Source organism: Sphingomonas trueperi (assembly GCF_040545965.1).
Classification (GTDB): Bacteria; Pseudomonadota; Alphaproteobacteria; order Sphingomonadales; family Sphingomonadaceae; genus Sphingomonas; species Sphingomonas trueperi_C.
This window is the reverse complement of the sequence record NZ_JBEPMV010000002.1, coordinates 170,703-620,766: the sequence shown is the minus strand read 5'-3', so window position 1 is coordinate 620,766 and position 450,064 is coordinate 170,703. Positions and strand designations below refer to the sequence as shown.

Below are 450,064 nucleotides of genomic sequence, written 5' to 3'. Positions count from 1 at the left end.
CTGGACTGCTGCAGCCGGCGGCTCTGCTCTTCGAGCTGGTCGTTGGTGCGGGAAATGGCCTGGCGCAAGTTGCGCTCGTGCTGGACCAGCCCGCCCGTGCCGAGTCCGGCCTCCCGCATGCGGTCGCGAAGCCGCTGCAGCTCCGCGTTCTCGCTCTCGTGCTGGGCCTTCAGCGCCGCCGCTGCGCGCTTGGCGGCGTCGAAGTCGCGGGCGAGCTTGCGGGAGGGATTGTCGGCCGCCTGCATCTGGCGCGCCAGCTCGGCCACGCGGCTGCGCGCGAGGCCAAGCTGCTGCTCGGTCCCGCGCAGGTCGTTCTTCAGCGTGCGGAAGGAGGCCAGATCGGCCTGGGCGCGATTGAGCTTGGCGAGCTGGTCGCGGGTTTCCTGCAGCGAGCGCGCGGCGCGGCCCGAGCCGCTGGCGATATCGCGCAGTGGCCGGGACACCTTGTCGCCGGCTTCGAGCAGCATGCGGATGCGCAGATTGCGGTCCATCGTGTCAGTCCTCGATGCCGTTCATGGCCTTGAGCCGTTCGATCGCGCGGGCGTGCCAGCCCATCAGCTCGGCCACGCCCATTTCGTCCATGACGGGCGGCGGCCAGTGAAAGACCGCCGCCACGTCCGCCATCACGTCTTCTATGCTTCGTGGGAGACCGGCTTTGCGGCCTTCGGCAGCAAAAAATCGATCACCTCGGTTCCGAACTGCAGCATGTCGTTGGGCGCCATCGCGGCGGCGAAGGGCTTGTGGATGGTGGGGCTGGTGATGCGCGGCGCCAGCGTCTCTAGCGACGCCACGTCGAGGTTGATCAGGCTGTTGAGCGCAAGGCCGCGCAGCTCGCCCGAGCCGGGCTTGCGGACGGTGATAACAGTGCCGGCGGCAAGCTGGACGGTGCCGTTGATGGTGATGTCGTCGTCGAGCGTGAAGGTGCTGGTAGCTGCCACGGAAGGGCCTTTCAATCAGGGGGGGAGGGGGTGGGGGCGTCAGTCGAGCGCGGCGGTGATGGCGGCGAGGCGATCGACACCGCCCACGCGGCAGACGCCGTTCAGCACGTCGATCTCGACCAGCTCTTCGCCGTTCCAATCGAGCCGGAAATAGGCGCACTGGAACTTGCACTTGAACTCGCCGCCCTCGCCGGGCTTCATCTCGCCGAGGTCCATTTCCTCGTAGCGGCCGCGCACCGTCACTTCGCCGGTGTCGACGTTGCCGGTGCCTTCGTCCTGCCAGGCGCCAGCGAAGCGCAGATAGGTGCCGGCGATGCCCGGCAGCGCGAACTGGCGCAGGATCGACAGCTCGGGGCCGCCGAGGGTGAATTCCAGCTCCATCGCCTCGGCGCCTTGGTCGAGCTTGACGGTGCCGTCCATGCCGGCGCCGCGATAGTCTTCCAGCTTGCGGGTGAGCTTGGGCAGGGTGACCGAGGTCACGATGCCGCGAAACGAGTTGCCCTCCGAATAGAGGTTCATGTCCTTGAGCTTGCGGGGCAGGGCCATGGAGGTGCCTTTCGATCAGATGAGGGGAGGGGTGCGATCAGGCGGCGACGCCGGCAGCGAAATCGGCGAAATAGGTGTCGGTGATGCGCTGCTGCAGGGCGAGGTTTTCGAGCGGCGGCACCGGCGTGAAGTCGTAGGGGATGGCCAGCTTGCCGCTTGCCAGCGTGTCGGGCGTGTTCTGCTGGGCATCGTACCAGGCGCGGCCACCGATGATCTGGCCCGCCAGCTTCATCTGGCGCAGCGTGCCGTTGATCGTCTCCACGATGTCCTTGGCCAGGCTGGGCCGCAGCGGCTTGTCGATGGCCCACAACATGCCTTCGGCGATCGTGTCGCGGATCACCTGGGCGGTGCGCACCGCACTCTCGAAGGCAAAGAGCGGCTCGTCCGAGCAGGTGCGCGAGCCCCACACGCGAAAGCCGTTGCTGGTGCGGACGAGGGCGCAGACTTCAGCGGCATTGAGCAGGTTCGCCTCGCAGCCCGGATCCTGAATATCGAACTGGATATCCTTGGTGATGCCGGTCACGCCCGCGACCGCGACATTGCTGATCGTCTTGTGCCAGCCCTGCTCCTGATCGATGCGGGCGCGAAGGCCCAGCACGCGCGCGACGCCGTAGCTCACCACCGCTTCGCCGGTGGTGGCGTCCGCCGCGTAGAAGTCAGGGTAGACGAGCATCAGCTCGCGCGCCGAGAAGGCGCCGCGATAGGCGATTGCGGCGCTGACGTCGCCGCCGATCGCCGCGGCATAGGCCATGCCGCGCAGCTTGCCCGCGACGATCGCCAGCGCTTCGGTGACGGCTTGGACATCAAGGCCAGGCGCGCCGATGATGCGCGGCTTCACCCCGAGCTGCGCCTCGGCGGCCAGCAGCGCCTGCATGCCGGTCTTCTGGCCCTGCGCGGTGATGGTGCCGATAGCGTTGGCGGTCTTCTCGGCGGCGTTGGCACCGTCGGCGATGCGGACGAGCACGATCGGGCAGCGAACCTGATCGGAGATCGCGCGCAGCGCACCCGCCAGCGTCCCCGTGGCACCGGCCTTGCCGATCGCCGCCTCGGCATCGGTGATCAGCACCGGCTTGTTGAGCGGGAAGGCGTCGGCATCCGCGCCGGGGGCCGTGGCGACCAGCCCGACCACTGCCGTTGCAACGGTGGTGAGCGGGCGACTGCCGGTGTTCACTTCGGTGATATTGACGCCGTGCTGATAGGCCATGGCTTGGGGCTCCTAAGCGGTGACAGTGAGGCCGCTGCGCGTGGCGAGCGGTGCGGTGATGCGGGTGCGAGCGGCGGCGCCGGGCAGGTCGGTGCGAACGCCGTCAACGATGACGATCGCGCGGCCAGGCTCCGGCTGCTCGAGCGCGACGCGGGTCACGCGAATGCGTGGCTCCCAGCGCTTGAGGGCCAATGCCGTGGCGGCGAAGATCCGGATGCGGAGCGCGGGGTTGGCGGGCTGGTCGATCAGCTCAGGAATGAGCGAGCCGAAATCGCGGCGTCCGACGCGGGTGCCGATCGGCGTCGAGAGAATGCGCCCGATCGACTGCGCCAGGTGCGCGTCGCCTTCGAGCGGCTTGCCGGTGGCGGCATCCATCCCCCTCATTGCGGCGCCCCGGAGACACCGTTGCCGGGCTGTACCTGCAGGTGCTTGTGGCCCTTGAGGCTCTTGCTCCCACCGACAACGTCGTCGGTGCTGGTGATCTTGCCCGTCGCGTCGAGCTTGCCGTTGAGCTGGACATCGGCGTTGAGGGTGAGGCCGCCGGGGGCGGTGATCTCGGCCGCGCCACTCTCGCCGAGCGTGATGGCGAGCTTGTGCGCCTCCGCGTCGTAGGAAAGCCGCGTCCCATCCGGGAAGTCGACGAGGAAGGTGCCGTCGCTGGTGGGGGCCGGGTGCGCCTCGCTGTAGAGCGCGCCAAGGATGATGCCGGCCTCGATGTCGCCCTCGGGGCAGAACAGCATCACCTGCTCGCCCAGGCTGGGGGGCGACCAGATCCGGACGGCACCGGCGCGGGGAGCAGCAAAGGGAATGTCGCCGGTGAGCAGCTCGCCCACGCGCACGCGCACCGTGCCCTCGGCAAGATCGAGGCTGTCGATCGTGCCGAGGCGCATCAGGTTGCCGATCAGCCGGCGTGGATCGTTGAGGTCGCTCACGGTGCAGGACTGTGCCGCCGGCATTGCGAACGCGCGCGGGTTGGAGCTTGTGAAACATGGTATTCACAAGTCAGCGCTGTCGCGACGTGAGCTACGATGACGTGCTAACGCTCTGACCGTCGGGAAATCACCTGTTTAGTTATAAGGCTGCGGGCAATGTTCTGATCCGATGAAGCCTTATATAGGGTCGAGGATCATTAGGAATTTTTGAACACTCAATGAGCGAAGAAGACAGAATGAAGCCCGCAAAACCCATCCTATATCAGCGATATAGCCGTCTCCAGGCTCGCAATCTCCTAGCACCCAATGAGCCGTTCACCTCAGGTGCGGGTCAGTGGGGCTTGCAAGGTATTTTGCCTATTCCAGGGGCGCCGGGTAGCTTCGCATTCTTCGTCAGTTTGGGTCAGAGCACCGGCAGTCATACATTTGATGAGGGCATCAGCACTGAGGGAATTCTGCGTTGGCAGTCTCAGCCGAAGCAACATCTTCTCGATAAAACTATTCTTTCTTTGATATCACACGACGAGGCAGTGAGTGATATTCATTTCTTTTTAAGAACTTCAAGTCGTAGAAATGGCGTTTCCGAAGACTACACATATTTGGGGCCGCTGAGATATATATCGCATGACGCTGAGCGAGAGTATCCGGTGTATTTTGCGTGGGAAGTTATCAACTGGCCAATTCCAGATAACGTATTGACAAAGATGCGACTGGTTCTCGATAAGGAGGAGGGTCGCCTAGACGTCGCCGAAGTCACTCGACCGGCGCCGGGTCTGACGGCCATAGCGGCGCCAGTTGGTCGGTCGTGGGGAGAAACAACCCGTACTTTCCAAGCTCGCAAATTTCGACGCAAAACCGAGCAGGAGTCCAGGGCGCTAGGCTTGGCTGGTGAGCTCCTCGTAGTTGATCATGAACGGCGAATTTTGGCGCAGGCGGGGCGTCCAGACCTGGCAGCAAAAGTGGATCACATATCCGTCAATGCGGGTGACGGTGCTGGATATGACATTAGGTCCTTCAACTTAGATGGTAGTGACCGTTTCATAGAGGTTAAGACTACAACTGGTGTCGCTGGAACTCCATTTTATATTTCCGCTAACGAAGTTGATTTTAGCGAATTGGTAAAAGAATCTTTTTTCATATACAGGGTTTGTGAGTTTGATCAGAAGAGCAATTCCGGGAAGTTTTACCTCATAAATGGAATAATTTCGGACTCACATTGTCTTAAGCCTGTCTTATATCGAGCGGTTGCGAAGCCTGATTGTTAAAATGTTAAATTTAATAGAGCCTTTGTGATTTTGTATTCTAGAAGGGTTGAAGCTATTCTAACGGCGAACTTGTAATGGCGCCGGCCGCAATTTTTACCGCGACTCCCCGCGCGACATCGTCGATGCGGGCCTGGGTAGCGGCCGAGTCATACTTACTCTTGGCCGTGCGGCAGATGTTGACGTCGCGGGTATGGGTGACGCCTTCATGCTCGAAGGTCACCGAGGCCGTGCCGGCGATTGCGTCTACGCTGTTGATCGTCGTCTTCATGAGATTGCCTTTCCTGTTCAGATGCCGACTGCGCGCCAGTCGAAGCCGTCGATTTGGTTGATGGAGGTGGAAGCGGCAGTGTATTGGACCATCATCGTTGCGCCGAACTGATCGCGCGCGATGCGCTGGACGAAGACATCGAAGCGGCCGTTGCCGGAGCTATTCACCCCAACTGCCGAGACGTTGACCGAGTTGGGGTCGCTGAATGGCACGGGGAATTGGATACCGACCGCGCCTTCGCTGAACGGTCCATAGACGGTGCCCCATTGCTCGATCACCCCATTGGGGCGGCGCTCCCAATAGCCTTTCTCGTTCGCACCGAAGCGCGAGCCGTCGTTCAACAGCGCGAATTCGGAGGCCTGGCGGCCGTCGAGCAGATCAGCGTCCAGGCCGGAGCCGGCGCCATCGTTGCTGACACGCCAGACGTCGGCAATGTGGTTGTCGAAGACGACGTTGCCCATGTCGCTCGCATCGATCGTGACTTTGACGCGCGAACCCGACCAACCGATCTGCACGACGTTGGGGAGCTGGCCGATGCCGGTACCCTGCCGAACGGGCCAGAAGCCGAGGCGGCCGATGATATCGGCATAGTACGCGCCGTCATGGCCATCGAGCAGATCGGCGTCGAGCCCGGAGCCCGAGCCATCATTCCCGCTATGCCAGATCGTGTAGGCGACGTTTCCTAAGCTCCAGCCGCCAACCTTTAAGCGATTGTCCGTATCGATGCCGACATAGGTGGCGAAACTGCCTGGCCGATGGAACGCCATCATGGCCGCGCCGACGCCGTTCCCGCGCACTTCTATCTCGCCGGCACCGCCCCCTGCGATGCCGCTATTGCCGGCAGCGTTCGCATTGAAGATCACCTGGCCCGTTGCGGTGTCGCCGCCTCGATTGAGCGGCGTGTATCCCAAATGGCCGAGGATGTCGGCGTACCAGGCGCCGTCGTGGCCATCCAGCAGATCGGCATCCAGGCCGGAGCCGGCGCCGTCGTTATTCGAGTGCCAGGCGCGGCCTCCTTGAACGCGCAGCTCGCCCGTCCCACGAGACATCAGGAACGGCGTGTCGATGAAGTTTCCAGCATCATCGAAGCGGTTGATGTAGAAGTCGCTGCCGAAATTGCCGCCAATTTCTTCTGCGCTGTTCATGCCGATGTCCCAACGCGCGCGGCCGAAGCGACTGCAGCGCGTGTAGGCGAGGTTGGTAGACGCAGCGTCGTAAATGAGGGAGAGATCGCGGCTATGGGAAATCGCAAGATTCCCGGTGAAGCGGTCGCCCGCGCGGTCTGCCGGCGCGTATCCCAATCGAGCAGGAATGTTCGTGTAGTAGCTACCCTGCTGCCCATCGAGCAGATCCGCGTCGAGACCGGAGCCGGCACCATCGTTGCTCGCGCGCCAAATGTCGCTGCCCCAGCTCGCGAGGCGAGTGGACAGCGCGAAGCTCAGTCCCTTCGGGGTGACAGTGCGACGATCGTCGGTACCGGCGCTCGTCTCGGCGTCGGTGGCCAGCTCGGCAACGCCTGCGGTGTCGGTGGTGGCGGGCGGGTTGAGGAAGTCGGCGTTGCCGAAGGTGATGCTGGTCGCCGCAATGTCTGCGAAGCGCACGTCGAGGGCGAGGAGCAGCATCGCCTGGGGAGACTTCTCGACCAGCACGTCGGCCTGCCCATAGGCGGCGAACAGCGTCCCATCCGACAGGTAGAGCGCGATCGACCGCACCGCGTACAGCGCGTTCGACTCGTCGCGCACGGTGACGTGGATCGTGTCAGCCGCGACCGCGTCCCCCGCGATCGTGGTGATCCGCTTGATCTCGCCGGGCAGGGTGGTGGTGGCAGCACTCGGCGTCGTGGCGGTTGCCGACACGCCGACCGACGCAATGCGCACCGCGTTCGTGCCATCCTTGGCGGCATTGACGATCGCGGCGCGGCCAGCGTTGGTGACGGTGAGGGTGAAGGACATTGGCGGGGCTCCGATCAGGCGGCAAGCGCCAGGCGGGTGAAAACGAGGGGCCGAGCGGCGGCGATCACGCCGGTCGCACCGTTAAAGCGAAGCCCCTGGGTGAAGGTGAAGTGCGAGCGTACCGGCTTGGTGCGGCGCACCTCATTGATCACAGCATCGGCAAAGGCGGCGGTAGCGGGCGCGCCGTCGCCGCCGCTCAGCTCGACGGCCATGGTAAAGGTGTGGGGCTCACCCGGCGGGTCGAGCTGCCACCACTCACGCAGCGCTACGGCGCCGCCGAAGGACTCGACGACGGCGCGCACCGAAGACGCGGTGCCTTTGTGGCGCTGGATCTCGATCGCGCGGCGCACGCGGGCGCGCTTCACTTCCTCCGGCCAATCGCTCGACCAGGCGTCGATGGAAACCGCCCAGGCCAGGTAGGGAAGCAGCGGGAGCGGGCAGGTGTCCGGATTGATCAGGTCGCGCAGCGGTACCGGCAACGCGCCCACACGCGCAGTCGCCGCCTCGATCGCGCGCTCGAGCGCGGTCACGTTCGGGGGCAGCAGGCTCCCGGTCATTCGCCGATGCCCCCATAAGCGACGTTGATCGCGGTGCAGAAGGCGGCTTGGGTGCGGTTTACGACGATGTCGGCCGCCGGCTCGGCAAGCACGGCATTTTGCACGCCCTCGGCATGAAGGGCAGCGAATATGCCCGAGCGCGTCACGTCGAGCCCCAGGCGGTGCTGGCGGTCGCGATATTCCTCGACGCGGCGCTGCGCCTCGGCGAGCACGATGGACCCATCGGGGCCGCTGTACGTCGTGAGGGTGGCGGTGATCTGGTAGGGGATGATCGTCGCGGACTGCACCATCACCGCGTCGGTGAGCGGGCGCACCGTCTCCGACGAAACGTGCGCCGCAATCTTGGCGAGCAGCTCGGGGGAGGCGGTGCCGTCGCCCAGGCGCGACAGGATGGTGACCAGCACTTCTCCCGGTGCCGGGCTGGTCGCGCTGGCGTCGAGCACGTCGCCGTCGGCCGAGCGGGCGTGGTAGATATAGGCGCCCTCGGGGCCTGCTACCGAGAAGCCCTCCGGCGCCAGCACCAGGCGGGCGCGAAGCGAGGTGTCATCTTCATAGGCGGGCGGCACGTTGTTGGCAGGATCGCCGGGGTCCAGCTCAAGCCGGGTGACGTTCATCAGCGCCGCGAGGTGATCCAGATCGGAGCCGGTGGCGAAGGCCGGCATCACCGCCTTCGCCGCGTCGTTGATCACACCGCGAAGGAGCAACTCGCGATAGGCGGAAATCTGCAGGATCATCACCGCCGGATCGGACTCGACGGTCGCGTCGAAATCCGGCTTCAGCTCCAGCAGCGCAGCGAGCATCTCGCCATAGATCTGCTCGAAGCTAAGCGGCTCGATCACCTTCGGCGCCGGCAGGCGCGAGAGATCGACTGCGGTGAACGTGACGGAGGTATCGGCCATGCCGCCCATGTCGCGGGCGCGTGGCTGTCCCGGCTAGCGTGGCGGCTTGTGAAAGACCCGTTTCACAACCTCAGGCGTTGAGATGCCGCAGCATCAGGTCGAGCATTGCACCGGCTTCCGCGTCGGTGACGCCGAGGAGCGCACGCCGCGCGTAGCGTACCGGCTTCGCCTTGGCGGCGGGCCGGTCCATCAGTCCATCTTGCGACACGCTGGCGATCTCCGAGGCGCGGCCGGCGAACCCGATCCATGCCTCGCGGTCGGTCGCGCCTGCGCGGAGGTTGCGCCCATTGCGGAGCTTGCGGAACATGGCGGCGCGCCGAATGCTGCCCTTGCGCCGATACTTCCCCGCGCCCTTGTTCTGCTCCTCGGGCTCTAGGGGTAGCCAGCGGTCGACCTTGTCCCAGAAGAAGCTGCGCACGCCGCCGGCCTCGACGTCGAAGCCGGTGAGCAGGTTGCCCTCGTGGGCCCAGCTCTTCATGAGCACCAGGCGTGGCTCGGCAGCGCCCTTGGGATAGAGGAACTTCACCGCATAGTTGCCGGGGCGCGGCGCGGGCTTGGCCTTGCGTGGCGCATAGGCGCTGCCATCGGGGTTCTGCTGGCGGCCGATGCGCGCGGATTGCGAGCGCTGCAGATCCTTCGCCATGGCGCGAAGAATGCGGCGGCGCTCCGGTGGCGCGGTCGCGCGCAGCAGCGCGCCCGCGATCCGCTCCAGCTCGGCCAGGTCGCCGCTCATTCGACGAGCCGCGGTTCGGCCAGATGCACGGCGTTGAAGCCGCCCTGCGCCAGCGCTTCCACGGACACCGCCTCGGTCAGCTCGATCCACAGCGACACGTCGGCCGCGTCGGCGTCGAGGAGTTCGGACTCGAAGCGGAAGGGTTCTTGCTGGCCCGCTTCGAGCAGCTCGGGCTGCGCGTCCGCAATCCAGGCGAGAATCGGCACCATCAGCCCGTCAATCGATCCGGCATAGTCCTGGGCGACGATGTTGAGCGTGTCGCGATATTCGAAGGCCAGCCCGCCAGGCCGCGCGGCGACGCGGCCCTTGTCGACGAACAGGCTGAGCTTCGACGGATCGGCGCCGAGCTGCGGCACATGGGCCAGCAGCACCTGGCGGAGGGCATTGGGTTTCTCCATCGCGACGCCCCTAGTTGCTCACCCGCGCCAGGCCGCAGCGACTGACCTGAACCACCGCCAGAGCGGGCTGGTCGAAGCCGGAGGCGTTGGCGAGGCTGACGTTGACCTGAATCACCGAACCGGGCGCGGTAATGAAGCCAGGGCCTCCGTTCGCCGGGTCCATGTTCGGGTCGGCAAGGTCGATCATCTGCCCGTTAAGCGGTGCCGTAGCGCCGCCGGCATCATAGCCATAGGCGCTCAGCAGGTAGCCGAGCAGGTCGTTCGTGTTGCCGCCCTGCGGGATGTTGTTGAGCCCCGACTGCTGCGCCTTGGCATCGGGGGTCCCCCCGTTCCGCACATACCCAACCAGCTCGGCACCGGAGAACAGCTTGCTGCCGGCGAGCGGCACCACTCGGCCCACCGGGCGCAGCTTGTCGGTGAGCGCAATCTCAGACCCGCTGCCCGCGATCGAGCTCTGATACAGGCTGACATTGTAGCCGGTCACCGCGACCATCGACGTGCCCGAGGGCTTGGCCGCGCCGGAGCTGACTTGATAGGTCGCACCGGCCGTGTTCGCAGTCCCGCTCAGCAGTGCCTGAATGAAGTACGAGCTGGTGCCGGCGTACAGCGTCGCGCCGATGACGATCGAGCCGGCACCCTGGCTGGTGTCCATCGATTCGATCGTCAGCGTCGTGCCGGAGATCGAGCCCGTGAACTTCGCCGACCGCATGGTCCCTGCCAGCGTGATCGTCGTCATCGGATAGCCATCCGGATCGGTGCCGGTCTTGTCGACCGTCACCGTGATGTCGGCGCCCATCACGGCGCTGCTTCCCGACAAGGTCCAACCCTGCGGCACGGAGCTGGCCGGCGGCGGCGAGGCGAAGCCGGCGGCGATGACGCTGCCGGCGCCGCCAGGGGTGAGTAGCGGGTTGGTGTGAACGAAGCCGGGGTGCACCCCGATCGTATCGGTCGCGATCGTCGCCCCGTTGCTCACCGGCAGCGGGACGCGCGATGGCAAGCCCGAGTAAGTGCTGCCGAAGGCCGCATTCAGACGCTGGTGAATCGCCCGCGCGACCTGCTGCGAACCCCAGGCGGTGAAGTGCCGGTCATCGCGGTAGAAGCCTTGCTTGTTGAGATAGGTGGTCGGGCCCGAGGCGGGATCAGCAATGAGGGCGTTCGTATCGACGACGATCACATTCGGGGTCGCATTGGCGTGGCCCGATGCATAGTCGAAGGTCTTCTGCCAGGCCGCGAAGTCCATCACCGACTGGCTGGAGCCGCCTACCACCGCGCCCGCCTGATTGACGCCGAAGGGCGGCTCGTTGAGGATCACGATCAGCTTCTGCGGCGCGTTGGCGCGCAGGTACGTGATATAGCTCTGGAACCGGGTGCGCGCGCCGCTGTCGAGATCGTTGTCCGCGCCGCCATGCATGATCATCACAATGCCCGCCGGGTGCGCGGCAGCATAGTCGATGCCCTTGTTGGTCGAATCGCTGCCTCGGTACCAGGTGGGCGGGGTGCTCTGCGTCGCGGCGGCCGAGGTGTTGGACGAGGTATAGGTAGCGGGGCGGCGCGGGATCAGCGATCCGTTGAAGGTGTTGGAGGCAGAAATGCCGAAGTTTGGGTAACGGCCGAGGCGCAGGCGATTATTGGAGGCCTGCGGCACCAGTGATGCCCAGGACAGCATCGATTGACTGGCCTTGTAGCCGCTGCTGCCCAGGCCAGCACCAAGGCCATTCTCGACCCGGCTGTCGCCGAAGGCGATATAGTCCCAGTTCGGCGGCACCACCGGCGATACCGTCGAGGCGTCGTCGTTGCTGATCGTGCCGGTGCTGGTGACCGTATTCAGCCCCGAGGCGGTGACGGTGAGCAGGAAGGTTTCGTCAGGCTCGACGGCAGTGTCTCCGGTCACGAGCACCGTGATCGTCTTGGAAGTTTCACCTGCCGCGAAGGTGCCGCTGCCGCTCGGTAAGGCTCCACCGAAGTCCGCGGCGCTCGCCGGGTTGCTACCGTTGCCCGTCACCGCCCAGGCGAATGGATAGGCGGCCGTCGAGCCGTCGCGGTTGAGCGTGAGCGTCCAGGTGAACGCGGTGGTGCCCGAGTTGCCTTCGGCCTTGGTGACCGCGCTGGAAAGGCTCAGCGACGGCTGCGGGGTGGGCTGGGGGCTCGGCGTGGGCGTTGGCGCAGCTGCCAGTGCGACGGCGCTCAGCAGCGCGCTCAGGCCCGTTGCCGAAGTGCCGGTCAGGAACACCCGCTTGAAGCGCACTGCGATCGTCTGCCCCGTGGCGATCGAAATCGTGCGGTCCTTGCCGGCGGCCGTCCGCAGCTTCACCGTGCCGGCGTTCCCGCCGCACGCGATTGCGGAGGCTTCCTGCTCAAGGTCGACGGTATCGCTCGGCGTGACCGGCACGGCATCGGTCGCGGGCGCGAGCGCCTGCAGGGCGGAGAGCATCTGCGATTGCAGTTCGGCGGTTGCGGCTTTGGCCATTTCAACGGGTCTCCGGTTCGGGCTTGCAGGTTCCAGGGGCGATCCACTCCACCAGGCGGCGGAAGCGGACGCGCTGGTCGCGATCGTGGAGCACCAGGCCGCGCAGGGCGGCTCGTAGCGGTGCCGGGATTGTGGCGACCTGATCGGTCGGGAAGGCGGGCGGCGCCTCGGGGCAGACGAGCAGGTCGGCGGGCGGCGTATCCTTTACCGGCACGGCGACGACGTCCACCGGGCGGTGCTCAGTCGTGCGGCTGCAGCCCGCCAAGGCGGTTGAGAGCAGCAAACCAGTTGCCATCGACGCGGTCATCGTCGCGAACCTGCGCATCGGCTTTCTCCATGGTGTTGATGGCGGCGGCCCGGTCTTCGGACTCGGCCTGGGCGGTGGTGCGGTCGCGGGTGGCCTTTGCCTGCTGTTCGGCTGCAGCGGCGGCGAGCACGCGCGCGGTGCCGGCAAGGGTGGCGGCGCGGAAGGCGGCGAGATCCTGCACCGCCTCGGCGCACGCGCCGCCGCGCGGCAGCTTCACCTTGTGGCGCTTGCCGGCGGCGTCCGCGCGCTCGACGGTGGTCGCATCGGGCGAGGCACCGGCGTAGGCGCAGGTGGCCTTGGCCCAGCTTGACCAAGCGTCGCGGTCCGCTCGGGCGCGGCGATCGTCAACGTACAGGGCGGCGATCGCGAGGCCGAGGGCGATAAGGACGAGCCAGCTATTGCCCGCCCAGGCGTGGAGCGCCTTGAAGGCGCCGACGATCAGCTTGATCATGCGGTTCCCTTTTCCATCATGAGGGCCAGGCGCTCGGCGCGGGCGCCGACCTGGCGCGCCCAGAGCGACGCGCGCATGCCGGCGGCGGTGCCTGCGAAGTCGCCGCGCTGCATCTTCGCAAGCGTGTTCTTGAAGCCGAGCAGGCGCGCGATGCCCATGTTGAAGCACATGTTGAGCAGCACCCGCTGGCGCACGTCGCTGAGGGTGCGCCACCAGGGCAGCTTGGCGTCGAGCTGGCGTTCGCGGGCGTCGATGTCGTTCGCGAGCAGCGCGCGCGACTGCGTGCGGGTGATCCCGTTCGCGCAGACGCTTGCCACGGTGATCCCAAGCGCAGCGGTTTCCGCCTTGGAGATGCCGACGTCGTCGAGGTTGCGGCCAACGCCGATCGTCCGCTTGTTCGCGGTGCAGCGATACACCCTGAACTTCTCGTTTTCGTCGCGTATCAGCTCGGCTTCCAGCGCGACGCGATCATAGCTCACTGCTCGCCTCCTTTGCCGAGGAAGCGGTCGCGCAAGGTGGCGGGGATCGTGCCGGCGACGTCGGCCGCCGCTGCGATGAACCGCGGCGTCGCCTCAAAGGCGATCATGCCGATCGTGAAGGCGATGCCCTGCAGCACGAAGGGATCGAGCGACCAGATCGCGCCGATCGCGCGGCCGGCGAACCACGAAACGACGATGCCCACCGCAAGCTGCGTGAAACGCTCGCGCCAGGTGAGACCCTTGCGCCAGGCGAGCGCCACCGTGGCGCCGATCGCGCCGGGGGCGATACCCGACAGGAAGGCGAGAAATGCATCGAGCAAGGCCAGGATCTTCTGTTCCATGGTCAACTCCAGAGCTGGACCGTCTCGCGCACCGGCGGTGCCTGGGCGGCGATCGGGGGGAGGGTGACCGGCGTGCCGATCGGAAGGATTGGGCCGCGATCGGCCAGGCCCGGGTTGGCCGCGAGCACGGCATCGAGCGCCTCAGGGCCGAGGCCGCGCTCGCGCCACAGCAGCTCGTCCAGCGTGTCGCCCTGTCGCGCGGTGAGCTTGTCCGTCATCAGAGCAGCTCGACGCTGGTGCGGGTGCGGCCGAGGATCCGGCGCACGGCCTGCAGCGCGTCTCGGCGCAGCTCGCCGATCGAGTCGTCCAGCTCGTCCACCTTGCGCTGGCCAGCGCCGGTCAGGTCGACGTCGCGCTGCCGTTCGATCAGCAGCGCCTTGGCGCAGGCGCCCACGGCGAGCTGGTACAGCACGACGTTGCGGCTCAAGCCGTCGACGGTGGAGCTGGGCACCTCAGCGAAGCTAACGGCGGCCTGCTCGGCGCGCCAATCCTCGAGCTGGTCGTTCGTCCAGATGATCGCTTCGCGCACTGCGTCGCGCAGGCGTTCCGCCGGCATCTCGGCGGGGATCCGGCGCGCCTTGCGCAGGTCGGCAACGTCGACGTCGGGAAACCAACCGTCGTTGACGATCGGCGCGCCATCGGGCGCAGCGGGCGGTGGCGTGAGGATGGGGGAGCAGGCGAAGGTGCTCATGCCAGCACCATGGCGGCGATCCGCACCATGGAGGAGATGACGCCTGCCAGCGCGACGGCGGCAATCGTCGCGCTGCCGAGGCGGACTCGCCAGCGCTCCGCGAAGGTGGCATCGACTGCCGCCAGCACGAACCCGCCCGCGCAGAGCGCGAGAGCGGCGAAGTTCAAGAGAGCGGCGGCGGACATCGGATCGCGGTTCCTTCGGCGTCCCCGGCAAACGGGGGTGGGGACCGGGTCCGCGACGGCCCTCAGCCCGAAGGCCCTCCCGTCGCGCGCGATCCGCCCCCGAGCGCCGGGGGCGAGCTGGTCAGGCGCCCTGCTGGGGCGCGGGTTCGGTGGTGGCCGGAGTGCCTGCGTCGAGCAGCTTCTCCAGCTTCTTGATGTTGCCCTTCACGCCCGCGCGTTCGTCGAGCTGGTGCGCGCGGCGCAGCGCACCGAGCGCCTTGCCGAAGGCCGGACGCTGATCGTCAGCCGGGAGCAGCGCCTCGGCCGCTAGCGCGGTCTCCTGGCCGATCGCCTTGTAGAGCTTGGCGCGGATCTGATCGTGCATGTCAGCGTCGGCGGTGAGGATCTCGACATCGGTGAGGATGCCCAGGTCGAAGCGCTGGCCAGCACCTTGCGCCTTGATCGCGGCGGTGGCGATCTCCTCAGTGACCAGCGCGGGCGTCGTGCGCTGATAGCGCGCCGGCATCGGCAGATCGTGTAGCAGCATATATTCGGCCAGCTCGACCGCGCCGCGATATTCGCCGACGTCGATCAGCCAAACCATGATGGTGGGGATCACCTCGTCCGCGACCGTCTTGCCGGCCTCGGCTGCCGCCGCCAAGCGCGCCATCACCCACTCGCGATAGGCGGGCAGCATCTCGCGTTTGGCCTCGATCTTCTTCTCGATCGACTGGATGGCCTTGAGCCTGCGCATGTCGTGCACCAGGCGCAGCATGATCTGGGCATCGGGGCCCTCGCCGAGCGATGGGTCCAGAGCGGCGGGTTCTTCGATCGCCGCCCGCGCCGCGTGCTGCAGCGTGTGCAGGCGCGCGGGGCTGGCGGAGACGATGGGGGAGGCGAGCAGGGGTTCCTGCCCGCCCTCGCCCTCCTGCGCGGCAACGACGGTGCTGGTGTGATCGGGCTTGGCCGAGGCGGCGAAGCGGTCACGATGCTGGCGAGCTGGGCTCATGGTGCGTTCCGGTGCTGGGTGGATTGAGGGCGGGCAGACTTGACGCAGAGCCTCAGCTCTTCGGGCCAAGCTTGATGTTCTCGACCAGGGCGGCCTTGCCGTATTCCTCGACGACGAAGGCGTCGTTCACGCTCTCGTAGTTGGCGATCTGGTCGTAGGCCGATTCCTCGACGATGTTGCGGCGCGCGGAGCCCGTCTGCTGGTAGTAGGACAGGTTGCTGAGGCTGGTGACCATCAGCGCGTTGGCCGGGAAGTTCGGCACCTGCATGGTCGGCTTGCCGCCGAGCTGGCGGCTCGACAGGATCACGTCGCGCGCGAGGATCTCGGTGGCGGTGTTGCCGGCCTCGCTGACGATCTTGAAATACTTCTCGTGAACGAGGTCGCTGCCGACAATCACCACCAGGTCGGTCGCGCCGCGGAACTGCTCGTGCAGGAGATTGTGGATCACGTCGAAGACGAGCGCGTCGAGGTTCTCATAGTCGGCGCTGCCGGTGTCCGAGACGTACACCTTCGCCTGATCGAGGCCGCCATGGGACAGCACGCGATTGGGCGCGTAGGTCCGCATCTTGTAGAGCCATCCATAGTTGACGTCCTGCAGCAGCGGATAGGTGACGCGGTCGGTCTGCGCCTTGGCGTCCACGCCGTTGAAGCCGATGGTGATGATGTCCTGCGCCTTCTGCACCAGCACGGCATCGCGGCAGAGCTGCTGGAATTCTGGGCGGTGCGACCAGGCATCGAGCAGCGCATACGGCCACGCATAGTCGTAGTCGGTCTTCTTGCAGGTGTACTGGTCGATCGCGTCGCTGCCGAACGGGCTGGTGGGGCGGCGGCGGTTGCCGGGGACCGACAGGTCGGTGCGGCCTGCGAGCGTGCGGGTGACGCCGACACCAACACGGTCACCGATCTGCGCCACCACCGGCACGACGTTGATGCGCGACAGGAAGTCGCTGGTGGTCTGGAGCTTCGCCAGCAGCTTCTGCTCGATCGCAGGCGCGACGGCGAACTTCTTGATCTCGGTCGAGCCGTTCGCGAAGAAATGGCCGTCCAGGTTGTTCAGCTTGGCGAGCTGGCCAAGGTACGAATTGAACAGCACGCGGGTGTGGTTCTGCATGGAAATTGCTCCGGGGTGCGGGGAGGGGCGCGGACGTGGGGAGGCGGTGAGCGGCGATCAGCAGTCGGTAAGGTGCTGGCCTGCGCCGCCGCTGGCGGGCGGGCGGCTGAACCCGGCGGGCGTGGTTTCGAGCTGGCCCTTCATGGTCGCCACCTCGGCGCGAACTTCGCTGACCGCATCGAGCGCCGGCTTCACTGCCGCCGCGACTGCATCGCCCATCGCCTTGGTGAACGCGGCGAAGTCCATGTTGTCGTTCGCGGGCGTGGGCGCGGGCGAGGGGGCCGGTGCCGGCGGGGGCGTGCCGGGCTCGCTGGCCGTGCGCTTGAACATGTCGGCGAGCTTCGAGAAGCCGGCGACAATCGCATCAGTGACACCCGCCGCGCCCTGCTCGAATTCGATCGCGACAGCCTGATCCGAGGCGCTGAAAATGGTGCCCGGCGCGGTGCGCGAGAACTGCAGCTTCTGGGTGCCGATCGAGGCGGGGGTATCGGTGAAAGCCAGGCCGACCAGACCGACCTTGCCGGTGCCGGCATAGTCCGGGGTCAGCTCGACGGACGGATAGGGCTTCTGGCCAGCGGCCGAGAGCTTCACCAAGTTGTCGTTGGCGTCGACCTGAACATAGAGCGTGCGGCGCTTCTCGGACTTACCGTCGATGGTGAATTCGTCGTCCTGCGCCTTCACGGCTGCAACGTCGCCGTAGCCGTTGAACGGCGGTTCCGGGCTGTAGCCGGCGATATGCTCGATGTTGATGCGCGGCGAATAGGTGTCGCGGTTGAAGGTCGCGACCACATCGTCAATCATCTCGTCGGTGATGGTGCGGCCGTCGCTGATCGTCTGGCCGGCGACGAAGGCGCGGAAGAACTTGGAGAGTTTGGCCATGGCGGTGCTGGTCCCTGCGTGATCGAGCCGAGGCGGCGTTTGACCAGGCGAACAGGGACCGGATCGGGGCATCTTCTCAAGCGAGCCGACTTGTGAAAGGGCGGTTCTACAAGGTGGGGCGCTCAATTGCCGGGGGCGAGCGTGGCTAGGTTCGCGGCACCATGCACCCCGCCGACGAACCCCTCCCAGCATCGACGATGCCAATCCCCGTGGACGCGCGGCGGAAGGCGCGCAGCCTGTACTGGCGCTATTGGACGATTACGCAAATCGCCGAAGAGCTGTGCCTTTCGCGCGGGACGGTGGAGTCCTGGCGCCAGCGCGATCGGTGGGACGATGCGCCGGCGCTCACCAAGATCGAAGACGCGATCGAGGCCCGCATCGTCGGGCTGGTCGACAAGGACAAGAAGACTCCCGGCGATTTCAAGGAAATCGACCTGCTCATGCGCGCGGTCACCACCGCCGCGCGCGTGCGGCGCTATGAGGCGCCGGGCGGGCACGAAGGCGACCTGAACGAGAAGGTCGGCAACCGCAACGCGGGCGAGAAGAAGAAGGCGAAGACCAACTACTTCACCCGTGAGCAGGTGGAAGAGCTGGAGCGCATCTTCCACGAGGAGCTGTTCGGCTATCAGCAGGATTGGTGGGACGCGCGCGACCAGCGCACCCGCATGATCCTGAAATCCCGCCAGATCGGCGCCACCTGGTATTTCGCCCGCGAGGCGCTGCTCGACGCCCTACGCGGGCGGGGCAACATGATCTTCCTTTCCGCGTCCAAGGCGCAGGCCCATATCTTCCGCGGCTACATCATCCAGTTCGCGGCGCGGGCGGGGGTGAAGCTGCAGGGCGATCCGATCGTGCTCGACGCGGAGACGCTGCCCGAGGGCGAGGATCTGCCGCAGCTGATCTTCCTGGGCACCAATGCCCGCACTGCGCAGGGCTATCACGGCAATTTCTATTTCGACGAGTTCTTCTGGACCTATGGCTTCGAGGAGCTGAACAAGGTCGCCAGCGGCATGGCGATGCACAAGAAGTGGCGGAAAACCTACTTCTCGACGCCGTCCACCGTCGCCCACCAGGCGCACCCCTATTGGACGGGCGAGCGCCGCAACCGCCGGGTGAAGAAGGAAAACCGCGTCACCATCGACACCGGGCACGGCCGCTTGAAGGCGGGCGCGGTGTGCGAGGACAATATCTGGCGCCAGATCGTGACGATCGAGGACGCCGAGGCGCGCGGCTGCGACCTGTTCGATCTGGACGAGCTGCGCATCGAATATGCCCCGGACGAATTCGCGAACCTGCTCATGTGCCAGTTCGTCGACGACAGCCTCTCGGCGTTCAAGTTCAACGAGCTGCAGCGCGCGACCGTCGACAGCGTCGTCGATTGGCTCGACGTGCAGCCGCTCAGCCGGCGGCCTGTCGGCACGCGCGCGGTGTGGGCCGGCTATGATCCGCAGGAGAGCGAGAACGGCGACAATGCCGCGCTGGTGATCGCGCTGCCGCCGGAGGGGCCGGGCGGCAAGTTCCGGCTGCTGGAGAAGTACCAGCTGCGCGGGCTCGACTATCAGGCACAGGCCGAGTTCATCCGCCAGCGGCTCGCCCGCTACAACTGCACCTATCTGGGCATCGACGCCACCGGCATCGGCTCGGCCGTCTACCAGCTGCTCAGCGGTACCGTGCGCGGCTGCACCAAGATCGAATATTCGCTCGAGTCCAAGGCGCAGATGGTGATGAAGGCGCAGCACAGCTTCGCGCGCGGCCGCATCGAATTCGATGCGAGCTGGATCGACGTGCAGTCGAGCTTCCTCAGCATCAAGAAGGCGCTCACCGGCTCGGGCAAGGCGATCACTTTCAAGACGAGCCGGGGCGACGAGAGCATCGGCCACGGCGATCTGGCCTGGGCGGTCATGCACATCCTCATCAACGAACCACTGGACGGCAGCGCGCGGCCGCAGACGCGCTTGGAGATTATCGATGGCGAAGCGGACTCGGGCGCGGACGATGTCCCGGCAGGAAACGGCGGCGGTGTCGTCTGGGGCTTTGGTGCCAGCGGACCGGTCGAGCAGCTCGGGTGGCCTGGCGTTCAGCTTCGGCGATCCGGAGCCGGTGCTCAACCGCCGCGAGCTGCTCGACATGGCGGAGTGCTGGCACAACGGCCGCTGGTACGAACCGCCGGTGTCGCTCGACGGCCTGGCGCGCGCGTTCCGGGTCTCGCCGCACCACAGCAGCGCCATCATGCTCAAGCGCAACCTGCTGGTCGCGTCCTTTGCGGCGTCCTCGCTGCTTAGCACCGCGGCCTTTGAGGCGCTGGCGCAGGACTTCCTCGTCTTCGGCAACGGTTATCTGGAGGAACGCCGCAACGTCCTGGGCGGGGTGCTGCGCTATGAGCACGCCATCGCCAAGTACACCCGGCGCGGCGTGGAGGCAGGGCGGTTCTTCTATGTGCCCGGCGACCGCGACGAGGTGGAGTTCGCCCCCGGCAGCGTCCAGCAGGTCTGCCAGCCCGACGTGAACCAGGAGATCTACGGCGTGCCGGAGTATCTGAGCGCGCTGCAGTCGGCGCTGCTCAACGAGGCGGCAACGCTGTTCCGCCGCCGCTATTACCTGAACGGCAGCCACGCGGGCTATATCCTCTACGCCACCGGCGAGATCGACGAGAAGGACACCACCGCGCTCAAGACGGCGCTGAAGGCGTCGCGGGGACCGGGCAACTTCCGCAACCTGTTCGTCCACGCACCGAACGCGAAGGAGGGAAGCCTCAAGATCCTGCCGATCGCCGAGGTGGGCGCGAAGGACGAGTTTCTCGGTATCAAGAACGCGACGCGCGACGACGTGCTCGCCGCGCATCGCGTGCCGCCCCAGCTGCTCGGCATCGTGCCGGCGCAGGGCTCCAGCGGGTTCGGTAACCCGCTCCAGGCGGTCGACATGTTCTTCGAGCTGGAGATCGCGCCCCTGCAGGTGCGGCTGCTGCAGTTCAACGAGCTTGTCGGGCGCCAGGTGATCCGGTTCCGCGAGCGCAGGCCGATGGGCAACGCTGCCTAGCCGAAGCAACGATCACACTTGAAAGGACCAGCTGGCAGGTTAACCGCGGCCGCCCCTACTTAGCCAGTCTGCGTGCGCAGCTTGTGTGCCTAAGCTGGGCCCATCATCACTGGACTCAATTGCCTTTGCTGCGTTTTCAGCCTTGATCACGGCCTGGCGAAATTCGCCTCCCTTATCGTATTCCGCCTTAAACAATTCGCCAGCCTTGTGCGCAGCGGCCTTGGTGGCAAAGCGGCGCGACTTCGTCCCGTTGCCATCCATATCAAAAAACCAAGGGCCCGGATCTGAGCCAATCACCTCACCGACTGCCATTTTCGTCTCCTTTGAACGGTATATCAGCACTGCAGGGGTGAAACACAACCCAATCTGGGCGGCTACTTTGATGGGTGATCCAAGCTTGAGGTTTGACTGACATGCTCGCTGAGGTCCGCGCTTCGTCCACGGTGTTTTGATTGGTGCTGAACAGGCGGTAAGCTGCTGACCGTCTTTTGGCGGCGCCTATTTCCTACACATTGGGTGCCGTGCCACCGTGGCTCCCCCAGATCCCGCCGGCCAGGTTGCGGCCGGCGGTTCCCCTGCGCCGCCGGTCGGCGGCGTCAATCCAGAAGAGGCAAAGCTTCCCCCGATGTTGAGTGCCGTTACCCCCGTCTCCCCCGCCGCCGGCTATATTGGCGGCAAGCGCAATCTCGCCGGTCGCATCGTTCGCATTATCGAGCAGGTTGATCACCAGCTCTATGCCGAGCCCTTCGTTGGCATGGGCGGCATTTTCCTGCGCCGCCGGCAGCGGCCGAAGGCCGAGGTGATCAACGACGTCAGCGGCGACGTCGCGATCTTCTTCCGTGTGCTGCAGGAACACTATCCATATCTGCTGGACATGCTGCGGTTTCGCGTCGCCAGCCGCGCTGAATTCGAGCGGCTCCGCGCGCTGCCCGGCGAGCGCCTCACCGATCTACAGCGCGCGGTGCGGTTCCTGTATCTCCAGCGACTCGCTTTTGGCGGGAAGGTGAACGGCCGCACGTTTGGCGTCGACGCCACCCAGGGCGCGCGGTTCAACGTCACAAAGCTAGAGCCGGTGCTCGCCGACATTCACGATCGCCTGGCGGGCGTCGTGATCGAGCAGTTGAACTATGCCGCGTTCATCGAGCGCTATGATCGTGCCGGCACACTGTTCTATCTCGATCCGCCCTATTGGGGATGCGAGACCGACTATGGCCAGGACGTCTTCGGCCGCGAGGACTTCGAGCAGCTCGCCACCCAGCTCGGCGGGATCAAGGGCAAGTTCCTGCTCTCGCTGAACGATACCCCCGGCGTGCGCGAGGTGTTCGGCGCCTTCGCCATGATGCCCATCGAAACGACGTACTCGGTCAGCAAGGGAAGTGCGTCCAAAGCGGGTGAGCTGCTAATTGCGAACTTCGCGATCAATGCCGACAAGTCGGCATGCATATCCGCCGATCGACGCTGAGAAAGGTTGAATACGCGGCGGTAGCTGCCCTGATGCTGTTGCAGGCGGGGATAGCTGCCGCCGACGTGATAAGGCTGCTCTAACCCGAGCTATCGCCGCAGCCCGCGGACCAAGCGTTCCCATTGCTCCTCGCTGTTCGGGAAACGATTTGGCGCCGTGGGTTCTTGCGCACAGGGCTGGGCTCGCGCGCTCGCCGGCCGCCCGCCGCACTGTAGACAATACAGATGGTCCCGCAGCATGTGCAGGGACGTCGACCAGCAGTGGCATCGATACCACCGTTCCAGGCGTCGCGCGTCGATCACCGCGCTGTGCCCGCATCCGCACTTCACCAGCACGTTGAAGCCTCGGCGCGTGATATCGCCGAGCGTCTCGTAGCGATGGTTCGCGCTCATGACGGGGCACCAGCGGCGCCGGGTTGCGGACAGAACATAACTAGAACACTATTAGGCGATGCGTTCCCGAGTCGACAACCCACACGATCGTTCATCCCGCAGCCCTGGCCGGTGCCGGATCTGCTCGGCCAACGATCGCGAGGCACTGATTGAGGATCTTGCCCGTGCGCTGTGGGACAGCCGGCGCAGCGGCACGCTGGACGACGTCCCGCTCGACCAGGCAGGCTCGCACTGGCAGCGCGTTTTCCACGAGTTCGCGACGTCCGCGATCGACCTCCTCGACCCCGAGAATGGCTGAGGGGGCAGGGGGGAGCCCCCCGCTGCGACCCTCAAAAGCGCGCTTTTCCCCCCGCCTCGCCCGCCCCCTTTTCGTGTCCCTTTTGATGCACTGAGCAGCCCCTGAGGGCCGCCCTGAGGGAAAACGGCCGCGCCCGTGATGCATTTTGATGCACCTCCGGGCTGCTTTCGAGCACCTCTCGAAACTTCGAAAATCGACCGGAGCGCCTCAGCGGAAGGGTATAGCACGCGGGAAAAGCGTGACCGGGCAGACTGGCTATACCCGAAGTGGGTCAACTAGTTGATATCCAACAGTTTGGATGGTCGCAGTGACGGAGCGACTGGAGCAAACCGGATATCCCTAACTGAGATTACATGATTGAAAAAAAAGGAATTTATTTTCGATAGGAATCACTGTGTTTAGTCGTGATCCGGTTTGGTCCCGGTTTGTATTTTGGTTTGGTCGTAAGTCGTTGAAATCGCTTGGTGGTCATGCCGGTCACACTTTTCCCGCGAGCCATACTCTAGCTGCTGAGGCTGTAAGAGCATATTGTCGCAGACGCTTTTCAACGTTTAACCTGTTCAATCCCGCAAGAACGGAATGCAGTAGATGCGGTCGACTCTCGGTTGAACAGAGATTGCAAAACTTGAAAATGCTGGAACTGGGGATAGAGAATATGGCAATGATGCCAGCAGGCGAGCGAGTGAAGGATTATTTCAGCCATGTTGATATGGGCTTTCTAAACCGGCGATTGGCAATAACAGCCCTTGGTCCGGCTCGCGAAAACTACATGGCTCATTCCAAGATGGGAAACGATCACTTCACCACATTGCACAATGATCACCTTCTAGTAACCCTGCTAATCGACGTATTTACTGATATAAAAGCGCCATCTTTAGCAGAAGCTCTTGCAGCACCCAAGAGTCGACAAGTCTTCATGGGCTTAGCTCGCTTTGCACCTTGCCCAGAAGTGTACAATGCAGACCGAGTAAGCCATGAGGTGCAGTTGGATTTCAGCACCGAAAAGCCTGTCTACATCGCTTACCATACGAGCCACATCGTTAGTGACACGGGCCGGATGATATTATCGGAGGGTGGGCATCCTGAAGCTGTGCTGGGCCTGCTGCACGACCGTGGCGAGAGGTTTGAGATTGAACCCATTGTCATTGGAGCGCCGTGGCTCGATCACGTTCGCAACGAGAGTAGTAGCTTGGAACTGATGTTTCATGGCTACGAATATGGTGAGATTCTCCCGGAAGACATTCAAGAGTTCTCGGCAATGGAAACCGTAGAGGTGTCGAGCGCTGACGAATGGATGGCCGCAATGCGGACAATTCCAGAGGAGTTCGTCAAGAAAGCGTTCGCAAAGCTATTGAGGGAGCCAGTAAAAGCTGACTGGGGAGGCGAAGAAAATGACCACTTTTCTGCCAATATCACTGTCGGAGGCCGTCGAAAAACGGCGGCCTTTCTGTTGAAAGGTCCAACGAATTTTCGCGAGATGACGCCGAGTATGTGTGGGAAAAACGCGGATCAGATCTATCGTCTTTCCAATAGCGGAGCTGATGTATCTATTGTTCAGCATTCGCACCTAGTTGGCAGCGCAGTTCGTGCGACTCTGCGCGCGTTCATCGTTCAGCCTGGCGATAGAGCACGGAAATTCTGCGTGATGGACGGGCAGGTCACCTATCGTATCCTAAAGGCGTATGGACTTCTTCCGGTTGCCACATGAGTGGTGCGCGGGCTGAAGGTAGGATGCTGCTCCGAAAATGCCGCGCTACAGTCACGCCTTCTCGGCGTGACGCCGCTTTGCCCGCCAGACGGCTTGGTATCGCGCTGGTATCGCAAATGCATTATGTTCGTCGCCTGTTCTGCGCGAGAGGGAGGCTGGCGTCACGGAAATCTGCGCTTTGGCGAAGTGTAGAGTGCAATCGCACTGCAGCGGTTTCCCACGCCGCCCCCGCCAATGACGGTAAGCGGACGATCGCCTGTCCGGCCGGCGCGCCAAGTCACGTCGGCGCTTCAAGCGGCCCGCACTGAGCCGTCGGAGTGGAGTAGCGTCTAGCCCTCGAAGTATGTGATGCTGGTGGGCTGAGCCGAGATTGGCAAGTTCCAAACCTTGCTCTTGTTATCGTGTACAATCACGAAAGGATGGCCAGGGTAGATCGCGATCACCGTGTCGCCGTAGGACGCAGGGACATCGATAAAACGCTTCTCACGTCCGCGTCCCGTCTCGATAGTTTTGGACCCCTTGATTTGCTCCCCGACTTGGGCGGTCAAATGCTCGCCCCCATGATCCCAAGTGATAGCAAGCACGCGCTCGTTCTTATCGTGCTTCGGGATGCCGCCGAACACCTTTGGTAGATTCTTGTAGGTATCTTCCCAGTCATTCTGATCAATGAACGGCATGAAGAATGCTGCCATCTTCCGTCTCCTCTTCGCATTTTCTGACGAGAAACTACGCAATCCTCACGGTGACAGCGCGGCCTACAGTGGGCGACGTCTGCGTTCGCTCTCCCTTTCAGGCAAGAGTATAATACAGCGCGAAGCCTCGCGTGGTCGTCAGCGACCACTATCCGCAGGCGATCGACCTGCATGCAACCTGCGAGATTCGGTCCGGGAACAATTCGGGGCACCCAAGTCATCGATATGCGGCACTTATCCTCTATGTTCCGCAAAGGCGGAGCTGAACAAGCGATCAAATTGCGTAAGTGCGCGGCTTTCGGGTTGCCCGGCGGTAAGCTCAGTTGGTAGAGCATCTAGTTCGCAGCGAGATTTCCTTTGCCTGCAGGAGGCGGCAAGATAGGCTCGCGGTCCGCTCCCGCGCCAAAAAAAAGCAAGCGCGCGAAAAAAAATGGAGCGCAGCGCGTCAAGAATCGGAACGATCGAGTGCAGGGCGCTGATCAAACCGATGGCTACGTCAGTTTGCATATAATGACGCAGCATTAAAGCGAGAGCTTTCCCCAGATAGCGCCGCGCGCTAGACCGACATGAGTAAAGTAAATACCCCGCGCGAGCCGGTCGGAGTCCTCGTCGTCGCCCGTGTAGTTTGCTACCGCATACTTTTCCATTCTCATGGCGGCATCCTTTCCAAGAGCGAGGCGATTTCTTAGAGAACCAACGTCGTTTATGCCTATTCCTTTGATTTCCAGCAACAAATCGTTGTATTCTTCATCATCCACTTTGTTCTTGTCAGGAAAAAACTCTTCTAACACTTTCGACAAAATGTCTACATTCAAAGAGCTACTTTCAGAAAGATGTTGCGTTTCATTTATGACATAATTGGCTCGGTCCGAGAGAACTCTGGAGAATTCTAAGTCTACCATTTCTAGTATGGCGGAAACTCTGCTGATAGCACGACGAAGTTGAATTGGGACGCTCTCTTCTCTCTTGTACTGCAATTTGTGAGAAGCCGCTGCCCACATGTGCTGAGGCAAGGTGCGAACCTGAATTTCTGCTACAGTTTTGTCTAAGCCTAAATTACTCGGAAGTGATAGCCAATTATCAGGAAGTTTCACCACATAGTGGTTTGATCGGTATCCAAAATGATTATCCCCGAGCCGACTTAGAACGTCTTCATGATCCACAACGTCGAGATGTTGCTTAATGAGCTTATCGAGTTTATCAACATCTTCTTGAAAAAGAGTTATGATTCGCATACCTGCCAAATCGGAGATTGACGATATACTATGGCTGTCAGTTTGTTTTCTCCGAAATTTTTCTAAGACGGACGAAAGATCTTTGACGCGTGTTTCGATGGGGACGCCTAGCGATATTTCATTTTGATCGACAATAGTTTCAAACTGCTCTTTTAGGGACTTTAATAATCTTGCGGCATTCGGAGCCTCAACGGCATAGGAGGCTCGCAGAGCTTCCTGACGATCGGGATCTAAAGACGCGCGTGGAGAATCAACCATTCAACAAGTTTGCCAGTTCGGTCGCGAATGTCGAGAGCAAGGGGCAAAGCTGGCGAGCTGTAATCTCGCGCGTGGATCCTTTGCCTCCGCGTCCGCCTAGACGCGAATCAGTTTTGCAGGCGCTTGTTAAGCGGTTGCTTCGCAATCACATTTTAGGATCATGTTTTGCATTGAGGAGCCCGAAAACCCAGCCGTACGGCCAGCTTGGGGAGCTTCCGCCCTGCGACCCGGTTTAGTCTCGAACTACACGCGTCGCGCATAACGATTTGAGCGGCGGACGCTTCACGCTTCACGCTTCACGCTTCACGCTCCAAGCTTTCCGAGGCTTGTCGGCGGAGGCCAACCCTCGCCGGGCTTCCCCGCCGGGGAGCCCTCGAGGCGGCGCGAGCCGCCTCGTCCCTCTGACGCGGCTAGACGACGAAGGTGCCTGATCCTGGCTCGATGATCATGTGTCTGCAAATCAGCGCGTGCCCGACAGGGCACTCCCTGCCTATTTATCCTTTGGCTCCCGGATTCTCGCCCTTTAGGAAATTCGCGTTGTCGACAGCTTGCGCTAGGTTGCGCAGGGCGCTGCCCAGCTCGCCGCCCACGTCGATCGAAGCGTCGAACGCCTCCACCGCTGTAACGGACGCGAGCATCGCCGCGGTGTCTGCCGCGTGATCCTCTCTGCGCCACAACGCATCTTGGGGGGGCGGGGCGTTGCCCAGGATCTGGCGCACCATCTTCGCCACTCTCTCAGGTAGGCGGAAGCCATAGGCATTCGAAATTTGGCGGACCTGCGGGCCGTACTCGCCCTCGTTGTCGGTCCGCTCAGTGCGGCGGATCCATTCGAGGAAGCCGGCGGCGGCCAGGCGCTTCAGCGCGGCATGCACCGCCTTGTAGGAGCGCTTGATGTTGGCCGCGATGGTGGAGACGGCAGGATCGAGTCGGCCGGTGCGATAGTCGACCAGGCGGAAGAGTTCCTCGAGCACCTCCAGGCCGATATGGCCGAGCGCGCCGTTGCGCTTGCCAGGCTCCATGCTCTCGCGCTCGAACCGGCGCGCGGCGCGCAGTACGGCGCCGATCCAGCGGCGAGCGTTGCGGCATTTGCCATCGGCGATTGGGCGCCAGAGCCTGGCCTCGCGGCTGCCGGCAGCATAGCTGTTGCGGCGGACCGGCTGGCCGGTTCGTCGAGGCGCCGAAGTCTTCTTCGATCCGATCAACTGGGCGGCTACGGCACCGATCGCGCGCGCCGTCATGCGCCCAATCCGTTTGGATTTTCGTCGCTAAGCCATTGGAATTTCAAGGTGGTGTTCTCTGCCTTTGGCAGAAAACTCGATTAAAATGAGACATTTAACGGGAATCATAATCCGCGTGTCGGGGGTTCAAGTCCCTCCTCCGCTACCATCCCCAAGCGATTGATCCGGCTCAGGAAGCCTTCCGATAGTTGGCTGTCGACGACAGGCCTGAGAGGCGTCTTTTCAGACGCATCTCGGCCCTTCTCTCCGTATCGGCACGCTCGCGCCACTAACCTAAATCAGACCAGCCGAGGATATTTCAAACCTTTGCGCAGTTGGGCCCCCACGGCTTTGGAAGGCGCGTGGATGGCAACGGGAACGGCGAAGGCATCAGGTACCGCGGCCGAACGCGGCGGCGCCCACAAGCGTGCGACCCGCGCGCTCCAGGCGCTCAATTTCTTCATGGCGGACATGCAGGCGGGCATCGGCCCCTTTCTGGGCGTATTCCTCCAGCAGCGCGGCTGGACTGCCGGCCCCATCGGCACGGTAATGACCGCCGGCGGCGTCGCGGGTATGGTAATGACGGTCCCCGCGGGCGCCTTTATCGACCATACCGAGAAGAAGCGGCTGGTGGTGATCGTCACCGGCATCTGCACGGTGCTCGCTTCGTTCCTGATCCTGCTTTCCCAGGCAGGCTGGGTAGTGACGGTCAGCCAGGTGGCGACCGCCATCGCCGGTGCGGCGATCGGCCCGGCGGTGACCGGGATGACGCTGGGCGTCGTCCGGCAGGCTGGGTTCAACGCGCAGAACGGCCGCAACCAGGCCTGGAACCATGCGGGCAACATGGTCGGGGCAGGACTGTCCGGCTGGCTCGGCTGGAAGTTCGGGATGCCGGCGATCTTCTACCTCGCCGCGGCTTTCGGGGTCTTGGCGATCGCGTCGGTGCTGATGATCCCGGAACGCGCCATCGACCATGCCAGCGCCCGCGGGCTCGAGGCGAAGCAAGACAAGGATGCGGATGCGGGGAAGGGCCAGGCCGAGGGCTTCGCCGCGCTGTTCCACACCAAGCCGCTGCTGATTCTCGCGGCCGCGCTTGCCTGCTTCCACCTCGGCAATGGCGCGATGCTGCCGCTGTACGGGCTGGCCGTCGTCGGCGCGGGCAAGGGCGATGCGGCGCTGTTTACCGCCATGACGGTGGTGGTGGCGCAGGCGGTGATGATCCTCGCCGCGCTGCTCGCGATGCGGATGGCAGCGGGACGCGGCTATTGGCTGGTGCTGCTGATCTCGTTCGCGGCGCTGCCGCTGCGCGGGCTGCTCGCGGGCAGCTTCATCGAACATTGGGGCGTATGGCCGGTGCAGGCGCTGGACGGCATCGGTGCAGGGCTGCAGAGCGTCGCGGTGCCGGGGCTGGTGGCCTGCATGCTCGACGGCACCGGACGGGTGAACGTCGGCCAGGGCGCGGTGATGACCGTGCAGGGCGTGGGCGCGTCGCTCAGCCCGGCGATCGGCGGCTGGCTGGCGCAGGCGATCGGCTACCGCGCCGCCTTCTACATTCTCGGCAGCTTCGCCCTGATCAGCCTGGCGCTGTGGATCGGCTTTGCCGCGATCCTGCGGCCCGCTTGTGCCGGTGCACGGCCGTCGCAAGGCGCATGACCCCCGCGACGATCGCCACCTGGGGCATCTGCTGCGCCGCCACGGCGGGCGTGATCCTGCGCCCGTTTCGCTGGCCCGAGGCGATCTGGGCGGTAGCTGGCGCGGCACTGCTGCTGCTCCTCGGCCTGATGCCCTTGGGGGCGGCGGCGGGCGCAGTCGCCAAGGGGCTCGACGTCTATCTGTTCCTGATCGGCATGATGCTGCTGAGCGAGACCGCGCGCGAGCAGGGGCTGTTCGATTGGGTTGCGGCGACCGCTGCCGCCCATGCGCGCGGATCGACGGCGCGGCTGTTCCTGCTGGTGTATCTGACCGGCGTGGTCACCACCACCTTCCTGTCGAACGACGCGACCGCCGTGGTGCTGACCCCTGCCGTGTACGCCGCCGCGCGCAAGGCCAAGGCCGACCCGCTGCCGATGCTCCTCGCGTGCGCGCTGATCGCCAATGCCGCGAGCTTCGTGCTGCCGATCTCCAATCCCGCAAATCTGGTGCTGTACGGGGGCAGGATGCCGCCGCTCGGCCAATGGTTCGACTCGTTCGCATTGCCTTCGGTGGCCGCGATCGTCGTGACCTTCTGGATGCTGCGATGGGCGGAGCGGGAGCGGCTGTCGGCGAACTGCGAGACCGACATCGCCCGCACGCCGCTCTCGGGCGGGGGCAAAGCGGGGCTGGCGGGCATCGCCGCGACCGCGCTGCTGCTGCTGGCAATGTCCGCGCTGGACCGGCCGCTGGGACTGCCCACCTGCATCGCGGGCGTGGCGACGACGCTGCTCGTCTGCCTGCGGGCGAAGCGGTCGCCGGTGGCGCTGGCGCGCGCGGTCTCCTGGAGCGTGCTGCCGCTCGTCGCCGGCCTGTTCATACTGGTGGAGGCGCTCGGCCGCACCGGGGTGATAGGGATGGTCGCACAGGCGCTGCGCGCTGCGGCGGAGGCGCCGGTGCTCGGCGCGGCGGGGGCGGGGGCGATCCTGGCGGTTGCGTCCAACCTCATGAACAACCTGCCTGCCGGGCTGATCGCTAGCGAGGCAGTGGCGCAGGCGCATGCGCCGCGGCTGATGGTGGACGCGCTTCTGATCGGGGTGGATCTGGGCCCGAACCTGTCGATCACCGGCAGCCTTGCGACGATCCTGTGGCTGCAGGCGATCCGGCGCGAAGGCGAGGATGTCGGGTTTTGGCGGTTTCTGAAGGTCGGCGCGGTGACGATGGCGCCAGCGCTGGCCGCGGCACTGGGCGCGCGGATGCTGCTCGGTTAGGCGATCGGCGGCGGGGCTTCCCGGCGCTTTGTGCATCGACGCGGGTTTGAACGGCAATGCGCATCGGGACGGCACGAAGCCCTCCCGATGCGCACTGTTCAACCGATACGGATCAGAACTTGAAGTTCGCGCCGGCGCTGAAGTTGCGGCCGACGAGACCTGCGTAATGCCAGCTGCTCAGATAGTTCGGATTGCTGGCATAGGCGCCCGATGCAAGCGGAGCGCGTGCATTGGTCAGGTTCTGGACGTTGACGAAGAAGCGGAACTTGTCGTTCACCTGAACGGCAGCGTTCAGGTCCGTGTAGATGAACGGGCGAACGAAGCACTGGTAGCTCTTGTCGCCGTCCTTGACGACCGCTGCCTTGGTGTTGGCGCACGAAAGGTCGATCACGCCATTTTGGGCAGTGATATCGTCCGCCGCAACCTGCTTGATTCGGCCCACATAGTAGGTCGTCGTGGTGAGCGAGAGCTTGCCGACCTCCAGCGAATTCTGCCAGTTGCCGCGCAGGCGCGGGGTGCCGCCGCCCGACGAGAGCTTGTACGGCCCGAGCGTGCCCGCATACTTCTGAACCACGCCCTCCGGGGTGACCAGGTCGAGACGGAAGACCCGGGTGACGTCGAGGCGACTGAACAGGCGCACGTTGTTCGATAGTGCGACGTTCACGTTCGCCTGCATGTCCAGGCCGGAGCTCAGCTGATAGTTGGCGTTGACATACGGGACTTCGTACACCAGCAGACGCGGCAGCGCGGTCGGATTGAACGGATCGGGTGCGTCGATGACCTTGCACTTGTAGCCCGGTCCAACCGCCGCGAGCGCCGCGCAGCCCGCCTCCGGGGTCTTCTGTTTGTAGTATTCGTCGACCGCCTTGGGTGCCAGGGGTCCGCTAACGATCAGGTTCGACTTCTTGATGTTGTAGTAGTCGACCGTCATGTTGAACCAGCGCGTCGGCTTCAGGATCGTCCCGAAGGTGATGCTGCGGGAGGATTCAGGCAAAAGGTCGGGGTTGCCGCGCGCGCCGCTGCCCAGGCTGTACTTGACGATATAGGCCGCATTGCTCGCGTGGGCGGCGATGAAGTCCTTCGGCAGTTCGAAGGTGGAGAAGCCCGCATAGCTGCTCGCCGGGTTGTACTCTGCGAAGGTCGGTGCACGGAAACCCTGCGAGTAGGTGGCGCGGAAGGAGATCTGCTCGACAGGGCTGAACTTTGCGCCGACCTTTGGCGAGAAGTGGCTGTAGCCCTGCGAATAATGATCGTAGCGGCCCGACACGTTGAGATCGAGGGTGCGCGTGAACGGCGCGTCGATTTCAAAGAAGCCGGCGCTTACGGTCTGGCGACCCTGTGCCGAGGAGGTGGTCAAGCCGTAATAGGCAAGGTCCGCATTCTGGTTGCGGTTCATGAGAGTTTCGCGGCGAAGCTGGAAGCCCGCGCCGATATTCAGGTCACCGCCCGGTAGTTCCACCAGCGACTTGATCAGCGAGCCGCCGATCGTCGCAACCGTCGAATAGGACGGGGTGGTGCGGTCCGGCGAAACCTGAGCGCGGACGGCGGCGGTATTCTGCTCCGGGTTGACGAAGTTGTACGCGCCGGTGTTGATCGCGTTCACCAATCCCTGGATGTTGATGAACCCGTGCTGCGTAACGCTGAAATTGTCGCGAGCATAGACGCCGTTCAGGCGGAACTTGAAGCCGTTGCCGAGATCGCCCGAGATGCCGCCGGTCGCCCGGAAGACGTCGACATAGCGGAAGCTGCCGGCGGGAATGTCGCCGAACAGATAATAGATGCGCGCGGCGCCTTGGCTGGGCGTAGCGGCATTGGCCTGAGCATAGGGGTTATTCGGGTTCAGGCGCTTGTCCGCGGCAGTGTCGCAGTTCACGCCCGCAGCGCAGACATAGACCGGCAGCACGATGCCCGGGTTGTTCGAAGCGACCGCCGAGGCGCCGCCGAAGGGCTGGGTCTGACGGATGTTCGATGGTCCGCCGGTGATGGTGACTTCAGAGTGCGAATAGCTGCCGCTGGCGAACGCTTCCCAGTTGTCGGCAAGGCGCACGCTGAGGCGACCCGTGGTCGAGTAGCGCTGCTGCTTGGGCTGAATGATGAAATATTCATCGGGCAGGTTGTGCGAGCAGCCGGTGCCCTTCTCGTTGGCCGAGTTCACAGTGAAGGTGCCGTAGGGGCAGCTGTTCGGGTTGAGCAACTGATACTGGTTGGTGATCGGCGCACCGGCCTGGCCCGCCAGTGGATTGTTGAGGTCAGTCTGCCTGACCTGGGTAACGACGGCCTGCGGGTTCGACGTGGTCAGCGATTCGTCGTTGGAGTTCTGATCCTTCAGTCCGCTGGGGCGCAGATCGAGCGTGTTGAACGGATAGCCCCGCGAGTGGTTGGTGATGAACCCGTCATAGGTGTATTCACCGTTCAGGTAGAAGTTCCAGCCCTGCTCGCGATAGTCGCCCACGCCGCCGGTCAGCGTCGCGCGGTAGTGCGAACCGTCGCCATGGCCGGTCGTGCCGCCCTGGACCGAGCCTTCGAGCCCCTTGAAGTTCTTCTTGCTGATCAGGTTGACCACGCCGCCGATCGCATCGGCGCCATAGGTGGAGGACGCGCCGTCCTTCAGCACTTCGATCCGGTCGACGATGCTGAACGGGATCGAGTTCAGGTCGACATAGCTATTGTGGCCGTCATCGTTGAGCGGGAAGTTGGCCGAGCGCAGGCCGTCGATCAGCACCACGGTCGACGAGACGCCAAGGCCGCGGAGGGAGACGGCGGCGCCGCCGGCCGAGAAGCCGTTGCGGAAGCCGGTGGAGATCGAACCGGCGCTATCCGCCGAGACCGAGCGAATCGCATCCTGGGCGGTGGTGATGTTCGCGCGCTGTAGGGTTGCCGAGCTCAGCACGGTTACCGGCGAGATCGAGCTTGCATTGGAATCACGGAACAGCGTGCCGGTGACAACGATCGGTGCCTGGTCAGCGGGAGCCTGCTCCTGAACGTCGGGCGTTGCCGGATCCTGCGTCGCCTCAACCGTGCTCGCGCCGGTATCAGTCGCCGTAGTGGGGGCAGCGGTCTGCGCGTGCGCCGGCGCGGCGATTGCCGTCAGCAGCGCTGCGGTCGAAATTCCATACCGCAGGTTCAGAAAACGCGCGGAATTCATCAAAATCATGAAGCTGTTCCCTTTTTGCGCAGCGGCGACTTTTCATCGCTTCAGACCAAGCCAGGACTTGGCGCTGCGGGAGGGGCCGCTATCATCGGCGAAGTTAAGGGAGGGTTTAAAAAATCGCTGTAACCCAACCGTTTATTGCCGAAGGCGAAGGTAGGATATGGCGCCGTGGGAGTAATCTGGCTCCAACACTAGTCTGATTCATTCTCGGGTGCGAAATATAGTTTCAACCTTGGGATATTTGATTTCGCCTGCTTCGGGTGCCGTCGCAGAAACGGCAGGCGTAGACCATTATTCTCAAAAGGCGCCCCTGTTAGCGACTGGCTAACGATATCCGCACATTGTCGATTAGGTACTAGGACTTAGCGTTCGGAAGACTTTGAGCCTTTGGGAGGCCCGGCGACGTGTCGAGAAAGAGGCGCTCTTGCGGAGCGTCCGCATCAAACGGGGCAAGGCGCGCCCGATGGCGCTGAAGACCGTCAGCGCGGCAGAGGTCCGCCTGGGGATGTTCATTCACGGCTTCGAGGGGTCGTGGTGGGAGCATCCCTTCTGGCGAACGCGTTTCCTGCTCACCGATCGGGAGGATCTTGAGAAGCTTCGCGCGTTTCAGGGGGGCGTGATCATCGATGTCGCGCGGTCGCAGGCCCCGTCGTCAGATAGCGATACGCTGTCCTCGGCCATCCGCGACGGGAATGAAGCCGAGCCGCACCGGCCATCGCCCGCGTTTTCCCCAAAACGACCGCTTCCCGGCTCCCCCGCCGCCCGCTTCTCCGCTGATCAGGCGGAGGCGGCCGCGCTGGTGGCAGGGGCGCTCGATACCGTGCGCAATACCTTCGACGACGTTCGGCTCGGGCGGGCGGTCGCGCATGAAAAGGTCGCCGCGCTGGTCGACGACATCGCCGGCCAGCTCGACCGCAACGCCTCGGCCTTGCTCCGCGTGCTCCAGCTCAAGAGCAAGCATCAATATACCTATCTCCATTCGGTCGCGGTCTGCACGCTGATGGTCAACCTGGCACGCCACCTTGCGATGGACGACGAGGCGGTGCGCACGCTCGGGCTTGCCGGGCTGCTCCACGATGTCGGCAAGGTCGCGATCCCCGATGCGGTGCTCGACAAGCCCGGCCGCCTCTCGCCCGAGGAATTCGCGCTGGTGCGCACCCATCCGGAGGAGGGCGTGGCGCTGTTGCGCGAGGATGGGGCGATGCCGCCGCTGGCGATCGAAGTGTGCCTCCACCATCACGAGCGCTGGGACGGCAACGGCTATCCGCACGGGCTGAAGGCAGACGCCATCAGCCTGCCGGCGCGAATGGGGGCCATCTGCGATGTCTATGATGCGCTCACCTCGCACCGCGCCTACAAGCGCGCCTGGTTGCCCGCCCGTGCTCTGGGCGCGATGTGGAGCTGGGACGGGCATTTCGATCGCGAACTGCTGTTTCAGTTCATGCGCAGCATCAATCTCTACCCGCCGGGCATGCTGGTGCGGCTCGCATCGGACCGGCTGGCGCTGGTGCTCGACAATGGCGGCCGCGCGACGCGAACGCGATTGTTGGTCTTCCATTCCTTCGCCGATGGCAGTGCGCTAACCCCCAAGACTCTGGTGCTGAGCGCCGGAACCGAGGAAGACAAGGTCGTTGGGGTCGTTCAGCGTGAAGATGCGCCCAGCACGATTCCATCGCTGGACTTGTATCCCCCAGTCGCTGTAACAAATTAGGCATAATACCGGAACGGCGCGCGATTCCGGATCGTCTATAACGAAGAACAGGAAGAGGGTCGCTTGAACGGAGTCGCCGTATAATGCGTGCATTACATGAATTGCCGCCGGAGCAGGTCGAAGGCCGGGGTGTCGATCCCGCCGCATCGGGCAGCCTGTTGATCATGGCCATGGGCAGCGTGCTTTTCTGGGCCAGCGTGGCGGTGTGGATCCTTCGCTGATCCCCACGAAGTTCGTCTTGGTGCCGTAACAGCTTTTCCGTTGCGGCACGGCGTTGCAGATGTGTCCCGCGACGCCATGTTGCTTCCGACGATGCGCTGTCTCTAGAAGCGGCATCGAAGATTCGTCGGAAAGCAGACCATGACCGCCACCCATTCTACCCGCATGTTGATCCTGGGCTCCGGCCCCGCCGGCCTCTCGGCCGCCATCTATGGCGCACGCGCGGGGCTCGCCCCCATCGTCGTCCAGGGCATCCAGCCCGGTGGCCAGTTGATGACCACCACCGATGTCGAGAATTATCCCGGCTTTCGCGAGGTCATTCAGGGCCCGTGGCTGATGCAGGAGATGCAGGCCCAGGCGGAGCATGTCGGCGCCCAGATGATGTGGGACACGATCGTCGAGATCGACGTCAGCCAGCGGCCGTTCCGCCTCATCGGCGACGGCGGCACCGTTTACACCGGCGACACGCTGGTGATCGCCACCGGCGCGCAGGCGCGCTGGCTGGGCCTCGATTCGGAAGAGCTGCTCAAGGGCAAGGGCGTCAGCGCCTGCGCGACCTGCGATGGCTTCTTCTTCCGCGGCAAGAAGGTGGCCGTGATCGGCGGCGGCAACACCGCGGTCGAGGAAGCGCTCTACCTCACCAACCACAGCCATGACGTGACGCTGATCCACCGCCGCGATTCGCTGCGCGCCGAGAAGATCCTCCAGCAGCGCCTGTTCGCCAACGAGCGGATCACCATGGCGTGGAACAAGGAAGTCGTCCGCTTCATCGGCGGCGGCCAGCCCGAGGGGTTGGTCGGCATCGAGCTGAAGGACACGGTGACCGGCGCGCTCTCGACGCTGGAGGTGGACGGCGGCTTCGTCGCAATCGGCCACCACCCGGCGACCGAGCTGTTCCGCGGCCATATCGCGCTCGACGACGATGGCTATATCCAGGTCGAGAAGGGCACGACCAACACGAGTGTGCCCGGCGTATTCGCCTGCGGCGACGTGATGGACAAGCATTACCGGCAGGCGATCACCGCCGCGGGGACCGGCTGCATGGCCGCGCTCGACGCTGAGCGCTTCCTCGCTGCTGCCGATTTCGAGACGGTGGCCCAGGCTGCCGAATGACGAAAGGTCAGGGCGCTCGCTGTTCGGCGAGCGCCTCGATCACCCGCTCGTAGAGCCAGGCCTTGTCGGCGGTGCCGGCGAAGACGTGGCTGGCGGTATCAAACTGCTTACGGCGAACCCGGGTCCCGGCGGCGGCGAAGGCCGGCTTGTGCAGGAATTCGGCGAAGTCCGCGGCGATCTTGTCGCGGGTGGCGAGCAGCACCGTCATCGGCACTTCCGCCGCGGTGAACGCCGTGGCGAGCTCGCCGCCGAGGCTGCGATGCGTCTCCGGCCGCCGTGTCCCGACCCGGCCGATCATCTGCCGCATCCAGCCGCGCGCTGCTTCTCCCTCCTCGGGTTCTTCCGGCGGGGGGAGGGGGGCGACGACGACGGGATTGGCGAGCAGCAGCGCGTCGATCCGCGCCTGGCCATGGAACAAGGCGAGCGCCGTTGCGCCGTCGCCATTGCCGAATGCCACCACACGCCGCAGCTTCGCCTCGCGCCGGAAGATCCCCGCTGCCGCGACAATGTCCGGCGCGCTTTCCAGAAAGCCCTGATTGCTGCCCGCCGAATCGCCGACGCCCCGGCGATCGAAGCGGAACGCCGGATAGCCGGCCGCGGCAATGCGGTGCGCCAGCTGCGACATGCTGCGATGCGGGCCGCTGCGGATCTCGTTGCCGTTCGACACGATCAGCAGCCCGGTAGCGCCCGACGCGCTGTCGAGCGTGCCGACCAGAATGTCGCCCAGGCAGGGAAAGCCGATCAGGCTTCGCACATGCGCACCCAGGCGGCCAGATCGTCGGCGAGCAGCGCGGCGAGGGCGAGGTCGTTGTCGGGCGTGGCTTCGCGCCACAGCGCTCGGCCGGGAACGAGGCGATCGGCCGGGCGGGTGTCGCCTTCCAGCCGGAGCGTGCGCGCTGGCTCGACATGGCAGTCGGGCAGCTCGTCCAGAAACGTGTCGGGCAACCGGTGCCCGCCATAGCCGGGCGCGTCGCCGGTGCGGTGGATGCGGCGCAGCGCGCGCAGCAACGCGTCGCCGGGCTGCGGCGCGAAGTGCCAGCGGCGGCGGATGACCACGCTGCCGTCGAGCAACGCGCCGCTGCGCAGCGCCATCGAGTAGGCGCGACCGCCCGCGGTGCGGGCCGCCGCGGCGAAGCCCGCGCGCAGGTCCGATATCGCGATACGCTCGCTCGGGATCAGGCTTTCGCCGGTGCCGGGAAGCTCGGGCAGGACGCCGGCAATGCCGTGATTCTCGGCGAGCGACCGCAGGATCGTCGCGGCGAACCCGCGCATGCGGTTCGCCTCCTCGAACAGCGGCAGTGCCGCGATAACGACGGGGCCGCTGCCGGGACCGAAGCGTACCATCGCTTCGCGGCCGCCTGCCCAGTCATAGGGTTCGATCACCCCAATACCTTTTGCGCGGCGAAGCGGGTGAGCGTGCCGAAGCTCTCCAGCATCTCTCCGTCGACCTCGTCGTCCTCGATCAGGATGCCGAGCCGGTCCTCGATCTCGGTCAACACGCCGGCGACGGCAAGCGAATCCAGCTCGGGCAGGGCGCCGAACAGCGGCGTGGTCTCGTCGAACGCGGCGACGCGTTCGTCGCTCAACCCGAGCACGTCGCGCAGCACGCCGCGGACGGTGGTTTCGATGTCGAGCATGGCTTCAGGCCGCAATGGGGTTCCCCTGCAAGAAATTTGCGCTTCCGTAAGGCTTGGCGGCGGCGCTGCCAAGACTATGGGTGGTGCATGATCGCGCTCGATCCCGCCCCGCATCTTATAGACGCGCTGCCGCTCCGTGGCGCGCCGGACGCCGTTGCTTTGCAGGACAAGGCCGGCACGCTGAGCTATGCCGAACTCGAGGCGGCGGTCGGCGGCATGTCGCATGCGCTGGCCGTGCACGGCATGCCCGCCGGCGAGCGGGTGGCGAGCTGGCTGCCCAAGACGCGCGCGGCGTGCCTGCTGCCGCTCGCCGGCCCGCGCGCCGGACTGGTGCACGTGCCGATCAACCCGGCGCTCAAGCGGGCGCAGGTGGCGCATATCCTGGCGGACAGCGGCGCGCGGCTGCTGGTGACGCAGCAGGCGCGGCTGGCGGCGCTCGAGCCGGGGGACGTGCCCGCCGACTGTCGGATCGTCACGGAGGAAGAGCTGACCGGCACCGATCGGCTGCCGCCCGCGAGCGCCGACCCCGATGCGCTGGCGGGGATTCTCTACACCTCGGGCTCGACCGGGCGGCCCAAGGGGGTGATGCTCAGCCATGCCAATCTCTGGCTCGGCGCGATCAGCGTCGCGCATTATCTCAAGATCGCGCCCGAGGACCGGGTACTGGGCGTGCTGCCGCTCAGCTTCGACTATGGCCAGAACCAGCTTTTCTCGACTTGGGCCGCAGGCGCGCGGGTGGTGCCGCTCGACTATCTGACGGCGCGCGACGTGGTGAAGGCGGTGGCGCGGTTCGGCATCACCACGCTGGCCGGCGTGCCGCCGCTGTGGGTGCAACTGCTCGAGGCGGAATGGCCGGCGGACACTGCGGCGATGCTCAAGCGGCTGACCAACTCGGGCGGGGCGCTCACGCGGCCGCTGGTCCAAGGCTTGCGCGATCGATTTTCGCAGGCAGATCTCTTCCCGATGTACGGCCTCACCGAGGCGTTCCGTTCGACCTATCTCGATCCGTCGCTGGTCGACGCGCACCCGGACACGATCGGCCGCGCCATTCCCTTTGCCGAAATCCTGATCGTCGATGCCGAGGGGCGTCGCGCGCAGCAGGGCGAGCTCGTCCATGCCGGGCCGCTGGTCGCCAAGGGCTATTGGCGCGATCCCGAACGGACCGCGCTGCGCTTCCGCCCGGCACCGGCCTTTGCCGAGCACCAGGGCATGGCGGTCTGGTCCGGCGATACGGTCGCCGAGGATGCCGAGGGGCTGCTCCGCTTCGTCGGCCGCGACGACGAGATGATCAAATCCTCGGGCAACCGGATCAGTCCGACCGAGATCGAGGAGGCAGTGGTGGCCGGCGGCGAGACCAGCGAGGCGGTGGCGTTCGGTATCCCCGACCCGCGGCTCGGCCAGGCCATCCTCGTCGTCGCGCGCGGCGACGGCAGCCGGGAGGACGAACTGCGCGCGCGGTTGCGGCGCGAGTTGCCCAGCTTCCAGCAACCGGCACGCTATGTCTGGCGGGAAAGCCTGCCGCGGAACGCCAATGGCAAGCTCGACCGGTCCGGGCTGAAGACGGAGATCCTATGAACGCCAAGCCCACCGGGCCCATTCCCGCCGACTATGCCGCACAGCCGGACCTGCAGGTTGCGGGCCGCAGCGCCGCCGACTGGGCTTCGGCCGGCACGCCGCTCTACCTGTATGACGCGGGCGCGGTACAGGCGCGGATCGCCCGCTTCCGTGCGGCGATGCCGGAACGGGTGGCGTTGCATTATGCGATCAAGGCCAACCCGTTTCCGCCGCTGATCGCCGCCATCGCGCCCCAGGTCGACGGGATCGACGTCGCCTCCGCAGGCGAGATGGACAAGGCGCTGGCGGTGATGGACGCCGCGGCGATCAGCTTCGCCGGGCCCGGCAAGCGCGACGCGGAGCTGGAAGCGGCGATCCGGGCGGGGGTGACGCTCAACCTGGAGTCGGAGGGCGAGGCTGAGCGCGCGCTGGCAATCGGCGATCGGCTCGGCACCACGCCGCGGCTGGCGGTGCGGGTGAACCCCGATTTCGAACTGCGCGGCTCCGGCATGAAGATGGGGGGGCGGGCATCCCCCTTCGGGATCGACGCAGCGCGGGTGCCCGCACTCGTCCGCCGGCTGATCGCAGCCGGCGTCGACTGGCGGGGCTTCCACATCTATGCCGGCTCGCAGGCGCTGTCCGCCGAGGCGGTGATCGAGACGCAGAGCGCCACGATCGGCCTCGCCGCGCGCCTGGCCGACGAGGCAGGGGCGCTGCCGCCGCTGGTCAATCTCGGCGGCGGCTTCGGCATCCCCTATTTCCCGGGCGACCTTCCGCTCGACGCCGAGGCGGTGGGCGCGGCGCTGGCAGGCGAACTGGACCGGCTCGATACCCATTATGCGATCGAACTCGGCCGCTGGCTGGTCGGCGAAGCGGGGATCTATCTCGCCCGGGTGATCGATCGCAAGGAAAGCCAGGGCGAGACCTTTCTCGTCGTCGACGGCGGGCTCCACCACCATCTCGCCGCGACGGGCAATTTCGGCACCGTCGTGCGCCGCAACTATCCGATCGCCGTTGCCCACCGTATGCAGGATGCGCCCGAGGAGGTGGTGACCGTGGTCGGGCCGCTCTGCACCCCGCTCGACCGTCTGGCGGACCGCGTCGCGCTGCCCCGCGCCGAGGTGGGCGACCTGATCGCGATCTTCGCCTCGGGGGCCTATGGCGCCAGTGCCAGCCCGCAGGCGTTCCTCGGCCACCCGCCGGTTCGCGAGGTTCTGGCAGGAGTCTGACGCCTAACGCTAAATTTACGCGTCCTGCGCCATAGCTCGCCGTCCGGCACGGGTGCGCGACACGCCGCCTCGCTGCCGCTTGGAGGCACGGTAATGGCGGTTTCGTTCGGGATGAAGGCGGCGGCGACGCTGGCGCTGATGGCGCAGCTATCGGCGTGCGGCGGCGGCGGACCGCGTCCCGAGCTGCCCGCGGCGGGCTTCGTCGGCGCCAAGGAAGCGCCGAGCGACGAATATGTCATCGGCCCGCTCGACCAGCTCAACATCTTCGTCTGGCGCAATCCCGAGATCTCGACCAAGGTCCAGGTGCGCCCCGACGGCCGCATCACCACACCGCTGATCAACGACATGCCGGCGGTGGGCAAGACGCCGGCGATGCTCGCCGACGATCTAAAGCTCGCACTCAGCGAGTATATCAAGGACCCGATCGTCTCGGTGATCGTCGAGAATTTCTCGGGGACGTTCAGCCAGCAGATCCGCGTGGTTGGGGCGACCGAGAAGCCGGCCTCGCTGCCCTACCGCGCCAACATGTCGATCCTCGACGCGATGATCGCGGTGGGGGGGCTCAACGAATTCGCCGCGGGCAACCGCGCGCGGCTGGTGCGCTACGATCCGCAGACCGGCAAGCAGCGCGAATTCAAGCTCCGCCTCGCCGATCTCCTGAAGAACGGCGACACCTCGGCCAATGTCCGGCTAGAGCCGGGTGACGTGATCATCATCCCGCAGAGCATGTTCTGATGGGGGGGCTGTTCGACGAGGTCCGCAGCGCCATTCATGCGGTGTGGATGCGCCGCACGCTGGCGCTGGCAATTGCGTGGGTCGTCTGCGTGGTCGGCTGGGCGGCGGTATCGCGCATCCCCGACAGCTACGAGTCCAAGGCCCGGGTACTCGTCGAGCTGCGCCAGGTGCTGCCGAATGATGGCGGCGTGGCGGCTGCCGGCCAGCAGCAGGATATCGATCGCATCCGCCAGACCCTGACCAGTTCGGTGAACCTGGAGAAGGTCGTCCGCGGCACCGATCTGGCGAAGACGATCTCCAAGCCGGCGGATCTGGCCGCGCGCATCGCCGGGCTGCAAAAGGCGATCAAGCTCACCGCCCAGCAGGACAATCTGTTCGAGATTGCGGTGACCGGCGCCGATCCGGCGATCTGCCGGCAGGTGGTGGAAAAGCTGATCGCGCTGTTCCGCGACAACAAGCTCGCCGACAGCCGCGACGAAAGCAGCCAGTCGCTCGCCTTTCTCGACCAGCAGCTCGCCGAGCGCCAGCAGGCGCTGCAGGCTGCCGAGGCCAAGCGCGCCGAATTCCAGTCGCGCTTCCTGGGGAGCCTGCCGGGCACCGGTTCGCTCGACGACCGGATCGGCGCAGCGCAGCAGCAGATCCAGCAGATCGAAAGCGATCTCGCTGCGGCACAAAGCGGCTTGAGCGCGGTCAACGCACAGATGGCGGGCACGCCGGCGAGCGTGGCCGGGCAGGGGGGCGTCCCCGTCGGTACCGGGCCGGCCCGCGCCCGTCTCGCGGACCTGCAGGCCCAGCTTTCCGATGCCCGCGCGCGCGGCTTTACCGACGCGCATCCCGATGTGGTCGCGCTCAAGCGGCAGATCGCCGGGGCACAGGCGGCCGCGGCGCGCGAGCCGACCGGCGGCGGGGGCGGGGGTAGCTTCGCCAATCCGCTCTATCTCAGCCTCCGCTCAATGCAGGCGGACAAGGCCGCGCAGGTCGCAGCGCTCAGCCAGCGCCGTGCGCAGATCCAGGGCGATCTCGCGGCGCTCAGCGCCAAGCTCACCCAGGCGCCGCAGGCCGCTTCCGAACAGGGCCAGATCGACCGCGACTATCAGGTCCTCAAGGACCAGTATGCCAAGCTGCTCGCCGACCGCGAACAGCTGCGGATCAGCAGCCAGGCGCAGAGCCAGACCGATGCGGTGAAGTTCAGCGTCATCGACCCGCCGACCCAGCCACGCAGCCCCAGCTCGCCCAACCGGCCGATGCTGCTCACCGCGGTGCTGGTCGCGGGGCTGGGTGCGGGCATGGCGGCGGCGTTCCTGCTCTCCAAACTGCGCACGACCTTCGACACCGCGAGCCGGCTCGAACGGGCCAGCGGCATGCCGGTGATCGGTTCGATCGGCGAGGTGGTCACGCCGCGCCAGCGGGCGCGGCGGCGCAAGCAGCTCCAGCATTTCCTCGGCGGCGTGGTGGGGCTGGGCGTTGCCTATGCCGCGATCCTGCTCGTCGGCATGCTCCACCATGGCGCCGGAGCCTGAACGATGAACGAACATAGCCCCAAGCGCTTCACCGGCTCGCTGATCCAGCGCGCGGTCGCGATGATGCCGGGACTTCCGGCAGAGGAAGCGCCCGCTACGGCAAAGCCGACGCCGACGGTGCCGGATCGCCCGATGGTGCCGATCGACCGCAACCGCCTCGCCGCCGCGGGTATGCTGGTGCCCGGCGGGCCGATCACGCCGCTCGCCGAGGAGTTCCGCATGGTGAAGCGGCAACTGCTGCTCACCGCCCGCGGCGTCGCCGGCGTCGATGCCGATCGCGCGCGGATGATCCTGGTCTGCTCGGCCCAGCCTGACGAGGGCAAGACTTTCTGCGCGATCAACCTCGCGCTTTCGATGGCGGCCGAGAAGGATGTCGAGATCCTGCTGGTCGACGCCGATTTCGCCAAGCCCGACGTCTCCAAGCGCCTGGGCATGGGCGAGGGGCCGGGGCTGCTCGATGCGCTGGCCGGCCAGATCGATGTCGAGGCCTGCATCGTCGACACCGACGTGCCGCAGCTCGCGATCCTGCCCGCCGGCACCCGCAGCGTTAGCGACACCGAGCTGCTGGCGAGCGATGGCGCGCGGGCGATGCTGGATCGCCTGGCCGCGGCCAACCCCCGCCGTATCGTGATCTTCGACTCGCCGCCCGCCTTGGCTGCGTCGCCCGCCTCGGTGCTGGCGCTGCATGTCGGGCAGACGATGATGGTGGTGCGCGCCGATCGTACCAGCGAGGAGGATATCCGCGCCGCCGTCGCCGCGCTCGACGGGTGCGAGCATATCCAGCTCGTGCTCAACGCGGTGTCGTTCCAGCCCTCGGGCCGGCGCTTCGGCAGCTATTACGCGCAGGCTGGCCGGTGATCCGTGGCGCGATCGTGCTGGCCGTCTGCGCCGCCGCGATCGTGCCCGCGGCCGCCCAGCGCCGCGCGACCGTCACGCCCTATATCGAGGTGAGCCAGGTCGCCACCGCCGAACTCAACGGCGGCGAGACGCTGACCTACTCGCAGCTCGGTGCCGGGCTCGACGGCAGCATCCGTACCCGCCGGGTGCAGGTGCAGGTGAGCTACCAATATCAGCACCGTTTCGCCGAGAAGGGCAGACTGCAGTCGGGTGACAGCCATAACGGCCTCGCCCAGGCGCGGATCGCCGTCGCCCGCGGTTTGACGCTGGAGGCTGGCGCCGTCGCCACCCGGACCCGCACCGATGCGCGCGGCGATGCGCTGACCGGCAATGCGGCCACTGCGCGCAACGTGAGCCAGCTCTATTCGGGCTATGTCGGCCCCAAGCTCGACACCCATGCCGGCCCGCTGTTCGTGCAGGGCGCCTATCGCTTCGGCTTCACCAAGGTGGACGGTGGCGCAGCGACCGGCGTTTCCTCGACGCTGCCCGAGGTTAATCGGTTCGACCAGTCCACCTCGCATGCGGTGAATGCCAGCATCGGCACCAAGCCCGGCGCGGTGCTGCCGATCGGGCTCAGTGTCACCGGCGGTCTGGTGCGCGAGAATGCCAGCCAGCTCGACCAGCGCTTTGCCAGCAGTTCGGCGCGCGGCGACGCGATCGCGCCGATCAGCCGCACGGTCGCGCTGGTCGGCGGGGCGGGGTACGAGCAGATCACCGTCCGCCAGCGCGATCCGCTGCTCGGGGCCGGTGGCCAGCCGGTGGTGGATGGGGCGGGGCGGTATGTCACCGATCCCGCATCGCCCGTGCGGATCGCCTATGATTTCGACGGCATGTTCTGGGATGGCGGCGTGCTCTGGCGGCCGAGCCGTCGAACCGCGTTCGAGGTGCGGATCGGCCGCCGCTACGGGGCGATGCGCTATACCGGCAGCTTCACCTTCCAGCGGAACAACGGCAGCGGCATCCAGGTGGCGGTGTACGATACCGTCGAAACCTATGGCCAGCAGGTCGGCGGCAGCCTTGCCGCGCTGCCGGTAGGCTTCGTCACCACCGCCGATCCGTTCGGCAATCAGGCCGGTGCCTGCATCTACGGCACCAGCGGGGCTGCGGCAGGCGGGTGCATCGCCGGCGCCTTCTCCTCGGCGGCGACGGCAGCCTATCGCGGCCGCGGGCTGACCGCCAATGCGGTGTGGAGCCGCGGCACCACCCGGCTCGGCGTCGGCGGCGGCTTCGCCCGGCGCGACTTCCTCACCCCCGTCGCCGCGACCGCCGGCGGTGGCAGCTGGGACGAGAGCTTCTACGCCCAGGCCTTCGCCGCGCTCGCCGCCGGACGCGACGGGACGATCGGGCTCAACCTGCTCGCCAGCTATTATGACGGGGACATCCCCGGCAGCACCGCCGTGTTCGGCTGGGGCGCCAACACCGCCTACACCCGCCGCCTCGGCCGCCTGAGCCTGACGGCAACGGCGGGCCTCTACGGCTCGATGCGCGACGGCTCCGACCAGGCATCGGCACAGGCGCTGATCGGAGCGCGCTATGGTTTTTGAGAGACTGCACGCATGATGGACGATCATTACGGGCTGCGCGGCCGGCCGTTCCAGCTGACCCCCGATCCGCGCTTCTGGTTCGATACCGCGACCCATGGCAAGGCGATGGCCTATCTCGGCTATGGCCTCAGCCAGGGCGAGGGCTTCGTCGTCATCACCGGCGATCCGGGGGCGGGCAAGACGACGCTGCTCGGCCATCTGCTCGCCGAGCTCGACGGCGAACGGCTGAACGTGATCAAGATCGTCTCCACCCATCTGCGCGCCGACGACATGCTGCGGCTGGTGGCGCAAGGGCTCGGGCTGCCGGGGGACGACCTCTCCAAGGCGGCGCTGCTGCTGGCGATCGAGCGCGGGCTGCACGAAGTCGCGCGTGCCGGGCGCCGCACGCTGCTGGTGGTGGACGAGGCCCAGGCGCTGCCGGGCGAGAGCCTGGACGAGCTGCGCATGCTCTCCAACTTCCAGGCCGGCGGCTATCCGCTGCTCCAGATCTTCCTGCTCGGCCAGCCCGAGTTCCGCCTCGTGCTCCAGCAGCCCGCCTTCGAGCAGCTGCGCCAGCGCGTGATCGCGATGCACCATCTCGCGCCGATGGAGGTGGAGGAGGTCGAGGCCTATCTGATGCACCGGCTGATGCTGGTCGGTTGGAGCGGCCGTCCGCGCTTCACCGCCGATGCGCTGGCGGCGATGCACCGCTGGTCGGGCGGCATCCCGCGCCGGCTAAACCAGCTGGCGAGCCGGGTGCTGCTGTACGGCGCGGTCGAGCAGATCGAGAATTTCGGCGCGCCCGATGTCGCGGCGGTGATCGAGGATATCGAGCAGGAGGACGTGATCGAACCGGCGCCCGAGCCGGCACCGGAGCCCGCGCCGGTGCGCCCGGGTCGCGTCGCCGAACTGCGCACGGTGCCGGAAGGCTCGGCCGAGACCCGGGCGCTCGAGCGCCGCGTCGCCGAGCTGGAGGCGCAGGTCGCCTCGCAGTCGGATGCGCTGCGCCGCGTGCTCTCGCTGCTGGTCGACTGGGTGGAGAAGGACGATGGCCGCAGCGGCATCGACCTCGACGCCCTGCGCGGCAGTGCTGCCTGAGCCATGGACGTGCGCAACGGCCTGTCGGTCGACGTCGAGGACTGGTTCCAGGTCGGCGCCTTCGAGACCACGATCGCGCGTGGCGACTGGGACCGGCTCGAGCGACGCGTCGAGGCGAATACCGATCGGGTGCTCGCGCTGTTCGAAGAAGCGGGCGTGCAGGGCACCTTCTTCACGCTCGGCTGGGTGGCGGAGCGGCACCCTAAGCTGATCCGCCGCATCGCCGAAGCCGGTCACGAAGTCGCCAGCCATGGCTGGGACCATGCCCGCGTCTTCACCCTGACGCCCGACCAGTTCCGCGAGGACCTCGCCCGCGCCCGCGCCGCGCTGGAGGATGCTGCGGGCGTGGCGGTAAACGGCTACCGGGCGCCGAGCTTCTCGATCGACCGGCGCACGCCCTGGGCGCACGCGGTGCTGGCCGAGGCAGGCTATTGCTACTCGTCGAGCATCGCGCCCATCGCGCATGATCATTATGGCTGGCCCGATGCGCCGCGCGCGCCGTTCCGCCCGCTGCCCGATGCGGGGCTGATCGAGCTGCCGATCACGATCGCGAGGGTGCTGGGGCGCGAGGTCACCGCGGGTGGCGGCTTCTTCCGGCTGCTGCCGCAGCGGGTGACCGACCGCGCGATCCGCACTGCCAATGCGCGCGGCGCGGCGGCGATGTTCTACTTCCATCCCTGGGAGGTCGACCCCGGCCAGCCGCGGGTCCGCGGGGCACCTCTCAAGTCGCGCCTGCGCCATTATGCCCGGCTGGGCGCGATGGAGGGCAAGCTGCGGACCCTCCTCGGGGCGCACGATTGGGGCCGAGTGGATGCGATCGCCGCTCGGGCGGCGGAGCGGCTGGCGTGACCTTGACCGTCGGCACGGCCGATCTGCACGATGCGAGTGAGCGCGGGCGTCTTGCCGCCTGGGTCGATGCGCAGGCGGATGCCACGCCGTTTCACCTACCCGAGTGGAGCATGGCCGTGGCGAAGGGCTGCCGCCAGCGCAGCCATTATCTGGTGGCGGAGGGCGCAGGCGGCCGGATTGCCGGCGTGCTGCCGCTCACCGCGATCGCCTCCCCGCTGTTCGGCCGGGCGCTGGTGTCTATCGGCTTCGGCGTGGGGGGCGGCATTCTTGCCGAGCCCGGCCCCGTGGTGATGGCGCTTGGCCAGGCGGCGTGGCGCCTCGCCGATCGCCTGCGGTGCCCCAGCGTCGATCTGCGCGGCGGCCCCTGCCCGGGGAGGGACTGGGTGCGCGACGACACCACCTATCTCGGCTTCGTCCGCCGGCTCGCGGCCGATGACGAGGCCGAACTGCTCGCCGTGCCGCGCAAGCAGCGCGCCGAGCTGCGCAAGGCGCTTGCCGCGGAGCTGACGGTGGAGACGGGCGCGGATCGGGCCGCGCGACGCGCCCATTACGGCGTATATGCGGAAAGTGTCCGCAACCTCGGCACGCCGGTCTTCCCGACGGCGCTGTTCGCGGCGGTGCTGGAAGCGTTCGGGGCGGAGGCGGACATCCTGACCATCCGACACGAGCGCCGCGCGGTGGCGAGCGTGCTCAGCCTTTATTGGCGCGACACCGTCTATCCCTATTGGGGCGGGGGGACCGAGGCGGCACGGGGGCTGCGCGCCAACGATCGGATGTACTTCGCGCTGATGGCGCATGCCCGCGCGCGGGGGTGCTCACGCTTCGATTTCGGACGCTCCAAGGCCGGTACCGGCGCCGCGGCGTTCAAGAAGAACTGGGGCTTCGTGCCCGAGCCCCTCGTCTATTTCTCCCGCCATGCCGAAGGCGCGGCACCGCGCAGCATCAATCCGCTCGATCCTAAATACCGGCTGCAGGTAGCGGCGTGGAAGCGGCTGCCGCTCTGGGCGGCCAATCGCATCGGGCCGCTGCTCTCGCGCGGGCTCGGCTGATGGGTGATGTCCTGTTCCTCGCCCACCGCATGCCCTTTCCGCCCGATCGCGGCGACAAGATCCGCGCCTATCATCTGCTGCGCCATCTCGCCCGGAACCACCGCGTCCACCTCGTCGCCTTCGCCGACGATCCCGCGGACCTGCAGCACCAGGACGGCCTTGCGTCCTGTACGGCGAGCCGCACGATCGTCTGGCGGGACGCGCCGACGGTCTGGACGGGGGCCCGCGCGCTGCTACGGCACCAGCCGGTGTCCGTCGTCGCCTTCGCCGACCCGGCTGTGCACGACGCAGTGGACGCGCTGCTCGTGGCGGAGCCGATCGAGACGATCTTCGTCTTCTCCAGCCAAATGGCACAGCATCTGCCGCCGGTCCGCAAGCAGCGGGTGATCATGGATTTCGTCGACATGGATTCGGCCAAGTTCGCCGCTTATGCGGAGGGCGGGCGCGGGCCGATGGCCTGGGTCCATCGGCGCGAGGCGCGGCTGCTCCTCGCCCATGAACGACGCGTCGCTGGCGAAGCCGATGCCAGCCTGTTCGTCAGCGAGGCCGAGGCGGCGCTGTTCCGGGAGCGCACGAGCGCCCCCCGCGTCCATGCGATCGAGAACGGCATCGACACGGTCTTCTACGATCCCGCAGGCGGGTTCGAGGCCATGGTGGGCGAGGGGCCGCTGCTCGTCTTCACCGGCCAGATGGATTACCGCCCGAACATCGAGGCAGTTATCTGGTTCGCCGACAAGGTGTTGCCGCGCATTCGGTGCGCGCACCCCGAGGCGCACTTTGCCATCGTCGGCCGCGCGCCGACGCCGGCCGTGCAGGCCTTAGCGGAGCGGCCGGGCATGCTCGTCACCGGCAGCGTGCCCGACGTGCGCGACTGGCTTGCCGCGGCCGCGCTGGTGGTGGCGCCGCTGCAGCTGGCGCGCGGCATCCAGAACAAGGTGCTGGAGGGGATGGCGATGGCGCGGGCGGTGGTCGCCTCGCCGGCCGCCGCCGAGGGGATCGACCACGCCGGTACGCTCTGCATCGCCGAGGGCGCGGACGCATTCGGCGATGCGGTGCTGCGCCTCCTCGACGATCCCGGTACCGCCGCCGCCCTCGGCGCGTCCGCCCGCGCGCGCGTAATCGCCCGCTACAGCTGGGATGCGCGGCTGGCACCGCTCGACGCGCTGCTCGCCGGATCGGCATGAGCGGGCGCACCGCCGGGGTGGCGCGGCGGCGTTCGGCTTGGTACCGCCCCGCCACGATGCGAAGGATGGACAGCAACAATCGGGTAGGGATCGGCAGCCGCGAGGGCCTGCGCTGATGTGCGGCATCGCTGGCCTCTTCTATCCCGGCCTTCCCAAGCCGATCGACCCCGCGCGTATCGTCGCGATGAGCGACGCCCAGGCGCATCGCGGGCCCGATGGCTCGGGGGTGTGGTGCGTGGCAGGGGTGGGGCTCGGCCATCGCCGGCTGGCGATCATCGACCTCGAAGGCGGGGTGCAGCCGATGGCGCTGCCCGACCAGAGCCTCGCCGTCACCTTCAATGGCGAGATCTACAATTTCCGCGAGGTCCGCGCCGAACTCGAGGCGCTGGGCGCCCGCTTCGTCACCGACAGCGACACCGAGGTGCTGCTCCATGGCTGGCGCGCCTGGGGGCCGGACCTCCTCGCCCGGCTGAACGGCATGTTCGCCTTCGCGCTCTACGACGCGACCAGCCAGAGCCTGTTCCTCGCCCGCGACCGGTTCGGGGTGAAGCCGCTCCATTATGCCGAGCTCGCCGATGGCGCGATCGCCTTCGCCTCCGAGCTGAAGGGGCTGCTCGCGCATCCGCTGCTGCGCCGCGCTGCCGATTTTCGCGCGGTCGAGGATTATCTGGCGCTGGGCTATGTACCCGACGACGCCAGCATCGTCGCGGGCGTGCAGAAGCTGCCGGCCGGGCATTTCCTGCTGCTCCAGCGCGGCCGCCCGGCGCCGCAGCCGGTGCGCTGGTGGGATATCGACTTCACCCGCCGCGCCACCGGCCGCCCCCGCGACCTCAAGGCCGAACTCATCGAGCGGATGCGCACCGCCGTCCGCTCGCGGATGATCGCCGACGTGCCGCTCGGCGCATTCCTCTCGGGCGGCGTCGACAGCTCGGCCGTGGTCGCGCTGATGGCCGAGCGCAGCAAGGCGGCGGTGAAGACGTGCACGATCGGCTTCGACGAGGCGGGGCTGGACGAGACCGCCCATGCGGCGAAGGTCGCGGCACGCTTCGCCACCAGCCACCGCACCCGCACCGTCGGGGCTGAGGATTACGGCCTGATCGACACGCTGGTCGCTGCCTTCGACGAACCCTTCGCCGATGCCTCGGCGCTGCCGACCTACCGCGTCTGCCAGCTCGCCCGCGAGAACGTCACCGTCGCGCTGTCCGGTGACGGCGCCGACGAGGCGCTGGCCGGCTACCGCCGCCACCGCTTCTTCGCCGCCGAGGAGCGGGTCCGCGGCCTGCTGCCGCCGGATCTGCGGACGCGGGTGTTCGGGCGGCTGGGCGCGCTCTATCCCAAGGCAGACTGGGCGCCGCGCCCGTTCCGCGCGAAGACCACGCTGCTCGCGCTCGCCGAGGATGGGGCGGAGGCCTATGCCAAGGCGGTCGGCGTCACTACGCCTGCCCTGCGTAACCAGCTCTACAGCGACACGGCACGGGCGGCGCTCGACGGCTATCGCGCCGAGGCGCGCTATGTCGAGACGATGCGGAACGCGCCCGCGCGCGACGCGCTCGACCGCGCCCAATATGCCGATATCCGGCACTGGCTGCCAGGCGACATCCTCACCAAGGTCGACCGAACCAGCATGGCGGTTGGGCTGGAGGCGCGCGAGCCGCTGCTCGACCACCGGCTGGTCGAATTCGAGGCGAGCTTGCCGCCGTCGCTCCGCATCTGGGGCGGGCAGGGCAAGTGGCTGATGAAGAAGTCGCTCGAGCCCTGGCTGCCGCGCGAGATCCTCTATCGCCCCAAGATGGGCTTCGTCACCCCGATCAGCGCCTGGTTCCGCCATGCGCTCGCCGACGAGGCAGCGGCGCTCGCCCGTTCGCCGCTACTTCTGCAGAGCGGCTGGTTCGAGGCGCGCACGATCACCCGGCTCGCCGAAGACCACCGCGCCGGCCGCGCCGAGCATGGCCGCACGCTATGGCAGCTGGTGATGCTGGAGCGCAGCCTCGCGCGGCTGTTTGGCTGAATTACTCGACCGCGACCAGCGCCGCTTCCACCGCGCCGATATAGCTGCTGCCGAACAGCCGCAGATGCACGAGTAGTGGCCATAGCCGATAGACTGGCTGCCGTTCCTTCCAGCCCGGCGCGAGCCCCAGCGCATCGAAAAACGGGGGCGGCGGCGCGTCGAACAGGGTGAGCATGGCGGCATCGACTTCGCGGTCGCCATGATAGCAGGCGGGATCGATCAGTGCGGTCACCCGGCCGCCGGAGGTCAGCACATTGCCGCCCCAGAGGTCGCCGTGGAGCAGCGCGGGCGCGGGGTGCTTCGGCAGCAGGTCGGGAAGGCGATCGGCCAGCCGATCGAGGCGCCGGGCCAGCGATGGCGGAACGTGCGGCGCGTGCGTCCGCAGTCTTCGCTCCGCCCAGAAACTCGGCCAGTCGTCTGCGACGCCGTTTGGGATGGCAACACGCCCGAAGGCGTAATCCGCCGGCCAGCCATAGGCGCGGCCCGGTACCGCATGCATAGACTGAAGCACCGTCGCGAGGCTGTCCCAGCTTGTGCCGAGTTGGCCGTCGTTCGGCATTTCCTCGATGAGGAGCAGGTCTTCGCCCACCGCGAGTACCGCCGGTGCCGGCGCTCCTCTCGCAGCGATCGCGACCAGCATCTCGGCCTCTTCCGAAACCAGCGGCCCCTGTTTGGCGATCGCGCTGCCGCCATCGGCCAGCCGCAGACGGCGGACCGCGGAAAGATCCCCGCCGGAGAGCGCCGCCGCACCCAGGACTGGCACTCCGAGCAGCGCGGCGGCACGATCGGCGAGGCTGGTCTGCATGCGCGCTCCGATCAGGTGAGATAGCGGTGGACGATCGCGACCAGTTCCTCGGCCGCCTGTACCTTGGGATCGTCCGCGGCGGCGCCGGGTTCCAGCATATGCTCGCGGATATGATCCTCGATCACTTCGGCGATGAAGCCATCCAGCGCGCCGCGGCACGCCGTCGCCTGCTGCAGCACGCGAGCGCATTCGGTGTCCGCCTCGACCGCGCGCTCTATCGCCTCGACCTGCCCGCGCAATCTTTTCAGTCGGTTGAGCAGCTTCTGCTTCTCGCGCGCGACATGGCCCATTCTGCGTCGTTCCGTTCTGCTTGCCTGATACCCCCCTAGGGTATACGGGCGCCCCCGTCGAGTCGGCGATCTCCGCCGGATTTCGGGGTGCACGTCCATGATCCACGCCTTCCCCAAGTCGGCCGCCGCCGCGGCCGCGCTGTTCTTCCTGCTGCCGGTAGCAGCGCAGGCGCAGGACACGGGCGACCCGCAGACCTTCGCTGTGCATGGTCAGGCGACGATGGTGGTGCAGGGCGTGGGCGGCTTCACCGATCCCTATCGCGGGCCCAACAGCCTGACGCCCAAGCAGGTGCGCGAGACGATCGACCTGACGCTCTACGCCGGGGTGCGGCCCTGGGCGGGCGGCGAGCTGTGGGTGAACCCGGAGATCGACCAAGGCTTCGGTCTGTCCAACACGCTGGGCGTGGCCGGCTTTCCCAGCGCCGAGGCCTATAAGGTCGGCAAGGACGAGCCCTATCTGCGACTCCAGCGGCTGTTCTTCCGTCAGACGATCGGGTTGGGCGGGGAGACGAGCGCGGTGGCACCCGCGATGAACGTGCTGGGCGGCACCCAGACGGCGAACCGGCTGGCGCTGACGCTGGGCAAGTTCGGCGTCGGCGACGTGTTCGACACCAACCGCTATGCCCATGATCCGCGCGGCGATTTCCTTAACTGGTCGGCGGTGGATACCGGCAGCTTCGATTATGCCGCCGATGCCTGGGGCTATTCCACCGGCGTTGCGGCCGAATGGTATCAGGGCGCGTGGACGCTGCGCGCCGGGCTGTTCAACCTGTCCAAGGTGCCCAACGGCGAGACGCTGGAGCGCGACTTCCGCCAGTACCAGGTCGATATCGAGGTCGAGCATCGCCACCTGCTCGGCGGCCAGCCCGGCGCGATCCGCGTCACGGCCTTCCGCAATCGCGGGCAGTTCGGCCGGTTCGACGACGCCCTGGCGCTCGGTGCGGCGCAGGGACAGGCGGCGGATACGGCGTTGGTCCGCCAGCGCACGACCCGCATGGGCCTTGGGGTGAATGCGGAGCAGGCGGTGACCTCGACGCTAGGCCTGTTCGCCCGCGCGGGCTTTGCCGACGGATCGATCGAGCCCTACGACTTCACCGATATCGATCGCACCGCCCAGCTCGGCGCATCGCTGAACGGCGCTGGGTGGGGGCGGGCGAACGACCGCGTCGGGCTGGTCGGCATCGTCAACGGCATCTCGCGCGAGCACCAGCGTTATCTCGATGCCGGGGGCGTGGGCGTGCTGGTCGGCGACGGCAAGCTGCCCCACCCTGGCAGCGAAGCGCTCGCCGAAGCCTATTATGACTGGCAGCCGCGCAAGGGCTTCGACGTGACGCTGGATTATCAGTTCGTCGCCAATCCGGGCTACAACCGCGATCGCGGGCCGGCCAATATATTCGCCGTACGGTTCCACGGCGGGTTCTGAGGTAGCGTCAGAACACCGGCTGGTTGGCGTCGTCGTCGCTCGTCGGCGTGTGGATGCCGCATTCGGTCTTGTCCCAGCCGCGCCAGCGGCCCGCGCGCGGATCTTCGCCCGGCTTAACCCGGCTCGTGCACGGCGCGCAGCCGATCGAGGGATAGCCCTGTGCTACCAGCGGGTGCACCGGCAGGTCGTGCGCGGTGAAATAGGTATCGAGATCGGCCTTGGTCCAATCCGCCAGCGGATTGATCTTGAGCCGCTCGCCGTCGAGTTCGAAGCGCGGCAGGGCGGCGCGGGTGCTCGCCTGGAACGCCTTGCGCCCGGTGATCGTCGCGTCGAAGCCGGCCAGGCCTGCCTCCAGCGGCAGCACCTTGCGGATCTCGCAGCAGCCGTCCGGGTCGTAGGACCAGCGCAGCTCGGTGCCGTCGCGCTTGGCGAGCAGCTCGGGGTCGGGCTGCAGGTTGCGGAAGTCGGTGAGGCCCAGCCGTTCGACCAGCAGGTCGCGATAGGCGAGCGTCTCGGGGAAATGTTTTCCGGTATCGAGGAACAGCACCGGCACCGAGCGATCGACACTGGCGACCAGATGCAGCAGCGCCGCCGACTCCGCGCCGAAGGACGAGACGATCGCCGTCTCGCCGGTCAGCTTCTCGGCCAGCACCGTGCGCAGCATATCAAGCGTGGGGACGCCGAGGAACCGGGTGTTGAGCCGCACCGCATCCGCCTCGGTGAAGCGGGGCGTCACGTCGATCCGGTCGATCTGGCGCGCGGGTTCAGCCATGGCGCAGTTTCCACACCGGCACGATGGTGTCGGCCGCCGCCTGGTAGCGGAAGTCGTAGCGGTCGAGCGCGGCTTCCAGCGTCGCCGCGTCGATCGGCGCGTCGGGGGCGAAGCTGTCGAAGCCGCAGCGGCGCATCAGCGGGATCTGGTCGACCAGCACGTCGCCCTGCGCGCGCAGCTCGCCCTTGTACCCGGCCTCGCGCAGGATGCGCGCGCTCGAATAGCCGCGGCCGTCGCGGAAGCTGGGGAAGCTGACCTCGACCAGCGCGATACGGCCCAGATGCGGGAGGAGCGCGCGCGCATCCTCGCCGGCTTCGATCCGCACCGCGGTGGCATTGGACTGGCCGAAGAAGCTGTCGAGCGTCACGGCCGGCTCGTCATGCGCCTCGTCGTCGCGGTAGCGCAGGAACTCAACCATAGATGGCCTCCTTGAACGGTGCCATGCCGATGCGGCGATAGGTGTCGACGAAGCGCTCGCCGGGAGTGCGCTCGCGGACATAGAGGTCCGTCGCGCGCTCGATCGCGTCGACCACGCCGTCCTCGCTGAAGCCAGGGCCGGTGATGTCGGCCAGGCTCACGTCCTCGGCGCCCGATCCGCCGAGCAGCAGCTGGTAATTCTCGGTGCCTTTCCGGTCGACGCCCAGGATGCCGATATGGCCGGCGTGGTGGTGGCCGCAGGCGTTGATGCAGCCCGAGATCTTGAGCTTCAGCTCGCCCAGGTCGCGCTGGCGGGCGGGATCGGCGAAGCGTTCGCTGATCTTCTGCGCAAGCGGGATCGAGCGGGCATTGGCGAGGCTGCAATAATCGAGGCCCGGGCAGGCGATGATATCGCTGATCAGGTCGAGATTGGCCTCGGCCAGCCCCGCCTCGCGCAACGCGGTCCAGACTGCGTACAGATCGGCCTTGCGGACGTGCGGCAGCACGATGTTCTGGGCATGGGTGACCCGCAGCTCGTCGAAGCTGTAGCGTTGGGCGAGATCGGCCATCACGTCGATCTGGTCGGCCGAGGCGTCGCCCGGGATGCCGCCGATCGGCTTGAGGCTGATCGTGACCACGGCATAGCCCGGCGCCTGGTGGGCGTGGACGTTCTGGTCGAGCCACACGGCGAAATCCGGATCGCTGCGGTCGACCGTATCGGGCGCGTCGGCCTCGAACGCCGGGGGCGCGAAATAGGCGGCGATGCGATCGAACTCGGCCTGGGGCGGATCGATGCCGAGCGCCTTCACCGCCTGGAACTCTTCCTCGACCTGGCGGGCATATTCCTCGGCGCCCAGGGCATGGATGAGGATCTTGATCCGCGCCTTGTAGATATTGTCGCGCCGGCCGTGGCGATTGTAGACGCGCAGGCACGCCTCCAGATAGCTGACGAAGTCGGCGAAGGGCACGAACTCCTTGATCAGCGACGCGATCATCGGCGTGCGGCCCATGCCGCCGCCGGCATAGATGCGCGCGCCGAGTTCGCCGGCGTCGTTGCGGACGATCTGGATGCCGATATCGTGCAGCCGCATCGCCGCCCGATCGGTGTCGCTGGCGATCACCGCGATCTTGAACTTGCGGGGCAGGTAGCTGAATTCGGGGTGGAAGGTGCTCCACTGGCGGAGCAGCTCGGCCCAGGGGCGCGGATCGGTGATCTCGTCGGCCGCGGCGCCGGCGAACTGGTCCGAGCTGATGTTGCGGATGCAGTTGCCGCTGGTCTGGATCGCATGCATCTCCACCGTCGCCAGCTCGGCGAGGATGTCGGGCGCGTCCTCCAGCTTGATCCAGTTATACTGGAGGTTCTGGCGGGTGGTGAAATGGCCATAGCCGCGATCGTACTTGCGGGCGATGTGCGCCAGCAGGTGCATCTGCCGGCCGTTGAGCGTGCCATAGGGCACCGCCACGCGCAGCATATAGGCGTGCAGCTGCAGATAAAGCCCGTTCATCAGCCGCAGCGGCTTGAACTGGTCCTCGGTCATGTGGCCGGCGAGGCGGCGCTGGACCTGGTCGCGGAATTCCTCGACGCGCGCGGCGACGATCGAGGCATCATATTCGTCGTACTTGTACATGGTTCAGATCACCCAGCTTCCGGCCTGCGGGTCGGCGGGCTTGAGGGTCAGGTCCGGGCGCACGGTGGGGCCGAGCGCACGGATGCGGTCCTTGATGTGCGCGGGGCGGGGGCCTTCCGGCGTCGCCTCCGCGTCGATCACATAGGGTACGTTGACCCGGCGCGCGGCCTCTTCGGTCGCGGCGAGTACGTCGCCCTTGTCACCCACATCGACGGCCTCGGCCAGGTGGCGCGACCAGTTTTCGCCGGTCCACCAGACCACGTCGCCGGTGGGAAGATCGTTGCCTGTCAGCAGCTTCATGCCTGATCCTCGCCCAGCGTCTCAGCAGTGCGCGCCCAGCGGGCGAGCTTGTCCTCGGCGTCCGCCAGCAGCGTCACTTCGCCGACGACGATGATCGCCGGGCTCTGCACCTCCTCGCGCTCGACCATCGGACCGAGATCGGCGAGCAGCGTGCGGATCGCGCGGTGGCCTTCCAGCGTGGCGCGCTCCAGCACCGCCACCGGCATGTCGGGTGCTACGCCGTCGGCCATCAGCTTGTCGGCGATCGCCGAGGCGGTGGCGACGCCCATATAGATCACCAGCGTGCGGCCCTTGCCGGCGAGCCCCGACCAGTCCTGGTCGGTCAGCCCCTTGCACTGGCCGGCGACGAAGCTGACCGCGCTCGACCAGTCGCGATGGGTGAGCGGCAGCATCGCCTCGGCAGCGGCGCCCAGCGCGGCGGAGACGCCGGGGATCACTTCCACCGGCAGCCCGGCCTCGCGGACGGCCTCCACTTCCTCGCCGCCGCGGCCGAAGATGAATGGGTCGCCGCCCTTGAGGCGGACGACGACCGCGCCGGTCTTCACATGCGCGACGATCAGCGCGTTGATCGATTCCTGGGGCAGCGTGTGCTTCGAGCGGCGCTTGGCGACCGAGATGCGGTGCGCCTGGGGGGCGAGATCGAGCACGCGATCGTCGACCAGCCCGTCATGGACGAGCACGTCGCACGCCTTGAGCGCTGCGACGGCACGGACGGTGAGCAGGCCGGGGTCGCCGGGACCCGCGCCGACGAGGATCACGCGGCCGCGGGAGTTTGGGTCGAGAAGCGTTGCCATGGTGCCGCACATGGCCCGGTGGCTGCGGCAGGGCAATGGAGGATCGGTTTGGGGCGGCTAAGGGATTCTTTGCCGCCCCGGCCTCAGCCTTGGGCGCGCCAGTCGCCCGACTTGCCGCCGGTCTTGGTCAGCAGACGGATGTCGCTCAGCACCATGCCCTTATCGAGCGCCTTGGCCATGTCGTAGAGCGTGAGCAGCGTCACCGAGACGGCAGTGAGCGCTTCCATCTCCACCCCGGTCTTGCCCCCGGTCGCCGCGGTGGCGGTCGCGGTTACGCCGGTTTCGTCGAGGTCGAGGTCGATCGCGACGCGGGTGAGGGGCAGCGGGTGGCAGAGCGGGATCAGCTCGGACGTCTTCTTCGCCGCCATGATCCCGGCGATGCGCGCGGTGGCGAGCACGTCGCCCTTCTTGACGCTGCCCGCGCGGATCGCCGCGGCGGCTTCGGTCGACAAGGTGATGCGGCCCCGCGCCACCGCCTCGCGCGCGGTCACTGCCTTGCCGCCGACATCGACCATGTGGGCGGCGCCGGTTTCGTCGAGATGGGTAAGCCCGCTCACCCGACCAGCGCCCGCGTCGCCGCTTCGACATCGGCCTGTCGCATAAGCGATTCGCCGATCAGGAAGCAGCGGATGTCGTGCTCGGCCATCGCGTCGAGATCGGCGCGGGTGTTGAGGCCGGACTCGGCCACGAAGGTGCAGTCCTTCGGCGCGTGGCGGACGAGGTCGTACGTTTTCTGCACATCGACATCGAAGGTCTTGAGATTGCGGTTGTTCACCCCGATCAGCCGCGACTTGAGCTTGAGCGCGCGCTCCAGTTCGTCGGCGTCGTGGACCTCGACCAGCGCGTCCATGCCCAGTTCGAAGGCCGCGGCTTCGATCTCGGCCATCTGGCCGTCGTCGAGCGCCGACACGATAATCAGGATCGCATCGGCGCCGATCGCGCGCGATTCCTCGACCTGCCAAGGATCGATCAGGAAATCCTTGCGGATCACCGGCAGGTCGCACGCGGCGCGGGCGGCGATCAGATAGTCCTCATGGCCCTGGAAATACGCATTGTCGGTCAGCACCGAGAGGCACGCGGCGCCGCCGGCCGCATAGGCGCAGGCATGAGCGGGCGGATCGAAATCGGCGCGGATCAGGCCCTTTGAGGGGCTCGCCTTCTTGATCTCCGCGATCAGGCCATAGCCGCCAGCCGCCGCACGCGCGTCGAGCGCTGCCTTGAAGCCGCGCGGCGCAGAGGGCGCCGGCCAAGCCTGCGGGCTCGCCTTGCGGGCGGCGACTTCGGTGCGCTTGGTGGCGATGATCGTGTCGAGAATGGTGCTCATGCGAAGGCGATCCAGCAGTCGAGAAGGGCGTTGGCAAGCCCGTTGTCGAGCATCTCGGCGGCTTCCTCCACCCCGTCCCGTAGGTCATCGGCACGGCCCGCGACCATCAGTGCGGCAGCCGCGTTGAGCAGCACGGCGTCGCGATAGGCGCCGTGCTCGCCCTGGAGCAGGCGGCGCAGCGCCACGGCGTTGTACTCGGGGTCGCCGCCGCGAATGGCGGTCAGCGGATGGCGGGGGAGCCCGGCATCCTCGGGGATGATCCGGGTCGGCAGCTTGGCGCGGCCGACATTGACCACCACGCTCGCCGCCTCGGTGGAAAGCTCGTCCAGCGCGTCCTCGCCCGAGACGATCGCCGCCGCCTCGACGCCAAGCTGCTCCAGGGCCTCGGCATAAACCGGGGCGTAGTCGGGCCGCGCGATACCGATCAGCTGGTGGCGGACATGCGCCGGGTTGGCGAGCGGGCCCATCAGGTTGAAGATCGTCCGCCGCCCGATCCGCCGCCGGATCGGCGCGATTCGGCCGAGCGACGGGTGGTGGTGCTGGGCGAAGAGGAAGGCGATGCCGATCTCTTGCAGGCTTTCCTCGGCCCGTGCCGCGGCGCGATCGAGGTTGAGCCCCAGCGCCTCCAGCGTATCCGCCGCGCCCGCCTTGGAAGAAGCGGCACGGTTGCCGTGCTTCGCCACCGGCACCCCAGCGGCGGCGACGACGAGGCTCACCGCGGTCGAGACGTTGAGGGTATGGTGCCCGTCGCCGCCGGTACCGCACACGTCGATCGCGCCTTCGGGAGCGGTGACCGGGATCAGCCGGTTGCGCAGTGCGCGGGCGGCCTCGGCGATTTCGATGCTGGTCTCGCCGCGCACGGAGAGCGCGATGAGAAAGGCCTCGATCTCCGCCTCGGGCGCGGTGCCGTCGAGAATGTCGGCAAAGGCCTGCGCGGCGGTCTCGCGGGCAAGCGGGGAGGACGGGTCGGGAAGCAGGCTCAGGCTGGTCACGCCGCCTCTATTCCGGGGCGCGGCCAGCCTGTCGAGCAAATCCTGCTTGGGGGGCTTAGTTGCTCTTCTTCGGCTTGGTGTAGGGCACGAACTCGCCGAGCGAAACGAAGCCGCGCGGGAAGTAGGAGTTGCGATCGATCAGCCGCACCGTATCGATGCTGCACAGCTGTGACCCGAAGGTGTTGGTCACCAGGATCGAATTGTCGTCGAGCTGCTCGGCACCGCCGCGCGGCTGGTTCACGTACAGCGTGTTGCCCAGCGTATAGACGATCGCCTTGCCGTCGATGATCTGGCTCGAACCGGCACGATCGAGACTGATGCAATCGACCGGCTTGCCCGCGACTCGGCCATCGAGCAGCTTGGCGAGCTGCTGTTCCGGTGTGTCGCGATGGCGGGCGTTGGCGACGGGTGCCGCAAGCAGCGCGGCACCGGCGAGCAGGGAGGCGAGGATCGGTTTCATGGCATTTCTCCTGGCATGACTGCGATGAACCGAGGCTGAAGCAGGTCAGGCGGTGGCCGTCGCCTCGATGCCGGCCAGGCGCAGGAAGTTGGCGAGCATGGCGTGGCCGTGCTCGGTGGCGATGCTCTCCGGGTGGAATTGCACGCTGTGGATCGGCAGCGACGCGTGGCGGAAGCCCATCACCGATCCGTCCTCGGCGGTGGCATTCACCACCAGGCTCTCGGGAATGTCGGTGACGATCAGCGAGTGGTAGCGCGTCGCGATGAAGGGCGAGGGCAGGTTGCTGAACAGCCCGGTGCCGTCATGGGTGACCGGCGAGGTCTTGCCGTGCATCAGCCCGCCGCGGACCACGCTGCCGCCGAAATGCTGGCCGATCGCCTGGTGCCCCAGGCACACGCCGAGCAGCGGCTTGCCGAGATCGGCGCAGGCGGCGACCAGATCGAGGCTGATCCCGGCCTCGTTCGGCGTGCACGGCCCCGGCGAGATCAGGAAGCCTTGCGCATTGCTGGCGATCGCCTCGTTCGCGGTCAGGGCGTCGTTGCGCACCACCTGCACCTCCACGCCCAGCTCCATCAGATAATGGACGAGGTTCCAGGTGAAGCTATCGTAATTGTCGAGAACGAGGATCATGGGCGCAGACCTAGGCGCTCGAAGGCGCTTGCACAATCCGGCCTTGTGGCCGCCACAGTGCCGCGGCACCGCTGGCAGGGCAGGGACGTTGTGTCACCTCCCAGGAGTATTCCCATGCTTGCCCGTTTGATGCTTGCTACCGCCCTGCTCGCCGCACCGGCGTTCGCCCAGACCCAGGACCAGCCTGCCCCCGAAGGCCCGCCGCAGCGCGTGCGCAGCATTCTGCTGTACGGCGACCAGAGCTGCCCGAAGCCGGCCAACCCGGACGAGATCGTCGTCTGCTCGAACGCGGGCGATTCGCCCTATCGAATCCCCAAGCGCTTCCGCGACCAGCCCAAGGAGGACGCGCCTTCGACCAGCTGGTCGCGCCGGATGGAAGTGGTGGAGGAGGTCAACCGCGCGGGCCTGCCGAACAGCTGCTCCGCGATCGGCAGCGGCGGCCAGACGGGCTGCAGCCGGCAGGCGCTGCAGCAATGGTATCAGGACAAGCTCGACCGCGAGGTGAAGGGCTCGCGCGTTCCCTGAGCCTCACAGGCGGGCCGGCCTATTGGCCGAAGCCCGCCTCGCTGGCCCGTGCGATAGCCTCGCGCGCGGCGGCGAAAAGCGCGCCGGATTTGGCCTCGCACTCGCGCTGCTCATACGCCGGATCGGAATCGGCGACGATGCCGGCACCGGCCTGCACGTGCATCACCCCGTCCTTCACCAGCGCGGTGCGCAGGACGATGCACGAGTCCATCGATCCGTCGGGTGAGAAATAGCCGACGCCGCCCGCATAGGGCCCGCGCGTCTCCGCCTCCAACTCGGCGATGATCTCGCAGGCGCGCACCTTGGGCGCGCCGCTCACCGTGCCCGCCGGGAAGCCGGCGAACAGCGCGTCGATCGCGTCCGCATCCTTGCGCAGCTTGCCCACCACGTTGGACACAATGTGCATCACGTGGCTGTAGAACTCGACCGTGTAGCTGTCCGTTACCTTGACAGTGCCGGGCGCAGCGGCGCGGCCGACATCGTTGCGACCGAGATCGAGCAGCATCAGATGCTCGGCGCGCTCCTTGGGATCGGCGAGCAGTGACGTGCGGTTGGCCTCGTCCTCGGCAGCCGTTCGGCCGCGGGGACGCGTGCCGGCGATCGGGCGGATGGTGATCTCGCCGTCTCGGGCGCGGACCAGGATCTCCGGGCTCGACCCGGTAAGCGCGAAGCCGGGCAGATCGAGATGGTAGAGGAAGGGCGAGGGGTTGATCCGGCGCAGCGCGCGGTAGAGCTCGAACGGCGGCAGCGGGAACGGGGCGGTGAAGCGCTGGGCCAGCACCACCTGAAAGATGTCGCCCGCCGCGATATATTCCTTCGCCGCGGCAACCATCTCGCCATAGCGCCCTTCCGGCAGCACGGGTGCCGGCTGGATCGTGAGCGGATCGGCGCGGACGGAGGCGGGCAGGGGAGCACTGGCGAGCTGCGCCGCCACGGCGTCGATGCGCTCGGCCGCGAGTTCGGGATCGACGCCCGGCCATACGGGCGCGACAAAGAAGAGCGTGTCCGCCAGCCGATCGAAGACCAGCAGCACCGTCGGCCGCACGAAGATCATGTCCGGCACGCCGACCGGGCTCTGCGGCGGGCGGGGGAGCTTCTCGACCAGCCCGACGGTCTCGTAGCTAAAATAGCCCACCAGGCAGGCGAGCGCGCGCGGCAGTTCCGCGGGCACGTCCATCCGGCAGTCGGCGACCAGCGTGCGCAGCGCGGCCAGCGGGTCGGCGGGCAAAGGCTCGAACGCAGCGCGATCGGTGAGCCAGTGCCGGTTGATCTCGGCCTCGGAGCCGGTCGCGCGGAACACCAGGTCCGGCGCAAGTCCGATCAGGCTGTGCCGGCCGCGAACCGATCCCCCTTCGACCGATTCGAGCAGGAAGTCGCCGCGACCCGGCTCGATCAGCTTGAGCGCGGCGGCGACCGGCGTCTCGGTATCGGCGACCTGCTGGCGCCAGACCAGAGCGGGCCGGCCGGCAGCGAGCGCGGCGCGGGCGGCGTCAAGGCCCTGGATCACTGGCCGCTGGCGCCCGAGCGCTGCAGGTCGGCGCGGAGGCGAGCAATCGCCGCCTCGTTGCGACGGACCTTGAGCGCGCTCACCAGCGATGCGGCGAACTGGCGCTCATATTCCTGCGCACCCACCTGGCCCAGCGCCTGGGTGATCGACTGGAGCATCTGCGGGCCCTGCGGATCGCCTGCGAGGTTCCCCGGCTGGATCGTGTCGACATAGACGACGTAGTAGCCGGCGCGGTTCGGCGCCTCGACGAGGCGCGCGGTCTTGGCCGGCATGTCGAACGCCATCTGGATGAAGTTCTCCTTGCCGCGCAGCTCGCTGCGCTTGAAGTCGAACGGCTTGGGCGGTGCGCCCTTGCTTGCGCCCACTTCGGCCAGCGCCTGCGCCATCGGCACGCCCTTCTGCAGCTTGGGCAGCATCGCGGTCGCGGCGGCACGCGCCTTGGCCAGCGCCTGGTCGAGCAGATAGTCGGCCTTCACCTTGTCAGTGATCTGGGCGAGCGGGCGGGGCGCGGCGGGCACGATCTTCTCGAGCGAGACCAGCGCGAAGCTGCCGTCCTGGCCCACGGGGATCACCTGCGGCTCGTCACCGGCTTGCTCGAAGCCGAAGCCTGCCTTCATCACCGCGGTGACGGTGGCGTCGGGCTGGTAAGCGGCGTTGTCCGGATCGGTGCCGTTGGCGATCAGTGCGGGGCTGCGCACCGCGGTCAGCTTGGCCTTGGCGACGGCTTCGTCGAAGGTCGCGCCGTCGCCCACGGCATCCTCGATCGCCTGGCGCGAATCGGCGAGCAGCGCGGCGAGCTTGCGCTTGGCGACTTCCTCGGTGAGTTCCGTGCGGACCTGATCGAGCGTGCGGGCGGCGATCTTCTCGACCTTGCTCACGCGGTAGACGAACCAGGCCCCGCCGAGCTGGACAGGACCCTGCATCGCGGTTGCCGGCGCGGCGAAGGCGGCATCGGCGAAGGGTGCCGAGACCTGCTTGGCGAGGCCGCCCTTGTCGCTGGCGTCGATCGTGCGGGCCTCGAGACCGGCAGCCTTGGCGGCACCGGTCAGGTCCCCGCCCTTGGCGGCGGCCGCAACCTTGGCGGCGACCGACTGGCTGATCGCCTGGACCAGCTCGACGCCGCGCTTCTCGCTGGCGGCGTACTTGGCGGAATCCTTCTTGTAGGCGGCGGCGATCTCGGCCTCGGTCGGCGTGACCTGCGCCTTCAGCGCGTCGGGCTGGGCGACGGCGTAGCGGACGATGCGGCGCTCGGGCACCTGATAACGGCTGCGGTTCTGCGCGTAATAGCCGGCCAGCGTGTTGGCGTCGGGCGCGGGGCCCGGGTCCATTGCCAGCGACTGGACGAAGCCGACGATGCCGGTGCGGCGCTCGAGCAAGGTCGCGACATAGGGGGTCACCACGCCGGCGGGGGCAGGCGCGCGCAGCGCGACCGGACCGACCAGCCAGGCGGCGTAGCGCTGCGTGGTCATGCCCTCGCGGAACACCGCCGGGGTGAGCTGATTCTGCGCGAGCAGCTGCTCGAAGGTCTGCTGGCTGAACTTGCCGTCCATGCCCGCGAACTGCGGGTTGTTGGCAATGTCGGTGTCGATCAGCTTCTTGCCGACCGCCATGCCGTTCTGGTTCGCGAACGCCTCGATCGCGGCGGTGTTGACGGCGTCGTTCAGCGCGGCCTCGAACCCGCCCTGCGCCAGCAGCTGCGCCATCGTGATCTTCTGGCCCTGCGCCTGCGCATTGCGGACATAGCGCTCCAGCCGCTCGCGCACCTGCTGCTCGGTCACCTTCTCGCCCGCCACCGTCGCCAGCGCACCGCTGCTGCCGGTGATCCCCTGGCGCATGCCGGTGACGTCACTTGCCGCAAAGGCGATCGCGAGCAGGCCCAGGAAAATGAAGACGATGATCAGGCCGTAGCGCGACTTGGTGAAGTTCCGGAAGGCGTTGAGCATGGAGAGCCGTTCGTTCGAGGAATTTGGGCCCGCTTTAGGGCCGGTGTCGCGCGCCTTCAAGCTTGTGCCGCGCGGCGCAATCGGTATCGACTGTGCCGAAACATTCGGGGAGTGATGGATGCGCCGCAAGCTGGTCGCTGGAAACTGGAAGATGCACGGCATGCGTTCGCATTTGCGCGAGATCGACGCGATCGCCGCTGCCGCGCGGTCACATCCGCAGGTCGATGCGCTGCTCTGCGTACCGTACACCCTGATCGCGGCAGCCGCGGACATCGCCCCGGACTTCACGATCGGCGCGCAGGACGTGCACGAAAGCGACCAGGGGGCCCATACCGGCGATATTTCCGCACCGATGCTGGTGGAGGCGGGCGCCAAGGTGGTGATCGTCGGCCATTCCGAGCGCCGTGCCGACCACGCCGAAACCAGCCACCATACCTGGGCCAAGGCCGCCGCCGCGCGTCGCCATGGGCTGAACGTGATCCTATGTTGCGGGGAGACCGAGGCGGAGCACGATGCCGGCCGGGCCGAGCGCATTGTCCAGTCGCAGATTGAAAAGTCGCTCCCCGATGGCGCTTCGCCGGACTGGCTGACCATCGCCTACGAGCCCCGCTGGGCGATCGGCACCGGCAAGACGCCGACGCTCGACGAGATCGCGACGATGCACGCCATCCTGCGCGCCAAGCTGCGCGGGATGATCGGGCCCTCGGCCAACGAGATGCGGATTCTGTACGGGGGTTCGGTGAGCGGCGCCAACGCGGCGTCGATCCTGGCGGTCGACGATGTCGATGGCGCCCTGGTCGGTGGGGCGAGCCTCACCGCCGCCAAGTTCGTGCCGATCATCGAGGCGGCGGCGCAAATAGCGACGGCGGATTAACCTGTTGTCGGGGGTCTGGCGCTACAAGGCCTCCATGCTGCCGCGGATTCACCTCGTACGTTCGGGAAGGACCAAGCTCGACCGAGCGATCCTTACCGAACAATATCGGGTGCTTGGGCAGCAGATCCCGCTGATGTACACGCTCGTCTTTCTCGACGCGGTGTTCCTCGGCTTCGCGTCCTATGGATCGGTTTCAACGACGCTCAGCGTGGTCGCGCCGATTCTGCTCGGGATTGCAGCAGCGGTGCGGAGCCTCTTGTGGGTAGCGCGGCGTGGCGATTCGCCGCCAGGACTGCGACGCATCCGTCGCTATCTGGTCGGCACGATTATCGCGGCTGCCATCCTCAGCCTCGCATTTGGCGGATGGGCGTTGGTGCTGTTCGTCGAGGCGGACCTCGCACGGCGCACCTGCATTGCGCTCTACATCTTCATCGGCGCGATCACCTGCTGCTATTGCCTGCAGACCTTCCCGATTGCCGCCTGGCTAGTAATGGCGTGCGGCGCCTCGCCGGTGATCCTATGCCTGATCGTCTCGGGCGACCGGTTCCTGGTGGGGCTGGGTGTCAATATCATTCTGGTCTCCGCCGTCGTGTTGCGGATGTTCGGGGCAACCCATGCGGGCTTCGTCGACGTGCTCGCCTCCCGGGCCGAGATGGCTGCCGGGCAACGCCGCGCGCGTCTCGCCGAGCAGCGCGCGCACCAACTGGCCTATCACGACCCGCTAACCGGTCTGCCGAACCGCCGCGCGCTCACCGAATATCTCCGCGGCGCCGAGCCGCACCGCTTCGGGCTGATGCTGGTCGATCTCGACCGCTTCAAGTCGATCAACGACGTCCATGGGCACCCGATCGGCGACCAGCTGCTCCGCGCCGTCGCCGGGCGGCTCAGCTGGGTGGTAGGCGAGGGTGGTCGCAGCTACCGGCTGGGCGGCGACGAGTTCGCGATCACCCTGCCATTCGACGGCGACGATCTCGATCGGGTGCGCAGCGTCGCCCATGCCATCGTCCGGGAAGTGGCGCGTCCCTTCCTGATCGACGAGCGCATGCACCATATCGGCGCCAGTGTCGGCATCGCGCTCTACCCAGAAGACGCGCGCGACGCCGATACGCTGATGCGCCGCGCCGACGTTGCGCTGTATCAGGCGAAGGAGGCGGGCCGCGGCTGCTATTGCGCTTTCGCGAGCCAGATGGACGCCGAGATCCGCCGCCGATCGACGATCGAGGCGGAGATGCGGGACGGGCTTACCCAGGGGCTGTTCTACCCGCGCTACCAGCCGATCATCGACCTGCGCACCGGCCATGTCACCGGCTTCGAGCTGCTCGCGCGCTGGCGCCGTGAGGATGCCGAGATCGGGCCCGACCAATTCATCCCGATCGCCGAGGAATGCGGGCTGCTCAACACGCTGATGCTCGACCTGCTCGACCGCGCCTGTTCGGAGACGCGCGACTGGCCGGTGCCGGCGAGCATCGCGATCAACATCTCGCCCGGTCAGTTGCGCGACGACTGGCTGAGCCACAAGATCCTGTCGGTGCTCGCCCGCACCGGCTTCCCGCCGCAGCGGCTTACCGTCGAGATCACCGAGAATGCGCTGATCGTCGACGCCGAGAAGGCCCATCACGCGATCGAGTCGCTCAAGAATCAGGGGGTGCAGCTGGCGCTCGACGATTTCGGCACCGGCTATGCCTCGATCCAGCATCTCCGCATGCTGCCGTTCGACAAGATCAAGATCGATCGCTCCTTCGTCGATTCGCTGAGCGAAAGCACCGAGAAACTGCGGATCGTCCGCGCTATTCTGGGCCTGGCAAGCACGCTGGAGCTGCCGGTGGTGGCGGAGGGCATCGAGACGCTGGAAACGGCCGAGATGCTGCGCGCGCTAGGTTGCGCGCAGGGGCAGGGCTATCTGTTCGGCCGCCCGATGGACAAGGAAGAAGTGGAGCGCTGGCTCGCCGACGGCGTGATGCCGCCGGCGGCCGAAGCGCTTATCCGCCGTAACGGTCCTTGAGCACCTTCCAGGTGGCGCGCAGGCTCACCGCCTCGGCGCCCTTGGGACGGCCCGGCTTGGGGCTGCCGTTCCAGCAGAAGATGTCAAAATGGGCCCATTGGGCCTTGGCCGGCACGAATTCCTTGAGGAACAGCGCGGCGGTGATCGCGCCGCCGAACGGACCCTCGGCCGCGTTGACCATGTCGGCCACGTCGGACTTCAGCAGATCCTTGTAGGGATCGTAGAGCGGCATCCGCCAGATCGGGTCGGCCTCTTCCTCGCCGGCTGCGACGATTTCCGCGGCCAGCGTGTCGTCATTGGCGAACAGCGCCTGGAGGTCTGCGCCGAGTGCAACGCGTGCGGCGCCGGTGAGGGTCGCGAAGTCGAACACCAGCTCGGGGTTCTTCTCCTCGGCCTTGGTCAGCGCGTCGCCCAGGATCAGGCGGCCTTCGGCGTCCGTGTTGCTGTTCTCGACCGTGATGCCCTTGCGCGAGATCATCACGTCGCCCGGCCGCGTCGCCTCGCCCGAGATCGAATTCTCAACGGCGGGGACAAGCATGTGCAGTCGCACCGGCAGCTTGTTCTGCATCACCAGTTCGGCGAGCGCGAGGGCGTGGGCGGCACCGCCCATGTCCTTCTTCATCAGCCGCATGCCGGCCGCCGGCTTGATGTCGAGGCCGCCGCTGTCGAAGCAGACGCCCTTGCCGATGATGGCGATACGCGGATGCTCGGGATTGCCCCATTCGAGCTCGATCAGCCGCGGCTCGCGGCCCTTGCCGGCGGCCTGGCCGACGGCGTGGAGCATGCTATAGCCCTGTGCGAGTTCGTCACCCTTCACCACCGAGAAGGTTGCGCCAAAGGCCTTGGCGAGCTCGGCGCCGGCGTCTTCCAGATCGGCCGGGCTCATGTCGTTGGCGCCGGTGTTGATCCGGTCGCGCAGCTTGAAGGTGACGGCGGCCATGCGCACCGCCTCTTCCATCTTCACCGGATCGGCGGTGAGCAGCACGCGCGGGCCCTGCGCTTTGGGATCGGCCTTGCGATAGCGATCGAACTTGTACTGGGCAGTAAGCCAGCCATAGATCGCCTTGCCGGGCTCCGCACCCTCGACGCGGTAGCTGCCCTCGGGAAGCGTTTCGGCCAGCTTGGCGAGGCACCAGGGCCCGAGCTTCTCGATATTGGCGACGACCGAGACGACCGACCAGTCCTCGGGCGCATCGCCGGGCAGGATCGCGCTCGAATGGGCCGAGCCGCTGAGCTTCTGCGCGGCGGCGGCGGCGCGGTGGCGCGGTGGCTGCGCGGCCAGCCAAGCGTCATAGCCCTTGGCGTCGATCAGGTGGATGGTGCGAGCGGCCTGGCCGCGATCGGGCTGAACGAGCGTGTTGAGATCCGTCATGCGCCTGATCTAGGACGCCGAGTGCCCCGCGCCTAGCCCGGACCCCCCTGGTTTTTTGGCCAGGGGGGTGCCGGATCACTTCGCCGCGGGCAGCAGCGTCTTCCACCGCGCGTCGAGCTTGGCCTGGGCATGGTCGCGCTTCACCTTCGCGACGAGCGAGATGCCGCGCAGCGTAACGCTATGGCCGCCGAGGAACTTGCCCGAGATGGTATAGCCGACATCGTACATTGCCACGTCCTCGTGCGGGTCGCCGTCGGCGAGGTACTGGGTGACGATCACCACCGGCAGCCGCTCGTCGCCGCGACTGTTGTCGGGCAGCCCGGCGGCCTCCCGCGCCTTGACCAGCGCATGCTCGAACCAGCCGCCCTCGATGCGCGGCTCGCCGGTGGTCGCGGCGGGCGAGACGTCGAGCGTGGTCGGGAAGAGGATAGTCTGGCTCTGCACCGATTGCTCGGCAGCGGCAGGCTTCAGCACCAGCGTCTGCTTGCCGCCATCGGCTGCGACCAGCACCAGCTTCGCCACCTTGGCGGAGGCGCGCTGCTCGGTGGCCGCCTTCTCGGCCTTGGTCTCGCGGCGATCGTTCCAGTTGTTCCAGAGCGTGAGGCCGGAGATCAGAACGGCGGCGACCCCCAGCACCTCGCCCAGCGTGATCCACCGCCGCCGCACCTTGGCGGCTTCGGCGCGGTCCTTGGCGCGGCTCTCGGCGTCGTCGCTCATCGCGGCATCACCAGAAACTGCTCGAACTTGCCGTCGGCGCCGGGCTCGGCATAGGTCACCGCGACCAGCACGCGATCCTTGTAGCGGATCATGTAGTTGCGGTTGACGAACCCACCGCGCAGCCGCGGCTTGCCGATCGGCGTAAAGGAGGTCGGCTCACCGAGCGGCGCCAGGCTGGTGCGGTAATCGCCGATTGCCGTCGCATCGAAATAATAGTTGGCGTCGTCCGTCATCAGACTGCGATCGGGCGTGCCGGCGCGGAGCTGGTCGAACAGCTTCCGGGCCAGCGCGTCGCGCTGCTGGTCAAGGGTGAGGGCGGCGGCGGGCTTGGCGACCGGCAGCAGCAGATCCGTGATCCCCTGCGCGATGATGTCGTGCGCCCCGCCGAAATCGGCGCTGACCAACGAGACGACGGCGAACTTTTCCTCTGGAATCACGACATTGCTCGACAGGAAGCCCACCGCTTCGCCGCCGTGGGAGACTTCCTTCTTGCCGCCATGCTCGCCCAGCGACACGCCGAGGCCATAATGGGTGGGGGCGCCGTCGGCGAGCTTGACCTCCGTTTCCTGCACCGCCCAGTCCTCGGGGGTGAGCACCTTCCGATCGATCCGCGCGATGTCCCACTTGGCAAGATCGGCGGCGCTCATCGCCAGCTCGCCCGCTGCCCAGAGCCAGCCATCGGCGGCGGGCTTGGCGGGGCGCACGGGCCCGAGCGCATAGCGGTGGGTGCCCTGGGGGAAGCCCTTGCCGACCGCCTTGTCCTGGTCGATCGCCTGCATGCCCAGCGGCTTGAAGATCTTGGCCTGGAGATAGTCGAGCAGCTTCTTGCCCGACGCCTTCTCGATGATCATGCCGGCGACGACATAGCCTGTGTTCGAATATTGCCAGGCGGTGCCGGGTGCGAAGTCGAGCGGCTTCTTGGCCCAGCGATCGACGATCTGCTGCGGCGTTACCGCCGTCTCCATCGCCTTGAAGCTGTAATCCTGCGGCCAATAATCCTGCAGGCCGGCGGTGTGGCTCAGCAGCTGGCGTATGGTGATCTTGTCGGCGTCGGTAACGTCCGGCACCCATTTCGACACCTTGTCGTCGAGGCTGAGCTTGCCCTCATCCTCCAGCAGCAGGATCGCCGCGGCCGTGAACTGCTTGGACACCGAGGCGATCTGGTACTTCGCGTTGACATCCGGCCCCTTGGCAATGCCGGGGCCCTGGTCGCCATAGGCCTTGGTGAACACGATCTTGCCGTCGCGTACGATCGCCACTGAGGCGGAGGGCACGCCGCTGCTCTTCAGCGCATCTGCGACGATCGTATCGACCTTGGCGGTCTGCTCGGGCGTGAGCTGCTGGGCGGCGGCGGGGGTGGCGATCAGCAGGGTGGCGGCAACAGCGGAACGGAACATCAGGCCTCCGGGAAATTGTCCCGGAGGCTTAGCGCTGCCGGCGCACCCTGCCAACGACGATCAGCCCATCGGTACGCCGTAAAGGTCGTGTTCGTCGGCGTCCTCGATCAGGACCCGGACGATATCGCCCTGTTCCAGATGGCCGGAGTCGCGCAGGAACACTTCGCCGTCGATCTCGGGCGCGTCGGCCTGGCTGCGGCCGGTGGCGCCCCCGTCCTCGTCGACCGCGTCGATAATGACCTCAAGCTGCCGACCGATCTTCGCCTGGAGCTTGGAGGCGCTGATCGCGGCGGTCTTCTCCATGATCCGGGCGTAGCGCTCTTCCTTGACTTCCTCCGGCACCGCGCCGGGCAGGTCATTGGCCGAGGCGCCTTCGACCGGCTCGAAGCGGAACGCGCCGACGCGGTCGAGCTGGGCTTCGTCCAGCCAGTCGAGCAGATACTGGAAATCCTCCTCGGTCTCGCCGGGGAAGCCGATGACGAAGGTCGAGCGGATCGTGATGTCCGGGGCGATTTCACGCCACCCACGCAGCCGCTCGAGCACCTTGGCTTCGTTGGCCGGGCGCTTCATCGCGCGCAGCACGTTTGGCGCGGCGTGCTGGAACGGGATGTCGAGATACGGGAGCACCAGCCCCTCCGCCATCAGCGGGATCACCTGATCGACATGCGGGTAGGGATAGACATAGTGCAGTCGCACCCAGGGCGCGATCTGGCCGAGCTCGCGGGCGAGATCGGTCATGTGCGGCACAACCTCGCGGCCCTTCCAGGCGCGCGGTTCCTTGCGGATGTCGATGCCATAGGCCGAGGTATCCTGGCTGATGACCAGCAGTTCCTTGGTGCCGGCGGCGACCAGCTTCTCCGCCTCGCGCAGGATCGCGTCGGGCCGGCGGCTGACCAGGTCCCCGCGCAGCGACGGGATGATGCAGAAGCTGCAGCGATGATTGCAGCCTTCCGAGATCTTCAGATAGCTATAGTGGCGCGGGGTGAGCTTGAGCCCGCTGTCCGGCACCAGATTGACGAAGGGCGAGGGCGGCATCGGCGCTGCGCTGTGCACCGCGCCGACCACGTCCTCATATTGATGCGCGCCGGTCACCGCGAGCACGTTCGGGAAGCGGGCGCGGATAACCTCGGCTTCCTTGCCCATGCAGCCGGTGACGATCACCCGGCCGTTCTCGGCGATCGCCTCGCCGATGGCTTCCAGCGATTCTTCCTTGGCGCTGTCCAGGAAGCCGCAGGTGTTCACCAGCACGACGTCCGCGCCGGCATAGTCCGGCGACAGCGCATAGCCGTCCGAACGGAGCTTCGTGAGGATACGCTCGGAGTCGACCAGATTCTTGGGACAGCCGAGCGACACCATGCCCACCTTGGGGGCTTCTGGGAGTCGCGTTGCCATGATCGTTGGCGCACATAGGCCTTTTCGCGGAAATTGCCAGCCATGGGGCGTTTACGGATGGCCGATCTGGCCCGCCATGGTACGGGCAGGCCAGCAACACCGGGAGATTTCGTCATGACCGCGACCACCGCACAGCCTGTCCAGCTGCCGACCCGCTCCGGGCTCGTCATCGACGTGCGCACCGTGCGTCCCGACGACGCGGCGCTGCTCCGCGACTTTTTCGACCATGTCTCGAACGAGGATCGCCGCTTTCGCTTCTTCACTGCGGCGCCGCAGCTTCAGCCGCATCAGGCCAAGGCGCTGATCGAGGTCGACCACCACAAGACCGAGAGCTATCTGGCGTTCACCGCCGAGGGCGAGCTGGTCGGCTCGGGCATGCTCGCCTGCGACGACACGCTGGAGACCGCCGAAGTTGCGATCTCGATCCGCGCTGATCGCAAGGGGCAGGGGGTGGGCTGGAGCCTGCTCAACTACATCACCGCCGAGGCGAAGGCGCGCGGGGTGAAGCGGCTCCAGTCGATCGAGAGCCGCGAGAATCACCTGGCGATCGAGCTGGAGCGCGAGATGGGCTTCGTCGCGCGCGAGGTCGAGGGTGACCCCAGCGTGGTGCTGCTCGAAACGGTGTTTTGATCGAGGGCGCCCCGGCCGGAACCGGGGCATCCCTCTACATCACCGGAACGGCGGTTCGTTGAACGCGCGCAGCTTGCGGCTATGGAGCTTGGCGCCTTCGCGGCGCAGTTCCTCGCAGGCCTCGATGCCGATCTTGAGATGCTCGGCGATCGCGCGCTCGTAGAAGCGGTTGGCCTGGCCGGGCAGCTTGAGCTCGCCGTGCAGCGGCTTGTCCGAGACGCAGAGCAGCGTCCCATAGGGCACGCGGAAGCGATAGCCCTGCGCCGCCAGCGTCGCGGATTCCATGTCGACGCCAACCGCACGGCTCAGCGAGAAGCGCAGCGCCGACTGGGAGTAGCGCAGCTCCCAGTTGCGATCGTCGGTAGTGACGATCGTGCCGGTACGCAGCCGCTGCTTGAGCTCGTCGCCCGACTGGCCCGAGACCGTCTCCGCCGCCCGCGCCAGCGCCTGCTGGACTTCGGCGATGGCGGGGATGGGAATTTCCGGCGGCAGCACGTCGTCCATGATATGGTCGTCGCGCAGATAGGCGTGGGCGAGCACATAGTCGCCGATCCGCTGGCTGGGGCGCAGGCCGCCGCAATGGCCGATCATCAGCCACGCCTCGGGGCGGATCACCGCCAAGTGATCGGTGATCGTCTTCGCGTTGGACGGGCCGACGCCGATATTGACCAGCGTGATCCCCGTGCCGCCCTCGGCCATCAGGTGATAGGCGGGCATCTGGTGCCGCCGCCACGCGCCGTCGCTCACCAGCCGGTCGGCGTCCGCCGCATCCTCGATCACGATCCCGCCCGCGCCCGACACACCGGTGAAGCGGCTGTCCGGCCCCAGCTGGGCGCAGGCCCAGCGGACGAACTCGTCGACATAGCGGTGATAGTTGGTGAACAGGATATATTGCTGGAAATGCTCGACCGGCGTGCCGGTGTAGTGCTTGAGCCGCGCCAGCGAGAAATCGGTGCGCAGTGCATCGAACAGCGCCAGCGGCCGCGTCTCGTCCTGGCTGATCCAGATGCCGTCGGCGATCTCGTCGCCGATGTGCGACAGCTCGGTTGCCGGGAAGTGGCGGCCAAGCTCGGTCGCCGAGACATCGTCCAGGCTCAGGATCGTGTTGGGATCGAGCACATAGGGGAAGGGGATTTCCTGCCGCCCAGTGACGGCATGCACCTCGACGTCATAATCCTCGATCAGGAAGGTCAGCTGCTCGGTGAGATACTCGGCGAACATCGCCGGGCGCGTCACCGAGATGCGGTAATCGCCCGCCTCGACCAGCCGCCCGAACGAGCGGCGCGGGATCGGCTTGTTGACGCCGCCGCGATAGGTGACGCGGAGCTCCGGATAGGCGAAGCTGCCGTCGGTCCGCGTCTCGGGATCGGGCGTGGTGCCGTCGGTGATGTAGCGGTTGAGCGCCTGCTGCAGTCGTTCGACCGAGGCGCGATAGAGCCGATCGAGGTCGGCGACGATATCGGAGGCTTGAGTCATCTTCCATCGCTAAGCGCGGAAGATGACGCTGGCAAGTCGGCGGTGAAACGAGCCGCTCAACTGATGCCGAGATCCCCCGGGCCGAACGCCTGGGGGAGCAGCTCGGACAGGCGGTAGCTCGCCACCGCATCGCCCTCGGCCGCGCCGCAATGGACGGGCAGGTCGCGCTTGCCGAGCTGCGCCGCCTCGTTGATCACCTGCCGGCAGCGACCGCAGGGGCTGACCGGCGCCGTGCCCGTCGGCACCCCGTCCGGCCCGATCGGCCCGCCGATCACGGCGATCTCGGCCACGTCGCGCAGCCGCCCCTGGGCCGAGACCGTCGCCAGCGCCACCGTCTCCGCGCAGAGCGACAGGCCGTAGCTTGCATTCTCGAAATTGGCGCCGGTCACCACCGTGCCGTCGGTCAGCAGCACCGCGGCGCCGACGCCGAAGTTCGAATAGGGCGCATGTGCGTTGCGCGCGGCAATGCGGGCGGCTGCGATCAGCGCGCTGGTGTCGTTGGTCATGAAACTCATCCCTTGATGTGGAGCACGCAAATCAGCGTGAACAGCCGCCGCGCGGTATCGAAATCGACGTCGATCTTGCCCTCCAGCGCAGTGCGGAGCAGCTCGGCGCTGTCGTTGTGGATGCCGCGCCGCGCCATGTCGACCGTCTCGATCTGCGCGGGCGTGGCGGCGCGGATCGCCTGGTAATAGCTGTCGCAGATCGCGAAATAGTCGCGGATCGGGCGGCGGAAGCGGGCCAGGCCGAGCACGATCGTCTCCAGCGGCGTTTCGTCCGCGCGGCGAATCGCCAGCGCCAGCCGGCCTTCCTCGACGCTCAGGTGCAGCTTGTACGGCCCGGCATAGCCATCGGCATGCGCGCGCTGGGGGGCGAAGTGGTTGTCCTCGAGCAGATCGTAGATCGCGATCCGCCGTTCCTGCTCGATGTCCGCCGAGCGCCACAGGATGGTGCGCTCGTCGAGGGTCACGTCGATGATCCGCGGATCGGCCATAGGTCCCAGCTTTGGAAGCATTCCCCGTTTTCCACAAGCCATGCGGTTGCCGTCGACCCCGCATTGGAGGAAGAGGGAGGGATGGCACAGCCGATCCCTTTCCCCACCCAGGAGCCCCAAGAGGGCCTCAGCCTCCCCCAGAATGTCGAGGCGGAAGCCGCACTTCTCGGCGCGATGATGATCGACAACCGAGTCGCGGAGGACGTCCTCCAGAAGATCCGACCCGAGCATTTCTTCGAGCCGCTGCACGGCCGCATCTATGAGCAGATCGCGCACCTGGTCGGCGACAACCGTCTCGCCACCCCGGTGACGCTGCGCCCGCTGTTCGCCAACGATCCGGCGATGAAGGAGCTGGGCGGCCCGGCCTATCTCGCCCAGCTGACCGGCAACCCGGCCAGCCTGATCGGCGCGCGCTCCTTCGCCGACCAGATCTACGATCTCGCCCAGCTCCGCGCGCTGGTCGATGTGGGCCGCGGCATGGTGGAGGGCGCGCTCGACACCAGCCAGGACATCAATCCCTCCAAGCAGATCGAGCAGGCCGAACTCCGCCTCTACCAGGTCGCCGAGCAGGGCGATTCGGAAGCCGGGGTGAAGTCCTTCACCCGCGCCGCGACGCTGGCCGTGAAGCAGGCCGAGAAGGCGATGAACTCGGGCGGCGGCATCTCGGGCATCACCACGGGGCTGAGCGACCTCAACGCCTCGACCGGCGGCTTCAACCGATCGGATCTGCTGATCCTCGCCGGCCGCCCCGGCATGGGCAAAACCTCGCTCGCCACCAACATCGCGTTCAATGCCGCCAAGCGCTACATGGACGATCTGGATGCGGGCATCGCCGAGGAGAAGTCGATCGGCGCGCCGGTGGCCTTCTTCAGCCTCGAAATGTCGGCCGACCAGCTGGCGATGCGTATCCTGTCCGAGCAGGCCGAGGTCGTCTCGGAAAAGCTGCGTACCGGCCAGCTGAGCAATGCCGAGTTCCAGAAGTTCGCGCGCGCCGCGGGCGATCTGGAGCGGCTGCCGCTCTATATCGACGACACGCCGGGCCTCACCATCGCGGCCCTTCGCACCCGCGCGCGGCGGCTGAAGCGCCAGCACAAGATCGGCATGGTGATCGTCGACTATCTCCAGCTGCTCACCGGCTCCGCCAAGGCCTCGGGCGACGGGCGCGTGCAGGAAATCTCGGAGATTTCGCGCGGCCTCAAGACGCTGGCCAAGGAACTCCATGTCCCGGTGCTGGCGCTCTCCCAGCTGAGCCGCGCGGTCGAAAGCCGCGAGGACAAGCGCCCGCAGCTGTCCGACCTTCGCGAATCCGGCTCGATCGAGCAGGACGCCGATATCGTGCTGTTCGTGTATCGCGACGAATATTATCATGACTTCAAGGCGCCCACGAAGGTACCCGACGGCACCGAGACCGCCGAGGAGCGCATGGCCTATGAGGAGTGGCAGGCCAAGCAGCTTGAAGTGGCCAACAAGGCGACGGTGATCATCGCCAAGCAGCGCCATGGTGCCACGGGCTCGGTGCATATGCGCTTCGACCGGCAGTTCACGAAGTTTAGTGATTTGGCGCCGGAGGGGTATTGAAAACTGTCCCTAGCTACTTTTCAGCGAATACCTCAGCAATCCACTAGTGCAACGGTTTATCGCTTTGTTGGGAGGGGCGGATGGCGACCATTGGGAAGAATTGGAATGGCCATCTCTACGGGACCAATACAGGTAATGTCGCGCTTTCTCTTGAAGGCAACGACAGCGCCTTGGTCGGCGTTCTTAGGTTCAGCGACAGCAATTATGGCTTGATTGTATACGAGGTACAGGGCGTATTCGAGCAGGGCGACCTAAAGCTGACAGGAAAGCCGCAGGGGGAATTCCCCGAAGGTGTTCACTACGGTGATTTTGAATCTGCAGGCACTCTCAGTCCGGAGGGTAAGATCGACGGCGAGTGGGTGACGACAATCGGCTCCGGTGGGACTTTCCAACTTTGGCCCCATAACGTTCAAGCTCGTCGTTCGGAGTTGTCGCAAGTTCCTGAACAGCTGAATACATCGACCCGATCTCTAGGAGCGGTTCGACTATACGCGAGCAACGTGCGCGGTCTCATCTCGCAGGTAAAGAAGGATTTCTCTCACGGAAGAGCTGTTGTTACCTTCAACGATAAGGGTAACGAGAAAAGCATTTTTTCCGACGAGTTTGAGGCGCTCTTGGATGAGCTTCCGGACCTGCGCTATCTGAAGGTGTTCATTCAGGAGCCTGAGCTATATGGCATCAATCGGAATGCTTCTGTAGAATTTTCTGCATGGGGCGAAAATGTAATTCGTGTCCAAAGTGTGCAAGAATCTTGGGCTATAGGTAAAGCTGAATCTATAGCTAGGTACGCTGATTCCTTTAGGCGGACGTTGGCGAATCAATTTCGTAAGTTTGGACTCACAGTAAATGTGATCATCCTGGTGGGTGTGCTAGCTGCCATTCCAGATTTGCCAACATTCTGGCAGCGGGTGGCTTTTGGAGGGGGTGCGTTCGGTATCCAGGCTGCCATTGCATATTTTCACCGCCGGTTTGTGCCTAATTTCGTGTTCTTTCCTGCCTCGCAAAAATCGAACTGGTTAGGCAGGTTTGGTCCTGGCTTTGTATCGTGGATAATTACATTGATTGGCGGAGTGGGTGCAGCCTTGATTTACGGGTTGCTTAAGGGTGAACTTTCGGGATCCCCATTGGCTAAAGTCATTGGTTGGATGTGAAATAGCTATTCCCAAGTTAGTCTTAAATCACAGATCACTTCAAACACTCGTCCCCACAACCCGCCCGATCCCTGCGGTCAGCGCCATTGCCAGCGCGCCCCAGAACACCACCCGCACCACCGGCTTGAGCGGCTTGGTGCCACCGGTGATCGCACCCAGCGCGCCGAGCAGGGCGAGGAACAGGATCGACCCCGCCGCTTCGCCCGCCGCCATCCAGCGCATCGGCAGCAGCGCTGCGAGCAGCAGCGGCAGCGCCGCGCCCGCGGTGAAGGTCGCCGCCGAGGTGAACGCGGCGACCACCGGCCGTGCGGTGGTCATTGCGGTGATGTGGAGCTCGTCGCGGGCATGCGCTCCCAGCGCGTCATGCGCCATCATCTGCTCGGCCACGGCCTTGGCGGTGGCGGCGTCGACGCCCCGGGCGATGTAGATTGCGGCCAGCTCGCGCTGCTCGGCCTCGGGCGTGGTCGCGAGTTCCAGCCGCTCGCGGGCGAGGTCGGCGCGTTCGGTATCGGATTGCGAGCTGACCGAGACATATTCGCCCGCGGCCATCGACATCGCGCCCGCCACCAGCCCCGCCACGCCCGCGACGAGCAGCGCCGGCCGCTCGGCGCCCGAGGCGGCGACGCCCAGGATCAGGCTGGCGGTGGAGACGATGCCGTCATTCGCCCCCAGCACGGCGGCGCGCAGCCAGCCGATCCGGGCGACGAGATGCTGTTCGCGGTGCGGGCGCATGGGGTTCCTCCGATGGTGGCGGCGGGAGGATGGGGGGCGGTCGCGGGGGTGGCAATGGGGGATAGCCCTCGGGATGGCCGATGCGGAAGCCTGCCCTCGCAATTGTCATCCCGGCGAAAGCCGGGATCCATTGGGGTTTCCCGTTCGGCGCTTGCTGCGGCCGCGTGGCGTCTGGATCCCGGCTTTCGCCGGGATAACAAGGGCTAGGCGCGTCATATTGCTAATCAATATCACCGCTTGAGCGTCAGGAAGGCCGTCACGCCCGCCGCAATTGCGAGCGCTGCGCAAACCAGCGCGGCCACGTGGAACCCGCCGATCAGCGCCGCCCCGGTCTGCGACAGCACCGCGCCCGCCAGCGCGGTCGCGACCAGCCCGCCGGTGCGCGCGATCGCGCTGTTGAAGCCCGAGGCGGTCCCCGTGAAGCGATCGTCGACCGAGGCGAGCACCGCCGTGGTCAGCGGAGCCACCGCGCCCGCCATGCCCAGCGACAGCACCAGCATGCCCGGCAGAATGCTCGTCCAGTAGTTCGCCTGCGGGTCCGCGCCCGAGAGCAGCCAGAAGCCGAGGCCGGTCACGATCGGCCCGATCGACAGCGGCAGCCGCCCGCCGATCCGCGCCGCCAGCCGCCCGGCGAAGCGCGAGGAGACGCCGATCACGATCGAGAAGGGGAGGAGGGCCAGTCCCGCCTGCGCGGGCGGATAGCCGCCGCCGACGATCAGCAGATAGGGCAGCAGCAGGATCAGCCCGCCCAGCGCGCCGTAGAGCAGCAGCGTCAGCACGGTGAGGCCGACAAAGGGCAGCGACCCGAACAGCGCCAGCGGCATCATCGCCCGCTCGCCCAGCCGGTGCTGGTGGAGCACGAAGCCGCCGAGCAGCGCGACGCCGCCAACCAGACCGATGGTCGACTGGGTCGAGACCGCGTGGCTGCTCGACCAGAGGGTGAGCGCCCAGGTCAGGCTGCCCAGCCCGGCGGTGGCGAGTGCCGCGCCCAGCCAGTCGAGCCCGCCCTTGCCGCGCGGGCTTTCGGGGACGAAGCGCCAGGCGATGGCGATCGCGGCGGCGGCGACGGGGAGGTTGAGGTAGAAGATCGCGCGCCAGCCGACCGCGTCGACCAGCCAGCCGCCGAGCGGCGGCCCTACGGCGGAGGCGATCGCGCCCGCAGAGGCCCAGGTGCCGATCGCCCGTCCGCGCGCTTCGCCATGGAAGCTGCTGCCGAGCAGGCCGAGGCTGTTGGGCATCAGGATCGCCGCGCCGATCCCCTGCAGCGCCCGCGAGGCGAGCAGCAGGTCCGTGCCCTTCGAAAGCGCGCAGCCGAGCGAGGCGAGTGCGAAGATGAGGACGCCGAGGATCAGCATCCGGCGGCGGCCGAAATAGTCGCCGGTCGCCCCGCCGAACAGGAGGAGGGCCGACAGCGGCAGGAGGTAGGCGTTGATGATCCAGGGCAAGGTCGCCGGATCGGCGGCGAGGCTGCGTCCGATCGTCGGCAGCGCGACGTTGGTCACCGATCCGTCGAGAAAGGCGAGGCTGGAGGCGCACATGCACGCCGCGATGATCCAGCCGCCATGGCGGGGCGGGGGCGGGGCGGTGTCGCTCATCGGCGGGTGCGGCTCTGCATCGCGCTGCTGTAGCGGCAGCGCAGGTGCAGAGCCAGCCGGGTCAGAACCGCGTGCGGACCGTCAGGCCATAGGTGCGCGGCTCGGCCAGGAACGAACCGAACATCGCGTTTCCTACGCCGAAGCTCGGCGCTCCGAACGCCTGGACCTGCGAGCGGCTGCCCGCGCCCTGGAAGGGCAGGTTGAACGCGACCTGCTGGTAGTTGGTGTCGAGCAGGTTCTGCGCCCACAGCTCCACCGCCCATTTCTCGTCGGGACCGCGCAGGCCGATGCGGGCGTTCATCGTGACGAAGCCGTCCTGCAGCTTTTCGACAAACAGGTCCGAGCCGGTGTTGTAGTCGCTGGTCATGCGGCCATCGACATAGAAGAGCGCGGTCATGCCGTTGCTGCCGATCGGCGGGGTCCAGGTCACCGCGCTCGTCACCGTGTTGCGCGGGGCGTTGGACATCTGGCTGCCCGGCAGCAGGAACAGCGCCGCATTGAGCGGCTCGCCCGCCTTGGAGCCAACCAGGTCGTGCTGGTACTTGGCGTCGGCCAGCGTGTAGCCGAGGTTCACGGTGAAGTTGGAGGTCGGGTAGAAGCCGAGCTCGAGCTCGACGCCCTGCGTCACCACGCCCTTGCCGACGCTGCCCGTGCAGGCGCCCGTCGCCGAGCTGTTGTCGCGATCGGCGCCGTTCAGCGGCGTGCTGCAGCCCCCGATATTCTGGACGATGTAGCTCGTGCCGTTGAAGGTATTGAGCTGGAAGTTGGTGAATTCCGAGCGGTACAGCGCCAGGTTCGCGGTGATGTGGCGCGCGCTGTATTTGGCGCCGATCTCGAAGGCGTTCACCGTCTCGGGATCGAAGCGCAGGTTGGTCACCGAAGACGGGCGCGGGGTCGCGAACACCGTTGCCGACAGATCCGAGCGATCGAGGTTGTACCCGCCCGCCTTGTAGCCGCGTGCGTACGAGGCATAGAACAGCGTGCTCTCCGCCGGCTTCCACGAGAGTACCGCGGTGCCGGTCAGCTGCCCTTCCTTAAACTTGTCCGCAAAGGGCACGCCGGTCAGCGCCGAGGTCGAATTGCCGGTGCAGGTGAGCGTGACGATGCCGCCCGCCAGCGACTGGAGCGTGGCGTTGGTGCTGGCGAGCAGCGGCGCCATCGCGGCCTGCTGCGCCGGGCAGACCGTGTTGTTGTTGGCGAACGACGCCTGCAGCGACTTGCTCTCATGCGTGTAGCGCGCGCCGAGGGTGAAGCTGAGCGTCTTGGTCAGCTTGTAGATATTATGGGTGAAGAAGGCCCAGTTCTCGCTGGTCTGGTCATAGAGGTCGAGCGTCGAGCCGAGATCGTTGAGCGTGCTCAGCCGATCGATGCCGCCGATGATCTGCGGGCCCACCGCGGGGGTGAGCACCGCGCGGCCGGCGGTGCTGAGACAGCCGGGGCGGCTCGGGTCGCGCAGCGCGGCGGTGGGGTTGATCGTCGCCACCATGCGGCAGGCGGCGAAAGCGCCGTACTGCGTGCCGAAGCGGAGATTGTCCGCCACGCGCAGCTTCTCGTGTGCGTAATAGCCGCCGACCAGCCAGTCGAGCTTGTCGCCCAGGATTGTGCCCGAGAAGCGGCTTTCATGGCTGAAGGTGTGGAACTGGCGGTAGGCATTGCCGTCATTGGGACGGTAGGCGATGTCGACATTGCCGTAATCGACGTCGCCGGCGCCCGCGGACTTGTACTCGCGGTAGGCGGTGAGCGAGGTCAACTGCGTTGGGCCCAGGTTCCAACGGACGCGCGCCGAAAGGCCATAGTCGGTGGTGAGATTGGCATAGGCGCGGCCGCGGGTCTGCGCGATCTGCCGGTTATAGGGATCGCCTTCGCTCGGCAGTACGCCGCCCAGGCTGCGCAGGATCGCGGTGATGCGGTTGCCCGCCGGGTTGATCGCAAAGTCGCCGGGGGCGCCGGGGGTGGGGTCCAGCTTCTCGCGCGTGTCCATATAGACGGCGCCGCAGCACTTCTCGTTGCGGTGGGTGTAATCGGCGATCAGGCGGATGCCGAGATCGGGATTGACCGTGAACAGCAGCTGGCCGCGGACGAAGTAGCGGTTGCGATCGTTATAGTCGGTATTGTTGACGACGTCGTGGAGATAGCCGTCGCGCTTGGAATAGACACCGTCGAGGCGGAAGGCGACCACGTCCTTCACCAGGGGGCCGGTCAGCGCGCCGGACAGGCGGACGGCGTTGAAATTGCCATAGGTCGCCTCGCCGAACCCACCGAACTTGAACTCGGGGACCTTGGTGTAGATGCTGATCGCACCCGCCGAGGAGTTGCGACCGGAGAGCGTGCCCTGCGGTCCGCGCAGCACCTCGATCCGCTCGATCTCGCCCATGTCGTTGAGGCCCGAGCCGGTGCGGCTGCGATAGATGCCGTCGATGAACACCGCAACCGAGCTTTCGAGGCCGGGATTGTCGCCGACCGTGCCGATACCGCGCACACGCGCCGCGGCATTGGCTTCGGAGCCGGTGGAGGAAACGAGCAGCGAGGGCGCGATCTGCGTCATCTGGCGAATATCGGTCGCCCCCGAATTCTGCAGCGCAGCCTGGCCGAACGCCGACACCGCGATCGGCACGTTGGACAGCCGCTCGGAGCGGCGCGTGGCGGTGACGACGATGTCCGCAGAATTGGGCGACTCGTTCTCCGCCGTGGGAGGGGTGTTGGCGGCGGACCCGCGCAGATCCTGTGCTGCCGCCGGTGCGGCAAGGGCGCAAACGCCCGCGGACAGCAACAATGCCCATTTCGACATATCGGCTCCTCTCCTTTTCCAAGCTTTTGCTTTGGTTTGGCTGCCTGGTTTGGCGAAAGAGCCATAAATTTCGGTGAACGTCGCCTCGGGGTTTCGACGGGGGTGGTTTCGTCTTTTGGGCGAGTGCCTTGGCGGCGGTTCAGGTGGAGCGGCCGGTCTCCAGCGCCTCGCTGGCCTTGAGCGCGAACAGCGCCGTCACCGCGCTGCCGCCGTGATCGACCAGCATGGGCAGCCCTGCATCCGTGCGGGCGAAGCGCAGCAGCGGCCGCGCCGGCCAGCCCTGGGCGTCGGGCAGGAGCACCGCGCGCGCCTCGCGCGCCAGCGCCTGCGGGAGCTCGGTCCGCGACGCCCGGAGCGCGAGCACGGCCAGCGCGGTGGCGAGCGGATTGTCGCCATCGATGCCCCAGCCGCGTCCGGCGCGACGGGTCGCGTGCAGGAACTGCGCGGCGCGCGCGACCACCGGGTGGTTGGGCATCACCGCACCGAGCAGGCGCAGCGCCAGCCATGTGCCGTACAGCGGATCGGCGCCCGCCGCCGCCGCCCAGCCGCCGTCCGGCTGTTGGCGGTCGGCAACCCAGCGGGCGCCCGCGACGATCATGCCGAGGAACCGCCGCGCGTCCCAGCGTGCGAGCGCGTAGACCAGGCTGGCGATCGTCTCCACCGCATCGGGCGCGGCGCTGTTGGGCAGGACCCAGCCGGGCAGCACCCCATCGGCCTCGGCATAGGCGAGCAGCACCGCGAGCGGCGGCGCGCAATGCGCGGCGATCAGGTCGCGCCGGCTGAGCCGGGCGAACAGCAGCAGGATCTGCGCGAGTTCGTCCACGTCGCCTGACAGGTCATAATAGCGGTCAGCCCCGGCGGGGCGCGCGCGGTCGACCGCGCGCCGGTGGCGTACGATCTGCCGCACCCTGGTTTCGATCGCCGGATGCCGCGCGTCGAGATCGATGTCGAGCAGCGCGTCGGCGACCAGGATCTGGACGAACAGGTCGCGGGCGCCGAGGAGGTCCGGGGCCGGGGCGGGGCCGTTGTGGGCGCGGCCGAGCAACGGGGCTTCACGGGTCTCTTCCACGGCAAAGGCCAACAGCAGGGCCGTTGCGCGCGACACGATCGCTGCATGGGCCGTCCGGGCATCGCTGCCGGCATCCCGGCCGAGGATCGGCGCCGGTGTGCCCAGGCTCGGGACGCGTACCGGCGCCGGCAACACCGGCATGGCATGTTCGAAGGCACCGCGTCCCGAAGTCGGCATCGCACCCACCTTTCCTGGTTCCCGCTATGTTCACCCACGTCATCGCCTAGCGTGCCGTGGTTGAACATCGGGAAGCTGGTCCGGAACGGAGGGGTCGCGCCGAGGTCCGGGGGCGCACCCCGGACCTCGGCGATAGGAACATGCCGCAGCGATGCGAAAGCGGCGAAGGCGCAGCATTTTAGGGACAGGGCAGCGAGGCCAGGGGGCAGGTCGGGAAGGTCCGCTCCGGAGCAGACCTTGCCCTCGTCCCAGACTTCGTCAGCCGCCTTGCACCGGCGGCCGCTGCCCGCCCGCGAGCGTCCGCGCCTTGTCCTGCGCAGTCAGCACCAGCTCGGCGGCGAGCAGCGCCTGGGCCTGGTTCTGCGCGACTTCGGTACGCTGGACCACGTCCGTGACGAATTGCGGGCCGAAGGGCAGCGGCACATTGTTGCAATCGATGTAGCGTGTGCCCTTGCGATCGGCGAGGAACAGGTGGTTGCCGCCCGGGCGGCCCTGGATGTCGACGTACTTGCGGAGTTCGATATAGCCCTCGGTGCCGAGGATGAAGACGCGGCCGTCGCCCCAGGTCGGCAGGCCGTCCGGCGTGTACCAGTCGACGCGGACATAGCCCGCGCCGCCATTGCCGGTCATTATCATGTCGCCGAAATCCTGGAACTTCGGGTGGTTCGGCGTGGCGAAGTTGCCGACCTGCGAGGCCACGACATGCGCCTCGGTGGAGCCGGTGTAGAAGACGAACTGGTCGGCCTGGTGGCTGCCGATATCGGTGAGGATGCCGCCATAGTTCGCCACGTCCCAGAACCATTCTGGGCGGCTGGGGGCGCTCACCCGGTGCGGGGCGATGTTGATGGTCTGGACGATGCGGCCGATCGCGCCGGCATGGACGAGCTCGCCCGCCTTCACCGCCGCGCGCACCTCGAGCCGTTCCGAATACATGATCGCGAACTTGCGCTTGGTCTCGGCGATGGTCCGGCGCACCTCGGCGAGCTGGGCGAGGCTGGTGATGCCGGGCTTGTCCGAGAGGAAATCCTTGCCCGCGCGCATCACGCGGACGCCGAGCGGCGCGCGGAGATTGGGGATCGAGGCGCTGGCGACCACCTGCACGCTCTTGTCGTCGAGGATCTCGGCCTCGCTGCGCGCCACCTTCACGTCGCCATAGCGCGCGCGGAAGGGGACCAGCTGCTTCGGATCGCTCGCATGCACCGCCACCAGCGTGCCGCCGCCGCGGATCAGCGCATCGGTGATCGCATAGATGTGCGAGTGGTCGAGCCCGATCACGGCGAAGCGGATGCGGTCCTTGGCGCTCGGGTCCGGTCCGGTCGGCGCGGCATTGGCGGAGACGCCGTTGCCCTGTGCGGTCGATTGGGCACGCGCCGAGCCGGCGAGCCCGGCGCCGATAAGCCCGGCGCTGGCGAGGAGCAGGCGGCGATCGATCATGTCCATGATGCTATCCCTTTGGGAGAAGGTCAGAAGGTTACGAGGTCGGTCGGCCAGGCGAGCGCCTTGCCCTGATCGATCGCCTGTTCGCCGAGCAGCGAGGCGACGCTGGCGTGATAGGCCTGGGCGAGCAGGCCCGGCACTTCCTTGCCGCTGCGCACCGCTTCGCCGAAGCCCTCGAACTGGAGCATCGTCTCGTCATATTCGCCCCAGCCGAGCGAATCGCCGGGGGTGGTGACGGGGAGCTCGGGGAACCAGGTCGCGCCGCCGATCGGCACGGTGTTCTTGCGGCCGGCCTGCACGTCGGCGCGCATACGGGCGAGCGCCGGAACCGCGCCGGGTTGGACCTCCTGGTAGATGCGGCCGAGCTCGGGCTCGATCGTGCCCTTGCTGCCCTGGATCTGCTCCTCGCAGCCATAGCGGGCATTGTTGAGCATCGAGGTGTAGATCACCTTCCGGCCATCAGAGTAATCGTAGATCAGCGCGACTTGGTCATAGACGTCGCGACCGTCCTTCCAGAAGCAGATGCTGCCGGAGCCCATCACGCGGGTGGGCAGCCCGCCCATGAACCAGTTGGCGACCTGGAGCTGGTGCGTCGCCAGCTCGGTCATCAGCCCGGCCGAGCGATCGCGGTAGAGCCGCCAGTTGATCTCGCGCTCGGTGCCGCCGGGCGGGATCTGGCGGCGCCAGCTGCGGTTGCGGTGCCAGCTGGCGCGGATCTGGGTGATCGGGCCGATCTCGCCGGCCTGGGCGCGCTTGAGCGCGTTGAGATAGGTGGGGTTGAACAGGCGCTGGTGGCCGATCTGGAGGATCTTGCCCCGCTGGCGGGCGCGGGTGACCATCGCGCTGCAATCGGCGATCGTCCGCGCCATCGCCTTCTCGCAGAACACGGGGTAGCCGGCATCGAGCGCGTCCATCGTGTGGCGGGCATGGAGGTCGAGCGGGGTGGCGATCACCACCGCGTCGATGCCCTTGGCCTCCAGCATCTTGCGGTGATCGGTATAGATCGGCGTGTTCGCTGGCACATAGGCGCGCGCCTTGGCCATGTGCGGCTCGAAATTGTCGCACAGCGCAGCGACCGTGCAGTTGCGCGTCTTGTTGAGGTTCTGGATCAGCGTGCGGCCGCGATCGCCGGTGCCGATCACGCCGATGCGGACGCGCGGGCCCTTGGCGATGTCCTCGGCCGCGCGCGCAGCCCAGGGCGCAGCGGCGCTCATCCCGACGCCGGCGGAGGCGAGCAGCACGCGATCCAGGAAGGTGCGGCGGGAAAGCGCGAAATCGTCGTCGGTCATGCGGTAGGTTCCAGTGCTCGCTCGGCGCCGACGGGCGCGGCATGGGGAAAGAGGAAGCGGTGATCGGGGGCGGCCGCGCGCAGCCGGTCGCGGGCGACGGGGTCGGCGACGAGCAGGGCGGTGCTCAGCGCCTCGGCCTCGGCGCCGGTCGCGGCGGCCGCGACGGCGGTGGCGGGGGTGGTGATGATCGCGCCGTCGGTCGGTCGGATCATTGCGGCGCGGCCCGGCTTGGCGGCCCCGGCGCCGACGGTGGAGGAGATCGACAGGGAGGCGTCCTGCAGGTCGAGTTCGACCAGCCAGGCGCCGTCGTCCTCGGGGTGCGGCACGGCGAGCGGCCAGCCGCCGCCGAGGGGGTGCTGGCCGAGTACCGCGATCGAGCTTTCCCCGGCGGAGAGCAAGGCGGAGGGCACGCCCATCGCGCGGAGAGCAGTGACGGCGTGGTCGAGCGCATAGCCCTTGCCGAAGCCACCGAAGTCGAAGGTCAGCGGACGCGTGGTCGAGACGCGGCGGCTGGCGCGGTCGATCGTGAGTGCAGACCAGTGGCCCAGGGTGGGATCGAACAGCCCGCCGGTTTCGCGCCACAGCGCATCCACCTGCAGCAGCGCGCCGAACAACAGCCGGTCCTCCACCACTACGCTCCCGCCGCTGGAAAGCGCGTCGTTGAGCGCCGTGGCGGGCGACGGCCGGTGGATCGTCAGCGCGTCTTCCACCGAGAGGATCGCAGCCTTGGCGGCGGCGAGCGCGGCGGGGTCGTCGCAGCCGAACAGGTGCAGCTCGACCCGCGTACCCATGGCGGCGAACCGCGCCACGCTCGCCGCCATGTCCGTCATCTCAGCCGCGCACCTCCCAGCCGGGCTCATAGTCGACCGCCCAGAGCTTGCGCGCGGCGGCCTCTTTCGGCTTGCCGGTCGCGGGATCTACGGTGATCGCGCCGCCGGTGCGATAGGCCATGTTGCCGAGATGGCAGAGTGTGGTGCTGATATGCCCCTCCTGGATCGGCGAGTGCAGCGCCGCCTCGGTGCCGCGGACTACGCCGAGGAAGTTGGCGGCGTGGTAGACGTCCAGCGCGCCTTCGCCGACGGTGCCGGTCGTTTCCGATTCCGCCGGGGCCTTCACCTCGCGGATCCGCTTGCCGGCGAGGTCGTACAGCTCGAAGCCGTTGCGATCGACCACCGCCGAACCCTTGGTGCCGAGCACCAGCGTGCCGCGGCCGCGGCCGTAGCGGAGCATGCCGTTGCAGCTCTCGCCGTCCCAGCGGATCGTGCGACCGCCGTCGAAGCCGAGGTTCAGCGCGAGCGAATCGTACATTTCCCAATCGTCGCCCTGGTAGAAGCGGCGGGCGCCGCGGGCGGTGACGGTGGTAGGATAGGTGACGCCCATCAGCCAGCGGGCGACGTCGAGCTCGTGCATCGCGTTGTTGCAGATCTCGCCGGTGCCGTATTTCCAGAACCAGTGCCAGTTATAGTGGACGAGGTTCGAGCGGTACGGCCCGCGCGGGCGCGGCCCCTGCCACATATTCCAGTCGAGATTGGCGGGCGGCGGCACGATCTGGCCCTTGCCGATCGACTTGCGGTTGTTGGCGTACCAGGTTTGCGCTTCGTAGACATCGCCCAGTTCGCCGGCGCGGATCAGGTCGAGCAACTGGCGGGTCTCCACCGCCGAGCGCTGCTGGTTGCCGACCTGGAGCACCCGCCCGGTGCGCTTCTGCGCGGCGATCAGCGCCTCGCCTTCTGCCGGGGCAATGCCGATCGGCTTTTCGATATAGACGTTGCGGCCGGCGTTCATCGCGTCGATCGCGACCTTGGCGTGCCAATGGTCGGGCGTGGCGACGGTGATCACGTCGACTGCCTTGGTGTCGAGCAGCTTGCGATAGTCGCCGGTGGTCTCGACCGTGTTGCCGTGGCGCTTGGCGAACTCGCCGGCGCGCTTGGCGAGCACGGCCGAGTCGACATCGGCGAAATGCGTGACCTGGACATTGGGCTGCTTGGCGAAGGCGCTCATATGCGCCTGGCCGCGGCCGTTGACGCCGACGATGCCGACGCGGATGCGATCGTTGGCCCCCAGGATGCGCGCATAGCTGCTGGCGCTGATCGCCAATGCGCCGGTAGCAGCGGCGCCCTTCATCATCGTTCGACGGTCGAACATGGCAGTGCTTCCCCTCTGTTCTTTATAGTCGTGATTCCAATGGTACGGCGCGGACTCCTCAGAAACGGCGCAGCTTGATCGAGCGGAAATCGACCCGGTCGCCATGATCCTGCAGCAGGATCGCGCCCTCGGCCGTGGCGCCGAAGCCGGCGATCTTGGCGAACTTGCTCTCGGCGATGGTCGCCTTGAGCGCGTCCGAGCCGCGCTCATATTCGACGACCTTAAAGCCGTTCAGCCAATGCTCGACATGATTGCCGCGGACCAGGACCGTCGCGCGGTTCCATTCGCCCGGCGGGTTGCCGCGCTTGCCGGGGCTCGACGGATCGGACAGGTTGCGCGCCGGGATCAGGTCGTAGAGCGAGGCCAGCGTGCGGTTGCCGTCGCGGCCCATCTTGGCGTCGGGATGCCGGGCATCGTCGAGCAGCTGATATTCGAAGCCGACATTGGACACGCCGCCATTCTGCAGCGGCGGCAGGAGGTACTTGATCCCGCTATTGGCACCCTCGCTCAGCCGGAAATCGACCGACAGCTCGAAATTGCGGTAGTTGGCCGCCGTCGCGATGTCGCCGCCGCCGCCATTCTTGTCCACGGTCAGGATGCCGTCGGCGATGCTCCAGCCCTTGGCCGGGAAGCCGCCGCCCTTGGCCGAGCGCCAGCCCTTCGAGGTGCGGCCGTCCCACAGCAAGGTCCAGCCGGCGCGGCGCTCGGCGGCGGTCAGCTGGTTCGGCTGCCAGCCCTGCTGCTCGACCTTGGTCTCGGGCAGCGCATAGCGGGCGGGGGAGTCGGTGATAATCCGCAGGCCCTTGAAACGCACCTCGGGGCCCTTGGCCGCGACCGCGTCGGGCAAAGCATGGACCTGGAAGGCGAGGAAGCCGCGCGCGTCCGTATCGTCGACGATGTCGGCGGCGGGCACGCTGTTGAGGAAGGTGCGGATGCGGTTGCCGATCGCCTCGACGCGGTAGTGGTTCCAGTCGCCGGGCTTGAAGGCCTTGCGCGCCGCCTCGTTGCGGCCGAGCGTGAACAGCCACTGGCGGCGCTGTTCGTCATAGATGCCCGCGCTCCAGGCGCGGGGCGAGGGATCGATCTCGGCCTGGTAGCCGAACACCACGCCGTTTCGATACTCGGGCCGGCTCTGGCCGCGGATCATCATCCCCGAATTGAGCGACGGATCGGTCTTGGCGTCGAACTCGACGATGAAGTCGCCATAGAGCTGGTCTGAGACGAGCCAGCTATTGCCCTTGCCGATCACCGCGCGGCCGACCAGCTCGTCGCCCACCACTTCATAGGTCGCGTTGCCGCCGGTGCGGTGCCAGCCGGAGAGGTCCGCTTTGGGCATGAGGTCGCGCCACGGCGCAGCGGCCGGCGCGGTGCCGGCGGGCGGGGCCGCGGCGAGGGGAAGCGTGCTTGCCGGCAGAACGGCAAAGGCCAACAGTGCGAGCGTGCGAACCACAGTCTCTCCCCTCATCCATGAAATGGCCTCGTCCGCTTTCTAAAGGCTTGCGGCGAAAAGCTCTTGATGGACTAGGCGTAAAACGTGGTCGGGCCACTTGCAAGCACCTTGTCTGGCCCGAAAAGCGTATGACAACGCTATCTGGCAAATTGGTCAGGCACAGTTGCCAGACCCAACCTGTCCTGTTACGCATTGTTGCAGGTCGTACACCCGAAGATGGGGGCGACACCACCCGCGCACCAAAAAGCTTAGACACAGGTGCGCGCGAAATGGGAGAGGGGATATGGACACCATTCGTGGCCACAAACGCGCCTTGTTCGCATCGTGCAGCGCACTCGCCGCGCTGATCGCAACTTCCGCAGCAGCCCAGACCACACCGGAGCAACCCGCCCCGGTGCAGACGGACGACGCGCAGAACAACGAAATCGTCGTCACCGGCTTTCGCGCCTCGCTGAACAGCGCGCTCAACCTCAAGCGCTCGGAGACCGCCGCGGTCGACAGCATCGTTGCGGAAGATATCGGCAAGTTTCCGGATTCGAACCTCGCCGAGTCGATGCAGCGTATCCCCGGCGTGGCGCTCTCCCGCGGTGATGGCGGCGAGGGCCGCAACATCTCGGTCCGCGGCCTCGGCGCGCAGTTCACCCGGGTGCGGATCAACGGCATGGAAGGCGTGTCGCAGGTCAGCGGCAGCGACATTCGCGGCGGCGTCGCCACCGGCCGCTCGTTCGACTTCGTGACCTTCCCGACCGAGATCTTCTCGGCGCTCACCGTGCGCAAGACGACCTCGGCCGATGTCGAGGAAGGCTCGTTGGGTGCCACGGTCGATCTGCGTGCGCCCAAGCCGTTCGACCAGAAGAAGGACTTCGTCTTCTCCGCAACCGCGCGTGGGATCTACAACGACATCCGCAAGGACGTCGATCCGCGCCTCTCTGCGCTGGTCTCGAAGAAGTTCGGCGACAGCTTCGGCGTGCTCGGCAGCATCGCCTATTCGAAGCGCCATATCGACGAATATGCCTATTCGGCAGCGGACGTCGTGCCGACCACCGTCTATGGCCTGGCCCAGCCGGCGGGCAGCGCCAATGCCGGCGTGATCTTCCCGTTCTGCACCCCGGTAGGCTATATCTACAAGGGCGCGCCGGTGAACAGCCCGGTGCCCGGCTATACCCAGCCGAGCGGCGCATCGATCGGCGCGGACGCCAACAACTGCAGCACCAACAACCCGCGCACCGGCAACCAGGCCGCGTATGACTATATCATGAGCCGTACCGGCGTGAACGGAAAGCCCGGCGGCGGCGTCTACCTGCCGCGCCTGCCGCGCCCGGTGAAGGGCAGCCAGAACCAGGAGCGGCTCGCCGGATCGCTGACCTTCCAGTTCAAGCCCGACGACAATACCGACATTTCGCTCGACGGGCTCTATTCGCGCTTCAAGGTCAAGCGGCTCGACACGATGTTCGATGCGCGGTCGTTCGGCCGCGCCATCTCGAACAATGGCCAGCCGCTCACCTCGGTCCGCGAGATCGAGGTCGACGGCAACGGCTCGCTGATCCACGGCCTGTTCGACGGTGTCGACCTCCGTTCGGAGATGCAGGACGAGCGCTTCACCTCCGAATACAAGCAGGCGAACCTCAACTTCGACCATCGCTTTTCGGACGCGTTCCGACTGTTCGGCCTTGCCGGCATCAACCAGTCGACGCTCGACGTGAACCGCCTGCAGGTGGCGATCGACTCCAACGATACACGGAACTGGTCGATCGACTTCCGCGACAATCCGAACATCCCGAAGATCGGCTACGGGATCGACACCACCAATCCGGCGCTGTTCCAGTACGGCCCGCCGCTCGCCAATGGCGACCAGCGCGGTCAGCTCTCCAACTTCATCCGCCGCAACACGATCACCAGCAAGACCTTCGAGCTCAATGCCGACTGGAAGGTGACGCCGGGCTTCTCGATCCAGGCTGGCGGCCAATACCGCACCAACAAATACACGGCGCGCGAACGCCAGCTCGCCACTAACACCCCGCTGGCGCTGCCGGCGGGCGCCTCGATCGCCAATTTCAGCTTCGTCACCACCGGCATCGGAAAGAATCTCGGCGGCAATCTGCAGGACTTCGTCTCGATCGATCCGGACAAGTTCCGCCAGGTCACCGGGCTCGACAACTATGTCTATTGCAGCATCGAATGCGCCAAGGGCACCTATGGCGGCGTCGACGAGAAATATGCCTCGGGCTATCTCATGGCCAAGTTCGACACGGCGAACATACTGCCCTTCGCGCTGCGCGGCGATGCGGGCGTGCGCTATGTCCGCACCAGCCTCGATACCTATGGCCCGATCACCACCGCCTCGCCGGCGGGGTCGCTCTACCCGTCGCGCTTCGTCATCTCCAATGTCAGCCGCTCCTATGAGGACTGGCTGCCGTCGATGAACCTCGCGCTCGACATCACCCCCAGCCTGATCGCGCGCGTTTCGGCGGCGCGGGTGATGTCGCGGCCCTCCTACGGCCAGTTGATCCCGGCGGGCTCGGCGAACCTGGTGATCCAGACCGCCTCGTTCAGCAACCCGTTCCTCGATCCGATCCGCGCCAATACCTTCGACGCGGCGCTCGAATGGTATTTCCGCCCCGGATCGCTGCTCTCGGTTGCCTATTTCCACAAGGACATCGAGACCTATATCCAGACGACCAGTCAGAGCCTGCCCTTCCAAGAGATCGGTCTGCCGCTGTCGCTGCTTAACGGCACCCAGCTGCGCCCGACCGACCAGTTCACCGTCCAGCGCAGCAACAATACGCCCGGAGGCCCGCTGCGCGGCTTCGAAGTGAACGTGCAGCTGCCCTTCACCTTCCTGCCGGGCGTGCTTAAGAATTTTGGCGCGCTGGGCAATTTCACCCGGGTGCGCTCGAACATCAACTACATCATCTCGCCGACGCTCTCGCGCACCGCGCCGCTGGTCGGCCTGTCGCCCGAGACGGCGAGCGGCACGCTCTATTACGAGGACAGCAAGTTCAGCATCCGCTCGACGGTCAACTATCGCTCGTCGTTCCTCACCGCGGTGCCGAGCGGTTCTGTCGACGCGGACTCGACCGCCAACGCCCGCTCGATCTTCGTCGATGCCTCGGCTTCGTACAATCTCAGCGAGCATATCAAGCTGATCGCCGAGGTGCAGAACATCACCAACGAAACCAACCGGCTGACGGTGGACACGGTTCGCAAGGACCCGCTCTACACCGCCTATTTCGGCCGGACCTACGCACTCGCGGTAAACTTCGTGTTCTAACCTGCTGGTGGGACAGGCGGGTTGCCTGTCCCACCCTGTTCGTCAGGACTATTGCTCTCCTATCGCAGCGCGGTATGCGGATCCCGGGGCCTTTTCTGGGATCGAGTGCATGAAGCGTCGGAATTTGTTGCGCGACTCCGGCGGCCGTTCCGCCTGGACGAGCTTCGGGCTGGTCCTCGGCCTGGCCTTTTTCCTGATCAGCGGTGCGCTGGCTTATCGCAACGTGCTGGCGCTGGGCGAAAGCGACGCGGCGATCCGGCACAGCCACACCGTGCTGATCGCGCTCGACGAGCTGCTCTCCACCGTCCAGGACGCTGAAACCGGCCAGCGTGGCTATCTGCTGACCGGCGGGCAAAGCTATCTGGAGCCCTATACCAAGGCAACTCAGACGCTCGACGGGCGGCTGGACCATCTCCAGCAGCTGGTCAGCGACAACGCAGTCCAGCAGAACAACATCGTCCAGCTCCGCCGCGAGGTTGGCGCAAAGCTGGCTGAGTTGCGCGAGACGATAGAACTGCGTCGCACCCAGGGGCTTTCCGAAGCGCTTGCCGTCGTCGAGACCGGTGCCGGCAAGAACAGCATGGACGCAATCCGCGCCCAGCTCGGCGTGATGGCCCAGGAGGAAGGGCGCCTCCGCCAGGAGCGGCTCGACGACATGGCGGCCGCCTCGAAGGCGGCGATCGCCAGCGGGCTCGTCTCCAGCCTTATCGGCGCGGCGCTGACGCTGCTGATCTTCGTGCTGGTCCGCCGCAACCTGCAGGCCCGCGCCAAGGAGGAATGGCTGCAGAACGGGCTGCTCGGCATTTCGGCGGCGGTGCGCGGCGACCGATCGGTGGAAGAGATCGCCGAGGCAGTGCTCGGCTATCTGGCGGACAAGCTCGGCTTCCAGGCCGGAGCCTTGTTCAAGGGCGAAGCAGGCGTGTTCCGGCGCGTTGCCACACTCGGCGTGCCCGGCGATGCCGATGTGCCCGAGGCGTTCGGGCTGCGCGAGGGGCTGCTCGGCCGCGTCGCCGCGGAGGGCAAGCCGATCCTGCTCGACGATGTGCCCGACCATTATCTGGAGATCGGCTCGGCCTTCGGCAGCGACAAGCCGCGGCACCTGATGATCGTGCCCGCCAAGGCCGACGACATGGTCAATGCCGTGATCGAACTCGGTTTCTTCTACCCGACCGACCCGATGATGCTGGAGCTGCTGGAGCGCGCCGCGCCGGCGATCGGCGTCGCGCTGCGCTCCGCGCGCTTCCGCGCCCAGCTGCAGGACGCGCTGGAGGAAACCCAGCGGCAGGCCGCCGAGCTGCAGACCCAGAGCGAGGAGCTCCAGGTCAACAACGAGGAGCTGGAGGAGCAGGGCCGGGCGCTACGGGAATCCCAGGCAATGCTGGAGCAGCAGCAGGTCGAGCTGGAACAGACCAACAGCCAGCTCGAGGAGCAGGCCCAGGCGCTGGAGGCCCAGCGCGACGAACTCGAACGCGGCAGCGCCGCGCTGCTGGTCAAGACGCGCGAGCTGGAGCAGGCGAGCCAATACAAGAGCGACTTCCTGGCGAACATGAGTCACGAGCTGCGCACGCCGCTCAACTCGCTGCTGATCCTCGCCAAGCTGCTCGGCGACAATGGCCCGGCCACGCTCACCGCCGAGCAGGTGAAGTTCGCCCGCACGATCGAATCCTCGGGCAACGACCTGCTGACGCTGATCAACGACATTCTCGACCTTTCGAAGATCGAGGCCGGCCATGTCGACATCCGCCCCGAGCCGGTGAGCCTGGCGCGGCTCGGCACCGATCTGCGGCAGGTGTTCCAGCCGGTGGCCGAGCAGCGCGGGTTGGCGCTGGAGATCCTGTTCGACGAGAGCGCGCCCAAGGGCATCGAGACCGACCGGATGCGGCTGGAGCAGGTGCTCAAGAACCTGCTGTCGAACGCACTGAAGTTCACCGAGAAGGGCTCGGTGCGGCTGCAGGTGCGCGCGGACGGCGACCGGATCGCCTTCGCGGTGCGCGACACCGGCATCGGCATCTCGCCCGAGCAGCAGAAGATGATCTTCGAGGCCTTCCACCAGGCCGACGGCACGATCAACCGCCGCTATGGCGGCACCGGCCTGGGCCTGTCGATCTCGCGCGAACTGGCGCGGCTGCTCGGCGGCGGGATCACGCTGGAGAGCCGGGCAGGCGAGGGCAGCACCTTCACGCTGACGCTGCCGGTCCATTACGATGCGGAAGGCGTAGCGCCGCGCACGCTTCCCCTCGCGCCGGTCGCCCCGGCGAAGTCCATTGCCGCGCCCGCGCCGGTTGCCCCCCCGAGCCCGCCCCGCCGCGCTGCCGCGGCGGCCGACTGGGTGCTGGAGGATGATCGCGACGCGCTGGTCGCTGGCGGCCGCCATCTGCTGGTGATCGAGGATGACCCCGTCTTCGCCTCGATCGTCTGCGACCTGTCGCGCGAGCTCGGCTTCCAGTGCCTGGTCGCGAGCACCGCCGACGAGGCGCTGCAGCTTGCACGCACCTATCGCCCGAGCGCCGTGGTGCTCGATCTCGGCCTGCCGGACCAGTCCGGGCTGATCGTGCTCGACCAGCTCAAGCAGGAAGACAGCACCCGCCACATTCCGATTCACGTCATCTCGGCGGCGGACCAGAGCCAGACGGCGCTGTCGCTCGGCGCGGTCGGCTATCACATCAAGCCGATCAAGCGCGAGCTGCTGGCGGAAGTGCTGCAGAACCTCCAGGAACGCACCGCCAGCCGCGTCCGCCGCGTGCTGATCGTCGAGGACGACGACGTCCAGCGCGACGCGGTCGCCCGGCTGCTCCAGACCGACGATGTCGAGACGGTGGGCGTGCGCACCGCCGCCGAATGCCTCGAGATGCTGCGCAGCCAGACCTTCGACTGCATGGTGCTCGATCTGTCGCTCCCTGACGCCTCGGGCTATTCGCTGCTCGAGACGCTGAGCGAGGAAGACGGATCGCACAGCTTCCCGCCGGTGATCGTCTATACCGGCCACGATCTCAGCGCCGACGACGAGCAGAAGCTGCGCCGCTATTCCAGCTCGATCATCATCAAGGGCGCCAAGTCGCCCGAGCGGCTGCTCGACGAGGTCTCGCTGTTCCTCCACCAGGTCGTGTCCGAGCTGCCGAGCGAGCAGCAGGAGATGATCCAGGCTGCCCGCCGCCGCGATGCTGTGCTGGAAGGCCGCCGCGTGCTGATCGTCGAGGACGACGTCCGCAACGTCTATTCGCTGACCAGCGTGCTGGAGCCGCGCGGCGTGCTCGTCCGCATCGCGCGCAACGGCCAGGAGGCGCTCGATGCGCTGGCCGAGGCCGCGACCGATCCGGAGAAGGGCGTCGACCTCGCGCTGATGGACGTGATGATGCCGGTGATGGACGGCCTCACCGCCACCCGCGCGATCCGCCAGGATCCACGCTGGGCCAAGCTGCCGATCATCATGCTCACCGCCAAGGCGATGCCCGACGACCAAGAACGCTGCATCGAGGCGGGCGCCAGCGATTACATGGCGAAGCCGATCGACGTCGATAAACTCTTGTCGCTCGTCCGCGTTTGGATGCCGCGATGAACGACGAAACCCCGGAACCCGATGTCGACGATATCGAGATCGAACTGCTGCTCGAGGCGCTGTACCGGCGCTACCATTACGATTTTCGGCACTATGCCCGCGCCTCGATCAAGCGACGGCTGATCCAGGCGCGCGGGCGGCTGGGCATGGCCAGCTTCTCCGCGTTGCAGGACCGGCTGCTGCACGATCCGGACATGCTGGCCAAGCTGCTCAACTACCTCACCGTCCAAGTGAGCGAGATGTTCCGCGACCCCAGCTATTTCCGGGCGCTGCGCGAGAAGGTGATCCCGCATCTGCGCACCTATCCCTCGCTCAAGGTGTGGATCGCCGGGTGCAGCAACGGCGAGGAAGTCTATTCGCTCGCCATGCTGTTCCGCGAGGAAGGGCTGGAACAGCGCACGATCTTCTACGCCACCGACATCAACCCCAAGGCGCTCAAGGCGGCCGAGGCGGGGGTCTATCCGCTCGACCAGATCCGCAAGTTCACCGAGAACCACCAGAAATCGGGCGCGCGCACATCGCTCTCCGACTACTACGTCGCTGATTACGATCGCGCGATCTTCGACAGCAGCCTTCGCGCCAATGTCGTCTTCTCCGATCACAGCCTGGCGACCGACTCGGTGTTCGCCGAAATGCACCTCATCTCGTGCCGCAACGTGCTGATCTATTTCGATCGGGCGCTGCAGGAGCGCGCCGTCGGGCTGTTCGAGGAATCGCTGGTCCGCCGCGGGTTCCTCGGCCTCGGCCGCAAGGAGAGCCTGCGCTTCTCCGACCATGCTGCGGGCTTTGCCGACTTCGTCCGCGAGGAAAAGATCTACCAGCGGCGCGAACGATGAGCGGCATGGTCGTGATCGGCGCCTCGGCGGGGGGCGTCCAGGCGCTGCTCACGCTGCTGCCGGCATTGCCCGCGGACTTCCCGCGCTCGGTGCTGATCGTCGTCCATGTGCCCCCCGATCACGATCACGGGCTGGCGGCGCTGTTCGAATCGCGCTGCGCGATGCAGGTATGCGAGGCCGAGGACAAGCAGCTGCCCGAGCCCGGCACGATCTATTTCGCCCCGGCTAACTACCATCTGCTCGTCGAGCCCGACGGCAGCATGGCGCTCTCTGCCGACGATCCGGTCAACCACAGCCGGCCCTCGATCGACCTGCTGCTGGAAAGCGCGGCCGATGCGCTCCGCAGCCGGCTGATCGCGGTGCTGCTCACCGGCGCCAACCAGGACGGCGCCGAAGGGCTGCGCGCGGTCGGACGCACCGGCGGCACCGCGATCGTCGAGGATCCGGCGACCGCCCGCGTACCGACCATGCCTGCCGCGGGCCTCGCCGCGAACCCCGGTGCAACCCGTCTCGCGATCGATGCGATCGCGCCCCACCTCTTGCGATTGGCCTGAGCCACATGTCCGCCCCCCAACCGGTGAAGTTCCTGCTCGTCGACGATCTCGACGAGAACCTGCTGGCGCTGGAAGCGCTGCTGCGGCGCGACGGCCTGGAGTGCCTCAAGGCGCGCTCGGGCGACGAGGCGCTGGAGCTGCTGCTGGTCCACGACGTCGCGCTGGCGCTGCTCGACGTGCAGATGCCCGGCATGGACGGCTTCGAGCTCGCCGAATTCCTGCGCGGCAACGAGCGCACCCGGCACGTGCCGATCATCTTCCTCACCGCGGGCAGCGCGGACGCCCAACGTCGTTTCCGCGGCTATGAGGCGGGCGCGGTCGATTTTCTCCAGAAGCCGATCGACGCGGGCATCCTGCGTTCGAAAAGCAACGTCTTTTTCGATCTCTACGAGCAGCGCCGCCAGATCATCGCGCAGCGTGATGAGCTCGCACGGCTCTCCCAGGGTCTGCAGCTCGCCGACCGGCGCAAGAACGCGTTTCTCGGGATGGTGGGGCATGAGCTGCGCAACCCGATCATGGCGTTCGGCGCCGGGCTGCACCTGCTCAAGCGTCGGCCCGACGGAGAGGCGGGCGAACAGGTGCGCGAACGAATGGAGCGGCAGGTCGGTCACATGACCCGGCTGATCGAAGATCTGCTCGACGTCGCCCGGATCGATCAGGGCAAGATCGTGCTGCGCATCGAGCGCATCAACCTCACGGAGGCGGTGGATCTGGCGGTGGAACTGAGCCGTCCGCAGATCGACGCGCGGGGCCATCGCCTGACGATCGACCTTCCCGAGGCACCGCTATGGTTGCAAGCCGACCAGGCCCGCATCGCGCAGGTGGTGAGCAACCTGCTCTCCAACGCGGCGAAATACACACCAGAAGGCGGCGCGATTGATCTGCGCGTGCGGGAGGAAGCGGACCGGGTAGCCATCGAGGTCGCCGATACCGGGCTCGGCATCCCACCGGAAATGCGGGGACAAGTGTTTGATCTGTTCGCGCAGGTGGACCGAAACGGTGAGCAAGCGGACGGGCTTGGCATCGGGCTGGCGCTTGTCCGGCAACTGGTGACGTTGCACGGCGGAACGATCATGCTGAAGGAAAGCGTGGTGGGGCAGGGGTCCACCTTCCGCGTGGAGCTCCCGCGTATCATCTGAAGGATTGCAGTGCGGGGGACGCCAGCCGTCATTCCTCTGCCGGCAGGCGAATCCGAAAGATCGAACCCCCGCCTGGACGGGGGAGGTGGTCGATCCTGCCGCCATGATCCTCGATGATCTGGCGGCAGATCTTGAGGCCGAGGCCCAGCCCGCTAGCCTTGGTCGTGTAAAAGCCCTCGAACAGCCTGTCGCGGTCGGCCTCGGCGATGCCCGGCCCGCTGTCTTCCACGTCGATCTGGACGTGGGCGCCAACTGCCCGCGCCCGGACCTTCAGCGCCCGGTTCCAGCATTGCGCGTCTGCCATCGCTTGCGCCGCGTTGAGCAGCAGGTTCATCAGCACCTGCCGCAGTTGCACGCCATCGGCGCAGACGGGTGGCAGCCTGCTTTCGATATCGAGCGTGATGGTTGCCTGGCGGGCGGCGAGTTCCGGGCGCAGGAAATCGACGGTTTCCTCGATCACCGGCCCCAGGGTACAGCGACCGCGCGTTTCGGAGCGGCTGGCGGCCAGCTGGCGCAGCCGCGCAACCGTCTCCTCAGCTTTGGCGCCGCCGAGCACGATCATGTCGAGACATTGCTCGATCTGCGGCAGGTCCGGTTCGGGCCTGCGCAGCCAGCGGAGCGCTGCCTGGGCGGAGGCAAGGATGACGCTGAGCGGCTGGCGAACCTCATGGGCAATCGTCGCCGTCATCACGCCCAGCGTCGACAGCCGGTCGGCATGTGCCATCTGTGCGCGCTGCGCTTGCAACGCCTGCTCCGCGGCAACGCGGTCGCTCACGTCGAGCAGTCCGAAGGTTACGTGATCTGTCCCGTCCGCGGGCTCGCGCCAGCTGGTGTACAGGACATGGACGGGGCCGCCAGGGGTCTTGAGCGCGAGTTGGGTGCGGAAGCATGCTTCGGGATTGCGGAGCGCATCCAGCGACTCTGCCAGCTGGCTTGCCTCGGAAAAGGGCCAGAGTTCCCGAGCGGCGATCGGCAGGGCGCCTTCCTCGACGCCGAGCAGCCTGCCCGCGCGGCAATTGACCGCGACGAGGCGTATCTGGGTGAGCAGCCGTCGGAGCAGATCGTCGCGACGGACCCCGGCAAGTCCTTCCTCCTTCAGCGCACCCAGCAGTGGCGTCGCGGCGCTGACGTCGAACTTGCCCAGCGCCAGCCCCATCGCCTCCACTGCGCGCTGCGTTTTCTCCAAACCACCTTCCATCGATCGTTCAGTGCGCGATGAACTGCAGCAGATCCTGGTTCAGCTGATCCTTGTGCGTGAACAGGATGCCGTGCGGTGCGTCGGCATAGACCTTGAGCGTAGCGTTCGGGAACAGCCCGGCTGCCTGGCGCGCAGTCGCGTTGAACGGAACAAATGCGTCGCGCTCGCCGTGGATCACCAGCACCGGCACGTCGAAACGACCGATGTCGTCGCGATAATCGGTCTCCGCGCAGGCGGTAACCGCATCATGGGCCGCTTTCAAGGAGCCCTGCAGCGCCATTTGTTGGACATGGGCCAGCCGGCCTTCGGAAACCTCGTCCCCGTCCGTCCCGGTCGAGAAGAACAGGCGCGCGAAGCCCCGCAGGAATTCCGCCCGGTCTTCCATCAGACCGCTGCGAACATTGTCGAACACGACCTGCGGCACGCCGTGCGGGTAATCCTCGCTCTGACCTAGTTTGGGTGTCGTCGAGCCGATCAGCACGACGCGCGCCACGCGGGCGGAGCCGTGGCGACCGACATAGCGCGTCACCTCGCCGCCGCCCATCGCATAGCCGACGAGCGTGACGTTGCGCAGATCGAGATGGTCGAGCAACTCCGCCAGATCGTCGGCGAAGCTGTTGTGGTTGTAGCCCTCCCACGGCTGATCCGATCGACCGAAGCCGCGACGGTCGTGCGCGATGACGCGATAGCCATGCGTCGCCAGGAACATCATCTGGTTTTCCCACATGTCGCTGTTGAGCGGCCAGCCATGCGCAAACACCACCGGTTCGCCCCGGCCCCAATCCTTGTAATAGAGGCGCATCCCATCACGCAGATTAAGTATTGGCATTATGGATAACTCCCGCTCCGCCCCTGGAGGCTAGCCCCGATTGTCGAGAAGCACCCGCCCCGATCGGGGGGTGGCGGCTAGCACGATAGGGTGGGTCGGCATCACGATTGCGCCTCGGCGGCAGCGGCAGCCGGTGCAGGCGACGACCTGATAACGGACATGGCCTTGCAGTCGACCTTGTCGGCCGACTTGTCGGTCTCGCAGTACACGCGCCGGTCGGGCACGTTGCTGCGGAACGGTTCGCCCAGCGCCATTATCTGCTGGCGCCAGGCGGGGTTCGTGTTGCGGATGCCGATCGTGCGACACAAGTGGCTGGCCGAGGCGACCATCGGGTGGAGATCCTTGGCGATGCAATGCCGCCGTGTAGCAGCCGCACGTGCCAGGGGATTGGCGCCAAGCGCCATCTTCTGTCGGTTTCAGGCATGAGCGGGTTGCGGCGGGGCCCGATAGGCCCCGCGAACAGATCGTGCAATCCTGAAGCGCCGATCGACCCCGAGGCGATCTCGGCCGCAGATCACGGTGCGGTGGATTGTTCTCCACCCGCCGGCGCATCGACGACGATGTCGAGCCCGGCAATGCGCCACCCGTCGCCGTCGTCTCGAAAGGAGAAACGATAGATCCCGGTTTCGGCGACGCTCACGATTGAACCGGCGGAACCATCCGCATCGGTGTGCAGGAGCAGAAATTGCGCATGCAGCGTGGCTGACCGATCGGTGATCTCGATCAGGTGATCAACAGTGCAGTGACGCGTGGTTCGCGAGGCGGGTATCGGGCGGCGCAACGCTGCGGAGGCTTCGGCGAAGGCCTTGCCGCCGATGACGGGCCCGTGACGGAGCGCTTCATCTTCGCCCGACCGTGCCAGTACGCGCACCGGCGCATCCTCGGTAAACAAGGTGATTTGCGCCTGATGGTTTCGAGCATCGACATTGCGAACATATGTCGAGACGAGATTTCTGATGTGATCGGAATCGCTTAGCATGGAATAAGCTCGCTCTTGGCTTGTGACAATCCCGGCGCCGGTCACTGCGATCGGAGCCGCTCGCTGCTTGATGAGATAATCCGCAGGGCGCGGTTACGCGGAGGTGCCGCCGTCCACGCGCAAGTTTGCCCCGGTGATATAGCCTGCCTGCGGACGTGCCAGATAGGCGACCAGGTCAGCGACGTCACCGGGCTCGCCCAGCCGGCCGATGGCGGTAGCTGCGGCGAGATCGTTCAATTGGTTGTCGCTTGCTTCCTCGAGAAGCTTGGTCAGCACGCGCCCCGGCTGGACGTTGTTGACCGTGATGCCGCGCTCGCCAAGTTCGCGGGCGAGGCCTCTTGTCAGGCTGGCCAGCGCGCCTTTCGACATGGTGTACGCTGCGCGGCCCTTATAGGGCATATAGTCGCTTCCGATGCTGCCAATGTTGATGATCCGGCCGCCCGCTTGCATTCGTGCTGCGGCCGCCTGAATCGCCGCAATTGGTGCGCGCACGTTGACCGCATAGGCTTCGTCGAAAGTTTCGACCGAAATCTTGTTGATACGGCCGGGTGCAAGGATGCCGGCATTGTTCACAAGGATGTCGAGCCGCCCGAACGTGGCGTGCGTCCTGCCGATCGCCGCAACGACATCGGCAACATTCCGCATGTCGGCCTGGAGCATGATCGCGCGGGCTCCGTGATCGCTTATTTCGCGAACCAGTGCCTCGGCTTCCGCTTTGGACGCGTGAAACGTCACGCCGATGTCCGCCCCGGCGCGGGCCAGGCGAAGCGCAATGGCGCGACCGATGCCGCGGCCAGCGCCGGTTACTAAAGCGACCTTTCCGCTCAGATCTTCATTCATGGTTTTGAGTCCTGGGGGAGGGATGTGCATTGCAATGGCAGTATATATGCTCACGTTGTGGCTGATTTGCCGTGTTGAGGATCACGAGACGATAACAAGTACATGTTTACATATTTGATGTGCCGGATGATTGATCGTGTCCCAGGTACAGCAGCCATCTGTTGTATCGGCAACGCGGGAAGCTGGCTGAACACGAATAAGGTAATGCCGTGTGCCTCAGGATGCTTTGCCAGCGTCGCTTCCGAGTGGCGAAGCGCCGCAGCTGCGGACAAGAAGGACGGCATGTTACGAACCTCTTTACTGGAGCAGGCTTCAGCGAGCCGACACCGCCGCCAGATGGCATGCTCGCGGCAACGCTGAAGTGCGTCCGCAGGACTAATGCCTATGCTGTTCAGGAATGCGGGAAGCTTGCTTTAACGAAACCGCAGCAGTGTCGCTTCAGACGAATTTGGCTACTCTCGAAGCATCCGCCGGGTTTGGACGCGGTATGCCAGGGCGTCTCACACCTTCGGCGTGACCGCTCTCGCACGCGGCACCGCGGCGCCGAGTCGGCCTGGTCCTCTCGGCCCTTCGGGTTTTGATCACGAAGGCGAGCGCCGATCCTGCGGATCAAGGCCCGGCAGGATAGGGCAGCGACGCCCCTAACCCTGTCTGCCATCAGTCGGCGGCGTGCGAGCGTGCCTGCTGGGAGATCGAACGACCGCAAATGGGCGGAGGCCGTCGAGGCGTATTTCGGTTTCTGGCCGCTACGCCGATCAGCGACTAGGGTTACGAGCGGCCGCTTTCGGCCCGAGCGGTCGTTCCCACCCGATGATGGGAATGGCGTAACCTGGTCGGGAACTGCCGGGAGCGATGCGCCCATTGATGGTGGCCGGGGGCTATCCCGAAGGAAGGTGGAAAGGGCGAGTCTGGGGTGCGAATTAGACACTCGCCGGCGTTCCACCAACCGCGGATGCGATCACCTAGAGCCCTAGAACAATCCGTGGACGTTCGCCGATTTCCAGCTACGGTGTTGCAGTAAGTTGCACGCTCGTGCAGCTAGTCAGCAGCTAAGCGATCGAAATCGCTGGTGACCCCTACGGGACTCGAACCCGTGTTTTCGCCGTGAGAGGGCGACGTCCTAGACCGCTAGACGAAGGGGCCATTGCTTGGCGGAGGCGGCCAATTACGTTCCGGGGCCGGCGCCGTCAAGCGATGTTTTTACACTTTTTTCAGCCGGCCACCGGCAGGCGCAGGCTGCCGTCCGGCTCGTGCGCGACTTCGCTGTACGCGGTCACCGCGTCGAGCGGCAGCGAGCCGTAGATGTGCGGGAAGAGCTGGCCGCCGCGCGAAGGCTCCCAGCGCACCGTGTCGCCCAGCGCGGCGAGATCCACCGCGGCGAGCCACAGTCCGGTCTGGCCCGCGAAATGCTTCTCCAGCGTCTCCTGCGCCTGTTCAGCGGTGGAGAGGTGGATATAGCCGTCGGCCAAGTCGATCGGTGCGCCCAAAAAGACACGCTCGTGCTCGAGCGTGTCCATCTGCTCCTGAGTCAGGATCTTGTAGGCGGTGAGGGGCATGTCGGCCATCGCTCAGGCCTCGCCGCCGTCGGCAAGATCTTCGCCCGGCACTGCGTCCGGAGTCGCTTCGCCTGCCACGGCGCCGTCGCCCAGGTTCATCTCGGCCTCGTCCTCGCTCTCTTCGATGCGCGCCGCCGAGACGACATGCTCGTTCTGCGCAACGTTGAACAGCCGCACGCCCGCCGAGTTCCGGCCGATCACGCGCAGGTCGCCCAGCGACATGCGGATCATCTTGGCCTGATCGGTCACCAGCATCAGCTGATGCCCCTTGGTCGCCGGGAAGCTCGCCACCACCGGCCCGTTGCGGCCGATGTTGTCGATGTTGGTGATGCCCTGGCCACCACGGCCGGTGCGCCGATATTCATAGGCCGAGCTGAGCTTGCCATAGCCGTTGGCGCAGACCGTGAGGATGAACTGCTCGCGGTCCTTCATCTCCTCGTAGCGTGCTTCGTCCAGGCCGTGCTCGCCCTCGCGCTCGGCCTTCCAGGGGGCGAAGCGCAGATAGGTGTCGCGCTCTTCCTGACTCGCGCCCGAGCGGTGGAGGATCGACAGCGACATCACCTGGTCGCCGTCCGCGAGGCGCATGCCCCGCACGCCGGTGGAGGCACGGCTCTGGAAGGCGCGGACGTCCTCGCCCGGGAAGCGGATCGCCTTGCCAGCGCGGGTCGCCAGCAGCACGTCGTCGCCCTCGTTGAGCAGCGCGACGCCGATCAGGCGATCGTCCTCGTCCTCGCCTTCGAACTTCATCGCGATCTTGCCGTTCGAGGGCACGTTGGTGAACAGGTCCATGCTGTTCCGCCGGACATTGCCCTTGGCGGTGGCGAACATCACGTGGAGGTTCGCCCATTCGTCCTCGTCCTCCGGCAGCGGGAGCACAGTGGAAATGGTTTCGCCATTGGCGAGCGGCAGCAGGTTGATCATCGGACGGCCGCGAGTGGCGGGGCCGCCCTCGGGCAAGCGCCAGACCTTCATGCGATAGACGCGGCCGAGCGTGGAGAAAAACAGCACCGGCGTGTGCGTCGAGGTGACGAACAGTTCGGTGATCGCGTCCTCATCCTTGGTCGCCATGCCGGCGCGGCCCTTGCCGCCGCGCGCCTGGGCGCGGAAGGCATCGAGCGGGGTGCGCTTGATATAGCCCTGGACCGTGACGGTCACGACCATGTCCTCGCGCTCGATCAGGTCCTCGTCGTCGATGCCGTCGGCGGCAGCGGCGATCTCGGTCTTGCGCGGGGTGGCATAGGTGTCGCGGATCAGCACCAGCTCGCCGCGCAGCACTTCGTAGAGCTTGGCGCGGTTGCCGAGGATCTCGAGCAGCTCGGCGATCGAATCGGCGAGCTCCTTGAGCTCGTCGCCGATCTCGTCGCGGCCGAGTGCCGTCAGGCGATGCAGGCGCAGGTCGAGGATCGCGCGGACCTGGGTGTCGGACAGGCGGTAGGTGTCGCCCGTGACTTCGGTGTCCACCGCCTCGACCAGGCGGATGTACGGCGCAATTTCGGCGATCGGCCATTCGCGGGCGAGCAGGGCTTCGCGCGCGGCGGCCGGGCTCGACGAGCCGCGGATGATCTTCACCATCTCGTCCAGGTTGGTGACCGCGATCACCAGGCCGAGCAAGATGTGCGCACGGTCGCGCGCCTTGGCCAGTTCGAACTTGGAGCGGCGGGTGATGACCTCCTCGCGGAACTTGACGAAGGCCTCGATGATGTCGCGCAGGTTGAGCAGTTCCGGGCGGCCGCCGCGGATCGCGAGCATGTTGGCCGGGAAGCTCGACTGGGCGGGCGTGTTCCGCCAGATCTGGTTGAGCACCACCTCGGGCGTCGCGTCGCGGCGCAGGTCGATGACGATGCGCACGCCCTCGCGCGAGCTTTCGTCGCGAATGTCGGAGACGCCTTCGATCCGCTTTTCCTTGGCGGCTTCGGCGATCTTCTCGACCAGCGCGTTCTTGCCCTGCTGGTAGGGGATTTCGGTCAGCACGATCGAGCGACGCTCGCCGCGCTGCTCGAACTCGTGGCGCGAGCGCACCAGGATCGAGCCGCGACCGGTCTGATATGCCGAGCGGCAGCCCGAACGGCCGAGGATCACCGCGCCGGTCGGGAAGTCCGGGCCCGGCACCAGCTCCATCAGTTCTTCGAGCGTGACCGCGCCATTGTCGATATACGCCAGGCACGCGTTGATCACTTCGCCGAGATTGTGCGGCGGAATGTTGGTCGCCATGCCGACCGCGATGCCGCCCGCGCCGTTGACCAGCAGGTTCGGGAAGCGGGCAGGGAGGACCGACGGCTCGCTTTCCGAACCGTCATAGTTCGGCACGAAGTCGACCGTATCCTTTTCGATATCGTCGAGCAGCGCCGTCGCCACGCGGGCGAGGCGCGCTTCGGTGTAGCGCATCGCGGCGGGGGGATCGGGGTCCATCGAGCCGAAATTGCCCTGGCCGTCGATCAGCGGCACGCGCATCGCCCAGTCCTGCGCCATGCGGGCCATCGCGTCGTAGATCGAGCTGTCGCCGTGCGGATGGTATTTACCCATCACGTCACCGACCAGGCGGGCGGACTTGCGGTAGGGCCGTCCGGCGACGTAGCCGCCTTCCTGCGCTGCATAGAGAATGCGGCGGTGGACGGGCTTCAGGCCGTCACGAACGTCGGGCAGGGCGCGCGCCACGATCACGCTCATCGCGTAATCGAGGTACGAGGTCTTCATCTCGTCGACGATCGAGATCGGGGTAATGTCGGAAGGGTCGGCGAGCAGGGTCTCGTCGGTCAATGCAACAGACTTTCGGGTTTTTGTTACGCTGCGATGGCTCTAGCCGTCCGCATGCCTCCTGCCAACCCCGCGCCCGCGCGTACGTGCGCGCGTGGGGAGCATGGGAGCCAAGTCGGGGGCTAAACGTTTCCGCACCGCAATGGCGCTTATTCAAACGTGGTTCAGCGTGCTTCTAGCACGGCAAGCGCGCTTGAATGGTGTACAGGGCGCCTTTAGAGGATGACGTGACGCCGCCTGGCCGACGAGGAGAGTTTCACATGAAGTTTGTTTCGAAGCTTGCGCTGACTGCCATGCTTGCGCTGGGTTCCACCGCGCTGGTGTCGACGCCGGCGCTGGCTCAGAAGGACAAGAAGGGCGCCGCCGCGAAGGAAGACCCCAACGCGCTGAAGGTAGGCGATGCCTTCCGCAAGGCCGCGCAGCCGGCGATGGACGCCGTGCAGGCGAAGAATTGGGCCGCCGCCGCCCCGGCGCTCGACGCGCTGGACCAAGCTGCCCAGAACGACGACGAGAAATATTATGCCGCCTATCTGCGCACCCGCGTGCAGATCGGCCAGAACGACATGGCCGGCCTCACCAAGACGCTGCCGATCCTGATCGCCAGCCCGCGCACGCCCCCGAACGAACTGCCGATCTACAAGCGCCAGTACTACACGATCGTCGGCAACCAGGCGCTGAACGAGAAGAAGTATCCGGAAGCGATCGATAACCTGACCAAGGCGCGCGAAGCCGGCAACAACGACTTCGACATCTCGATCGCGCTCGCCAACGCCTATGCGGCGACCGGCAAGCCGAACGAGTCGGTCGCCGAAGTCGATCGCGCGATCCAATCGGTGAAGGCCACCGGCCAGAAGCCGCCGGTCGCCTGGTATCAGTTCGCCATTCCGCGCGTCTACGCCACCGGCAACCGCGCCGCGACCGCCGAGTGGATGAAGAAGATGATCGCCGACTATCCGACCAAGCAGAACTGGCGCTGGGGCGTGCTGGTGATGCGCGGCAGCGCGGATCAGGCAGGCGGTCGCCTCACTGCGGCGCAGCGCATCGATCTATATCGCCTGCTGCGCACCACCAAGGTGCTGGCGGACCAGAACGACTATCTCGACTATGCCGAATCGGTGAACGCTGCCGGTCTTCCCTGGGAAGCGGTGAAGGTGATCGACGAAGGCCGTGCCGACGGCAAGCTGCCGGCGGGCAACGCTGACATTGCCCGCGTCTACACCTCGGCGCAGACCAAGTCGAAGTCGGAAGGCTCGCTCACGCCGCTGATCAAGCAGTCGCAGGCGGCTGCCAACGGCAAGATGGCGGCGCAGACGGGCGACGCTTTCCTGGCCTCGGGCGACTATGCCAAGGCCGTCGAGCTGTACGACCTCGCGCTGCAGAAGGGCGGCGTCGCGACCGACGACGTCAACCTGCACCGCGGCATCGCGCTGTACAATCTCGGCCGCAAGGACGATGCTCGCACCGGCTTCGGCCAGGTCAAGGCTGCCCCGGCGGTCGACCTCGCCGCGCTCTGGGTGGTGGCGCTGGACCTGCCGGCGCTTTCCTGATCGCGCTGGCATCTGCCAAAAAGAAAAGGGGCGGTCCCGCGGGACCGCCCCTTTTTGTGTCCGCCGGGCGTCGCTCGATCGGGATGTCAGCCCTTGAATTCCGGCACTGGCACGCCGGGGAGCGCCTTGGCGGTGCGGATGGTGAGCGACGTCTTGACGTGTTCGACGTTGGGGGCGGTGGTCAGCCGCGTCGTAAGGATAGTCTGGAAGCTCTGCAGGTCCGGCGCGACGATCTTCAGGATGAAGTCGATCTCGCCGTTTAGCATGTGGCATTCGCGGACCTCCGGGATCTCGGCGACCAGCTGCTCGAAGGCGCGGAGATCGCTTTCGGCTTGACTTTTCAGGCTCACCATCGCGAAGACGGTGAGGTTATAGCCAAGCGCGCTCGGATCGAGCGCGGCATGGTATCCCTTGATCGCACCTTCCTGTTCCAGCGCGCGAACGCGGCGCAGGCAGGGCGGTGCAGTGAGCCCGACCCTTTCGGCAAGCTCGACATTGGTCATGCGGCCATTTTCCTGGAGTAATCCGAGAATCCGGACGTCGATCTCGTCGAATCGCATTTTTTTCTGGGGCTCCTGCGTGGGTTCGTTTCTTATCGCTGCTTCCTAGCATAATAAAATTACGCTTCAACGCAATTGTCCCACATTGCGACGTGCCGAAATGGACTGTTTCCACCATGGGCTGCATGGCGGTATGAACACATCGTGAGTGATAGGACCTTGGGGGACAACGGCGTTGCCGCTGCGCTTTGACGATACGCTGGAAACGGTGCTGGCCGGTGACCTGCGCTCGGCCACCGGCGCGCCGCTGGCGTGGCGCCAGCTGGTCGACCTGCTGGGCCGTGGGCGCGTGGCTGCCGAGCCGCGTGCGCTCGAGGCGCTCGATTCGATCCGGGATACCGTGCCGCTGACCGTCCGTGCCGCGAGCGCCCGTGCGCTGGAAGGTGCGCAGCCGCCGGCCGATCTGGTGCGGCTGCTCGCGATCGACGAACTCAGCGTTGCGGTGCCGGTGCTGCGCGAGGCAACAATGTCCGAGCGGGAATGGATCGCGCTGCTGCCGGCGCTGGCGCCGGGCGCTCGGCACGTCCTGCGCAACCGCCGCGACTTGGCGCCGGCGGTGACGCGCGCGCTCGAAAGCTTCGGCGCGGTGGATTTCGTGCTTGCGGACCAGCGCGCGGACGTCGGGGACGCGGCGGACGACGCCGAACCTGAGGGCCTGTTTGCCGTTGCCGATCTCGTTGCCAGGATAGAGGCCTATCACCGCGACCGCGACGCTGCCAAACCGGCGGCGTCAGGCCGCGAACGTGCCCGCAATTTCCGCTTCGAGACTGATGCTGCGGGCGTGGTGCGCTGGGTGGAGGGCGTCAGTCGTCCGCCGGTGATCGGCCTGTCGCTCGACCTGCAGGGCCTGGCCCGCGGCAGCCGGCTCGACGGTGTCGCCGCCGGGGCCTTCCGGCGGCGTGCGGGCTTCACCAATGCCCGCCTGACGATCGAGAGCGATTCGGACGCGGCCGGGGATTGGCTGCTCTCTGCGCTGCCGGCGTTCGAGCCGATCACCGGCAGGTTCACTGGCTATCGCGGCAGCGCCAGGCGCCCGCGCGCCGACGAGCGGGCGGAGCCCGTCCGGGCGCCGCTGGAAGCCGATGCGCTTCGCCAGATCGTCCACGAACTGCGCACACCGACCAACGCGATCGCTGGCTTTGCCGAGATGATCGAAACGCAGATGCTGGGACCGGTGCCCGAGCCTTATCGCGATCGGGCGGCGGTGATCCGCGCCCAGGCGCGCGAACTACTCGGCGCGATCGATGATCTCGACCTCGCCGCCCGTATCGAAAGCGCGGCGCTGTCGCTGGGCGGGGGGCGAGTGCCGCTGCGCCCGCTGCTTGCCGCTATCGTCGCCGATCTGGGCGAACTGCTTGCCCTGCGCGGCTCGGCGATCCTGTTGCCCGAGGAGGACTTGGCCGTCTCCGGTGATCGCCGCGCAGTGGAGCGGCTGCTGGCCCGGCTACTGGCGACGCTGGCTTCCGCGACCGCGCAGGGAGAGCGGCTGCAGCTCCGCTTTGCCCAGGACGGCGAGCAGCATGTCGCCATCATCATCGCGCGCCCGCGCGCGCTCGGCCATTATCCGGGCGAGACGGTGCTCGGCATCGACGACGAGCAGGACGAGGACGGCACGCTGCTCGGCACCGGTTTCGCGCTGCGCTTGGCGCGCAACCTCGCCCGGGAGCTGGGCGGTGGCCTGGTGATCGCACCGGACCTGCTCACCTTGCGCCTCCCCGCGGCGGTGCCGGCCACGCGCGACCAGGCGCAGCAGAACTAAGCGGTGTTCGCGCAGCTTGGGCTTGCAGGCTGGGCGGGGCCTCCGCTAGGGCAGGCGGGCGCTGGGGGCCTGTAGCTCAATGGTTAGAGCTGGCCGCTCATAACGGCTAGGTTGCGGGTTCGAGTCCTGCCGGGCCCACCAGTGTGTCGCTTGGCCCCAAACGTGGTGGGTCTTGTGTCCGCCGTGCGGACGCTCTAAGCGCGGCGGTTCGTCGGGGAGTAGCGCAGTCTGGTAGCGCATCTGGTTTGGGACCAGAGGGTCGCAGGTTCGAATCCTGTCTCCCCGACCACTTCACACATCACCATCGTCGGTCCGCCGTATTTCCACCTCCTCGCAGGGATGACGTGGATGGACGCACTTGCGCGCCGTGCGGCGACGCAGCAGGACGGCAGCGCATTTTCTCAATCGCTTGTCGATCCGCAGTCTCGTTTGCTGGCGAACGATTGCATGGCGGGAGCGCTCGCTCCCCACTCTTCTAAGGTCCGCCGCGCAACCAGAGCGAGTCGCTGCATTTTGCGTGGCTCTCTCCGGCAGCTTTGAAGCGGATGTTGCGCGTGCGAAAAAACAGCCGGTCGTCGGAACAAAATAGTTAATAACCGGTTAAGGCTTACCGTTAGATATGCTGCAGCGCAAATACCGCGCTCGTCTACCTTCGTCCTTACTGCAACTTTTTGTTGCGTAAGTAACGAATCAGAACAATTTTGACGATACTTAGAAAATTCTCCGCAGATTGCGCAGTGGCCCATGTAAAGATGCGTCCTGCATCAAGCTATATTCCAAACGAAACGCTATCTTTTCAGCCTTATGATCCACGGCTGGGCGCATTCGGCTTTCATTCCGTCGTGAGCTGGCATGCTAATATTTCGATTTGAGCCGTCTGCTTTATATAATGATTGACGGGGCTACATTTTCTGTGGAGTAGGGCGCGGCCGGCAATCCGTCGGCGTGTTAACCATTAGGGGGTTTTATGCGCACTCGTGTTCTCACCCTGCTGGCTGCTGCGACCGTTGCGGTTGCAGCCCCGGCCACCGCTTCGGCGGCGACCATCATCGGCGGTTTCTCGGCTGGTCTGGTCAATGTTAAGAGCAGCACCGCGTCGATCGGTGCTGACACCACGTTCAGCAACGGCGGCAGCGCCGTGCTGGGTTCGAGCGGCGACCTGTCGACGGTCGGCCTCTTCACCACCTTCACCACCTCGTCGGTCACCGCGACCGCAGGTTCGGCGGTTTCGTTCAGCGGCGTGTTCGGCTCGTTCGCCGGCCAGGTCGCGAAGGTCACCACTGGCCTGAACTTCGTCACCATCTACACGCTGGGTGACTTCTCCCCGACCGCCGCTTCGGGCTTCGAGAAGGGCAAGGCTTCGGTTGCCTTCACCTTCAACCAGGCCGGTGGCGCCAATTCGGACATCTCGGGCAGCTTCAGCTTCGCTTCGCCGCCGAGCCCGATCCCCGAGCCCGCTACCTGGGGCATGATGATCGCGGGTGCCGGCATGGCCGGTGCTGCCGTGCGTCGTCGTCGCGCCAGCGCGAAGGTTGCCGCCGCCTAATCGGCGTCGAGCCTAGCTACGGAAAGGGCGGTGCCGGCAGCGGCGCCGCCCTTTTTCATGGCTGCAGGGCGTGCACCCGACTCCGGGGAAGGCCTGGGGGCGGGAATATAGACCCAAACGTCGGTTGGCCCTGCCGGCGCTCCGGGAAGAATTCTGGTAAGCATCGGGATCCATGCGCGGTCCACTCGGCGGGGCTGTCAACGTGAGACAATTTGCAGCTGAAATGGCGCATTTGTGGCACGATTTGAGACAGCTGCATCGTTGCGTTGAAGAGCTTGTCCCGATATTTTCCCCACGGGGGGAATCATGCATTCATTGGGCAAGATCGATCGCGTGCGCGCTCGCAGCGTCGGCAACGATTCGAGAAGTCGCGCAGCGATCGTGCCGTCGTCTGCCGCGACCGTTGAAGGGACGTCGGCAACGCGCTATTCCGCGCTTCTCGTCGACCTCAACAACTTTGCGACTTTCCCGACGCTCGCCGTCGGTATCTTGACGGCGTCGCTGCGCAACGCTGGCCATGATGCACGCTTGTTGGTGCCGCTGGCGCACGACGTGCCCGCCGCGGAGCGCGAGCGCGTGGAATGGCGGCTCGACCATTGGATGCGGCGCCTGCACCTCTCTACCTCGCCGATGGTGCGCGGCGTCCGCGGGGCGGCGCGGAGCGTGCGCTACTGGTGGCGGCAGCGCCCCCATCCCACAGTGCTGCGCGAGATTTCGAAGGCACTTGCGGACAAGCCTGACATCCTGCTGCTCTCCGCCTATCTCCAGCACCATTCGACCGTCATCGAGATCGGCAAGCGCGCCCAGGCGGCGGGCGTGCCCGTGCTGCTGGGCGGCCCTGCCTTCAACATGAAGGGCGTGGCGGACAGCTGGCGCACCGTACCGGGCCTGGCCGCGATCTTCGGGGGCGAGGCGGACGTGGTGCTGCCGGACCTTATCGACGCGGTCATCCGCGGCCGCGACCTGCTCGCGTTCGACGGCGTGACGCTGCCCGACGGGCGTCGCAGCCGGCCGGCGCCGCCGTTCCGGCCGCTCGACAGCTCACCGGTACCCGATTTCGCCGACTTTCCCTGGGATCGCTACCGTGTCCGGATCGTGCCGATCATGACGGGGCGCGGCTGCCAATGGGCGCGCTGCAGCTTCTGCAGCGACGTGGTCTCGGTCAACGGCCGCACCTTCCGTACGCGTAGCTTGGAGTCGGTACTCCACGAAATGCGCGAGCAGTCGCGCCGCTATGCGACCAACAATTTCCTGTTCCTCGACTTGAAGCTGAACAGCAATCCGGCGCTGTTCCGCGGTATCGCCGAACATGCCCAGGACGTGGTGCCCGGCGCGCAGTGGATCGGCACGGTCCATGTCGATACCCGCGCCGATAACGGCCTGTCGCGCAGCGACCTTCGCGCCGCGGCGGCGGGTGGCATGCGCCGCGTGAGCTTCGGACTGGAAAGCGGCAGTCAGCGCATGCTCGATCTGATGCAGAAGGGGTCGACGGTGGAAGGTAATGCAGCCTTTATCCGGCACGCCTTCGAGGCAGGCATCTCGGTGCGCTGCACGATGTTCAAGGGCTATCCCGGCGAGACGTTCGAGGATCTGTTAGAGACGGCGGCCTTCCTGGAGGCGCACGCGCAGTATATCGACCGCGTCCGCTTCAACGACTTCTCGATTCTGGAAGACACGCCGGTGTGGCAGCAGGTCCAGGACGGCATGGTGCCCGAGTTGCTGGTTCGTGGACACAAGCCGGTGCTCGGCCGCGCCTTCGCCGATCAGCGTGCTACCCAGACCGCGGAGTATCGCCGCGCCAAGGCACGCGTGCTGGAAGCGGTGTACGCGATCAATCGCCGCACGCTGCGCCCCGGTGCGCGCATGTTCGACGGGATGATGTGATGGTTGACCGTTTCGTCGCCGCCGACCCGGTACGTCGGCGGATGCGGCGCCTTTCCCCCGGCGAACGCCGCGAGGAAGCGCTGGTCTTTCTGGATGATTTCGCGCGGGAGACGGGGCAGCCTGATGACGCTGCTGCAGCGCGGCGCGCCGAGGTAGTGCGGGCGCTGCGTCGGACCGGCACCTATGCGCACACGCCTGAGGAACTGGCGTTCGGCGCGCGGGTGGCATGGCGAAACCATGCGCGGTGCATCGGACGGCTGTGGTGGAAATCGCTAGAAGTGCGCGATTGCCGGGCGATGGAAACGCCCGAGCAGGTCGCCGCGCAGATTTTCGCGCATATGGAGGCGGTGTTCGCGGGCGGGCGCATCCGCTCCTCCATCAGCATCTTCCCACCGGCCCAAGGGGATCAGTTGCCGGTCACGGTCGAAAGCGCGCAGGTGCTGCAATATGCAGGCTATCTGCAGCCGGACGGGTCTATCCTCGGCGATCGCCAGAATGTCGAATTCACCCGCACCGCGATCGGCCTGGGCTGGAAACCGCCGGAAGAGCCCGGCGCCTTCGATCTGCTGCCGCTGATCCTACGCGATCCGAGCGGCTTCCGGCATTTCTTCCCGATCCCTAACACGCTACGGCGCGAGGTGGAGATTCGCCACCCCGATTATCCCGAACTCGCACGGCTGGGCCTGCGTTGGTACGCCGTGCCGTGCGTGTCCAACATGCACCTGACGATCGGCGGCATCGAATATCCCTGCGCACCATTCAACGGGCACTACATGGGCACGGAAATCGCCTCGCGCGACTTCGCCGATCGCAAGCGCTATGACCTGCTGTCCCAGATTGCCGAGGCGATGGGGTTCGCAGCATCGGAAAGCGCGGACCCGCTGTGGCGCGACCGCACTCTCACCGAACTCAACGCGGCGGTGCTGCACAGCTATCGCGCCGCCGGGGTGGAGATTGTCGATCACCACACCGCCAGCGAACAGTTCATGGAGTTCGTCAAGCGCGAGCAGCGCGAAGGCCGCACCGTCTCGGCGGACTGGGCATGGATCGTGCCGCCGCAGGCCAGCGCGGCCTGCCCGGTATTCCACCTCGGCATGGAGGATCTTCATGCCGTTCCCAACTTCTTCGTCAGCCGTGCGGTGGATGGCAACCAGTTGCGGGTCAACCGGCGGGACCGGCGGCGGAACAAGTGGCTGCAGCGCTACGATCGCCTGAAGCGGCGATGGTGGAACTGGCGGCGCCAGCGCGACCTGCTGCTGCGGCGCTGAGCCGATGCTCTCGATCCTGCTGGTCTGCTGGAACCAGAGCGCCGCCACGCGGAACTGCCTGGCCCGGCTGGTCGCGGCCGCGCCGGAGGTGCCGCACGAGATCGTCGTCGTCGACAACGGCTCCGCCGACGATACGGCGGCGATGATCCGGCGCGATTTCCCCCAGGTCAGGCTGGTCGGCGCAGGAGCCAATCTCGGATTTGCGGGCGGCGCCAATCTTGCCGCGCGCCACGCCCAAGGCGATACGCTGCTGTTCCTCAACAACGATACCCTGCCGCTGGAGGGCGCGATCGACGCGCTGCACGCCTTCGCGGGCGCGCGGCCCGAGGCCATGTTGTGGGGCGGCCGGACGGTGCGCGCGGACGGCCGGGTCAACCCGACCGAGAGCCTTGCCACACCCAGTCTCTGGGGCAGCCTTTGCGTCGGGCTGGGGCTGTCGGGCAGCTTCCCGCACAGCCGGCTGCTGAATCCGGAAGGCTATGGTGGATGGGCCCGCGATACCGTGCGCGAGGTGGGCGCGCTTTCGGGCTGCTTCCTGATGATCCGCGCGTCGTTGTTTGCGGCGCTCGGCGGCTTCGATACGCGCTACTTCCTCTACGGCGAAGACGTCGACCTGAACCTGCGCGCGCGCGCGCTGGGCGCGCGGCCCAGCTTCACTCCTACCGCGACGATCCAGCACAACGGGGGCGCGAGCAGCCATCCGGAAGACATGTGGACCTATCTGCTCAGCGCGAAGATCGAGCTGGTGCGGCGGCATCTGGGTCCGGTCCGCGGTGGCCTTGCCGCGCATGCCTTCCTGACCGGCGCCTGGCTGCGCGCGCGCGCCTTTGCGCTCCTCAGCCGCGTCCATCCGCGCTTCGCCGATCGGCGCAGGACCTGGGAGATCGTCTGGCAGCGACGATGCCTCTGGTGGGGCGGCGTTATTTCAAGCCCGCTCGCGGAGCTGCTCCCGCACCGCTGACAACCCGCTCGCCACCGCCGCATCCAGCCGTGCTACCCGGGCCGCCAGCCATCTGGCCCGCGCCTCCAGCGGCGGGGCTGGCGCGTCGATCAGGGCTCGGGCGAATGTCTCCGCATCCTTCGCCAGGATCACGTCCGGGGGCAGGGTGCCGACCAGCGCCCCGGCCTCGCGCGTGGCGACGACGATCCGCGCCGATGCGATGGCATCGAGCAGCTTGAGATTGGCGCCGGTGCGGGCAAGGGACGGCACGGCGATACGCCGGGCGCCGCGGAGGAAGCGCTCTGCATCGGGCACCGGTCCCAGAATGTCGATGCCGCCGGTATCCGGCAGCCTGCGCCGGTCAACCGCCCCGCCGATCGCCACCCGCCACGTCCGCGGCAGTCTGGGCTGGACCTCGGCCAGGAACCAGGACAGGGCGCGGTGGTTCGGCTGCCAGCGCCAATTGCCGAGAAGCGCGACATCGGGAGCGCCTTCCGGCACCGTGGTATCCTGCAGCGTTATCGCGGGCAGCGACGGCAGCGCCCGCACCCGCTCGCCCGCATAGGGCGCAAGCGCGGCCGCATCGGCATCGCTGATACACCAGCTGCGCACCGCGGCGCCGGCCAGCGCCTGCTCCATGGCGCCGACATGCCGCGCCTCTCGCCTATAGATGCTGCCCCCCAGGGCGCCGCTTTGCTCGGCAAGTCCCATATAGAGCTGCGCTTCGGCATGGTGCGCAAGGTACAGAAGCGGAAGGTCGCCGAGCAGCGGCTGCACCCAGCCCATCTGGGCATGGTCGATCAGCACGGCGTCCCAAGGTTGGCGGGCAAGCTGCTCGGCCAGCGCATGGCGATAGGCAGGACCGATCCACTTCTGCACCGAAAAGGCGTTGCGGCCGATGGCCTGGACCGCCCAGCCAAGGGCTCGCAGCGGCGCGGCGCGGGTCTCGACCGCGCGCGGCCCTGCGCTCACCTCGCCGGCAGCATAGGGCGCGCCATAGCCGAGCACCGTCACGTCGGCGCCGTTGCGGCGCAGGCTTTCGACCAGCGTTTGCGACCAGAGCTCGCCGCCATTGCGGCGGCGGCCGGGCAGCACCGGCGTTGCGAACAAGATGCGCATAGTCCCCCCTCGCTGCGCGTCTCCCGGCTTCTCGCAGGTCAAGCGGCCCAAAGGAAGGCTGTCGTGCAAGCGTGTGATGGGTTTTCTCGCGCGGATGCGTGCAAGGGTCGAATCGGTGCGGCAGCGCACATGGCGGCGCGACCTTCGTGTGCATCTATCGGGCGCGCGAGGGGAAGGCGCTGGGCATGCTGATCCTGAGGAAATGCTGATCGAGAGCGGCGATCGCCCCGGCAAAATCGCCAGCGCGGCAACTGCGTGGGCCCGATCAATGCGCCGATGGCTCACTGTCGCCTGCAGGGATACGTAGTTCAAAGCACGCCCCTTCGTCCGAAGGCACGGCCATCAGCGTCGCATGATGTGCGGCAGCGATCTGGCGAGATAGCGACAGGCCGATCCCGGAGCCGCTCTCCTTGGTCGTGAAGAAGGGCACGAAGATCTCGTCGATCCGGTCTGGCGGGATGCCGGGTCCGGTGTCGCGTATGCGGAGGACCGTTTCCGCTGCTTCCGTCGTCAGCTCGATGGCGATCCGAGGCGGTTGTTGGCCGCGCACGGCCTCCGCGGCGTTTCGGAGAAGATTGACGAGGGCCCGTTCCAGCAATTCCGGGTCCGCCGTGATACGCACGGGTTCGGCTGGCAGGGAGAGGGACAGGCGAATGCCGGTGTCCTCCAGCAAGGACTTTGTCGATTGCGCGACGTCCGCTACCAGCGCCGAAAGGTCGAACGCCACCGGCACTGGCTGCGGCAGGTCGCCGAGCAGACGATAGCGTTCGACGAAGCCGAGCAGATGCGTGGCGCGGCGTTCGATTGTGGCGAGCGCACGCGCGGTTTGGGAACTGTGATCGGGCAGGGCGGCAAGACTCTCGGTAAGCGAGACGATAGGGGCAAGTGCGTTCATCATCTCATGCGTCAGCACGCGCGTCATTGCGTGCCACGCCTCGATCTCGACCGCGTCCAGCTCGCCGGCCACCCATTGCAGCGACAAGAGACGCTGCGGCGCTGCGCCCGGCACGGTGAAGCTGCCGCACCAGACGAGAAGGTTGCGGCCGTCCTTGGCCCGCACCAGCCTTCGTGCACCGACGGGCAGCGCCTGCAGGATCGAGATCGTCGCCGGATCGAGTGCGGCGACATCCGCCAGCCGCGACACCATGGCGCCCGACATCCTGCGTGCCGCCCGGTTGCACCGGACGATTCGGCCGTGCGCGTCGAGCACGAACAGCGCGGTTGCCACGGCGTCGAGCAGGGCACGCAACTGGTCCGCCTCGTGCGCATCGCCTGCGGTCGCGGGACGTGCCGGGATGGGGTCGCGCCGCACCATGGTGACGCACAGATCGGCAAGGGCGAGGGACGCGATGATCACCAGCAAGGTGATGGTGGCGATGTGGTGCGAGGGCCGCAACTGGATCGCACCCCAAACCGCAGCGCCCGCAATGACCAGGCGCCAGCCGATGGCGGAGACGCGCGGATAGGCGGCCAGGCTATCCATCCCGGGCGAGCCGCCGGTACAGCGCTTGCCGGGTGAGCCCCAGCGATGCCGCAGCGCGGCTGATGTTGCCGCCATGGCGCTGGAGCGCCTCGGTGATCGTGGATTGCTCTACGGCGGCAAGGGTCGGCGTATGACGCCGGTTGCTGGTACGGGCGATCGCCTCCCGTATCGCCGCGACCAGCTGGGCGTTGCGCCAGGGCTTGAGCAGGAAATCTTCGCCGCCCTGTTTCATTGCCTGCACCGCCAGGCTGACGCCGCCATAGGCGGTGAGCAACACCACGCCGAGGGCGGGATCGGCCGCCCGCAGATCGGCAAGGGCCGCAAGGCCAGCTTCGCCGTCCCGCGCGCCAGCGAGAAAGTTCATGTCGAGCAGCACCGCATCGTAGCGGCGTTCCCGCACCAGCCGTGCGGCTTCGAGCGGCGAGGCGGCTTCGTCGCAGCCCTCCACATGCGGCGCGAGCGCCAGCGCCGCCGCTTGGCGGACGTCAGTATCGTCGTCGATAATGAGGATGCGGGCGTCGTTCATCGGTGCCGATGGTAGGTGCAGCGGATGGCCGGGCGCAACTGTACGAATCCGGACGCCGTTCGCCCGCCAATGGCAAGTGTTCCGGCCTAAGCTGCTGACAGCGCGCATTTTTTCGTATGTGCTCCACCGGGTATGATGGGGAGGTGCAGCCCATGGACCATCCGATCGCCACACCTTGGTGGCAACGCCCGCGCCGAAGCAGCTGGATCGCGTTGCTGGCGGTGCTGGCCGCCCTGCTCGCCATGATCGCGTTCGTGCATGGTGCGGGCGAGCGGACCCTCACCGTCGCAGCCGGCACGGTGACGCTCGCCACCGCACGCGCCGAGTTGTTCCGCGACGTGGTGGCGGTGCACGGCACATTGCAGCCGCGCGAGATTCTCTATCTGGACGCGGTGTCCGGCGGACAGGTCGCACGCATCTTCGCGCAGCCCGGTGACCGTGTGACGGCGGGGCAGCCGCTGGTCGCGTTTCGCAATGCGCAGCTGGTCCGCGACGTGCTCGACAATGCGGGGCGCCTGGTCGAATCGATCACCCAGGTGCAAAGCTTCGAAACCCAGCTCGAGACCAACCGCGCGACCAACGACAAGACGCTGACCGAACTCGCGGCCAGCGTCGCGACGCTGGAGGCGAAGGCCGCACGTATCGACGCGCTCACCGCGCGCGGCTTTTATCCCAGGGGCGACGCCGAGGCGCTGCACATCGATCTCGCGCGCTATCGCCGCCTCCTGGCGGTGCAGCAGGCGACCAACCAGCGCCAGGAGCGGCTTCGCGCCGCACAGCTCCCCCGACTGCGCAGCGAGCAGGAAAGCCTGAGCCGCAGCCTCGATGCGACCCACGCTCAGCTCGACGATTTGATCGTGCGGGCGCCGGTGACCGGTACGCTGACCCAGATCGACCTGAAGCCGGGTCAGAACCGCAATCGTGGGGACCGGTTGGCCGAAATCACCAGCGACGCCGGCTTCCGTGTCGTTGCCGTGATCGACGAATATTATCTGCCGCGGGTGCGTGCAGGGCTGGACGCCACGCTGTCCTTCGGCGGGCGCAGCCTCGCCGGGCGCGTTAGTCGCGTGCGCCCGGAGGTGAAGAATGGCGCGTTCACCGTGGAGATCGACTTCCTCGGCAGACAGCCGAGCGGCGCTACTCCCGGCGCGGCGATCGACGGCGAAATGGCACTTGGCCTGGATCGCCAAGCGCTGGTGCTGCCGGCGGCGGCGGCCGCGCAGGGAAGTAGTGATCTGTTCGTGCTCGCTCCGGACGGGCGCAGTGCGCGGCGAACCCGGGTGCGCTTCGGGCGCCGCAGTCCCCGTCAGGTCGAGATTCTCGCGGGCATGCAGGCGGGGCAGCGTGCCATCGTATCCGATACTTCCAGCTGGTCGCGGATCGACCGCGTCCTCCTTACCGATTGAGGCAGACCCATGCTGACGCTTACCGATTTGTGCAAAAGCTTCCGCACAACCGAAGTGGAGACGCGCGCGCTCGATGCCATCTCGATGGAGGTGGGGGCGGGTGAGTTCGTTGCCATCATGGGGCCCTCCGGGTGCGGCAAGTCGACGCTGCTCAACATCCTTGGCTTTCTCGATGCGCCGAGCGGCGGTTCCTACCGGTTGCTCGGCGAGGAAGTGGCAGGCTTTTCCGAGCGCGCTCGGACCAGGTTGCGCCGGGCGCATATCGGCTTTGTCTTCCAGAGCTTCAATCTGGTCGACGAACTTACCGTGGAGGAGAATGTCGCGATCGGCCTGCTCTATCGCAGCGGGCCAGGGGCGGCGAAGCGACGGATCGGCGAGGCGCTCGAGCAGGTGGGGATCGCGCACCGTGCCCGGCACCGGCCGCAGCAATTGTCGGGCGGGCAGCAGCAGCGCGTGGCGATTGCGCGCGCGCTGGTGGCCGAGCCCAAGCTGATCCTGGCGGACGAGCCGACCGGCAATCTCGACAGTGCGAATGGCGAACAGGTGATGGGCCTGCTCAAGGATGCGGTGGCGGCGGGCACCACGGTGGTGATGGTCACCCACTCGCCGCTCCACGCCGCCGAGGCGCAGCGGACGATCCGGATGCTTGACGGCCGCGTGGTCAGCGAGACGCTGCTGTGAAGCTCCGGCACTTCCTGATCGCCGGATGGCGGGCGGCGCTGGGCGCGCGGACGCTGTCGCTGATTGCGCTGCTCGGGCTCGTTGTGGGTCTGACAGCGGCGATCCTGATGCTGATCGTGGTGCGCGGCGCCCTGCAGCAGAACGGTTTCGTTCCCGAGCGCGCGCGGACCTATCTGGCTACCTCCACCCTCCTGATGCCCGGTGGCGCGCCAGACACGCGTGACCTTAGCAGCGGGCTGGTGGCGCCGCTCGTTGCCGGTCGGCTCGCGTCGGTTGAAGCATGGGCACGGCTTGCCGAGGCCGAAGTCGCGATCCGACGTGGCGCGGTCGAACGCAAGGAGACGATCTACTGGGCCGATCCGGCCATCGCAGAGGTGATGCCGCGCCCGGTGTTGCGTGGGGATCTCGCGGCCACGCTCGCGCGACCGGACGGTGTGGCGATGACCGCCGCGGCGGCACGGCGCTGGTTCGGGCGCGAGGACGTGCTGGGCGCGCCGCTCACCATCGCCGGGCGCGCGATGACGGTGGGCGCCATTCTTGCCGGTCTGCCGCCCGGCGCGACCGACTGGACCCATGACATCCTGGCCTCGTCGCGCAGTGCTGCTTCGATCCTGCACGGTCTCGCCCGCCCGGCCGACGGCGGCTTCAGGATCGAGTCCAGGACCTATTTCCGCCTCCGCCCCGGAACGTCCGCTGCCGAGGCGACGGGCCAGATGCGCCCGCTGATCGCGACGCTGATGCCGCCGGAAATGCAGGCGCTGTATCGCATGGGGCTGGTGCGGATAGATCGGCTGGCGCTCGATGCCGATCTGCATCCCGGCGCGCGCGACCGGCTCATCACCGGCTCCGTAATCGCGGCGCTGGTGCTGTTCGTGGCGGTAGCCAACACCGTCAATCTCGCGCTGGCGCGTGCCGGGCGGCGGCGCAAGGAGATCGGTGTCCGCAAGGCGGCAGGTGCTGGCCGTTGGGATATCGCGTTGCAGTTCCTGGGCGAGGCGGTGGCGGCCACGCTGGTCGCGGCGCTGCTGGCAATGGTCGCCAGCGAATGGCTGCTGCCGCCACTCAATGCCTTCCTCGATACCAACGCCACCATCGATTATGCGCAGGCGCCCTTGCTGACGCTCGGGATCGTTTCCGGCGCGGTCGTGATCGGGCTGGTGGCGGGCGCCTATCCTGCGCTGGTCGTATCAAGGCTCTCGCCTGCGGCCATCTTGCGACCGGACGCCGGCACCGGCGACGGCGGCACCAGGGTGCGGGCGGTGCTGGCGACGCTGCAATTCGCGGTGCTGATCGGCCTGCTGATCGCCACCGGCATCGTTTATCAGCAACGCCGTTTCGCGATGGCGCAGGGCACGGGGGCGGACATCGCGCAGATGCTTACGGTGGAGGCGGAGTGCCCGGCGGGCTTCGTAGCGGAGGTCGCGCGCTTGCCCGGCGTGAAAGGCGCCGCGTGCCACGGATCGGAGTTCATGACGGGCGAGGGCGGGTCCTTCATCGAGCTGCGCGGCCGACCGGTCCAGATCCTCGTCGCGGCGGCACTGCCGGCCACCTATGCGCTCTATGGGGTACCGCCGATCGCCGGTTCGCTCGCAGGATTGCCGCCGCAGGGCGAACCCCAGGTGCGTCGCATCGTCCTCAACGCGGCGGCGGTGAAGGCGCTGGATCTGGGGTCGCCGCGCGATGCGGTTGGCAAGCGCGTGCCGGTGACCAACTTCTCGCCGTTCACCGAGGGTGAGCAGATCGGCGTGGTTGCCGCGGTCGTGCCGAACTTCCAGTTCACCTCGGCCGAACTGGCGACGAAGCCCGCTGTGTATATCGACGCCCCGCGACGGGTGGGCCCCAGCGCCGGCATGGTATCGATCCGCCTGTCTGGCAGACAGGTGCCGGAAACGCTCGCGGCGATCGATCGCCTGTGGCGAGAGACCGGCGGGGAGGGGCCGATCCGCCGCCGCTTCCTGTCCGATCGCATGGAGGAACTCTATCGCGATCTCGAACGCGGCCTGCAGCTGTTTGCGATCTTCGCGGCGCTCGCGGTGCTATTGGCGGCCGCGGGGATGGTCGGCATCGCCATCGCCACCACCGATCGACGCACCAAGGAAATCGGCATCCGCAAGGCGATGGGGGCGAGCACCGGGCAGGTGCTGTGGCTGCTGCTCCGCCAGCTGACCCGCCCTGCGCTGCTGGCCAACCTCATCGCTTGGCCGGTGACCTGGTGGGCAATGCAGCGCTGGCTGAACGGCTATGCCTATCGGATCGACATGCCGCTATGGCTGTATCCTGCGGCGGGCGGCGTTGCGTTCGTCGTGGCGGTAGCGAGCATCGGCGTGCTGACGGGGGCTGCCGCGCGCCGAGCACCTATCGTTGCGCTCCGGTATGAATAGGACGATGCACCGCCGCCCGTGACGAGGTGCAATCCGGCTTTGTGGAGATGGCGTACCCGATGTGAAAGCGCCGGGCACCCGCACGGCACCTGCCCATTGTCGCAATCCGACGCAGATTTCAGCGTTCGGTAAGAGCAGCCGAACGGATCTCACCTGGCGAGAGAGCTGCCTGGCGGCGCACAAGCATAGCCGCTTCGGTTCAGCGCGCCTCGATAATGGTGTGATCGACCAGGCTTGAGCGTCGCAAATCATCGCCGACATTCATGTTCTGCGTGCGATCACGTGCCGACACTGCGTGTCGGCACGCGGAGTCGGCAAAGCTTATTTAGCCTGCGTGTTCGGATATTTGATGCCGAGCTGGTCCAGATAGGTCGGGTACTTCTTGGGGTCATAGTAGAACGGCTTCATCTTCGGCCGCAGGCGCTCCATCAGTTCCTGGTTGAGGTGGATCGCCGGCTGATCGCTGGGCACGACCACTGGATCATATTTCTGGTCCTTGAGCTGCACGTCGCGGAAATAGGCCTTGGCATCGGCGAGGAGTTTGGGATCGGTCATCAGGTCCAGCACCGTCAGCGACACCGCCTTGGCGCCTGCCACCGCGCCCTTGTGCGCGATCGGCGTCGCCATCGCGATCGCCGAGAGGACGTTGTGGCCGATCATGCTGGGAATGTTCGACGGGAAGCGGATGGTGATCGTCGGCACCGTCCACATGATGTCGCCGATATCGTCCGAACCGCCGCCCAGCGAGCGCTCGCGGGTTTCCGGCGTCGAAAGCGGGCCGATCTCGGTCGGCAGCGGCTTCACCGTGCGCCCGTTCGCCTGCTGCACGGCCTTGGCGAAGGCCTGGTCGTCGGCAGTCCATGCGGGCATGCCGATCGCCTTGATATTGGCATAGGCGGCCTCCGCCATCGGCTTGTTGGCGAAATTGGGTGCGGCATAGCCGAGCAGATGATGCTCCACCGTCGTGCCCGTCGCCTTGGCCGCGGCTTCGGAAATCTCGGTGCCGATGTTGTACAGGTTGCGGACGCTGTCGAAATTCTGCTCGCGGAAATAATACCAGACCGAGGCGAGGTCTGGCACGATGTTGGGCTGGCCGCCGCCATTGGTGATCACATAATGCGAGCGCTGGGTGACGGGCAGATGCTCGCGGCGGAAGTTCCAGGCGCTGTCCATGATCTCGACGCCGTCCAGTGCGCTGCGCCCCTCCCAAGGCATGCCGGCGGCATGCGCGGTCTTGCCGTGGAAGGTATATTCGACCGAGACCAGCGCGTTGTTGCCGAGATTGCCGTACGCGGTGCCGAAATCGCTGCTGACATGGGTGAAGATCGTCGCGTCGACATCCTTGAACAGCCCCGCCTTGACGTAGAAGGCCTTGGCGCCGAGCAGTTCCTCGGCGACGCCGGGCCACAGCATCAGCCGGCCGGGGATGTGGTTCTTCTCCATCACCGCCTTGGCGGCGATCGCCGCCGCGATGATCAGCGGCATGCCGGCATTATGCCCCTCGCCATGCCCCGGCGCGCCGGGCACGAGCGGCTTGAGCGTCGGCGAGCCGGGCACCTGCGACAGGCCGAGCAGGCAGTCGACATCGCTGCCCAGCGCGATCAGCGGGCCGCCGCTGCCCCAGGTTGCGGTCCAGGCGGTGGGCATGCCCGCCACGCCCTTGGTGATCGTGAAGCCGTTCTTGGCCAGGATGCCGGTCAGATACTCCATCGTCTGATATTCCTGGAAACCCGGCTCGGCGAAGCTGAACACCGAATCCACCATCTCCTGCACCAGCTTGGCATGGCCATCGATATTGGTGACGGCATCGGCCTTCATCTGGGCGAGCTTGGGATCGGCGGCCGCTGCCTGGGGTGCCGGCGGATCGGTGGGGCGGGGCGCGGCGACAGCGATCTGGGTGAGCGTGGTGCTCGCGATCAGCGCGGTCGCGAGGGTGCGGGACAGCATGGTCATGGCTGGTCTCTCCTTAAAACGGGGAAGGGGACGGCGCGCGAGGGGCGCCGTCCGGCAGGGTCAGAAGTGGAAGCGCACACCCAGCCGGTAGACCCGGCCGAGCACGTCGTAGAGGGCGCGGTTGGTCTGCGGATAGGCCGGGGTGTTGTTGCCGGTGGGGCCGTTGCCGACGAGCACCGGATCTGCATCGAACAGGTTGCGGATCGACAGGAAGCCCTGGAAGTTCACCCGCCCGACCGCGAACTCTCGATTGGCCTGCAGGTCGAAATAGATCGCCCCGGCGATATGGTTGGTGTTGACCGTGCGGTTAGCGACGGTCGAGACCGGGCAGTCGGTGGAGCAGACGACATAGCTGTTGTCGTACACCCCGCTGCTCACGCCGCGGCCGACCAGCTGGAAGGTCCAGCGATCCACGTCGTACCCGGCCGAGAAGCGATAGCTCCAATCGGGCAGGCTGCCCGAATTTTGGCCTGCCGCTTCGGTCGGCACGTCGATGCCGTTGTTGGTGTAGAGGCTGAGGTTGCGGGTCACCAGCGCGCGTAGCGTCATCTTGCCGGCGCCCACATTGCGCCGATAGCTCATCTCGAAGTCGATGCCCTTGGACAGGATCGAGACGAAGTTGGTGGGCTTCAGCTCGATATTGGTGATCGCGAGCCCCGCGCCGGTCGCGCCGAGCCCGCCGGTGGTGGTGATCGCCGCGCAGGCGGCGGCATTGGCCTGCTCATAGCATTGGGTGACCAGGGTCTGCGCGGTGATCGTGTTGATCGCGCCGCCCAGCTTGATCCGGTAAAAGTCGACCGAGGCGGCGAGGCCCGGCACGAAGCTGGGGGTCAACACCGCGCCGACGCCCAGCGTCTTGGCGATTTCGGGCTGGAGCGCGGGATTGCCGATCGTCGCCTCGAGGAACTGGTCGGTCCGCTGGGCGCCGTTGGCCAGCGGCACGTTGACCGTGTTGGTGCGGCCGGTGGCGGCGGCGAACAGCTCGCCCAGATTGGGCGCGCGGATGTCGCGCGAATAGGTGGCGCGCAGCTTGATGTCCGGGATCGGCTGCCAGGTGGCACCCGCCTTCCAGGTAGTGACGCTGCCCGAGGTGGAATAGTCGGTCACCCGCAGCGCGCCGTTGAAATCGGCACCCCTGAACAGCGGCACCAGCGTCTCGGCATAGGCTTCCTTCACCGTATAGTGGCCGAAGCTGGGGAGATAATTGCCGTAGATCCAGGTGGGCGTGGAAACGCCGTTGACCAGGCTCGGCTGGAACAGCGGGTCGACATAGCCCGACACCGCCTCGCGCCGCCATTCGCCGCCGAAGGCCAGCGAGATCGGCCCGGCCCACAGATCGACCAGATTGTTGGTCGAGAAGTTGAGCGCCGCCACGTCCTGCTTGAGCGTCTGGTACCGCAGCGGCTGCTGGCCGTCGTAGAAGATATAGTCGAGCGCCGCCTGGGTGACGCCGCCGACGCCGATGCGGTTGATCGGCACGCAGCCATTGCCGGGGCTGGTCAGCGTCGAACGGCAGACGATCGTGCCCGCAGCGATGCCCGCGCTGTTGCCGGCCGGCGCGACCACCGCGTCGGTCGCCTGGGCGAGCCGGGTGACGTTCCAGGCGTTGGTCAGCAGTTCCTGGGTCTTGGTGACTCCCTTCTGGTAATAGCCGCTCCAAGCCCAGTCGATCGGCCCGACGACGAACTTGCCGCTGCCGCCGAGCACATACCGATAGACCTCGCGGGTATTGTCGCTGCCCTGCGGCGGGATGCCGGCATTGCTGGTGCCGATCGCGATGGTGGAGATGCGGCTCGCCGCCGCCACCGAGGCGTTATAGGCGCTCACTTGGTTGAGGAAGGCTTGCGGCAGATAGGCGTTGACCAGCCCGCCATTGGCGGCGCTCGGCGCCACCTGGATGGTCACCCCGGTCGAGGGCGTCTGCTGGTAATAGCTCTGGCCCTGATAGCGGCTGTAGGCGACCTGGGCGTAGAGTTCGATCGCGTCCGAAAAGGCGTAGCTCGCCCGCCCGAAGCCGCTGCCGCGCGTCTCGGCGGGAAGGAGCGTGGCGCTGCTCAGATGCCCCTGGCGGGTCAGCTTATAGTCGCCGCCCACCATCCACTGGCCGTTGACCTGGCCGAAGGCGAGAGTGCCGGTGGTCGCCCTGCCGGTCGCCGGATCGATCGTGCCGAAATAGGTGCCGCGGAACGGGCCGGTGCTGATCAGGCCGCCGGGCGTGAACTGGCTGGTGCCGATGCCGCCCTGGATCAGGCGCGCCGGGTAGCAGATCGTCGCGGCGTTGTTGTCGCTGCAGGCCGCGGCAGAATAGGCGGGGTTGTCGATCTGAAAGAAGCCGGCATCGTTCCAGTCGCGGTCGATCGTCTGGATGCCATATTGCTTGAAATACTCGCCGCTGGCGAGGAGGTGGCCCTTGCCCCCGGCGAATGGCGTGCCCGCGGTGAGCGACACCTTGTGGTTCGGCCCGTCACCATAGGTGGTGATGCCGTACTCATAGTCGCCCGAGACGCCTTTGAATTCCTTGTCGAGGATGAAGTTGACCACGCCCGACACCGCATCCGAGCCATAGGCCGAGGAGGCGCCGCCGGTGACCACCTCGACGCGCTTGATCAGCGCCTGCGGGAAGGTGTTGACGTCGACCACGCCGCTGGTCGCCGAGGCGACCGAACGCTGCCCGTCGAACAGCACCAGCGTGCGGTTGGCGCCGAGCGCGCGCAGGTTGACCGAGGCAATGCCCGCCAGGCCGTTGCTGAGCGAGCCGTTCGAATTGCCGGCGGTCGAGCTGCCGCGCACCGCGGGCAGCGTGTTGACGAGATCGGCGATGTTGGCCGGCGCCTCGGTCTGGATCTCCTTGCTGCTGATTACGCTGACCGGCGTCGGTGCACTATAGCCGTCGCGTTCGATGCGCGAGCCGGTGACCACGATCTCGCCGCCTTGCTCCGCCACTGGCTCGCCGGTCAGCGGATCGACCGGGATCTCCGGCTTGCCGCCCGGCGTGTTGGTGGTCTGCCCTTCGGCCGGCGCCGACTTGTCGGGGCCCCGCGCCTCGGCCTGCGCCAAGGCCGATCCCGACCAGGCGAGACAAAGGATCAGTGCGCCCGGCGCGACCGCGGCGAAGCGGGCGCGGCGCTGGATGCTGTACGGACGCGCGGATGCGCGGCCGATGCGACTCTCGTGCATGTTGTGAACCCCCGTGGTGACGTGCCGTCTCTCCCGCGTGGTTGGTTCTTCCTGCCTTGGCGCGTTCCGTCGTTGCGTCGCCCCTGTTATGCGCTGCAGTGTAGCGAACAGGCGTCATCGCTTCTCGGCAAAGAACATGCGCCCGGACGGGCTGGTTGAAGGAATCGAACGAAAGGAGGGTCGTTCACGCCGGATTCGTTCGCAGCAATCCTTTGTCTTGAAGCTTAGTATCAGACGTGACGGATGGATTCGAGCACAACGGGCGCCACGATCCGACGTTCGACCGAGCGCATCAGGAAGCTGCTGCGGATCCGTGCGACGTGCGGAAGGGTCGATAGCTCGCGCCGATAGACGCGATCATAATCCTCGAACGAGCGGACATGGATCATCATGATGAAGTCGGTCTCGCCCGAGACGAAGCTGCAGAACGACATCGAAGGACAGCGCACCACCGCGGATTCGAACTCGTTGAGCGCCTGTTCTGCCTGCGAACTGAGCTCGATCGATACCAGCACGTCGATGCCATAGCCGAGCGCTGCCATGTTGAGCTCCGCGGTGTAGCCGCGGATCACGCCGCGATCCTCGAGGATCTTGCGCCGACGCGCCGTCGCCGTGCTCGACAGATGGACGCGCTCACCCAGCGCCACATCCGAGCTGCGGCCGTCGCAGACCAGGTGGTTGAGGATGCGAAGATCGGTTCCGTCGAGATCGTCCGTAGCGGAATTGTTCATTTGGCGCCCCTTCCGTTGAACAAATCGATCGTTTCTACCCCAAAAATCATCGAAAATTGCCGGGATGCACAATCGTTTTTCCGAGTAGGATGGCGCAGTGCAGCACTGCAATGGGGAGATCGGGCATGCGGGACAGGGTGAGCGGAATGGCGATGGCGATCCTCCTGGCCGCGGCGGCGGCATCGGCAACCGCCGCGCTCCCGGCACGCGCGCAGGAAGCGCCGTTGCTGCCGGTGAAGGCCGTGCCGGCCGAGGGGCGCATCCTGTTCACGCTGCCACCACCCGATGCCGACGGGGTCGCCGGCCGCTTTCTCTATGCGACGACGATGCGCAGCGGGCTGGGCTCGGCCAATCTGCGCATCGATCGCGGCATGGTCGGCCCCGAGCAGATCCTCGCCTTTCGCCGTATCGGCAAGAAGGTGGCGGTGACCTTCGAGAACTGGCGCTTCCGGGCGACCGGCGATGCCGCGGTTAGCGAGGGCGGCCGCTCCAGCTTTCCGTTCAGCGTGGTGGCGATGCTCGACTTGGTGGCGACCGGGCCCGACGGCACGCTGACGATCGACATCGCGCCGTTTCTCACCCGCGACACGGTGGGGCTGGCCGATGCGCTGAACGAGGGGGGCAAGGGCTTCCGCCTGGCGGAGTCGCTCAGCGCCGCCGATCCGAGTTCGGTGAAGGCATTTCCCGACAATATCGAGATCGACGCCCTCCAGACCTATCAGAGCGACACGCCCGGCCGCGAACTCTCCGCCATCGCCGCCGAGCCCCGCCAGATCGGCTTTGTCGTCCATCACAGCTTCGTGCGCCTGCCGGCACCCGGCTTCCAGGTGCGGCGCTTCGACCCCCGATCGGGGACGAGCGGGGAGCGCTATTACGACTATGGCACGCCGCTCGGCCAAGACGTGGTGCAGCAGCTCGCCAACCATTTCCGCCTAGAGAAGGTGGATCCCGCCGCGCCGCGCTCGCGGGTGAAGAAGCCGATCGTCTTCTATGTCGATCGCGCTGCGCCCGAGCCGATCCGCGCTGCGCTGGTGGAGGGCGTGAACTATTGGCGCACCGCGTTCGACAAGGCCGGGCTGATCGACGCCTTCCGCGCCGAGCTGCTGCCCGAAGGCGCCGATCCGATGGACGTGCGCTACAACATGGTCAACTGGAGCAACCGGCTGACGCGCGGGTGGTCCTATGGCGGCGGCATCGTCGATCCGCGCACGGGCGAGATCATCAAGGGTAATGTGGTGATCGGCGCGCTGCGCGTGCGGCAGGACATGACGATCTTCGAAGGGCTGGTCGGCACCGCCCAGAATGGCAGCGGCGGCCCCAACGATCCGGTGCGCGTCTCGCTCGACCGCATCCGCCAGCTGGGCGCGCACGAAGTGGGCCATGCGCTCGGCTTCATGCACAATTTCGCCGGCAGCACCCAGGATCGCACCACGGTGATGGACTATCCGCCGCCGCGCATCAAACTGGTCGGCGGCGCGATCGACCTGTCCGACGCCTATGCCAAGGGCGGCGGCGCCTGGGACGATTTCGTCGTCGACTGGCTCTATGGCCAGCCGGCCCCGGGCATCGATGCAGACGCGGCGGCGCGGCAGAAGGCGCTTGCCGTGCAGGCGCGCGGGCTGCGCTACGTCACCGATGTCGATGGCCGCGCCCCCGATACGCCGAGCCCCTGGGGGAGCATGTGGGACGACGGGCCCGACCCGGTGGCCTCCTTGCGCCACATGCTGGCGGTGCGGCGCGTCGCGCTCGCCAATTTCGGGCTGGGCGTGCTGCGCAAGGACGAGCCGCTGGCCGATCTGCGGCGCAAGTTTGTACCCGTCTGGCTGCTCCACCGCTACGACGTCGACGCCGTCGGCAAGCTCGTCGGCGGCATCGATTCGGAGTATGCGGTGGCGGGCGACAACCACCCGGTCGCGAAGCCGGTACCCGCCGCTACCCAGACGGCCGCGCTCGACGCGCTGATCGAGACGCTGTCGCCGGCGACGCTTACCGTGCCCGATCGGCTGGTGATGCCGCTTTCCGCCGCGATCAACGGCCGCGACGATCCGCAGTTCGACCAGGAAGTGTTCCGCAATGCCGGATCCTTCGCCTTCGATCCGTTGGTCGCGGCGGACGTCGCCGCGCAGCTGACGCTCGATTCGCTGCTCGCCCCGGCACGGCTGCGTCGGCTGTTCGAACAGCATCGGCGCGATCCGTCCCTGCCGGGCGTCGAGATGCTGCTCGATCGCCTCCAGGCGACGCTCCCTTCGGCGCGGCGCGATGCGGTGGGGCGTCGCATCGCCTATCGCATGCTCCTTTCGATCGCCGGCGCCGCCCGCGATCCAGCGACCAGCCCGGACGTGGCCGCGCTCCTAGAGGATCGGCTGTCCACGATCGCCGCCGCGTTGGCCGCGGGCGGGACGGGGCAGGACGGCGCCTGGGCTCGGCACACCGCCGCGTTGCTGCGTGACAAGGATTCCTTGCAGCGCACGTTGGAGAGTCGCGGCACAGCGCCCGCCATCCCGCCGGGCATGCCCATAGGCGACACGGGCTGGTTTGACGATTGACTGACCAGCAGTGGCGCGCCCGGCTGGATTCGAACCAGCGGCCCCAAGCTTAGAAGGCTCGTGCTCTATCCAACTGAGCTACGGGCGCGCACCGGCATGCCTTTAAGCGCAGATTGCGCGGGGGGCAAACGCCTCGCATAGTGCAGTGCAATGAACATGCCGTCCCGCCCCAGCCACGTCACCGCCCGCAGCCTCGCCGGCGGGCATTTCCGCTATTTCGACTTCGTGATGGCTGCTTTCGTGGCGATCATCCTGCTGTCGAACGTGATCGGCGCGGGCAAGGTGGCGCAGATCTGGCTGCCGGGCGTGGGCTATTGGCCGTTCGGGGCGGGGATCCTGTTTTTCCCGATCTCCTACATCATCGGTGACGTGCTGACCGAGGTCTATGGCTATGCCCGTGCGCGCCGGGTGATCTGGGCGGGGACGGCGGCGGTGCTGTTCATGGCGTTCATGTCGTGGGTGGTGGTCGCGCTGCCGCCAGCGCCGGACTGGAAGAACCAGGCGGCCTATGAGGTCATCTTCGGTCAGGTGCCGCGGATCGTGCTGGCCTCGGTCTGCGCCTTCTGGGCGGGTGAGTTCGTCAATTCCTATGTCCTTGCGCGGATGAAGTTGTGGACGGGCGGGCGGATGCTGTGGACCCGCACGGTCGGATCGACCGTGGCGGGCCAGGCCGTCGACAGCCTGATCTTCTACCCGCTCGCCTTCTGGGGCGCCGAGGGCTGGACCAACGCGCTGGTCGTGAAGGTGCTGTTCACCCAATGGGTGCTCAAGGTCGGCTGGGAAGTGCTGCTGACGCCGCTCACCTATCTGGTCGTCGGCTTCCTCAAGCGCGCCGAGGGGGTCGACGTGTTCGACGAGGGTACCGACTTCACGCCCTTCGCCACCCGCGTCTGAGCCAGGCCAGGCGCAAGCGGACACCGGCCTGAAACCAATTCTTTCTGGCGTTCGGGGAAAATCCCCGCATGCTGGTGGGAAATCGGTTGCCAAGGATTCCCGTGCTCGCGTTCAATCCGCTTTATTCCATTGCCGGGGTGCTCGTCGGGCTGCTGGTCGGCATGACCGGGGTCGGCGGCGGCTCGCTGATGACGCCGTTGCTCGTCCTCGCCTTCGGCTTCCATCCGGCCACCGCGGTGGGGACGGACCTGCTCTACGCCTCCGCCACCAAGACGGTGGGGGCAGGGGTGCACGGCCTGCACGGCACGATCGACTGGAAGGTCGTGCGGCGGCTCGCCTATGGCAGCGTCCCCGCGACGATCCTGACGCTGCTGCTGCTGTCGAGCGCGCAGGAGCATGCCAAGAATAGCGGCGGGGTGATCACGATCACGCTCGGAATTGCGCTGGTGGTGACGGCGATCGCAACCTTCTTCCGCAGCCGGCTGGTGCTGTTCATGGCCCCCCGGTTCGAGCGGCTGGGCGAGACGCGGATCGGCTACGTCACCATAGCGCTCGGCGCGGTGCTGGGCCTGCTGGTGTCGCTGACCTCGGTGGGAGCGGGCGCGCTGGGGATGACCGCGCTGCTGATGCTCTATCCGCACCAGGCGGTAAACAAGCTCGTCGGATCAGACATTGCCCATGCCGTGCCGCTGACCCTGCTCGCAGGACTCGGCCATTGGATGTTGGGATCGGTGAACGGGTCGTTGCTCGTGTCGCTGCTCGCCGGGTCGATTCCGGGAATCATCATCGGCAGCCTGCTGGCGACGCGCACCTCGGACAAGGTGCTGGTGCCGATCCTCGCCGCAACGCTCGCGGTGGTCGGGCTGAAGATGCTCTTCTGACAACAAAAAGGGCCGCGGCCCGAGGACTGCGACCCTGTTTGCGGATGTCGTGTCGGTCAGGCGACCGCGGCGAGTAGCCCTTCGAACAGCCGGCGGCCGTCGTCGCCGCCATGTGCGGCTTCGATCTTGCGCTCCGGGTGCGGCATCATGCCGAGCACGTTGCCGGCGGCGTTCATCACGCCCGCGATGTTGCGCGCCGAACCGTTGATGTTCTCGCCGTAGCGGAACGCGACGCGGCCTTCGCCTTCGAGGCGGTCGAGCGTCTCGGCATCGGCGAAGTAGTTGCCGTCATGGTGCGCAACCGGGATCGAGAGATGCTCGCCCGCCTGGTAGGCGCTGGTGAAGATCGACTGGCTGTTGTCCACCACCAGCGGCACGTCGCGGCATACGAAATCGAGCCCCGCATTGCGCATCAGCGCGCCCGGCAGCAGCCCCGTCTCGGTGAGGATCTGGAAGCCGTTGCAAATGCCGATCACCGGCGTGCCGCGATTGGCCGCCTCGATCACCGCCTGCACCACCGGCGAGCGCGCCGCGATGGCGCCGCAGCGGAGATAATCGCCATAGGAGAAGCCGCCGGGCAGGGCGATCAAGCCCAGGCCCTCCGGCAGCTCGCTGTCGCCGTGCCACACCATGTGCGGCTTGGTGCCGGTCACGCTCTCCAGCGCGACCGCGATGTCGCGATCGCAGTTGGAGCCGGGGAAGACGATGACCGCGGTCTTCACAGCTTCTCGACCCGGTAGTTCTCGATCACCGTGTTGGCGAGCAGCTTGCGGCACATCTCGTCGATCGCGGTGTCGCTCGTCGAATCGGCGACCTCCAGTTCGAAGATCTTGCCGGCGCGGACATCCTCGACGCCCTCGAAACCGAGGCCGCCAAGCGCGTTCTGAATGGCCTTGCCCTGCGGATCGAGCACGCCGTTCTTCAAGGTGACGATGATGCGGAGTTTCATGGGCGGCGCTATGGCGCGAGAGGGCCGAAGTCGCAATCGGAAATCGTCCTGAAGCGTCTCCTCCACCGCGCAGCGGGGGAGGGGGACCGCCGCCGAAGGCGGTGGTGGAGGGGGAAACGACAAAGGGCCCCGCGCGTGGCAGGGCCCCCTCCACCATTCGCTTCGCGAATGGTCCCCCTCCCCCGGAGCGGTGCTCCGGGGGAGGAAACGGTATTGCGGTTACTTGCCGCGCTTCTTGCGGTGCGTCTCGAGGTCGAGCACGTCGGAGCCGTCGCCTTCCGGGAACAGGCCCAGGCGGCGGGCAACTTCCTGATAGGCCTCGACTTCGCCGCCCAGATCGCGACGAAAGCGGTCCTTGTCGAGCTTCTCGCCCGAGGCGATATCCCACAGGCGGCAGCCATCGGGGCTGATCTCGTCGGCGAGGATGATCCGGGGATAGTCGTTTTCCCAGATCCGGCCGAACTCCAGCTTGAAGTCGACCAGGCGGATGCCAATCCCGGCGAACAGGCCGGAGAGGAAATCGTTCACGCGGATGGCCATGTCGGCCATGTCGTGCAGTTCTTCCTGCGCGGCCCAGCCGAACGCCAGGATGTGCTCGTCGGTGACCATCGGGTCGCCGAGCGCATCGTCCTTGTAGTAATATTCGACGATCGTGCGGGGCAGCGGGGTGCCTTCCTCGATGCCGAGCTTCTTCGCCAGCGAGCCGGCGACGACGTTGCGCACCACGACTTCGATCGGCACGATCTCGACCTGGCGGATCAGCTGCTCGCGCATGTTGAGGCGGCGGATGAAATGGGTGGGGATGCCGATGCCGCCGAGCAGGGTGAAGACATGCTCGCTGATGCGGTTGTTGAGCACGCCCTTGCCGTTGATCGTGCCCTTTTTCTGGGCGTTGAAGGCCGTTGCATCGTCCTTGAAATACTGGATCAGCGTGCCCGGCTCCGGACCCTCGTAGAGAATCTTAGCCTTGCCTTCGTAGATTTGCCGGCGGCGTGCCATGTCGGCCTAGTCCCTTGGAAATGCGTTGCCCCGGCTCCACGGGATTTCTCCGCGTGACCGCCGGGGCTCTGGAAGGCCTCGCGCTATACCGCAAGGGGGGCGGGGGTGCAATGCGGCGCGACATGGGCTTCCGGGTGTCGATCGACGATCTCTAAATCTCCGAGATACGTCCAGCACGCCTGTCTGCGTCCTAAAATGGGAAGGCGATGGGCAGTAATGGAACGGTACGATGATGCGCTTCGGCAGGGCAATGCTGGTCGGGCTGGATCATACCCCCGAAGCGGGCATCAAGCCGTACAAGGCGCAGGTCCTCGAAGGTATTCGACGTGATACGCGGCTGGCGCGCCTTCGCCATTTGGCCTTCTACAACTTCGCCTATAACTACATCTTCTGGCTGCGTACCCGGTCCAACGATCCTGCTTGGCTCCGCAAGCTCGGCCGCATCGAGCGCCTGGTGCGCGCGCCGTTCGCACGGATCGGTCGGACGCCGCGTTCCGCTGAATTCCACGACATCGATTTTCATTTTGCCGAGAAGATGCTCGATCCCGCGCTGGTCGATCGCATGGCGGCCTCGATGTTCGCGCCGCAGACCTTCACCGATCCCTATCTGCCGGGCTTCGAGCATCGCGGCGCGCCCGAGGCGACCGAGCATCCGTTTCTCTACATGGATGCGCAGCGCCTGTTCGAGGATCCGGCCTTCCTGGAGATCTGCAGCAATCCCGATCTGATCGCCTTCTGCCGCGAGACGCTGGGGCCGCGCGCGGCGCTCAGCTGGGCCTGGGCGTGGATTTCGCAGCCGGCCGGCTTCGCCTATCAGAACCAGAACTGGCACCGCGACAGCGCCGAGCCGCTCAACTTCATTCGCGTATTCGTGCCGCTCTCGCCGATCGAGACCCGCGAGGACGGGCCGCTGGAGATGATCCCCAAGACCTCGTGCCTGCGCGACTTCTACGACGTGCGCCGGTTCCGCGACGAGGATCTGGAGCCCCTCAAGCAGGCGATGGGCGCGGGTGTGGTGCTGGCGGAGAAGGGCGACGTGTACTTCGTCAACACCTTTGCGCTCCATCGGGGCACGCCGCCCACAAACCGCCGCGGCATGCTCTCGCTGCTCGTCTCGATCGGGCCGTCGCACCGCACGCCTTCGATCCGCAAACTCCGGCTGCGCGAAGTGCCCGAGCATTTGCGGCCGCTGATCCGGAAGAACCGCAGCTTCTTCCGGCATCTGGTGGGCTGATCCCGAAACAATTCGCGACACCCGTCGGATCATAAGGGGAACGCCCTTGGCGTTTGCCCCTCCTGCCTGCTATCCGGGATGGCGATGAGCCTCGACACCGACGTTTCCGAACCTTCCGGCGCCTCCGATGTGCCCTTCGACAGCGCGCTTTCCGAGCGCTACCTCGTCTATGCGCTGTCGACGATAACCGCGCGATCGCTGCCCGATGTCCGCGATGGGCTGAAGCCGGTGCACCGCCGGCTGCTTTGGGCGATGCGGCTGCTGCGGCTCGATCCGGCGAGCGGGTACAAGAAGTGCGCGCGCGTCGTCGGCGACGTGATCGGTAAATACCACCCGCATGGCGACGCCTCGGTCTATGACGCGATGGTGCGCCTCGCGCAGACCTTCGCGCTCCGCTATCCGCTGGTCGACGGGCAGGGCAATTTCGGCAATATCGACGGCGATAACGCCGCCGCCTATCGATACACCGAGGCACGGCTGACCCAGGTCGCGATCGACCTGATGGACGGCCTCGACGAGAACGCCGTCGATTTCCGCCCGACCTATAATGGCGAGGACGAGGAGCCGGAGCTGTTCCCGGGCCTGTTCCCGAACCTGCTCGCCAATGGCGCGGCGGGCATCGCGGTCGGCATGGCGACCAGCATCCCACCGCACAATGCCGCCGAACTGATGCAGGCGGCGGTCGCGCTGATCGACAATCCGCAGGCGAACGTCCTGGACTATGTGAAGGGCCCGGACTTCCCGACCGGCGGCATCGCGGTCGACAGCCCCGCCGCGATCGCCGAGGCCTATGCCACCGGCCGCGGCAGCTTCCGCGTGCGCGCCAAGATCGAGAAGGTGACCGAAAAGGGCGGGGGCTGGCACCTGATCGTCAGCGAGATCCCGTACGGCGTGCAGAAGGGCAAGCTGATCGAAGGCATCGCCGCCTTGGTCAACGACAAGAAGCTGCCGATCCTGGGCGATGTGCGCGACGAATCGGCGGAGGACATCCGCATCGTCCTCGAACCGCGCAGCCGCACCGTCGACGCCGATACGCTGATGGACAGCCTCTACCGCCTGTCCGACCTCGAAGTGCGCGTGCCGCTCAACCTCAACGTGCTCGACAAGAACCGCACGCCGCGGGTGATGAGCCTGGCCGAGGCGCTCGCCGGCTGGCTGGAGCACCAGTTCGTGGTGCTGCAGCGCAAGTCCCAGCACCGGCTGGAGAAGATCGCCGACCGGCTGGAGCTGCTGCGCGGCTACATCACCGCCTATCTCAACCTTGACCGGGTGATCGAGATCATCCGTACCGAGGACGAGCCCAAGCCGATCATGATGGCCGAGTTCAGTCTCACCGATCGCCAGGCCGAGGCGATCCTCAACATGCGGCTCCGCTCCCTGCGCAAGCTGGAGGAGATGGAACTCCGCCGCGAGCAGGACAAGCTGGAGAAGGAACAAGCCGAGCTGGAGACGCTGCTCGGCTCGGAAGCCCGGCAACGCACCTGGATGAAGCGCGCGCTGGGCAAGATGATCACGCGCTACGGCCTCGATACGCCGCTCGGCGCTCGCCGCACCGCGATCGTCGAGATGGCGCCCGCCCGCGAGATCCCGCTGGAGGCGATGATCGAGCGCGAGCCGATCACCGTCATCCTCTCGCAACGCGGCTGGATCCGCGCGATGAAGGGGCATGTCGAGGATCTTGGCGGCGAGGCGCTGAAGTTCAAGGAAGGCGACGGCCCCTTCCTGGCCTTCCATGCCCAGACCACCGACAAGCTGCTGCTCGCCGCCGACAATGGCCGCTTCTACACGCTGGGGGCGGACAAGCTGCCCGGTGGCCGCGGCTTCGGCGAGCCGGTGCGGCTGCTGATCGACCTGGAGGCCGAGCGGCACATCGTCACGCTGCTCCCCGCCAGCGCCGCGCCGAAGCTGCTGGTTGCGGCGAGCGACGGGCGTGGCTTCATCGTGAGCAGCCAGGAAGTGATCGCCGAGACCCGCAAGGGCAAGCAGGTGGTCACGCCGCGGCCCGGTGCGCACCTCAAGCTGGTCCGTCCGATCGGTGCCGAGGACGATTTCGTCGCGGCGATCGGCGACAATCGCAAGATGCTGGTCTTCCCGCTCTCCGAGGTGGCGGAGATGACGCGTGGGCAAGGTGTGCAGCTCCAGCGGTACCGCGACGGCGGCCTGTCCGACGTGATCACCTTCAAATTCGCCGACGGTCTGCGCTGGCGGATGGGCGGCGAGCAGGAGCGTTATCGCTCCGAGCCGGACGTGATGCCGTGGCGTGCCGCACGCGGCGCCGCGGGGCGGATGCCGCCCACCGGCTTCCCGCGTGATAACAAATTTTGATTGGTAAAACCTGCGGATGCGCCCGCGTCCTTCAGGCCGCTTTAACTAGTTTGCGGCTATGCCCGAGGGGATGGCGTTTCGAAGGGTCCGGGCTCTGAGTATGCGTACCGCGGAGCCTGCTCCGCGGGTCGACGACCCGTCTTCGGCGCTGCCGCCGGGTACCGACGAGCTGCTCGAGCTGATGCCGATCCCGGCTGCGGTGCTGGAGATCCAGGACGGGCGCTATGTGTTCGCGGCGGTCAACGGACCGTTCCGCGTCGCGGGGCTGGGTTGCACCGCGCAGGACTCGCCGGTGGTCCAGCTGCTCGGTGCGCGGATCGGCCAGTTCCTTGCTTCGGACCTGCAGCAGGAGGAAATCGCCTGGCGCTTCGGCGGCGAGGTCGACAGCCGCCATTTCCGCGTGGTGCTCGCCCGCCGCGGGCCGAGCGAGCCGCGCTGCCTGATCACGTTGGTCGACCAGACCTCCGAACTCCGCACCGAGCAGAGCCTGCGCCGCGAGATGGCGACCGACAGCCTCACCGGGCTGCCCAATCGCGCCGGCTTCTCGGACGAGCTCGAAACCCGCATCGGCGAGGGCGACGCGGCGGCACATGCGGTGCTGGTGATCAACCTCGATCGCTTCAGCCGCGTCAACGCTTGCATGGGCGCGTTGGCCGGCGACGAGCTGTTGATCTCGGTCGCACGCCGGATCAAGGGCGCGCTGCGTGGTCGCGACGTGCTGGCGCGGATCGGCGGCGACGAATTCGGCGTGCTGATGACGCTTGACGACGGGCCCGACGACGCCGTGCAGGTCGCCAAGCGCGTCCATGCCGCCTTTACCAACCCGTTCCGCCTTTCCAACTTCGAGATCCGCATCGACTGCTCGATCGGCATCGCGCTCGGCGCGGATGTCGACGGCGATGCCGAGGATCTGGTGCGCAACGCCCAGCTCGCGGTCCGCCGCGCCAAGAAGAGCGGCCACACCGAATTCTATCATACGCGCGCCTTCGATCTGGCGCGCGAGCAGTTCGCGATCGAGACCGAGCTGCGCCGCGCCATCGAAAACGGCTGCATGACGCTCAATTTCCAGCCGATCTGCGACCTCGGCACCGGGCGGATCACGTCGTTCGAGGCGCTTGCCCGCTGGACCAATGACGACGGCGTGCTGATCTCGCCCAATGCCTTTATCCCGGTGGCGGAAGAATCGGGCCTGATCGTCCCGCTCGGCCGCTGGGCGATGGAGGAAGCAGCCCGCACGCTCGCCGAATGGGACGCGCGTGCCGGCGGCGATTGCGGCGTCAAGATCGCGGTCAACCTCTCGGCCATCCAGCTGCAGCGCGACCAGATCGGCGCGATGGTGAAGACCGCGCTCGATCGTAACAATATGCCCGGCTCGCGCTTCACGCTGGAGCTGACCGAAAGCGCGATCGTCAGCGACCCCGATCGCATCGCCCAGACCATGTCGGCGCTGAAGGACCTCGGCACCACGCTGGCGATGGACGATTTCGGTACCGGCTATTCGAACCTCGCCTATCTGCAAAAGCTGCCGATCGACGTGCTCAAGATCGACCGCAGCTTCGTCACCGGCATGCTCGCCGATCGCGACAAGGTGGCGATCATCCGCGCGATCCTCAGCCTCGCCTATGCGCTGGGCATGCAGACGACCGCCGAGGGCATCGAGACGCCCGAACTCGCCCAGACCCTAGGTGCGCTGGGCTGCACCTACGGCCAGGGCTATCATTACTCGCGTCCGGTCCCCGGCGACGCCGCCTTCGCGCTGATCGAGGCGTTCAAGGCCTGAGCCACCACGGCGTCGGCGATCGCATCGACGCGGGAAGCATCCGGGAACGCCTCCGCGATCCACTGGTCCTCGATCGCACGGAGCGCACGGGCGACGTCCGGGCCTTTGGCGAGGCCGCGTTCGACCAGCGCACCGCCGGTGATCGGCAGGCGCGGAATTTCCCACCCGGTGAGCGCTGCCCAACCCTTGGCGGCCTCCGCATCGTCGCACGCGGCGAGCAGCAGGCGATCCTCGGCGGCGTCGCGGCCGATCCGGTAGGCGAGGGCACGGGCATCGTCGGTGCCGCCGTCGGTCAGCGCCAGGACCAGCCGCTTGCGCTGGGCATTGGAGAGCTTGAGCCGCGCCCCGATCAGATCGCCCGCGGCCGGGTCGCGCGGCAGCAGCGCGGCGAGGCGGCGGATCGGGTCGGGTGCGGCGCCGAGCCGGGCTTCGCGGTCGGCGAGGGCTGCCAGCGTCGCGGCCGTGGTGATTTCCGGCACGACCGGTTCGAGGATGCCGCGCTCCAGCATCAGCGCGGTCACCCCCACGGCATCGCGCGCGACCAGCAGCTTGAGCAGCTCGTCACGGATGCGTTCGCGGCTGAGCGCCATCAGGTCGCGCGCGCGGGCGGTGCAGGCGTCGAGGCCTTCCGGATCGGGGGTGTCGCCGAAGCGGGCGAGGAAGCGGAAGAAGCGGAGGATGCGCAAATGATCCTCGGCGATGCGCCGCAGCGGATCGCCGATGAAGCGCACGCGCCGCGCCTCCAGATCCGCCAGCCCGCCGAAATAGTCGAACAGCGTGCCGGTGTTCGGATCGGCATAGAGCGCGTTGATCGTGAAGTCGCGGCGTGCGGCGTCCTCGCGCCAGTCGTCGGTGAAGGCAACGGTGGCGTGGCGGCCATCGGTGGAGACGTCGCGGCGCAAGGTGGTGACCTCCACGGGGCCGCTGTCGAGCACCGCCGTGATGGTGCCGTGCTCGAGTCCGGTCGGCACCGCGCGGATGCCAGCGGCGCGCAGCCGCGCCAGTACCTCGTCGGGCGACAGTGCCGTGGCGAGGTCGAGGTCAGCGACCGGAATGCCCAGCAGCGCATCGCGCACCGCCCCGCCCACAAAGCGCGTGAGCCCTTCTTCTGCCCCCAGCACCTTTGTCAGCGCGTCGAGGCCGGGGCGGGTGCGCCAGTCGGTTTCCGGCAGTGTCAGCGCGGCCATGCCATCCGCCGCGACAGGTTGACCAGCATCGCCGCCGTGGCGCCCCAGATTCGATAGTCGTTCCACATGATCTCGTAATAATGGCGCTCATGCCCCTGGTAGAGCGCGCTTTTCTTCTGATGGTTGCTGTCGTCGAGGAGGAAGGCGAGCGGCACTTCGAACACCTCGGCGACCTCGGCCTCGGACGGCACCAGCGTAAGGTCCGGCGGCACCACGCCGATCACCGGCGTCACCTGATAGCCGGTGACGGTGCGATACTGCTCCACCGTGCCGACCACCTCGACCAGCCGGCGGGGGAGGGCGATCTCTTCCTCCGCCTCGCGTAGCGCGGCGTCGACCGGATCCTTGTCCTCGGGATCGATGCGGCCGCCGGGAAAGGCGATCTGCCCGGCATGGCGGCGCATATTGGCGTTGCGGCGGGTGAGAAGGACGCCGGGCGCATCACGATCGGTCACGGCGAGCAGGACGGCGGCGGCGCTCGTCACCTGGGCGGGATCGAAGAAGGCATGGTCGCCGGGGAGCAGGGTGGTCGCCTGAGCCGGCCGGCTGCCGAGCGCGCGCCGGAGCTGGTCGGCAAGCCTCATGCTTCGGGCTCGAGCGGGAAGAACACGCCCTGGCTCCACACGCCCGGCGCGGCGCCGTCCTGCCCCAGCGCGAGCTGGGCGAGTTCGTAATAGACGCTGCGTGCGACCAGCGCGTCGAGACCCCCGCGCACCGTCAGATAGGGGTGGGGCCCGTCTTTGCGCGCCTCGATCCGCAGCGGATGCTCGGGACCGGCAACGACGACGTCGCCGGTGTTCAGCCGGAAGGCGAGCCGCATGGCCTCACCCTGGCCCTCCACCTTCAGCTCGACGGCAACGAACGGCGCGTCCTCTACCGCGATATCGAGCTTCTCGACCGGGGTGACGAGGACGAAGCCGCCTTTCGGTTCCCGCCGCAGGATGGTGGAGAAGAGCCGCACCATCGCGGGGCGGCCGATCGGGCTGCCCTGGTGGTACCAGGTCCCGTCGCGGGCGATGCACATTTCGCTGTCGCCGCAATGTTCTGGATTCCAGCTTTCGACGGGCGGCAGGCGATGCTCTTCCGCCAGGCGGGCGATCTCGGCGAGCGACAGGCTGGCGAAATCGGGGGGCGGCGTGTTGGGCATGGGCTTCCCTTAGCGTGCCGCGCGGCTTTGTCGAACCCTTGCGCGCTGAGGGGCGCGCTCAGGCGACCTTGCGCAGGCGCGGCACGAGCATGCCCGAGCAGTTCGGCACCGCTGCACCTCGCGCCAGCAGCCGGCGCGGCTCGAACGGGCCGGGCAGTCGCCAGCGCGTCGTGCGGCTCGCATCGAATCCGAAGAAGCGGCCATAATATTCGGGATCGCCGATCAGCATCAGCGCTTCGGCGCCGGGCAGGGCGCTGACGTCCGCCGCGTCGAGCATTTCCAGCATCAGCCGCCGGCCGATGCCGCCCTGCTGCAGATCGGGCTCGACCGCGACCGGCCCCACCATCACCAGCGGAACCATCGGGCCCGAATCGCTCGCCAGCGCGACGGGCCAGCTCTGGATGGTGCCGGCGAGCTTGCCATCTTCGCTTAGGGCGGCAAAACTGAACGGGCGAATCGGCAGCGTGCCTTGCCGCACGCGATAGGCGGTACGCAGATGCCGCTCGGGTCCGAAGGCGCGATCGAGCAGCGCCTCGACGGCGTGCGGGTCGACCGCATCGAGCGCAACTATCTGAACCACCGCGAATCCTTCCCCGCCTTCGGACCACATGCCGAAAGGCGCGCGCCTTAGCGGCATCACCATACAGCGCAAGCGCGGATTTTACCGATGGACATGCAGAATCTGCACCGGAGGTCCCCGGGCTTTCGGATGCGGCGCGATCTGCTATGGCGCGCGCCTGTTTCGCCCCAGGAAAGGCCGCTCGATTGCCCGATTCATTGCAGCTTCAGGTCATGGACCTTGAGGTGGAGGTGCTCACCGGAGTCTATTCGGAGGAGACGCACCTGCCGCAGCCGCTGCGCATCTCCGTCATCGCCGATCTCGACCTGCCGGAACGCTTTCTGCCAGACACGCCGCTCAGCGCCTCCAAGAGCTATATCGACCTGAAGCATGCCGCGACCGACGCGCTGCCCAAGGACGTGCACTTCACGCTGATCGAGGCGGTGGCGGATCATATCTGCGAGACGCTGTTCGTCTCCGATTCGCGCGTTCGCCGCGTCGAGGTGCGCATCGTCAAGCTGGCGATTGCCGAGGCCGACGAATCGATCGGCATCACGCTGGTCCGCCACCGGCGCTGAGCACCGGCGGCGGGGCTGGTTCAGGCGCAAGGCCCCAGTTCGCGCAGCACGACCTGATAGTCCTCGCGGGCTGCCTGGGCGTTTTCGGGCGTGTCAGCGGTAATCGCGCTGTCCGGCAACGTCTTGGGTAGCCCGCAGGCGAGCCGGTACCAGGCGAGCGTTTCCGGCTTGGGCGCGCCGGCATTGGGATCGACGATGTCGCCCAGCGACACGCCCCAATGCGGCTTCTCGCCCGGGCGCCGCAGGATCTGCAGCGAGATCGGCGCGCCGTTGGCGGTCTTTACGAACACCTGGGTCTCGCCTTCGCCGGGCAGCGCGCCGGGCACATGGAAGGCGTTGCCGATCCCGGTCACCGCGGGCGGGGCGTCGCTCGCCAGCACTTCGCGGGTGATGCCGCGGGTGCGCGCGTCAAGCTCGGGACTCCACAGATATTGACTGTCGATTCCGGTCAACTGGACCTCGCCGGGCTTGTTGCCGACGGGGCGGGCGAACAGCAGGACGCGCTGCTTCTTCAATTTGGGTAGCTTGCCGCGAGAATCGAGCGGCACGTCCGCCAGGTACGAAATCTGGGTGGGAAGGGCGCTGCTGCCGCGAATCAGTGCCAGCACATCGGCCGTGACGTAGAGGCGGGCCCGTCCCGATGCGAGACCGGGCGCCGCATTTTCCTTGATCCGGATCATGTCGCTGATCCGCGCATCGATCACCAACGGCGCGTTGACAATCGCGGTCGCGACGGTGGCATAACTGGGTAAGCCACTTTGCGCTTCTTGGCGGATTTGCGCGGTTTGCGGGGCAGGTTGCGCAAGCGCAGGAAATGCCGCAGCGCAACAAAACAGCAGGGGTAGAGCAGTTTTCATGCCGGTGCCGGTACCGGATTGTGCCGATCTTATACAGAAATAATTCTGCCATGGGTGCATTGTACGACCAATTCGTCCGACAAAGAGTTTGCGTCGTCGGAAGGCCCACGATACAGACTCGGTGCTCTCGCCATCAGGGGCGCAGTGTGACCCGAGGCGAGCGGACTTGTGCGCGGCTGCCAGCCGGCCAGGGTCGCAAGCAGGATTAGAGGGAGTGACGTTGCCGAATGGCTTACGCTGACCGGAATGTAAGTGGCAGTCGTGTGGTAGCGATCGTAATCGTCGCTATCATCGTGGCTGGCATGGGTTATGCCTTCGTCACAGGTCTGGCATACCAATATATCAAGAAGAAGGCGGAAGAGCTGAAGACCTTCGAGGTCGAAGAGCCGCCGCCCCCGCCGGAGGAGATTCCGCCGCCGCCGCCGCCGCCGGACACGCCGGTGCCGCCGCCCCCGACCCAGGTCGTGGTGCCGCCGGCCATCGTGCAGTCGGTGTCGCCTGCGCCGCCGGTCGCCACCACCAACATCATCCCGCCCCCGCCGCCGATCACGCCGCCTGCGCCTCCCGCGCCGGCTGCTCCCCCGGCACCGCCGGCCCCTCCGCGGGTCGCGAAGGCACTGAAGCCGCGCAGCTCGCCGGGTTCGTGGGTGACGAACGACGATTATCCGTCGGAGTCGCAGCGTGCGGGTGAAGAAGGTGTCACGGGCTTCCGCCTCGACGTCGACGCGACGGGCAGGGTGGTGTCGTGCACGATCACGTCGTCGAGCGGCTCGAGCCGTCTGGACACCCAGGCGTGCAACCTGCTCAAGCGCCGTGCTCGCTTCGATCCCGCCGAGGATGCGAGCGGCAACAAGATTCCGGCTCCGTACGTGAACCGGTTCAGGTGGCAGATCCAGAAGTAACTCTCCGGTTTCCGGTCCGCCGGGCAAGGCGGACCGGCTTGCGCAAGAAGCTATCTTTTAGAGGAAAGACCCAAAATGCTCACGACCATTCTCGCTGCCGGTGCCGCCGCAGCTAAGGGCGGCGAAAGCCCCTACGGCCTCCAGCAGGCGCTGAAGGAAGGCGGCCTGATCTCGCAGTCGGTGTTCACCATCCTGGTGCTCATGCTCTTCGTGTCGCTCTACATCCTCTTCACCAAGCTGTTCGAGCAGCAGAAGATCATCAACCAGTCGAAGCGCGTGCGCCAGTCGTTCTGGAGCTCGAGCAGCCTCCGCGAGGGCGCAGCCAAGCTCGAGAAGAACTCGGCCTATCGCCAGATCGTCGACGACGGCCTGGAAGCGCAGGAGCAGTACAAGCTGCTGACCGATCCGGTCGAAGCGCATGACTGGCTGCACGGTTCGCTGGCCCGTTCGGAAGGCTCGATCAACTCGGCGCTGGGCGGCGGTCTCGCCTTCCTCGCGACCGTCGGTGCGACCTCGCCGTTCATCGGTCTGTTCGGTACCGTTATCGGCATCTACCGCGCGCTCATCAAGATCGGCTCGGCCGGTCAGGCTTCGATCGACGCCGTCGCCGGCCCGGTCGGTGAAGCGCTCATCATGACCGCACTCGGCCTCGTCGTCGCCGTGCCGGCCGTGCTCGCCTTCAACTTCCTGCAGCGTCGTAACAAGGCGATCGCCGAGAACCTCAATGCGTTCTCGAACGACGTGCTCGGCTACCTGGCCTCGGACGGCCGCGTGAAGCCGGCCACCGCCGCTGCCGCGAAGAAGCCGGCCGTTGCCGCCGCTGCGAAGCCGGCGACCACGACCGCTGGCCAGACCGGCGGCACCCCGACCCGCCCGTAAGACCAAGGTCGCAGGGCTGCGCACGTCGCGTAGCCCTGCCGCCGGATCGCGATCCGGCGCACAAGAGGATAGGATAGCGCCCAATGGCGATTAGCACAGGCAGCGGCGGCGACGACGCACCGATGTCGGACATCAACACCACGCCCCTCGTGGACGTGATGCTGGTTCTTCTGATCATCTTCCTCATCGCCGTTCCCGTTGTGGTCCAGACGATCGACCTCGCGTTGCCCAAGGTGCAGTTCGAGCCGACCACGACCAAGCCCGAGAACGTTTCGCTCTCGGTCAAGGGTGGCCCGGAAGGTTGCGAGATCTTCTGGGGTCTGACCCGGGTCAATCACACCGAGCTGCTCGACCGCGCGGTCGCCAAGCTGAAGGCTGAGATCGACCGTCAGGGTGGCCCGAACGCCGCTGGTCTTGAACTTCCCGAAGTTCATATCCGCGGTGACATCAACACGCCTTACCGCTGCATCGGCGGCACCATCTACACGATGCAGATGGCGGGTTTCGTGAAGGTCGGCTTCATCTCGGAACCGGAGCCCGGTTCGAATACCGCCCGGCTCTGAACGGCCTCGCTTAAGGAGTTACGACAATGGCAATGAGCGCAGGCCGTGATGACGGCGAGCCGATGATGGACATGAACACGACGCCGTTGATCGACGTCATGCTCGTGCTCCTCATCATGTTCATCATCACCATTCCGGTCCAGACGCACGCGGTGAAGGTCGACCTGCCGCAGCCGAGCAACAACACCTCGCAGCCCGTCGAGCCGGACAAGAACAAGGTCTATATCGACGCGCAGGGCCAGGTGTTCTGGAACAGCATGCCGATCAACGACGTGATGCTGCGCCAGTATCTGGATGCATCGCTGCAGCGTTCGCCGGAGCCCGAGCTGCACTTCCAGCCGGATCCGCAGGCGCGGTACGAAGTGGTCGATCGCGTTCTGGCGATCATCAAGCGGGCGAACGTCACGAAGCTCGGCTTCGTCGGCAACGAGCAGTACCGCAACGATTTCTGATCCGCGGCGCGGTCAGAGTATTTTGGGAAGGCGGCCCTTCGGGGCCGCCTTTTTTTGTGCCTTCGCAGGCCGGGCAGGGGCGGACATTGCTTGCGGGGACGCGGTTTGCCGGCGCGTCTGTGGACGCGCTTCCGGCAAACGATACCCCTGAATGCTAGGCGCAAATGCGGGGTTGCGAGGTTGTCGCGAACGTGTCACCTATCAGTCATCCAAGTGTCATAAAAATGCAACCTTGGTGTCACGACTGAAAGGAGAGCGTTATGTCGATCAAACTTGTCGCAGCGGCCGCGGTGTCCCTCCTGACCCTGGCCTCGCCGGTACTTGCCCAGGACACGAACCTCGCGGCCCGCGAAATCATGACGGGTTCCTATGCGTCGGCGGAGCAGAAGCTCCTGAACCAGATGCGCTTTGACCAGCGCCCCGAGCTGCAGCTGAACCTAGCCGCCATCTATTACGCCACGGGCCGGGTCGACGAAGCGCGCGCGCTGTATCGCGACGTCCTGCAGAAGGATGACGTGCTGATGACGGTGACGACCGACCGCGTTGCAGGATCGCATGCGATCGCAGAGACCGGCCTTCGCTATCTGAGCCAGCGCCAGCATATCGCATCGCGCTGAGCGGCAAGCGAGCGGGTCGTAGCCTCGATTCGCTCTCGTCCCAGGCTAAAAGGTGAAAGCGCGCCAGGCACTGCCGGCGCGCTTTTCCTTTGAATGCCGAAGGGGTTAGAAGCTGGCCCAGTCCTCGCCGTCCGCCATGGCCTGGACCGGAACGGCGCGGGTGGCACCCGAGACCTTCGCACCAGTCGGCTGCGACGGCAGTACAGGCCGGCGGAGCGGGGCTTGCTGGCCACCGGTCTGGAAGGTGGCGGCGTGGGCGTCGAGCCGCGCGACCTGCTCCGTGAGCTGGCGCGCCGCCGCCGAGGTCTCCTCTACCATCGCGGCATTCTGCTGGGTGGCGCGGTCCATGTCGCCGATCGCGCTGCTGATCTCGCGGATCGCGGTCGACTGGGCGCGGTTGTCCGCCGCGATGCCGCCGAGCAGCTGGTGGACCTCACCCACCGTGTCGACGATGGCCGCAAGGGCATTGTCCACGCGCTCGACCGCGCCGCGGGCGACCACGACTTCGGACTGGGTGACGGTGAGCTGGTCGCGGGCGCGCTTGGCCTCTTCCTCGGCGCGCATCGCCAGCGCCGACACGAGATCGGCGACGACCGCGAAGCCGCGGCCTGCTTCACCCGCACGACCGGCCTCGACCGCAGCGTTCATCGCGAGAACGCGGGTCTGGAAGGCGATTTTGTCGAGGCCTTCGATCACGCTATCGATGCCCTTGGCGCTGTCCGAAACGCGGGTCATCGCCTGCACCGCCTCGTCGGCGGTGCTGCGGCCCGATCCGACTACGCCGATCGCCTGATCGGCGCGCTCGACCGTCACGCCGGCGGCGGCGGCGGTCGCGTCGATCCGCTGGTTCATCTGGGTGATCGCGGCGGCGGTCTGCTCGAGGCTCGCGGCATTGCCCTCGGTGCGGCGCGCGAGATCCTCGGAGGCGCTGGCGATTTCGTTCGAGCCGGTGCGGATCGAGGACGTGCCTTCAAGCACGGTGCCGATCAGTTCGCGCAGGCTGCCGATCGCCGAGCGGAAATGGTCGGCGAGCTTGGCATAGTCCGCCGGGAAGTCATGCCCGATATCGGCGGTGAGGTCGCCGCCGGCGACCTTGGCCAGCGCCTGGCCGAGGGCGTCCATGGCGTGTTCGCGTTCCGCCTGGGCCTGACGGTCGCGGGTCTCGGCCTGCTGGCGGGCGATTTCGGAGGTGCGGAAGTGCTGGAGCGCTTCGGCCATCGCGCCGATCTCGTCGGCCGCGGCATGGGAGGGGATGGCGATGTCGACCTTGCCGGCGGCGAGCGCGCGCATCGCGGCGGTCATCTGCACCAGCGGCGAGAACATGCGGCGGCCGGCATACCAGGCGGCACCTGCGACGAGCAGCGAGATCAGCGCCGCGGACAGCGCCAGCATCCAGCGCGCGCCGCCGATCGCGCCCATCACGTCGCTCTCGGGAATGCCGACGAACAGGATGCCGATCGTCTTGCCCGAGGCGTCCTTGATCGGATCATAGCCGGTGAAGAAGGGTTTGCCGAGAATATCGGCCTTGCCGCGATAGGGCTGGCCCTTGTCGAGCACCGTTTCATAGGCGGCGTTGCGGGCGAGCGGGGTGCCCACGGCGCGGCTGCCGTCCTCCTTCATGACGTTGGTCGAAACGCGCATGTCGCCGCGGAAGATCGTGGCCGTGCCGCCGACGAGGCGCTTCACTTCGTCGACCGGCGCGTCCCAGTTGTTGAGCTTGTGGCTGCCGACATAGAGATCATCGCCCTCGACGCGGAAGTCCGCGCCATAGCCCTTGAGCACGCTCCAGGCGACGCGCATGTTCACTTCCTGGCGCTCGGCCGCGGTCTGCGCGGCCTGCTGCGTCAGCGCGCGATCGGCGACGAAGAAGGTCGCGACGGCGAGCAGGAGCATGCCGCCGACCGCGAGAACCGTCGTCTTGGAGGCGAGCGAGAGGTTGTGAAAGCGCTTGAGCATGTCGATCCCGTAAAAGTGGCCCGCGGCGCCTATTGTGCGCTCAATGCGGTAATCTCCGTATTCATTATAGTGCAGGGAAAAGGTCGGCGGCTTTGGCAAGGACCTAAGGGCAAGTACGGAGACTTGTGCGTTACACACCGAGATCGTGCACGAGGAGGAGCGGATGGACGAGGAAGTCACCGGAGGGTGTCAGTGTGGTCGGATCCGCTATCGGGTGCGGATCGACAATGACGACGCCTATCTCTGCCATTGCGGGATGTGCCAGCGCGCGACCGGCGGCGTCTCAATCGCGTTCAAGGGCGTGCGCAAGGCGGACGTCCGCTGGGAGCGCCAGCCCGATCGCTATCGTTCCTCGCCCATCGCCGAGCGGGGGTTCTGCCGGGAGTGCGGCACGCCGCTGACCTTCGAGTTTCTCGATGGTGAGAATATGGACCTGACGATCGGCAGCTTCGACGCGCCGGGCCGCTTCCAGCCGCGCCACAACTACGCCGTGGAGAGCATGCACGAACAGTGGCTCGACACGACGGCGCTGCCCCGATACCGGACCGAGGACAACCCGAACGTCGTCAAACGATGGATGGACAGCATTGGCCGACTACCCGACTGAAGTGCACCGCTTTGCCACCTTCGATGGTGAGGAGATCGCCTGGACCGAGATGGGGGAGGGGCGCCCCGTGGTGCTGATCCACGGCTATTTCTCCACCGCCGAGGTCAACTGGATCAAGTACGGCCATGCCGCAAAGCTCGCCGCGCGCGGCTGCCGGGTGATCATGCCGGACCTGCGCGCGCACGGGCACAGCGCCAAGCCGCACGATCCTGCCGCCTATCCGCCCGACGTGCTGATGCGCGACAATTTCGCGCTGATCGCGCATCTGGGTCTCACGGAGTATGACCTGGGCGGCTATTCGCTCGGCGCGCGCACGGTGGTGCGGATGCTCGCCAACGGCGCCACGCCTGACAAGGTCGTCCTCTCGGGCATGGGACTCGACGGGCTGGTCGCGACCAAGGGCCGTGGCGCCTATTTCCACCGGGTGCTCACCAATCTCGGCAGCTTCCAGCGCGGCAGCTCCGAATGGCTGACCGAGGCGTTCCTCAAGACCACCAAGGGCGATCCGGTCGCGCTGCTGCGCATCCTCGACACCTTCGTCGACACGCCGCGCGACGAGATCGCGGCGATCGCGCAGCCGACCGCGGTGATCTCGGGCGCGGACGATTATGACAATGGTTCGGCCAAGGAGGTTGCGGACCTGCTGCCTTATGGCCTGTTCGTCGAAATTCCGGGCAATCACATGAGCGCGGTCACCCGGCCCGAGCTCGGCGATGCGCTGGTGGAGTTCCTCGCTGGTTGACGGGGCAGGGGTGGCGCGGCAGGGTCCGCGCCATTCATGTTTTCCGGGGACTTAGCATCATGATCCGTACCGGCCTTTCGCTCGCGGCGCTCGCCGCGATGCTCGCCGCGCCCGCCCAGTCGCAGACCAGCACGACGCCCGCTGCCGCGCCGACGGCATCCGACGCCGCCGCGTTCCTGACCCGCGCACAGCAGGAAATGGCGGCATTCACGCTGACCTCGTCGCGGGTCGCCTGGGTCAACGCCACCTACATCACCGACGATACCGATGCGCTCGCCGCCGATTACGGCGCCAAGGGCACCGAAATGGCGGTCCGCTTCGCGCTCGACGCCGCGCGTCTCCAGAAGGCGCCGGGCCTCACCCCCGAGCAGCAGCGCCAGCTGACCATGCTCCGCGCCGCGCTGGTGCTCCCTGCGCCGACCACCCCGGGCGCCGCCCAGCAGCTCAGCGACATCTCGACCAAGCTCGGCTCCTTCTACGCCAAGGGCAAGGGCACGCGCGGCGGCAAGCCGATCAACGGCAGCGACATCGAAGCCGCGATGGGCACCAGCCGCGATCCCAACGAGCTCAAGGAGATGTGGGTCAGCTGGAACGACGCGGTCGGCGCGCCGATGCGCCCCGACTATACCAAGCTGGTCGGCATCGCGAACCAGGGCTCGAAGGAGCTGGGCTTCGCCGACACCGGCGCGTTGTGGCGCTCGGGCTATGACATGCCGCCGGCCGAGTTCGCGGCGATGACCGACAAATTGTGGAACGAAGTGAAGCCGCTCTACGTCGCGCTTCACACCTATGTCCGCCGCAAGCTCAACGAGAAGTACGGCGACGCGGTGCAGGCCAAGAGCGGCCCAATCCGCGCCGATCTGCTAGGCAATATGTGGGCGCAGGAATGGGGCAACATCTATGACGTGGTCGCGCCCAAGGGCGCCGGCGACCTTGGCTATGACGTGGGCGACCTGCTCAAGGCCAAGAACTACGACTGGAAGAAGATGGTCCAGACCGGCGAGGGCTTCTACTCGTCGCTCGGCTTCGCGGCGCTGCCGGGCACCTTCTGGGAGCGCTCGCTGTTCGTGAAGCCGGCCGACCGCGAAGTGCTGTGCCACGCCTCGGCCTGGGACATCGACGAGAAGAACGATGTCCGGATCAAGATGTGCATCAAGGTGAACTCGGACGACTTCGTCACGATCCACCATGAACTCGGCCACAATTACTACCAGCGCGCCTATCAGGCGAAGCCAGCGCTCTACCGCAACGGCGCCAATGACGGCTTCCACGAGGCGATCGGCGATTTCGTCGCACTCTCGATCACGCCCGAATATCTGGTGCAGATCGGCCTGCTCGATCGCGCCCAGGTGCCGAGCGCCGACAAGGATATCGGCCTGCTGCTCCGCCAGGCGATGGACAAGGTGGCGTTCCTGCCGTTCGGCCTGCTCGTGGACAAGTACCGCTGGCAGATCTTCGACGGCACCATCCCGGCGAACCAGTATGAGGCGGGCTGGAACAAGCTGCGCCTCCAGTACCAGGGCATCGTGCCGCCGGTGGCGCGCGACGAGACCAAGTTCGACGCCGGCGGCAAGTATCACGTCGCCGGCAGCGTGCCCTATACGCGCTACTTCCTCGCGCGGCTGCTCCAGTTCCAGTTCTACAAGGCGGCGTGCGACCAGTCGGGCTGGAAGGGCCCGCTGCATCGCTGCAGCTTCTACGGCAACAAGGAAGTCGGCGCGCGGCTGAACAAGATGCTCGAGATGGGCGCCTCTAGGCCCTGGCCCGACGCGCTGCAGACCTTCACCGGCAGCCGCGAGATCTCGGGCAAGGCGATGATGGAATATTTCGCACCGCTCAAGAAGTGGCTGGACGAACAGAACAAGGGCCAGCCGCAGGGCTGGTAACTTCTGCAAGACTTTCTCCTCCGATTTGTGCAGGTACGCGCGCACAATCGGAGGAGAAGTTGATGCGTACCAAGAGCTTCGTTCTGGCACTGGCCCTGATCGCTCCCGGCGTCGCGAGCGCGCAGGGGCGCCAGCCGGTCACGTTGGAAATCGTCGGCAATGGCTGGGCCGATGTGAAGCCCAGCAAGGTGACCCTCGAGGTTAGCTATATCGGCAAGGGCAAGACCGAGGCCGAGGCCAAGCGCGACAGCGCCGTGCTGCTCGCGAAGATCGAAGGCGTGCTGCAGACCCAGGGGCTGCCGGCAGCAGCGATCGGCGACGCGCCGGTCGATAGCAGCACCAAGGCGCAGATCGAGCAGATGCAGAGCGAGGACGCGGACAGCGCCAGCGATGCCGCGCCGGTCGTCACCGATCCCCACGCGCGGCTGCTGACCTTCCGCACGACGGCGCAGGCGGACGCGGTGCGGGACCAGCTGCTCGTCAACGACTACAAGATCGGCACGCTGCGCGCCGAGCCGGACATGGCGGAGGTCAATGCCGCCGACAAGCAGGTCAAGGCGATGGCGCTGCGCAACGCCCGCGCCGATGCCGAGATCTACGCCAAGGAAATGGGTCTGCGCGTCGCCCGGGTGGTGCGCATCAGCGAAACCGGCAACGGGCCGCTCACGCCTGCCGTCCAGAACAAGATCGAGCTGGCGATGAGCCAGGGCCCGCAGGCGGTCTTCCGCAGCTTCAAGCGGGCCGACGGCGCCACGCATGTGGAGAAGGCGCTGGTGGTTACCTTCGAGCTGCAGTGAGCAATGCCTAATCCTCCCCCGCGAGGGGGAGGTGGCGCCGTAGGCGACGGAGGGGGAGGAAGCACGACGGCTGCCGTTCTGGCATCCTCGCCCTCCCAGCCGCATGCGCGGACCACCTCCCCCTGGCGGGGGAGGATCACGGAGGGATCAGTCCTCCGGATCCTGATCCGGGATCATGTTCTCGTCGGCGATCCCAGCTTCCCATTCGGCCGAGCTGTCGGTGCCGTCGGGCTGGTGTGCGGTGCCGGGCTGGGTGTCGGGCGTCTCGCGGGTCGGTTCGGGGTTCATGGCGCTCTCCTTGTCCAAGGGAAACGCGCGCGCCGCCGCCCGGTTCAGCTCTGCGTGCGGAACAGGAAGAAGGCGCCCGCCGCGATCAGTGCGAAGCCGATCAGATGATTCAGCGTGATCCGCTGCCCCAGATACAGCACCGAGAAGGCGGCGAAGACGGTGAGGGTGATCACCTCCTGCATGCCCTTGAGCTGCGCTGCCGAATAGACCGCGCTGCCCAGGCGGTTGGCGGGCACCGCAAAGCAATATTCGATCAGCGCGATACCCCAGCTGGTGAGGATGACCAGCAGGATCGGCGCATTCTTGAACTTCAGATGGCCGTACCAGGCGAAGGTCATGAAGATGTTGGAGACGAACAGCAGCCCGATCGGCAGCAGGCGATCCAGCATCGGCATCAGTGCTCATCCCGCATAGGCGCCGCGCAGCCGATCCATCGACTCGCGGTGGGTGAGGTCGAGCTGCAGCGGCGTGACAGTGACGAACCCGGCCTCGATCGCGTCGAGATCGGTATCGGGCACCGCCTGGTGCGGCATCCGGCCCATCGCCAGCCAGTAATAGGGGAAGCCGCGCGGATCGAGCCGCTTGTCGAGCGCGACCCGGCCATAGTCGCGGAACCCCTGCGCCACGACCTTGATCCCCTGCACCGCATCGGCGGCGATGGGCGGAAAGTTGATGTTGACCAGCGTGCGCGGTTCCATCGAGACATCGAGCAGCGGCCGCAGCACGCGCTCGCCCCAGGCTTCGGCGGTGTCGAACGGCACCGCGTCGCCCATGCCGCTGCGCGCATAGCGCTGGCTCAGCGCGATCGAGCGGATGCCCGCCAGCGCGCCTTCCATTGCCGCCGAGACCGTGCCCGAATAGCTGACGTCCTCGGCGAGATTGCCGCCGCGGTTCACGCCGGAGAGGATCAGGTCGGGCTTGGCATCGGCCATCACTTCGCCGAGCGCGAACATCACGCAGTCGGTGGGCGTGCCCTTCACCGCATAGCGACCCTCGCCGTGGCGGCGGACGCGGAACGGCTCGGTGAGGGTGAGCGAGCGGCCCTTCCCCGATTGCTCCTCCGCCGGCGCGACGACGGTGATGTCGTCCGAGAGCGTCCGCGCGATCCGTTCCAGGACCGCCAGGCCGCGGGCGTGATAGCCGTCGTCGTTGGTGAGGAGGATCCGCATCAGCCGCGCGGTTCGAGCAATGTCAGCCCGCCCAGATAGGGCTGGAGCACCGCCGGCACCGCCACCGCGCCATTCTCCTGCTGATAATTCTCCAGCACCGCGACGAGCGTACGGCCCACCGCCAGGCCCGAGCCGTTGAGCGTGTGGACGAAGCGCGTGCCCTTCTCGCCCTCGGGGCGATAGCGCGCGTTCATCCGGCGCGCCTGGAAGTCGGCGCAGGTCGAGCAGGACGAAATCTCGCGATAGCGGTCCTGGCCCGGCAGCCACACTTCAAGGTCGTAGGTGCGGGCAGCCGTAAAGCCCATGTCGCCGCTGCACAGCTTCATCCGGCGGAAGGCGAGGCCGAGCTTGGTCAGCACGTCCTCGGCGGCGTCGGTCATCCGCTCATGTTCGGCTTCGGACTGATCGGGGGTGGTGATCGACACCATCTCGACCTTCTCGAACTGGTGCTGGCGGATGAAGCCGCGCGTGTCGCGGCCGGCCGCACCGGCTTCCGAGCGGAAGCAGGCGGTGAGGGCGGTGAGGCGGAGTGGGAGTTCCTCCTCGCTCAGGATCTTCTCGCGCACCGCGTTGGTGAGGCTCACCTCGGCAGTGGGGATCAGCCAGCGGCCGTCGGTGGTCTGGAACAGGTCCTCGGCGAACTTGGGCAGCTGGCCGGTGCCGAACAGCGCCTCGTCGCGCACCAGGAGCGGCGGCACGCATTCCTCATAGCCATAGCTGCCGGTCAGCGTGTCGAGCATGAACTGGCCGAGCGCGCGGTGGAGGCGTGCAGCAGCGCCGCGCACGAAGGTGAAGCGCGCCCCGGACATCGCCGCCCCGGTCTCGAAATCGAGGCCGAGCGCGGGGCCGATCGCGTCATGCTCCTTCGGCGCGAATGCGAAGGCGGGAACGGTGCCGCGCTCGTGCACGAACACATTGTCGTTCTCGTCCGAACCGAGCGCCACATCGGGATAGGGCAGGTTGGGGAGGGCGGCGAGCCGGCCATCCAGTTCCTCGCCCACCGACTTTTCCTCGGCCTCCAGTGCCGGCATCCGCTCCTTGAGCGCCGCCACTTCCGCCATTAGCGCAGCGGCGGCTTCCTCGTCCTTCTTAGCTTTGGCGGCGCCGATCGCCTTCGAGGCTTCGTTGCGGCGCGCCTGGCCGGCCTGCAGCTCGGTCACCAGCGCGCGGCGGCGCTCGTCCAGGGCGAGCAGCGCCTCCGACTGCGGCTCCAGGCCGCGCTTGGCCAGGCCCTGATCGAAGGCTTCGGGATGTTCGCGAAGAAAGCGGATATCGTGCATGGCGCGAACCTATGGCCGGGGCCCGTTCCCCACGCAACCCCGCCGACGCCCACCCGTTGGTTGCTCCTTACGTGAACAGCCAAAAGGAGAGTGCGATGCTGGTTCCCCATGATGCGATGGTGGTGGTCGCCGATGGCCGCAAGCTGCTGATGCTGCGCAACCAGGGCGATGCCGAGTATCTGAACCTGGAAGTGGTGCGGAAGGAACTCCACCCGAACCCGAAGGACTCGGACCAGAAGACCGATTCGTCGGGCGCGGCGGCTTCCACGCGCGGCGGCGGGCAGTTCGCGTCGTCCGGCGGCACGATGGGCGAAACCGATTTCCACCAATTGGAAGAAGATCGCTTCGCCGCCGAGGTGGCCGGCATGCTGAAGGAGGAAGCGCTGCGCAACAACTTCGAGTCGCTGATCATCGTCGCGCCGCCCAAGACGCTGGGCGAACTCCGCAAGCATTACCATGTCAGCGTCAGCGATCGCCTCAAGGGCGAGTTGGCCAAGGACCTGACCGACCACCCGGTGCCGGACATCGAAAAGGCGCTGCAGGCCGCCTGAAGATTGGTGGCGGATGCGGCCCAAACCGTGTCCGCCACTGCCCTCGAACTATCGCGGACAAATTTCGCTACTTGTTCAAATTCAGGACAAAGGCCGTTTCGGGACGGTCTTCCGATGGCGCCTGTCTCGACCCGAAACGGAAAAAAGTGCAAGTGGTTCAGGCGGCGCTAATTTCTACTGAACTATAGGGAATTCCCGCCAAAAAGCTTTCGCGGCATTGGCTTGTTAATGGCTGCTTGCGAAAGTATAGCGCCTGCGGGCAATGCAGTCTCTCGAGGGGCACGCCACCGGGGACTGGTGTGGAGAGTGGGAATGGCAACTGTTTTGGGCCGTTTTGACGAGCACGATAAAAGCGTTCCTCCGGCCGCGAATGACGGCGACGACGGGTATCGGCCGAGCGACGACGAACCCTTCATGAACCCGCGGCAGCAGGAATATTTCCGCAACAAGCTGAATGCCTGGAAGGATGCGATCTACCGCGAGGCGGCAGGCACGCTGAACCAGCTCCAGTCCGAGCCGCTGCGCGAGGCGGATCTCACCGACCGCGCCTCCAGCGAGACCGACTGGTCGATCGAGCTGCGCACCCGCGATCGCCAGCGCAAGCTGATCGCCAAGATCGACGCGGCGCTGCGCCGTATCGAAGAAGGCGAATATGGCTATTGCGAAGTGACCGGCGAGCCGATCCCGCTGGGTCGCCTCGAAGCCCGCCCCACCGCGACGATGACGGTCGAGGCGCAGGAGCGGCACGAGCGTAACGAGAAGATCAGCCGGGACGAGTGAAATCTACGTTAGAATCCGCTCCGGCAAAATACCGGGGCGGATTTCGGTTAATCCTTTCGTTAAGAGTTGTTGGTCTACTCCCTGCGGGTGCGAATCCGCCTTTGAGAGCCAATCATGGACCAGCAATCTTACATCCCTGCGACCACGCTTTCCGCCGATGACTTCGCCGGCAAGCGCAGCGGTGTCCGCGACAGCCTGTTGCTGACCGCGCAGTTCCGCGTCGACAGCGAGGATGTCGGCACGGTGCGCGTGCGCAACCTTTCGGCGGGTGGGCTGATGGCCGAATATACCGGCCCCGTCGGTCTGCGGACGCCGGTGGAGATCGAGGTGCGCGGTGTCGGCTGGGTGAAGGGCAAGATCGCCTGGGCGGCCGAGGGGCGCGTGGGCGTTGCGTTCGACAACGAGATCGATCCGAAGCTCGCCCGCAAGCCGGTAGGCGGGGGCACTCAGACTCCGGCCTATGTGAAGCCGATCTTCACGCGCCGCTGAGCAACGCTGACCGCATCGTCTGGCAAATTTCAGTTCTTACGACGCGCGGCCGCCCGTGCCGGGTCGTATTTCCCTGGCTCGCGCGGCAAGTTTCTGCCGCGCGACTCCAAGGTTGCGGTAAATAGTCCGTGAATGGGACGGCTATCGCTGCATCTCTTCCTTGACCCGCAGCTTCTCTTTCTTCAATTGCGCTAGAAGTAGGTGATCGGGGAGGGGGCGCTGCGTTTCGGTGGCGATTCGCTGATCGAGCTGCGAATGTTTGGCGTTAAGTGCCGAAAGATGCCCGGTGTGCATGAAGCAGTCCTCCTTCAATGACTCTGAGGGGAGCCAACTACATCATGTTTTGCGCCGCTTGTCGCGTGCAGAATCAACACTGATCGACAGACCGCGGAAAAGCCGCGATGGTTCGTGAGCCGGGCAACGATCCGGCGAGTCGGGCGCACTGGGGGCATAGAATGGACGAAAGCGAGATCCGGCGGCGGTTGGAACCCCTGCGCGCCGAGCATCGTGATCTCGATGCCGCGATCGCCGCACTGGCGGATACCGGCACCCGGGACCAGCTGCAGATCGCGCGACTCAAGAAGCGCAAGCTCAAGCTCCGCGACGAGATTTCGCTGCTCGAGGACCAGCTGATCCCGGACATCATTGCGTGATTGTTCCGTTTTGCTGCGCTGCGGCAAAATTGGCGCTTTCCGCGAGGCGCGGTCCTGTGGCAGCTAGAGGGGCATGAAGCGCCCCGACGCCCTTACCTTGCATCGCCGGCTGGTCGACTCGCTCTATGTCGAGGCGATGGTGCTGGCCGATGAGGCGCGCGGCTATTTCGACCAGCTCGGCCGTGACGAGCGCGATGCGTTGGCGGCGCTGAGCCGGGTGGCCTTTTCGTGCGAGTCGCTTAAGGTGACGACGCGGCTGATGCACGTCATCGCCTGGCTGCTCACCCAGCGCGCGGTCGACGCTGGCGAGCTCCAGCTTGCCGATGCGCGGGCGCCAGGGCGGCGGCTAGGACCGGCGCCCGAGACCGACGCCGCATTGCTCGAGGACATGCCGCTCCAGGCGGTGACGATCGTGCGCGCGAGCATGGACCTGTACCGCAGGGTCGCCCGGCTGGACTCTGCGTTCGACGTGCCGATGGTGGCGGTGCCGAGCCCCGCACGGCGGATGCTCGATCGGCTGGCCGGGGCCTTCTAAAGCGCCAGCCGCGCCCGCGCGGCGGCATATTCCGCCTGCAGTCGTTGGATCCGCGCCGCGGCCGGTTCGATCGCATGCACCGCGCCGATGCCCTGGCCCGAACCCCAGATATCCTTCCACGCCTTGGCGCCGCCGAAGTTCATCGCGCTTGGATCGCTTTCGGGCAGGTTCTCCGGATCGAGCCCGGCGTTGACGATCGAGGCGCGCAGGTAATTGCCGTGCACCCCGGTGAACAGGTTCGAATAGACGATGTCCTCGGCGCGGCCGTCGACGATCGCCTGCTTATAGGCCTGGACGGCATTGGCCTCCTCGGTGGCGATGAAGGGCGACCCGATATAGGCAAGGTCCGCGCCCATCGCCTGCGCCGCCAGCACCGCGCCACCGGTGGCGATCGAGCCGGACAGGGCGACGGGGCCGTCGAACCACTCGCGCACTTCCTGGATGAGCGCGAAGGGGCTCAACCGCCCGGCATGGCCGCCAGCGCCCGCCGCGACCAGGATCAGACCATCGGCGCCTTTCTCGACCGCCTTGTGCGCGAAGCGATCGTCGATCACGTCATGGAGCGTGATGCCGCCCCAGCCATGCACCGCGTCGTTGAGCTCGGGGCGCGCGCCGAGCGAGGTGATGACGATCGGAACCTTCCACTTGGCGCAGCTCGCCACGTCCTCCTCCAGCCGCGGGTTGGAGCGGTGGACGATCTGATTGACCGCGAAGGGGGCGGCGGGCGTGTCCGGATGGTCGCGGTCCCAGGCCGCGAGCTCCTCGGTGATCTGGTGCAGCCACTCGTCGAGCTGGCTCTGCGGCCGCGCGTTGAGCGCCGGGAAGGAGCCGACGATCCCCGCCTTGCACTGGGCGATGACCAGTTCGGGGCAGGAGATGATGAACAGCGGCGAGCCGATGACGGGAAGCCGCAGACGATCGAAGAGAGCCGGTAGCGCCATCCCCGAGTGATACCGCAGCTACGAAGCCTGTCTAGGCAGGCGTCGGCGACGCTACGGCATGCGCGGGCGGCGATAGCGGGGGTGCGCAACCCGATCCCGGAAAACGCGCGAATCAGTCGATTCGGGTGAGGCCCGTCGCATATTCGCGCTGCTTGGCGGCATAGAGCGCGGCGCTGGCCCGCAGCATCGCCCGCTGCGTTTCGTCGAGCGGCCGCACGGCGCGGGCCGGGCTGCCCAGGATCATGTGGCCAGCCGGAAATTCCTTACCCTCGGTGACCAGCGCGCCGGCACCGACCAGGCATTCGGCACCGATGACCGCGCGGTTGAGGATGATCGCGCCCATGCCGATCAGCGTGCCGTCGCCAATCGTGCAGCCGTGGAGCACGGCATGATGGCCCACCGTCACCTCATCGCCGATGGTCAGCGGTGCGCCGGGATCCGAATGGAGCAGCGCGCCTTCCTGGATGTTGCTGCGCGCGCCGATGACGATCGGCGTGTTGTCGGCGCGGACCACGGCGCCGAACCAGATGCTGGCGCCGCGCGCCACCTGCACATCGGCGATCAGCTCCGCGCTCGGTGCGACCCAGGCGTCCGCCGCGACCTGCGGCGCCTTCCCCCCAAAGGCGTAGAGAGGCATGCGGTTTAGAGCGCGAAGCTCTCGAACCCGGCCGGCAGCGGCATGTGCATGCCGAGCGCGAGCGCCAGCGCAACGGCGCCCAGCAGCAGCGCGAGCGTCGAGGACAGCGAGAACAGGCCCCAGCCGACCAAAGTCACGATCGGTGCATCGGCGCGCTGCTCGCGGCGGTTGCGCTGCATCGTCAGCAGCACGAAGCCGGCGGCCATTGCGTACATGAACACGAAGAATTCAGCCATTGCATCCACCCGATCTCTGCTCGCTTCCAGGGCTAACCCGTTCAGCTTTCAGCATCAATCCAGGGGAATTGCGGATCGCCGCGATGCAGCATGCATTCGCCGCATTTTCCTGGGAACAAATCGCCCGTCAGAGCGTAACGCCGCGCTTCCAGATCGCGATCTCCCGCTCGCCGTTGCGTTCCGCGGCGGTCAGATCGCCCGAAGCGATCCCCGTGATCCGGCCGAGCAGGGCGTCAGCGGCAGCATTCATGTCCTCGGCGAGGACCTGTCCGGCGTCGAAATCGATCCAGCCCGGCTTTCGCGCGGCGAGGTCGCTGTTCGAGGCGATCTTGATCGTCGGCACCGGGAAGCCGAGCGGGGTACCGCGGCCGGTGGTGAACAGGATCACCGTCGCCCCCGCCGCCGCCAGCGCGGTGGACGAGACCGCGTCGTTGCCCGGCGCTTCGAGCAGCGCGAGGCCCGAACGCTGCACGCGCTGGCCATAGCCGAGCACGTCGGTGACGGTTGCGTGTCCCGCCTTCTGCACCGCGCCGAGCGACTTCTCCTCCAGCGTCGTGATGCCGCCGGCGAGATTGCCGGGGGAGGGGTTTTCCGAGACCGGTTCACCGTGCCGGGTGAAATAGGCTTTGAAGCCGTTCACCAAATCCACGATTTCTTCGAACACCGTTTCGCTCTCCGCGCGCGCCGTCAGCAGTTGCTCGGCGCCGAAGATCTCGGGGATCTCGGTAAGGATTGCGGTGCCGCCCGCTGCCGTCACCGCATCGCTCATCCGGCCGACGAGCGGGTTGGCGGTCAATCCTGAGAATCCGTCTGAACCACCGCACTTCACGCCGAGCACGAGCGACGCGAGCGGTTCCTCGGTGCGCACGGCCCGTTCGGCCTGTTCGATGAGCTGCTCGATGAGCGCAACGCCTTCCTCGACCTCGTCGCCCGCCGCCTGCGCGCCGATCGTGCGCAGATTGGGCTGCGAAATGCCCTCCAACATGCCCCGCATCTGATTGGATTCGCAGCCGAGTCCCACGAGAAGAACCCCGCCGGCATTGGGATGATTGGCGAGTGCCGTCAGGATCGCGCGGGTGCCCTCCAGATCGTCGCCGAGTTGCGAGCAGCCGAAGGGATGCGCGAAGGCGTGGATGCCGTCGACCCGGCCCTCGAATCGCCTGGCGGCGCGCTCGGCGATCTTCTCGGCGGTGCGGCCGACGCAGCCGACCGTGGGCAGGATCCAGATCTCGTTCCGGGTACCCACGCGGCCATCCGCGCGGCGATAGCCGAGGAAGGTCGGTCCCGCATTCGCCGGCGCGGCTTCGAAGGCCGGCTGGTAGGCGTAGCTGCCGGTCGCCGCGAGCGCCGTTGCGACATTATGGGTGTGGACATGCTCGCCCGGCGTGATGGCGCGGGTCGCCCGGCCGATCGGAAAGCCGAACTTGTGGACCGGCGCCCCGGCCTCGATTGCCCGCAGCGCGACTTTGTGGCCCTGCGGAATGTCGGCGGTAACGGTGACCCCGAGCGCGGTCTCGCCAGCGTGCAGCGGGCGGAGGGCAGTGGCGACGGGATCACGCGGGTCGATCTGAAACAAGGCTAGGGTCATCAACTCAGAGTATAGGGTCGCACGACCGAACCTCCTAGAGCTATTGCCCCGAACCTTTTGCCTATGCTCGATTGACGACGACATGCCTTCAAAAATCCGCACCCGTACTATTCCGGAGCGGCGAGAACCGGCCGCCTGTGTTTCGGGGGCGTTAAGCCATTGGGCCGTAAAGGGGTATCCACGCCGTGGGGGAGTTGGATCGCGTGAAGGCACCACCGCCGCAGTCGGCCTTGATCAGGGCGATGATGCGCAGTTTTCGTTGGACGATGCGGCTGAGCCGCCTGCAGGCCTGGGTTGCGGTCTGTACGGCAATGGTCGTCACGATTTTCGCCGACTGGGCAACGGGGCCGATGGTCTCGATGACGATCGGCTATCTGTTCGTCGATATCCTCGCGGCATGGACGTTGCGCGAGCGCGCCGGCATCATCGTCGTGCTGTTCTCGATCGGGCTCGGATCGGCGTTGAACGGCTTCGGTGCGATTCCTGCCGCCGACCTACACGCGCTTTCCGCCTCGGTGGTGGTCTGGAACACGGTGACGCGCGTCGCTGGCGCAATCATGATCGTGCTGATGGTGGCCACGCTGCGCCACACCATCGATGGCGAACTGTGGCGCGCCTCCACAGACTATCTCACCCGCTCGCTCAACGGCGGCGCGTTTCGCAGCCAGCTGGAGCGGGTGGCGCAGATCGGCCGCCGTCGGGGCTCGACCCTGTTGCTGCTCTACATGGATCTCGATGGCTTCAAGGCCGTCAATGATCGCCATGGCCACGCCGCGGGCGACCAAGTCTTGCGCCGCTTCGCCGACGAAGCGCGCGCGCGGATGCGGCCGGACGATCTGTTCGCCCGGCTCGGCGGCGACGAGTTCTGCGCCTTCCTCGCGATCGAGCGTGGTGTGGCGCCCGAGCAGGTTGCCGAGAGCCTGCATGCGCGGCTCAGCGAGGCGCTGCGCTCGACCGGCCATGCGGTCACCTGCAGCATGGGCGCGGTGGTGATCGAGGCAGGCGCGGCGAGGGATACCGAGCGGATGATCGGATTGGCGGACGAGGCGATGCTGGAAGTGAAGCGCAACGGCAAGAACGCGATCCGCATCGCGTTCGACGAACCCGGCACCGTGCGGCGGGCGGCATGACGCTCCACTTCTTCTCCGCCGCCTTCCGGCCCGAGGACGAGTCGCGCCGCCAGGGCGCGGTCGACAGCCTGCGCGCCGTATCGCCGAGCGATCCCGTATTGCACGAGCTGCTCGGCGAAGTCTGCATGGTGCTGCGGACGCCGATCGCGATGGTGACAGTGACCGACGGCGATGTGCAGCGGATGATCAGTGCGGTCGGGATCGAGCCGGTCGCGCTGCCGCGTTCGATCGCCTTTTGCTCGCATACCATCGGGGCGCCGGACGGGCTGCTCAGCGTCCCCGATCTCCACGCCGATCCGCGCTTCCGGGCCAACCCGCTGGTCGCGGGCGGCCCGTGCGTGCGCTATTATACCGGCGCGGTCGTGCGCAGCGGGCCGTTCCCCATCGGCGCGGTGTGCGGACTAGACCGGCGACCCCATGGGCCGGCCTCGTTCCGGCAGCGCGCGCAGCTGCGCAAGCTGGCCGACGCGGTTGCCGAGCACATCGGGGCTGCACCGCGGACCTGCTGAGCGGACTGGTTTTTCCGGGGGACTGCCGCGGCTTGCTTGGAATGGCGGGGCGTTGCGGCTAGGCCGCAGCCTCACGGCAACGGGAGAACGCCATGATCCGCACCGGCCTTATCGGCTTCGGCCTAGGCGGTACCGCCTTCCACGCACCGCTGATCGACGCGGTCGACGGGCTCGAACTGGCGGCCGTCGGCACGTCGCGATCGGAGGCTGTCGCGAAAGCCTATCCGGGGGTGCCGGCCGTCCGCCCCGAAGCGCTGATCGCCGATCCTGCGATCGATCTGGTGGTGGTCTCGACGCCAAATGCCACGCATTTCGCGCTCGCTCGGGCGGCGCTGGAGGCGGGCAAGCACGTCGTGATCGACAAACCGCTGACGCCGACTGCCGCCGAGGCCGAGGCGCTGATCGCGCTGGCCGAGGCGCAGGACAGATTGCTGGTGCCGTTCCACAACCGCCGCTGGGACAGCGATTTCCTCGCGGTGCAGGCGCTCGTGGCGAGCGACCGGCTGGGCGAGATCCTGCTGTTCGAGGCGCATTGGGACCGCTTCCGTCCCGAATTGTCGCAGGCCTGGAAGGAAGTTGAAGGCGGCGGGCAATTGCTCGACCTGGGGCCGCACATGCTCGACCAGGCGCTGGTGCTGTTCGGCATGCCGGAGGCGGTGCAGGGTGACGTCGCCCGGCAGCGCGGCAACAGCCCGGTCGACGATTATTTCACCGTGACGCTGTTCTACGGGACGCGCCGGGTGGTGCTGGCGAGCTCGCGGATGATCGCGGCGGCGCGGCCGCGCTTCGCGCTCCACGGTCGCGGCGGCAGCTTCGTGAAATACGGGCTCGATCCGCAGGAGGCGGCGATGCGCGCCGGCGGCTCGGTGCGCGATCCGGGGCATGGGCTGGAAGATCCGGCCCAGTACGGCGTGCTGACGTTGCCCGACGGATCGACCGAGACGATTGCGTCCGAGCACGGGGACTATCGGCGCTTCTATGCCGGCGTGGCGGCGGCGATCCGCGAGGGCGCCGCGCCGCCGGTCGCGGCGAAGGATGCGCTTGCCGGGCTTCAGCTGATCGAACTTGCCCGCCAGAGCGCCGACGAGGGACGGCGTATCGCCATCGGCTGAACGGATGGCCCCGCGCGCCGTTCATGACGTGCGGGGCCAAGCCGATCAGGGGTGCCAGCTCACCGGCAGGGTGCGCGCGGGCACGGTGACGGTCGTGGTGGCGACGATGTCCTCCGCCGACTGGCCGAGCAGCACCTTGTAGCTGCCCCCGGCGATCTTCCACTGGTGCGCCGCGCCGTCGAACACCGCCAGCAGGCGCGGATCGACCGTGACCGAGACGGTCCTGGAGGCGCCCGGCGCCAGCGACACCTTCTGGAACGCGCCCAGCCGCTTCGGTGCTTCCCAGCCTGCGCCCGAGACATAGACCTGCGCCACGTCGGCGCCGGCGCGGGTGCCGGTGTTGCGGAGCGTGAAGCTCACCGTCACCTGGCCCTTGGGCGCGGTGGCCTTCAGGCCCGAATAGGCGAAGCGGGTGTAGGACAGGCCGTGGCCGAACGCGAATTGCGGCTTGTCGCCCTTCGCGTCGTACCATTTGTAGCCGACTGCGGCGCCTTCGGCGTAGCGGGTCTCGCCCTCGTTCGGCACGCTCGGCTTCGGCAGCTGCGAGACGCTGCGCGGGAAGCTGGTGGGCAGGTGGCCCGAGGGGTTCACCTTGCCGGTCAGCACATTGGCGATCGCTTCGCCGCCCGCGGTGCCGGGATACCAGGCCTCGAGGATCGCGGCGGTCTTGTCGGCCCAGGGGGTGAGCACCGGCCCGCCGGTCTCCAGCACCACCACCGTCTTGGCGTTGGCGCCCGCGACCGCCTCGATCAGCGTGTCCTGGTTATCGGTCAGCCCCAGCGAGACGTCGAAGGACTCGCCGGCCCACTGCGTTGCGAACACGAGAGCGACATCGGCCTGCTTGGCAGCAGCAGCCGCCGCCGCGGCATCGGTGCCGTCGACATAGCGGATCTCAGCACCCGGCAGCTGGCGGCGCAGCGCCTCCAGCGGCGAGGACGGGTGGTACATCACCGGACCCGGCCAGATCTTCGGCTCGAGCCCAGGCACGGCATTGCCGCCGACCGGATAGACCAGCGACGAGCCGCCGCCGGCCAGCACGCCCTTGTCGGCATGGCCGCCGATCACGACGATGCGCTTGGCGCTGCCCACCAGCGGCAGCACATCGCCCTTGTTCTGGAGGAGCACGATACCGGCTTCGGCATCGGCGCGGGTCACGTCGGCATGCGCGGAGAGCATCGCCGGCGCGAGATCGAGCGGGGCGGACGTGATCGGGTGATCGAACAGGCCGTGCGCGAACATCGAGCGGAGGATGCGGTGCGCCATCTCGTCGAGGCGCGCCTTGCTCACCTCGCCCTTGGCGATCGCGGCCTTGAGCGGCTCGCGGAAATAGGGCTGCTCGTCGAACGGCCAGCCCGATTCCTGCTCCAGGCCGGCATTGGCGGCGGCGACGGTGGTGTGGGTGGCACCCCAATCCGACATAACGAAGCCCTTCCAGCCCCAGTCGCGGCGCAGCACGTCGGTCAGCAGCCAGGGCTGTTCGCACGCCCACAGTCCGTCGACCTTGTTGTAGCTGCACATCACCGATCCCGGATCGGACTTCTCGATCGCGAAGTTGAAGGCGAGCAGGTCGCTCATCCGCGCGGCGGTGCGATCGAGTACCGCGTTCATCTGGTTGCGGTCGGTCTCCTGGTCGTTGATCGCATAATGCTTCACGGTGGAGATGATGTGGTTCGACTGGATGCCGGCGATCTGCGCGCCGACGATCGTCCCGGCGAGCAGCGGATCCTCACCGCCATATTCGAAGTTGCGGCCGTTGCGCGGCTCGCGCAGCAGGTTCACGCCGCCGGCGAGCATCACGTTGAAGCCCGAGGCGCGCGCCTCCGCGCCGATCATCGCGCCGCCCTTGAAGGCAAGCGCCGGATCCCAGGTCGCGGCGGTGGCGATGCCCGAGGGGAGCGAGGTGCGGCCGCGCTTGCGCTCGGCGCCGCCTTGGGTCGCGACGCCGACGCCGGCATCGGTCTGCCACTGCGCCGGGATGCTCAGGCGCGGAATGCCGGGGATATAGCCCGCGGAGCCCGGACGCGCCTCGGCCGGCGTCTTGAAGTTCTTCGGCGCAAAGTCGGTGCCGAACAGGCCGAAGACCAGGGTAAGCTTCTCGTCCTCGGTCATCTGCGCGAGGATCGCCTTGGCGCGGGCGTCGGGCGAGAGCTTCGCGTTGGTCCAGGGGCGCGAGGCCTGCTGCTGGGCCACAGCGGGGGCCGTAAAGGCGGTGGTGGCGGCAAGCGCCAGCAGCGGGGCTGCCAGCTTCAGGGTGTGTCGTTTCATGTCGTCCTTCCTCTCCTCCCGGATCGTTTGTCAACGTTGTCCGCTGCCTAGCATAAGAACGGCCGCCGACAAGAGCCGGCGGCCGTCTTTGCGGCGTGCGCGGTATATCAGGCGCGGATGCGCACCGGCACCGATTTCGCCGCGGGCGTCTTCGAAGCATCGTCGTGATGGCGGAGCGCGATCAGCGGGTTGAGCTCGGGATAATAGCCCGCGACGCAGCCCTCGGGCAGGTTGAAGGGCAGCACCTCCAGCCCCTCGACCACGCGGTCGACGCCGTCCGAATCGTCGCCGACCAGCGCCACGCGCTGGCCTTCCTTCAGCCCGGCGCGCGCCATCTCCTTGGGGCTGATCAGCAGCACGTCGCGCTTGCCTTCGATGCCGCGCAGGCGGTCCGAATAGCCATAAACGGTGGTGTTGAACTGATCGTTCGAGCGGAGCGTCATCAGCCGGTACACGCCGTCCTCGTCCGCGAAGCCCGCCGCATTGAGGTGCTCCGGCACGGTGAACTCCGCTTTGCCGCTCTTGGTCTTCCAGTCGCGGTCGCGGGCGCTGTTGCCCTTGAAGAAGCCGCCGGGCGTGAACAGCCGCTGGTTGAAGTCCTTGAACTTGTCCGGATAGGTCTTCTCGATCGCATCGCGGACCAGCGCATAGTCATTCGCCCAGGCGTCCCACGGCACGTTGGGATTGGGATCGAGTGTCGCTTCGGCGATGCCGGCGACGATCGCCAGCTCGGGCTGGAGGTGCGGGCTCGCCGGCTTTGCCTCGCCGATCGAGCCGTGGATGCAGCTGAGGCTGTCCTCCATCGTCACCACCTGCGGGCTGCCGTCGCGCACGTCACGCTCGGAACGGACCAGCGTGGGCAGCAGATAGGCGGTCTCGCCGCAGAACAGATGGCCGCGATTGAGCTTGGTGGCGATCTGGACGGTGAGGCCCATGCCTGTCCAGGCCTTCTCCATCACCCGGTGATCGGGAATGGCGCGAAGGAAGTTACCGCCCAGGCCAAGGAATGCGTTGATCTCCCCCTTGGCGATCGCTTCGCAGGCGGTCACCGTGGTGTGGCCCTCGTCGCGCGGCGGCTGGAAGCTGTACTGCTCCGAAAGCTGGTCGAGCGGCACCAGCTCCGGCTTCTCCGAAATGCCGACGGTGCGTTGACCCTGGACGTTGGAATGCCCGCGCACCGGCGAGACGCCCGCGCCGAGGCGGCCGATATTCCCGCGCAGCAGCATCAGGTTCACCACACCGGCGACATTGTCATAGCCGCCGACATGCTGGGTAAGGCCCATGCCCCAGATGCCGATCGCACTTTCGGCCTGGATATAGACCTCGGCGGCCTCGATCAGGTCGGCACGGGGCAGGCCGGTCTCCGCCTCGATCGTCTCCCAGCTCGTGCTGCGGACCTTCTCGGCAAAGGCTTCGAAGCCATGGGTATGCTCGGCGATGAAGGCGCGATCGAGCACGCCGCCGCGGCGGTCTTCCTCGGCCAGCACATGCTTGGCGATGCCCAGCATTGCGGAGATGTCACTGCCCGGCTTCAGCTGATAATATTGGTTCGAAATCTTGGTCTTGCCGCCGGTGACCATCTGGATGCTCTGCGGATCGCGGAACTCCAGCAGGCCCTTTTCGCGGATCGGGTTGAATGTCACGATCTTGGCGCCGCGCTTGCGGGCCGCGGTCAGCGTGTGGATGAAGCGCGGGCTGTTGGTGCCGGTGTTCTGGCCGAAGAAGAAGATCGCATCGCAATGCTCGAAATCCTCAAGCACGCAGGTGCCGACCGGCGCCCCGATCGTCGACTTGAGCGCGACCGAGGTGGTCTCGTGGCACATGTTCGAGCTGTCGGGCAGGTTGTTGTGGCCATACAGCCGCGCGAACAGCGCCCAGGCATAGCTGGTCTCCAAGCTGGCCTTGCCCGAAGCATAGAAGATCGTGCTCTTGGGATCATAGCCGCGCAGCTTCTTGCCGATCGCCTGATAGGCCTCTTCCCAGGTGCAGGGGAGATATTTGTCGGTGGCGCGGTCGTAGCGCATCGGGTTGGTCAGGCGGCCGGCCTGTTCGAGGTCATAATCGCTCCAGCCGCGCAGCTCGGTGAGGGTGTGCTGCGCGAAGAACTCGGGCGTCGCGCGGCGGGTGGTGAGGTCCCACAGCGTCGCCTTGGCGCCGTTCTCGCAGAATTCGAACATGTGCGGCTTGGCCGGCTTAGTCCAGGCGCAGGAGGTGCACATCATGCCGCCGGGTTTGTTCTGGCGGGCGAGCGTCTTCAGCGCGTCCTTGCTCGGACGCTCGGCGCCGGCGACCAGCGCCATGCCGCGCATCGAGCCCCAGCCGCCCTCCGCGCCCGAATAATGAATTGTTCCGTCTTTCGCCCGGGCCATCGCCACGCTCCTTGCAACCTGTCTTTTCCCTATACCGCTCGGAGACGCCCGCCTATCCTGAACCCATGGATATGTGGTTTGATCGCGTGACGCCCGACGGGTCGGAGACCCGGCTCCAACGCAGCTTGATCCCCGAAGTGCCCGTCGCGATCGAAATCAACGGCCTGGGCTATGCTGTGATGATGGCTACGCCCACCGACCTCGAGGATTTCGCCACCGGCTTCGTCGCGGCCGAGCGGCTGGGTACGGCCGTGGAGGTGGAAAGCCACCAGGCCGAACAGGGCGTGGTGCTGCGCGTGACGCTCGCCGATCCCTCGGCGGTGATCGAGCGCGTCCGGCATCGGACCACCGATTCGAGTTGCGGGCTCTGCGGGATCGACAATCTCGAAGCCGCCCTGCGCCCGCTGCCGAAAATCGCAGCGGAAAGCACGGCATCGGCGGCGGCGATCTTCCGCGCAGCCGAGGCCCTGCGCGATCATCAGCCGCTCAACCGCGAGACAGGCGCTGCCCACGCCGCCGCGCTTTGTTCGGCGGAGGGCGAGATCCGGCTGGTCCGCGAGGATGTCGGCCGGCACAATGCCTTCGACAAGCTGGTCGGCGCGATGGCGCGTCAGGGGCTGGGCTGGGACGGGGGCTTCGCGTTGATCAGCGCGCGCTGCTCGTTCGAGCTGGTCGAGAAGGCGGTGCTGGCGGGCTGCCCGCTGCTGGCGGCAATCTCCGCACCGACCGCGTTGGCTGCGGAGCGCGCCCGCGCGGTGGGGTTGCGGCTCGCCGCGCTGGTGCGGCCGGATGCCATGCTGCGGCTCGTGCCATGAAGCCGCTGGGTGCGATCCTGGCGGGCGGCCAGGCACGGCGCTTCGGATCGGACAAGGCGCTGGCGGCGCTCGACGGGCGTGCGCTGATCGACCATGTCGCCGCTGCACTAGCTCCCCATTGCGACGGCGTGATCCCGTGCGGGCGTGCGGGCGAGGGGGGGGTGCCCGATCGCCCGGCTGCGGGTCTGGGGCCGCTAGGGGGACTCAACGCGGCACTCCACGAAGCTGTCGAGCGCGGTGCGGCGCGGGTGCTCGTCGCGCCTTGCGACACGCCGCTGCTGCCGACGACACTGCTGGAAGCGCTGGTGGCGCACGATGGGTCTTGCTTCGTCGCGCAGTTGCCGGTGCTCGGCATCTGGGATGCCGCGCTCGCGCCCATGTGCGACGCCTATATCGCATCCGGCGCACGCACCTCGATGAAGGCCTGGGCCGCGCATGCGCGCGCGGGGGAAATCGATTGGGGGGCACCCATTCCGAACATCAACTCCTGCGACGATCTTTCGAACGTCACCGGGTTTTTTCCTTAGTTCCGCTTCGCATTCGCATGCGCTACGTCGTGCGCAATTTTCTGTCGGCGACGGCCGGCGGCAGGGGGATGGATGGAAAGCGTGTTCGCAGCCTTCTGGAGCGGCAACTACTCGCCCCACGGCTATTGCCTGTCGTGGCAGCCGCTGTTGCTGTGGACGCACATCGTCGCCGACACGCTGATAGCGCTGTCATATTTCTCAATCCCGATTGCGCTGGTGGCGCTGGTGCGGAGCCGCAAGGATCTGGCGTTCGGCTGGGTGTTCTGGAGCTTCGCACTCTTCATCCTTGCGTGCGGCATGACGCATGTGATGGGCGTGGTCACCTTGTTCAGCCCCCTTTATGGGCTGGAGGCGCTGATCAAGCTGGTAACGGCAGCGGCGTCGGTAACCACCGCGATCCTGCTCTGGCCGCTGCTGCCAACGCTAACCAAGCTTCCCTCCTCGGAAAAGCTCAAGGAGGCCAATGCCCAGCTCGCGGCAATGGTCGAGCAGCGCGATGCCGCGCTCGCCGAGCTGAAGAGCGAAGTCGCGCAGCGCGAGAATGTCGAGGCGGCGCTGCTCCAGGCGCAGAAGCTGGAGGCGGTGGGCCAGCTTACCGGCGGTATCGCGCATGATTTCAACAATCTGCTGCAGGCGATCGCCGGCAACCTCGAACTGATTTCCCGCAAGCCCGACGATGCCGATCGCGTGATCCGCTGGACCTCGAGCGCGCTCGACGCGGTGGAGCGCGGTCGTCAGCTGACCGGGCAGTTGCTTGCCTTCTCCAGCAAGCAGCGGCTGGACGTGAAGTCGGTGCGGCTGGCCGAGCTGGTCGGCGGCATGGCCGGGCTGGTCGAGCGCGCCGTGGCGCCGCTCGGGCGCGTACGGATCGAGCGGATCGATCCCGTGTGGAACGTGCAGACGGACGCGCTCCAGCTCGAACTCGCGGTGCTCAATCTTGCCTTCAACGCGCGCGACGCGATGCCGGAGGGCGGCGTGCTGACGATCTCGGCCGAGTTGCGCAGCGGCAAGGTCGCGCCTGACCTGCCAGCGGGTGACTATATCGCGCTTCATATCGCCGATACCGGCATGGGCATGCCGCCCGAGGTGGTGGCGCGCGCGGTGGAGCCGTTCTTCTCGACCAAGGGCGTCGGGAAGGGCACGGGCATGGGACTGTCGATGGCGTTTGGTGTGATGCGCCAGTCCGGCGGCACGCTGTTAATTGACAGCGCATTGGGGCAGGGCACTACCGTGACGTTGCTGCTGCCGCTTGCGACGGTCGAGCCGCGCCGCGACGTGCAGGACGACGCTGCCCGGGACGAGCGCATCAGCCTGGCGGGCATGACGATCGCGCTGGTTGACGACGACGCGCATGTTCGCGCTTCGCTTGCCGAGATGCTGCGATCTGCGGGTGCGGTGGTCGAGGAGGCGGCGGACGGCGCGGCCGGCGTCGCGCTGGTGCAGAGCCGGTCCTTCGGCGCGCTGGTGGTCGATTTCGCGATGCCGGAGCTTAGCGGCAGCGAAGTGGCCACCCAGGTCGCTGCCAGCGATCCGCAGCTGCCGGTGATCCTGATCACCGGCTTCGCAGACTCGAACAAGCTCGACGCGATCGCCTCGCCCAATGTCACCATCCTGCGCAAGCCGTTCGATTCGCACGAATTGCTGCGCAAAATCCGCGCGGTCGCCCGCGGCTGAGACCGCTCAGGGCAGGGCGGCGCGGAGTTCCTCGATCCAGGCGGTTGCGACGCTGTCGGAGGGCGCGCGCCAGTCGCCGCGTGGGCTGAGAGCGGCGGCACCCGAGACCTTCGGCCCATTGGGCAGCGCCGAGCGCTTGAACTGGCTGATCTGGAAGAAGCGGAACAGGAAGGTCTCCAGCCACTTTGCGATCGTCGCCAGGTCGTAGCTGTTGCGCCCTTCCGCCGGGAAGCCGATCGGCCACAGGCCCGCTTCGGCATCCTTCCAGGCGTGCCAGGCGAGGAACGCGACCTTTGAAGGCTTGAGCCCGAAGCGTGCGATATGGTGCAGGAAGAAGTCGTGCAGCTCGTAGGGACCGATGCGGTCCTGCGTGCTCTGCATCTTGCCGTCGGCGTCGGCGGGGACAAGCTCGGGCGAGATCTCGGTGTCGAGGATCGAGAGCAGCACCGTCGCCGCCTCGCCGTCGAACTGGCCGCTCTCGACGCTCCAGCGGATCAGATACTGGATCAGCGTCTTGGGCACGCCGGCATTGACGCCGTAATGGCTCATCTGGTCGCCGACGCCATAGGTCGACCAGCCCAGCGCCAGTTCGGACAAGTCGCCGGTGCCGAGCACGAAGCCGCTGTTGCGGTTGGCGAGGCGGAACAGATAGTCGGTGCGCAGGCCCGCCTGAACGTTCTCGAAGGTGACGTCATAGACCGGCTCGCCCTGCGCGAAGGGATGGCCGATGTCCGCCAGCATCTGCCGCGCGGTAGGGCGGATGTCGATCTCCGCGGCGGTGATCCCGATCGCGCGCATCAGCGCCCAGGCATTGGACTTGGTGCCCTCGCTCGTCGCGAAGCCCGGCATGGTATAGCCTAGAATGTCGGTGCGCGGGCGCCTCAGCCGATCCATCGCCTTGGCGGCGACGATCAGCGCATGCGTGGAGTCCAGGCCACCCGAAATGCCGATGATCAGCGCCTTGCTCTTGGTCGAGGCGAGCCGCTGGCGCAGGCCCTCCACCTGGATGTTGAACGCCTCGTAGCAATCCTCTTCCAGCGCCGCGGGCGTGTTGGGCACAAAGGGGAAACGGCGGGTCGGGCGGAGCAGGCCGCGATCGGCGAAATCGCGCTGGTGCGCGAAGCCGATGCGGCGGAAGCGGGTTTCGGGCATGCCGGCATTGCGGGCATTGTCGTTGAAGGTGCCGTCGCGCATCCGTTCGAGCCGCAGCCGCTCGAGGTCGAGATCGGCATAGGTGATCGCATCGGCTAACTCGAAGCGCTGCGAGGCCGCGAGCTTCTCGCCGAACTCGTAGATCAGCCCCTGGCCGTCCCAGGCGAGATCGGTGGTGCTCTCGCCCGGGCCCGAGGCCGAGTAGAGATAGGCGGAGATCGTCCGCGAGCTCTGCGACGCGCAGAGCAGCTCGCGTTCGCGGCCCTTGCCGATCACGATGTTCGAGGCGGAGAGGTTGCACAGCACCAGCGCGCCGGCCATCGCGCCTTCGGTGGAAGGGGGCTGGGGCGCCCAGTAATCCTCGCAAATCTCGATATGGAAGACGAAGTCGGCCAGGTCTTCCGCCGCGAACAGCAGGTCGGGGCCGAACGGTACGGTCTGGCCGGCGACGCTGATCTCCAGGTCGCGCAGTCCCGAGCCCGAGGCGAACCAGCGCTTCTCATAATATTCGCGGTAGTTGGGCAGGTAGGTCTTGGGCACCACGCCGAGGATGCGCCCGCGTGCGATGGCGACCGCGCAATTGTAGAGCCGCCCGTTCCGCGCCAGCGCGGCGCCGACCAGCAGCACCGGCTTCAAGTTGCGGCTCGCCTCGACGATCTCGGCGATGCCGGCCTCGGTGGAGGCGAGGATCGTGTCCTGCAGATGCAGGTCGTCGATCGCATAGCTGGTGACGTTGAGCTCGGGGAAGACGAGGATGTCCGCGCCAGCCGCGTCACCCGCTTGCGCCAGCGCGATGGTCGCGCGGGCATTGGCGGCGGGATCGGCAACGGTGCCGACGGGCGTGCAGACGCCCGCGCGGATCATGCCGTGGCGGTGGAGCGCGAAGAACGGATGCAGATCGGCCATGCGTGTGTCCTATGCCGGGGACCATGGCCTGCCAACCCCGCGGCGGCGGGATGTATCCGGGGGAGGATGTTTAAGCGCCTCCTCCCAGGGGGAGGCGCTTAGAGAAGTTACGCCTTGGTCGCGTAGATCAGGCGGCCGGGCCCGAGCCGCTCGAACACCTTGGCCAGCTGGCGCTCGCCGACCGCGAAGCAGCCCTGGCTGCGGCCGAGCTTGCCGTGCTTCGAAACCATGTCGGGGTTCGCGTACCAGGCCGAGTGGACGACGATCGCACGCGCCAGCGCGTTGTTGTTGGTCGGGTCGAGCCCGATCAGCCGCTGCGAATCCCCGTGCTTGCCGACATAATAATCGGCGGTGAGGAATGCGCCCTCGCAGGTCGCCTCGGAATTGATCTGGTTGGAGAAGCGCTGGAGCACCCCGGTATGGCCGGGATCGGAACCGATGCCGTGCGCCACCAGCAGCGGCTCGACTTCGCCGGTGCCCATGTTGACCAGGAAGAAGCGGGGCTGCGACGACGGCAGCGAGAAGTCGGCGACCGCGATGCGATCATGCGTGTCGACATGCATCGAGTGCCGGTCGAGAGCGGCGGTTGCGCGCTTGAACAGCTCGGGACGGATGCCGGCGGGAACGATCCGCGCCTGGGCGGCCACCTTGGGCGCGGGATTCAGCGAGGCGACCGGCGCCGGCTGGATGCGCGGCGGCGGCGGAGCGGCCGCCAGCGTAGTCCCGATGGTGCGCGATGCGCAGGCCGAAACCGCTGCACCGCTCGCCATTACCAGCGCCGATTTGAGCAAAGCCCGACGTGTTTGTACCGAAGCGTTAGAATCCATGATCTTTGTTCTGCGCCCGCAAATTTCTGTCATGCCCGGGAAACCGTATAGCAGAAGCATCGTTAACGGTGGTTCCGGTAATGCCCGTTAGTGGCGCGTTTCGGCGCACCTGCTGCCCGGTTCACCGAGGTGTCATGCCGTTTTGACACGGCAGTCGTCCAGCTTTGGCCGAATCGCACCGCATCGCACTGGCATCGTTGATCTGTTCGCAAAGTCAAAAATTCTGTGTCGCGCGGCGGCTGCGAAGCGCTAGAGGCGCGGCATGACCATGTCCTATGAACAGGCCGTCGCTGCGCTGATCGAGGCCGGCAAGCGGCTGGACGCGCGCGGCTGGGCACCGGCGACCTCGGGCAACTACTCGGCCCGGCTCGACGACGGCAGCATCGCGCTGACCGTCTCCGGCCGCCACAAGGGGCGGCTGACCAGCGACGGCCTCATGCGCGTGGACCTGGAGGGCCAGCCGCTCACGAGCGGCAAGCCCTCGGCCGAAACCGAGCTGCATCTGGCGATCTACCGGCTGTTTCCAGAAGCGGGCGCGGTGCTGCACGGCCATTCGCCGCAAGCAGTGGGGCTTAGCCGCGCGACCGATGCCGATGCTGTCGTCCTTGCGGGGCACGAGATGCTCAAGGCCTATCCCGGGCACACCACCCACGAGGCCGAGGTGCAGCTGCCGATCGTGGAGAACAGCCAGGACATGGCGGTGATCGAGGCGGCGATCCGCCCGGCGCTGCTGGCGCCCGGCGCCATTCCGGCGTATCTCATTCGCAGCCATGGGCTCTATGCCTGGGGCAAGGACGTGGACGAGGCCGAACGCGTGCTGGAGGCGACCGAATGGATGATCGCCGCCGAGCTCGCCGAGGCCAGCTTCAGACGGGCATGGGCACGATGAGCCGACTTCGTATCTTTTCCGAAAGTGATGCAGCGCCGCTGCTCGACACGCAGGATCCGATGACCATCGCCGAGGAACTGGCGATCCGCGGCGTGCGCTTCGAGCGCTGGCCGTCGCGTGCGATCGCGGCCGATGCCGACCAGAACGCGGTGCTCGCCGCTTTTGCGCCCGAGGTCGAGCGACTCAAGGGCGAGCAGGGCTATCGCTCGGTCGACGTGATCCGGATGGTGCCCGACCATCCCGAAAAGGATACGCTTCGCACGAAGTTCCTGTCCGAGCATCGCCACGCCGAGGACGAAGTGCGCTTCTTCGTGGAAGGTGAGGGGCTCTTCACACTCCATCTGAACGATCGGGTCTATGCGGTTCTCTGCACGGAGGGCGACCTGATCTCGGTCCCCGCGGGGACGGCGCACTGGTTCGACATGGGGCCAAGCCCGCGCTTCACCGCGATCCGGCTGTTCACCAATGCGGATGGCTGGATCGCCCACTTCACCGGTGACGCGATCGCCGACCGTTTCCCGCGCCACGAGCCCATCGCCGCCTGACCCGCGGCGCAGCGAGTACCTCCATGACCCAGACCAAGGCCGTCCTGCTCGACATCGAGGGGACCACGAGCAGTATCGCCTTCGTGGCGGACGTGCTTTTTCCCTACGCTGCCAGGCATTTGGCGGCCTATGTCGAGGCGCATTCTGAAGATGTTGCTTCCATCCTCGCCGAGGTGCCGGGCGAGGATAAGGTGGCGACCCTGCTCGAGTGGATTGCCGAGGATCGCAAGGCCACGCCGCTCAAGACGCTCCAGGGGCTGATCTGGGCGCAAGGCTATGCCGATGGCACGCTCCAGGGACATGTTTATCCGGACACGCCCGAGGCGCTGCACCGCTGGTACACCGCCGGAGTGGCGATCTACATCTACTCCTCGGGGTCGATCGCGGCGCAAAAGCTGATCTTCGGCCATTCGATCGCCGGTGATCTCACGCCGATGCTCTCCGGCTATTTCGACACCAGCACCGGGCCCAAGCGCGAGGTTGAGAGCTATGCCAAGATTGCGGCCGCAATTGGCTTTGAACCAAAGGAAATCCTGTTTGTCTCGGACATGCAGCCCGAGGTCGATGCGGCGCGTGCGGCAGGCCTCGGCGCGCTGCTGATCGATCGCGCCGGCGGCCCTGCCGACATTCACTCGCTCGCGGAGATTCGCCTGTGATCCTCGAAGGCAAGCACACCCGCTCGATCGCGCGCACCGCGGACGGGAAGGGCGTTCGTATTCTCGACCAGCGGCAGCTCCCCTGGGAAATTCGCTGGGTCGAGCTGCGCGACCTCGATGCCGCCGCCGTGGCGATCCGCGAGATGTGGACACGCGGCGCGCCGATGATCGGCGCGACTGCGGCCTATGGGCTCGCCATGGCGCTCGCGGTGGATGCCAGCGACCCCGGGCTCGATGCCGCCTATGCGACCCTGGTCGAGACGCGGCCCACCGCGATCAACTTGCGCTGGGCGCTCGACCAGGTGCGGGCGGAGGTGCAGGGATTGCCGCAGGCCGAACGCGCCGCCGCCGCATATGCGCGTGCCGACGCGATCTGCGACGAGGATGCGGAGCTCTGCCGCGCGATCGGCGAGCATGGGCTGGACCTGCTCCGCGACCTCCACGCCCAGCACCCGGATCGGCCGCTCAACATCCTCACCCATTGCAACGCCGGGTGGTTGGCGACGGTGGACTATGGCACCGCGACGGCGCCGATCTATCTCGCGCACGATGCTAGCATCCCGGTGCATGTCTGGGTAGACGAGACCCGTCCGCGCAACCAGGGGGCGCTGCTCACCGCCTTCGAGCTGCGCAACCACGGCGTGCCGCACACGGTGGTCGCGGACAATGCCGGCGGGCTGCTGATGATGCAGGGGCAGGTTGATGCGGTAATTGTCGGCACCGACCGGGTGACGGCCAATGGCGACGTTTGCAACAAGATCGGCACCTATCTAAAGGCGCTCGCCGCGCACGACAATGGCGTGCCCTTCTACGTCGCGCTGCCCTACACGACCTTCGACCCGGCGACCGCCAGCGGTGCCGACATCCCGATCGAGGCGCGCTCGCCCGAGGAAGTGACGCGGCTGACCGGGCCGGACGAGGCGGGCCGGATCGCGACGATCCGCGTCACCGACTCCCCGGCGCTCAACCCCGCCTTCGACGTTACCCCGGCGCGGCTGGTGACGGGCTATATCACCGAGCGCGGCGTGCTCGACCGGATCTGAGGCTTCAGCCGAGTGCCGTGCGCCATGCCTTCACCTGCGCGAGTGCCTCGTCCAGCACCGCATCTTCCTTGACGAAGCAGAAGCGGACGACATTGGTCACCGGGTCCTCGGCGTAGAAGGCCGAGACCGGGATCGTCGCGACCTTGGCCTCGTCGACCAGGCGTTCGCTGAAGGTGACGTCGTCCATCGCAAGTCCGGAGGCGGTGAGGTCGACCGAGAGGAAATAGGTGGCGGCACTCGGCAGCACCGCGAAGCCGGCGTTGCGCAGGCCGCTAGCCAGCCGATCGCGCCCGGCCTGGAAGCGATGGCGGGCGTCCTGTACCCAGCCGTCCTGCGTCGCCAGACCCTCGGCCACTGCCCATTGCAGGTTGGGCGGGGTGGTGAAGGTGAGGAACTGGTGCGCCTTCGCCAGCACCCGGGCGAGCGGCGGGGCGGCGCACATCCAGCCGACCTTGAAGCCGGTCAGCGCGAAGATCTTGCCCGCGCTGCCGATCTTCACCGTCCTCTCGCGCATGCCGGGGAAGCCGATCAGCGGCAGGTGGCGGCCGCCGTCGAAGGTGACATGCTCCCACACCTCGTCGCAGATCGCGGTGAGATCGTGCGCGACGCAGAAGTCGGCGAGCATCGCCAGATCCTCGGCGCTGGTCATCGTTGCCGCCGGATTGAGCGGGTTGTTTATCAGGATGAGCCGGGTTTTTGGCGTCACCGCAGCCTCCAGCGCCGCGCGCTCGATCCGCCATTCGGGCGGGCTGAGGCGGACGAAGCGCGGTACGCCGCCGGCGCGGCGGATCAGCGGTACATAGGCGTCGTAGAGCGGCTGGAAGCAGAGCACCTCGTCGCCGGGCTCGATCAGCGCGAAGAGTGCCGCGGCCAGCGCCTCGGTCGCTCCCGAGGTGACGATCACTTCCTCGACGGCGAGGTTGAGTGCCTGGTGGCGGGCATAGTGATCCGCCACCGCCTGGCGCAGTTCGGGCAGCCCCGCCATCGGCGGATATTGGTTGGACTTCTCCAGCACCGCACGGGCGGCGGCCTCGAGCACCGCCTCTGGCCCGCGGCCGTCCGCAAAGCCCTGGCCGAGGTTGATCGCGCCGTTCGCGCGGGCGCGGGCGGACATCGCTTCGAAGATGGTGGTGCCCATCGAGGAATAGATCGGGTTCATCGCAGACCGCTATGGCGGAGTGCGGTTGCGCCTTGCAAGCCGGGGCGGAACCGCCGCATGAAGAAGGCGGTTGATGACCGCGTGTGTCGAAGGAAGATGATGAGCAAGAAACCGCCTGTGCCCGCCGAATCGCAGTCGCCCTATCCCAAGGCCGAAGCGCCGCACGCCGGGGAAGGGGAGGCGCTCGCCGTCGCCAAGGAAATGGCCGAGGCGGCCAAGCGCCGCACGCCCAGCTCGCGTCAGATCGGCATGGGCGCCGCGATCGGCGTCGGCTCTGCCGCGATCGTAGCGGGGCTGCTCTACTGGAAGGGTGGTCGCAAGGAGCGCAAGTAACGCCAACTGTGGCGTGCGGCCGGGCGCAGCGACGTCGCGCGTCCGCCGCCTTGCCTGTCCCAACTATCCACGGGCCTGCACGCAATCTGCGGGACTCCGTACTATAACGTAGACACCGCTGCGCGATCCCGGCCTATCCGGAGCATCCGACCCGGTAAGCGGCCTCTGCACGCTGGATCCGAATTTCTCCGGAGTGCCTTACGCGCTTCTACGGGGCATTGTTTATGCGCCCGGTGACCGATCGGTAAGAGATCGTTCCTATAATGCGATAAACCACAGACCGGGAACGGGGTTGGGAATGCGCGTGCAGGTTCGGTTTCTAGCCATTGCTGGTACCTCGGTCGCCTATGCGGCCGCGGGCTGCCCGGCGTTGGCGCCAGGCGCCGACTGCGCGTGACCACGCCCGTTCTCTCCATTTCGGCGATCGGCTCGGCCCTAGCGCAGGCCGCGATCGACATCAGCATGTTCGGGCGCGCCAAAAACTATCGGAAAGACCAGAAATGATTGCATCGATGAAAATTCCGAGGAAGCTCGCACTTTCGTTCCTGCTGATCTGCGCATCGGCAGCGATCGTGATGATCGTGTTCTTCATGAACATCTCGATGATCCGTTCGGTCACCGACCAGAACAATCTCAGCCAGCAGATCCATTCGAAGACGCTGACGCTGGAAACGGCGCTGCTGCGCCAGAACAGCCAGCTGCGCGGCTTTCTCGTCACCGCCGATCCCACCTATCTGAAGTCGTACGACGAAGGTCGCAGCGAATATGACGAGACGTCGGCCGAGCTCGAGAAGCTGCTCACCGATCCGGCGTTGCTCGACGCGCTGCGCAAGTCGCGCGCAGAGACGCTGTCGTGGCGCGAGAAGTGGGGCGACCGCCTCATCGCCGAAGTGAAGGCCGGCAAGCGCGAAGAAGCTCAGGCTGAAGTTCGCGGCGCCGGCAAGGCCGTGCTGGTCTCGGCCGCGGTGCTGCCGCTGCGCTCGATCAAGGACGCTCAGGCCGAAGCGATCGAGAAGAACGGTGCGCGCCAGGAAGGCGCCATCAGCACCGCGACCACCGTACTGATCATCGGCGCGATCGCGCTGATCGGCATCGCCATCGGTCTCGCGGTCACGCTCAGCAGCATCATCGCCCGCCCGATCAGCCAGCTGACCCGCACCATGGCGGATCTTGCCGCCGGCCGGAACCATGTGGAAGTGCCCGCGACCGCGCGTGGCGACGAACTGGGCGACATGGCCCGTGCGGTGCTCGTGTTCCGCGACGCCGCGCTCGCCAAGGAAGCGTCGGACGCCGCCAGCGCCAAGGCCGAGGCGACACAGAAGATGGTCGTCGAGACTGTCTCGTCGCACCTCGCCGAACTGGCGCAGGGCAACCTGACCGCGCAAATCAACATCGAGTTCCCCGGCGAATACAGCGTGGTGAAGACCAACTTCAACAACGCCCTGTCGAGCCTCCGCGAGCTGATCGCGTCGGTGATCGAGGCGACCGCGTCGATCCGCACCGGCTCGAACGAGATCGCCCAGGCCAGCGAGGATCTCGCCCGCCGCACCGAAGCCAACGCCGCCAGCCTGGAAGAGACGGCCGCCGCCGTCACCCAGATGGACCAGCGCCTCAAGGCCACTGCCGCCGCCGCCGGTCGCACGGTGGAGCGCGCCGACGGCACCATGTCTACGGTCGACAACGGCCGCAGCACCGCCGACGAGGCAGTGCAGGCGATGACCCGCGTGTCGGACAGCGCCAAGGGCATCGACAGCGTGATCGAAGGCCTCGACAAGATCGCGTTCCAGACTCGCGTTCTCGCGATGAACGCCGCCGTCGAAGCCGGTCGCGCGGGTGAAGCAGGCCGCGGCTTCGCGGTCGTCGCCGACCTTGTTTCGGCGCTGGCGATGCGTGCGGAAGAAGAAGCCGGCCGCGCCCGCGACCAGCTGACTGCGACGCAGAGCGACATCGTCACCGCGGTGCAGGCCGTGCAGCGCGTCGACGGTGCGCTGGCCGACATCTCCAGCGGCGTGGGCGAAGTCCACCAGCTGCTCGGCAACATGGCGTCGGACAACCATGCGCAGTCGAGTGCGGTCACCGAGATCAGCGCCGCGCTGGGCGAAATGGACCAGTCGACGCAGCAGAACGCCGCGATGGTGGAGGAAACCTCGGCCGCCGCGCGCAATCTGGCGAGCGAAGTCAGCGTGCTTTCCGAGCAGGCCAGCCGCTTCAAGGTGGGCAATGGCGCGGCCACGCAGATGGCAAGCTCGCGCGTTTCTCCCGGCCGGTTCAACGGCGGCAGCGTCAAGCCGCTGCCCGCGGCCGCCGTCTCGGCGCTCGTCCGCAGCAACGGCGCGGACGACGACTGGCAGAGCTTCTGATCGTCGGAAGCAGCTAAAGGCCCGGGTATGGCCGTTCGATCCGGTTGCGAATCGGACGGCCCCCGGCGACAAGATCCGACGCGGCTTCTGCCCGGGAAAATGGTAATGAACATGATCGCTCCCCGGACGGGTATTGCGGAGATCGTGCGCATGGCGCGGGTCGCCATCGAGCTTGGCTCGCCCTTCATCGGCGAAGTGCTGGCGGCAGGCCTGCGCCAGCTGGACCGCGGCCCCCACAGCCAAGCCCTGATCACGCATTGGGAAGGCGATCCCGCCTCGGCGGCACTCGCGATGCGCTTCAACGCCGCGCTCCACTTTCTCGCCCGACGCGGAAATCCGCCCGCGCTGGCCGCACTCTACCGTCACGAGCACGATGATTTCGACGGCGCGATCGGCGAGGCGCTGGCGCATGAGGACGATCTGATCGCCGGATTCCTGCGCCGCACGCCGCAGACCAACGAAGTCGGCCGTTCCGGCGCGATCGTTGCCGCGCTGATGCAGGTCCGCCATCGCTTCGGCTTGCCGTTCGAGATCCTGGAAATCGGTTCGAGCTGCGGCCTCAACCTCAATCTCGGCCGCTATGGCTTCGATCTCGGCGGCGCGCTCGCCGGGGACCGCCATTCGCCCGTGCAGGTCGCACCCGACTGGCACGGTCCCGCGCCGCAACCTGCGCCGCTGGAGGTCGTTTCGGCACGCGGCGTCGACCTCAACCCGCTCAGCGCCGCCGACCCGGCGACCTGCGAGCGGCTGATGGCCTATATCTTCGCCGACCAGCCGCTGCGGCTGCACCGGTTGGAAGAGGCGCTCGGCATGGCGCGCCGCCACCCGCCCGAGATCGAGAAGGGCGACGCGACCGAATGGCTTGCGCGTCAGCTGGCCGAGCCGCAGGCGGCGGGGGTCTGCCGCGTCGTCATGCACTCGATGGTGCTGCAGTACCTGCCGCCGCGCGACCGTGCCGCGGTGGTCGCGATGATCCGGGATGCCGGGCAATATGCCACGCCCGAGCGGCCGCTCGCCTGGGTCGGCTTCGAATGGACCGAGACGCGCAGCGAAGTGCGGCTGTCGCTCAGCTGGTTCCCGGGCGGGGAGGAACGCCGCGTGCTGGCGACGTGCCACCCCTATGGTAATTCTGTGGACTGGCGCGGCTAGACCTGGACCAGCTGCTCGGTACGTCCCGCGCTGCCGAACACCCTCAGGTAGCGTTCGATCTCGGCGGGGTCGCCGGTTGCCTTGGCCGGGTTGTCCGAGAGCTTGACCGCCGGGCGGCCGTTTGCCGCCACCACCTTGCAGACCAATGAGATCGGTTCCAGGCCGGCTTCGCCCTCGGGGTCGCAGCCGCGGAAATCGTTGGTGAGGTTGGTGCCCCAGCCGAAGCTCATCCGCACCCGCCCGTTGAAGTGACGATAGGTCGCCTCGATCGACTCCACGTCCATGCCGTCGGAAAAGATCAGCAACTTCTCGCGCGGATCGCGGCCATGTTCCTGCCACCAGCGGATGATCTGCTCGCCACCCGGGATCGGCGGCGCGCTGTCCGGACGAAAGCCGGTCCAATCGCCGACCCAATCGGGCGCGCGGGCGAGGAACGAGGTAGTACCGAACGCATCGGGCAGCGCGATCAGCAGGTTGCCGCCATAATGCGCGCGCCATTGTTCGAGCACGCGATAGGGTGCGTCGGCGAGGCTGGCGTCATCGGGGGACAGCGCGGCCTCGACCATCGGCAGCTCGTGCGCATTGGTGCCGATCGCCTCGAGGTCCGCGTCCATCGCCAGCAGCACGTTGGAGGTGCCGATGAAGCGGTGGCCGAGCCCTTCCTTGAGCGCCTCGACGCACCAGCGCTGCCACAGGAAGCCGTGGCGGCGGCGGGTGCCGAAGTCCGACAGCACGAGGTCGGGAAGGGCGCGCAGCCGCTCGACCTTGTCCCACAATTTGGCCTTGGCGCGGGCGTAGAGCACGTCGAGCGCGAACCTGTCGCGGCCGCGCATCGCCGCGCGCGAGCGGAGTTCGTTGACGATGGTCAGCGCCGGGATCTCCCACATGGTGGTATGGGTCCAGGGTCCGTGGAAATGGAGCACGAACTGGCCCTCGCGCCGCTCCAGTTCATATTCCGGTAGCTGGAACTCAGCGAGCCAGGCGATGAAGTCCGGCGCGAACATCTGGGTCTTGCCGTAGAAGCTGTTGCCGGCCAGCCAGATCAGCTCCTTCTTGGCGAAGCGCAGCGTGCGCGCATGATCGAGCTGCGCGCGCAGTTCGGCCTCGTCGATCACCTCGGCCAGCCGCACCGACTTGGTGCGGTTGATCAGCGAGAAAGTGACCTGCGTCTCGGGGTGGAGGCGCCGGATCATCTGCAGCATCAGCAGCTTGTAGAAATCGGTGTCGAGCAGACTGCGGACGATCGGGTCGAGCCGGAAATTATGGTTGTAGGTCCGGCTCGCGATATCGGTGAAGGTCATGGCGCCGCTCTTATTCCCAGCCGCCGCCAAGTGCGAGGAAGATTGCGATCTGGTCGTCGGGCAGTTTTGCCTGCGCCGTGGCATAGCTCGCCTCGGCCTGGGCGAGGCTGCTTTGTGCCTGGAGCAGCGCGAGGAAGTCGCTGCGGCCGAAGCGGAACAGCCGGCCAGCCTGGTCCGCGGCCGTCGCCGCGCTGTTGCGCGCCTGGCGGAGCGCCTCCGCCTGATCGCGGTCGCGGGCATAGGTCTCCAGCGCCGTCTCCGTGTCGCGCAGCGCGCTGAGCACGGTGGAGTCGAAGCGGGCGATGTCGGCATCGACCTGCGCGCCCGCCGCATCGATCCGCGCGCGGACGGCGGGGCGGTTGGGGAAGCTCCAGCTGATCAGCGGGCCGAGGCTGAACCCGAAGGAAGTGGGGCCGCCGGCGCGATTGACCAGGCCGCTCAGCCCGGCCGAGCCGGCAAGGTTTATCTGCGGGTAGAGGTCGGCGGTGGCGACGCCAATGCGAGCGGTGTCGCCGGCGATCACGCGTTCGGCCTGGCGGATGTCGGGACGGCGGCGGAGCATCGCTGCTCCGTCACCGACCGGCATCGGCCGGGGCAGGGCAGGGAGTGCGGCGCAGCTTTCCACATCGCGCGGATAATCGGCGGCTGGACGTCCGAGCAGCGCGGCGAGCGTGTAGAGCCCAGCGCGGCGCTGGGCGGCGAAGATCGGCAGATTGGCTTCGCTGGTTTGCACCGCCGCCTGCGCGCGGGTTACGTCGAAGGCGGTGCCGCGGCCTGCGCGCTGCAGCCGCTGGGTCGCGCCGAAGGTCTGACGCTGGAGGGCAACGATGCGCTGGGTGGCGGCCAGCCGGAAATTGGCCGCGCAGACATCGGCATAGGCACGGGCAGTCGCAGCCGCGACGCTGATCCGCACCGCATCGCGCGCCGCGGCGACCGCATCACGATCGGCAAGGCTCGCCTCGATCGCGCGCGCTATCTTTCCGCGCACGTCGAGCGGGTAACCAACCGCGATGCCGAGATTATAGCCAAGCGTGCCGGGCAAGGTTGTGCCGGTGCCGGAGGGACGGGCAAGCGTGGTGCCGCCGGAGAGGTCGGTGGTCAGCTGGCGCGAGGCCTCGGTCTGGCGGACCACCGCTTCGGCACGACGGAGATTGGCGTCGGCGGCGCGCAGGTCGGTATTGGCGGCGAGCGCCTGCTCGACCAGCGCGTCGAGCCGAGGATCGGCGTAGAGGCGCCACCAATGCTCGGGCAGCGGTTCGTCGGCGAACGCCTTGTCCTGCGCAGAGAGGAACTTGCCGGTGGCAGAGGGATCGTTGGCCGGTCCGGCGACCGGCGGGTGATAATCCGGCCCGGCGCGGGTGCAGCCGGCGACCAGCGCGAGCGCGGCGAGCAAAGGGAGGCGGCGCATGGTCACTTGGCCTGCGGGGTAGCGGAGGGAGTCGGCGTCGGCCTCGCCTGCACGGGCTGCGCGGCTGCAGCCGGCTGGATCGTCACCGTCGCGGTGCGGCCGGCGATCAGGCGGATGTCGGTCGGCAGCTGGGTGAGCTTCACCCGCACCGGGATGCGCTGGGCGAGGCGGACCCAGGTGAAGGTCGGATCGACGCTGGGCAGCAGGTTGCCCGAATTGCTGCGCGTGGTGTCGTTGATCCCGGCGGCGATGCTCTCGACGACGCCGTGGAGCAGCCGCGGCTCGCCCATCAGCTCCACCGTCACCGGTGCGCCGATGCGGATGCTCGGAAGCTTGGTTTCCTCGAAATAGCCTTCGACGCGCAGGCTGTCGGCATCGACCAGCGCCATCGCCTGCTGGCCCGCCGCGACATAGTCGCCGGGGTGGAGATCGAGGTTGGTCACCGTGCCGTTGACCGACGCCTTCACCTGGGTGCGCGAGACGTTGAGCTCGGCGCTTTGCACCGAGGTCAGCGCTTGCGCGAGCGCGGCCTGAGCGGTGGCGACGCGGGCGACATTCTGCTCGTGCGTCTCCGCGGCGACGAGGTTGCCGAGCGCGAGGTCGCGGCGCGCCTCGCGCTGTGCCTGGTTGAGCGTCGCGCGGGCGCTCTCCACGCTGGCGCGGGCCTGGGCGAGCGCGAGCGAGTAGCGCGGCTGGTCGATCACGAAGAGCAGGTCGCCCGCCTTGACCTGCTGATTGTCGTGCACCGCCACCGCGGTCACCAGCCCGGCGATGTCGGGTGTCACCCGCACCACGTCGGCCCGCACGCGCCCGTCGCGCGTCCAGGGGCTGCGCGCATAATGCTGCCACAACCACAAGGCGACGAAAGCGGCGGCGACGACGATCAGGATCGTCGCAGCGCTGCGGCCGAGGGCGGGGAGGTAGCGTTTCATGGGTGAAATCCGATCGAGGGGGTGGCCCAGGCGAGCAGGCCGAGCAGGAGGATGAACAGGCACAGATCGACCAGCGCCCTATAGGCGACGAAGCGGTACAGGCCGAAGGCGTTGAACAGCCGGGCAAGCACCATCGTCAGCAGCATGGCGAGGATGCCGAGCAGCAGCAGCGTCGGCACGAACACGCCGTCAATGGAGATTTCGCCGGTCACAGCCGTGCCTCGGGAGCGGGGTCGGCATTGGGGAAGAGGTTGCGGCGCAGCGCCAGCAGCCCGAGGGCGGCAGTGCGGCGGACCGCGGCGTCGCTATCCTGCGCAATGGCGTGAAGCGCGGTATCGATATGGGCGAGCAAGCCAGGGTCCTCGGGCTTTTCCACTTCGGGTTCCAGACGGCGGTAATAGTCGCCGACGTCGCGGAGGACGTCGGTAAGCGGCGCCGAGCGTTCGGGGGGTAGTTCGAGGCGCAGCGCGCGCAATTCCGCAATCGCCACACCGGTGCGCAGGTCGCGCAGCGCATCATAGAGCGGCTTGCCGGGCGAGCGGCCGCTCAGCGCCAATCGCGGCGCGAGCAGGGCGATGCGATCGAGCATGCGGTTGATCCAGCCGCGGATGTCGGGGGGCGTCATCAGGTTGCTGCGGTCGGCGATATCGGCCCAGCCGGCGCGCAGCGTCCGTCGGATCGCCTGTTCGATGCCCGCCGATTGCAGCAGCCGCGCCATCAGGATTGCGAAGGCGACCCCCATCAGCTGTGCGATCGCGCCGTTGACGAAGCTGGCAAAGGCGCTGGTGTATCTCGCCGAAATGAGCAGAGGGCTGCCAAGGCCGAGCAGGGTCGGCAATGCCAGGCCCATCCACTTGGGCGAATGCATCATCGCGCCAAGGATCAGCAGCGGCGGCGCCATCGCGGCGGCGAGCTGCACGAAGCCGTCGAGCCGCGGCATGATCGCATAGCCATAAATCGCGCCCAGGACCGTGGCGACCAGCGTGCCCCAGAAGAAGGAGCGCAGCGGCAGCAGCGGATCGGGGGCGGCGGCAAACAGCGCGAGGAACACGCCCGCCAGCATCACCGCGGTTGACCCGTCCGACCAGCCGCTTGCGATCCAGATCGCCGAGCCCACGGCCAGCGTGAGGAACGCGCCGAGCGCGCCGCGCGCCGCGGCGATCCAGTCGATATGCAACTCGCGGCCGCGACGGCCTTCGAGCAGCTCGGCGACGCGGGGGCTAACCGGGCGGCGATCGAGGGTGGCGAGCTGCTCGGCAAGCTCGCGGCAGTCGCGATGCGCGGCAATCAACGCCGAAAGGCGCGAGAGCAGGCTGAGGACCAGCAGGTCGTGCCAAGTGCTGCCCGGATGGACGTCGGGTTCGAGCGCGGCACAGCGCGCCTCCAGGATCGCGGCGTCGGCAGCGCGTTCGTCTCGGTCGCGGTCGAGCGTCTTGAGCCATTGCTGCGTGTCGACGAGCAGCGCGGCCACGTCCTGCGGCAGCCCGCCATGGGCGAGCAGCTGCACCGTGCGATCGTCCACCGCCGCGCCCAGCGGCATCAGCAGCGACAGCTGATCCTGCAGCGCGCGTACGGTGCGCACGCGCGGCGCGGTACGTGCGGTCTCGTACGGCAGATGGATCGAGAGCTGGTGGAGCTCGGTGATGTCTGCGGCGAGGCGGCGGCGTTCGGCATCGACCCCGGCTACCGGCTCCAACGCGATCGAGTCGTGTGACCAGCGTTCGGCATCCTTGAGGATGGTCGACACCCGAGCGAGAAGAAAGGCAGCTACCGAGCGCGGGAACACCACGCCGTGCACCAGGCTGCCGCAGAGGATGCCGAGCGTGATCTCTTGTACGCGCAAACTGGCGACGGTGAAGATGGTGCCCGGCGCGTCGACGCTCGGCAGCACGATCAGCACCGCGGAATAGCCTGCCAGCACGAACATGTAGGAGCGCGGCGTCCGGTCGAGCAGCGAGACGAACACGCAGAGTGCCAACCAGCCCGAAATGGCGAGCACCAGCAGTTCGGGCGTGTTGATCAGCGGCGGCACCATCGCCACGGCCGCGGCCGCGCCGACGATCGTGCCGATGATCCGGAACAGCGCCTTGGAAAGCACCGCGCCCGCGAGCGGCTGCGCGACGATATAGGCGGTGAGGAACGACCAATAGGGTCGGTCAAGCCCGATCGACAGCGCCAGATAGATGGCGAGCATACCCGCCACATAGGATTTCAGAGAGAAGACGGCGGCGTCGATGCCCCAGCGATCGGTCATGACTGCGGCCGCCGTTCGGCAAGGCGCGCGGCCAGATGATCGAGTACCGCCAAGGTCGTCTCCAGCGCTTCGTCGCTCACCCCATCGAGCAACTCGCTGCGCAACGCAGCGAGCCGCGTGTCGATCCGTGACGCAAGCGAAACGCCAGATTTTGTCAGTCGTAGCGTGTTGGCGCGACGGTCGCGGGCATCGGCGACGCGCTCGACCAGCCCGGCATCCTCCAGCGCGTGCAGCGTGCGGACCAGCGAGGCTTCGGTAACGCCGACCGCGCGGGCGAGGTCCGCCTGTCGAGTGTCTTCGCCCAGCCGCTGGAGGTAGACCAGCGCCCAGCCCGTCGAGCTGGAGATGTCGAGCGAGGCCAGCGCCGCATCGGCGAGCCGCTGCCACGCCCGCGACACGGGGTTCATTCGCGTCGCAAGCGCGCGTTCCAGGGTTTGCCGATCGGCCATGAGGGCCGTTAGTTAGGACGCTAACTAAATCGGTCAAGCTCTCCGCTGGTATGGGCAGAAGCTTCTTTACCCGCGATGGGCCGCGGCCCAGTCCTCGGCGGCCTGCAGCACGCGCAGCGCGTTGCCGCTCCAGATCTTGTCGATATCGGCATCGCTATAGCCCGCCTTGCGCAGCCGGGCGGAGATGCGGGGAAGGGCGGTGATGTCCTCCATGCCGCGCACGCCGCCGCCGCCGTCCCAGTCCGCGCCGATGCCGACATGGTCGACGCCCATCACCTGAATGGCGTGGAGCAGGCTCCGCATGAACAGCTCGAAATCGGCGGTGCCCCCGATCGGCCCGAGCGCGGCGATGTCGGCGACTAGCTTGCGCTGCTCGGGGGACGGGAGCACCCACCAGCGCCGCTGCCGCTCCCCGATCGACTCGCCGCCGGGTACCGACGCCGAGGGCGCGAGATAGACGCTGTTGATCTGCAGCACCCCGCCCGCCGCCGCCAGCTTGCGCATCCGCGCATCGTCGAGGTTGCGCGGATGATCGAAGATCGCCTTGGGGCCGGAATGCGAGGCGATGATCGGCGTCTTCGACAGCGCCAGCGCCTGGTCGAACACGTCGTCCGAGGCATGGCTGACGTCGATCACCATGCCCAGCCGGTTCATCTCCGCTACCCATTGCCGCCCGAGCGGGCTGAAGCCGTGCCATCTGCGCTTGTCCGTGGCGCTGTCGGCGAACTGATTGTTGCGGAAGTGCACGGGGCCTGCGAGCCGCACGCCGAGATCGTGGAAATGGGCGAGCAGGCTCAGGTCTTCGCCCAGAGGGTAGCTGTTCTCGATGCTCTGGAAGACGACGCGCTTGCCGCTGGCGGCGATACGGCGGGCATCGGCGGGCGTGGTCGCCAGTTCGAGCTTGTCCGGATGCGCGGCGACGACGCGCTGGATCCAGGTGGCGCGGGTGAGCGCGGCGTTGCGCGCGGCGGCATAGCCTGCCGGCGTCAGCGGGCCCTGCGGCGTGTAGATGACGAAGAACCCGCCATCGAGCCCGCCCTGCTCCATGCGGGGGATGTCGACCTGGCTGCCGTCGAACGCGCGATCATGCCAGCGGGCAAAGTCCCAGCCGGGATGCTCGAACAGTTCGGGCGTGTCGAGATGGGTGTCGAGCACCAGCATCTGCTCGTGGGCGAGGCGATCGACGGGCGTGACATCCTCGTCCGGCGCGAGCGCGAGCAGCAAGGGCAGGGCGAGGATCGGCTTCATCGACAAGGCTCCCAGATAGGTGCCCCAGCGTCGTGCGCTGCCGCCGATCCGTCAACTGCCGCCTATTTCAGCCGGAGCGGGAGCCCGGCGGCGATGAACTGCACTTCGTCCGTTGCCGCAGCGATCGCCTGGTTGATCCGCCCGGCGGCGTCGCGGAAACGGCGGGCGAGGGCATTGTCGGGCACGATGCCGAGGCCGACTTCGTTGGCGACGAGAATTACCGGACCGCTGGCCTGCGTCACGGCGGTGGCAAGCGCCTCCGTCTCCGCATCGAGGTCGCGCTCGGCGAACATCAGGTTCGAGGTCCACAGCGTCAGACAGTCGACCAGCAGCACGCGGCCCGGCGCCGCATTGGCCAGGATCGCGGCGGGCAGATCGAGTGGTACGTCCAGCGTCGACCAGCGTAGGCCGCGATCGGCCTGATGGTGGGCGATGCGCTCTTCCATCTCCTCGTCGAACGCTTGCGCAGTGGCGATGTAGAGCAGGTCACCGGGGAGCGACTCGGCGCGGGCCTGAGCATAGCGGCTCTTGCCCGAGCGGGCGCCGCCGAGGACGAACAGGCTGGTCATGCGGATGCTTCCTGGGCGAGCGCGATCAGCGCGGGCATGTCGACATGGGTTTCGAGCTCGGCCGCGATTGCATCGAGCGCGGTATCCACCGAGGCGGCATAGTCGATCCCGGTCGAGGCGATGCCGATCCGCGCCAGCAGGGCGCGGCGCAGCTCGGTGCTGGCGAACAGGCCGTGCAGATAGGTGCCTAGCACGCGACCGTCCTGGGCGATGGCACCGTCCGGCCCGGTGTCGAGCATCGCGAAGGACTGGGCGGTGTCCGGACCCGTGGTCACGCCCATGTGCATCTCGTACCCACGGATCTCGGCGCCGAGCGCGGTACCCTGTGCCGGGCGCAGCGCCTTCTCGCGGGTGAGTTCGGTCTCCACGTCGAGCAGACCGAGCCCGGAGGCACGGCCTGCAGGTCCTTCTATCCCGTGCGGATCGGCGATGGTGCGGCCGAGCATCTGATAGCCGCCGCAGATCCCGAGGATCGCGCCACCGCGGCGATGATGGGCGAGCAGGTCGACGTCCCAGCCTTGTTCGCGGAAAGCCGCGAGATCGGCGATCGTCGCCTTGGAGCCCGGCAGGATCACCAGTGCCGCATCCCCTGGCAGCGGCTTGCCCGGCGGGATCATCGCCAGCGTGACGCCGGGTTCGAGCTTGAGCGGATCGAGATCGTCGAAATTGGCAATGCGGGGCAGCATCGGGCAGGCGATCAGCATGCGTCCGCCTTCCGCCTTAGCGCCGCGTTCGAGCACCACCGCATCCTCGCTCGGCAGCCGCGATGCGTCGCGCAGCCACGGGATCAGGCCATAGCCGCGCCAGCCGGAACGTTCTTCGATCTGCGCATAGCCATCAGAGAAAAGCGCAGGATCGCCCCTGAACTTGTTGATCATGAAGCCACGGATCATCGCGGCATCCTCGGGATCGAGCACCGCGCGGGTGCCGACCACCGCTGCGATCACCCCGCCGCGATCGATGTCGCCCACCAGGATCACGGGCACGTTCGCGGCGCGCGCGAAACCCATATTGGCGATGTCGCCGGCGCGCAGGTTGATCTCGGCGGGCGAGCCGGCGCCTTCCACCAATACCAGGTCGCAATCGGCGGCCAGGCGGCGGTAGCTGGTCAGCACCTCGCCGAGCAGCGCCTTGCGCGCCTCGCGATAGTTGCCGGCATGGAGCGTGCCGCGCACCTTGCCATGGACCACCAGTTGCGAGGTGCGATCGGCCTGGGGCTTGAGCAGCACCGGGTTCATGTCGGTATGCGGCGGCACCCGGCAGGCGAGCGCCTGGAGCGCCTGGGCACGGCCGATCTCGCCGCCGTCCTCGGTCACCGCGGCGTTGTTCGACATGTTCTGCGGCTTGAAGGGTCGGACGCGCAGGCCACGGTTGATCAGCGCCCGACATAGGCCGGCGACCAGTACCGACTTGCCGACGTCCGACCCGGTACCCTGCAGCATCAGCGCAGCCATGCGACCCCTCCGGCAACGATCCATAGCAGCCCGCAGGCCCGGACATAGAGGGCGAGCGCGCGGCGGATGTCGTGCGCAGTCGTCTCGGTGCGGCCGTCGCCGATCCACGGCTTTTCGGCCACCACGCCGTCATAGGCGATCGGCCCCGCCAGCCGCAGCCCGAGCGCGCCGGCCATCGCCGCTTCGGGCCACCCGGCATTGGGCGAGGCATGCTTGCGTGCGTCGCGCCACAGCGTCCGCCAGCCGCGGCCGCCAGCGATGCAGAGCAACATGCCCGACAGACGTGCGGGCACCAGGTTGAACAGGTCGTCGGTGCGCGCCGCCGCCCAGCCAAAGGCGCGCCAGCGGGGCTCGCGGTGGCCGATCAGGCTGTCGGCGGTGTTGATCGCCTTGTACGCCCACAGACCGGGCAGCCCGGCGACGAGCAGCCAGAACAGCGGCGCGACGATACCGTCGCAGAAGCTCTCGGCGAGACTTTCGATCGCGGCCCGGGCAACGCCTGGGGTGTCGAGCCGTGCAGTATCGCGGCCGACGATATAGCCGACTGCCGTGCGCGCTGCTGCCAGGTCGCCGCGCACCAATGCTGCGGCAACGGGGCGGACATGGACGTAGAGGCTATGCTGGGCGAGCCCCGGGAACGCGGCGACGACGAGCACCAGCCAGCCGAAGGAGGAATGCGCCGCCACGGCTTCGATCGTGAGACCGGCAGCGATGACCACCAGCAGGAGAAGCAAGACCGTCACGATGCCGAACAGCCGGCGACGCTGCGCCGAAGCCTCTGGTCGGTTCCAGCGATGCTCGCACGTCGCGATCAGCCGCGCGAAGCCGCTGACCGGATGGCCGATCCGCGCATAGAGCCAGGCCGGCCAGCCGATCGCCGCCTCGAGCGCCAGCGCGGCGAGCGCAACCGGCTCAGCCATGGCGGAGCGCCCGGTCGATACGGTCCAGTGCCGCCGTGTTGGCGGGGACGCCGAAGCGCAGCCAGTGCGGGGCGTAGTCGAATGGCCGGACGAGGATGTGTGCGCAAGCCAGCCGCGCGAAGAGCGCTACGGCGTCGGGGTAGGAGACGAGCCGGAACAGCGGCGACTTCCCCTCGGGCACGAGCCTGTGCGCTTCGAGCAGGCCGTCGAAGGTCGAGGCCCGAGCCGCGAGCGACGTGCGCGTCGCCTCGATCCACGCCCGGTCGTGATAGGCACGGGTACCGATCGCCAGCGCGGTGGCGTCAATCGGCCAGTCGCCGAGGAGGGCGCGGTAGCGGGCGAGGATGGGACGGGGCGCAAGGACGAAGCCCAGCCGGACGCCGGCCAGCCCGAAGAACTTGCCGAAGGAGCGAAACACGATTAGCTTGCGTGCATCGTCCACCAGCGGTGCGATGCTCGCCTCCGGGTGCGCATCGGCAAAGGCTTCGTCCACGATCAGCCAGCCGCCCGCGGCGGTGCGCTCTTCCAGCAGAGTCTCCAGCGCCACCAGGTCGCGCAGGGTGCCGCAGGGGTTGTTCGGGTTCGCGAGGAGCAGCGCTGCGTCGCCCGGGACCGGGCTGTCGGCAGACAATGGCAGGCTGTCGGCGAAGGCTGCGCCATGCGTGCGGTAGCCCGGCACATGATGGCAGGCGCGGCCGCCCAGCACCGGCTCCAGCAGCCGCAGTCCCATTTCACTCCCCGGAACCGCGCAGACATGGTCCGGGGCTACGCCGAAATGGGCTGCCGCCGCCGCTTCGAGATCGGCCACCAGCGATGGATCGGGCAATGGGCCCAGGTCGATGTCGAGATCGGCGGGAACCGGCCAGGGCACCGGGTTGATCCCGGTCGACAGGTCGAGCCAGGGCCCGTCGCCGTACCGCGCGCGGGCGGCGGCGAGGTTGCCGCCATGGTGGAGCAGCGGATCGCTCACAGGAGATGCGGCGCGATCACCAGCGCCAGCAACAGGCCGGTCTCGACCAGCTCGATGCCGGCGCCGTGTCCGTCGCCCGAAATACCGCCGAGCAGGCGCTGGATCCGCCAGCCCCAGGCGGCGATCAGCAGTGGTGCGGCGAGCAACGCCGGTGCCGCCAGCGCGGCGGCAAAGGCGAGCAGCACCAGCCAGACGATCAGATCGGCGGGGCGCACGGCGCTTCGGAAGCGGCTGGCCAGCCCCTCGTGCAGCGGCGGCAGCCAGCGGGTCCACACCAGCGGGCCGAAGCGGGCGGCGGCGGGCACGAACAGGATGGTCCACCAGCCGGGGCTCGCCAGCAATGCGTGGAGCAGCACCAGCTTGGCGAGCAGTTGCAGCGCGATCGCCACCACGCCGAAGCTGCCGACATGCGGGTCGGCGAGCACCTCGCGCAGCCGCTCACGCCCCTTGTGCAGCGCGCCGCTCGCATCGGCGAGATCGGCGAGACCGTCAAGGTGCAGCGCGCCGGTGATGCCCACCCACGCCGCCAGCCCGAACAGCGCGCCCGTCCAGGGATCGAGTAAATTGCCCAGCCACAGCCCGACGAACAGCACCAGCCCGACGACCAGCCCGGCCGCGGGGAACCAGCGCATCGATCGGGCGAAAGTCGCGTCGTCGGCCTTAACCGCGGGCAGCGGCAGGCGCGTCAGGAACTGGAGGGCGAGGACGAATTCTTTCATGTCACGAGTCCGATGATCTGGCCGACGCGCGGGGTGCCGGGCCAGACGCGCAGGCTCAGCAGCGCGGCATGGGGCAAAGCGATGTTCCAGAGTTGGGGAAAGTCGAGGGCGCACAGGCTGGCGAGCGCCGCGCGCATCGCACCGCCATGGGTAACGACGAGCGTCGGGCGATCGATCGTGCCGAGCGCATCGGCGACGCGCGCGACGAGCGCCGGCCATGCTTCCCCGCCTGTGGGTGCATGATGCGCCGGATCTGCCTGGAACGCGGCGAGCGCCTCGGCGTCGATCGCGTCGAACGCAAGCCCGTCCCACGCGCCGAAATCGAGCTCACGCCAGCGAGGGTCTTCGGCAGCGTCAAGGGACATGGCGGCGGCGATCTCTTGCGCAGGGATCGCGCTACGTGCCCGGTCCGAGCTGATCACTGCCTCCACCGCCAGCCCCGCCGCACGCGCAACGCATAGCGCCACGCCCGCGGCGAGCGGCTGCGCGTCGGTGCGGCCGATCAGCCGGCCCTCGGCCTCGGTAATGCCGTGGCGTAGCAGGTGGACGACGATGCCGCTCATGCGCCGCCGGCGACGCCCGCTTCGGCAAAGGTCGCCATGCCGTTATGCGCGGCCAGCGCCGAACGCAGCACCGCCGCCGCCACTGCCGCGCCGCTGCCTTCGCCCAGCCGCATGTCGAGCCGCAGCAGCGGCTCCAGCCCCAGCTGCGCTAGCAGCCGCGCATGGCCCGGCTCGGCCGAGCAATGGCCGGCGATGCAATGGTCGACAATTCCCGGCGCCACGGCAGCCAGCGGCGCGATGGACGCGCAGCAGATGAAGCCGTCGAGCAGCACCGGCACGCCCGCGTGGCGCGCGGCGAGCACCGCCCCGGCGATGGCCGCCAGTTCGCGACCGCCGAGCCGCCGGAGCGTCTCGAATGGCGTATGGGCTGCCTCGGCATGGACCTTGATCGCGCGGGCGATCACCGCGCCCTTGTGGCCGACGCCGTGCGCGTCAAGCCCGGTGCCGGGACCGGCCCAGTCCGCCGGCGTCCCCCCGAAGCTGCGCAGGCACAGCGCCGCCGCCGCTGTCGAGTTGGCAATCCCCATTTCGCCGAGCAGCAGCAGATCGGTATCGGTCGTCACCACCGCGGCGCCTCGCTGGAGCGCATCGATGCATTCGGCCTCGTCCATCGCCGGGCCGGTGGTGAAGTCGCGGGTGGGTCGGTCGAGGTCGAGCGAGACCACATCCAACCGCATTCCGATGGCGCCGGTCAACGCGTTGATCGCCGCGCCGCCTGCCGCGAAATTGGCGACCATCTGCGCGGTTACCTCAGGCGGAAAGGCGCTGACGCCCTGCGCGGCCACGCCGTGGTTGCCGGCGAAGATCACCCCGCGCGCCGCATCCATCGACGGGCGCTCGCGGCCCTGCCAGCCGGCTAGGAAGATGGCGAGGTCCTCCAGCCGCCCCAGCGAGCCCGGCGGCTTGGTGAGTTGCTGCTGGCGGTCCTGCGCAGCATCGGCGGCGGCGGGGTCGGGGGCCGGCAGCGAGGCCAGCGCGCGATCGAAGGCGGCGACGCTCGACAGATCGATCATGCCGCGCCTGCGCTGCGCTTGAGAGAAGAATTGATGTGCACGTCCGTGGCCCCGTTCCCGCAATGACATTCGACCGGCCGCGCCAATGCGCGCCCGGCAGCTTCTCGTCGCTCGAACGGAGGATTCCGCGCCGTGGCCGCACCCTGGACCAGGCGTGAGCGACCCCGTGCCGGCAGGTCTCCTGGCTTGCGGGTCACCGCGGTTCGGGCGCCTTCTCGGGATCGCTCCCAATGGCCATTGCCCGGCCGCTCGCCGCATACAGTTGCAGGGGCAGCTGCGGCCTTGGGCACCGAGGTGCCCGCACCGCATTCCCTTCTCGCCCGCAAGCGGGCACCGGCATGGGTTCGAAGGTAGAACCTTCGCGGACCCTCTAGCCGCGCTGCCGGCGATATGCCAGCGCCGCAGTGCTTATTGGTAGAGCTGGGCGGTGCGCGGCAGCAGCTGGTCGATGCGCACGATCAGGTCGAACAGCGGCTGGATCGCATCGGCGCCATCGCCCAGTTCCTGCACCGCGCGAAGCTTGTAGGTGGCGGAGGCGATCGCGCGGGTGGTGCCGGCAAGGTCCGGCGCGCGCGCGATCACGGCTTCGCTGCGGTTCACGCGAACCAGCAGCCAGGCAAGCTTGTGCGCCGCATCGATCAGCTGGATCCGCTCGGCGGTGAGGAACGCCCAGCTGCCTGTCGCCTCTATCACTGCCGCAGAAAGCCCGTCCAGGGCGGCAAGCAGATGGCGGGGGCCGAAGGCCGAATCGTCCCGTGCAGGGGTCATGTCCCGGCTCAGGCCTTCGAGCTCGATGGCCGCCAGGGCGCCGCGATTCGCACGCATGCGACCGGGCAGGACGGAACGATGGAGGCGCGGCATCTGCATAATAATTTCCCCACGATATGGCGCCTTGTATCGCTGTCGAAACGCGCCGTACGTGACCCCCGTCACGCTGCGATGCGGCGGGGCGACGTTGACCCTCCGGATCGCCGTGCCTAGGTTTCTGGCGATGTATGCAGGTGAACCCCCGCTGAGCCTTCCCACGATCGTACTGGTCGAGGACGATCCCCAGCTGCGCACGCTGACCGCCCGCGCGCTCCAGGAAAACGGCTATACGGTGCGCCCCGCCTCCTCGGCGCCGGAGATGTGGCTGGCGCTGGAGCAGGGGCCGGTGGACCTGGTGCTGCTCGACGTGATGCTGCCCGGCACCAGCGGCATCGATCTCTGCCGCGCGATCCGCCAGAAGAGCTCGGTGCCGATCATCTTCATCTCGGCCAAGGGCAGCGAGACCGACCGGGTCGTCGGGCTCGAGCTGGGCGCCGACGATTATCTCCCCAAGCCGTTCGGCACGCGCGAACTGGTGGCCCGCGTACGCGCGGTGCTCCGCCGGGGTGCAGGCGAGCGCGACACCGCCGAGCGACCCAAGGGCGAGATCCAGTTCGACGGCTGGACGGTCAACCTGCCGCGCCGCGAGCTGCTCTCGCCGACCGGTGCGGTGGTAGATCTCACCGGCGCCGAGTTCGACCTGCTCGTCACCCTGTGCGACCATTCGGGCCGGGTGATCTCGCGCGAGCGGCTGATCGAACTCTCGCGCACCAGGCTGGGGGATAGCTCCGACCGCAGTATCGACGTGCTGGTCAGCCGGCTGCGGCGCAAGCTTTCCGATGCCGGCCACCAGGCCCCGATCGTCACCGTGCGCGGCATCGGCTACACGCTCAACGTGCCCGTGACGCGCAGTTGAGGGCGTTTCTCAAGCGTCCCTCCGGGCTGATCGGGCAGGTCTTCGCGATCCTGCTGCTGACCATCCTGATCGAATTCGCCGTCTCGACCATGCTCTACGAGCGCGCCAGCCAGTTCGCGGTGCGCGACGACGAGGCGCGGCGTCTCGCCGAGCATCTGGTGATCGCGCGCAAGCTGCTCGCCGAGCAGCCGCCCGCCCGGCGCGAGCAGCTTGCGCTCGAATTCACCACCTCGCGCTACGAAGTGCGGTGGATGCCGCAGTTGCCAAGCGGCCTGCGAGAGCAGCCCGACCTCGATCGCCTGTACGAGCAGGTCGTCCTGTGGGAGCCTACGCTCGCCTCCAATGGGCTGCGGCTGCGGCTCACCTCGCAGGGGAGCAAAGCACTGATCGTCGGCGCGGTGCCGATGCCCGACGGCAGCTGGATGTATTTCCGGACGCGCGAGCATGTCCATGCCGCCGATCTTGGCCTGTCGCGGATCCTGCTGGCGCTCGCACCGGCGCTGGCGCTGATCCTGATCAGCGGCATCCTGCTGCGGCGCATGCTGCTGCCGATGCGACGGCTGGCGGTGGCGGCCGATCGCTTCGGCACCGGAACCATTCTCGAAGTCGAGGAAGCGGGCCCCAAGGAACTGCGCCGGGTGATCAGCGCGTTCAACCGCATGCAGGAGCGCATCCAGCGGCTGATCGCCGATCGTACCCAGGCGCTTGCAGCCGTGGGCCACGACATGCGGACGCCGCTGGCCCGGCTGCGGCTGCGCGCCGATGCGATTGCGGACCCGGACGTGCATGCCGCTGTAGAGACCGACATCACCGAGATGGAGGCAATGATCTCGTCGCTGCTCGCCTTTCTCGGCGGCGAGGGGGACAAGGAGACGCCCGCGCGCGTCGACCTCGCGGTGCTGTGCGCGACGATCGCCGACGACAATGCCGATCACGGCCGCGACGTGGAATATGACGGGCCGGACCATCTCGAGCATGTCCTGCGGCCGCTGATGCTCAAGCGCGCGCTCAACAACCTCGTCGACAACGCCGTCCATTATGCCGGCCAGTGCTGCATCCGGCTGGTGCCGGTCGACGGTGCGGTTGCGGTCCGCGTCGAGGACAAGGGGCCCGGCATCCCCGAGGAGGATCTTCAGCGCGTGATGCAGCCCTTCGTTAGGCTCGATGCGGCACGCTCGCGCGATACCGTGGGATTCGGGCTCGGCTTGTCGATCGTCGCGCGCGCAGCCGAAGCCGAGGGCGGCAGCTTCCGTCTCGCCAATCGCGAGGGCGGGGGGCTCTGCGCCGAAATCCTCCTCCCGCGCGGCGGGCCAACGGCTTAGCAACGTTTTCTTACGAACGCGCCGCGATGCAGCAAATGGCGACCGGTAGTTTGCATTCCTGAAGAGATGCCCGCGCCGCGGGTCTGTTACAGGAGCAAGCCGTGAACGAAGTGATCGGACGCGTCGTCGATTTCGAGAAGCAGGTCTTCCCGAACCAGCACGCCCTCTATTCCAAGCTCGCCACCCACGGGCAGAGCCCGAAGGCGCTGATGATCTCCTGCGCCGACTCGCGTGTGGTGCCGGAGCAGATCATCCAGGCAAACCCGGGCGACCTGTTCGTCTGCCGCAACGCCGGCAACATCGTGCCGCCCTTCGCCACCCAGAATGGCGGCGTGTCCTCGACCGTCGAATATGCGGTCGCGGCGCTCGGCGTGCGCGACATCATCGTTTGCGGCCATTCGGATTGCGGTGCGATGAAGGCGCTGATGAACCCGGAAATGCTGGAAGGCATGCCGAACGTCACTGCCTGGCTGCGCCACAGCCACGCCGCCAAATGCGTGGTCGACGGCGGCTATGACAATCTGGAAGGTGCCGACGCCGTGCGCACTGCCGCGCTCGAGAATGTCGTGGTCCAGCTCGCCCATCTGCGCACCCACCCATCGGTGGCAGCCGGCATCGCGCGCGGCGAGATCGCGCTGCACGGCTGGTTCGTCGATATCGGCGCCGGGATGGTGCTCGGCCTCGACGGCGAGACCGGTCGCTTCGTGCCGATCCGCGAGGATCGCCCGATGCCGGTGGCGCTGCCGGCCGGCCAGCGGCTCGCACGCGACGTCGCCTATGCGGAGGCAGCCGAATGAGCACGGTCGCGGAAGCACCGAAGCCCAAGAGCTTCGTGCGCGACTTCACGGCGTCGATCGTCGTGTTCCTCGTGGCGATGCCGCTGTGCATGGGCATCGCCATCGCCTCGGGCGTGCCGCCCGAGAAAGGCCTGGTCACCGGCATCATCGGCGGCCTGGTCGTGGGTCTGCTCGCCGGATCGCCGCTCCAGGTGAGCGGCCCGGCGGCGGGCCTCGCCGTCATCGTCTTCGAGCTGGTGCGCGAGCAGGGCCTGTCCGCGCTCGGCCCGATCCTGATCCTCGCCGGCGCCATCCAGGTGGTTGCGGGCGTGCTGCGCGTCGGCGGCTGGTTCCGGGCGATTTCGCCCGCCGTGGTGCACGGCATGCTGGCCGGCATCGGCATCCTGATCGTGGTCGGCCAGTATCACGTGCTGTTCGATGCCAAGCCGCTGTCTAGCGGCCTTGCCAATCTGGCGGCGATGCCGGGCCGCGTGCTCGGCCTGTCGACCGATCTGGCCGCTGCCGAAATGGCGCTGGGCCTTGGCCTGCTGACCATCGTGACGATGCTGGGGTGGGACAAGTTCAAGCCTGCCGCCGTCAAGCTCGTCCCCGGCGCGTTGGTCGGCGTGGTCGCGGCGACCCTCGTCGCGTTCAGCCTCGGGCTGGACGTGACCCGTGTCACCGTGCCGTCGAACATCGTCTCGGCGATCGCGCTGCCGGAGAACGGCTTCCTGGCCAAGTGGATGGACCCGAGCGTCATCACCGCCGCCATCGCGCTTGCCTTCATCGCCAGTGCCGAGACGCTGCTCTCGGCCGCCGCGGTCGATCGCATGCATGACGGCGTCCGGACCAACTACAACAAGGAACTGCGCGCGCAGGGCATCGGCAACCTGCTGTGCGGCGTCGCCGGCGCGCTGCCGATGACGGGCGTGATTGTCCGCAGCTCGGCCAACGTCCAGGCCGGAGCGCAGACGCGGCTCTCGGCGATCCTGCACGGCGCCTGGATACTCGGGTTCGTCGCGCTGCTGCCCTGGCTGCTGCGCGAGATCCCGATGGCGGCGCTGGGTGCGGTGCTGGTCGTGACCGGCGCCAAGCTGGTCAACCTCAAGCATGTCCGCCACCTATTCGCGCAGTACGGCCTGCTGCCAGCGGCGATCTGGGCGGTGACCTGCCTGCTCGTCGTTACCGAGGACCTGCTGACCGGCGTGCTAGTCGGCATCGCGCTCTCGCTGCTCGAACTGGTGCCCAACCTCCGTCGCCTCGGCCTCAAGGTCGACCAGCAGGAGGAAGCGGGCGAACACCGGATCGCACTGGCGGGCTCGGCGACCTTCATTACGCTGCCCAAGCTTTCGGATCGGCTGGAGTCGGTGCCGGGCGGCAAGTCGGTGCTGCTCGACGTGTCGCGGCTCGACGCGGTCGATCACAGCTGCGCCGAACTGCTCAAGGACTGGCTGCAGCGCCGCCGCGCGGGCGGGTCGCCGGTCGATGTCCAGGGCGCCAGCGGCAAGACCGCGGTTCTCGCCGGCTAAGAACGGGCACACCCCGAAGGCCTGGGGCGGCTTCCCATGCGGAAGCCGCCCCATTTTTTTGCTCAGATTTCGAGCTGGCTGCCGAGCTCGACCACGCGGTTGGTGGGAAGCTTGAAGAACTCCATCGCGCTTTCGGCATTGCGCACCATCCAGGCGAACAGCTTCTCACGCCAGATCGCCATGCCGGGCCGCGACGAAGGCAGCAGCGTCTGCCGGGCGAGGAAGTAGCTGGTCTCCATCGGCCGGAACGGCGCGCCGCAATCCTGGATCGCGGCAAGCGCCAGCGGCACGTCCACCTCGTCCATGAAGCCATAGTGGAGGACGACGCGGAAGAAGCCGTCGCCCAGCGGCTCCATCGTCCTGCACTCGGCGCCGCGGACGTGCGGCACCGGCTCGATCGCGACGGTGAGCAGCACGATCCGCTCGTGCAGCACCTTGTTGTGCTTGAGGTTGTGGAGCAGGGCGGGAGGGATGCTGTCGGGCGTCGAGGTGAGGAACACCGCGGTGCCCTTCACCCGCGTGGCGGTCTGCGCTGCCGAGCGGATGAACAGCGCGATTGGCATCGCACCTTCCTGCAACCGATCCAGCACCAGCCGGCGCCCGCGCGACCAGGTGGTCAGGATCAGGAACGCCACCGCGGCGACGAGCAGCGGAAACCAGCCGCCATCCGGGATCTTGGTGATGTTCGAGGCGAAGTATGCGCCGTCGATCAGCAGGAAGCTGCCTGTCACCAAGCCGGCGAGCAGCTTGTTCCACTTCCAAACCGCGAAGGTCAGCACGCCCAGCATGCAGGCGGTGATGAACATCGTGCCGGTCACGGCAATGCCATAGGCCGAGGCGAGATTGCTGGAGCTCCGAAAGCCGAGCGCCAGCAGCACCACCATCACCAGCAGGCCCCAATTGACCAGCGGGATGTAGATCTGTCCGGCGGCCTTGGCGCTGGTGTGGAGGATACGCAGCCGCGGCAGGAAGCCGAGCTGGACCGCCTGTTGCGAGACCGAGAAAGCGCCCGAGATCACGGCCTGGCTGGCGATCACCGTCGCCATCGTCGCGAGGATGACCAGCGGCAGGCGCGCCCAGTCCGGCGCCATCAGGAAGAAGGGGTTCTCGATCATCGCCGGGTTGCGCAGGATCAGCGCCGACTGGCCCAGATAGTTGAGCATCAGGCACGGAAAGGCGACATAGAGCCACGACACCATGATCGCGCGACGGCCGAAATGGCCCATATCGGCATAGAGCGCTTCGGCGCCGGTCACCGCCAGCACCACCGAGCCCAGCGCCAGGAAGGCGAGGGTAGGGTCGAGCAGGAAGAACTTGACCGCACACCAGGGGTTGAGCGCCCACAGGATTTCTGGCGCGGCGATGATCCCGCGAACGCCGAGGATTGCGATCACCGCGAAATAGACCAGCATCACCGGTCCGAAGAGCTTGCCCACGGCGGCGGTGCCGCGTGCCTGGATCGCGAACAGCGCGACGAGGATCGCCACCGTCACCGGCAGCACCAGCGGCGTGAACCCGGCCTCGACCGTGGTGAGGCCCTCGACCGCCGACAGCACCGAGATCGCGGGCGTGATGATCGCGTCGCCATAGAAAAGCGCGGTGGCGATCACGCCCGTCATGACGATCGCGACCCGCCAGTGCGTGTCGCCCATCTTCCGGGTGATCAGCGCGAGCAGCGCTAGGCTGCCGCCTTCGCCCTTGTTGTCGGCGCGCAGGATGAGTGCGACGTACTTGATCGTGACGATCGAGGTCATCGTCCAGAAGATCAGCGACAGCACCCCGTAGATGTGCGCCGGATCCAGGGCCAACCGGTGGTGGCCGATGAAACTCTCTTTCAACGAATAGAGCGGCGACGTTCCGATGTCGCCGAAAACCACGCCGATCGCCCCGATCGCCAGCGCGGTGAATTTTTCCTGATGCGGATGCGCGGGATCAAGCCCGTCGCTCGCTTGCTGCTCCACTTGCAGGTCTCCGTGCCCCGACCGATTCGGGGTGCCACGCGGTACGCCTGCGGATTTTCGCGCACTAGCGGAATCGAAGGGCAACCAGGCCGGTTTCCGGCGGATTTCAGGACAGGTGTGGCGCGTTTCCCCTAGCGCCAAAAAGAAAGGGCCGCACCGATCGCTCGGTACGGCCCTTTGCCTTGTTGGTAGAGTCGTTCGACTCAGCCCTGCGCTTCTTCTTCAGCGGCGGGGGCTTCGGTCGCGATCTCGCCCGGCTCGGCGTTGGGATCGTAATCCTCGGTGAAGCCGGTCTCGTCACGCTCGAACATCGCCGCCGTGACGTCGACGCCCTGCGCCTGCATCTCGGCTTCTTCCGGCGAACGTGCGACATTGACCTTGATGGTCACCGCGACTTCCGGGTGCAGCGCGACGCGCACTTCGTACACGCCGATCGCCTTGATCGGACGGTCGAGCACGATCTGCGCCTTGTTGACCTTGTGGCCATCGGCGGTCAGCACGTCGACCAGGTCGCGCACCGCGACCGAGCCGTACAGCTGGCCGACGTTCGACGCCTGGCGGATCAGGGTCACCGAAACGCCCTCGAGCGTCTTCGATTCCTTCTCGGCCTCAACGCGACGGGTCGCGTTCTCGGCTTCGATGCGCTCACGGTTGGCTTCGAAGACCTTGCGGTTGGCTTCGTTGGCGCGCAGCGCCTTCTTGCGCGGCAGGAGGAAGTTACGGGCAAAGCCGTCCTTCACCTTCACCACGTCGCCGATGTGGCCGAGCTTCTCAACGCGCTCCAGCAGAATGACGTCCATGGATCCGCTCCTTACTTAACGATGTAGGGCAGCAGGCCCAGGTGACGAGCGCGCTTGATGGCCTGGGCCAGCTCGCGCTGCTTCTTCGCGCTCACCGAAGTGATGCGCGAGGGGACGATCTTGCCGCGCTCGGAGACGAAGCCCTGCAGCAGGCGGACGTCCTTATAGTCGATCCGGGGCGCATCCTTCGCGGAGAAGGGGCAGCTCTTGCGGCGGCGGAAAAAGGGTCGTGCCATGGTCTATACGCTCCTTATTCGCCTTCGAAGTTGCCATCGCGGTCACGACGGCCGCGACGCTCGCGGTCGCCCTTGCGCATCATCACCGAGGGACCTGCCTCGTGGCCGTCAACCTTGACGGTCATGTAGCGGATCACGTCTTCGTTGATCTGCGTCTGGCGCTCCAGCTCGGCGACCACGCCGGCCGGCGCGTCGATCTCGAGCATCACGTAGTGCGCCTTGCGGTTCTTGGCGATACGATAGGCGAGGCTGCGAAGACCCCAGGTCTCGGTCTTGACGACCTTGCCGTTGTTGTCTTCGATGATCTTGGTGGCGGTTTCCGCCAGAGCGTCCACTTGCGCCTGTGCCAGATCCTGGCGCGCAAGGAACACATGCTCGTACAGAGCCATTGGGTTCTCTTCCTGTTGGCCGATCGCTGACGCCGCCCCATGCGGTCGCCCCTCCGGCTGTCGTCTCGATAAAGCAAACGGAGCGGACGCATTGCTGCTCCGCTCCGATCGGTCGCCCTTACGCAAATGCGCGGGCGGATGCAAGCGCAATCAGGCGGCGGCGACGCGCAGCTGCTGGCGGGCGCGGCGACGGCGCAGCGCGCCCCCGGCCATGCCGACACCGGCGATCATCATGCCCCAGGTCGCCGGCTCGGGCACGCCGGCCACGGCCTCGGAGCCGAAGAACACGATGTGCGACAGGTCCTTCATGTTCTTGCCATGCGGAATGTCCATCGTGCTCCAGCTGCCGCTGCTCAGGTCGGCGACCTTGTAGAGCGAGAAGTAATTGCCGGCCTTCACCGCCATATAGTCGATGACATAGCCCGGCGTCGACCAGGTTCCCGACGAGGTGCCGGCGCCGGTGATCAGGCCCGAGGTGCTGCTGGTGTCGAACAGATAGTTGAGCGTGATGTTCGGGCGGGCGCTCGGCACGAAATTGTTATAGACGTTGTAGACGAGCTCAGCCTGCTTGTAGCTGTTCGGATTGAAGACGTTGTCGTTGCCGTTGATGTTGCCCAGGAACAGGCAGCCGCTCGAGGAGGCGACGGAGCTGCAATTGAAGGGAACGATGATCGAGGCATTTGCGGCGCACGGTGCTGCCGCCATCAGGAAGCCTGCTCCGGCTAGAATCGTCTTCATCTTCATCTTCATCTGAAATCCTCCCGCTAATGCATCAATCAACTTGGGAGTACCGTACGGCTGATGTGTAAGTGTAACAACAAAAACGATTTTGGTTAATTGTGCCAAAAGCAGTCATGTGACCCATATCATTACAGATGCTCGATCGGTGGCGCCCGAGGGGTGACGTGCCGGATGGATGGCGCCCGGCATGGGCTTTGCGACGGGTGTAACCGAGCGGCAGGCTTGCGTCGGCCCCATGTCTCGCCGTAACGCGCTCGCCCATTCACGGCGCTTCCGCAGGAGATGACAGTTATGCGCGCGTTTCTTTTTCCCGGCCAGGGCAGCCAGGCCGTCGGCATGGGCAAGGCCCTGGCCGAAGCGAGCCCCGCCGCGCGCGAAGTGTTCCAGGAAGTCGACGAGGCACTGGGCCAGCATTTGTTCAAGCTGATGAGCGAGGGCCCCGAAAGTGACCTGACGCTCACCGCCAATGCTCAGCCGGCGATCATGGCCAATGCCATCGCGGTGCTGCGCGTGCTCGAGAAGGAAGGCGGCATCCGCCTGGCAGACAAGGCTGACTTTGTCGCGGGCCACTCGCTCGGCGAATATACCGCGCTGTGCGCTGCTGGCGCACTGGATCTGTCGACCACGGCGAAGCTGCTGCGCAAGCGCGGCGATGCGATGCAGTCGGCGGTGCCGGTGGGCGAGGGGGCAATGGCGGCGCTGCTCGGGGCCGATCTCGTTAAGGCGCAGGCGATCGCCGATGCGGCGACCGAGGGCGAAGTGTGCACCGTCGCCAACGACAATGATCCCACCCAGGTGGTGATCTCGGGCGCACGCGCCGCGATCGAGCGCGCGGTGGCGATCGCCAAGGACCATGGCGCCAAGCGCGCGCTGCTGCTGCCGGTTTCGGCGCCGTTTCACTGCCCGTTGATGCAGCCCGCCGCCGACGCGATGGCCGCCGCGCTCGCCGAGGTGGCGATCCAGGCGCCGCTGGTGCCGGTCTACGCCAATGTGACGGCGGCCCCGGTCGCGGACCCGGCGACGATCCGCACGCTGCTCGTCGAGCAGGTGACCGGCATGGTCCGCTGGCGCGAATCGGTGTCGGCGATGTTCGATGCGGGCGTGCACGATTTCGTCGAACTAGGCGGCAAGGTGCTCGGCGGCATGGTCAAGCGCATCACCCCTGATGCCGGCGTGACCAGCGTCGTGACGATGGATGACATTGAAGCGCTTGTGAAGGCGCTCTGAGGAGATACGGTAAATGTTCGATCTTACGGGAATGACCGCGCTCGTCACGGGCGCTTCGGGAGGAATCGGTTCGGCGATCGCCAAGGCGCTGGCGGCGCAGGGGGCAAAGCTCGCCGTGTCCGGCTCCAATGCCGAGAAGCTGGAAGCCTTCCGGGCGAGCCTCGGCGGCGAGCATGTCGCGCTGACCTGCAATCTCTCCGATCGCGCCGCGGTCGATGCGCTGGTGCCGCAGGCGGTGGAAGCGCTGGGCGGCAAGCTCGACATCCTCGTCAACAATGCCGGCGTCACTCGCGACAATCTCGCGATGCGGATGAAGGACGAAGAGTGGGAGCAGGTGATCCAGGTCAATCTGGAAGCCGCCTTCCGCCTGATGCGCGCTGCCGCCAAGCCGATGATGAAGGCACGCTTTGGCCGCATGATTTCCATCACCTCGGTGGTCGGCGCTACCGGCAATCCGGGGCAGGCCAACTATGCCGCTTCCAAGGCTGGCCTGGTCGGCATGTCCAAGGCGCTGGCGCAGGAACTGGCCAGCCGCAACATCACGGTGAACTGCGTCGCCCCGGGCTTCATCCGGTCGGCGATGACGGACGTTCTGCCGGATGCGCAGAAAGAGGCGCTGCTTGGCCGTATTCCTGCCGGAAAGCTGGGCGAGGGCGAGGATATCGGCGCGGCGGTCGTCTATCTCGCCAGCAAGGAAGCGGCCTATGTCACGGGCCAGACCTTGCACGTGAACGGCGGGATGGCGATGCTCTGAGCCGAGCAGCCGGGGGGCGTGGAGTAGGAATACGATGCGATTGATTCTTGCCGCAGCACTTGCACTTGCCACCACAACCCCGGCCTTCGCGGCACCGGCGGATCCGGCGTCGATCGTCTGTGTCGGGCAGAAGCTGGACGCGGCGGTGAAGGCGCAACTCGCCGCCGATGTCGAGCGCAACCTCGGCACGCCGGGGCAGCGGCCTCGATATTCGCCCGCAGTCACTCGCGGGCTGAATGACGCGACCACTGCCTGCGCCAACGAGCGGGGGTGGAGCGGGGCGGCGGCCACGGCTTCCGGTGTCTACGCACTGGCAGAAGTGGGCTTGCCAGTGGCGAAGCGGGTGGTGCAGGCCAAGGGCTTCGACCCCGCCGCACTCGACCAGCAGTTTACCGCGTTGCCCGAGGATGTGCGCCGCAAGCCGCTCAGCCCGAAGGCAACGCAGGACCTGATCCGCGCCGCCGTTACCGATGAAGCACAACAGACCCGCGCCAATGCGGAACTGCTTGCGCAATATTTTGCGTTTCTCAACACGCTGGAATATGCTTCAGCCGACTTTTCCCGCTGACGAGAGCGGGCGCCTTGCGGCACCCTCTTGCAACCGCCCCGGCGGCATTCTAGGTGCGGGAAAACGGATTCAGAGCCCCATCACAAAGGAAAACAGGGACCATGGCCAACCAGGAAGAGATCACCACCCGCGTGCAGGCGCTCGTTGTCGACCATCTCGGCGTCGACGCCAAGGACGTGGTGCCGACCGCGAGCTTCACCGATGACCTCGGCGCGGACAGCCTCGACATCGTCGAGCTGGTGATGGCCTTCGAGGAAGAGTTCGGGGTCGAGATCCCGGACGACGCCGCGGAGAAGATCAGCACCGTCGGCGACGCCGTTGCCTACATCTCCGAGCATCAGCAGGGCTGAGGCTCGAAACGCGCTCCCGGCCCGATGGGCAGGATTTGCGACTAGGCGGCTTCCCGTCCCGTGCCTTTGGCGATGCGGACGGGGAGCCGTTTTGTATTACGAACGAACCGAACAGAAATTGACTGGAGAACTGCCATGCGCCGCGTAGTCGTGACCGGCCTGGGCCTCGTCACCCCGCTGGGGGCCGATGTCGAAACCGCCTGGAAGAACATCCTCGCCAGCAAGTCCGGCGCGGGCACGATCACCAAGTTCGACGCGACGGATTTCCAGAGCAACTATGCCTGCGAAGTGAAGCCTGCCGATCATGAATATGGCTTCGACGCCGGCAAGCGCGTCGACCACAAGATCCAGCGCCAGGTCGATCCGTTCATCGTCTTCGGCATCGATGCCGCCGGCCAGGCGATCGAGGACGCCGGCCTGCTCGACATGCCGGAAGAGATGCGCTTCCGCGCCGGCTGCTCGATCGGCTCCGGCATCGGTGGCCTGCCGGGCATCGAGAGCGAGTCGCTCGTGCTCCACGAAAAGGGTCCGAAGCGCGTTTCGCCGCACTTCGTCCATGGCCGCCTGATCAACCTGATCTCGGGCCAGGTCTCGATCAAGTACGGCCTGATGGGCCCGAACCATGCGGTGGTCACCGCCTGCTCGACCGGCGCCCACTCGATCGGCGACGCCGCGCGAATGATCGCGATGGACGATGCCGACATCATGCTCGCCGGCGGCGCGGAAAGCACCGTCTGCCCGATCGGCATCGCCGGCTTCGGCCAGGCGCGTGCGCTCTCAACCGGCTTCCGCGACGATCCCACTAAGGCCAGCCGCCCCTGGGACAAGGACCGCGACGGCTTCGTCATGGGCGAGGGCGCGGGCGTGGTCGTGCTGGAGGAATATGAGCATGCCAAGCGCCGCGGCGCGAAGATCTATGCCGAAGTCGTCGGCTATGGCCTGTCGGGCGACGCCTATCACGTGACCGCCCCGCATCCGGAAGGCTCGGGCGCGTTCCGTTCGATGCAGATGGCGATGCGCAAGTCGGGCCTCGCACTTGGCGACATCGATTACATCAACGCGCATGGCACCTCGACCCCGATGGGCGACGAGCTCGAACTCGGCGCGGTGCGCCGCCTCTTCGGCGACGACATCGGCGGCGCCTCGATGAGCTCGACCAAGTCGGCGATCGGCCACCTGCTCGGCGGCGCGGGTGCGGTGGAGAGCATCTTCTGCATCCTCGCGCTGCGCGACCAGATCGTGCCGCCGACGCTCAACCTTGACAATCCGAGCGACAACTGTGTCGGTATCGATCTCGTGCCGCACGTCGCGAAGGAGCGGAAGGTGAAGGCCGTGCTGAACAACTCGTTCGGTTTCGGCGGCACCAATGCCAGCCTGGTGATGAAGGCGCTCTGATCTATGGCGAAGGGCGCGCGACCCCGTTCCTCCACCAGGCGTGCCCCCGCGCGCAGGAGCCGGGGGCCGCGCGTCCTTCTCGTCGCAGCGCTGCTGCTGGTCGCGGCCTTTGCCGGAGGTTGGTTCCTCTGGGCGGGGCCGGGGCCGGCGACGCAGGAACTCAGCGTCGTCGTGCCCGAGGGCGCGACCCTTTCGCGGGCTGCCCGCGAGCTGGAAAAGGCGGGGGCGATCACGTCGCGCCCAATCTTCCTGACCTTTGCCAAGGCGTTCGGCGGGACCGGCACGATCCGCGCCGGTGAATATCGCATCGCGCCGCGGACCAGTGCGCGGCAGATCCTCGAGATGCTGCAGGCCGGCAAGACCCTCCAGCGGCTGGTGACGGTGCCCGAGGGCATGCCGTCGATACTCGTTGCCGAGGCGCTGGCCAAGGCACCGGCGCTCACCGGCACGGCTAAGACGCCCGAAGAAGGCTCGGTCCTCCCCGACAGCTACGCCTATGTCCGCGACGAACCGCGCGCGGCGGTGCTGGCGCGGATGCAGAAGGCGATGACCGCCTATCTCGCCAAGGCATGGGCCGGGCGCGACAAGGGGCTGGTGGTGACCACGCCGCGCGAGGCGATCATCCTCGCCTCGATCGTTGAGAAGGAAACGGCCAAGCCTGCCGAGCGCACCACGGTTGCCGCGGTCTATGCCAACCGGCTGAAGGCAGGCATGCCGCTCCAGGCCGATCCGACGATCATCTACCCGATCACCAAGGGCAAGCCGCTCGGCCGCCGCATCCTCCAGTCGGAGCTGCACGCGAAGAACGGCTACAACACCTATGCGATGCGCGGCCTGCCCGAGGGGCCGATCGCCAATCCGGGCCGCGCGTCGATCGACGCGGTGCTACACCCGGCCCAGTCCAAGGCGCTGTACTTCGTCGCCGACGGCACCGGCGGCCATGTCTTCGCCGAGACCTATGCCCAGCACCAGGCGAATGTGGCGAAGTGGTATGCCATCCGTCGCGCGCGCGGGGAAATGTAACGAAATCTTCGCGCGCTTGTCTCGCTAGCGCAGCCATGTAACAAAGTCTCCCTGATCCAAGAACATTGGGGGATTTGAATGCGCCGTGCTGCTTTTGTGTGCCTGTTGCTCGCCACCACCGGCCCGGCCTGGGCGCAGGAGAAGCCGGCGGCCAAGGGCCCGGACCATCGCGAGCAGATGAAGGCTGAGGCAGAAGCCGCCTGGTCCAAGCCGTCGGTAGAAGAAACGACCGCCGTCAGCCACGGTGCGGTCACCGTCGGCGGCCAGCGGATCGCCTATACCGCCACCGCCGGCACGCTCACCATCCGCGACGACGACGGCAAGCCCACCGCGTCCTATTTCTACACCGCCTATGTGCGCGACGGTGCGGCGCGCGAGCAGCGGCCGGTGACCTTCTTCTACAATGGCGGCCCGGGATCGCCGACGATCTGGCTGCACATGGGCAGCTTCGCGCCGGTCCGCGTCACCACCGCCAATCCCGAATATATCCGCCCGGCGCCCTATGGCTTCGGCCCCAATCCGGACTCGCTGATCGACAAGAGCGACCTTGTCTTCATCGACGCGCTGGGCGCCGGCTGGTCGCGGCCGCTGGGGGAGAAGACCGGCAAGGACTTTTGGGGCGTCGACCAGGATGCCGACGGCTTCGCCCGCGCCATCCTGCGCTACACCAGCAAGTTCGATCGCTGGCCGAGCCCGAAATTTCTGTTCGGCGAAAGCTACGGCACGCTGCGCAATCCGGTGGTCGCGGCCAAGCTCGAGGATGCGGGGCTCAGCCTCAACGGCATGGTCCAGTTCTCGACGATCATGAACTACGGCGTCCGCCAGCCAGGCTACGACCAGAATTTCCTCACGCTGTTCCCGACCATGGCGGCGACCGCCTGGTACCATAACCGGTTGCAGAACCGCCCCGCCGATCTGCCGAGCTTCCTCGCCGAGGTCCGTGCCTTCACCAGCGGGCCCTATGCCGCCGCGCTCGCCAAGGGTTCGACCATCTCGGCCGAGGAAAAGGCGGCGATTGCGAAGAAGATGGCCGACTATACCGGCATCAGCGAGGCCTTCATCCTGCGCGCCGACCTGCGCCTCACCCTGTCGCACTTCCAGACCGAGCTGCTCCGCGACCGTCGCCTTGCCGTGGGCCGGCTGGATTCGCGCTACCTGCTCAACATGACCGACGCCAATGCCGACAGCCCCAGCGACGATCCGGCCTCGACCGCGGTCGCCGGTGCCTTCGTCGCGACCTTCCAGGACTATGCGACGCGCGTGCTCGGCTATAAGACCGACATGCCCTACCGGATGACCGCGCGCGGCCCCGGCTTCGACTGGGACTGGAAGCACCGTGCGCCCGACGGCAGCGGCACCCATCTCGCACCGAACAGCGCGGCGGACCTGGCCTATACGATGCGGACCAACCCGTATCTGAAAGTGCTGTTCATGAACGGCTATTTCGACTTCGCCACCCCCTTCTACGGCGCGGAGTTCGACGTCAGCCACATGCTGCTCGATCCGCAGCTGCAGAAGAACATCCGCTTCACCTATTATGACGCCGGCCACATGGTCTATCTCAACCCCACGACCATGCCGCTGATGCACCGTGACCTCTCTGCTTTTTACGACGAGGCCCTGCGCGCCGCCGCCTCCAGCCAGCCGCCGGCCCGCCCCGGCACAAAGGCGTCCCAGAACTGACCTCGGTATCGGAGGAGTGCCCGAGCGTGCTCCTCCACCTCCGCATAATCCCGTAAGGTCCACTTCGACTATTATTAGGGTTTGAAAACGTTTCGATTCGCTTTGCTGCGAAGGCGAAATAAGTCATATGAAACGGAAATCTTCGGACTGCATCGCTCTATAACAATCCGGAATGGATATGTCCGGAGGTTGTAGTGCGTTTCTTGAATGATATCAGCATTGGTAAACGACTATTTATCATAGGCGCGGGATCGCTGGTCGGCCTGGTGCTGGTCATTCTTCTGTCGATCAACCAGCTCGACAGTTCGCTCACCAAAAGCTTTCAGGCGCGGACCAAGCAGGCGATCGACATCGCCTATAGCCAGCTGGACTATTACGAAGCCGAGCAGCGCGCCGGCCGGATGAGCCAGGCGGACGCACAGGCCGCCGCCAAGAAGGTGGTCGGCTCGATGCGCTTCGGCGAGAGCGACTATTTCTTCATCCTCGACACCAATCACATGATGGTGATGCATCCGGTGAAGCCGGAGAAGGTCGGCAAAACGACCTACGACACCAAGGATGCCGCCGGCGCCTTCCATTTCCGCGAGATGGTGAAGGTCGCCGCCGAGCAGGGCGCCGGCTTCGTGTCCTACGAATATGAGATGCCGGACGGAAAGGGCGTCAAGTCCAAGATCTCCTATGTCCGCGCCTTCAAGCCCTGGGGCTGGGTGGTCGCCACCGGCGTGTTCGACGAGGAAATCCAGGCCGCGGTGCACGACGCCGAGATCAAGCTGGGCATGGCTGCGCTGGTCATCGTGCTGGTGCTGGTCGCCGCCGTCCTGTTCGTCAGCCGCTCGATCACGCTGCCGCTCGGCGCGATCACCGGCCGCATGCGCACCCTTGCGAGCGGCGACACCGCCGCGGTCATCCCCGGCTCGGGCCGCAAGGACGAGATCGGCGCGATGGCCGGTGCGCTCGAGGTGTTCCGCCAGAATGCCGAGGCCAAGGTCCATGCCGAGGCCGCCAAGGCCGCCGCGGATGCCGACCAGCAGGCGATCGTCCAGCTGCTTTCGGAAAAGCTCCACGCCATGTCCGAGGGCGATCTGACTAGTTCGATCACCACCGCGGTGCCTCCGGCCTACGGCACCCTCCGCGACAACTTCAACACCGCGTTGGAGAACCTGCGCGAGCTGATCAGCGTGCTTTCCGAAGCCTCGCGCAGCATCGAAACCGGCTCGACCGAAATCTCCGCCGCCTCGGACGATCTCGCCCGCCGCACCGAGAGCAACGCCGCCAGCCTGGAGGAGACGTCGGCCGCGCTCCAGCAGATGAACGACCGGCTCAAGTCGAGCGCCGATGCTGCCGATCGCACGGTCGGCTTCACCCAGGAGGCGATCGGCATCGTCGACTCCGGCCGCACCACCGCCACCGACGCGACGGCGGCGATGGACCGCGTCTCCGAAAGCGCCCGCGGCATCGACAATGTCATCGAGGGCCTCGACAAGATCGCCTTCCAGACCCGCGTCCTCGCCATGAACGCCGCCGTCGAAGCCGGTCGGGCAGGGGAGGCGGGCCGTGGCTTCGCCGTCGTCGCTGACCTCGTCTCGGCACTGGCGATGCGCGCCGAAGAGGAAGCGCGTCGTGCTCGCGAGCAGCTCACCACCACCCAGGCCGATATCGGCGTCGCGGTGGATTCGGTGAAGAAGGTCGACGCCGCGCTCGCCAACATCACCAGCAGCGTCAGCCAGGTCCATGAGTTCATCGAGGTGGTCGCCATCGACAACCGTGCCCAGTCATCGGCGATCAGCGAGATCGCCACGGCCGTCGGCGTGATGGACCATTCGACCCAGCAGAACGCGGCGATGGTGGAGCAGACCTCGGCTGCCGCGCGCAATCTGGCCGGCGAGGTCAGCGGGCTGACCCGCCAGGCGGCGCGGTTCAAGATCGACAACGGATCGCCCATGCGGGCGCCGGCCCGTTCGGCATCCGCAGCACCCCGTTCGGCACCTGCATCGGCACCCCGTGCGGTGCCGGCCATGGCCGGCGCCGAGGACTGGGCGAGCTTCTGAGCGCCCGGCGGGCGGTGCCGGTTCGGCGCCGCTCGCCACTTTCGCACTACCCATTACCGGAAGGCGAACCGCCGCCTTCCCAAGGCGCAGCATTGCCTCGTCCACAGGGACAGGGTCGGGGCGATGACGGCGTCTTGTCCAGAACGGACCAACGTCATGTCGCGTACCCAGTTTTTGCTGCCCCTGCTTGCCGTCAGCCTCTCGATCTCCACTTCGCCCGCCTCGGCGCAGACGCAGGAGCGGATCGAGCCCGCCGCACTGCTGGTGATCGCCGAACGGCCCCAGGATGGGGCACAGCAGAATATCCCGCCGCAGAAATCCACGCCGCCGTCCGAAGCGGTGACGCCGCGCGCACCCTCGTCGCCCGCGACCTTCACCTATCCGTCGCAGGCCGACGGCTTCGGCATCAAGCTGGGCGGCTACAACACCTCGCGCTGGGCCGAGGACTGGCGCGGCATGCGCAATCCCAAGAAGCGCGACGATCCGCTCGACCGGCTGAAGTACCTGCCGATCGCCGGGGACGGCTTCGCCTATGTCACGCTGTCCGGCGAGATGCGGTTGCGCGAGCAATATGTCTCGCAGCCCAGCCTGTTGCCGGGCGATCATCGCCAGGAGCAGCTGTTCCGCATCTTTGCCGGTGCCGACGTGCATGTCGGTCCGCTGCGTGCCTATGGCGAACTCGCTCATGGCGGGCTGGCCGGGCACAATCTCGGCACGCCGGCGGCCAAGTCGCGCAACGACCTGTTTGCCCAGCAATATTTCGTCGAGCTGAGCGGCGCACTGACCCGTGGCGTCAACGCCGGGGTGCGCTATGGCCGGCAGGAGTTCACCGACGGTGCGCCGGGGCTGATCTCGGTGAAGGACGATAACTCGATCCACACCGAGCTCAACGGCGGCCGTGCCTGGGTCTCCTTCGCGCAGTTCCGCGCCGATGTGTTCGACTTCAAGCAGACCACGCTGGGCCTGGGCGGCAGCGGAGACGACCGGATCGACGACGGTACCCGCTTCTCGGGCGTCACCTTCGGCGTGGTCCTGGCCAACCAGCCCAAGCGCAAGATCTTCTTCGACCCCTTCTTCTGGCGCGAGCGCAACGACACGCTGAAATGGGGCAAGGCGACCGGCCTCGAAGTCCGCCATTATTACGGCGCGCGCCTCTGGGGCAGCATCGACAAGCTGACCTTCGACTGGCTGGTCAACCACCAGGGCGGCGACTATCGCGGCCGTCCGATCGATGCCTGGTTCCTCCAGGCCGCCCAGACCTACAGCCTCAGCAACAAGGGGCTGAAGCCCAAGCCGGGCATCCATTTCGACTATGGCAGCGGAGGGGGCGCCTATGGCACCGGCACGATCCGCAACACCCGCACCATCACCGCCGGTTCGATCGCCTATAGCTACCAGCTGGCGCTCAACCTGACCAACCTGTTCCAGGTCTCGCCCAACTTCACCATTTCGCCGAGCAAGTCGCTCGACCTTACTGCCGAGCTGCAGCACAGCCTGCGCGTCGACGAGAACGACGCGGTGTATCGCGGCGCCGGCACTGCCTATGCGGGCACCCAGCTGGTCAAGGGCGCGCATGTCGGCGATGCGGCGCGGTTGCAGGCGACTTGGAAGGTGAGCCCACGCGTCTCGGTGATCGGCCGCTACGAATATTTCGAGCCCGGCGCGGTGCTCAAGGCGGTGGGGTCCAAGGGCTCGCATTTCCTGGCCGGCTGGGTCAGCGTTCGCTTCTGAGCCGGCGAAAGTTCCGAAAGTTCCGGGAAAGCGACATCAACGCGATCCCGGACGCGACGAGGGCGGTGCTGGTTCCAGCGCCGCCCTCGCTTTACGTTCATAGCGCTGCATCGACTCGCCGTAGCAGGCGGCGAACATCAGCCGGCTGTCGAAGCACCGGCGATGCCCGACGATCTTGCCGCGCCGGATGACCGGCACCAGCCGCCCTTCGCGGGCGATCTGCAGCGCAAGATCGAGCGCCATCGTGCGCCCCTGATCGACTGCCGCGTCCCAGGCGCGGACGAAGCCCGCGGCATCGGGGCGGGTGCGTAGCCGGCGCGCGCTCTGCGGCGTCATCCCCACCGCGCGCGCCGCCGCGGCGACACCGCCATGGCTGGCGAGCTCGGCGATGAAGGCGCGCTGGCGTTCGGCGCTCCAGCCATCGGCGCGAGGGCTGGTAGCGACCGGCGTAAAGTCGAACGGATCGTCGTCTTCGGGCTGCATGGAAGCGAGGATAGGCTCGGATCGCATCTGTAGGAAAGCGATTAGTTTCCGGTTTGTTCTTTTTGCACACGGCCTGGGTTTCGCATTTCGCAGGCGACTGTGGCAGGGGAGGGCCATGCCGATCATGCCCCATATCCTCGTCGATGCCGATGCCTGCCCCGTGAAGGAAGAGATCTACAAGGTCGCCTGGCGCCTGGAGGTGCCGGTGACGATCGTGAGCAACGCGCATCTGCGCATCCCGCAGCACCCGCTGCTCACGCGGGTGGTGGTGAGCGACGGGTTCGACGCCGCCGACGACTGGATCGCCGAGCACACCGATGCCAGCGCGGTGGTGGTGACCGCGGACATCCTGCTTGCCGATCGCTGCCTCAAGGCAGGCGCGGCGGCGGTGCTGGCGCCCAACGGCAAGCCCTTCACCACCAGCTCGATCGGCAGCGCGGTGGCCGTGCGCGCGATCATGGCGGACCTGCGCGCCGGCGGCGACCGCATCGGCGGACCGCCGCCCTTTGCCAAGGAGGACCGCTCGCGCTTCCTCTCCGCGCTAGACGCGGCGCTGGTCCGAGCGAAGCGCGCCGCCGCCGGATGATCTGGCTAAGCCATTGATCAATTGCGGGACAGTGGCGGAACCGCTTGTCTTGACTCCACCGCGCTTTGGGATACTCCACCGTTAACTATCGATGCATGGGGATGCATTCAGGGGAGGTCTTGCGATGAAGAGTCGGGTTCTGTCGGGCGCAGCCTTGATGCTCGCTACCATGTGCGTCACGCCCGCCATGGCGGCGGACTTCTAGCTCTTCAACAATTCCCCCAGCGGCACCGTCAAGCTCACGGTGAACGGGGGCGGCAGCATCAATGCCTTCCAGACCGGCTGGTTCGACAGCAACGGTTCGCACTATAACGCGTGGACCAACTACTTCACCGGTAGCCTGACCAGCTGGGGCTCGACGACGGAATATCGCTCCTTCTTCAGCTTCTTCCCGATGGGGCCAGTGACCAGTGCATCGCTGACCATCGGCAACGCGCTTGCCGACGGTTATGGCAATGCGACGGGGCGGCCGCTCGAGCTGACGCTGTACGACGTCACCAGCTCGATCGTCGGGCTGCAGCAATATAATGGCGCCAAGGGGATCTTCGACGATCTCGGCGCGGGCACCGTGCTGGGCAAGATCACCGTGAACGGCGCGGCTGCGGCCTATACGATCGACCTGAACCAGGCCGGCGTCAATGCGATCAACGCGGCCTATTTCGGCGCGGGCCCCTTCACCGTCGGCGCGCGCCTGACCGCGAGCGCGGTGCCCGAGCCGGCGGCGTGGGCGCTGCTGATCGGCGGCTTCGGTCTGATGGGTGGTGCGTTGCGCGTGCGGCGGCGGCGGACGACAGTCCGCTACGCCTGAGCGGGCGACCCGCCCGGCTCAGTGCAGCTTGGCGATCGACAGTCCGTCGAGCTTGGCGCGTTCCTTCACCGATTCCTCGCTGCGGGTGAGCGCCTTGGCGATGGCGCGCAGCGGCATGCCCTTCTTGGCGAGGGTGTGGAGCTTTTGCAGCTCGTCGGGGCGCCAGGGCTGGCGATGTCGTTCGAAGCGGTCGGCCATGGCGGGCTCTTAGTCGATCTTTGAGGTTTGGAACATGGGTCGGTGTCAGCCCAGCGCGCGCAGCGCCGCTTCGACGCGCACCGCGCCGGCTTCGCTCGCACTCGCAAGGTCGATCGGCCGCTCGCCGAGCGTCTCGTCAACGCTGTTGAGGAATGCCAGCGCAGCCTCGCGATCGGGCAGGCACTGGAAGGCGAGCAGGGCGACGCGCGACTGGCGGGCGATCACCTCGGGCGCGAGCTTCGTGCGCGCCGAGCCACGGAAGCGGCGGCGATCGCCTTCATCGGAGGTTGCGCCGACGGCGAGCTGGGTGATCGCACCCATCAGGCTGCGATCGCCAGCTCGGGCGTGCCGTTGGCACGATGCCACTCGCGGATGCGGTCGGCGTAGCCCAGCGCGAGCGCGCGGTGCGAGGCGCGCGATGCCACGCACGCGGCGGCGGCGGTGCTGCGCAGGGCGTTCTGGTATCGGGAAAGCAGATAGGCGAGGTCCATGGACATACTCGTGCGGCGCAAGCGAGAACATGATGGACCCAGTCGCCGGCGCTTACGGACTGGAAGCCGGCGATAGCGTTAAGATGGGGATGGACCGGTCGTTTCGCAAGCGCTGTGGGCGCTAGGCGGGCACGCGCTCGCCCTCACGCAGCGTCAGCACTTCGACGCCGGTCGCGGTCACCGCGACGGTATGCTCGAACTGGGCCGAGAGCTTGCGGTCGTTGGTCACCACCGTCCAGCCGTCGTCGAGCGTGGTTACCTTGCGCGTGCCCTGGTTGAGCATCGGCTCGATCGTGAAGGTCATGCCCTCGCGCAGCTTCATGCCGGTGCCGGGGCGGCCGAAGTGGAGCACCGAGGGCTCCTCGTGCATCTCGCGGCCGATGCCGTGGCCGCAATAGTCGCGCACCACGGAATAGCCGTGCTGCTTGGCATGGCGCTCGATCGCGGCGCCGATGTCGCCCAGCGTCGCACCGGGGCGGACCTGGGCGATGCCCTTCCACATTGCCTCCTGCGTCACCTTCACCAGGCGGCGTGCGTGGGGAGAGACCTCGCCGACCATGTAGGTCTTGCTCGAATCGGCGATGAAGCCGTTCTTCTCGAGCGTGATGTCCAGGTTGATGATGTCGCCGTCCTGCACGATCGTCCCGGCATCGGGCACGCCGTGGCAGACGACATGGTTGATCGAGCAATTGAGCACGAAGCCATAGCCGTACTGCCCCTTGCTGGCGGGGCGGGCGGCGAGATCCTCGGTGATGTAGCGGTCGACCAGCGTGTCGATCTCCAGCGTCGACATGCCGGCGAGCGGCGTGCGGTCGAGCATGGCAAACACCTGGGCGAGCAGCCGGCCGGCTTCGCGCATCAGGTCGAGTTCCTGCGGGGTCTTTACCATCTCAGGCGGCCTCGAGCGCGGCGGCGCCGACCTGCGCCTCGGCCAGCTGGCGGCGGACGATCTCGTTGAAGGAGAGCGTGGGGTTTGCCTCGGCGAGCATGCCGATCTTCATCCAGTATTCGGCCTGGGCATTGATCGAGCGGCACATCACGGCGCTGGCGCGGCGGGCCTCCTCGTGGAGGTCGTCGGCGATTTTCACGATGCCCATTGGGTGCTCCGGTTTGGATGGCAACTACGGAGCGTATATGGTTTGTATATCAGGGCGGGGCAAGGGTATGAAAAAAGCTAAGCCCCTCCCCTTCAGGGGAGGGGTTGGGGTGGGGCTGTGTCTCGCATAGACCAAACTACGTTCTGGAATCCCTCCACCCCCAACCCCTCCTCCAAGGAGGAGGGGCTTAAGGTTAGTCAACGCGGGAGCGCCGCCGCCTCGCGGGCCTTGGCTTCCACCTCTTCCAGCGACCCGCTGGCGATCCAACTGCCGCCGACGCAGAGCACCGGGTCGAATGCCAGCCATTCCGGCGCGCTCGCCAGGCTGATGCCGCCGGTCGGGCAGAACTTCGCCTGGTAGAAGGGGGCGGCGAGGGCCTTGAGCGCCTTGAGGCCGCCCGAGGTCTCGGCCGGGAAGAACTTGAAGTGGCTGAGGCCGAGATCCATGCCGCGCATGATGTCGCCGGCATTGGCGATACCCGGCAGATACGGCACGCCGCTCTTCACGATCGCGTCACCCAGGCGATCGGTGAGGCCGGGGGAGACGATGAACTCGGCGTCCTCCTTCATGACCTGCTCGAACTGCTGGGTGTTCACGACGGTGCCCGCGCCGACGATTGCGCCGGGTACCTTCTTCATCTCGCGAATGGCTTCCAGCGCGGCAGGGGTGCGCATCGTCACTTCGAGCACGCGCAGGCCGCCCTTCACCAGCGCCTCGGCAAGCGGACGCGCCTTGGCGGCGTCGTCGATCACCAGCACCGGAATGACCGGCGCGGTACGCATGATGGCTTCGATCGAAGGACGAGTATCGCTCACTGTGCATGCTCCTGGGCGAAGGCGGCGGCAGCGCCGTACAGGCCCGGCTGGGGATGGGTGATCAGCTTGACGGGGATCGTCGCCATCAGGGAGCGGAAGCGCCCCTTGGCGACGAATCGCTCGCCGAACCCCGATTGCAGCAGATGGTCCTTCAGGCGCAAGCCCAGACCGCCGGCGATCACCACGGCCTTGGGACCATGCGCCAGCGCGAGGTCGCCGGCGACCGCGCCGAGGCTGAGGCAGAAGCGGTCGAGCGCAGCGACGGCCAGGCTGTCCTTGCCGTCCAGCGCCAGCGTCCAGATCGCCTTGTCGTCGAGCCGTGCGACCGGCACGCCTTCGAGGTCGGCCAGCGTCTCGTAGATCGAGACGATCGCCGGGCCGGCGACGATGCGTTCCTTGGAAACGCGCTGATAGGTGCGGCGCAGGCGCTTCACCAGCGCATCCTCGATCGCGTCGAGCGGGGCGAAGTCGCTATGCCCGCCTTCGGTGGCGATGATGTCGTAGCCGCCGCGGTGGCGGAACACCTGCGCGACGCCGAGCCCGGTGCCCGGGCCGCAGACCGTGATCGAGCCCTTGTCGGGCAGCGGCGTCTCGGGTCCGCAGAGATGCAGGAACGCCTCGTTCTCGAGTTGGGCGACGGCATGGCCGATCGCCTCGAAATCATTGACGATCGTCCAGGTATCGGCGCCGAGGCGATCGGGGATCAGCGGCGGGCGGATGATCCAGGGATTGTTGGTGAGCTTGATCAGGTCGCCATTGATCGGCGAGGCGACCGCGATCGCAGCGGCCTTGGGCACGGGGCGGCCGAGCTTTTCGCCAAAGGCGCGCCAGGCAAGCTGGAGGCTGGGATGTTCGGCCACCTTCTGGGTGATCGGCTCGCTGAGCGAGACGACGCGGCCTTCCGCGACCTCTGCCACTGCGAAGCGCGCGTGGGTCCCCCCGATGTCGACGGCGACGACTTCCATCCGATTTCGATCCTCTCTCTGGCGCCCCTGTCAACGTTGCCAGTGGGCGGCCGTCCTTCTTCCCGTCCGCCGCGCGGATGTAAAGTCCGCGCGGTCGACCCGGGTATGATTTACATGCGTTACAGGTTTACAGGCCCGCTTCGTGCAGCATCGCCGACGCGCCCTTTTCGGCTTCGTCGCAGTAATGGCGCATCATCGCGAACAGCTCTCGACCGGTGCCGACGGCCGGGGGCGGCGCGACCGCGTGCTCGCGAGCATCCCACTCGTCGGCCGGGACCAGCGCCTCCAGCGTGCCGTTCTCGGCGTCCAGACGGAGGATGTCACCGTCACGAACCTTGCCGATCGGGCCACCGCCCAAGGCTTCCGGCGACAGGTGGATCGCCGCCGGCACCTTGCCGCTGGCGCCCGACATGCGCCCGTCGGTGACCAGCGCCACCTTGAAGCCGCGGTTCTGGAGCACGCCGAGCTGCGGGGTGAGCTTGTGCAGCTCGGGCATGCCGTTGGCGCGCGGGCCCTGGAAGCGTACGACGACGATGACGTCGCGCTCCAACTCGCCGGCCTGGAATGCCTCCAGCACGTCGAGCTGGTCGGAGAAGACGCGGGCAGGGGCCTCAATGATCCAGCGCTCGCGCTCGACCGCCGAGACCTTGATGCAGGCGCGGCCGATATTGCCCTTGAGGATGCGGAAGCCGCCCTCGGGCGAGAAGGCCGTCTCTACCGTGCGGACGATATTCTCGTCGTTGCTCTTCTCGCCATGCTCGGTCCAGACCAGCGCGTCGCCCTCGATGTCGGGCTTGCGGCCATAGGCGGCCATGCCGTCCTTGGCGATGGTCAGCGCGTCGCCGTGCATCAGACCCGCACGCAGCAGTTCCTTGATGACGAAGGACGGGCCGCCGGCATCCTCGAACTGGTTCACGTCGGCCGAGCCGTTCGGGTAGACGCGGGTCATCAGCGGCACGGCGCGCGAGAGACGATCGAAATCCTCCCAGTCGATCGTGATGCCGGCCGCGCGCGCGAAGGCGGGGACGTGGATCAGGTGGTTGGTCGAGCCGCCGGTCGCGAGCAGCACGATCGCCGCGTTCACGATCGCACGCTCGTCGACGACATGGCCGATCGGGCGGTAATCGTCGCCGTTCCAGCCGATCTCGGCGAGGCGGTGGACCGCGTGGCGGGTCAGCTCCTGGCGCAGCTTGGTGCCCGGATTGGCGAAGGCCGAGCCGGGGACATGGAGGCCCATTGCCTCCATCATCATCTGGTTGGAATTGGCGGTGCCGTAGAAGGTGCAGGTGCCCTTGCCGTGGTAGGCGGCGATCTCGGAATCGAGCAGTTCCTCGCGGGTCGCCTTGCCCTCGGCATAGCGCTCGCGCACCGCCGCCTTTTCCTTGTTGGCCAGGCCGGAGCGCATCGGGCCGCCGGGGATCAGCACCATCGGCAGATGGCCGAAGCGCAGCGCGCCCATCAGCAGGCCGGGCACGATCTTGTCGCAGATGCCGAGCAGCGCCGCGCCTTCGAACACGCGGTGGCTGAGCGACACCGCGGTGGCCATCGCGATGGTGTCGCGGCTGAACAGCGACAGCTCCATGCCCTGATAGCCCTGGGTCACCCCGTCGCACATCGCGGGCACGCCGCCCGCCACCTGCGCGGTGGCGCCGGCTTCCAGCGCCCAGACCTTCATCTGCTCGGGATAGCGATAATAGGGCGCATGGGCAGACAGCATGTCGTTGTACGACGTCACGATGCCAATGTTCATGCGGTTGCCCGCCTTCAGCGCATCGCGCTGCTCCTCGGTGCCGGCATAGGCATGCGCGAGGTTGGCGCAGCCCAGTTTGGGCCGGTCATTGCCCGACTCGCGCTCGCGGCGGATCAGCTCGAGATAGGCGGTGCGGCCCGCCTTGGACCGCTCGATCACCCGATCGGTGACGGCTGCGATTTCGGCGTGCAGATTGGCCATTTACAGGCTCCAGTGGATGTCGACAGGCAGTTCGGTTTCGGCGAGCACGCGGCCGATCGGCAGGGTCGAACCGGCGCCTTCGGAGATCGCGCGCTCCAGCACGTCCTTCTTTTCCTGGCCGGTGATCGCGATCATCAGTGCGCGCGCCGAGACGATCGCGGCGAGCGACAGGCTCACGCGGGGGACGGGCGCTTCCGGCGGCAGCGGATCGGGCATCACGCCCAGCGCGCGGCGCTCCTTGGGGCCGGTCAGTGCCTCGGCGAGATCGGGGCCGTGAAAGATCGAGGCGGTGTGGCCATCGGCGCCCATGCCGAGCAGGCAGAGGTCGAGCGGCCAGTGGAAATCCTGCAGGCGCGCATCCGCGGCGCGGCCGGCGGCCTTATAGTCGTCGGCCTTCTCGCTGACGACCGGGATCACCCGGGCACCGAGCGGCAGGAACACCTTGGCGAGGCCGGTGACGTTGGACATCGGATCGCCCATCGGGACGATGCGGTCGTCGGTGGGGATGATCGTCACGCGCTTCCAGTCGAGCTTGGCCTTGCTCAGCTTGGCGTAGATCGGGCCGGGGGTGCGGCCGCCGGCGAGTGCGATGACTGCGGCGCCGCGCGCGTCGATCGCGCTCTCGATGATGAACTGCACGTCGCCCGCGAGCGCGTCGCCCATTTCGGCGGAGTCTTCATAGTCCCACCATTCGATTTCGGTCGTCATGTCAGCTCCTTCAATTTGGTGGGACCGTAAGGCAGCCGTCCGGCCGCGCGGGGTCCAATATAGGGACGGGGAGCCGCTTTCGCTCCCCTCCTGATCATTCGTGCCAGTGCACCCCGTCGCGCTCGGTGAGGGCGATCGAGAGCGAGGGGCCCCAGCTGCCCGAGGCATAGGGCTTGGGCTTGAGATCATTGGCGTCCCAGCCGGCGCGGATCGCGTCGATCCATTCCCACTGCGCTTCCACCTCGTCGCGGCGGACGAACAGCGTCGGATCGCCTTCGATCAGGTCGAGCAGCAGGCGCTCATAGGCGATGCGGCGGGTGGTGCCGGCGAATTCGGTGTCGAGGCTGAGGTTGAGCGGCACTTCGCGGAGGCGATAGCCCTCGCGGTCGAGGCCCGGCTGCTTGGCCATCACCAGCAGCTGGACATATTCCTCGGGCTGCAAGCGGATGACCAGCGCGTTGGGCTGGAGCATGCCGCCGCGCTCGGCGAAGATCGAGTGCGGCACCGGCTTGAACTGGATGACGATTTCCGAGCGCCGCTCGGCGAGGCGCTTGCCGGTGCGGAGGTAGAAGGGCACGCCCTGCCACCGCCAGTTGTCGACATGCGCCTTGATCGCGACGAAGGTTTCGGTGCGCGATTCCTTGCCGAGATCGGTGGCGTAATCGCGGACGATCTGCCCCTTCACCGCACCGCCGCCATATTGGCCGACCACGGTGAGGTTGGGTGCTTCCGCCGGCGTGATCTTGCGCAGCGAGCGGAGCACCTTGACCTTCTCGTCGCGGATCGAGGTGCCGTCGAAGCGGGCAGGGGGCTCCATCGCGAGCAGCGCGACGAGCTGGAGCATGTGGTTCTGCACCATGTCGCGCAGCGCGCCGGTATCCTCGTAGAAGCCAGCGCGGCCTTCGAGGCCCACCGTCTCCGAGACGGTGATCTGCACGCTGTCGATCCCCCGCGCGTTCCAAATCGGCTCGAACAGCGAGTTGCCGAAGCGCAGCGCGAGGATGTTCTGCACCGTCTCCTTGCCGAGATAATGGTCGATGCGGAAGGTGCGCTCCTCGGGGAAGGCTTCCGCCACGATGTCGTTGATCTCGCGGCTGGAGGCGAGGTCGCGGCCGAGCGGCTTCTCCAGGCTGATGCGAACATTCTCGCCGGCGAGACCTGCCGATTCGAGGCCCTTGATGGTCGGGCCGAACAGCCAGGGCGCGGTCGACAGGAAGATGGCGAGCCCGCCGGAGATGTCGCCCAGCTTTTCCTTCAGCGCGGCATAGCCCTCGGTCTGCGAGGCATCGAGCGTCTGATAATGCACGCGCTGGAGGAAGCTGGCGACAGCGCTGTCGTCCTTTCGCTCGGCGGGCAGGAACTGCTCGAGCGCCTTGGCGGCGAAGGCGCGATAGCCTTCGTCGTCATGATCGGAGCGCGCGGTGCCGGTGATGGTGAGGCCTTCGGGCAACAGGCCATCGGCGTGCAGCGCGTAGAGCGAGGGGAGCAGCATGCGCTGCGCCAGATCACCGGTGGCACCGAACAGAAGCAATTTGCCGACGGGCTGCTGCATCATTTCCCTCTCGATTGGTTCGCCCCGCGAGACACCAATGCGGCCGAAAGATCAAGCCGAAGGGGAGGAATAGGTATGCGAAGGCGGCAAATTTTGAAGTTTGATTTCCCCTCCCGCGGACGGGAGGGGAATTCAATGGTCAGAGAACCAGACCCGCGGTGGGTTCCAATCCGGCCATGATGTTGAGGTTCTGCACCGCCGCGCCGGCTGCGCCCTTGCCGAGATTGTCGAGCGTGGCGATCAGCCGCGCCTGGCGGGTCTCGTCATTGCCGAACACGCGGACCGAGAGGCGATCGGTGCCGGCATTTTCCTCGATCGACACCGTCGCCACGTCGGCGGGCAGCACCTGCACCACCGGCGAGTCGCGATAAGCGTCGCGCAGCACGTTCTCCAGCTGCTCGACCGAGGGCTTGCGGGTAAAGGCGAACAGCGGCAGCGGCACCTCGACGATCATGCCGCGATAGGTGCGCGCGACCGAAGGCAGGAAGATCGGCGGATGCTCGATCCGCGCATGCTTCTGCATCTCGGGCACATGCTTGTGCGCGAGCGACAGGCCATAGGGGCGGAAGGCGGTTTCGGTCCGATCGGGGCCGTCACCCTCGAATTCGGCGATCATCGCGCGACCGCCGCCCGAATAGCCCGACACGGCGTTGATGCTGAGCGGGAAGTCGTGCGGGATCAGCCCGGCGCGGATCAGCGGGCGGACCAGCGCCAGGAAGCCGGTGGGATAACAGCCCGGGTTGCTCACCCGCGCCGCCTCGGCGATCGCCGCCGCCTGGCCGGGCTCGAGCTCGGCAAAGCCATAGGTCCAGTCGGGCGCGGTGCGATAGGCGGTCGAGGCGTCGATCACCCGCGTCCGCTCGTTCTCGATCATCGCGACCGCTTCGCGGGCCGCGTCGTCGGGCAGGCAGAGGATGACGAAATCGGCGGCATTGAGCGCCTGCGCGCGCTTCTTCGGATCCTTGCGGTCCTGGTCGTCGAGGACCATCACCTCGATCTCGGCGCGGCCGGCAAGGCGCTCGCGAATCTCGAGGCCGGTCGTCCCGGCGGCACCGTCGATGAAGACATGCGCGATCATTCGGTCTCCCCCAAGGCCGATGCGTCGATATAGCCTACCAAAGCAGGGCCGGGGGCAACCCCCCAGGCGTGGCTGCCGGCAATTTCGAGAACCTCGAACACGTCGCCCTTCTGGAGCATGGCCAGCGCCGGCTCGTCGCCCTTGGAAGAAGGGCGCAGCGGCGTCTCGAAATGGATCACCCGCGGCATCGGCGATGCATAATGCGGCGCGAACACGCGGCCCGCCAGGCGGATATCGGCGATGTCGGGGCGGACGGCGTCCACCCGGGGATCAATCGCGGCCGAACGGCCGTCCAGCGCCAGACGCTTACGCGTCGGCGCGCTCTGGGACTGGCTCGCTGAGGTGGTTGCCAGCGAGGAAATGCCCGAACTCTGCAAGAAACTCTGCCCCTTCCGCGGTGCGCGCTACGAAGATGTTGCGCTTGTCGGTGTCGTCGCGCTGGCGGCGCAGATAGCCGAGCGTACCCAGTCGATTCAAGGCACGCGTGACCACCGGCTTCGAGACGTTGAGCGCCCGCGCCAGACCGCGCACCGTATGGGGGCCGGGGTCCAGATATACAAGCATCAGCAGCGCCATCTGCCGATTGGTGAGATCGGGTTCCCCCGAGCGCACATAATCGATCAGCGTATTCTTCCACCCCCACAGGGTCTGTTCGGACATAGCGTTCACAAGCACCACTCGTTCGTTTCAGGCCCGGCACGGCATCGAACCGAAGAAACAAACGCGCATTTTACAACTAGGTTTCAGTGCGCGGGCGAAATGTTGTGCGAAAATCGCGATGAAAATGCCGATCCGCCATGGGGTTGCGCACAGGCGCTTGAGTCGGGGGTGGAACAGGCGGTTGATTGCGCCGGGCGGCTCGCCTATGTCGCGCCCTTCGCTAACGGGCACCGGATTTCATGTTCACCTTCCTCCTCGTCGTTCAGTTCATCATCGCCGCCCTGCTGGTGGGGGTGATCCTCGTTCAGAAGTCGGAGGGTGGCGGTCTCACCTCGGGCGGCAGCCCGGCCGGTCTCATGTCGGCACGCGGTGCGGCCGATTTCCTGACCCGCATGACCGCGATGCTGGCGACCGCATTCATCCTGATGAGCATCGTGCTCGCCTTCCTGGCGGCCACCCGGCACTCGACCAAGATCGACGCGGGCCTGCAGAAGGCGCCCGCCGCGGTCGCCCCGCTCACGGTCCCGACCGCCCCGGCGCCGACCGGCAACGACACGGCGCCGACCGGCAACAGCGCGGTTCCGTTCAGCCAGTAAGCATCCGTAGTTCGCCGCGCTTGCGGCGGATTCACCGTAAAATTTGCGCGACCGGCGGATTCTAACGCTTGCCGGTCTGCGCCCTTTGACGTTAGGCGTTTTCTCCCATGGCGCGGTACATCTTCATCACCGGCGGCGTGGTCTCCTCGCTCGGCAAGGGTCTCATGGCAGCGAGCCTCGCGGCGTTGCTCCAGGCCCGTGGCTATCGAGTCCGCATCCGCAAGTTCGATCCCTATCTCAACGTCGATCCCGGCACGATGTCGCCGCACCAGCATGGTGAGGTGTACGTCACCGACGACGGCGCCGAGACCGATCTCGACCTGGGGCATTACGAGCGCTTCACCGGCGTGACCGCGCGCCAGGCCGACAACGTCACCTCGGGCCGGATCTACAAGACGATCATCGAGCGCGAGCGTCGCGGCGACTATCTGGGCGCCACCGTGCAGGTGGTCCCGCACGTCACTGACGCGATCAAGGCGTTCGCCCAGGCGGAGACCGAGGATCTCGACTTCGTGCTGTGCGAAATCGGCGGCACGGTGGGCGACATCGAGTCGCTGCCGTTCATCGAGGCGATTCGCCAGCTCCGCAACGATCTCGGCCGCGGCCAGACGGTCAGCATCCACGTGACGCTGGTGCCGTACATCGCCGCCGCGGGCGAGCTGAAGACCAAGCCGACCCAGCACAGCGTGCGCGAGCTCGCAGCACTCGGCGTCCAGCCCGACGTGCTGGTGTGCCGTTCGGAGCGGCCGCTGCCGGCGGGCGAGCGCGCCAAGATCGCCCAGTTCTGCAACGTGCCGACCTCGGCGGTGATCCCCGCGCTCGACGCCAAGAGCATCTATGCGGTGCCCTTGCAGTATCACGGCGAAGGCCTGGACGGCGAAGTGCTCAAGGCGTTCGGCATCGAGCCGGGCCCGTCCCCCGACCTCAGCCGCTGGAGCGGCATCGTCGAGCGGCTGCAGAACCCCGAGGGCGAAGTCACCATCGGCGTGGTCGGCAAATATATGGGCGTGCCCGACGCCTATAAGTCGCTCACCGAGGCACTGGTCCATGGCGGCATCGCCAACCGGGTGAAGGTCAACATTCGCTGGCTCGACGCCGAATTGTTCGAGCAGGAAGAGGCCGAAGTCGCCGCAATGCTGGAGCCGATGCACGGCATCCTCGTTCCCGGCGGGTTCGGTGAGCGTGGCAGCGAGGGCAAGATCGCCGGCGTGCGCTTCGCGCGTGAGCGTAACGTGCCGTTCTTCGGCATCTGCCTCGGCATGCAGATGGCGTGCATCGAGGGCGTCCGCGCCCAGGGCATCGCCGACGCCTCGACGACCGAATTCGGCCCGACGCAAGAGCCGGTGGTCGGCATGATTACCGAGTGGATGACTGCCGACGGCCTGCAGAAGCGCGAGGAGGGCGGCGACCTGGGCGGCACGATGCGGCTGGGCGCCTATCCGGCGAAGCTCGGCGGCAACAGCGTCGTCGCGTCGATCTACGGCACCGATTCGATCAGCGAGCGCCACCGCCACCGCTATGAGGTGAACACCGCCTACAAGCCGGTGCTGGAAGAAGGCGGCCTCGTCTTCTCGGGCATGTCGCCCGACGGCACGCTGCCCGAGATCGTCGAGCGGCCGGACCATCCCTGGTTCGTCGGCGTGCAGTTCCACCCCGAGCTCAAGTCCAAGCCGTTCGATCCGCACCCGCTGTTCGCGGGCTTCATCGAAGCCGCCGTCAAGCACTCGCGGCTCGTCTAGGCGCGTGCTGCGACGGGCCTTCGTCGCCGGGCTGGCGCTGCTGGCGGTGTCCGCAGCGCCGGCACCGCCGCAGCCGCGGACCGTTCCCGGCCAGGTCCGGGTGCGGCTGGTGACGAGCATGGGCGCGATCACGCTGGCGCTCGACGCCAAGCGCGCGCCCAAGACGGTCGCCAACTTCCTCGCCTATGTCGATGACGGACGGCTGGAGGGCACCAATTTCTACCGCACCGCGCGGCGCAAGACCGAGCCGACCAAAGGCTTCATCCAGGGCGGCGTCGGCACCGATGCGCGGCGCATGCTCGACCCCTTGCCGCTGGAGCCGACCAGCAAGACGGGGCTCAAGCACCTGAACGGCACCATCTCGATGGCGCATGGGCCGAACCCCAATTCGGCCAACGGCAATTTCTCGATCATGGTCGGCGACAATCCGGGGCTCGACGCGCGCGGTGCCAACCTCGGCTTCGCGGCGTTCGGCCAGGTGATCGGGGGCATGGACGTGGTCCAGCGCATCCTCGCGTTGCCCAGCGGCGGCGGGCGCGACGTGATGAAGGGCCAGATGATACTCAAGCCGGTGACGATCGTCCGCGCCGAGCGGCTGGACGGGGCGGCGAAGCCCACCGGACGGGTGCGGCCGTGGCTGCTGGGGTTGAAGCCGGCGGGGTGATCTACGAGGCCGATGGCCGCATTATCCATTGATAATGAAGCATAAAATTTGCCAACTTGCCGCCTTGATCGCGCGCTTGTGGCTATAATGTTTCCAACCGTTTCAGCTTCGCGCCTCTCGCCTGGTTGCTGCCGGTGGGAGACTGGTCGCATGCTTTCCGGCTACACTATTCGCGCGAAGCTGATGTTCTGCCTGGCGCTGTTCGCCGCCGCATTCCTGATCATCATCGGTACGCTGAGCCTCAGCGTTCGATCAAATACTGCCAAGTTCGACACGCTCCTTGCCGATCGCGTGCTACCGCTTCGGCAGATCAAGGCGGTAGCCGATGCCTATGCCGTCAGCATCGTTGATGCATCGCACAAGGCGCGCAACGGCAATTTCACGCTTGCAGAAGCTGAGCGCCGCATAGCGGCTGGCCGGGCGCAGGCCGCGGCGAACTGGAAAGCGTATAGCGGCACGTCGATCAGCGGTCGTGAGGCTGAACTGGCTGCGGCGGCAGAGTCGCGCATCCGTGCGGCCGATGCGGAGGCCGACGCTTTGGAAGCCATTCTGAAGCGCGATGATCGTGCTGGGCTCGACGCCTTTGTCGTCCATCGCCTCTATCCCGCCATCGATCCTGTCTCGGATGCCCTGAGCGCGCTGGTCGCGGAGCAGATACGCATTGCCGAAGGGCTGACGAGCGATGCGAGCGCGATGAATCGCCTCGTCGGCTGGATTGCAATCGGGATCGGCATCCTTGTTTTGGGAGTCTGGCTGTTCGCGCTGCAGATCGCGCGGCGGAGCATCATCCAGCCTATCGGTACGCTGGCGGACACAATGGAAGCGCTCGCCGCGGCACATGAGACGACGATCCCCTATACCAAGCAGGTCGACGAGATCGGCCGCATGGCCCGCGCCTGCGAGATCTTCCGCCTCGCGGCCGCCGAGCAGGCGCGCGCCGAAGAAGAGAATGCCGCGACCCAGGCCCAGGTTACCAGCGCGTTGCGCTCGGCGATCACGGCGATCTCGGCGGGTGACCTGACGCGCGATATCCGGGATCCCTTCCCGACCGATTATGAGCCCGTCCGGCAGGAGTTCAACGCGGCACTGGGCAGCCTGCGGGGATTGATCGCCGCGGTGCTGGAAAGCGCCACGGCCATCAACACCGGTGCGGACGAAATCGCCCACGCCTCCGAAGATTTGGCGCGGCGCACCGAAGCCAATGCCGCCAGCCTCGAAGAAACCGCGGCTGCGATCACACAGATGGACGGCCGGCTGAAGGCCACCGCCACTGCGGCGACCGAGACGGTTTCTCGGGCCGATGGTGCCACTGCGACGGTTGGGAGCGGTCGCGAAACCACGGACGCCGCGGTGCTGGCAATGACGCGCGTGGCCGAAAGCGCCAAGGGCATCGACAGCGTGATCGAGGGTCTCGACAAGATTGCTTTCCAGACGCGCGTGCTGGCGATGAACGCGGCCGTGGAGGCGGGCCGGGCGGGCGAGGCGGGGCGGGGCTTCGCGGTGGTCGCGGACCTTGTCTCGGCGCTGGCGATGCGCGCTGAAGAAGAGGCTGGGCGCGCCCGAGACCAGCTGACGGCGACGCAAACCGATATCGTCGCCGCAGTCGGCATGGTGCAGAAGGTGGATATGGCGCTCGCGGTCATCGCCTCCGATGTCGGAGAAGTGCACAGCCTTCTGGCCGGTATGGCGTCGGACAATCAGGCGCAATCGACCGCTGTGACCCAGATCTCGTCCGCTGTCGGCACGATGGACCATTCGACCCAGCAGAATGCCGCGATGGTAGAGCAGACGTCGGCGGCGGCACGCAATCTGTCGGGCGAAGTGCAGGCCCTCCTGGTGCAGGCCAATCGGTTCGATGTTGGTGCTCGTAGCGGCAGTCAGAAGCGTGCGCCGCGCATGGCAGCCCCGTCGCCCGGCTATGTCTCGCCCGTCAAGCCGCTGCTGGCGCCTGCGCGCGCGACTGCCGCAACTGGCGATGGCGAATGGGCGTCGTTCTAACCCTATTGCACTCCCAAAAGAAAAGGCGCCCGGACCGAAGCCCGGGCGCCCCGTCGCGGCGCCTAAGGGAGGGGGACGCCGCGAGCTCTCAGATTGGGTTACGCTGCGTTGGCCGTGCGATGGTCGATCGCGGCCGGCTCGCTGCCGGTACCCACCTGGATCTTCTTGGGCTTCATCGCCTCGGGCACTTCGCGCAGCAGCTCGATCGTCAGCAGGCCGTCGGCCAGGTTGGCGCTTTCCACCCGCACGAAATCGGCGAGTTCGAAGCGGCGCTCGAAGCTGCGGTTGGCGATGCCCAGGTGCAGATAATTGCCCTGGTTGTTCTCATTCTCCCCGGCCTTCTTGCCGGCGACCAGCAGCAGGTTCTGCTGCGCGGTGATGTCGATCTCCTCGGGCTTGAAGCCAGCCACCGCGATGGTGATGCGGTAACGGTCTTCGGCAAGACGCTCGAGGTTGAAGGGGGGATAGTTTTCCGAATTCGCCTGGCGGGCGCTGGCTTCGAGCATGTCGAACAGCCGGTCGAACCCGATTGCCGAGCGACGGAACGGAGTAAAGTCGAGTTGACGCATCTTCAGATTCTCCTGTGAGCAATTTGAACGTCGATAGTTTCGATGCCCGGCCAACTGCCGCGACACCGGTGCGAAGCCCGTTCGGCGCCTCGCCACGCTGATCTGGTGTTGCGGTTCACGGATTCAAGAGGTGCCCCAATCGCGGCTAGGCGGCGCTAAACATCTCCTTCCTCGCTAAACCCCATCGTTGCAGTGGAGATTGGACGCAACGAACTAGGGGAACATGATGAGCCTGCCGCTGATTCCGCTGCTGCTGCTATCCGCTGCGATGCCTGCCGCGCACGATCCCGACGTGCCGGTGCCTGCTGCCGCAGACGAACCGCAGCGTCAGGACGGCGACATCGTCGTGACCGCCCGGCGGCGCGAGGAGCGCATCCAGGAAGTGCCGGTCGCGATATCGGTGCTGAGCGGCGCTGCGCTGGCCGAGGCTGGGGCGTTCAACGTCAGCCGCATCCAGCAATCGCAGCCGGCGCTGCAATTCTATTCGAGCAACCCGCGCAACACCGCGATCAACATCCGCGGGCTCGGCGCACCGTTCGGGCTCACCAATGACGGGATCGAGCAGGGCGTCGGCTTCTATGTCGACGGCGTCTATATCGGCCGGGTTGGCGCCTCGACCTTCGACTTCGTCGACGTCGAGCGCGTCGAGGTGCTGCGCGGGCCGCAGGGCACGCTCTACGGCAAGAACACCACGGCGGGCGCGATCAACATCACCACGCGCAAGCCGAGCTTCACCCCCGAGGTGCGCTATGAGGTGAGCGCGGGGGGCTATGACTTCCTCCAGATCAAGGGCTCGGCCTCGGCGCCGATCGCCGATGACAAGCTGGCGGTGCGGCTGTCGACCTCGGTGACCAAGCGCCAGGGCACGATCTACGACACCAAGTCGGACAGCAACCTCCACCGGCTCGACAATTACGGGGTGCGCGGCCAGCTGCTGTGGCGTGCGGCGCCCAATCTCGACCTGACCCTGTCGGGCGACTTCAACCTGCAGAACCCACTGTGCTGCGTGCAATATTATGTCCGCACCGGCGCGACCCAGCGGCCGCTCAACCGGCAATATGCGGCACTGGCGGCGGCGTTCGGCTATGCGCCGCCGAGCACCGATCCGTTCGACCGCAGGACCGATCTCGATGCCGATATCAATTCGCGCCAGGAAATCGGCGGCGCCTCGCTGGTGGCGAACTGGGACCTGGGTGCGGCGACGATAACCTCGGTGAGCGCCTGGCGCTATTGGGACTGGCAGCCGGCCAACGACCGCGACTTCGTCGGCTTGCCGATCACCACCGTCTCGCAGAACCCGTCGCAGCAGAAGCAGGTGACGCAGGAGCTGCGGATCGCCTCCAACGGCAAGAACAAGCTCGACTACACCGCGGGCGTGTTCGTCTTCCACCAGACGATCGACACCCAGGGCTCGCAGGTGCAGGGCCCGGCGGCGAGCCGCTGGCTGCTCAACCCGACCAGCGCGGCGGCGAACAATCCCGCGACGCTCAATGGGCTCACCTCGAAGAACACGATCGGCTTCGACAACACCAGCTTCGCGGTGTTCGGCAAGCTCAACTGGGAAGTGGTGCCGAAGCTGCGCTTCCAGCCCGGCCTGCGGGTGAACTACGACAAGAAGACCGGCTCGTATTTGGCGGTGGTCACCAACGGCGCGGGGAGCACGACGCTCACCGCCGATCAGCGCGGGGTGCTGGCGCCGCAGAATTATTCGGCGCGGTTCAGCGACTGGAACGTCTCGGGCGACGCGACGCTCTCTTACGACTTTGCGCGCGACGTGCATGGCTATGCGACCTATGCGCGCAGCTTCAAGTCGGGTGGCGTTAACCTGTCCGGCCTGCCGCTGGATGCCAACAACAACCCGATCCTCGCCGCTGCCTCGGTCAAGCCGGAGAAGGTCAATCACTTCGAGCTGGGGCTGAAGACCCAGTTCCTCGATCGCCGCGCCACCTTTAACCTCGCCGGCTTCTGGACCGAGGTGAAGGATTATCAGGCGACGGTAACCAACGGCCAGCTCGGCGTGATCCGCGGCTATCTCGCCAATGCCGACAAGGTGCGCGTGCGCGGCGTCGAGTTCGATTCGAACTTCCAGCCGACCGATCGCTTCAAGCTCTACGTCAACGGCGCCTATACCGACGCCAAATATGTCCGCTTCCGCGACGCACCGTGCCCGCCCGAACTGTCGGGCGGCACCACGGGTGCGACACCGAGCGCACCCGGCACCCCGGGCGGGGTGAGCCCGGCTAATTGCGACATTTCCGGCCAGGTGCTGCCCGGCATCTCGAAATGGGCGCTAGGCTTCGGCGGCGAAGTGAACGTGCCGGTGCAGGAAGGCCAGGTCTATCTTGGCTATGACGGCAGCTGGCGCTCGCGCTTCTCGTCCAACCCGTCGCCCTCGGCCTATACCTGGATTGACGGGTACTCGCTGTCGAGCTTCCGGCTCGGCTATCGCAAGGGCAAGGTGAACGCCTTCGCCTGGGTGCGGAACGCCTTCGACAAGCGCTATTTCGAGCTGCTCTCGGTGCAGTCGGGCAATACCGGGCTGATCGTCGGCCAGCCGGGCGACCCGCGCACCTGGGGTTTCACGATCAGCGGTTCCTTCTGATCGTGACATGCACTGGCCTCCCGCCTTGGCCGGGGGAGGTTAGCGGGCGGGGCAGGGCGACCTGCTCCGCCCGATAGCATATCGGAAGGGCGGCCCGTTCTGGTACAGGGGGCGCACGCGGCAAGTAAGGTCACGGCTGCGACGCGCATAGTTGCCGCCAGAATGGATGCGGAAAAGCAAACGCCCGGGCCGTTTCCGACCCGGGCGCCTGCGTGACGACTGCTCGTCAGCCCCCTTAGTAGGTTCCCGCTTCAAACACTTGCGATTGCTCGCCTGTGGAGCTGGGAACCTTCCCCGAACCGTGGCCTTTTTGCGCCTGCGCTTCGACGGTTTCTTGGTAGAAGGCCGAAGCGCCTTTGTCACCGGTCGACAGCTTGGCGTCAGCAGATTGCGGCAAGCCTGTGTCGAATCGGCAACAGAACGCTTCCCACGCCGGGCAACCGGCCCTAGAGGATCCCCATGCTACTCTCGCGCTACGAGCGAATGATCGCCCGCCGCTATCTGCTGCCCGGGCGCAGCGAAGCTTTTATTGCCGTCGTCGCCGGCTTCAGCCTGGTCGCCGTGATGCTCGGCGTTGCCGCGCTGATCGTGGTGATGAGCGTGATGAACGGCTTCCGCGCCGAGCTGTTCGACAAGATCTCCGGGCTGAACGGCCATGCCGTGGTGCAGGGCTATAACGGCCAGCTGCGCGACTGGCGCCGCATCGCCGACGAGGCCAAGGCGATCCCCGGCGTCACCGCCGCCACCCCGCTGATCGAGCAGCCGCTGTTCGCCAGCTATAACGGCCGGGTCGAGTTCGCGCTGGTCCGCGGGCTGCGGCTGGAAGACATCCTCAACAACCCGACGCTGAAGGGCAAGGAGATCCTGGGTTCGTTCAAGAACCTCAAGCCCGGCAGCGAGCAGATCGCGATCGGATCGCGGCTGGCCGAGGCGCTGGGCGCGTCGATCGGCAGCCAGATCTCGATCATCAATCCGCAAGGGTCGGCCACCCCCTTCGGCACCATGCCGCGCATCGTCCAGTACCGCATCGCCGCGATCTTCGAGGTGGGCGTGTACGATTATGACAAGGCCTATATCATCATGCCGATGCAGGATGCGCAGACGCTGCTGCTGCTCGGCGATTCGGTGCAGATGGTCCGCATCGACACCAACAAGCCCGAGAAGATCGACGAGGTGATCCGACCGCTCGCCGACAAGGTGGCCAATATCGGCCAGATCACCGACTGGCGGCAGATGAACCGCGAGCTGTTCGAGGCGATCTCGCTCGACCGGACCGTGACGTTTACCGTGGTCTCGATCATCCTGGTGGTCGCGGCGTTCAACATCATCTCGTCGCTGATCATGCTGGTCCAGGCCAAGCGGCGCGACATCGCGGTGCTGCGGACGATGGGCGCGAGCAAGAGCGGGCTGATGCGCATCTTCGTGACGGTCGGCACCACGATCGGCGCACTGGGCGTGCTGGCCGGGATGATCCTGGGCTTTCTGATCGTGAACTATCGCGAGGGCGTGGCGACCTTCATCGGGCTGGTGACCGGCCAGAAGGTATGGGACCCGCAGATGCGCTTCCTCACCGAGCTGCCCGCCAAGACCGATCCGCTGCAGACCATCGCGATCTGCGCGATGGCGCTGCTCTTCACCTTCCTCGCCACCCTCTACCCTGCGTGGAAGGCGGCGAGCACCGATCCCGTCCAGGTACTGCGCTATGAATGAACCGGTTCTCCAGACCCGCGACCTGCGGCGCAGCTTCGAGCAGGGCGGGGTTCGGATCGACGTGCTGCGCGGGGTCGACCTTGCGGTGCAGCCCGGCGAGATCGTGGCGCTGCTCGGGCCCTCGGGCTCGGGCAAGTCGACCCTGCTCCAGGCGGTGGGGCTGCTCGAAGGCGGGTTCGAGGGATCGATCCGCATCGGCGGCGAAGAGGCGGCCCAGCTGCCCGCCGGCGGCCGGACCGAGATGCGGCGCGACAAACTCGCCTTCATCTACCAGTTCCACCATCTGCTGCCCGATTTCGACGCGACCGAGAATGTCGTGCTGCCGCAGCTGATCCGCGGCGCGACCCGCGGGGCGGCGCAGGCACGCGCGACCGAGCTGCTCAGCCAGCTTGGCCTCGGCCACCGGCTGACCCACCGGCCCAACCAGCTTTCGGGCGGCGAGCAGCAGCGTGTGGCGGTCGCCCGCGCGCTTGCCAACCGGCCGCCGCTGGTGCTGGCGGACGAACCCACCGGCAATCTCGACGAGGCGACCTCGGACCGCGTGTTCGGCGAGTTCCTCAACCTGGTGCGCAACGAAGGTTCGGCCGCGTTGGTGGCGACCCACAATGAACGGCTGGCGGCACGCATGGACCGCGTGGTGCGGCTCCACGAAGGGCGCCTGGAGGAAATGGCATGAGCGAGGCGATCACGCAGATCCCGGTGACGCTGCCCGACGGCACCACCAGCGACCTGTCCAAGTTCACCGGCCAGGTGCTGCTGATCGTCAACACCGCGTCCAAGTGCGGTTTCACGCCGCAGTACAAGGAGCTGGAGCAGCTGTGGCGCGCCTATCGCGATCGCGGCTTTTCGGTGCTGGCCTTCCCGTGCAACCAGTTCGGCGCGCAGGAACCCGGCAATGCCGAGGAAATCGCCAGCTTCTGCTCGCTCACCTATGACGTGACCTTCCCGATCTTCGCCAAGGTCGACGTCAACGGCAGCAATGCGGCGCCCTTGTTCCAGGCGCTCAAGGCGCAGGCGCCGGGGCTGATGGGCACCCAGGCGATCAAGTGGAACTTCACCAAGTTCCTGGTCAACCGCGCGGGCGAGGTGGTCGAGCGCTATGCTCCCACGACCGCGCCGAGTGCGATCGGCGCGGATATCGAGGCGCTGCTCTAAGCATTCGAAAAGCATGAAAAAGCACGACCGGAGCGGGAGGTGTGTGGATGCTCCGGTCGCGTGCTTCGTTTACCATATCTTCATTGCCTTGCAGGTGTAGATCGATCCGTTCCGGCGGTATCACTCGGCCGGGCGCAAAAGCTGTGGAGAAGCGCGGCTGCGGGTTGGCAATTCGGCGCGCGAGCTCCTAGGTTCGGGCATGGCGCATTCCGGTTTCGTCCCGCTTCGGGTTTTTTCCTGCTACACCATGCTCGAAGGGGCGATCGACCCCAAGGCGATCGCCAAGCACGCCAAGAACCACGGCTTCCCCGCCATCGCCGTCGCCGATCGCAACGGCCTCTATGCCGCGATGAGCTTTTCGGACGCTGCCAAGAAGGCCGGCGTCCAGCCGATCGTCGGCACGCTGCTGGCGGTGAAGCGCTCGAACCTTGCCGAGGGGCTCAACGTGCCGATCGACTGGCTCGCGCTCTATGCGCAGGACCAGACCGGCTATGAAAATCTCTGCCACCTCGTCTCGCAGGCGCATTTGGACCGCCCGATCGAGGAGGATGCGCATGTCCCTTTCGCAGCGCTCACCGGTCACACCGACGGGCTGCTCTGCCTGACTGCCGGCGCCGAGGGCGCGCTCGCCCGGCTCTATGCCGAGGGGCAGGACAAGACGGCCGAGGCCTATGCGACCCAGCTCGAGGCGCTGTTCCCCGAGCGGCTCTATGTCGAGATCGCCCGCCGCAACAACGACATCGAGACTCGCGCCGAGGCCAAGCTGGTCGACCTCGCCTATGCGCGCAACCTGCCGCTGGTCGGCACCAACCCGGCTTGCTTCGCCGAGGCCGATTTCTACGACGCGCACGATGCGATGCTCTGCATCGCCAACTCGACCTATCTCGAGACCGACGATCGCCCGCGCTCCTCGCCCGAGGTCTGGCTCAAGCCGGCCGAGACGATGAAGACCAACTTCGCCGACCTGCCGGAGGCGATCGAGAACACGCTCGTCGTCGCCCAGCGCTGTGCCTATGCCGCGCCCAAGCGCAAGCCTATCCTCCCCAGCCTCGCCGGCGACCGCGAGGGCGAGGCTGCGATGCTGCGCGAACGCAGCTGGCAGGGCCTGAAGGACCGGCTCGATTTCGCCGGGATCACCGATCCCGCCGAAGTGGAGGTATATAACCAGCGCCTCCAGTTCGAGCTCGACATCATCATCCAGATGGGGTTCCCGGGTTACTTCCTGATCGTCGCGGACTTCATCCAGTGGGCGAAATCGAACGACATTCCGGTGGGGCCGGGGCGTGGTTCGGGTGCGGGCTCGGCGGTCGCCTGGGCGCTGACCATCACCGATCTCGATCCGCTCAAGCTGGGTCTGCTGTTCGAACGCTTCCTCAACCCGGAACGCGTCTCGATGCCCGACTTCGACATCGACTTCTGCGAAACCCGGCGCGGCGAAGTGATCCGCTATGTGCAGGAGAAGTACGGCCGAGATCACGTGGCGCAGATCATCACCTTCGGGACGATGAAGGCGCGCGCGGTGATCAAGGACGTCGGCCGCGTGCTGCAGATGAGCTATGGCCAGGTCGATCGTCTCGCCAAGCAGATCCCGAACCACCCAACCGATCCCTGGACGCTCGAGCGCACGCTGAACGGGGTCAGCGAGTTCCTCGCCGAGTATAACGGCAACGAGGATGTGAAGCGCCTCGTCGACCTGTCGATGCGGATGGAAGGCCTGCCGCGCCACAGCTCGACCCACGCCGCCGGCGTGGTGATCGGCGACCGGCCGCTTGCGCAGCTGGTGCCGCTCTACCGCGACCCGCGCTCGGACATGCCGGTCACCCAGTTCGATATGAAGAATGTCGAAGGCGCCGGGCTGGTGAAGTTCGACTTTCTCGGCCTCAAGACGCTGTCGGTGCTCAAGAAGGCGGTGGTGCTGCTCGCCAAGCGCGGCATCGACGTCAATCTCGATCGGCTCGATTGGGACGACGAGGGCGTCTATGCCTTGCTCCAGCGCGGCGACACGGTGGGCGTGTTCCAGCTGGAATCCGAAGGCATGCGCCGCACGCTGACCGCGGTGCGGCCGACCAATTTCGGCGACATCGTCGCGCTCGTCTCGCTCTATCGCCCGGGTCCGATGGACAACATCCCGACCTTCGGTGCGCGCAAGGCGGGCCGTGAGCCCATCATCTACCCGCACGATCTGCTCGAGCCGATCCTGAAGGAGACCTACGGGATCTTCGTCTATCAGGAGCAGGTGATGCAGGCCGCGCAGATCCTCGCCGGCTATACGCTCGGCGGCGCAGACATGCTGCGGCGCGCGATGGGCAAGAAGGTCAAGGCGGAGATGGACGCCCAGCGCAGCATCTTCGTCAAGGGCTGCAAGGAAGTGAACGACATTCCGGCGGCCAAGGCGAACGAGCTGTTCGACTTGATCGACAAGTTCGCCGGCTACGGTTTCAACAAGTCGCACGCCGCCGCCTACGCGCTGCTCGCCTATCAGACGGCGTGGCTGAAGGCGCACCATCCGCACGAATTCTTCGCCGCCTCCATGGCCTACGACATCCACCAGACCGACAAGCTGGCGGTGTTCGCCGACGACATGCGGCGGCTGGGTATCGAGGCGACCTCGCCCGACATCAACGCCAGCGAGGCCGACTTTACCGTCCAGGCGAGCGGCGAGGGGCTGGCGGTGCGCTATGCGCTCGGCGCGCTCAAGGGCGTGGGCGAGCGGGCGATGGAGCTGCTGGTCGAGGAGCGCGAGAAGAACGGCCGCTTCGCCAGCCTCGACGATTTCGCCAAGCGGGTCGATCCGCGCGTGCTCAACAAGCGCCAGCTGGAAACGCTCGCCTCGGCGGGTGCGTTCGACAGCATCGAGCCCAATCGCGCGGGCGTCCATGCCGCGGCGGAGACGATCCTCGCGGTCGCCCAGCGCGACCATGCCACCCGGATGAGCGGGCAGGGCGGGCTGTTCGGCGATGCCGAGCCGGCGGGCGGCGGGATTACCGTGCCTAAGGATGCGGTCTGGTCGATGTCCGACAAGATCAACGCCGAGAAGGATGCCTTTGGCTATTATTTCTCGGCACATCCGCTCGACCGCTACGAGCATCTGTTCCGCGGCCAGGGCGTGCGCGACATCGCCTCGCTCCCCGACATGCAGATCCCCGAGGGCGCGCGGGTCAACGCCCAGATCGCCGCGCTGATCGAGGATTGCCGCTACCGCACCTCGGCGCGCGGCAACCGCTATCTGATGGCGACGATCTCGGATCGCAGCGCGCAGATCCAGACCTCGTGCTTCGAGGAGTTGATCGCCAAGGACATGGAGGCCTGCGCAAACGGCACCGGCTGCGCGATCCTGACGCTGGAGCTCGACAAGCGGCCGGGCGAGGATACCCCGCGTGCGGCGGTGAAGCGCGTGCAGCCCTTCGACACGCTGGCGGGCACCACCCAGCTGATCCTGGAGATCCGCATCGAGGATCCGACGGTGCCGGCGCAGCTGGCCGCACTGGTCGGCGAACTGCGCGGCGGGGGCAGGGGCGAGATCCTGCTCCACGCCCCGATCGATGGCGGCGAGGCGACGGTGATGCTCGGCCGCGGCTTCCGGCTCGATACCGAGCTGGCGGCGCAGATCGAGACGATGCCGGGCGTCCAGGCCGCCTCGCTGATCCCGGCGAGCATGAAGCTGCAGGCGGCGGCCTGAGCCTGATCGCGCCCGTTTCTCAACGTTCCCGGCCAAAGCCTCTATAATACAGGAGGATCGGAACGGGCGCGCCGTCTGCGGGGCGGCGCGCCTCGGGGGGACACGCTTGGCCTATCATCTCTGCCTGGTGCAGCCCGAGGGCTATGCCCATAGCGGCGCGCTGCTCGAACTTGCCGAACTGGTGTTCCATGGCCTGAGCGACCTCGGCCATCCGGTGACGATCGCGCTCAACGAAATCCGCGAGCGGGGACGCAACATCCTGGTCGGCGCGCATTTGCTCGACCATGGCGTCATCGACCGACTGCCCGAAGGCACCATCCTGCTCAACAGCGAGCAGTTGCAGGCCGAGGACAGCGGCTGGACCGGCGTGATGCTCCACGCCGCGCGCCGCTTCGAGATCTGGGATTACAGCCCCCGCAATGTGGCGCGGCTGGCGCAGGTGGCGGGGGCGCATACTAGGCTGCTGCCGATCGGCTATCACGCCGCCCTGGACCGGATCGCGCCAGCGGCCGAGCAGGATATCGACGTGCTCTTCTACGGCTCGATCAACCCGCGTCGGCGGGCGGTGCTCGACGGGCTTGAAGCTGCCGGGCTGCGGGTGGAGCATCTGTTCGGGATCTACGGGCCCGATCGCGATGCGGTGGTCGCGCGGTCGAAGCTGGTGCTCAACGTCCATTATTATCCCACGCATATCTTCGAGATCGTTCGCGTCTTCTACCTGATGGCCAACGGCAAGGCGGTGGTGAGCGAAGTCGCGGCCGATACCGCGGTGGACCCGGTGTATCTGCCCGGCATCGCGGCGTGTCCGTACGAAGGACTGGTCGAACGCTGCGTGGCGCTGGTGGGCAATCAGGATGCGCGGACGGCTTTGGAAGCCGCGGCGCGGGCGGCGATCCGCAAGGTGCCGCAGGCCGAGGGCATGGCGGCGATGCTGGCGCTGCCGCCGGATGTGCGTCGCGCGGGGTAAGGGATTGCCCCCTCCACCATTCGCTGACGCGAATGGTCCCCCTCCCCCGGAGCAAGCTCCGGTGGAGGAAACACTGTCACCCATGCAGCCAAGCGTCTCCTCCACCGCGAAGCGGGGGAGGGGGACCGCGCCGCGCCAGCGGCGTGGTGGAGGGGGCGCCCCGGCCTATCGACGAGCCGGTATGCCCCACGCGCCCAGCAACAGGATGTAACGTCGGCCCCTCTCGACTCCCGCGCTTGAAGGCGTATCCTGCCCCCAAAACAGCCACGCAATGGAGAGGCATATGCTGGGCGGCATGCAGGATTTCGAGCTTCGGGTATCCACGCTGATCGACCACGCGGCACGGGAACACGGCCCCCGCGAGATCGTCACGCGCTGGGCAGACGGCAGCGAAACGCGCACGACCTGGGCCGGGATCGCGCACGATGCGCGGCGAATGGCGCAGGCGCTGGAGCGGCTCGGCATCCGGAAGGGCGACCGGGTCGCGACGCTGGCGATGAACCACAGTCGCCACCTTGTCGCCTGGTATGGCGCGACGGGCATGGGGGCGCTGATCCACACGATCAACCCGCGGCTGTTCGACGACCAGCTCGCCTTTATCGGCAACCATGCCGACGACCGGGTGCTGCTCTACGACCGGATGTTCGCGCCCGTGGTCGAGCGGCTGAAGCCGCACTGGACGACGATCGAGCACTATATCTGCTTCGACGACCTCGGCCCCGACGGCTTCGAGGCGTGGATCGGCGCCGAAGACGGCGACTATGCCTGGGTGCAGGGCGACGAGCGCGAGCCGATGATGCTCTGCTACACCAGTGGCACCACGGGCAATCCCAAGGGCGTGGTCTATACCCACCGCTCCACCGTGATCCACGCGCTCACCGAGCTGCAGCCCGCCGAGTTCGACCTTTCCACCCAGTCCGTCGCGATGCCGATCGTGCCGATGTTCCACGCGGTCGGCTGGGGCTTGCCCTGGGCGGCGCCGGCGGTGGGCGCGAAGATGGTGTTCTCGGCGGTCAACGACCCCAAGATCCTCTGCGAGCTGATGAACCGCGAGAAGGTGACGCACTCGGCCGGCGTGCCGACGGTGTGGTTCGCGATGTTCCAGCATATCGACGCGACCGGCGAGACGCCCAAGCATCTCAAGATCGTCACCATCGGCGGCTCGGCGGCGCCGCGCGCGATGATCGAGCGGCTGATGAAGATGGGCATGCGGGTGAACCATGCCTGGGGCATGACCGAGACCAGCCCGATCGGAACCATGGGCGCGCCCTCGCCCGACTGGGACGCGCTCAGCTTCGAGGCGCAGGTCGACCAGGTCAGCAAGCAGGGCAAGGTGCCCTACGGCGTCGAGCTGCGCACCGTCGACGACGAGGGCAGGGTGCTGCCCCGCGACGGCAAGAGCTCGGGCCGGCTGCAGGTGCGCGGGCCCTGGGTGATCGGGCAATATTATCGCGAGGAAAAACCCGCGGTCGACGCCGACAACTGGTTCGACACCGGCGACGTCGCGGTGCTCCACCCGGACGGGGTGATGCAGATCACCGATCGGGCCAAGGACGTGATCAAGTCCGGCGGCGAGTGGATCAGCTCGGTCGAGCTGGAGAATTGCGCGGTGGGCTGCGCGGGCGTTGCCGAGGCGGCGGCGATCGGGGTGCACCATCCGCGCTGGGAGGAACGGCCGATCCTTCTCGTCGTGCGCAAGCCGGAGAGCAGCGTGAGCGAGGCGGAGATCCTCGCGCATCTGGGGGCGCATGTCGCCAAATGGTGGCTGCCCGACGAGATCCACTTCGTCGACAGCCTGCCGCATACGGCGACCGGCAAGCTGCTCAAGATGGAGATTCGCCAGCGCTACAAGGATTATTCGCTCAAGGCGGCGTGAGGGGGCAGCGGTATGGTGCCGCCACGCTCTCGGATGTCATCCCGGCGAAAGCCGGGATCCATTCGCCTCTCGATCACAGCAGGCGCCGATACGTAGACCTTAATGGCTTCCGGCTTCCGCCGGAATGACGGTGCGGAGGCGGAGCCGGCCGGCCCCGCCCCCATCGCACTTACTTCCCTGCGACGATCGCCGCGCTCACTTCGCCTGCCTTGGCGTCGCGGAAGCGGGCGCAGGTGCGGATCGTCTCGATCGCGCGATCGAGATTGAGCGTGCTGCCCTTGGTGGTCGGCCGCAGCTTGGCGTCGACCGCATCGGCCTGCGCGTTCGAGCACAGCGCCCCGAACATCTGCGCCGCCCGGCCCGAGAACACCCCGCCGCCGCCGCCATTCTTCACGAACTCGTCGAAATGCGCGATCATGAAGTCGCTGGCGAGGTCGCGGGTGTAGGGCGACTTGAGGAACGCCGCGACGGTGAACAGCCGCTTGCGGGCATCGACGCGTGGATCCTGGAAGTCGTTGAGGAACCAGCGGGCGATGTCCGGATTGTTCGATGCCGTCACCCCCTGTCCCAGCGCCTCGAACAGCGCCGGCTTGCCGACGCTCTGTGTCAGAAGCTGCTGGGCAAAGGGCACGCCACGTTCGTTGAGCGCGATCCCCGCCGCGACGCCGCGCCACGCCGGATCGAGTGCCTTGTCGTCACCCGCCACGAACGCATCGAACGCGGTCATCAGCTTGGTGCGGATCGCCGCGTCGTGTCCGGTGACAGCCACCAGGCTCACGAGGTCCTTGCGCAGCTCGCGCTGGTCGGCCTCTTCCTTGGCATAGGCACCAGTCGCCGGATCGAAGCCGATCTTGGTCAGCATCGGGCCGTACAGCTCGACGAACAGCTTCCGATAGGCGGGCAGCGCCGCGGTGTTGACGAGGCCCCGCTTCTCCAGGTCGCGCAGGGCATGTGCGTTCTCGAAGACGATCTTGTTCGAGGGGTGCGTCGCGGTGGCGCGGGTGAGCGCGATGGTGCGGGTCACCGGGCTGCGGCCGGCATAGAAGCTGGCCCAGGCGCTGTCGTCGATGGCGAGCACCTCGGCGGCGGGCAGGCTGGGGGTGGCGGCGATCAGCGCATCCCAATCGGCCGGATCCAGCTCGAAGCGATAATAGCCCCAGCCGCCGGCATTGGGCACCAGCGCGCCGCTGCCCTTTGCGGAGACGGTCATGCTCGGCTTGTCGAGCAGCGTGCAATTCTTGGTCTCGCCCTGACGGAGGCAGAGCGGGACGATCCACTGCTCTGCGGGCAGGTTGGCGCCGAAGAAGCCGTAGCGCGACTGGGTGGCGGTCAGCGTACCGCCCTCGCGGTGCAGGGTGACCAAAGGCACGCCCTGCTGGTCGACGAAGCTCTTCAGCGAGGCGAGCACGCGCGGATCATGCGCGGCGTCGGCGAGCGAGGCGAAGAACTGGTCGGTGCTGGCATTGCCATAGGCGTGACGCTTCATGTGCAGCCGCACGCCCTCGCGGAACGCCTCATCGCCCATATAGGCGGCGATCATGGCGACGACCTGGCCGCCCTTGCCATAGGTGATCTGGTCGAACGCCGCGTCGATGTCGCCGTCGTTCGGGATCGGCTGGTGGATCGGGCGGCCGGCGGCGAGCGCATCGAGATCCATCGCGTCGAAGCCTTCCTCGATCGCGTTGAGCTCGATCTGCAGGCCCGGGCGCCATTCATTGCCGATGCGATAGCCCATCCAGTTGGCGAAGCTCTCATTCAGCCAGATATCGTCCCACCATGCCGGCGTGACGAGGTCGCCGAACCACTGGTGCGCGAGTTCATGCGCGACGACCATGCCGAACGCCTGCTTGCGCTCGCTCGAGGCCTTCTCGTCGAGGAAGATGATGCCATCGCCATAGATGTCGGCGCCGGCATTCTCCATCGCGCCCGGCATGATCGGTGAGCCGATCTGGTCGAGCTTGGGGAAGGGGAAGGGCTGGCCGAAATAATTCTCGAGCAGCGAGACGATCTTGCCCGATTCGTCGCGCGCAAAGGCGAGCTGGCCGGCATTGGGCTTGGTGCCGACGACGCCCAGCGGCATCGGGGTGCTGCGCTGCGGGGTCGGGGGTATCATCGTCGCGGCGGTGGCGAACGGGCCGGTGACCAGCGCGACCAGATAGGTTGGCAGCGGCTTCGTCGGCGCGAACTGGTGGCGGACCAGCGCGCCTGCCTTGCGGCTGCTCGCCTCGGGCGCGTTGCTGACCGCGGTGAAGCCGGGCTTGGTGGTGATCGAGACGGTGAAGGGCGACTTGTAGCCGGGCTGGTCGAACGACGGGAAGGCGGCGCGCGCCTCGATCGATTCGAACTGGGTCCAGCTGTACCAGGCGTCGTCGACCTTCACATGGTAGAGCCCCTGGGTGCCGGTGCCGAAGGCGGCGTCATAGTCGAACACCAGCGTCACGCGACCGGCAGGCAGCGTCTTGCCGAAGTCGAGCTCGGCAAGGCCGGTGGCGCTCTTCTGGGTGAAGGTGGCGGTGACCGACTTGCCACCGCTGCGCGCGATCGCCTTCGCGACGTGCAGGTCGCGGCCGTGCATCCAGATCGTCCGCGCGGGGCTCTTCAGGTCGATGTCGATCTCGGTATGGCCGTTGAAGCGGTCCTTCTCTGGCAGGATGGTGAAATCGAGCCGATAGGCGACCGGCGTTGCAGCATCGGGCAGCTTGCCGGTGGGCTGGGCGGGGGTCTGGGCGAGGGCGGCGACGGGCAGCAGCAGTGCGGAGGAAGCGAAGAGAAGCGCGCGCATCGAGGTTCCTTGGTCGAAGAAGGCAACTGCTTAGGTCTGCCGCTGCATTGCCGCAATAGCACAGCGGTACGCCGGAACGGCTTGCCCTGTCTCCGTTCCGGACTATGGTACCGCTATCAACGCGTTAACGGAGAGGGTGTATGGCGAAGATGCTGCGCTGGGTCGCGGTGGGGCTGCTTGCGGCGGCAACCGCGCAGGCCGCACCGGGCGATCGCTGGACGACCGCCTGGTGGACCTCGCAGCTTTCGCTCGACTCGCAGAATGCCTTGCCCGCCGCCGACCTCACCGACGCGACGCTGCGCCAGATCGTCCGGCTCCAGGGCCCGGCGACACGGCTGCGGGTGCGCTTCACCAACCGCTTCGGCACCGCCCCGCTGACCATCGACGGCGCGACCATCGCGCGGGCGACGGATACGGCGAGTCCGCGGATCGACCCCGCCACACTGCGCCCCCTGCGCTTCGGCGGCGCGACAGCGGTGACGATTCCCGCGGGTGCCGATTACTGGAGCGACCCAGTCGACGTGAAGGACGCGGGCGGCACCGATCTCGCCATCTCGCTGTACGTCGCCAACCCGCCAGCGCAGCAGACTGGGCACCCCGGCTCGCGTGCGACCTCTTATATCGTCCACGGCAACCACGGCGCCGACCCCGACCTGACGGGTGCCAAGACGGTCGACCACTGGTTCCAGATCGCCGGCATCGAGGCGGTGGCGCCCAAGGCGCGGGCGATCGTGGCGTTCGGGGACTCGATCACCGACGGGTACGGCGTGAAGCCCAATACCAATGCCCGCTGGACCGACGCGCTCCAGCGCCGGCTGCGGGCCGCGCCGGGGATGGGCGAGGTCGCGGTGCTCAATGCGGGCATCGGCGGCAACCGGCTGCTCAACGACGGGCTGGGCCCGAACGCGCTGGCGCGGTTCGACCATGACGTGATCGGCCAGCCGGGCGTCACCCATCTGATCGTGCTGGAAGGCGTCAACGATCTCGGCACGCTGACCCGCGAGGCGCCCGTTCCGGCGGCGGCGCATAGCGCGCTGGTCGTGCGGATGATCGACGCCTATCGCCAGATCGTCACCCGCGCCCATGCGCGCGGCATCAAGGCAATCGGCGCGACGATCATGCCTTATGCGGGCTCGGGCTATTATCATCCCGATGCGCAGAACGAGGCCGACCGCCAGGCGGTCAACCACTGGATCCGCACACCCGGCAATTTCGACGCAGTGATCGATTTCGACGCTGCGATGCGCGATCCGGCGGACCCCAAGCGGCTGCGCAAGGACTATGACAGCGGCGACGGGCTGCATCCGTCGGTCGCGGGCTATGCCGCTATGGCGCAGGCGGTGCCGCTGGGGGTGCTGCGATAGGCCGGGGGTGCTTGCTGAACCTGCTTGGCTTGGTGCACCCTCCCTGTTCTAGGGCACGAACGGGGGCGACATGACGGGAGTGATCACGGACGCGTGCATCAAGTGCAAGCACATGGATTGCGTGGAAGTCTGCCCTGTCGACGCCTTTTACGAAGGCGAAGCCATGCTGGTAATCAATCCGCATGAGTGCGTGGATTGCGGCTGTTGTATCGAGGCTTGTCCGGTCGACGCGATAGTGTTCGATACGGAACCGCGGGCCGCGCCTTGGCTGGAACTCAACGCCACCTATTCCGAGATCTGGCCCAACGTTACGGTCAAGGCCGGCCAGACGCCAGTGGATGCGGCAGCCTTCCACCACGTCTCCGACAAATATCCGCGCTATTTTTCGGCCAATCCCGGTCCGGGCGATCCGGCTGATCGTGTTGCCGCACTGCGCGCTGCATGCGGCCATTGTCGCCGCGAAACACTACTGAACCGCTGGCGAAAGGCAGTCCTGCGCTTGTTCGGCTCCAAGAGCTGAGATGTCTCTGCCGCTCCGTCGCTAGAACAGCTCCCCCTGCGGCCCGGCGGGCGGGCGGAACAGGTCGGTGCGGAGCCGCATCCGCTCGCCGTCCAGCCCGTAGCGCTTCACCGCGCGGGTGAAGCGGGTGCGGAGCAGCTCGGCCCAAGGCCCCTGGCCGCGCATGCGGGTGAAGAAGCCGGGATCATTGTCCTTGCCGCCGCGGATCGACTGGATCGTCGACATCACCTTGGCGGCGCGACCGGGGAAGTGGGTGTCGAGCCAGGCGCGGAACAGCGGCGCGACTTCCCAGGGCAGTCGCACCGGCAGGAAGAAGGCGCCGCGCGCGCCCGCCTCCGCCGCGCGTTCGAGGATATGCTCCATCTCGTGATCGGTGACGTGCGGGATCACCGGCGACATCGAGACGAAGACGGGGACCCCGGCATCGGTAAGCGTGCGGATCGCCGCCAGCCGCCGCTCGGGATGCGGCGCGCGCGGCTCCACCGTCATCGCGATCTTCGGGTCCAGCGAGGTGATCGACAGCATCACCGCCGCCAGCCCCTGCGCCGCCATGGGGGCGAGCAGGTCGAGGTCCTTCACCACGCGGTTGGACTTGGTGGTGATCGTCACCGGATGGCGGCATTCGGCGAGCAGTTCCAGGCAGCCACGGGTGATCCGCCAGGTCGATTCGATTGGCTGATAGGGATCGGTGTTGGTGCCGAACGCGATCGGCTTGCAGACATAGCCGCGCTTGCCGAGCTCGGCGCGGAGCAGGTCGGGCGCGGTCGGCTTGACGAACAGCCGGCTCTCGAAGTCGAGGCCTGGGGAGAGGTCCAGATAGGCATGGCTCGGGCGTGCGAAACAGTAGATGCAGCCATGCTCGCAGCCGCGATAGGGGTTTACCGATTGCTCGAAGCTGATGTCGGGCGACTGGTTGCGGCTGATGATCGTGCGGGGGGTCTCCACTGTCACCGTGGTGCGGAGCGGCGGCGGCGCGCCGTCGATGACCTCCTGCGCGTCGAGCCAGTCGCCGTCCGCCTCGCGGGCAGGGAGGTTGAAGCGCGCGCTCGCGTCGTTGAACGTGGCGCCGCGGACGGGGCGACTCTTTGCCATTGCGCGATGCTAGGCCGAGCGCTAGAACGAAGCAAGAACATTGAGGGGAATGGATGATGGCGCGACTGAACTATCTCGAACTGCCTGCGGAGGACGTGGGCGCGCTCAAGGGTTTTTATGGCGCGGTGTTCGACTGGCAGTTTACCGATTTCGGGTCGAGTTACGCGGCGACGATGATCGGGGATACCGATGTCGGGATCGACGGCGATGCGCAGGGGCGCACGCAGCTGCTGCCGGTGATCGCGGTCGACGATCTCGAGGCGACGCTAGCGGCGGTGGAAACCGCGGGCGGTGTGGTGACGGTGCCGATCTTCAGCTTTCCCGGTGGGCGGCGGTTCCACTTCCGCGATCCGCAGGGGCATGAGCTGGCGGCGTGGGTGATGGAGGGGTGAGCTGCTTAGTGCCCCTGCGAAAGCAGGGGCCCAGGGTAGGAGAGGACGTCGCTCGTGGCCCTGGGCCCCTGCTTTCGCAGGGGCACGGCAAGGAAAGGGGCACGACGAAAGTAGAAACCCCCTTACCGCTCCTGCAGCCGCCCCATCAGCTCGACGAAGTTGCAGGGCTTGTGGCGGATGTCGAGCTGGGTGGCGAGAATGCCGTCCCAGGCGTCGGTGACCGCGCCGGTCGAGCCCGGCAGCGCGAAAATATAGGTGCCGCGGGCGACCCCGGCGGTGGCGCGGGACTGGATCGTCGAAGTGCCGATCTTGGCATAGCTCAGCCAGCGGAACAGCTCGCCGAAGCCGGGAATTTCTTTGTCCCAGACCCGCGCCAGCGCTTCGGGCGTCACGTCGCGGCCGGTCACCCCGGTGCCGCCGGTGGCGAGGATCACCTCGACGCCGGGTGCAGCGATCCACGCCTCGAACTGCGCCGCGATCGCATCGACATCGTCGCGCAGGATCGCGCGGTCGCTGAGCAGATGCCCTGCCTCGGTCAGTCGCTCGACCAGCCGGTCGCCCGAGCGATCCTCGGCTAGCGTGCGGGTGTCGGAAACGGTGAGGACGGCGATGCGGACGGGGCGGAAGGCGATGCTCTCGTCAATTGCCACGCGCGACCTCGCTCGGCAGCTTGGCGGCGCTGATCGTCACCGCGGCACCCGTGGCGGGCAGCTGGAACTGCTGCTGGATCGGCGCGGGCTCCACCGGCTGTGGCGCCGGGAAGGTCAGCGCGGGCGCGCGGTGGGTCTTGAGCTTGACCGCTTTGGCGCCGGCCATGCCGGGGAAGCGCGGCCACATCCCGCCCGCCAGCGCAACGCGGCTCGGCGAGGGCTTGCCGTCGTGCAGCTCGTACATCCAATAGTTGCGCAGGACCGTGATGACATAGCCGCGCGTCTCCCAGTACGGGATGCTCTCGATATAGAGCAGCGGATCGCCGCCGTCGCGCGAGGCCTGGTTCCAGGCGTCCACCGGGCTGGGGCCGGCATTATAGGCCGCGATCACCTTGGGGAGCAGACCCTGGGTCTGCGGCATGTCGCGCAACTGCTCGAGATAGGACTGGCCGATCTCCATGTTGACCGACGGCTTGGTGAGGTCGCTCGCCGCATAGGTCACGCCGCGCCTACGGCCCACGTCGATCGCCGCACCCGTCTTCACCTGCATGAGGCCCATCGCACCCGCGGCGCTGCGCACCTCGGTGCGGAAGTTCGACTCCTGCAGCGTGTGCGCGAAGACCAGCGAGCGGTCGACGCGCCAGCCGCCATCGGGGGACCAGTTCGGCACCGGATAGCGCGCTTCGACGATCGGCTTGGCGCCGGCTGGGCCATTGTGCGCGAGCCAGATCTCGGTTTGGGGCAGGCTCAGCTCGGCGGCGAGGCGGGTGAGGGCGCCGTGATCGTCGGGCGTGCAGAACTTGGCCTGATGGCGCAGAACCTGGTCGGCCAGCGACGTCTCGCCGATTTCGGCCAGCGCGGCGGCGACGCGGACGTTGGGGCGGCGCTCGAGCGCGGCCCAGTCCTTGCTGACCATCCGGTCGCCTTCGAGCCGCTGTTCCTCGAGGCCGAGGCTGGAGCGGGCGAGCAGACCATAGAAGGTCTCGCCATATTGGCTGGCGGCGCGCAGCTTGGCGGCGACGCGATCGGGGCGGCCGCACGCCATTTCGGCGCGCGAGCCCCAGAACAGGCCCGCGGCGCGCAATTCGGTATCGCCGGCGCGGGTGGCGACGCGCTCGAACGCGGCGGTGGCGCCGGCGCAATCCTGCTGGCGCCAAGCGGCGAGGCCATCGGCCCAGTCGGCCTGCGCGGCCCATTCGCCCAGGCCCTGCTCGGCCTTGGCGGCCATGCGGCGGGCATTGGCGTCGTCACCGGCGACATAATAGATCCAGGCGACCTTCTGCTGCCACTCGGTCAGCGCCTCGGGCGTCAGATCGTTGGCGAAGCGCGCGACCACGGCTTCGGCGGCAGGGCCGTTGTCGGTCTTCACATAGGGCGCCATCAGGATCGCGACTTCGGTTGCCGCATTGTCGCTGCGGACCGAGCGGGCGCGCTTGCGGATCGGCGCGCCGTCGAACCAGATCAGCCGCTGGGCGACCGGCAGCATCGGCAGGTCGCTGACGCCGCGCGTCTTTGCAAGGCGGACGAGCTGTTCGGCCTGGGGCAGCTCCGGCGCTTCGGTGATCAGCGCGACCAGCTGGTCGGCCTCGACGCGGGGGCTGCCCTTAGCGGTGTAGAGCTGGGCGCGGGCGATCGCGTGGAGCGGCCCTGGCTTCATCGAATCGAGCTTGATTTGCGCGTCCGCCCAGCGGCCGTTGCGGATGGCGTCGAAGACGAAGCGGTAATCGGCGCGCTGGTCGGCATCGAGCTGGGGCGGGATGCCGTCGCCCTTGTGCTTGGCGGCGGGAGTAGGGGCGTCCTCGTCGATGACCGCGGGGCTGGTGTCGTCGGGCAACGCGGCCAGGGCCGGCGTGGCGATCGGCGCCGCCATCAGCGTGGCGGCAAGCAGGATGCGCAAGGTCAAAGGCTCGGTCCCCGGCTCAGCAGCAACAGATGTTTCCAGGTTTCGCTCTTGGCGGCCGGCCGCTCGATCAGCGAGCGCGGATGGTAGGTCGCCACCACCTGGGTATTGGCCTCGTAGCGGTTAACGTCGTGCGAACGAAGTTCCGGCGGCCAGGCATCCGCCCCGAGAACCGCACGAGTCGCCGCATGGCCGAGCAGGAGGAGCTTCGTCGGCCGCACGAACGACAGGAAATGAGTGGCAAGCTCGACCAGCTTCGGCGCCGCATCGGCGGGCACCTGGCCGATGGCGGGGCGGGCGAAGCAGAGCGGCACCAGCTGCACCGAGTCGCGCGACAGGCCCACAGCGGCCAGCATCCGGTCGAGCAGCGCGCCGGCGGGGCCGCTCCACAGCGTGTCGCTGTCCTCGGGCTCGGGCATGTCGACGAAAATCGTCCAGGCCGGATTTTCGACGATCGCGGGGGCGATCAGCGGGCTGTGCCATCCGGCCTCGGGGGCCGTTTCGCCGACGCGCCAGGCGAGGAAGTCGGGCACGGTCTGCGGGAGCGCGGGCGCCGGCGCCGCTACGGCAGGCTCGGGCTGTGGTTCGCTTCGGAGCGGCGCGGGCTTGGCGAACCAATCGCGCACTTCGTCTTCCACGAGCACGTCGACCCCGGCAGAATCCCACCATTCGAGCGCGCTTGCGAGCGACTTGTGCCAGCTATTGTCTGGTTCTGCCCCCATACCCATTCTTTGAATCCCAGTTGACGGCGAGGTCAATCTGGCTTCATCGCCGGATAGACGGAACGTTGCGCGGGCGCGACGACAGGTGGCCGCGAGGGCCGTGTTAGTACGAAGGACTTAGGGGAACAAGGATGAGCGAACGGGAGTCGATGCCCTATGACGTCGTGATCGTCGGCGCGGGGCCTGCCGGTCTTTCCGCGGCGATCCGGCTCAAGCAGCTGGCGAACGAGGCCGGGGCCGAGCTTTCGGTGTGCGTGCTCGAGAAGGGCTCCGAGGTCGGCGCGCACATCCTCTCTGGCGCAGTGGTCGATCCCAAGTCGCTCGACGAGCTGCTGCCGAACTGGCGCGACGATGGCTGCCCGCTGGCGCGCACGCCGGTGACCGAGAACCATCACTGGGTGCTGAGCGAGAAGGGCAAGTCGGCCTATCCGGAGTTCCTGACGCCGCCCTATCTGCACAACAAGGGCACCTATACCGGCAGCCTCGGCAATCTGTGCCGCTGGATGGCGGAGAAGGCCGGCGAGCTAGGCGTGGAGATCTTCCCCGGCTTCGCCGCCGCCGAGGTGCTCTACAACGACGACGGCAGCGTGAAGGGCGTCGCCACCGGCGACATGGGCGTCGCCAAGGACGGCGAGCACAAGCCGGACTATCAGCCCGGGCTCGAGATCCACGCAAAATACACCTTCCTCTCCGAAGGTTGCCGCGGGCACCTCTCCAAGCAGATGATCCGCCAGTTCGATCTCGATGCCGAGAGCCAGCCGCAGGTCTACGGCATCGGCATCAAGGAGCTGTGGGACATCGATCCCGCCAAGCACGTGCCGGGTCGGGTGATCCACACCCAGGGCTGGCCGCTGACCGACGGCAGCAATGGCGGCGGGTTCATCTACCACCAGGCCGACGGCCAGGTCGCGATCGGCTTCGTCGTGTGGCTGGGGTACAAGAATCCATGGCTCTCGCCCTTCCAGGAGATGCAGCGTTGGAAGACGCATCCGGAGATCGCCGAACTGCTCAAGGGCGCCAAGCGCGTCTCCTATGGCGCCCGCGCCATCTCCGATGGCGGCTGGCAGTCGGTGCCCAAGCTGGTGGCACCCGGTCTCGCGCTGATCGGCGACTCCGCCGGCTTCCTCAACGTGCCGCGGATCAAGGGTACGCATACCGCGATGAAGAGCGGGATGATGGCGGCCGAAGCGGCCTTCGCCGCGATCCAGGCGGGCCGCACCAGCGACGAACTGACCGCCTATCCGGAAGCCTATGAAGCGAGCTGGGTCTACAAGGAGCTGCGCGGCGTGCGAAACGTGGCGCCGCTCGTCAAGAAGTTCGGCGACACTTGGGGCACCTTGCTCGCCGGTGCCGCGATGTGGAGCGAGCATCTGGGTCTCCGCTGGCCGCTGACGATGAAGCACAAGCCCGATAACGAGGGCCTGCTCCGTGCCGACCAGGCGCCGAAGATCGACTACCCCAAGCCCGACGGCGTGCTGACCTTCGACCGGCTCTCCTCGGTGTTCGTCTCGAACACCAACCATGAGGAGGACCAGCCGGTCCATCTGACGCTGAAGGACAAGGATATTCCGATCGGCTACAATCTCCCGATGTACGCCGAGCCTGCGCAGCGTTATTGTCCGGCCGGTGTGTATGAGGTCGTAGGGGAAGGCGATGATCTGCGGTTCCAGATCAACGCGCAGAATTGCGTGCACTGCAAGACCTGCGACATCAAGGATCCCACCCAAAACATTAACTGGGTGGTGCCAGAAGGCGGTGGTGGCCCCAATTATCCGAACATGTAGCCTTGGTCTCGCGCTGCTGCTGGCGGCCCCGGCGGCGGCGCAGACCGCGGACCTGACCGACTATGTCCGCGCCCGTGCCGCCGATGCGGCGGGCGCGGCGGGGGTTGCCGCGCAGGGCTATGGCCGTGCGCTGGCGGCGACGCCCGACGATCCGGTGATCGCGCTGCGCGCCTATCGCCAGGCGCTGATGGTGGGCGACATGGCGCTCGCCACCCGCGCCGCGGCGGTGATGGAAAAGGCGGGCGTAGCGCCGCCAGACACGGCGCTGGTCGACATGGCGGTGGCGCTCGCCGCGGGCAACCAGCCGGGCGCCGCCGATGCGGTCAAGCGGCTCAAGGGCACCCCGTTCGACTTCCTGATGCCGATCTTCACCGCCTGGCTTGCCCAGGCGCGCGGGCTAGACGGCGTCGCGGTGATCGACAGCCTCGACCTGGGCGCGCTTGGCCGCCGCTATGCCGCCCCGCAGCGCGCGCTGATGCTGCTCGCACAGGGCAAGGATGATTCCGCCGCAATGGAGTCGATGGCGACGCTGGCTGGCGGCGACGCAGATACCCGTATCGATCTCGCCACGGTGCGCGGCCGCGACGGCGGGCGATTCCTGCTCGGCGGCGGCGGTCCGGAACTGGAGGCCGTGCTGCAGTCGCTCCGCGCGCCGCAGCCGGTGACGATTACCTACGGCCTCTCGAGCATGTTCCGCGCGATGGCGAGCGACCTGGGCGGCGACCGGATGGCGACGCTGACCATCGTGCTCGCCCGCTGCGCGCTGATCCTCGATCCCGGTGAAATCCGCGCGCGCATCGTGCTCGCCGATGCGATCAACGGTGCGGGTGCCCCGGATCTCGCGCTGCAGACGCTGGCAGCGATCCCCAAGGACAGCCCGTTCGCGCGCCGCGCCGCCGGCGTTCGGGTCGCGGTGCTGCGCGATGCCGGCCGTGCCGATGCCGCGCTCGCCGATGCCAGGGCGCTCGCCGAGGACCGCGGCGCGACCCCGCTGGAGGTTGAGCGCTATGCCCAACTGCTCACCGATACTGGTCGCCACGACGCGGCGGCGCGGCTCTATGCCGAGGCTTTGCGGCGCGGGGGGGAAGGCAGTGCGGACCTCCATCTCGATTATGGGCTGGCGCTCGAAAAGGCGGGGCGCTGGGACCAGGCGCTGCCGGAACTCCGCAAGGCGGCCGAGCTCGCACCGAACCGTGCCGAGATGCTGCGGACGCTGGGCGTCGCGCTGATCAATCATGGCGGCGACGGTGCCGAGGCGCTGCGGCTGCTCGAACGCGCGCGCAAGATCGCGCCCGAGGATGCCGAAGTCGCCGATGCGCTCGGCTGGGCCTATGTCCGGCAGGGCGAGGTTGCGCGCGGCGCGGCATTGCTCGAAACGGCGACGCGCAGCGATCCGGCGGGCAGCACTGCCAACGAGCATCTCGGCGATGCCTATTGGCGGCTCGGCCGGCAGTTCGAGGCCCGCTATGCCTGGCGGGCGGCAGCGATCCATGCGGCGCCTGCCGATGCCGAGCGGATCGCCCGCAAGCTGCGAGAGGGGCTGACGGCCGCCTCCTGATCGCGCTAGGGGCGGCGGCGATGCAAGATCCTCGCACCGTCTCCGAGCCCGCGCGCGCCAAGCTCAACCTCGCGCTCCACGTTCGCCATCGCCGCCCCGACGGCTATCACGAACTGGAGACGCTGTTCGCGTTCGTCGAGCATGGCGACACCGTACAGGCGACGCCCGCGGAGACCGACAGCTTCACGCTGACCGGCCCGTTCGCGGCCGTGCTGGCAGGCGAGGGGGACAATCTCGTCACCCGCGCGGCCGCGCGGTTCCGCGAGGCGTTCGGCGGCGGCGCGCATGCGATCGAACTGGAGAAACACCTGCCGGTAGCCTCGGGCATCGGCGGCGGATCGGCGGACGCGGCGGCGACGCTGCGGGCGCTGGCTGCGCTCCACGGCGTGGACCTCGTGGACCCGAAGCTGTTCGCGATTGCCGATGCGCTCGGCTCCGACGTGCCCGCCTGCCTGCTCGGCCGCACCGCGCTGGGCCGGGGACGGGGCGAGCAGTTGGACCCGCTAGAGGGGCTGACAGGCACGCCGACCTTGCTGGTCAACCCCGGCGTAGGGGTCTCGACGGCGGCGGTGTTCAAGGGCTGGGACGGGGTGGATCGCGGGCCGATCGGTGCCGGCGACCTGCTCGCCGTAGCACAGGCGGGGCGCAACGACCTGGAACCGCCGGCGCGTGCCATCGCGCCTGCGATCGATGCCGTGCTGGCGACGCTCGCCGCGCAGCCGGGCGTGTTGCTCGCGCGCATGTCGGGCTCGGGCGCGACCTGCTTCGCGCTGTTCGAGTCCGACGCTGCCCGGGGTGCCGCGGCGGCAGCCTTGCAGCGGCCCGAATGGTGGATCGCCGCGACCCGACTTTGCTGAGCCGGTAAGCGAATCTTTACCGTTTTGCGTCAGTCACGTGGACGGCGGATCTGACGCGTTCGCGAACGTCTGCCCTTGGCCCGCGGGTGCGCTTCCCTCTGGGAAGTCCCCCCGCGCGCCATCGCGTGACTTGGCCGCGCGGATCGGGCACAGCCTCCTCATGATCGAAGTTCGTTGGGATGGGCCGATCGCCACGATCGCGCTCGCACGCGGATCGGCGCGCAATGCGGTGCCGATCGCCGGCTGGGAGCAGTTCGCCGCAGCCACCACGGGTCTGGAGGCTGCCCGGGCGGTGATCCTCCGTTCGGACATGCCCGGCATCTTCTCGGCCGGCGCTGACATCGGCGAGTTCCCCCAGCTGCAAACCGATCCGGCCGACCGCACCCGCTTCCGCCGCGCCATGCGCGTCGGGATCGAGGCGCTGGCCGCGCTGCCGATGCCGGTGCTCGTCGCGATCGACGGCGGCTGCTTCGGTGCGGCGGTGGCGCTGACCCTCGCCGCGGACCTTCGCATCGCCGGGGATGATGCGGAGTTCGCCGTGACGCCCGCGCGGCTCGGGCTCGGCTATCCGCGCGAGGATGTCGCTCGGCTGGCGGCGCAAGTCGGGCAGGGGCGGGCGGCCGAGCTGCTCTTCACCGGCGAGGCGATCGACGCCGATGCGGCCGCGCGGATCGGCCTGGTCGAGCGCCGCGCGCCCGATGCCGGTGCTGCGGCCACGGCGCTCGCCCAGCGCATCGCCGAGAACGCGCCCGCCGCCATCCGCCAGCTCAAGCGGGCGCTGCGCAAGCCTGCCGATGCCGATCTCGATGCCGCCTTCGAGGCCGCGTTCGGCGGCGTCGAGCTTGCCGAAGGGCTCGCCGCCTTCCACGCCCGCCGACGCCCGGTGTTCGCATGAGCGTCGCGGAAATCCTGCCCGGCGGCGACGGCCATGTGCTGCTGCTGTGCGACCATGCCTCGAACGCGGTGCCGACCGATATCGATCTCGGCATCGATCCGGCGCTGCTCGACCTGCATATCGGCATCGACATCGGCGCAGCGGATGTGACGCGAGCACTCGCGGCCCGGCTCGACGCCCTGGCCATCCTTGCCACCGTCTCGCGGTTGGTGATCGATCTCCATCGCGAGCCCGACCATATCGGCCTGATCCCTCATCGCAGCGACGGGCACGAGATCCCCGGCAACGAGAGCGCCGATCGTGCCGCCCGCATCGCGCGCTTCCACGCGCCCTATCATCGCGTGCTGCGCGACCAGATCCGCCGCCAGCGGCCCGGCCTGATCCTGTCGATCCACAGCTTCACGCCCTGCCTCGAACATGGCGGCACGCCGCGGCCCTGGGAGATCGGGATCCTCTACAATCGCGATACCCGCGCCGCCCGCCCCGCGGCGGAATGGCTGCGCGCGCAAGGGTGCGTCACCGGCGACAACGAGCCCTATTCGGGGCGGCTGCTCAACGCCACGCTCAACCGCCATGCCGAGTCGCAAGGCATTCCCTCGATTGCCATCGAGATCCGCAACGACTTAATCCGGGGTACCGCGGGCGTTCAGGCATGGGCCGAGCGTCTGCAAAACCTTACGCTTTTTCTGCGCAACACTCTTGCGTCAAAGGGTGTTCCCGCGACATAGGCTTGCGCGCCATGACTAATCGATTCGACAAATCCAAGCTCCCCAGCCGCCACGTCTCCGTGGGGCCCGAGCGCGCGCCGCACCGCAGCTATTACTATGCCATGGGGATTCCCGAAGAGGATATCGCCAAGCCGTTCGTCGCCGTTGCGAGCGCCGGCAACGACAGCGCACCGTGCAACACCACCCTCGATTTCCAGGCCGACGCCGCCCGCCAGGGCGTGATCGCCAATGGCGGCATGCCGCGCCGGTTCAACACCATCACGGTGACCGACGGCATCGCCATGGGCCATCAGGGGATGAAGTCCTCGCTGGTCAGCCGCGAGGTGATCGCCGATTCGGTCGAGCTCAGCGTGCGCGGGCACTGCTATGACGCACTGGTCGCCTTCGCCGGCTGCGACAAGTCGCTGCCGGGCATGATGATGGCGATGCTGCGCCTCAACATCCCGTCGATCTTCGTCTATGGCGGCTCGATCCTGCCGGGCCGGTTCGAGGACCGCGACGTCACCGTGGTCGACGTGTTCGAGGCGGTGGGCAAGTTCGCCGCCGGCAACTGCCCGCTCAAGGACCTGACCGCGCTTGAGAAGGTCGCGTGTCCCGGCCACGGCGCGTGCGGTGGCCAGTTCACCGCCAACACCATGGCCTGTGTCGGCGAAGCGATGGGATTGTCCTTGCCGAACAGCAACATGGTGCCTGCTCCGTACAAGAGCCGCGAAGAAATCGCGATCGCCGCGGGGCATCAGGTGATGAACCTGCTCGAGATGAACCTGCGCCCGCGCGACATTGCCACGCGCGCCGCCTTCATCAATGCTGCGCGCGTCGTGGCGGCGACCGGCGGGTCGACCAACGCCGCGCTCCACCTGCCGGCGATGGCGAACGAAGCAGGCATCGAATTCGGCCTGCACGACGTTGCTGAAGCTTTCAAATCAACGCCTTACATCGCTGACCTGAAGCCGGGTGGGAAGTATGTCGCCAAGGACATGCACGCGGCCGGCGGCGTCTACATGCTGATGAAGACGATGCTGGCCAACGGCCTGCTCGACGGCAGCTGCATGACGGTGACCGGCAAGACGCTGGGCGAGAATATCGACCAGGTCACCTGGAACCCCGACCAGAAGGTGATCTACGACGTAAAGACCCCGATCACTCCCACCGGCGGCGTCGTCGGCCTGCGCGGTTCGCTCGCGCCGGAGGGGGCAATCGTGAAGGTTGCGGGCATGCATCGGCTCCAGTTCACCGGCCCGGCGCGGGTGTTCGACTGCGAGGAAGATGCCTTCCAGGCGGTGGAGAACCGCCAGATCAACGAAGGCGAAGTCATCATCATCCGCTATGAAGGGCCGAAGGGCGGTCCGGGCATGCGCGAGATGCTGTCGACCACCGCTGCGCTCTACGGCCTCGGCATGGGCGAGAAGGTCGCGCTGATCACCGACGGCCGCTTCTCGGGCGGCACGCGCGGCTTCTGCATCGGCCATGTCGGTCCAGAAGCGGCCGAGGGCGGCCCGATCGCGCTGGTCGAGGATGGCGACACGATCCGCATCGACGCCGAAGCGGGCACGATCGATCTCGACGTCGCTGAGGACGTGCTGGCCGAGCGCCGCGCCCGCTGGCAGCCGCGGGTGAACGACTATCAGTCGGGCGCGCTCTACCGCTATTCGCAGAATGTCGGCCCGGCCTATCAGGGCGCGGTGACGCACCCCGGCGCCAAGGCCGAGCGCCATGTCTACGCGGACATCTAGTCTCGCGCTGACCTTGCTTGTGGCGGGCTGCGGTGCCGATCCGGCGTCGCAGCCCGCTGCACAAGCGGGGGAGACGGTCGCCTGCGCGCCGATCGGCGAGACGCTGCTGCCGGTGTGCACCGCCGAGCGCGACGGTACGGTGCTGATCCTGCACCACCCGGATGGCGGTTTCCGGCGGTTGCAGATCCAAGGCAACGTGATCACCGCGGCGGACGGTGCCGAAGTGGCGACCGTGACTCGCTCTGCGAACGCCACCGAGGTGACGATCGGCGGGATGCGCTATCGTCTTGCAGCCAAGGGCGCTACAGCGGGCCAATGATCCCGCCCGGCGCTCCCATCCTCACTGCCGACGCAATGCGAGCCGCCGAGGAGGCGGTCTTCGCGCGCGGCGTCTCCCAAGACGAACTGATGGAGCGCGCCGGCGCCGCGGTAGCCCGCGAGGCCGTGCGCTTCGCGATGGGTCGGCCGGTGCTGGTGCTTGCAGGGCCCGGGAACAACGGTGGCGATGCCTATGTCGTCGCACGATATTTGCGTCAGGCGGGGCTCGATGTGCTGGTCGCCGCCTCGGGCGCGCCGAAGCCCGGCGCCGCCGAACGGATGCACGCGCGCTGGGATGGGCCTACGACGTCGCTCTATGGCGCGCCGGTGCGGCCGGTGGTGATCGACGGGCTGTTCGGGATCGGTGTCACGCGCCCCTTGGAGCGCAGCATCGCCGCCGTTCTCTCCGAAGTGGTGCGCGGAGCGGAATTCACGCTCGCTATCGACCTGCCCTCGGGGATGGAGACGGACAGTGGCGACGAACTCGGCGCGCCGCGCGGCGTGAACGCCACGATCGCGCTGGGGGCGCTCAAGCCGGCGCATGTGCTCGGCGACGGGCTGTCCCGCTGCGGCCATGTCTTGCTCGCCGATATCGGCATTCCGGTCGACGCGGCCTGGCAGACGGTGGCTCGGCCGCGGCTGGAGACGCCGGGCCCGCAGAGCCATAAATATAGCCGCGGACTGGTCGCGGTGGTGGAAGGTGCGATGCCCGGCGCCGGCCGGCTCGCCGCGCGCGCGGCGATGGCGAGCGGGGCAGGCTATGTCATGCTCGCCGGGCCGGAGCCGGCTGGTCCGGCACCCGATGCGCTGGTCCGTCGGACGATCGACGATGCGGATGATCTCGCGGACTTCCTCGCCAGCGATCGGATCGACGCCATCGTGCTGGGGCCTGGTCTGGGCCGAGATCGCCGGGCTGAAGCATTCTTGCGGGCAGGACTCGCTGCCGACAAGCCGATGGTGGTCGACGGCGATGCGCTGAGCCTGCTCGGTACCAACGCTGCCACGACGCTGGCCACCCGCGAGGCCCCGGTGTGGATCACACCCCATGGCGGCGAGTTCGACCGGATGTTCGGGGGCGAGGGCAGCAAGATCGATCGCACCATTGAGGCCGCGGCGTCGAGCGGGGCGACGGTCGTTCACAAGGGCGGCGACACCGTGATCGCGGGCCCGGACGGCAGCGTGCGGGTGCTCGCGGGGGCATCGCCCTGGCTTTCCACTGCAGGCACCGGGGATGTGCTCGCAGGCGTGCTGGGTGCGCAGATCGCGCAGGGCGGGAGCGGGGTGGATCCGGCCGCGGCGGCCGTGTGGCTGCACGGACGCGCGGCGCAGCTTGCAGGCCCCGCCTTTTTCGCCGATCAGCTCGTCGCTCAACTGGCGGAAGCGTGTTCGGAATGTCTGTGAGCGAAGTGGAAGTGGTGCGCGTCGCCGCGCGGGGCGATGGGGTGACCAGCGACGGCCGGCATGTCCCGCTCACCGCGCCCGGCGACTGGGTCGGAGGTGACGGCGCGGTTCGCTTCGGCCCGCACCACCAAACGCCGCCCTGCCGCCATTTTCCGAGCTGCGGCGGCTGCCAGCTCCAGCATCTCGACGACGACGCGTGGAGCCACTTCCTCGCCGAGCGCGTGCGCACCGCGCTCGCGGCGCAGGGGCTGAAGGCGGATATTCGCACGCCCTTGCTGTCGCCGCCGCGCACCCGTCGCCGGGCGACGCTGCATGCCGAGCGGCGGGGCAAGCAGGTGCGGATCGGCTTTACCGAGGCGGGCAGCCACAAGCTGATCGACCTTGCCGAATGCCACGTGCTCGCACCCGAGCTGTTCGCGCTGCTGGCGCCGCTGCGCCGGCTGTTCTCGACCCTGCTGCCCGATGCGCGGCGGGTGAACGTACACCTCGCGATGAGCGATCAGGGCCGCGACGTACTCGTCGAGGGCATCGATCCGGAAGGCCTCGCGGCGGCCGAGGCGATCACCGCCTTCGCGCAGGCCGAGAAGCTCGCGCGGTTCGCCATCGACGAGGGTTTCGGCCCGACTGCGCGGTGGGAGCCCGTACCGGTGACGATCACGCTCGGCGGAGTCGCGGTACCGCTGCCGAGCGGCAGCTTCCTGCAGGCGACGCCCGAGGGCGAGGCGGCGCTGGTCGCCGCGGTACGCGAAATCGTCGGCGAGGCGCAAACGGTCGCGGATCTGTTCGCCGGGCTGGGCACCTTCACCTTCGCGCTGGGGAAGGCGCGAGTCTATGCCGGCGAGGCCGCGCGCGATGCCATCCTGTCACTCAAGACGGCAGCGGGCGCGGCGGGACGCCAAGTGTTCGGCGATCACCGCGACCTGTTCCGGCGCCCGGTTACCACCGCGGAGCTCGACCGGTTCGATGCCGTGGTGCTCGATCCGCCGCGCGCCGGCGCGCGTGAGCAGGTGGGTGAGCTAGCAGGCTCAAAGGCGCCGGTGCTGGCCTATGTTTCGTGCAATCCCAGCACCTTCGCGCGAGATGCCGAGATTTTGTGCAAAGGTGGCTATCGCCTAGAATGGGTGCAGCCGGTGGGGCAATTCCGCTGGTCCACCCATGTCGAGCTTGCAGCGAAGTTCACGCGCTAGGATAGTCTGCGCGCAGGAAAAAAAGGCCGTCGGGGGGGGCGTTCAGCCCCAGGGTGGTACGATCGCGCGCTTCCAGCACGTCGCGCACGTCCTCGGGCGCCCATTTGCCCTGACCGACCAGCGACAGGCAGCCGACCATCGACCGAACCTGGTGGTGGAGGAACGAGCGCGCCGAGGCGAAAACGCTGATCCGCTCGCCGTCCTGCACCACGTCCAGCCGATCGAGCGTGCGCACTGGGCTCTCCGCCTGGCAGTGCGCCGAGCGGAAGGTGGTGAAGTCGTGGCGGCCGACCAGATGGTCGGCGGCGGCCTGCATGGCGGCCCCGTCCAGCGGCCCGGACAGGCGCCAGGCAAGCCCTTTTTCCCAGGTCAACGGCGCACGACGGGTTACGATGCGATACTCATAATGGCGGCTAAGGCACGAGAAACGCGCGTGCCAATCTTCTGAAACTTCCTCGCAGGCTAGGATCGCGACCGGGTGCGGGCGGATCCGGGCGTTGAGAGCCTCCATCAGCCGGAAGGGGGCAAGGGGCTTGGCGATGTCGACATGCGCGCGCATGCCCAGCCCGTGCACACCCGCATCGGTGCGGCCGGCGGCATGGACGACCACGTCCTCGCCGGTCACCGCATAGGCGGCGTCCTCGATCGCCTGCTGCACGCTCGGGCCGTGATCCTGGCGCTGCCAGCCCATGAAGGGGCGGCCGTCGAACTCCACCGTCAGGGCGAAGCGGGTCAAAGCTGCGTGCCTGCGGGGATGGGCAAGCCGCGCAGCAGCTCGCCGACGGTCATCACCCCGCGCCCGGCGCGCTGAATCGAGGTCGGCCGGATCGCGCCTTCGCCGCAATGGATCAGCAGGTCTTCGCCCACGGTCCCCGCAGGACCGCTGACGTCGACCAGATCGGCGGCGTGGATACGGAAGCGCTCGCCGTTCCACTCGAAGAACGCCCCCGGTGCCGGGTTGAACGCCCGCACCGCGCGCTCGACCTCGACCGCGCTGCGGGTGAAGTCTAGGCGGGCCTCGGCCTTGTCGATCTTGGCGGCGTAGGTGATGCCGTCCTCGGGCTGCGGGATCGCCGGATAGGCATCGAAGTCCGCCAGCACCTCCACCATCAGCCGCGCACCCAGCGCGCTCAGCTCGGCGCGCAGATCGCCCGCCGTCTTGCCGTCGATCGGTGTGCGGCCCTCCATCCGCACCGGGCCTGTGTCGAGCCCGGCTTCCATCTGCATGATGCCGACGCCGGTCTCCGCATCGCCGGCGAGGATCGCCCGCTCGATCGGCGCCGCGCCGCGCCAGCGGGGGAGCAGCGAGCCATGGACGTTGAGGCACCCTAGCCGCGGCGCTGCCAACACCGCCTTGGGCAGGATCAGGCCATAGGCCGCGACCACCGCAACATCCGTCCCGAGCGCCGCCAGCGCTGCCTGCTCGTCCGCGCCCTTGAGGCTGAGCGGCGTCCGCACCTCGATCCCCAGCGCCTCGGCGCGGGCATGAACCGGGGAGGGGGTCAGCACCTTGCCGCGCCGGCCGCCGGGGCGGGGCGGCTGGCTATAGGCGGCGGCGATGTCGTGCCCGGCTTCGACCAGGGCATCGAGTACCGGCACGGCGAAATCGGGGGTTCCCATGAAGAGGATGCGCATGCTTTCCCTCAACCGCTTGGCAGGCGCGCATGCAAGCCCCTATGTGATGCGCCATGGCCTCTCCCGAAATCGAAGCGCTGACCCAGGCCCTGTCGCGGCTGCCCGGTTTCGGGCCGCGTTCGGCGCGGCGGGCGGTGCTGCACCTGCTCAAGAAGCGCGAGACCACGCTCGATCCGCTGCTCGCCGCCCTCAGCGCGGTCAGCCAGAAACTCACGACATGCCACATTTGCGGCAATGTCGACACGTACGACCCCTGCGCGATCTGCGCCGACCCCCGCCGCGACGACCGCTCGCTGTGCGTGGTCGAGGAAGTCGCCGACCTGTGGGCGCTCGACCGCGCGCGGCTGTTCCCCGGGCGCTTCCATGTGCTTGGCGGCAAGCTTTCCGCGCTCGACGGGGTGCGGCCCGAGGACCTGCGGATCGACGCGCTGGTCCGCCGGGTGGGGGCGGGGGGCATCGACGAGGTCGTCCTCGCGATGAACGCCACGCTGGAGGGGCAGACCACCGCGCATTACGTCTCGGAGCGGCTGGAGGCGTTCCCGATCCGCGTCACCCAGCTCGCCCATGGCCTGCCGGTGGGGGGCGAATTGGACTATCTCGACGAGGGTACGCTCGCCCAGGCGCTCCGGGCGCGCCGCCCGGTTGCTTGACGCTGGAGGGCGGCTCTCCTAAATTTAGGCGATGGCCATCCTCCCCATCGTCGAAGTACCCGATCCGCGTCTGCGTCTCGTCTCCACTCCTGTCGAGGCGGTCGATGACGACGTTCGCACGCTGATCGGCGATATGTTCGACACGATGTACGATGCGCCCGGCATCGGCCTCGCCGCGATCCAGGTCGGCGTGCCCAAGCGCCTCATCGTGATGGACCTGCAGGAGGAAGAGGACGAGGAGGGCAAGCCGATCCGGCACCCGCGCGTCTTCATCAACCCCGAGATCCACGAGCCGGCCGAGGAAGTTTCGGTCTATACCGAGGGCTGCCTGTCGGTCCCCGACCAGTTCGCCGATGTCGAGCGCCCCGCGCGCTGCCGCGTGACCTGGCTCGACGAGAAGGGCGAGCAGCATGACGAGGTCTTCGAGGGCCTGCTCGCCACCTGCATCCAGCATGAGATGGACCATCTGGAGGGCATCGTGTTCCTCGACCATCTCTCGCGGCTCAAGCGCGACATGCTGATGAAGAAGCTCAACAAGGCCCGCAAGGCGGCCTGAGGGCGCCACTACCTGATTGTCGTCATCCCGGCGAAAGTCGGGATCCATTCGCCACTACGCCCGGGCTCGAGCCTTGCCGGCGACCCCAATGGATTCCGGCTTTCGCCGGAATGACGGAGAAGGGGGCGAGGGCGCCCCGCCACTTATCCACCGAACCCTCGCCAACCCGCGCCGAACCGACCGCCGGCACCCTTGCGGCCCGCTCCCCCGGCGCGTAAGTTCGCGTCCTGTTCCCGGGAGATTTGGCGTTGGATCCGTTCGTCGTTGCCTTTGTGATGGTTGCCCTGGTCGTGGGCGTGGTGGTCGGCTGGCTGATCGGCGCGCGCGGCACGAGCGAGGCGCGGGCTGAAAGCGCCCGGCGCGAGGCCGATTTCAAGGCCGCCATCACCGATCTCGCCATGGCCGAGGAACGCGTCGGCCAGCTCCCCCGCCTGCGCGAGGAAGCCGCGATGCTCCGCAACGAGCGCGACGCCGCCCGCATCGAGCTGGCCGAGCTCAAGGCCAAGGCCGGCGCCTTCGAGGAGCGGCTGACCGAATTCGTCAACGCGCGCGAGATGATGGCCGGCCAGTTCCGCGAATCCGCCGCCAAGATGCTCGACGAGACGCAGCGCGCCTTCCTCGAACGCGCCGAGGCGCGCTTCCACCAGGCGGGCGAGAAGAACGAGGAGCGGCTGCGCTCGCTGCTTCAGCCGATCGACACCACGCTCAAGCGCTATGAGGAAGGCCTGCAGCGTGTCGAGAAGGACCGTACCGACAGCTATGGCCAGCTGCGCGAGGCGATCAGCGCGGTGCACTCGAGCCTGGGCGAGACGCGCGCGGAAACCTCCAAGCTGGTCAACGCCCTGCGCGCCGCGCCCAAGACGCGCGGCCGCTGGGGCGAGCAGCAGTTCCGCAACCTGATCGAGATCGCCGGGCTTTCCGGCCATGTCGATTTCGCCGCCGAGGTTTCGGTCACCACGGAGGACGGCATGCTGCGGCCGGACTTCATCATCCGCCTGCCGGGCGACCAGCAGCTGATCGTCGACGTGAAGTGCGTGCTCGACGGCTATCTCCAGGCGGCCGAGGCGACCAGCGCCGAGGAGCGCACCGCGGCGCTGAAGGCGCATGCCAAGGCGATGAGCACCCATGCCGACGCGCTGTCGCGCAAGGCCTATTGGGCGCAGTTCGAAAAGGCGCCGGACTTCGTCATCATGTACATCCCCGGCGACAATTTCCTGTCCAGCGCGCTGGAAGTGGACATGGAGCTGTGGGAGCGCGCAGCGCGCAACCGGGTGATCATCGCCGGCCCCTCGGCCTTCCTGCCGCTCGCCCGCACCGTCGCCTCGATGTGGCGCCAGCAGAAGCTGACCGAGGATGCCCGCGAAGTCGGCAAGCTGGGCAAGGAACTGTACGAGCGGCTGGCGACGGCGGCGAGCCACCTCAAGCGCGTCGGCGGCGGGCTGAACAGCGCTGTGGAGAATTACAACAAGTTCGTCGCGAGCTTCGAAGGCCGGGTGATGGTCTCCGCGCGGCGCTTCCAGGCGCTCAACGTGGATATCGGCAACAGCTCGCTGGACGCGATCGACACGGTCGACGTGATCGCGCGGGCGCCCACGGCGGAACTGCCGGCGCCGGGCGAGGGCGAGGTGGAGGAAGCGGCTGCGGCGGAGTGAGGGGGCTTCTGGAACAAGTCGCGCTTCGCTGAGGCCTGGGGCTGATTGAGTGGCTAGGTCAGTCTCGGGCAGGTTTGCTTGTCAAAGGCTAGAATCATCGAACCCACGGCGTTCGCTCTCTCGCCAACGTGTTTGACGCAAACGTGTGAATCGGCGTAGCTTCCTGGAAACGGGGGCAATGAATGACTGAAGCGCCATTAAGTTTGCATTTCGGGCTTGTGGAGAACGAGCGTGCGGATCTTGAAACCGTTGCAAATGCGGCTGTTGAGTGGGTTGGGATCTTACGCGATTTAGCTTCGATCGTGTCTCCAGACCTGGAATTTGAAGTCGAGTTTGTGGAAAGCGAAGAGGGCAGCGTATGGCTGAGTAACCTCGTAAAAGCCGTCCGTGCGGGTGATCGCAAAGCTCTCGCGGCACTCACGTTTTCAGCGGTGCTATTCTTCGCTATGGGGCCTGTATCACATCTCCAGACAGACGCAGGGAACGCATTCTGGAAGGCTTTCGGGCATGTGGACACGGCCGATTTGTCGGATTCCGATAAGCAGGACATCGCCAATAAGGTTGTTCTTGCATTTGAGAAGACAGATTTGGCCGAGCGACGTCGTCGAATTGTTCGGCAGGTTGAGAAAGACAGCCACGTTACGTCGATCGGTATCGGGTACACGCCAGCAAAGAAAGGTCCAATTGCTGCAATTCCACGAGCTCAATTTCCAATTTACGGGGCTGCTCCGGAAGTTGAATCTCCCTTATTAATTAAGGAGACTAAGTTCAGGAATCACGTAGTTGTGAAAATTGTTCGTGCAAATTTACGGGAGAATGAATTGAAGCCTCGCTGGCGTTTCATGGATGCTAATGAGGAGTGGAGCGCTGATCTCGAAGACGGCGAGTTTGTTGCCGCGCTTAATCACGAAGCTACGGGTCTACCGCTGGCGGTCGGACAAAAAATGACTGTAAACGTCGCTATCGATGGGTACCTCCTGGGCGAGGAGTTCATTGCAGAGAACCGCAGAATTACTCGCGTTATCGTACCGCAAGTTGAGCGGAGGCAATTAGACTTCCTTGGTGACGATTAACTTATAAACAACATAAACGAGGACCAGCATCCCCACGATAGCGGCGGCCTGCATGCTAAGAACGCTGAGTCCGAGTAACAGGCCAAAAAATGCACTGCCAAGAATGGCGGCGTCGGCCCATGACATTCCTTTGGGGCGCTTACCGTCCATAGGTTTGTGCTCTCTCATCGAGATAGAGTCGCATTATGCAAACCTTGCGTAAAGTGATATCGGAGGGCTGATCGACCAGCGCATCGAAGGATGATCTAAGCTCCTACATTTCCTAAGCTGATTCCAATAACCTCGTATCGTGATTGGCTGAAAGCGGAGCCGAGGTCACGGCTGCTGCTTGGTGCACGTAGGCCTCTGGCTTTGCTCACCCCGCCGCCCGCACCAACACCAGCGTCTTCCCATCGCGCCCGGTCAGCAGCAGGCGCCCGCGGTGGCTCTGGCGGACCGCCAGGCGCTGGTCGAGCAGGGCAAGCAGCGCCTTTTCCTGCCGCATCAGCGCCGGCGCGCAGGCGCGGCGGGTGGTGATCACGCCGCCGGTGGTGAGGTACCCCCGTTCCACCCGGTAGTTGCCGCCCAGCGCGTTGCAGCCGGTATAGCCGCTGATCCGCAGGCCCTCCAGCTTCAGTCGGGCGCGGCTGCCGGGGACGGTCGCGTGTCCCTCAATCCCGGTCACGCGCCAGTCGCCCAGCAGCAGCTGTTCCTCCGCGTCGAAGCCGTGCGTCTCCGCGCGCGGGGCCTCGCGCACCGGCGGCGGCTCGGGCGTCTGCGCGGCGGCGGGGAAGGCGGCGGCCAGCGCCGAGGCGAGCGCGGCGGCCGCGGTCAGGAGGCGGCGGTCAGCCGTGCCGGAACTGGTTGCGTACTTCATAGGCCATCACCGCCGTTGCCACTGCCGCATTGAGACTGTCTGCCTTGCCGAGCATGGGGATCTTTACCAGAAGATCGCAGGCGGCTTCCATATGCGGCGGCATGCCCTGCGCCTCGTTGCCGGTGAGCAGGAAGGTCGGCGCGGCGTAGCGCGGGGCCTGGTAATCATGGTCGGTATCGAGGCTGAGGCCAACGAGCTGGCCGGGGCCGGCGCGCAGCCAGGGCTCGAACTCCTCCCAGCGGGCGCGGGCGACGGGCACGGTGAACAGGGCGCCCATGCTCGCGCGCACCGCCTCGACCGAGAAGGGATCGACGCAATCGTCGAGCAGGATCAGCCCGCCGGCGCCCACCGCATCGCCAGTGCGCAGGATGGTGCCGAGATTGCCGGGATCGCGCAGCCGCTCGGCGACCAGCCAGATCGGCGCGGTGCTGCGGTCGATATCGGCGAGGTCGAGCGCGAATTCGGGATAGACGCCGACGACCGCGCCCGGATTGTCCTTGCCGGAGAGCTTCGAGAGGATGTCGGCATTGGTCTCGATCGCCTCGCCGCCCTGGGCCTCGGTGGCGGTGACCAGCGCCACGACCAGCGGGTGGCGGGCGGTCTCGGCGGTGTAGAAGAGATAGTCGGGGATCCGGCCGGCCTCGCGCGCCTCGGTCAGGATGCGCAGGCCCTCGGCGAGGAACAGCCCCTCTTCGCGGCGGTGGCGCTTGTCGCGCAGGTTGCGCATGCGCTTGATGAGGGGGTTGGAATAGGCGGTGATTTCGCGTGGCATCCGCGCGCTATAGGGCGGGATGGGGGCGGGGGCTAGGTCGCCCTCTTAAGCCCCTCCCCTGAAGGGGAGGGGATTAAGTTGGGTTATTCCTCGTTGAACCGCGCTTCGACCAGCTCGACCAGCGCCTGCACTGCGTCTTCCGCGCCGTCGCCTTCGGCCCAGATCGTGATCGTGTCGCCCTTGGCGGCGCCGAGCATCATCAGGTCGAGGATCGAGGTGCCGGCGGCGCTGTTGCCGTCCTTCTCGACGGTCAACTCGCAGGGCTGGGTGCTGGCGAGCGTGACGAAGGCCATGCTCGCGCGGGCGTGGAGGCCGCGGCGGTTCTCGATGAGCACCTCACGCGACACCCGGCTCATTGCGGCGGCCCCAGCATTTCCGAGGCAACCGTCACATATTTGCGGCCGGCGTCGCGCGCGGCGAGCACCGCGTCGGTGACGGACATGGTCTTGCGGGCGCTGCCCAGGCGGATCAGCATCGGCAGGCTGATGCCGGCGATCACCTCGACCTTGCCCGCCTTCATCAGCGAGATGGCGAGATTGGAGGGGGTGCCGCCGAACAGGTCGCTCAGCACGATCACGCCTTCGCCCGAATCGACCGCGCCGATGGCGCTGGCGATGTCGGCGCGGCGGCCCTCCATGTCATCCTCGGGGCCGATGCAGATCGCGGCGACCTGCTCCTGTTTCCCCACCACATGTTCCATCGCGACGACGAACTCCTCGGCGAGTCGTCCGTGCGTCACGAGCACCAACCCGATCATTCTATTCTCCGCCCCTAGCCATGGACACCGGCGCCCCCTCCAGGGAGTCCTGTGGCGCGGTCTGCAAATCTCTGTGCGTCACCGTGGGCGAAAATCCTTCGTCGCGCAACCGGCGGGCCATCCGTTCGGCGACATGCACCGAGCGATGCCGCCCGCCGGTGCAGCCGAACGCGATCGTCACATAGGCTTTCCCCTCCGCCTGGTAGCGGGGGAGCAGCAGCAGCAGCAGCGACTCGATCTGCGCCATGGCGGCATCATAGGCCGGGTCGGCCTGGATATAGGCGGAGACGTCGGCATCGAGTCCCGTGCCGGGACGGAGCACCGGGTCCCAATGCGGATTGCGCAGGAAGCGCATGTCGAGGACGAGATCGGCATCGCGCGGCAGCCCGCGGGAGAAGCCGAACGAGGTGACGCTGAAGGTGGTCTTGCCGCCGTCCGCCGAGAAGATCTGGCGGATCGCCTGGGACAGCTGGTTCGCCTTCATGTCGGTAGTGTCGAGCAGCCGGTTGGCCCAGCGGCGCAGGGGGCCGAGCAGCTCGCGCTCGCGGGCGATGCCGTCCTCGGCGGGGCGGTCCTGCGCGAGGGGGTGGCGGCGGCGGGTTTCGGAGAAGCGGCGGATCAGCTCGGCGCCGCTGCATTCGAGGAACAGCGTGCCGACATCGAGGCCCTGGTCCTCGCGCAGCTTCTTGATGCGCTGGACGATGCTCTCCGCGTCGAACCCGCGCGTCTGGGTGCCGAGCCCGAGCGCGAGCGGGCGCTCGTCGTCGCCGCCATCTGCGCCGGGCGCGGTATCGAGCAGGCGGTTCAGGAGGAGCAGGGGGAGGTTGTCGACCACCTCCCAGCCGAGATCCTCCAGCGTGCGCAGCACGGTCGACTTGCCAGCACCCGACATGCCGGTGACGAGCAGGATGTGTTTGGGGCGACGCCGTTGCATGATGCTCTCGTTATAGCTTGTCGGGAGCGCGGACGGGTCGACGGGCGGGTTCATGCGCGGGCCGCCAATGGCAGCCGCACCACGAAGCGTGCGCCTTGCGATCGATCCTCCCGCGATTCCACTATTATGCTTCCCTGATGGCCTTCGACGATGGTGCGGGCAATGGCAAGCCCGAGGCCGGAATGCTGGCCGAAAGCCTCGCTGGAGGGGCGGACCGAGTGGAAGCGCCGGAAGATCGCCTCGCGGGCTTCCTCCGGCACGCCGGGGCCTTCGTCTTCCACCCAGACGGCAAGCGCGTCGTCTTCCTCCTGCGCCGAGATCGCGATCAGCCCGCCGGGAGGCGAGAAGGACAAGGCGTTCTCGATCAGGTTCTCGAACACGCGCTCGAGCCGCGTCGGGTCGCCCATCACTTCCATCGATTGCCCGCGCGGACGATCGAAGCGAAGACGTATCTCCTCGGGCACGCCGCGGGTCTCGCGCTGGCCGATCAGCGCGGCGATCAGCTCGCCCAGGTCGAACGGCTCGAAGGTGGTGCGGCTGAGCTGGGCGTCGATGCGCGAGGCCTCCGAGATGTCGCTGATCAGCCGGTCGAGCCGGTGAACGTCGTCGCGGACGATGTCGAGCAGCTGGTCGCGCAGGCCCGGGTCCTTGACGTTGGACAGCCCTTCGACGGCGGAGCGGAGCGAGGCGAGGGGGTTCTTCAGCTCATGGGTGACGTCGGCCGCGAAGGTCTCGGTCGCGTCGATGCGGGCACGGAGCGCACCGCTCATGTCCGAGAGCGCGCGGGCGAGCATGCCGATCTCGTCGCGGCGTTCGGGCAGGCGGGGCACCACCACTTCGCGGGCCCGGCCGAGGCGGACGCGGATCGCCGCCAGCGCCAGCCGGCGCAACGGGCGCACGATGGTGCGGGCGAGGAACAGCGACAGCAGCACCGAGACCAGCGAGACGATGCCGAGCACCACGCCCAGCCGGTAGCGCTCCACCCGCACCGTCTGGGTGATGTCGCGGGCGTTGAACGCAGTCATCACCACGCCGAGGCCAGTTATGGGAGCGGCGGCGGTGATGACGGGGGTGCGATCGGGCGCGCGCCAGACGCTCGCGGCGGCTGCGTGCGTCTCCAGCGCGGTACGGACGTCCGGCCAGTCGAGCCCGGCATCGCGCGGCCGCTCACGATACAGCGGCGCACGATCCGCACCGGCCACCTTGTCGATCACCGCATCGAGAAAACGTGCGATCGTCTGGCCGACGGGATCCTTGTCCGGATCGCGCAGTACCAGGTTGCGCAGGCCGAGTTCGCGGCTGTCGCTCAGCAGCTTGCCCTGCGGGTCATAAAGGCGGATGCGCGTGCCCATGTCCCGGGCGAGGCTGAGCACCAGCAGGTCGCGGCGCTTGTCGGTGGCCGAGGCCAGCGCCTGGGCGATCAGCCGCACCTCGCGGCTGGTCTGCTCGACGCGGCTGTCGACGATCCGGCTGCGATAGCTGTCGAGATAGAAGAAGCCGCCGCACAGCAGCGCCAGCGCGAAGATGTTGACCGCCAGGATCCGCGGCGTGAGGCTGACCCGGCCCGACCATCGCAGCGCCAGGTCGCGCTCGTCATTCATCCGAGAAGCGATAGCCCGCGCCATAGAGCGTCTCGATCGCGTCGAACTCCGGATCTACCTGGCGGAACTTGCGGCGGACGCGCTTGATGTGGCTGTCGATCGTGCGGTCGTCGACATAGATGTCGTCCTGATAGGCCGCGTCCATCAGCTGGTTGCGCGTCTTGACGATGCCCGGGCGCTGGGCGAGCGTCTCCAGGATCAGGAATTCGGTGACGGTCAGCGTGACGTTGACGCCGCCCCAGGTGACCTTGTGCCGCGCCGGGTCCATGCTCAGGCGGCCGCGCTCCAGCGCCTCGGCGGGCTCGGCCGGGGCCGCGCCCTCGGCCACCGGCTGGGCGGGCTCGGTGCGGCGCAGGATCGCGCGAATGCGGGCGATCAGCAGGCGCTGGGAGAAGGGCTTGGCGATATAGTCGTCCGCGCCCATGGCAAGGCCGAGCGCCTCGTCGAGCTCGTCGTCCTTGCTGGTGAGGAAGATCACCGGGATCTGGCTCTTTTCGCGCAGGCGGCGGAGCAGCTCCAGCCCGTCCATCTTGGGCATCTTGATGTCGAGCACCGCCAGCTCGGGCGGGTTCTCGATCAGCGCCTTCAGCGCGCTTTCGCCGTCCGAATAGACGCGGGTGAGAAAGCCTTCGGTCTGGAGGGCGATCGACACCGAAGTGAGGATGTTGCGGTCGTCGTCGACCAGCGCGATCGTGGCGGTCATCCGGCTACCCGGGGCTGGCGCAAAATCAGCATCGACACCCGTTAGACCAAAGTTTCTTCCGCCTCAACCGACCGACAACGCTTACCCGGATTGACCCCCTCGACAGGTGCGTGTCAGGAGGTGAGTCGAAATAAAGTTGCGCGACAAAACAATCATCTGCTTTGTCATATAAATAGCGTGACAGTGTTTGAGGAGGGTGGTTTGAACATGCGTCAGTCGCGCCATGGTCTTGGCGAGCAGGGAATTGCCACCGCGGCAACCCTACACTGGAACCTGATTACTGCGCCGCTGGTCGAGCACGCGATCCGGCGGGGCGAGGGTAGCCTTGCCGCGGAAGGTCCGCTGGTGGTTGCTACGGGCAAGCATACCGGACGCTCGGCCAAGGACAAGTTCATCGTCCGCGATGCCGAGACCGAAACCAATGTCTGGTGGGGCAAGACCAATCAGGCGATGACGCCCGAACATTTCGCCGCGCTCAAGGCCGATTTCCTCGCCGAACTGGGCAAGCGCGACGAACTCTTCGTGCAGGACCTCTATGGCGGCTCGCAGCCCGAGCATCGCGTGCGGGTGCGCGTGATCAACGAGCTTGCCTGGCACAATCTGTTCATCCGCACGATGCTGGTACGTCCCGGGGCGGAAGCGCTGGCGGACTTCGCCCCCGAATACACGATCATCGACCTGCCGAGCTTCCGCGCCGATCCCGCGCGCCACGGCACCCGCAGCGAAACGGTGATCGCGGTCAACTTCACCGACAGGCTGATCCTGATCGGCGGCACCGCCTATGCCGGCGAGATGAAGAAGAGCGTGTTCGGCCTGCTCAACTATCTGCTGCCCGAACAAGGCATCATGCCGATGCACTGCTCGGCCAATATCGGGCCCAAGGGGGACACCGCGATCTTCTTCGGGCTGTCCGGCACCGGCAAGACCACGCTCTCGGCCGATGCCAGCCGCACGCTGATCGGCGACGACGAACATGGCTGGTCGGACACCGCCGTCTTCAACTTCGAGGGCGGCTGCTACGCCAAGATGATCCGCCTCTCGCCCGAGGCAGAGCCCGAGATCTTCGCCACTACCAAACGCTTCGGCACGGTGCTGGAAAATGTGGTGATGGACCCCGAGACGCGAACGCTCGACCTCGACGATGCGACCCTCGCCGAGAACAGCCGCGGCTCCTACCCGATCGACTTCATCCCCAATGCCTCGGCCGACAATCTCGGGCCGGTGCCGAAGAACATGATCTTCCTCACCGCCGATGCCTATGGCGTGCTCCCGCCGATCGCGCGGCTGACGCCGGAGCAGGCGATGTACCATTTCCTCTCGGGCTATACGGCGCGCGTGGCGGGCACCGAGATCGGGGTGACCGAGCCCGAGGCGACCTTCTCCACCTGCTTCGGCGCCCCGTTCATGCCGCGGCATCCGTCGGTCTATGGCAATCTGCTCAAGAAGCGGATTGCCGAGGGCAATGTCGCCTGCTGGCTGGTCAATACCGGGTGGACGGGGGGCAAATACGGCGTCGGGCACCGCATGCCGATCAAGGCGACGCGGGCGTTGCTCAATGCCGCGCTCGACGGCAGCCTCGCTGCAGCCGAGTTCCGCGTCGACCCCTATTTCGGCTTCGAGGTGCCGGTAGCGGTTCCGGGGGTGGACACGGCGATCCTCGACCCGCGCGAAACCTGGCCGGACAAGGCCGACTATGATGCCACCGCCGAACGGCTGGTCGACCAGTTCGTCGAGAATTTCGCGCAGTTCGAGGACCATGTCGAAGCCGGCGTCCGCGCAGCTGCGCCCAAGGCAAAGGCGCTCGCCTGAGCGACACGGCCGATCTTCCGCCGCGGTGCTTCCCCAGCGCCGCGGCGATCGTCCGGATCGGGGAGGGGCTGCTCGCCTGCGCCTTGTCGCGCGAGGACTGGACGCACGAGGCGCATCTCGCGGCGTGCCTGTATCTGCTGACCGAGCGGCCCGACGTGGATGTGGATGCCGAGATCGGCGGCTTCATCCGCCGCTTCAACGAGAGCGTCGGCGGCGTCAACGATGACCATGGCGGCTATCACGAGACAATCACGCGCGCCTATGTCGCGGGCGTGCGTCTGTTCCTGACCGAGCCGGGACCGGCGGATCTAGCGGCGCGGGTAAACGGCTTGCTGGCTTCGCCCATAGGCCGGCGCGACTGGCCGCTCCGCTTCTACAGCCGCGAGCGGCTGTTCTCGGTGGCGGCGCGGCGGGGCTTCGTGGAGCCCGATCTGGCGCCGCTGCCGTAAGCACCCCTCCCGCGGACGGGAGGGGCAGCTTCGATATCAGGCCTTGCCGGCCTCGACGTCGGGATCGAGCAGGCGGTGGAGGTGCACCACCACATAGCGCATCTCGGCGTCGTCGACGGTGCGCTGTGCTGCGGCGCGCCATGCCTTTTCGGCGCTCGCATAATCGGGGAAGATGCCGACCACGTCGAGCTTCGAGGGATCGACGAAATCGAGGGTCGTCGGATCGGCAACGCGGCCGCCGAAGACCAGGTGAAGCTTGCTCATTGCGCCTCCTGGGGGTGGGGGGGATGCTGCAGCCCTTACCGGCACTGCAGCATCGCACTCAACCCCCTTATAGGCGGCTCAGCGCTTGGCCGTCGCGTCCTTGGCCGCGTCGATCACCGTGCCGAACAGCGCCGAGACGCGTTCCTTGGTGGCGTCGCTGTTCGGGATCAGCGATTCGATCTGCTCGCGGCCGCTTTCCTTGGCCGCATGCACGGCGGCGGTAGCGCCGTCGGCAAGTTTGCGGCCCAGCGGCGCCAGCGCCGCCTTTTCGCGCTCAAAGCGCGGCAGCAGCATGCCGATCACCACGCCCACCGCGACGCCGCCAGCGAGCAGCAGCGCGGGGTTTTCAGTGAGGCGCGATCCGGTTTCGGTTTCGGTGCTCATGGCGTCATCCTTCTGTGCTGTCTGATGTGGCCGAACCCTTAGCGGGTCCGTCGGTTTCGTGTTTGCCCTTGCGGAAAATGTCGATGATCCAGCCGCGTGCGAGCACCAGGCCGATGCCGCTGGTGACCGCAGCCGCCAGCCACGGCCGTTCGCGGACGGCTTCGGTGCCCTCGCGCGCAATGGTCGTCACGCTCTGCTTGGCATTCTCCATCGCTTCTTGGGCGATGTTGCGCGGCTTCAGCCGTTCCTGGATCGTGCCAACCGTTCCCATCAGCTTGTCGCGGGCGGCACGCGCACGGGCCCGGGCGGCATCGGGATCGCGGGGTACCGTCATGCTTGCGCTCCCATCGCCTTGCGGATGCCGCGCGCCGCGGCCCAGCCGAGCAGGGCTGCGATGACGAGGCTGACGCCGACCACGATCAGCGTCGCCCAGCCGGGGCCGACCAGGGTCGCCAGCGTCAGGATCGCGCCGACGATCAGCCCGATCGCCGCAGCCAAAGCGAGCGCGAGGGCCAGGACGGCGGCGATCGCCGCGCCCTTGACCTCGGCCACCTTGGCCTGGGCGACGGCCTTGAAATAGTCGACCTCGGCGCGGGCATAATCCTTGGCGTCTTCGGTGAGCTGGCCGATCAGCTCACCGATGCCGGCGTCTTCCGTTCGGGGGGCGTCCATGCCCTGTGCTGCCCGTCCTTAGCTCTGGGTCGTGCCGGGGGATGCCGACGGACCGCTGCCGAAGCCGGCGGGCTCGACCTTGAGGTCGTCGGTCGACGGCGTGTTGCCGGTCGGAGCGGCCGTGGTGCCGGTGCCGGTCGTGGTGGTCGTGCCCGAAGCTTCGATGCCCGACTTGATCACCCGCGCCAGCACGAAGCCGAGCGCAGCTGCGGTGCCGACCGCGATCGCCGGGCTCTTCTTGACGAACTCGGTCGCCTCGTCGAGCAGCTCGTTCACTTCCTTGCCGCGCAGCGAATCCGCGAACCCGGCGATGCCGTCTGCCGCGGTACGGGCATATTGTCCGTACTGCGAGCCGAGCTTGGCATCGACGTCGCCTGCGGCCGTGCGCATCATCTCGACGACTTCGTCGAGCGCGCTGGTTGCGCGATCCTTGCCGGTGCCGGCGAAGCCAAGGATGTGCTCCTTGGCCTGATCGGCATACTTGGCCGCTTCCTCGCGAATCGTGTCGGAGGCGTTCCGCGTGAAGCTGCTGTGCTCCGCGCCCGTGCCGCCTTCGGTACCGCCGCTTGCCGCGCCGGTTTCACCCATGTTCCCTGCGAGCGGATCGCCCGCGATGTTGGCCGTTTCGTTTGCCATGATCAAAAACCCTCCATGTCGCGTCGAAACAACAACGGCCCCGTTTGCGAGTTCCCTTGCGAACCGCTAGAGGCACCGCGCGCCTCATTCCAGATATGTTACGGAGACCATGACGTGACCGCAATCATCGACGTCCACGCCCGCCAGATTCTCGACAGCCGTGGCAATCCCACGGTGGAAGTGGATGTCCTGCTGGACGATGGCAGCTTCGGCCGCGCCGCCGTGCCTTCGGGCGCCTCCACCGGTGCCCATGAGGCCGTGGAGAAGCGCGACGGCGACAAGTCCCGCTGGCTCGGCAAGGGCGTCGAAGGCGCCGTAGATGCGGTGAACGGTGAGATTGCCGAGGCAGTTCTCGGCCTCGACGCCGAAGACCAGGCCGATCTCGACCGCACCATGATCGAGCTCGACGGCACCGCCAACAAGGGCCGCCTGGGTGCCAACGCCATTCTCGGCGTCAGCCTCGCCGCCGCCAAGGCCGCGGCCGATGCGCGCGGCCTGCCGCTCTACCGCTATGTCGGCGGCGTCAACGCGCACGTCCTGCCGGTGCCGATGATGAACATCATCAACGGCGGCGAGCATGCCGACAACCCGATCGACTTCCAGGAATTCATGATCGTGCCGGTCGGCGCCGAGAACATCGTCGAGGCGGTGCGCTGCGGTTCGGAAATCTTCCACACGCTGAAGAAGAAGCTGCACGATAAGGGCCTGGCGACCGGCGTGGGCGACGAGGGCGGCTTCGCCCCGAACATCGCCTCGACCACCGAAGCGCTGGACTTCATCATGACCAGCATCGAAGCCGCCGGCTACAAGCCCGGCGACGACGTGATGCTCGCGCTCGACTGCGCCGCCACCGAATATTTCAAGGACGGCGCCTACAAGATGGTGGGCGAGGGCAAGACCCTCAGCTCGACCGAGAATGCCGAGTTCCTGGCGAAGCTCGCCGCCGACTATCCGATCTTCTCGATCGAGGACGGCATGGCCGAGGACGACTGGGAAGGCTGGAAGACGCTGACCGAGCTGCTCGGCGGCAAGGTCCAGCTCGTCGGCGACGACCTGTTCGTCACCAACCCGCAGCGCCTGCAGCGCGGCATCGAGGGCGGCTATGCCAACTCGCTGCTCGTCAAGGTCAACCAGATCGGCACGCTGACCGAGACGCTCGAGGCGGTCAGCCTCGCCCAGCGCTCGTCCTACACCGCGGTCATGTCGCACCGTTCGGGCGAGACCGAGGACGCGACGATCGCCGATCTCGCGGTCGCCACCAACTGCGGCCAGATCAAGACCGGTAGCCTCGCGCGCTCGGACCGGCTCGCCAAGTACAACCAGCTGATCCGCATCGAGGAAGAGCTGGGCGACGCGGCGGTCTATGCCGGCCGTTCGGTGCTCCGCCGCGCCTGAACCTAGGTAGGAACCGCAATCTTGCTAAGAGCCGATCGATCAGCGAAAAACACGGGCATGAAGCGCGCTTCGCCCATGTCCACGCTGCTGCGCCGCGCGGGGCTTCCCGCCGCGGCGCTGATCGCCATCGGCTTCTTCGCCTATAACGCGGTTCTGGGGCCCAACGGGATCGTCGCCGCCAAGGAAGTGCAGCACGAGCTTGCCGCCAAGCAGCGCGACTATGCGCTGCTCGACAAGAAGCGTGCCGAGCTCAAGAATCGAGTCGACCTGCTCGATCCGAAGCATGGCGCCGATCCCGACATGGTCGACGAGCTTGCCCGCAAGCAGCTCAACGTCGTCCGCCCCGACGAAGTGATCATCCCGCTCGACAAGAAGTGACTGCCGTAGCGGCACCTGTTGCCAGCCGCGGCGGAGCGTCTTAGGGCGGATGAACGTGGGCCGAACCCGCGCGTTGGTTGCAAGCCCTGCGATAACGCGCGTATAGGCACCCGCCTTTCCCCTCCCCGGATGAGGAATATCTGATCGTGGCCAAAGCACCGGCACGCAACGCACCGACCCCACCCGCCGTACCGAATCGCGAGCGGCCCAGCGAACCGGAACGGTTCAAGGCCTCGAAGGAAGAGCTGCTCGAATTCTATCGTCAGATGCTGCTGATCCGCCGCTTCGAAGAGAAGGCGGGCCAGCTCTATGGTCTCGGCTTCATCGGCGGCTTCTGCCACCTCTACATCGGCCAGGAAGCCGTGGCAGTCGGCCTGCAGTCCGCGCTGGACGGCGAGAAGGACTCGGTGATTACCGGCTATCGCGACCATGGGCACATGCTTGCCTACGGTATCGACCCCAAGGTGATCATGGCCGAGCTGACCGGTCGCGGCGCGGGTATCTCGCGCGGCAAGGGCGGCTCGATGCACATGTTCTCGACCGAGAAGAAGTTCTACGGCGGCCACGGCATCGTCGGCGCCCAGGTCTCGCTCGGCACGGGTCTCGCCTTCGCGCATAAGTATAACGAGGATGGCGGCGTCGCCATGGCCTATTTCGGCGACGGCGCCGCGAACCAGGGCCAGGTGTACGAATCGTTCAACATGGCCGAGCTGTGGAAGCTCCCGATCATCTACGTGATCGAGAACAACCAGTACGCCATGGGCACCAGCGTCAACCGCTCCTCGGCCGAAGACCAGCTGTACAAGCGCGGCGAGAGCTTCCGCATCCCCGGCATCCAGGTGGACGGCATGGACGTGCTCGCCTGCCGCGGTGCCGCCGAGGAAGCGCTCGCCTGGGTGCGCGCCGGCAAGGGTCCCATCATCCTCGAGATGAAGACCTATCGCTATCGCGGCCACTCGATGTCCGATCCGGCCAAGTATCGCAGCCGCGAGGAAGTCCAGTCGGTTCGCGACAAGTCGGACCCGATCGAGGCGGTGAAGCGCGAGCTCGAGACGATGGGCGTGACCGAAGAGCAGCTGAAGCCGCTCGAGGCCGAGATCCGCAAGATCGTGAACGAATCGGCGGACTTCGCCGAACAGACGCCGGAGCCCGATCCGGCCGAACTCTATACCGACGTGCTGGTGGAGACCTACTGAGATGGCGATCGAACTCAAGATGCCGGCACTCTCGCCGACCATGGAAGAGGGCACGCTCGCCAAGTGGCTGGTCAAGGAAGGTGACGTCGTGAAGTCCGGCGACATCCTCGCCGAGATCGAGACCGACAAGGCGACGATGGAATTCGAAGCCGTCGACGAAGGCACGATCGCCAAGATCCTGGTTGCCGAGGGCACGGATAACGTGAAGGTCGGCACCGTGATTGCGATGATCGCGGGCGAGGGCGAGGATGCGTCCTCCGCCGCTGCCGCGCCGGCCCCCGCCAGCCAGCAGACTGAGCCGACCCCGGCGCCCGCAAAGGCGCCGGAAACCGGCACCGCCCAGCTGACCGCCGCCGTCGAGAAGACCCGCCCGGCCGATCCCGCCGTGCCCGCCGGCACCGAGATGGTGAAGACCACCGTCCGCGAAGCCCTGCGCGACGCGATGGCCGAGGAAATGCGCGCCGATCCGCGCATCTTCGTGATGGGCGAGGAAGTCGCCGAGTATCAGGGCGCCTACAAGGTGACCCAGGGTCTGCTCGACGAATTCGGTCCCAAGCGCGTCATCGACACGCCGATCACCGAATATGGCTTTGCCGGCGTCGGCACCGGTGCGGCGATGGGCGGCCTGAAGCCGATCATCGAGTTCATGACGTTCAACTTCGCCATGCAGGCGATCGACCACATCATCAACTCGGCGGCCAAGACCAACTACATGTCCGGCGGCCAGATGCGCTGCCCGATCGTGTTCCGCGGGCCGAACGGCTCGGCGAGCCGTGTCGGCGCGCAGCACAGCCAGAACTATGCCCCCTGGTACGCCAGCGTCCCCGGCCTGATCGTGATTGCGCCCTATGACTCGGCCGATGCAAAGGGCCTGCTCAAGGCCGCGATCCGCAGCCAGGATCCGGTCGTGTTCCTCGAGAACGAGCTGATGTACGGCCGCAGCTTCGACGTGCCGAAGCTCGACGATTATGTCCTGCCGATCGGCAAGGCCCGCATCATGCGCGAGGGCAAGGATGTGACGCTGGTCAGCTACTCGATCGGCGTGGGCGTGGCCCTCGAAGCCGCCGAGAAGCTGGCGACCGAAGGCGTCGACGCGGAAGTGATCGACCTGCGCACGCTGCGTCCGCTCGACAAGCAGACCGTGCTGGAGAGCCTGAAGAAGACCAACCGCATCGTGGTGGTCGAGGAAGGCTGGCCGACCTGCTCGATCGCGTCGGAAGTCGCCGCGTTCGTGATGGAAGAGGGCTTCGACGACCTCGACGCGCCGGTGCTGCGCGTGACCAACGAGGACGTGCCGCTGCCCTATGCCGCGAACCTCGAAAAGCTCGCGATGGTGACCGCCGACAAGGCCGTCGCGGTCGTGAAGAAGGTCACCTATCGCTGATCTTCGGCGCCTGCGCAGAAAACAGGCCCGCTCGACACTCCGTCGGGCGGGCCTTTTTCGTCAGGCGCCGTAAAGGTCGCAGGTCGAGCGGTTCGCGGCCGGCGAAGGATTGTAGACCTGGCCGTAATCGCGGTTGTCGCGGACGACGAACGAGGCGACGTAGCGCATCGTCTTGGTGCTGGTGAACCAGCCTTTGCCGACCAGCGGCGTGTAGAGATAGTTGATCTCGACGAACATCACCCCGGAGTCGGTCGGCGCGCTCACCTGCGCGCCGTTCTCGCCCATGCCGTTGGGGGCGAGCGTGCCGGGATGCTGGCTGCTGTTGTCGCCAGAGCTGGCGGTGTTGACGCCCGCGTCCGGGTCATAGGTGACGCCGTCGGCCTTCACCGTCTTGCCGTAATGCGAGTCGTAGGTGGCGCCGCCCTTGGCGCCGATGCAGCGCTGCCAGTGGATGCGCTGGGTGCCGCCGCTATTCTCCAGGCTGGACAGCGTGATGCGGCCATTGGCGGTGAGGTTGAGCGGGGTGCCCTGCTGCTTGGCGGCGAGCAGCACGTCGTTGAGGTCGACCTCGCGCAGCTGGGTGAAGCCGGTGCCCTTGAACTCGCCGACGCGGCTGGCATTGTCGGCCAGCGCCAGCGCGATCTGGCTGAGGCGCTGGTTGGTGATCGCATAGTTGGTGAGTTCGGCAGCCCATAGCCCGGCGGTCAGCACGATCGGCAGCCCAAGCGCGAATTCGAGCAGCGCGGCGCCGGAACGATCGGCGATCAGCCGCCGGAGCAGCGGGCGCACGCTCATCAGCACGAGATCTTCTGTGGCATCGGGATCGACTGGGTGCCGTAGGGCTGGTTCTTGAAGCGGGTTGCCGCCGTGAGCACCACCTGATTGCTCAGCCCGATCAGCCGCGCGACGGGGAAGATGCGCGTGTAGGTCGCCGTCACCTTGTAGATGGTGACGTCGCTGGCGCCGCCCTGGCCGGCACGGCCGGGATCCATGTCCCACTGGCCGTTGCCGTTGATGTCGGTGAAGCACTCGCCGAAATCATATTTGTTGTTGCCGTTGCCGTCGACGAAGTCCTCGGGCTTGATCACCGAGAAGCTGGAATAGAACAGCCGGCTGGGGGTGACGGTGGCCTTGCCCGCAACCTGGCGGACGGCGGCGATCACCCGGTTGTCGATGGTGGCGGTGCTGGCTGCTTCGATGGTGGAATCGCGCGCCGCCTTCTGGACCGCGCCCTCCAGCACCGCCTGGACATAGGCCTGGTAGCACAGATCCATCAGCCCCATCAGTAGCCCGAGGAGCACCGGCAGCAGGATGGCGAACTCGACCAGCGTCGCGCCGCGCTCATCGGAGGCGAGGGGACGCGTCATTTGCTGACCCGCAGCATCGCCACGCGCTTGGCGATGGTCTGGAAGGCGGCATTCAGCGAGGCATTGTCCGCCGCGTAGAAGGCCTGCCCGGGCGTGGCGCAGTCGGTGAGCTGGGAGGTCAGCGTCTGACCGAACCCGACGACGAAGATCGAAATGTTGCGCGCCTTGGCCGACGCGCAGGCAGCCAGAAACCGGGCATTGTGATTGTCGAGCTGGGTCTGCGCGCGGCAATTGCTAGTGTAGCTCAGGCTGGTGACCCGCTTGTCGTAATTCTCGATGCCGTACATGCCGTAGAGGCATTTGCTCGGCGACATGTCGCCGTCGGTCATGAACACGATGTAGCGCCTGGGTGGATTGCGTCCCGGCCACGCCGCGGTGTCCGCGGCGAAGAGGCCGCTTGGAGACAGGAGGCGAGTGCCCCAGATCATCCCCGTGTCGTGGTAGGTGCCGCCTTGGGGCACGAAGTCGGTAGCGTTCACATAGGCACTGACGTCCGCTCGCGTCATGACTTGCAGGCGCTGGACCGGTTTTCCGCAGGAGACGTAGCCGCTCTCCATGTTCTTCGACATGGAAAGCGCGGTATATTGTCCCAATACCGTCGTGCTCGTGCTGTCTCCGGGCGGATTGACGCTCGATCCCCAGTAGGTCGAGGTATCGGTATTGCCACGATAATAGACCACGTCGGGCCACATCGGACGCCAGCGCGTATCGTCGTCGACAGGGACGAGGTCGGGGTTGAGGTCCGGGGGCAAGTTCGAATAGTCGAAGCTGCTGCTCGGCGTCGTCTTTCGCTCTTCGATGCAGCCTTGCCAGCGCGACGTCGAGCCATCGAGCTTGGTGAGATCCGGAACGGCGTCGCCAAGCTTGTACTGACTCGTGTCGAAAGTGACCTTCTGGTAACTCCAGCTCCGCTTCAGCGGCTGGCTGGTCACGACGCAGGTGCCCTTGTTCGGCGAGGACCAGGAGACGGTGTTGAAGGTTGCGGTGCCGGAAGCGGTATAGCCGCTCGCGGGCTTGCGACCCGCATAGCCGTCGCAGGTGGGATGATCCGTGTTGGTATAGGTCTGGCTTGATGCCGTACCGTCGTTGACGTCGATCAGCTTGCGGCTGTTGTACGTCCAACTATCGACGAGATAGCTGGGCGAAAGCGCCTTGATCGCGTAGCCGGCATTGACGGTCGACGTATAGGTGACGAAGCCATAGCGGAGGTGCGTCGCGGGATCGACCGCGGCTGCAAGGGTGTCGTAGAAGTTGAGCACGGCTTGTCGCAAGCCGGAGATTTTCGAGCCCGAACGTTCCACCGTGTAATAGCCGATCGTGCCGCCATAGCCGGGAGCCCCATCGGTTACGGGCCGGATATAGCTTGTGACCGGCTGGCTGCAGCCGGCGGTTCCGTCCGACGTGAGGCACGCCATCGAACCGGTCGTGTCCAGCACGAACATGATGTCCGTGTCCGCGACGTCGTAGCGCGCCTCGCAGGTCACCGTCAGCGCCTGGTCGCGGAAGCCCATCATGCCGGTGAGCGTCATCGGCACGGTGGCGGTGGCGGTACCGGCGACCTGGTTCTCGCTGGTCTTGGAAGGCGTGAACGTCACCGCCTTGGTGCCGAACAGCCCGAGCTTGAAGTTGTTGGAAAAGAAGGCGTTGGCCTGGGTCGTCGCAGCAGCGTCGAGCGTCGTCGAATTGCTCGACACCATGAACCGCCGCCCGGCCAGCGCGCCGGCGTCGCACGCCTGCTGCAGCCGGTTCTTGACCATGTAGAGCCGCGCGGTGTCGACCGCCGAGCCGGCGATGAACAGCAAGGGGATCAGCGCGATCGCCATCATCGCCAGCGTGTTGCCGGCGACGTTGCCGCGCAGGCGCGCGAGCAGCCCGCCCCTCGGGAGCGTCCCGGAGAGGTACCGTTGAAACCGCTCGAGAACCGTTGTGCGCATGGCGATCGATCGAAACCCCAAGGCGCGGGAGCCTTCGCTCTTCCGTCGCCGATCCTCCCGCCATAGAGGGAAGGGGTGAACGCTTCCCTAAACATGCCCCCCGAAGACCCCGAACGGGCGCTCATCCTCTCCTATGCGCCCGCCGCCGGGCAGGCTGCGCTCGCCGCGCTGCTGGCGCTGGACGAGGCGCTGGCGCAGCTGCTCCGCACCACCAGTCAGCCTGCGGTCGGCCAGCTGCGGCTCGCATGGTGGCGCGAGGCGCTGGCCAAGCTCGATACCGCGCTGCCGCCCGCCGAACCGGTGCTGCGCGGGCTCGCCGCCGAGGTACTGCCGCGCGGCGTCACCGGCGCGTCGCTGGTGCCGATCGTCCATGGCTGGGAAGTGCTGGTCGAGGAGGAGGCGCTCGATGGCCTGGCACTCGCCCGCTATGCGGCGGGGCGGGGGAGCCTGTTCGTGGCGGCGGGTACTGCGCTCGGCGCCGCGGGCGATCCGCTGGCGACTGGCGGCGAGGGCTGGGCGCTGGCCGATCTTGCCCGGCATCTCGGAGACGGCGCGGAAGCCGATGCCGCGCGCAGCCTCGCCGCGCCCAAGCTGGCCGAGGCGCTGGGCCAGCGTTGGAGCCGCAATGCCCGCGCGCTGGGGGCAATGGCACACCGGGCGCGAATGGACCTAGACCTGCCTGCCGATGCGCCGCTGCCGATCGGCGCGCCCAAGCGAGTCGTGCGGCTGCTCTGGCATCGGCTCAGCGGCTGGTAGGTCTTGGCTGCATCCCCCTGAAGGTGTAGTCTCGGCGCTCCTCGGGGGAGGATTGGGGCATGTGGCGATATGCGGTGGGCGCCGGTGCGGCGTTGTTGCTGGCGTTCGGAGGATTTCTGCTGTTCCAGCATGGGCCAGCCCGCGGGCCGCTCGCGGCGGTGCTGCAGCCCGCACCTGCCGCGGCGGGCACGACCACGCCGCTCCCCGATGCCGCGCCCGAGGCGGACGCCAAAACCCGCGAGCAGAAGCGCTTCGATCGCTATGACAAGGACCGCAACGATGCGGTCAGCCGGGACGAATATTTCGCTGCCCGCCACAAGGCTTTCGCCAAGCTCGACACCAACGGTGACGGAAGGCTGAGCTTCGAGGAATGGGCGGCCAAGTCGATCGCCAAGTTCGCCGGCGCCGATGCCGACAAGTCGGGCACGCTCACCCGCACCGAGTTCGCGACCACCGCACCGACTCGCAAGCCGGCGAGCGCCCGCTGCGCCTGCGCCAAGCCCGCCCCGGCACCAAGCCCCGCCGCCAAGGACGGGGACGACGAAAACTAGAGTTTCAGCCGACCCGCTCGAAATGGCCGCGCTCGAGCCCGCCGGCCATCAGCGCGACGATCCGTTCAGCAACGACTTCGGGGGCCTTCACCGTCGCCGGATCTTCGCCCGGGAAGGCGCGCGCGCGCATCTTGGTGCGGGTAGCACCCGGATCGACGATGCCGACCCGGACCTGGCTGACATTCTCCAGCTCATGCCCATAGCTGAGCAGCAGATTCTCGAACGCAGCCTTGGAGGCGCCGTAGACGCCCCAATAGGCGCGCGGGGTGCGCCCCACGCTGGACGTGACGCCTAGCACGCGCGCTGCCGGCGCCTTGCGAAGCATTGGATCGAATGCGGCGAGCATTGCGGCCTGTGCGCTCACGTTGAGCGTGAGAACCTTGGCGAACTCGGCGAAGTCGATGGCGTTCACCGCGCTGAGCGTGCCGAGCATCCCGGCGTTAAGTACCAGCATGTCGAGCGTCGGCCATCGCTCGCCGATCGCGTCGGCCAGCCGGCCGATCGCGTCATGCTCGGCAAGGTCGAGCGGCGCGATCGTCGCGCTGCCGCCGGCCTGGAAGATCGCGTCCTCCACTTCCTCCAGCCCGCCCGCGGTACGGGCGGTGAGGATGACGTGCGCGCCGGCGGCACCCAGCGCGATCGCCGTCGCTGCGCCGATGCCGCGGCTGGCGCCGGTGACGAGGGCGGTCTGTCCCGCCAGCGGACCCTCGCTCACCGGCTCAGCCGACCTTCTCGGCGAGCAGCGCCAGCTGGTCCGGCGGGGGCGCCAGTTCGTCCTGGTCGGTCAGCGTCGTCGGATAGTCGCCAGTGAAGCAGGCGTCGCAGTATTTCGGGTGGATATCCGCGCGGCGTGCCTCGCCCAGCGCCTTGTACAGGCCGTCGATCGAGACGAAGGCGAGGCTGTCGGCATGGATGAAGTCGGTCATCCCGCCCACGTCCATCTTCGCGGCGAGCAGCTTGGCGCGCTCGGGCGTGTCGACGCCGTAGAAGCAGCTGTGGCGCGTCGGCGGCGAGGCGATGCGCATATGCACTTCCTTCGCGCCGGCGTCGTGCATCATCTGGACGATCTTGAGGCTGGTGGTGCCGCGCACGATGGAATCGTCGATCAGCACGATGCGCTTGCCCGCGATCAGCTCGCGATTGGCATTGTGCTTCAGCTTGACGCCGAGGTGGCGGACCTTGTCGCCCGGCTGGATGAAGGTGCGGCCGACATAGTGCGAGCGGATGATGCCGAGTTCGAACGGAATGCCCGACTGCTGGGCATAGCCGATCGCCGCCGGCACGCCCGAATCGGGCACCGGCACGACGAGGTCGGCCTCGACCGGCGATTCGATCGCCAGCTGCGCGCCGATCGCCTTGCGCACCGAATAGACCGAGCGGTTGTCGCTGATCGAATCGGGGCGCGAGAAATAGACATATTCGAAGATGCACGGCCGCGGCGCCTGGGGTGCGAACGGCTTGTGGCTGGTCATCTCGCCATTGGCCTTGACGATCACCAGCTCGCCGGGTTCGACGTCGCGGACATATTGCGCGTCGCACACGTCGAGCGCGACGGTCTCCGAGGCGAACACGATCGACTCGCCCTGGCGGCCCATCACCAGCGGACGGATGCCGAGCGGGTCGCGGCAGGCGATCATGCCCTCGGGCGTCATCACGATCAGCGAATAGGCGCCTTCGACCTGCTTGAGCGCATCGATGAACCGGTCGATCAGCGTGCGGTACTGCGAGGTGGCGACGAGGTGGATGATCACCTCGGTATCCGAGGTCGACTGGAAGATCGCACCGCGGCGGACGAGATCGCGCCGCAGCCGCATCGCGTTCGAGATATTGCCGTTATGCGCCACCGCGAAGCCGCCGCTGGCCAGCTCGGCATAGAGCGGCTGGACGTTGCGGATCGCCGAGCCGCCCGTCGTGGCGTAGCGGACGTGGCCGCAGGCGGCGAGGCCGGGGAGCGAGCGGATCACGTCGTCGCGATCGAAATTGCCGGCGACGTGACCCATCGCACGATGCGTATGGAACTGATTGCCGTCCCAGCTGGTTATGCCCGCCGCCTCCTGGCCGCGGTGCTGGAGCGCGTGCAGCCCCAGCGCGACCATCGCGGCCGCGCCTTCGCTGTTGGAAACGCCGAATACGCCGCACTCTTCGCGCAGCTTGTCGTCATCGAACGGGTGTGTGGTAAGCATTGGCCCTCGGGGGGGAACGGGGACGATGGGCGGGCATATAAGCGCTTCGTCCCGCTTTGTCTCCGGTCTGTAACAGGGAAAAGGACCGTTTACCCTTTTTGCAGGTTAACCCCCTGAGAAAGGAGAGCGATCATGGCCAAGGACCACGGCACCCAGATCAAGAACGACGACCTCTACGAGAAGCTGCGCGACGAGGGCGCCTCCAAGGAGAAGGCGGCGCGCATCGCCAATGCCCAGGCGAACGGCAGCCTCGATTCGGGTGGCGGCAAGCTGGAGGACCGCAGCAAGGCCGAGCTGTACGACGAGGCCAAGGAGATCGGCATCGAGGGGCGCTCCAAGATGGACAAGGACGACCTGGTGAAGGCGATCCGAAAGCACTGAGCCTCAGTCACATTGGTGCGCGTCCGTCATCAGCTGGGACAGTGCGACGCGGGCCATCGTTGCGGCGTCTGCCGGAGCGCGGTGCAGATAGGTGGCGTAATAGGTGGTGAGGTCGCGTTCGACGCCGTCCAGATCCGGCTTGGTCACGCCCTTGCGCGCGGGCAGCGGCTTGGCCTTGCCGGGCTCGACCAGCCCCAGCCGCGCTGCGTCGATGTCTCGGTTGAAGCTGCTGTACGCCATGTAGCGGATCGTGCCTTCGCATTCCGGCCAGCTTTGGAACAGTTTGGTCTGCAGCGCACCGAGCGACGGCAGCGGGGGCAGGGTGTCGCTGCAATCATTGCGGAAGACGAAATTGTCCATCGTCGATCCGAATACCGGACCAGTGGCGTCGAGCAGCCTCGGGTGGCGGACGATCGCGGCGCAGGGCAGGGTGCGCGGCGCGCCCGCGATCCTGGGCTCGTCGACATACGGGCCGAGCACGTTGAGGAAGGTGGCGAAGTGGCGATCCGACCGGAACAGGTCGTCGATTGTCTTCACCGTGACGCCGTCTGTGCCGGGCTCGCGCAGGATGGAGTTGCCGAACGACTGGTCCGGCTTGGTCTGGAGCCCGGTGAGATAGGGCTGGAGCAGCGCGGTAATGCGGGTGCGGCTTTTCGCGCGTTCGGGCACGGACCAGTTGGCGTCGACCGGCGCTTCCGACCAGAGCTGCACCGCCTCCAGGATCGGCGCGAAGGCAGGGTCGCCGCGGCGGAGGATCGGCAGCGCGGCCGCGGGCCTCTTGGGAAGGGCCGCGATCGCCAGTTCCTGGTTGCGCAGGGCATAGCGGTCCAGCAGGCAGGCGGCGAGCGGCAATTTACAGGCGCGCATCTCCTGCAACGCAGCGCGCTGGGCGGCGAGCTGGTTGGAGGGGCCGCTGCCGAACGCGCTTTCCTTGGCGACCGCGAACAGCTGCGCCATCTCGCGATCGAGCGCGCTGAGCTTCGGGTCGGCGCAGATCGCCTTTTCCGTCGGCGTTGCGGCGGTCGAGCAGGCGAAGCTAGGGCCCGTTTGCGCCGTAACGGGAGCCGCTGCGAGGACGAGCGGGGCCAGGGCATACAGGATCACGAACTTCTCCCTTTGAACGCAGGACGCACCGCGCCCTAAACTGCTCCGCGCGGAGATGCGAGGGATGACGCTCGCCGCGAACCCGGCTACAGCGCGCCCGTGACCGACATCCGCGAAACGGGCGCCACGCTCGACCCGAAATATGATGCCAACGGCCTGATCACCGCCGTCGCCACCCATGCCACCACCGGCGAGGTGCTGATGCTCGCGCATATGAATGCCGAGGCGCTGGCGGTGACGCTGGAGACCGGCAAGGCCACCTTCTGGTCGCGCAGCCGCGGGCGGTTGTGGACCAAGGGCGAGACGTCGGGGCATTTCCTCCACGTCGTCGAGGCGCGGATCGACTGCGACCAGGATGCGCTGTGGCTGCGCGTCGAGCCGCACGGCCCCGCCTGCCACACCGGGGCGCCGAGCTGCTTCTACCGCAGGATCGAGAACGGAGCGTTGGTGCGCGACGCATGAGGCGCGCAGCGCTTGCGCTGCTGCTGGGGCTCGCCGCGTGCGGCGGGCCTGCGCCTGCGCCGCCGGCCGGCAACGCGGTCGATCTCGAGAATGCCGCGATCCAGCGCGGACTGATCCGCGATCCGAAGGACGTGAGCATCGCCGGCGCCTATGCGCGCGGGCCCGATCGGCTCTGCATCGTGCCGGCCGGCGCCGCGCACCGGATCGGCATCGTCATCGATTATGGCGAGGGCAATGGCTGCCGCGCGACCGGATCGGTGCGCCGCGACGGGGAGGGGCTGGCGCTGGTCCTCGGGCCCGACGGGGGCTGCCGCTTTACCGCGCGCTTCGACGGCGATCACCTCGCGTTGCCGGGTGCGTTGCCAAAGGCATGCGCGCAGTGGTGCACCGGGCGAGCGGCCCTTGCGGGTGCCCAGTTCGCGCGGCTGGGCGAATCGGTGCCCGAGGCGCACGCGATGCGCGATGCCGAAGGCCATGCGCTCTGCGGGGAGTAGACTAGGCGTTCGCATATGATACCCTCCCTCCAGGCTTGCGGTGCCTGACCGGCAGCCATGGGAGAGAGCCGATGCGTGTTCTGGTCCTTGCGAGCGCCGCCTGGCTGGTGGCTGCCTTCCCTGCCTCCGCCCAGATCTGGGGTGGCCCCGTACCCTCCAGCGTCGGCGGCAGCTTCGCCGGGCGCGGGATCCATGTCCCAGCGCAGCCGCGATCGGCGCGCAGCGAGATTCGCGCCGGCGAACGCAGCGGCCAGCTGACCCGCGGCGAAGCGCGTCAGCTCGGGCGCGCGGACACCGTCAACAGCAATATCGCCGAGCGGCTTTCGAGCGACGGGCTCACCGAAAGCGAGGCCGCGGAACTCGAAATCCGTGCCATCATCCTCCACGAGGATATCGTCCGTGCCCGCTTCAACGGCAATGCCAAGCCGCCGAAGAACTAGCGTGCGCACTTGACGTTCACGTAAGGGTAAACTACAAAAGCAGCATGACCGCTGCTGCCGCTCCGATCGAGGCCCTGGCGCCGATCGAACCGCGTCCCGATCGCGACGCCTTTTCCATTTCCGACCTGTGCGCCGAGTTCGGGGTCACCCCCCGCGCGCTGCGCTTCTACGAGGACGAGGGGCTGATCGCGCCCGAGCGGCGCGGCACCCAGCGCATCTACACGCATCGCGACCGCGCCCGGCTCGCCTGGATCCTGCGCGGCAAGCGGGTAGGGTTCAGCCTGGGCGAGATCAAGGAGATGATCGATCTCTACGATCTGGGCGACGGCCGGCGCGTGCAGCGCCAGGTGACGCTCGAGCGCTGCATGGACCGCATCCGCCATCTGGAAGCGCAGAAGCGCGACATCGATGCGCATATCGCCGAACTCGCGCAGTTCGTCGACCTAATCAAAAGCAAAGACAACGAACACTAAGAACAACGAGCACTGAGGAACCTGAAATGCCGCAGTTTACCCCGCCCGTGCGCGACACGCGCTTCGTCCTCGATCGGGTCATCGGGCTCGATCGCTACACCAACCTGCCGCACTTCCAGGCGGCGACCCCCGACGTGGTCGATGCGGTGCTGGAGGAGGGCGGCAAGTTCGTCGCCGAGGTCCTGTTTCCGATCAACCATAGCGGCGACCAGCAGGGCTGCACCCGCCATCCCGACGGCAGCGTGACGACGCCCGACGGCTTCAAGGAAGCGTACAAGCAGTTCGTCGAGAGCGGCTGGGGTACGCTGAGCGCGCCGGCCGAGTTCGGCGGCCAGGCGATGCCGCATGTCGTGGCGACCGCGTTCGAGGAATATATGATCGCCTCGAACATGGCCTTCGCCATGTATCCGGGCCTTACCCACGGCGCGATTGCCGCGTTGCTGGTCAAGGGTTCCGAGGAGCAGAAGGCCAAGTACGTGCCCAAGATGATCTCGGGCGAATGGGGCGGCACGATGAACCTCACCGAGCCGCAGTGCGGCACCGATCTGGGTCTCATCAAGACCAAGGCCGAGCCCAATCCGGACGGATCCTACAGCATCACCGGCACCAAGATCTTCATCTCGTCGGGCGAGCATGACCTGACCAGCAACATCATCCATCTGGTGCTCGCCAAGACCCCCGGCGCGCCGGACAGCACCAAGGGCATCTCGCTTTTCGTGGTGCCGAAGTTCCTGGTCAACGACGACGGCTCGCTCGGCGCACGCAACGGGGTGAGCTGCGGCTCGATCGAGCACAAGATGGGCATTCACGCCAACTCGACCTGCGTGATGAACTATGACGGCGCCACCGGCTGGCTGGTAGGCGAGGAGATGAAGGGTCTCGCCGCGATGTTCATCATGATGAACGCGGCGCGCCTCGGCGTCGGCCTGCAGGGCCTCGGCATCGCCGAAGTCGCGATGCAGAACGCCGTCCAATATGCCGGCGACCGGCGCCAGGGCCGTGCGCTCACCGGGCCGCAGGAGCCGGCTGAGAAGGCCGACACCCTGTTCGTCCACCCCGACGTCCGCCGCATGCTGATGGAGGCCAAGGCGCAGATCGAAGGTCTGCGTGCGCTGTGCCTGTGGGGTGCGCTCCAGGTCGACATGGAGCATGCCGCTGCGACGGAGGAAGAGCGCCAGCTCGCTGGCGACCTGATTGGGCTGCTGACCCCGGTGATCAAGGGCGTCGGCACCGATATCGGCTACAAGGTCGCGACCGACTGCCAGCAGGTCTATGGCGGCCATGGCTATATCGCCGAATGGGGCATGGAGCAGTATGTCCGCGATGCCCGCATCGCGATGATCTACGAAGGCACCAACGGCGTGCAGGCGATGGACCTGGTCGGCCGCAAGCTCGCGCTGAATGGCGGCCGTGCGGTGCAGGCCTTCTTCCGCGTCGTGAGCGAGGAAGTCGCGGCGGCCAAGGGCGATGCGAAGCTGGCGGGCTTTGCCGAGGCGCTGGAGAAGGCGCTGGGCCATCTGCAGGGTGCGACGATGTGGCTGGCGCAGAACGGGTTCAAGAACCCCAACGAAGTCGGCGCGGGCGCCTATCCCTATATGCAGCTGACCGGTCTGGTCGCGCTCGGCCTGATGTGGCTGCGCATGGCCAAGGCGGCGAGCGAGGCGCTGGCGCAGGGCGCCGAGGACGTCGCCTTCCTCGAGGCCAAGCTGGTCACCGCGCGCTTCTACGCCGAGCGGTTCCTCCCCGATGCGAGCGGCCTGCGCCGCAAGATCGAGGCGGGCAGCGAGAGCGTGATGGCGCTCGACCCGGTGATGTTCAAGGCAGCCTAATCGCTGCTGGGGACTGAAGAGGCCGGCGTTGCGGGAGCCGCGACGCCGGCCTTGTTCTGTGCGGGCGGCGCCTTGCGGCGGACGCCGTCGAGCAGGGTAGGGCCCGCCGCTGGCGCGGGCGTTGCGACTGCCGTCGGCGTCGGCGAGGGGGACGGCTGCGGTGGGAGCGCACGGCGCATGCACTGCGCCAGCGCCGGCCGGGCGAACTGCTCGCAATTCCACAGCGCCTTGGCATATTTCGCCGTGTCGTCGCGAAGATAGCTGAAGCTCATCGCGGCTGCCTGCTCGCCGGTCGGCGGGAGCCGCGGGGGACGCTTGGCCGGATCGCTCCACGCCATGAACTTGCAATAGGGGCGCTCGCCGCACGCCTTCATTGCCAGTGCCGGGAAGCTCTCCGCCGTCACGCCCTTGGGCAGGACAATCAGGAAAACATTGGGATCGCCGGTCACCGGCGCCGGGACCGCGCTCGCCGGAATGGCGGCCATGCGGGTCGCGAGGTCGGCCGGCAGATTGCTCGCCTCGTCGGCTGGTAGCACTTCGCCGAGATGGGCAGGCGACAGCTTGGCCAGCAGCGCCACCTTGGGCTCGTCGGCGACATAGCCGCGATTGAACGCGGGCGGGGTGCCCCACCAGCCCGCCCAGCGGAAGAACAGGTGGGTGTGGAGTTCGACGATCTTGTCGAGGCTCGCGCTCCAATAGGGCACCACCCAGTCGGTATGGTAATGGGTCGCGTGGCCGACCGGGCGGAACACCGTGCCGTGCAGCGCCATCTTCGCGATCTCGCGGGCGCGGGCCCAGGCCACCGGCGTCGGCGACCAGCGGGTGAGCGCGCCGTCGCAGCTGAAGGTGAACTGGCAGCCGGTGCTGCGCTCCGATCCCTGGAACACCACGCCGCACACCGTCTTGGGGAAGGCGGGGTGGCGAACGCGGTTGAGGATCACCTGCGCCACCGCACGCTCGCCCAGCGCGTCGTCTCCCGCTTCGTAGATTTCTGCGGCGGCGAGGCAGTCGACCGCGCGCGCCTGACTGTCCGCCGCCCCGACCAGATGGAAGGGGCGTGCAGCCGGGTTCGGATCGGTGGAGAAGGGGATCGCGGCGTTGAACGCGCGGGCATCCTCGGGATCCAGATCGGCGATCGCGACCGGCTCGACCGGGGGCAGCTCTTCCTTGGGCACCACTCGGTTGGCCAGCGCGACCGGCGGCACGCGGCGGGCGCGATGCGGCATCCTGGGCGCGTCGAGCACCAGCAGCGCCGGCACCACCAAGGCGGCGAGCGCGACGATGCCGAGAACGAGGCGGAGCCACAAAGGAGGAGAAGCAGTGGGAAGGGCAGGCGTCACAGGCGGTTGCGATGTTCCGAAATCAGGGTGGCCGCCTGTATCCCAAAGCGCCTGAACTGGGAACAACACAGTTCCGATCGCCAGCGAAACGGAACCGATGCCGCAGTGCAACCGTATTGAGGGCGGGGCGCGCAACGTGGTTGCGCATAAAAGAAGGTCTGTTCTCCGAATGCATCAACCCGCGCTCGTCATCGCGCTGATCGGTGCGCTTGGCATCGGTGCCCAATGGATTGCCTGGCGCACCGGCTGGCCCGCCATCGCCCTGATGCTGGTCGCGGGGGTGCTCGCGGGGCCCGTTGCTGGCTTGATCGAGCCGCACGCGGTGTTCGGCGAGTTGCTCGAGCCGATCGTCTCGATCGCCGTCGCGCTGATCCTGTTCGAAGGCGGGCTGAGCCTCAACTTCCGCGAGCTGCGGCGCACCGACGGCGCGGTAACCCGGCTGGTGCTGCTGGGCGTCCCTATCGGATGGGGGCTGGGCACGCTGGCGCTCTACTATGCCGCCGGGCTGGTATGGCCCGTCGCGACGCTGTTCGCCGGCATCCTTGTCGTCACCGGACCTACTGTTGTGCTGCCGCTGCTCCGCCAGAGCAACGTCGCGCAGCGGCCTCGGGCGATCCTGAAGTGGGAAGCGATCGTCAACGATCCGATCGGTGCGCTGTGCGGACTGGTGACCTACGAATATCTCCGCCGCTCGGGCGACGGCGGAACGCTGCTCAGCGTGCTGGGCTCGTTGCTCGCCGCGAGCATCGTTGCCGGGCTGATCGGCTATGTCGTCGCCAAGGCGATCGGCTGGGCCTTCCAGCGCGGACATGTGCCTGAGTATCTGAAAGCGCCGGTGCTGCTGGTCGCGGTGATCGGCGTGTTCGTCGGCTCCAACCTAATCCAGCAGGAAACCGGGCTGATTACCGTGACGGTGATGGGCGTGGCGCTCGCCAACATGAAGCTGGATTCGCTGCGCGACATCCACCCGTTCAAGGAGAACGTCACCGTCCTCCTGATCTCGGGCGTGTTCGTGCTGCTCTCGGCCTCGCTCGATTTCGAGGTGCTGCGGCACTTCGAGTGGCGCTTCCTCGCCTTCCTCGCCGCGCTCTTGTTCCTCGTGCGGCCGATCACCGTGCTGCTGAGCCTCGCCTTCACCAAAGTGCCGTGGAACGAGCGGCTGCTGGTCGCCTGGATCGCGCCGCGCGGTATCGTCGCGGTGGCGATCTCCGGCCTGTTCGCGCTGCGCCTCGACAAGCTGGGGTATAGCGACGGGTCGATCCTGGTGACCCTGTCTTTTGCCGTGGTGGTGGCGACGATCCTCGCGCACGGCTTCTCGATCGGCCCGGTCGCGCGGCTGCTCAAGGTGACCGGCGCCACTGAACGCGGGCTGCTGATCGTCGGCGGCACGCCCTGGAGTCTTGCGCTCGCCGACCAGCTCCGCCAGCTCGAAATCCCGGTGACGATCTGCGACACTAGCTGGCAGCGGCTGCGGGCGGCGCGCTCGGCGGGCATCGCCACCTATCATGGCGAGATCCTCGCCGAGGCGACCGAGGATCGGCTGGACATGTCGCAGTTCCAGGTGCTCGCCGCGACCAGCGACAACGAAGCCTATAACGCGCTGGTCTGCAACGAATTCGCCCATGAGATGGGCCGCGACAATGTCTATCAGCTCGGCAGCGGCGGCGATGACGAGGATGCGCGGGCGCTGCCGGAGTCGCTGCGCGGGCGCGCGCTGTTCACCAGCGGGCACGGCGTCGACGAGATCGTCGAGCGCGAGCAGGGCGGCTGGACCTTCCGCAAGACCCGCCTGACCGAGCAGTTCGACTTCGACGCCGCCAAGGCCGACCTGCCCGACGCGGCCGACATGCTGCTGCTGGTGCGCAAGGGCGGGCTGCTCCGCTTTTTCTCGCACGCCAGCCGGCCAACGCCGCAGCCCGGCGACACGATCATCTCGTACGTGCCCCCCATGCCGGCGGCGCGACGACTGCAGGAGGAGGTTGCATGACCAGATGGGCGATGCTGGGGGTGGCAGTGGCCCTTGCGGGCTGCAATGCGCGGGAGCCCGCGCGCGACAACGCGGCGGCCGAGAACAAGAGCATCCTCGCCGAAGAGGACGGACTGGCGAACAACAGCGCCGCGGAGGCACCCAAGTCGATCCTCCGGCCCGAGGTGGTGCCGGACGAGCCCGAGAAGCCCGAGCTGAAGCCGCTGGATCTCGTGGTGCCCTTCGGCGGGTCGGGGCTGAAGCTGGACGATGCCGGCAGGAAACTGCTCGACGAGATGCTGGGTAACGCGACCCTGGCCGCAGGCGGCCCGATCACGATCGGCGGCCACAGCGACACGCGCGGCAACGATCGGGACAACCTGGTTTCGTCGCGCAAGCGGGCCGAAGCGGTGCGCGACTATCTGCTGTCGAAAGGCGTGCCGGCCGAGCGGATGACGGTGATCGCGTTCGGCGAAACCCGCGCGCTGGTGCCCAATGCCAAGGCGGACGGCAGCGACGATCCGGAGGGTCGGGCGAAAAACCGGCGAGTGGAGGTGCAGGTCGCGCTCCCGGCAATCGCGGAGCCGGCAGAGGCCACGTCAAGCAACGGGTCGGCGGAGCCTGCCGAAGTTGATCATAAGGCCGAGAATTAGTCAGTAACTAGCTGTCATCCCGGCGACAGCCGGGATCCATCGCCTTCACCGCTACGGCTCTTGCCGCAACCGAATGGCGAATGGATCCCGGCTTTCGCCGCGATGACGGTGGAGGGGCAGCGCCCTCCACATTTGATCAGACCTTAGCTCTCCGGCAGGAAGTCCGGCACGCTAAGATAGCGCTCGCCGGTGTCGTAGTTGAAGCCGAGGACGCGGACGCCGTCGGGCAGGTCGGGCAGTTTCTGCAGGATCGCCGCCAGCGTGCCGCCCGAGGAGATGCCGACCAGCATGCCCTCTTCGGCGGCCGAGCGGCGCGCCATGTCCTTGGCCACGGCGGCGTCGACCTTGATCACGCCGTCGATCGCGTCGGTGTGCAGGTTCTTGGGCACGAAGCCCGCGCCGATGCCCTGGATCGGGTGCGGACCGGGCTGGCCGCCCGAGATTACCGGCGACAGTTCCGGCTCGACCGCGAACACCTTGAGGTTCGACCATTCCTTCTTCAGCGCCTCGGCGACGCCGGTGATGTGGCCGCCGGTGCCGACGCCGGTGATGATCACGTCGATCGGCGTGTCGCGGAAATCGTTGAGGATTTCCTGTGCGGTGGTACGCACATGTACGTCGATGTTCGCACTATTTTCGAACTGCTGCGGCATCCAGGCGCCGGGCGTGCTCTCGACGATTTCGAGTGCCCGCTCGATCGCGCCCTTCATGCCCTTTTCGCGCGGGGTGAGGTCGAAGCTCGCCCCATAGGCCAGCATCAGCCGGCGGCGTTCGAGCGACATGCTCTCCGGCATCACCAGGATCAGCTTGTAGCCCTTCACCGCCGCGACCATCGCCAGACCGACGCCGGTATTGCCGCTGGTCGGCTCGACGATCGTGCCGCCGGGCTTGAGACTGCCGTCCTTCTCGGCCGCCTCGACCATCGCCAGTGCGATACGGTCCTTGATCGAGCCGCCCGGGTTCGAGCGCTCGGACTTGATCCACACCTCGGCACCGGGGAACAGCTTGTTGATACGGACGTGCGGCGTGTTGCCGATCGTCTCGAGGATCGAATGGGCCTTCATGTCGTCATCTCCTTGGGAGGAACTTCGAGGGTGGCCGGAGGATCGAAGGTTCGAGCCCGCTTGAGCTCAGGGAATAGCTTCGACCACAGCAGCGTGACAAGGATCGCGCCGATGCCGCCGCCGATCACCGCGGCGACCGGCCCGATCAGCGCGGCGAGGAAGCCGCTTTCGGCTTCGCCCAGCTCGTTGGAGCCGGAAATGAACAGGGTGGAGACCGCACCGACGCGGCCGCGCATCTCGTCCGGCGTGTAGAGCTGGATCAGCGACTGGCGCACGTATACCGACACCATGTCAGCCGCACCGAGCACGAACAGCGCGGCCAGCGAGACCAGCACGGCAGGCGACAGATCGGTGCCCACAGCCTTGGGGCCGAGCACGGGCACCAGCAGCGGGGCTGCCGCGCCGAACACCACCGTCGCCACGCCGAACAGTGCGACCGCGACCAGCATCTTCACGCCCACATTGGTCTTGAGCGGGCGCCACGAGAAGAACAGGGCCGTCACCACCGCACCCAACGCAGGGGCGGCGCGAAGGTGCCCGAGACCCTCGGACCCCACCTGGAGGATGTCGCGGGCATAGACCGGCAGCATCGCCGTCGCGCCGCCGAGCAGCACCGCGAACAGGTCGAGCGAAATCGCGCCGAGCACCAGCCGGTTGCGGCGGACATAATGGAGCCCGTCGACCATCTGCGACCAGGGGCTGCCGGTGAACTTGCGGTTGGCGACCGGCACCGGGCCGATCAGGAACAGCATCAGCAGCGAGACGAGAAACAGCCCGCCCGACACGGCATAGGCCAGCCACGAGGCGGCGGCGTAGAGGTATCCGCCCATCGCCGGGCCGATCACGGTGCCGCTCTGCCAGGCGAGCGAGCTGAGCGCGATGGCGGTCGGCAGCACGGCCTTGGGCACGAGATTGGGTGCCAGCGCGCCCAGCGCCGGGCTGGCAAAGGCGCGGGCGACGCCGAGCAGCGCCGCGATGCTGAACAGGGCGGGCAGGGTGATCGTCTGCTGCCAGGTCAGCCAGGCGAGGCTGAGCGCGCAGAACGCTTCCAGCGCGACGGCGGCGCGGGCGATCCAGCGCCGGTCGATCCGGTCGGCCACCCAGCCGGCGAACAGCGACAGGAACAACAGCGGCAGGAACTGCGCCACGCCGATCATGCCGAGCTGGAAGGCCGCTTCCTTGATGCTCATCGTCCGGCGGGCGATGTCGTAGACCTGCCAGCCGATCACGATCACCATCGCCATCTGCCCCAGCGTTGCGGCGAGGCGGGCGACGAAATAGGCGCGGAAATTGCCGATGGCGAACGGATGCGGTGACATGGTCTCGCTCTTGGCGCGGTGCCCGGCCCTGCGCAATGCTTCCCTAGGTTGGGGGGACTAAAGCTTTATCCCATCTGCGCGGGCTGGGCCTGGTCGGCCTCGACCTTGGCCGGGTTGCGGACCGACGGGCGCAGGCGGGCGAGGCTACAGATTCCGGCGATCAGCGCCAGGCCCGCGGCGACGAGCGCGGGCGTCATGCCCGCACCTACGCCCATCGCCAGCAGGGCGGCGACCAATGTCGCGCCGGTGGTTTGCCCGACCATCCGCGTCGTCGAGATCAGACCGCCCGCCGCCGCCGCGCGCTCGACCGGGGCCGAGCCGATGATCAGCCGCGCGTTGGGCGAGAGGAACATGCCGAAGCCCGCGCCGGTCAGCGACATCCGCCAGGCAATGTCGAAATAGCTCGGGTCGTGCGGCAGGAAGGCGAGGGCGATCAGCCCCGCAATGGCGATGGCCATGCCGATCCCGCCCAGCGCGCCGGCCGGATATTTGTCGGAGAGGGTGCCGGCGAGCGGCGCGACGAACATCGTGGTTAGCGGCCAAGGGGCGATCACGGCGCCCACTTCGGAGGGCGCGAAGCCATAGCCGTGCTGGAGGCGGAAGGGCAGCGAGAGCAGCAGGCTCATCGTCGCGACGAAGGCGGTGAACGCGCCGATGGTGGAGAGCGCCAGCACCGGCCGGGCGAGCAGGTCCACCGGCAGGATCGGCTCGGCCTCGCCCTGTTCGCGGCGCACGAAGATCACGCCGATCGCCACGCCAGCGAGCACCACCGCGGCGGAGACCACCGGGCTGTCGCCATGCACGCCGCTTTCTGCGCCGCCGATCACCAGCCCGAACATCGCCGCGCACAGCACCGCGCCGAGCACGTCGAACGGCGCCTTGGAGCGCGGAATGTCGGGCAACGAGCGGCCGAGCAACAGGCTGGCGATCGCGAAGGGTACGGCCGAGGCGAACACCCAAGGCCAGGGTCCGATCGCGAGCACCAGGCCGCCCAGCGTCGGCGCGATCGCGGCCGAGACCGAGACCACCACCGAATTGACCCCCAGCCCGCGCCCGAGCTGCTTGGCGGGGTAGATCTGCCGCACCAGCGCCGAGGAGACGCTGAGCGCCGCGGCCGCACCCGCCGCCTGCGCCGCACGAACGATCAGCAGGAAAGGCAGGCTCTTGGCAAAGAAGCACAGGATCGTCGCCACGGTGAAGACGATCTGGCCGATCTGGTAGAGCCGCTTGAGCCCGATCCGATTGCCCAGCCCCGAAAAGGGCAGGAGCAGCATCACCAGCACCAGCTGGTACACTGTCACGACCGCCACGGCGGCCGAGGAGTCGACGTGCAGGTCGTGCGCGATGGTGGGGAGCGCCACGGTGGCGATGGCGCCGTCGATCACCACCAGCGCCGTGCCGAACGACACGGCGGCGATAGCGGTAAGGCGGCGGGGCATGGGGAGGCCGTCGGTTTTCATCGCCAGCTTAGTGCATCAGCGCGCGCTCGGTTCCCAGCCCGGAACAACAGGGCCAAACCATGGTTTAGTCGAAAGCGAAACGACGTTTTCAGGAGATTGAAATGGGCAAGGGCATCCTATTGTGGCTGTTGGGGATTCCGCTTCCCATCATCATCCTGCTGCTGATCTTCTGGCATTGAGGATACAGGGTCCGGCGGCGATCGCCGGACCCAACCCGCCGTCGCTCAGCGGCGGCTCGGCACCAGCGCGAGCCGCGCGGCCGGTCCCGGCAGATGCAGGTGCAGCCGGTCCTTGACCGCAAGCTTGTGCTTCTTGAGCTGCGCCAGGCGGAAGGCGTCCGGCAAGCGGCGCCGCAATTCGCTGCGGATCTCGCGTTCGAGCATCCGGTGGGTGGCGATCAGGCGTTCAACAATCGTCATCGTTATGGCTCCAAATCGATGATTGCATCGATCGAGCGGCCCGATGGGAGGGTGGTGCGAGGGAGTGGGAGAACACCGCCGATCCTGCACCGAGCATGCTCGATGCGGTCCGACATCACGGGGCTTCAGGTGAAGCCGCCGCCAGAGGGGCCCGGTCCCGCAGGTTCAATTTAGGCATCGCGATCCGGAGGACAAGGGGCTTCGCGACGAAGTGTGCGAAGCCCCGAGCACGCGCCTCAGCGGCAGCGCACGTCCTGGTTGTTCATCTGGTTGTTGCGATCGACCGAATTGCCGATCGCGCCGCCCGCAATCGCTCCCAGCAGCGTGCCGACGGTGCTCGAATGGCGGCCGGAAATGACGTTGCCGAACAAGCCGCCAGCCGCTGCGCCGACGATCAGGCCGGTGGTGCCGTCCGGACGCTTGCAATAATAGCGACCGTCATCGCCGCGATAGACGCGGTCGTTGCTGGTCAGCACGCGTTCGCTGTCGCCGGGGCGATAGTAACGCGAAGGCTCATAATCGCCTTCATCGCGCGCATCGATACGCGGCGGCGGGGGCGGCGCATGCGCCAGCCAGTCGCTGTAATTTGCGTAGCGTTCGGATGCCTGCTGGAACTGCCGGTATTCACGATCGAACCGCTCGCGCGCCGCCTCGAAGCGGGCGCGCTCCTGATCCGGCGAGGCATATTGCTGCGCCGAGGCCGGCGCTGCGACCGAGAGGCCGGCGGTCGCGAGCGCGACCAAGGCCAGGACATGCTTCATGCGAGTCTCCTTCATTCATCCCGACCGGCGCGGTGGCCGGGAACGGCGCTTCCTTCCGCCCTTGCGCGTGAAGCGCGGCTGAACGAAGCTATGCGCGAAACAAAGCTGGGAGGGGAGTGTCCCATGGTATAATGCGCTTTGCGCTTGCTGCCCTGCAGCATTGGTATCATATTTGTCTCATGAACGTTAGCGCTGCCGTGACCGACACCCCTGTCAACAACACGCCCTTCGTGCTGGAAGGGATCGTTCGCCTGCGGTGCCTGCAGGTGACGTACAACCGCACGCGGATGATCGTTGCGCCGTACATTCTCTATACGCGCAACGAGTCGCTCTACACCGATGCGCAGATCGTCTCGCGCGAAGGCATGCTGCCGCGCGAGCCCAAGATCGCCACCTTCAAGGTCGACGGCCTCAAGGAAGTCTCGGTGCTCGACCGCGCCTTCGAGATCGGCGAGATGTTCGATCCCGAGCTCGACAAATATGTCGGCAACACGCTGATGAAGGTCGAGCCGGAGGCCTGACCTCCCGCGTCAGTCGGGCACGCTGACGAAGCTGTCCATCACCCGCTTGCGCCCGGCCTGCTCGAAATCGATCTCGAGCTTGTTGCCCTCGATCTCCGCGATCGTGCCATAGCCGAACTTCTGGTGGAACACGCGCAGGCCGAGCGACAGGTCGCCGCGCGGCTTGGCGCCGAAACTGACGGCGGACGCGCGGCTTTCCAGCACGCGTGGCTGGTCGCGAGTGAAGGTACGCGCGGTGAAGGCGCCGCCCGGGTTCTTGGTGTCCACACCCGCCGCACGCTGCCAGCCGGGACCCCGGCCCGCACCACGCGACACGTCGGCAAAGGGATCGCTCCGCTCGCTCCAGTTCGCCCGCCACAGGCTTTCGCCGCCGGTCATCGTGCTTTCCGACTCGACATGTTCGGGCGGCAGCTCGCCGACGAACCGGCTTGGGAGGCTCGACGTCCATTGCCCATAGATGCGGCGATTGGCCGCATGCAGGATGATCGCCCGCCGCCGCGCCCGCGTGATCGCGACATAGGCGAGCCGGCGCTCCTCCTCCAGGCTCGCTAGCCCGCCCTCGTCGAGCGCGCGCTGCGAGGGGAAGATCCCTTCCTCCCACCCCGCCAAGAACACGGTGTCGAACTCCAGCCCCTTGGCGGCATGGATCGTCATGATCGTGACCTTGGGCTCCTCGGCCGAAGCCTCGTTGTCCATCACCAGGCTGACATGCTCGAGGAAGGCAGAGAGGCTCTCATATTCCTCCATCGCGCGGACGAGTTCGTTGAGGTTCTCCAGTCGCCCTGCCGCCTCGGCGGTGCGATCGGCCTGCCACATCGCGGTATAGCCGCTCTCGTCGAGGATGTTGCGCGCGAGGTCCGGATGCTGGAGGTCGTCGCCCATGCTCCGCCAGCGCGCCATGTCGCCGATCAGGTTGCCGAGCGCGCGGCGTGCCTGCGGGGTCAGCTCGTCGGTATCGAGGATACGCGCGGCCGCGGTGGCGAGCGGCAGCCCCTGCGCGCGCGCGAACTGGTGGACCTTGGCTAGTGCCTTGTCGCCCAGGCCGCGCTTGGGAACGTTCACGATGCGTTCGAAGGCGAGGTCGTCCGCCGGCTGCGCGACCACGCGCAGATAGGCGAGCGCATCGCGGATTTCCTGGCGCTCGTAGAAGCGGAAGCCGCCGATGATGCGATAGGGTAGGCCGATCGCGATGAAACGGTCTTCGAACTCGCGGGTCTGGTGCTGGGCGCGGACCAGGATCGCGGTGGCGTCGAGGCTCAAGCCGCCGCGCTGCAGCCCCTCGATTTCCTCGCCAACGCGGCGGGCTTCCTCGGGCCCGTCCCATACGCCGAGCACCTTCACCTTCTCGCCGACGTCCACCTCGGTCCACAGCGTCTTGCCGAGCCGCCCGCCATTGTTGGCGATCACGCCCGACGCAGCGCCCAGAATGTGCGGCGTGGAGCGATAATTCTGCTCCAACTTGATCACAACGGCGCCGGGGAAGTCCTTCTCGAACTTCAGGATATTTTCCACCTGTGCGCCGCGCCAGCTGTAGATCGACTGATCGTCGTCGCCGACGCAGCAGATGTTCTTGCGCTCCTGCGCCAGCAGCCGCAGCCACAGATACTGGACCGAGTTGGTATCTTGATACTCGTCCACCATGATGTAGCGGAAGCGCTTCTGATATTGCTCCAGCACTTCACGATTGGTCTTAAGAATGGTGAGCATGTGTAGGAGAAGGTCGCCAAAGTCGCAGGCGTTGAGTAGCCGCAGCCGTTCCTGATACTGGGCGTAGAGCGACTGGCCGCGGCCGTTCGCATAGCTCTCGGACTCGCCGGCATCGAGGTCTGCGGGGATCATGCCGCGGTTCTTCCAGCCGTCGATCAGCCCGGCGAGCTGCCGGGCGGGCCAGCGCTTCTCGTCGAGATCGTTGGCGATGATCAGCTGCTTGAGCAGGCGGAGCTGGTCGTCGGTGTCGAGGATGGTGAAGTTGCTCTGCAACCCCACCAGCTCGGCATGGCGGCGCAGCATCTTCGCGCCGATCGCGTGGAAGGTGCCGAGCCAAGGCATGCCCTCCACCGCGTCGCCGACCAGCCGGCCGACGCGCTCGCGCATCTCGCGCGCCGCCTTGTTGGTGAAGGTGACCGACAGGATTTCGGACGGATAGGCCTTTCGCGTCCACAGCAGGTGCGCCAGCCGCGCGGTGAGCGCCGCGGTCTTGCCGGTGCCCGCGCCGGCCAGCACCAGCACCGGGCCTTCGGTGGTCAGCACGGCCTCGCGCTGGGGTTCGTTCAGGCCCTGGAGATAGGGAGCGTCCTGGGGGGTAGGGGCAAGCGACATCCGTGAACAACTAGGGAACGTCGGCGGCGGGGGCAAGCACCCGAACGAGCCGATGCCTCCGTAACGCTACGGAAGCGGCGCTTTTCGTAACTGCTCTACAATGAAACTGGCCCCTCGGGCCACGGAGACAGCATGCGCCCGCCGCCCAAGAAGACTCGCCACCACGTCATCCGCCCGATCGAGGCGGTGGTGATGCTGGGCGTCGCGGCCCTGTTCGCGATGTTCTTCGACCAGACCAACATGTTCGAGCGGCTGATCGCCTTCATGGAGGCGCATGAAGGCTGGCAGCTCGACGAATATTTCTTCACCTTCGCGCTCTCGGGCATTGGCTTCGTCGTGTTGGCGGTGCGCCGTGCCGCAGACCTTGCCCGCGAGATCGACCAGCGCGATGCCGCCGAGGCGCGCGCCAACCAGCTGGCCCGCCACGATCCGCTCACCGGGCTTGCCAATCGTCGGGTGCTGCAGGACGAACTGCCGCTGCTGATCGAGCGCGCGGCCGATGACGGCACCCAGTGCAGCCTGTTCTGCATCGACCTCGACCACTTCAAGCCGGTCAACGACGTCCACGGCCATGAGACCGGCGATGCGGTGCTGGCACAGGTCGCCGAGCGGCTGATCAAGCTGGCGCGCGGCGGGCTGCTCGCACGGGTCGGCGGCGACGAGTTCGTGCTCGCGCTGGTCCATGGCGAGGGCAGCGACAGCGACAAAAGGCTGGCGATGCGGATTATTCGCGGGCTCAGCGCGCCCTATCAGGTCGGCGACCGCCGGATCGAGATCGGCGCAACGATCGGCATCGCGCGCAGCCCGAACGACGCGCTCCAGGCCGACGAGCTGCTCCGCGCCGCCGATGTCGCGATGTACGAGGCCAAGCGGGCGGGGCGGGGCACCTGTCGCTTCTTCCAGACCGAGATGGACTCGCGACTGCGCGCCCGCGCCGCGCTCGAGGCCGATCTGCGCGGCGCGATCGAGCGGGGCGAGGTGATGCCCTATTACCAGCCGGTTATGGCGCTCGCGGACGGCCGGGTGGTCGGCTACGAGGCACTTGCCCGCTGGCAGCATCCGGAGCGCGGCATGATCGCGCCCGACGAATTCATTCCGATTGCCGAGGATCTCGGCCTGATCGACATGCTCTCGGTACGCATCCTCCATCAGGCGTGCATCGCCGCGCGCGACTGGGCGCCCGATGCGACGCTGTCGATCAACATCTCGCCGATCCAGCTCAAGGACCCCTGGCTGTCCGCGCGGCTGCTCGCGGTGCTCAGCGAGACCGGCTTTGCGCCGGGGCGGCTGATCGTCGAGGTCACCGAGAATGCGATCATCGAGGATATCGACGCGGTGAGCGAGCTGTTTCGTTCGCTCCAGCGCACCGGGATCCGGGTGGCGCTCGACGATTTCGGCAAGGGCTATTCGAGCCTGTCGCACCTGCGCCAGCTGCGTTTCAACCACCTCAAGATCGACAGCTCCTTCGTCCGCACGATGGATTCGGCGGAGAGCCGCAAGATCGTGCGTGCGGTAGCGGGGCTGGGGCGGGCGCTCGGCATGCCGGTCACCGCCGAGGGCGTCGAGACCCCCGCCGCCGCCGAGGCGCTGCGCGAGATGGGCTGCGAGCAGGCGCAGGGCTTTTTCTACGGACGCCCCAAGCCGGTCGCCGATCCGGCACCGCGCGCCGCCGAGGATCGCAGCGACGGGCCGACCGAGGTGGATCGGGCATGATGCGGCGGTGGACGTGGGTGCTCGTCGTGCTGGCCGTTCCGCTCGCCGCGCATGCCCAAAGCGGTCCCGAGCAGATCGAGCAGCTCGAACCGCAAGCCGGCGAATGGCAGCTGCAATATTCCGGTGCCTATGGCGGTGCTGATAGCCATGAGCTCGAGATCGGCCGCGGCGTCGGCCGGCACTGGGCGCTGGGTGCGGGCGCCGAGGTCGATGCGGTGGACAGCCATCTCCAACTGGACGGTTTTTCCGCGGTCGCGCTGGTACGGCTGGTCGAGCCGGAGGACCGGCCGGTGGGGCTCGGGCTGATGGGCCAGGTCTCCGTCGATCGCGCGGGGCGCTACGCCGGCGCCGAGCTGCGCGGCATCGCCGAGTCCCGCAGCGCGCGCTGGTGGCTTCAGGCAAATGTCATGCTCCGCCACCGCCGCGAGGATGGCGAGGCTGGGACCAACCTCGCCTATGTCGCCTCGATCCAGCGCGGGCCTGCCCCGTTCTGGTACGGGATTGAGGTCTCGGGACGCGCCGCGCGGCTGGGCGGAGACGGCGATGCGGCGCCCACCGATCAGCATTATGTCGGGCCGAGCGTGACCTATCGCAGCGAGCGTTCCGGGCTGGAGCTGGGTCTCGCCTGGATGGCGCGGGTGGCCGGCAACGGAGCGCCGTCGGGCCCGCGGGTGTTTGCCCAGCTCGACTTCTGAAGCGCGCTCGGCAGCGCTTACCATTGCAATCCGAAATCCGTAGCAGCGCGTCGCAGGGTGGATTGCCCTAGCGCAATGCGGCGCCTATGGGCGGCGCCAGATTAACCCATGGCAAACTGGTTTTCCTCTCGCCGGACCAAGGTCCGGCTCGCGGCGGTGCTGACGCTCGCCATCGTTGCAGCGGTGGTCGCATGGCGCGCCCCGCAGAAGCGCGATCCCGGCTGCGTGTCCGGGCGCCAGGAGGAGCGGGATCAAAGCGGCAAGGTGGTGCGTATCCGGCACACCGAATGCCTGCGCTGAACTCCATGTCCCCCCAGCTTTGTCATCACCCCGTCACAAGCCATCCGCAAAGGCGCTAACATCATGGCGACGCTAGCAATGGACCAGGCTCCGTCGGCAGAATTGCCGCGAAGTCCCCGATTCACCGAGACAACCCACCCCATAGCCAAGCTGCTGTTCGTTGCCATCCTGGTGGGCGGCCTCGCCTTTGCCGGATGGAGCATCGTCGTCGACACGCGTGAGGCGGGCGAGCAGCTCGCGCTGGGCGTGTTCGCCTTCCTTGGGCTCGCGCTGCTGATCGCGCTGGGCTTCGAATTCGTAAACGGCTTCCACGACACCGCCAATGCGGTGGCGACGGTTATCTACACCAACTCGATGCCGGCGCAGCTGGCGGTGATCTGGTCGGGTTTCTTCAATTTCCTCGGCGTGATGACGTCGAGCGGCGCGGTCGCCTATGCGATCGTCACCCTGCTGCCGGTGGACCTGATCCTCAACGTCGGCTCGGTCGGCGGTTTCGCGATGATCTTCGCGCTGCTGCTCGCCGCCGTGCTGTGGAACCTCGCGACCTGGTATGTCGGCCTGCCCAATTCCTCCAGCCATGCGCTGATCGGTTCGGTGCTCGGCGTCGGCTTCGCCAACCAGCTGATCCTCAGCGGGTCGCGCGGCGGCACCGCCGGCGTCGACTGGAGCCAGGCGACCAAGGTGTTCTCGGCGCTGTTCTGGAGCCCGCTGATGGGCTTTGCCTGTGCGCTGCTGCTGATCGTGGTGATGCGCGTCGCGCTGTCCAAGCGGAAGACGCTGTTCCGGGCACCCGAAGGCGATGCGCCGCCGCCGCACGGCATTCGCGCGCTGCTGATCGGCACCTGCACCGCGGTCTCGTTCTTCCATGGATCGAATGACGGCCAGAAGGGCATGGGGCTGATCATGCTGATCCTGATCGGCTGCGCCCCCACCGCCTATGCGCTCAACCGCACGCTGCCGACGAGTGCCACCGCGGCCTTCGTCCAGACCTCGCACGCCGCCACCGCCGTGTTCGACGCCCGGAGCGGCGCCACGACGCTGACGCCGGCCCAGGCGCGCACGACCCTCACCGATGCGCTCCAGCACCGCAAGGCCGAGGGCGCGAAGGTCTATGCCGCGCTCGAGGCGCTGTCGCAGTCGCTGACCGAGCAGGTGGCGAGCTATGGCTCGCTGAGCAAGGTGCCGGCGCGCGCGAGCTCGAACATTCGCAACGACATGTACTTGGTGCTGGACACCAGCAAGCTCGCGACCAAGAAGCCCGAGGGCTTCAAGCCGGAAGAGTTGAAGGCGCTGAAGGCCTATCAGGACAGCCTGGAAAGCGGCACGCGCTTCATCCCGCTCTGGGTGAAGATCGTGGTCGCGCTGGCGCTGGGCCTGGGCACGATGATCGGCTGGAAGCGGATCGTCGTCACCGTGGGCGAGAAGATCGGCAAGCAGCACATGACCTATGGCATGGGTGCCGCCGCCGAGATCGTCGCCGCCGCCACCATCATGGGGGCGGATCATCTCGGCGTGCCGGTTTCGACCACGCACATCCTGTCGTCGGGCGTGGCGGGCGCGTCGGTCGGCAGCGGCGCGGGGCTGCAGGCGCGGACGATCCGCAACATGGCGCTGGCCTGGCTGATGACGCTGCCGGCAGCGATGCTGCTGTCCGGCGGGCTCTACTGGCTGATGCTCACCGGCATCCGCCTCTTCGGCATCCACTGATCGGAAGGGCGGGACGCGGGTCCCGCTCTTTTCGCATCAGCCGCGCAACAGATCGTGCGCGGCGAGATGCAGGCTGGCCCGCACGCCGGTGGTATCGGCGCGAAGATCCGCCTTCACATGCTCGACGGGGTTGTAGGCGGCGACCAGCACGCCCGCGAGCAGGCTGAAGACGGCCGCATAGACCAAACGCTTGATGGGCGATTCGCGCATATCCGACTCCCTATTTCCGGTGCAGCGAGTGCGGGGTTTCGATACCGTGCCGAAACTGTCGCTCCGCTGAACGCGGCTTGACCCGCGCGACGACTGGCCCGAGGGAGGCGGCCGGAGGATCGCACATGGCCAACGCCGCCACGCCCGCCTCCCACCGCCGCATCTTGTTCGCGAGCCTGGTGGGGACGTCGGTAGAGTTCTACGATTTCTATATCTACGCGACGGCGACGGCGCTGGTGTTCGGCCCGCTGTTCTTCCCCGCGCAGGAGCCGTGGCTGCAGCAGGTCGCGGCCTATGCCAGCTTCAGCGTCGCCTTCTTCGCGCGGCCGCTGGGCGGGCTGGTGTTCGGCCATTTCGGCGACCGGCTCGGGCGCAAGTCCACCCTGGTCGCCTCGCTGATGCTGATGGGCGCCTCCACCGTGCTGATCGGCTGCCTGCCGGGCCATGCGATGATCGGCTGGGTGGCGCCGCTGCTGCTCTGCCTGCTTCGCTTCGGCCAAGGACTGGGGCTGGGCGGCGAATGGGGCGGGGCGAGCCTGCTCGCGGTGGAATATGCCCCCAGGGGCTGGGCGTACCGCTATGGCAGCTTCCCGCCGCTCGGCGCGCCGGTGGGCTTCATCGCCGCCAACGGTCTGTTCCTGCTGCTCGGCGCCTTCCTCACCGACGATGCCTTCCGTGACTGGGGCTGGCGGCTGCCGTTCCTGGCGAGCGCGGCGCTGGTCGGCCTCGGCCTGTGGGTGCGCCTGCGCATTGCCGAGACTCCGGCCTTTGTCGAGGCCGCCGAGCATGCCCCGCCGCCGCAGGTGCCGCTGGGCGTGCTGCTCCGCACCCATCTCGGCGCGACGCTGGCGGGGACGCTGGGCACTGTCGCCTGCTTCGCGCTGTTCTATGTCGCCACGCTGTTCGCGATCGGCTTCGGCACGAAGACGCTCGGCTATCCGCGCGCGGCGTTCCTGGGGGCCGAGCTGGCGGCGATCCTGTTCATGGCGCTGGGCATCGGCGTTGCCGGCTGGCTGGCCGACAAGCGCGGCGCGACCCTCGTGCTGGCGCTCGGCTGCATCGCGATGGTGCCGCTGGGGCTGGCGATGCCGGTGCTGCTGGTGCCGGGTTCGCTGCTCGCGGTGTTCGTCTGGCTTGCCGCCGGGCTGTTCGTGATGGGCTTCGTCTACGGGCCGCTGGGCGGCTGGCTGCCGAGCCTGTTCCCGGCGCAGGTCCGCTACACCGGCGTTTCGGTGACCTTCAACCTCGGCGGCATCCTCGGCGGCGGGCTCACGCCACTAATCGCGCAGACCTTGGTCGAGCGCGGCGGCATCGGCATGGTCGGCTGGTATCTGGCCGGTGCCGCCGGGCTCAGCCTGATCGGGCTGCTGCTGACGCGTCGCCGCTAAGCTGCGAACTCGGCGGTCGCGTAGGGCGAGAGCACCCGCCAGCCGAGACGCTGGTAGAGGCATCGCCCCTCGTCGGTTGCCACGAGCAGTTCGGGGACGTCGGGGCGGGTGCGGGTCGCGCGGAGCGCTGCCATCACGCCTGCGCCCAGTCCCTTCCGCCGATGGGATGGCGCGGTGACGATCCGATCGAAGACGAATGCCGCGCCGGTCTCTGCCGCATAGCCCGAGGCTGCCAGGCTGCCGTCGTCGCCGAAGACAGCGACATGGGCGACCGACCCCACTACCGACGTCTCGCACCGATAGCCGGGCGGCAGCGCGCGCGCCGCAGGCCAGCTTCCGGACTGCATAAAGAAGGCGAGCGCGTGGAGCTGCCAGCTATCGGGCAGCAGTTCGCGCAGCGCCTCGTCCTTGCCGCACAATTTGATCAGCCGCCCGGGCTGGTCGATCTCGCGGGCCAGCGCGGAGAGGTTCGGACTTGGCGCGGCAAAGACCCAACGACAATGTTCGCTGTCGGAGCCGGTATCGACCCGGTAGCCACCCCGATCCGCCTCCGGTGCCGGCACGCCGCGGGCGAGCGACCTGCCGGCCAACCAGGCATGGAGCAGGGCAGGCGACACAGCGTCCGTGCCCTGCATGGTCATTCGGGGCGGAGCAGGGTTAGCTTCGCCTTGCCATAGACTCGGTCGGCATCGACGACGAAGCCGGCAAGCTCGACATCCTCGGTCTTGCCCGTCTCGATGCTGATCCAGGTGCCAGGGCCGGTCCAGCCGAGCCGTGCCAGCTTGTCGAGCGCGACGATGCCGGCGCCGGTGCCATAGGGCGGGTCCATCAGGATCAGGTCGAGCGGCGCGCGGGCGGGGCCCAGCGCCATCACCGAACCCGGGCGGACATCGGTGCCCTTGGCGCCGAGCTTGGCGATATTCGCCTTGAGCGCATCGAGCGCCGCACGATCCTGCTCGACGAACAGGCACGACGCGGCGCCGCGCGACAGCGCCTCGAGCCCCAGCGCGCCCGAGCCGGCGAAAAAGTCACCGACGGCCAGCTCCTCGAAGCTGCCGAGCCGCGACGCGAGCATCGAGAACAGCGCCTCGCGGGTGCGATCGGCGGTGGGGCGGGTGGTGTCGCCCTTGGGGGCGGCGAGCGGGCGGCCGCGCCAGTCTCCAGCGATGATCCGCATCAGCTGCGCCCCCGCGGCGGACGGCCGGGACCCCCGGGCCGTTGGGGGCGATTGCCGCCGTTACCGCCATTGCCGCCCGGACGCGGCCCGCGCGGGCGATCGCCGTCACTGCCACCGCCGGAACGTGCGGGGCCATCGCTGCGGAAGTTGCGAGGCCGTTCGCCGTCCCCGCCGCCGAACCTGGACGGACCCCGGCTGCGCTCCGCCGAGTCGCCACCGAAACGCGGCGCTCCACGACCGCGCTCAGCGGAGTCGCCGCCGAAGCGCGAAGGACCTCGGCCTCGTTCCGCCGAATCTCCACCGGAGCGCGACGGACCACGGCCGCGCTCCGCCGAGTCGCCGCCGAAGCGCGACGGTCCACGGCTACGGTCGCCCGAACCACCTGCCGGTTGTGCAGTGCGCGGGCCACGCGGCCGTTCGCCTTCGGCACCGCCAAAGCGGGAGGGGCCCGTGCGGGGCCGATCGCCTTGGGCGACGCCAGGACGTCCCGGGCGCGCGGTGCGCCCGCGTTCGCCGCCGTCCTGGTCCCGCGACCAGGGGCGCTCGGCACTCTGCTCGCCGCGCGCGTCGCGGCGGCCACGCGGCCGATCGACCAGATCGCCGGCACGCGGCTCGCGGGTGTCGCGGAAGGACTTGGCGCGGGCCGCGCGGGCGGGCTTGCCGACGCTGCCCTCGCTGCCTTCGCGTACGCCGAGCTTGCCGGCGGTACGCGGCCGCTCCTCGCCATCCTTGGGCTTGGCCTTGGGCGTGGCGCGTGCGGTGAACACGGGCCCCTTGGCGACCGGCACCGGCTTGGGCAGGCGGCGGCGGCCTTCGGGTTCGACCTTGGCCGCCTTCTCGACCGGCTCGATCACACGCTGGCGGACAGCGAACTGCAGGTTGGAGGCCGCCTTGCCGCCGCCGGGCTTGCCCAGCACGGTGCGGAAGGTGATCAGGTCGGTCTGGCGGATCTCGTCGACGTCGCCGGCGGGCAAGTCCCCCAGATAGAAGGGGCCATAGCGGGTGCGGATCAGCCGGCTGACCTGGAGACCCAGAAATTCCAGCACGCGGCGGACTTCGCGGTTCTTGCCCTCGGTCAGCGTCATCTCGATCCAGAGATTGGCGCCGGTGCGGCGTTCAATATTGGCGTTGATCGGGCCGTACTGGATGCCCTCGATCTCGATGCCGAGCATCAGATCCTCGAGCTGTTCCTGGCTTACCTGGCCATAGGCGCGGGCGCGATAGCTGCGCTCGACGCCGGTCGACGGCAGCTCCAGCTCGCGCTTCAGTTCGCCGTCGGTGGTGAGGAGCAACAGGCCTTCGGTATTCAGATCGAGCCGGCCGACCGGGATCACCCGCGGCAGGCCCTCGGGCAGATTGTCGTAGATCGTGGGGCGGCCGGTGAAGTCGCGTTCGGCGGTGAGCAGGCCGGCGGCCTTGTGGTAGCGGAACAGCCGCGCCGGGGCGGCTTCCGCGACAGGATTGCCGTCGACGGTGACGCCGTGGAGCGAGGTGAGAATGGTCGCTGGGGTATCGAGCGTGGTGCCGTTGAGGGCGATGCGGCCCTCTTCGATCATGCGTTCGATCTCGCGCCGTGAGGCGATGCCGGCACGGGCGAGGAGCTTGGCGATACGCTGCGGCGTACCGGCGGTTTTGATAGGCTTGGAGTCAGACACCGCAGCGCTATAGCGATTTCATCGGGGCTGGCAAAAATATATACGGTGCCAGTTTGTGACTCGCGCGTTACGGGCTGTGCCAAGCGGTTGATTCGGGGGCCCTAACAGGATGTTGTTCGGTAGGAAGAAGCGGCGGATCGAACATCTGCTCGTCGTCGAGGACGAGCCGCTGGTGGCGTTCGATACCGAGCATTTCCTCCGCGAGTCGGGTTTCACCATCGTCGCGACGGTCGACTCGGTGGCGGATGCGACCCGGATCGTCGACTCGCACGAGGTGCTCGACCTGGTGCTGGCGGATATCAACCTGGCGGACGGCAGCGGAATCGAAGTGGCGCGCATTGCCTATGCGCGCGGCGTGCCGGTGCTTTTCGTAACGGGAGCGTGCCCGTCGGATGCGCGGGCGCTGGCGGCGGGGTGCCTCGCCAAGCCCTATGCGCACCGCGACCTTGTGCTGGCGATCGATGCGATCGAGGCGGTGCTGGAAGGCGGCAAGGTGCCACGCCGCCTGCCCAGCAGTTTCAATCTGTTCCTGGGCGGCTGACGCCGATCAGTGGACGAACAGCGTCACGACCACCCCGGCCCAGGCGAACACCGAGGCAAGCACGGCCAGGTTCGCGACCATTTCCTGCGGCGAGGCCTGCTTGGTGGCGGTAGCGGCGCGGGTGCGGGTACGGGACATGGCGAACTCCTTTTGTCGTTCCCGGCGTTATAGCACCCCTTCCTGAACAGAAGCCTGACCGAAGGGGCGAGTCGCACCGGTCACGGGCATGTTGTCGCACGAAACCCACGCGTCGACCGCATCGTGGAAAACGCGGACCCCTTTTTCCAGCGCGCCGAGCGTCACCTGCTCGATCGCCCCTGCGGCGAGACCCTGCTGGGCAAGCGCACACGCTCGGAAATCCTCCGCGGCGAATACCCCCCCGTCGAGCAACTCCCAGCTGCGCTCCCAATGATCGCGTGCCTTGTCGGTGGCGGGGGCCGTCGGGATCAGCATGAAGTCCTCGACCCAGACCTCGTCCACCGCGCGCGGCATCAGCACCATCAGGTTGATATAGTCGGGGCTGACGGCGAGCACGGCGCCGGGGAACATCTGGTAGGTGTAGGTGATCGCGCCGCGCAGCGTCGGCCAGTCGCTCGATTCGAGTTCGGCGATACTGGCGGCGCGGCCGACCGCCGAACGCTGGTGCGGGCCGATGCGATCGGCTGCGGAAATGCCGTCCTGGAAGAAGGGCGCGATGCTGCCGGCGTGGAGGCGCTGGATGTGGTAGCTCTCCAGGAAGGCGTCCATCACCAGCTTCCAATTGGCCGGCACGTGGTGGGTCCGCCTGCGGAAACAATGCTGCCCGGCGAGATCGAAGGCGGCGAAATCCTGCGCAAGCGTATCGGCATGGCTGAAATCGGCCGCCTCGTCGAAGGCGAACCAGATCAGCCCGCCCGCTTCGTGGGTGGGCAAGCGTCGCAGCGCGAAGTCGGTCTTGTCTAGGCCGGGGAAGGCCTCGGCGCGGGGGATGCCGGCGAGGCGGCCGTCGAGCGTGTAGCTCCAGGCATGATAGGGGCAGACGAGGCGGGGGGCGGTGACCGTGTCACACCCATCCACCAGCCGGGTGCCGCGATGCCGGCAGACGTTGAGGAAGACATGCGCCTGACCCTGCTTGTCGCGGGTGATCAGCAGCGGCTTGCCGAAGCCGTCATGCGGCACCGCCATGCCGGGCTCGGGCAGCAACGCGGAAGGGGCAAGGACGAGCGGCGCGCGATCGAAGATGCGCGCGCGCTCGGCAGCGAAGCGTTCGGGGCTGGTGTAAACGCTTGCGTCGACATGGGTTATCGGGCCTGCCCCGGCGTCGCCGCCCTGCGCCAGCATCGCCGCCAGCGCGCGCTGGCCCTGCGTCGGTGCGTTCATCCTTCCTCTCCGTCGCTTTTCCGCTAGTGTCGCGCGTCCTGAAGCGGGGAGCAAGGCATGGCGGGTACGGAACGGCTGGAAGGCGAACGGCGGCGTGGGTTCGCAGAGACGATGGGGCCGTATCTGCGCCCCCGTCCGCTCGCAGCGCTGTTGCTCGGCATCTCGAGCGGCTTCCCGCTGGCGCTGCTGCTCGGCACCATGACCTTCTGGCTCGCCAAGGTGGGGATCGAGAAAAAGACGATCGGCTTCGCGATCGGACTCACCACGCCCTATACCCTGAAGTTCCTATGGGCGCCGCTGATCGACCGGCTGAAGCTGCCGGTGCTCACGCGCCTGTTCGGTCAGCGGCGCTCATGGCTGTTTCTGATCCAGGCGCTGCTGTTCGCCTCCGTCTGGATGCTCGGCGCGAGCCAGCCCGAGCTGCATCTTGGCGTGTTCGCCTTCTGGGCGATCGTCACCGCGTTCCTCGCAGCGACGCAAGACATCGTGATCGACGCCTATCGCATCGAGATCCTGCCCGAGGCCGAACTGCCGCACGGCACCGCCAACAACCAGTTCGGCTATCGATTGGGCGCGTTCATCGCGGGTGTCGGCACGATCGCTATGGCCTCGCCTGAGGGGCTCGGGCTGGGATGGGCGACGGCATATGGGCTTACCGGCCTCTGCGTTTTGCCAGGGGCGCTGGCGGCATTGTGGGCAGGACCGGGCCTGCATGATCGGGTGCTCGAGCGAGAGCCGGGCAAGGGGGCAGGTGCCTGGCTCGAGACCACGCTGATCGGGCCGTTTCGCGAGTTCCTCCAGCGGCGCGGCGCCGTGCTGATCCTGGTGTTCGTGCTGATCTACAAGCTGGGCGACGCGATGGGCCAATCGATGCTCAACCCGATGATCGTCGAGCTCGGCTTCAGCGACACCGAGTTCCTGGCGATCAACAAGGTGGTCGGCTTCTGGGGCCTGATCGTCGGTACCGCGCTGTCGGCGCCGCTGCTGGCGTGGCTGGGCATGGGGCGTGCGCTGTTCGTCTCGGGCATGCTGATGATGCTGAGCAACCTGACCTTTGCGGTGCTCGCGACACAGGGCCATTCGGACCTTTGGCTCACCATCGCGGTGGCGACCGAACAGGTGACCAGCGGGCTCGGGCTTACCGTCTTCGTGACCTATCTCTCGGGCCTGTCGAGCCTCGCCTACACCGCGACGCAATTCGCGTTGCTGTCATCACTGGCGGGCGTCGGGCGTACCTGGCTCGCGGCGCCGGCCGGCATCTTCGCCGAGAAGCTCGGCTGGGCCGGCTTCTGGGTGATGACCTCGGTGGTGGCGATCCCCGGCATGGTGCTGCTGTGGCTTCTCTGGCAGCGCGGTTTCGTCGTGCAGAGCGTGCGCGCAGCTCGCGCCGGCGCCGACAAGGACGATTGAGCTTTACGGTTCCAGCGGCAGCGCGAGGTCGGCGAAGCTCTGCGCCAGTGCGTGCGCGGTGGGCAGCAGCCCGGTGGCGTCGCGGACGCCGATCAGGTCGGCGAGCAGCAGCGCCGCGCCCTGCGGATTGGTGCGGACCTTGCCGAGCGCGCTGACCAGCGCCGCCTCGGATGCGGTCATGCGCGGGCAGCACCAGGGGGCGATCTGCACCGGCCCGGTGGCCATCGCCGACATCTCGTGCATCAGCGTGCGCAGCAGCATCAGCGGGCGGCGAAAGCCTTTGCCGAACGCGACCAGGAAGGCGTGCGCGGTGCTAGCATCGTGCAGGCCGTTGCCGCCGGTCTGACGGACTCCGAACAGCAGCAGCCGCACGCCCGGATCCTCGGGCTGGAGCTGGGGCAGGGCGGTGACGAGGGTCTGGACGGACGGCTGCATGTGATTCTCCGATGGGCGTCGGAGCAATCATCGCATTCTGTTATTAATAGTCAATCGCAATAAGGCGAGCCGCGGCGTCAGTCGGGCAATTCGCCGTTCGCCTCCAGCACGACGCCCGCCAGATAGAGCGAGCCGAGGATGAGGACAGCGCTCGGGGGGCCGCTCTCGATATGCCCAGCAATGGCGCGAACGGCGGAAGCTACATCCCCTGCAGTGCCGGCCACGGGCACCCCGAGCCGCTCGACAAGCGCCGCAAGCTCGGCAGGCGCATGATGGGCGTGGCCGGGAATGGGAACGGTGGTCACGCTCGCCAACTGGCCGGCGAGGGGCGCGATTAGACCTTCGGGGTCTTTGTTCGCGAGCATGCCGAGCACGAGGTGGCAGGGCCGGCCGGCGGCGACCTGCGCAATCGTGCCGGCGATCGCCGCGCCGGCAGCGGCGTTGTGCCCGCCATCGAGCCACACGGGCGTTCCGGTCGGGAGCAGCGTCGTCAGCGGGCCGTTGCCGAGCCGCTGCATCCGCGCCGGCCAACGCGCACCGGTCGCCGCAGCGGCGAGCGCGGTATCGGGGATGGCGAGCGTATCCTGGTGCCGCAGCATCGCAATGGCGAGCGCGAGATTGCCCGGCTGGTGCGGACCGGATAGCGTCGGCAGCGGGGTTGCCACCGTGCCCTTCGCGTCGCGGTAGGTGAGGCGATCGCCCTCTACGGTATAGTCCCATGCCCCGCCCTGGGCGAGCACCGGCACCCCGGCCGCCGCGACCACGTCGGCGATCTCGGGAGCATAGTGCATCGTCACCAGCGGCACGCCGGGCTTGGCGATGCCGGCCTTTTCGCGGGCGATCTGCGGCAGCGTGTCGCCGAGGAATGTCTGATGGTCGATGCCGAGCTGGGCGATGCCGGTGGCGATCGGCGCGGGGACGACATTGGTGGCGTCCAGCCGTCCACCCAGGCCGACTTCGATCACGCAGGCGTCGGCAGGCGTGCGGGCGAAGGCGAGGAAGGCTGCGGCGGTCGTGACTTCGAAGAAGCTCGCGCCGATATCGCCACCGGCATCCAGCACCTCGGCGAGCAGCAGGGCGAGCGTGGCGTCGTCGATCAGCGTGCCGGCGAGGCGGATGCGCTCGTTGAAGCGGACGAGATGCGGGCTGGAATAGACATGGACGCGCAGGCCCGCCGCTTCGAGCGCCGCGCGCAGGAAGGCGCAGGTGGAGCCCTTGCCGTTGGTGCCGGCGACGTGGAGCACCGGCGGCAGGCGGAGATGCGGGTTGCCGACGCGCTCGAGCAGCTGCGTGATGCGGCCCAGGCCGAGAATATCGGCGCCGGGGGAGAGCAGGGTCAGCCGGTCGAGCTGGGCCTGGACGGCGGGGTCGGTGGAGCGAGCGAAGTCAGGCATGGCGCACTTACTCAAGCCCCTCCTCCTTGGAGGAGGGGTTGGGGGTGGAGGGATTCCAGAACGCAGCTTGGTCTCGGTGAGATTCTGCCCCACCCCAACCCCTCCCCTGAAGGGGAGGGGCTTGAGTGAAGCATTACGCCGCCGCGCGGGCCTCGCACAGCAGGCCGATCAGCTGGCCCAGCGTGTCACGCAGGTCGCGGCGGTGCGTCACCATGTCGACTAGGCCGTGGTCGCGATAATATTCGCTGGTCTGGAAATCGTCGGGCAGCTTTTCGCGGATCGTGTTCTCGATCACGCGGCGGCCGGTGAAGGCGAGGGTGGCACCCGGCTCGGCGATCTGGACGTCGCCCAGCATCGCATAGGCCGCCATCACGCCGCCCGAGGTCGGATCGGTCAGCACGACGATATAGGGCAGGCCCCCGTCGTGGAGCATTTCGATCGCCACGGTGGTGCGCGGCATCTGCATCAGGCTGAGAATGCCCTCCTGCATGCGCGCGCCGCCCGAGGCGGTGAACACGATGTAGGGCGAACGCGACGCGATCGCGGTTTCGACGCCGGCGATGAATGCCTCGCCGACCGCCTGCCCCATGGATCCGCCCATGAAGGCGAAGTCCTGGACGCCGATCACCGCCTTGTGACCATGGATCGTGCCGCTGGCGTTCTGGAACGCGTCCTGCTCGCCGGTGCTCGCCCGCGCGGCCTTGATCCGCGCCGTATAGGGCTTCGAGTCGCGGAACTTCAGCGGATCCTCGGCCACCTTCGGGCTCGGCAACAGCTTGAACGCGCCATCGTCGAACAGCTGCTCGAAGCGCTTGGTCGCGCCGATGCGATCGTGGAAATCGCAATGCGGGCAGACATTCTGATTGTCCTCGAACTCCTTCATGAAGACCATCTGTCCGCATCCCTTGCACTTGTGCCAGAGATTGTCGGGGCTTTCCTCACCACGGGTGGTGACATAGGCGAGCGCGTTACGAACGCGCGAAATCCAGCTCATGCGACTTCCTTGCGTGCGGCGACCAGCGCCGTCTTCAGCGTATCGATATAGGCGCGAACGGGCTCCGCCGCATCCACGCCATGACGGCCGACCAGCTCAACGATCGCCGAGCCGACGACCACGCCGTCGGCGACGCGGCCGATCGCCGCCGCCTGTTCGGGGGTGCGGACACCGAAGCCGACCGCGATCGGCAGGTCGGTCGCGGCTTTGAGGCGGGCGACCGCAGCCTCGATCGAGGCGGTGGCAGCCTGCTGCAGCCCAGTGATCCCGGCGACCGAGACATAATAGAGGAAGCCCGACGCGCCCGCCAGCACCGCCGGCAGGCGGGCCGCGTCGGTGGTCGGCGTGGCGAGGCGGACATTGCCGATGCCGGCAGCGCGGAGCGCTTCGCCGAGGCTGTCGTCTTCCTCGGCGGGGATGTCGACGCAGATCACGCCGTCAACGCCGGCATCGCGCGCGGCGTTCGCGAACCAATCCGGCCCACGGCGGGTCATCGGATTGGCATAGCCCATCAGCACCAGCGGCACGTCCGGATGGCGCGCGCGGAACGCCGTGGCGATAGCGAGCACATCCGCCGTGGTGGTGCCGGCGGCGAGGCTGCGCAGGTTCGCCGCCTGGATCGCGGGGCCGTCGGCCATCGGATCGGTGAACGGCATGCCGAGCTCGATCACGTCGGCGCCGCCGGCGACGAGCGCGTCCAGGATCGCGGCGGTTGCACCGGGCGTGGGATCGCCGGCGGTGACGAAAGTCACCAGCGCGGCGCGGCTCTCAGCGGCAGCATGGGCGAAGGCGTTGGCAAGCCGGGTCACATCTTCACTCCCAGCGCGTCGGCGACGGTGAAGATGTCCTTGTCGCCGCGACCGCAGAGGTTGGCGAGGATCACCTTGTCGCGCGGCATCGTGCGCGCAATCTTCGCCACTGCGGCGATGGCGTGGCTCGGCTCGAGTGCGGGGATGATGCCCTCGGTACGGCAGAGCAGCTGGAAGGCGTCGAGCGCCTCGGTGTCGGTCACCGCCGTGTACTCGACGCGGCCGATATCGCGCAGCCAGGCATGCTCGGGCCCGATGCCCGGATAGTCGAGACCTGCCGAGATCGAGTGTGCCTCGGTGATCTGGCCGTCCTCGTCCTGCAGCAGATAGGTGCGATTGCCGTGAAGGATGCCCGGCGCGCCGCCGGCGAGGCTGGCGGCATGGCGCTTGTCGAGTCCTTCGCCCGCCGCCTCGACGCCGAGCATCTTCACATCGGCATCGTCTAGGAAGGGGTGGAACAGGCCGATCGCGTTCGATCCGCCGCCGATCGCCGCCACCAGCAGGTCGGGCAGCTTGCCGGTGCGCTTGAGCATCTGCTCGCGCGCCTCGCGGCCGATCACCGACTGGAAGTCGCGGACCAGCTCCGGATAGGGGTGCGGGCCGGCGGCGGTGCCGATGATGTAGAAGGTGTCCTCCACATTGGCGACCCAGTCGCGCAGACCCTCGTTCATCGCGTCCTTGAGCGTCGCCGCGCCGCTGGTCACCGGCACAACTTCGGCGCCGAGCAGCTTCATGCGGAACACGTTGGGCTGCTGCCGCGCCACGTCGGTCGCGCCCATATAGATGACGCAGGGCAGGCCGAAACGCGCGCAGACGGTGGCGGTCGCCACGCCGTGCTGGCCGGCGCCGGTCTCGGCGATGATACGTGTCTTGCCCATGCGGCGGGCGAGCAGGATCTGGCCGATGCAATTATTGATCTTGTGTGCGCCGGTATGGTTCAGCTCGTCGCGCTTGAACCAGACCTCGGCGCCCATGCCCTCGGGTGCGTTCTCGCGCAGGGCGTCGGTCAGCCGCTCGGCGTAATAGAGCGGGCTAGGGCGGCCGACATAATGTTCGAGCAGGTCATCGAACTCGGCCTGGAAGGCGGGATCGGCCTTGGCGGCGGTGTATTCGCGCTCCAGGTCGAGGATCAGCGGCATCAGCGTCTCGGCGACGAAGCGTCCGCCGAACTGGCCGAAATGCCCGCGGTCGTCGGGATGGGCGCGGAAGGAGTTTGGTGCGGTCATGATCGGGCCACGGCTTTAAGGAAAGCGGCGATCTTGTCCACATCCTTGATGCCCGGCGCGCGTTCTATGCCCGAAGAGACATCCACCAGCCCGGCACCGGTGACGCGGATCGCCTCGCCGACATTGCCCGCGTCGAGCCCGCCGGAGAGGATCCAGGGCAGGGGGTGGGCGAAGCCGTCGAGCAGGGTCCAGTCGAAGCGCAGCCCGGTGCCGCCGGGCACCTTGGCGCCCTCCGGGGCCTTGGCGTCGTAGAGCAGCCGGTCGGCGGCGCCGCGGAAACCGGCGGCGGGGACGAGGTCGGCCCGAGTCTTCACCGCGAGCGCGGCCCAAGTCTCAAGGCCGGTGCGCGCCTTCACCGCGGCAGTGCGTTCGGGAGTGACCTTGTGCAGCTGGATCACGTCGAGCCGCCCGGCGGCAATGGCGACATCGAGCAGCGCGTCGTCCGGATCGACGAACACGCCGACACGCGCGACATGCCCCGGCACCCGCGCGGCGAGGCCGTGCGCCTTGTCGAAGCTCAGGTGGCGCGGACTGGGCGGGAAGAAGACGAAGCCGATATGGCTGGCGCCGCCGGTGGTGGCGGCGTCGAGCGTCTCGGGCGTGGACAGGCCACAGATCTTGGCGGTTGCGGGCATGGGCGCCCTCTAGGCGCTAGACCAGCGGCTTGGCCAGCACCGTCATGAACAGCGGCGGGTCTAGCGGGATCGGGAAATCGCAGCGCGCGCCGGTCTCGGCATAGCCGCGGCGGAGATAATATTCGATCAGCTTGCGGCGTTCTTCGATCACCGTCATTTCCGTGCGCATGCAGCCGAAGACGTCGCGGGCATGCGCCTCGGCGGCGGCGATCAGCTGGCGGCCGAGCCCGCCCGCCTGGCGGAGCGGATCGATGCAGAGCAGGCCCAGATAGGCAGTTCCGCCGCCCCGGTTGGCAACGTTGACGCAGCCGATCGCGGCGCCATCTTCCCATGCGCTCAGCAACACCTGGGCCGGGTCTTCCACGATTGCGGTCAGCGTTGCGAGATTGGTGCGCGGCCCCTCGATCAGGTCCGCCTCATGCGTCCAGCCCTGACGCGCGGTTTCGCCGCGATAGGCGCGTTCGATCACGGGATGGATCGCCGGCAGGTCGGCGGTAACGGCAGGGCGGACGGTAAGGGGCATGGGCGTTCCGGAAGTTCCTCTCCCTTGTAGGAGAGGAAACCCGTTATTTCTCAAAGCGTCGCGGCAATTGCGCGAGCGGCTGCATCCGGATCTTCGGCCTGGGTGATAGGCCGGCCGATCACCAGGATCGAGGCACCTGCATCCACTGCGCTGCGCGGCGTGACCACGCGCTTCTGGTCACCGACATGGGCGTCGGCCGGGCGGACGCCGGGAACGACGAAGAAGCCGTCCTTCCAGGCCGCGTGCGCCGCCTTCACCTCTTCGCCCGAGCAGACGATGCCGTCGACCCCCGCCGAGCGGGCCAGCTCAGCGAGCCGCATCACCTGCTCGTGCGGATCGGGCTTGAGGCCGATCGCGGTCATGTCGTTGCCGTCGAGGCTGGTGAGCATTGTGACTGCGACGACCTTGGTGCCCTCGGGCGCTGCGGCCTTGGCATCCTCCAGCATAGCCCGGCCGCCGGCGGCGTGGACGGTGAGGATCGCCGGGTTCAGCGGCCGCAGCGCGTGGATCGCCTTGGCGACGGTGTTGGGAATGTCGTGGAACTTGAGGTCGAGGAAGATCGGGACGCCGATCTCCGCCATCTCGTGCACGCCGTGGCGGCCGTTCGCCATGAAGAATTCGAGGCCCAGCTTGATCCCGCCGACATGGTGGCGGACCTTCAGGGCGAGCGCCTTGGCCTTTTCCAGCTCGGGCGTGTCGAGCGCGACATAGATGCGGCCGCTCATGCCCGGGGCTCCTCGATGGCGACAGCGTCGGTGACCGGCTCGAAGCGTGGGGCGGGGGTGGCGGGGATCGATCGCAGATCGGCGAGCGCGCGCTCCAGCCCGGCGAAGCGCTGCCGCATCCGCCAGCGTAACGTCTGATAGGCGACCAGCATCGGCAGGAAGCCGGCGAGGAACACGACGATCAGCAAGAGCGGCAGGCTGATATCGGCGACGAGACCGCCCCAGAGCTGGATGCTCACGCGCTGCTCGCCATTGTAGATCACGAACCCGGCGATCACGCCGCCGAGCAGGAGCCACAACAGCACCTTCAGAAACCGCATTCCGCTCCCTTCCTGACAAACCCTGCGCGTCTTCTAGGCCCGAGCGGGCCCGCTTGCCAAGGCTCAGCCGATTTCGGCGCGCAGTTCGGCGATCAGTCCGGGGATAGCGGTGAGGGCCGGCGCCTCCTCGTCGAGGATCGCGTGGAAGGCGCGCCGCTTGAGCGCGGCGATGTGCTCGGCATCGGGGCGTGCGTCGGCGTCGAGCGTGGAGAGCACGATGTCGATCAGCCGGTCGGCGCCGTTGAGGCGGCCCCAAAGATAATCGTTCTCGCGGTATGCGCGGCTGAAGAAAGCGCCGAAATTGTTGAACTGGTTGCCTTTCAGCATCGCCGCCACGCCGCCGCTGCGGATCGCCTTGGCGTCCTCGGGCGAGATCCGGTCGACGCGGATCGGATCGAACTCGTCCATGCCTTCGCCCTGGAGCAGCGGGTAGGTGGCGATGTCGAAGAAGGGGAAGCCGAGATAGGCGAGCAGCATCGGCCGCCGCAGCTCCTTCGACAGCGCGCTGAACCCGGCGGAGAGCACTTCGTCAGTCTGGCGGTCGAGCGCGCGGAGCTGCATCCGCTCGGCAAGCGTGTCGAGCACCGTGGCCGGATCGCCCGCCAGCTTGTCCTGGAGGTCGGCGAAGGTGTCCGAGCGCTTGAGCTCGAGATAGGCGGCGAGCGCGCCGTAGATCGCGTCGCGCATCGGCCGCATCGCGCCGCGCGGGGCGGATTGCTCCAGCTCTGACAGTCGCCGGGCGAGCAGCCGCAGCCGTCGGATACGGAAGCCGAGGTCGTGGCCGCGCAGAAAATCGAGCGCTTCGGGAGAGGCGCCACCGGGCAGCGACGCGCCGAACCGATCGGCGCCGCGGGTCCGCACCGTTTCGCGGAGGCGGCGCCCGAGCGAGCGGAGCTTCTGCCCGTCCTGTTGTCCGGCGAGCGCCTGGAGCAACCGCGCGGTGCGATCGATCGCGCCGTCGACCTTGAGCAGCGCATAGGCGGTGTGGCCATAGCCCGCCTTGGCAGCCGCCGCGACCTGCGCGCGCTTGCGCCACGCGGCGAGCCGCTTGGGCGTGGGGTAGTCGAGCCACAGCGTGTAGCCGAACAGCGACTCGACCTGTGCCTCCACCTCCGCCCGGATCTCGGAGACGATCGCAAGCATCCGCTCGATCCTGTCGGAGCGCGCGGCGATCACGTCGAGATTGTCGCGGATCGGCTGCTTGCGCGGCAGTTCGGACAGCGCGCCGATCAGCGTCGAGAAGAAGCCGGGGCGCTCGCGTCGCGGGCCGTAGAAATCGAACCGCATGTCGGGCGTCGGATCGAGAAAAACGAAGCGGCGATCGACCTGGCGGCGGGCAGGGCGCTCGCGCAGCGCCTCCATCGCCGGGCCGAACGGCGCGTTGGCGAGCACCGATCCGTCGATCAGCACGGCTTTCTCGGCGCGGCTCTCCGCCCATTGCTCGGGCAGGGCGCGCTGGAGGAAGGCGTCGCGGCCCAACCAGGTCTCGCCGCGATCGGCGAGGACCTTGTCGAGCTCTTCCACCATCAACGGCGGAAAGGCGCCGGGGAAGCTGGAGGTCGCGCGGGCGGCGAAGCCCAGCGCTGCGGGATGGGCGATGCCGGTGCCGCGACCGTGATCGGTGAAGCTGAAGACGAGGCGATGCTCGGTCTCCACCACTTCCGGCGGCGTATTGAGCCGCAGCGTTTCGGCATGGCCGCGGAAATCGGTGGCGGTGACGAACAGGTCGAGCGGCTGGCCTTCGGGGAGCAGCCGGCGTTCGGCCGGACCCCTGGCCATTTTGTCGAACGCATTGAGCAGCGTCTTGAGCAGCTGCTCGCCGCCAAAGGGCGGCTCGAACCAGCGCGAGCGAACGAAGCGCTCGAGCTTCTCGCGCACTTCCACGCGCGATCCCGCCTCGACGGTTTCCTCCTCGCCATGCTCGCGGTTGGAGAGCATCCAGGCGATCGGCTTGGCCCAGATCTTGGCGAAGCGGTGCGACGGCCCCTGGCTGGGGGCGAGCAGCGCATCGACATCGGCATGGTCGAGCCACATCGCGGTGAGTGGATCGAGCGACTGGCCGGTTGCGATCGCCTGGGCGAGAAACACCGCATTGATCCCGCCGGCGCTGGCGCCGGAGAGGATATCGACCAGCACGCGCAGGTTGAGGCCGCTGCGATCACGGATATCCTCGATCAGTTCGCGGTAGACGCTGTGAAGCGGGGTGCCCTCGCGCTCCGCACAGCTGGCGCGGGCGAGGTGCCACACCTCCTTGGTGATGCCGTGCATGTAGACCGCGAGGCTGATCCCGCCATAGCAGACCAGCGCCAGCCGCAGCTCCTTTTCCTGCGCCTCGTGCATCAGCGGTGCCGCACCTCCGCCCAGATGGGGAGGTGATCCGAGGCGGTGCGCGCCGCCAGGCTGTAATGCACGCCAACCTCGCCGAAGGCGAGATCGGGCGAGGCCATGATCCGGTCGAGTCGCGCCATCGGGCGGCGCGCATGGAAGCTCTTGCCGGTGGCGGCGAAGGTGAAGTGGTGGGCGAAATCGCGCAGGCAGCCGCGATCGGCGCTCCATTCGTTGAGGTCGCCCATCATCACCGTCGGCATCGGCGGAAGGTTTGCGAGCTGGGTGAGGATGGCATGCGCCTGGCGCCGGCGCCAGAGACCCGACAGATCGAGATGCATGCCCAGCACCCGAAGCGGCTGCCCGTTGATGCGAAGATCCGCCATCACCGCACCGCGCGGCTCCAATGTGGGCAAATGGAGCGCCGCGCAGCCGAGGATCTCGGCCTCCTTGCGCACGAGCAGCGCATTGCCGTGCCAGCCCATCGATCGCGCGCGCATGCCGAAATGCACCGGCTTCCACGGGCTATGTTCGGCGAGCAGGCTTTGGGTGAGCACGGCCTCGCGCGCGCCGAAGCGGCGATCGGCCTCCTGCAAGGCAATCACGTCGGCGTCGACCTCGAGCAGTACCTCGAGCGTCCTCTCCGGTCGGCGTCGTCGGTCGGTGCCGATCGACTTCCGCATGTTATAGCTGGCGACCTTGATCATCCGCGCCCCTTATCGGCGCGGGCACTATGGCAGCACAAGTCTCAATAACCCGTTTCGCCCCGCGCGCGCTGGCCGGCCGCCGTTTCGGCCGCGGCGAGCAGGCTGCGGCCGGTAGCTTCGGCCGCCTCGGGGGTCATCGCTACGGCGACCCCGTTGGGCCCGTCGAGCAGCACCAGCCCGAGTTCGGCAGTGGCGATCCCGCCTTCTTCCTCCGGCGTGAGCGCCGAGTCCTTGGCCATGTGCGTGACTTCCCCATGTGCGGTATTGACGAGGATGAACGCGGGATGACGGCCAAATATCCGCTGTTTCTCAGCCGCGAAGCCAGTCGGCGAGCGTTTTTGCGTAGAGCTTGTGCTCTTCGGCGAGCACGCGGGCGGCAAGGCTGTCCGGCGTGTCGTCGGGAAGGATTGCCACGCGCGCCTGGCCGAGCACTTCGCCGCCATCCAGTTCCTCGGTAACGACATGGACCGAGGCGCCGGCCTCGGCATCGCCCGCCTCGATCGCGCGGGCATGGGTGTCGAGGCCCTTGTACTTGGGCAGCAGCGAGGGGTGGATGTTGACGATCCGCCCGCGCCAGCGCGCGACGAAATCGTCGGAGAGCAGCCGCATATAGCCGGCAAGCGCGATCGCCTCAACGCCCGCGTCGCGCAGCGCCGAGTCGATTTTGGCTTCATACTCGGCCTTGGGCATGCCCTTGGGGCTCTGTGCGAAGGTCGGCACGCCGCGCTCGGCAGCCCAGGCGAGACCGGCCGCCTCCGGCTTGTCGCTGGCGACGAGTGCGACGGTATAGGGGCAGTCCGGCGCCGCGGCGGCCTCGACCAGCGAGGCCATGTTCGATCCGCGACCCGAAATCAGGATACCGAGTCGCTTCTTCAAATTCCCCTCCCGCTTGCGGGAGGGGTTAGGGGAGGGGCTGACGTGGAGAGGGTGGACTGACGGTAGCGTTCAGCCCCTCCCCCGACCCCTCCCGCAAGCGGGAGGGGAGCGCAGGCGGATAGCGCTCGGCAATCACCCATGGTGCGTGGCGCTCCACGGCGCACGGGCGCTCCAGGTCTCGTCGCCACCGACCACCGTGCAGCCGCGCTCGCCGCCTTCGATCGTCCCGATGGTGAACACCGTCTCGCCCGCCGCGGTCAGTGCGGCCGACACGGCCTCGGCTTGATCGGCGGCGACCACCGCGACCATGCCGATGCCGCAGTTGAAGGTGCGCGCCATCTCTTCCGGCTCGATATTGCCCTGTGCTTGCAGGAACGCCATCAGCCGCGGCTGCGGCCAGGCGTCGGCGTCGATACGGGCGTGGGTGCCCTCGGGCAGCACGCGGGGGACATTCTCCAGCAGACCGCCGCCGGTGATATGGGCGAGGCCGTGGATATTGCCCTTGCGCAGCTCGGGCAGGAGGCTGGCGACATAGATGCGAGTCGGCGCCATCAGCGTGTCGATCAGCAGCCGCTCCTGGTCGAACAGCGCCGGACGATCGAGCTTCCAGCCCTTGTCCGCCGCGAGTCGCCGCACCAGCGAGAAGCCGTTCGAGTGGACGCCGTTCGAGGCGAGGCCGAGCAGCACATCGCCGGGCGCGATCTTCTTGCCGTCGAGCAGCTGGTCGCGCTCGACCGCGCCGACGCAGAAGCCGGCCAGGTCATAGTCGCCATCGGCGTACATGCCCGGCATCTCGGCGGTTTCGCCGCCGATCAGCGCGCAGCCGGCTTGGCGGCAGCCCTCGGCGATGGAGGCGATCACCCGTTCGGCGACCGCGTTGTCGAGCTTGCCGCTCGCATAATAATCGAGGAAAAACAGCGGTTCGGCGCCCTGCACGATCAGATCGTTGGCGCACATCGCGACAAGGTCGATGCCGACGCCGTCATGACGGTTGTGCTCGATCGCCAGCTTCAGCTTGGTGCCGACGCCGTCGTTCGCCGCGACCAGCAGCGGATCGGTGAAGCCCGCCGCCTTCAGGTCGAAGATGCCGCCGAAGCCGCCCAGATCGGCGTCCGCGCCGGCGCGCCGGGTGGAACGGGCAAGCGGGCCGATCGCGCGCACCAGCGCATTGCCCGCCGCAATCGAAACGCCCGCCTGGGCATAGGTGTAAGGGCCGTCGCCCGCCTTGGTCTCGCTCATGGGAGAGCGCCCTAGCCACAACGCGCTTGGATTTCCACGCCCGGTTCGCCAAAAGGGCGCCCGCATGCAGTTTCGCCGTCCCAAAACCGTCCTTGGCGCCCTCTCGGTGCTCGCGCTCGCCGGTGCGGGCATCATGGCGGCACGCGGGCAGGGCGGGGCGCCCGCCGCAACCTTGGGTGCCGCGGGCAGCTTCGAAGTGAGCGGCGTGAAGGTCGACGTGTCCGGCAAGAGTGCCGAGATCGCCCGCCAGGGCGGCTGGCGGATCGCACAGCGTAATGGCTGGTCGATGCTGTCGCAGCAGCTCACCGGCAAGCCGGGGTCGCTCTCCGATTCGGCATTGGATGCCATCGTCACCGGCATCGTCGTCGAGCGCGAGCAGATCGGCCCCAATCGCTATATCGCCAGCCTGGGCGTGCAGTTCGATCGAGCCAAGGCCGGCTCGATTCTCGGCGTGTCGATCGCGGTGACCCATTCGCCGCCGATGCTGCTGGTGCCGCTGCAATATTCGGGCGGCGTCGGCCAGGTATTCGAGCGCGACACCGCCTGGGCGCGCGCCTGGAACCGGCTGCGCGCCGCGGGCAGCACGATCGACTATGTCCGCCTGCGCGGCACCGGCGCGGACCGGCTGCTGGTCAATACCGGCCAGACGCTACGCCATGGCCGCAACTGGTGGCGGACGATTCTCGATCAGTACGGCGCGGTCGACACGCTCGTCGCCGAGGTGCAGCTGCGCCGCGACTATCCGGGCGGGCCGATCGTCGGCATCTTCTCGGCGACGCACGGGCCGGACAAGGATCCGATCACCAGCTTCGCGCTGCGGATCGACAATGGCGACGCGATCGACGCGCTGTTCGACACCGCCGTCGCGCGCATTGACAAGGCCTATCAGGCGGCGCTGACCGACGGCCGGCTCCATACCGATGCGGTGCTCGCTGCGCGGCCGCCGGTCGCGCAGCCGGCCGCGCCTGCTCCGGAGGAAGCCCCGCTGCCGACGCCGCTGCCGAGCGTGGAGACCACGCCGGGGGCGACGAGCACGACCACGTCGCTGTCGGTCCAGGTCGAGACGCCCAATGCCGCTGCGGTCAACGCCTCCGAAAGCGCCGTGCGCGGCGTGCCGGGGGTGCGCAGCGCCACCACCACCAGCCTCGCGCTGGGCGGCATCTCGGTGATGCGCGTGTCGTTCGACGGATCGCAGGCCGCGCTGCGCGCTGCGCTCGAGTCGCGCGGCTGGAGCGTGCAGGAAGGGCCGGGCGTGCTCCGCATCCGTCGCGGGGCCGCGCCGCAAGCATCGCCGACCCCCAAGGCGCAATGAGCCAGCTCCGCCTGCCGCTGGGTCTGCCCGAGGCGAGCGAGACGGACTTCCTGGTCAGCGACTCGAACGCCCGCGCCGTCCAACAGCTCGAACATTGGGCAACGTGGCCGGTGATGGCCGCGCTGCTGATCGGGCCGCGCAAGTCCGGGCGCAGCCTGCTCGCGCGGATCTTCGCCGCCAAGAACAACGCGACGATCATCGACGATGCCGAGCGTGCCGACGAGGCCGACATCTTCCACGCTTGGAACGACGCGCAGGGGGCGCGGCGCCCGTTGCTGATCATCGCCGATGCCGCGCCGCCGCTCTGGGACGTGACGCTGCCCGATCTGCGCTCGCGCCTCGCCGCCTCGCCGCTGCTCGAGATCGGCCCGCCCGACGATGCGCTGATCCCGCTGCTGCTGGAGCGCGCCTTCACGCGCCACCTGCTCCACGCGACGCCCGCCGTGATCGCCTGGATCGCCAAGCGCATCGAGCGCAGCCATGTCGCCATCCTGCGCGTTGCGGACGTGCTGGAGATGGAGACCGACGGCCGTTTGTCGATCCCGGTGGTGAAGTCTACACTCCAGGCTGCAAGCCTTTTGACGCATTCCGACGATAGCGAGAGCGAATGACCGAATCCGCCGCACCTGCGACCATCGCCCCCGCCGATCCCACCGAAGCGCGTTATTTCAACCGCGAGCTTTCCTGGCTGGCCTTCAACCGCCGCGTGATGGAGGAGGCGTGCAACCCCGCCCATCCGCTGTTGGAGCGGCTGCGCTTCCTTTCGATCTCTGGCAGCAATTTCGACGAATTCTTCATGGTCCGCGTGGCGGGCCTGATGGGGCAGCAGCTCCAGAATATCGACACGCGCTCGGCCGACGGGCTCACCCCCGCGCAGCAGCTGGAGGCGATTTCGGCCGAAGCCGCCACGCTCGCCGACGAGCAGCAGGCGGTATGGGTGGACATCCGCGCGCAGCTCGCGCTCGCCAACATCTTCGTGCTCGAAGCCGATGCGATCGAGGGCGAGACCGAGCAATGGCTCGCCAACCATTTCCGCGAGCAGATCTTCCCGATCTTGACGCCGCAGGCGCTCGACCCCGCGCACCCGTTCCCGTTCATCCCCAATCAGGGATCGAGCGTGATCTTCAACCTCCTGCGCAAGTCCGATCGCGAGCCGATCCAGGAACTGGTGATGCTGCCGACGACGCTCAAGCGCTTCGTCCGCCTGCCAGGCAGCCCAGCGCGCTACGTGGCGATCGAGACGCTGATCAAGCATTTCTGGGAGCTGCTCTTCCACGGCTATGAGATGCTGGGCGCGGCCACCTTCCGCGTGCTGCGTGACAGCGATATCGAGATCGAGGAAGAGGCCGAGGACCTCGTCCTCACCTTCCGTTCGGCGATCAAGCGCCGCCGACGCGGCCGGGTGATCCGTCTGGAGATGGAGGAGGGCATCGCCCCGGATCTGGAGGCGGTGCTGAAGGAGGAGCTGGGCGGCAGCGATGCGCTGCTCACCGAAACCGGCGGTTTCCTGGGGGTCGGCGATCTGTCGATGCTGGTCGACGAGGACCGGCCGGACCTCAAGTTCACGCCCTTCTCGGCGCGCTTTCCCGAGCGGATCCGCGAATATGGCGGCGATTGTTTCGCGGCGATCCGCGCCAAGGACATCATCGTCCACCACCCGTACGAGACGTTCGACGTGGTGCTCAGCTTCCTTCAGCAGGCGGCGGCCGATCCGGACGTGGTAGCGATCAAGCAGACGCTCTACCGCGCCGGCAAGCAGCCCGCGGTGATCAACGCGCTGATCGCCGCCGCCGAGGCGGGCAAGTCGGTGACCGCCGTCGTCGAGCTCAAGGCCCGGTTCGACGAGGAGCAGAACCTCTATTGGGCGACCGCGCTGGAGCGCGCCGGCGTCCAGGTCGTCTACGGCTTCATCGACTGGAAAACCCACGCCAAGGTGTCGATGGTCGTCCGCCGCGAGGGCGATCGCTATCGCACCTACTGCCATTTCGGCACGGGCAACTACCACCCGATCACCGCGCGGATCTATACCGATCTCAGCTTCTTCACCGCCGATCCGCGGATGGGCCGCGATGCGGCGCAGATCTTCAATTACGTCACCGGCTATGTCGAGCCGCAGCATCTGGAGCTGCTCGGCATCTCCCCGCGCGACCTCCGCAAGCGCCTGACCGCGCTGATCGAGGAGGAGATCGAGCATGTCCGCGCCGGTCGGCCGGGCACGATCTGGGCGAAGATGAACTCGCTGGTCGATCCAGCGATCATCGAGAAGCTCTACCAGGCCAGCGCCGCTGGCGTGCAGATCGAGCTGATCGTGCGCGGCATCTGCTGCCTGCGCCCGGGTGTTGCCGGCATGAGCGAGAACATCCGGGTCAAGTCGATCGTCGGTCGTTTCCTCGAGCACAGCCGCATCTGGGCGTTCGGCAACGGCAAGGCGCTGCCCAATGACGACGCCAAGCTCTACATCTCCTCGGCCGACTGGATGCAGCGCAACTTCGACCGCCGCGTCGAGTTCATGTTGCCGCTGCTCAACAAGACCGTCCACGATCAGGTGCTCGACCAGGTGATGGTCGCCAACCTGCTGGACAACGAACAGAGCTGGCTGCTCGCACCCGACGGCCATTACGACCGGATCGTTCCGGGCGAAGACGGGGAATTCAACCTGCACCGTTATTTCATGACCAACCCCTCCCTTTCGGGCCGCGGCGCCGCCGTGGAGGCGCGCAAGCCCGTGCCCAAGCTGTCGCCGCGCAAGCGTCGCCTCGCCGCGAAGGGCGGCTGAGCGGGTGGCCACGGCCCTGTTCCGCAAGCCGCCGCGCGCCCAGTCCGAAGGCGCCCGGCCGCGTACGGCGATCATCGATATCGGCTCCAATTCGATCCGTCTGGTCGTCTATGAAGGCCCGGCGCGGCTGCCGGCGATCCTGTTCAACGAGAAGGTGATGGCCGGGCTCGGCAAGGGCCTGGCCGAGACCGGCGCGATCCACGCCGGCGGCCTCGCCAGCGCGCGGGCGGCGCTCGGCCGCTTCGCGCTGCTCGCCCGCGAGATGCAGGTCAGCGAGCTGCGTACCGTCGCCACCGCCGCCGTTCGCGATGCCTCGAACGGCGGCGAGCTGATGGCGATGGCCAAGGCGCTCGACCTGGAGGTTGAGTTGCTCTCGGGTGTCGAGGAAGCGACGGCCGCTGGGCTCGGCGTGCTCTCGGGCATTCCCGAAGCGGACGGCGTGGTCGGCGATCTCGGCGGCGGCAGCCTGGAGCTGGTTCGTGTTGTCGCCGGTACGGTGACCGATCGCGTGTCGTTCCCGCTTGGCGTGCTCCGCCTCGGCGCCATCCGCGCGCGGGGCAAGGGTGTGCTGGAGCGCGAGGTGACGCGCATGATCGAGGCGGCGGGCTGGAAAGGGCGGGGGAAGGGCCTGCCCTTCTACATGGTCGGCGGGTCGTGGCGCTCGCTCGCCAAGCTCGACATGCACCTCAGCAACTATCCGCTGCCGATCGTCCATCATTACCCGCTGGCGATCGACCGGGTGGAGGAGCTTGGCCGCCGCGTCGAGGGTGCTACCAAGGCCGATCTGAAGACCGTGCCCGACCTGTCGAGCGCGCGCATCCCCTCGCTGGCCGATGCGGCGGCGCTGCTTGTTGCGGTGACCAGGCAGCTCGGCAGCAGCGGGACGATCGTCTCGGCCTATGGGTTGCGGGAGGGCCTGCTGTTCCAGCGCCTCTCGGCCGAGGAGCGGCTGCAGGATCCGCTGATTGTCGCTGCGCGCGAGGAAGGGCAGCGCTCGGGGCGGTTCCCGGAGCATGGCGACCTGCTCGATGCCTGGCTTGCGCCGCTGTTCCGCGACGATCCCGAGTCGGCGCGGTTGCGCCACGCCGCCTGCCTGCTGGCGGATGTGGGCTGGCGCGCAAACCCGGAGTTTCGCGCCGAACGCGGTATGGAGATCGGGCTCCACGGCAATTGGGTGGGGATCGACGCGGCGGGCCGCGCAATCGTCGCGCAGGCGCTGTATACCTCGCTCGGCGGTGCGGTCGACAGCCCGGCGCCGCTTGAACGGCTCGCGACGCCCGAAGCGCTGGCGGAGGCCAAGCGCTGGGGCCTGGCGATGCGGCTCGGCCAGCGGCTGAGCGGCGGCGTCGCGCGCCCGCTCAAGCGGTCGCGGCTGCGGCTGGAGGGGCCGTCGTTGGTGCTCAGCCTCGCCGATGGCGACGAACCGCTCTACGGCGAGGCGGTGGAAAAGCGCCACCGCGCGCTGGCGCTGGCGATGGCGAAGGAGCCGGTGCTGGAGACGTGAGGGGTTGAGGGGCACGCACCCTCACCCTTCCGGCGCTTCGCGCCTCCCTCCCTCTCCCTTGGAAGGGAGAGGGGAGCAGCCTCAACTGCCCTCTCCCTTGCAAGGGAGAGGGAGGGGACCCGCCGCCGAAGGCGGTGGGGAGGGTGAGGGTGGCTGCTGGCCCCCTCAGGCCGCCAGCCAGTCCTTCAGCGCCGCCCGCGCCCGATCGGTATACATCCGCTTGCGATCGGCCTTCTTGGTGCGGCCCTCGATCGGCGGGAACAGCCCGAAGTTGACGTTCATCGGCTGATAGGTCTCGATCTCCGCCTCGCCGGTGATGTGCGACAGCAGCGCGCCCAACGCCGTCTCGCGCGGCGGCGCGGGCAGCTCGATCCCTGCGATCTCCGCCGCGGCGAAGCGCCCCGCCAGCATCCCGATCGCGGCGCTCTCGACATAGCCTTCGCAGCCGGTGATCTGCCCGGCGAAGCGGATATTGGGCGCGCTCTTCAGCCGCAGCGTGCCGTCGAGCAGCTCGGGCGAGCGCAGGAAGGTGTTGCGGTGCAGGCCGCCCAGCCGCGCGAACTCGGCATTTTCCAGCCCCGGGATGGTGCGGAACAGCCGCACCTGCTCGGCATATTTGAGCTTGGTCTGGAAGCCGACCATGTTCCACAGCGTACCGCTGGCATTGTCCTGGCGCAGCTGCACCACCGCATAAGGCCAGCGGCCGGTGCGCGGATCGTCGAGGCCCACGCCCTTCATCGGGCCGTAGCGCAGCGTATCGACCCCCCGCTCGGCCATCACCTCGATCGGCATGCAGCCTTCGAAATAGGGGACATTCTCCCACTCGCGGAACTCGGTCTTCTCGCCCGCCATCAGCGCAGCGTGGAATTCGAGATACTGCTCCTTGGACATCGGGCAGTTGATGTAGTCCTTGCCCGATCCCTTGTTCCACCGGCTCTGGAACCAGGCGGTCTCCATGTCGATCGACTCGCGGTGGACGATCGGCGCGATCGCGTCAAAGAAGGCGAGGCTGTCCTTGCCGGTCGCACGGCCGATACTCTCCGCCAGCATCGGCGCGGTCAGCGGGCCCGTCGCGACGATGGTGCGGCCCTCGGCGGGCAGCGTGTCGACCCGTTCGCGGACGATGGTGATGTTCGGGTGCTGCTCCAGCGCCGCAGTCACGCCGTCGGCGAAGCCGTCACGGTCCACCGCCAGTGCGGAGCCGGCGGGCACCTTGTGGATGTCGCCCTGGGTGAGGATCAGCGAGCCGAGCGCCCGCATTTCCTGGTGGAGCAGCCCGACGGCGTTGCTGTCAGCATCGTCCGAACGGAAGCTGTTCGAGCAGACGAGCTCGGCCAGCCGGTCGCTTTGGTGCGCGGGCGTCATTTCGCCCGAACCGCGCATTTCCGAGAGGCGGACCTTATATCCCGCCTGGGCGAGCTGCCACGCGGCTTCCGAGCCGGCAAGGCCGCCGCCGATGATATGGATGTCGTGAGTCACGCGGCCGCCCATAGCGGCATGACGGCGCGATGACAAAGGAGCGAGGATGCGAATTTACACCATAGGCTATGAAGCTACCACCATGGCCGAGTTCCTCGCCGCGCTCTCCAAAGCCGGCGTGCAGCGGGTGATCGACGTGCGTGCGCTGCCGCTGTCGCGCCGTCCGGGCTTCTCCAAATCGTCGCTGGCGGCCAGCCTGCGCGAGGTGGGTATCGACTATGTGCATCTCAAGCAGCTTGGTACGCCCAAGCGCGGCCGCGACGCGGCGAAGAAGGGCGATGTGGCAACCTTGCGCGAAGTCTATGACGTCCAGCTCGGCCTGCCCGAGGCGCAGGCGCAGGTGGCGCAGATGCACGCGCTGGCGGCAGAGAAGCCGAGCGCGCTGCTCTGCTACGAACGCGATCCGTGCCATTGTCACCGGACGCTGCTGCTGGAAGCGGAGGGCGAGGGGGCGGAGGTGGTTGACCTCTACGCGTGATCCCAAAAAGGCCGGGGCAGCCCCGAGGGACTGCCCCGTTTAGTTCGGGGAGAGTCGACGCGAGGGGGAACGAAACGCGTCGACAGGAGCCCATCTGCCCGGTGCGTGTTGCAGCCGCGTGTCGCTTCTTTGCCGCAGGGCCGGAAAATTGTCGCGGGCACCGGCAAAACCTTCGTTAACCATGAAATCTTAAGATAATTTCCGCGGCGTTTACCGCCTCGCAACGCCTGCGCATGCAAAGCGGAGCCCAATGCACGCCAGTGGAGCGCTTATGGGTATCGCGGCACGACTGTATCAGGACGGACGCTGGGCCGAGCGGCACAGCGTCGAGCTCGAAGCCACGCTGCGCGACTCGGATTGGGCGCCGGTCGACGTCACGATCGAGGATCTGTCCAACGGCGGCTTCCGCGTCGTCGCGGGCGCCGAGCTCAAGGTGGGCGACACGATCGCGCTCGGCATTGCGGGGATCGGCACGCGCGAGGCGAAGGTCGTGTGGGGCACCGCGGGTATCTATGGCTGCGAGTTCGTGACCCCGCTGAGCGATGCGGACCTGCGCAGCGCAGTGTCCGGTCCTGCCGCGACGCCGATCGCTTTCCCCAAGACGCCGCTGCCGACGCCCCAGCTCACCCCGCCGGTGGTCGAGGGGTGGAACGCACCGGCCCCCGAAGCGAAATTCTCGGTCCGCACCCGGCTGGCGATCATCGTCGGCAGCGCGGTGCTCGCCTGGATGCTGGTCTTCGCGCTCGGCTACGGCCTGTGGGCGCTGGCGGGCGCGCTGCTCCGCTGAGCAACGCGCCCTTCGGGCATCAGGCCGCGGCCTTGCGGCGCTCGGCCATTTCGTCGTTGAGCATCTCGGCGAGCAGGAAAGCCAGTTCCAGGCTCTGACCCGCGTTGAGGCGCGGGTCGCAATGCGTGTGGTAGCGATCGGCCAGCCCCTGCTCGGTGATCGCGATCGCACCGCCGGTGCATTCGGTTACATTCTGCCCGGTCATCTCGGCATGGATGCCGCCGGCGAAGGTGCCCTCGGCACGGTGGACGGCGAAGAAGCCGCGCACCTCGGCGAGGATCCGGTCGAACGGCCGGGTCTTGTAGCCGTTTGCGGCCTTGACGACGTTGCCGTGCATCGGGTCGCAGCTCCACACCACCGGATGTCCCTCGCGCTTCACCGCGCGGACCAGCTTGGGCAGGCCGGCCTCGATCTTGTCATGGCCATAGCGGGTGATCAGCGTCATCCGCCCCGGGACGCGCCCCGGGTTGAGCGTGTCGAGCAGTCGCAGCAGCGCGTCGGGCTCGAGGCTGGGCCCGCACTTCATCCCGATCGGGTTGCCGATGCCGCGCAGGAACTCGACATGCGCCGAGCCCTCGAAGCGGGTGCGATCGCCGATCCACAGGAAGTGCGCCGAAGTATCGTACCAGTCGCCGGTCAGGCTGTCCTGCCGGGTCAGCGCCTGCTCATAGGGGAGCAGCAGCGCCTCGTGGCTGGTGTAGAAATCGGTGCCCTTCAGCTGCGGGACGGTGTCCGGGTTGATCCCGCACGCCTCCATGAAGTCGAGTGCCTCGCCGATCCGGTCCGCGACATCGGCGAACTTGGCCGACCAGGGGCTCTTGCCCATGAAGTCGAGCGTCCACTTATGCACCTGATGCAAATTGGCATAGCCGCCATTAGCAAAGGCCCGCAGCAGGTTGAGCGTCGCCGCCGACTGGCTGTAGCCCTGCACCATCCGCTGCGGATCGGGGATGCGCGACTCCGGCGTGAAGGCGATGTCGTTGACATTGTCGCCGCGGTAGCTGGGCAGCTCGACTCCGTCGATCACCTCAGTATCGGCCGAGCGCGGCTTGGCGAACTGGCCGGCCATCCGGCCGAGCTTCACCGTCGGCAGCTTCGAGGCGAAGGTGAGCACCACCGCCATCTGCAGGATCACGCGGAACGTATCGCGGATGTTGTTCGGGTGGAACTCGGCGAAGCTCTCGGCGCAGTCGCCGCCCTGGAGCAGGAACGCCTCGCCGCGCGCGACCTTGCCCAGCTCGGCGGTAAGCTCGCGCGCCTCGCCGGCGAACACCAGCGGGGGATAGCTGCTCAGCTGCCGGGTGGCGGCGTCGAGCGCGCCCTTGTCCGGATATTGCGGCATCTGGCGCGCTTCGGCACGCGTCCAGCTATCGGGGGTCCAGCTTGCCATTGCACTCTCCACGTCGCGGACGGCGACGTGCCAGTCCGCATGCTCGGCGATTCCCATCGCCGCTATCTGGTTCATCACCTTGGTGTTGGCGCGCTTGCCGTCGGTCTCCCAGCCCTGCACGGTCGAGCCTGGCGTATCGAACCAGGCACCGAAGGCGGCGCGGGTGAGGGTGCGTTCCTCGCGAAACTGGCGGATCTTGGAACCGGCTAACGTCGTCATTTGGGCGCCTTACCCGGCCGGGGTAAATGGATGCAAGCAATTTCTTACCCTGCTGGGGTAAAGGCAGGCCGATCGATTGCACCTGGACGCGCCTAGGTGTAGCCGCGCCGCAATGCACGCATTCGAAGCACAGGCGCGCGACCTTGCGGATCTTGCCGCCCGTGGGCGCGGGCGCAGGCTGATCGCCCGCGAGGGCGCGGACTTCGCGTCCAACGATTATCTAGGGCTGTCCGACTCGCTGGCGCTGCGCGATGCGGTGGCGGCGGCGCTAGCGCGTGGCGTGCCGATCGGCTCGGGCGGATCGCGGCTGCTCCGCGGCAACCATCCCGAGCACGAAGCCCTGGAGGCCGAGGCCGCGGCGTTCTTCGGCCGCGAGTCGGCGCTGTATTTCTCCAGCGGCTATGCGGCCAACGCGGCGCTGCTTGCGACCTTGCCGCAGCGCGGCGACCTCGTGCTGTTCGACGAACTCGTCCACGCAAGCGCCCACGAAGGCATGCGCCTCGGCCGGGCGGAAGCAAGACAGGCGGCGCATAACGACGTTGCCGCCTTCGCGGAGGCGATCGCCGGCTGGCGTCGTGAGGGCGGGGCGGGGCGCGTGTGGATCGTGGTCGAGAGCCTCTACAGCATGGACGGCGATGTCGCGCCGCTTGCCGCGCTGTCGGCGCTCGCCGAGGCCGAGAACGCGATCCTGCTCGTCGACGAGGCGCATGCGACCGGCGTCTGCGGCCCGCAGGGACAGGGGCTGGCGCATGGCCTGCCGACCGCCAACCTGATCACGCTGCACACCTGCGGCAAGGCGTTGGGCTGCGAAGGTGCGCTGGTCACCGGCCCGGCGACCGTCCGCGACTTCCTCGTCAATCGCGGCCGGGCCTTCATCTTCTCCACCGCGCCGTCGCCGCTGATGGCGGCTGCCGTGCGCGCGGCGCTTCGCATTGTGGCAGACGGCGGCGATCTGCGGTCCGCGCTGGCCGAGCGGATCGCCGCCGCCCGCTCCGCGCTCGCGCCGCTCGGCGTAGCGCCGGGCGATACCCAGATCCTGCCGCTGATCCTCGGCGACGACGTGCGGACCATGGCGGTCGCCGGCGCGCTCCGGGACAGCGGCTTCGACGTGCGCGGCATTCGCCCGCCGACCGTCCCCGCCGGCACCTCGCGCCTGCGCATCTCGATCACCAACAATGTGTCGCTCGGCGAGATCGCCGCGCTCGCGGAACGGCTGGCGACGCTTCTTCCCGCAACCGAGCCCATCGCAGCATGACCCAGACCTTCATCGTAACCGGCACAGATACCGGCATCGGCAAGACCGTCTTCGCCGCCGCCCTCGCGGGTGCCCTCGACGGCCGCTACTGGAAGCCCGTCCAAGCCGGTCTCGACGACGGCAGCGACAGCGAGCGCACCGCGGCGCTGTCGGGCCTACCGATCGGGCACATTCTTCCCGAGGCCTATCGCCTGGTCACGCCCTGCTCGCCGCATCTGGCCGCCGAGATCGACGGCGTGACGATCGACCTCGATCGGCTGGCACTGCCCGCGGTCGACGGGCCGCTGGTGGTTGAAGGCGCAGGCGGTGCGCTGGTGCCGGTGACGCGCGAGATCCTCTACGCCGATGTCTTCGCCCGCTGGGGCAAACCGGTGGTGCTGGTCGCGCGCACCGCGCTCGGCACGATCAACCACAGCCTGCTCTCGATCGAGGCGCTGCGCGCGCGGGGCGTGCCGATCCACGGCATCGCCTTTGTTGGCGATCCGGTCGAGGACAGCGAGGCGACCATCGCCGCGATCGGCAAGGTCAAGCGGCTCGGCCGCCTGCCGATGCTGTCGGACCTTGGCCCCGAGGCGCTGGCCCAAGCCTTCGCCGAGGCCTTCAATCTGGCGGACTTTGCCTGATGTCGTCGGTCTGGCATCCCTTTACCCAGCATGGGCTGGGTGAGCCGATCCCGATGGTCAGCCATGCCAAGGACGCGCTGATCCACACCGCCGACGGCCGCAGCTTTATCGATGCGATCTCGTCCTGGTGGGTGACGACGCACGGCCATTGCAATCCGCGCATCCTGGCGGCGATCGCCGAGCAGGCGGGCAAGCTCGATCAGATCATCTTCGCCGGCTGGACCCACGAACCGGCCGAGACGCTCGCCGCCGGGCTGCGGGACATACTGCCCGACGCGCTGGAACACGTCTTCTTCAGCGACAGCGGTTCCACCGCGGTGGAAGTCGCGCTCAAGATGGCGCTCGGCTATTGGCACAACCGCGGCGAGGAACGCAGCCGCATCCTGGTGCTTGAGCACAGCTATCATGGCGATACGATCGGCGGCATGTCGGTCGGCGCCCGCGGGGTGTTCAACCGGCCCTATCAGCCGCTGCTGTTCGACGTTGGCACCATCCCCTTCCCGAGCGCGGGCGCCGAGCAGGCGACGCTCGACGCGCTGGAGGCCGAGTGCCGCACGGGTGCTGCGGCGTTCATCGTCGAGCCGCTGGTGCTGGGGGCGGGAGGCATGCTCTTCTACACCCCCGCGCTGCTCGCCGAGATGCGGGCGATCTGCACGCGGCACGACGTGCTCTTCATCGCGGACGAGGTGATGACCGGCTGGGGCCGCACCGGCATGCTCACCGCGTGCGAACAGGCGGGTGTGGTGCCGGACATCCTGTGCCTCTCGAAGGGCATCACCGGCGGCGCGATCCCGCTGGCGGTGACGCTGGCGACTGCGCCGATCTTCCAGGCACACTGGTCCGACGATCGCGCGCGGATGTTCTTCCACTCCTCCAGCTACACCGCCAATCCGATCGCCTGCGCCGCCGCCGTGGCGAACCTCGCGATCTGGCGCGACGAGCCGGTGCTGGAGCGCATCGCGCAGCTAGGCGAATGGCAGCAGGCAGCGCTCGACCGGCTTGCCGATGTGCCCGGCCTGGTTGGCCATCGCCGCATGGGCACGATCGCCGCGCTGGAAGTCGAGCAGCCGGAGAATGGCTACCTCTCGGCGATCGCGCCGCGCCTCATGGCCTTTGCGCGCGAGCGCGGCGTGCTGCTGCGGCCGCTGGGCAACACCGTCTACGTGATGCCGCCCTACAGCATCACGCGCGAACAGCTCGACCAAGTCTGGGGGCTGGTGCCCGACTTCCTTGCCGCCTGATCAGCGGCGGGGATAGCGCTGGGCGAACTCGGTATCGCTCATCAGCAGATAGCGGATTGCATCGACGAACGCCCAGACGCCGGTGACCAGCGCGCCGACGATGGTGCAGGTGAGCAGCAGCATCACCACGCCCGATCCGGTGCGGCCGAGATAGAAGCGGTGAATGCCCAGCGTGCCCAGGAATAGCGCGAGCACTGCCGCGAGGATCTTGTTGCGCGGTTCGCCCACCGGAGCCGGCACGTCCGCGCCCTCTAACAGGCGGAAGATGCGGCGGGCGCGCTTGCCGTCGACGTCGAAATCGACCTTGGCGCCGACTGCGGGGTGGCGGCTGTCGCTCCAGTCTTCCTGGGTGAAGACATAGCGGCTGCCGTCCTCTCCCGAAATCTGGCCTTCGCCGCTCGACCGATCCACGCCCAACACTTGCCCGCGCATTGCTTCCCCCGAAAAATCGTCGCGTTTTGTGGGGGAGGTTACCGCGGTAACGCAAGCAAAATTCCTCCCCGTGTCGGGGAGGAATTTTCGGTCACAGCGCCGGCTTCCAGTCCCAGCCGAGCGGATCGCCGTCCATCACTTCGATGCCCGCGGCGACGAGATCGTCGCGGATCCGGTCGGAACGCTGGAAGTCCTTCACCACCCGGGCTTCCTTGCGCTCGACCAGCAGGTCGCCGATCGCATCGGGCGTGATCGTCGCGCCCTTGGGCTGCACGCGCAGTTCCTCACGGGTCAGTTCGGTGAGCCGCAGGCCCAGCACCTTGTCGAACTCGGCGAGCGCCGCCAGCCGGTCGGCGGGCGAGGTGCGCTTGTCCGCCAGCATCTCGTCCAGCACCGGCAGCGCCTTGGGGGTGTTGAGATCGTCCGACACCGCGGCGTCGAGCTTCTCCAGCCAAGCCGCCGGTGCGGTGCCTTCGCCCTCGGCGCGGGCCCGGAGCGCGGTCACCGTCATCACCAGCCGCTTTAGCCGGGTAAGCGCCGCCGCGAGGTTCTCGGCCGAGAATTCCAGCTCGCTGCGATACTGGGCCTGCAGGCACAACAGGCGATAGGCGAGGGGGTGCACGCCCGCGTCGATCAGCGACTGGAGCGTGGTGAACCCGCCCTTGGACTTGGACATCTTGCCCTGGCGATCGACCAGGAAGTTGTTGTGCATCCAGAAATGCGCGCCGGTATCGCCGCAGCCGCAATAAGCCTGGTTCTGCGCGATTTCGTTGGGGTGATGGATCTCGCGATGGTCGATGCCGCCGGTGTGGATGTCGAACGGCGCGCCGAGATACTGGATGCTCATCACCGAGCATTCGAGGTGCCAGCCCGGCGCACCCTTGCCCCAGGGCGAATCCCATTCCATCTGCCGCTGCTCGCCCGGCGGAGACTTGCGCCAGATCGCGAAGTCCTGCGGGTGGCGCTTGCCGTCGACCGGATCGATCCGGCTTTCCGCGGCATCGTCCGCCGCGCCGGCGAGGCGACCATAGTCGGGCACGGTCGTCACGTCGAAATAGAGCCCCGACTCGAGCTCGTAGCAATGCTCTGACGCGATCTTCTCGGCGAAGGCGATCATCTGCTGGATGTGATCGGTCGCCACCGACCATTTGCTCGGTTCGGTGATGTTGAGGTCGGCGATGTTCTGCTTGAACGCGGCGGTATAGTGCGCGGCGATGTCCCAGATGCTCATCGCCTGGGCGCGGGCAGCCGCTTCCATCTTGTCGTCGCCGGCATCGGCGTCCGAGGTCAGGTGGCCGACATCGGTGATGTTGATGATGTGGGTGAGCGGATAGCCCTTCCAGCGCAGCACCCGGCTCAGCGTGTCGGTGAACACATAGGCGCGCAAATTGCCGAGATGGGCATAGTTGTAGACCGTCGGTCCGCACGAATAGACGCGCACGCCCTTGGCGGGGTCGAGCGGCTGGAACGGCTCGAGCGAACGGGAAAGCGAATTGTAGAGCGTCAGCGGAGCGTCATGCATGGGCAGCGCATAGCGAACAAAATGCCGCGGACAAACCCGACATCATTGGCCCGCGTTAGTCCGCCAGCGCGGACGCCTCGGCGATCGCAGCGTTGACCATCGCGCTCCAGATGCGTGCGGGATCGTCGCCGGCGGCGCGGCCGGCCTCAATCATCGTCGCGGTCGGCTCGCGGAGCGTGCGAAGCACCGCCATCGCCCGATCGGTCTCGCGCGGCCAGATCGTGTCGACGATTTCGCTCACCGGCCGGCCGAGCTCGCCTGCACCCTCGGCATTGGGGCTCAGCATCTCGGCGGCGATGACGCGGGCGATTCGCTCGATCGGCGAGGTGTTGGAAACGCTGGTCATGGCTCAGGCCGCGAGCGGCGGATGGGCGGGGCGGGGGTGGAGCGCGCTGCCGCCGACCGCGCCGTGGTGGAGCGGGAGCGCGGTGCCGCAGAAGGCGCACTCGGCCGTCATCCGCCCGACCATCCAGTGCGACTGGCCGCAGCCGGGGCAGGGATTGGTCTCGTGCGGGCGGTAGGCCATGCGATAGCCGGTGAGCGCGCGGCGGATGCCGAAATCGTACATGCGGAAGGTTCCCTCCAAGAGACCGAAAGAACGTTTCCCAGGTGTCATGGTTCCGCGCGCGTGTGAGGCGCAGCGTGTCCCGATCCGGGCCAATGGATTAGCTGAACATTACCTAACGAGCGCATTCAGGCTGCGAACAGCGGCATTGTGCGAATCAGGCTTCAGACGGCGGCACAGGCTGCCGCCGCGAGGAGATACGAGATGAAGAAGTTTCTGATCGGCGCCACCATGGCTGCCACGCTGATGACCGGTTCGATCGCCGCGACGCCGGCGGCCGCTCAGGATTGGGGCTATCGCGATGGCTATAGCCGCTACGACCGCGACTATCGCGGCGATTATCGGGATTATCGCGATTATCGCGACGCCCGTGACTATCGCGACGACCGTGCCCGCTATGCCTATCGCGGCCGCAACTATCGCCATCGCTGCAGCGACGGCACCACCGGCACCATCCTGGGCGCGATCGCCGGTGGCCTGCTGGGTGGTGAGATCGGCCGCGGCAGCTCCTATCGCCGCAGCGGCACCGGCATGATCATCGGTGCGGGTGCTGGCGCCCTGGCCGGCCGCGCGGTCGACGGTGGTGACTGCCGCAACGGCCGCTGATCCCGGCCAATAGCAACGCAAGGGCGTCCGCTGCACGGGGCAGCGGGCGCCCTTCGCGTATCTGGTGATATGGAAAAGGGCGCGCCTAGCGCCGCTGGAGGCCCGAGCCGGAATCGAACCGGCATATACGGATTTGCAGTCCGCTGCGTCACCATTCCGCCATCGGGCCATCCGGAGGTGAGGCGCGGCAAATGCCCTCGGGGTGGGGGTGATGTCAACAGAGTTTCAAAATAACGTCGCACTCGCTTGGCGAGCCCCGCACTCCGCGATAGAAGCCCTGAGACAGCAACAAGTGTATTGCACAACTAATACGGTTGTGCGACAAGCGGAGTGATGATGGCCCTTATGGTCGACCCTGCGCCCCTCGAAGCGCCACGTTTCGAAGCGATGCGCCACGCCATGGTGGCGAGCCAGCTGCGTACCAACGCAGTGAACGATCCTCGCGTGGTGACGGCGATGTCGCAAGTCCCCCGCGAAGTCTTCCTGCCGCCGGAGCAGCGCGCGCTCGCCTATCGCGACACGCTGCTGCCGCTCGGCAATGGCCGCCGCCACGATTCGCCGCTGGCGACGGGCCGGCTGCTGACCGAGGCGGAACTGCAGCCGGGCGACCATGTCCTGCTGGTCGGCGCGGCCGGCGGCTATGCTGCGGCGCTGCTCTCGCCGCTGGTGGCATCGGTCGTCGCGCTCGAGGAAGAGCCGGCGCTGGTCGCGATCGCGCGCGGCGGGCTCGCCGGTGCCGCCAATGTCGAGCTGGTCCAGGGCCCGCTCAACGCCGGCTGGGCCGCACGCGGGCCGTATGACCTGATCGTGATCGACGGCGCCGTCGAGGAACTGCCGCAGGCGATTATCGACCAGGTCAAGGTCGGCGGCCGTATCGTCACCGGCGTGATCGACCGCGGCGTGACGCGGCTGGCGCTCGGCCGCCGTACCGAGGGGGGCTTCGGTCTGGCGGACTTCCTGGACATCGAAGTGGCGACGCTTCCAGGCTTTGACAAACCGAGAAAATTTACCTTTTAACCTTAAAAGCGGGGCTCATGCGACTGAACATTTTGCTCATTGGTGTGAGCCTCGTTTCCCTCGGGGCGCCGGCGTTCGCCCAGAACGCGCCCAGCGGTCGCCAGGACGTGCCTGCGCCCGGCGCCAAGACTGCCGCGCCGACCACGACGCTGCAGGACGCGCTGGCCCAGGCCTATGCGACCAATCCGGACATTCAGGCGCAACGTGCCAACCAGCGCGCCAATGACGAGAATGTTCCGATCGCACGCTCGCAAGGGCTGCCCGGCCTCAACGCCACGGGCAGCGTCAATGACAGCCTGTACAACACCAATGCCACGGCGCTGACGCCGTCGCGCCAGGCGCAGCTGGGCATCAACCTGTCGCAGCCCATCTACAGCGGCGGCAGCATCCGCAACTCGGTGCGCGCCGCCGAGGTCCGCGTGAATGCCGGCCGCGCCAATCTGCGCGGGGCCGAGGCGGATATCTTCACCCAGACGGTGACCGCCTATCTCAACGTCATCCGCGACGAATCGATCGTCCGTCTCAACCAGGAAAACGTTCACGTCCTCGAAGTGAACCTCCAGGCGACGCGCGATCGCTTCCAGGTCGGCGACCTAACCCGCACCGACGTCGCCCAGTCCGAGGCGCGCCTCGCGCTCGCCCAGTCGCAGCTGCGCAGCGCCGAGGCGCAGCTGATCGGCAGCCGCGAAACCTATATCCAGGTCGTCGGCACGCCGCCGGGCGTACTCGCGCCGCCGCCTGCACTGCCCAATCTGCCGCAGGACGTGCAGACGGCCGAGCAGGTGGCGCTCGCAAACAACCCGTTCCTCGAAGCCGCCCAGCTCGCCCGCGATGCGTCGCGTTACGATACCCGCGTCGCAAAGGCGGGACGCCTGCCGCAGGTGAGCCTCGGCGCGGGCGGCACCTACCAGAATTATCTTGGTTCGGTCGGCGATATCGGCCGCCGCGCCGGGCTTACCCCGACGGCGACCACCGCCACCGTCGGCGTGCAGGTTTCGCTGCCGCTGTTTCAGGGCGGCCGCCCGGCGGCGCAGGTCCGTCAGGCGCAAGCGCGCGAAGGCGCCGCGATCGAGACGGTGACGCTTACCGAGCGCGGCGTGATCGCCCAGGCCCGCTCGGCCTATGCCAGCTATCAGGCGGCGCTGCGCGTGATCGAATCGTCACGCACCGCCGTGCAGGCCAACCAGCTCAGCCTCGAAGGCGTGCGCGCGGAAAACAGCGTCGGCACTCGCACGATCCTCGACATCCTGAACGCCGAGCAGGAACTGCTCAACTCGCAGGTGCAATATGTCACCGCCGAGCGCGACGCCTATGTCGCCGGGTTCAGCCTGCTTGCCTCGATGGGCCGCGCCCAGGCCAAGGACCTGAATTTCGACAGCCGCCTGCTCTATGATCCCAGCGTGAACTATGCGCGGGTGCGCAATCGCATCAACGACTGGCGTGACGACAAGGCGCCCCAGCCGGTGGCGACCAGCACCCGATCCACGCCCGCGCAGAGTGCCGAGGTGATCGGCGCGCCGCTCGACCCGACGCTGCAGCGTCCGGTTGACAGCGACCGCCCCAATCCCTGATTGAGGGGGTTCGCACTCGAAGGCCAGGATGGACGCGATGGGGACTGCCAGCAGCGAGCCGTCGATGGAGGAAATCCTCGCATCGATCAAACGGATCATCGCCGACGACGAACCCGGCGCGTTCGCCCGCGGCCGCCCGCTGCGGGCGGTGCCCGAAGCCGAGGTCGAGGACGCGCCCGAGGAGGCCCTGGTCGAACCCCCGCACGAGGACGTGTTGGAGCTGCACGAGCCGATCGCGGAAGCGCCCGCGCCTGAGCCTCAGCCTGCGGTGGCCCCGGTCGACCCGATCCTCTCCGATCGCGTCGCCGAAGCCAGCCGCGAAAAGCTCGAGGCACTGTCGCGGCTGATCGTCAGGCCGCAGGTGTCGGGATCGGACACGCTGGAGGGCCTGGTCCGCGAGATGCTCAAGCCGATGCTGCGCGACTGGCTGGACCAGAACCTGCCGCAACTGGTCGAGCAGATCGTCGCGCGCGAGATCGCCCGCATCACCGGCACCCGCTGAACCGCAAATCCGGCGATTGTATCGGGCGTTACCTTCCGGCTATCGTCGGGGGCATGAAGCAGTTCCTCGTCGCGAGCGTCGCGCTCGCCGCCATCGCTGCGCCCGCATCGGCGCGAGACCTCACTATCCAGGACGTTGTCGGCCTCTCCCGCGTCGGGGCGCCCGCCGTGTCGCCCGACGGCCGCTGGCTCGTCTGGCAGCAGCGCGAGACCGATCTTGCCGCCAACAAGGGCCGCTATGACCTGTGGCGGCTCGACCTCACCGCCAAGGGTGCCAAGCCCGAGAAACTGGTTGCCGAGCCGCTGGTCAACGAGACCGCGCCGCAGATTTCCGCCGACGGCAAGACCGTGTGGTTCCAGTCCGACAAGGGCGGTGAGGATGCGGTGTGGTCGGTTGCGATCACTGGCGGCACGCCGACCCAGCTGACGCATATCCAGGGCGGCTTCAGCGGCTTCAAGGTCTCGCCTGACGGCTCCAAGCTGCTCGTCTGGGCCGATCGCAAGCCGGGCGCGCCGACGGTGACGCCGGCGATGGAGAAGAAGGATCCGAACGCCGGCTCGGGCCGCGTCTACCAGCAGCTCTTCGTGCGCCACTGGGATACATGGGCCGACGGCACCCGCTCGCAGCTCTTCGTGCTGCCGTTCGGACCGCAGGGCGCGACCGGCGACGGCGTCGCGATCGAAGGCGGGCTGGTTGGCGACACGCCCTCCAAGCCCTCGGGCGGCGGCGAGGAAGTCGCCTGGAGCGCCGATGGCAAGACCATCTACTTCGCACTGCGCGAGGCGGGGCGGATCGAGTCGCTGTCGACCAATCTCGACATCTTCGCCGCCCCTGCGGACGGCTCCGCGGCGCCGGTGAACCTCACCAAGGGTAATGGCGGCATGGACAATCTGCCGACGCCGTCGCCCGACGGGAAGTGGCTCGCCTGGTTCGCGATGGCGCGCCCGGGCTATGAAGCCGATCGCCAGGTGCTGATGCTCCGCAACCTCGCCACCGGCGACGTGCGCGCGCTGACCGCGGGCTGGGACCGATCGGTCGCCTCGATCGCTTGGAGCCCGGACTCGAAGACGATCTACGTCACCGCGCAGGATGTGCAGGAGGAGCCGGTCTTCGCCGTGTCGCTGGCGGGCAAGGTCGAGCGGCTGACCGAGAAGGGCAGCGTCTCCGCCGTGGTGCCGACCAAAGGCGGGCTCGTCTATGCGATGAACAGCCTCACTGCGCCGGATGATTTCTATTGGCTCAAGGGCAAGAAAAGCACGCGGCTTACGTCGGTGAACGCCGAGAAGCTGGCCGGCATCGCGATGCCTGAGGTGACCCGCTACAGCTTCAACGGCGCCAATGGCGACACGGTCTGGGGCTATGTCGCCAAGCCGGCCGGGCTGGCGGCGGGGGCCAAGGCGCCGATCGCCTTCATCGTCCATGGCGGGCCGCAGGGCAGCATGGGCAATAGCTGGTCCTATCGCTGGAACCCGGCGGTGTTCGCGGGCGCCGGCTATGCGGTGGTCGCGGTCGATTTCCACGGCTCGACCGGCTATGGCCAGGCCTTCACCGATGCGATCCGCAACAATTGGGGCGGCGGGCCGCTCGAGGACCTGAAGAAGGGCCTGCGCGCCGCAACCGATCGCTTCGCCTTCCTCGACGGCGACAAGGCCTGTGCGCTCGGTGCCTCCTATGGCGGCTATATGATGAACTGGATCGAGGGCCAGTGGCCCGATCGCTTCAAGTGCATCGTCCAGCATGACGGCGTGTTCGACGCGCGCGCCATGGCGTACGAGACCGAGGAGCTGTGGTTCGATGAGTGGGAACATGGCGGCAAGGCCTATTTCGAGGACCCCGCCGCGTTCGAGCGCTGGAACCCGGTCAACTATGTCAGCGCCTGGAAGACCCCGCAGCTGGTGATCACCAGCGAGAAGGATTTCCGCATTCCCTACACCCAGGGGCTGGCCGCCTTCACTGCGCTCCAGCGCCGCGAGATCCCGTCCAAGCTGCTCGTCTTCCCGGACGAGAACCACTGGGTGCTCAAGCCGAAGAACTCGCTGCAATGGTATGGCGAGGTGCTCGGCTGGATGGACCAGTGGACGGGCAAGCAGGGGAAGTAACGGATGGGGGAGGGGCTCCGGCCCCTCCGCTTCAGGTGAGGATGCGCACCGGGTCGCCGACGCGGATCAGTCCGGGGCGTGCCGGCGCCGAATAGAGCCCGTAACAGGCGGCGAAGCGCTGGGCGACGGTGCGCAGGATCGTCGCGTCCTTGGCGCCGGTGTCCGGGTCGATCGTGACCAGCACGCAGCGCTGGATCGGATCTGCGCATTGCACAATCGCGCCGTCCTCGCTCGGATCCCCAAAGGCGAGGCGCAGACCCTGCCATTGCTCGGGCAGCAGCTCGCTTTCGATCGTCACGTTGATGCGGAAGCGGCGCGGGTCGATCCGGCCGCCATGCGCGGTCTCCAGCGCGCGATGCCCGGCGCTGGTCTGGAGCGAGACCGGCATGGAGTCGTACACGCCGCGCGCCACCTGGATCAGCGACACCGGTTCGCGCGCGGCTTCCGCCAGGTGCGCGTGCAGGCCGGGGTCGTGCAGCGCGCGGACACCTCCATCCGGCACTTCCACCGCGATGGCGCTGGTCTTGGGTGCAGCCGGATCGGTGAAGCGGGCGCGGTGGAGCACCATGCCCGGCACCTCCCGCGCCGTAAGCCACGGAAAACGCGTGCCATTCTGCGCGCGGACAAAGGCGTACTGACGGTCGCCCTCGATCCCCTGCCAGTCCACCTCGGCAACCGACAGGGTCTCGCCCGCCATGGACTTCACCGGGAAGCGGGCAAGGGCGGAAACATGGCCGACGATCAAGGTCACGCCCCCGCAGCTAGCGCGCGTGCCGCATGTGCGCAACCTTCGTCAAGTTCCCCTCTTGTTCTCACGGAACAAATGCGATACAAGAAGTGCAACACGGTTGAACGCGGTGCGTAAACCCTCTAGCGACGGGGCTTCCCAATGGCAGCATCTCTCAAGGTGATCGACGGCAATATGGCCAATCCCACGGACAAGCAGAAGGCGCTCGACGCCGCCCTCGCGCAGATCGACCGCGCCTTCGGCAAGGGCTCGGCCATGCGGCTGGGCTCGAAGGAGACGATGCAGGTCGAGGCGATCTCCACCGGCTCGCTGGGGCTTGACATTGCGCTCGGCGTCGGCGGCCTGCCGCGCGGCCGCGTGATCGAAGTTTATGGCCCGGAAAGCTCGGGCAAGACGACGCTGGCGCTGCATGTGATTGCCGAGGCGCAGAAGAATGGCGGCGTGGCCGCGTTCGTCGACGCCGAGCACGCGCTCGATCCGGTCTATGCCAAGAAGCTGGGCGTCAACATCGACGAACTGATCGTATCGCAGCCCGATACCGGCGAGCAGGCGCTCGAGATCACCGACACGCTGGTCCGCTCGAACGCGATCGACGTGCTGGTGGTCGACTCGGTTGCCGCGCTGGTGCCGCGCGCCGAAATCGAGGGCGAGATGGGCGACAGCCATGTCGGTCTCCAGGCGCGCCTGATGTCGCAGAGCCTGCGCAAGCTGACCGGCTCGATCAGCCGCTCGCGCTGCATGGTGATCTTCATCAACCAGCTGCGCATGAAGATCGGCGTGATGTACGGCAACCCGGAGACGACGACGGGCGGCAATGCGCTGAAGTTCTACGCCTCGGTCCGCCTCGACATCCGCCGCACCGGCCAGATCAAGGATCGCGACGAAATCATCGGCAACGCGACGCGCGTCAAGGTGGTTAAGAACAAGGTGGCGCCGCCGTTCAAGCAGGTCGAATTCGACATCATGTACGGCGAGGGCATTTCGAAGATCGGCGAGATCCTCGATCTCGGCGTGAAGGCGGGGCTGGTCGAGAAGTCGGGCGCCTGGTTCAGCTATGACAGCATCCGCATCGGCCAGGGCCGCGAGAATTCGAAGAACTTCCTGCGCGAGAACCCGGAGGTCTGCAATCGGCTGGAAGCCGCAATCCGCGGCCGCACCGAGCAGGTCGCCGAGGGCCTGATGGCGGGGCCGGAGCCCGACGACGATATCTGATCGGGTGCCTTCCGCGGTGGCGGGGACAGCCGGGACGTGCGATGCCGCGTCCTCGGCGAACCTCTCCGTCCGCCTCGCTGCTGCCCGGGCTTTGCTGCGATCGGCATGGCCCGGGGCGGTAGAGCGGGGGGCGGCGCGTGGGGTAGGGCGGACGTATGTCTATGCGTCGCCTGATAGTGGCCAAGTGGTACTGCGCCTGGTCGTCGATGCGCCTAACCTGCTGCTCCACTTCGCCGAGGGGGCCCGGTTGCCCGATCCGGCGGGATTGCTGCGGGGCGAGGGGCGGCGCGGCCGGTATGTCTGCCTGGGCGCAGTCGCTTCGGGCGACGAACCGGCGTTGCGGGCGCTGGTCGCCGTTGCGGCGGCTGGCGCCTCCGTCACGACCGAAATCGACATAGATCACAAACCTGGCGCAACTGCCTGATCCACGGCTCGTTGGACCTTCGCACGCTTTGCGAGGACTCCCCATGACCGATCAGAATAGCCGTAACGCCCCAGCCGGTGGCGAAACCCATCAGGTGACCGATGCCGAGCATCCGGTGCTCACCACCAATCACGGCACGCCGATCAGCGACAACCAGAACCAGCTGAAGGCGGGCGCGCGCGGGCCCGTACTGATCGAGGACGAAGTCTTCCGCGAGAAGATGAACCACTTCGATCACGAGCGCATCCCCGAGCGCATCGTCCATGCCCGCGGCTCGGCCGCGCACGGCTATTTCGAGGTGACCGACAGCCTCGCCGACGTCACTGTCGCTGATCTGTTCCAGAAAAAGGGCCAGCGTACCGAGGTGTTCGTCCGCTTCTCCACCGTCGCGGGCGGCGCCGGTTCGGTCGACACACCGCGCGACGTGCGCGGCTTCGCGGTCAAATTCTATACCCGTGAGGGAAATTGGGACCTGGTCGGCAACAACATTCCGGTGTTCTTCATTCAGGACGCGATCAAGTTCCCGGACCTGATCCACGCCGCCAAGATGGAAGCCGATCGCGGCTACCCGCAGGCGGCGACCGCGCACGACACCTTTTGGGACTTCATCAGCCTGATGCCCGAATCGACCCATATGGTGATGTGGGCGATGTCGGACCGCACGCTGCCGCGCAGCTTCGCGACGATGGAGGGTTTTGGCATCCACACCTTCCGCTTCATCAACGCGGAAGGAAAGAGCACTTTCGTCAAGTTTCACTGGAAGCCCAAGGCCGGGCTCGCCTCGACGATCTGGGACGAGACGGTGAAGATCGCCGGCGCCGACCCCGATTTCCAGCGCCGCGACCTGTTCGAGCGGATCCAGCGCGGCGACTATCCGACCTGGGAACTCGGCGTGCAGCTGTTCGACGAGGACTTTGCCAATGCGCAGCCCTATGACGTGCTCGACGCGACCAAGCTGATCCCGGAGGAAGTGCTCCCCGTCCGGATCGTCGGCAAGATGGTGCTCGATCGCTATCCCGACAATTTCTTCGCGGAGACCGAGCAGGCGGCGTTCGTGCCGAGCCATGTCGTCCCCGGCATCGGCTTCAGCAACGATCCGCTGCTCCAGGGGCGGCTGTTCAGCTATACCGATACCCAATTGTCGCGCCTGGGCTCGGTCAACTTCCACCAGCTGCCGATCAACAGCGCCAAGGGCCGCGCGGCGGCGGCGGGCTGCCCCTTCATGAACCAGCAGCGCGACGGGCATATGCAGATGGCGGTGCCCAAGGGCCGCGCCAATTACGAGCCCAACAGCCTCGCCAAGGCGGGCGAGGAAGGCGGCGCGCGCGAGGATCCGGAGAAGGGCTACAAGACCTTTCCGGCAGAGGAGCAGGGCCAGAAGCTCCGCATCCGTCCCGAGAGCTTCGCCGATCACTACAGCCAGGCGCGACTGTTCTTCCGCTCTATGGATCCGGCCGAGCAGGCGCACATCGCCTCGGCGCTGGTGTTCGAGCTGTCCAAGGTCAGCCTCGAGCATATCCGCACCCAGATGATGGCCAATTTGCGCAACGTCGACGAGACGCTGGCCCAGCGCGTCGCCGATGGCCTGGCGATGGATCTGCCCGAAGCGTCGCCCACCGCCGCGCCGGTGCTCGACATGGACCCGTCGCCGGCGCTGCGGATCATCCGCGGCCCGCGAGAGATCCACACGCTGGAGGGCCGCACCGTCGGCATCCTGATCGCAGACGGCACCGATGCGGGTGCTCTGACGACGCTCAAGGACGCTATCAAGGCCGCGGGCGGCAACGCCATGACGATCGCGCCCAAGGTGGGCAAGGTCCCGCTGTCGGACGGGTCGAAGATCGCCGCCGATGCCCAGCTGTTCGGCCAGCCCTCGGTGACGGTCGACGCCTGCGCGGTCATCCTGTCTGACGAAGGCGCTGCCAAGCTCGTCAAGGAAGGCGCCGCGGTGCAGTGGGTGATGGATGCGTTCGGGCACCTCAAGGCGATCGGTGCCAACGCCGCCGCCCAGCCGCTGCTCGACAAGGCGGGCGTGGAGCCCGACGAGGGCATCACCGATCTCGCAGGCTTCGTCGAGGCGGCCAAGCAGCGTTACTGGAACCGCGAACCCAAGGTGCGCACGCTCGCTTGATCGGCATCCCTGCAGCTTGCGCAGCGCTCCGGCGTCGCGCAAGCTGCAGGCCAGTGCAGCAAGCGGCGACCAACGCCGCGCCGACCGGAGGGGCCGACTTGACGATCATCGTCCACCATCTCGAAAATTCCCGTTCGCAGCGCGTGCTCTGGCTGCTCGAGGAACTCGGGCTTCCCTATGAAGTGAAGCGCTACGAGCGGAACAAGGCGACCATGCTCGCCCCGCCCGAGCTGAAGAAGGTGCACCCGCTCGGCAAGTCGCCCGTGATCGAGGACGGCGGCACCGTGGTCGCCGAAACCGGCGCGATCCTGCAATATCTGGTCGACAAGGCCGACGGAAAGCTAGGCGCGCCCGCGAACCGCGAGGATGCGCTGCGCTATCGCCACTTCCTGCATTATGCGGAGGGCTCGCTGATGCCACCGCTGCTGGTGATGCTGGTGCTCGCCCGCGTGCCGTTCTTCGGCAAGATGGGGCTCAAGAAGTTCCGGCCGATGGCCGAAGTGCATTTCGACTATGTCGAAGGAGAGTTGGCGCAGCGCCCCTGGTTCGCCGGCGAGACCTTTACCGCGGCCGACGTGATGATGAGCTTCCCCATGGAGGCCGCCGTCAAGCGCGCCGGCATCCTCGATGGTCGCCCGCATATCGCCGCGTTCCTCGAGAAGATCCATGCCCGCCCAGCCTATCAGCGCGCGCTGAAGGCAGGCGGGCCCTATGCCTATGCGTGACGTGCCCGGGAGCGCTCAGCTCCCGGCGTAGTCCTCGAACTTGTCGGCATCGTGCGGCCCCCCGGCGGGCAGGGGCCGTACTGCCGGTTCGGCCTCGTCCGGTTCGTCGAGCTTGCCTTCCCAGCGCGCCACCACCGCCGCCGCCACCGCGTTGCCGACGACATTGGTCGCGGTGCGGCCCATGTCGAGGAAATGGTCGACCGCCAGGATAAGCAGCACGCCCGCCTCGGGGATGTTGAAGTGGGCCAGCGTGCCGGTGATCACCACCAGGCTGGCGCGCGGCACCCCGGCGATGCCCTTGCTGGTGACCATCAGGATCAGCAGCATCTGGATCATCGTCGCCCAGTCGAGGTGGATGCCGTACGCCTGCGCGATGAAGATCGATGCGAAGGTCATGTACATCATCGAGCCGTCGAGATTGAACGAATAGCCGAGCGGCAGCACGAAGCTGGCGATGCGCGGCGGCACGCCGAACCGGTCGAGCGCATCCAGCGTGCGCGGATAGGCTGCTTCCGAGGACGCCGTCGAGAAGCCGAGCAGGATCGGATCGCGCAGATAGCGGAACAGCAGGCCGGTACGCGGCCCGATCACCAGGAAGCAGGCGCCGAGCAGCACCGCCCACAGCGCGGCGAGGCCGATATAGAAGCTGCCCATGAAGAAGGCGAGGTCACCCACCACGCCCAGCCCCTGGGTGGCCAGCGTCCGCGCGACCGCGCAGAACACCGCGACCGGCGCAAACAGCATCACATAGCCGGTGACCGTCAGCATCACCGAGACAAGCGCCTCGAGCCCGCGCAGCAGCGGCTTGGCCTTGTCGCCCACCGCCGCCATGCCGACACCGAAGAACAGCGAGAAGATCACCAGTTGGAGGATGTCGTTGCTGGCCATCGCATCGATGGCGCTGGTCGGCACGATATGGGTGAAGAACTTGGCCGCATCGAAGGCGGTCCGGTCCACGCCGCTGGAGGCGTTGGCGGGCGGCAGCGGCAGATGCAGGCCGGTGCCCGGCTGGAGCAGGTTCACCAGGATCAGGCCGAGCGTGAGCGACACCAGGCTCGCGCAGACGAACCAGAAAAACGCCTTCAGCCCGACACGCCCGATGGCGCCGCCGCCGCCCATATGGGCGATGCCGACGACCAGGGTGGAAACCACCAAGGGCGCGATGATCATCTTGATCAGATGGAGGAACATCTGGGTAGGGATGTCGAGGCCATAGGCGATCGACTGCAGCGTCGCCTTGCCCGCCGGCGTACCGCCATAGCCGAGGTTAAGGCCCCAGCCGATCAGCCCGCCCAGCAGCAGCGCCGCCAGGATGAACCAGGTTAGTCGTTTACCCACATATGCTCCCTGAAGAATCGTCGCGGGAGGGAAGGGGATTGTTGCGCTCGGGTCAAGCCCGGGGGCGCGATGCGGGTCTTACCGTGGCATCGGGCGCCGGGCCGGGGGAGGCGCATCGCGCGAGGATTCGCGGGCAGATTGCGGGTCGCACCAGGCGGGGGCCGGCCCAACCGGCGGCCGCGGCGATACCGGCGGGAGCTTGGGACCCAGCAGCAACAACAGCGGCACGATGGCGACGATACGTCTGATATCCATATCCTCGATCCCGGCGCGAAAACCTTGCCGACCGAGCCCGCTTCGTCCTACGCGATCGACAATACAAGAGCGAGGGCGTGAGATGACGGCTTGGGCAACGACGCGGCGGAACCTGATCGGGAGCATGGCGGCGCTGCCGTTACTGGGGCTGCCGGGGATCGTCCGCGCGGCCGAGCCCGACCTTGCCCAGCTGCAGGACATGACCGGCAATGCCCGCCCGATCGGCCCGGAGGAGCGGCGCGCGCGGCTCGCCAGGGCCCAGGCGCTGATGAAGGCTAACGGCATCGGCGCGGTGCTGATCGAGCCGGGGGCGAGCCTGGTCTATTTCACCGGCGTCCGCTGGGGCCGCAGCGAGCGGCTGACCGCCGCGATCCTGCCCGCGGAGGGCGAGCCCTGCATCGTCACCCCCTTCTTCGAAGAACCGCGGACCCGCGAGACGCTGGCGATCCCGGCCGAGGTGCGCGTGTGGCAGGAGGATGAGGATCCGCTCAAGATCGTCGCCGGCTTCCTCAAGGACCGCAAGCTTCCCGGAAGACCGGTCGGCATCGAGGAGACGGTGCGCTTCTTCGCGGTCGACGGGCTGCAGAAGAACGGGCTGCGCGTCACCTCGGCAAATCCGGTCGTGCGCGGCTGCCGGATGATCAAGAGCCCGGCCGAACTGGCGCTGATGCAGCTCGCAACCGATATCACCATCGCCGCCTATCGCTTTGTCTATGCGCGGGTCGACAAGGGCATGCGCCAGCGTGACGTCTCCGCGCTGATGGATGCGGCGACGCGCAAGCTCGGCGGCGACCCCGAGTTCAGCATGGTGCTGGTGGGCGAGGGCGCGGCCTATCCCCACGGCACCAAGACGCCCTCGCCGGTGAGCGACGGCGCGATCGTGCTGATGGACTGCGGCTGCAACGTAATGGGCTACCAGTCCGACGTCTCGCGTACCTTCGTCCATGGGACGCCAACAGCCGAGCAGCGCAAGGTGTGGGACACGGTGGCGAAGGGCCAGCAGGTGGCCTTCGCCGCCGCGAAGCTCGGCGCGCCGGCGGGCAGCGTCGACGATGCGGTGCGCGGCTATTATGCCTCGCTGGGCTATGGGCCGGACTATAAGCTGCCCGGCCTGTCGCACCGCACCGGCCATGGCATCGGCCTGGACGGGCACGAGCCGGTCAACCTCGTGCGCGGCGAGAAGACGCCGCTCGCGCCCGGCATGTGCTTCTCCAACGAGCCCGGCATCTACCTCCCCGGCAGCTTCGGCGTGCGGCTGGAGGATTGCTTCCATATGACCGAGGCAGGGCCGAAATGGTTCAGTGCGCCGCCGGTCTCGATCGATCAACCGATGGGCTGATCCGCGCCGCGCGCGGGCCTGGCCGATGTGAATGCGGAACGATCATGCTGATCGACGTGTTTCGCTTGAGCGAAAGCCCGCACGCCCCTAAGTCGGCCTCATGACGTCGACCAATGATATCCGCCGCTCGTTTCTCGACTATTTCGAGGGCCAGGGCCATGCCCGCGTCCCCAGCGCGCCGCTGGTGCCGCACAACGATCCCACGCTGATGTTCGTGAATGCGGGCATGGTGCCGTTCAAGAACGTGTTCACCGGCCTGGAATCGCGCCCGTACAGCACCGCGACCAGCAGCCAGAAGTGCGTGCGCGCGGGCGGCAAGCATAACGATCTCGACAATGTCGGCTATACCGCCCGGCACCACACCTTCTTCGAAATGCTCGGGAATTTCTCGTTCGGCGACTATTTCAAGGAGCAGGCGATCACCCATGCCTGGACGCTCCTCACCAAGGAATGGGGTATCCCGGCCGAGAAGCTGACCATCACGGTGTACCACACCGACGATCAGGCGTTCGACCTGTGGAAGAAGATCGCGGGCCTGCCCGACCACAAGATCATCCGCATCCCGACCAAGGACAATTTCTGGGCGATGGGCTCGGACGGCCCCTGCGGCCCCTGCTCGGAAATCTTCTACGATCACGGCGAGCACATCTATGGCGGCCCCCCGGGCTCGCCCGAGGAGGATGGCGACCGCTTCGTCGAGATCTGGAACCTCGTCTTCATGCAGTTCGTGCAGGAAAATGACGAGATCATCGGCGACCTGCCGCGGCCGAGCATCGACACCGGCATGGGGCTGGAGCGCATCGCCGCCGTGCTCCAGGGCGTCCACAACAATTACGACATCGACACGTTCAAGGCGCTGATCGACCAGTCCGCCGCGCTGACCGGCACCTCGGCTAGCGGCGAGCAGGTCGCCAGCCACCGCGTGATCGCCGATCACCTGCGCTCGTCGGGCTTCCTCGTCGCGGACGGCGTGCTGCCGGCGAACGAGGGCCGCGGCTATGTGCTTCGCCGCATCATGCGCCGCGCGATGCGCCATGCGCACCTGCTCGGCGCCAAGGATCCGCTGATGCACCGGCTGGTGCCGTCGCTGGTCGCCGAAATGGGCGCGGCCTATCCCGAGCTGGTCCGCGCGCAGCCGCTGATCGAAGCGACGCTGCTGCAGGAGGAAACCCGCTTTCGCCAGACGCTCGCCAACGGCCTGCGCCTGCTTGACGAGGCGACGGTGGGGCTGAAGGCCGGCGACACGCTGCCCGGCGCGACCGCGTTCAAGCTCTACGACACCTTCGGCTTCCCCTATGACCTGACCGAGGACGCGCTGCGCGCCCACGAGATCGGCGTCGATCGCGCCGGCTTCGATGCGGCGATGGCCGAGCAGAAGCGCGCCGCCCGCGCAGCCTGGAAGGGCTCGGGCGATAAGGCGTCGGAAGAGCTGTGGTACGACCTCGCCGACGAGCTCGGCGGGACGGAGTTCACCGGCTATGTCAGCACCGAGGGCGAAGGCCAGGTGGTCGCGCTGGTGAAGGACGGCGCGCGGGTGGAGAAGGCGGTTGCCGGCGACACGGTGACCATCCTCACCAACCAGACGCCCTTCTATGGCGAGAGCGGCGGCCAGATGGGCGATGTCGGCGTGATCGGCAACGACAAGCTGCGTGCGCTCGTGGATGATACCTCCAAGCCGCTCGGCCGCCTCCACGCGCACCACGCCAAGATCGAGAGCGGCGAAGTCGCGGTCGGTGACGCCGTGCACCTGTCGGTCGATGTCGAGCATCGCGACCAGGTCCGCGCCAATCACTCGGCGACGCATTTGCTGCACGCGGCGCTGCGCAAGCGGCTCGGCACCCATGTCAGCCAGAAGGGCAGCCTGGTGGCGCCCGAGCGGCTGCGCTTCGACTTCTCGCACCCCTCGGCGCTGACGCCCGAGCAGATCGCGCTGGTCGAGGCCGATGTGAACGCGCAGATCCGCCACAACGGCACGGTCGAGACGCGGCTGATGACCCCGGACGACGCGATCGCCGCTGGCGCGATGGCGCTGTTCGGCGAAAAGTATGGCGACGAGGTCCGCGTGCTCTCGATGGGGCTGGGCGAGGATGCGTCCTATTCGGTCGAGCTGTGCGGCGGTACGCACGTCAATGCGACGGGCGACATCGCGATCTTCAAGATCGTCTCCGAAAGCGCCGTCTCCTCGGGCGTGCGCCGTATCGAGGCGCTGACCGGCGAAGGCGCCCGGCTGTGGCTCAATGCCCGCGACGAGCGGCTGCGCGAGGCGGCGGCTGCGCTCAAGACCGCACCCGACGACGTGCCTGCACGCGTTGCGGCGCTGGTCGAGGAGCGCCGCAAGCTCGAGCGCGAACTGGCGGAGGCCAAGAAGGCGCTGGCGCTCGGCGGCGGTGCCGGTGCGGCGCCGGCGGGTCCGGAGCAGGTGAACGGCATCAATTTCGTCGGCCAGGTGCTCGACGGGCTGGAAGCCAAGGCGCTGCGCGGCGCAGTCGACGAAGCCAAGGCGCGGATCGGCGGCGGCGTGGTCGCGCTGGTCGCGGTCAACGAGGGCCGCGCCTCGGTCGCGGTCGGCGTTTCCGACGGGATCGGGGTGAGCGCGGTGGACCTGGTGAAGGTCGCCGTCGCGGTGCTCGGCGGCCAGGGCGGCGGCGGCCGTCCGGACATGGCGCAGGGCGGCGGTCCGGACGGAGCCAAGGGCGCCGAGGCGCTCGCGGCCGTGAAGGCGGCGCTGGCAGAGGCTGCCGTCGCCGCCTGATCCAAAGGGTCAGCGCCCGGGGGCGTAGCCGTCCTCGGGCAGCACCCAGATTGCCGTCTGGCTCATATCCGGGCGCAGCAGGCCGTCGATGGTGACGTTGACGGTCAGCTCGCCCGCACCGGCATCGCGATAGCAGCGCTCATGCCCGGCGAGCGGCTGGAGCGCTTCCATCAGCTTGAGGCGCGTATTGGCCTCCAGCGCAGGGCTGAGCGCCGTGCCGTTGCTGGTCAGCTTGCCGCTGTTGAAGTCGGCGGGGCGGACGCGGCTGCACACCATCCCGTCGCGCACTTGGCCGAAGGTGGAATATTCGAGCACGATCACGGGATCGCGGTTGACCACGCCGGTCACCAGCGCGTCGAACGCGCCGTCGCCGCGCAACGTGTAGCGGACGATCGTGCCGCAGGTCCGCGCGCTGCGATCGGGATCGATGCAGCGGATGCGCCCGGCCTTGGCCGGAGCGAGCGGATCGGGGACGGCTTCGCCCTGCACGGGGGCGAGCAGGGCGAGGGCGAGGGAAAGCAGCATTATGGTTGGACCTTGTCGGGTTCAGCGGTGGCGTTCAGCCGCGACCGCGTCAGTCGCGGGTCGCGTTGCAGACCGGCGGCTTCCTTGATCGAGCGGCGCATCTCGTCGCGCTTTTCGTGGATCGATGCAATCACCGGCCCGACGCCGAGGCCGAGATCGACCAGCAGCGCCTCGGACAATTGCAGCGAGCTTTCCATCGCCTCCGGCACCGCATCGGTCGCGCCGGCGCGATAGAGCTCGGCCGCATGGGCCGCATCGCGCGCGCGGGCGATGATCGGCAGCGTCGGCACCCAGCCGCGCACCCGCTTGGTCAGCCGTACGGTCAGCACCGGGTCGTCCATCGTCAGTACCAGTGCCTTGGCGCGCCCGAGCTGGAGCTGGTCAACCAGTTCGCTGCGGGTGACGTCGCCGAACAGCACGTGGAAGCCGGCGCGTCGGCCGCGGACGACGCTGTCGATATCGGCATCGACGGCGACATAGGGCTTGTCGTGGCGGCGCAGCATCTCGGCGACGGTACGGCCGACGCGACCGAAGCCGATGACGACGGTGCCGCCCTCGACCGGGGCGAGATCTTCCTCGGCGATCTGCGCGCCGTTCTTGCCTTCGATCTTGCGCGCCGCACCGCGTCCGGCCTTGGCGAGCAGCGGCGTGGCGGTGAGGCCGATCGCGGTGACCGCGCTCCAGAAGGCGGCGGTGCCCGGCGCGATCAGTCCAGCGGCACCGGCAACGCCGAGCACGATCAGCGTGGTCTCTGACGGGCTCGCCATCAGCACGCCGGTCTCCGCCGCGGTGCCCATGCGCGCGCCCGACCAGCGTAGCAGCAGGGTCGTCACCGCGACCTTTACCACCATCACCAGCAGGCTCGCGCCGAGCAGTGCCGCCCAATTGGCGGCGACGAAGCCGAGGTCGAGCTGCATGCCGACGGTGAGCAGGAACACGCCCAGCGCGAGGCCCTTGAACGGCGCGGTGATCGCTTCGACTTCGCCGTGATATTCGGTCTCGGCGATCAGCAGGCCCGCGATCAGCGCGCCGACGATCGGCGAGAGACCGGCGGCGGTGGTCGCCAGGCTGGCGACGATCACGACGAGCAGGCTGGCGGCGAGGAAGAGTTCGGGGCTCTTGGTCCGCGCGGCCTGGGCGAACATACGCGGTAGTACGATCCGTCCGCCGATGAACAGCACCGCGACGGTCGCCGCGCCGATACCCAGCGTCATCAGCAATTTGGTGACGCCGGCGCCGTCCGGATTGGGTGCCATCGCGCCGAGGCCGAAGATGATCGGCACCAGCGCCAGATCCTCGAACAGCAGCATCGCAAAGGCGGCGCGGCCGACGGGGCTGGTCGTCCCCGCAATCGGGATCACCAGCGCGGTGGAGGAGAGGGCGAGCGCGAGACCCAGCCCGATCGCGCCCCCGGTGCTGAGCCCGGTGAGATAGAGCAGGGCCGCGAGGATCAGCCCCGATCCGAACAGCTCGGCCGCACCGGTGCCGAACACCAGCGATCGCATCGCCCAGAGCCGCTTGAACGACAGTTCGAGCCCGATCGAGAACAGCAGCAGGATGATGCCGAACTCGGCGAACGGCTCGATCGAGTGCGCGTCCGAGATCGTCAGGTAGTAGAGCCACGGCGCCTGGCCGACCAGGCTGCCGAGCCCGAACGGCCCGACCAGCAGCCCGGCAAGGATGAACCCGATCACCGGGCTGATGCGGAAGCGCGCGAAGGCGGGAATGACGAGGCCCGCGGCGCCGAGAATTACCAGCGTATCGCTGAAGCCGTGGTTGGACAGGCTCAGCATGCGATGTCCCGAAGGCGAAGTGCGGGGCGGGGCAGGGAGGAACAGAAAGGCCGATGGCCGGTGGCGGGTTTTGCTCGCTCGGTCATGCCCCCTAGAGACGATGCGAGGCCCGGCATTGCAAGTAGAAAAGCCCGCCAGAGGCGGGCTTTTCCGTAGCTTTACGTAGGGAGAAGCGGCTTACTGCCAGCTGCCCATCGCGGTTTCGAGGTTGACGCGGATCGCCTCGAAGAACTGCTCGGTGGTCATCCAGGCCTGGTCCGGGCCGATCAGCAGCGCCAGATCCTTGGTCATCTTGCCGCTCTCGACGGTCTCGATGCAGACGCGCTCCAGCGTCTCGGCGAAGCGGGTCACCTCGGGGGTGCCGTCGAACTTGCCGCGATACTTGAGGCCGCCGGTCCACGCGAAGATCGATGCGATCGGGTTGGTCGAGGTCGCCTTGCCCTGCTGGTGCTGGCGATAGTGGCGGGTGACGGTGCCGTGCGCCGCTTCCGCCTCGATCGTCTTGCCGTCCGGGGTCATCAGCACCGAGGTCATCAGGCCCAGCGAGCCGAAGCCCTGCGCGACTTGGTCCGACTGGACATCGCCGTCATAGTTCTTGCAGGCCCAGACGAACTCGCCGTGCCACTTGAGCGCCGAGGCGACCATGTCGTCGATCAGGCGGTGCTCGTAGACGATGCCGGCGCTCTGGAACTGGTCCTTGAACTCGGTCTCGAACACCTCGGCGAAGATGTCCTTGAAGCGGCCGTCATAGGCCTTGAGGATCGTGTTCTTGGTCGACAGGTACAGCGGCCAGTTGCGGCCGAGCGCATAGTTCATCGAGGCGCGCGCGAAATCGCGGATCGACTCGTCGAGATTGTACATGCCCATGGCGACGCCGGCCTGCGGGAAGTCGAACACCTCGTGCTCGATCGTCTCGCCATTCTCGCCTTCCCACTTCATGGTCAGCTTGCCCTTGCCGGGCACCTTGAAGTCGGTCGCCTTGTACTGGTCGCCGAAGGCGTGACGGCCGACGACGATCGGCTTGGTCCAGCCCGGGATCAGGCGCGGGACGTTGGAGATCACGATCGGTTCGCGGAAGATCACGCCGCCCAGGATGTTGCGGATCGTGCCGTTCGGCGATTTCCACATCTTCTTGAGGCTGAATTCCTCGACGCGCTGCTCGTCCGGGGTGATCGTCGCGCACTTCACGCCGACGCCGTACTGCTTGATCGCATTGGCCGAATCGATGGTGATCTGGTCATTGGTCTCGTCGCGCTTCTGCACGGAGAGATCGTAATACTTCAGATCGATGTCGAGGTACGGAAGGATCAGGCGCTCGCGGATCCATTCCCAGATGATCCGCGTCATTTCGTCGCCGTCGATCTCCACGACGGGCGTTGCTACCTTGATCTTCGCCATAAGCTCGCTTTCCTGAGACAGGTTGGTTCCCGGCAGCGTCTAGGGGCAAGGGCAGGGGGGATCAAGCGCCTCGAACAGCGCCCGATCCCCCTACCGTGGTACCTGCAGGGTTCCTCAGCCCCCGCTGGTCGCAATCACATTGTCGTCGGAGTTGCGATCGATGCGGACATTGTACGGATCCGCACCCGCGAACGCCGGCTTCGCCTTGGTATCCAGCGTGATGGTCTGCACGCCGGTGCGGATCGGCAGCCGCTGTAGCACGAGGACGTCCTTCGCCGCGAAGCTGCCGCGGCCCGGCATCGCGGCGAACGCGCCGAACTCGGCCTGCTCGGCCATCGGCGCTTCGGTCTCCTTGCCCTTGCCGTCGGCATAGAGCTTGTGCGCCTCGATCGTCAGCGTGGTGCGCCAGCGGCCGTCGGGCAGCTTCTTCACCACCGCAGAGCGGGTCTTGATGTCGTACAGCGTGATCCGCTCGAACAGATCGGTGATCAGCGCATTCTCGGCCGGCGTCGCGCCGACGCGGAACTCGGCGATCAGGTCGAGGCTGCGCGGGTAGGGCGGGCCCTGGAAGCGCCATTTGGCGTCGTAGCGCTTGAGCGCCGCGTCGACCCGCGCCTCGCCCAGCTCGTCCTTCAAGCGGTACATGGCGAGGCTGCCCTTGCGATAGTGGATATAGGGCTGGTTCTCGACCCGGGCGAGCGGCAGTTCCTCGATCACCTCGCCGCCGCGGCTGCGCAGATAGCGATCGAGCTCGTATTTGAGGAAGCGGCGGATCTGGTCGCGGCCATAGAGGTGCTCCATCACCATCAGCGACGAATATTGCGCCAGCGTCTCCACGCCCATCGTCGCGCCCTGGTTGTCGGAGGTGACGACCTGATGTGCCCACCATTGGTGCCCCAGCTCGTGGGCGGCGACATAGGTGACGTAGTCAATCTTCTCGGGGTCCGAGAGGTCGGCGATGAAGCCGATGCCTTCCGAATAGGGCATGGTGCCGGCGAACGCCTGGGCGAACTGGGCATAATCGGGGAACTCGATGATCCGCGCCTGGCGGAACTGATAGGGCCCGAACGACGGCTGGTAATAGTCGAGCCCATGGCGGAAGGCGGCGAGCATTCGGTCGACATTGGCGCCGTGCTGGGCGTCGTAATAGACCGCCAGATCGATGCCGTTGTGCTGGAGATGCTTCTCCCGGTAGCGGGCCGACTGCACCGAATAGAAGTTCAGGATCGGCACCGAAGTGACGAACCGCGCGGTGCGGCGGCCGCCCTGGGTGCGATCGGCGACCTTGTCGCCCGGCGCGAGCGGCGTCTGGTCGGCGTCGGTTGAGACGGTGATGTCGGTCTGGATCCAGTCGGTGTGGAAAGCGCTGAACCGGGTGCCTGCCAGGTCCTCCAGCTTGGGCGGGCGGAGTTCGGACGGCAGGCCGTATTTGCGGCGCTTGGCACGATCCTGCAGCATGCCGGAGCGTTCTATACCCAGTACCGGCACGAACTCGGCGTTGTTGACGAAGGTGCCGTTGCTGACGACGCGGGTGTCGTTGCCGCCATTGGCGAAACCGCGCTGGCGCCGCTCGGTGCGGAAGTCGAGTGTGGTCGTCGCCCCCGGCGCCAGCGGCGTGGCGAGGTGGTAGATGCGGTACTGGAAGCGGGGGTAATCCTTGGCGACGCTGGCGCCCGGTATCGTCACCGCGACCAGCCTGGTGATCCGGTCGCCCATGCGGACATGGATGGCATCGAGCGGCTTGCCGGTGCGATTGACCAGCGTCAGCCGGCCGGCGGCGGTGAGGCCCGGTTGCTGCGGGCGGATGTCCACCGCGACGCGGGCCGACTCTACCGAGGGCTGCGGCACGCGCTCGAACGGCAGCAGCGTCTTCTCATAGTCGGCAAGGTCGCGCTCGTCGCTGATCGGGGTGCGATAGACGTTCCAGACATGGGTGTTGATATAGACCCACACGCCGGTCGCCACGAACACCGCCAGCGCCGCACCGCCGACCAGGCCGGCGCCACTCGCCAGTTTGCGGGGGAGGCGGTGAAGGCGCGGCAGCAGCCGCGTCTCGGTACCGCGCCGCCACAGGCCATGGGCGAGGACCAGCAGCAGCACCGCGAAGGCCGACCAGTAGAGCCGCAGCCACCAGGCGCCGATCCAGAACGTCCCCTGGCCGTTCATGTCGGACAGCGGCACGCGCGGGCCCTGGGCGTAGTTGTAGAGCACGTCGCCGAAGCCGAGATTGCCCAGCGTCACCCGGCCGATGATGTAGACCACCATCAGCCCCCAGCCGACGAACTTGTGCGGGCTGAGCGCCTGGAGGAACACCGCCAGCACCGCGAGCAGGGCATAGTCGACGGTTTCCGGCAGCACGTACCAGAGCAGATACTTGCCCAGCTCGAAATCGCTGTAGCCATGGACCAGCTGCATGATCATGCCGCCGATCACGCTCACGACCAGCGTCGAGAACAGCACCAGCGTCACCGCCAGTGCCTTGGGCAGTACGAAGGCCCAATCGGGGATCGCGCTCGCGTCGACGATCTCGTGCATCTTGCGGTCGCGCTCGCGCCAGACGAGCTCGCCGGCATAATAGATGGCTATGATCAGCGGGATCAGCCCGAAGGCGCCCTTCAGCAAATCGATCACTACCCGCGTCGCCGGCAGCACGGGCGTGCCGAACACCTCGCCGAGATCGGTCAACGAGGCCATCGCGTTGAACAGGCCGAGCGCGAGCAGCACGAAATAGGCCGGGCTCTTGAACACCTGCGCCATTTCGAGCCGCGTGCGCACGACGAGCTGGGTCCAGGCAGCGCTGCGGTCGTAGCGCGGCATCGGCAGCGGGCTGGCGGGGCGGGGGGCTTCCACCGTCTCGGGCACGGCGGCCGCCGCCTTGGCCGCCTTGCGCGCCTGCTTGGAGGGCCGGGTCGAGAAACCGAACCGGGCATAGGCGAGTGCCAGCGCCGCTGCCGCGACGCCGAGCACGATCAGCCGATTCCACAGGACCAGCCCGGCCAGCGGGATGGTCAGCGTGTTGCGATCGGCGGCGGTCCAGTATTTGGTCAGGTAGCTGGTCGCGCCGAGGCCGAACGGCTCGGCATAGGCGCCGGCCAGTTCATAGGCCGGGTTGCGATCGAGCACGAGGGTCGCGACGAAGAACAGGATCAGGAAGGCGACGACGCCGACATAGGTGGCCATCATCGAACGGGTGATCGTCGCCAGCGCGAAGAACATCGCCGAGGTCAGCAGGATGTTGGGCAGCGCCAGCACCACATAGGCAGAGAGAAAATAGCCGAACCGGTTGGGCCCGAGCGTCTCGGGATCCACCCAGGGCATGTGGCTGCCGATCCACACCGCCACCGGCACGGCGAGAAAGCCGAGCGCCGCCGCCAGGAAGGCCCCGGCGAAGCGGCCGAACAGATAGGCGCTCTTGGTGACCCGGGTGGCGCGGACGATCGGGCCGAAGCCGGTCTCGTCGTCGCGGACCACGACGTTGGCGACGAACGCCGTCGCCACGAACATGTAGAACAGCGTCAGGATCTGCATCATCTGCGCGATCGCGAAGGGCGCGTTCTTGTGGACGTTGCCGCCCGCGCCGATCTGGATCTGGTCCACCGTGGTCGCGCCGAAGGCGAGCAGGAAGAAGATGACGATCGCGACCCAGAAGACAGGGTTGCGGCGCTGGTAGCGCCACTCAAAGCCGAGGATGCCGGCGAACATGGCCACCTCCCTCAGGCTGCGCGACGCGAGGCGTCGAGCGTCGAGAAATACACGTCTTCCAGCCCGCCCTGGACCGGGGTGAAGCCGTCGCCCGGCGCGCCGTCGGAAACGACATGGATGATCGTGCGACCCGCGAACAGCCGGGTGGAAATCACCCGGTAGCGCTCGCGGTGCGCCACCAGTTCGTCGCGCGCGATGGTCTTCTGCCACACCCGGCCGCGCGTCTCCTCGATCAGCGCGAGCGGGGCGCCCTCGAGCAGCACCCGCCCGCCGGCGAGCACCGCCATGCGCGGGCACAGATCGGCCACATCCTCGACAATATGGGTGGAGAGGATCACCACGACATTGTCGCCGATCTCGGCGAGCAGGTTGAGAAAGCGGTTGCGCTCCTCGGGGTCGAGGCCGGCGGTCGGCTCGTCGACGATGATCAGCTGGGGATTGCCGATCAGCGCCTGGGCGATGCCGAAGCGCTGGCGCATGCCGCCCGAGAAGCCGGCGAGCGCCTTCTTGCGCACGGCCCAGAGATTGACCTGGTGGAGCAGCGCCTCGACCGTCTCTTTGCGTTCGCTGCGGCCTGCGATGCCTTTCAGCACCGCCATATGGTCGAGCATGTCATAGGCCGAAACGCGCGGGTAGACGCCGAAATCCTGGGGGAGATAGCCGAGCGTCCGACGGAGCAGCTCGGGCGTGGCGATCACGTCTAGATCGCCGAAGCGGATGGTGCCGGAGGTCGGGGTCTGCAGGGTGGCGATGGTGCGCATCAAAGTCGACTTGCCGGCGCCGTTGGGGCCGAGCAGCCCGAACATGCCCGGCGGGATCGCGAGCGTCACGCCGTCCAGCGCCCGGGTGCCGTTGCCGTAGACATGCGTGAGATTGTCGATCTGCAGCATTCGATACTTCCCCCGTCGAGATAATGTGCGCAAGGCTAGCAGCTGTATTGCTGATGTAAAGCAGCTCTGCACGATGGGGTTGCTTTCGTGTGGGCAAGGACCCTTCGCCGCGCCGCCTCGTTGAGAGCGACGCGCCGGTCGGGACGGTCCCCGCTGCCGCCGCACGGAGACGGGAGCGAAGGAGCATCGATGGCAGACATCGCCGGCTGGCTGGCCCTCGCCGCTACCTGCATCGCCGCCCTGATGACGGCATCCAATCTCGGCGCGCGTGTCACCGGCTGGGGGTTCGTCGTGTTCACGATCGGTGCGATCGCATGGATCGTCGTCGGGATCGCGACGCAGCAGACCCAGTTGCTGTGGAGCAACATCTTCCTCGGCCTCGTCGACCTGTTCGGCATCTGGCGCTGGCTGGGACGCCGCGCCCGCTTCAGTGATGCCGCAGATGTGGAGCAGGAACGCAGCCGGCAAAGCCCTGGTGAGAACCTATTCGCAGCCTCGGGCCTCGACGGCATGCCGGTGAAGGGCTGCGATGGGCAGGTGCTTGCCTATGCGGTGGATGCCATGCTGGCGTGCGCGGGCGGCAGCCTTTCGCATCTCGTCATACGCGAAGGGGGCGTGGGCGGGGTCGGAGAGACCCTGCGACGGCTGCCATGGGCCGAGGTCCGGGTGAAGGACAATGCGCTGCTGACGCCGCTCGACAGCACCGCTCTGGCGCGGCTACCGATCGTCGAATCGACGTAGAGAACACCGCCCAGGCGTTCGGTGGCGGAGAGGGTGGGATTCGAACCCACGGTGAGCTTGCACCCACGGCGGTTTTCAAGACCGCTGCCTTAAACCACTCGGCCACCTCTCCGCGTGACGGCAGCGCCTAGTCCTAGTTCGTCTCCGGATCAATCCACCCCCCCGCGCAACAGGACTTTCACAGCGCTGTCACGTTCGAGTCGCGAGGCTTCAAGCGCCAAAGATCGTAAACGCAGGCCATTTCGTTGTTCCGGACCGGGACGCGGTCCCCGTTCGGGACCAACGCTTTGTTGAAGCCGCCGCCGCGATGGCTAGTTCGGAAGAGGCTTACAGCAATCGTTTCGACTCCAGCGAAAACAGAGGGTTCATGATCAACAAGCTTCTTCCGGCACTCGGCGCCATTGCCGCCGTCGTCTCCTTCTCGGGCGTCGCGCAGGCTGCCCCGGTGATCACCACCACGAACTACACCGGCGCGAACATGAACATCGTTCCGGGCGTCGACGGCACCTACTCGGCCGATTTCGGCAAGGCGGGCATCAAGGCCGGCAACTTCGAGCACATCTACACCTTCACCCTGCCGGCCTATCTGACGGGCAGCGCCTCGATCAACACCAGCGCGGTGAAGCTCAAGGCAGCCAACGACCTCGACCTGTTCTCGGTCACCTTCAACGGCGTCGCGCTGACCGGCACCTATGGCGGCCTGAACGAGGCGGTGTTCGCCAATGACGTGCCGATCGTCGCCGGCAAGGAAAACACCATTGTGATCAAGGGCCTGTCGCGCGGCAACGGCTCGTACGGCGCCCAGGCGACCTTCGCCCCGGTTCCCGAGCCCGCCAGCTGGGCGATGATGATCGGCGGCTTCGCGTTCGTCGGCGGTGCGGTGCGTCGCCGCAACACCGCACGCGTCGCGTTCGCCTGAACCACGCCCGCCGCACCTCCTGAGGTGCGCTGGATCGAAGGACACCGGTCGCGCCCCGCGCGACCGGTGTTTTTCCTTTGGTCGCCACCGGATGCGGTTTTCGTCGTATCGGACGGACGCACGGGCTTTCTGTGGGCGCGCGGCTGTGCAACAGCCGGGCCATGTTGCGTATTCGCTCGTACCGCGCCGGGATTGCCGGCCTCGCCATTGCCCTCGCCGTGCCGACAACCCCTGCGCTGGCGCAGGACGAGGCGGGCTTTCAAAGCTATCTCCAGACCCTCGCCGCCCAGGCCGCCGCCGCCGGGGTGAGCCGCCGCGCGATCGATGCGGTGATCCCGACGCTCACCTATAATGCGCGCGTGGTCGAGCTCGACCGCCAGCAGCCGGAGAGCAGCCCCAACGCGCCGGTGCCTGCCTTCGCGCCCTATCGCGCCCGCCATGTCGATGCCGATCGCATCACCCGTGGCCGCGCCGCCTATCTGCGCGCCCGCGGGCGGCTCTCGGCGATCGAGCGCGAGACCGGCGTGCCCGAATCGATCATGGTCGCGATCTGGGGGCACGAGACCAATTATGGCCGGGTGATGGGCGGGTTCGACCTGCCGCGCGCCCTGGCCAGCCTTGCCTATGAGGGGCGGCGCCGGGCGCTGTTCGCCGACGAATTCATCGCCACGCTCAAGATGATCGACCGCGGTGTGCCGCGCGACAAGCTGGTCGGCAGCTGGGCGGGCGCGTTCGGCGGGCCGCAATTTCTCCCCAGCGTCTATCTGCGCCTCGCCCGCGATGGCGATGGCGACGGGGTGGCAGACATCTGGAACAGCGATGCCGACACACTGGCCTCGATCGGCAATTATTTCGTAAACGCCGGCTGGCGGGCGGGCGTGCCCTGGGGCTTTGCGGTATCCGTCCCGGGCTCGCTCGACCGCCGCCTGATCGCCAACCGCACCACCAGCCCGCGCTGTCCGCGTGTCCATGGCCGCCAGAGCCAGTGGAAGACGATGGCCGAATGGCGTGCGCTCGGCATCGTGCCGCAGGGCCGCGCCTGGCCGGGGGACGACGTGCTGGCGACGCTGCTCGAACCCGACGGGCAGGGCGCCACCGCCTATCTGCTCACCGGCAATTACCGCGTGATCCTCGACTATAATTGCTCGAATTTTTACGCTTTGTCGGTAGGCCTTCTGGCCGATGCAGTGGAACGCTAGACCGATCACGCTTGCCTTGGCGCTGTTTGCCGCGGCGAACGCGCATGCCCAGGATGTGGACCCGGCCGCCGCCCCGACCGGGCCGCACGGCAGCTCGCAGCTGGAGCCGGGGGAAGGGCGCTATGATGCCGTCGGCTATGCCGCCGTCCTGCGGCTGGGCGGCGCTGCGCTAGCGGTAAGCCCGAGCCTAATGGTGGAAAGCTATGCCGAGGTGACCGCGCTCGACAGCGGCCGCACGATCCTCGTCCGCATCGCCGAGACCTCCGAGGTTCCCGGTGCGATCGCCGCGCTCTCCGAAGGCGCTGCGAGCCAGCTCGGCGTTCCCGCTGACCGGCTAGTGGCGGTGCGGATCCGCGCCGTGCGTCCCTCTGCCGAGGATCAGGCAGCGCTGCGCAGCGCCGGCGCCGCCCAGCCCCGCATCGATTCGCCGCCCGCCCTGCTGCGTGCCCTGCGGCTGCAGCTTCCGCAAACCGCCCCTGGCGAACCGCTGCCACCGCCGCCGCCGCAATCCGATCCGATCGTCGACGTCATCCCGCACCCGCTCGCGAGCGCTGCGGCACCGACGAAACCCCGTCCAGTCGCCAAGCCCGCCGCGTCGAAGCCCGCGCAGGGCCGCTATCTGGTGCAGGTGGCCGCACTTTCTTCGCCCGAACGCGCACAGGCGCTTGCCCAAAAGCTACACGGCTTCGTAAAGGCAGGGGGCGGGCTCTATCGTGTCCAGCTCGGCCCCTTCGCGACGGAGGTGGCGGCGGAGCGGGCGCGGGCAGAGGCCGTTCGGGCCGGGTTCGGAGATGCGCGCCGCACCACGGTCCGATAGGGGTAATTACTCGCGTTCTGGACCGATCATCATGAAGAAGCTCGCCGCCGCCTCGTTCCTGGCGCTCGCCATCGCCGCTCCGCTGCAGGCCGCCGGCCCGGATTTCCCGACGCCCGCGCCGATCGCGTACATGGAGGACATGTCCTCGGGCGCGATCCTGTTCGCCAAGGATGCCGATCGCCGCATGCCGCCGGCCTCGATGGCGAAGATGATGACGGTCTATGTCGCGTTCGACCTGATCAAGAAGGGCGAGCTCAAGCTCGACCAGAAGATCGAGGTGCGGCCCGAGACCTGGAAGAAGTGGCACTCGCAGGGCTCGACCATGTTCCTCGGCGTCGGCGAGCAGCCGACCGTGGCGGACCTGCTCAAGGGCATCGTGACGCTCTCGGGCAACGACGCCTGCGTCGTGCTGGCGGAAGGCATCGCCGGCACCGAGGAGGGCTTCGTCAACCTGATGAACGATCGGGCCAAGAAGATCGGCCTCACCAACAGCCATTTCGGCACGTCGAACGGCTGGCCCGATGAAGGCCGGACCTATGTGACCGCGCGTGATCTGGCGCACCTTGCCGCTGCGACGATCCGCGACTTCCCCGATCTCTACAAGTCCTTCTATTCGCTGCCGAGCTTCAAATGGGGCAAGACCCTGGGCGCCGGCGCGGATATCGAGCAGGGCAACCGTGATCCGCTGCTCGGCAAGGTGCCCGGTGCCGACGGCCTCAAGACCGGCCACACCGAAGAGGCAGGCTACGGCTTCACCGGTTCGGCCGAGCAGAATGGCCGCCGTCTCGTGATGGTGCTCGCCGGGGTCAACAGCTACAGCGCCCGCGCCGACGAATCCGTCCGCTTCATGCGCTGGGGCTTCGCTGCCTGGAGCACCAAGCCGGTGGTCAAGAAGGACCGCACCGTCGGCACCGTCGACGTGCAGGGCGGCACCGCCAACAAGGTTGCCGTCGTGGCACCCCGCGACCTCAACATCACGCTGCCCTCGGGTCTGAGCCCGAAACTTGCCGGCAAGATCGTCTATCAGGGCCCGGTGAAGGCCGGCTTCAAGAAGGGCGACCATATCGCTGACCTGATCATCGAGGGCGAAGGCATGCCGCAGCAGGTGCTGCCGCTGGTCGCCGCCGAGGATGTCGGCCAGGCCGGGTTCTTCGGCCGCGCCTGGGCCGGCCTGATGTCGCTGCTCCACCTGGCCTGATCGCCTTGGCCGACGCCCTGATCGGCAACAGCCAAGCCCGCGACGCGCTCGCCGCCGCCATGGCGAGCGGCGCGTTGCACCATGCCTGGCTGATTGCCGGGCCCGAGGGCGTGGGGAAGGGGGGCTTCGCCCGCATCGCGGCTGCGCGGATGCTGGCCGAGGCCGCCGAGCCCGACCGGCTGATGCCCGGCTGGGAGGTGCCGGAGACAACCCGCACCGCGAGCCTGATCGCCGCGGGCAGCCACCCGGACCTCAAGGTCCTCGCCCGGCTGCCCAAGGATGCCGACAAGCCCGACGAGGCGCTCGCCCGCTCGATCACCATCGCGCAGGTGCGCAGCCTCCAGCCGCTGTTCGCGACCAAGCCCTCGCTGAGCCCGCGCCGGGTGGTGATCATCGACGCGATCGACGATCTCGAGCGCGGCGGTGCCAACGCGCTGCTCAAGAACCTCGAGGAGCCGCCGGCGGGGACGATCTTCCTGTTGGTGAGCCATGCGCCGGGCCGGTTGCTGCCGACGATCCGCTCGCGCTGCCGGCTGCTGCGGTTCGAGCCGCTAAGCGATGCCGAGACGACGACGGTGCTCCGCCGCCAGATCCCCGAGGCGAGCGAGATCGAGATCGCCGCGCTGGTCGAGGCGGCCGAAGGCTCGCCCGGGCGCGCGCTTCGCTTCGCCGGGCTCGACCTGTCGGCACTGGAGGCGGACATGGCGCAGCTCGCCGAGCATGGGGACCCGGACAACGCCCTGCGCACCCGGCTCGGCCGCCAGCTCGGCGCCAAGGCCGCCCAGCCGCGCTACGAAGCCTTTCTGGAGCGCACGCCCAGCTTCATCGCCGCGCGTGCCAAGCGGCTGGAGGGCGAAGCGCTGCGGACCGCGCTCGATGCCTATGCCGCAGCACGCGAACTGGCCGGGGCGGCACTGGGCCTGTCGCTGGATGCCACGGCCACGGTATTCGAGATGAGCGGCATCCTCGCGCGGTTGGCGCGACGCTGAGCGTACAGGTTGCCCGTTGCTGCGCCGCATCCTAAAGCGGCGGACATGGCTGACCCCTTCTACATCACCACCGCTATCCACTATCCCAACGGCAAGCCGCATATCGGCCATGCCTATGAGATGATCGCCGCCGACGCGATCGCGCGCTTCCAGCGCCAGCAGGGTCGCGACGTGTTCTTCCAGACCGGCACCGACGAGCATGGCCTCAAGATGGTGCAGACTGCCCGCGCCCGCGACATGACCGCGCGCGAGCTCGCCGATGAAATGTCGAACCATTTCCGCGTGATGGCGGAGAAACTCGATATTTCGTGCGATCGCTTCATCCGCACCTCCGAGGCCGATCACTACCGCGCCAGCCAGGCGATCTGGGAGAAGATGGCGGCCAAGGGCGACCTGTATCTCGATCGGTACGAAGGCTGGTATTCGGTCCGCGACGAGGCCTTTTACGAGGAGAAGGAGCTGGTCGAAGGGGAAGGGGGCCAGAAGCTCTCGCCCCAGGGCACGCCGGTGGAGTGGACCAAGGAGGAGACCTGGTTCTTCCGCCTTTCGAAGTACCAGCAGCCGCTCCTCGACTTCTATGCCGCCAACCCCGACTTCATCCGCCCGGAATCGCGCCGCAACGAGGTGCTGCGCTTCGTCGAGGGCGGGCTGGTAGACCTTTCGGTCAGCCGCACCAGCTTCGACTGGGGCGTGCCGGTGCCGGGCTCGCCGGGGCATGTGATGTACGTCTGGGTCGACGCGCTGACCAACTATCTGACCGGCGCCGGCTTCCCCGACGATGCCGAGCGGCTGGCGCGCTACTGGCCGGCCGATCTGCACCTGATCGGCAAGGACATCGTCCGCTTCCACACCGTCTATTGGCCCGCCTTCCTGATGTCCGCCGACATCGCGCTGCCCAAGCAGGTGTTCGGCCACGGCTTCCTGCTCAACCGCGGCGAGAAGATGTCGAAGTCGGTCGGCAATGTCGTCGATCCGATGGAGCTGGCGGAAACCTACGGCGTCGATGCGCTGCGCTATTTCCTGCTGCGCGACGTCAGCTTCGGCCAGGACGGCACGTTCAGCGACGAGGCGATCGTCACCCGCGCCAATGCCGATCTCTCGAACAGCTTCGGCAATCTGGCGCAGCGCACGCTGAGCTTCATCGCCAAGAACTGCGAAGGCACGGTGCAGGCTGGCCGCGCTGACGATGCCGATGCGGTGCTGCTGGCCGAGGTCGACACCGCCTGCGCCGCCTTCACTCGGACGTTCCAGGATCTGGCGCTGAGCCAGGGCGTCGAAGCCTGGATGACCGGTGTGTTCGCTTGCAACCAGTATATCGATGCGCAGGCCCCCTGGACGCTGCGCAAGACCGATCCAGAGCGGATGCACGCGGTGCTGGGCACGCTGCTCAAGGCGATCCGTCGGCTCGGCGCGACGATCGAACCCGTGGTGCCGACCTCGGCGGCCAAGCTGCTCGCCCAGCTCGGCCCCGATGGTGATGCGGACTTCAAGATCGCACCCCCGACCCCCATCTTTCCGCGACTTGAACTCCAGGCTTCCGAGGACGCATGAAGCTCGCCGACAGCCATTGCCACCTGATCTACAAGGGTCTCGGGGAACAGCAGCCCGAGGTGCTGGCGCGCGCGCGTGAGGCGGGCGTGGTGGCGATGCTCAACATCTCGACGCGCGAGAACGAGTGGGATCAGGTGATCGCCGTCGCCGAGCGCGAGGCGGATGTCTGGGCAAGCGTCGGCATTCATCCGCACGAGGCGGACACGCACCCCCATGTCGACACCGCCAAGCTGGTCGAACGCGCCCGGCACCCGCGCGTGGTCGGCATCGGCGAGAGCGGGCTGGACTATTACTATGATCACAGCGACCGCGATCGCCAGCGGGCGAGCTTCCGCGCGCACCTGGCGGCGTCGCGCGAGACGCAGCTGCCGATCATCGTCCATACCCGGGACGCCGAGGAGGACACCGCCGAGATCCTGCGCGAGGAAATGGGGAAGGGGGCCTTCCCCGGCGTGATCCATTGCTTCACCGCCAGCCGGGCCTTTGGCGAGATTGCGCTGGAACTCGGCTTCTACATATCGATTTCGGGTATCGTGACGTTCAAGAACGCTAAGGACCTGCAGGAAACCGCCGCCGCGCTGCCGCTGGATCGGCTGCTGATCGAAACCGACGCGCCCTTCCTCGCGCCGGTGCCGCATCGGGGCAAGACCGGCGAGCCTGCCTTCGTGGCGGACACGTGCAGGTTCCTCGCGCAGCTTCGTGGCGAGGATCCCGAAATGCTGGCCGAGGCGACCCGCGCCAACTTCCATACGCTCTTCGCCAAGACGCTGGCGTGACCGGGCAGGGGACCTGCCCTTCGTGCTGAGCATCCGCATCCTCGGCTCGGGTACGTCCTCGGGCGTGCCCCGCATCGGACCCGACTGGGGCGCCTGCGATCCGAACGAGCCCCGCAACCGGCGGACGCGCTCCTCGGTGCTGGTCCGCAGCGCGACCACGACGCTGCTGATCGACACCAGCCCGGACATGCGCGCGCAGCTGATCACGGCAGAGGTTTCCGATGTCGACGCGGTGCTGTGGACCCATGACCATGCCGATCACTGCCACGGCATCGACGACCTGCGCCAGGTAATGCACGCGCGTAGCGGCACGCCGGTACGTGGTCTCGCGCGGCCGTTCACCTTCGAACAATTGCATAGCAAGTTCCACTATGTATTTGAGGGAAGAGGGAAGTTCTACCCGCCGGTGGTCGCGCTGGAGACGATGCCGGACAGCTTCACGATCGGCGACATCGCGGTTCGCGTCGTCGACCAGCCGCATGGCGGGATCACCTCGGCGGGCATGCGCTTCGAAAGCGGTGGCAAGGTCGTCGGACATGCCACGGATTTCCATGCGATGACCGCCGAGATGCGGGAGCTCTACACCGGCCTCGACGTATGGGTGGTCGACGCCCTGCGCCGCGCGCCGCATCCGACGCATCCGCACTTAAGCGAAGTGCTGGGCTGGATCGAGGAACTGCGTCCGACGCGTTCAGCGCTGGTCCACATGGACCACAGCATGGACTATGCGACGCTCGTTGCCGAACTGCCCGAAGGTGTCGAGCCGGGCTATGACGGGCTGGAGCTGCACGCGTGAACGGAACCGACGGCGTCAACATGGTCTGGCTGATCGGCGCACTGGTGCTGGTGGTCAGCGCGCTGTCGGTACGGCGGATCGGCTTCGGTCTGTTCCTGCGGACACTGCTCGGTTGGGCGGCGATCGTGCTGCTGGTGCTGTTCGCCGTCGGCCATCGCTACGAATTGGCCGCGGCTTGGTCTTCGCTGAGTGCGAAGCTGGGGCTCGAGGACCAGCGCGTCGAGGGCGACACCATGCGGATCCGGATGAGCCCGGACGGCCATTTCTGGGCGCGCGTGACACTCAACGGCGTCGAGCGCCGCATGCTGATCGACAGCGGCGCGACGATCACGGCGATTTCCGAGCGGACGGCAAAGGAAGCAGGCATCCAGACGTCCGAAGGACTGCCGGCAATCATCGAGACGGCCAATGGCAGCGTATCAGCGCGTCGGGCGCGGATCGCCGAGATAACGCTCGGACCGCTGAAGATGCGCGATCTGGGCGTGGTGGTGTCACAAAATTTCGGCGAACTGGACGTGCTCGGCATGAACTTCCTGTCGCGGCTGCACAGCTGGCGCGTCGAAGGCAACATACTGGTGCTGGAGCCGAAGGCGCCCGCGGCAACCGATTAGCGACCGGCTGCATCCCGGTCCGCATCGTCACCTCGACTTTACATAATATATATTATCGATCTAAGGTCTATGGTGTGGGTGTAAGCGCAACGTGCAAATGGCACAGCTCAGCAAAATAGAAATGGCACAACGGTGCCTTGGCTGAGCCGATCGTGTCCATAGGCGCCCTCGACAATGAGGGTGTGCAGCGATGGCGGTGCTGGCGATGAGCGATACCGAGATCTATCGGTTCGACACCTTGATGCGGCTCGAGCGTGGCGAGCTTCGGCCAGCTCGGGCTATGCAGCTGCTCGGACTGGAGCGCAGTCAGCTATATCGGCTGCTCCGCCGGCTACGCGCTGACGGGGCTGCTGGCCTGGTATCACGGAAACGCGGCCGCCCCAGTAATAGGCGTTTCAGCGATGCCTACCGGCAGCATGTCATCGCCATCGTCCGCGAGCGCTATGCCGATTTCGGCCCCACGCTGGCGGCTGAATACCTCGCCGAGCGTCACGGCATCACGCTCTCGCACGAGACGCTGCGGCAGCTGATGATCGGCGCCGGCCTTTGGAAACCCAAGGCCGCCAAACGCGCCAGGCTTCACCATACCCGAAACCGGCGCGAGCGCCGCGGCGAGCTCATCCAGGTCGACGGCTCGGACCATAACTGGTTCGAGGGCCGCGGCCCACGCTGCAGCCTGCTAGTCTATATTGACGACGCCACCAGCGAGCTGATGCACCTGGAGATGGCAGAGAGCGAGAGCGCCCTCTCCTACCTGCAGGCTACACGGACCTATCTCGAGCGGCACGGCAAGCCGATCGCCTTCTACTCGGACAAGCACAGCGCCTTTCGGAACAACCGCGCGACCGCCGACAGCGACGGCATGTCGCACCTAGGCCGCGCCCTCGACAAGCTAGGCGTGGAGATCATCTGCGCCAACTCGCCCCAGGCCAAGGGGCGGGTCGAGCGGGCCAACAGCACGCTTCAAAACCGCCTCGTCAAAGCGATGCGGCTTGAAGGCATCTCCTCCATCGCAGAGGCCAACACCTTCCTCCCCTCTTACCTCTTGCGCCACAATGCTCAGTTCGCCTGCCCACCCGCGGACCCTCGGGACGCCCATCGGCCGCTCGCACCGCACGAGGATGTGGAAGCCGAGATGGTCTGGCGCGTCGAGCGCTCGGTCACTGGCGCCCTGGCGCTCCACTACAACAAGGCGATGTTCATCCTGGAGCCGACGCCGCTTGCGCGGACGCTCGCCCGCAAGCGCGTCCATGTCTGCGAGTTTCCTGACGGCCGCATCGAGGTGCGGCACGGCGAAGTGGTCCTGCCCTACCGGGTCTACGACAAGATGCAGCGGGTCAACCAGGCCGAGATCGTCGAGAACAAGCGCCTTGGCGCTGCCCTCGCGATGGCGGCAGCAATTCAAGCTGTGACGCCTCATCATCGGCAAAGGAACAACAACGCGCCGGCGCGAGACTCACGGTCGGTGGGCGTTTTCGCTACACCGCGCATGGCTCTGGACGAGGGCCGATTGGGGACCGAGCCCCCAAAGCGACGGGGAAGACCGCCCCTCCCCCGCGTCAAGCGTCAGCCGGGCACCGTCGTCGAGGAAAAGCAGACTGTCCGCTGATGATGGAAAAGCTGCCGGTCTGCTCCCGTCCAATTGCGGCCGTTCGCAGCGCAGCTTAGAACAATGAGATGCGCGCCACGAGCACCTTGATCGTCTCGATTTTCGGATATGCCCTTCTACTGCTCGCGCCTGGGGTACTCCCATCCGCAGTGGGTTTCGGCGGCTACCTTTTGCTCGCTTTGGCTTGGCTCGGCGCGGTGCTTTGGCTGGTGTGGCGAGTGCAATGGCGCGCTTTCTCAGCCATTATGTCAGGGGTCGCTGTCGTAGCCTTGGTCGCATTCCCCTTTAACGCCATTGTGGTGGGCTGCTACGTGTTCAATGAATGCCCTTGAACGACCGCTTTCCACCCAATCTCGGCCGTCCCCGGGTGGGTTCGAGCTGAAAGCGGACGTTCCCCTGGGACTAGCGGCAAATGGCGGCTTTTGACACGACCGTTCGCCTGAATGGCCGAGATTGGGTGGGGAGCGGACAGGCAGCTTTTAGGAAGGCGCTGGCAATAGCTGCGGTACCGAAAACGGTCGAGAAACGGAATTCAGGCTACCAGTAGGCCGCCATCAGTTCAGCCACCCACTCTGGCTGGCGAACCTCGCCGCGAGGCAGGAACTCTCGCATCACCGGTTTGATGTCGATTACGGGCGTTCCGTCGATCGCGTCCAGCCCCTCGACGTTGAGCCGCGAACCTTTCACGCTCAACACGCGGCAGACGGTCACCCCGAGCCGATTGGGGCCGTTCTTACCTCGTTGCGCTAAAATACCCGTGAGGGGCCAATCTTCGCGACCCCTCGGGTGACGCGCACCTCGTTCGATCTTCTCAACAGGAACCCGGTCGAACAGGAAGATGATTTTGGCATGGCTGAACGCATCCAAGCCCGCCAGCGCTTCGGCGCCAACCTGCGCCTCGTCCAACTCGATCGTCGTTCGGCTGCTTCCCCAGTCGTCGTCGATTGGATCGGCCCTGCCGCCTCGAACATACCCTATGGGTTCGATCGTGAATGTCATAGTCACCTCCGATTGGCAACCGTCATTGCCACGCATGGGGCGGAAGCCGCCATGGCGAAAAATGGGTGGAGCGCAGACGGCAGCTTCCGGGAGCCCGGGATGGCTCCCGTTCAAGCTGGCCTCGTCCACGCGGCGCAGGGTAGCCTAATAAGGTAGAGGCCCACGGGAAGGAGATTACGACGATGATGCAACTTGAGAAGTATATCGCTGGTTGGCGGGCGCACGACGTGGCCGCGATACTCGCGACGCTTGCTCCGGATTGCGTCGTCATTGAGAGCTTTGGACCAATCTATCGCGGGCACGATTGTGTAACGCAATGGGTATCGACCTGGCTTGCTGAGAACGGCCGTGTAATTGACTGGACGATCCGCGATCTACGAACCTCAGCTGAGGGTGAAACTGCCGAATGGGCTTTCCACTATAGGTGGCGTGGTGAGGAAAAGCGGTTTGACGGGGCAACCATCGCCACACTGCACGATGGCAAAATCTCGTATCTACGTGAGTATGCTACGACGGCGGAGCTTTACGATTGGCGAGGTGCGTGGCAGCAGACATTTGCTCCGACGGTATCCTGACCTGCTCCAACTCCCTCCCGACAAATAGAGGCAAAAGCGGGATAACATCCCGCTGATCAACTGACGTCCGCCTTAGTCCGCTTTCGGGCGGGAGCGTTCAAAGCGGCGGGAGGGGGCAGCTCGGCGCCCAGTTTCGGACATCCAGGAGGCCGATCGACCTTCCCGAAAGCGGACGCAAACGCCCGCATTCAACACCCGCGGTTGGCGGCTGGAAGTGGGTGGGAAGCGGACATGACCGCTTTTGGAGAAAGAAATCGGCATAGCTTCCGTTGAGTGAGCCCCGACGTGGAGCAGCTTCCGATCAACTTAAGCTGTTAAAATCCAGCATTGGCTCCCGCTAATTCAGGCGCTCCCACCCTTCACGTAGGCTAAGTCTGGGTGGGCGGGCCATAGGCCCTCGAAGCATTCTTCCAGCGGCGGACCGTCTGCGGCACATAGACGATGCCGCTGCGGGCGATCTACGAGCCAGCGCTTTAAGGTGCAAGCAAATAAATCTGCTGGCGGAGTCCCGAAGGCTTCTCTAAGAATATGGCTAGTTGAATAAACAGTTTGATTCGTATCGTTGAATCAGGCTGTCATTCGATCTTCCCGCCTTCATTTGGGACTTGTTTGCACCATCCTTAAGGCCATCGCAGCTATTGCTAAGCAGAGGAGACTTCGAATGTGGAGACTCATCGCCCGAGGAGCAGTTGTCGCGGCATTGATCTGCAGTGCGGGTCCGGCGCTCGCGTCACAGAACGCCCAATACGGTGACGACTTTCGGCAAATGGACGTCAAAAGCTGCAGCACGAAAGCGATCGACGCACTCAGCGAACAGAAATTCATAGAAGGTAACAACGACGGCCAGGTTGTCTGGGGCTTTGACGAACAGAGCGTCGTCCTCGTCCGATGCGTGCCTTATAACAACGGCGTTTGGATCGAGGTGCTGGCCGCCAGTCGCTCCCCCGCGGAGGCAGAGCGGTTGCGCAATATCATCCGCATTCGCGTTTTCGACGCGCGCCGCACGCCCCCGGATATATTGGCGGTTACCCGTTTCAACGGCGACGGGCTGAACAGGGTCAAGCGACCACGAACCCAACCGGCCGCGCATTGGGGATACGATCATCGCCCTAAGAGCTTAGCTGCATGCACGGACGATGCGAAGGCAGCCATGCAGAAAAGCGGCCTCGCAATCTCAACCAGCGGCAACTCGGTTGTGTGGGGGCAGTCAGGCAGCGCGCTTGCGCTCGTCAAATGCTTATCGATTCCAAGCGGAGTGGACATACTTGTCTTCGCCACAAGCGATGTTTCAGCGACCGCCGAAGCGTATCGAAACAATATTCGCATCCTCACCTTCAAGTGAGCGGTACGAAGCAAAATACGCCAGATTGGCGGCATCTTCGACCTTGCAGAACGAGTGCGTGCGACTCTTCCATCCGGCGGCTTTCAGATGACCCGCAGTGCCCACCGGCTGGAAGTGGGTGGGAAACGGTCATTGCGCAGAACGCGCTCATCAAGCATCTCAGCTACATGAACATGAGTCGTGCTCGGTACGCCCCCGCGCTTGGGACGGCGATCCTGTTTGCCGGACCTCCCCTGCTCTCATATCCGTTTTTAGCGGCATGGGGGCAGGCAGGTAATTACGGCAACCCATTCAGCGTCTGGCTTTATCCTGTGCTCCTGCTCTCGATGGTTGCTGGCTGCACCGACTTCATGATGCTTCGATTCCGAACTTCCACCAAGCTGCTGATGCTGCTGTTCTACATTCCGTCTGTCGCCATCGCGCTGTTCGCGTGGTCTTATTCGTGGTGCAGCCTCTGCGATTTTTAACCCCGGGATCATGTCCGTTTCTGGGGCGGAAGCGGACCGGCAGCTTCTCCATCCGAAGCGGAATGGCCGCTCCTGACCTAGACGCCGCGCTGAGCGGCTGAAGATGGGTGGAAAGCGGACGGTCCTCTCAGCGCGTTGAAATGACTGCTACGACCAGTAACAGCCCGAAGGCTGCGAAGATTGCAACGGAGCAGCCGAACAGCTTAGGTTCTCTGTCCCTCCGCGCAATTAGCCTTCCGCGCCACGCAACTCCGGCAGTGACGCCCTTCCAAAGCGATAGTGCGACTATAACGAAGCAGACGGTGGCGACTGCGAGAAATTGCCATGCGGTCCATTCCATACGGTTTCTAGGACACCGTTTTCGAATGTTCGCAAGTGGGCGTCAGCGGACCGGCTGTAATTTCATCCGAAGCGGACCGGCAGCTCCTGGCGCGGGCGCGGCGCTGAGCGGCTGGAAATGGGTGGAAAGCGGACGTTGCCGATTAGTAGTCAGTGATCATCACGAATGCGTAAATACTGAAGTTAAGGCCAGTGATGATTCCGGCGACGGCAAAAAGCGTCGCAGTAGCTATGTAGAGCCATTTATCCTGAGAATAAGAAAGAGCTCTCGTGCGACCCGGCAGGCTCTTACCAAGCACCACAGCCCTATACAGGGTGATCCAACAGTATAAAGATAAGCAGCCCTGCGACCAAGCAGCCAAGTGGAAAGCCATCCGTTCACCCTTCATTTTCCGGGAGCATCGTAGGCGAGCTTGCTCAACAATTTGGAAACGTGCTTCTGCACTCTAGCCTGCCTTGAGAGCGCTCGAGATCGCCTCTCGGTGGAGCGGCTAAAAACTCCATCACCACGCCCTGATCGTCGGACAACGGATGGGCGTTCCAACGCAACGTCCGCAACTGGGGCGAGAACGGACAGGCTGCTTTCTCCGCGGAAGCTGCCGTCGACGCCCTACCCGATAGCACGACCTGCATAGTTGAGGCGGTGTGACCGGGCCCACTGCGTGCGCAGCGGGTCCGCGGACAGGAGCCTGGAGTTCGGGGCAGCAGCGGGGGCAGCGCTGCGCTATGAGGAGGGCTCCACGCAGCCCCCGCTGCCACCGGAGTTGTGCCATTTCTATCTGGCTGCGGAATGTGCCTTTTCTAACTGGCGGCAACAGGTTTATGGTGTGGGCGGATTCCAAATCGAAGCGCAAAAACCTAGGCAATCTGCGGTGTTCAGCCGCTTGTGGGTTTCGCAGCATGCGCCATTATCGGCGTCTGAATCTGGACGAACGGCGACGTCTCTATCAGCTTCGGCAGTCCGGCAGAAGTGTCGGTGAGGCTGCGACGGAGCTTGGCCGGCACGTGTCGACCGTTTACCGGGAGTTGAAGCGGAACCGGCACCTGAATGACGAGGCGATGTTCCGCGGCTATTCCCGACGCTTGCGAATGACAAGGCAGCGGCGCGCCGGCGCCGAGGACTCAAGATTTCGCGGAATTTGCCCTTGGCCGCCTATATCCGGGACCGCCTCGAGGCGGCTTGGTCTCCAGAGCAGATCGCCGGCTATCTGCGTCGGCACCGCACCGGATCGGGGAACGTCTGCCACGAGACGATCTACCAGTACGTCTACAGCGAGGACGGCAAGCGCCAGCAATTGTGGAAGCTGCTTCCGATGGCCAGGAAGAAGCGACGATCGCGTTATGGGCGGAAGCCGCGCGCCGCTCGCATCCCCGAGGCGAACACCATTGCCCAGCGCCCGCCGGAGATCGCCGAACGGAACAGCTTCGGTCACTGGGAAGGCGATCTGATCGTCTTCGCGCGGTTCACGGAAAAGCAAACCTCACCACGCTCGTCGAGCGGCGCAGCCGCTTCACGATCCTGTGCCCAAACCCGAGCAAGCACTCGACCGAGGTGATCACCGGCATCGAGCGGCGTCTTCGCTCCCTTCCCCCTCCCCTCCGACGCCCCATCACGTTCGATCGTGGCACCGAGTTCGCAAGATATCCTAGGCTCGCCAGCACGCTGAACATCGTGTCCTACTTCTGCAAAGCCTCAGCGCCGTGGCAGAAAGGCAGCGTCGAGAACACCAACGGCCGCATTCGGCGGTTTCTCCCTTCGACACCGACATCACCGCGATATCTGACCGCCAGCTTCAAGGCATAGTCGATCGGCTGAACAACACGCCTCGGAAGTGCCTTGGCAATCAAACTCCGCAGGAGGTCTTGAGCCAGCAGTTGGTCCCTTCGTCGCTATCCGCTCCGGTGGATCCATGACCGGAAGGCGACGAAAGGCCGACAGGCAGCTTTCGCTCAGTTGCGGACATTCAAACCACTATTATAAATTGGCGCGAGCAACGGCAAACGAGAGATTGATGAATAGAGTGGCAGCGATGCGCGGGTGGCGGCCATGATAATATCTTTCCTCTATATGCTGATGCTCCTACCGCATTTAGGAGGCGTCGAGCTAGATTCCTTTCGTTTCCCTTGGTTTCTTGGCGCCTTCTTTGTTGCCATATCTTGGATGCCGCTCTGGGCTTTGTATCGGCGGTTCAATCGGGATAGCATTTTCCCCGTCGTAATGCTGTCGTTTGCGCCTCTGGCTCTCTTCGGAGTCTTCTTCAGCGTGCTCTTCGCAAACGCCTGACAAACGTCCGCTTCCCGCCGATCTCGGACGCCCCCGACGAGGTTCGCGCTAGAAGCGGCCGTTGGCCTGCGACCGGCGGCGAATGACGGCTTCTGGCTCGGCCGCTAGGCCGAATGACCGAGAGCGGTGGAAAGCGGACATGGGAAGGCCACCGATCCCTTGACCGGCGTCGGCCTTTTGATTTGAACCTTACAAGAAGCGCGTAGGATGATATGAAGGACGCGAGCCAGCGGAAACTGCGTCGTCACTTCGGGTGGTCGCGCGCCTAGGTCCGCTGGCTCACCTTCACATTTGAGCGAAGACACTTCAGACCGTCCGGTAGTGGGGCGCGAGCTGCCGGTCAGCTTTCTCTGCCGAAGCTGCCATCGAAGCCCTTCCCGATAGCACGAGCATCAGCGGCTGATGCGGCGTGACCGAGCCCGCTGCATGCGCAGCGGGTCCGGGGAAAGGAGCCGGGAGTGTGGGGCACCAGCAGGGGCAGCGCTGCGCTACGAGGATGGCTCCGCGCAGCCCTTCAGCTCTCCACAACCTGGGCCGCTGGCGGCACACGGACGATGAAATGACCTTTCACGCCCTGTGGCCATTGCGCAAACGGCACCTTGCCGTGCTCGCTGGCCGCGTACGCCACCGCGTAGTCGAGGATGGCCCGAGCAGCGTCGATATCCGGGGTGAAGCGTCCCAGCACATAGCCGACCTTGTCCGGCGCGCGCAGGTGGATCGTGCAGTGCTCATTGCAGGCGAACAGGCACGGCATCTGCTGGATCGCGATCCCGGCATAGCGCGGGTCTGCGTCGCGGGTCTCCGTCAACGCGTCGGCAAGCACGGCGCCGCCACGACGTCCCTGCCCGTCCTCCCGCGCCTCGGCGCTGAAGCGGCAGGTGTTGCACACGACGATCGCGGGGCCGTCTTCAACCGGGGTAAGCATGCAGGTCTCCTGATGGGTCAGCGTTCGAACAGCCGGTCGGCGAGCGGCTCGCGGGCCTGCCATCCACGGCGTTCGAGTTCGGGGATGTCGGAAGGTGCCTGGGGGTAGCCGAGGCACAGCAGGGCGATCAGCGTCCAGTCCGGCGGCACGTCGAGCAGGGCAGTCACGGCGGCGGGATCGAGGATCGACACCCAGCCGAGGCCGATGCCGCGCGCGCGGGCCGCGAGCCACAGCGTATGGATCGCGGTCACGCAGGAGTAGCGCAGCATCTCCGGCATGGTGGCGATGCCGAGGCCGTGTCCCGCCGCCGGGCGCTCGTCGCAGAATACCGCGAGCAGTTCGGGTGCCTCGCGCAGGCCGTGGAGCTTGAGCGCGCGATAGGCGTCGCGCCTCCCCGCCTCCGCATAGCTGGCAGCAGCACGGGCGTTCTCTGCGTCGACATGCCCCGCCAGCGCCGCGCGCAGCTCCGGGGTCCGCAGCCGCACGAACCGCCAAGGCTGCGCGTTGCCGACCGAGGGCGCGAGGCTCGCCGCTTCCAGCAGCGCGGTCATTTCCTCCGCCGGGATGGCGCGCGTGTCGAAATGGCGCACGTCGCGGCGCCAGTGCAACAGGGTGTCGAACTGGCGGAGGAAGCTTGCGTCGAAGGCGGGGGCGGTGGTCAGAACTCGATCCCCTTCTGCGCCTTCACGCCCGATCGGAACGGGTGCTTCACCTGCGTCATTTCAGTGACCAGATCGGCGGCCTCGATCAGCGCTTCAGGGGCGTTGCGGCCGGTGACGATCACGTGCTTCATCGCTGGGCGCGCTTCGAGCGCCGCCAGCACCTCGTCGAGCGGCAGATAGTCGTAGCGCAGCGCGATGTTGAGCTCGTCGGCCAGCACCATGTCGTAGGACGGATCTGCGATCATCCGCTTCACCTCGTCCCACGCCGTCCGCGTGACGGCGATGTCGCGGGCGCGGTCCTGCGTGTCCCAGGTGAAACCCTCCCCCATCGGCTTGAACTCGACCTGCTCGGGGAAGGCGTCGAACACCGCCTTCTCGCCGGTCATCATCGCGCCCTTGATGAACTGGACGACGCCGACCTTCATGCCGTGGCCGATCGCGCGGACGACCATCCCCATCGCCGCGCTGCTCTTGCCCTTACCCTTGCCGGTATGGACGATGAGGAGGCCCTTCTCCTCGGTCTTGGTCTCCATCATCGAGGCGCGGGCGGCCTGGATCTTGCGCATCTTCTCGGCATGCGCGGCGTCGTCGCGGTTCATTGGGGATCCTTTCGCAGGAGGTACACGTCCATGATCCAGCCATGGCGGGCACGGAGGTCGGCACGGGTCGCGACGATGCGCGGCCCGGCCTCGGACAGTGGACCGTGGTCGAGCGCCTGCTGCGGCATGCCGAGATAGGCGCCCCACCAGATGGTGATGCCGGCGGGATCGAGCGTCTCGAAGGCGCAACAGCCGTCGAGCATCACGACCAGCGTGTCGGCGCCGGGCGGCCAGCCATGGCTGCGCAACAGCCGGCCGGTGGTGATCGTCACCGCGCCCGCGAGCGGGTTGAGCGGGATGGCATGCGCGGCGGTGAGCGCATGGATGCTGGTGATGCCGGGCACCACGCGCACCGTCACCTCGGGCAACCGCGCGGCGATCCGCAGCGTGCTGTCGTAGAGCGACGGGTCGCCCCAGACGAGCAGCGCGACCTTGCCCCCGCCCGGCAGACGCGCGGCGATGGCCCCGCGCCACGCATCCGCAATGGCGTCATGCCAGGCATGGACCGCCTGGACATAGTCCTCCCCCGCCCGCACCGGCATGTCGAACCCGGCGATCGGCACCGGCCGGGTAAGGACCGCGGCGCAGATCGTCTCGCGCAGGCCGGCGAGATCGGGGGCATTGTCCTTGCGCGGCACGAGGATCAGGTCGGCGGCATTGAGCGCGGCGATCGCCTCGCCGGTCAGGTGCGCCGGATTGCCGGTACCGATGCCGATCAGCTGGAGCGCGATCATGCCGCCGCCGCGATCAGGTGGAAGAAGCTGCCGGTGACGTGCCCCCGCACCGAGCCGGTCTCGGGGACGGCATTACCCTCGGCATCGGCGACATCGGCGAGCGGCGCATCGGTCTGCGAGACGATCGTCGAATAGTGGAACTCGTGGCCGGTGAGCCGTGCACCTGCAGGCACGGCGGCAACCGGCGCAAGGAGCGTCGCCTGCCGATAGCCGAGATGCATCCGCCGCTGGGCATGGCTGGTGACGAGCCCGAGCAGACCCGCCATGCGGTGCGTCTCGCCGGCCTTGTCGACCAGCGCCTCGCCCAGCACCATATAGCCGCCGCACTCGCCGTGAACCGGGCGATGCTCGGCATGGGTACGGAGGCCGGAGAGGAACGTCTCGGCCGCCGCGATCGTGCCGGCATGGAGCTCGGGATAGCCGCCGGGGAGCCAGACGAGGTCGGCAGCGGCATCGGGCGCCTGATCGGCGAGCGGCGAGAAAGGCAGGATCTCGGCCCCTGCCCGCCGCCAGCCTTCGAGCAGATGCGGGTAGAGAAAGGAAAAGGCCGCGTCCTGCGCGATGGCGATGCGCTGGGCCGGTGGCGCCGGCAGCGCGGCGCCCGCGGCCGCGTCCGACCGCGATGTCGATGCTGCGGCCGCGCGCAGGGCGCCGAGGGCGACATGCTCACGCAAGAACGCCGCATAGTCGGTGATGGTGCGGTCGAGGTCCGGATGCTCGACGGCCTGTACCAGCCCCAGGTGCCGCTCCGGCAGGACCAGATCGGCGCGGCGCGGCAGTGCGCCCAGCACCGGAATGCCGGCCGCCTCCATCCCGGCCCGCACCAGCCGCTCGTGGCGCGGGCTGGCGACGCGGTTGAGGATCACCCCGGCGAACGGCACGCTCGGATCGAGCCGGGCAAAGCCCAGCGCGGTCGCCGCGGCGGACTGTGCCTGTCCCGAGACATCGACCACGAGCACCACCGGCCAGCCATAGCGGCGCGCAAGCTCGGCGGTGGCGCCGGTACCGCTCGCCCCTGCCCGCGCGACGCCGTCGAACAATCCCATCGAGCCCTCGGCCAGCACGAGGTCGGCTTCATCCGTGTCGCCCGCGAGCGCATCGAGCAACCCGGCGTCCATCGCCCAGCTGTCGAGATTGTACGAGGACCTACCGCTCGCCACGCGGTGGAAGGCCGGGTCGATATAGTCGGGCCCGTTCTTGAACGGCGTGACGGCAACGCCCGCCTCGCGCAGCGCGCGCAGCAGGCCCAGCATCACCGTGGTCTTGCCGGTGCCCGAGGCGGGCGCGGCAATGATCAGGCCGGGCACGCTCATTCGGCACCGCCCGCGAAGCGCGAGGACGCGTCCTGGGGGCGGAAGCGCCGATCATAGCCGGCAGCGTAGAGACTGCTCTCGGCGAAGTCCTCCGCCGCCAGCACCCGGCCGACCAGAATCAGCGCGGTGCGCTCCATGGTTCCAGCCACCGCCGCCTCGATCGTCGCCAGCGTCGCGCGCACGAACCGCTCGTCGGGCCAGCTTGCCCGCCACACCACCGCGACGGGGCAATCCGCGCCATAGGCAGGCAGCAGATCGGCGACGAGCGTTGCGAGATTGTGGATCGACAGGTGAATGGCCAGCGTCGCACCGGTCGCGGCGAAGTTGGTGAGGCTCTCGCGCGGCGGCATGCGGCTTGCGCGGCCGGGGGTGCGAGTGAGGACGAGGGACTGGCCGAGCTCGGGCAGGGTGAGCTCCACCTCCAGCGCGGCGGCGGCGGCAGCGAAGGCGGGCACGCCGGGGGTGACGGTGAACGGGATGCCGAGCGCGCGCAGCCGCCGCAGCTGCTCGCCCATCGCCGACCAGACCGAGAGGTCGCCGGAATGGAGACGCGCGATGTCGTGGCCGGCGGCATGGGCAGCGACGATTTCCGCGAGGATTGCGTCGAGGTCCATCGGTGCGGTGTTCACGATCCGGGCCCCGGGCGGGCAATGCGCGAGGATCGCCTCCGGGATCAGCGACCCGGCATAGAGGCAGACCGGGCTCGCCGCGATCAGGTCGCGGCCGCGCAGGGTGAGCAGGTCGGGCGCGCCTGGGCCGGCGCCGATGAAATGGACGGTCATGCGGGAACTCCTTCGGCGATGGCGCAGGTCGCCATTCGATCGGGGGAAATCTGGCGGGTGACGCGCAAGCGGGCGCCGGGGCCGGCGGCGGCGAGCGCCGCGGCTTCGGCGACGCTGCCGGTGCCGTGGGCGGCGAAGCTGGCGGCCGAGCGAGTGGGCGTGGTGATGCTCGCCACCGCCTCGACGGCGAGGATCGGCAGTCCTAGCGCTTCCAGCAGCGGAGCCTTGTCGGCGAGCGTCGCAACATGGGTGACCGGCGGAGCACCCGCCTGCGCCAGCAGTAGCGCCGAACGCAGCGACGCGGCGGTCGCCCCGCTGCGATAGCCGAAGCCGGCAACGATCATCGGGTGACGCTCCACTGCACCACCGGATAGCGCGACCGCCAGCCATGGCGAGTGCCGAGCGGCACCGCATCGGCCAGCTCGATCCGCAACAGGCTGCCACCTTGGCCGCCGTGCCACTGGGCGAGCAGCGCCTCGGACTCGAGGGTAACCGCGTTCGCGACCAGCCGGGTGCCGGTGGGCAGCCGTGCCCACAGCGCTTCCAGCAACGCCTGCGAAAGGCCGCCACCGATGAACACCGCATCGGGCACACCCTCCGGCAGCACGACGGGCGCGCGGCCCAGCAGCACGTTCAGGCGATCCACCCCGAGCCGTGCGGCGTTGGCACGCGCGCGCTCGGCACGCACCTGATCGGCCTCGATCGCGATCGCCCGATTGGCGGGATGCGCGAGCAGCCATTCGATACCGATCGAGCCCGAGCCGGCACCGATGTCCCACAACAGCTCGCCCGGTCGCGGCGCGAGTGCCGATAGCGTGAGCGCCCGCACCGGCTGCTTGGTGAGCTGGCCGTCGGACTCGAACCAGACATCTGGCCGACCACTGGCGAGCGGCAGTACCGCCCCCTCGCCCGCCGGTTCGATGCCGACGGCGACAGGATGCGCGATGTCGTCCAAGGCTAGCGCGTCGGCCCGCACCGAACGGACCCGCTCGCGTGGACCACCGAGCGCCTCCAGAACATGCAGCGTCGATGCGCCGAACCCCTCGCCCGCCAGATAGCTCGCCAACGCCGACACCGCCGCACCGTCGCGGACGGTCACCAGCAGGTGTCGGCCCAGCGCGAGATTTGGTCGCAATTGGGCGAAGGGTGCAGCGTGGAGCCCCAGGCACAGAGTATCCTGGAGCGCCCAGCCCAGCCGCGATGCCGCCAGTGCGAAGCTGGAGGGGGCTGGGTGTGCGATCCATTCTTCGCGGGCGAGATGCCGGGTGACGATGGTGCCCGCGCCAAACCAGAAGGGATCGCCCGAGGCGAGCAGCACCACCCGCCGGCCGCGCTCCGCGAGGAGCAGGGATACGCCCTCGGCGAACGGCACTGGCCATGCGCGCGCTTCGCACCTAAGACCCGGCAGCAGCGAGAGGTGGCGGGTGGCGCCGAAGACCAACTCGGCCTTTTCCAGCGCCGCGCGGGCAGCGGCGGACAGGCCGTCGGCACCGTCCTCGCCCAGTCCGATGATGGTGAGCCAGGGAAGATCAGCCATGCCGAACGTCCTGCTGCTGGGCGGCACCACCGAAGCGAGCGCACTGGCGCGGCTGCTGGCGGACCGCGGCGTGACCGCGACGCTCAGCTATGCGGGGAGGACCGAGGCGCCGCGTGCGCAGCCGATCCCGGTGCGGGTCGGCGGTTTCGGCGGCGCCGAAGGACTGGCCGCGTACCTGCGCGAGGCGCGCGTGACGCATCTGGTCGACGCCACCCATCCCTTTGCTGCAACGATGAGCGCCAACGCGGTCGCGGCAACGCGCTTGGCCGGCATCCCCCTGCTCGCTCTCACCCGCCCCGCCTGGGTGCCGGTCCCGGGCGACCGGTGGACGCGGGTTGCCGATATCGAGGACGCCGTGGCTGCGCTCGCCGGGCCGCCGCGTCGCATCCTGCTGGCGCTCGGCCGGATGCATGTCGCCGATTTCGCGGCGATGCCGCAGCACCACTATGTCCTGCGCTTCGTCGATGCGCCCGCGGTGCCGCCGATCCTTCCGCACCACACACTGATCGTCGATCGCGGCCCGTTCACGCCCGTAGGCGACCGCGCGCTGATGGAGACCCACGGCATCGATCTGGTCGTCTGCAAGAACGCCGGGGGCAAGGGCGCGGAGGCGAAGCTGGTCGCGGCCCGTGCGCTCGGCATCCCGGTGCTGATGATCGACCGCCCCGCGCTGCCGCCCCGCGCCGAGGTGACCGATCCGGCGGCGGTGTTGGAATGGCTGGCTCATGCGCCCGCTCCCACCGAACGCGGGGTATAGAGGATCGGCCGTGCGGTACCCTCGATCCAGCGCGTCTGGCTCGAGCCCACGATCACCATGGTCCGCATATCGGCCATCTCAGGCATCGCCTCGCCGAGCGGCACGATCCGCAGTGCTTCCTCCGGGGTCGAAACGGCCCGAGCGAACAGGATCGGGCGGTCCGGCCCGCAGACGTCCCTCAGCAGTTCCAGCACCCGCGTGAAGCCGTGCGGCCGCGCCTTGGAGCGCGGATTGTAGAAGGCCATCGCGAAATCGGCCTCGGCGGCGAGGCGCAGCCGCTTCTCGATCAGCGCCCAGGGCTTGAGGTTGTCGGAGAGGTTGATCGCGCAGAAATCATGACCGAGCGGCGCCCCTGCCCGCGCGCTCGCGGCGAGCATCGCGGTGATCCCCGGCAGCACGCGGATGTCGAGTGCACGCCATGCCTGCGGCCCGGCTTCGAGCGCTTCGAACACCGCCGCCGCCATCGCGAACACGCCTGGGTCGCCCGAGGAGACCACCACCACCCGCCGCCCCTGCGCGGCAAGATCGAGCGCAAGCGCGGCGCGGTCGAGCTCCACGCGATTGTCCGAAGCGTGCAGCGTCAGCCCCGCGCGCGGCGCCACCCGCGCGACATAGGGGATATAGCCGATGATGTCGGTCGCCCCCGCCAGCGCTGCGGTAACTTCGGGCGTCACCAGCGCTTCGTTCCCGGGACCCAGCCCGGCGATGGCCAGCCAGCCGCTCATGGGCGCCGACCCCGGCCATGGATCAGCAGGATCGAGAAATAGGGCGTGACGCTGGTCGCCTCGGCGAGCGGGGTAACCTTTTGCTCGGGCATCGCCGCATGCTCGACCAGCCAAGCCTCGCCCTCGCGCCCCGCCGCTGTCACCGCCCGGCGCAGCTTGGCGAGATTGCGCCCGATCTTCATCACCACCAGCGCGTCGGTATCGCCGATGCGGCGGACGAGCTCGTCCTCGGGAAGGGTTGCCATCGCGATCGTCAGCACGTCGTCGCCCCAGGTGATCGGCTGGCCGGTGGCGTTCCACGCCCCCGCCATGCCGGTGATGCCCGGCACCACCGCCACCGGCACCTGACCCGAAAGCCGCGAATGGAGGTGCATGAACGAGCCGTAGAAGAAGGGGTCGCCTTCGCACAACACCACCACGTCCTCGCCGGCGCGGGACAGCGCCAGCAGCCGCTCGGTGCACTCCGCGTAGAAGGCGGAGAGGCGGGCATTGTAGCGCGGGTCGCTGAGCGGGATCTCGGTCGTCACCGGATATTCCATCGGCAGTTCGATCGCATCGGCCCGGAGCATGCCCTCGGCGATCCGCCGCGCCTGGCCCGGCCGCCCCGCCTTGCGGAAATAAGCGACATGGCGGGCGCCGCGCACCAGCCGGTCGGCGCGGACGCTCAGCAGGTCCGGCGCGCCGGGGCCGAGCCCGACGCCGTGGATCGTCCCCAGGCTCATTCGGCGCGGCTCGCCAGTGCGTTGACCGCGGCGACGGTGATCGCGCTGCCCCCCAGCCGCCCCTCGACGATGCAGCACGGCACCGGCGGCGCGGCCCAGAGCGCCGCCTTCGACTCCACCGCGCCGACGAACCCCACCGGGCAGCCGATGATCGCAGCGGGCCGCGGACACGCCGAATCCTCTAGCATGTTGAGCAGATGGAACAGCGCGGTCGGCGCATTGCCGATCGCCACCACCGCCCCCGCCAGATGGGGCCGCCAAAGCTCCAGCGCTGCGGCAGAACGGGTATTCGCCATTTCCTTCGCGAGCGTGGGCACCTGTGGGTCGTGCAGCGTGCAGAGCACGCGATTGTCCGCAGGCAGCCGCGTGCGCGTGATCCCCTCGGACACCATCCGCGCGTCGCACAGGATCGGCGCGCCCTCGGCCAGTGCCGCCCGGGCCGCCCGTGCGAAGCCGGACGAGAAGCGGATGTACGGCGCCAGCTCGACCATCCCGGCGGCGTGGATCATGCGCACGGCCACCGGCTCTTCCTCGGGGGAGAAGCGGGCGAGATTGGCCTCGGCGCGGATCGTCGCGAAGGACTGGCGGTAGATGGCGGCGCCATCGGTTTCGTAAGCGTACGGCATCAATTGGTTCCGAAAAGGGTAAGCAGCGCGTCGGACGTGAGCCCGACATGGATGGGGGGCGCCCCTGCGCGAGCGCCGAACGCGAGATCGTATCGGCCCTCACGCCCGGTCACGACCACGTCCGCCGCCTGCGCCCGCGCGCAGCCCTTCGCGCAGCCTGAGACGTGCAGCCGTCCGGAGACCAGCGGCACGAGTTGGCGGGCAAGGGTACGTGTCTCGACACTCGCCTGCGGACAGGCGGGCGCGCCGACACAAGCATCGATGCGCAGCAGCGGATGGGCGGGTTCGGTGACCAGTCCAGCCCTGTTCAACCCCGCACCTTCGACCAGAAGAATACGCCAAGGGGTTATCCGGACGCCGGTCATCTCGGCACCGAGCGCATCCGCCAGCGTGCTCGCGTCCAGCTGACCGAACAGGACGCCGAGCGCTGCGCCAAGCGGATGCGGGCCCGGCGCGATGGGCTTCTCCGGCACCGCCGGTGCGAGGCGCTCGCTTGCCCAGTCCGGCAGCGGCGCGGCATGTCGGGCCACCCGACCGTAGACGGCGCCCCCGGTATCGACGAACCAATGCGCCAGCCGGACGAGCCCGGCGGCTTCGTCTCCGAACGCGACGGGCGCGCCGTTCGTGCGACCATCCGCGCGAAGCAGCAGTCTACCCTGCGCATCCCGCTCGATCCGGAAGTCACCCGGCGAGTCCGTCAGCTGCGGCACGGGCCCTGCATCGATGACGAACCCCATTTTTCCTGGCAAAGCGGGCAGCGCGTCGAGCCTCGCAAGCAGATCGTTCGCGATGCGAAGGGTGTCGTCGCCCGCGCGCCAATCGGGCGCCACCAGCACATTGCGGCGCTTCTCCGTTTCCGGATCGGCGTCGACGAGGTCGAGTGCGATCAGCCGCTCGACCAGCGTTTGCCATGCCGCTTCGGTAACCCCACGAACCTGCAGGTTACCGCGGCTGGTCAGGTCGATCAGCCCGTTGCCATGTACCAGCGCCGCGTCGCATAGGCCGAGCAGTTGCTCGCGCGACAGCCGGGCGAGCCGCGGCTTCACCCGCACCAGCAGCCCGTCACCCGCCGCCATCGGCCGCCACGCATCCGGGCACCAGCCACGCACCGCAAAGCCGCTCATGCCGCGCCTCCGAGACCGGCCAGGATCGAGTTGCGGCGGGTCCGCCAGAGCCCCGCCGTGTGCAGCGCCGCGAACCGCGCTTCCATCGCCGCGAGCGCCGCCGGGTTCTCGCGGGCGAGGAAGTCGCGCACTTCTGGCTCGCCGAGCGTCGCGTCATGGTAGAGGTCGAACAGCTGCGGCGGCACCGCAGCGGCGAGATGCGCGAAGGCGCCGAGATGGTCGAGAGTCGCGGCAATCTCCGCTGCGCCCCGGAAGCCATGGCGGCGCATGCCGGCGATCCAACTCGGGTTAGCCGCGCGCGATCGGACGACGCGAGCGATCTCTTCTGTCAGCGGCCGCGCCACGGGTTTCGCCGCATCGCGGGCATCGAGATGGTAGAGCACGGCCGAACCGCCGCTCAGCGATTTGGCGGCGGCGAAGCCGGCCTCATGCGCGGCATAGTCGGCCGCGAGCAGCAGATCGGTTTCGGGCAAGTCCTGCAGGTGCACGAACGCATCGGCACTGGCCACCCTGGCGCGAAGCCCCATCGGATCGGCCAGCGCTTCCCGCCCGTCGAACGCATGATCCGAAGCGGCGAGCCACGCTTCGCCCGCCGCGCGCCGCGCCGCTTCGGTATAGGTCTCGCCCACATCGCCCATGCCGAGGCCGTAGCTGCCCGGGCGCGGGCCATAGACGCGCGGACCGGCGTCCCTGCCGGCGAAGGGGTTCCATTCGGGCGCTTCTTCACGCGCTGCCAATGCTCGCACGGCCTGGCCAAACAATTGCGGCAATGTGGGGAAAGCGTCCCGGAACAGTCCGGACACGCGCAGCGTCACGTCGATCCGCGGGCGGTCGAGCATCGCCAGCGGGAGGATCTCGACGCCGGTCACCCGTTCCGAGGCCGTGTCCCAGACCGGCGCGGCGCCGAGCAGATGCAGCGCCATTGCGAACTCCTCGCCGGCGGTACGCATCGTCGCCGAACCCCAGAGGTCGACAACCAACCCCCTGGGATAGTCGCCATGATCCTGAAGGTGGCGGCGGATCAGCTCGCTGGCGAGGACGATGCCCTGCGCATGCGCCGCACGGCTGGGCACGGCACGCGGATCGATCGTGTAGAGGTTGCGGCCGGTCGGCAGCACGTCGGTGCGCCCGCGAAAGGGCGATCCCGAGGGCCCCGCTTGGACCCGCTTGCCGGCGAGCCCCGCGAGGAGGCCGTCGCGCTCTGCATCCCCGCAAGGGCCGCGACCGAAGACATGGAGTCCGTCGCCGAACTGGCCTTCCTTCACGTCGCAGACGAAGCGGTCGATCCGAGTGATCGCTTCGGCACTGCTAGTGACGCCGTTCAGGCCCAGCTCGGCCTCGAGCCCGACCGCGCGTGCCTCGTCGCGAATGGCGCTCTGGAGGCGATCGCGGCGAGCAGGATCGAGGCCGACGGCGTTGGAAAATTCGTCGAGCAGCGTCTCGATCCGGCCCAGGCCCGCGCCGGTTCCGGCTGTCTTCAACGCGGGCGGCAAATGGCCGATCGTGACGGCGCCGGTGCGCCGCTTGGCCTGCGCCGCTTCGCCCGGATCGTTGACGATGAAGGGGTAGAGGATCGGCAGACCGCTGGTGAGCGCTTCCGGCCAGCAGGCGTCGGAGAGTGCCACCGCCTTGCCAGGCAGCCATTCGAGCGTGCCATGTGCACCGATATGGACGAGGGCGTCGATGCCCTGCGCCCTCATCCACAGGTAGAAGGCGACATAGCCGTGCCTGGGCACTCGGCCGACATCGTGATAGCTATCCTCGCGCGTCGCCGGATCGCCGCGTTCGGGCTGAAGCGCGACCAGCATTTCGCCGCTTCGGATCGCGGGGAAATGAAAATGCCCGTCGCGGCATGCGGGGTCGGCTTCGGGCGTCCCCCAAGCTGAGTCGAGGGCCGTGCGCAGCGGTTCGGGAAGCGCTGCGAGCACCTCCCGATAGGCTGGAAGCGGCCAGGCTAGCGTTTCGTGCTGCAGCCGATCGGCCAGCGCATCCAACGTCTCGCCAAGATCAGCCGCGATCGCTTCGGCCGAGGCAAGCGCGTCCAGGCCGACGGCGTGCGCCAGCTGCCATGCCTTGCCGGGATAGGTGGAGAGCACGAGCGCCACGCGCTTTTCCGCTAAAGGCTTTGCGGCAAGCTCGATCCAGCCGGCAACGCGTGCGACGATTGCCTCGATTCGCTGCGGTTCGGCGCAGTGGACCGCGCGTGCGAAGCCCAAGGCCTCATCCCGCGCCTCGGCTTGCTTGAAGCTGGCAACGCCGGCGAAGACGCGGCCGTCGAGCTCGGGCAGGACAACATGCATCGCCAGGTCGGCAGGTGACAGACCGCGCTCCGCGCTTTTCCAAGCGTCGCGAGGCGCAGTGGCGAGCGCGACCTGGAACACAGGCACGCCGGCAGCGTCGAGCGGCGACCGGCCCTGCTCGTCGCGCGCGGAGAAGGCGGTGGCGTTGACGATCGCGGCAGGGGCAAGGTCGCGCACCCATTGCTCCACCTGCGCGCGGGCGTCCGGTGCCTTGAGGGAGGGTACGAAGATCGACAGCGTATCGAAGCCGGCGCGCTCGAAGGCGGCGTGGAGCGCCTCGAACGGGCCCACATCGCAGGCGGCGAGATAGGAGCGGTAGAAGACGATCAGGACCAGCGGCTGCCCCGTGCGCCGCCACGGGCACGCTTCGGGGATCCGCAGCTCGCCGCCACCGGGCTGACAATCGGGCGGACGAAAAGCACCTAGCGCAGGGTGCCAGACACCGAATGGCGGAAGCGTGACATGTGTCGAAGGCTCGGCCGCATGGAGGCCCGCCATCCCTGCCAACACGCCCAGTGCGGCGCGCGCCGCCGGGGCCCCGCCCGCGTCACAAAGCTGCGCGAGCTCTCGCAAGGCTCCGATCGGCACCGTCGACGCGGCATCCAGCCGTTCGTCCGGTCGCCCGTCCGCCGGAAGCACTGCGAGCGCGATCCCCCGTTCGCGCGCCAGCGCCTCCACCTGCTGGAGGCCGTAGCTCCAATAGGGCGTGCCGCCGATCAGCCGGATCAGGATCGCCTTCGCGCCCGACAATGTCCGCTCGACATAAGTGTCGACCGACAGCGGGTGCATCAGCGCCGCCAGGTTGGCCAGCCGCAACGAGGGCAGTTCCCCCTGCCCACCACGCCATGCCGCCGCGAACGCGCCGAGGTCGCTGTCGGAGAACGACAGCACCACCAGATCCGCAGGCGCCTGCCCGAGGTCCTGGGGGGCGGCGTTCTCCTCCAGCCCATGCGTTTCGCGGAACAGGACGTGCATCGCCCTTTTGCCTCAGCCCGCCAGCACCGCGCGGAAGGCCGCGGGATCGACATGGTCATGCTCGGCGATCGCGACCAAGGCGGTGCCGCGCGGCTCGCCCGGACGCCAGGGGCGGTCATATTGATGCCGCACCCGGCCGCCGACCGCCTGGACCAGCAGCCGCATCGGCTTGCCGGTCACCGCCGCATAGCCCTTCACCCGCAGCACCTTGTGCTCGCGCGCCAGTCGCTCGATGCGGGCGACCAGCTCGGCCGGATCGGCGATCTCGCCGAAGGTGACGACGGTGCTGTCGAAATCCTCATGTTCGTGGTCGTCGGCGCCGTCATGATGCGAGGGCCTTGCAGCGAGGTCGTCCTCGGCGGCGGCACCCAGCCCCAGGATCACGCGCGGATCGATCGCGCCCTCGCGGATCTCGACCACCGGCACCGGCCGCGGCGCTTCGGCGGCGATCACCGCGCGGGCGGCGGCGACGCCCTCCGGCCCGGCGAGATCGACCTTGGTCAGCAGCACCATGTCGGCGCAGGCGAGCTGGTCCTCGAACACTTCGGCGAGCGGCGTCTCATGGTCGATGCCGGGGTCTGCCGCCCGCTGCGCCTCCAGCGCGACCAGATCGGGCGCGAAGCGGCCCTCTGCCACGGCTTCGGCATCGGCCAGCGCCAGCACGCCGTCGACCGTGATGCGGCTGCGGATGGCGGGCCAGTCAAACGCCTTGAGCAGCGGCTTGGGCAGCGCCAGGCCCGAAGTCTCGATCAGGATGTGGTCGGGGCGCGGCTCCAGTGCGAGCAGCCGCTCGACCGTCGGGATGAAGTCGTCGGCGACGGTGCAGCAGATGCAGCCATTGGCCAGCTCGACGATGTTCTCGGCCGGGCAATCGGGGATCGCACAGGATTTGAGGATCTCGCCGTCCACGCCCAGCGTGCCGAATTCGTTGACCACCACCGCCAGCCGACGCCCCTCGGCGTTCTGGATCAGATGGCGGATCAGCGTCGTCTTGCCGGCGCCGAGAAAGCCTGTGACGATGGTAACGGGGACCTTGGCCAGGTCGGTCATGCATGTCTTCCCCCGCGCCGGAGCGAACAGGCGGGGCTTGCCGGAACGAGTATCCGGCCGGCGCGCGACGACGGGCGGGCGCGAAGATCGCCCGGCACCACGCGACCGTGCAGCCCCAGCCGCACAGCTTCGTCGCTCGAACGGAAGCAAGACCGTGCCGCGGCCATCCCCTGGACCAAGGCAAGAGCGACCGTTGCGCCGGCAGGTCTCCTGGCTTGCGGGTCACGGCACGCTGCACGCCTTCCCAGGCCCTTCCGGCCCAGTGGTTGCCTCTCGCTGGAGGCCAGTGCATCGCGCTATCCGCTCACAGTTGCAGGGACAGCCGCGGATTTGGGGAGCAGGCTCCCCGCACCGCATTCCCGATTAAGCCCCATATCCGGGGCACCGGCGCGATCTTTGCGAAGGCTACGAAGCCTTCGACCAAGGGCTCTAGACCCGCACCTCGATCTCGTCCAGCCTCTGCCAGCGATAGATGGCGAAGCTGACCAGCCAGCAGGCAACGAACAGGCCGATGATCGCGAAGCCAAGCCCGTTGAAATGTGCGCCCAGATCGGCGGCAAGGCCGAACGCGCCGCCGCTCCACCCCATCTTTTCGCCGACGAGCGCCAGCGTCTCGATCCCGCCGATCACGATCGCGACCAGCGCCGAGATCAGCGTGATGGTGACGTTGTAGTAGAGCTTGCGGATCGGCTTGACGAACGCCCATTGGTACGCGCCGAGCATCACCACGCCGTCCAGCGTGTCGACCAGCGCCATCCCCGCCGCGAACAGCGCGGGCAGCACCAGCAGCGTGCCGAGAGACATACCATGCGCCGCCTGTCCCGCCGACATGCCGAGGATCGCCACCTCGGTCGCGGTATCGAAGCCCAGACCGAACAGGAAGCCGAGCGGCGCCATGTGCCAGCTCTTCCCGACCAGCCGGAACATCGGCCCGAACAGCTTCGACAGCGGCCCGCGCGAGCCGAGCAGCAGGTTGAGGTCGTCCTCGACATAGGCGCCGCCCGCGCGGACGTGCTGAAAGGTCTTCCACACCGCGCGCAGGATGATCAGGTTCATGCCGGCGATGGCGAACAGGAACAGCGCCGAGACGGCGGTGGCGATCACCCCGCCCACTTCCTTGAACGCCCCCATTCCCGCCAGCGCGCCGGTCGCGAGCGCGATGCCGGCGGAGGCGATGGCGATGATGCCCGAATGGCCGATCGCGAACCACAGGCCCGTGGCGATCGGACGCTGGCCGTCGTTCATCAGCTTGCGGGTGACGTTGTCAATCGCGGCGATATGGTCGGCGTCGACGGCGTGGCGCAGCCCCAATCCCCAGGCGAGCAAGGCGGTGCCGAGCATCAGCGGCTGGGCGTGGAACAGCGCGAAGGCCCAGCCCCAGGCGGCGAGATTGGCTGCGATCAGCCCCGCGAACAGCAGGGCCACGCGCGTACGCAAGGCGAGAACGGACAAGATGCGGCACTCCGGCGGCGTCGTGCGACCTGGCCGGGGCCACCGCGAGCGGCCGGCCGCGCACCCCGGCCGGACGCCTGAAGCGACCGAGCCACGCAACCGCGAACGACCCCAGCCGCTCGTGCGTCGCTCAGACGGAGTACACCGTGCCGCGGCCATCCCCTGGGCCAGGGCAAGAGCGACCGGACGCCGGCAGGTCTCCTGGCTCGCGGGTCACGGCACGCTGCACGCCTTCCCAGGCACGATGGCCCAGTGGCTGCCCCTCGGGTGGAGGCCAGTGCATCGCGCTATCCGCTCACAGTTGCAGGGACAGCCGCGGAGTTGGGAGCAAGCCCCCGCACCGCATTCCCGATTAAGCCCCTTGTCAGGGCACCGGCGCGATCAGGCGCTGTTGGTAGGGGAAGCCGGACGGTGGATCAACTGCCGGTCCGTGCCCGCCCGCAGGAAATGCAGGGCCGAGAACAAGGTCAGCCCACCCACCGCCAGCGCGGAGGCATAGCAGCAGGTGATGAAGAAGGGCAGCCACCGCACCTCCGGCGCGCCGAGGGCATGGACGAGCAGCAGCGCCACGCTGCCGACATAGCCCGAGGCATCGGCGATGTAGATCAGGAACCCGGCATTGGCAGCGGTGCCGATCGTGGCGATCATGCGATCGAACAGCATCGCGTTGAACGGGGTATAGGCGAGGTACAGCCCCGCCCCCGCTACCGTCATCCAGGGCAGCGGCGCGAGCAGCCCCGCCTGGAAGGCAAGCGTCGACGCGCCCAGGCACAAGGCGCCGAGCAGGATGAGGACGTGCATCGCCAGCAGCGCGCGCAGATTGTCTCGGATCAGCATCAGCAACGCGAGCGCGGCAAGCGTCAGCAGCGCGATCGGCAGTTCGCTCGCCGAGAACACCGCCGCCTCGCCGCCATAGCCGAGCGCGGTCCAAAGCTCGCGGGCGAAATTGTCGCGCACATCCCGCAGGGCGGTCAGCAGCACATAGCCGATCGCCAGCATCACCAGCGTCGCACCGTGTGCGCGCAGGAAAGCGGCGCGATCGGCGGCCTGCATCGGCACACGGGCGGTGCGCTCGGCCTCGTCGCAGGCATCGGGCGGGGGCAAGCGCTCCAGCTGCCAGAGTGCGATCAGCAGCATCGGCGTGAACACCAGCCCCGTCGTCGCCGGCATCCACTGCTCCGCGACACCGGCCGCCATCAGCAGCACCGCCATCGACTTGACCACGCCAGAGGACAGGATGAAGCTCGCGCACAGCATCGCGCCGAGCAGCTCGGACACGCGGCGCCCCTCGACATAGCTGAACACCAGTCCCCAGATCAGCCCCAGCGGCAGGCCGTTGAAGAACAGGCAGGCGACGTTCCACGGCGCCGGAACCAGAGCGAACAGCACCAGCGCGACCCATGAGGCACCGATCAACCCGAGGATCATCCGCGCCCGTCCCTGCCGACCGGTTTCGGAAATGACCCGAACGCCGATCAGCTTCGACAGCGCATAGCCGATCACCTGCGCGATCAGCAGCGCGGTCTTGTAGTCGATGGCGAAATGCCAGCCGGCGACATCCGCATAGGTCGCCACCGCGAAGGGCTTGCGGAAGGCGTACATCGCGAAATAGGCGCTGAACGCCGCGAGCCCGCCCAGGAAGAGCGTAAACCCCGACGCGGTCCGCGTGGCTCCGCGCGCGCCATCACCGTGCATTGCGATTCCCCATGAAGCGCCGCGCTTGTGGCGAGCCTGCGCGACAGCTTCATGACAGCGAAGTCATACCTGCATCACCAGGGGCGGACGCGCAGTGCCTCCGCTTCGGCTGCGCAGCTTTGTGCATCGGGTCGCGGCGCCGTCGCGCGGAGTCGTGCCACCTCCTGCCGCGCCGCCACAAGATCGCGCTGATAGGCGGACGAGGTCTGGAGCACTGCGAACACCGACGCGCCGGCCATATAGCCCGCCTCCACCGCGCTCTTGCTGTGCGAGCCGCAGATCGCGCGGCTCTCGCCATAGGCCCGGCCGCGCGCGAGAATCGCGGTCGCCTTGTCGGGCATCGCCTCGGCGAGGATCTGCGCCTCCAGCCAGCCATTGGCAGTATGGCCCGAGGGATAGTCGCCATTGCTCGCCAGATGCGCGGTCTTCGCCTCGCAGATCGGCCCGTCCTCGCGCAGATAGGGGCGCGGCACCTGATAGGCGGCCTTGACCTTGCCGACGACCGGGCCGGTCCCCGCCCGTGCGAGCAGCCGCGTCAGCGCGGGCGCGCGCTTGGCATCGAGCACCATGCCCATCGCGCAGGCGTTGCGGTGCAGCGGATCGTTGGTGACGTCATCGGTGGCGATCCGCCAGCGCGGGCTGCCCTCCAGCTTGCGGGTCGCGCGGAACACCGCCATGTCGAGCGCCGCGCCGGGGCTGTCGAGCGAGGGCGGGGGCGGCAGGATCTCCATGCCGTCGGGATATTGCCCCGCCGCGAGATAGGGGGCGGTGTCGCTCGTCTGGGGCGCCGCGATCAGCAGCGAAAGCGCCGCGAAGAAGCCGCCGCGGATCATGCCGGGAGGCCCGAGCGGGCGCCAGGGCCCGAGGTGGAGACGTGGAGCTGGGTGCGCATGCCGCGCCCCCTACTCTGCCGCGTGCCATTCTTCTACGTAGTTCTACAGGCGCCTGCATTATGCTGCAGGCAAGGCCGGTCCGGGCAAGGTGCACGCACTTGCACATGGGGGCGACGTGGACATCTCGCTTCAGAACAACATCTTGGAGCTTGTCGCCAAAGGCGCGGATCTTGCCTCGGTCACCGATCGGCTGTGCCGGGAGGTGGAAGTGCGCCTGCCCGACGTCCGCCCCATGATTCTTCGCGTCGATCTTGCCGGGCGACTCCATCCCGTCGCCGGGCCGAGCCTCCCCGAAACTTATCTAGAGGCGATCGACGGCATGATGATCGGCCCCAAGGTCGGGTCGTGCGGCGCCGCCGCCTATCACGGCGAGCCGGTGGCCAGCACCGATATCGAGGCCGATCCCAACTGGGCCAAATATCTCGGCCTGACCCGCCCGCTGGAGTTGCGCGCCTGCTGGTCGAACCCGATCAAGAATGCGCGCGGCGAGGTGACCGGCGTCGTCGCCTTCTATTACCGCGTGCCCCGCGGCCCCACCCCGATGGAGCGCCGGATCATCCGGGTCTGCCTGCACCTGTGCGCCATCGCGATCGAGCAGGACATCTGGCGCGCCAAACATGTCCGCCGCGCGCAGCTCGACGGCCTCACCGGCCTGCCCAATCGCTCGGCCTTCACCACCTCGCTCAGCGACCTGGATTGTAGCGAACCCGGCGCCTGGGGGCTGATCCTGGTCGACCTCGACAATCTCAAGATCGTCAACGACACGTTCGGCCATGTCGCGGGCGATGCGCTGATCATCCACGCCGCGCGGCGCCTGTCGGAGGCCGCCGCGCCCGATCGGGCTTACCGCTTGGGCGGGGACGAATTCGCGGTACTGGTGCAGAGCCCGGCGGCGCTCGCCGATCCGGCCGAAGCGGCGCGCATGCTGCTCGATGCACTAGCCCAGCCGATCGAGGACGGCGAGCGCAACGTCGTCCCCCGCGCGACCGCCGGCGGCGCGCTGATCGGCGAAGGCGAGACGGCGGAGCAGGTGCGGCTCAATGCCGATCTCGCGCTCTACCACGCCAAGGAAACCGCGCGCGGCAGCTTCGTCCGCTACGTACCCGGCATCGCCACCCGCATGGCCCGGCGGCTGGATGCGATCCATGCGGTGGAGCGTGCGCTCGCCGAGGATCGCCTCCTCCCGCACTATCAACCGCTCTTCGATCTGAAGACCGGCGAGATCCTCGGCTTCGAGGCGCTGTGCCGGATGCGTACCGACGATCGCATCGTCTCCGCCGCCGAATTCTTCGAGGCGACCACCGACGGCAAGGTCGCGGGCGCGATCACCGCACGGATGCTCGAGCGCGTCGCCGCCGATCTGCGCCACTGGCGCGACCTCGGCATCGCCCCGCCGCATGTCGGCATGAACTTCTCGTCGAGCGACTTTCACGGCGCCCGGCTGCGCGAGATGATCCCCGAGACGCTGGCGCGCTACGGCGTCCCGCTCCACCATCTGACGCTGGAGATCACCGAGACCGTGTATCTCGGCCAAGGCGACACCGTCGTGGCGGACACGCTGCGCTGGTTCCGCGCCCAGGGGCTGCTGGTGGCGCTCGACGATTTCGGCACCGGCTATGCCTCGCTCACCCACCTGCTGACCATGCCGGTGGACTTCATCAAGATCGACAAGAGCTTCACCGACCAATTGCTCCAGAACAGCGCCAGCCGCGCGATCGTCGAGGGCGTGCTGCACATCGCGCAGGAACTCGACATGCGGGTGATAGCCGAAGGTGTCGAAACCGAGTTGCAGGCCGAGCGGCTGCGCAGCATTGGCTGCGCCTATGGCCAGGGCCATCTCTTCTCGCCCGCCGTCGGCGTGGAGCGCGCGACCGAGATCCTGCGCGCGGCGAAAATCCCGCCGCTCCCGCAAGGCCGCGCCGCTGCGGGACCGGCACCGGATTCCGCAGTGCTGCACTAGACCAAACGCAAGCTGAAGGGGCTACGAAAAATGGGCCGGAGGATCGCGCCTCCGGCCCAGTGCTTTCCTCCCCAGGAAAGTCAGAAACGCGTGCGCAGCGTGATGCCGTAGGTGCGCGGCTCGGCGAGATAGGCCGAGAACAGCTGGCGGCCGCCCGGATATTTGGGGTCGGTGAACGGCGCGGTGGCGGCGCCCTCTTGGAAGGGCGAGTTGAACACCACCTGCGTGTAGTTCTGGTTGAAGATATTCTGCCCCCAGAACTCGATCGCCCAGCGCTCGTCCTTGCCGCGGATGCCGATGCGGCCGTTGAACAGCGCATAGCCGTCCTGGATCTTCTGCGGGAAAAGGTCCGAGCCCGTGTTGTAGTCGCCGGTCATGCGTGCATCGAAATAGATCAGGCCGCTGAGCCCCGAGTTGCCGAGCGGCGGCGTCCAGGCGACCGAGGCGGTGCTGACGATCTCCGGCGCGTTGGACAGTTGCTGGCCCGGCAGCCGCCGCAGCGCCTGGTCGAGCGGCCCACCGGCATCGTTGCCGACCAGCTGGTTGCGGTAATGGGTATCGGCATAGGTGAGGCCCAGGCCCACCCGGAAATCGCGCGCCGGCACGAGTGAAGCTTCGAGTTCGACACCCTGCGACACCACGCCGTAGCTGACGTTGGAGGACGAGCAGGCGCCCGTGGTCGACGCGGCGGCGTTGAAGTTGCTTGCCGTGGTGAACTTGCTCTGGTCGCGGTCGCCGCCGTTCAGGCCCGCGGTGCAGCCGTTGATGTTCTGGACCAGGAAGACGGTGCCGTTAAAGGTGTTGAGCTGGAAGTTCTTGAACTGCTGGCGGAAGGCCGAGAGGTTCAGGCTGAACTTGCGGGTCGAGTATTTCAGGCCGATCTCGAACGCGTTGTTGGTCTCCGGCGCGAACTGCAGGTTACCGGTCAGCGCCTGCGCGCCACCGACCGCGGCAAAGGGCAGGATCGGCACCTTGAGCGCCGACTTGTCGAGGTTGAACCCGCCCGCCTTGTAGCCGCGCGAATAGCTGCCGTAGAGGAGCAGGTCGTCGGTCGGCTTGTACGAGAGGATCGCGGTGCCGGTGAACTGGTCTTCCTTGCGGGTGTCGCTGATCGCGGCACCGTTGAGCTCGGCGGTGGAGTTGCCCTGGCAGGACAGCCCGAGAATGCCGTCGATCGTCGCGGTGAGCGAAGCGACCGAGCGGAGCGGCAGCAGCGCCGTCTGGTTGGCGACGCAGGCGGTGTTGTCGTTGCCGAACGTTGCGTTCAGCCGCTTGCGCTCGTTGGTGTAGCGCAGGCCCAAAGTCAGGTCCAAGCCCTTGGTGACATGGAAGATGTTGTGGGTGAACAGCGCCCAGTTGCGGCTGTTCTGCTTGAAATAGTCACGCGTCGTGCCACGATCGTTGATCCCGTCCAACCGATCGAACGCCGCATAGATCAATGGGCTCGCCGCGCCGAACAGCGCCGGTCGAGCGGCAAGGCACCCCGCCGCCGCCGGATTGTACAGCGCCGCGAGCGCGCTGCCCGAGACGATCCGGCAGGTGGCAAAACGGCCGTACTGGGTGCCGAAGCGGAGATTGTCGACGAGCGTCAGGTCTTCATTGGCGAAATAGCCGCCGACCAGCCAGTCGAGCTTCTCGTTGAACGCAGTGCCGTTCAGGCGGAGTTCCTGGCTGAACGTCTCGAACGCGCGCGACGAGTCAGAATTCGGCGCGCGATAGAGCAGGTCGACCGCGCTGTAATCGGTATCCGCGCCCTGGCTGGAGAAATAGTTGCGATAGCCGGTGATCGAGGTGAGCTTCACATTGCCCAGGTTCCAGTCGAGCTGGACCGAGCCGCCCCAATCCTCGGTGATGCCGCCATAGCTCCGGCCCTTCGAAACATAGAGGTTCCGGCTATAGGGATTGCTGAACGCGGCCATCGGTTGGCCAAGATCGCGCAGCACCCGGACGATGTTGTTCGCGGTAGGACTGTTGAGGTCGCCGATATATGGGTTGATCGAGGAATCGACATAGACCGCGCCGCAGCATTCCTCGTTGCGATGGGTGTAGTCGCCGATCACACGGATCTGGATGTCGCTGGTCGGTTCGAACAGCAGTTGGCCCCGGAGGAAATAGCGGTCGCGATTGTTGACGTCGCGATTGTTGGTCACGTCCTGGTAGAAGCCATCGCGCTTCATGTAGACGCCATCGAGCCGACCCGCGACCGTGCTGCTCAGCGGCACGTTCACGAAGCCCTGCAGACGGATCGTGTCGTAATTGCCATAGGTCGCCTCGGCTCCCGCCGAGAAGATCGACTCCGGCTTCTTCGAGACGATGTTGATGATGCCGGCCGAGGCGTTGCGGCCGAACAGCGTGCCTTGCGGCCCGCGCAGCACCTCGATCCGCTCGAGATCGCCCAGTTCGCTGAGGCCGATGCCCGAGCGCGAACGATAGACGCCGTCGATGAACACGGCGACCGAACTTTCCAGGCCCGGATTGTCGCCGACCGTACCGATACCTCGAATACGCGCCGAGCCATTGGCCTCGCTGCCGGTCGAGGAGACCAGGAGCGACGGCGCCACCTGGTTGAGCGCGCGGATGTCGTTGGCACCAGTCTGCTGCAGCGTCTCGGCACTGACCGCCGAGACCGCCAACGGCACGTCCGCCAGCGCCTGTGCGCGGCCCTGCGCGGTGACGATGATCTCGTTATCCGCCTGGACGGATCGTCCACCGGCATCCTGCTGGTCCTGGGGGGTCTCCTGCGCGAGCGCGGGCGCTGCGAGCGCCATCACGAGTGCCGGCACTGCACAGGCCGACATAAGGCGTAGCCGCATATCTTTCCTCTCCACCGAGGTTGGAGCTGTGTTTCCGCTCCATACCCGAACCTCGAATACACGCCTTGTCGCCAGCGCCGTCAAGCAAAACTAAAGTTGCAAAATGCCACTTGAATGCAATCGTTGCTGAGAAGGCACAGTGTTGCTCAACCGGATTGGCGCTCCCGCGGACCCCGCCCCGCCCCTCCGTGCGGTAAGATGTTGACGGACAGCGCACTTCCCTGGATCCACCGCGAAGCGTGGCGCGAGCAGCCGGATTGCGGTACGCTTGGCATCCTCTTGGGAGGGGGCCATATGCAGTTCCACCATCGTGCCGTGCCGATCGTGCTTGCCGCCGTGTTGATCGATTCGATCGGTTTCGGCGTCATCCTGCCCGTACTTCCGAAGCTGATCGTCACGCTGTCGCACACCAGCCTCGACGATGCCGCGCGGATCGGCGGGTGGATGCTGGTAGCCTTTGCCGCAGCGCAGTTTTTCGCCGGTCCGATCCTCGGGTCGCTGGGCGACAGCATCGGCAGACGGCCGGTGCTGCTCGCCTCGATGGCCGCCTTCGCGATCGACTATCTGCTGATGGCAGCGGCGCCGACCATTGGCTGGCTGTTCGTCGGCCGCATCGTCGCGGGAATTGCCGGCGCGGTCTATGGGCCGGCCAACGCGGTGCTGGCCGACGTCACCCCGCCGGAGAAGCGCGGCGCGACCTTCGGGATGATGGGCGCGGCGTTCGGAATCGGGTTTATCCTCGGCCCCGCGATCGGCGGGCTGCTCGCAAGCCTGGGCCCTCGCGCGCCGTTCGTCGCCGCTGCGGTGCTCGCCGGGCTCAATGCGCTGTGGATCCTGTTGCTGCTGCCGGAGACGATGGCGCCCGATCGCCGTCGCCCGTTTCGCCTGCGCGACGCGCATGTCTTCGCCGCGTTTCGTCCGCTGTTCGAAGCGGGCAATGCCAAGCCACTGCTGCTTGCCGCCTTCCTCTGGCAGTTGGCACATATGGTCTACCCGGCGACCTGGGCGTTCTTCGGCGAGATCGCGCTCGGCTGGGACGAGCGCATAATTGGTGCCTCGCTCGCCGCCTCGGGCATCTGCATGGCGCTGGTCCAGAGCTTCGTCACCGGACGCGCGATCGCCGCGTGGGGCGAGGAACGGACGGTGGTGCTCGGCATGCTCACGGGCGGCCTCGCCTTTCTCGGCTATTGCTTCGCGCGGGAGACCTGGATGGTGTTCGCGATCATCCCCTTCGCCGCCTTCCAGGGCCTCGCCTTCCCCTCCATCAACGCCCTGCTCTCGCGCATGACCGATCCGTCGTGCCAGGGAGCGCTCCAGGGCGGCATGGCGGCGCTGGGCAGCGTTGCGCTGATCCTCGGGCCGCTCCTGCTCAGCCAGGCGCTGGCCTTCGGGTCGGAGCGCGGCTTCCAGGGCGGCAATTTCGCGGTGGCGGCGGTCCTGGCGCTGAGCGCATTGCTGCTGATCGAATGGAAGGTCGTGCCCCGTGTGCAGCAGGCGGCTGCGGAATAGCACACGACAATTTGCGACACTTTGGCGCGGGCGATGACAAACCCGTGCGACACGCGACCGCGAAACAAAGCATGTGTCGGGGGCATGCCCCTCGCCCCCGACATCCCTTTTCTTTCCAGGAGTTTCGCATGTTGAAACGTCTATCTTTCGCCGCGCTCGGAGCCTCGCTGCTCGCCGGCTCGGCCTTCGCTGCGCCGGCGGCCCCGCAGGATGGTCCCCGTGGCCCCCGCGACCCGCTCGCCATGGCTGACCAGAACAAGGACGGCGTCGTCACCCGCGACGAGATGCTCGCCAGCATTGCGACGCGCTTCAACGCGATGGACGCCAATCACGACGGCAAGGTCACGCCGGATGAGCGCGAGGCCTATACGGCACAGCAGCGCGCGCGAATGGGTGGCCGCATGGCGCCCAAGAAAGACTTCACCCTCGCCGACGAGCAGGCCCGCGCCACCCGCATGTTCGACCGGGTCGACACCAACCATGACGGCAAAATCGACGCGGCCGAGCGCCAGACTGCCGCGCAGAAGATGATGCAGATGCGCCGCAGCGGCGGCTGGCGTGGTCGCCAGGGTCCGCCCGCCGGCGACATGCCGCCCCCTCCTCCGGCCGACGGCAACTGACGCCAGCCGGACCAGCCGGGCGGGAGGCCGCGGGCATCGCCGATCCTGTCCCCGTCGGGATCAGATGCGCCTCCCCTGACGCTTCACCGCGAGCTCCGCGGATCTCCTCCCTTCCGCCCGGCTCTTTTCCCCGACGACAAAGGCGCTACCTTGGTGAGCATGTCCGAAGTCCCGCACCTGCTGCTCGTCGACGACGAGCGCTCGATCCGCGAACCGCTCGCGCAATATCTCACCAAGCAGGGCTTCCGCGTTACCCAGGCGGCCGATGCAGAGAGCGCACGGGCGCGGCTCAACGCCTATGCGATCGACCTGGTCGTGCTCGACATCATGATGCCCGGCGAGGACGGGCTGAGCCTGTGCCGCCACATCCGCGAGACCAGCGAGACACCGGTAATCCTGCTCACCGCGCGCAGCGAGGAGACCGACCGGATCGTTGGGCTGGAAATGGGCGCCGACGATTATGTCGTGAAGCCGTTCAGCCCCCGCGAGCTGTCCGCCCGGATCAAGGTGGTGCTGCGCCGCTGGTCGGCCGGCGGCGCCAAGCAGCATGCGCCGGAGACCGGCTCCTTCGCCTTTGCCGGCTGGGTGCTGCGTACCGGCGAGCGTACGCTGGTCGATCGCGAGGGCGTGTCGGTGCCGCTGTCGACCGGCGAATACAATCTGCTCCACGCGTTGGTCACCCGGCCACGCCAGGTGCTTACCCGCGACCAGCTGCTCGACTTGACCCAGGGCCGCGAGGCGGCGGCGTTCGATCGCGCGATCGACAACCAGGTCAGCCGGTTGCGCAAGAAGATCGAGCCCGACGCCAAAAACTCCTCGATCATCAAGACGGTGTGGGGCGGCGGCTATACGCTGGCGGTCGAGGTAACCCGGCTTTGAGACGATTTCTTCCCACCAGCCTGATCGCGCGCATTGCCCTGCTGGTCGCGGCGGCCTTGTTCGTGGCACAAGCGATCAATTTCGGGCTGTTGCTCCATGAGCGCCAAAAGGCGCGGTTCGCGCTCGTGATCGCCCCCGCGACGACACGGCTGGCCGACGCCGCCGAGCGCCTGCTCGTGCTCCAGCGCGAGACGCCGCGCCAGCCTGGAGCCGCGAAGAACCGCTTCCTTTCCGATCCGCGAACCCATGTGCGGCTGCATGCCGAGAACCCCTTCGCCGGCGAGATCGATCGGCGACGGCCGGATGTCGAGCGCGATCTGCGCCGCGGCCTTGAGGATGCAGGGCTGCGCGCGGGCGCGATCATGGCGGCGCTGCGTCCGGTGAACCCCCAGCGCCTGCTCGATCCAAAGCTCGATCCGCTGCGCGCCGAACGGCTGCGGCGGATGGGGGCGGAAATGCTGGTTGCGGTGGAACTGCCCGGCAGGGGCTGGCTTACCCTCGCTACCCCTTGGCCACGCACCGAGTTCGACCTGATCTGGCAGCTCGCCGCGCAGACGCTGATCCTCTATGTCGTTGTGCTGGTGCCGGTGCTGCTGGTCGGCGGACGGATCGCGCGGCCGCTGCGAACCCTCACCGATGCCGCACGCACCTTCCGCCCCGGCGACGACACTGCCCCGATCCGCGAGCGTGGCCCGAGCGACGTCCGCGCGTTGATCGCCGCGTACAATGCGCTCGGCCGGCGCGTCACTTCGATGCTCGACGAGAAGGACCGGATGCTCGGCGCAATCGGCCACGACCTGCGCACCCCGTTGCAGGCGCTGCGCGTGCGGATCGAGTCGGTGGAGGACGAGGACGATCGCGCGCGGATGGCGGACACGATCGACGAGATGAGCCGCACGCTCGACGACATCCTGTCGTTGGCGCGGCTGGGGCGGCCGAGCGAGCCGAATACGGATGTTGATCTCGGCGCGCTGGTCGATGCTGTGGTCGAGGATTTCCGCGATCTCGACCATGACGTGACCTTCGAGGAGCCCGAACGGCTCAAGATGCGGCTGCGGCCGACGCTGATGCGCCGCGCGGTGCGCAACCTGATCGAGAACGCCGTGAAATATGGCGGCGGCGCCGAGGTGCGGCTGATCCCCGAGACCGAGCGGGTGACGATCCAGGTATGCGATTGCGGGCCCGGTATTCCGGCGGACAAGCTGGAGGCGGTGTTCAACCCGTTCACTCGACTGGAACAGTCGCGCAATCGCGATACCGGTGGGATCGGGCTAGGGCTGGCGCTGGCCCGGGCGATCGTAAACGATGCCGGCGGGACGATCGCGCTGGCCAATCGCGAGGGCGGCGGGCTGACGGCGACGATCACGCTGCCGCGGTGAGTTTCACTCCTTAGCCCCTCCCCTTAAGGGGAGGGGTTGGGGTGGGGCCTGAGCTGGAAGCGCATCCCCCGCTAATCGGTCATGCCCCACCCCCAACCCTCCCCTGAAGGGGAGGGGCTTGACGTTCGAAACAAAAAAAGGCCGCGCTCCCCCATCGGAAGCGCGGCCCTTTTTCAACCGAAAACCGTCAGCCTATCAGCCGACGATTTCTTCCGGCTTGAAGAAGAAGGCGATCTCGGTCGCGGCATTCTCTTCCGAATCCGAACCATGGACCGAATTTGCTTCGATCGACTCGGCCAGTTCCTTGCGGATCGTGCCCGGCTCGGCGTTCGCCGGGTTGGTCGCGCCCATGATGTCGCGGTTGCGCTGCACGGCGTTCTCGCCCTCGAGCACCTGCACGACGACCGGGCCCGAGATCATGAACTCGACGAGGTCGTTGAAGAAGGGGCGCTCCTTGTGGACGCCGTAGAAGCCTTCGGCCTGCTCGCGGGTCATCTGGATGCGCTTGGAGGCGACGACGCGCAGGCCGGCCTCTTCCAGCATCTTGGTGACGGCGCCGGTCAGGTTGCGGCGGGTGGCATCGGGCTTGATGATCGAAAAGGTCCGGGTCGCGGCCATGGCCGTGCGGCTCCTGTAGTTGGTGATGGAAGGAAGTCGCGGCTCCCTAGTCCCGCAGCGTCTTCAATGCAAGCTCAGGCAACTTGCGCCCAGCGGCCATTTTCGTCCTGTCGCCAATAGCGCCGTTCAACGCCCTCGCGCTCACCCAGCGCCCGCCACGCCGCGCGGGCCGCGCCAATGCATTCCTCGTCGAAGAGGTGGAAGGCGCGCTGGAATTCCAGCGCTTCGTCGCGCCAGAGCCCGTCGACGAGTGCCACGTTACGGGCGCCGTTGGCGGGTGCGACCGTCTCCGCGATCAGCGCCGGCTGCTCGGAATCCCAACTGCTGCCGGCCTGCGCGTGCGGCAGGAAACTCGTCGGCTGATAGCTCCACAGCAGCTGGTCAATGCGCGTGCGCAGCGCCGGATCCTCGGCGACGATCAGCAGCCGCCCGCCGCTGCCGAGCACCTTTTCGGTGATCGCAGGCAGCACGCGGTCCAGCGGTGCCACGGTAAGGTGATAGAAATCGACCTGCATGCGGGGCCCCTTAGCCCGGATGTGCGTTGGGGCCAACGCGCCTCCCGTTGCGGAGCCGCAATCGCTGCGATAGGGCACGTGGATGCCCGTTGCCGGGGAGTGACGATAAAGGTGGGAGTTTTCGTGAAGCGCAAGGCCATGTTCTTTCCGGCCGCGCTCGGTCTGTGCCTATCGGCGCAGGCTCGCGCCCAGCAGGCGCCCGATTCGCGTCCCCTGCCCGCCGACCAGGCTGCCGGCGCCACGCTGCCCGCCGCCGATCTGCAGGACCGGCCGGCCGAGCCCGCGCCGCCACCGCCGGGCGGTCTGCCCGACGATCCGAAGCAGGTCCAGTTCACCGCCGATCAGCTCGACTATGACATGAACACCGACGTCGTCACCGCCAGCGGCGACGTGCGCATGTATCGCGAGAGCAACCGCCTCCGCGCTGACAAGGTCACCTGGGACCGCCGTACCGGCAAGGTGATGGCGACCGGCAACATCGTCGTCGCCAATCCGGAGGGCGATGCCGCCTATGGCGACAGCATCGAGCTGACCGACACGCTGAAGGACGGCGTGGTCGACAACATGCTGGTGGTGCTGGAAGCCGGCGGACGCATCGCCGCCGCGCGCGGCTCGCGCAACGACGGCGGCGTCATCACCGTCGAGAACGCCGCCTATACGCCCTGCTCGGTGAGCGACAGCTCGGGCTGCCCCAAGGAGCCGTCCTGGAAGATCACCGCCGACCGTGTCGTCTATGATCCGGCCAAGCATCGGCTGCGCTACAAGGGCGCGCGCATTTCGGTGTTCGGCTTCGCGACGATCCCGCTGCCCGCCTTCTCGCATCCGGCCGGCGGCCAGAGCGATTCTGGTTTCCTGACACCCGACGCGCGCTACAGTCGCACCAACGGCCTGCAGCTGGCCCTGCCCTATTTCTTCAGCATCGCGCCCAATCGCGACCTGACCGTCACCCCGCGCGTCTTCTCCGACACGCTGCCGATGCTGCAGGCCGATTATCGCGAGCTCAACAGCCTCGGCGCCTTCCGCCTCCAGGCCTATGGCACCTATAGCCGGCGCGCCGACGACCTCACCGTCGCGCCCAGCCCCGCGACGCTGCGCAACGATTTCCGCGGCTATCTCGATCTGGTCGGCCGCTATCAGCTGGATCCCAGCTGGGACGTGCGCGCCTCGCTCCGCGTGGCGAGCGACCGCACCTTCCTGCGCCGCTACGACATCTCGCGCGACGACCGGCTGCGCAACAACATCGCGATCGAGCGAATCGACAGCGACAGCTATTTCGCGATCAACGCCTGGGCGGTGCAGACGCTGCGGGTGGGTGACCGCCAGGGCCTGCAGCCGGTGGCGCTGCCTGAGATCGACTATCGCCGCCGCCTCGACGACGGGCTGCTAGGCGGCAAGTTTGACTTCGAGGTCAACACGCTCGCGCTCACCCGCACCGGCGGACAAGACACCCAGCGCGCCTTCACCAGCGCGCAGTGGAGCATTCGGCGTCTTACCAATTGGGGCCAGGAAGTCAGCCTGACCGCCTATACCCGCGGCGATATCTACAACACCTCCGACACGATCGCGACGACGGTGGCGAGCTATCGCGGCGAGAACGGCTTCCGCTTCCGCGGCATCGCCGCCGGCGCGCTCGACGTGAAATGGCCGTTCGTGGGCGATTTCCTCGGGGGCAGCCAGCGGATCACCCCGCGCGTGCAGATGGTCGTGGCGCCGCATCTCGCCAACATGGAGGTGCCCAACGAGGACGCCCGCGCCGTCGACCTGGAGGATTCCAACCTCTTCGCGCTCAACCGCTTCGCCGGCTATGACCGCTTCGAGGATTCGACGCGCTTCACCTATGGGCTCGATTACGCACTCTATTTGCCGGGCATCAGCATCGAGGCGAATGTCGGCCAGAGCTATCGCCTGAGCGACCGTTCCTCCTTGTTCCCCAACGGCACCGGCCTCACCGATCGGCTGTCCGACATCGTCGGGCGGACGGTGATCCGCTTCCACGATTTCGTCAGCCTCACCCACCGCTACCGGCTCGACAAGGATGGGCTGGCGGTGCGCCGCAACGAGATCGACATGTCGGTGGGCTCGCGCGCCACCTATGTGACGGTCGGCTATCTGCGGCTCAACCGCAACGTCGACCCGACGCTGGAGGACCTGCAGGATCGCGAGGAACTCCGCCTCGGCGCCCGCGTGCAGTTCGCGCGCTTCTGGTCGCTGTCGGGCTCGACGCTGATCGACCTTACCGACAAGCGCGAAGATCCGCTGGCGCTGGCCAATGGCTTCCAGCCGATCCGCCACCGCATCGGGCTGTTCTATGAGGACGACTGCCTGCGTATCGGCACTACCTGGCGGCGCGACTATGCCACCACCGGCGATGCGCAGCGCGGCAACTCCTATCTGCTCACCCTCGCCTTCAAGAACCTCGGCCGCTAGAAGACCCGGTCTGGGGGGATTCGGCGCTAAGCCTTGGTTCAGGCACAATTGCGCTATAAGCGCTGCTTCCCGTTTGAGGATAAGGGTCGTTCTGAAGTGATGATGGGTGTGGGCAGGATTGCGGGAACGGGTGCGAAGTGGCTGGCCGGCGCGGGGCTTGCCGCCCTGGCGACGATGGCGATCGCCCAGACCTCCGCGGGGCAGGACGGCCAGGCCGGCGTGAACAACGGGCTCGATCTGCCCAGCACGCTGGAGATCTTCGGCAAGGCCGATCCGAACGTCCGCAAGCCCACCGCGATCGTCAACGACTATGTGATCACCGGCACCGAGGTCGACCAGCGCGTCGCGCTCGTCACCGGCATGCAGAAGCTGACCCTGAAGCCCGAGGAGCGCGAGCAGCTCAAGCTCGCCATGCTCCGCCAGCTGATCGACGAGACGCTGGAAATCCAGGAAGCCAAGGCCAACGAGATCAAGGTCGATCCCCGCGAGATCGAGAACAGCTTCAGCCGCGTCAGCACGCGCTTCCAGAAGACGCCCGAGCAGATGCGTGCCTGGCTGCGCGAGATCGGTTCGTCCGAGCGCTCGATCAAGCGCCAGATCGAGGCCGAGCTCGCCTGGAGCCGGCTGCTGCGCAAGCGCGTCAACGTGAACGTCGGCGAAACCGAAGTGAAGGCGATGATCGATCGCCTCACCGCCCAGAAGGGCACCGACGAATATCACGTCTACGAAATCTACCAGAACGCCACGCCCGATCGCGCCGAGGAAGTGTCCGGCGGCATGAAGAAGATGATCGAGCAGATGCGCTCGGGCACGCCGTTCGACTATCTCGCCCGCACCTACTCGCAGAGCTCAACCCGCGCGAGGGGCGGCGATCTCGGCTGGATCCAGCCGGCGATGCTGCCCGAGCAGCTCGCCCAGGCGGTGCAGGAAATGCAGCCGGGCCAGGTCGCGGGGCCGATCCCGCTCTCGGCAGGCTTCTCGATCGTCTACCTGGCGGACAAGCACAAGGTCGGCATCTCCGACCCGCGCGACGCCCGCCTGAGCCTCCGTCAGCTGTCGCTCGCCTTCGCCAAGGGAACCACCGAGGCACAGGCGAGCACCCGCGCCGCCTCCTTCGCCAAGGCGACCCAGGCGATCCGCGGCTGCGGTGACGTGAACAAGGTCGCGTCCGCCGAAGGCGCCGAAGTGGTTGACCGCGACAACATCGTTATCAAGGACCTGCCGCCGGCGCTGCAGAACTTGATCCTGCCGCTGCAGGTCGGCCAGGCGACCCAGCCCTTCGGCTCGATCGAGGACGGCGTGCGCGTGCTGGTGATCTGCGGCCGCGACGACCCGCCCGCCGCCAACACGCCCTCGGTGGAGCAGGTGCAGGAGCAGCTGGAGGACCAGCGAGTCAACCTGCGCGCCGAGCGGATGCTGCGCGACCTGCGCCGCGACGCGCTGATCGAATATCGCTGACGTGACGGCGGGAGGCGCCCTTCTGCCTCCGCTCGCCGTCGCGATGGGCGACTCGGCGGGGATCGGGCCGGAAATCACTGCAAAGGCGTGGGAAGCGCGCGGGGCCGAGCGCCTTGCGCCATTCTTTGCCGTGGGCGATCCCGCGGCGGTGCGCGCCGTCTGGAAGGGCCCGATCGCGCCCATCAGCGATCCGCGCGAGGCGCTGGCGGTGTTCGGCGAGGCGCTGCCGATGCTCCCGATCGGCGATACCGGTCCGGTGGTTGCCGGGGCGCCTTCCCTCGGTACCGCGCATATCGCGCTTCAATCGCTCGAGGTCGCTACCGGCCTCGCCAGCGCCGGGGCTGCCGGTGCATTGGTGACAGGGCCGGTCTCCAAGTCGCAGCTCTACGCGATCGGCTTTACCCATCCGGGGCAGACCGAGTTCGTTGCCGAGCGCTGCGGCATAACCGCAGAAAATGCCGTGATGATGCTCGCCGGGCCGACGCTGCGGGTGGTGCCGATCACGGTGCATGTGCCGCTGGCGGCGGTGCCGTCGCTGATCAGCGTCGAGCTGATTGTCGCCAAGGGCCGCGTCACGGCACGGGGACTGCAGCGCAATTTCGGCATTGCCCATCCGCGCCTGGCCTTTGCCGGGCTCAACCCGCACGCCGGCGAGAACGGCGCGATTGGGCGCGAGGAGATCGAGGTGCTGGCACCGGCGATCGAACAGCTCCGCGCGGAGGGCATTGACGCCACCGGCCCATATGCCGCCGACACGCTGTTCCACGCCCGCGCGCGCGCCGGCTATGATGCGGCGCTGTGCCTCTACCACGACCAGGCGCTGATCCCGATCAAGACGCTGCATTTCGACGACGGCGTCAACATGACGCTGGGCCTGCCGATCGTGCGCACCTCGCCCGATCATGGCACCGCCTTCGGCATCGCCGGGCAGGATGTTGCGCATCCCGGCGCGATGATCGCGGCGATCCGCATGGCCGCCGAAGCGGCGCAGCGCCGGGCAGAAGCTGCCGCGTGACTGCCCTCCCCCCGCTCCGCGACGTCATCACCAGGTACGGACTGAGCGCCAGCAAGGCGCTGGGCCAGAATTTCCTGTTCGACGGCCAGTTGCTCGGCCGCATCGCCAAGGTGCCCGGCGACCTTGCGGGCGTCGAAGTGTTCGAGGTAGGCCCCGGCCCCGGTGGTCTCACCCGCGCGCTGTTGCAGGCGGGTGCCAGCGTCACCGCCGTCGAGCGCGACCGCCGCTGCATCCCCGCACTGGAGGAACTTGGCGGCTATTTCCCCGAGAAGCTCCGCGTGATCGAAGGCGACGCGCTGGAGGTCGATGCACCGGCGCTGTTCGCGGGCAAGCCGCACGTCGTCGCCAACCTGCCCTATAATGTCGGCACCGCGCTGCTGGTCGGCTGGCTGTCGGCCGAATGGCAGCCGTGGTGGGCGAGCCTGACGCTGATGTTCCAGAAGGAAGTCGCCGAACGCATCGTCGCGCAGGCGGGGTCCGAACATTATGGCCGGCTCGCGGTGCTCGCCCAGTGGCGGAGCACGCCACGCATCGCGATGAACGTGCATCGCTCGGCCTTCACCCCGCCGCCAAAGGTGATGTCGGCCGTGGTGCACATCGTTCCCGGCGAAGCGCCCGAGGGCGTGCAGCTCCGCATCCTGGAGACGGTGACGGCCGCCGCCTTCGGCCAGCGCCGCAAGATGCTGCGCCAGAGCCTCAAGTCAGTCCCCGGCGCGCTGGCCGCGCTGGAAACGCTCGGCATCGACGCGAGCCGCCGGGCCGAGACCGTCAGTGTCGCTGAATTCGTCGCGATCGCCCGGGAACTCGGACGGGCCTAGTCTCCCGCCGAGCGGAACAGCCGCAGCACTGGTACCAGCGAGGCGTGATCGTCGGTCCAGCCGGTGAAGCCCGGCTGGCCAACGAGCGGACGCCATTCGCCATCGCGCGCCTGGAGCGCGGCCAGCACGCGCGGCGAGCGGCTGAGCGCGATCCAGTCCGACACCGCGCCCTCGTCCTGACGTTCGAGCGCGCTCGGCACATGGACGAGCCGCAGCCCCTGCCAGCCACCGGCCTTGGCGGCGCCGGCTACCACAGGCCCCAACGCGAGGAAGCGGTTGGAGATGTGGACGAGCAACAGCCCTTCGGGTGCCAGCACGCGGCCATAGGTGGCGAAGGCCTCGGCCGTCATCAGGTGCATCGGCACCGCGTCTGAAGAGAAGGCGTCGAGGGCGAGTAGGTCGAGGCTGGTCGGGGGCAGCTCGCTCAGCCGCAGCCGCGCGTCGCCCACGAGGATCTGCGCTTGCGGCGCGCAGCGTCGGAGGAAGCTGAACTTGCCGGAGTCGCGGGCGAGATGCACCACCGCCGGGTCGATCTCGAAGAAGCGCCACGACTGGCCGGGCTTGTCATAACAGGCGAGCGTACCGGTCCCGAGCCCGACAACGCCGATGCGGGCGTTCGGCCCGTAGAGCGCCGGTGCCGCGAGCATCGCCTGCCCCACGCCCGATCCGGCTTGATAATAGGTCGTCGGTCGCATCGCCCGGGCACCCTTGAGCTGCACGCCGTGCACCGTGGTGCCATGCGCGAGCCGCCGCTGGTCGGGCTGGTCGCTGACCGTGTACACGCCGAAATAGCTGCGGGTGCGCGCGCCGCTCAGCGACGTCTCGATAGCGGTATAGCCGCCGAACAGGAACAGCCCGCCAGCGAGCGCGACGGTGAAGGGCCAGCGCGCGCCGATCGTCACCAGCCCGATCAGCGCCACCGCTACGAAGCCGAGCTGGATCTGGATCGGACCCAGCAGCTGCACGTGCAGCGCGACGAACACGATCGCCACCACCGCGGCACTCAGCGCCAGCCCGACGGGAAGCCGATAGCGGCTCGCCCAGAGCCGCGCGAACTCAGCTGTCAGCGCGCGCTGCGGGATCAGCAGCCCGGCGGCGAGGATCAGCAGCGGATATTCATAGGTCCAGTCGAACAGCACCGGCGCCAGCAGCCCGGCAAACACGCCGCCCAGCGCGCCGCCCACCGCCATGGCGAGGTAGAAGCCGGTCAGCCGTTCGGGCGGCGGCCGCAACGCATAGAGCCGGGCGTGGCAGGCGACCGCCACAGCGAACAATAGCACCAGGCCGATCAGCGCGTTGAAATAGGCGAGCCGCGAGTCCCCGGCGACCAGGGTCGCGCCGAACAGCAGCAGCACCAGCGGCACGCAGCGCTCGAGCAGGTCGTCGAGCAGCGCAGAGCTGCGAAAGGCGACGGGGAAGCTCAGCAGGTACAGCCCGAGCGGCAGCACCCAGAGCAGCGGCACCGCGACGATATCGGTGGTGAGGAAGGTCGTCGTCGCCAGCATCAGCCCCGAGGGCACCAGCGCGAGCGCGATCCAGCGCGCCCAGTCGCGCGCCACGGTCGCGGGGCGATCGGAGCGCGGCGCGGGCAATGCCTCGCCCTTGGGCAGGCGGCTCGCACAGGCGAGCACCAGCAGCGCGACTAGCGCATAGCCGATCGTCCACAGCCAGCTCTGGCTGCGGAGCCGCAGCAGCGGCTCGACCAGCAGCGGATAGGCGAGCAAACCGCCGAAGCTGCCGATGTTCGAGGCGGCATAAAGCGCATAGGGGTCGCGCCCATGGCTCGCCACCGCATACCAGCGCTGGAGCAACGGTGCCTGGGCGGAAATGGCGAGGAACAGCGGCCCGATCGCCGCGACGAGCAGCCACGGCACCCACAAAGCCGGCTCGGCCCCCGCCGGGACCTGCATCGTCCCCAGCCCGATCGGCAGCCAGAGCGCCGCGAAGGCGAGCACACCGATATGCACGCCCGCCTGGGTCCGCACGCGAAATCGCCCCAGCCAGTGCGCATAGCCATAGCCGACCAGCAGCAGCGCCTGGTAGACGAGCATCGCCGAGTTCCACACCGCGGGCGCGCCGCCCAGCCGGGGCAGCGCCATCCGCGCAACCATCGGCTGGATCAAAAACAGCAGGAACGATCCGCCGAGGATAGCGGCCACGAAAAGCGCGCGGCGGGCGCCGCCGGCCTGCGCTTGCGGATCGGTCACGGGCGAGCGATACGATAGGTGCGGTGGCGCCGCAGTTCGGGGATGGCGGCAGGATGGTCGAAGTCGGCATCGAGCGCACGCTGCATGCCGAGCCGCTCCATCAGCCCCCAGCTGCGCGCATTCTCCTCCACGGTGATCGCGGCTATGCTCGGCACGTCGAGATGCTGCCAGCCCCAGGCGAGGCTCGCCCGCGCCGCTTCGGCGGCATAGCCCTGCCCCCAATGCTCCACCGCGAGCCGCCAGCCGATCTCGACCTCACCTTCGATCGGGGTGCCGGTAGCACCCGGCTTCAACCCGCAAAAGCCGAGGAAGCGGCCGTCCTCCCGCCGCTCGATCGCCCAGAAGCAATGGCCATGGCTGGCCAAAAAGCCGATCTGCCGGTCGATACCCGCGTCGCTCTCGGCGCGCGACTGCATCGGGCCGATAAAGGCCATGACGCGCGGATCGGTGCACATCGCGTGGAACGGTGCGCGGTCGGTATCGGTCCAGCCGCGCAGCCGGAGTCGTTCGGTCTCGATCATGGTCGGGGGATGGCGAAGGCGACGCTGGGGCGCAAGCGATGCCCGGCGGGATGCACCGGATGCTCGAAATCGGCGAACCAGCGCATACCCAGCCGCGACATCAGCGCCTGGCTCGGCAGGTTGGACGCCGAGGTGATCGCAACCACGCGGGGCTCGGCGCGGTGCACCCAGGCCCAGTCGAGACTCGCCGCCGCCGCCTCGCGGGCATAGCCCTTGCCCCAATGGGCACGCGCGAACATCCAGCCGATCTCGAGCTCGCCGGCGATCGGGGTGTCGGGCGCGCCCGGCTTCAGCCCGCAAAAGCCGAGCACCGCGCCGTCCTCCCGCCGCTCGACGACCTGGAAACCCAGGCCATGGCTGGGGCCATAGCCGAGATGCCGGGCGATCGTCGCCCGGCTATGCGCCGGGGTCTTCACCGGCCCGAGGTCGCGCATCACCTCCGGATCGCTCCACATCGCGTGGAGCGCATCGAAATCGCGCGGCTCGGGCGGCCGCAACAGCAGCCGCGCGGTTTCGATCATGCGCCGAGCAGCCGTGCCGCCAGCGGCGCGTGATAGGTGAGAACCCCCGAACAGCCTGCCCGCTTGAACGCCATCAACGTCTCCAGCACCAATGCCTCGCGATCGCCCGCGCCGACGGCAGCAGCGGCCTCGATCATGGCATATTCGCCGGACACCTGATAGGCGAATACAGGCACTTCAAAGGCGCTCTTCACGCGCGTGACGATGTCGAGATAGGGCAGACCCGGCTTGACCATGACGCTGTCCGCGCCCTCGGCGAGGTCGAGCGCCACTTCGCGCAGCGCTTCCTCGGCGTTGGCGGGGTCCATCTGATAGGTCTTCTTGTCACCCTTGAGCAGCCCGCGGCTGCCGACCGCGTCGCGGAACGGACCGTAAAAGGCGCTCGCATATTTGGCGGCATAGGCCATGATCTGAACGTTGACCTGGCCGTCGCCTTCCAGCGCCGCGCGGATCTGGCCGACGCGGCCGTCCATCATGTCGCTCGGCGCGACGATATCCGCCCCTGCCTGCGCCTGCACCAGCGCCTGCTCGACCAGCACTGCCGAGGTTTCGTCGTTGAGGACATAGCCGGCGGCGTCGACGATGCCGTCATGGCCGTGGCTGGTATAGGGATCGAGCGCGACATCGGTCAGCACGCCTACTTCGGGCACCGCATCCTTGATCGCGCGGATCGCGCGGCACATCAGATTGTCCGGATTGACAGCCTCGCGGCCATCTTCGGTACGCAGGGCGTGTGGCGTGTTGGGGAACAGCGCCAGGCACGGGATGCCGAGGTCTCGGGCCTCGCGCGCACGGTCGACGATGCCGGCCAGGCTCCAACGCGAGACGCCGGGGAGCGCCGCGATCGGCTCCTCTTCCGTACCTTCGGTCACGAACACCGGCCAGATCAGGTCGGCGGGGGTGAGCACGGTTTCGGCATGGAGACGACGGCTCCAGGCCGAAGCCCGGGAGCGGCGGAGGCGAAGCGCGGGATAGTGGCTCATGCGGCGTCAGATGCGCCTTGATTGCGTGCGTTGCAAGCGTCGCCGAGCGCTGCCGCGCCGAGGGTAAGGATCGACCTCGCATGCCGCTGCGCGACCTCCAGCGCATCGCTGCCATAGCCGCCGCCCAGCGTGCTGGCGAAGGGAATGCCGCGCCGCCGCAGCGTCTCCGCCACCCAGCGATCGCGCGCGACCAGCCCCGCCCCGCTCAAGCCGAGCCGACCCAGCCGATCGTCCGCGAACGGATCGACCCCGGCCTGGTACAGCACCAGGTCAGGGTCGAACTGGGCGAGCAGCGGCAGCAGGGTCGCCTCCAGCGTTTCGAGATAGGCAGCGTCCCCCGTTCCGTCGGGCAGGCCGACGTCGAGGGTCGAGCGCGCCTTGCGTACGGGGAAGTTCTTCTCGGCATGGATCGAATAGGTGGCGATGTCCGATCGCCCGGCGGTGAGCGCAGCGGTGCCGTCCCCCTGGTGCACGTCGCAATCGACGATCAGCACGCGGGCGGCATGGCCCTCCTCGGTCAGGCGCACCGCGGCGATGGCGAGGTCGTTGAACACGCAATAGCCGGCCCCCGTATCGGCCAGCGCATGGTGGCTGCCGCCCGCACTGTTCGCCGCATAGCCCTCGGACTGTGCAATGCGGGCGGCGAGGAAAGTGCCGCCGGGCACCCGCTCCGATCGACGCGCGACCGCGGGGGTGACGGGAAAGCCGATGCGCCGCGTCTTGTGCGGCGGCACGCGCGCCTCCAGCACTTCGGCGACATAATCGGGGTCATGCACCGCCTCCAGCCAGCGTCCGGGCATTGCCTCGGGTGCATGCCAGGTGACGCGGGCGCCCTCCGCCTGGAGCAGGTCGCGGACCAGGCCGTTCTTGTTCCAGAGATAGGCGCTGCCTGCCGGCGCCGGCGCGACATAATCGGGGTGGTGGACGACGGGGATCACGCCGCCAATCTAGGGAGTGGCTACTGCGTCCGAAAGACGACCCTTCCGTCAGGTCTCCCGCCGCTCTAGGGAAGCGCCATGACCGATCCCGCTTCGCTTCCCTATCGCCCCTGCGCGGGCGTGATGCTGCTCAATCGCGATGGCCGCGTGTTCGTCGGCCAGCGACTCGATTCGACGCTGGAGGCCTGGCAGATGCCGCAAGGCGGGATCGATCCGGGCGAAGATGCTCTCGAAGCCGCCTTCCGCGAGCTTTGGGAAGAGACCGGCGTCGCCCGCCACTATGCCGAGCTGATCGCCGAGGCGCCGGAGGAACTGCAATATGACCTGCCTGACGACCTGATCGGCAAGGTATGGAAGGGCAAGTGGCGCGGCCAGCGCCAGCGTTGGTTCCTGTTGCGCTTCCTCGGCGAGGACGGCGACATCGATATCGCGACGGCGCACCCGGAGTTCCGCGCATGGCGCTGGGCCGAGCCGGTCGATCTTCCCGAACTGATCGTGCCGTTCAAGCGGGCGCTCTACACCCGGCTGCTGGAGCTGTTCGCGCCGCACCTCGGCTGAGCGAGGTCAGGCGCTGCGGCGGGCCGGCATCACCGCGAAGGACAGGCCGGTAATCGTGCCTAGCACGACGCCGGAAACGACTCCGCCGATCAGTCCGCGGATCGCGATCTCGAGGCTGCCCGGCTCGGCGCTGCCGACCGAGGCGGCGACATAGATGCACGGCAGGGCCGCGCCCCAGCCGATCGCGTTCACCGCGACCCACCAGTGTACCTGACCGGCCGCGCGGTACAGCACCAGTGCCTGCGCCGTCCCGAACAGCAGCCCCAGCCCAAGTCCGAAGCCGGCGGCCGCCACTGCGGTCTGGAACAGCGTCTCCACCGGCGGCAACAGCGGATCGCCGTCGAGCGGCGGAAACACCGCGTACCACGCGCCGATCGACCAGACGCAGATTCCGACGAGCGTCGTTGCGAGCACCCAGGCGCGCAGGTTGAGCGCCGGGAACTGCCGGCGCAGCGCCCAGCCCTGCAGCAGGCCAAGCGTCAGTCCCTGGATCGCGCCGCTGCATGCTTTGGCGAAGAAGACCAGCCATTCGGCGGTGACGCCTACCGGCACCGGATCAAAGCGGTCGACGGTGACCCACCACAAGGCCGCCGCGCCGATGCCGAGCAACTCGCCCGCCGCGCACGCCTCTATCCAGCGGGTGAAGCCATCCTCTTCCTGCACGTCGCCATCCTTCGGGGGCTTGCGGTCTTCGGGGGTAAACCGACGAGCGCCTCTCTTGTATCACGATTGAGACACGAGTTTCCCAAACGCCACAAGCCCGGAAACAGGCGGAGAGCAATGGATAAATGGATACGATACCGTATCGATGTGAAACGTATCGCGCCTAACTCACTCGAATTCAAGGATCGCGGCGTCGACCGCTAGGCTGTCGCCGGGCCCGAAATGGGCGTGCTTGACGGTGCCGGCGCGCTCGGCGCGCAGGATGTTCTCCATCTTCATCGCCTCGATCACCGCGAGCGCCTGCCCCGCCTCGACCTGGTCGCCGGGCTGGACGTGCAGCCGGGTGAGCAGCCCCGGCATCGGCGCGAGCAGGAAGCGGCTCATGTCGGGCGGCAGCTTCTCGATCATGTGCGCGCGATATTGCGCGACATGCGGCGGCAGCACCTCGACCAGATGCGCTGCGCCGTGCGCGGTGAGCTTCCAGCCGGTGCGGGTACGATCGACGGCGGTCGCGAATGCCTCGCCGTCGATGCGGGCGAAGAACTGCGGATCGCCCGCGCGCCAATGGCCGGAGACTTCCAGCGGCGCCTCGTCGCTCGACAGGTTGACCAGCAGCCCGGTGTCGCAACCGTCGACGGTCACGTCGAAGCGATGCTCGCCAATCCGCACCGAGCGCTCCGTGGACAGGGTCACCGCGCCGAGCTGGCCGGAGATTTCCGCCGCCCGTGCGGTTCTTGCGAGGTCGAGCACCACCGCGACGGCGGCGAGGCGGCGGACCAGCCTTTCGTCCGCGGGAGCGCCGTGGAAGCCCTCGGGATATTCCTCGGCGATGAAGCCGGTGGTGAGTTCGCCCGAGCGAAAGCGCGGGTGCTGCATGATCGCCGAGAGGAAATCGATATTGTGGCCGATGCCGTCGATCCGGAAACGGTCGAGGGCGCGGACCTGCAGGTCGGCGGCTTCGTCGCGGGTCGGCGCCCAGGTGATCAGCTTGGCGATCATCGGGTCATAGAACATGCTGATCTCCGAGCCCTCGGTCACGCCGTCGTCGATCCGAATGTACCCCTGGCCCGCCTTCTCGGCCGTCGGCGGCCGGTAGCGCACCAGCCGACCGGTGCTCGGCAGGAAGCCGCGATAGGGATCCTCGGCATAGACGCGGTTCTCGATCGCCCAGCCGTTGAGCTTCACCGCGTCCTGGCCGAACGCCAGCTTCTCGCCGGCCGCCACGCGGATCATCTGCTCGACCAGATCGAGCCCGGTAATCGCCTCGGTCACCGGATGCTCCACCTGGAGCCGGGTGTTCATCTCGAGAAAGTAGAAGCCCTGCCCCGTCTTGTCGGCGCCCGATACGATCAGCTCGACCGTGCCCGCGCTGTAATAGCCGACCGCCCGCGCCAGCGCGACCGCCTGCTCGCCCATCGCCTTGCGCATCTCGGGCGTGACGAAGGGCGACGGCGCTTCCTCGACGACCTTCTGGTGGCGGCGCTGGATCGAGCATTCGCGCTCGTTGAGGTAGACGATATTGCCGTGCTGGTCGCCCAGCAGCTGGATCTCGATATGGCGCGGGCTCTCGATGAACTTCTCGATGAACACGCGGTCGTCGCCGAAGCTCGCCAGCCCTTCGCGCTTGGTCGGCTCGAAGCCTTCGCGCACGTCCTGCTCGTTCCAGGCGAGCCGCATGCCCTTGCCGCCGCCGCCGGCCGAGGCCTTCATCATCACCGGATAGCCGATCTCCGTCGCGATCCGCACCGCATGCTCGGTATCGGCGATCTCGCCAAGGAAGCCGGGGACGACGTTCACCCCCGCCTGCTTGGCGAGCTTCTTCGACTCGATCTTGTCGCCCATCGCCGCGATCGCCCCCGGCGGCGGCCCGACGAACGCGATGCCCGCCTCGGCACAGGCCTTGGCGAAGCTCTCGCGCTCGGAGAGGAAGCCATAGCCGGGGTGGATCGCATCGGCGCCGGTTTCCTTGGCGGCGAGCAGGATCAGGTCTGCGCGGAGATAGCTCTCCGCCGCCGGTGCGGGCCCGAGCCGCACCGCCTCGTCCGCCATCCGCACATGCGGCGCGCGGGCATCCGCATCCGAGTAGACCGCGACCGTGGCGATGCCCATTTTCTTGGCGGTGCGCATCACCCGGCACGCGATTTCGCCACGGTTGGCGACGAGGATTTTCTTGAACATCAGAGCTTTATTACCCCTAGAAGCCAAAGGCTGACGACCGAAAGGGCGGCCATCAGAAGAAATAGCGGCGGCCAGACGATGGCGCGGTAGAGCCATGGCCGCCGCAGTTCGAGCCGAAGCATGGAGGGGCTGGTCGCCCAATCGACGAAGGGGAAGGCTATCGCCCGCCAAAGCCAATCGAGCTCGTGCGGCACGTTACTCTGCCGCCTCCAGCTCCACCTTGCACTCCGCCGCCATCGGCGTGATGCCGAGGCGGGCGAACAGCGCGGCGTCCTTGTCGTCGCCGGCATTGCCTGCGGTCAGCAGCTTGTCGCCGGTGAAGATCGAGTTGGCGCCCGCCAGGAAGCACAGCGCCTGGGTCGCATCGCTCATGCTCTCGCGGCCCGCCGACAGGCGAACCATCGAGCGCGGCATAGTGATGCGCGCAACGGCAACCGTGCGGACGAATTCGATATCGTCGATCTTGGCGAGCGGCGTGTCGGCGAGCATGTCGCCCAGCACCGTGCCCTTCACCGGCACCAGCGCGTTGACCGGCACGCTGCCCGGATGCACCGGCAGGGTCGCCAGGGCGTGGATGAAGCCCACCCGGTCCCCGCGCGTCTCGCCCATGCCGACGATGCCGCCGCAGCACACATTGATGCCTGCCTCGCGGACATGCTCCAGCGTCTCCAGCCGTTCCTCAAAGCTGCGGGTGGTGATCACCTCGCCATAGCGTTCGGGCGAGGTATCGATATTGTGGTTGTAGTAATCGAGCCCGGCATCGGCGAGAGTCTTGGCCTGCGCGTCGGTGAGCATGCCCAGCGTCATGCAGGTTTCCATGCCCATCGCGCGGACGCCCTTCACCATCTCGACGATGGCGCCCATGTCGCGGTCTTTGGGGTTGCGCCAGGCGGCACCCATGCAGAAGCGGGTCGAGCCATGGTCCTTGGCCTGCGCCGCCGCCTGCAGCACCGCGCGCGGATCCATCAGCTTGGTGGCCTTGAGGCCGGTATCGGCATGCGCCGACTGGCTGCAATAGCCGCAATCCTCGGGGCAGCCGCCGGTCTTGATCGACAGCAGCGTCGAGCGCTGGACCTGGTTCGCCGGATGGTTGTCGCGGTGGACTTGCGCCGCGCGGAACACGAGTTCGGTGAACGGCAGGTCGAACAGCGCGGCGATCTCGTCGCGGGTCCAGTCGGTGCGCACGGGGGATTCGAGGGTCAAGCAACTAACTCCGGTGAACGGTTACGCCGCTCGGCATAGCGGGTGAGTGCCTCGGCGTAAAAGGGCGCCGCGCGGCGTTCGTGCTCGCCGCTGCCGATCCCCGCGACGGACTGGGCGACGCTCGCGACGGCACCGTCGCTCAGCCGGTCGAGCGGCTCGACATGGATGCCGATGGTGAACAGCACTGCCCCGCTTTGGGGCAGGCGGCGCAGCGTCTGGCGCTCGCAGCGGACGAACAGGGTCGCGCCGGCATTCTCCGCCGTCACATGGGCGAAGCGGACCTGGGGGTCGTCCTGCGGCAGGTAGCGCCAGGCATCGCTCGCCACGACGAACCAGTTGGTGCGCCCGAAGATCGGGCCCGGCTGGAGCGCCGCGAAGAAATGGTCGACGCCCGCGGCGAGCTGCTCGGCATAGCCATGGATCGGCGCGTGTATCGGGGTGAGCGCCTGGCCCAGCTTTTCGGAAAGATGCCAGTCGGTGGGAAACGCCAGCGCGGCAGCGGTGAGGCGGTATTGCCCGGAAGCGTCTGGCGTGAGGATGCAGAGGTCTTCCCAAACGCCAGCGGCAGCCGTGCGGAGCGCGTTGGCAACAGGCCTCGTCGCTCCCTCCAAACCGTCATCCCGGCGAAAGCCGGAATCCATTGCCTCCTCCGGCTCGGCCCTTGCTGCAGGCGTTGAAGCGAATGGGTCCCGGCTTCCGCCGGGATGACGATCCTGATGATGGCGCCGCAAGAATATCTCCGCGACCTCTTCGACCGCACTTTCCGCCTCCGGCAGCACCCGTACGCAATCCGGCTCGGTCGCGAACACCGCTGCGCGCGCCGCCAAATCCGCCCCCGGCGTTAGCCACTCGGCCTCCGGCACGCGCACCAGCCCCATGCGCAGCACCCCACCGCCGCGCGCGCGGGACAGCAGCGCCTCGACGGAAAAGCCCAGGCTCATTCGGCGGCAGCCTCGAGCGGCGGCATGTTGTGGCCGAGCAGCCGCAGCACGTCCGCCGCGCACTCCACAACGTTCGAGCCCGGGCCATAGATGCCCTGCACCCCGGCCGCGCGCAGCATCTCGTAATCCTGCGGCGGGATCACGCCGCCGGCGATGACCTTGATGTCGCTCCGCCCCGCTTCGCGCAGGCCGCGGATCAGCTCCGGGATCAGCGTTTTGTGCCCGGCCGCGAGGCTGGATGCGCCGACCACGTCGACATCGCTTTCCAGCGCCAGCACCACGGTTTCCTCGGGCGTTTGGAACAGCGGGCCGCTGACCACCTCGAACCCCATGTCTGAAAAGGCCGAGGCGATGACGTTGGCGCCGCGATCATGCCCGTCCTGCCCCATCTTGGCGACGAGCAGCCGCGGCTTGCGGCCCAACCGACGCTTCACCGCCTCGACCCCGCGCACGACTTCGGCCCAGCGATTGTCCTCTGCGTACGGCGCGGCGTAGACGCCCTTCACTGGCGTCGGCTGGGTGGCGTAGCGGCCGAACACGTCTTCCATCGCCGCGCTGATCTCGCCCAGCGTCGCCCGCGCGCGGGCGGCCACGACGGCGAGTTCGAGCAGGTTGCCACCGGACTTCGCACCGTCCCGCAGCGCGTTCAGCGCCGCTTGGCACGCCGCTTCGTCGCGCGCCGCCTTCACCCGCTGGATCCGCGCGATCTGGCCCTCGCGCACCGCGGCATTGTCCACCTCGAGCGTTTCGAGAAAATCCTCGCTCGGCAACCGGTATTTGTTGACGCCGACGATCACATCCTCGCCGCGATCCACCCGCGCCTGGCGCGCAGCGGCGGCTTCCTCGATCATCGCCTTGGGCCAACCGGCCGCGACCGCCTTGGCCATGCCGCCCTCAGCCTCGACCCGCTCGATGATCTCCCAGGCCTTGTCGACCAGGCTCTGGGTGAGGCTCTCGACATAATAGCTGCCGCCCAGCGGATCGACGACCTTGGTCATCCCCGTCTCTTCCTGCAGCACGATTTGCGTGTTGCGTGCGATGCGGGCGGAAAAATCGGTGGGCAGCGCGATCGCTTCGTCGAGCGCGTTGGTGTGGAGGCTCTGGGTCCCGCCCAGCATCGCCGCCATCGCCTCGATCGTGGTGCGGATGACGTTGTTGTACGGATCCTGCTCGGTGAGGGACACGCCCGAGGTCTGGCAATGGGTGCGCAGCATCTTCGAGCGCTCGTCCTGCGCGCCGAGCTGCGTCATCACCCGGTGCCACAGCACCCGCGCGGCCCGCAGCTTCGCTACTTCCATGAAGAAGTTCATACCGATTGCGAAGAAGAAGCTCAGACGACCCGCGAACTTGTCGATATCGAGGCCCGAGGCGACGCCGTACTTCACATATTCCATGCCGTCGGCGATGGTGAAGGCAAGCTCCTGCACCTGGGTCGCGCCGGCTTCCTGCATATGGTAGCCGGAGATGGAAATACTGTTGAATTTCGGCATCTTCGCGCTGGTATAGGCGAAAATGTCTGAAATGATCCGCATGCTCGGTTCGGGCGGGTAGATATAGGTGTTCCGAACCATGAACTCCTTGAGGATGTCGTTCTGGATCGTCCCTTCCAGCTTCTCCTGCGGAACCCCCTGCTCCTCGCCCGCGACGATGAAGAAGGCCAGCACCGGGATCACCGCGCCGTTCATCGTCATCGAGACCGACATCTGGTCGAGCGGAATGCCGTCGAACAGGATCTTCATGTCCTCGACGCTGTCGATCGCTACGCCTGCCTTGCCGACGTCGCCGACCACGCGCGGATGATCGCTGTCATAGCCGCGATGCGTGGCGAGATCGAAGGCGACCGACAGGCCCTTCTGCCCCGCGGCGAGGTTGCGGCGGTAGAAAGCGTTCGACTCCTCGGCGGTGGAGAAGCCTGCATACTGGCGGATGGTCCAGGGGCGGCCGGCATACATCGAGGCCCGCACGCCGCGGGTGAAAGGGGCAAAGCCGGGCAGTCCGGGATCGACACCCGCCACATCCTCTTGCGTATACAGCGGCTTGACCGGAATACCTTCCGGCGTTTCCCAAGTGAGATCCTTGCCCTTCACTTCCTTGGAAGCGGCGGCGGACCATTGGTCGAGCGTGGGTTTGGTCATGCCGCATGCTCCCCGCGCGGCGTTTCCATGATTTCGGTCAGGATGCCGCCCATGTCCTTGGGATGGACGAAGAAGATCGGCGTGCCGTGCGCGCCGATGCGCGGCTCGCCGAGCACCTTGCAACCCTTGGCCTCGAACCAGGCCTTGGCCTCGTAGATGTCGGGCACCTCGTAGCAGAGGTGATGCTGACCGCCCGCCGGGTTCTTGACGAGGAAGCCGTGGATCGGCGAGGCCTCGCCCAGCGGCTCGATCAGTTCGATCTGGCTGTTCGGCGTATCGACGAAGCAAACCTTCACGCCCTGCGCGGGCAGGTCGAACGGTTCGCGGATCACTTCCGCCCCCAGCACGTCGCGGTAGAAGGCGATCGAGGCTTCGATCGACGGCGTCGCAACGCCGACATGGTTGAGACGGCCGAGTTTCATCGCAGTCCTCGATCAGTGCCGCATCACAGCGGGATGTTGTCGTGCTTCTTCCACGGGTTCTCGAGCTGCTTGTTCCGCAGCTTGCGAAGCCCCAGCGCGATCCGGCGGCGTGTCGAGTGCGGCATGATCACCTCGTCGACGAACCCCTTGCTCGCCGCCACGAACGGGTTGGCGAAGCGCGCTTCATATTCGGCGGTGCGCTCGGCGATTTCCTCGGGCGTCCTGCCCCGGAAGATGATCTCCACCGCGCCCTTGGCGCCCATCACCGCGATCTCGGCGGTCGGCCAGGCATAGTTGAGGTCGCCGCGCAGATGCTTCGACGCCATGACGTCATAGGCGCCGCCATAGGCCTTGCGCGTGATCACCGTGATCTTGGGCACCGTCGCCTCGGCATAGGCGAACAGCAGCTTGGCGCCGTGCTTGATGATCCCGGAATGCTCTTGGCCGACGCCCGGCAGAAAACCCGGCACGTCGACGAAGGTGACGATCGGGATCTCGAACGCGTCGCAGAAGCGCACGAACCGCGCCGCCTTCTTGGAGGCATTGATATCGAGGCAGCCGGCCAGCACCATCGGCTGGTTCGCCACCACGCCCACCGTGCGCCCCTCGATCCGGCCGAAGCCGATCAGGATGTTGCCGGCATGGCTCGGCTGCAGCTCGAAGAACTCGCCCTCGTCGAGCGTTTTCCGGATCAGCTCGTGCATGTCGTAGGGCTGGTTGGCGTTGGGCGGGATGATCGTGTCGAGACTCTCGTCGATCCGATCCCAGGGATCATCGCAGGGCCGCTCGGGCGGCGCCTCGCGGTTCGAGGCCGGCAGGAAGTCCACGAAGTCGCGGGCCGCGAGCAGCACCTCGATGTCGTTCTCGAAGGCCACGTCAGCGACCCCCGACTTCGTGGTATGCGTCACCGCTCCACCCAGTTCCTCCTGCGTGACGATCTCGTTGGTAACGGTCTTCACTACATCCGGGCCGGTGACGAACATGTAGGACGAATCCTTCACCATGAAGATGAAGTCCGTCATTGCGGGGCTATAGACCGCGCCGCCGGCGCAGGGCCCCAGAATCAGGCTGAGCTGGGGCACCACGCCCGAGGCCAGCACGTTGCGCTGGAACACCTCGGCATAGCCGCCGAGCGACGCGACGCCCTCCTGGATGCGCGCGCCGCCGCTGTCGTTGAGGCCGATCACGGGCGCGCCGACCTTCATCGCCATGTCCATGATCTTGCAGATCTTCTGCGCGTGCCGCTCCGAGAGCGAGCCGCCGAACACGGTGAAATCCTGGCTGAACACGAAGACGAGGCGGCCGTTGATCGTGCCCGAACCGGTGACCACGCCGTCGCCGGGGATCACCTGGTCCTGCATCCCGAAATCGGTGCAATTGTGCTCGACATACATGTCGAGCTCCTCGAAGCTGCCCTGATCGAGCAGCACTTCGAGCCGCTCGCGCGCGGTCAGCTTTCCCTTGGCATGCTGTGCGTCGATCCGCTTCTGGCCGCCGCCCAGACGGGCAGCGGCACGACGGCGTTCCAGTTCCTCGATCGTCGACGACATCGGCATTCTCTCCGTGGACGCGGCTTGTGCACCGGGCCATGCCGGCTTTGCAAATGCAATGTTGCAAAGTTGCGGGGCACGAGTTTGCAGACTATGCGAACCCATGACCAGCCAGCTCCCGCCCCTGCCCCGCCGTCGCCTGTTCGAAGGATTCCGCCTGCGCGAGCTGCGCCGCCGCCTGAATATTCCTCAGGCCGGGATGGCGCAGCGGCTGGGCATCTCGGTTTCTTATCTCTCGCAGATCGAAAACAATGATCGGCCGATTACCGACGGCGTATTGCTGGCGCTCGCCCGCGAGTTCCCAGTCGAGGCGGCAGAGATCAACGGCGAGGGCGGCACCGCCGCGCTGCTCCGCGCAATCGACGCCGCGACCGACAGCAGCGTGCCCGCCGACCGGATCGACGAAGCCGATCTCCGCCGCGGCATCGAGCAACAGCCGCTGCTCGCGCGCCGGATGGTGGCGCTGCACGACGCCTATCGCCGCAGCCAGGAGCAGCTGCGCGTGCTCGACGATCGCTTCGATACCGGCTCGGGCGACGCCGCCCCGCTGCCCTGGGAGGAAGTGCGCGACTGGTTCCAGGCCGAGGGCAATTACATCGACGCGATCGACCGCTCGGCGGAACTGCTCGCCGATGCGCTCGCGCTCGACGACGACAATGTCGTCCGTGCCTTCGAGGACCGGCTGCGGCTGTGGCACGGGGTCCGCGTGATCGGCGCGCAGGGCGACGGCAGCGAGCTTAGCCGCTTCGACGAGGGCGCGCGGACGCTGGCGCTCAACCATGCCCTGCCCCCGGAAAGCCGCGCCTTCCTGCTCGCCCACCGGCTGGTCCGCTACGAGTTCGCCAACGAGATGCGGCTGGTGATCGATCGCGCGGGCCTCGCTTCACCCGCCGCGCGCGAGTTGCTCAGCGTCGGCCTCGCCAACTATGCCGCGGGGGCGCTGCTGATGCCCTATGGCCGCTTCCGCGCCGCCGCCTATGAAGTCCGCCACGACATCGATCGCCTCCGCCAGCGCTTCGGGGTGAGCTTCGAGCAGGCGTGCCACCGGCTCTCGACGCTGCAGCGGCCGGGGGCGCAGGGGCTGCCGGTATTCTTCTGCCGCGTCGACATGGCGGGCAACATCACCAAGCGGCATTCGGCCACCCGGCTGCAATTTGCCGCGCTGGGCGGCGCCTGCCCGCTCTGGATCGTGCACGAGGCGGTGGCGATCCCGGACCGCATCCTGGTCCAGCTCGCCGAGATGCCCGACGGCACCCGCTATGTCTCGATGGCCAAGGGGCTGGTGAAGCCCTCGGGCAGCTTCACCCGACCGCCGCGCCGCTATGCCGTCGCGCTGGGCTGCGAGGAGGCGCATGCGGCGGACTTCGTCTATGCCGATGCGCTCCGCACCGGCGGCGCCGCGACGCCGATCGGCGCCTCGTGCCGCATCTGCCCTCGCCTCGACTGCGACCAGCGCGCCTTTCCACCCGCCGGCTCGGTGATCGAGATCGATCCCGATCGCCGCCGCGCGGTGCCCTACGGCTTCCGCTGACGCTTGCGGGTATCGCCCGCTTCATGGCATACCCGAAGCTCGAAAACAGAAATTTGGAGAGGTGCCATGGCAACCGCGCTCGCCCCCACGTCCCAGGTCAGCGACGCCGAGTGGGAGGCGCGCCAGCAGCTCGCCGCCTGCTACCGCGTGTTCGACATGCTCGGCTGGTCCGAGATGATCTACAACCATATCACGGTGAAGCTGCCGGACCAGGAAGGCGCCTTCCTGATTAACCCGTTCGGGCTGCATTTCAGCGAGGTGAAGGCCTCCAACCTCGTCAAGATCGACATCGACGGCAACAAGCTCGACGATTCGCCCTATCCGGTGAACCGCGCCGGCTTCGTGCAGCATTCCCTCTTCCACCGGCACCTGCCCGACGCGCATTGCATCATGCACAGCCACACCACCGCCGGCATGGCGGTCGCGTCGCTGGAGGGCGGGCTGCGGCCGACCAATTTCTACGCGTGCAACTTCATCGGCCAGATCGCCTACCATGATTTCGAAGGCGTCACCGTGCGCGACGAGGAAGGCGAACGACTGCTCGCCCATCTCGGCGACAAGCGCGTGATGCTGCTGCGCAACCACGGCATCCTCGCCATGGGCCGCACGCTGCCCGAGGCGTTCGTCAAGCACTGGGCGCTGCAGCGCGCCTGCGAGATCCAGGTCGCGACGATGAGCATGGGCCAGCCGATCGAGATCGCGCCCGAGGTCGTCGCCGTCCACCAGCGCGACGTCCATATGGCGCAGGTGCCCGGCGGCCCGGGCGCTGCGGACTTCGCGGCGATGGTGCGGCTGGTCGACCGGATCGACCGCAGCTGGCGAGATTAGCCGAAGCGGAAGCCGCTTACTGCCCAGCCGAGCACATGATCGCGATAGTCGCAGACGGCAGCCCCCTCACCGCCCGCGCCGAGCGCGACCATCAGCGGCAGGAGATGCTCCTCGCGCGGATGGGCGAATTCGGCATAGGGCAGGTCGCGCCACGCCACGATCCGCGCTTCGCGGCGCGCGGGGTCGGGATCGGTCGCGGCCTTTACCAGCGCGGCGTCCCAGGCATCGGCATAAGGCGTCGCCTGGGTCCCGCGGACGCGCAGATTATGGAAGCTCATGCCCGAGCCGACGATCAGCACGCCTTCGTCGCGCAGTGGCGCCAGTGCCTTACCGATCGCGACATGCGCGGCCGGATCGAGGTCCGAACGCAGCGACAATTGCACGAGCGGGATGTCGGCATCCGGTACCGCGACCTTCATCGGAATGAACACGCCGTGATCCCAGCCGCGCTCGCGCTCGACCCAGGCGGGGAAGCCGGCACCTTCGAGCAGCGCCTTGGCCCGCAGCGCCACCTCCGGCGCGCCGGGGGCATCCCAGCGCAGGCGGTAGGTGTGCTCGGGAAAGCCGTAATAGTCGAACAGCAGCGGCTGGCTGTCGCCGACATGCACGGTGACGTCGCGCTCTTCCCAATGCCCGGAGACGAGCAGGATCGCCTGCGGCCG

At 67.2% G+C, this 450,064-nt stretch carries 421 protein-coding genes, 6 tRNA genes, 4 pseudogenes and 3 riboswitches (2 of these 434 only partly in view); of the genes and pseudogenes, 193 read left to right on the top strand and 238 right to left on the bottom strand.

Annotated features, from left to right (window positions below):
* The 7 genes in view from ABIC35_RS06780 to ABIC35_RS06750 are tightly spaced (at most 39 nt apart) and all read right to left on the bottom strand, a layout consistent with a single transcriptional unit that may run on beyond the window.
* Positions 1-491: the 5' portion of a phage tail tape measure protein gene (locus tag ABIC35_RS06780; protein ID WP_354278356.1), read on the bottom strand. The gene continues 1,996 nt to the left of window position 1, outside the view; only the first 491 of its 2,487 coding nucleotides appear in the window; it begins with the start codon at positions 489-491; its stop codon lies beyond the left edge, outside the window.
* Positions 492-495: 4 nt separating this feature from the next.
* A complete protein-coding gene (locus tag ABIC35_RS06775) occupies positions 496-624 on the bottom strand; it encodes a GpE family phage tail protein (protein WP_121077781.1) in 129 nt (42 codons plus the stop codon).
* An 8-nt stretch (positions 625-632) separates the two neighbouring features.
* On the bottom strand, positions 633-938 hold the full coding sequence (locus tag ABIC35_RS06770) for a phage tail assembly protein (protein ID WP_121077779.1): 306 nt from the start codon (positions 936-938) through the stop codon (positions 633-635).
* A gap of 39 nt (positions 939-977) precedes the next feature.
* Entirely contained in the window at positions 978-1,484 is a 507-nt protein-coding gene (locus ABIC35_RS06765; RefSeq protein ID WP_121077777.1) for a phage major tail tube protein, read from the bottom strand.
* 37 nt (positions 1,485-1,521) lie between these two features.
* Positions 1,522-2,688, bottom strand: coding sequence for a phage tail sheath subtilisin-like domain-containing protein (locus tag ABIC35_RS06760; RefSeq protein ID WP_121077775.1), 1,167 nt, complete (start codon positions 2,686-2,688; stop codon positions 1,522-1,524).
* A 12-nt stretch (positions 2,689-2,700) separates the two neighbouring features.
* Positions 2,701-3,072, bottom strand: coding sequence for a GPW/gp25 family protein (locus tag ABIC35_RS06755; RefSeq protein ID WP_121077773.1), 372 nt, complete (start codon positions 3,070-3,072; stop codon positions 2,701-2,703).
* Positions 3,069-3,620, bottom strand: coding sequence for a phage baseplate assembly protein V (locus ABIC35_RS06750; RefSeq protein ID WP_354278355.1), 552 nt, complete (start codon positions 3,618-3,620; stop codon positions 3,069-3,071). The genes ABIC35_RS06755 and ABIC35_RS06750 overlap by 4 nt, the downstream gene beginning before the upstream one ends.
* 218 nt (positions 3,621-3,838) lie before the next feature.
* On the opposite strand from ABIC35_RS06750, the gene ABIC35_RS06745 reads away from it, so the two are divergent.
* On the top strand, positions 3,839-4,885 hold the full coding sequence (locus ABIC35_RS06745) for a DUF3427 domain-containing protein (protein ID WP_121077769.1): 1,047 nt from the start codon (positions 3,839-3,841) through the stop codon (positions 4,883-4,885).
* 52 nt (positions 4,886-4,937) lie between these two features.
* On the opposite strand, the gene ABIC35_RS06740 is transcribed toward ABIC35_RS06745, so the two are convergent.
* From ABIC35_RS06740 to ABIC35_RS06660, 17 genes are all read right to left on the bottom strand, one after another.
* Positions 4,938-5,153 carry a hypothetical protein gene (locus ABIC35_RS06740; RefSeq protein ID WP_121077767.1) on the bottom strand — a complete coding sequence of 72 codons (216 nt, stop codon included), beginning with the start codon at positions 5,151-5,153 and terminating at the stop codon, positions 4,938-4,940.
* A gap of 17 nt (positions 5,154-5,170) precedes the next feature.
* Positions 5,171-7,105 (bottom strand): gp53-like domain-containing protein, encoded by a 1,935-nt coding sequence (locus tag ABIC35_RS06735; RefSeq protein WP_121077765.1) that lies wholly within the window; start codon positions 7,103-7,105, stop codon positions 5,171-5,173.
* A gap of 14 nt (positions 7,106-7,119) precedes the next feature.
* Positions 7,120-7,662, bottom strand: a complete 543-nt coding sequence (locus ABIC35_RS06730; RefSeq protein ID WP_121077763.1) for a phage tail protein I — start codon at positions 7,660-7,662, stop codon at positions 7,120-7,122.
* Positions 7,659-8,561, bottom strand: coding sequence for a baseplate assembly protein (locus tag ABIC35_RS06725; protein ID WP_121079466.1), 903 nt, complete (start codon positions 8,559-8,561; stop codon positions 7,659-7,661). The genes ABIC35_RS06730 and ABIC35_RS06725 overlap by 4 nt, the downstream gene beginning before the upstream one ends.
* A gap of 70 nt (positions 8,562-8,631) precedes the next feature.
* Positions 8,632-9,294: a phage virion morphogenesis protein gene (locus tag ABIC35_RS06720; RefSeq protein WP_121077761.1), complete on the bottom strand. Its 663-nt coding sequence runs from the start codon at positions 9,292-9,294 to the stop codon at positions 8,632-8,634.
* The gene (locus ABIC35_RS06715; RefSeq protein ID WP_121077759.1) at positions 9,291-9,692 is read right to left on the bottom strand and encodes a phage tail protein; all 402 of its coding nucleotides are present in this window, start codon (positions 9,690-9,692) and stop codon (positions 9,291-9,293) included. The genes ABIC35_RS06720 and ABIC35_RS06715 overlap by 4 nt, the downstream gene beginning before the upstream one ends.
* Before the next feature lie 10 nt (positions 9,693-9,702).
* On the bottom strand, positions 9,703-12,159 hold the full coding sequence (locus ABIC35_RS06710) for a spike base protein, RCAP_Rcc01079 family (protein ID WP_121077757.1): 2,457 nt from the start codon (positions 12,157-12,159) through the stop codon (positions 9,703-9,705).
* Position 12,160: 1 nt separating this feature from the next.
* Positions 12,161-12,388, bottom strand: coding sequence for a hypothetical protein (locus ABIC35_RS06705; protein ID WP_121077755.1), 228 nt, complete (start codon positions 12,386-12,388; stop codon positions 12,161-12,163).
* A 10-nt stretch (positions 12,389-12,398) separates the two neighbouring features.
* Positions 12,399-12,917, bottom strand: coding sequence for a hypothetical protein (locus ABIC35_RS06700; protein WP_121077753.1), 519 nt, complete (start codon positions 12,915-12,917; stop codon positions 12,399-12,401).
* Positions 12,914-13,396 carry a glycoside hydrolase family protein gene (locus ABIC35_RS06695; RefSeq protein ID WP_121077751.1) on the bottom strand — a complete coding sequence of 161 codons (483 nt, stop codon included), beginning with the start codon at positions 13,394-13,396 and terminating at the stop codon, positions 12,914-12,916. The genes ABIC35_RS06700 and ABIC35_RS06695 overlap by 4 nt, the downstream gene beginning before the upstream one ends.
* A complete protein-coding gene (locus ABIC35_RS06690) occupies positions 13,393-13,737 on the bottom strand; it encodes a hypothetical protein (RefSeq protein ID WP_121077748.1) in 345 nt (114 codons plus the stop codon). Before ABIC35_RS06690 ends, ABIC35_RS06695 begins: the two co-directional genes overlap by 4 nt.
* Before the next feature lie 2 nt (positions 13,738-13,739).
* Positions 13,740-13,955: a tail protein X gene (locus tag ABIC35_RS06685; protein WP_121077746.1), complete on the bottom strand. Its 216-nt coding sequence runs from the start codon at positions 13,953-13,955 to the stop codon at positions 13,740-13,742.
* On the bottom strand, positions 13,955-14,428 hold the full coding sequence (locus ABIC35_RS06680; protein ID WP_121077744.1) for a head completion/stabilization protein: 474 nt from the start codon (positions 14,426-14,428) through the stop codon (positions 13,955-13,957). Before ABIC35_RS06680 ends, ABIC35_RS06685 begins: the two co-directional genes overlap by 1 nt.
* Positions 14,425-14,613 carry a hypothetical protein gene (locus ABIC35_RS06675; RefSeq protein WP_121077742.1) on the bottom strand — a complete coding sequence of 63 codons (189 nt, stop codon included), beginning with the start codon at positions 14,611-14,613 and terminating at the stop codon, positions 14,425-14,427. The genes ABIC35_RS06680 and ABIC35_RS06675 overlap by 4 nt, the downstream gene beginning before the upstream one ends.
* Positions 14,614-14,734: 121 nt before the next feature.
* Positions 14,735-15,601, bottom strand: coding sequence for a phage terminase small subunit (gene gpM / locus ABIC35_RS06670; protein WP_121077740.1), 867 nt, complete (start codon positions 15,599-15,601; stop codon positions 14,735-14,737).
* A gap of 52 nt (positions 15,602-15,653) precedes the next feature.
* Positions 15,654-16,712: a phage major capsid protein, P2 family gene (locus ABIC35_RS06665; RefSeq protein WP_121077738.1), complete on the bottom strand. Its 1,059-nt coding sequence runs from the start codon at positions 16,710-16,712 to the stop codon at positions 15,654-15,656.
* Positions 16,713-16,769: 57 nt separating this feature from the next.
* Complete coding sequence (locus tag ABIC35_RS06660) at positions 16,770-17,591, bottom strand: GPO family capsid scaffolding protein (protein WP_121077736.1); 822 nt, start codon at positions 17,589-17,591, stop codon at positions 16,770-16,772.
* A 161-nt stretch (positions 17,592-17,752) separates the two neighbouring features.
* Here ABIC35_RS06660 and ABIC35_RS06655 point away from each other — a divergent pair.
* Positions 17,753-19,534: pseudogene (locus ABIC35_RS06655) on the top strand (terminase large subunit domain-containing protein); the annotation flags it as partial.
* 52 nt (positions 19,535-19,586) lie between these two features.
* The gene (locus tag ABIC35_RS06650; RefSeq protein WP_354278354.1) at positions 19,587-20,627 is read left to right on the top strand and encodes a phage portal protein; all 1,041 of its coding nucleotides are present in this window, start codon (positions 19,587-19,589) and stop codon (positions 20,625-20,627) included.
* Between the two features lie 39 nt (positions 20,628-20,666).
* Here the strand turns inward: ABIC35_RS06650 and ABIC35_RS06645 are convergent, their stop codons facing one another.
* Entirely contained in the window at positions 20,667-20,939 is a 273-nt protein-coding gene (locus ABIC35_RS06645) for a hypothetical protein (protein ID WP_147425885.1), read from the bottom strand.
* Between the two features lie 313 nt (positions 20,940-21,252).
* On the opposite strand from ABIC35_RS06645, the gene ABIC35_RS06640 reads away from it, so the two are divergent.
* From ABIC35_RS06640 to ABIC35_RS06630, 3 genes are all read left to right on the top strand, one after another.
* Positions 21,253-22,089 carry a DNA adenine methylase gene (locus tag ABIC35_RS06640; RefSeq protein ID WP_121077731.1) on the top strand — a complete coding sequence of 279 codons (837 nt, stop codon included), beginning with the start codon at positions 21,253-21,255 and terminating at the stop codon, positions 22,087-22,089.
* Between the two features lie 450 nt (positions 22,090-22,539).
* Positions 22,540-22,779, top strand: a complete 240-nt coding sequence (locus ABIC35_RS06635) for a hypothetical protein (RefSeq protein ID WP_121077729.1) — start codon at positions 22,540-22,542, stop codon at positions 22,777-22,779.
* A 625-nt stretch (positions 22,780-23,404) separates the two neighbouring features.
* Entirely contained in the window at positions 23,405-24,487 is a 1,083-nt protein-coding gene (locus ABIC35_RS06630; protein ID WP_183049402.1) for a hypothetical protein, read from the top strand.
* Positions 24,488-24,816: 329 nt separating this feature from the next.
* Here the strand turns inward: ABIC35_RS06630 and ABIC35_RS06625 are convergent, their stop codons facing one another.
* From ABIC35_RS06625 to ABIC35_RS06615, 3 genes are all read right to left on the bottom strand, one after another.
* Positions 24,817-25,179 (bottom strand): hypothetical protein, encoded by a 363-nt coding sequence (locus ABIC35_RS06625; protein WP_121077725.1) that lies wholly within the window; start codon positions 25,177-25,179, stop codon positions 24,817-24,819.
* Between the two features lie 521 nt (positions 25,180-25,700).
* Positions 25,701-26,672 (bottom strand): GTP pyrophosphokinase, encoded by a 972-nt coding sequence (locus ABIC35_RS06620; protein ID WP_121077723.1) that lies wholly within the window; start codon positions 26,670-26,672, stop codon positions 25,701-25,703.
* Positions 26,673-27,166: 494 nt separating this feature from the next.
* Positions 27,167-27,910 carry a hypothetical protein gene (locus ABIC35_RS06615; protein ID WP_121077721.1) on the bottom strand — a complete coding sequence of 248 codons (744 nt, stop codon included), beginning with the start codon at positions 27,908-27,910 and terminating at the stop codon, positions 27,167-27,169.
* Positions 27,911-28,255: 345 nt separating this feature from the next.
* On the opposite strand from ABIC35_RS06615, the gene ABIC35_RS06610 reads away from it, so the two are divergent.
* Together ABIC35_RS06610 and ABIC35_RS06605 are read left to right on the top strand one after the other, a co-directional pair.
* Positions 28,256-29,542, top strand: a complete 1,287-nt coding sequence (locus ABIC35_RS06610; RefSeq protein ID WP_121077718.1) for an MFS transporter — start codon at positions 28,256-28,258, stop codon at positions 29,540-29,542.
* Positions 29,539-30,789, top strand: a complete 1,251-nt coding sequence (locus tag ABIC35_RS06605; RefSeq protein ID WP_121077716.1) for an arsenic transporter — start codon at positions 29,539-29,541, stop codon at positions 30,787-30,789. Before ABIC35_RS06610 ends, ABIC35_RS06605 begins: the two co-directional genes overlap by 4 nt.
* Before the next feature lie 112 nt (positions 30,790-30,901).
* Here ABIC35_RS06605 and ABIC35_RS06600 read toward each other — a convergent pair whose 3' ends face one another.
* Entirely contained in the window at positions 30,902-33,934 is a 3,033-nt protein-coding gene (locus ABIC35_RS06600) for a TonB-dependent receptor domain-containing protein (protein WP_121077714.1), read from the bottom strand.
* Between the two features lie 469 nt (positions 33,935-34,403).
* Here ABIC35_RS06600 and ABIC35_RS06595 point away from each other — a divergent pair, with 469 nt between their 5' ends.
* The 3 genes from ABIC35_RS06595 to trxB all read left to right on the top strand — a co-directional run bounded on the left by ABIC35_RS06595 (position 34,404) and on the right by trxB (position 36,983).
* Positions 34,404-35,651: an HD-GYP domain-containing protein gene (locus tag ABIC35_RS06595; protein WP_147425883.1), complete on the top strand. Its 1,248-nt coding sequence runs from the start codon at positions 34,404-34,406 to the stop codon at positions 35,649-35,651.
* Between the two features lie 83 nt (positions 35,652-35,734).
* Entirely contained in the window at positions 35,735-35,872 is a 138-nt protein-coding gene (locus ABIC35_RS06590; RefSeq protein ID WP_164521722.1) for a hypothetical protein, read from the top strand.
* A gap of 139 nt (positions 35,873-36,011) precedes the next feature.
* Entirely contained in the window at positions 36,012-36,983 is a 972-nt protein-coding gene (gene trxB / locus ABIC35_RS06585) for a thioredoxin-disulfide reductase (RefSeq protein WP_121077710.1), read from the top strand.
* Between the two features lie 7 nt (positions 36,984-36,990).
* On the opposite strand, the gene ABIC35_RS06580 is transcribed toward trxB, so the two are convergent.
* From ABIC35_RS06580 to ABIC35_RS06570, 3 genes are read right to left on the bottom strand one after another with little or no spacing between them, the layout of a single operon-like run.
* Positions 36,991-37,737: a thioesterase gene (locus ABIC35_RS06580; RefSeq protein ID WP_354278353.1), complete on the bottom strand. Its 747-nt coding sequence runs from the start codon at positions 37,735-37,737 to the stop codon at positions 36,991-36,993.
* Positions 37,725-38,366 carry a hypothetical protein gene (locus tag ABIC35_RS06575; RefSeq protein WP_121077708.1) on the bottom strand — a complete coding sequence of 214 codons (642 nt, stop codon included), beginning with the start codon at positions 38,364-38,366 and terminating at the stop codon, positions 37,725-37,727. Before ABIC35_RS06575 ends, ABIC35_RS06580 begins: the two co-directional genes overlap by 13 nt.
* The gene (locus tag ABIC35_RS06570) at positions 38,363-38,620 is read right to left on the bottom strand and encodes an acyl carrier protein (protein WP_093295256.1); all 258 of its coding nucleotides are present in this window, start codon (positions 38,618-38,620) and stop codon (positions 38,363-38,365) included. Before ABIC35_RS06570 ends, ABIC35_RS06575 begins: the two co-directional genes overlap by 4 nt.
* 87 nt (positions 38,621-38,707) lie before the next feature.
* On the opposite strand from ABIC35_RS06570, the gene ABIC35_RS06565 reads away from it, so the two are divergent.
* From ABIC35_RS06565 to ABIC35_RS06515, 11 genes are all read left to right on the top strand, one after another.
* The gene (locus tag ABIC35_RS06565; RefSeq protein ID WP_183049401.1) at positions 38,708-40,195 is read left to right on the top strand and encodes an acyl-CoA ligase (AMP-forming), exosortase A system-associated; all 1,488 of its coding nucleotides are present in this window, start codon (positions 38,708-38,710) and stop codon (positions 40,193-40,195) included.
* Positions 40,192-41,403 carry a pyridoxal-dependent decarboxylase, exosortase A system-associated gene (locus ABIC35_RS06560; protein WP_121077706.1) on the top strand — a complete coding sequence of 404 codons (1,212 nt, stop codon included), beginning with the start codon at positions 40,192-40,194 and terminating at the stop codon, positions 41,401-41,403. Before ABIC35_RS06565 ends, ABIC35_RS06560 begins: the two co-directional genes overlap by 4 nt.
* 138 nt (positions 41,404-41,541) lie before the next feature.
* Positions 41,542-42,138: an XrtA/PEP-CTERM system exopolysaccharide export protein gene (locus ABIC35_RS06555; RefSeq protein WP_183049498.1), complete on the top strand. Its 597-nt coding sequence runs from the start codon at positions 41,542-41,544 to the stop codon at positions 42,136-42,138.
* Complete coding sequence (locus tag ABIC35_RS06550) at positions 42,138-43,658, top strand: XrtA system polysaccharide chain length determinant (protein WP_121077702.1); 1,521 nt, start codon at positions 42,138-42,140, stop codon at positions 43,656-43,658. Before ABIC35_RS06555 ends, ABIC35_RS06550 begins: the two co-directional genes overlap by 1 nt.
* Before the next feature lie 3 nt (positions 43,659-43,661).
* Positions 43,662-44,516, top strand: a complete 855-nt coding sequence (locus ABIC35_RS06545; RefSeq protein WP_121077700.1) for an AAA family ATPase — start codon at positions 43,662-43,664, stop codon at positions 44,514-44,516.
* Positions 44,513-46,099: a hypothetical protein gene (locus ABIC35_RS06540; RefSeq protein WP_121077698.1), complete on the top strand. Its 1,587-nt coding sequence runs from the start codon at positions 44,513-44,515 to the stop codon at positions 46,097-46,099. Before ABIC35_RS06545 ends, ABIC35_RS06540 begins: the two co-directional genes overlap by 4 nt.
* A 12-nt stretch (positions 46,100-46,111) precedes the next feature.
* Positions 46,112-47,176: an AAA family ATPase gene (locus ABIC35_RS06535; protein WP_121077696.1), complete on the top strand. Its 1,065-nt coding sequence runs from the start codon at positions 46,112-46,114 to the stop codon at positions 47,174-47,176.
* Positions 47,177-47,179: 3 nt separating this feature from the next.
* Entirely contained in the window at positions 47,180-48,025 is an 846-nt protein-coding gene (locus ABIC35_RS06530) for an XrtA system polysaccharide deacetylase (RefSeq protein ID WP_121077694.1), read from the top strand.
* Positions 48,022-49,074 (top strand): FemAB family XrtA/PEP-CTERM system-associated protein, encoded by a 1,053-nt coding sequence (locus tag ABIC35_RS06525; RefSeq protein WP_121077692.1) that lies wholly within the window; start codon positions 48,022-48,024, stop codon positions 49,072-49,074. Before ABIC35_RS06530 ends, ABIC35_RS06525 begins: the two co-directional genes overlap by 4 nt.
* On the top strand, positions 49,074-50,258 hold the full coding sequence (locus tag ABIC35_RS06520) for a TIGR03087 family PEP-CTERM/XrtA system glycosyltransferase (RefSeq protein ID WP_121077689.1): 1,185 nt from the start codon (positions 49,074-49,076) through the stop codon (positions 50,256-50,258). The genes ABIC35_RS06525 and ABIC35_RS06520 overlap by 1 nt, the downstream gene beginning before the upstream one ends.
* A gap of 115 nt (positions 50,259-50,373) precedes the next feature.
* Positions 50,374-52,266 carry an XrtA/PEP-CTERM system amidotransferase gene (locus ABIC35_RS06515; RefSeq protein WP_121077687.1) on the top strand — a complete coding sequence of 631 codons (1,893 nt, stop codon included), beginning with the start codon at positions 50,374-50,376 and terminating at the stop codon, positions 52,264-52,266.
* Between the two features lies 1 nt (position 52,267).
* On the opposite strand, the gene ABIC35_RS06510 is transcribed toward ABIC35_RS06515, so the two are convergent.
* Both ABIC35_RS06510 and ABIC35_RS06505 read right to left on the bottom strand, forming a co-directional pair.
* Positions 52,268-53,071 (bottom strand): fructosamine kinase family protein, encoded by an 804-nt coding sequence (locus tag ABIC35_RS06510; protein WP_121077685.1) that lies wholly within the window; start codon positions 53,069-53,071, stop codon positions 52,268-52,270.
* An 11-nt stretch (positions 53,072-53,082) separates the two neighbouring features.
* Positions 53,083-53,361: a metal/formaldehyde-sensitive transcriptional repressor gene (locus ABIC35_RS06505; RefSeq protein WP_121077683.1), complete on the bottom strand. Its 279-nt coding sequence runs from the start codon at positions 53,359-53,361 to the stop codon at positions 53,083-53,085.
* A gap of 97 nt (positions 53,362-53,458) precedes the next feature.
* Here ABIC35_RS06505 and ABIC35_RS06500 point away from each other — a divergent pair, with 97 nt between their 5' ends.
* Complete coding sequence (locus tag ABIC35_RS06500) at positions 53,459-54,784, top strand: carbohydrate porin (RefSeq protein WP_121077681.1); 1,326 nt, start codon at positions 53,459-53,461, stop codon at positions 54,782-54,784.
* A 7-nt stretch (positions 54,785-54,791) separates the two neighbouring features.
* Here ABIC35_RS06500 and ABIC35_RS06495 read toward each other — a convergent pair whose 3' ends face one another.
* The 10 genes from ABIC35_RS06495 to ABIC35_RS06450 form a co-directional block, all read right to left on the bottom strand.
* Positions 54,792-55,556 (bottom strand): phosphoadenylyl-sulfate reductase, encoded by a 765-nt coding sequence (locus ABIC35_RS06495; protein WP_121077679.1) that lies wholly within the window; start codon positions 55,554-55,556, stop codon positions 54,792-54,794.
* Entirely contained in the window at positions 55,549-55,974 is a 426-nt protein-coding gene (locus ABIC35_RS06490) for a DUF934 domain-containing protein (RefSeq protein ID WP_121077677.1), read from the bottom strand. Before ABIC35_RS06490 ends, ABIC35_RS06495 begins: the two co-directional genes overlap by 8 nt.
* A complete protein-coding gene (locus ABIC35_RS06485; protein WP_121077675.1) occupies positions 55,967-57,601 on the bottom strand; it encodes a nitrite/sulfite reductase in 1,635 nt (544 codons plus the stop codon). Before ABIC35_RS06485 ends, ABIC35_RS06490 begins: the two co-directional genes overlap by 8 nt.
* 3 nt (positions 57,602-57,604) lie before the next feature.
* The gene (locus ABIC35_RS06480) at positions 57,605-57,901 is read right to left on the bottom strand and encodes a DUF2849 domain-containing protein (protein WP_121077673.1); all 297 of its coding nucleotides are present in this window, start codon (positions 57,899-57,901) and stop codon (positions 57,605-57,607) included.
* Positions 57,898-58,695, bottom strand: a complete 798-nt coding sequence (cobA, locus tag ABIC35_RS06475; RefSeq protein WP_121079459.1) for a uroporphyrinogen-III C-methyltransferase — start codon at positions 58,693-58,695, stop codon at positions 57,898-57,900. The genes ABIC35_RS06480 and cobA overlap by 4 nt, the downstream gene beginning before the upstream one ends.
* Before the next feature lie 83 nt (positions 58,696-58,778).
* Positions 58,779-59,252, bottom strand: a complete 474-nt coding sequence (moaC, locus tag ABIC35_RS06470) for a cyclic pyranopterin monophosphate synthase MoaC (RefSeq protein WP_121077672.1) — start codon at positions 59,250-59,252, stop codon at positions 58,779-58,781.
* Positions 59,249-60,019, bottom strand: coding sequence for an indole-3-glycerol phosphate synthase TrpC (gene trpC, locus ABIC35_RS06465; protein WP_121077670.1), 771 nt, complete (start codon positions 60,017-60,019; stop codon positions 59,249-59,251). The genes moaC and trpC overlap by 4 nt, the downstream gene beginning before the upstream one ends.
* Positions 60,016-61,011 carry an anthranilate phosphoribosyltransferase gene (gene trpD, locus ABIC35_RS06460; RefSeq protein WP_121077667.1) on the bottom strand — a complete coding sequence of 332 codons (996 nt, stop codon included), beginning with the start codon at positions 61,009-61,011 and terminating at the stop codon, positions 60,016-60,018. The genes trpC and trpD overlap by 4 nt, the downstream gene beginning before the upstream one ends.
* 55 nt (positions 61,012-61,066) lie before the next feature.
* A complete protein-coding gene (locus ABIC35_RS06455) occupies positions 61,067-61,471 on the bottom strand; it encodes a hypothetical protein (RefSeq protein ID WP_121077665.1) in 405 nt (134 codons plus the stop codon).
* 45 nt (positions 61,472-61,516) lie between these two features.
* A complete protein-coding gene (locus ABIC35_RS06450; protein WP_121077663.1) occupies positions 61,517-62,101 on the bottom strand; it encodes an anthranilate synthase component II in 585 nt (194 codons plus the stop codon).
* Between the two features lie 114 nt (positions 62,102-62,215).
* Here ABIC35_RS06450 and ABIC35_RS06445 point away from each other — a divergent pair, with 114 nt between their 5' ends.
* Positions 62,216-62,626: a hypothetical protein gene (locus ABIC35_RS06445; RefSeq protein WP_354278352.1), complete on the top strand. Its 411-nt coding sequence runs from the start codon at positions 62,216-62,218 to the stop codon at positions 62,624-62,626.
* A 19-nt stretch (positions 62,627-62,645) separates the two neighbouring features.
* Here the strand turns inward: ABIC35_RS06445 and ABIC35_RS06440 are convergent, their stop codons facing one another.
* Together ABIC35_RS06440 and ABIC35_RS06435 are read right to left on the bottom strand one after the other, a co-directional pair.
* Positions 62,646-64,133: an anthranilate synthase component I family protein gene (locus ABIC35_RS06440; RefSeq protein WP_121077660.1), complete on the bottom strand. Its 1,488-nt coding sequence runs from the start codon at positions 64,131-64,133 to the stop codon at positions 62,646-62,648.
* Positions 64,130-66,076: a peptidylprolyl isomerase gene (locus ABIC35_RS06435; protein WP_121077658.1), complete on the bottom strand. Its 1,947-nt coding sequence runs from the start codon at positions 66,074-66,076 to the stop codon at positions 64,130-64,132. Before ABIC35_RS06435 ends, ABIC35_RS06440 begins: the two co-directional genes overlap by 4 nt.
* Before the next feature lie 118 nt (positions 66,077-66,194).
* Between ABIC35_RS06435 and tpiA the strand changes: the two genes are divergently transcribed.
* Both tpiA and ABIC35_RS06425 read left to right on the top strand, forming a co-directional pair.
* Entirely contained in the window at positions 66,195-66,950 is a 756-nt protein-coding gene (tpiA, locus tag ABIC35_RS06430; protein ID WP_121077656.1) for a triose-phosphate isomerase, read from the top strand.
* 4 nt (positions 66,951-66,954) lie between these two features.
* Positions 66,955-68,952, top strand: a complete 1,998-nt coding sequence (locus ABIC35_RS06425) for a putative bifunctional diguanylate cyclase/phosphodiesterase (RefSeq protein ID WP_354278351.1) — start codon at positions 66,955-66,957, stop codon at positions 68,950-68,952.
* Here the strand turns inward: ABIC35_RS06425 and ABIC35_RS06420 are convergent.
* From ABIC35_RS06420 to rimO, 4 genes are all read right to left on the bottom strand, one after another.
* Positions 68,930-70,324, bottom strand: a complete 1,395-nt coding sequence (locus ABIC35_RS06420; RefSeq protein ID WP_121077654.1) for a leucyl aminopeptidase family protein — start codon at positions 70,322-70,324, stop codon at positions 68,930-68,932. The genes ABIC35_RS06425 and ABIC35_RS06420 overlap by 23 nt on opposite strands.
* Positions 70,325-70,399: 75 nt before the next feature.
* A complete protein-coding gene (locus tag ABIC35_RS06415) occupies positions 70,400-71,041 on the bottom strand; it encodes a hypothetical protein (RefSeq protein WP_121077652.1) in 642 nt (213 codons plus the stop codon).
* On the bottom strand, positions 71,038-72,438 hold the full coding sequence (locus ABIC35_RS06410; RefSeq protein ID WP_121077650.1) for a serine hydrolase domain-containing protein: 1,401 nt from the start codon (positions 72,436-72,438) through the stop codon (positions 71,038-71,040). Before ABIC35_RS06410 ends, ABIC35_RS06415 begins: the two co-directional genes overlap by 4 nt.
* Positions 72,439-72,498: 60 nt before the next feature.
* Entirely contained in the window at positions 72,499-73,830 is a 1,332-nt protein-coding gene (gene rimO / locus ABIC35_RS06405; RefSeq protein ID WP_121077648.1) for a 30S ribosomal protein S12 methylthiotransferase RimO, read from the bottom strand.
* A gap of 114 nt (positions 73,831-73,944) precedes the next feature.
* On the opposite strand from rimO, the gene ABIC35_RS06400 reads away from it, so the two are divergent.
* Positions 73,945-74,460, top strand: a complete 516-nt coding sequence (locus ABIC35_RS06400) for a GNAT family N-acetyltransferase (protein WP_121077646.1) — start codon at positions 73,945-73,947, stop codon at positions 74,458-74,460.
* A gap of 39 nt (positions 74,461-74,499) precedes the next feature.
* Here the strand turns inward: ABIC35_RS06400 and ABIC35_RS06395 are convergent, their stop codons facing one another.
* Genes ABIC35_RS06395 through ABIC35_RS06385 form a run of 3 tightly spaced genes read right to left on the bottom strand, consistent with a single transcriptional unit; the run spans position 74,500 to position 76,930 of the window.
* Positions 74,500-75,936, bottom strand: coding sequence for an AMP nucleosidase (locus tag ABIC35_RS06395; protein ID WP_121077644.1), 1,437 nt, complete (start codon positions 75,934-75,936; stop codon positions 74,500-74,502).
* A gap of 56 nt (positions 75,937-75,992) precedes the next feature.
* The gene (locus ABIC35_RS06390; RefSeq protein WP_121079455.1) at positions 75,993-76,442 is read right to left on the bottom strand and encodes a cytidine deaminase; all 450 of its coding nucleotides are present in this window, start codon (positions 76,440-76,442) and stop codon (positions 75,993-75,995) included.
* 5 nt (positions 76,443-76,447) lie between these two features.
* The gene (locus ABIC35_RS06385; protein WP_121077642.1) at positions 76,448-76,930 is read right to left on the bottom strand and encodes a UPF0262 family protein; all 483 of its coding nucleotides are present in this window, start codon (positions 76,928-76,930) and stop codon (positions 76,448-76,450) included.
* An 81-nt stretch (positions 76,931-77,011) separates the two neighbouring features.
* Between ABIC35_RS06385 and ABIC35_RS06380 the strand changes: the two genes are divergently transcribed.
* Both ABIC35_RS06380 and ABIC35_RS06375 read left to right on the top strand, forming a co-directional pair.
* The gene (locus ABIC35_RS06380) at positions 77,012-78,508 is read left to right on the top strand and encodes a replicative DNA helicase (protein ID WP_121077641.1); all 1,497 of its coding nucleotides are present in this window, start codon (positions 77,012-77,014) and stop codon (positions 78,506-78,508) included.
* Positions 78,509-78,588: 80 nt separating this feature from the next.
* On the top strand, positions 78,589-79,659 hold the full coding sequence (locus ABIC35_RS06375) for a hypothetical protein (protein WP_147425882.1): 1,071 nt from the start codon (positions 78,589-78,591) through the stop codon (positions 79,657-79,659).
* Positions 79,660-79,698: 39 nt separating this feature from the next.
* On the opposite strand, the gene ABIC35_RS06370 is transcribed toward ABIC35_RS06375, so the two are convergent.
* The 9 genes from ABIC35_RS06370 to ABIC35_RS06330 form a co-directional block, all read right to left on the bottom strand.
* Positions 79,699-80,391: a VIT1/CCC1 transporter family protein gene (locus tag ABIC35_RS06370; protein ID WP_121077639.1), complete on the bottom strand. Its 693-nt coding sequence runs from the start codon at positions 80,389-80,391 to the stop codon at positions 79,699-79,701.
* A gap of 230 nt (positions 80,392-80,621) precedes the next feature.
* A complete protein-coding gene (locus ABIC35_RS06365) occupies positions 80,622-81,986 on the bottom strand; it encodes an MFS transporter (RefSeq protein ID WP_354278350.1) in 1,365 nt (454 codons plus the stop codon).
* A gap of 61 nt (positions 81,987-82,047) precedes the next feature.
* Positions 82,048-84,774, bottom strand: a complete 2,727-nt coding sequence (locus ABIC35_RS06360) for a TonB-dependent receptor (protein ID WP_121077637.1) — start codon at positions 84,772-84,774, stop codon at positions 82,048-82,050.
* Positions 84,775-84,913: 139 nt separating this feature from the next.
* A complete protein-coding gene (locus tag ABIC35_RS06355) occupies positions 84,914-86,020 on the bottom strand; it encodes a hypothetical protein (RefSeq protein WP_121077635.1) in 1,107 nt (368 codons plus the stop codon).
* Positions 86,021-86,278: 258 nt separating this feature from the next.
* A complete protein-coding gene (locus ABIC35_RS06350) occupies positions 86,279-87,460 on the bottom strand; it encodes a Gfo/Idh/MocA family protein (RefSeq protein WP_121077633.1) in 1,182 nt (393 codons plus the stop codon).
* Between the two features lie 23 nt (positions 87,461-87,483).
* The gene (locus ABIC35_RS06345; protein ID WP_121077631.1) at positions 87,484-88,746 is read right to left on the bottom strand and encodes a Gfo/Idh/MocA family protein; all 1,263 of its coding nucleotides are present in this window, start codon (positions 88,744-88,746) and stop codon (positions 87,484-87,486) included.
* The gene (locus ABIC35_RS06340) at positions 88,743-89,576 is read right to left on the bottom strand and encodes an FAD:protein FMN transferase (RefSeq protein ID WP_121077629.1); all 834 of its coding nucleotides are present in this window, start codon (positions 89,574-89,576) and stop codon (positions 88,743-88,745) included. Before ABIC35_RS06340 ends, ABIC35_RS06345 begins: the two co-directional genes overlap by 4 nt.
* Position 89,577: 1 nt before the next feature.
* Positions 89,578-90,891 (bottom strand): Gfo/Idh/MocA family protein, encoded by a 1,314-nt coding sequence (locus tag ABIC35_RS06335; protein WP_121077627.1) that lies wholly within the window; start codon positions 90,889-90,891, stop codon positions 89,578-89,580.
* 58 nt (positions 90,892-90,949) lie between these two features.
* Positions 90,950-92,341: a 3-keto-disaccharide hydrolase gene (locus tag ABIC35_RS06330; RefSeq protein WP_354278349.1), complete on the bottom strand. Its 1,392-nt coding sequence runs from the start codon at positions 92,339-92,341 to the stop codon at positions 90,950-90,952.
* A gap of 283 nt (positions 92,342-92,624) precedes the next feature.
* Here ABIC35_RS06330 and ABIC35_RS06325 point away from each other — a divergent pair, with 283 nt between their 5' ends.
* The 5 genes from ABIC35_RS06325 to ABIC35_RS06305 all read left to right on the top strand — a co-directional run bounded on the left by ABIC35_RS06325 (position 92,625) and on the right by ABIC35_RS06305 (position 101,697).
* On the top strand, positions 92,625-95,612 hold the full coding sequence (locus ABIC35_RS06325; protein WP_121077625.1) for a TonB-dependent receptor: 2,988 nt from the start codon (positions 92,625-92,627) through the stop codon (positions 95,610-95,612).
* Between the two features lie 109 nt (positions 95,613-95,721).
* Entirely contained in the window at positions 95,722-99,168 is a 3,447-nt protein-coding gene (locus ABIC35_RS06320) for a response regulator (RefSeq protein ID WP_121077623.1), read from the top strand.
* On the top strand, positions 99,165-100,004 hold the full coding sequence (locus ABIC35_RS06315) for a CheR family methyltransferase (RefSeq protein ID WP_121079449.1): 840 nt from the start codon (positions 99,165-99,167) through the stop codon (positions 100,002-100,004). Before ABIC35_RS06320 ends, ABIC35_RS06315 begins: the two co-directional genes overlap by 4 nt.
* A complete protein-coding gene (locus tag ABIC35_RS06310) occupies positions 100,001-100,558 on the top strand; it encodes a chemotaxis protein CheB (RefSeq protein ID WP_121077621.1) in 558 nt (185 codons plus the stop codon). The genes ABIC35_RS06315 and ABIC35_RS06310 overlap by 4 nt, the downstream gene beginning before the upstream one ends.
* A 5-nt stretch (positions 100,559-100,563) precedes the next feature.
* Positions 100,564-101,697, top strand: coding sequence for a hybrid sensor histidine kinase/response regulator (locus tag ABIC35_RS06305; protein ID WP_121077619.1), 1,134 nt, complete (start codon positions 100,564-100,566; stop codon positions 101,695-101,697).
* Positions 101,698-101,725: 28 nt separating this feature from the next.
* Here the strand turns inward: ABIC35_RS06305 and ABIC35_RS06300 are convergent, their stop codons facing one another.
* The 8 genes from ABIC35_RS06300 to gyrA all read right to left on the bottom strand — a co-directional run bounded on the left by ABIC35_RS06300 (position 101,726) and on the right by gyrA (position 109,856).
* Positions 101,726-102,883: a sensor histidine kinase gene (locus tag ABIC35_RS06300; protein WP_183049400.1), complete on the bottom strand. Its 1,158-nt coding sequence runs from the start codon at positions 102,881-102,883 to the stop codon at positions 101,726-101,728.
* Between the two features lie 19 nt (positions 102,884-102,902).
* Positions 102,903-103,724, bottom strand: a complete 822-nt coding sequence (locus tag ABIC35_RS06295) for an alpha/beta fold hydrolase (protein ID WP_121077615.1) — start codon at positions 103,722-103,724, stop codon at positions 102,903-102,905.
* Positions 103,725-103,825: 101 nt separating this feature from the next.
* A complete protein-coding gene (locus tag ABIC35_RS06290) occupies positions 103,826-104,128 on the bottom strand; it encodes a hypothetical protein (protein ID WP_147425881.1) in 303 nt (100 codons plus the stop codon).
* 110 nt (positions 104,129-104,238) lie between these two features.
* Positions 104,239-104,703 (bottom strand): nuclear transport factor 2 family protein, encoded by a 465-nt coding sequence (locus ABIC35_RS06285; protein WP_121077611.1) that lies wholly within the window; start codon positions 104,701-104,703, stop codon positions 104,239-104,241.
* A gap of 93 nt (positions 104,704-104,796) precedes the next feature.
* Positions 104,797-105,543: an SDR family NAD(P)-dependent oxidoreductase gene (locus ABIC35_RS06280; protein WP_121077609.1), complete on the bottom strand. Its 747-nt coding sequence runs from the start codon at positions 105,541-105,543 to the stop codon at positions 104,797-104,799.
* A gap of 1,067 nt (positions 105,544-106,610) precedes the next feature.
* Positions 106,611-106,686: transfer RNA gene (locus ABIC35_RS06275), tRNA-Glu, on the bottom strand.
* 68 nt (positions 106,687-106,754) lie between these two features.
* The gene (locus ABIC35_RS06270; RefSeq protein ID WP_121077607.1) at positions 106,755-107,108 is read right to left on the bottom strand and encodes a DUF952 domain-containing protein; all 354 of its coding nucleotides are present in this window, start codon (positions 107,106-107,108) and stop codon (positions 106,755-106,757) included.
* Between the two features lie 3 nt (positions 107,109-107,111).
* Positions 107,112-109,856, bottom strand: a complete 2,745-nt coding sequence (gene gyrA, locus ABIC35_RS06265; protein WP_121077605.1) for a DNA gyrase subunit A — start codon at positions 109,854-109,856, stop codon at positions 107,112-107,114.
* Positions 109,857-110,113: 257 nt separating this feature from the next.
* On the opposite strand from gyrA, the gene ABIC35_RS06260 reads away from it, so the two are divergent.
* Positions 110,114-111,400: a tetratricopeptide repeat protein gene (locus tag ABIC35_RS06260; RefSeq protein WP_121077603.1), complete on the top strand. Its 1,287-nt coding sequence runs from the start codon at positions 110,114-110,116 to the stop codon at positions 111,398-111,400.
* Between the two features lie 86 nt (positions 111,401-111,486).
* Here ABIC35_RS06260 and ABIC35_RS06255 read toward each other — a convergent pair whose 3' ends face one another.
* Positions 111,487-111,960, bottom strand: coding sequence for an Lrp/AsnC family transcriptional regulator (locus ABIC35_RS06255; RefSeq protein WP_093295502.1), 474 nt, complete (start codon positions 111,958-111,960; stop codon positions 111,487-111,489).
* Between the two features lie 175 nt (positions 111,961-112,135).
* Between ABIC35_RS06255 and ABIC35_RS06250 the strand changes: the two genes are divergently transcribed.
* The 7 genes from ABIC35_RS06250 to ABIC35_RS06220 all read left to right on the top strand — a co-directional run bounded on the left by ABIC35_RS06250 (position 112,136) and on the right by ABIC35_RS06220 (position 119,378).
* Positions 112,136-113,719 (top strand): histidine kinase dimerization/phospho-acceptor domain-containing protein, encoded by a 1,584-nt coding sequence (locus tag ABIC35_RS06250; RefSeq protein WP_121077600.1) that lies wholly within the window; start codon positions 112,136-112,138, stop codon positions 113,717-113,719.
* Between the two features lie 65 nt (positions 113,720-113,784).
* Positions 113,785-113,860 (top strand) — tRNA-Ile (locus tag ABIC35_RS06245).
* A 71-nt stretch (positions 113,861-113,931) separates the two neighbouring features.
* Positions 113,932-114,008, top strand: a tRNA-Pro gene (locus ABIC35_RS06240).
* Positions 114,009-114,686: 678 nt separating this feature from the next.
* Positions 114,687-115,265 (top strand): PEPxxWA-CTERM sorting domain-containing protein, encoded by a 579-nt coding sequence (locus ABIC35_RS06235; protein WP_121077598.1) that lies wholly within the window; start codon positions 114,687-114,689, stop codon positions 115,263-115,265.
* 306 nt (positions 115,266-115,571) lie between these two features.
* The gene (locus ABIC35_RS06230) at positions 115,572-117,149 is read left to right on the top strand and encodes a B12-binding domain-containing radical SAM protein (RefSeq protein WP_147425880.1); all 1,578 of its coding nucleotides are present in this window, start codon (positions 115,572-115,574) and stop codon (positions 117,147-117,149) included.
* Positions 117,149-118,417 (top strand): nitric oxide synthase oxygenase, encoded by a 1,269-nt coding sequence (locus ABIC35_RS06225; protein WP_121077595.1) that lies wholly within the window; start codon positions 117,149-117,151, stop codon positions 118,415-118,417. Before ABIC35_RS06230 ends, ABIC35_RS06225 begins: the two co-directional genes overlap by 1 nt.
* A 4-nt stretch (positions 118,418-118,421) precedes the next feature.
* Positions 118,422-119,378, top strand: a complete 957-nt coding sequence (locus ABIC35_RS06220) for a glycosyltransferase family 2 protein (protein ID WP_121077593.1) — start codon at positions 118,422-118,424, stop codon at positions 119,376-119,378.
* Here ABIC35_RS06220 and ABIC35_RS06215 read toward each other — a convergent pair.
* The 3 genes from ABIC35_RS06215 to ABIC35_RS06205 all read right to left on the bottom strand — a co-directional run bounded on the left by ABIC35_RS06215 (position 119,343) and on the right by ABIC35_RS06205 (position 122,485).
* The gene (locus ABIC35_RS06215) at positions 119,343-120,476 is read right to left on the bottom strand and encodes a glycosyltransferase (RefSeq protein ID WP_121077591.1); all 1,134 of its coding nucleotides are present in this window, start codon (positions 120,474-120,476) and stop codon (positions 119,343-119,345) included. The two genes, ABIC35_RS06220 and ABIC35_RS06215, sit on opposite strands and share 36 nt — an antisense overlap.
* A gap of 265 nt (positions 120,477-120,741) precedes the next feature.
* Positions 120,742-121,959: a sensor histidine kinase gene (locus tag ABIC35_RS06210; protein ID WP_183049399.1), complete on the bottom strand. Its 1,218-nt coding sequence runs from the start codon at positions 121,957-121,959 to the stop codon at positions 120,742-120,744.
* On the bottom strand, positions 121,952-122,485 hold the full coding sequence (locus tag ABIC35_RS06205; RefSeq protein ID WP_183049398.1) for a response regulator: 534 nt from the start codon (positions 122,483-122,485) through the stop codon (positions 121,952-121,954). Before ABIC35_RS06205 ends, ABIC35_RS06210 begins: the two co-directional genes overlap by 8 nt.
* A 152-nt stretch (positions 122,486-122,637) precedes the next feature.
* Between ABIC35_RS06205 and ABIC35_RS06200 the strand changes: the two genes are divergently transcribed.
* The 3 genes from ABIC35_RS06200 to ABIC35_RS06190 are packed head-to-tail and all read left to right on the top strand — an operon-like array spanning position 122,638 to position 126,953.
* On the top strand, positions 122,638-123,891 hold the full coding sequence (locus ABIC35_RS06200; RefSeq protein WP_183049397.1) for an efflux RND transporter periplasmic adaptor subunit: 1,254 nt from the start codon (positions 122,638-122,640) through the stop codon (positions 123,889-123,891).
* Between the two features lie 9 nt (positions 123,892-123,900).
* Complete coding sequence (locus tag ABIC35_RS06195; protein WP_121077583.1) at positions 123,901-124,572, top strand: ABC transporter ATP-binding protein; 672 nt, start codon at positions 123,901-123,903, stop codon at positions 124,570-124,572.
* The gene (locus ABIC35_RS06190) at positions 124,569-126,953 is read left to right on the top strand and encodes an ABC transporter permease (protein WP_121077581.1); all 2,385 of its coding nucleotides are present in this window, start codon (positions 124,569-124,571) and stop codon (positions 126,951-126,953) included. Before ABIC35_RS06195 ends, ABIC35_RS06190 begins: the two co-directional genes overlap by 4 nt.
* Before the next feature lie 321 nt (positions 126,954-127,274).
* On the opposite strand, the gene ABIC35_RS06185 is transcribed toward ABIC35_RS06190, so the two are convergent.
* The 3 genes from ABIC35_RS06185 to ABIC35_RS06175 all read right to left on the bottom strand — a co-directional run bounded on the left by ABIC35_RS06185 (position 127,275) and on the right by ABIC35_RS06175 (position 132,814).
* The gene (locus ABIC35_RS06185) at positions 127,275-128,906 is read right to left on the bottom strand and encodes an amidohydrolase (protein WP_121077580.1); all 1,632 of its coding nucleotides are present in this window, start codon (positions 128,904-128,906) and stop codon (positions 127,275-127,277) included.
* 60 nt (positions 128,907-128,966) lie between these two features.
* On the bottom strand, positions 128,967-132,083 hold the full coding sequence (locus ABIC35_RS06180; protein WP_121077578.1) for a TonB-dependent receptor plug domain-containing protein: 3,117 nt from the start codon (positions 132,081-132,083) through the stop codon (positions 128,967-128,969).
* 230 nt (positions 132,084-132,313) lie between these two features.
* Positions 132,314-132,814 carry an Lrp/AsnC family transcriptional regulator gene (locus tag ABIC35_RS06175; protein WP_121077576.1) on the bottom strand — a complete coding sequence of 167 codons (501 nt, stop codon included), beginning with the start codon at positions 132,812-132,814 and terminating at the stop codon, positions 132,314-132,316.
* Between the two features lie 125 nt (positions 132,815-132,939).
* Between ABIC35_RS06175 and ABIC35_RS06170 the strand changes: the two genes are divergently transcribed.
* Positions 132,940-135,360 carry a zinc-dependent metalloprotease gene (locus ABIC35_RS06170; RefSeq protein ID WP_121077574.1) on the top strand — a complete coding sequence of 807 codons (2,421 nt, stop codon included), beginning with the start codon at positions 132,940-132,942 and terminating at the stop codon, positions 135,358-135,360.
* An 11-nt stretch (positions 135,361-135,371) separates the two neighbouring features.
* On the opposite strand, the gene ABIC35_RS06165 is transcribed toward ABIC35_RS06170, so the two are convergent.
* Positions 135,372-135,448, bottom strand: a tRNA-Arg gene (locus tag ABIC35_RS06165).
* 62 nt (positions 135,449-135,510) lie between these two features.
* Here ABIC35_RS06165 and ABIC35_RS06160 point away from each other — a divergent pair.
* Together ABIC35_RS06160 and ABIC35_RS06155 are read left to right on the top strand one after the other, a co-directional pair.
* Entirely contained in the window at positions 135,511-136,254 is a 744-nt protein-coding gene (locus tag ABIC35_RS06160; RefSeq protein ID WP_183049396.1) for a queuosine precursor transporter, read from the top strand.
* Between the two features lie 68 nt (positions 136,255-136,322).
* Positions 136,323-137,135 (top strand): sulfite exporter TauE/SafE family protein, encoded by an 813-nt coding sequence (locus ABIC35_RS06155; protein ID WP_121077572.1) that lies wholly within the window; start codon positions 136,323-136,325, stop codon positions 137,133-137,135.
* A 56-nt stretch (positions 137,136-137,191) separates the two neighbouring features.
* On the opposite strand, the gene purQ is transcribed toward ABIC35_RS06155, so the two are convergent.
* From purQ to purC, 3 genes are all read right to left on the bottom strand, one after another.
* Positions 137,192-137,857, bottom strand: a complete 666-nt coding sequence (gene purQ / locus ABIC35_RS06150; protein WP_121077570.1) for a phosphoribosylformylglycinamidine synthase subunit PurQ — start codon at positions 137,855-137,857, stop codon at positions 137,192-137,194.
* The gene (gene purS, locus ABIC35_RS06145) at positions 137,854-138,084 is read right to left on the bottom strand and encodes a phosphoribosylformylglycinamidine synthase subunit PurS (protein ID WP_121077568.1); all 231 of its coding nucleotides are present in this window, start codon (positions 138,082-138,084) and stop codon (positions 137,854-137,856) included. Before purS ends, purQ begins: the two co-directional genes overlap by 4 nt.
* Before the next feature lie 219 nt (positions 138,085-138,303).
* A complete protein-coding gene (gene purC, locus ABIC35_RS06140; protein WP_093295430.1) occupies positions 138,304-139,083 on the bottom strand; it encodes a phosphoribosylaminoimidazolesuccinocarboxamide synthase in 780 nt (259 codons plus the stop codon).
* A 229-nt stretch (positions 139,084-139,312) separates the two neighbouring features.
* On the opposite strand from purC, the gene ABIC35_RS06135 reads away from it, so the two are divergent.
* From ABIC35_RS06135 to ABIC35_RS06125, 3 genes are all read left to right on the top strand, one after another.
* Positions 139,313-140,317 carry a hypothetical protein gene (locus ABIC35_RS06135; RefSeq protein ID WP_121077566.1) on the top strand — a complete coding sequence of 335 codons (1,005 nt, stop codon included), beginning with the start codon at positions 139,313-139,315 and terminating at the stop codon, positions 140,315-140,317.
* 84 nt (positions 140,318-140,401) lie between these two features.
* On the top strand, positions 140,402-142,642 hold the full coding sequence (parC, locus tag ABIC35_RS06130; protein ID WP_121079445.1) for a DNA topoisomerase IV subunit A: 2,241 nt from the start codon (positions 140,402-140,404) through the stop codon (positions 142,640-142,642).
* Positions 142,643-142,742: 100 nt separating this feature from the next.
* Complete coding sequence (locus tag ABIC35_RS06125) at positions 142,743-144,422, top strand: putative bifunctional diguanylate cyclase/phosphodiesterase (RefSeq protein ID WP_121077565.1); 1,680 nt, start codon at positions 142,743-142,745, stop codon at positions 144,420-144,422.
* Here ABIC35_RS06125 and ABIC35_RS06120 read toward each other — a convergent pair.
* The 4 genes from ABIC35_RS06120 to ABIC35_RS06105 are packed head-to-tail and all read right to left on the bottom strand — an operon-like array spanning position 144,362 to position 147,336.
* Positions 144,362-145,609, bottom strand: a complete 1,248-nt coding sequence (locus tag ABIC35_RS06120) for a CCA tRNA nucleotidyltransferase (RefSeq protein WP_121077563.1) — start codon at positions 145,607-145,609, stop codon at positions 144,362-144,364. The two genes, ABIC35_RS06125 and ABIC35_RS06120, sit on opposite strands and share 61 nt — an antisense overlap.
* The gene (locus tag ABIC35_RS06115) at positions 145,597-146,193 is read right to left on the bottom strand and encodes a CoA pyrophosphatase (protein WP_121077561.1); all 597 of its coding nucleotides are present in this window, start codon (positions 146,191-146,193) and stop codon (positions 145,597-145,599) included. Before ABIC35_RS06115 ends, ABIC35_RS06120 begins: the two co-directional genes overlap by 13 nt.
* Positions 146,190-146,756 (bottom strand): DUF1285 domain-containing protein, encoded by a 567-nt coding sequence (locus ABIC35_RS06110; protein ID WP_121077559.1) that lies wholly within the window; start codon positions 146,754-146,756, stop codon positions 146,190-146,192. Before ABIC35_RS06110 ends, ABIC35_RS06115 begins: the two co-directional genes overlap by 4 nt.
* A 58-nt stretch (positions 146,757-146,814) precedes the next feature.
* Complete coding sequence (locus ABIC35_RS06105; protein WP_183049395.1) at positions 146,815-147,336, bottom strand: GNAT family N-acetyltransferase; 522 nt, start codon at positions 147,334-147,336, stop codon at positions 146,815-146,817.
* 185 nt (positions 147,337-147,521) lie between these two features.
* Here ABIC35_RS06105 and ABIC35_RS06100 point away from each other — a divergent pair, with 185 nt between their 5' ends.
* Entirely contained in the window at positions 147,522-147,893 is a 372-nt protein-coding gene (locus ABIC35_RS06100) for a dihydroneopterin aldolase (RefSeq protein ID WP_093295416.1), read from the top strand.
* A gap of 20 nt (positions 147,894-147,913) precedes the next feature.
* Here ABIC35_RS06100 and ABIC35_RS06095 read toward each other — a convergent pair whose 3' ends face one another.
* Entirely contained in the window at positions 147,914-148,597 is a 684-nt protein-coding gene (locus ABIC35_RS06095; RefSeq protein ID WP_354278347.1) for a hypothetical protein, read from the bottom strand.
* A gap of 380 nt (positions 148,598-148,977) precedes the next feature.
* Here ABIC35_RS06095 and ABIC35_RS06090 point away from each other — a divergent pair, with 380 nt between their 5' ends.
* From ABIC35_RS06090 to ABIC35_RS06070, 5 genes are all read left to right on the top strand, one after another.
* A complete protein-coding gene (locus ABIC35_RS06090) occupies positions 148,978-149,652 on the top strand; it encodes an energy transducer TonB (RefSeq protein ID WP_121077555.1) in 675 nt (224 codons plus the stop codon).
* 75 nt (positions 149,653-149,727) lie between these two features.
* The gene (locus ABIC35_RS06085) at positions 149,728-150,531 is read left to right on the top strand and encodes a MotA/TolQ/ExbB proton channel family protein (RefSeq protein WP_121077553.1); all 804 of its coding nucleotides are present in this window, start codon (positions 149,728-149,730) and stop codon (positions 150,529-150,531) included.
* An 83-nt stretch (positions 150,532-150,614) separates the two neighbouring features.
* On the top strand, positions 150,615-151,094 hold the full coding sequence (locus tag ABIC35_RS06080) for an ExbD/TolR family protein (protein WP_121077551.1): 480 nt from the start codon (positions 150,615-150,617) through the stop codon (positions 151,092-151,094).
* Between the two features lie 26 nt (positions 151,095-151,120).
* Complete coding sequence (locus ABIC35_RS06075) at positions 151,121-151,546, top strand: ExbD/TolR family protein (protein WP_121077549.1); 426 nt, start codon at positions 151,121-151,123, stop codon at positions 151,544-151,546.
* Between the two features lie 260 nt (positions 151,547-151,806).
* Entirely contained in the window at positions 151,807-152,163 is a 357-nt protein-coding gene (locus ABIC35_RS06070) for a tetratricopeptide repeat protein (protein ID WP_121077547.1), read from the top strand.
* 105 nt (positions 152,164-152,268) lie between these two features.
* On the opposite strand, the gene ABIC35_RS06065 is transcribed toward ABIC35_RS06070, so the two are convergent.
* The gene (locus ABIC35_RS06065) at positions 152,269-154,119 is read right to left on the bottom strand and encodes a methyl-accepting chemotaxis protein (protein ID WP_121077545.1); all 1,851 of its coding nucleotides are present in this window, start codon (positions 154,117-154,119) and stop codon (positions 152,269-152,271) included.
* A 163-nt stretch (positions 154,120-154,282) separates the two neighbouring features.
* Between ABIC35_RS06065 and ABIC35_RS06060 the strand changes: the two genes are divergently transcribed.
* The 4 genes from ABIC35_RS06060 to ABIC35_RS06045 all read left to right on the top strand — a co-directional run bounded on the left by ABIC35_RS06060 (position 154,283) and on the right by ABIC35_RS06045 (position 158,151).
* Positions 154,283-154,726 carry a GFA family protein gene (locus ABIC35_RS06060; protein WP_121077543.1) on the top strand — a complete coding sequence of 148 codons (444 nt, stop codon included), beginning with the start codon at positions 154,283-154,285 and terminating at the stop codon, positions 154,724-154,726.
* Positions 154,707-155,468, top strand: a complete 762-nt coding sequence (locus ABIC35_RS06055) for an alpha/beta fold hydrolase (protein WP_121077541.1) — start codon at positions 154,707-154,709, stop codon at positions 155,466-155,468. Before ABIC35_RS06060 ends, ABIC35_RS06055 begins: the two co-directional genes overlap by 20 nt.
* A gap of 59 nt (positions 155,469-155,527) precedes the next feature.
* Positions 155,528-157,354: a M2 family metallopeptidase gene (locus ABIC35_RS06050; RefSeq protein WP_121077540.1), complete on the top strand. Its 1,827-nt coding sequence runs from the start codon at positions 155,528-155,530 to the stop codon at positions 157,352-157,354.
* 62 nt (positions 157,355-157,416) lie between these two features.
* Positions 157,417-158,151: an SIMPL domain-containing protein gene (locus ABIC35_RS06045; RefSeq protein WP_121077538.1), complete on the top strand. Its 735-nt coding sequence runs from the start codon at positions 157,417-157,419 to the stop codon at positions 158,149-158,151.
* Between the two features lie 147 nt (positions 158,152-158,298).
* Here ABIC35_RS06045 and ABIC35_RS06040 read toward each other — a convergent pair whose 3' ends face one another.
* From ABIC35_RS06040 to serS, 4 genes are read right to left on the bottom strand one after another with little or no spacing between them, the layout of a single operon-like run.
* Positions 158,299-158,439, bottom strand: a complete 141-nt coding sequence (locus tag ABIC35_RS06040) for a hypothetical protein (RefSeq protein WP_183049394.1) — start codon at positions 158,437-158,439, stop codon at positions 158,299-158,301.
* Positions 158,440-158,483: 44 nt separating this feature from the next.
* A complete protein-coding gene (locus tag ABIC35_RS06035; RefSeq protein ID WP_121079441.1) occupies positions 158,484-158,828 on the bottom strand; it encodes a DMT family protein in 345 nt (114 codons plus the stop codon).
* A 12-nt stretch (positions 158,829-158,840) separates the two neighbouring features.
* Positions 158,841-159,608 (bottom strand): 5'/3'-nucleotidase SurE, encoded by a 768-nt coding sequence (gene surE / locus ABIC35_RS06030; protein WP_121077536.1) that lies wholly within the window; start codon positions 159,606-159,608, stop codon positions 158,841-158,843.
* The gene (serS, locus tag ABIC35_RS06025) at positions 159,608-160,888 is read right to left on the bottom strand and encodes a serine--tRNA ligase (RefSeq protein WP_121077534.1); all 1,281 of its coding nucleotides are present in this window, start codon (positions 160,886-160,888) and stop codon (positions 159,608-159,610) included. Before serS ends, surE begins: the two co-directional genes overlap by 1 nt.
* 95 nt (positions 160,889-160,983) lie before the next feature.
* Here serS and ABIC35_RS06020 point away from each other — a divergent pair, with 95 nt between their 5' ends.
* The 3 genes from ABIC35_RS06020 (at position 160,984) to ABIC35_RS06010 (ending at position 162,708) form a co-directional block, all read left to right on the top strand.
* On the top strand, positions 160,984-161,439 hold the full coding sequence (locus ABIC35_RS06020; protein WP_121077532.1) for a host attachment family protein: 456 nt from the start codon (positions 160,984-160,986) through the stop codon (positions 161,437-161,439).
* A 312-nt stretch (positions 161,440-161,751) separates the two neighbouring features.
* Positions 161,752-162,219 carry an RNA polymerase-binding protein DksA gene (gene dksA, locus ABIC35_RS06015; protein ID WP_121077530.1) on the top strand — a complete coding sequence of 156 codons (468 nt, stop codon included), beginning with the start codon at positions 161,752-161,754 and terminating at the stop codon, positions 162,217-162,219.
* Positions 162,220-162,333: 114 nt separating this feature from the next.
* Positions 162,334-162,708: a PilZ domain-containing protein gene (locus tag ABIC35_RS06010; protein WP_121077528.1), complete on the top strand. Its 375-nt coding sequence runs from the start codon at positions 162,334-162,336 to the stop codon at positions 162,706-162,708.
* Between the two features lie 141 nt (positions 162,709-162,849).
* On the opposite strand, the gene ABIC35_RS06005 is transcribed toward ABIC35_RS06010, so the two are convergent.
* Positions 162,850-163,002 (bottom strand): YdcH family protein, encoded by a 153-nt coding sequence (locus tag ABIC35_RS06005; protein ID WP_121079439.1) that lies wholly within the window; start codon positions 163,000-163,002, stop codon positions 162,850-162,852.
* 161 nt (positions 163,003-163,163) lie between these two features.
* On the opposite strand from ABIC35_RS06005, the gene ABIC35_RS06000 reads away from it, so the two are divergent.
* A complete protein-coding gene (locus tag ABIC35_RS06000; protein ID WP_121077526.1) occupies positions 163,164-163,361 on the top strand; it encodes a DUF465 domain-containing protein in 198 nt (65 codons plus the stop codon).
* Between the two features lie 73 nt (positions 163,362-163,434).
* Positions 163,435-163,896 (top strand): DUF1465 family protein, encoded by a 462-nt coding sequence (locus ABIC35_RS05995; RefSeq protein ID WP_121077524.1) that lies wholly within the window; start codon positions 163,435-163,437, stop codon positions 163,894-163,896.
* On the opposite strand, the gene ABIC35_RS05990 is transcribed toward ABIC35_RS05995, so the two are convergent.
* The 4 genes from ABIC35_RS05990 to ABIC35_RS05975 all read right to left on the bottom strand — a co-directional run bounded on the left by ABIC35_RS05990 (position 163,893) and on the right by ABIC35_RS05975 (position 167,298).
* Positions 163,893-164,837, bottom strand: a complete 945-nt coding sequence (locus ABIC35_RS05990) for an NAD(P)H-dependent flavin oxidoreductase (RefSeq protein ID WP_121077522.1) — start codon at positions 164,835-164,837, stop codon at positions 163,893-163,895. The genes ABIC35_RS05995 and ABIC35_RS05990 overlap by 4 nt on opposite strands.
* Before the next feature lie 112 nt (positions 164,838-164,949).
* Positions 164,950-165,474, bottom strand: a complete 525-nt coding sequence (locus ABIC35_RS05985) for a gamma carbonic anhydrase family protein (RefSeq protein WP_121077520.1) — start codon at positions 165,472-165,474, stop codon at positions 164,950-164,952.
* 5 nt (positions 165,475-165,479) lie between these two features.
* Positions 165,480-165,710, bottom strand: a complete 231-nt coding sequence (locus ABIC35_RS05980) for a hypothetical protein (protein ID WP_093295391.1) — start codon at positions 165,708-165,710, stop codon at positions 165,480-165,482.
* A gap of 127 nt (positions 165,711-165,837) precedes the next feature.
* A complete protein-coding gene (locus ABIC35_RS05975) occupies positions 165,838-167,298 on the bottom strand; it encodes a UxaA family hydrolase (protein ID WP_121077519.1) in 1,461 nt (486 codons plus the stop codon).
* Between the two features lie 242 nt (positions 167,299-167,540).
* Between ABIC35_RS05975 and ABIC35_RS05970 the strand changes: the two genes are divergently transcribed.
* The 3 genes from ABIC35_RS05970 (at position 167,541) to ABIC35_RS05960 (ending at position 170,049) form a co-directional block, all read left to right on the top strand.
* Positions 167,541-168,428 (top strand): GGDEF domain-containing protein, encoded by an 888-nt coding sequence (locus ABIC35_RS05970; protein ID WP_354278346.1) that lies wholly within the window; start codon positions 167,541-167,543, stop codon positions 168,426-168,428.
* Complete coding sequence (locus ABIC35_RS05965; protein ID WP_121077517.1) at positions 168,425-168,937, top strand: GAF domain-containing protein; 513 nt, start codon at positions 168,425-168,427, stop codon at positions 168,935-168,937. Before ABIC35_RS05970 ends, ABIC35_RS05965 begins: the two co-directional genes overlap by 4 nt.
* Positions 168,938-169,029: 92 nt before the next feature.
* A complete protein-coding gene (locus tag ABIC35_RS05960; protein ID WP_121077515.1) occupies positions 169,030-170,049 on the top strand; it encodes an oxidoreductase in 1,020 nt (339 codons plus the stop codon).
* A 45-nt stretch (positions 170,050-170,094) separates the two neighbouring features.
* Here ABIC35_RS05960 and ABIC35_RS05955 read toward each other — a convergent pair whose 3' ends face one another.
* The gene (locus tag ABIC35_RS05955; protein ID WP_121077513.1) at positions 170,095-172,314 is read right to left on the bottom strand and encodes a beta-glucosidase family protein; all 2,220 of its coding nucleotides are present in this window, start codon (positions 172,312-172,314) and stop codon (positions 170,095-170,097) included.
* 107 nt (positions 172,315-172,421) lie between these two features.
* Entirely contained in the window at positions 172,422-174,683 is a 2,262-nt protein-coding gene (locus ABIC35_RS05950) for an FdhF/YdeP family oxidoreductase (protein WP_121077511.1), read from the bottom strand.
* A gap of 65 nt (positions 174,684-174,748) precedes the next feature.
* On the opposite strand from ABIC35_RS05950, the gene fdhD reads away from it, so the two are divergent.
* The 3 genes from fdhD (at position 174,749) to ABIC35_RS05935 (ending at position 177,699) form a co-directional block, all read left to right on the top strand.
* On the top strand, positions 174,749-175,498 hold the full coding sequence (gene fdhD, locus ABIC35_RS05945; RefSeq protein ID WP_121077509.1) for a formate dehydrogenase accessory sulfurtransferase FdhD: 750 nt from the start codon (positions 174,749-174,751) through the stop codon (positions 175,496-175,498).
* Entirely contained in the window at positions 175,495-176,025 is a 531-nt protein-coding gene (mobA, locus tag ABIC35_RS05940; RefSeq protein ID WP_121077507.1) for a molybdenum cofactor guanylyltransferase, read from the top strand. Before fdhD ends, mobA begins: the two co-directional genes overlap by 4 nt.
* A 72-nt stretch (positions 176,026-176,097) precedes the next feature.
* Positions 176,098-177,699 carry a response regulator gene (locus tag ABIC35_RS05935; RefSeq protein WP_121077505.1) on the top strand — a complete coding sequence of 534 codons (1,602 nt, stop codon included), beginning with the start codon at positions 176,098-176,100 and terminating at the stop codon, positions 177,697-177,699.
* A 6-nt stretch (positions 177,700-177,705) separates the two neighbouring features.
* Here the strand turns inward: ABIC35_RS05935 and ABIC35_RS05930 are convergent, their stop codons facing one another.
* Together ABIC35_RS05930 and ABIC35_RS05925 are read right to left on the bottom strand one after the other, a co-directional pair.
* Entirely contained in the window at positions 177,706-179,757 is a 2,052-nt protein-coding gene (locus ABIC35_RS05930) for an NAD(+) synthase (RefSeq protein WP_121077503.1), read from the bottom strand.
* Between the two features lie 107 nt (positions 179,758-179,864).
* Positions 179,865-180,527 carry a murein L,D-transpeptidase catalytic domain family protein gene (locus ABIC35_RS05925; RefSeq protein ID WP_354278345.1) on the bottom strand — a complete coding sequence of 221 codons (663 nt, stop codon included), beginning with the start codon at positions 180,525-180,527 and terminating at the stop codon, positions 179,865-179,867.
* A 319-nt stretch (positions 180,528-180,846) separates the two neighbouring features.
* Between ABIC35_RS05925 and ABIC35_RS05920 the strand changes: the two genes are divergently transcribed.
* From ABIC35_RS05920 to mtnA, 4 genes are read left to right on the top strand one after another with little or no spacing between them, the layout of a single operon-like run.
* Positions 180,847-181,473, top strand: a complete 627-nt coding sequence (locus tag ABIC35_RS05920) for a methylthioribulose 1-phosphate dehydratase (RefSeq protein WP_121077499.1) — start codon at positions 180,847-180,849, stop codon at positions 181,471-181,473.
* The gene (locus tag ABIC35_RS05915; protein ID WP_220667354.1) at positions 181,461-182,018 is read left to right on the top strand and encodes a cupin domain-containing protein; all 558 of its coding nucleotides are present in this window, start codon (positions 181,461-181,463) and stop codon (positions 182,016-182,018) included. Before ABIC35_RS05920 ends, ABIC35_RS05915 begins: the two co-directional genes overlap by 13 nt.
* A 23-nt stretch (positions 182,019-182,041) precedes the next feature.
* Positions 182,042-182,674, top strand: coding sequence for an acireductone synthase (mtnC, locus tag ABIC35_RS05910; protein ID WP_121077497.1), 633 nt, complete (start codon positions 182,042-182,044; stop codon positions 182,672-182,674).
* Positions 182,671-183,717, top strand: coding sequence for an S-methyl-5-thioribose-1-phosphate isomerase (gene mtnA, locus ABIC35_RS05905; protein ID WP_121077494.1), 1,047 nt, complete (start codon positions 182,671-182,673; stop codon positions 183,715-183,717). Before mtnC ends, mtnA begins: the two co-directional genes overlap by 4 nt.
* 4 nt (positions 183,718-183,721) lie before the next feature.
* Here mtnA and ABIC35_RS05900 read toward each other — a convergent pair whose 3' ends face one another.
* Positions 183,722-184,876: an aminotransferase gene (locus tag ABIC35_RS05900; RefSeq protein WP_121077492.1), complete on the bottom strand. Its 1,155-nt coding sequence runs from the start codon at positions 184,874-184,876 to the stop codon at positions 183,722-183,724.
* A gap of 99 nt (positions 184,877-184,975) precedes the next feature.
* On the opposite strand from ABIC35_RS05900, the gene ABIC35_RS05895 reads away from it, so the two are divergent.
* The 3 genes from ABIC35_RS05895 (at position 184,976) to ABIC35_RS05885 (ending at position 188,718) form a co-directional block, all read left to right on the top strand.
* Entirely contained in the window at positions 184,976-185,209 is a 234-nt protein-coding gene (locus tag ABIC35_RS05895) for a hypothetical protein (RefSeq protein ID WP_121079433.1), read from the top strand.
* Positions 185,210-185,721: 512 nt separating this feature from the next.
* Positions 185,722-187,569, top strand: coding sequence for a methyl-accepting chemotaxis protein (locus tag ABIC35_RS05890; RefSeq protein WP_436286772.1), 1,848 nt, complete (start codon positions 185,722-185,724; stop codon positions 187,567-187,569).
* A 105-nt stretch (positions 187,570-187,674) separates the two neighbouring features.
* The gene (locus ABIC35_RS05885; RefSeq protein ID WP_354278344.1) at positions 187,675-188,718 is read left to right on the top strand and encodes a DUF2332 domain-containing protein; all 1,044 of its coding nucleotides are present in this window, start codon (positions 187,675-187,677) and stop codon (positions 188,716-188,718) included.
* Here the strand turns inward: ABIC35_RS05885 and pncB are convergent.
* The 15 genes from pncB to ABIC35_RS05810 all read right to left on the bottom strand — a co-directional run bounded on the left by pncB (position 188,715) and on the right by ABIC35_RS05810 (position 203,286).
* Entirely contained in the window at positions 188,715-190,019 is a 1,305-nt protein-coding gene (pncB, locus tag ABIC35_RS05880) for a nicotinate phosphoribosyltransferase (RefSeq protein ID WP_121077488.1), read from the bottom strand. The genes ABIC35_RS05885 and pncB overlap by 4 nt on opposite strands.
* A gap of 10 nt (positions 190,020-190,029) precedes the next feature.
* Positions 190,030-191,427, bottom strand: coding sequence for an efflux transporter outer membrane subunit (locus ABIC35_RS05875; RefSeq protein WP_121077486.1), 1,398 nt, complete (start codon positions 191,425-191,427; stop codon positions 190,030-190,032).
* A gap of 2 nt (positions 191,428-191,429) precedes the next feature.
* Positions 191,430-192,359 (bottom strand): efflux RND transporter periplasmic adaptor subunit, encoded by a 930-nt coding sequence (locus ABIC35_RS05870; protein WP_121077484.1) that lies wholly within the window; start codon positions 192,357-192,359, stop codon positions 191,430-191,432.
* Positions 192,356-192,571, bottom strand: a complete 216-nt coding sequence (locus ABIC35_RS05865) for a DUF1656 domain-containing protein (RefSeq protein WP_121077482.1) — start codon at positions 192,569-192,571, stop codon at positions 192,356-192,358. The genes ABIC35_RS05870 and ABIC35_RS05865 overlap by 4 nt, the downstream gene beginning before the upstream one ends.
* Positions 192,568-194,613: an FUSC family protein gene (locus tag ABIC35_RS05860; RefSeq protein ID WP_121077480.1), complete on the bottom strand. Its 2,046-nt coding sequence runs from the start codon at positions 194,611-194,613 to the stop codon at positions 192,568-192,570. Before ABIC35_RS05860 ends, ABIC35_RS05865 begins: the two co-directional genes overlap by 4 nt.
* Complete coding sequence (locus ABIC35_RS05855; protein ID WP_354278343.1) at positions 194,610-195,062, bottom strand: MarR family transcriptional regulator; 453 nt, start codon at positions 195,060-195,062, stop codon at positions 194,610-194,612. The genes ABIC35_RS05860 and ABIC35_RS05855 overlap by 4 nt, the downstream gene beginning before the upstream one ends.
* Before the next feature lie 66 nt (positions 195,063-195,128).
* Positions 195,129-196,310 (bottom strand): dipeptidase, encoded by a 1,182-nt coding sequence (locus ABIC35_RS05850; protein WP_121077478.1) that lies wholly within the window; start codon positions 196,308-196,310, stop codon positions 195,129-195,131.
* A gap of 62 nt (positions 196,311-196,372) precedes the next feature.
* A complete protein-coding gene (cobU, locus tag ABIC35_RS05845; protein ID WP_121077476.1) occupies positions 196,373-196,879 on the bottom strand; it encodes a bifunctional adenosylcobinamide kinase/adenosylcobinamide-phosphate guanylyltransferase in 507 nt (168 codons plus the stop codon).
* On the bottom strand, positions 196,876-198,333 hold the full coding sequence (locus ABIC35_RS05840) for a cobyric acid synthase (RefSeq protein WP_121077474.1): 1,458 nt from the start codon (positions 198,331-198,333) through the stop codon (positions 196,876-196,878). The genes cobU and ABIC35_RS05840 overlap by 4 nt, the downstream gene beginning before the upstream one ends.
* Complete coding sequence (cbiB, locus tag ABIC35_RS05835; RefSeq protein WP_121077472.1) at positions 198,321-199,253, bottom strand: adenosylcobinamide-phosphate synthase CbiB; 933 nt, start codon at positions 199,251-199,253, stop codon at positions 198,321-198,323. Before cbiB ends, ABIC35_RS05840 begins: the two co-directional genes overlap by 13 nt.
* The gene (locus tag ABIC35_RS05830; RefSeq protein WP_121077470.1) at positions 199,246-200,223 is read right to left on the bottom strand and encodes a threonine-phosphate decarboxylase; all 978 of its coding nucleotides are present in this window, start codon (positions 200,221-200,223) and stop codon (positions 199,246-199,248) included. Before ABIC35_RS05830 ends, cbiB begins: the two co-directional genes overlap by 8 nt.
* Positions 200,220-200,942, bottom strand: coding sequence for an adenosylcobinamide-GDP ribazoletransferase (cobS, locus tag ABIC35_RS05825; protein WP_121077468.1), 723 nt, complete (start codon positions 200,940-200,942; stop codon positions 200,220-200,222). The genes ABIC35_RS05830 and cobS overlap by 4 nt, the downstream gene beginning before the upstream one ends.
* Positions 200,939-201,505, bottom strand: a complete 567-nt coding sequence (locus ABIC35_RS05820) for a histidine phosphatase family protein (RefSeq protein ID WP_121077466.1) — start codon at positions 201,503-201,505, stop codon at positions 200,939-200,941. Before ABIC35_RS05820 ends, cobS begins: the two co-directional genes overlap by 4 nt.
* Entirely contained in the window at positions 201,502-202,518 is a 1,017-nt protein-coding gene (cobT, locus tag ABIC35_RS05815) for a nicotinate-nucleotide--dimethylbenzimidazole phosphoribosyltransferase (RefSeq protein ID WP_121077464.1), read from the bottom strand. The genes ABIC35_RS05820 and cobT overlap by 4 nt, the downstream gene beginning before the upstream one ends.
* 154 nt (positions 202,519-202,672) lie before the next feature.
* Positions 202,673-202,871: riboswitch (cobalamin riboswitch) on the bottom strand.
* A gap of 55 nt (positions 202,872-202,926) precedes the next feature.
* Positions 202,927-203,286, bottom strand: coding sequence for a hypothetical protein (locus ABIC35_RS05810; protein ID WP_220667353.1), 360 nt, complete (start codon positions 203,284-203,286; stop codon positions 202,927-202,929).
* 244 nt (positions 203,287-203,530) lie between these two features.
* Between ABIC35_RS05810 and ABIC35_RS05805 the strand changes: the two genes are divergently transcribed.
* From ABIC35_RS05805 to ABIC35_RS05790, 4 genes are all read left to right on the top strand, one after another.
* Complete coding sequence (locus tag ABIC35_RS05805; RefSeq protein ID WP_121079427.1) at positions 203,531-204,241, top strand: response regulator transcription factor; 711 nt, start codon at positions 203,531-203,533, stop codon at positions 204,239-204,241.
* Positions 204,238-205,563, top strand: a complete 1,326-nt coding sequence (locus tag ABIC35_RS05800) for an ATP-binding protein (protein ID WP_121077461.1) — start codon at positions 204,238-204,240, stop codon at positions 205,561-205,563. Before ABIC35_RS05805 ends, ABIC35_RS05800 begins: the two co-directional genes overlap by 4 nt.
* Positions 205,564-205,664: 101 nt before the next feature.
* A complete protein-coding gene (locus tag ABIC35_RS05795; protein WP_121077458.1) occupies positions 205,665-206,360 on the top strand; it encodes a carbonic anhydrase in 696 nt (231 codons plus the stop codon).
* Positions 206,357-207,868: a SulP family inorganic anion transporter gene (locus ABIC35_RS05790; RefSeq protein ID WP_121077456.1), complete on the top strand. Its 1,512-nt coding sequence runs from the start codon at positions 206,357-206,359 to the stop codon at positions 207,866-207,868. The genes ABIC35_RS05795 and ABIC35_RS05790 overlap by 4 nt, the downstream gene beginning before the upstream one ends.
* A gap of 62 nt (positions 207,869-207,930) precedes the next feature.
* Here the strand turns inward: ABIC35_RS05790 and ABIC35_RS05785 are convergent, their stop codons facing one another.
* From ABIC35_RS05785 to ABIC35_RS05765, 5 genes are all read right to left on the bottom strand, one after another.
* Entirely contained in the window at positions 207,931-209,829 is a 1,899-nt protein-coding gene (locus tag ABIC35_RS05785) for a potassium transporter Kup (protein ID WP_121077454.1), read from the bottom strand.
* A 203-nt stretch (positions 209,830-210,032) separates the two neighbouring features.
* The gene (gene rplI, locus ABIC35_RS05780) at positions 210,033-210,629 is read right to left on the bottom strand and encodes a 50S ribosomal protein L9 (protein ID WP_121077452.1); all 597 of its coding nucleotides are present in this window, start codon (positions 210,627-210,629) and stop codon (positions 210,033-210,035) included.
* An 11-nt stretch (positions 210,630-210,640) separates the two neighbouring features.
* Complete coding sequence (rpsR, locus tag ABIC35_RS05775; RefSeq protein WP_010543816.1) at positions 210,641-210,865, bottom strand: 30S ribosomal protein S18; 225 nt, start codon at positions 210,863-210,865, stop codon at positions 210,641-210,643.
* 14 nt (positions 210,866-210,879) lie between these two features.
* Positions 210,880-211,254: a 30S ribosomal protein S6 gene (gene rpsF, locus ABIC35_RS05770; RefSeq protein WP_066716733.1), complete on the bottom strand. Its 375-nt coding sequence runs from the start codon at positions 211,252-211,254 to the stop codon at positions 210,880-210,882.
* 150 nt (positions 211,255-211,404) lie between these two features.
* Positions 211,405-212,004 carry a PEPxxWA-CTERM sorting domain-containing protein gene (locus ABIC35_RS05765; RefSeq protein WP_354278342.1) on the bottom strand — a complete coding sequence of 200 codons (600 nt, stop codon included), beginning with the start codon at positions 212,002-212,004 and terminating at the stop codon, positions 211,405-211,407.
* Between the two features lie 282 nt (positions 212,005-212,286).
* Here ABIC35_RS05765 and fabD point away from each other — a divergent pair, with 282 nt between their 5' ends.
* The 9 genes from fabD to ABIC35_RS05720 all read left to right on the top strand — a co-directional run bounded on the left by fabD (position 212,287) and on the right by ABIC35_RS05720 (position 222,774).
* Positions 212,287-213,222 carry an ACP S-malonyltransferase gene (fabD, locus tag ABIC35_RS05760; RefSeq protein ID WP_121077450.1) on the top strand — a complete coding sequence of 312 codons (936 nt, stop codon included), beginning with the start codon at positions 212,287-212,289 and terminating at the stop codon, positions 213,220-213,222.
* Between the two features lie 13 nt (positions 213,223-213,235).
* Entirely contained in the window at positions 213,236-213,976 is a 741-nt protein-coding gene (gene fabG / locus ABIC35_RS05755; RefSeq protein WP_121077448.1) for a 3-oxoacyl-[acyl-carrier-protein] reductase, read from the top strand.
* 34 nt (positions 213,977-214,010) lie between these two features.
* Complete coding sequence (locus ABIC35_RS05750) at positions 214,011-214,544, top strand: hypothetical protein (protein ID WP_121077446.1); 534 nt, start codon at positions 214,011-214,013, stop codon at positions 214,542-214,544.
* Positions 214,545-214,645: 101 nt separating this feature from the next.
* The gene (locus ABIC35_RS05745) at positions 214,646-214,894 is read left to right on the top strand and encodes an acyl carrier protein (RefSeq protein WP_010543822.1); all 249 of its coding nucleotides are present in this window, start codon (positions 214,646-214,648) and stop codon (positions 214,892-214,894) included.
* 135 nt (positions 214,895-215,029) lie between these two features.
* Positions 215,030-216,289 carry a beta-ketoacyl-ACP synthase II gene (gene fabF / locus ABIC35_RS05740; RefSeq protein WP_121077444.1) on the top strand — a complete coding sequence of 420 codons (1,260 nt, stop codon included), beginning with the start codon at positions 215,030-215,032 and terminating at the stop codon, positions 216,287-216,289.
* Between the two features lie 3 nt (positions 216,290-216,292).
* Positions 216,293-217,312 carry an endolytic transglycosylase MltG gene (gene mltG / locus ABIC35_RS05735; protein WP_121077442.1) on the top strand — a complete coding sequence of 340 codons (1,020 nt, stop codon included), beginning with the start codon at positions 216,293-216,295 and terminating at the stop codon, positions 217,310-217,312.
* Positions 217,313-217,390: 78 nt separating this feature from the next.
* Complete coding sequence (locus ABIC35_RS05730) at positions 217,391-218,995, top strand: S10 family peptidase (protein WP_121077440.1); 1,605 nt, start codon at positions 217,391-217,393, stop codon at positions 218,993-218,995.
* Between the two features lie 266 nt (positions 218,996-219,261).
* Positions 219,262-221,043 (top strand): methyl-accepting chemotaxis protein, encoded by a 1,782-nt coding sequence (locus tag ABIC35_RS05725; protein ID WP_354278341.1) that lies wholly within the window; start codon positions 219,262-219,264, stop codon positions 221,041-221,043.
* Positions 221,044-221,199: 156 nt separating this feature from the next.
* On the top strand, positions 221,200-222,774 hold the full coding sequence (locus ABIC35_RS05720) for an alginate export family protein (protein ID WP_354278340.1): 1,575 nt from the start codon (positions 221,200-221,202) through the stop codon (positions 222,772-222,774).
* Positions 222,775-222,810: 36 nt separating this feature from the next.
* Here ABIC35_RS05720 and ABIC35_RS05715 read toward each other — a convergent pair whose 3' ends face one another.
* The gene (locus ABIC35_RS05715) at positions 222,811-223,257 is read right to left on the bottom strand and encodes a hypothetical protein (RefSeq protein ID WP_121077436.1); all 447 of its coding nucleotides are present in this window, start codon (positions 223,255-223,257) and stop codon (positions 222,811-222,813) included.
* Positions 223,258-223,372: 115 nt separating this feature from the next.
* Between ABIC35_RS05715 and ABIC35_RS05710 the strand changes: the two genes are divergently transcribed.
* On the top strand, positions 223,373-223,843 hold the full coding sequence (locus ABIC35_RS05710; RefSeq protein WP_121077434.1) for a YaiI/YqxD family protein: 471 nt from the start codon (positions 223,373-223,375) through the stop codon (positions 223,841-223,843).
* A gap of 700 nt (positions 223,844-224,543) precedes the next feature.
* Positions 224,544-224,651 (top strand): annotated as a pseudogene (locus ABIC35_RS21705) (PEPxxWA-CTERM sorting domain-containing protein); the annotation flags it as partial.
* A gap of 18 nt (positions 224,652-224,669) precedes the next feature.
* Here the strand turns inward: ABIC35_RS21705 and ABIC35_RS05700 are convergent.
* The 13 genes from ABIC35_RS05700 to ABIC35_RS05640 form a co-directional block, all read right to left on the bottom strand.
* Positions 224,670-224,849 (bottom strand): hypothetical protein, encoded by a 180-nt coding sequence (locus ABIC35_RS05700; RefSeq protein WP_121077432.1) that lies wholly within the window; start codon positions 224,847-224,849, stop codon positions 224,670-224,672.
* A 45-nt stretch (positions 224,850-224,894) separates the two neighbouring features.
* Positions 224,895-225,170 (bottom strand): antitoxin Xre/MbcA/ParS toxin-binding domain-containing protein, encoded by a 276-nt coding sequence (locus tag ABIC35_RS05695; protein ID WP_121077430.1) that lies wholly within the window; start codon positions 225,168-225,170, stop codon positions 224,895-224,897.
* Positions 225,170-225,340: a hypothetical protein gene (locus ABIC35_RS05690; RefSeq protein ID WP_183049393.1), complete on the bottom strand. Its 171-nt coding sequence runs from the start codon at positions 225,338-225,340 to the stop codon at positions 225,170-225,172. Before ABIC35_RS05690 ends, ABIC35_RS05695 begins: the two co-directional genes overlap by 1 nt.
* A 121-nt stretch (positions 225,341-225,461) precedes the next feature.
* Entirely contained in the window at positions 225,462-226,229 is a 768-nt protein-coding gene (map, locus tag ABIC35_RS05685) for a type I methionyl aminopeptidase (RefSeq protein ID WP_121077428.1), read from the bottom strand.
* A gap of 1 nt (position 226,230) precedes the next feature.
* Positions 226,231-226,437 carry a ParD-like family protein gene (locus ABIC35_RS05680; protein ID WP_121077426.1) on the bottom strand — a complete coding sequence of 69 codons (207 nt, stop codon included), beginning with the start codon at positions 226,435-226,437 and terminating at the stop codon, positions 226,231-226,233.
* Between the two features lie 197 nt (positions 226,438-226,634).
* The gene (gene eda, locus ABIC35_RS05675; RefSeq protein WP_121079421.1) at positions 226,635-227,219 is read right to left on the bottom strand and encodes a bifunctional 4-hydroxy-2-oxoglutarate aldolase/2-dehydro-3-deoxy-phosphogluconate aldolase; all 585 of its coding nucleotides are present in this window, start codon (positions 227,217-227,219) and stop codon (positions 226,635-226,637) included.
* A 29-nt stretch (positions 227,220-227,248) separates the two neighbouring features.
* Positions 227,249-228,217 (bottom strand): glucokinase, encoded by a 969-nt coding sequence (gene glk / locus ABIC35_RS05670; protein WP_121077424.1) that lies wholly within the window; start codon positions 228,215-228,217, stop codon positions 227,249-227,251.
* Between the two features lie 127 nt (positions 228,218-228,344).
* A complete protein-coding gene (gene edd, locus ABIC35_RS05665; protein WP_121077422.1) occupies positions 228,345-230,168 on the bottom strand; it encodes a phosphogluconate dehydratase in 1,824 nt (607 codons plus the stop codon).
* Positions 230,169-230,876, bottom strand: coding sequence for a 6-phosphogluconolactonase (gene pgl / locus ABIC35_RS05660; RefSeq protein WP_121077420.1), 708 nt, complete (start codon positions 230,874-230,876; stop codon positions 230,169-230,171).
* A 94-nt stretch (positions 230,877-230,970) separates the two neighbouring features.
* On the bottom strand, positions 230,971-232,431 hold the full coding sequence (zwf, locus tag ABIC35_RS05655) for a glucose-6-phosphate dehydrogenase (RefSeq protein WP_121077418.1): 1,461 nt from the start codon (positions 232,429-232,431) through the stop codon (positions 230,971-230,973).
* 136 nt (positions 232,432-232,567) lie between these two features.
* Positions 232,568-233,506, bottom strand: a complete 939-nt coding sequence (argC, locus tag ABIC35_RS05650) for an N-acetyl-gamma-glutamyl-phosphate reductase (RefSeq protein WP_121077415.1) — start codon at positions 233,504-233,506, stop codon at positions 232,568-232,570.
* Positions 233,503-233,769, bottom strand: a complete 267-nt coding sequence (locus tag ABIC35_RS05645) for an SH3 domain-containing protein (RefSeq protein WP_354278338.1) — start codon at positions 233,767-233,769, stop codon at positions 233,503-233,505. The genes argC and ABIC35_RS05645 overlap by 4 nt, the downstream gene beginning before the upstream one ends.
* A 43-nt stretch (positions 233,770-233,812) precedes the next feature.
* Positions 233,813-234,166 (bottom strand): MarR family transcriptional regulator, encoded by a 354-nt coding sequence (locus ABIC35_RS05640; RefSeq protein ID WP_084582629.1) that lies wholly within the window; start codon positions 234,164-234,166, stop codon positions 233,813-233,815.
* 239 nt (positions 234,167-234,405) lie between these two features.
* Between ABIC35_RS05640 and secG the strand changes: the two genes are divergently transcribed.
* The 4 genes from secG (at position 234,406) to ABIC35_RS05620 (ending at position 239,163) form a co-directional block, all read left to right on the top strand.
* Positions 234,406-234,762, top strand: a complete 357-nt coding sequence (gene secG, locus ABIC35_RS05635; protein ID WP_121077413.1) for a preprotein translocase subunit SecG — start codon at positions 234,406-234,408, stop codon at positions 234,760-234,762.
* A 107-nt stretch (positions 234,763-234,869) separates the two neighbouring features.
* Positions 234,870-236,501: a CTP synthase gene (locus ABIC35_RS05630; RefSeq protein WP_121077411.1), complete on the top strand. Its 1,632-nt coding sequence runs from the start codon at positions 234,870-234,872 to the stop codon at positions 236,499-236,501.
* A 4-nt stretch (positions 236,502-236,505) separates the two neighbouring features.
* Positions 236,506-237,165, top strand: coding sequence for a peptidylprolyl isomerase (locus ABIC35_RS05625; protein WP_121077409.1), 660 nt, complete (start codon positions 236,506-236,508; stop codon positions 237,163-237,165).
* Between the two features lie 150 nt (positions 237,166-237,315).
* Entirely contained in the window at positions 237,316-239,163 is a 1,848-nt protein-coding gene (locus ABIC35_RS05620) for a methyl-accepting chemotaxis protein (RefSeq protein ID WP_121077407.1), read from the top strand.
* Between the two features lie 98 nt (positions 239,164-239,261).
* On the opposite strand, the gene ABIC35_RS05615 is transcribed toward ABIC35_RS05620, so the two are convergent.
* The gene (locus ABIC35_RS05615; protein WP_183049392.1) at positions 239,262-239,732 is read right to left on the bottom strand and encodes an Hsp20 family protein; all 471 of its coding nucleotides are present in this window, start codon (positions 239,730-239,732) and stop codon (positions 239,262-239,264) included.
* 226 nt (positions 239,733-239,958) lie between these two features.
* On the opposite strand from ABIC35_RS05615, the gene ABIC35_RS05610 reads away from it, so the two are divergent.
* The 7 genes from ABIC35_RS05610 (at position 239,959) to ABIC35_RS05580 (ending at position 251,721) form a co-directional block, all read left to right on the top strand.
* Positions 239,959-242,334, top strand: a complete 2,376-nt coding sequence (locus ABIC35_RS05610) for a TonB-dependent receptor (protein WP_121079416.1) — start codon at positions 239,959-239,961, stop codon at positions 242,332-242,334.
* Between the two features lie 459 nt (positions 242,335-242,793).
* Positions 242,794-244,044 (top strand): lipoprotein-releasing ABC transporter permease subunit, encoded by a 1,251-nt coding sequence (locus ABIC35_RS05605; protein ID WP_121077405.1) that lies wholly within the window; start codon positions 242,794-242,796, stop codon positions 244,042-244,044.
* Positions 244,037-244,720 carry an ABC transporter ATP-binding protein gene (locus ABIC35_RS05600; protein WP_121077403.1) on the top strand — a complete coding sequence of 228 codons (684 nt, stop codon included), beginning with the start codon at positions 244,037-244,039 and terminating at the stop codon, positions 244,718-244,720. Before ABIC35_RS05605 ends, ABIC35_RS05600 begins: the two co-directional genes overlap by 8 nt.
* Complete coding sequence (locus ABIC35_RS05595; RefSeq protein ID WP_121077401.1) at positions 244,717-245,199, top strand: glutathione peroxidase; 483 nt, start codon at positions 244,717-244,719, stop codon at positions 245,197-245,199. Before ABIC35_RS05600 ends, ABIC35_RS05595 begins: the two co-directional genes overlap by 4 nt.
* Positions 245,200-245,398: 199 nt before the next feature.
* Positions 245,399-248,878, top strand: coding sequence for a DNA polymerase III subunit alpha (dnaE, locus tag ABIC35_RS05590; protein ID WP_121077399.1), 3,480 nt, complete (start codon positions 245,399-245,401; stop codon positions 248,876-248,878).
* A gap of 106 nt (positions 248,879-248,984) precedes the next feature.
* Entirely contained in the window at positions 248,985-249,845 is an 861-nt protein-coding gene (locus ABIC35_RS05585; protein ID WP_121077397.1) for a hypothetical protein, read from the top strand.
* Between the two features lie 283 nt (positions 249,846-250,128).
* Positions 250,129-251,721: a long-chain fatty acid--CoA ligase gene (locus ABIC35_RS05580; protein WP_183049495.1), complete on the top strand. Its 1,593-nt coding sequence runs from the start codon at positions 250,129-250,131 to the stop codon at positions 251,719-251,721.
* A gap of 169 nt (positions 251,722-251,890) precedes the next feature.
* Here the strand turns inward: ABIC35_RS05580 and ABIC35_RS05575 are convergent, their stop codons facing one another.
* On the bottom strand, positions 251,891-254,503 hold the full coding sequence (locus ABIC35_RS05575) for a M1 family metallopeptidase (protein WP_121077393.1): 2,613 nt from the start codon (positions 254,501-254,503) through the stop codon (positions 251,891-251,893).
* Between the two features lie 140 nt (positions 254,504-254,643).
* On the opposite strand from ABIC35_RS05575, the gene ABIC35_RS05570 reads away from it, so the two are divergent.
* Entirely contained in the window at positions 254,644-255,867 is a 1,224-nt protein-coding gene (locus tag ABIC35_RS05570) for an SGNH/GDSL hydrolase family protein (RefSeq protein ID WP_121077391.1), read from the top strand.
* A 70-nt stretch (positions 255,868-255,937) separates the two neighbouring features.
* A pseudogene (locus ABIC35_RS05565) lies at positions 255,938-256,276 on the top strand (DUF3470 domain-containing protein); the annotation flags it as partial.
* 132 nt (positions 256,277-256,408) lie between these two features.
* Here the strand turns inward: ABIC35_RS05565 and ABIC35_RS05560 are convergent.
* Positions 256,409-257,479, bottom strand: coding sequence for a PA0069 family radical SAM protein (locus ABIC35_RS05560; protein ID WP_121077387.1), 1,071 nt, complete (start codon positions 257,477-257,479; stop codon positions 256,409-256,411).
* A 56-nt stretch (positions 257,480-257,535) separates the two neighbouring features.
* Here ABIC35_RS05560 and ABIC35_RS05555 point away from each other — a divergent pair, with 56 nt between their 5' ends.
* The gene (locus ABIC35_RS05555; RefSeq protein WP_121079414.1) at positions 257,536-257,871 is read left to right on the top strand and encodes a VOC family protein; all 336 of its coding nucleotides are present in this window, start codon (positions 257,536-257,538) and stop codon (positions 257,869-257,871) included.
* A 122-nt stretch (positions 257,872-257,993) separates the two neighbouring features.
* Here ABIC35_RS05555 and moaB read toward each other — a convergent pair whose 3' ends face one another.
* From moaB to ABIC35_RS05540, 3 genes are read right to left on the bottom strand one after another with little or no spacing between them, the layout of a single operon-like run.
* Positions 257,994-258,521 (bottom strand): molybdenum cofactor biosynthesis protein B, encoded by a 528-nt coding sequence (gene moaB / locus ABIC35_RS05550; protein ID WP_084583426.1) that lies wholly within the window; start codon positions 258,519-258,521, stop codon positions 257,994-257,996.
* Entirely contained in the window at positions 258,511-260,424 is a 1,914-nt protein-coding gene (locus ABIC35_RS05545; protein WP_121077385.1) for a transglycosylase SLT domain-containing protein, read from the bottom strand. Before ABIC35_RS05545 ends, moaB begins: the two co-directional genes overlap by 11 nt.
* Entirely contained in the window at positions 260,421-261,143 is a 723-nt protein-coding gene (locus tag ABIC35_RS05540; protein ID WP_121077383.1) for a uracil-DNA glycosylase family protein, read from the bottom strand. Before ABIC35_RS05540 ends, ABIC35_RS05545 begins: the two co-directional genes overlap by 4 nt.
* A 131-nt stretch (positions 261,144-261,274) precedes the next feature.
* Between ABIC35_RS05540 and ABIC35_RS05535 the strand changes: the two genes are divergently transcribed.
* The 9 genes from ABIC35_RS05535 (at position 261,275) to ABIC35_RS05495 (ending at position 271,604) form a co-directional block, all read left to right on the top strand.
* The gene (locus ABIC35_RS05535; protein WP_121077382.1) at positions 261,275-262,927 is read left to right on the top strand and encodes an electron transfer flavoprotein-ubiquinone oxidoreductase; all 1,653 of its coding nucleotides are present in this window, start codon (positions 261,275-261,277) and stop codon (positions 262,925-262,927) included.
* On the top strand, positions 262,902-264,485 hold the full coding sequence (locus tag ABIC35_RS05530; protein WP_354278337.1) for a tetratricopeptide repeat protein: 1,584 nt from the start codon (positions 262,902-262,904) through the stop codon (positions 264,483-264,485). Before ABIC35_RS05535 ends, ABIC35_RS05530 begins: the two co-directional genes overlap by 26 nt.
* Positions 264,486-264,505: 20 nt before the next feature.
* A complete protein-coding gene (locus tag ABIC35_RS05525; RefSeq protein ID WP_121077380.1) occupies positions 264,506-265,342 on the top strand; it encodes a 4-(cytidine 5'-diphospho)-2-C-methyl-D-erythritol kinase in 837 nt (278 codons plus the stop codon).
* Positions 265,343-265,502: 160 nt separating this feature from the next.
* The gene (locus tag ABIC35_RS05520; RefSeq protein WP_121079410.1) at positions 265,503-266,237 is read left to right on the top strand and encodes an enoyl-CoA hydratase/isomerase family protein; all 735 of its coding nucleotides are present in this window, start codon (positions 265,503-265,505) and stop codon (positions 266,235-266,237) included.
* Complete coding sequence (locus tag ABIC35_RS05515) at positions 266,234-266,965, top strand: N-formylglutamate amidohydrolase (protein ID WP_121077378.1); 732 nt, start codon at positions 266,234-266,236, stop codon at positions 266,963-266,965. The genes ABIC35_RS05520 and ABIC35_RS05515 overlap by 4 nt, the downstream gene beginning before the upstream one ends.
* 11 nt (positions 266,966-266,976) lie before the next feature.
* Positions 266,977-268,698: a dihydroxy-acid dehydratase gene (gene ilvD / locus ABIC35_RS05510; protein ID WP_121079408.1), complete on the top strand. Its 1,722-nt coding sequence runs from the start codon at positions 266,977-266,979 to the stop codon at positions 268,696-268,698.
* On the top strand, positions 268,679-269,017 hold the full coding sequence (locus tag ABIC35_RS05505) for a hypothetical protein (protein WP_354278336.1): 339 nt from the start codon (positions 268,679-268,681) through the stop codon (positions 269,015-269,017). Before ilvD ends, ABIC35_RS05505 begins: the two co-directional genes overlap by 20 nt.
* On the top strand, positions 269,014-270,417 hold the full coding sequence (locus ABIC35_RS05500; RefSeq protein WP_121077374.1) for an NAD(P)H-hydrate dehydratase: 1,404 nt from the start codon (positions 269,014-269,016) through the stop codon (positions 270,415-270,417). Before ABIC35_RS05505 ends, ABIC35_RS05500 begins: the two co-directional genes overlap by 4 nt.
* The gene (locus ABIC35_RS05495; protein WP_183049494.1) at positions 270,414-271,604 is read left to right on the top strand and encodes a class I SAM-dependent RNA methyltransferase; all 1,191 of its coding nucleotides are present in this window, start codon (positions 270,414-270,416) and stop codon (positions 271,602-271,604) included. Before ABIC35_RS05500 ends, ABIC35_RS05495 begins: the two co-directional genes overlap by 4 nt.
* Here the strand turns inward: ABIC35_RS05495 and truA are convergent.
* Positions 271,594-272,340, bottom strand: coding sequence for a tRNA pseudouridine(38-40) synthase TruA (truA, locus tag ABIC35_RS05490; protein WP_121077370.1), 747 nt, complete (start codon positions 272,338-272,340; stop codon positions 271,594-271,596). The genes ABIC35_RS05495 and truA overlap by 11 nt on opposite strands.
* Complete coding sequence (gene fmt, locus ABIC35_RS05485; protein ID WP_121077368.1) at positions 272,337-273,239, bottom strand: methionyl-tRNA formyltransferase; 903 nt, start codon at positions 273,237-273,239, stop codon at positions 272,337-272,339. Before fmt ends, truA begins: the two co-directional genes overlap by 4 nt.
* A gap of 53 nt (positions 273,240-273,292) precedes the next feature.
* Between fmt and recR the strand changes: the two genes are divergently transcribed.
* From recR to ABIC35_RS05465, 4 genes are all read left to right on the top strand, one after another.
* Positions 273,293-273,889 carry a recombination mediator RecR gene (recR, locus tag ABIC35_RS05480; protein ID WP_121077366.1) on the top strand — a complete coding sequence of 199 codons (597 nt, stop codon included), beginning with the start codon at positions 273,293-273,295 and terminating at the stop codon, positions 273,887-273,889.
* Between the two features lie 31 nt (positions 273,890-273,920).
* Positions 273,921-274,445, top strand: a complete 525-nt coding sequence (gene def / locus ABIC35_RS05475) for a peptide deformylase (RefSeq protein ID WP_121077364.1) — start codon at positions 273,921-273,923, stop codon at positions 274,443-274,445.
* Positions 274,446-274,693: 248 nt separating this feature from the next.
* Positions 274,694-276,097 carry a DNA recombination protein RmuC gene (locus tag ABIC35_RS05470; RefSeq protein ID WP_183049391.1) on the top strand — a complete coding sequence of 468 codons (1,404 nt, stop codon included), beginning with the start codon at positions 274,694-274,696 and terminating at the stop codon, positions 276,095-276,097.
* A gap of 182 nt (positions 276,098-276,279) precedes the next feature.
* Positions 276,280-277,170, top strand: coding sequence for a hypothetical protein (locus tag ABIC35_RS05465; protein WP_147425878.1), 891 nt, complete (start codon positions 276,280-276,282; stop codon positions 277,168-277,170).
* Here the strand turns inward: ABIC35_RS05465 and ABIC35_RS05460 are convergent.
* From ABIC35_RS05460 to ABIC35_RS05425, 8 genes are all read right to left on the bottom strand, one after another.
* Entirely contained in the window at positions 277,147-277,320 is a 174-nt protein-coding gene (locus ABIC35_RS05460; protein ID WP_183049390.1) for a hypothetical protein, read from the bottom strand. The two genes, ABIC35_RS05465 and ABIC35_RS05460, sit on opposite strands and share 24 nt — an antisense overlap.
* A 205-nt stretch (positions 277,321-277,525) precedes the next feature.
* Complete coding sequence (locus ABIC35_RS05455) at positions 277,526-278,026, bottom strand: META domain-containing protein (protein WP_121077360.1); 501 nt, start codon at positions 278,024-278,026, stop codon at positions 277,526-277,528.
* Positions 277,995-278,798, bottom strand: a complete 804-nt coding sequence (locus ABIC35_RS05450; RefSeq protein ID WP_121077358.1) for a TrmH family RNA methyltransferase — start codon at positions 278,796-278,798, stop codon at positions 277,995-277,997. The genes ABIC35_RS05455 and ABIC35_RS05450 overlap by 32 nt, the downstream gene beginning before the upstream one ends.
* 83 nt (positions 278,799-278,881) lie before the next feature.
* Positions 278,882-279,154 (bottom strand): HPr family phosphocarrier protein, encoded by a 273-nt coding sequence (locus ABIC35_RS05445; protein WP_121077356.1) that lies wholly within the window; start codon positions 279,152-279,154, stop codon positions 278,882-278,884.
* The gene (locus ABIC35_RS05440; RefSeq protein WP_064312096.1) at positions 279,151-279,555 is read right to left on the bottom strand and encodes a PTS sugar transporter subunit IIA; all 405 of its coding nucleotides are present in this window, start codon (positions 279,553-279,555) and stop codon (positions 279,151-279,153) included. The genes ABIC35_RS05445 and ABIC35_RS05440 overlap by 4 nt, the downstream gene beginning before the upstream one ends.
* Before the next feature lies 1 nt (position 279,556).
* The gene (gene rapZ / locus ABIC35_RS05435) at positions 279,557-280,489 is read right to left on the bottom strand and encodes an RNase adapter RapZ (RefSeq protein ID WP_121079404.1); all 933 of its coding nucleotides are present in this window, start codon (positions 280,487-280,489) and stop codon (positions 279,557-279,559) included.
* Positions 280,490-280,539: 50 nt separating this feature from the next.
* Complete coding sequence (locus ABIC35_RS05430; protein WP_121077354.1) at positions 280,540-282,114, bottom strand: stimulus-sensing domain-containing protein; 1,575 nt, start codon at positions 282,112-282,114, stop codon at positions 280,540-280,542.
* Entirely contained in the window at positions 282,083-282,793 is a 711-nt protein-coding gene (locus tag ABIC35_RS05425; protein WP_084583444.1) for a response regulator transcription factor, read from the bottom strand. Before ABIC35_RS05425 ends, ABIC35_RS05430 begins: the two co-directional genes overlap by 32 nt.
* A gap of 207 nt (positions 282,794-283,000) precedes the next feature.
* Here ABIC35_RS05425 and ABIC35_RS05420 point away from each other — a divergent pair, with 207 nt between their 5' ends.
* Both ABIC35_RS05420 and ABIC35_RS05415 read left to right on the top strand, forming a co-directional pair.
* On the top strand, positions 283,001-284,602 hold the full coding sequence (locus tag ABIC35_RS05420; RefSeq protein WP_121077352.1) for a phosphoenolpyruvate carboxykinase: 1,602 nt from the start codon (positions 283,001-283,003) through the stop codon (positions 284,600-284,602).
* A gap of 83 nt (positions 284,603-284,685) precedes the next feature.
* Positions 284,686-285,051, top strand: a complete 366-nt coding sequence (locus ABIC35_RS05415; RefSeq protein ID WP_354278334.1) for a hypothetical protein — start codon at positions 284,686-284,688, stop codon at positions 285,049-285,051.
* Between the two features lie 36 nt (positions 285,052-285,087).
* Here the strand turns inward: ABIC35_RS05415 and ABIC35_RS05410 are convergent, their stop codons facing one another.
* The 5 genes from ABIC35_RS05410 to ABIC35_RS05390 all read right to left on the bottom strand — a co-directional run bounded on the left by ABIC35_RS05410 (position 285,088) and on the right by ABIC35_RS05390 (position 287,007).
* Complete coding sequence (locus tag ABIC35_RS05410) at positions 285,088-285,315, bottom strand: DUF4170 domain-containing protein (protein WP_093295174.1); 228 nt, start codon at positions 285,313-285,315, stop codon at positions 285,088-285,090.
* 78 nt (positions 285,316-285,393) lie between these two features.
* Entirely contained in the window at positions 285,394-285,699 is a 306-nt protein-coding gene (locus ABIC35_RS05405) for a hypothetical protein (RefSeq protein ID WP_121077348.1), read from the bottom strand.
* A 4-nt stretch (positions 285,700-285,703) separates the two neighbouring features.
* Positions 285,704-286,033 (bottom strand): DUF3618 domain-containing protein, encoded by a 330-nt coding sequence (locus ABIC35_RS05400; RefSeq protein WP_121077346.1) that lies wholly within the window; start codon positions 286,031-286,033, stop codon positions 285,704-285,706.
* Complete coding sequence (locus tag ABIC35_RS05395; RefSeq protein ID WP_121077344.1) at positions 286,030-286,371, bottom strand: phage holin family protein; 342 nt, start codon at positions 286,369-286,371, stop codon at positions 286,030-286,032. Before ABIC35_RS05395 ends, ABIC35_RS05400 begins: the two co-directional genes overlap by 4 nt.
* Positions 286,372-286,389: 18 nt before the next feature.
* A complete protein-coding gene (locus ABIC35_RS05390; RefSeq protein ID WP_121077342.1) occupies positions 286,390-287,007 on the bottom strand; it encodes a hypothetical protein in 618 nt (205 codons plus the stop codon).
* A 114-nt stretch (positions 287,008-287,121) separates the two neighbouring features.
* Here ABIC35_RS05390 and eno point away from each other — a divergent pair, with 114 nt between their 5' ends.
* The 4 genes from eno (at position 287,122) to ABIC35_RS05370 (ending at position 291,360) form a co-directional block, all read left to right on the top strand.
* Positions 287,122-288,402 (top strand): phosphopyruvate hydratase, encoded by a 1,281-nt coding sequence (gene eno, locus ABIC35_RS05385; protein WP_121077339.1) that lies wholly within the window; start codon positions 287,122-287,124, stop codon positions 288,400-288,402.
* A gap of 75 nt (positions 288,403-288,477) precedes the next feature.
* Complete coding sequence (locus tag ABIC35_RS05380; RefSeq protein ID WP_175487941.1) at positions 288,478-288,780, top strand: FtsB family cell division protein; 303 nt, start codon at positions 288,478-288,480, stop codon at positions 288,778-288,780.
* Positions 288,781-288,926: 146 nt separating this feature from the next.
* Entirely contained in the window at positions 288,927-289,976 is a 1,050-nt protein-coding gene (pdhA, locus tag ABIC35_RS05375; protein WP_121077337.1) for a pyruvate dehydrogenase (acetyl-transferring) E1 component subunit alpha, read from the top strand.
* Position 289,977: 1 nt separating this feature from the next.
* The gene (locus tag ABIC35_RS05370) at positions 289,978-291,360 is read left to right on the top strand and encodes a pyruvate dehydrogenase complex E1 component subunit beta (protein WP_121077335.1); all 1,383 of its coding nucleotides are present in this window, start codon (positions 289,978-289,980) and stop codon (positions 291,358-291,360) included.
* 60 nt (positions 291,361-291,420) lie between these two features.
* Here ABIC35_RS05370 and ABIC35_RS05365 read toward each other — a convergent pair whose 3' ends face one another.
* From ABIC35_RS05365 to ABIC35_RS05355, 3 genes are read right to left on the bottom strand one after another with little or no spacing between them, the layout of a single operon-like run.
* Positions 291,421-292,155 carry a TadE/TadG family type IV pilus assembly protein gene (locus ABIC35_RS05365; RefSeq protein WP_121077333.1) on the bottom strand — a complete coding sequence of 245 codons (735 nt, stop codon included), beginning with the start codon at positions 292,153-292,155 and terminating at the stop codon, positions 291,421-291,423.
* The gene (locus ABIC35_RS05360; protein ID WP_121077330.1) at positions 292,155-292,727 is read right to left on the bottom strand and encodes a TadE/TadG family type IV pilus assembly protein; all 573 of its coding nucleotides are present in this window, start codon (positions 292,725-292,727) and stop codon (positions 292,155-292,157) included. The genes ABIC35_RS05365 and ABIC35_RS05360 overlap by 1 nt, the downstream gene beginning before the upstream one ends.
* Complete coding sequence (locus tag ABIC35_RS05355; RefSeq protein ID WP_121077328.1) at positions 292,724-294,661, bottom strand: TadE/TadG family type IV pilus assembly protein; 1,938 nt, start codon at positions 294,659-294,661, stop codon at positions 292,724-292,726. The genes ABIC35_RS05360 and ABIC35_RS05355 overlap by 4 nt, the downstream gene beginning before the upstream one ends.
* A 75-nt stretch (positions 294,662-294,736) precedes the next feature.
* Between ABIC35_RS05355 and ABIC35_RS05350 the strand changes: the two genes are divergently transcribed.
* On the top strand, positions 294,737-295,417 hold the full coding sequence (locus ABIC35_RS05350; RefSeq protein WP_354278333.1) for a squalene/phytoene synthase family protein: 681 nt from the start codon (positions 294,737-294,739) through the stop codon (positions 295,415-295,417).
* 59 nt (positions 295,418-295,476) lie between these two features.
* Positions 295,477-295,968 (top strand): EF-hand domain-containing protein, encoded by a 492-nt coding sequence (locus ABIC35_RS05345; RefSeq protein ID WP_121077324.1) that lies wholly within the window; start codon positions 295,477-295,479, stop codon positions 295,966-295,968.
* Positions 295,969-295,972: 4 nt separating this feature from the next.
* On the opposite strand, the gene ABIC35_RS05340 is transcribed toward ABIC35_RS05345, so the two are convergent.
* Together ABIC35_RS05340 and purF are read right to left on the bottom strand one after the other, a co-directional pair.
* Positions 295,973-296,683: an SDR family NAD(P)-dependent oxidoreductase gene (locus ABIC35_RS05340; protein WP_121077322.1), complete on the bottom strand. Its 711-nt coding sequence runs from the start codon at positions 296,681-296,683 to the stop codon at positions 295,973-295,975.
* A gap of 4 nt (positions 296,684-296,687) precedes the next feature.
* The gene (purF, locus tag ABIC35_RS05335) at positions 296,688-298,151 is read right to left on the bottom strand and encodes an amidophosphoribosyltransferase (protein ID WP_121077321.1); all 1,464 of its coding nucleotides are present in this window, start codon (positions 298,149-298,151) and stop codon (positions 296,688-296,690) included.
* A 132-nt stretch (positions 298,152-298,283) separates the two neighbouring features.
* Here purF and ABIC35_RS05330 point away from each other — a divergent pair, with 132 nt between their 5' ends.
* Positions 298,284-298,532 (top strand): DUF7218 family protein, encoded by a 249-nt coding sequence (locus ABIC35_RS05330; RefSeq protein ID WP_121077319.1) that lies wholly within the window; start codon positions 298,284-298,286, stop codon positions 298,530-298,532.
* 3 nt (positions 298,533-298,535) lie between these two features.
* Here the strand turns inward: ABIC35_RS05330 and ABIC35_RS05325 are convergent, their stop codons facing one another.
* Entirely contained in the window at positions 298,536-299,636 is a 1,101-nt protein-coding gene (locus tag ABIC35_RS05325) for a lysozyme inhibitor LprI family protein (protein WP_121077317.1), read from the bottom strand.
* A gap of 99 nt (positions 299,637-299,735) precedes the next feature.
* Between ABIC35_RS05325 and hisI the strand changes: the two genes are divergently transcribed.
* The 5 genes from hisI to ABIC35_RS05300 all read left to right on the top strand — a co-directional run bounded on the left by hisI (position 299,736) and on the right by ABIC35_RS05300 (position 303,334).
* On the top strand, positions 299,736-300,098 hold the full coding sequence (hisI, locus tag ABIC35_RS05320; protein ID WP_121077314.1) for a phosphoribosyl-AMP cyclohydrolase: 363 nt from the start codon (positions 299,736-299,738) through the stop codon (positions 300,096-300,098).
* The gene (locus tag ABIC35_RS05315; protein WP_121077312.1) at positions 300,095-300,592 is read left to right on the top strand and encodes a hypothetical protein; all 498 of its coding nucleotides are present in this window, start codon (positions 300,095-300,097) and stop codon (positions 300,590-300,592) included. The genes hisI and ABIC35_RS05315 overlap by 4 nt, the downstream gene beginning before the upstream one ends.
* A gap of 71 nt (positions 300,593-300,663) precedes the next feature.
* Positions 300,664-301,032: a hypothetical protein gene (locus ABIC35_RS05310; protein WP_121077310.1), complete on the top strand. Its 369-nt coding sequence runs from the start codon at positions 300,664-300,666 to the stop codon at positions 301,030-301,032.
* Positions 301,033-301,076: 44 nt separating this feature from the next.
* Positions 301,077-301,505, top strand: a complete 429-nt coding sequence (locus ABIC35_RS05305) for a MerR family transcriptional regulator (RefSeq protein ID WP_121077308.1) — start codon at positions 301,077-301,079, stop codon at positions 301,503-301,505.
* Between the two features lie 26 nt (positions 301,506-301,531).
* The gene (locus ABIC35_RS05300) at positions 301,532-303,334 is read left to right on the top strand and encodes an acyl-CoA dehydrogenase C-terminal domain-containing protein (RefSeq protein WP_121077306.1); all 1,803 of its coding nucleotides are present in this window, start codon (positions 301,532-301,534) and stop codon (positions 303,332-303,334) included.
* Here the strand turns inward: ABIC35_RS05300 and ABIC35_RS05295 are convergent.
* Positions 303,331-304,641, bottom strand: coding sequence for a cell wall hydrolase (locus ABIC35_RS05295; protein ID WP_354278332.1), 1,311 nt, complete (start codon positions 304,639-304,641; stop codon positions 303,331-303,333). The two genes, ABIC35_RS05300 and ABIC35_RS05295, sit on opposite strands and share 4 nt — an antisense overlap.
* 202 nt (positions 304,642-304,843) lie before the next feature.
* On the opposite strand from ABIC35_RS05295, the gene ABIC35_RS05290 reads away from it, so the two are divergent.
* Together ABIC35_RS05290 and ABIC35_RS05285 are read left to right on the top strand one after the other, a co-directional pair.
* A complete protein-coding gene (locus ABIC35_RS05290) occupies positions 304,844-306,661 on the top strand; it encodes a cation:proton antiporter (protein ID WP_121077304.1) in 1,818 nt (605 codons plus the stop codon).
* On the top strand, positions 306,658-307,293 hold the full coding sequence (locus ABIC35_RS05285; RefSeq protein WP_121077302.1) for an OmpA family protein: 636 nt from the start codon (positions 306,658-306,660) through the stop codon (positions 307,291-307,293). The genes ABIC35_RS05290 and ABIC35_RS05285 overlap by 4 nt, the downstream gene beginning before the upstream one ends.
* Before the next feature lie 143 nt (positions 307,294-307,436).
* Here ABIC35_RS05285 and cysK read toward each other — a convergent pair whose 3' ends face one another.
* The 5 genes from cysK to ABIC35_RS05260 form a co-directional block, all read right to left on the bottom strand.
* Positions 307,437-308,357, bottom strand: coding sequence for a cysteine synthase A (gene cysK / locus ABIC35_RS05280; protein ID WP_121077300.1), 921 nt, complete (start codon positions 308,355-308,357; stop codon positions 307,437-307,439).
* Positions 308,354-309,676 (bottom strand): MFS transporter, encoded by a 1,323-nt coding sequence (locus ABIC35_RS05275; protein ID WP_121077298.1) that lies wholly within the window; start codon positions 309,674-309,676, stop codon positions 308,354-308,356. Before ABIC35_RS05275 ends, cysK begins: the two co-directional genes overlap by 4 nt.
* Before the next feature lie 65 nt (positions 309,677-309,741).
* Positions 309,742-311,136 (bottom strand): MFS transporter, encoded by a 1,395-nt coding sequence (locus tag ABIC35_RS05270; RefSeq protein ID WP_121077296.1) that lies wholly within the window; start codon positions 311,134-311,136, stop codon positions 309,742-309,744.
* A 224-nt stretch (positions 311,137-311,360) separates the two neighbouring features.
* Positions 311,361-311,555: a YdcH family protein gene (locus ABIC35_RS05265; protein ID WP_093295138.1), complete on the bottom strand. Its 195-nt coding sequence runs from the start codon at positions 311,553-311,555 to the stop codon at positions 311,361-311,363.
* 236 nt (positions 311,556-311,791) lie between these two features.
* Positions 311,792-312,316 carry a glycine zipper 2TM domain-containing protein gene (locus ABIC35_RS05260; protein WP_121079400.1) on the bottom strand — a complete coding sequence of 175 codons (525 nt, stop codon included), beginning with the start codon at positions 312,314-312,316 and terminating at the stop codon, positions 311,792-311,794.
* Between the two features lie 197 nt (positions 312,317-312,513).
* On the opposite strand from ABIC35_RS05260, the gene ABIC35_RS05255 reads away from it, so the two are divergent.
* Positions 312,514-312,837 (top strand): WYL domain-containing protein, encoded by a 324-nt coding sequence (locus ABIC35_RS05255; RefSeq protein ID WP_354278331.1) that lies wholly within the window; start codon positions 312,514-312,516, stop codon positions 312,835-312,837.
* Positions 312,838-312,846: 9 nt separating this feature from the next.
* Here the strand turns inward: ABIC35_RS05255 and ABIC35_RS05250 are convergent, their stop codons facing one another.
* Positions 312,847-315,156 carry an ATP-dependent helicase gene (locus ABIC35_RS05250; RefSeq protein ID WP_121077292.1) on the bottom strand — a complete coding sequence of 770 codons (2,310 nt, stop codon included), beginning with the start codon at positions 315,154-315,156 and terminating at the stop codon, positions 312,847-312,849.
* A 132-nt stretch (positions 315,157-315,288) separates the two neighbouring features.
* Here ABIC35_RS05250 and ABIC35_RS05245 point away from each other — a divergent pair, with 132 nt between their 5' ends.
* From ABIC35_RS05245 to ABIC35_RS05230, 4 genes are all read left to right on the top strand, one after another.
* Positions 315,289-316,869, top strand: a complete 1,581-nt coding sequence (locus ABIC35_RS05245; RefSeq protein ID WP_121077290.1) for a putative bifunctional diguanylate cyclase/phosphodiesterase — start codon at positions 315,289-315,291, stop codon at positions 316,867-316,869.
* Positions 316,869-317,564, top strand: a complete 696-nt coding sequence (locus tag ABIC35_RS05240) for a hypothetical protein (protein ID WP_121077288.1) — start codon at positions 316,869-316,871, stop codon at positions 317,562-317,564. The genes ABIC35_RS05245 and ABIC35_RS05240 overlap by 1 nt, the downstream gene beginning before the upstream one ends.
* A 108-nt stretch (positions 317,565-317,672) precedes the next feature.
* Positions 317,673-317,864, top strand: a complete 192-nt coding sequence (locus tag ABIC35_RS05235; RefSeq protein ID WP_121077287.1) for a hypothetical protein — start codon at positions 317,673-317,675, stop codon at positions 317,862-317,864.
* A gap of 63 nt (positions 317,865-317,927) precedes the next feature.
* Positions 317,928-319,571, top strand: coding sequence for an inorganic phosphate transporter (locus tag ABIC35_RS05230; RefSeq protein WP_183049389.1), 1,644 nt, complete (start codon positions 317,928-317,930; stop codon positions 319,569-319,571).
* Between the two features lie 36 nt (positions 319,572-319,607).
* Here ABIC35_RS05230 and ABIC35_RS05225 read toward each other — a convergent pair whose 3' ends face one another.
* The gene (locus tag ABIC35_RS05225; RefSeq protein ID WP_183049388.1) at positions 319,608-319,781 is read right to left on the bottom strand and encodes a hypothetical protein; all 174 of its coding nucleotides are present in this window, start codon (positions 319,779-319,781) and stop codon (positions 319,608-319,610) included.
* 125 nt (positions 319,782-319,906) lie between these two features.
* On the opposite strand from ABIC35_RS05225, the gene ABIC35_RS05220 reads away from it, so the two are divergent.
* The gene (locus tag ABIC35_RS05220; protein ID WP_121077283.1) at positions 319,907-321,169 is read left to right on the top strand and encodes an MFS transporter; all 1,263 of its coding nucleotides are present in this window, start codon (positions 319,907-319,909) and stop codon (positions 321,167-321,169) included.
* On the opposite strand, the gene ABIC35_RS05215 is transcribed toward ABIC35_RS05220, so the two are convergent.
* From ABIC35_RS05215 to ABIC35_RS05205, 3 genes are read right to left on the bottom strand one after another with little or no spacing between them, the layout of a single operon-like run.
* The gene (locus ABIC35_RS05215) at positions 321,166-321,786 is read right to left on the bottom strand and encodes a GNAT family N-acetyltransferase (protein WP_354278330.1); all 621 of its coding nucleotides are present in this window, start codon (positions 321,784-321,786) and stop codon (positions 321,166-321,168) included. The genes ABIC35_RS05220 and ABIC35_RS05215 overlap by 4 nt on opposite strands.
* A gap of 20 nt (positions 321,787-321,806) precedes the next feature.
* The gene (gene rsmD, locus ABIC35_RS05210; RefSeq protein ID WP_121077279.1) at positions 321,807-322,346 is read right to left on the bottom strand and encodes a 16S rRNA (guanine(966)-N(2))-methyltransferase RsmD; all 540 of its coding nucleotides are present in this window, start codon (positions 322,344-322,346) and stop codon (positions 321,807-321,809) included.
* Positions 322,346-324,001 carry a pseudouridine synthase gene (locus ABIC35_RS05205; protein WP_354278329.1) on the bottom strand — a complete coding sequence of 552 codons (1,656 nt, stop codon included), beginning with the start codon at positions 323,999-324,001 and terminating at the stop codon, positions 322,346-322,348. Before ABIC35_RS05205 ends, rsmD begins: the two co-directional genes overlap by 1 nt.
* A gap of 109 nt (positions 324,002-324,110) precedes the next feature.
* Between ABIC35_RS05205 and ABIC35_RS05200 the strand changes: the two genes are divergently transcribed.
* Complete coding sequence (locus ABIC35_RS05200; RefSeq protein ID WP_121077277.1) at positions 324,111-324,542, top strand: response regulator; 432 nt, start codon at positions 324,111-324,113, stop codon at positions 324,540-324,542.
* Between the two features lie 6 nt (positions 324,543-324,548).
* Here the strand turns inward: ABIC35_RS05200 and ABIC35_RS05195 are convergent, their stop codons facing one another.
* Complete coding sequence (locus ABIC35_RS05195) at positions 324,549-324,680, bottom strand: hypothetical protein (RefSeq protein WP_354278328.1); 132 nt, start codon at positions 324,678-324,680, stop codon at positions 324,549-324,551.
* A gap of 27 nt (positions 324,681-324,707) precedes the next feature.
* Complete coding sequence (locus ABIC35_RS05190) at positions 324,708-325,901, bottom strand: aromatic ring-hydroxylating oxygenase subunit alpha (RefSeq protein ID WP_121077275.1); 1,194 nt, start codon at positions 325,899-325,901, stop codon at positions 324,708-324,710.
* A gap of 57 nt (positions 325,902-325,958) precedes the next feature.
* Here ABIC35_RS05190 and ABIC35_RS05185 point away from each other — a divergent pair, with 57 nt between their 5' ends.
* Complete coding sequence (locus ABIC35_RS05185) at positions 325,959-327,311, top strand: AmpG family muropeptide MFS transporter (protein ID WP_121077273.1); 1,353 nt, start codon at positions 325,959-325,961, stop codon at positions 327,309-327,311.
* A gap of 3 nt (positions 327,312-327,314) precedes the next feature.
* Here the strand turns inward: ABIC35_RS05185 and ABIC35_RS05180 are convergent, their stop codons facing one another.
* The 14 genes from ABIC35_RS05180 to purM form a co-directional block, all read right to left on the bottom strand.
* On the bottom strand, positions 327,315-327,746 hold the full coding sequence (locus tag ABIC35_RS05180; RefSeq protein WP_121077271.1) for a DUF6628 family protein: 432 nt from the start codon (positions 327,744-327,746) through the stop codon (positions 327,315-327,317).
* 77 nt (positions 327,747-327,823) lie between these two features.
* Positions 327,824-329,140, bottom strand: coding sequence for a bifunctional folylpolyglutamate synthase/dihydrofolate synthase (locus ABIC35_RS05175; RefSeq protein ID WP_121077270.1), 1,317 nt, complete (start codon positions 329,138-329,140; stop codon positions 327,824-327,826).
* Positions 329,141-329,273: 133 nt separating this feature from the next.
* Positions 329,274-330,134, bottom strand: coding sequence for an acetyl-CoA carboxylase, carboxyltransferase subunit beta (accD, locus tag ABIC35_RS05170; protein WP_121077268.1), 861 nt, complete (start codon positions 330,132-330,134; stop codon positions 329,274-329,276).
* Positions 330,131-330,943: a tryptophan synthase subunit alpha gene (trpA, locus tag ABIC35_RS05165; RefSeq protein WP_121077267.1), complete on the bottom strand. Its 813-nt coding sequence runs from the start codon at positions 330,941-330,943 to the stop codon at positions 330,131-330,133. The genes accD and trpA overlap by 4 nt, the downstream gene beginning before the upstream one ends.
* Positions 330,940-332,169, bottom strand: coding sequence for a tryptophan synthase subunit beta (gene trpB / locus ABIC35_RS05160; RefSeq protein WP_121077266.1), 1,230 nt, complete (start codon positions 332,167-332,169; stop codon positions 330,940-330,942). Before trpB ends, trpA begins: the two co-directional genes overlap by 4 nt.
* A complete protein-coding gene (locus ABIC35_RS05155) occupies positions 332,166-332,804 on the bottom strand; it encodes a phosphoribosylanthranilate isomerase (protein ID WP_121077265.1) in 639 nt (212 codons plus the stop codon). Before ABIC35_RS05155 ends, trpB begins: the two co-directional genes overlap by 4 nt.
* A gap of 16 nt (positions 332,805-332,820) precedes the next feature.
* Positions 332,821-333,327 (bottom strand): GNAT family N-acetyltransferase, encoded by a 507-nt coding sequence (locus tag ABIC35_RS05150; RefSeq protein ID WP_121077264.1) that lies wholly within the window; start codon positions 333,325-333,327, stop codon positions 332,821-332,823.
* A 50-nt stretch (positions 333,328-333,377) separates the two neighbouring features.
* Entirely contained in the window at positions 333,378-334,052 is a 675-nt protein-coding gene (gene pyrF / locus ABIC35_RS05145; RefSeq protein WP_121077263.1) for an orotidine-5'-phosphate decarboxylase, read from the bottom strand.
* Positions 334,049-334,372, bottom strand: a complete 324-nt coding sequence (locus ABIC35_RS05140; RefSeq protein WP_121077262.1) for a LapA family protein — start codon at positions 334,370-334,372, stop codon at positions 334,049-334,051. The genes pyrF and ABIC35_RS05140 overlap by 4 nt, the downstream gene beginning before the upstream one ends.
* A gap of 63 nt (positions 334,373-334,435) precedes the next feature.
* Complete coding sequence (locus ABIC35_RS05135; protein ID WP_121077261.1) at positions 334,436-336,712, bottom strand: patatin-like protein; 2,277 nt, start codon at positions 336,710-336,712, stop codon at positions 334,436-334,438.
* Positions 336,712-337,404: an endonuclease/exonuclease/phosphatase family protein gene (locus tag ABIC35_RS05130; RefSeq protein WP_121077259.1), complete on the bottom strand. Its 693-nt coding sequence runs from the start codon at positions 337,402-337,404 to the stop codon at positions 336,712-336,714. The genes ABIC35_RS05135 and ABIC35_RS05130 overlap by 1 nt, the downstream gene beginning before the upstream one ends.
* A gap of 41 nt (positions 337,405-337,445) precedes the next feature.
* Positions 337,446-337,643, bottom strand: coding sequence for a hypothetical protein (locus ABIC35_RS05125; RefSeq protein WP_121077257.1), 198 nt, complete (start codon positions 337,641-337,643; stop codon positions 337,446-337,448).
* A gap of 70 nt (positions 337,644-337,713) precedes the next feature.
* The gene (purN, locus tag ABIC35_RS05120; RefSeq protein ID WP_121077255.1) at positions 337,714-338,280 is read right to left on the bottom strand and encodes a phosphoribosylglycinamide formyltransferase; all 567 of its coding nucleotides are present in this window, start codon (positions 338,278-338,280) and stop codon (positions 337,714-337,716) included.
* A 132-nt stretch (positions 338,281-338,412) separates the two neighbouring features.
* Positions 338,413-339,519 carry a phosphoribosylformylglycinamidine cyclo-ligase gene (gene purM, locus ABIC35_RS05115; RefSeq protein WP_121077253.1) on the bottom strand — a complete coding sequence of 369 codons (1,107 nt, stop codon included), beginning with the start codon at positions 339,517-339,519 and terminating at the stop codon, positions 338,413-338,415.
* A gap of 64 nt (positions 339,520-339,583) precedes the next feature.
* Between purM and ABIC35_RS05110 the strand changes: the two genes are divergently transcribed.
* Genes ABIC35_RS05110 through ABIC35_RS05095 form a run of 4 tightly spaced genes read left to right on the top strand, consistent with a single transcriptional unit; the run spans position 339,584 to position 345,111 of the window.
* Positions 339,584-340,831 carry a heavy-metal-associated domain-containing protein gene (locus ABIC35_RS05110; RefSeq protein WP_121077251.1) on the top strand — a complete coding sequence of 416 codons (1,248 nt, stop codon included), beginning with the start codon at positions 339,584-339,586 and terminating at the stop codon, positions 340,829-340,831.
* A complete protein-coding gene (locus ABIC35_RS05105) occupies positions 340,828-341,442 on the top strand; it encodes a chromosomal replication initiator DnaA (protein ID WP_121077249.1) in 615 nt (204 codons plus the stop codon). The genes ABIC35_RS05110 and ABIC35_RS05105 overlap by 4 nt, the downstream gene beginning before the upstream one ends.
* Entirely contained in the window at positions 341,439-343,607 is a 2,169-nt protein-coding gene (locus tag ABIC35_RS05100; protein WP_121077247.1) for an RNA degradosome polyphosphate kinase, read from the top strand. Before ABIC35_RS05105 ends, ABIC35_RS05100 begins: the two co-directional genes overlap by 4 nt.
* A gap of 4 nt (positions 343,608-343,611) precedes the next feature.
* Entirely contained in the window at positions 343,612-345,111 is a 1,500-nt protein-coding gene (locus ABIC35_RS05095; RefSeq protein ID WP_121077245.1) for a Ppx/GppA phosphatase family protein, read from the top strand.
* 165 nt (positions 345,112-345,276) lie between these two features.
* Here ABIC35_RS05095 and trmFO read toward each other — a convergent pair whose 3' ends face one another.
* Entirely contained in the window at positions 345,277-346,590 is a 1,314-nt protein-coding gene (gene trmFO / locus ABIC35_RS05090) for a methylenetetrahydrofolate--tRNA-(uracil(54)-C(5))-methyltransferase (FADH(2)-oxidizing) TrmFO (RefSeq protein WP_121079398.1), read from the bottom strand.
* Between the two features lie 46 nt (positions 346,591-346,636).
* Between trmFO and ABIC35_RS05085 the strand changes: the two genes are divergently transcribed.
* Both ABIC35_RS05085 and ABIC35_RS05080 read left to right on the top strand, forming a co-directional pair.
* The gene (locus tag ABIC35_RS05085) at positions 346,637-347,068 is read left to right on the top strand and encodes a DUF488 domain-containing protein (RefSeq protein WP_121077243.1); all 432 of its coding nucleotides are present in this window, start codon (positions 346,637-346,639) and stop codon (positions 347,066-347,068) included.
* Positions 347,069-347,339: 271 nt separating this feature from the next.
* The gene (locus tag ABIC35_RS05080; protein WP_121077241.1) at positions 347,340-347,855 is read left to right on the top strand and encodes a PilZ domain-containing protein; all 516 of its coding nucleotides are present in this window, start codon (positions 347,340-347,342) and stop codon (positions 347,853-347,855) included.
* A 19-nt stretch (positions 347,856-347,874) separates the two neighbouring features.
* Here the strand turns inward: ABIC35_RS05080 and ABIC35_RS05075 are convergent, their stop codons facing one another.
* Complete coding sequence (locus ABIC35_RS05075; RefSeq protein ID WP_183049493.1) at positions 347,875-349,245, bottom strand: class II 3-deoxy-7-phosphoheptulonate synthase; 1,371 nt, start codon at positions 349,243-349,245, stop codon at positions 347,875-347,877.
* A 331-nt stretch (positions 349,246-349,576) separates the two neighbouring features.
* Between ABIC35_RS05075 and ABIC35_RS05070 the strand changes: the two genes are divergently transcribed.
* The 3 genes from ABIC35_RS05070 to ABIC35_RS05060 are packed head-to-tail and all read left to right on the top strand — an operon-like array spanning position 349,577 to position 352,583.
* Positions 349,577-350,719, top strand: coding sequence for an 8-amino-7-oxononanoate synthase (locus ABIC35_RS05070; protein ID WP_121077237.1), 1,143 nt, complete (start codon positions 349,577-349,579; stop codon positions 350,717-350,719).
* Complete coding sequence (gene bioD / locus ABIC35_RS05065; RefSeq protein ID WP_121077235.1) at positions 350,716-351,342, top strand: dethiobiotin synthase; 627 nt, start codon at positions 350,716-350,718, stop codon at positions 351,340-351,342. The genes ABIC35_RS05070 and bioD overlap by 4 nt, the downstream gene beginning before the upstream one ends.
* The gene (locus ABIC35_RS05060; protein WP_121077233.1) at positions 351,342-352,583 is read left to right on the top strand and encodes an adenosylmethionine--8-amino-7-oxononanoate transaminase; all 1,242 of its coding nucleotides are present in this window, start codon (positions 351,342-351,344) and stop codon (positions 352,581-352,583) included. Before bioD ends, ABIC35_RS05060 begins: the two co-directional genes overlap by 1 nt.
* Here ABIC35_RS05060 and ABIC35_RS05055 read toward each other — a convergent pair whose 3' ends face one another.
* The 4 genes from ABIC35_RS05055 to ABIC35_RS05040 form a co-directional block, all read right to left on the bottom strand.
* Positions 352,584-353,015 (bottom strand): TM2 domain-containing protein, encoded by a 432-nt coding sequence (locus ABIC35_RS05055; RefSeq protein ID WP_121077231.1) that lies wholly within the window; start codon positions 353,013-353,015, stop codon positions 352,584-352,586. It lies immediately after the preceding gene.
* Between the two features lie 91 nt (positions 353,016-353,106).
* On the bottom strand, positions 353,107-354,537 hold the full coding sequence (gene cysS, locus ABIC35_RS05050) for a cysteine--tRNA ligase (protein WP_121077230.1): 1,431 nt from the start codon (positions 354,535-354,537) through the stop codon (positions 353,107-353,109).
* Between the two features lie 55 nt (positions 354,538-354,592).
* The gene (locus tag ABIC35_RS05045; RefSeq protein WP_093295076.1) at positions 354,593-354,883 is read right to left on the bottom strand and encodes a hypothetical protein; all 291 of its coding nucleotides are present in this window, start codon (positions 354,881-354,883) and stop codon (positions 354,593-354,595) included.
* 3 nt (positions 354,884-354,886) lie between these two features.
* The gene (locus tag ABIC35_RS05040; RefSeq protein WP_121077228.1) at positions 354,887-355,105 is read right to left on the bottom strand and encodes a hypothetical protein; all 219 of its coding nucleotides are present in this window, start codon (positions 355,103-355,105) and stop codon (positions 354,887-354,889) included.
* A gap of 201 nt (positions 355,106-355,306) precedes the next feature.
* Here ABIC35_RS05040 and ABIC35_RS05035 point away from each other — a divergent pair, with 201 nt between their 5' ends.
* Complete coding sequence (locus tag ABIC35_RS05035; protein WP_121077226.1) at positions 355,307-355,708, top strand: glycine zipper 2TM domain-containing protein; 402 nt, start codon at positions 355,307-355,309, stop codon at positions 355,706-355,708.
* 95 nt (positions 355,709-355,803) lie between these two features.
* On the opposite strand, the gene ABIC35_RS05030 is transcribed toward ABIC35_RS05035, so the two are convergent.
* A tRNA-Cys gene (locus ABIC35_RS05030) sits at positions 355,804-355,877 on the bottom strand.
* Between the two features lie 164 nt (positions 355,878-356,041).
* Between ABIC35_RS05030 and ABIC35_RS05025 the strand changes: the two genes are divergently transcribed.
* From ABIC35_RS05025 to ABIC35_RS05010, 4 genes are read left to right on the top strand one after another with little or no spacing between them, the layout of a single operon-like run.
* On the top strand, positions 356,042-356,725 hold the full coding sequence (locus ABIC35_RS05025) for a protein-L-isoaspartate O-methyltransferase family protein (protein WP_354278327.1): 684 nt from the start codon (positions 356,042-356,044) through the stop codon (positions 356,723-356,725).
* A gap of 17 nt (positions 356,726-356,742) precedes the next feature.
* Positions 356,743-358,296: a TolC family outer membrane protein gene (locus ABIC35_RS05020; RefSeq protein WP_121077222.1), complete on the top strand. Its 1,554-nt coding sequence runs from the start codon at positions 356,743-356,745 to the stop codon at positions 358,294-358,296.
* Between the two features lie 37 nt (positions 358,297-358,333).
* On the top strand, positions 358,334-358,798 hold the full coding sequence (locus tag ABIC35_RS05015) for a DUF2497 domain-containing protein (protein WP_183049387.1): 465 nt from the start codon (positions 358,334-358,336) through the stop codon (positions 358,796-358,798).
* A gap of 53 nt (positions 358,799-358,851) precedes the next feature.
* Complete coding sequence (locus tag ABIC35_RS05010) at positions 358,852-360,897, top strand: prolyl oligopeptidase family serine peptidase (protein ID WP_121077220.1); 2,046 nt, start codon at positions 358,852-358,854, stop codon at positions 360,895-360,897.
* 31 nt (positions 360,898-360,928) lie between these two features.
* On the opposite strand, the gene ABIC35_RS05005 is transcribed toward ABIC35_RS05010, so the two are convergent.
* Positions 360,929-361,648: an MOSC domain-containing protein gene (locus ABIC35_RS05005; RefSeq protein WP_121077218.1), complete on the bottom strand. Its 720-nt coding sequence runs from the start codon at positions 361,646-361,648 to the stop codon at positions 360,929-360,931.
* Positions 361,649-361,786: 138 nt separating this feature from the next.
* Between ABIC35_RS05005 and recA the strand changes: the two genes are divergently transcribed.
* The 4 genes from recA (at position 361,787) to ABIC35_RS04985 (ending at position 366,137) form a co-directional block, all read left to right on the top strand.
* Positions 361,787-362,857 carry a recombinase RecA gene (gene recA, locus ABIC35_RS05000; protein ID WP_064312673.1) on the top strand — a complete coding sequence of 357 codons (1,071 nt, stop codon included), beginning with the start codon at positions 361,787-361,789 and terminating at the stop codon, positions 362,855-362,857.
* Between the two features lie 184 nt (positions 362,858-363,041).
* On the top strand, positions 363,042-363,281 hold the full coding sequence (locus ABIC35_RS04995) for a hypothetical protein (RefSeq protein ID WP_354278326.1): 240 nt from the start codon (positions 363,042-363,044) through the stop codon (positions 363,279-363,281).
* A 43-nt stretch (positions 363,282-363,324) separates the two neighbouring features.
* Positions 363,325-365,412, top strand: a complete 2,088-nt coding sequence (locus ABIC35_RS04990) for a catalase (RefSeq protein WP_121077214.1) — start codon at positions 363,325-363,327, stop codon at positions 365,410-365,412.
* Positions 365,413-365,510: 98 nt separating this feature from the next.
* Positions 365,511-366,137, top strand: a complete 627-nt coding sequence (locus tag ABIC35_RS04985; RefSeq protein WP_121079394.1) for a glutathione S-transferase family protein — start codon at positions 365,511-365,513, stop codon at positions 366,135-366,137.
* 15 nt (positions 366,138-366,152) lie between these two features.
* Here ABIC35_RS04985 and ABIC35_RS04980 read toward each other — a convergent pair whose 3' ends face one another.
* Positions 366,153-367,475, bottom strand: coding sequence for a dicarboxylate/amino acid:cation symporter (locus ABIC35_RS04980; protein ID WP_121077212.1), 1,323 nt, complete (start codon positions 367,473-367,475; stop codon positions 366,153-366,155).
* Positions 367,476-367,812: 337 nt separating this feature from the next.
* Between ABIC35_RS04980 and ABIC35_RS04975 the strand changes: the two genes are divergently transcribed.
* A complete protein-coding gene (locus ABIC35_RS04975) occupies positions 367,813-369,069 on the top strand; it encodes a M24 family metallopeptidase (protein ID WP_121077211.1) in 1,257 nt (418 codons plus the stop codon).
* 100 nt (positions 369,070-369,169) lie between these two features.
* Positions 369,170-371,821: an alanine--tRNA ligase gene (gene alaS / locus ABIC35_RS04970; RefSeq protein ID WP_121077209.1), complete on the top strand. Its 2,652-nt coding sequence runs from the start codon at positions 369,170-369,172 to the stop codon at positions 371,819-371,821.
* Between the two features lie 9 nt (positions 371,822-371,830).
* Here alaS and ABIC35_RS04965 read toward each other — a convergent pair whose 3' ends face one another.
* From ABIC35_RS04965 to ABIC35_RS04945, 5 genes are all read right to left on the bottom strand, one after another.
* Positions 371,831-372,346 carry a hypothetical protein gene (locus ABIC35_RS04965; RefSeq protein WP_121077207.1) on the bottom strand — a complete coding sequence of 172 codons (516 nt, stop codon included), beginning with the start codon at positions 372,344-372,346 and terminating at the stop codon, positions 371,831-371,833.
* Positions 372,346-374,139 carry a cation:proton antiporter domain-containing protein gene (locus tag ABIC35_RS04960; protein ID WP_121077205.1) on the bottom strand — a complete coding sequence of 598 codons (1,794 nt, stop codon included), beginning with the start codon at positions 374,137-374,139 and terminating at the stop codon, positions 372,346-372,348. The genes ABIC35_RS04965 and ABIC35_RS04960 overlap by 1 nt, the downstream gene beginning before the upstream one ends.
* A 177-nt stretch (positions 374,140-374,316) precedes the next feature.
* The gene (locus ABIC35_RS04955; RefSeq protein WP_121077203.1) at positions 374,317-375,537 is read right to left on the bottom strand and encodes an NADP-dependent isocitrate dehydrogenase; all 1,221 of its coding nucleotides are present in this window, start codon (positions 375,535-375,537) and stop codon (positions 374,317-374,319) included.
* Positions 375,538-375,651: 114 nt separating this feature from the next.
* Entirely contained in the window at positions 375,652-379,239 is a 3,588-nt protein-coding gene (locus tag ABIC35_RS04950; protein ID WP_121077201.1) for an ABC transporter permease/M1 family aminopeptidase, read from the bottom strand.
* 11 nt (positions 379,240-379,250) lie between these two features.
* Positions 379,251-380,129, bottom strand: coding sequence for an ABC transporter ATP-binding protein (locus ABIC35_RS04945; RefSeq protein WP_121077199.1), 879 nt, complete (start codon positions 380,127-380,129; stop codon positions 379,251-379,253).
* A gap of 189 nt (positions 380,130-380,318) precedes the next feature.
* On the opposite strand from ABIC35_RS04945, the gene ABIC35_RS04940 reads away from it, so the two are divergent.
* Entirely contained in the window at positions 380,319-380,870 is a 552-nt protein-coding gene (locus ABIC35_RS04940) for a PRC-barrel domain-containing protein (protein WP_121077197.1), read from the top strand.
* A 22-nt stretch (positions 380,871-380,892) separates the two neighbouring features.
* Here ABIC35_RS04940 and ABIC35_RS04935 read toward each other — a convergent pair.
* Positions 380,893-380,982, bottom strand: a tRNA-Ser gene (locus ABIC35_RS04935).
* Between the two features lie 255 nt (positions 380,983-381,237).
* Between ABIC35_RS04935 and ABIC35_RS04930 the strand changes: the two genes are divergently transcribed.
* The 10 genes from ABIC35_RS04930 to ABIC35_RS04885 all read left to right on the top strand — a co-directional run bounded on the left by ABIC35_RS04930 (position 381,238) and on the right by ABIC35_RS04885 (position 391,335).
* A complete protein-coding gene (locus tag ABIC35_RS04930; RefSeq protein WP_121077195.1) occupies positions 381,238-381,789 on the top strand; it encodes an FxDxF family PEP-CTERM protein in 552 nt (183 codons plus the stop codon).
* A gap of 161 nt (positions 381,790-381,950) precedes the next feature.
* On the top strand, positions 381,951-382,988 hold the full coding sequence (locus ABIC35_RS04925; RefSeq protein ID WP_121077193.1) for a lytic murein transglycosylase: 1,038 nt from the start codon (positions 381,951-381,953) through the stop codon (positions 382,986-382,988).
* Positions 382,972-383,805 carry an SPOR domain-containing protein gene (locus ABIC35_RS04920; protein ID WP_147425876.1) on the top strand — a complete coding sequence of 278 codons (834 nt, stop codon included), beginning with the start codon at positions 382,972-382,974 and terminating at the stop codon, positions 383,803-383,805. Before ABIC35_RS04925 ends, ABIC35_RS04920 begins: the two co-directional genes overlap by 17 nt.
* A gap of 31 nt (positions 383,806-383,836) precedes the next feature.
* Positions 383,837-385,003 carry a D-alanyl-D-alanine carboxypeptidase family protein gene (locus ABIC35_RS04915; protein WP_121077190.1) on the top strand — a complete coding sequence of 389 codons (1,167 nt, stop codon included), beginning with the start codon at positions 383,837-383,839 and terminating at the stop codon, positions 385,001-385,003.
* A gap of 5 nt (positions 385,004-385,008) precedes the next feature.
* Positions 385,009-385,992 (top strand): DNA polymerase III subunit delta', encoded by a 984-nt coding sequence (locus ABIC35_RS04910; RefSeq protein ID WP_121077188.1) that lies wholly within the window; start codon positions 385,009-385,011, stop codon positions 385,990-385,992.
* A gap of 45 nt (positions 385,993-386,037) precedes the next feature.
* Positions 386,038-387,543 (top strand): methionine--tRNA ligase, encoded by a 1,506-nt coding sequence (metG, locus tag ABIC35_RS04905; RefSeq protein ID WP_121077186.1) that lies wholly within the window; start codon positions 386,038-386,040, stop codon positions 387,541-387,543.
* Positions 387,540-388,319 (top strand): TatD family hydrolase, encoded by a 780-nt coding sequence (locus ABIC35_RS04900; protein WP_121077184.1) that lies wholly within the window; start codon positions 387,540-387,542, stop codon positions 388,317-388,319. Before metG ends, ABIC35_RS04900 begins: the two co-directional genes overlap by 4 nt.
* A gap of 25 nt (positions 388,320-388,344) precedes the next feature.
* Positions 388,345-389,115, top strand: coding sequence for an MBL fold metallo-hydrolase (locus ABIC35_RS04895; RefSeq protein ID WP_121079392.1), 771 nt, complete (start codon positions 388,345-388,347; stop codon positions 389,113-389,115).
* Positions 389,112-389,726, top strand: coding sequence for a retropepsin-like aspartic protease family protein (locus ABIC35_RS04890; RefSeq protein ID WP_121077182.1), 615 nt, complete (start codon positions 389,112-389,114; stop codon positions 389,724-389,726). The genes ABIC35_RS04895 and ABIC35_RS04890 overlap by 4 nt, the downstream gene beginning before the upstream one ends.
* Positions 389,727-389,916: 190 nt before the next feature.
* Positions 389,917-391,335, top strand: coding sequence for an ISNCY family transposase (locus ABIC35_RS04885; protein WP_121077180.1), 1,419 nt, complete (start codon positions 389,917-389,919; stop codon positions 391,333-391,335).
* 537 nt (positions 391,336-391,872) lie between these two features.
* Here the strand turns inward: ABIC35_RS04885 and ABIC35_RS04880 are convergent.
* Positions 391,873-392,334, bottom strand: coding sequence for an SAM-dependent methyltransferase (locus tag ABIC35_RS04880; protein WP_121079390.1), 462 nt, complete (start codon positions 392,332-392,334; stop codon positions 391,873-391,875).
* A 182-nt stretch (positions 392,335-392,516) separates the two neighbouring features.
* Here ABIC35_RS04880 and ABIC35_RS04875 point away from each other — a divergent pair, with 182 nt between their 5' ends.
* From ABIC35_RS04875 to ABIC35_RS21700, 4 genes and pseudogenes are all read left to right on the top strand, one after another.
* The gene (locus ABIC35_RS04875) at positions 392,517-392,909 is read left to right on the top strand and encodes a nuclear transport factor 2 family protein (protein ID WP_121077176.1); all 393 of its coding nucleotides are present in this window, start codon (positions 392,517-392,519) and stop codon (positions 392,907-392,909) included.
* A 661-nt stretch (positions 392,910-393,570) separates the two neighbouring features.
* Positions 393,571-394,251: a hypothetical protein gene (locus tag ABIC35_RS04870; protein WP_147425875.1), complete on the top strand. Its 681-nt coding sequence runs from the start codon at positions 393,571-393,573 to the stop codon at positions 394,249-394,251.
* Between the two features lie 167 nt (positions 394,252-394,418).
* Positions 394,419-394,718 (top strand): hypothetical protein, encoded by a 300-nt coding sequence (locus ABIC35_RS04865; RefSeq protein WP_147425874.1) that lies wholly within the window; start codon positions 394,419-394,421, stop codon positions 394,716-394,718.
* Between the two features lie 1,239 nt (positions 394,719-395,957).
* Positions 395,958-396,971: pseudogene (locus ABIC35_RS21700) on the top strand (IS30 family transposase).
* Positions 396,972-397,855: 884 nt separating this feature from the next.
* Here the strand turns inward: ABIC35_RS21700 and ABIC35_RS04845 are convergent.
* Genes ABIC35_RS04845 through cbiE form a run of 8 tightly spaced genes read right to left on the bottom strand, consistent with a single transcriptional unit; the run spans position 397,856 to position 403,893 of the window.
* A complete protein-coding gene (locus tag ABIC35_RS04845) occupies positions 397,856-398,266 on the bottom strand; it encodes a DUF1636 domain-containing protein (RefSeq protein WP_121077168.1) in 411 nt (136 codons plus the stop codon).
* 17 nt (positions 398,267-398,283) lie between these two features.
* Positions 398,284-398,928, bottom strand: a complete 645-nt coding sequence (gene bluB, locus ABIC35_RS04840; RefSeq protein ID WP_121077166.1) for a 5,6-dimethylbenzimidazole synthase — start codon at positions 398,926-398,928, stop codon at positions 398,284-398,286.
* A complete protein-coding gene (gene cobO, locus ABIC35_RS04835; RefSeq protein WP_121077164.1) occupies positions 398,925-399,527 on the bottom strand; it encodes a cob(I)yrinic acid a,c-diamide adenosyltransferase in 603 nt (200 codons plus the stop codon). Before cobO ends, bluB begins: the two co-directional genes overlap by 4 nt.
* On the bottom strand, positions 399,524-400,261 hold the full coding sequence (cobF, locus tag ABIC35_RS04830) for a precorrin-6A synthase (deacetylating) (protein ID WP_121077162.1): 738 nt from the start codon (positions 400,259-400,261) through the stop codon (positions 399,524-399,526). The genes cobO and cobF overlap by 4 nt, the downstream gene beginning before the upstream one ends.
* Positions 400,258-401,574, bottom strand: coding sequence for a cobyrinate a,c-diamide synthase (locus tag ABIC35_RS04825; RefSeq protein ID WP_121077160.1), 1,317 nt, complete (start codon positions 401,572-401,574; stop codon positions 400,258-400,260). The genes cobF and ABIC35_RS04825 overlap by 4 nt, the downstream gene beginning before the upstream one ends.
* Entirely contained in the window at positions 401,571-402,356 is a 786-nt protein-coding gene (gene cobM / locus ABIC35_RS04820) for a precorrin-4 C(11)-methyltransferase (protein ID WP_121077158.1), read from the bottom strand. The genes ABIC35_RS04825 and cobM overlap by 4 nt, the downstream gene beginning before the upstream one ends.
* A complete protein-coding gene (locus tag ABIC35_RS04815) occupies positions 402,353-402,700 on the bottom strand; it encodes a cobalamin biosynthesis protein (RefSeq protein WP_121077156.1) in 348 nt (115 codons plus the stop codon). Before ABIC35_RS04815 ends, cobM begins: the two co-directional genes overlap by 4 nt.
* Positions 402,697-403,893 (bottom strand): precorrin-6y C5,15-methyltransferase (decarboxylating) subunit CbiE, encoded by a 1,197-nt coding sequence (gene cbiE, locus ABIC35_RS04810; protein ID WP_121077154.1) that lies wholly within the window; start codon positions 403,891-403,893, stop codon positions 402,697-402,699. Before cbiE ends, ABIC35_RS04815 begins: the two co-directional genes overlap by 4 nt.
* Here cbiE and ABIC35_RS04805 point away from each other — a divergent pair.
* Positions 403,892-404,650 (top strand): cobalt-precorrin-6A reductase, encoded by a 759-nt coding sequence (locus ABIC35_RS04805; protein WP_121077152.1) that lies wholly within the window; start codon positions 403,892-403,894, stop codon positions 404,648-404,650. The two genes, cbiE and ABIC35_RS04805, sit on opposite strands and share 2 nt — an antisense overlap.
* On the opposite strand, the gene cobJ is transcribed toward ABIC35_RS04805, so the two are convergent.
* The 9 genes from cobJ to ABIC35_RS04760 all read right to left on the bottom strand — a co-directional run bounded on the left by cobJ (position 404,617) and on the right by ABIC35_RS04760 (position 416,152).
* Positions 404,617-405,375 (bottom strand): precorrin-3B C(17)-methyltransferase, encoded by a 759-nt coding sequence (gene cobJ, locus ABIC35_RS04800; protein ID WP_121077150.1) that lies wholly within the window; start codon positions 405,373-405,375, stop codon positions 404,617-404,619. The genes ABIC35_RS04805 and cobJ overlap by 34 nt on opposite strands.
* Positions 405,372-406,097: a precorrin-2 C(20)-methyltransferase gene (cobI, locus tag ABIC35_RS04795; RefSeq protein WP_121077148.1), complete on the bottom strand. Its 726-nt coding sequence runs from the start codon at positions 406,095-406,097 to the stop codon at positions 405,372-405,374. The genes cobJ and cobI overlap by 4 nt, the downstream gene beginning before the upstream one ends.
* Positions 406,094-406,723, bottom strand: a complete 630-nt coding sequence (locus ABIC35_RS04790) for a precorrin-8X methylmutase (protein ID WP_121077146.1) — start codon at positions 406,721-406,723, stop codon at positions 406,094-406,096. The genes cobI and ABIC35_RS04790 overlap by 4 nt, the downstream gene beginning before the upstream one ends.
* Positions 406,723-407,847 carry a cobalamin biosynthesis protein CobG gene (locus tag ABIC35_RS04785; protein ID WP_121077144.1) on the bottom strand — a complete coding sequence of 375 codons (1,125 nt, stop codon included), beginning with the start codon at positions 407,845-407,847 and terminating at the stop codon, positions 406,723-406,725. The genes ABIC35_RS04790 and ABIC35_RS04785 overlap by 1 nt, the downstream gene beginning before the upstream one ends.
* Positions 407,844-411,122 carry a cobaltochelatase subunit CobN gene (cobN, locus tag ABIC35_RS04780; protein ID WP_121077142.1) on the bottom strand — a complete coding sequence of 1,093 codons (3,279 nt, stop codon included), beginning with the start codon at positions 411,120-411,122 and terminating at the stop codon, positions 407,844-407,846. Before cobN ends, ABIC35_RS04785 begins: the two co-directional genes overlap by 4 nt.
* A 12-nt stretch (positions 411,123-411,134) precedes the next feature.
* Positions 411,135-412,172 carry a cobalamin biosynthesis protein CobW gene (gene cobW / locus ABIC35_RS04775; protein ID WP_121077140.1) on the bottom strand — a complete coding sequence of 346 codons (1,038 nt, stop codon included), beginning with the start codon at positions 412,170-412,172 and terminating at the stop codon, positions 411,135-411,137.
* 183 nt (positions 412,173-412,355) lie between these two features.
* A riboswitch (cobalamin riboswitch) is annotated at positions 412,356-412,576 on the bottom strand.
* 25 nt (positions 412,577-412,601) lie between these two features.
* Complete coding sequence (locus ABIC35_RS04770) at positions 412,602-413,588, bottom strand: HoxN/HupN/NixA family nickel/cobalt transporter (protein ID WP_354278382.1); 987 nt, start codon at positions 413,586-413,588, stop codon at positions 412,602-412,604.
* Between the two features lie 210 nt (positions 413,589-413,798).
* Positions 413,799-414,016: riboswitch (cobalamin riboswitch) on the bottom strand.
* Positions 414,006-415,319, bottom strand: a complete 1,314-nt coding sequence (locus tag ABIC35_RS04765) for a DUF5690 family protein (RefSeq protein WP_121077137.1) — start codon at positions 415,317-415,319, stop codon at positions 414,006-414,008. (Overlaps the previous riboswitch by 11 nt.)
* Positions 415,320-415,393: 74 nt before the next feature.
* Complete coding sequence (locus ABIC35_RS04760) at positions 415,394-416,152, bottom strand: acid phosphatase (RefSeq protein ID WP_121077135.1); 759 nt, start codon at positions 416,150-416,152, stop codon at positions 415,394-415,396.
* A 175-nt stretch (positions 416,153-416,327) separates the two neighbouring features.
* Here ABIC35_RS04760 and ABIC35_RS04755 point away from each other — a divergent pair, with 175 nt between their 5' ends.
* Complete coding sequence (locus tag ABIC35_RS04755) at positions 416,328-418,172, top strand: putative bifunctional diguanylate cyclase/phosphodiesterase (protein ID WP_121077133.1); 1,845 nt, start codon at positions 416,328-416,330, stop codon at positions 418,170-418,172.
* 80 nt (positions 418,173-418,252) lie between these two features.
* On the opposite strand, the gene ABIC35_RS04750 is transcribed toward ABIC35_RS04755, so the two are convergent.
* On the bottom strand, positions 418,253-420,985 hold the full coding sequence (locus ABIC35_RS04750) for a TonB-dependent receptor (protein WP_121077131.1): 2,733 nt from the start codon (positions 420,983-420,985) through the stop codon (positions 418,253-418,255).
* A 294-nt stretch (positions 420,986-421,279) separates the two neighbouring features.
* Here ABIC35_RS04750 and ABIC35_RS04745 point away from each other — a divergent pair, with 294 nt between their 5' ends.
* From ABIC35_RS04745 to ABIC35_RS04730, 4 genes are all read left to right on the top strand, one after another.
* Positions 421,280-422,494, top strand: coding sequence for an MFS transporter (locus ABIC35_RS04745; protein WP_183049386.1), 1,215 nt, complete (start codon positions 421,280-421,282; stop codon positions 422,492-422,494).
* A 128-nt stretch (positions 422,495-422,622) separates the two neighbouring features.
* Entirely contained in the window at positions 422,623-423,114 is a 492-nt protein-coding gene (locus ABIC35_RS04740; RefSeq protein WP_121077129.1) for an EF-hand domain-containing protein, read from the top strand.
* Between the two features lie 159 nt (positions 423,115-423,273).
* Positions 423,274-423,993, top strand: a complete 720-nt coding sequence (locus ABIC35_RS04735) for a response regulator (RefSeq protein WP_121077127.1) — start codon at positions 423,274-423,276, stop codon at positions 423,991-423,993.
* Positions 423,990-425,372 carry a sensor histidine kinase gene (locus tag ABIC35_RS04730; protein ID WP_121077125.1) on the top strand — a complete coding sequence of 461 codons (1,383 nt, stop codon included), beginning with the start codon at positions 423,990-423,992 and terminating at the stop codon, positions 425,370-425,372. Before ABIC35_RS04735 ends, ABIC35_RS04730 begins: the two co-directional genes overlap by 4 nt.
* Before the next feature lie 195 nt (positions 425,373-425,567).
* On the opposite strand, the gene ndk is transcribed toward ABIC35_RS04730, so the two are convergent.
* Entirely contained in the window at positions 425,568-425,990 is a 423-nt protein-coding gene (ndk, locus tag ABIC35_RS04725) for a nucleoside-diphosphate kinase (protein ID WP_121077123.1), read from the bottom strand.
* 74 nt (positions 425,991-426,064) lie between these two features.
* Positions 426,065-426,505 (bottom strand): DNA polymerase III subunit chi, encoded by a 441-nt coding sequence (locus ABIC35_RS04720; protein ID WP_121077121.1) that lies wholly within the window; start codon positions 426,503-426,505, stop codon positions 426,065-426,067.
* 138 nt (positions 426,506-426,643) lie between these two features.
* On the opposite strand from ABIC35_RS04720, the gene ABIC35_RS04715 reads away from it, so the two are divergent.
* The 4 genes from ABIC35_RS04715 (at position 426,644) to rsmA (ending at position 432,223) form a co-directional block, all read left to right on the top strand.
* Complete coding sequence (locus ABIC35_RS04715; RefSeq protein ID WP_354278381.1) at positions 426,644-428,932, top strand: LPS-assembly protein LptD; 2,289 nt, start codon at positions 426,644-426,646, stop codon at positions 428,930-428,932.
* Between the two features lie 99 nt (positions 428,933-429,031).
* Complete coding sequence (locus ABIC35_RS04710; protein ID WP_354278380.1) at positions 429,032-430,390, top strand: peptidylprolyl isomerase; 1,359 nt, start codon at positions 429,032-429,034, stop codon at positions 430,388-430,390.
* Position 430,391: 1 nt separating this feature from the next.
* Complete coding sequence (gene pdxA / locus ABIC35_RS04705; RefSeq protein WP_354278324.1) at positions 430,392-431,405, top strand: 4-hydroxythreonine-4-phosphate dehydrogenase PdxA; 1,014 nt, start codon at positions 430,392-430,394, stop codon at positions 431,403-431,405.
* Positions 431,402-432,223, top strand: a complete 822-nt coding sequence (rsmA, locus tag ABIC35_RS04700; RefSeq protein ID WP_121077114.1) for a 16S rRNA (adenine(1518)-N(6)/adenine(1519)-N(6))-dimethyltransferase RsmA — start codon at positions 431,402-431,404, stop codon at positions 432,221-432,223. Before pdxA ends, rsmA begins: the two co-directional genes overlap by 4 nt.
* Here rsmA and ABIC35_RS04695 read toward each other — a convergent pair.
* From ABIC35_RS04695 to ABIC35_RS04675, 5 genes are read right to left on the bottom strand one after another with little or no spacing between them, the layout of a single operon-like run.
* Complete coding sequence (locus ABIC35_RS04695; protein ID WP_354278323.1) at positions 432,220-434,430, bottom strand: fused MFS/spermidine synthase; 2,211 nt, start codon at positions 434,428-434,430, stop codon at positions 432,220-432,222. The genes rsmA and ABIC35_RS04695 overlap by 4 nt on opposite strands.
* The gene (locus ABIC35_RS04690; protein WP_121077112.1) at positions 434,427-434,951 is read right to left on the bottom strand and encodes a GNAT family N-acetyltransferase; all 525 of its coding nucleotides are present in this window, start codon (positions 434,949-434,951) and stop codon (positions 434,427-434,429) included. The genes ABIC35_RS04695 and ABIC35_RS04690 overlap by 4 nt, the downstream gene beginning before the upstream one ends.
* Entirely contained in the window at positions 434,948-435,472 is a 525-nt protein-coding gene (locus ABIC35_RS04685; protein WP_121077110.1) for a GNAT family N-acetyltransferase, read from the bottom strand. The genes ABIC35_RS04690 and ABIC35_RS04685 overlap by 4 nt, the downstream gene beginning before the upstream one ends.
* Complete coding sequence (gene hemB / locus ABIC35_RS04680; protein WP_121077108.1) at positions 435,469-436,455, bottom strand: porphobilinogen synthase; 987 nt, start codon at positions 436,453-436,455, stop codon at positions 435,469-435,471. Before hemB ends, ABIC35_RS04685 begins: the two co-directional genes overlap by 4 nt.
* Positions 436,452-437,393: a histone deacetylase family protein gene (locus ABIC35_RS04675; RefSeq protein WP_121077107.1), complete on the bottom strand. Its 942-nt coding sequence runs from the start codon at positions 437,391-437,393 to the stop codon at positions 436,452-436,454. The genes hemB and ABIC35_RS04675 overlap by 4 nt, the downstream gene beginning before the upstream one ends.
* A gap of 78 nt (positions 437,394-437,471) precedes the next feature.
* Here ABIC35_RS04675 and ABIC35_RS04670 point away from each other — a divergent pair, with 78 nt between their 5' ends.
* Positions 437,472-437,951, top strand: coding sequence for an RNA pyrophosphohydrolase (locus tag ABIC35_RS04670; protein WP_121077105.1), 480 nt, complete (start codon positions 437,472-437,474; stop codon positions 437,949-437,951).
* A gap of 6 nt (positions 437,952-437,957) precedes the next feature.
* Here the strand turns inward: ABIC35_RS04670 and ABIC35_RS04665 are convergent, their stop codons facing one another.
* The 7 genes from ABIC35_RS04665 to ABIC35_RS04635 form a co-directional block, all read right to left on the bottom strand.
* Complete coding sequence (locus ABIC35_RS04665) at positions 437,958-438,614, bottom strand: hypothetical protein (RefSeq protein WP_121077103.1); 657 nt, start codon at positions 438,612-438,614, stop codon at positions 437,958-437,960.
* 168 nt (positions 438,615-438,782) lie between these two features.
* Complete coding sequence (locus ABIC35_RS04660; RefSeq protein ID WP_121077101.1) at positions 438,783-440,792, bottom strand: biotin carboxylase N-terminal domain-containing protein; 2,010 nt, start codon at positions 440,790-440,792, stop codon at positions 438,783-438,785.
* A gap of 195 nt (positions 440,793-440,987) precedes the next feature.
* Positions 440,988-441,995 carry a biotin synthase BioB gene (gene bioB, locus ABIC35_RS04655; protein ID WP_121077097.1) on the bottom strand — a complete coding sequence of 336 codons (1,008 nt, stop codon included), beginning with the start codon at positions 441,993-441,995 and terminating at the stop codon, positions 440,988-440,990.
* Positions 441,992-442,936 (bottom strand): heme-dependent oxidative N-demethylase family protein, encoded by a 945-nt coding sequence (locus ABIC35_RS04650; protein WP_121077095.1) that lies wholly within the window; start codon positions 442,934-442,936, stop codon positions 441,992-441,994. The genes bioB and ABIC35_RS04650 overlap by 4 nt, the downstream gene beginning before the upstream one ends.
* Complete coding sequence (scpA, locus tag ABIC35_RS04645) at positions 442,933-445,071, bottom strand: methylmalonyl-CoA mutase (protein ID WP_121077093.1); 2,139 nt, start codon at positions 445,069-445,071, stop codon at positions 442,933-442,935. Before scpA ends, ABIC35_RS04650 begins: the two co-directional genes overlap by 4 nt.
* Positions 445,068-445,493, bottom strand: coding sequence for a methylmalonyl-CoA epimerase (gene mce, locus ABIC35_RS04640; protein WP_121077091.1), 426 nt, complete (start codon positions 445,491-445,493; stop codon positions 445,068-445,070). Before mce ends, scpA begins: the two co-directional genes overlap by 4 nt.
* 23 nt (positions 445,494-445,516) lie before the next feature.
* Positions 445,517-447,043 carry an acyl-CoA carboxylase subunit beta gene (locus tag ABIC35_RS04635; protein WP_121079382.1) on the bottom strand — a complete coding sequence of 509 codons (1,527 nt, stop codon included), beginning with the start codon at positions 447,041-447,043 and terminating at the stop codon, positions 445,517-445,519.
* Between the two features lie 103 nt (positions 447,044-447,146).
* On the opposite strand from ABIC35_RS04635, the gene ABIC35_RS04630 reads away from it, so the two are divergent.
* Positions 447,147-448,574: a helix-turn-helix domain-containing protein gene (locus ABIC35_RS04630; protein ID WP_121077089.1), complete on the top strand. Its 1,428-nt coding sequence runs from the start codon at positions 447,147-447,149 to the stop codon at positions 448,572-448,574.
* A gap of 66 nt (positions 448,575-448,640) precedes the next feature.
* Complete coding sequence (locus ABIC35_RS04625) at positions 448,641-449,402, top strand: class II aldolase/adducin family protein (protein WP_121077087.1); 762 nt, start codon at positions 448,641-448,643, stop codon at positions 449,400-449,402.
* On the opposite strand, the gene ABIC35_RS04620 is transcribed toward ABIC35_RS04625, so the two are convergent.
* Positions 449,399-450,064, bottom strand: the 3' portion of a protein-coding gene (locus tag ABIC35_RS04620; RefSeq protein WP_121079380.1) for a DODA-type extradiol aromatic ring-opening family dioxygenase. It continues 135 nt past the right edge of the window; only the last 666 of its 801 coding nucleotides appear in the window; its start codon lies off the right edge, out of view; it ends in the stop codon at positions 449,399-449,401. The genes ABIC35_RS04625 and ABIC35_RS04620 overlap by 4 nt on opposite strands.

Coding starts and splice junctions, on each gene's coding strand:
- recR (WP_121077366.1), top strand. CDS start 273,293: ATGGCCTCTCCCGAAATCGAAGCGCTGACCCAGGCCCTGTCGCGGCTG.
- ABIC35_RS04720 (WP_121077121.1), bottom strand. CDS start 426,505: ATGCAGGTCGATTTCTATCACCTTACCGTGGCACCGCTGGACCGCGTG.
- ABIC35_RS06285 (WP_121077611.1), bottom strand. CDS start 104,703: ATGCTAAGCGATTCCGATCACATCAGAAATCTCGTCTCGACATATGTT.
- ABIC35_RS05620 (WP_121077407.1), top strand. CDS start 237,316: ATGCTTTCCGGCTACACTATTCGCGCGAAGCTGATGTTCTGCCTGGCG.
- ABIC35_RS06400 (WP_121077646.1), top strand. CDS start 73,945: ATGACCGCGACCACCGCACAGCCTGTCCAGCTGCCGACCCGCTCCGGG.
- ABIC35_RS04915 (WP_121077190.1), top strand. CDS start 383,837: ATGAAGAAGCTCGCCGCCGCCTCGTTCCTGGCGCTCGCCATCGCCGCT.
- ABIC35_RS05540 (WP_121077383.1), bottom strand. CDS start 261,143: ATGGGGGCAGAACCAGACAATAGCTGGCACAAGTCGCTCGCAAGCGCG.
- fmt (WP_121077368.1), bottom strand. CDS start 273,239: ATGCGCATCCTCTTCATGGGAACCCCCGATTTCGCCGTGCCGGTACTC.
- ABIC35_RS06680 (WP_121077744.1), bottom strand. CDS start 14,428: ATGAGCACCTTCGCCTGCTCCCCCATCCTCACGCCACCGCCCGCTGCG.
- ABIC35_RS06225 (WP_121077595.1), top strand. CDS start 117,149: ATGGTTGACCGTTTCGTCGCCGCCGACCCGGTACGTCGGCGGATGCGG.
- ABIC35_RS06290 (WP_147425881.1), bottom strand. CDS start 104,128: ATGGCGCTTGGCGCCAATCCCCTGGCACGTGCGGCTGCTACACGGCGG.
- ABIC35_RS06620 (WP_121077723.1), bottom strand. CDS start 26,672: ATGGTTGATTCTCCACGCGCGTCTTTAGATCCCGATCGTCAGGAAGCT.
- ABIC35_RS06490 (WP_121077677.1), bottom strand. CDS start 55,974: ATGGTTGAGTTCCTGCGCTACCGCGACGACGAGGCGCATGACGAGCCG.
- ABIC35_RS05960 (WP_121077515.1), top strand. CDS start 169,030: ATGATCCGCACCGGCCTTATCGGCTTCGGCCTAGGCGGTACCGCCTTC.
- ABIC35_RS06090 (WP_121077555.1), top strand. CDS start 148,978: ATGGCTTACGCTGACCGGAATGTAAGTGGCAGTCGTGTGGTAGCGATC.
- cobW (WP_121077140.1), bottom strand. CDS start 412,172: ATGACCGACCTGGCCAAGGTCCCCGTTACCATCGTCACAGGCTTTCTC.
- ABIC35_RS05125 (WP_121077257.1), bottom strand. CDS start 337,643: ATGGCCAAGGACTCGGCGCTCACGCCGGAGGAAGAAGGCGGGATCGCC.
- ABIC35_RS05875 (WP_121077486.1), bottom strand. CDS start 191,427: ATGCGCCGCCTCCCTTTGCTCGCCGCGCTCGCGCTGGTCGCCGGCTGC.
- serS (WP_121077534.1), bottom strand. CDS start 160,888: ATGCACGATATCCGCTTTCTTCGCGAACATCCCGAAGCCTTCGATCAG.
- ABIC35_RS05895 (WP_121079433.1), top strand. CDS start 184,976: ATGAGCAAGAAACCGCCTGTGCCCGCCGAATCGCAGTCGCCCTATCCC.
- ABIC35_RS05935 (WP_121077505.1), top strand. CDS start 176,098: ATGGAAAGCGTGTTCGCAGCCTTCTGGAGCGGCAACTACTCGCCCCAC.
- ABIC35_RS05380 (WP_175487941.1), top strand. CDS start 288,478: ATGTCCACGCTGCTGCGCCGCGCGGGGCTTCCCGCCGCGGCGCTGATC.
- ABIC35_RS06355 (WP_121077635.1), bottom strand. CDS start 86,020: ATGCCGACTTCGGGACGCGGTGCCTTCGAACATGCCATGCCGGTGTTG.
- rapZ (WP_121079404.1), bottom strand. CDS start 280,489: ATGCAACGGCGTCGCCCCAAACACATCCTGCTCGTCACCGGCATGTCG.
- map (WP_121077428.1), bottom strand. CDS start 226,229: ATGGTAAAGACCCCGCAGGAACTCGACCTGATGCGCGAAGCCGGCCGG.
- ABIC35_RS06710 (WP_121077757.1), bottom strand. CDS start 12,159: ATGGCCAAAGCCGCAACCGCCGAACTGCAATCGCAGATGCTCTCCGCC.
- pgl (WP_121077420.1), bottom strand. CDS start 230,876: ATGACGACCGAAATCGAATGGTGGGACTATGAAGACTCCGCCGAAATG.
- ABIC35_RS04815 (WP_121077156.1), bottom strand. CDS start 402,700: ATGATCGTTGCCGGCTTCGGCTATCGCAGCGGGGCGACCGCCGCGTCG.
- dnaE (WP_121077399.1), top strand. CDS start 245,399: ATGGCGCATTCCGGTTTCGTCCCGCTTCGGGTTTTTTCCTGCTACACC.
- ABIC35_RS04920 (WP_147425876.1), top strand. CDS start 382,972: ATGCAGTGGAACGCTAGACCGATCACGCTTGCCTTGGCGCTGTTTGCC.
- ABIC35_RS05270 (WP_121077296.1), bottom strand. CDS start 311,136: ATGAAAACCGACGGCCTCCCCATGCCCCGCCGCCTTACCGCTATCGCC.
- ABIC35_RS05820 (WP_121077466.1), bottom strand. CDS start 201,505: ATGAGCGGCATCGTCGTCCACCTGCTACGCCACGGCATTACCGAGGCC.
- ABIC35_RS04625 (WP_121077087.1), top strand. CDS start 448,641: ATGGCAACCGCGCTCGCCCCCACGTCCCAGGTCAGCGACGCCGAGTGG.
- ABIC35_RS06135 (WP_121077566.1), top strand. CDS start 139,313: ATGATGCGCTTCGGCAGGGCAATGCTGGTCGGGCTGGATCATACCCCC.
- cobF (WP_121077162.1), bottom strand. CDS start 400,261: ATGATCGCGCTCCAGCTGATCGGCATCGGTACCGGCAATCCGGCGCAC.
- cbiB (WP_121077472.1), bottom strand. CDS start 199,253: ATGGCTGAGCCGGTTGCGCTCGCCGCGCTGGCGCTCGAGGCGGCGATC.
- ABIC35_RS06360 (WP_121077637.1), bottom strand. CDS start 84,774: ATGTCGAAATGGGCATTGTTGCTGTCCGCGGGCGTTTGCGCCCTTGCC.
- ABIC35_RS06370 (WP_121077639.1), bottom strand. CDS start 80,391: ATGCGCCCGCACCGCGAACAGCATCTCGTCGCCCGGATCGGCTGGCTG.
- ABIC35_RS06765 (WP_121077777.1), bottom strand. CDS start 1,484: ATGGCCCTGCCCCGCAAGCTCAAGGACATGAACCTCTATTCGGAGGGC.
- ABIC35_RS05605 (WP_121077405.1), top strand. CDS start 242,794: ATGCTACTCTCGCGCTACGAGCGAATGATCGCCCGCCGCTATCTGCTG.
- ABIC35_RS06645 (WP_147425885.1), bottom strand. CDS start 20,939: ATGGCAGTCGGTGAGGTGATTGGCTCAGATCCGGGCCCTTGGTTTTTT.
- ABIC35_RS06480 (WP_121077673.1), bottom strand. CDS start 57,901: ATGAAGCTGCTGACAGGCAACGATCTTCCCACCGGCGACGTGGTCTGG.
- ABIC35_RS04745 (WP_183049386.1), top strand. CDS start 421,280: ATGCAGTTCCACCATCGTGCCGTGCCGATCGTGCTTGCCGCCGTGTTG.
- ABIC35_RS05930 (WP_121077503.1), bottom strand. CDS start 179,757: ATGGCCGATCTGCATCCGTTCTTCGCGCTCCACCGCCACGGCATGATC.
- ABIC35_RS05515 (WP_121077378.1), top strand. CDS start 266,234: ATGAGCGTCGCGGAAATCCTGCCCGGCGGCGACGGCCATGTGCTGCTG.
- ABIC35_RS05575 (WP_121077393.1), bottom strand. CDS start 254,503: ATGCGCGCGCTTCTCTTCGCTTCCTCCGCACTGCTGCTGCCCGTCGCC.
- zwf (WP_121077418.1), bottom strand. CDS start 232,431: ATGATGCAGCAGCCCGTCGGCAAATTGCTTCTGTTCGGTGCCACCGGT.
- ABIC35_RS04650 (WP_121077095.1), bottom strand. CDS start 442,936: ATGAGCCTGGGCTTTTCCGTCGAGGCGCTGCTGTCCCGCGCGCGCGGC.
- ABIC35_RS06515 (WP_121077687.1), top strand. CDS start 50,374: ATGTGCGGCATCGCTGGCCTCTTCTATCCCGGCCTTCCCAAGCCGATC.
- ABIC35_RS06535 (WP_121077696.1), top strand. CDS start 46,112: ATGATGGACGATCATTACGGGCTGCGCGGCCGGCCGTTCCAGCTGACC.
- ABIC35_RS06260 (WP_121077603.1), top strand. CDS start 110,114: ATGAAGTTTGTTTCGAAGCTTGCGCTGACTGCCATGCTTGCGCTGGGT.
- ABIC35_RS06235 (WP_121077598.1), top strand. CDS start 114,687: ATGCGCACTCGTGTTCTCACCCTGCTGGCTGCTGCGACCGTTGCGGTT.
- ABIC35_RS06345 (WP_121077631.1), bottom strand. CDS start 88,746: ATGACCGACGACGATTTCGCGCTTTCCCGCCGCACCTTCCTGGATCGC.
- ABIC35_RS06500 (WP_121077681.1), top strand. CDS start 53,459: ATGATCCACGCCTTCCCCAAGTCGGCCGCCGCCGCGGCCGCGCTGTTC.
- ABIC35_RS06590 (WP_164521722.1), top strand. CDS start 35,735: ATGCGTGCATTACATGAATTGCCGCCGGAGCAGGTCGAAGGCCGGGGT.
- ABIC35_RS06625 (WP_121077725.1), bottom strand. CDS start 25,179: ATGGCAGCATTCTTCATGCCGTTCATTGATCAGAATGACTGGGAAGAT.
- ABIC35_RS05810 (WP_220667353.1), bottom strand. CDS start 203,286: ATGACCCCTGCACGGGACGATTCGGCCTTCGGCCCCCGCCATCTGCTT.
- ABIC35_RS05520 (WP_121079410.1), top strand. CDS start 265,503: ATGATCGAAGTTCGTTGGGATGGGCCGATCGCCACGATCGCGCTCGCA.
- ABIC35_RS06560 (WP_121077706.1), top strand. CDS start 40,192: ATGAACGCCAAGCCCACCGGGCCCATTCCCGCCGACTATGCCGCACAG.
- ABIC35_RS06570 (WP_093295256.1), bottom strand. CDS start 38,620: ATGCTCGACATCGAAACCACCGTCCGCGGCGTGCTGCGCGACGTGCTC.
- ABIC35_RS05925 (WP_354278345.1), bottom strand. CDS start 180,527: ATGGCGAGCGGTGCAGCGGTTTCGGCCTGCGCATCGCGCACCATCGGG.
- recA (WP_064312673.1), top strand. CDS start 361,787: ATGGCAGCATCTCTCAAGGTGATCGACGGCAATATGGCCAATCCCACG.
- ABIC35_RS06365 (WP_354278350.1), bottom strand. CDS start 81,986: ATGAGCGACACCGCCCCGCCCCCGCCCCGCCATGGCGGCTGGATCATC.
- ABIC35_RS06445 (WP_354278352.1), top strand. CDS start 62,216: ATGCTTGCCCGTTTGATGCTTGCTACCGCCCTGCTCGCCGCACCGGCG.
- rplI (WP_121077452.1), bottom strand. CDS start 210,629: ATGGACGTCATTCTGCTGGAGCGCGTTGAGAAGCTCGGCCACATCGGC.
- ABIC35_RS05580 (WP_183049495.1), top strand. CDS start 250,129: ATGCTGGGCGGCATGCAGGATTTCGAGCTTCGGGTATCCACGCTGATC.
- ABIC35_RS04825 (WP_121077160.1), bottom strand. CDS start 401,574: ATGAGCGTGCCCGGCCTGATCATTGCCGCGCCCGCCTCGGGCACCGGC.
- ABIC35_RS06010 (WP_121077528.1), top strand. CDS start 162,334: ATGGACCAGCAATCTTACATCCCTGCGACCACGCTTTCCGCCGATGAC.
- def (WP_121077364.1), top strand. CDS start 273,921: ATGGCCATCCTCCCCATCGTCGAAGTACCCGATCCGCGTCTGCGTCTC.
- ABIC35_RS05055 (WP_121077231.1), bottom strand. CDS start 353,015: ATGCGCGGGCAAGTGTTGGGCGTGGATCGGTCGAGCGGCGAAGGCCAG.
- ABIC35_RS06640 (WP_121077731.1), top strand. CDS start 21,253: ATGTTGAGTGCCGTTACCCCCGTCTCCCCCGCCGCCGGCTATATTGGC.
- ABIC35_RS04660 (WP_121077101.1), bottom strand. CDS start 440,792: ATGTTCAAGAAAATCCTCGTCGCCAACCGTGGCGAAATCGCGTGCCGG.
- ABIC35_RS05150 (WP_121077264.1), bottom strand. CDS start 333,327: ATGCCCCTTACCGTCCGCCCTGCCGTTACCGCCGACCTGCCGGCGATC.
- ABIC35_RS04885 (WP_121077180.1), top strand. CDS start 389,917: ATGGCGGTGCTGGCGATGAGCGATACCGAGATCTATCGGTTCGACACC.
- purC (WP_093295430.1), bottom strand. CDS start 139,083: ATGGCACGCCGCCGGCAAATCTACGAAGGCAAGGCTAAGATTCTCTAC.
- ABIC35_RS06505 (WP_121077683.1), bottom strand. CDS start 53,361: ATGGGCCATGTCGCGCGCGAGAAGCAGAAGCTGCTCAACCGACTGAAA.
- ABIC35_RS06380 (WP_121077641.1), top strand. CDS start 77,012: ATGGCACAGCCGATCCCTTTCCCCACCCAGGAGCCCCAAGAGGGCCTC.
- ABIC35_RS05500 (WP_121077374.1), top strand. CDS start 269,014: ATGATCCCGCCCGGCGCTCCCATCCTCACTGCCGACGCAATGCGAGCC.
- ABIC35_RS04965 (WP_121077207.1), bottom strand. CDS start 372,346: ATGCTGCTTTCCCTCGCCCTCGCCCTGCTCGCCCCCGTGCAGGGCGAA.
- edd (WP_121077422.1), bottom strand. CDS start 230,168: ATGGCCAATCTGCACGCCGAAATCGCAGCCGTCACCGATCGGGTGATC.
- pncB (WP_121077488.1), bottom strand. CDS start 190,019: ATGACCTTCACCGATATCGCGAGCCGGACCTACAACCATAATTTCCGG.
- ABIC35_RS05980 (WP_093295391.1), bottom strand. CDS start 165,710: ATGGCTGAATTCTTCGTGTTCATGTACGCAATGGCCGCCGGCTTCGTG.
- ABIC35_RS06060 (WP_121077543.1), top strand. CDS start 154,283: ATGGACGAGGAAGTCACCGGAGGGTGTCAGTGTGGTCGGATCCGCTAT.
- ABIC35_RS05360 (WP_121077330.1), bottom strand. CDS start 292,727: ATGACGCGTCCCCTCGCCTCCGATGAGCGCGGCGCGACGCTGGTCGAG.
- ABIC35_RS05275 (WP_121077298.1), bottom strand. CDS start 309,676: ATGTCACCGCATCCGTTCGCCATCGGCAATTTCCGCGCCTATTTCGTC.
- ABIC35_RS06740 (WP_121077767.1), bottom strand. CDS start 5,153: ATGAAGACGACGATCAACAGCGTAGACGCAATCGCCGGCACGGCCTCG.
- ABIC35_RS05615 (WP_183049392.1), bottom strand. CDS start 239,732: ATGCGTCAACTCGACTTTACTCCGTTCCGTCGCTCGGCAATCGGGTTC.
- ABIC35_RS05965 (WP_121077517.1), top strand. CDS start 168,425: ATGACGCTCCACTTCTTCTCCGCCGCCTTCCGGCCCGAGGACGAGTCG.
- ABIC35_RS04950 (WP_121077201.1), bottom strand. CDS start 379,239: ATGTTCGCCGGCATCCTCGGCTTTGAGTGGCGCTACCAGCGCCGCAAC.
- ABIC35_RS05010 (WP_121077220.1), top strand. CDS start 358,852: ATGAAGCAGTTCCTCGTCGCGAGCGTCGCGCTCGCCGCCATCGCTGCG.
- ABIC35_RS05305 (WP_121077308.1), top strand. CDS start 301,077: ATGACCGCTGCTGCCGCTCCGATCGAGGCCCTGGCGCCGATCGAACCG.
- ABIC35_RS05995 (WP_121077524.1), top strand. CDS start 163,435: ATGAAGCGCCCCGACGCCCTTACCTTGCATCGCCGGCTGGTCGACTCG.
- ABIC35_RS06125 (WP_121077565.1), top strand. CDS start 142,743: ATGCGTACCGCGGAGCCTGCTCCGCGGGTCGACGACCCGTCTTCGGCG.
- ABIC35_RS05455 (WP_121077360.1), bottom strand. CDS start 278,026: ATGAAGTACGCAACCAGTTCCGGCACGGCTGACCGCCGCCTCCTGACC.
- ABIC35_RS05365 (WP_121077333.1), bottom strand. CDS start 292,155: ATGAGCGTGCGCCCGCTGCTCCGGCGGCTGATCGCCGATCGTTCCGGC.
- ABIC35_RS06755 (WP_121077773.1), bottom strand. CDS start 3,072: ATGAGGGGGATGGATGCCGCCACCGGCAAGCCGCTCGAAGGCGACGCG.
- ABIC35_RS06000 (WP_121077526.1), top strand. CDS start 163,164: ATGGACGAAAGCGAGATCCGGCGGCGGTTGGAACCCCTGCGCGCCGAG.
- ABIC35_RS06395 (WP_121077644.1), bottom strand. CDS start 75,936: ATGACTCAAGCCTCCGATATCGTCGCCGACCTCGATCGGCTCTATCGC.
- mce (WP_121077091.1), bottom strand. CDS start 445,493: ATGAAACTCGGCCGTCTCAACCATGTCGGCGTTGCGACGCCGTCGATC.
- ABIC35_RS05450 (WP_121077358.1), bottom strand. CDS start 278,798: ATGCCACGCGAAATCACCGCCTATTCCAACCCCCTCATCAAGCGCATG.
- ABIC35_RS05900 (WP_121077492.1), bottom strand. CDS start 184,876: ATGAACCCGATCTATTCCTCGATGGGCACCACCATCTTCGAAGCGATG.
- ABIC35_RS06615 (WP_121077721.1), bottom strand. CDS start 27,910: ATGACGGCGCGCGCGATCGGTGCCGTAGCCGCCCAGTTGATCGGATCG.
- ABIC35_RS05230 (WP_183049389.1), top strand. CDS start 317,928: ATGGCGACGCTAGCAATGGACCAGGCTCCGTCGGCAGAATTGCCGCGA.
- ABIC35_RS05185 (WP_121077273.1), top strand. CDS start 325,959: ATGGCGGGTACGGAACGGCTGGAAGGCGAACGGCGGCGTGGGTTCGCA.
- ABIC35_RS06220 (WP_121077593.1), top strand. CDS start 118,422: ATGCTCTCGATCCTGCTGGTCTGCTGGAACCAGAGCGCCGCCACGCGG.
- ABIC35_RS05745 (WP_010543822.1), top strand. CDS start 214,646: ATGGCCAACCAGGAAGAGATCACCACCCGCGTGCAGGCGCTCGTTGTC.
- ABIC35_RS04990 (WP_121077214.1), top strand. CDS start 363,325: ATGACCGATCAGAATAGCCGTAACGCCCCAGCCGGTGGCGAAACCCAT.
- accD (WP_121077268.1), bottom strand. CDS start 330,134: ATGAGCTGGATTTCGCGCGTTCGTAACGCGCTCGCCTATGTCACCACC.
- ABIC35_RS06735 (WP_121077765.1), bottom strand. CDS start 7,105: ATGTCCTTCACCCTCACCGTCACCAACGCTGGCCGCGCCGCGATCGTC.
- ABIC35_RS06665 (WP_121077738.1), bottom strand. CDS start 16,712: ATGCAGAACCACACCCGCGTGCTGTTCAATTCGTACCTTGGCCAGCTC.
- ABIC35_RS05560 (WP_121077387.1), bottom strand. CDS start 257,479: ATGGCAAAGAGTCGCCCCGTCCGCGGCGCCACGTTCAACGACGCGAGC.
- ABIC35_RS05600 (WP_121077403.1), top strand. CDS start 244,037: ATGAATGAACCGGTTCTCCAGACCCGCGACCTGCGGCGCAGCTTCGAG.
- ABIC35_RS05200 (WP_121077277.1), top strand. CDS start 324,111: ATGTTGTTCGGTAGGAAGAAGCGGCGGATCGAACATCTGCTCGTCGTC.
- scpA (WP_121077093.1), bottom strand. CDS start 445,071: ATGACCAAACCCACGCTCGACCAATGGTCCGCCGCCGCTTCCAAGGAA.
- cbiE (WP_121077154.1), bottom strand. CDS start 403,893: ATGGCTGATCTTCCCTGGCTCACCATCATCGGACTGGGCGAGGACGGT.
- ABIC35_RS06040 (WP_183049394.1), bottom strand. CDS start 158,439: ATGAACCCCGAACCGACCCGCGAGACGCCCGACACCCAGCCCGGCACC.
- ABIC35_RS05235 (WP_121077287.1), top strand. CDS start 317,673: ATGGCAAACTGGTTTTCCTCTCGCCGGACCAAGGTCCGGCTCGCGGCG.
- ABIC35_RS06635 (WP_121077729.1), top strand. CDS start 22,540: ATGCGTTCCCGAGTCGACAACCCACACGATCGTTCATCCCGCAGCCCT.
- rimO (WP_121077648.1), bottom strand. CDS start 73,830: ATGGCAACGCGACTCCCAGAAGCCCCCAAGGTGGGCATGGTGTCGCTC.
- cobM (WP_121077158.1), bottom strand. CDS start 402,356: ATGACCGTCCATTTCATCGGCGCCGGCCCAGGCGCGCCCGACCTGCTC.
- ABIC35_RS04955 (WP_121077203.1), bottom strand. CDS start 375,537: ATGGCGAAGATCAAGGTAGCAACGCCCGTCGTGGAGATCGACGGCGAC.
- ABIC35_RS04975 (WP_121077211.1), top strand. CDS start 367,813: ATGACGGCTTGGGCAACGACGCGGCGGAACCTGATCGGGAGCATGGCG.
- ABIC35_RS04630 (WP_121077089.1), top strand. CDS start 447,147: ATGACCAGCCAGCTCCCGCCCCTGCCCCGCCGTCGCCTGTTCGAAGGA.
- ABIC35_RS06545 (WP_121077700.1), top strand. CDS start 43,662: ATGAACGAACATAGCCCCAAGCGCTTCACCGGCTCGCTGATCCAGCGC.
- ABIC35_RS06210 (WP_183049399.1), bottom strand. CDS start 121,959: ATGGATAGCCTGGCCGCCTATCCGCGCGTCTCCGCCATCGGCTGGCGC.
- ABIC35_RS06270 (WP_121077607.1), bottom strand. CDS start 107,108: ATGGCCGACATGCCCCTCACCGCCTACAAGATCCTGACTCAGGAGCAG.
- ABIC35_RS05570 (WP_121077391.1), top strand. CDS start 254,644: ATGGCGAAGATGCTGCGCTGGGTCGCGGTGGGGCTGCTTGCGGCGGCA.
- fabF (WP_121077444.1), top strand. CDS start 215,030: ATGCGCCGCGTAGTCGTGACCGGCCTGGGCCTCGTCACCCCGCTGGGG.
- ABIC35_RS05130 (WP_121077259.1), bottom strand. CDS start 337,404: ATGATCAAGGTCGCCAGCTATAACATGCGGAAGTCGATCGGCACCGAC.
- ABIC35_RS05110 (WP_121077251.1), top strand. CDS start 339,584: ATGCAGTTTCGCCGTCCCAAAACCGTCCTTGGCGCCCTCTCGGTGCTC.
- hemB (WP_121077108.1), bottom strand. CDS start 436,455: ATGAGCCACTATCCCGCGCTTCGCCTCCGCCGCTCCCGGGCTTCGGCC.
- purS (WP_121077568.1), bottom strand. CDS start 138,084: ATGAAACTCCGCATCATCGTCACCTTGAAGAACGGCGTGCTCGATCCG.
- ABIC35_RS06350 (WP_121077633.1), bottom strand. CDS start 87,460: ATGGACATGATCGATCGCCGCCTGCTCCTCGCCAGCGCCGGGCTTATC.
- ABIC35_RS04875 (WP_121077176.1), top strand. CDS start 392,517: ATGATGCAACTTGAGAAGTATATCGCTGGTTGGCGGGCGCACGACGTG.
- ABIC35_RS05885 (WP_354278344.1), top strand. CDS start 187,675: ATGAACATGATCGCTCCCCGGACGGGTATTGCGGAGATCGTGCGCATG.
- ABIC35_RS04765 (WP_121077137.1), bottom strand. CDS start 415,319: ATGCACGGTGATGGCGCGCGCGGAGCCACGCGGACCGCGTCGGGGTTT.
- ABIC35_RS05285 (WP_121077302.1), top strand. CDS start 306,658: ATGACCAGATGGGCGATGCTGGGGGTGGCAGTGGCCCTTGCGGGCTGC.
- purM (WP_121077253.1), bottom strand. CDS start 339,519: ATGAGCGAGACCAAGGCGGGCGACGGCCCTTACACCTATGCCCAGGCG.
- ABIC35_RS05195 (WP_354278328.1), bottom strand. CDS start 324,680: ATGTCCCGTACCCGCACCCGCGCCGCTACCGCCACCAAGCAGGCCTCG.
- cobJ (WP_121077150.1), bottom strand. CDS start 405,375: ATGAGCGGCTGGCTGGCCATCGCCGGGCTGGGTCCCGGGAACGAAGCG.
- ABIC35_RS06690 (WP_121077748.1), bottom strand. CDS start 13,737: ATGGAACAGAAGATCCTGGCCTTGCTCGATGCATTTCTCGCCTTCCTG.
- ABIC35_RS04930 (WP_121077195.1), top strand. CDS start 381,238: ATGATCAACAAGCTTCTTCCGGCACTCGGCGCCATTGCCGCCGTCGTC.
- ABIC35_RS05840 (WP_121077474.1), bottom strand. CDS start 198,333: ATGGCTGCGCTGATGCTGCAGGGTACCGGGTCGGACGTCGGCAAGTCG.
- ABIC35_RS05405 (WP_121077348.1), bottom strand. CDS start 285,699: ATGAGCACCGAAACCGAAACCGGATCGCGCCTCACTGAAAACCCCGCG.
- cysK (WP_121077300.1), bottom strand. CDS start 308,357: ATGAAGGCCCATTCGATCCTCGAGACGATCGGCAACACGCCGCACGTC.
- ABIC35_RS05425 (WP_084583444.1), bottom strand. CDS start 282,793: ATGACCGCCACGATCGCGCTGGTCGACGACGACCGCAACATCCTCACT.
- ABIC35_RS05985 (WP_121077520.1), bottom strand. CDS start 165,474: ATGCCTCTCTACGCCTTTGGGGGGAAGGCGCCGCAGGTCGCGGCGGAC.
- ABIC35_RS06155 (WP_121077572.1), top strand. CDS start 136,323: ATGCTGGTGGGAAATCGGTTGCCAAGGATTCCCGTGCTCGCGTTCAAT.
- ABIC35_RS05290 (WP_121077304.1), top strand. CDS start 304,844: ATGCATCAACCCGCGCTCGTCATCGCGCTGATCGGTGCGCTTGGCATC.
- cobN (WP_121077142.1), bottom strand. CDS start 411,122: ATGCACGTCCTGTTCCGCGAAACGCATGGGCTGGAGGAGAACGCCGCC.
- cobO (WP_121077164.1), bottom strand. CDS start 399,527: ATGAACCGCGACGACGCCGCGCATGCCGAGAAGATGCGCAAGATCCAG.
- ABIC35_RS05695 (WP_121077430.1), bottom strand. CDS start 225,170: ATGGGTGCGATCACCCAGCTCGCCGTCGGCGCAACCTCCGATGAAGGC.
- ABIC35_RS06070 (WP_121077547.1), top strand. CDS start 151,807: ATGTCGATCAAACTTGTCGCAGCGGCCGCGGTGTCCCTCCTGACCCTG.
- ABIC35_RS04750 (WP_121077131.1), bottom strand. CDS start 420,985: ATGCGGCTACGCCTTATGTCGGCCTGTGCAGTGCCGGCACTCGTGATG.
- ABIC35_RS05710 (WP_121077434.1), top strand. CDS start 223,373: ATGCCGATCATGCCCCATATCCTCGTCGATGCCGATGCCTGCCCCGTG.
- ABIC35_RS06045 (WP_121077538.1), top strand. CDS start 157,417: ATGCGTACCAAGAGCTTCGTTCTGGCACTGGCCCTGATCGCTCCCGGC.
- ABIC35_RS06110 (WP_121077559.1), bottom strand. CDS start 146,756: ATGCCCAACACGCCGCCCCCCGATTTCGCCAGCCTGTCGCTCGCCGAG.
- trxB (WP_121077710.1), top strand. CDS start 36,012: ATGACCGCCACCCATTCTACCCGCATGTTGATCCTGGGCTCCGGCCCC.
- ABIC35_RS06340 (WP_121077629.1), bottom strand. CDS start 89,576: ATGACGGACATGGCGGCGAGCGTGGCGCGGTTCGCCGCCATGGGTACG.
- pyrF (WP_121077263.1), bottom strand. CDS start 334,052: ATGAGCGGCCGCATCTATGTCGCGCTCGACACGCCCGAGCTGGAAAAG.
- ABIC35_RS06195 (WP_121077583.1), top strand. CDS start 123,901: ATGCTGACGCTTACCGATTTGTGCAAAAGCTTCCGCACAACCGAAGTG.
- ABIC35_RS06200 (WP_183049397.1), top strand. CDS start 122,638: ATGGACCATCCGATCGCCACACCTTGGTGGCAACGCCCGCGCCGAAGC.
- mobA (WP_121077507.1), top strand. CDS start 175,495: ATGAAGCCGCTGGGTGCGATCCTGGCGGGCGGCCAGGCACGGCGCTTC.
- ABIC35_RS06675 (WP_121077742.1), bottom strand. CDS start 14,613: ATGTCCGCCGCCGCTCTCTTGAACTTCGCCGCTCTCGCGCTCTGCGCG.
- cobA (WP_121079459.1), bottom strand. CDS start 58,695: ATGGCAACGCTTCTCGACCCAAACTCCCGCGGCCGCGTGATCCTCGTC.
- bioD (WP_121077235.1), top strand. CDS start 350,716: ATGACCCAGACCTTCATCGTAACCGGCACAGATACCGGCATCGGCAAG.
- ABIC35_RS06335 (WP_121077627.1), bottom strand. CDS start 90,891: ATGTTCGACCGTCGAACGATGATGAAGGGCGCCGCTGCTACCGGCGCA.
- ABIC35_RS05535 (WP_121077382.1), top strand. CDS start 261,275: ATGAGCGAACGGGAGTCGATGCCCTATGACGTCGTGATCGTCGGCGCG.
- ABIC35_RS06725 (WP_121079466.1), bottom strand. CDS start 8,561: ATGGCCGATACCTCCGTCACGTTCACCGCAGTCGATCTCTCGCGCCTG.
- ABIC35_RS05040 (WP_121077228.1), bottom strand. CDS start 355,105: ATGTACGATTTCGGCATCCGCCGCGCGCTCACCGGCTATCGCATGGCC.
- ABIC35_RS05265 (WP_093295138.1), bottom strand. CDS start 311,555: ATGACGATTGTTGAACGCCTGATCGCCACCCACCGGATGCTCGAACGC.
- ABIC35_RS06255 (WP_093295502.1), bottom strand. CDS start 111,960: ATGCGATTCGACGAGATCGACGTCCGGATTCTCGGATTACTCCAGGAA.
- fdhD (WP_121077509.1), top strand. CDS start 174,749: ATGGATATGTGGTTTGATCGCGTGACGCCCGACGGGTCGGAGACCCGG.
- mtnC (WP_121077497.1), top strand. CDS start 182,042: ATGACCCAGACCAAGGCCGTCCTGCTCGACATCGAGGGGACCACGAGC.
- ABIC35_RS05850 (WP_121077478.1), bottom strand. CDS start 196,310: ATGAAGCCGATCCTCGCCCTGCCCTTGCTGCTCGCGCTCGCGCCGGAC.
- ABIC35_RS06660 (WP_121077736.1), bottom strand. CDS start 17,591: ATGGCCAAACTCTCCAAGTTCTTCCGCGCCTTCGTCGCCGGCCAGACG.
- fabD (WP_121077450.1), top strand. CDS start 212,287: ATGCGCGCGTTTCTTTTTCCCGGCCAGGGCAGCCAGGCCGTCGGCATG.
- ABIC35_RS05890 (WP_436286772.1), top strand. CDS start 185,722: ATGAAAATTCCGAGGAAGCTCGCACTTTCGTTCCTGCTGATCTGCGCA.
- ABIC35_RS04785 (WP_121077144.1), bottom strand. CDS start 407,847: ATGAGCGGCTTTGCGGTGCGTGGCTGGTGCCCGGATGCGTGGCGGCCG.
- ABIC35_RS04960 (WP_121077205.1), bottom strand. CDS start 374,139: ATGCTGAGCCTGTCCAACCACGGCTTCAGCGATACGCTGGTAATTCTC.
- tpiA (WP_121077656.1), top strand. CDS start 66,195: ATGCGCCGCAAGCTGGTCGCTGGAAACTGGAAGATGCACGGCATGCGT.
- ABIC35_RS06720 (WP_121077761.1), bottom strand. CDS start 9,294: ATGAGCGGCGACCTGGCCGAGCTGGAGCGGATCGCGGGCGCGCTGCTG.
- ABIC35_RS05440 (WP_064312096.1), bottom strand. CDS start 279,555: ATGATCGGGTTGGTGCTCGTGACGCACGGACGACTCGCCGAGGAGTTC.
- ABIC35_RS06005 (WP_121079439.1), bottom strand. CDS start 163,002: ATGCACACCGGGCATCTTTCGGCACTTAACGCCAAACATTCGCAGCTC.
- ABIC35_RS06495 (WP_121077679.1), bottom strand. CDS start 55,556: ATGGCTGAACCCGCGCGCCAGATCGACCGGATCGACGTGACGCCCCGC.
- ABIC35_RS05345 (WP_121077324.1), top strand. CDS start 295,477: ATGTGGCGATATGCGGTGGGCGCCGGTGCGGCGTTGTTGCTGGCGTTC.
- ABIC35_RS05595 (WP_121077401.1), top strand. CDS start 244,717: ATGAGCGAGGCGATCACGCAGATCCCGGTGACGCTGCCCGACGGCACC.
- ABIC35_RS06605 (WP_121077716.1), top strand. CDS start 29,539: ATGACCCCCGCGACGATCGCCACCTGGGGCATCTGCTGCGCCGCCACG.
- ABIC35_RS05155 (WP_121077265.1), bottom strand. CDS start 332,804: ATGCCCGCAACCGCCAAGATCTGTGGCCTGTCCACGCCCGAGACGCTC.
- ABIC35_RS06385 (WP_121077642.1), bottom strand. CDS start 76,930: ATGGCCGATCCGCGGATCATCGACGTGACCCTCGACGAGCGCACCATC.
- ABIC35_RS06295 (WP_121077615.1), bottom strand. CDS start 103,724: ATGCCAATACTTAATCTGCGTGATGGGATGCGCCTCTATTACAAGGAT.
- ABIC35_RS06595 (WP_147425883.1), top strand. CDS start 34,404: ATGGCGCTGAAGACCGTCAGCGCGGCAGAGGTCCGCCTGGGGATGTTC.
- ndk (WP_121077123.1), bottom strand. CDS start 425,990: ATGGCCGCGACCCGGACCTTTTCGATCATCAAGCCCGATGCCACCCGC.
- ABIC35_RS06485 (WP_121077675.1), bottom strand. CDS start 57,601: ATGTACAAGTACGACGAATATGATGCCTCGATCGTCGCCGCGCGCGTC.
- ABIC35_RS06390 (WP_121079455.1), bottom strand. CDS start 76,442: ATGACCAACGACACCAGCGCGCTGATCGCAGCCGCCCGCATTGCCGCG.
- ilvD (WP_121079408.1), top strand. CDS start 266,977: ATGACTAATCGATTCGACAAATCCAAGCTCCCCAGCCGCCACGTCTCC.
- ABIC35_RS06610 (WP_121077718.1), top strand. CDS start 28,256: ATGGCAACGGGAACGGCGAAGGCATCAGGTACCGCGGCCGAACGCGGC.
- ABIC35_RS05430 (WP_121077354.1), bottom strand. CDS start 282,114: ATGGCGCGGGCTATCGCTTCTCGGATGAATGACGAGCGCGACCTGGCG.
- ABIC35_RS05015 (WP_183049387.1), top strand. CDS start 358,334: ATGGGGACTGCCAGCAGCGAGCCGTCGATGGAGGAAATCCTCGCATCG.
- ABIC35_RS06085 (WP_121077553.1), top strand. CDS start 149,728: ATGCTCACGACCATTCTCGCTGCCGGTGCCGCCGCAGCTAAGGGCGGC.
- ABIC35_RS06715 (WP_121077759.1), bottom strand. CDS start 9,692: ATGGAGAAACCCAATGCCCTCCGCCAGGTGCTGCTGGCCCATGTGCCG.
- ABIC35_RS05190 (WP_121077275.1), bottom strand. CDS start 325,901: ATGAACGCACCGACGCAGGGCCAGCGCGCGCTGGCGGCGATGCTGGCG.
- ABIC35_RS05460 (WP_183049390.1), bottom strand. CDS start 277,320: ATGGACGGTAAGCGCCCCAAAGGAATGTCATGGGCCGACGCCGCCATT.
- ABIC35_RS06065 (WP_121077545.1), bottom strand. CDS start 154,119: ATGCTCAAGCGCTTTCACAACCTCTCGCTCGCCTCCAAGACGACGGTT.
- cobI (WP_121077148.1), bottom strand. CDS start 406,097: ATGAGCCTGGGGACGATCCACGGCGTCGGGCTCGGCCCCGGCGCGCCG.
- ABIC35_RS05715 (WP_121077436.1), bottom strand. CDS start 223,257: ATGCAGCCCGAAGACGACGATCCGTTCGACTTTACGCCGGTCGCTACC.
- ABIC35_RS05330 (WP_121077319.1), top strand. CDS start 298,284: ATGGCCAAGGACCACGGCACCCAGATCAAGAACGACGACCTCTACGAG.
- ABIC35_RS05920 (WP_121077499.1), top strand. CDS start 180,847: ATGACCATGTCCTATGAACAGGCCGTCGCTGCGCTGATCGAGGCCGGC.
- ABIC35_RS06510 (WP_121077685.1), bottom strand. CDS start 53,071: ATGCAGACCAGCCTCGCCGATCGTGCCGCCGCGCTGCTCGGAGTGCCA.
- ABIC35_RS06160 (WP_183049396.1), top strand. CDS start 135,511: ATGAACATGCCGTCCCGCCCCAGCCACGTCACCGCCCGCAGCCTCGCC.
- parC (WP_121079445.1), top strand. CDS start 140,402: ATGAGCCTCGACACCGACGTTTCCGAACCTTCCGGCGCCTCCGATGTG.
- ABIC35_RS05245 (WP_121077290.1), top strand. CDS start 315,289: ATGCGCCCGCCGCCCAAGAAGACTCGCCACCACGTCATCCGCCCGATC.
- ABIC35_RS05765 (WP_354278342.1), bottom strand. CDS start 212,004: ATGAAGATGAAGATGAAGACGATTCTAGCCGGAGCAGGCTTCCTGATG.
- ABIC35_RS05390 (WP_121077342.1), bottom strand. CDS start 287,007: ATGGCAAACGAAACGGCCAACATCGCGGGCGATCCGCTCGCAGGGAAC.
- secG (WP_121077413.1), top strand. CDS start 234,406: ATGTTCACCTTCCTCCTCGTCGTTCAGTTCATCATCGCCGCCCTGCTG.
- ABIC35_RS05075 (WP_183049493.1), bottom strand. CDS start 349,245: ATGGCAAGCTGGACCCCCGATAGCTGGACGCGTGCCGAAGCGCGCCAG.
- ABIC35_RS04805 (WP_121077152.1), top strand. CDS start 403,892: ATGCCGAACGTCCTGCTGCTGGGCGGCACCACCGAAGCGAGCGCACTG.
- ABIC35_RS06435 (WP_121077658.1), bottom strand. CDS start 66,076: ATGCTCAACGCCTTCCGGAACTTCACCAAGTCGCGCTACGGCCTGATC.
- ABIC35_RS05630 (WP_121077411.1), top strand. CDS start 234,870: ATGGCGCGGTACATCTTCATCACCGGCGGCGTGGTCTCCTCGCTCGGC.
- ABIC35_RS05730 (WP_121077440.1), top strand. CDS start 217,391: ATGCGCCGTGCTGCTTTTGTGTGCCTGTTGCTCGCCACCACCGGCCCG.
- ABIC35_RS05020 (WP_121077222.1), top strand. CDS start 356,743: ATGCGACTGAACATTTTGCTCATTGGTGTGAGCCTCGTTTCCCTCGGG.
- ABIC35_RS06415 (WP_121077652.1), bottom strand. CDS start 71,041: ATGAGCGACGACGCCGAGAGCCGCGCCAAGGACCGCGCCGAAGCCGCC.
- dksA (WP_121077530.1), top strand. CDS start 161,752: ATGGCAACTGTTTTGGGCCGTTTTGACGAGCACGATAAAAGCGTTCCT.
- metG (WP_121077186.1), top strand. CDS start 386,038: ATGGCTGACCCCTTCTACATCACCACCGCTATCCACTATCCCAACGGC.
- cobT (WP_121077464.1), bottom strand. CDS start 202,518: ATGATCGATCTGTCGAGCGTCGCCGCCTTCGATCGCGCGCTGGCCTCG.
- ABIC35_RS05240 (WP_121077288.1), top strand. CDS start 316,869: ATGCGGCGGTGGACGTGGGTGCTCGTCGTGCTGGCCGTTCCGCTCGCC.
- ABIC35_RS04790 (WP_121077146.1), bottom strand. CDS start 406,723: ATGCCGTACGCTTACGAAACCGATGGCGCCGCCATCTACCGCCAGTCC.
- ABIC35_RS04670 (WP_121077105.1), top strand. CDS start 437,472: ATGACCGATCCCGCTTCGCTTCCCTATCGCCCCTGCGCGGGCGTGATG.
- rpsR (WP_010543816.1), bottom strand. CDS start 210,865: ATGGCACGACCCTTTTTCCGCCGCCGCAAGAGCTGCCCCTTCTCCGCG.
- eda (WP_121079421.1), bottom strand. CDS start 227,219: ATGCGTACCGCGCCGGTCATTCCGGTGCTGGTGATCGACGACGCCGCC.
- ABIC35_RS06745 (WP_121077769.1), top strand. CDS start 3,839: ATGAGCGAAGAAGACAGAATGAAGCCCGCAAAACCCATCCTATATCAG.
- ABIC35_RS06450 (WP_121077663.1), bottom strand. CDS start 62,101: ATGATCCTCGTTCTCGACAATTACGATAGCTTCACCTGGAACCTCGTC.
- mltG (WP_121077442.1), top strand. CDS start 216,293: ATGGCGAAGGGCGCGCGACCCCGTTCCTCCACCAGGCGTGCCCCCGCG.
- ABIC35_RS06180 (WP_121077578.1), bottom strand. CDS start 132,083: ATGCACGAGAGTCGCATCGGCCGCGCATCCGCGCGTCCGTACAGCATC.
- ABIC35_RS06035 (WP_121079441.1), bottom strand. CDS start 158,828: ATGCTGGATCGCCTGCTGCCGATCGGGCTGCTGTTCGTCTCCAACATC.
- ABIC35_RS04735 (WP_121077127.1), top strand. CDS start 423,274: ATGTCCGAAGTCCCGCACCTGCTGCTCGTCGACGACGAGCGCTCGATC.
- ABIC35_RS05690 (WP_183049393.1), bottom strand. CDS start 225,340: ATGGACCTCGCCTATCTGCTTTCCCGATACCAGAACGCCCTGCGCAGC.
- ABIC35_RS05310 (WP_121077310.1), top strand. CDS start 300,664: ATGCGTGTTCTGGTCCTTGCGAGCGCCGCCTGGCTGGTGGCTGCCTTC.
- ABIC35_RS06325 (WP_121077625.1), top strand. CDS start 92,625: ATGGACACCATTCGTGGCCACAAACGCGCCTTGTTCGCATCGTGCAGC.
- ABIC35_RS04940 (WP_121077197.1), top strand. CDS start 380,319: ATGGCAGACATCGCCGGCTGGCTGGCCCTCGCCGCTACCTGCATCGCC.
- ABIC35_RS04760 (WP_121077135.1), bottom strand. CDS start 416,152: ATGATCCGCGGCGGCTTCTTCGCGGCGCTTTCGCTGCTGATCGCGGCG.
- ABIC35_RS04945 (WP_121077199.1), bottom strand. CDS start 380,129: ATGCTGCAGATCGACAATCTCACGCATGTCTACGGCAACGGCACCCGG.
- ABIC35_RS06075 (WP_121077549.1), top strand. CDS start 151,121: ATGGCAATGAGCGCAGGCCGTGATGACGGCGAGCCGATGATGGACATG.
- ABIC35_RS05135 (WP_121077261.1), bottom strand. CDS start 336,712: ATGCACGAGGCGCAGGAAAAGGAGCTGCGGCTGGCGCTGGTCTGCTAT.
- ABIC35_RS06650 (WP_354278354.1), top strand. CDS start 19,587: ATGTCCCGGCAGGAAACGGCGGCGGTGTCGTCTGGGGCTTTGGTGCCA.
- ABIC35_RS05400 (WP_121077346.1), bottom strand. CDS start 286,033: ATGACGGTACCCCGCGATCCCGATGCCGCCCGGGCCCGTGCGCGTGCC.
- ABIC35_RS05025 (WP_354278327.1), top strand. CDS start 356,042: ATGATGGCCCTTATGGTCGACCCTGCGCCCCTCGAAGCGCCACGTTTC.
- ABIC35_RS05085 (WP_121077243.1), top strand. CDS start 346,637: ATGCGAATTTACACCATAGGCTATGAAGCTACCACCATGGCCGAGTTC.
- ABIC35_RS05140 (WP_121077262.1), bottom strand. CDS start 334,372: ATGCGGTTTCTGAAGGTGCTGTTGTGGCTCCTGCTCGGCGGCGTGATC.
- ABIC35_RS05950 (WP_121077511.1), bottom strand. CDS start 174,683: ATGGCCCGGGCGAAAGACGGAACAATTCATTATTCGGGCGCGGAGGGC.
- ABIC35_RS05355 (WP_121077328.1), bottom strand. CDS start 294,661: ATGCGCACAACGGTTCTCGAGCGGTTTCAACGGTACCTCTCCGGGACG.
- trpC (WP_121077670.1), bottom strand. CDS start 60,019: ATGAGCACCATTCTCGACACGATCATCGCCACCAAGCGCACCGAAGTC.
- ABIC35_RS05370 (WP_121077335.1), top strand. CDS start 289,978: ATGGCGATCGAACTCAAGATGCCGGCACTCTCGCCGACCATGGAAGAG.
- ABIC35_RS05100 (WP_121077247.1), top strand. CDS start 341,439: ATGACCGAATCCGCCGCACCTGCGACCATCGCCCCCGCCGATCCCACC.
- ABIC35_RS04845 (WP_121077168.1), bottom strand. CDS start 398,266: ATGCTTACCCCGGTTGAAGACGGCCCCGCGATCGTCGTGTGCAACACC.
- ABIC35_RS04740 (WP_121077129.1), top strand. CDS start 422,623: ATGTTGAAACGTCTATCTTTCGCCGCGCTCGGAGCCTCGCTGCTCGCC.
- ABIC35_RS06080 (WP_121077551.1), top strand. CDS start 150,615: ATGGCGATTAGCACAGGCAGCGGCGGCGACGACGCACCGATGTCGGAC.
- ABIC35_RS05060 (WP_121077233.1), top strand. CDS start 351,342: ATGTCGTCGGTCTGGCATCCCTTTACCCAGCATGGGCTGGGTGAGCCG.
- ABIC35_RS05250 (WP_121077292.1), bottom strand. CDS start 315,156: ATGTCGCTTGCCCCTACCCCCCAGGACGCTCCCTATCTCCAGGGCCTG.
- ABIC35_RS05315 (WP_121077312.1), top strand. CDS start 300,095: ATGAGGCGCGCAGCGCTTGCGCTGCTGCTGGGGCTCGCCGCGTGCGGC.
- ABIC35_RS05070 (WP_121077237.1), top strand. CDS start 349,577: ATGCACGCATTCGAAGCACAGGCGCGCGACCTTGCGGATCTTGCCGCC.
- glk (WP_121077424.1), bottom strand. CDS start 228,217: ATGGAAGTCGTCGCCGTCGACATCGGGGGGACCCACGCGCGCTTCGCA.
- ABIC35_RS05860 (WP_121077480.1), bottom strand. CDS start 194,613: ATGACCGATCGCTGGGGCATCGACGCCGCCGTCTTCTCTCTGAAATCC.
- cobS (WP_121077468.1), bottom strand. CDS start 200,942: ATGAAAGAATTCGTCCTCGCCCTCCAGTTCCTGACGCGCCTGCCGCTG.
- ABIC35_RS05260 (WP_121079400.1), bottom strand. CDS start 312,316: ATGAAGCATGTCCTGGCCTTGGTCGCGCTCGCGACCGCCGGCCTCTCG.
- alaS (WP_121077209.1), top strand. CDS start 369,170: ATGACGTCGACCAATGATATCCGCCGCTCGTTTCTCGACTATTTCGAG.
- ABIC35_RS05720 (WP_354278340.1), top strand. CDS start 221,200: ATGTCGCGTACCCAGTTTTTGCTGCCCCTGCTTGCCGTCAGCCTCTCG.
- ABIC35_RS05870 (WP_121077484.1), bottom strand. CDS start 192,359: ATGAAACGCTACCTCCCCGCCCTCGGCCGCAGCGCTGCGACGATCCTG.
- ABIC35_RS06280 (WP_121077609.1), bottom strand. CDS start 105,543: ATGAATGAAGATCTGAGCGGAAAGGTCGCTTTAGTAACCGGCGCTGGC.
- ABIC35_RS05395 (WP_121077344.1), bottom strand. CDS start 286,371: ATGGACGCCCCCCGAACGGAAGACGCCGGCATCGGTGAGCTGATCGGC.
- ABIC35_RS06215 (WP_121077591.1), bottom strand. CDS start 120,476: ATGCGCATCTTGTTCGCAACGCCGGTGCTGCCCGGCCGCCGCCGCAAT.
- ABIC35_RS06600 (WP_121077714.1), bottom strand. CDS start 33,934: ATGAATTCCGCGCGTTTTCTGAACCTGCGGTATGGAATTTCGACCGCA.
- cysS (WP_121077230.1), bottom strand. CDS start 354,537: ATGCATGACGCTCCGCTGACGCTCTACAATTCGCTTTCCCGTTCGCTC.
- gpM (WP_121077740.1), bottom strand. CDS start 15,601: ATGAGCCCAGCTCGCCAGCATCGTGACCGCTTCGCCGCCTCGGCCAAG.
- ABIC35_RS06555 (WP_183049498.1), top strand. CDS start 41,542: ATGGCGCAGCTATCGGCGTGCGGCGGCGGCGGACCGCGTCCCGAGCTG.
- ABIC35_RS05680 (WP_121077426.1), bottom strand. CDS start 226,437: ATGGGCATCGTGAAAATCGCCGACGACCTCCACGAGGAGGCCCGCCGC.
- ABIC35_RS06700 (WP_121077753.1), bottom strand. CDS start 12,917: ATGATCAAGCTGATCGTCGGCGCCTTCAAGGCGCTCCACGCCTGGGCG.
- ABIC35_RS05790 (WP_121077456.1), top strand. CDS start 206,357: ATGAGCACGGTCGCGGAAGCACCGAAGCCCAAGAGCTTCGTGCGCGAC.
- argC (WP_121077415.1), bottom strand. CDS start 233,506: ATGATCGCGCATGTCTTCATCGACGGTGCCGCCGGGACGACCGGCCTC.
- ABIC35_RS06205 (WP_183049398.1), bottom strand. CDS start 122,485: ATGAACGACGCCCGCATCCTCATTATCGACGACGATACTGACGTCCGC.
- ABIC35_RS06565 (WP_183049401.1), top strand. CDS start 38,708: ATGATCGCGCTCGATCCCGCCCCGCATCTTATAGACGCGCTGCCGCTC.
- rpsF (WP_066716733.1), bottom strand. CDS start 211,254: ATGGCTCTGTACGAGCATGTGTTCCTTGCGCGCCAGGATCTGGCACAG.
- fabG (WP_121077448.1), top strand. CDS start 213,236: ATGTTCGATCTTACGGGAATGACCGCGCTCGTCACGGGCGCTTCGGGA.
- ABIC35_RS05525 (WP_121077380.1), top strand. CDS start 264,506: ATGCAAGATCCTCGCACCGTCTCCGAGCCCGCGCGCGCCAAGCTCAAC.
- ABIC35_RS05915 (WP_220667354.1), top strand. CDS start 181,461: ATGGGCACGATGAGCCGACTTCGTATCTTTTCCGAAAGTGATGCAGCG.
- ABIC35_RS06320 (WP_121077623.1), top strand. CDS start 95,722: ATGAAGCGTCGGAATTTGTTGCGCGACTCCGGCGGCCGTTCCGCCTGG.
- ABIC35_RS04925 (WP_121077193.1), top strand. CDS start 381,951: ATGTTGCGTATTCGCTCGTACCGCGCCGGGATTGCCGGCCTCGCCATT.
- ABIC35_RS05035 (WP_121077226.1), top strand. CDS start 355,307: ATGAAGAAGTTTCTGATCGGCGCCACCATGGCTGCCACGCTGATGACC.
- ABIC35_RS05990 (WP_121077522.1), bottom strand. CDS start 164,837: ATGGCGCTACCGGCTCTCTTCGATCGTCTGCGGCTTCCCGTCATCGGC.
- ABIC35_RS04635 (WP_121079382.1), bottom strand. CDS start 447,043: ATGTCGTCGACGATCGAGGAACTGGAACGCCGTCGTGCCGCTGCCCGT.
- ABIC35_RS05975 (WP_121077519.1), bottom strand. CDS start 167,298: ATGACCCTAGCCTTGTTTCAGATCGACCCGCGTGATCCCGTCGCCACT.
- ABIC35_RS06550 (WP_121077702.1), top strand. CDS start 42,138: ATGGGGGGGCTGTTCGACGAGGTCCGCAGCGCCATTCATGCGGTGTGG.
- ABIC35_RS06230 (WP_147425880.1), top strand. CDS start 115,572: ATGCATTCATTGGGCAAGATCGATCGCGTGCGCGCTCGCAGCGTCGGC.
- ABIC35_RS05445 (WP_121077356.1), bottom strand. CDS start 279,154: ATGAGCCGGGTGTCGCGTGAGGTGCTCATCGAGAACCGCCGCGGCCTC.
- ABIC35_RS05505 (WP_354278336.1), top strand. CDS start 268,679: ATGTCTACGCGGACATCTAGTCTCGCGCTGACCTTGCTTGTGGCGGGC.
- ABIC35_RS06375 (WP_147425882.1), top strand. CDS start 78,589: ATGGCGACCATTGGGAAGAATTGGAATGGCCATCTCTACGGGACCAAT.
- ABIC35_RS05175 (WP_121077270.1), bottom strand. CDS start 329,140: ATGCCTGACTTCGCTCGCTCCACCGACCCCGCCGTCCAGGCCCAGCTC.
- ABIC35_RS04865 (WP_147425874.1), top strand. CDS start 394,419: ATGAACATGAGTCGTGCTCGGTACGCCCCCGCGCTTGGGACGGCGATC.
- ABIC35_RS06775 (WP_121077781.1), bottom strand. CDS start 624: ATGGCGGACGTGGCGGCGGTCTTTCACTGGCCGCCGCCCGTCATGGAC.
- ABIC35_RS05080 (WP_121077241.1), top strand. CDS start 347,340: ATGGGTATCGCGGCACGACTGTATCAGGACGGACGCTGGGCCGAGCGG.
- ABIC35_RS05180 (WP_121077271.1), bottom strand. CDS start 327,746: ATGCAGCCGTCCGTCCAGACCCTCGTCACCGCCCTGCCCCAGCTCCAG.
- ABIC35_RS06175 (WP_121077576.1), bottom strand. CDS start 132,814: ATGAACAATTCCGCTACGGACGATCTCGACGGAACCGATCTTCGCATC.
- ABIC35_RS06170 (WP_121077574.1), top strand. CDS start 132,940: ATGCGGGACAGGGTGAGCGGAATGGCGATGGCGATCCTCCTGGCCGCG.
- ABIC35_RS05105 (WP_121077249.1), top strand. CDS start 340,828: ATGAGCCAGCTCCGCCTGCCGCTGGGTCTGCCCGAGGCGAGCGAGACG.
- ABIC35_RS06530 (WP_121077694.1), top strand. CDS start 47,180: ATGGACGTGCGCAACGGCCTGTCGGTCGACGTCGAGGACTGGTTCCAG.
- ABIC35_RS06185 (WP_121077580.1), bottom strand. CDS start 128,906: ATGACCATGCTGTCCCGCACCCTCGCGACCGCGCTGATCGCGAGCACC.
- ABIC35_RS05555 (WP_121079414.1), top strand. CDS start 257,536: ATGGCGCGACTGAACTATCTCGAACTGCCTGCGGAGGACGTGGGCGCG.
- ABIC35_RS06020 (WP_121077532.1), top strand. CDS start 160,984: ATGCTGGTTCCCCATGATGCGATGGTGGTGGTCGCCGATGGCCGCAAG.
- ABIC35_RS06120 (WP_121077563.1), bottom strand. CDS start 145,609: ATGGCCGCGCTGACACTGCCGGAAACCGACTGGCGCACCCGCCCCGGC.
- ABIC35_RS04900 (WP_121077184.1), top strand. CDS start 387,540: ATGAAGCTCGCCGACAGCCATTGCCACCTGATCTACAAGGGTCTCGGG.
- ABIC35_RS05225 (WP_183049388.1), bottom strand. CDS start 319,781: ATGCGCGAATCGCCCATCAAGCGTTTGGTCTATGCGGCCGTCTTCAGC.
- ABIC35_RS05045 (WP_093295076.1), bottom strand. CDS start 354,883: ATGACCAGCGTTTCCAACACCTCGCCGATCGAGCGAATCGCCCGCGTC.
- ABIC35_RS06305 (WP_121077619.1), top strand. CDS start 100,564: ATGTCCGCCCCCCAACCGGTGAAGTTCCTGCTCGTCGACGATCTCGAC.
- ABIC35_RS04715 (WP_354278381.1), top strand. CDS start 426,644: ATGTTCTTTCCGGCCGCGCTCGGTCTGTGCCTATCGGCGCAGGCTCGC.
- ABIC35_RS05640 (WP_084582629.1), bottom strand. CDS start 234,166: ATGTCCGAACAGACCCTGTGGGGGTGGAAGAATACGCTGATCGATTAT.
- ABIC35_RS06050 (WP_121077540.1), top strand. CDS start 155,528: ATGATCCGTACCGGCCTTTCGCTCGCGGCGCTCGCCGCGATGCTCGCC.
- cobU (WP_121077476.1), bottom strand. CDS start 196,879: ATGACCAGCCTGTTCGTCCTCGGCGGCGCCCGCTCGGGCAAGAGCCGC.
- ABIC35_RS06315 (WP_121079449.1), top strand. CDS start 99,165: ATGAACGACGAAACCCCGGAACCCGATGTCGACGATATCGAGATCGAA.
- ABIC35_RS05300 (WP_121077306.1), top strand. CDS start 301,532: ATGCCGCAGTTTACCCCGCCCGTGCGCGACACGCGCTTCGTCCTCGAT.
- ABIC35_RS06115 (WP_121077561.1), bottom strand. CDS start 146,193: ATGAGGCTTGCCGACCAGCTCCGGCGCGCGCTCGGCAGCCGGCCGGCT.
- purF (WP_121077321.1), bottom strand. CDS start 298,151: ATGCTTACCACACACCCGTTCGATGACGACAAGCTGCGCGAAGAGTGC.
- ABIC35_RS05220 (WP_121077283.1), top strand. CDS start 319,907: ATGGCCAACGCCGCCACGCCCGCCTCCCACCGCCGCATCTTGTTCGCG.
- ABIC35_RS05970 (WP_354278346.1), top strand. CDS start 167,541: ATGATGCGCAGTTTTCGTTGGACGATGCGGCTGAGCCGCCTGCAGGCC.
- ABIC35_RS06455 (WP_121077665.1), bottom strand. CDS start 61,471: ATGAAACCGATCCTCGCCTCCCTGCTCGCCGGTGCCGCGCTGCTTGCG.
- ABIC35_RS06420 (WP_121077654.1), bottom strand. CDS start 70,324: ATGACGGATCTCAACACGCTCGTTCAGCCCGATCGCGGCCAGGCCGCT.
- ABIC35_RS05465 (WP_147425878.1), top strand. CDS start 276,280: ATGACTGAAGCGCCATTAAGTTTGCATTTCGGGCTTGTGGAGAACGAG.
- ABIC35_RS05420 (WP_121077352.1), top strand. CDS start 283,001: ATGCGTCAGTCGCGCCATGGTCTTGGCGAGCAGGGAATTGCCACCGCG.
- ABIC35_RS05955 (WP_121077513.1), bottom strand. CDS start 172,314: ATGAAACGACACACCCTGAAGCTGGCAGCCCCGCTGCTGGCGCTTGCC.
- rsmD (WP_121077279.1), bottom strand. CDS start 322,346: ATGCGGATCATCGCTGGAGACTGGCGCGGCCGCCCGCTCGCCGCCCCC.
- surE (WP_121077536.1), bottom strand. CDS start 159,608: ATGCGGATCCTCCTCACCAACGACGACGGCTATCACGCCCGCGGCCTG.
- ABIC35_RS06310 (WP_121077621.1), top strand. CDS start 100,001: ATGAGCGGCATGGTCGTGATCGGCGCCTCGGCGGGGGGCGTCCAGGCG.
- ABIC35_RS05700 (WP_121077432.1), bottom strand. CDS start 224,849: ATGGCCGACCGCTTCGAACGACATCGCCAGCCCTGGCGCCCCGACGAG.
- ABIC35_RS06685 (WP_121077746.1), bottom strand. CDS start 13,955: ATGACGGACAAGCTCACCGCGCGACAGGGCGACACGCTGGACGAGCTG.
- ABIC35_RS04690 (WP_121077112.1), bottom strand. CDS start 434,951: ATGATCGAGACCGAACGACTCCGGCTGCGCGGCTGGACCGATACCGAC.
- ABIC35_RS04685 (WP_121077110.1), bottom strand. CDS start 435,472: ATGATCGAAACCGCGCGGCTGCTGTTGCGGCCGCCCGAGCCGCGCGAT.
- ABIC35_RS06730 (WP_121077763.1), bottom strand. CDS start 7,662: ATGACCGGGAGCCTGCTGCCCCCGAACGTGACCGCGCTCGAGCGCGCG.
- ABIC35_RS06760 (WP_121077775.1), bottom strand. CDS start 2,688: ATGGCCTATCAGCACGGCGTCAATATCACCGAAGTGAACACCGGCAGT.
- ABIC35_RS06410 (WP_121077650.1), bottom strand. CDS start 72,438: ATGTTCCGTTCCGCTGTTGCCGCCACCCTGCTGATCGCCACCCCCGCC.
- ABIC35_RS05410 (WP_093295174.1), bottom strand. CDS start 285,315: ATGAGCAAGCTTCACCTGGTCTTCGGCGGCCGCGTTGCCGATCCGACG.
- ABIC35_RS04880 (WP_121079390.1), bottom strand. CDS start 392,334: ATGACATTCACGATCGAACCCATAGGGTATGTTCGAGGCGGCAGGGCC.
- trpB (WP_121077266.1), bottom strand. CDS start 332,169: ATGACCGCACCAAACTCCTTCCGCGCCCATCCCGACGACCGCGGGCAT.
- ABIC35_RS05610 (WP_121079416.1), top strand. CDS start 239,959: ATGAGCCTGCCGCTGATTCCGCTGCTGCTGCTATCCGCTGCGATGCCT.
- ABIC35_RS06520 (WP_121077689.1), top strand. CDS start 49,074: ATGGGTGATGTCCTGTTCCTCGCCCACCGCATGCCCTTTCCGCCCGAT.
- ABIC35_RS05855 (WP_354278343.1), bottom strand. CDS start 195,062: ATGGCCGATCGGCAAACCCTGGAACGCGCGCTTGCGACGCGAATGAAC.
- ABIC35_RS05750 (WP_121077446.1), top strand. CDS start 214,011: ATGCGATTGATTCTTGCCGCAGCACTTGCACTTGCCACCACAACCCCG.
- ABIC35_RS04870 (WP_147425875.1), top strand. CDS start 393,571: ATGTGGAGACTCATCGCCCGAGGAGCAGTTGTCGCGGCATTGATCTGC.
- ABIC35_RS04710 (WP_354278380.1), top strand. CDS start 429,032: ATGATGGGTGTGGGCAGGATTGCGGGAACGGGTGCGAAGTGGCTGGCC.